At 34.3% G+C, this 323,593-nt stretch carries 304 protein-coding genes, 26 pseudogenes, 2 riboswitches and 5 other annotated features (1 of these 337 running past the window's edge); of the genes and pseudogenes, 85 read left to right on the top strand and 245 right to left on the bottom strand.

Features of this window, described 5'->3' with window-relative positions; translation table 11 throughout:
* From ILT06_RS17130 to ILT06_RS17115, 4 genes and pseudogenes are all read right to left on the bottom strand, one after another.
* Positions 1–193: pseudogene (locus ILT06_RS17130) on the bottom strand (BC_2427 family protein); the annotation flags it as partial.
* A gap of 129 nt (positions 194–322) precedes the next feature.
* Positions 323–1,018: a CsxC family protein gene (locus tag ILT06_RS17125; protein ID WP_002013348.1), complete on the bottom strand. Its 696-nt coding sequence runs from the start codon at positions 1,016–1,018 to the stop codon at positions 323–325.
* Between the two features lie 521 nt (positions 1,019–1,539).
* Complete coding sequence (locus ILT06_RS17120) at positions 1,540–2,310, bottom strand: GNAT family N-acetyltransferase (protein WP_222655314.1); 771 nt, start codon at positions 2,308–2,310, stop codon at positions 1,540–1,542.
* A gap of 258 nt (positions 2,311–2,568) precedes the next feature.
* Entirely contained in the window at positions 2,569–3,348 is a 780-nt protein-coding gene (locus ILT06_RS17115; protein WP_222655313.1) for a BC_2878 family exosporium-associated protein, read from the bottom strand.
* Positions 3,349–3,601: 253 nt separating this feature from the next.
* On the opposite strand from ILT06_RS17115, the gene ILT06_RS17110 reads away from it, so the two are divergent.
* Positions 3,602–3,922: a hypothetical protein gene (locus ILT06_RS17110; RefSeq protein WP_001062728.1), complete on the top strand. Its 321-nt coding sequence runs from the start codon at positions 3,602–3,604 to the stop codon at positions 3,920–3,922.
* A 54-nt stretch (positions 3,923–3,976) separates the two neighbouring features.
* Here the strand turns inward: ILT06_RS17110 and ILT06_RS17105 are convergent, their stop codons facing one another.
* From ILT06_RS17105 to ILT06_RS17085, 5 genes are all read right to left on the bottom strand, one after another.
* Entirely contained in the window at positions 3,977–5,512 is a 1,536-nt protein-coding gene (locus tag ILT06_RS17105) for an MDR family MFS transporter (protein WP_222655312.1), read from the bottom strand.
* Positions 5,513–5,535: 23 nt separating this feature from the next.
* Positions 5,536–6,243, bottom strand: a complete 708-nt coding sequence (locus ILT06_RS17100; RefSeq protein ID WP_000401032.1) for a hypothetical protein — start codon at positions 6,241–6,243, stop codon at positions 5,536–5,538.
* An 18-nt stretch (positions 6,244–6,261) separates the two neighbouring features.
* A complete protein-coding gene (locus ILT06_RS17095; protein ID WP_001258388.1) occupies positions 6,262–6,972 on the bottom strand; it encodes a bactofilin family protein in 711 nt (236 codons plus the stop codon).
* A 13-nt stretch (positions 6,973–6,985) separates the two neighbouring features.
* Positions 6,986–7,609, bottom strand: a complete 624-nt coding sequence (locus ILT06_RS17090; RefSeq protein ID WP_000102255.1) for a YhbD family protein — start codon at positions 7,607–7,609, stop codon at positions 6,986–6,988.
* A gap of 159 nt (positions 7,610–7,768) precedes the next feature.
* Positions 7,769–9,505 (bottom strand): ABC transporter substrate-binding protein, encoded by a 1,737-nt coding sequence (locus ILT06_RS17085; RefSeq protein ID WP_222655311.1) that lies wholly within the window; start codon positions 9,503–9,505, stop codon positions 7,769–7,771.
* A 101-nt stretch (positions 9,506–9,606) separates the two neighbouring features.
* On the opposite strand from ILT06_RS17085, the gene ILT06_RS17080 reads away from it, so the two are divergent.
* Entirely contained in the window at positions 9,607–10,833 is a 1,227-nt protein-coding gene (locus ILT06_RS17080; RefSeq protein ID WP_222655310.1) for an MDR family MFS transporter, read from the top strand.
* A 65-nt stretch (positions 10,834–10,898) separates the two neighbouring features.
* Here the strand turns inward: ILT06_RS17080 and ILT06_RS17075 are convergent, their stop codons facing one another.
* The 8 genes from ILT06_RS17075 to ILT06_RS17040 all read right to left on the bottom strand — a co-directional run bounded on the left by ILT06_RS17075 (position 10,899) and on the right by ILT06_RS17040 (position 16,194).
* Positions 10,899–11,567: a YjgB family protein gene (locus ILT06_RS17075; protein WP_154131825.1), complete on the bottom strand. Its 669-nt coding sequence runs from the start codon at positions 11,565–11,567 to the stop codon at positions 10,899–10,901.
* A gap of 17 nt (positions 11,568–11,584) precedes the next feature.
* A complete protein-coding gene (locus ILT06_RS17070) occupies positions 11,585–12,442 on the bottom strand; it encodes a gluzincin family metallopeptidase (RefSeq protein ID WP_064475556.1) in 858 nt (285 codons plus the stop codon).
* 219 nt (positions 12,443–12,661) lie between these two features.
* Positions 12,662–13,057, bottom strand: coding sequence for a hypothetical protein (locus ILT06_RS17065; RefSeq protein WP_000847586.1), 396 nt, complete (start codon positions 13,055–13,057; stop codon positions 12,662–12,664).
* Positions 13,058–13,134: 77 nt separating this feature from the next.
* The gene (locus tag ILT06_RS17060) at positions 13,135–13,377 is read right to left on the bottom strand and encodes a GlsB/YeaQ/YmgE family stress response membrane protein (protein WP_064475557.1); all 243 of its coding nucleotides are present in this window, start codon (positions 13,375–13,377) and stop codon (positions 13,135–13,137) included.
* A gap of 165 nt (positions 13,378–13,542) precedes the next feature.
* Positions 13,543–14,508, bottom strand: a complete 966-nt coding sequence (locus tag ILT06_RS17055; protein WP_064475558.1) for a nucleoside hydrolase — start codon at positions 14,506–14,508, stop codon at positions 13,543–13,545.
* Positions 14,509–14,585: 77 nt separating this feature from the next.
* Positions 14,586–14,774 (bottom strand): DUF3970 family protein, encoded by a 189-nt coding sequence (locus ILT06_RS17050; RefSeq protein ID WP_000621879.1) that lies wholly within the window; start codon positions 14,772–14,774, stop codon positions 14,586–14,588.
* A gap of 69 nt (positions 14,775–14,843) precedes the next feature.
* Positions 14,844–15,629 carry a class I SAM-dependent methyltransferase gene (locus ILT06_RS17045; RefSeq protein ID WP_064475560.1) on the bottom strand — a complete coding sequence of 262 codons (786 nt, stop codon included), beginning with the start codon at positions 15,627–15,629 and terminating at the stop codon, positions 14,844–14,846.
* 196 nt (positions 15,630–15,825) lie between these two features.
* Positions 15,826–16,194 (bottom strand): hypothetical protein, encoded by a 369-nt coding sequence (locus ILT06_RS17040; RefSeq protein WP_098103617.1) that lies wholly within the window; start codon positions 16,192–16,194, stop codon positions 15,826–15,828.
* 501 nt (positions 16,195–16,695) lie between these two features.
* Here ILT06_RS17040 and ILT06_RS17035 point away from each other — a divergent pair.
* The 7 genes from ILT06_RS17035 (at position 16,696) to coaW (ending at position 22,438) form a co-directional block, all read left to right on the top strand.
* Entirely contained in the window at positions 16,696–16,848 is a 153-nt protein-coding gene (locus ILT06_RS17035) for a YqbF domain-containing protein (protein ID WP_071723536.1), read from the top strand.
* A gap of 290 nt (positions 16,849–17,138) precedes the next feature.
* Complete coding sequence (locus tag ILT06_RS17030) at positions 17,139–18,341, top strand: MFS transporter (RefSeq protein WP_000269247.1); 1,203 nt, start codon at positions 17,139–17,141, stop codon at positions 18,339–18,341.
* A gap of 165 nt (positions 18,342–18,506) precedes the next feature.
* Positions 18,507–18,794 carry a hypothetical protein gene (locus ILT06_RS17025; protein WP_370458089.1) on the top strand — a complete coding sequence of 96 codons (288 nt, stop codon included), beginning with the start codon at positions 18,507–18,509 and terminating at the stop codon, positions 18,792–18,794.
* A gap of 170 nt (positions 18,795–18,964) precedes the next feature.
* Positions 18,965–19,327, top strand: a complete 363-nt coding sequence (locus tag ILT06_RS17020) for a hypothetical protein (RefSeq protein WP_064475563.1) — start codon at positions 18,965–18,967, stop codon at positions 19,325–19,327.
* A gap of 533 nt (positions 19,328–19,860) precedes the next feature.
* A complete protein-coding gene (locus tag ILT06_RS17015) occupies positions 19,861–21,060 on the top strand; it encodes an LL-diaminopimelate aminotransferase (RefSeq protein WP_154131828.1) in 1,200 nt (399 codons plus the stop codon).
* A 56-nt stretch (positions 21,061–21,116) separates the two neighbouring features.
* The gene (locus tag ILT06_RS17010) at positions 21,117–21,515 is read left to right on the top strand and encodes a 3-hydroxyacyl-ACP dehydratase FabZ family protein (protein WP_098102550.1); all 399 of its coding nucleotides are present in this window, start codon (positions 21,117–21,119) and stop codon (positions 21,513–21,515) included.
* Positions 21,516–21,607: 92 nt separating this feature from the next.
* The gene (gene coaW / locus ILT06_RS17005) at positions 21,608–22,438 is read left to right on the top strand and encodes a type II pantothenate kinase (protein ID WP_088046644.1); all 831 of its coding nucleotides are present in this window, start codon (positions 21,608–21,610) and stop codon (positions 22,436–22,438) included.
* Positions 22,439–22,444: 6 nt separating this feature from the next.
* Here coaW and ILT06_RS17000 read toward each other — a convergent pair whose 3' ends face one another.
* The 4 genes and pseudogenes from ILT06_RS17000 to ILT06_RS16985 all read right to left on the bottom strand — a co-directional run.
* Positions 22,445–22,954 carry a 2'-5' RNA ligase family protein gene (locus tag ILT06_RS17000; protein WP_076539234.1) on the bottom strand — a complete coding sequence of 170 codons (510 nt, stop codon included), beginning with the start codon at positions 22,952–22,954 and terminating at the stop codon, positions 22,445–22,447.
* Positions 22,955–23,072: 118 nt separating this feature from the next.
* The gene (locus ILT06_RS16995; protein WP_064475568.1) at positions 23,073–23,552 is read right to left on the bottom strand and encodes a CcdC family protein; all 480 of its coding nucleotides are present in this window, start codon (positions 23,550–23,552) and stop codon (positions 23,073–23,075) included.
* Between the two features lie 41 nt (positions 23,553–23,593).
* Positions 23,594–23,905, bottom strand: a pseudogene (locus ILT06_RS16990) (DUF4052 family protein); the annotation flags it as partial.
* A pseudogene (locus tag ILT06_RS16985) lies at positions 23,905–24,274 on the bottom strand (DUF4825 domain-containing protein); the annotation flags it as partial. The pseudogenes ILT06_RS16990 and ILT06_RS16985, both read right to left, overlap by 1 nt.
* A 439-nt stretch (positions 24,275–24,713) precedes the next feature.
* Here ILT06_RS16985 and ILT06_RS16980 point away from each other — a divergent pair.
* The 7 genes and pseudogenes from ILT06_RS16980 (at position 24,714) to ILT06_RS16950 (ending at position 25,868) form a co-directional block, all read left to right on the top strand.
* Positions 24,714–24,854, top strand: a complete 141-nt coding sequence (locus tag ILT06_RS16980; RefSeq protein ID WP_000156189.1) for a YrzI family small protein — start codon at positions 24,714–24,716, stop codon at positions 24,852–24,854.
* Between the two features lie 27 nt (positions 24,855–24,881).
* On the top strand, positions 24,882–25,025 hold the full coding sequence (locus ILT06_RS16975) for a YrzI family small protein (RefSeq protein WP_064475571.1): 144 nt from the start codon (positions 24,882–24,884) through the stop codon (positions 25,023–25,025).
* A gap of 28 nt (positions 25,026–25,053) precedes the next feature.
* Entirely contained in the window at positions 25,054–25,197 is a 144-nt protein-coding gene (locus ILT06_RS16970; RefSeq protein ID WP_017560126.1) for a YrzI family small protein, read from the top strand.
* A 26-nt stretch (positions 25,198–25,223) separates the two neighbouring features.
* On the top strand, positions 25,224–25,367 hold the full coding sequence (locus tag ILT06_RS16965) for a YrzI family small protein (protein ID WP_098111721.1): 144 nt from the start codon (positions 25,224–25,226) through the stop codon (positions 25,365–25,367).
* 26 nt (positions 25,368–25,393) lie between these two features.
* Complete coding sequence (locus tag ILT06_RS16960) at positions 25,394–25,537, top strand: YrzI family small protein (RefSeq protein WP_000668981.1); 144 nt, start codon at positions 25,394–25,396, stop codon at positions 25,535–25,537.
* 25 nt (positions 25,538–25,562) lie between these two features.
* Positions 25,563–25,703, top strand: coding sequence for a YrzI family small protein (locus ILT06_RS16955; protein ID WP_000669812.1), 141 nt, complete (start codon positions 25,563–25,565; stop codon positions 25,701–25,703).
* A gap of 25 nt (positions 25,704–25,728) precedes the next feature.
* A pseudogene (locus ILT06_RS16950) lies at positions 25,729–25,868 on the top strand (YrzI family small protein).
* Between the two features lie 239 nt (positions 25,869–26,107).
* On the opposite strand, the gene ILT06_RS16945 reads toward ILT06_RS16950, so the two are convergent.
* Positions 26,108–27,193, bottom strand: coding sequence for an AI-2E family transporter (locus ILT06_RS16945; protein WP_064475575.1), 1,086 nt, complete (start codon positions 27,191–27,193; stop codon positions 26,108–26,110).
* 149 nt (positions 27,194–27,342) lie between these two features.
* Here ILT06_RS16945 and ILT06_RS16940 point away from each other — a divergent pair, with 149 nt between their 5' ends.
* Positions 27,343–28,164 carry an HNH endonuclease gene (locus ILT06_RS16940; protein ID WP_064475576.1) on the top strand — a complete coding sequence of 274 codons (822 nt, stop codon included), beginning with the start codon at positions 27,343–27,345 and terminating at the stop codon, positions 28,162–28,164.
* Between the two features lie 228 nt (positions 28,165–28,392).
* Here ILT06_RS16940 and ILT06_RS16935 read toward each other — a convergent pair whose 3' ends face one another.
* From ILT06_RS16935 to ILT06_RS16800, 28 genes are all read right to left on the bottom strand, one after another.
* Positions 28,393–28,485 (bottom strand): putative holin-like toxin, encoded by a 93-nt coding sequence (locus ILT06_RS16935; protein WP_001289320.1) that lies wholly within the window; start codon positions 28,483–28,485, stop codon positions 28,393–28,395.
* A 223-nt stretch (positions 28,486–28,708) separates the two neighbouring features.
* The gene (gene ssuD, locus ILT06_RS16930; RefSeq protein ID WP_064475577.1) at positions 28,709–29,821 is read right to left on the bottom strand and encodes an FMNH2-dependent alkanesulfonate monooxygenase; all 1,113 of its coding nucleotides are present in this window, start codon (positions 29,819–29,821) and stop codon (positions 28,709–28,711) included.
* Positions 29,822–29,998: 177 nt separating this feature from the next.
* A complete protein-coding gene (locus ILT06_RS16925; protein ID WP_222655309.1) occupies positions 29,999–30,847 on the bottom strand; it encodes an ABC transporter permease in 849 nt (282 codons plus the stop codon).
* Positions 30,848–30,863: 16 nt separating this feature from the next.
* Complete coding sequence (locus tag ILT06_RS16920) at positions 30,864–31,850, bottom strand: aliphatic sulfonate ABC transporter substrate-binding protein (protein WP_222655308.1); 987 nt, start codon at positions 31,848–31,850, stop codon at positions 30,864–30,866.
* Between the two features lie 15 nt (positions 31,851–31,865).
* Positions 31,866–32,621 carry an ABC transporter ATP-binding protein gene (locus ILT06_RS16915; RefSeq protein WP_098102406.1) on the bottom strand — a complete coding sequence of 252 codons (756 nt, stop codon included), beginning with the start codon at positions 32,619–32,621 and terminating at the stop codon, positions 31,866–31,868.
* A 227-nt stretch (positions 32,622–32,848) separates the two neighbouring features.
* Positions 32,849–33,577 (bottom strand): hypothetical protein, encoded by a 729-nt coding sequence (locus ILT06_RS16910; RefSeq protein WP_064475581.1) that lies wholly within the window; start codon positions 33,575–33,577, stop codon positions 32,849–32,851.
* On the bottom strand, positions 33,574–34,164 hold the full coding sequence (locus ILT06_RS16905; RefSeq protein ID WP_064475582.1) for a TetR/AcrR family transcriptional regulator: 591 nt from the start codon (positions 34,162–34,164) through the stop codon (positions 33,574–33,576). Before ILT06_RS16905 ends, ILT06_RS16910 begins: the two co-directional genes overlap by 4 nt.
* A gap of 202 nt (positions 34,165–34,366) precedes the next feature.
* Positions 34,367–34,876, bottom strand: a complete 510-nt coding sequence (locus tag ILT06_RS16900; RefSeq protein ID WP_222655307.1) for a ribonuclease FAU-1 family protein — start codon at positions 34,874–34,876, stop codon at positions 34,367–34,369.
* Positions 34,877–34,979: 103 nt separating this feature from the next.
* Positions 34,980–35,474: an NUDIX hydrolase gene (locus ILT06_RS16895; protein ID WP_001057918.1), complete on the bottom strand. Its 495-nt coding sequence runs from the start codon at positions 35,472–35,474 to the stop codon at positions 34,980–34,982.
* On the bottom strand, positions 35,467–36,516 hold the full coding sequence (locus ILT06_RS16890) for a hypothetical protein (protein ID WP_064475583.1): 1,050 nt from the start codon (positions 36,514–36,516) through the stop codon (positions 35,467–35,469). The genes ILT06_RS16895 and ILT06_RS16890 overlap by 8 nt, the downstream gene beginning before the upstream one ends.
* 12 nt (positions 36,517–36,528) lie before the next feature.
* Positions 36,529–37,002 carry a tetratricopeptide repeat protein gene (locus ILT06_RS16885; protein WP_154131832.1) on the bottom strand — a complete coding sequence of 158 codons (474 nt, stop codon included), beginning with the start codon at positions 37,000–37,002 and terminating at the stop codon, positions 36,529–36,531.
* A gap of 137 nt (positions 37,003–37,139) precedes the next feature.
* Positions 37,140–37,838, bottom strand: a complete 699-nt coding sequence (locus ILT06_RS16880; RefSeq protein ID WP_154131833.1) for a phosphopantothenoylcysteine decarboxylase domain-containing protein — start codon at positions 37,836–37,838, stop codon at positions 37,140–37,142.
* Positions 37,839–37,841: 3 nt separating this feature from the next.
* Positions 37,842–38,642 carry a BA2930 family N-acetyltransferase gene (gene aacC / locus ILT06_RS16875; protein WP_141669125.1) on the bottom strand — a complete coding sequence of 267 codons (801 nt, stop codon included), beginning with the start codon at positions 38,640–38,642 and terminating at the stop codon, positions 37,842–37,844.
* 377 nt (positions 38,643–39,019) lie between these two features.
* A complete protein-coding gene (locus ILT06_RS16870) occupies positions 39,020–39,964 on the bottom strand; it encodes a methyl-accepting chemotaxis protein (RefSeq protein WP_064475587.1) in 945 nt (314 codons plus the stop codon).
* Between the two features lie 201 nt (positions 39,965–40,165).
* Positions 40,166–41,413 carry a glutathionylspermidine synthase family protein gene (locus ILT06_RS16865; protein WP_154131834.1) on the bottom strand — a complete coding sequence of 416 codons (1,248 nt, stop codon included), beginning with the start codon at positions 41,411–41,413 and terminating at the stop codon, positions 40,166–40,168.
* Positions 41,414–41,433: 20 nt separating this feature from the next.
* Complete coding sequence (locus tag ILT06_RS16860) at positions 41,434–42,045, bottom strand: hypothetical protein (protein ID WP_064475589.1); 612 nt, start codon at positions 42,043–42,045, stop codon at positions 41,434–41,436.
* 189 nt (positions 42,046–42,234) lie between these two features.
* Positions 42,235–43,425: a DUF418 domain-containing protein gene (locus ILT06_RS16855; protein ID WP_064475590.1), complete on the bottom strand. Its 1,191-nt coding sequence runs from the start codon at positions 43,423–43,425 to the stop codon at positions 42,235–42,237.
* Between the two features lie 301 nt (positions 43,426–43,726).
* Complete coding sequence (locus ILT06_RS16850) at positions 43,727–44,137, bottom strand: GNAT family N-acetyltransferase (protein WP_064475591.1); 411 nt, start codon at positions 44,135–44,137, stop codon at positions 43,727–43,729.
* Between the two features lie 56 nt (positions 44,138–44,193).
* Positions 44,194–45,132, bottom strand: coding sequence for a DMT family transporter (locus ILT06_RS16845; RefSeq protein ID WP_098101524.1), 939 nt, complete (start codon positions 45,130–45,132; stop codon positions 44,194–44,196).
* A gap of 69 nt (positions 45,133–45,201) precedes the next feature.
* Positions 45,202–45,723, bottom strand: a complete 522-nt coding sequence (locus tag ILT06_RS16840) for a DinB family protein (protein WP_098101522.1) — start codon at positions 45,721–45,723, stop codon at positions 45,202–45,204.
* A 15-nt stretch (positions 45,724–45,738) separates the two neighbouring features.
* Positions 45,739–46,239: a GNAT family N-acetyltransferase gene (locus ILT06_RS16835; protein ID WP_064475594.1), complete on the bottom strand. Its 501-nt coding sequence runs from the start codon at positions 46,237–46,239 to the stop codon at positions 45,739–45,741.
* Between the two features lie 34 nt (positions 46,240–46,273).
* Complete coding sequence (locus ILT06_RS16830) at positions 46,274–46,819, bottom strand: GNAT family N-acetyltransferase (protein WP_064475595.1); 546 nt, start codon at positions 46,817–46,819, stop codon at positions 46,274–46,276.
* 15 nt (positions 46,820–46,834) lie between these two features.
* Complete coding sequence (locus ILT06_RS16825; RefSeq protein ID WP_154132153.1) at positions 46,835–47,536, bottom strand: nucleotidyltransferase domain-containing protein; 702 nt, start codon at positions 47,534–47,536, stop codon at positions 46,835–46,837.
* A 16-nt stretch (positions 47,537–47,552) separates the two neighbouring features.
* Positions 47,553–48,236 carry a DNA alkylation repair protein gene (locus ILT06_RS16820; protein WP_098111962.1) on the bottom strand — a complete coding sequence of 228 codons (684 nt, stop codon included), beginning with the start codon at positions 48,234–48,236 and terminating at the stop codon, positions 47,553–47,555.
* Positions 48,237–48,476: 240 nt separating this feature from the next.
* Positions 48,477–49,424 carry a PLP-dependent cysteine synthase family protein gene (locus ILT06_RS16815; RefSeq protein WP_064475598.1) on the bottom strand — a complete coding sequence of 316 codons (948 nt, stop codon included), beginning with the start codon at positions 49,422–49,424 and terminating at the stop codon, positions 48,477–48,479.
* A gap of 166 nt (positions 49,425–49,590) precedes the next feature.
* The gene (locus ILT06_RS16810; RefSeq protein WP_064475599.1) at positions 49,591–49,980 is read right to left on the bottom strand and encodes a VOC family protein; all 390 of its coding nucleotides are present in this window, start codon (positions 49,978–49,980) and stop codon (positions 49,591–49,593) included.
* A gap of 205 nt (positions 49,981–50,185) precedes the next feature.
* On the bottom strand, positions 50,186–51,007 hold the full coding sequence (locus ILT06_RS16805) for an MBL fold metallo-hydrolase (protein WP_064475600.1): 822 nt from the start codon (positions 51,005–51,007) through the stop codon (positions 50,186–50,188).
* Between the two features lie 688 nt (positions 51,008–51,695).
* The gene (locus ILT06_RS16800) at positions 51,696–51,956 is read right to left on the bottom strand and encodes a hypothetical protein (protein WP_001106983.1); all 261 of its coding nucleotides are present in this window, start codon (positions 51,954–51,956) and stop codon (positions 51,696–51,698) included.
* 217 nt (positions 51,957–52,173) lie between these two features.
* On the opposite strand from ILT06_RS16800, the gene ILT06_RS16795 reads away from it, so the two are divergent.
* Both ILT06_RS16795 and ILT06_RS16790 read left to right on the top strand, forming a co-directional pair.
* On the top strand, positions 52,174–53,001 hold the full coding sequence (locus tag ILT06_RS16795; RefSeq protein ID WP_064475601.1) for a peptidoglycan-N-acetylglucosamine deacetylase: 828 nt from the start codon (positions 52,174–52,176) through the stop codon (positions 52,999–53,001).
* Between the two features lie 280 nt (positions 53,002–53,281).
* Positions 53,282–53,953, top strand: a complete 672-nt coding sequence (locus tag ILT06_RS16790) for a TerC family protein (RefSeq protein WP_075307552.1) — start codon at positions 53,282–53,284, stop codon at positions 53,951–53,953.
* A gap of 58 nt (positions 53,954–54,011) precedes the next feature.
* Here ILT06_RS16790 and ltaS read toward each other — a convergent pair whose 3' ends face one another.
* Together ltaS and ILT06_RS16780 are read right to left on the bottom strand one after the other, a co-directional pair.
* Positions 54,012–55,985, bottom strand: coding sequence for a lipoteichoic acid synthase (ltaS, locus tag ILT06_RS16785; RefSeq protein WP_098101519.1), 1,974 nt, complete (start codon positions 55,983–55,985; stop codon positions 54,012–54,014).
* A gap of 528 nt (positions 55,986–56,513) precedes the next feature.
* A complete protein-coding gene (locus ILT06_RS16780) occupies positions 56,514–58,139 on the bottom strand; it encodes an ABC-F family ATP-binding cassette domain-containing protein (RefSeq protein WP_000633871.1) in 1,626 nt (541 codons plus the stop codon).
* A gap of 164 nt (positions 58,140–58,303) precedes the next feature.
* Here ILT06_RS16780 and ILT06_RS16775 point away from each other — a divergent pair.
* Positions 58,304–58,477 (top strand): annotated as a pseudogene (locus ILT06_RS16775) (stress protein); the annotation flags it as partial.
* Between the two features lie 29 nt (positions 58,478–58,506).
* Here ILT06_RS16775 and ILT06_RS16770 read toward each other — a convergent pair.
* The 9 genes from ILT06_RS16770 to ILT06_RS16730 form a co-directional block, all read right to left on the bottom strand.
* Positions 58,507–61,623: an MMPL family transporter gene (locus ILT06_RS16770; RefSeq protein ID WP_222655306.1), complete on the bottom strand. Its 3,117-nt coding sequence runs from the start codon at positions 61,621–61,623 to the stop codon at positions 58,507–58,509.
* A gap of 244 nt (positions 61,624–61,867) precedes the next feature.
* Complete coding sequence (locus ILT06_RS16765; RefSeq protein ID WP_001107298.1) at positions 61,868–62,434, bottom strand: TetR/AcrR family transcriptional regulator; 567 nt, start codon at positions 62,432–62,434, stop codon at positions 61,868–61,870.
* 230 nt (positions 62,435–62,664) lie between these two features.
* Entirely contained in the window at positions 62,665–63,825 is a 1,161-nt protein-coding gene (locus ILT06_RS16760) for a GNAT family N-acetyltransferase (RefSeq protein ID WP_064475606.1), read from the bottom strand.
* A gap of 135 nt (positions 63,826–63,960) precedes the next feature.
* Positions 63,961–65,250: a 3-phosphoshikimate 1-carboxyvinyltransferase gene (aroA, locus tag ILT06_RS16755; protein WP_000664596.1), complete on the bottom strand. Its 1,290-nt coding sequence runs from the start codon at positions 65,248–65,250 to the stop codon at positions 63,961–63,963.
* A gap of 16 nt (positions 65,251–65,266) precedes the next feature.
* Complete coding sequence (gene tyrA / locus ILT06_RS16750; protein ID WP_001228147.1) at positions 65,267–66,367, bottom strand: prephenate dehydrogenase; 1,101 nt, start codon at positions 66,365–66,367, stop codon at positions 65,267–65,269.
* Entirely contained in the window at positions 66,360–67,460 is a 1,101-nt protein-coding gene (gene hisC / locus ILT06_RS16745) for a histidinol-phosphate transaminase (RefSeq protein ID WP_154132048.1), read from the bottom strand. Before hisC ends, tyrA begins: the two co-directional genes overlap by 8 nt.
* 18 nt (positions 67,461–67,478) lie before the next feature.
* The gene (gene aroC, locus ILT06_RS16740) at positions 67,479–68,651 is read right to left on the bottom strand and encodes a chorismate synthase (RefSeq protein WP_001269422.1); all 1,173 of its coding nucleotides are present in this window, start codon (positions 68,649–68,651) and stop codon (positions 67,479–67,481) included.
* 53 nt (positions 68,652–68,704) lie between these two features.
* Positions 68,705–68,924 (bottom strand) — a binding site (T-box leader).
* A gap of 9 nt (positions 68,925–68,933) precedes the next feature.
* Positions 68,934–70,010 carry a bifunctional 3-deoxy-7-phosphoheptulonate synthase/chorismate mutase gene (locus ILT06_RS16735; protein WP_001273578.1) on the bottom strand — a complete coding sequence of 359 codons (1,077 nt, stop codon included), beginning with the start codon at positions 70,008–70,010 and terminating at the stop codon, positions 68,934–68,936.
* Between the two features lie 194 nt (positions 70,011–70,204).
* Positions 70,205–70,440 (bottom strand) — a binding site (T-box leader).
* 54 nt (positions 70,441–70,494) lie between these two features.
* Positions 70,495–70,731: a binding site (T-box leader), on the bottom strand.
* Between the two features lie 107 nt (positions 70,732–70,838).
* Positions 70,839–74,318: a DUF4020 domain-containing protein gene (locus ILT06_RS16730; RefSeq protein WP_181004175.1), complete on the bottom strand. Its 3,480-nt coding sequence runs from the start codon at positions 74,316–74,318 to the stop codon at positions 70,839–70,841.
* Positions 74,319–74,498: 180 nt separating this feature from the next.
* Between ILT06_RS16730 and ILT06_RS16725 the strand changes: the two genes are divergently transcribed.
* Positions 74,499–74,945, top strand: a complete 447-nt coding sequence (locus ILT06_RS16725; RefSeq protein WP_064475611.1) for a YndM family protein — start codon at positions 74,499–74,501, stop codon at positions 74,943–74,945.
* A gap of 123 nt (positions 74,946–75,068) precedes the next feature.
* Here the strand turns inward: ILT06_RS16725 and ILT06_RS32540 are convergent, their stop codons facing one another.
* The 3 genes and pseudogenes from ILT06_RS32540 to ILT06_RS16715 all read right to left on the bottom strand — a co-directional run bounded on the left by ILT06_RS32540 (position 75,069) and on the right by ILT06_RS16715 (position 76,467).
* Positions 75,069–75,599 carry a cysteine hydrolase family protein gene (locus tag ILT06_RS32540; protein WP_064475973.1) on the bottom strand — a complete coding sequence of 177 codons (531 nt, stop codon included), beginning with the start codon at positions 75,597–75,599 and terminating at the stop codon, positions 75,069–75,071.
* A 15-nt stretch (positions 75,600–75,614) separates the two neighbouring features.
* Positions 75,615–76,148, bottom strand: a pseudogene (locus ILT06_RS32535) (GNAT family N-acetyltransferase); the annotation flags it as partial.
* A gap of 13 nt (positions 76,149–76,161) precedes the next feature.
* Positions 76,162–76,467 carry a YfzA family protein gene (locus ILT06_RS16715; RefSeq protein ID WP_064475612.1) on the bottom strand — a complete coding sequence of 102 codons (306 nt, stop codon included), beginning with the start codon at positions 76,465–76,467 and terminating at the stop codon, positions 76,162–76,164.
* Positions 76,468–76,567: 100 nt separating this feature from the next.
* Between ILT06_RS16715 and ILT06_RS16710 the strand changes: the two genes are divergently transcribed.
* Positions 76,568–77,092 (top strand): kinase, encoded by a 525-nt coding sequence (locus tag ILT06_RS16710; RefSeq protein WP_064475613.1) that lies wholly within the window; start codon positions 76,568–76,570, stop codon positions 77,090–77,092.
* Positions 77,093–77,200: 108 nt separating this feature from the next.
* Here the strand turns inward: ILT06_RS16710 and entB are convergent, their stop codons facing one another.
* Together entB and ILT06_RS16700 are read right to left on the bottom strand one after the other, a co-directional pair.
* Positions 77,201–78,721 carry a cell wall-binding protein EntB gene (gene entB / locus ILT06_RS16705; RefSeq protein WP_222655305.1) on the bottom strand — a complete coding sequence of 507 codons (1,521 nt, stop codon included), beginning with the start codon at positions 78,719–78,721 and terminating at the stop codon, positions 77,201–77,203.
* Positions 78,722–78,933: 212 nt separating this feature from the next.
* Positions 78,934–79,425: a hypothetical protein gene (locus ILT06_RS16700; RefSeq protein ID WP_001067769.1), complete on the bottom strand. Its 492-nt coding sequence runs from the start codon at positions 79,423–79,425 to the stop codon at positions 78,934–78,936.
* Positions 79,426–79,605: 180 nt separating this feature from the next.
* Between ILT06_RS16700 and ILT06_RS16695 the strand changes: the two genes are divergently transcribed.
* Positions 79,606–80,091 (top strand): GNAT family N-acetyltransferase, encoded by a 486-nt coding sequence (locus ILT06_RS16695; protein ID WP_064475615.1) that lies wholly within the window; start codon positions 79,606–79,608, stop codon positions 80,089–80,091.
* Positions 80,092–80,371: 280 nt separating this feature from the next.
* Positions 80,372–80,656, top strand: a pseudogene (locus ILT06_RS16690) (hypothetical protein); the annotation flags it as partial.
* Between the two features lie 8 nt (positions 80,657–80,664).
* Here the strand turns inward: ILT06_RS16690 and ILT06_RS16685 are convergent.
* Positions 80,665–81,666: a DUF2332 domain-containing protein gene (locus ILT06_RS16685; protein ID WP_240368884.1), complete on the bottom strand. Its 1,002-nt coding sequence runs from the start codon at positions 81,664–81,666 to the stop codon at positions 80,665–80,667.
* Between the two features lie 424 nt (positions 81,667–82,090).
* Here ILT06_RS16685 and ILT06_RS16680 point away from each other — a divergent pair, with 424 nt between their 5' ends.
* Positions 82,091–83,593, top strand: a complete 1,503-nt coding sequence (locus ILT06_RS16680; protein ID WP_064475616.1) for a malate:quinone oxidoreductase — start codon at positions 82,091–82,093, stop codon at positions 83,591–83,593.
* Positions 83,594–83,639: 46 nt separating this feature from the next.
* On the opposite strand, the gene lsrB is transcribed toward ILT06_RS16680, so the two are convergent.
* Genes lsrB through ILT06_RS16660 form a run of 4 tightly spaced genes read right to left on the bottom strand, consistent with a single transcriptional unit; the run spans position 83,640 to position 88,097 of the window.
* Positions 83,640–84,683, bottom strand: coding sequence for an autoinducer 2 ABC transporter substrate-binding protein LsrB (lsrB, locus tag ILT06_RS16675; protein ID WP_064475617.1), 1,044 nt, complete (start codon positions 84,681–84,683; stop codon positions 83,640–83,642).
* Entirely contained in the window at positions 84,680–85,669 is a 990-nt protein-coding gene (locus ILT06_RS16670) for an ABC transporter permease (RefSeq protein ID WP_064475618.1), read from the bottom strand. Before ILT06_RS16670 ends, lsrB begins: the two co-directional genes overlap by 4 nt.
* Positions 85,666–86,619, bottom strand: a complete 954-nt coding sequence (locus tag ILT06_RS16665) for an ABC transporter permease subunit (RefSeq protein WP_064475619.1) — start codon at positions 86,617–86,619, stop codon at positions 85,666–85,668. Before ILT06_RS16665 ends, ILT06_RS16670 begins: the two co-directional genes overlap by 4 nt.
* On the bottom strand, positions 86,616–88,097 hold the full coding sequence (locus ILT06_RS16660; RefSeq protein ID WP_098111880.1) for a sugar ABC transporter ATP-binding protein: 1,482 nt from the start codon (positions 88,095–88,097) through the stop codon (positions 86,616–86,618). The genes ILT06_RS16665 and ILT06_RS16660 overlap by 4 nt, the downstream gene beginning before the upstream one ends.
* 197 nt (positions 88,098–88,294) lie before the next feature.
* Here ILT06_RS16660 and ILT06_RS16655 point away from each other — a divergent pair, with 197 nt between their 5' ends.
* From ILT06_RS16655 to lsrF, 4 genes are read left to right on the top strand one after another with little or no spacing between them, the layout of a single operon-like run.
* Positions 88,295–89,227: a sugar-binding transcriptional regulator gene (locus tag ILT06_RS16655; RefSeq protein ID WP_064475621.1), complete on the top strand. Its 933-nt coding sequence runs from the start codon at positions 88,295–88,297 to the stop codon at positions 89,225–89,227.
* Positions 89,227–90,789, top strand: coding sequence for an autoinducer-2 kinase (lsrK, locus tag ILT06_RS16650; protein ID WP_064475622.1), 1,563 nt, complete (start codon positions 89,227–89,229; stop codon positions 90,787–90,789). The genes ILT06_RS16655 and lsrK overlap by 1 nt, the downstream gene beginning before the upstream one ends.
* 30 nt (positions 90,790–90,819) lie before the next feature.
* Positions 90,820–91,182, top strand: coding sequence for a cupin domain-containing protein (locus tag ILT06_RS16645; RefSeq protein WP_064475623.1), 363 nt, complete (start codon positions 90,820–90,822; stop codon positions 91,180–91,182).
* Positions 91,183–91,188: 6 nt separating this feature from the next.
* On the top strand, positions 91,189–91,971 hold the full coding sequence (gene lsrF, locus ILT06_RS16640) for a 3-hydroxy-5-phosphonooxypentane-2,4-dione thiolase (RefSeq protein ID WP_000219778.1): 783 nt from the start codon (positions 91,189–91,191) through the stop codon (positions 91,969–91,971).
* A gap of 138 nt (positions 91,972–92,109) precedes the next feature.
* Here lsrF and ILT06_RS16635 read toward each other — a convergent pair whose 3' ends face one another.
* The 7 genes from ILT06_RS16635 to ILT06_RS16605 form a co-directional block, all read right to left on the bottom strand.
* Positions 92,110–92,613, bottom strand: a complete 504-nt coding sequence (locus ILT06_RS16635; protein ID WP_064475624.1) for a GNAT family N-acetyltransferase — start codon at positions 92,611–92,613, stop codon at positions 92,110–92,112.
* Between the two features lie 357 nt (positions 92,614–92,970).
* Complete coding sequence (locus tag ILT06_RS16630) at positions 92,971–93,366, bottom strand: VOC family protein (protein WP_064475625.1); 396 nt, start codon at positions 93,364–93,366, stop codon at positions 92,971–92,973.
* Positions 93,367–93,568: 202 nt separating this feature from the next.
* On the bottom strand, positions 93,569–94,273 hold the full coding sequence (locus ILT06_RS16625; protein ID WP_098102486.1) for a nucleotidyltransferase domain-containing protein: 705 nt from the start codon (positions 94,271–94,273) through the stop codon (positions 93,569–93,571).
* A gap of 78 nt (positions 94,274–94,351) precedes the next feature.
* Positions 94,352–94,939, bottom strand: coding sequence for a hypothetical protein (locus ILT06_RS16620; RefSeq protein ID WP_064475627.1), 588 nt, complete (start codon positions 94,937–94,939; stop codon positions 94,352–94,354).
* Positions 94,940–95,044: 105 nt separating this feature from the next.
* Positions 95,045–95,371 carry a heme-degrading monooxygenase HmoA gene (gene hmoA, locus ILT06_RS16615; protein ID WP_064475628.1) on the bottom strand — a complete coding sequence of 109 codons (327 nt, stop codon included), beginning with the start codon at positions 95,369–95,371 and terminating at the stop codon, positions 95,045–95,047.
* A 96-nt stretch (positions 95,372–95,467) separates the two neighbouring features.
* Complete coding sequence (locus ILT06_RS16610) at positions 95,468–96,688, bottom strand: MFS transporter (RefSeq protein WP_222655304.1); 1,221 nt, start codon at positions 96,686–96,688, stop codon at positions 95,468–95,470.
* Positions 96,689–96,739: 51 nt separating this feature from the next.
* On the bottom strand, positions 96,740–97,783 hold the full coding sequence (locus tag ILT06_RS16605) for an ArsR/SmtB family transcription factor (RefSeq protein ID WP_154132005.1): 1,044 nt from the start codon (positions 97,781–97,783) through the stop codon (positions 96,740–96,742).
* A gap of 164 nt (positions 97,784–97,947) precedes the next feature.
* On the opposite strand from ILT06_RS16605, the gene ILT06_RS16600 reads away from it, so the two are divergent.
* Positions 97,948–99,141: a NupC/NupG family nucleoside CNT transporter gene (locus ILT06_RS16600; RefSeq protein WP_154132006.1), complete on the top strand. Its 1,194-nt coding sequence runs from the start codon at positions 97,948–97,950 to the stop codon at positions 99,139–99,141.
* Between the two features lie 49 nt (positions 99,142–99,190).
* Here the strand turns inward: ILT06_RS16600 and ILT06_RS16595 are convergent, their stop codons facing one another.
* Together ILT06_RS16595 and proB are read right to left on the bottom strand one after the other, a co-directional pair.
* Positions 99,191–100,438, bottom strand: a complete 1,248-nt coding sequence (locus ILT06_RS16595) for a glutamate-5-semialdehyde dehydrogenase (protein WP_149174156.1) — start codon at positions 100,436–100,438, stop codon at positions 99,191–99,193.
* Between the two features lie 30 nt (positions 100,439–100,468).
* Complete coding sequence (gene proB / locus ILT06_RS16590; protein ID WP_064475633.1) at positions 100,469–101,572, bottom strand: glutamate 5-kinase; 1,104 nt, start codon at positions 101,570–101,572, stop codon at positions 100,469–100,471.
* A 144-nt stretch (positions 101,573–101,716) separates the two neighbouring features.
* Positions 101,717–101,927, bottom strand: a binding site (T-box leader).
* Positions 101,928–102,266: 339 nt separating this feature from the next.
* Between proB and proC the strand changes: the two genes are divergently transcribed.
* The gene (gene proC / locus ILT06_RS16585; protein WP_064475634.1) at positions 102,267–103,085 is read left to right on the top strand and encodes a pyrroline-5-carboxylate reductase; all 819 of its coding nucleotides are present in this window, start codon (positions 102,267–102,269) and stop codon (positions 103,083–103,085) included.
* Positions 103,086–103,286: 201 nt separating this feature from the next.
* Here proC and ILT06_RS16580 read toward each other — a convergent pair whose 3' ends face one another.
* The 3 genes and pseudogenes from ILT06_RS16580 to ILT06_RS16570 form a co-directional block, all read right to left on the bottom strand.
* Positions 103,287–104,927 (bottom strand): M20/M25/M40 family metallo-hydrolase, encoded by a 1,641-nt coding sequence (locus tag ILT06_RS16580; RefSeq protein ID WP_088046671.1) that lies wholly within the window; start codon positions 104,925–104,927, stop codon positions 103,287–103,289.
* Between the two features lie 76 nt (positions 104,928–105,003).
* Positions 105,004–105,753 carry an IclR family transcriptional regulator gene (locus ILT06_RS16575; RefSeq protein WP_000250770.1) on the bottom strand — a complete coding sequence of 250 codons (750 nt, stop codon included), beginning with the start codon at positions 105,751–105,753 and terminating at the stop codon, positions 105,004–105,006.
* Between the two features lie 301 nt (positions 105,754–106,054).
* Positions 106,055–106,177 (bottom strand): annotated as a pseudogene (locus ILT06_RS16570) (fatty acid desaturase); the annotation flags it as partial.
* Positions 106,178–106,179: 2 nt separating this feature from the next.
* Between ILT06_RS16570 and ILT06_RS16565 the strand changes: the two are divergent.
* Both ILT06_RS16565 and ILT06_RS16560 read left to right on the top strand, forming a co-directional pair.
* Positions 106,180–106,641, top strand: a pseudogene (locus ILT06_RS16565) (amino acid permease); the annotation flags it as partial.
* A gap of 312 nt (positions 106,642–106,953) precedes the next feature.
* On the top strand, positions 106,954–107,301 hold the full coding sequence (locus ILT06_RS16560; protein WP_064475637.1) for a VOC family protein: 348 nt from the start codon (positions 106,954–106,956) through the stop codon (positions 107,299–107,301).
* 470 nt (positions 107,302–107,771) lie between these two features.
* Here ILT06_RS16560 and desA read toward each other — a convergent pair whose 3' ends face one another.
* From desA to ILT06_RS16545, 3 genes are all read right to left on the bottom strand, one after another.
* The gene (gene desA / locus ILT06_RS16555; protein WP_064475638.1) at positions 107,772–108,803 is read right to left on the bottom strand and encodes a Delta(5) desaturase DesA; all 1,032 of its coding nucleotides are present in this window, start codon (positions 108,801–108,803) and stop codon (positions 107,772–107,774) included.
* Positions 108,804–109,177: 374 nt separating this feature from the next.
* Positions 109,178–111,562: an immune inhibitor A domain-containing protein gene (locus tag ILT06_RS16550; RefSeq protein ID WP_179958539.1), complete on the bottom strand. Its 2,385-nt coding sequence runs from the start codon at positions 111,560–111,562 to the stop codon at positions 109,178–109,180.
* A gap of 255 nt (positions 111,563–111,817) precedes the next feature.
* Positions 111,818–113,473 carry an alkaline phosphatase gene (locus ILT06_RS16545; protein WP_222655303.1) on the bottom strand — a complete coding sequence of 552 codons (1,656 nt, stop codon included), beginning with the start codon at positions 113,471–113,473 and terminating at the stop codon, positions 111,818–111,820.
* 323 nt (positions 113,474–113,796) lie between these two features.
* Between ILT06_RS16545 and ILT06_RS16540 the strand changes: the two genes are divergently transcribed.
* Positions 113,797–114,279 carry a DUF2975 domain-containing protein gene (locus ILT06_RS16540; protein WP_064475641.1) on the top strand — a complete coding sequence of 161 codons (483 nt, stop codon included), beginning with the start codon at positions 113,797–113,799 and terminating at the stop codon, positions 114,277–114,279.
* A 10-nt stretch (positions 114,280–114,289) separates the two neighbouring features.
* Positions 114,290–114,505, top strand: coding sequence for a helix-turn-helix domain-containing protein (locus tag ILT06_RS16535; protein ID WP_064475642.1), 216 nt, complete (start codon positions 114,290–114,292; stop codon positions 114,503–114,505).
* 40 nt (positions 114,506–114,545) lie between these two features.
* Here the strand turns inward: ILT06_RS16535 and ILT06_RS16530 are convergent.
* The 9 genes and pseudogenes from ILT06_RS16530 to ILT06_RS16490 form a co-directional block, all read right to left on the bottom strand.
* Positions 114,546–114,855 (bottom strand): annotated as a pseudogene (locus ILT06_RS16530) (hypothetical protein).
* A gap of 113 nt (positions 114,856–114,968) precedes the next feature.
* Positions 114,969–115,355: a DUF3887 domain-containing protein gene (locus ILT06_RS16525; protein ID WP_088046666.1), complete on the bottom strand. Its 387-nt coding sequence runs from the start codon at positions 115,353–115,355 to the stop codon at positions 114,969–114,971.
* Between the two features lie 2 nt (positions 115,356–115,357).
* Entirely contained in the window at positions 115,358–116,035 is a 678-nt protein-coding gene (locus tag ILT06_RS16520; protein ID WP_088046665.1) for a YhfC family glutamic-type intramembrane protease, read from the bottom strand.
* An 89-nt stretch (positions 116,036–116,124) separates the two neighbouring features.
* The gene (locus ILT06_RS16515) at positions 116,125–117,441 is read right to left on the bottom strand and encodes a GHKL domain-containing protein (RefSeq protein ID WP_064475644.1); all 1,317 of its coding nucleotides are present in this window, start codon (positions 117,439–117,441) and stop codon (positions 116,125–116,127) included.
* A complete protein-coding gene (locus tag ILT06_RS16510) occupies positions 117,441–118,175 on the bottom strand; it encodes a response regulator transcription factor (RefSeq protein WP_064475645.1) in 735 nt (244 codons plus the stop codon). The genes ILT06_RS16515 and ILT06_RS16510 overlap by 1 nt, the downstream gene beginning before the upstream one ends.
* Positions 118,176–118,353: 178 nt before the next feature.
* Positions 118,354–118,932: an HAD-IA family hydrolase gene (locus tag ILT06_RS16505; RefSeq protein ID WP_064475646.1), complete on the bottom strand. Its 579-nt coding sequence runs from the start codon at positions 118,930–118,932 to the stop codon at positions 118,354–118,356.
* A gap of 23 nt (positions 118,933–118,955) precedes the next feature.
* Complete coding sequence (locus ILT06_RS16500) at positions 118,956–119,537, bottom strand: kinase (protein ID WP_064475647.1); 582 nt, start codon at positions 119,535–119,537, stop codon at positions 118,956–118,958.
* Positions 119,537–120,079: a GNAT family N-acetyltransferase gene (locus tag ILT06_RS16495; RefSeq protein ID WP_088046664.1), complete on the bottom strand. Its 543-nt coding sequence runs from the start codon at positions 120,077–120,079 to the stop codon at positions 119,537–119,539. The genes ILT06_RS16500 and ILT06_RS16495 overlap by 1 nt, the downstream gene beginning before the upstream one ends.
* A 14-nt stretch (positions 120,080–120,093) precedes the next feature.
* On the bottom strand, positions 120,094–120,477 hold the full coding sequence (locus ILT06_RS16490; RefSeq protein ID WP_088046663.1) for a VOC family protein: 384 nt from the start codon (positions 120,475–120,477) through the stop codon (positions 120,094–120,096).
* A gap of 283 nt (positions 120,478–120,760) precedes the next feature.
* Here ILT06_RS16490 and ILT06_RS16485 point away from each other — a divergent pair, with 283 nt between their 5' ends.
* The gene (locus ILT06_RS16485; protein WP_000433607.1) at positions 120,761–121,009 is read left to right on the top strand and encodes a hypothetical protein; all 249 of its coding nucleotides are present in this window, start codon (positions 120,761–120,763) and stop codon (positions 121,007–121,009) included.
* A gap of 324 nt (positions 121,010–121,333) precedes the next feature.
* Here ILT06_RS16485 and ILT06_RS16480 read toward each other — a convergent pair whose 3' ends face one another.
* Both ILT06_RS16480 and ILT06_RS16475 read right to left on the bottom strand, forming a co-directional pair.
* Complete coding sequence (locus tag ILT06_RS16480; protein ID WP_222655302.1) at positions 121,334–121,870, bottom strand: DUF2812 domain-containing protein; 537 nt, start codon at positions 121,868–121,870, stop codon at positions 121,334–121,336.
* Between the two features lie 7 nt (positions 121,871–121,877).
* Positions 121,878–122,195, bottom strand: coding sequence for a PadR family transcriptional regulator (locus ILT06_RS16475; protein ID WP_000991836.1), 318 nt, complete (start codon positions 122,193–122,195; stop codon positions 121,878–121,880).
* 203 nt (positions 122,196–122,398) lie between these two features.
* Between ILT06_RS16475 and ILT06_RS16470 the strand changes: the two genes are divergently transcribed.
* Genes ILT06_RS16470 through ILT06_RS16460 form a run of 3 tightly spaced genes read left to right on the top strand, consistent with a single transcriptional unit; the run spans position 122,399 to position 125,572 of the window.
* Entirely contained in the window at positions 122,399–123,328 is a 930-nt protein-coding gene (locus tag ILT06_RS16470) for an AAA family ATPase (protein WP_064475649.1), read from the top strand.
* Positions 123,325–124,488, top strand: coding sequence for a DUF58 domain-containing protein (locus ILT06_RS16465; RefSeq protein WP_088046662.1), 1,164 nt, complete (start codon positions 123,325–123,327; stop codon positions 124,486–124,488). Before ILT06_RS16470 ends, ILT06_RS16465 begins: the two co-directional genes overlap by 4 nt.
* Complete coding sequence (locus ILT06_RS16460) at positions 124,463–125,572, top strand: DUF4018 domain-containing protein (protein ID WP_088046661.1); 1,110 nt, start codon at positions 124,463–124,465, stop codon at positions 125,570–125,572. Before ILT06_RS16465 ends, ILT06_RS16460 begins: the two co-directional genes overlap by 26 nt.
* A 57-nt stretch (positions 125,573–125,629) precedes the next feature.
* On the opposite strand, the gene ILT06_RS16455 is transcribed toward ILT06_RS16460, so the two are convergent.
* Both ILT06_RS16455 and ILT06_RS16450 read right to left on the bottom strand, forming a co-directional pair.
* Positions 125,630–127,087, bottom strand: a complete 1,458-nt coding sequence (locus ILT06_RS16455) for an MFS transporter (protein ID WP_064475652.1) — start codon at positions 127,085–127,087, stop codon at positions 125,630–125,632.
* 301 nt (positions 127,088–127,388) lie between these two features.
* Positions 127,389–128,603, bottom strand: a complete 1,215-nt coding sequence (locus tag ILT06_RS16450) for an aspartate aminotransferase family protein (protein ID WP_064475653.1) — start codon at positions 128,601–128,603, stop codon at positions 127,389–127,391.
* Between the two features lie 271 nt (positions 128,604–128,874).
* Between ILT06_RS16450 and ILT06_RS16445 the strand changes: the two genes are divergently transcribed.
* Positions 128,875–130,254 (top strand): catalase, encoded by a 1,380-nt coding sequence (locus ILT06_RS16445; RefSeq protein ID WP_064475654.1) that lies wholly within the window; start codon positions 128,875–128,877, stop codon positions 130,252–130,254.
* A 139-nt stretch (positions 130,255–130,393) separates the two neighbouring features.
* Here ILT06_RS16445 and ILT06_RS16440 read toward each other — a convergent pair whose 3' ends face one another.
* From ILT06_RS16440 to ILT06_RS16405, 8 genes and pseudogenes are all read right to left on the bottom strand, one after another.
* Positions 130,394–130,906: a hypothetical protein gene (locus ILT06_RS16440; protein ID WP_064475655.1), complete on the bottom strand. Its 513-nt coding sequence runs from the start codon at positions 130,904–130,906 to the stop codon at positions 130,394–130,396.
* A gap of 112 nt (positions 130,907–131,018) precedes the next feature.
* Complete coding sequence (locus tag ILT06_RS16435) at positions 131,019–132,773, bottom strand: adenine deaminase C-terminal domain-containing protein (RefSeq protein WP_064475656.1); 1,755 nt, start codon at positions 132,771–132,773, stop codon at positions 131,019–131,021.
* 298 nt (positions 132,774–133,071) lie between these two features.
* Positions 133,072–134,238 carry a serine hydrolase domain-containing protein gene (locus ILT06_RS16430; RefSeq protein WP_064475657.1) on the bottom strand — a complete coding sequence of 389 codons (1,167 nt, stop codon included), beginning with the start codon at positions 134,236–134,238 and terminating at the stop codon, positions 133,072–133,074.
* A gap of 258 nt (positions 134,239–134,496) precedes the next feature.
* Positions 134,497–135,003 (bottom strand): DUF3902 family protein, encoded by a 507-nt coding sequence (locus ILT06_RS16425; RefSeq protein ID WP_088046659.1) that lies wholly within the window; start codon positions 135,001–135,003, stop codon positions 134,497–134,499.
* Positions 135,004–135,279: 276 nt separating this feature from the next.
* Positions 135,280–135,414: pseudogene (locus ILT06_RS16420) on the bottom strand (AAA family ATPase); the annotation flags it as partial.
* Positions 135,415–135,558: 144 nt separating this feature from the next.
* A complete protein-coding gene (locus tag ILT06_RS16415; protein ID WP_064475659.1) occupies positions 135,559–135,852 on the bottom strand; it encodes a putative quinol monooxygenase in 294 nt (97 codons plus the stop codon).
* Between the two features lie 44 nt (positions 135,853–135,896).
* Entirely contained in the window at positions 135,897–136,535 is a 639-nt protein-coding gene (locus ILT06_RS16410) for a nitroreductase family protein (protein WP_088046658.1), read from the bottom strand.
* An 18-nt stretch (positions 136,536–136,553) separates the two neighbouring features.
* Positions 136,554–136,982: a MarR family winged helix-turn-helix transcriptional regulator gene (locus ILT06_RS16405; protein WP_064475661.1), complete on the bottom strand. Its 429-nt coding sequence runs from the start codon at positions 136,980–136,982 to the stop codon at positions 136,554–136,556.
* A gap of 264 nt (positions 136,983–137,246) precedes the next feature.
* Between ILT06_RS16405 and tet the strand changes: the two genes are divergently transcribed.
* Entirely contained in the window at positions 137,247–139,190 is a 1,944-nt protein-coding gene (tet, locus tag ILT06_RS16400) for a tetracycline resistance ribosomal protection protein (RefSeq protein ID WP_088046657.1), read from the top strand.
* Positions 139,191–139,238: 48 nt separating this feature from the next.
* Here the strand turns inward: tet and ILT06_RS16395 are convergent, their stop codons facing one another.
* Both ILT06_RS16395 and ILT06_RS16390 read right to left on the bottom strand, forming a co-directional pair.
* Positions 139,239–139,883: an alpha/beta hydrolase gene (locus tag ILT06_RS16395; RefSeq protein WP_149174163.1), complete on the bottom strand. Its 645-nt coding sequence runs from the start codon at positions 139,881–139,883 to the stop codon at positions 139,239–139,241.
* 21 nt (positions 139,884–139,904) lie between these two features.
* Complete coding sequence (locus tag ILT06_RS16390; RefSeq protein WP_088046655.1) at positions 139,905–140,372, bottom strand: NUDIX hydrolase; 468 nt, start codon at positions 140,370–140,372, stop codon at positions 139,905–139,907.
* A gap of 136 nt (positions 140,373–140,508) precedes the next feature.
* On the opposite strand from ILT06_RS16390, the pseudogene ILT06_RS33285 reads away from it, so the two are divergent.
* A pseudogene (locus ILT06_RS33285) lies at positions 140,509–140,652 on the top strand (DUF4240 domain-containing protein); the annotation flags it as partial.
* Between the two features lie 55 nt (positions 140,653–140,707).
* On the opposite strand, the gene ILT06_RS16385 reads toward ILT06_RS33285, so the two are convergent.
* The 9 genes from ILT06_RS16385 to ILT06_RS16345 form a co-directional block, all read right to left on the bottom strand.
* Positions 140,708–141,745, bottom strand: a complete 1,038-nt coding sequence (locus tag ILT06_RS16385) for an SDR family oxidoreductase (RefSeq protein ID WP_064475665.1) — start codon at positions 141,743–141,745, stop codon at positions 140,708–140,710.
* 183 nt (positions 141,746–141,928) lie between these two features.
* Positions 141,929–142,600, bottom strand: a complete 672-nt coding sequence (locus ILT06_RS16380; protein WP_000522857.1) for an ABC transporter ATP-binding protein — start codon at positions 142,598–142,600, stop codon at positions 141,929–141,931.
* A complete protein-coding gene (locus ILT06_RS16375; protein ID WP_179194429.1) occupies positions 142,600–143,865 on the bottom strand; it encodes an ABC transporter permease in 1,266 nt (421 codons plus the stop codon). Before ILT06_RS16375 ends, ILT06_RS16380 begins: the two co-directional genes overlap by 1 nt.
* A gap of 2 nt (positions 143,866–143,867) precedes the next feature.
* On the bottom strand, positions 143,868–144,953 hold the full coding sequence (locus ILT06_RS16370) for an FtsX-like permease family protein (protein ID WP_098103117.1): 1,086 nt from the start codon (positions 144,951–144,953) through the stop codon (positions 143,868–143,870).
* Between the two features lie 65 nt (positions 144,954–145,018).
* Complete coding sequence (locus ILT06_RS16365) at positions 145,019–145,387, bottom strand: hypothetical protein (protein WP_088048318.1); 369 nt, start codon at positions 145,385–145,387, stop codon at positions 145,019–145,021.
* Between the two features lie 206 nt (positions 145,388–145,593).
* A complete protein-coding gene (locus ILT06_RS16360; protein ID WP_088048317.1) occupies positions 145,594–146,541 on the bottom strand; it encodes a serine hydrolase domain-containing protein in 948 nt (315 codons plus the stop codon).
* Between the two features lie 23 nt (positions 146,542–146,564).
* Positions 146,565–147,455 (bottom strand): AraC family transcriptional regulator, encoded by an 891-nt coding sequence (locus ILT06_RS16355; RefSeq protein WP_088048316.1) that lies wholly within the window; start codon positions 147,453–147,455, stop codon positions 146,565–146,567.
* 48 nt (positions 147,456–147,503) lie between these two features.
* A complete protein-coding gene (locus ILT06_RS16350) occupies positions 147,504–147,974 on the bottom strand; it encodes a GNAT family N-acetyltransferase (RefSeq protein ID WP_088048315.1) in 471 nt (156 codons plus the stop codon).
* 17 nt (positions 147,975–147,991) lie between these two features.
* Positions 147,992–148,393 carry a DUF3980 domain-containing protein gene (locus tag ILT06_RS16345; protein WP_000610481.1) on the bottom strand — a complete coding sequence of 134 codons (402 nt, stop codon included), beginning with the start codon at positions 148,391–148,393 and terminating at the stop codon, positions 147,992–147,994.
* Between the two features lie 96 nt (positions 148,394–148,489).
* Here ILT06_RS16345 and ILT06_RS16340 point away from each other — a divergent pair, with 96 nt between their 5' ends.
* Complete coding sequence (locus ILT06_RS16340) at positions 148,490–148,903, top strand: NUDIX hydrolase (protein ID WP_098103116.1); 414 nt, start codon at positions 148,490–148,492, stop codon at positions 148,901–148,903.
* 72 nt (positions 148,904–148,975) lie between these two features.
* Here ILT06_RS16340 and ILT06_RS16335 read toward each other — a convergent pair whose 3' ends face one another.
* Complete coding sequence (locus ILT06_RS16335; protein ID WP_088048314.1) at positions 148,976–149,887, bottom strand: DMT family transporter; 912 nt, start codon at positions 149,885–149,887, stop codon at positions 148,976–148,978.
* A gap of 124 nt (positions 149,888–150,011) precedes the next feature.
* Between ILT06_RS16335 and pdxR (ILT06_RS16330) the strand changes: the two genes are divergently transcribed.
* A complete protein-coding gene (pdxR, locus tag ILT06_RS16330; protein WP_064475673.1) occupies positions 150,012–151,454 on the top strand; it encodes a MocR-like pyridoxine biosynthesis transcription factor PdxR in 1,443 nt (480 codons plus the stop codon).
* 81 nt (positions 151,455–151,535) lie between these two features.
* A complete protein-coding gene (locus ILT06_RS16325) occupies positions 151,536–151,976 on the top strand; it encodes a YaiI/YqxD family protein (RefSeq protein WP_064475674.1) in 441 nt (146 codons plus the stop codon).
* An 86-nt stretch (positions 151,977–152,062) separates the two neighbouring features.
* Here the strand turns inward: ILT06_RS16325 and ILT06_RS16320 are convergent, their stop codons facing one another.
* From ILT06_RS16320 to ILT06_RS16275, 10 genes are all read right to left on the bottom strand, one after another.
* On the bottom strand, positions 152,063–152,377 hold the full coding sequence (locus tag ILT06_RS16320) for a DUF3892 domain-containing protein (protein ID WP_098103115.1): 315 nt from the start codon (positions 152,375–152,377) through the stop codon (positions 152,063–152,065).
* A 63-nt stretch (positions 152,378–152,440) separates the two neighbouring features.
* Complete coding sequence (locus tag ILT06_RS16315; protein WP_088048313.1) at positions 152,441–153,436, bottom strand: sensor histidine kinase; 996 nt, start codon at positions 153,434–153,436, stop codon at positions 152,441–152,443.
* Positions 153,433–154,104, bottom strand: a complete 672-nt coding sequence (locus tag ILT06_RS16310; protein WP_064475677.1) for a response regulator transcription factor — start codon at positions 154,102–154,104, stop codon at positions 153,433–153,435. The genes ILT06_RS16315 and ILT06_RS16310 overlap by 4 nt, the downstream gene beginning before the upstream one ends.
* A complete protein-coding gene (locus tag ILT06_RS16305) occupies positions 154,091–155,125 on the bottom strand; it encodes an alpha/beta fold hydrolase (protein WP_222655301.1) in 1,035 nt (344 codons plus the stop codon). The genes ILT06_RS16310 and ILT06_RS16305 overlap by 14 nt, the downstream gene beginning before the upstream one ends.
* A 105-nt stretch (positions 155,126–155,230) precedes the next feature.
* On the bottom strand, positions 155,231–156,055 hold the full coding sequence (locus ILT06_RS16300; protein WP_098103113.1) for a DUF2785 domain-containing protein: 825 nt from the start codon (positions 156,053–156,055) through the stop codon (positions 155,231–155,233).
* 235 nt (positions 156,056–156,290) lie between these two features.
* On the bottom strand, positions 156,291–156,833 hold the full coding sequence (locus ILT06_RS16295) for a GrpB family protein (protein WP_002168100.1): 543 nt from the start codon (positions 156,831–156,833) through the stop codon (positions 156,291–156,293).
* A gap of 43 nt (positions 156,834–156,876) precedes the next feature.
* Positions 156,877–157,545 (bottom strand): nucleoside/nucleotide kinase family protein, encoded by a 669-nt coding sequence (locus ILT06_RS16290; RefSeq protein WP_222655300.1) that lies wholly within the window; start codon positions 157,543–157,545, stop codon positions 156,877–156,879.
* A gap of 112 nt (positions 157,546–157,657) precedes the next feature.
* Entirely contained in the window at positions 157,658–158,401 is a 744-nt protein-coding gene (locus ILT06_RS16285) for a metallophosphoesterase family protein (RefSeq protein WP_222655299.1), read from the bottom strand.
* Positions 158,402–158,441: 40 nt separating this feature from the next.
* Positions 158,442–159,353 (bottom strand): aminoglycoside phosphotransferase family protein, encoded by a 912-nt coding sequence (locus tag ILT06_RS16280; RefSeq protein WP_222655298.1) that lies wholly within the window; start codon positions 159,351–159,353, stop codon positions 158,442–158,444.
* Positions 159,354–159,367: 14 nt separating this feature from the next.
* Positions 159,368–160,165 carry a VOC family protein gene (locus tag ILT06_RS16275; protein WP_098111786.1) on the bottom strand — a complete coding sequence of 266 codons (798 nt, stop codon included), beginning with the start codon at positions 160,163–160,165 and terminating at the stop codon, positions 159,368–159,370.
* A 98-nt stretch (positions 160,166–160,263) separates the two neighbouring features.
* Between ILT06_RS16275 and ILT06_RS16270 the strand changes: the two genes are divergently transcribed.
* A complete protein-coding gene (locus ILT06_RS16270; RefSeq protein WP_064475974.1) occupies positions 160,264–161,274 on the top strand; it encodes a sulfite exporter TauE/SafE family protein in 1,011 nt (336 codons plus the stop codon).
* 39 nt (positions 161,275–161,313) lie between these two features.
* On the opposite strand, the gene ILT06_RS16265 is transcribed toward ILT06_RS16270, so the two are convergent.
* On the bottom strand, positions 161,314–161,763 hold the full coding sequence (locus tag ILT06_RS16265) for a GNAT family N-acetyltransferase (protein ID WP_222655297.1): 450 nt from the start codon (positions 161,761–161,763) through the stop codon (positions 161,314–161,316).
* A 323-nt stretch (positions 161,764–162,086) separates the two neighbouring features.
* A riboswitch (Lysine riboswitch) is annotated at positions 162,087–162,279 on the top strand.
* A 112-nt stretch (positions 162,280–162,391) separates the two neighbouring features.
* On the opposite strand from ILT06_RS16265, the gene ILT06_RS16260 reads away from it, so the two are divergent.
* The 4 genes from ILT06_RS16260 to ILT06_RS16245 all read left to right on the top strand — a co-directional run bounded on the left by ILT06_RS16260 (position 162,392) and on the right by ILT06_RS16245 (position 166,222).
* Positions 162,392–163,858 carry an amino acid permease gene (locus ILT06_RS16260; RefSeq protein WP_001083398.1) on the top strand — a complete coding sequence of 489 codons (1,467 nt, stop codon included), beginning with the start codon at positions 162,392–162,394 and terminating at the stop codon, positions 163,856–163,858.
* Between the two features lie 113 nt (positions 163,859–163,971).
* Complete coding sequence (locus ILT06_RS16255) at positions 163,972–164,277, top strand: iron-sulfur cluster biosynthesis family protein (protein ID WP_064475687.1); 306 nt, start codon at positions 163,972–163,974, stop codon at positions 164,275–164,277.
* A 33-nt stretch (positions 164,278–164,310) separates the two neighbouring features.
* Positions 164,311–165,081, top strand: coding sequence for a DNA alkylation repair protein (locus tag ILT06_RS16250; RefSeq protein ID WP_222655296.1), 771 nt, complete (start codon positions 164,311–164,313; stop codon positions 165,079–165,081).
* A 379-nt stretch (positions 165,082–165,460) separates the two neighbouring features.
* Positions 165,461–166,222 (top strand): class I SAM-dependent methyltransferase, encoded by a 762-nt coding sequence (locus ILT06_RS16245; RefSeq protein ID WP_222655295.1) that lies wholly within the window; start codon positions 165,461–165,463, stop codon positions 166,220–166,222.
* Positions 166,223–166,271: 49 nt separating this feature from the next.
* Here ILT06_RS16245 and ILT06_RS16240 read toward each other — a convergent pair whose 3' ends face one another.
* On the bottom strand, positions 166,272–167,129 hold the full coding sequence (locus ILT06_RS16240) for a PhzF family phenazine biosynthesis protein (protein WP_154131964.1): 858 nt from the start codon (positions 167,127–167,129) through the stop codon (positions 166,272–166,274).
* 206 nt (positions 167,130–167,335) lie between these two features.
* On the bottom strand, positions 167,336–167,524 hold the full coding sequence (locus tag ILT06_RS32910) for a hypothetical protein (RefSeq protein ID WP_064475691.1): 189 nt from the start codon (positions 167,522–167,524) through the stop codon (positions 167,336–167,338).
* A 248-nt stretch (positions 167,525–167,772) separates the two neighbouring features.
* On the opposite strand from ILT06_RS32910, the gene ILT06_RS16230 reads away from it, so the two are divergent.
* Positions 167,773–168,405 (top strand): cephalosporin hydroxylase family protein, encoded by a 633-nt coding sequence (locus ILT06_RS16230; protein WP_081257278.1) that lies wholly within the window; start codon positions 167,773–167,775, stop codon positions 168,403–168,405.
* A gap of 33 nt (positions 168,406–168,438) precedes the next feature.
* Here ILT06_RS16230 and lepB (ILT06_RS16225) read toward each other — a convergent pair whose 3' ends face one another.
* Both lepB (ILT06_RS16225) and ILT06_RS16220 read right to left on the bottom strand, forming a co-directional pair.
* The gene (lepB, locus tag ILT06_RS16225) at positions 168,439–168,960 is read right to left on the bottom strand and encodes a signal peptidase I (RefSeq protein ID WP_000806886.1); all 522 of its coding nucleotides are present in this window, start codon (positions 168,958–168,960) and stop codon (positions 168,439–168,441) included.
* 82 nt (positions 168,961–169,042) lie between these two features.
* Positions 169,043–171,196 (bottom strand): peptidoglycan D,D-transpeptidase FtsI family protein, encoded by a 2,154-nt coding sequence (locus ILT06_RS16220; RefSeq protein WP_103656002.1) that lies wholly within the window; start codon positions 171,194–171,196, stop codon positions 169,043–169,045.
* Positions 171,197–171,475: 279 nt separating this feature from the next.
* Here ILT06_RS16220 and ILT06_RS16215 point away from each other — a divergent pair.
* Positions 171,476–172,054, top strand: a pseudogene (locus tag ILT06_RS16215) (hypothetical protein).
* Between the two features lie 47 nt (positions 172,055–172,101).
* On the opposite strand, the gene ILT06_RS16210 reads toward ILT06_RS16215, so the two are convergent.
* The 8 genes from ILT06_RS16210 to ILT06_RS16175 form a co-directional block, all read right to left on the bottom strand.
* Complete coding sequence (locus ILT06_RS16210; protein ID WP_142315012.1) at positions 172,102–172,830, bottom strand: NAD-dependent protein deacylase; 729 nt, start codon at positions 172,828–172,830, stop codon at positions 172,102–172,104.
* A 75-nt stretch (positions 172,831–172,905) separates the two neighbouring features.
* Positions 172,906–173,553, bottom strand: coding sequence for a pyroglutamyl-peptidase I (gene pcp / locus ILT06_RS16205; RefSeq protein WP_064475697.1), 648 nt, complete (start codon positions 173,551–173,553; stop codon positions 172,906–172,908).
* Between the two features lie 15 nt (positions 173,554–173,568).
* Positions 173,569–174,531, bottom strand: coding sequence for a DUF979 domain-containing protein (locus ILT06_RS16200; RefSeq protein WP_064475698.1), 963 nt, complete (start codon positions 174,529–174,531; stop codon positions 173,569–173,571).
* A 1-nt stretch (position 174,532) separates the two neighbouring features.
* Positions 174,533–175,228 carry a DUF969 domain-containing protein gene (locus ILT06_RS16195; protein WP_222655294.1) on the bottom strand — a complete coding sequence of 232 codons (696 nt, stop codon included), beginning with the start codon at positions 175,226–175,228 and terminating at the stop codon, positions 174,533–174,535.
* A gap of 21 nt (positions 175,229–175,249) precedes the next feature.
* Positions 175,250–176,011, bottom strand: coding sequence for a 5-oxoprolinase subunit PxpA (pxpA, locus tag ILT06_RS16190; protein WP_064475699.1), 762 nt, complete (start codon positions 176,009–176,011; stop codon positions 175,250–175,252).
* Between the two features lie 18 nt (positions 176,012–176,029).
* Positions 176,030–177,019, bottom strand: coding sequence for a 5-oxoprolinase subunit C family protein (locus ILT06_RS16185; RefSeq protein ID WP_064475700.1), 990 nt, complete (start codon positions 177,017–177,019; stop codon positions 176,030–176,032).
* Positions 177,010–177,723, bottom strand: coding sequence for a 5-oxoprolinase subunit PxpB (gene pxpB / locus ILT06_RS16180; protein WP_222655293.1), 714 nt, complete (start codon positions 177,721–177,723; stop codon positions 177,010–177,012). Before pxpB ends, ILT06_RS16185 begins: the two co-directional genes overlap by 10 nt.
* A 14-nt stretch (positions 177,724–177,737) precedes the next feature.
* Positions 177,738–178,490, bottom strand: coding sequence for an IclR family transcriptional regulator (locus tag ILT06_RS16175; RefSeq protein WP_222655292.1), 753 nt, complete (start codon positions 178,488–178,490; stop codon positions 177,738–177,740).
* A gap of 252 nt (positions 178,491–178,742) precedes the next feature.
* On the opposite strand from ILT06_RS16175, the gene ILT06_RS16170 reads away from it, so the two are divergent.
* Entirely contained in the window at positions 178,743–179,156 is a 414-nt protein-coding gene (locus ILT06_RS16170; RefSeq protein WP_064475703.1) for a hypothetical protein, read from the top strand.
* Between the two features lie 49 nt (positions 179,157–179,205).
* Here ILT06_RS16170 and lepB (ILT06_RS16165) read toward each other — a convergent pair whose 3' ends face one another.
* The 4 genes from lepB (ILT06_RS16165) to ILT06_RS16150 form a co-directional block, all read right to left on the bottom strand.
* Positions 179,206–179,757: a signal peptidase I gene (lepB, locus tag ILT06_RS16165; protein ID WP_098102128.1), complete on the bottom strand. Its 552-nt coding sequence runs from the start codon at positions 179,755–179,757 to the stop codon at positions 179,206–179,208.
* A 23-nt stretch (positions 179,758–179,780) separates the two neighbouring features.
* Entirely contained in the window at positions 179,781–180,458 is a 678-nt protein-coding gene (locus ILT06_RS16160) for a copper homeostasis protein CutC (protein WP_098102127.1), read from the bottom strand.
* Positions 180,459–180,651: 193 nt separating this feature from the next.
* Complete coding sequence (locus ILT06_RS16155; RefSeq protein ID WP_149174171.1) at positions 180,652–181,785, bottom strand: stage II sporulation protein P; 1,134 nt, start codon at positions 181,783–181,785, stop codon at positions 180,652–180,654.
* 218 nt (positions 181,786–182,003) lie between these two features.
* The gene (locus tag ILT06_RS16150) at positions 182,004–182,732 is read right to left on the bottom strand and encodes an ArsR/SmtB family transcription factor (protein ID WP_064475706.1); all 729 of its coding nucleotides are present in this window, start codon (positions 182,730–182,732) and stop codon (positions 182,004–182,006) included.
* 69 nt (positions 182,733–182,801) lie between these two features.
* Between ILT06_RS16150 and ILT06_RS16145 the strand changes: the two genes are divergently transcribed.
* The gene (locus ILT06_RS16145) at positions 182,802–183,272 is read left to right on the top strand and encodes a DinB family protein (protein ID WP_222655291.1); all 471 of its coding nucleotides are present in this window, start codon (positions 182,802–182,804) and stop codon (positions 183,270–183,272) included.
* Positions 183,273–183,469: 197 nt separating this feature from the next.
* Here ILT06_RS16145 and ILT06_RS16140 read toward each other — a convergent pair whose 3' ends face one another.
* From ILT06_RS16140 to ILT06_RS16105, 8 genes are all read right to left on the bottom strand, one after another.
* Positions 183,470–184,618: an acyl-CoA dehydrogenase family protein gene (locus ILT06_RS16140; RefSeq protein WP_222655290.1), complete on the bottom strand. Its 1,149-nt coding sequence runs from the start codon at positions 184,616–184,618 to the stop codon at positions 183,470–183,472.
* A gap of 154 nt (positions 184,619–184,772) precedes the next feature.
* A complete protein-coding gene (locus ILT06_RS16135; protein ID WP_000662228.1) occupies positions 184,773–185,405 on the bottom strand; it encodes a YdcF family protein in 633 nt (210 codons plus the stop codon).
* Positions 185,406–185,735: 330 nt separating this feature from the next.
* A complete protein-coding gene (locus tag ILT06_RS16130) occupies positions 185,736–186,323 on the bottom strand; it encodes a GNAT family N-acetyltransferase (RefSeq protein ID WP_064475709.1) in 588 nt (195 codons plus the stop codon).
* A 462-nt stretch (positions 186,324–186,785) separates the two neighbouring features.
* Positions 186,786–188,114, bottom strand: a complete 1,329-nt coding sequence (locus ILT06_RS16125; protein WP_001289383.1) for a YjiH family protein — start codon at positions 188,112–188,114, stop codon at positions 186,786–186,788.
* Between the two features lie 112 nt (positions 188,115–188,226).
* Positions 188,227–189,105, bottom strand: coding sequence for an aminoglycoside phosphotransferase family protein (locus tag ILT06_RS16120; protein WP_098102042.1), 879 nt, complete (start codon positions 189,103–189,105; stop codon positions 188,227–188,229).
* A 3-nt stretch (positions 189,106–189,108) separates the two neighbouring features.
* Complete coding sequence (locus tag ILT06_RS16115) at positions 189,109–189,621, bottom strand: GNAT family N-acetyltransferase (protein ID WP_064475715.1); 513 nt, start codon at positions 189,619–189,621, stop codon at positions 189,109–189,111.
* Between the two features lie 166 nt (positions 189,622–189,787).
* A complete protein-coding gene (locus ILT06_RS16110; protein WP_098102041.1) occupies positions 189,788–190,222 on the bottom strand; it encodes a ferritin-like domain-containing protein in 435 nt (144 codons plus the stop codon).
* Positions 190,223–190,403: 181 nt separating this feature from the next.
* The gene (locus ILT06_RS16105) at positions 190,404–191,585 is read right to left on the bottom strand and encodes a YhgE/Pip domain-containing protein (RefSeq protein ID WP_098102039.1); all 1,182 of its coding nucleotides are present in this window, start codon (positions 191,583–191,585) and stop codon (positions 190,404–190,406) included.
* A 170-nt stretch (positions 191,586–191,755) separates the two neighbouring features.
* Here ILT06_RS16105 and ILT06_RS16100 point away from each other — a divergent pair, with 170 nt between their 5' ends.
* Positions 191,756–192,373 (top strand): TetR/AcrR family transcriptional regulator, encoded by a 618-nt coding sequence (locus ILT06_RS16100; RefSeq protein ID WP_098102038.1) that lies wholly within the window; start codon positions 191,756–191,758, stop codon positions 192,371–192,373.
* A 55-nt stretch (positions 192,374–192,428) separates the two neighbouring features.
* Here ILT06_RS16100 and ppsA read toward each other — a convergent pair whose 3' ends face one another.
* On the bottom strand, positions 192,429–195,035 hold the full coding sequence (gene ppsA, locus ILT06_RS16095; protein ID WP_222655289.1) for a phosphoenolpyruvate synthase: 2,607 nt from the start codon (positions 195,033–195,035) through the stop codon (positions 192,429–192,431).
* A gap of 447 nt (positions 195,036–195,482) precedes the next feature.
* On the opposite strand from ppsA, the gene ILT06_RS16090 reads away from it, so the two are divergent.
* On the top strand, positions 195,483–196,142 hold the full coding sequence (locus tag ILT06_RS16090) for a DUF1796 family putative cysteine peptidase (protein ID WP_222655288.1): 660 nt from the start codon (positions 195,483–195,485) through the stop codon (positions 196,140–196,142).
* Positions 196,143–196,369: 227 nt separating this feature from the next.
* Here the strand turns inward: ILT06_RS16090 and ILT06_RS16085 are convergent.
* Positions 196,370–196,652, bottom strand: a pseudogene (locus ILT06_RS16085) (YolD-like family protein).
* A gap of 188 nt (positions 196,653–196,840) precedes the next feature.
* Between ILT06_RS16085 and ILT06_RS16080 the strand changes: the two are divergent.
* Positions 196,841–197,494: a CPBP family intramembrane glutamic endopeptidase gene (locus ILT06_RS16080; RefSeq protein WP_000448285.1), complete on the top strand. Its 654-nt coding sequence runs from the start codon at positions 196,841–196,843 to the stop codon at positions 197,492–197,494.
* 463 nt (positions 197,495–197,957) lie between these two features.
* Here the strand turns inward: ILT06_RS16080 and ILT06_RS16075 are convergent, their stop codons facing one another.
* From ILT06_RS16075 to ILT06_RS16060, 4 genes are all read right to left on the bottom strand, one after another.
* A complete protein-coding gene (locus ILT06_RS16075) occupies positions 197,958–198,299 on the bottom strand; it encodes a YolD-like family protein (protein ID WP_064469872.1) in 342 nt (113 codons plus the stop codon).
* Positions 198,296–199,561, bottom strand: coding sequence for a Y-family DNA polymerase (locus ILT06_RS16070; RefSeq protein WP_098102034.1), 1,266 nt, complete (start codon positions 199,559–199,561; stop codon positions 198,296–198,298). Before ILT06_RS16070 ends, ILT06_RS16075 begins: the two co-directional genes overlap by 4 nt.
* A gap of 736 nt (positions 199,562–200,297) precedes the next feature.
* Entirely contained in the window at positions 200,298–201,455 is a 1,158-nt protein-coding gene (locus ILT06_RS16065) for a serine hydrolase domain-containing protein (protein ID WP_064475722.1), read from the bottom strand.
* 389 nt (positions 201,456–201,844) lie between these two features.
* Positions 201,845–203,434: a bifunctional metallophosphatase/5'-nucleotidase gene (locus ILT06_RS16060; protein WP_064475723.1), complete on the bottom strand. Its 1,590-nt coding sequence runs from the start codon at positions 203,432–203,434 to the stop codon at positions 201,845–201,847.
* Positions 203,435–203,907: 473 nt separating this feature from the next.
* Here ILT06_RS16060 and ILT06_RS32530 point away from each other — a divergent pair, with 473 nt between their 5' ends.
* Positions 203,908–204,072 carry a hypothetical protein gene (locus ILT06_RS32530; protein WP_241753394.1) on the top strand — a complete coding sequence of 55 codons (165 nt, stop codon included), beginning with the start codon at positions 203,908–203,910 and terminating at the stop codon, positions 204,070–204,072.
* A 134-nt stretch (positions 204,073–204,206) separates the two neighbouring features.
* A pseudogene (locus ILT06_RS16050) lies at positions 204,207–204,806 on the top strand (erythromycin esterase family protein); the annotation flags it as partial.
* Between the two features lie 59 nt (positions 204,807–204,865).
* On the opposite strand, the gene ILT06_RS16045 reads toward ILT06_RS16050, so the two are convergent.
* Positions 204,866–206,809: an ABC transporter permease gene (locus ILT06_RS16045; protein WP_064475724.1), complete on the bottom strand. Its 1,944-nt coding sequence runs from the start codon at positions 206,807–206,809 to the stop codon at positions 204,866–204,868.
* On the bottom strand, positions 206,784–207,554 hold the full coding sequence (locus ILT06_RS16040) for an ABC transporter ATP-binding protein (RefSeq protein WP_064475725.1): 771 nt from the start codon (positions 207,552–207,554) through the stop codon (positions 206,784–206,786). The genes ILT06_RS16045 and ILT06_RS16040 overlap by 26 nt, the downstream gene beginning before the upstream one ends.
* Before the next feature lie 787 nt (positions 207,555–208,341).
* Here ILT06_RS16040 and blaIII point away from each other — a divergent pair.
* Together blaIII and ILT06_RS33085 are read left to right on the top strand one after the other, a co-directional pair.
* Entirely contained in the window at positions 208,342–209,283 is a 942-nt protein-coding gene (gene blaIII / locus ILT06_RS16035) for a class A beta-lactamase BlaIII (protein ID WP_064475726.1), read from the top strand.
* Positions 209,284–209,446: 163 nt separating this feature from the next.
* A pseudogene (locus ILT06_RS33085) lies at positions 209,447–209,613 on the top strand (IS256 family transposase); the annotation flags it as partial.
* A 231-nt stretch (positions 209,614–209,844) separates the two neighbouring features.
* On the opposite strand, the gene ILT06_RS16030 reads toward ILT06_RS33085, so the two are convergent.
* From ILT06_RS16030 to ILT06_RS16010, 5 genes are all read right to left on the bottom strand, one after another.
* Positions 209,845–210,495 carry an RpiB/LacA/LacB family sugar-phosphate isomerase gene (locus ILT06_RS16030; protein ID WP_222655287.1) on the bottom strand — a complete coding sequence of 217 codons (651 nt, stop codon included), beginning with the start codon at positions 210,493–210,495 and terminating at the stop codon, positions 209,845–209,847.
* Between the two features lie 283 nt (positions 210,496–210,778).
* The gene (locus ILT06_RS16025) at positions 210,779–212,740 is read right to left on the bottom strand and encodes a DUF3472 domain-containing protein (RefSeq protein ID WP_222655286.1); all 1,962 of its coding nucleotides are present in this window, start codon (positions 212,738–212,740) and stop codon (positions 210,779–210,781) included.
* A 494-nt stretch (positions 212,741–213,234) separates the two neighbouring features.
* Positions 213,235–213,663, bottom strand: a complete 429-nt coding sequence (locus tag ILT06_RS16020; RefSeq protein WP_222655285.1) for a DUF4879 domain-containing protein — start codon at positions 213,661–213,663, stop codon at positions 213,235–213,237.
* 317 nt (positions 213,664–213,980) lie between these two features.
* Complete coding sequence (locus ILT06_RS16015) at positions 213,981–214,745, bottom strand: SDR family oxidoreductase (RefSeq protein ID WP_064475730.1); 765 nt, start codon at positions 214,743–214,745, stop codon at positions 213,981–213,983.
* Between the two features lie 864 nt (positions 214,746–215,609).
* On the bottom strand, positions 215,610–216,515 hold the full coding sequence (locus tag ILT06_RS16010; protein WP_064475731.1) for a DMT family transporter: 906 nt from the start codon (positions 216,513–216,515) through the stop codon (positions 215,610–215,612).
* A 109-nt stretch (positions 216,516–216,624) separates the two neighbouring features.
* On the opposite strand from ILT06_RS16010, the gene pdxR (ILT06_RS16005) reads away from it, so the two are divergent.
* Positions 216,625–218,016 (top strand): MocR-like pyridoxine biosynthesis transcription factor PdxR, encoded by a 1,392-nt coding sequence (gene pdxR, locus ILT06_RS16005; protein ID WP_222655284.1) that lies wholly within the window; start codon positions 216,625–216,627, stop codon positions 218,014–218,016.
* 201 nt (positions 218,017–218,217) lie between these two features.
* On the opposite strand, the gene ILT06_RS16000 is transcribed toward pdxR (ILT06_RS16005), so the two are convergent.
* On the bottom strand, positions 218,218–219,204 hold the full coding sequence (locus ILT06_RS16000) for a DUF4046 domain-containing protein (RefSeq protein ID WP_088048294.1): 987 nt from the start codon (positions 219,202–219,204) through the stop codon (positions 218,218–218,220).
* Positions 219,205–219,430: 226 nt separating this feature from the next.
* Here ILT06_RS16000 and ILT06_RS15995 point away from each other — a divergent pair, with 226 nt between their 5' ends.
* On the top strand, positions 219,431–220,924 hold the full coding sequence (locus tag ILT06_RS15995) for a peptide MFS transporter (RefSeq protein ID WP_064475734.1): 1,494 nt from the start codon (positions 219,431–219,433) through the stop codon (positions 220,922–220,924).
* Between the two features lie 305 nt (positions 220,925–221,229).
* Here the strand turns inward: ILT06_RS15995 and ILT06_RS15990 are convergent, their stop codons facing one another.
* The 6 genes from ILT06_RS15990 to ILT06_RS15965 all read right to left on the bottom strand — a co-directional run bounded on the left by ILT06_RS15990 (position 221,230) and on the right by ILT06_RS15965 (position 227,475).
* A complete protein-coding gene (locus tag ILT06_RS15990) occupies positions 221,230–222,063 on the bottom strand; it encodes a MerR family transcriptional regulator (RefSeq protein WP_149174183.1) in 834 nt (277 codons plus the stop codon).
* A 541-nt stretch (positions 222,064–222,604) separates the two neighbouring features.
* Positions 222,605–222,931 carry a LysR substrate-binding domain-containing protein gene (locus ILT06_RS15985; protein WP_255449885.1) on the bottom strand — a complete coding sequence of 109 codons (327 nt, stop codon included), beginning with the start codon at positions 222,929–222,931 and terminating at the stop codon, positions 222,605–222,607.
* A 61-nt stretch (positions 222,932–222,992) separates the two neighbouring features.
* Positions 222,993–223,604 (bottom strand): GNAT family N-acetyltransferase, encoded by a 612-nt coding sequence (locus ILT06_RS15980; RefSeq protein WP_149174184.1) that lies wholly within the window; start codon positions 223,602–223,604, stop codon positions 222,993–222,995.
* 62 nt (positions 223,605–223,666) lie between these two features.
* Positions 223,667–224,251, bottom strand: coding sequence for a TetR/AcrR family transcriptional regulator (locus ILT06_RS15975; protein WP_064475737.1), 585 nt, complete (start codon positions 224,249–224,251; stop codon positions 223,667–223,669).
* A 479-nt stretch (positions 224,252–224,730) separates the two neighbouring features.
* Positions 224,731–226,104: an alpha/beta hydrolase family protein gene (locus tag ILT06_RS15970; protein ID WP_064475738.1), complete on the bottom strand. Its 1,374-nt coding sequence runs from the start codon at positions 226,102–226,104 to the stop codon at positions 224,731–224,733.
* 141 nt (positions 226,105–226,245) lie between these two features.
* Positions 226,246–227,475, bottom strand: coding sequence for an aminopeptidase (locus tag ILT06_RS15965; RefSeq protein WP_064475975.1), 1,230 nt, complete (start codon positions 227,473–227,475; stop codon positions 226,246–226,248).
* Positions 227,476–228,340: 865 nt separating this feature from the next.
* On the opposite strand from ILT06_RS15965, the gene ILT06_RS15960 reads away from it, so the two are divergent.
* Positions 228,341–228,496: a hypothetical protein gene (locus ILT06_RS15960; protein ID WP_154131981.1), complete on the top strand. Its 156-nt coding sequence runs from the start codon at positions 228,341–228,343 to the stop codon at positions 228,494–228,496.
* Between the two features lie 218 nt (positions 228,497–228,714).
* Here the strand turns inward: ILT06_RS15960 and ILT06_RS15955 are convergent, their stop codons facing one another.
* Positions 228,715–228,954, bottom strand: coding sequence for a cupin domain-containing protein (locus tag ILT06_RS15955; RefSeq protein WP_142289304.1), 240 nt, complete (start codon positions 228,952–228,954; stop codon positions 228,715–228,717).
* Positions 228,955–229,247: 293 nt separating this feature from the next.
* Complete coding sequence (locus tag ILT06_RS15950; RefSeq protein WP_222655283.1) at positions 229,248–230,075, bottom strand: helix-turn-helix transcriptional regulator; 828 nt, start codon at positions 230,073–230,075, stop codon at positions 229,248–229,250.
* 854 nt (positions 230,076–230,929) lie between these two features.
* Here ILT06_RS15950 and ILT06_RS15945 point away from each other — a divergent pair.
* The gene (locus ILT06_RS15945) at positions 230,930–231,262 is read left to right on the top strand and encodes a DUF1904 family protein (RefSeq protein WP_001120967.1); all 333 of its coding nucleotides are present in this window, start codon (positions 230,930–230,932) and stop codon (positions 231,260–231,262) included.
* A 249-nt stretch (positions 231,263–231,511) separates the two neighbouring features.
* Here the strand turns inward: ILT06_RS15945 and ILT06_RS15940 are convergent, their stop codons facing one another.
* The 4 genes from ILT06_RS15940 to ILT06_RS15925 all read right to left on the bottom strand — a co-directional run bounded on the left by ILT06_RS15940 (position 231,512) and on the right by ILT06_RS15925 (position 234,690).
* Positions 231,512–232,462, bottom strand: a complete 951-nt coding sequence (locus ILT06_RS15940) for a magnesium transporter CorA family protein (RefSeq protein WP_064475740.1) — start codon at positions 232,460–232,462, stop codon at positions 231,512–231,514.
* A gap of 293 nt (positions 232,463–232,755) precedes the next feature.
* Positions 232,756–233,781: a ParM/StbA family protein gene (locus ILT06_RS15935; RefSeq protein WP_222655282.1), complete on the bottom strand. Its 1,026-nt coding sequence runs from the start codon at positions 233,779–233,781 to the stop codon at positions 232,756–232,758.
* 35 nt (positions 233,782–233,816) lie between these two features.
* Positions 233,817–234,218: a hypothetical protein gene (locus ILT06_RS15930; RefSeq protein WP_000683229.1), complete on the bottom strand. Its 402-nt coding sequence runs from the start codon at positions 234,216–234,218 to the stop codon at positions 233,817–233,819.
* 85 nt (positions 234,219–234,303) lie between these two features.
* Positions 234,304–234,690 (bottom strand): YflT domain-containing protein, encoded by a 387-nt coding sequence (locus ILT06_RS15925; protein ID WP_000549435.1) that lies wholly within the window; start codon positions 234,688–234,690, stop codon positions 234,304–234,306.
* Between the two features lie 111 nt (positions 234,691–234,801).
* Between ILT06_RS15925 and ILT06_RS32905 the strand changes: the two are divergent.
* A pseudogene (locus ILT06_RS32905) lies at positions 234,802–234,906 on the top strand (acyl dehydratase); the annotation flags it as partial.
* 394 nt (positions 234,907–235,300) lie between these two features.
* A complete protein-coding gene (locus ILT06_RS15920) occupies positions 235,301–235,666 on the top strand; it encodes a YxeA family protein (RefSeq protein WP_000714941.1) in 366 nt (121 codons plus the stop codon).
* Positions 235,667–235,769: 103 nt separating this feature from the next.
* Here the strand turns inward: ILT06_RS15920 and ILT06_RS15915 are convergent, their stop codons facing one another.
* The 5 genes and pseudogenes from ILT06_RS15915 to ILT06_RS15895 all read right to left on the bottom strand — a co-directional run.
* A complete protein-coding gene (locus tag ILT06_RS15915; RefSeq protein ID WP_064475743.1) occupies positions 235,770–236,480 on the bottom strand; it encodes an alpha/beta hydrolase in 711 nt (236 codons plus the stop codon).
* 442 nt (positions 236,481–236,922) lie between these two features.
* Entirely contained in the window at positions 236,923–238,011 is a 1,089-nt protein-coding gene (locus ILT06_RS15910) for a GerAB/ArcD/ProY family transporter (protein WP_064475976.1), read from the bottom strand.
* A 27-nt stretch (positions 238,012–238,038) separates the two neighbouring features.
* Positions 238,039–239,226, bottom strand: coding sequence for a Ger(x)C family spore germination protein (locus ILT06_RS15905; protein WP_064475744.1), 1,188 nt, complete (start codon positions 239,224–239,226; stop codon positions 238,039–238,041).
* Positions 239,223–240,815, bottom strand: coding sequence for a spore germination protein (locus ILT06_RS15900; RefSeq protein ID WP_149174194.1), 1,593 nt, complete (start codon positions 240,813–240,815; stop codon positions 239,223–239,225). The genes ILT06_RS15905 and ILT06_RS15900 overlap by 4 nt, the downstream gene beginning before the upstream one ends.
* Before the next feature lie 421 nt (positions 240,816–241,236).
* Positions 241,237–242,185: pseudogene (locus tag ILT06_RS15895) on the bottom strand (MFS transporter); the annotation flags it as partial.
* Positions 242,186–242,413: 228 nt separating this feature from the next.
* On the opposite strand from ILT06_RS15895, the gene ILT06_RS15890 reads away from it, so the two are divergent.
* On the top strand, positions 242,414–243,364 hold the full coding sequence (locus tag ILT06_RS15890) for a nucleoside hydrolase (protein ID WP_064475746.1): 951 nt from the start codon (positions 242,414–242,416) through the stop codon (positions 243,362–243,364).
* A gap of 180 nt (positions 243,365–243,544) precedes the next feature.
* Here the strand turns inward: ILT06_RS15890 and ILT06_RS15885 are convergent.
* The 9 genes and pseudogenes from ILT06_RS15885 to ILT06_RS15845 form a co-directional block, all read right to left on the bottom strand.
* Positions 243,545–244,047 (bottom strand): annotated as a pseudogene (locus ILT06_RS15885) (FMN-binding negative transcriptional regulator).
* A gap of 82 nt (positions 244,048–244,129) precedes the next feature.
* The gene (gene paiA / locus ILT06_RS15880) at positions 244,130–244,642 is read right to left on the bottom strand and encodes a spermidine/spermine N(1)-acetyltransferase (protein ID WP_098102417.1); all 513 of its coding nucleotides are present in this window, start codon (positions 244,640–244,642) and stop codon (positions 244,130–244,132) included.
* A gap of 25 nt (positions 244,643–244,667) precedes the next feature.
* Positions 244,668–245,120, bottom strand: coding sequence for a MarR family winged helix-turn-helix transcriptional regulator (locus ILT06_RS15875; protein ID WP_064475747.1), 453 nt, complete (start codon positions 245,118–245,120; stop codon positions 244,668–244,670).
* 340 nt (positions 245,121–245,460) lie between these two features.
* Positions 245,461–246,090 carry a DUF1349 domain-containing protein gene (locus tag ILT06_RS15870; RefSeq protein ID WP_064475748.1) on the bottom strand — a complete coding sequence of 210 codons (630 nt, stop codon included), beginning with the start codon at positions 246,088–246,090 and terminating at the stop codon, positions 245,461–245,463.
* 179 nt (positions 246,091–246,269) lie between these two features.
* Positions 246,270–247,544 carry a serine--tRNA ligase gene (gene serS, locus ILT06_RS15865; RefSeq protein ID WP_064475749.1) on the bottom strand — a complete coding sequence of 425 codons (1,275 nt, stop codon included), beginning with the start codon at positions 247,542–247,544 and terminating at the stop codon, positions 246,270–246,272.
* 84 nt (positions 247,545–247,628) lie between these two features.
* Positions 247,629–247,858: a binding site (T-box leader), on the bottom strand.
* Positions 247,859–248,331: 473 nt separating this feature from the next.
* Complete coding sequence (locus tag ILT06_RS15860) at positions 248,332–249,174, bottom strand: polysaccharide deacetylase family protein (protein WP_064475750.1); 843 nt, start codon at positions 249,172–249,174, stop codon at positions 248,332–248,334.
* 291 nt (positions 249,175–249,465) lie between these two features.
* Positions 249,466–250,149, bottom strand: a complete 684-nt coding sequence (locus ILT06_RS15855; protein ID WP_064475751.1) for an N-acetylmuramoyl-L-alanine amidase family protein — start codon at positions 250,147–250,149, stop codon at positions 249,466–249,468.
* A gap of 126 nt (positions 250,150–250,275) precedes the next feature.
* A pseudogene (locus ILT06_RS15850) lies at positions 250,276–252,060 on the bottom strand (sensor histidine kinase).
* A pseudogene (locus tag ILT06_RS15845) lies at positions 252,057–252,458 on the bottom strand (response regulator). Before ILT06_RS15845 ends, ILT06_RS15850 begins: the two co-directional pseudogenes overlap by 4 nt.
* Positions 252,459–252,710: 252 nt before the next feature.
* On the opposite strand from ILT06_RS15845, the gene satA reads away from it, so the two are divergent.
* Positions 252,711–253,262: a streptothricin N-acetyltransferase SatA gene (gene satA / locus ILT06_RS15840; protein WP_222655281.1), complete on the top strand. Its 552-nt coding sequence runs from the start codon at positions 252,711–252,713 to the stop codon at positions 253,260–253,262.
* 97 nt (positions 253,263–253,359) lie between these two features.
* On the opposite strand, the gene menA is transcribed toward satA, so the two are convergent.
* The 8 genes from menA to ILT06_RS15800 all read right to left on the bottom strand — a co-directional run bounded on the left by menA (position 253,360) and on the right by ILT06_RS15800 (position 260,323).
* Positions 253,360–254,271 carry a 1,4-dihydroxy-2-naphthoate polyprenyltransferase gene (menA, locus tag ILT06_RS15835; RefSeq protein ID WP_064475753.1) on the bottom strand — a complete coding sequence of 304 codons (912 nt, stop codon included), beginning with the start codon at positions 254,269–254,271 and terminating at the stop codon, positions 253,360–253,362.
* Positions 254,272–254,643: 372 nt separating this feature from the next.
* The gene (locus tag ILT06_RS15830) at positions 254,644–254,919 is read right to left on the bottom strand and encodes a hypothetical protein (protein ID WP_001176332.1); all 276 of its coding nucleotides are present in this window, start codon (positions 254,917–254,919) and stop codon (positions 254,644–254,646) included.
* Positions 254,920–255,063: 144 nt separating this feature from the next.
* Complete coding sequence (locus tag ILT06_RS15825; RefSeq protein WP_064475754.1) at positions 255,064–255,276, bottom strand: hypothetical protein; 213 nt, start codon at positions 255,274–255,276, stop codon at positions 255,064–255,066.
* A gap of 160 nt (positions 255,277–255,436) precedes the next feature.
* Positions 255,437–256,321, bottom strand: coding sequence for an alpha/beta hydrolase (locus ILT06_RS15820; protein WP_222655280.1), 885 nt, complete (start codon positions 256,319–256,321; stop codon positions 255,437–255,439).
* A 175-nt stretch (positions 256,322–256,496) separates the two neighbouring features.
* Positions 256,497–257,492 carry a CgeB family protein gene (locus ILT06_RS15815; protein WP_222655279.1) on the bottom strand — a complete coding sequence of 332 codons (996 nt, stop codon included), beginning with the start codon at positions 257,490–257,492 and terminating at the stop codon, positions 256,497–256,499.
* A gap of 265 nt (positions 257,493–257,757) precedes the next feature.
* The gene (gene mntA / locus ILT06_RS15810; RefSeq protein WP_064475757.1) at positions 257,758–258,693 is read right to left on the bottom strand and encodes a manganese ABC transporter substrate-binding protein/adhesin MntA; all 936 of its coding nucleotides are present in this window, start codon (positions 258,691–258,693) and stop codon (positions 257,758–257,760) included.
* Between the two features lie 17 nt (positions 258,694–258,710).
* Complete coding sequence (locus ILT06_RS15805) at positions 258,711–259,577, bottom strand: metal ABC transporter permease (RefSeq protein WP_088046750.1); 867 nt, start codon at positions 259,575–259,577, stop codon at positions 258,711–258,713.
* Positions 259,574–260,323: a metal ABC transporter ATP-binding protein gene (locus tag ILT06_RS15800; RefSeq protein ID WP_064475759.1), complete on the bottom strand. Its 750-nt coding sequence runs from the start codon at positions 260,321–260,323 to the stop codon at positions 259,574–259,576. The genes ILT06_RS15805 and ILT06_RS15800 overlap by 4 nt, the downstream gene beginning before the upstream one ends.
* Before the next feature lie 322 nt (positions 260,324–260,645).
* On the opposite strand from ILT06_RS15800, the gene ILT06_RS15795 reads away from it, so the two are divergent.
* From ILT06_RS15795 to ILT06_RS15775, 5 genes are read left to right on the top strand one after another with little or no spacing between them, the layout of a single operon-like run.
* Complete coding sequence (locus tag ILT06_RS15795; protein WP_000336202.1) at positions 260,646–261,005, top strand: ArsR/SmtB family transcription factor; 360 nt, start codon at positions 260,646–260,648, stop codon at positions 261,003–261,005.
* Positions 260,995–263,439, top strand: a complete 2,445-nt coding sequence (locus ILT06_RS15790; protein WP_222655278.1) for a heavy metal translocating P-type ATPase — start codon at positions 260,995–260,997, stop codon at positions 263,437–263,439. Before ILT06_RS15795 ends, ILT06_RS15790 begins: the two co-directional genes overlap by 11 nt.
* A 59-nt stretch (positions 263,440–263,498) precedes the next feature.
* Complete coding sequence (locus ILT06_RS15785) at positions 263,499–264,083, top strand: SCO family protein (RefSeq protein WP_088046748.1); 585 nt, start codon at positions 263,499–263,501, stop codon at positions 264,081–264,083.
* Between the two features lie 51 nt (positions 264,084–264,134).
* A complete protein-coding gene (locus ILT06_RS15780; protein ID WP_222655277.1) occupies positions 264,135–264,815 on the top strand; it encodes a DsbA family protein in 681 nt (226 codons plus the stop codon).
* Positions 264,812–265,243 carry a disulfide oxidoreductase gene (locus ILT06_RS15775; RefSeq protein WP_088046746.1) on the top strand — a complete coding sequence of 144 codons (432 nt, stop codon included), beginning with the start codon at positions 264,812–264,814 and terminating at the stop codon, positions 265,241–265,243. The genes ILT06_RS15780 and ILT06_RS15775 overlap by 4 nt, the downstream gene beginning before the upstream one ends.
* Before the next feature lie 259 nt (positions 265,244–265,502).
* Here ILT06_RS15775 and ILT06_RS15770 read toward each other — a convergent pair.
* The 5 genes and pseudogenes from ILT06_RS15770 to ILT06_RS33080 form a co-directional block, all read right to left on the bottom strand.
* Positions 265,503–266,109: pseudogene (locus ILT06_RS15770) on the bottom strand (DJ-1/PfpI family protein).
* Positions 266,110–266,313: 204 nt separating this feature from the next.
* Positions 266,314–267,882 (bottom strand): annotated as a pseudogene (locus ILT06_RS15765) (NPCBM/NEW2 domain-containing protein); the annotation flags it as partial.
* Between the two features lie 77 nt (positions 267,883–267,959).
* Complete coding sequence (locus tag ILT06_RS15760; RefSeq protein WP_088046744.1) at positions 267,960–268,970, bottom strand: LacI family DNA-binding transcriptional regulator; 1,011 nt, start codon at positions 268,968–268,970, stop codon at positions 267,960–267,962.
* Positions 268,971–269,354: 384 nt separating this feature from the next.
* The gene (locus ILT06_RS15755; RefSeq protein WP_222655276.1) at positions 269,355–270,614 is read right to left on the bottom strand and encodes an MDR family MFS transporter; all 1,260 of its coding nucleotides are present in this window, start codon (positions 270,612–270,614) and stop codon (positions 269,355–269,357) included.
* A gap of 122 nt (positions 270,615–270,736) precedes the next feature.
* Positions 270,737–270,843: pseudogene (locus ILT06_RS33080) on the bottom strand (amidohydrolase); the annotation flags it as partial.
* Between the two features lie 63 nt (positions 270,844–270,906).
* Here ILT06_RS33080 and ILT06_RS33075 point away from each other — a divergent pair.
* Positions 270,907–271,041, top strand: a complete 135-nt coding sequence (locus ILT06_RS33075) for an IS3 family transposase (RefSeq protein ID WP_081257319.1) — start codon at positions 270,907–270,909, stop codon at positions 271,039–271,041.
* Between the two features lie 38 nt (positions 271,042–271,079).
* Here ILT06_RS33075 and ILT06_RS15745 read toward each other — a convergent pair whose 3' ends face one another.
* The 10 genes and pseudogenes from ILT06_RS15745 to ILT06_RS15700 all read right to left on the bottom strand — a co-directional run bounded on the left by ILT06_RS15745 (position 271,080) and on the right by ILT06_RS15700 (position 280,376).
* Positions 271,080–272,048 (bottom strand): phosphotransferase enzyme family protein, encoded by a 969-nt coding sequence (locus ILT06_RS15745; RefSeq protein WP_240368475.1) that lies wholly within the window; start codon positions 272,046–272,048, stop codon positions 271,080–271,082.
* A gap of 364 nt (positions 272,049–272,412) precedes the next feature.
* Positions 272,413–273,069, bottom strand: a complete 657-nt coding sequence (locus tag ILT06_RS15740; protein ID WP_222655275.1) for a uridine kinase family protein — start codon at positions 273,067–273,069, stop codon at positions 272,413–272,415.
* A gap of 305 nt (positions 273,070–273,374) precedes the next feature.
* Positions 273,375–273,779: an arsenate reductase (thioredoxin) gene (gene arsC, locus ILT06_RS15735; protein ID WP_098102875.1), complete on the bottom strand. Its 405-nt coding sequence runs from the start codon at positions 273,777–273,779 to the stop codon at positions 273,375–273,377.
* Positions 273,780–273,804: 25 nt separating this feature from the next.
* Positions 273,805–274,845, bottom strand: coding sequence for an ACR3 family arsenite efflux transporter (gene arsB / locus ILT06_RS15730; protein WP_222655274.1), 1,041 nt, complete (start codon positions 274,843–274,845; stop codon positions 273,805–273,807).
* Positions 274,846–274,863: 18 nt separating this feature from the next.
* Entirely contained in the window at positions 274,864–275,301 is a 438-nt protein-coding gene (locus ILT06_RS15725) for an ArsI/CadI family heavy metal resistance metalloenzyme (RefSeq protein ID WP_064475770.1), read from the bottom strand.
* A gap of 60 nt (positions 275,302–275,361) precedes the next feature.
* On the bottom strand, positions 275,362–275,667 hold the full coding sequence (arsR, locus tag ILT06_RS15720; RefSeq protein WP_000046014.1) for an arsenical resistance operon transcriptional regulator ArsR: 306 nt from the start codon (positions 275,665–275,667) through the stop codon (positions 275,362–275,364).
* Positions 275,668–276,198: 531 nt separating this feature from the next.
* A complete protein-coding gene (locus tag ILT06_RS15715) occupies positions 276,199–276,708 on the bottom strand; it encodes a DinB family protein (protein ID WP_064475771.1) in 510 nt (169 codons plus the stop codon).
* A 990-nt stretch (positions 276,709–277,698) separates the two neighbouring features.
* Positions 277,699–278,666 (bottom strand): annotated as a pseudogene (locus ILT06_RS15710) (acetyl-CoA carboxylase carboxyltransferase subunit alpha).
* A gap of 32 nt (positions 278,667–278,698) precedes the next feature.
* A complete protein-coding gene (locus ILT06_RS15705) occupies positions 278,699–279,145 on the bottom strand; it encodes a MarR family winged helix-turn-helix transcriptional regulator (RefSeq protein ID WP_000817662.1) in 447 nt (148 codons plus the stop codon).
* Positions 279,146–279,611: 466 nt separating this feature from the next.
* Positions 279,612–280,376, bottom strand: coding sequence for an SDR family oxidoreductase (locus ILT06_RS15700; protein WP_064475773.1), 765 nt, complete (start codon positions 280,374–280,376; stop codon positions 279,612–279,614).
* Between the two features lie 166 nt (positions 280,377–280,542).
* Here ILT06_RS15700 and ILT06_RS15695 point away from each other — a divergent pair, with 166 nt between their 5' ends.
* Positions 280,543–280,983, top strand: a complete 441-nt coding sequence (locus ILT06_RS15695) for an Lrp/AsnC family transcriptional regulator (protein WP_098102874.1) — start codon at positions 280,543–280,545, stop codon at positions 280,981–280,983.
* A 135-nt stretch (positions 280,984–281,118) separates the two neighbouring features.
* Here the strand turns inward: ILT06_RS15695 and ILT06_RS15690 are convergent, their stop codons facing one another.
* Entirely contained in the window at positions 281,119–282,324 is a 1,206-nt protein-coding gene (locus tag ILT06_RS15690; RefSeq protein ID WP_064475775.1) for a M20 family metallopeptidase, read from the bottom strand.
* An 88-nt stretch (positions 282,325–282,412) separates the two neighbouring features.
* A riboswitch (SAM riboswitch) is annotated at positions 282,413–282,514 on the bottom strand.
* Between the two features lie 75 nt (positions 282,515–282,589).
* Complete coding sequence (locus tag ILT06_RS15685; protein ID WP_064475776.1) at positions 282,590–284,899, bottom strand: AAA domain-containing protein; 2,310 nt, start codon at positions 284,897–284,899, stop codon at positions 282,590–282,592.
* Positions 284,900–285,010: 111 nt separating this feature from the next.
* Between ILT06_RS15685 and ILT06_RS15680 the strand changes: the two genes are divergently transcribed.
* Together ILT06_RS15680 and ILT06_RS15675 are read left to right on the top strand one after the other, a co-directional pair.
* Positions 285,011–285,403 (top strand): VOC family protein, encoded by a 393-nt coding sequence (locus tag ILT06_RS15680; protein WP_001145279.1) that lies wholly within the window; start codon positions 285,011–285,013, stop codon positions 285,401–285,403.
* Between the two features lie 69 nt (positions 285,404–285,472).
* The gene (locus ILT06_RS15675; RefSeq protein WP_081257286.1) at positions 285,473–285,829 is read left to right on the top strand and encodes a hypothetical protein; all 357 of its coding nucleotides are present in this window, start codon (positions 285,473–285,475) and stop codon (positions 285,827–285,829) included.
* A gap of 594 nt (positions 285,830–286,423) precedes the next feature.
* Here the strand turns inward: ILT06_RS15675 and ILT06_RS15670 are convergent.
* The 9 genes from ILT06_RS15670 to ILT06_RS15630 form a co-directional block, all read right to left on the bottom strand.
* Positions 286,424–288,346, bottom strand: a complete 1,923-nt coding sequence (locus ILT06_RS15670) for a M56 family metallopeptidase (protein WP_064475778.1) — start codon at positions 288,344–288,346, stop codon at positions 286,424–286,426.
* Positions 288,346–288,747: a BlaI/MecI/CopY family transcriptional regulator gene (locus tag ILT06_RS15665; RefSeq protein ID WP_000661426.1), complete on the bottom strand. Its 402-nt coding sequence runs from the start codon at positions 288,745–288,747 to the stop codon at positions 288,346–288,348. Before ILT06_RS15665 ends, ILT06_RS15670 begins: the two co-directional genes overlap by 1 nt.
* Positions 288,748–289,369: 622 nt before the next feature.
* Positions 289,370–291,199 (bottom strand): FtsX-like permease family protein, encoded by a 1,830-nt coding sequence (locus tag ILT06_RS15660; protein WP_222655273.1) that lies wholly within the window; start codon positions 291,197–291,199, stop codon positions 289,370–289,372.
* Positions 291,200–291,215: 16 nt separating this feature from the next.
* Entirely contained in the window at positions 291,216–291,977 is a 762-nt protein-coding gene (locus ILT06_RS15655; RefSeq protein ID WP_000595171.1) for an ABC transporter ATP-binding protein, read from the bottom strand.
* A gap of 254 nt (positions 291,978–292,231) precedes the next feature.
* Entirely contained in the window at positions 292,232–293,308 is a 1,077-nt protein-coding gene (locus ILT06_RS15650; protein ID WP_064475780.1) for a HAMP domain-containing sensor histidine kinase, read from the bottom strand.
* A complete protein-coding gene (locus ILT06_RS15645) occupies positions 293,305–293,991 on the bottom strand; it encodes a response regulator transcription factor (RefSeq protein ID WP_048559889.1) in 687 nt (228 codons plus the stop codon). Before ILT06_RS15645 ends, ILT06_RS15650 begins: the two co-directional genes overlap by 4 nt.
* Positions 293,992–294,182: 191 nt before the next feature.
* On the bottom strand, positions 294,183–295,133 hold the full coding sequence (gene bla, locus ILT06_RS15640) for a class A beta-lactamase (protein ID WP_064475781.1): 951 nt from the start codon (positions 295,131–295,133) through the stop codon (positions 294,183–294,185).
* Between the two features lie 706 nt (positions 295,134–295,839).
* Positions 295,840–299,037: a bifunctional P-450/NADPH--P450 reductase gene (cypD, locus tag ILT06_RS15635; protein WP_098103026.1), complete on the bottom strand. Its 3,198-nt coding sequence runs from the start codon at positions 299,035–299,037 to the stop codon at positions 295,840–295,842.
* 505 nt (positions 299,038–299,542) lie between these two features.
* Positions 299,543–301,021: a DHA2 family efflux MFS transporter permease subunit gene (locus ILT06_RS15630; RefSeq protein WP_064475783.1), complete on the bottom strand. Its 1,479-nt coding sequence runs from the start codon at positions 301,019–301,021 to the stop codon at positions 299,543–299,545.
* A gap of 467 nt (positions 301,022–301,488) precedes the next feature.
* Here ILT06_RS15630 and ILT06_RS15625 point away from each other — a divergent pair, with 467 nt between their 5' ends.
* Positions 301,489–302,016: a hypothetical protein gene (locus tag ILT06_RS15625; protein WP_222655272.1), complete on the top strand. Its 528-nt coding sequence runs from the start codon at positions 301,489–301,491 to the stop codon at positions 302,014–302,016.
* A gap of 277 nt (positions 302,017–302,293) precedes the next feature.
* Here the strand turns inward: ILT06_RS15625 and ILT06_RS15620 are convergent, their stop codons facing one another.
* From ILT06_RS15620 to ILT06_RS15610, 3 genes are all read right to left on the bottom strand, one after another.
* Complete coding sequence (locus ILT06_RS15620; RefSeq protein ID WP_222655271.1) at positions 302,294–302,884, bottom strand: YwbE family protein; 591 nt, start codon at positions 302,882–302,884, stop codon at positions 302,294–302,296.
* A 287-nt stretch (positions 302,885–303,171) separates the two neighbouring features.
* Entirely contained in the window at positions 303,172–303,558 is a 387-nt protein-coding gene (locus tag ILT06_RS15615; RefSeq protein WP_141669126.1) for a DUF1259 domain-containing protein, read from the bottom strand.
* Between the two features lie 300 nt (positions 303,559–303,858).
* Positions 303,859–304,020 (bottom strand): hypothetical protein, encoded by a 162-nt coding sequence (locus ILT06_RS15610; protein WP_000441003.1) that lies wholly within the window; start codon positions 304,018–304,020, stop codon positions 303,859–303,861.
* 356 nt (positions 304,021–304,376) lie between these two features.
* On the opposite strand from ILT06_RS15610, the gene ILT06_RS15605 reads away from it, so the two are divergent.
* From ILT06_RS15605 to ILT06_RS15595, 3 genes are all read left to right on the top strand, one after another.
* Entirely contained in the window at positions 304,377–304,745 is a 369-nt protein-coding gene (locus ILT06_RS15605) for a hypothetical protein (protein WP_222655321.1), read from the top strand.
* 116 nt (positions 304,746–304,861) lie between these two features.
* Positions 304,862–305,227, top strand: a complete 366-nt coding sequence (locus ILT06_RS15600) for a hypothetical protein (protein WP_064475787.1) — start codon at positions 304,862–304,864, stop codon at positions 305,225–305,227.
* 33 nt (positions 305,228–305,260) lie between these two features.
* On the top strand, positions 305,261–305,458 hold the full coding sequence (locus tag ILT06_RS15595; RefSeq protein WP_240368453.1) for a hypothetical protein: 198 nt from the start codon (positions 305,261–305,263) through the stop codon (positions 305,456–305,458).
* Positions 305,459–305,605: 147 nt separating this feature from the next.
* Here the strand turns inward: ILT06_RS15595 and ILT06_RS15590 are convergent, their stop codons facing one another.
* The 10 genes and pseudogenes from ILT06_RS15590 to ILT06_RS15545 all read right to left on the bottom strand — a co-directional run bounded on the left by ILT06_RS15590 (position 305,606) and on the right by ILT06_RS15545 (position 317,230).
* The gene (locus tag ILT06_RS15590) at positions 305,606–306,265 is read right to left on the bottom strand and encodes a protein kinase family protein (protein WP_142315078.1); all 660 of its coding nucleotides are present in this window, start codon (positions 306,263–306,265) and stop codon (positions 305,606–305,608) included.
* A gap of 503 nt (positions 306,266–306,768) precedes the next feature.
* Positions 306,769–307,005: pseudogene (locus ILT06_RS33070) on the bottom strand (S-layer homology domain-containing protein); the annotation flags it as partial.
* Positions 307,006–307,227: 222 nt separating this feature from the next.
* Positions 307,228–309,312 (bottom strand): serine hydrolase domain-containing protein, encoded by a 2,085-nt coding sequence (locus tag ILT06_RS15580; protein WP_098103029.1) that lies wholly within the window; start codon positions 309,310–309,312, stop codon positions 307,228–307,230.
* 93 nt (positions 309,313–309,405) lie between these two features.
* Positions 309,406–310,572, bottom strand: a complete 1,167-nt coding sequence (locus tag ILT06_RS15575) for a serine hydrolase domain-containing protein (RefSeq protein WP_222655270.1) — start codon at positions 310,570–310,572, stop codon at positions 309,406–309,408.
* Positions 310,573–310,641: 69 nt separating this feature from the next.
* Positions 310,642–310,812 (bottom strand): hypothetical protein, encoded by a 171-nt coding sequence (locus tag ILT06_RS15570; protein WP_222655323.1) that lies wholly within the window; start codon positions 310,810–310,812, stop codon positions 310,642–310,644.
* Positions 310,813–311,461: 649 nt separating this feature from the next.
* On the bottom strand, positions 311,462–312,631 hold the full coding sequence (locus ILT06_RS15565) for a serine hydrolase domain-containing protein (RefSeq protein WP_222655269.1): 1,170 nt from the start codon (positions 312,629–312,631) through the stop codon (positions 311,462–311,464).
* Positions 312,632–313,309: 678 nt separating this feature from the next.
* Positions 313,310–315,166 carry an alpha/beta fold hydrolase gene (locus tag ILT06_RS15560; RefSeq protein ID WP_098110709.1) on the bottom strand — a complete coding sequence of 619 codons (1,857 nt, stop codon included), beginning with the start codon at positions 315,164–315,166 and terminating at the stop codon, positions 313,310–313,312.
* Positions 315,167–315,224: 58 nt separating this feature from the next.
* On the bottom strand, positions 315,225–315,791 hold the full coding sequence (locus ILT06_RS15555; RefSeq protein ID WP_064475794.1) for a TetR/AcrR family transcriptional regulator: 567 nt from the start codon (positions 315,789–315,791) through the stop codon (positions 315,225–315,227).
* A gap of 624 nt (positions 315,792–316,415) precedes the next feature.
* Positions 316,416–316,739 (bottom strand): PepSY domain-containing protein, encoded by a 324-nt coding sequence (locus tag ILT06_RS15550; RefSeq protein WP_064475795.1) that lies wholly within the window; start codon positions 316,737–316,739, stop codon positions 316,416–316,418.
* A gap of 20 nt (positions 316,740–316,759) precedes the next feature.
* Complete coding sequence (locus ILT06_RS15545; protein WP_001233665.1) at positions 316,760–317,230, bottom strand: hypothetical protein; 471 nt, start codon at positions 317,228–317,230, stop codon at positions 316,760–316,762.
* Between the two features lie 176 nt (positions 317,231–317,406).
* Between ILT06_RS15545 and ILT06_RS15540 the strand changes: the two genes are divergently transcribed.
* Together ILT06_RS15540 and ILT06_RS15535 are read left to right on the top strand one after the other, a co-directional pair.
* On the top strand, positions 317,407–318,081 hold the full coding sequence (locus ILT06_RS15540; protein ID WP_001264519.1) for a response regulator transcription factor: 675 nt from the start codon (positions 317,407–317,409) through the stop codon (positions 318,079–318,081).
* Positions 318,078–319,451 (top strand): sensor histidine kinase, encoded by a 1,374-nt coding sequence (locus ILT06_RS15535; RefSeq protein ID WP_088047174.1) that lies wholly within the window; start codon positions 318,078–318,080, stop codon positions 319,449–319,451. The genes ILT06_RS15540 and ILT06_RS15535 overlap by 4 nt, the downstream gene beginning before the upstream one ends.
* Before the next feature lie 177 nt (positions 319,452–319,628).
* On the opposite strand, the gene ILT06_RS15530 is transcribed toward ILT06_RS15535, so the two are convergent.
* From ILT06_RS15530 to ILT06_RS15520, 3 genes are all read right to left on the bottom strand, one after another.
* Positions 319,629–319,844, bottom strand: a complete 216-nt coding sequence (locus tag ILT06_RS15530; RefSeq protein WP_064475798.1) for a hypothetical protein — start codon at positions 319,842–319,844, stop codon at positions 319,629–319,631.
* Positions 319,845–320,173: 329 nt separating this feature from the next.
* A complete protein-coding gene (locus ILT06_RS15525; protein ID WP_064475799.1) occupies positions 320,174–321,619 on the bottom strand; it encodes a L,D-transpeptidase family protein in 1,446 nt (481 codons plus the stop codon).
* Between the two features lie 911 nt (positions 321,620–322,530).
* On the bottom strand, positions 322,531–322,953 hold the full coding sequence (locus ILT06_RS15520; RefSeq protein WP_064475800.1) for a hypothetical protein: 423 nt from the start codon (positions 322,951–322,953) through the stop codon (positions 322,531–322,533).
* A gap of 103 nt (positions 322,954–323,056) precedes the next feature.
* On the opposite strand from ILT06_RS15520, the gene ILT06_RS15515 reads away from it, so the two are divergent.
* On the top strand, positions 323,057–323,257 hold the full coding sequence (locus tag ILT06_RS15515; RefSeq protein WP_154131362.1) for a hypothetical protein: 201 nt from the start codon (positions 323,057–323,059) through the stop codon (positions 323,255–323,257).
* A 169-nt stretch (positions 323,258–323,426) separates the two neighbouring features.
* Here the strand turns inward: ILT06_RS15515 and cuyA are convergent, their stop codons facing one another.
* On the bottom strand, positions 323,427–323,593 hold the 3' portion of the coding sequence (gene cuyA / locus ILT06_RS15510) for a D-cysteate sulfo-lyase (protein ID WP_001046585.1). It continues 829 nt past the right edge of the window; 167 of the gene's 996 nt are visible here — the last part of the coding sequence; its start codon lies off the right edge, out of view; it ends in the stop codon at positions 323,427–323,429.

Below are 323,593 nucleotides of genomic sequence, written 5' to 3'. Positions count from 1 at the left end.
ATACTTCCTCTTCTTTCTTTACTTCAGATACTTCCTCTTCTTTCTTTACTTCACATACTTCCTCTTCTTTCTTTACTTCAGATACTTCCTCTTCTTTCTTTACTATTCTTTCTCGTGAATTATCTTGTTTATTTAGATCTTTATACTTGTGAATTTCATCCCATAGCACCTTACCAATCCATGGCTTATTCATCACCATCCCCCCATCTAATAAAATTCAGGAAAATATGTTATTTTACACGTATTCATTTTCATCATTATATATGTTTTATAATAATAAAAAAGACATTGTCTTTTTATTAAAGACAATGCTTTTTTAGTCTTATACTTGTACTTGTTGTACTTGTAAAACTTTTAAAGTAAGATCTAGTACAATTTTTTCACGAAGAGTTCCAAATGGCTCGTTTAATTCTGTTGGACAAGGTGAAAAGTCTAATTCGAAAAATTGTGCGCTTACTAATTCACAATATGGTTGTTCATTATAAAAAACTGTATTTTCGAAGAAGTATTTGTCTAAACGTGGTAAATCACCATTTTTAGGATTAATAAAGTGAGATGTAGTATCTGAGGAAGAAGCTACTACAGCTTGTGATAGAAAATCAGCTGCTGTTAAATCTGCAAAACCAGAAAATGGAACATTTGCAATACGATCATATAGCACTCCATTACACTCATCATTTGCATATTCAATATTTTTACGAATATATCCTTGTACAAATAATTTTGCTCTTGTAACTCGGCGGTAATTTGTACCTGGTACTGGAGTAAATGCTACAGGAACTAACTTACATTGTGTTAAAAATACATTTTTTAACACACGTTTAATCTCAGTTGCTGGAGGATCTAATGAAATATCAGATTCTACAACAATTTGAATTGTTCTTTCTGCTAATACAACTGGTATTTTTACAATCGGTGTTCCTGGAGTAAGAATTGGTGTTGCAGCTGCATCACTTAATGGCGTTTGAGTTTGTCCATCTACCTGACATGGTACATTAATTGGGCATTGTTCGCTCATATTTTATAATCTCCTTTATAAAAAAATTAGAGTTTTTTAACTCTCTTTACTGTATATGTATTTTTTCTATTAATGCGTGGGTTTGTATCATAGTCACTTTTATCATTTGCAAATAAAGATAGTATTCTATCTTTAATAGTCAAATACACACAGTTTAATATAATTAGTTTTTATGAATATTTACCTATTAAAAAAATTCTTAACTATTATCGCGGAAAAACACCATAATATGTTGATTAAGTTCAATAGTAAAAAGGATATCCATATTTTCGAAGAAACTTTCAAAAATCTATTCTTAAATTTATTAAGACAAATAAAATTAATTTTGTTAATTTCTTCATTCCATAATATCTATGCAACAGCAAATTAATATTGGATGCACCTTATTGTTAAAAAATAAAAACCGACTTTTTCAAGTCGATTTTTATACCCAATTTGTAATTTAAAAAAAGAGTAATTAACACGAATTTTATAGGATTTTCTAGACTTTTTCTGTTGTACAATTGTACAAATTCATTCATTTACCTATTATCCACAAAATAAGCATCATACGCCTTATCAAAAACATATCCTAGCTTTTCTGCTAGTTTAGCAGACGTAGTATTCGCTGCATCCCAATTTGGATATATCCCTTTTTCTAGACACTCCAAGATTAACGCCGCACTAACTATAGTTGCCAACCCTTTTCTTCTATGATTGTGATCAGTCGCCACTTCAATTTCAATGCCATTATCATAAATACTATACGATGATGCACCACATACAACTTCATCTTTATATAAAATGCTATAACCTATACCTCGGTTTATATAATCTTCCACCGTTTGAAATTGACTTGTAAAATCTTCAGAGACCTTATGTAATGTGGGAATATTTACGATATGTTCATCTATTTTTCGTAACTCGTATCCTTTTGGAAGCGCTGATATAAAAGATTGTAATTTTGAATGATTAAAAACTTCCGCATTCCGTTTGAACTTATAGCGTAAAAACTTATCTATTTTTCTTTCGTAAAATGTTTCTAAACGCTTTTTCCACTCTTCACTATTTGCGATTACTAACATTCTATCAGGAATGTTACGTACTAATTCTTCAGTTTCTTTCGCATTCGAATCACCAGCGTAAAATGTAAAGATCCCTACCTTAACTTGCGCTACTGTTGGGTTTTCAAGATTATTTACCCAAGCAGTACCCATATGTCCTTGTAAATAAGAAAGTAAAACAACGTTATTGAAATCCTCGAACATAGTAACTAATTTTTCTCTCGTATGTATACTCGCTTCATATATCATGTACATTCCCGCTTTCTTTGGAATCAGTTTAACTCTACTTTTCATATATAAACAAAAGTTTATTAAACTATATATAATCGTAAAATATTCGTAAATATAAAATTATTATAACATCTAATGAATAGTAAGCGACTGTCCTGTATAAAGGTTAACAGTAAATATACTTAATAATAATTGCAATCTACATGTAACCGATTATCATCTTTTATTATGTAATACCCCTCAATACTCGTTTGAGGGTTCATTTAAATACGTATGTTATAACTCCTTCTTAGAAATAAATGATTCTGTTCCTCCGTTTTTATATACTTTAGTCACTTTAACAACAGATGTGTACGTATTATCGACATTCGATATCATCTTTTTCATCTCTTCTATCTCAGCATTACCAGTTCCACTCTCGATTTTCAAGCAGTTCGAAATGTTGAGGTATCCACTCGATGCGAAAAGAATAATAAACGTAAGATCAGGGAAATTAATGAACAGTATTCCAAACTTTAAAGGATTCGTAGCCGTATAAGATAAAACTAATCGAAAGTTTAATAGTTCCGGCACTTGAACAAAATCTTTAGAAACAATCGCTTCACCTATTATAGTAATTTGCTTTACGACATTCCCCAGCTCATCTATAAATTCAGTACAACTAGGTGCATCAATTGTTTTTGCTTGTAGTGATATATTCAATTCTGGATTGTCAAAATCAAAAAAGAGTGTACTTCCCTCTGTTAAACATTGCGGACAAACATTTCCAAGTAGACTAAAATCCTCTTCAATAAATTTAACTTTCGTTTTACAACTACAAACTTTTCCTATTCGGATTGCATCAATCCTAGAGCAATCTAGAAAAATAACCTCATTGTCCTCTTGTACGAAGGATACGATACCATTCCTCTTATTAAATGATAGAAAATAAGATACATAAATTTCGTTTCCAGCTATTTCAATACTCTCAACTTTTGTAAAAGGCTCTAGACTTCGCAAAAATTCACAAATACTATTTTGGCAGCATTGATAATTTCGTTTCGGCTCACAACCCACTTATACTCCATCCCTTCCCTATATGTTTTATCTAATACATATAATATGAACGGAGCATAAAAAAGCTTGGACAATATAACTTTAACTCAGGAATATAGGTACTTACTTATCACATTAATAATGAAATTACGCCAATAATGAGTAATAACACATAAATTTCCCTATAAATACATATAACAATTTCATCTTTCATGAAAAAAACGTTATAATAAGGTGTAGCCTCTACGATTACGTTATAAAGGAGAATAAAACAATGGCTAAAATTAAAGTATACCAAGCAAAAGAAGAAAATATGGATGCAGTAAAGAACATCATTGATGTTGAGGAACAAAACCCAACTGCTGAAAACTTACAAAATCTATATGCATGTGTATTAGAAACAGAAGATATGGCATTGCCTGAATCATACATTGAAGAAGATATCTTAATTGATTCTATGGAAGTTATGGTTAACGCTTCTCAAAACAAACTAAGAGACTTAGGTGCATACGATGTAATCGAAGTTCAAAACAAAGGTAAGAAGACACAAATTTTATTATTAGCAGACGAAGAATACGAAATTATCGAAGGCTAATCTAAATCCGTACATACGAAAAAGCTCCTTTCCAATTGGAAAGGAGCTTTTTCATTACGCTTTTGATGTTTCACTCTTTTTATTCGTTTGTTTTTTCTTAATTACCATACGCTCATTTCCCATAAAGAAAATAAATATGAATGCTAGACCTGCTGGTACCAATGCCCACATAAATGTTTGAACAATGGAGCTAGAAAGAGCGTCAATAATTTTCTCTAATATTTGCGGCGGGATTTGAGATCTTGCCGATTCTGATAGAATAGCTCTTGAATCTCCTAAAGCGTTTGTATTCATTCCTCCGCTCATACCTTTAAAAGCTTCTTCTAATTGATCTTGGAAACCTGTTCTTTGAATCATTCCGAAGATTGTAATACCAAGTGTCATTCCTAGTGAACGAATGAAATTACTCGTTGAAGTTGCAGATCCACGCTGTTCTATACCGAAGTTGTGAATAGCTGCCATACTTAGTACAGAGAATGAGAAACCTACTCCAAATCCAATAATAATCATATAAACCGTTAATAATATACGACTTGTTTCTGGCGTTAATGTGCTTAATAAGAATAGTCCAATTAGCATAATAACAGCAGAAATAATCATAATGTTTCGGTAGCTAAGCTTCGTCGTTAAAAATCCACCTAATTGAGCTGTTACGACTGATCCTAACATCATCGGTAAAAGTAATAATCCTGAGTTTGTTGCGCTACCACCGTATACACCTTGAATGAATAACGGTATGTATACAGTTGCTGACATGAACGCAGCACCGTAACATAATGCAATAATGGTACTCATTCCGAATAAACGTTGTTTAAACATTTCAAATGAAATGATCGGTTCTTCTACTTTACGTTCAATAAAAATAAATGCAATAATTAAAATAGCGAATCCGCCAAATAAACTTAAAATAAAGTTAGAATCCCAATCATACTTTTGTCCACCTAGTTCTAAAGCAAACATTAGCGAAACTACTGCACCAACTAAAGTAATTGCGCCAAACCAATCAATTTTTTGCTTTCTATGAACTCGTGATTCTTTATAAAAGAATGTAATAAAAATAAGTGCTAAAACGCCAAGCGGTAAGTTAATGTAAAATACCCAGTGCCAGCTTATGTAATCTGTAATATACGCACCAAGCAACGGACCAAAAATACTTGATAAACCAAATACTGCTCCGAATAATCCACCCATTTTCCCGCGCTTTTCAGGAGGGAAAATATCAAAAACGATAGTAAACGCGATCGGCACTAATGCCCCGCCGCCAATACCTTGAATGGCACGATAAATACCTAACTGTGTAATATTTTCAGCAGTACCACAAAGTGCCGAACCAATCATAAAGACGATTAAACCGAAAATAAAGAATCTCTTTCTACCATACATATCTGATAGTTTTCCGAATATCGGCATACCTGCCATTTCTGCGACCATATAGGCAGAAACGACCCATACAAAGTTTTCAAGGCCTCCTAAGTCACCAACAATCGTTCCCATCGCCGTTACGACAATGGTATTATCCATTGATGCCATTAAAATACCTAGCAATAAGCCCGCCACAACAAAGCCGAGCTTATTATTCTTCTCAACCATAACCTTGCTCTCCCTCGTACTACTTATATTTGTTTATGTTCTTTTACGACTGCATTACCTTTTTGGTTAAAACTAGTATGATATTCTACAACACTAATTTCACATCCTGGACCAATGGTAACGTTGTTTCCTCTTACAACTTCAGCAATCGTATGCTCTAAATAAATTTCATCTCCTTCAATGATAGACGTTTGGAGGCTTCCAGCATGACTTGTAAATGGAATAAATCTCGCTTTTTTATGAACGGTAATCTTCTTACCGCCAATCTCTCTCACTTTACTTCCTTCATAACGAAGTGAAATATCAATATTTTCAGCATTAAGTAATCCATCACTTTCAAGGCCACCAGTTAGTGATAGTTCTTCAACTTCAATATCTCCTTTCACATTTAAAGCGCCTTTCACATCTACGAAATCACCAGTAAACTTCCCTTTAACTTCTATCATACCTCTTACTTTCGTTTTTTCAATATGGGCATCACTATTCATTTGTGTATTTCCGTATACTTTTACATATTCAGCAGTTACATTTCCTTGTACTTCACTATCTCCATACACGACATAATTTTTCACTTTCATATTACCGCGCACTTCACTCGTTCCGTACGTTTTAAATTCATTACAGCTCATATCATTAGAAATCGTTCCTTCACCGCGAATCTTCACTTTGTTATAATCCCCGCCTGCTGAACTACCAGAACCATTAACAGTAAGACTATGTTGATGTTCCATATTACTTTCTCCCTTCCATTAAATCTGCTTCATTTCTTTTACATTTGCGCTTTTATCAACAGTAAGAACACCCGTATATTCGATCAGTTCAATCTCACAGTTCGCTCCTACTGTAACATTGTTTCCTCTTACCGTTTTTATGTGAGCATAATCAATATCGATATTGTCACCTTCTAATAGTTCAGCCTCTAATTGCATACCAAATACTGATTTAAACAGTCTACTAAAAGTACTTAGTCTATGTTTTACTTTAATCGTTTGACCACCAATTTCTTTTGCTCGACATGTACCGTGAATATTAATATTTATTTCATCGGCGCTTAATAATCCACCAATTGTAAATTGTCCTTCTGAAGAAAAAGTATCCACTTCACAATTCCCATCAATCGTTGCTTGACCGTTGATTTTAAATTTTTCACCAGTTACATTTCCACCTACTGTACCTTTTCCTGCAATTTTTAAACTGTTCGCCTTCACATCTTGCGTAATTGTTGCTTTCCCATCAATTCGCATCGTTTCCGCAATAACTGTACCATCGACTTTACCCGATCCACTAATTCTTGCATTGCTACTTTTCAAATTTCCAGTAACAGCACCGTAACCGTTACATTCAAATTGATCACATTCAACATTTCCATTAACAGTCCCTTTTCCATTTAATTGCACTTTAAGAAACTCGCCGCCATTCGATGAACCGTAACCATTTATAATCAAATTATCTGTACGCATACTTTCTCCTCCACTACAACAGTTTCGTTTTTAATGCTTCGGTATATTTCATAATCGCTTCGCGTAAAACTATTTTGGTACCTTTTTCAAAAATTAAATCGTCCACGTTTGAAACTAAGAAACATGTAGAAATCCCTAACTTTCGGACGATGATTAAGTCACAAGCTTTATGCTTAATCGCCTCATAATTTTCACGTAAAACTTGCAAGACCATTTTTCCTTCTTCTAAACTAATCTCTCCCGATTGTAGTAATTCTTCTAACATATACACATAAAGAATATCTACAAATTGAAACTCTGTTGTTTTATTCGTTTGTTCTATGAAGAATTGTAAAACTGGCTCTGATGCAATTCCTTTACGTAAGACGTCTTCCTTTGTTAAAAGGATTTCTCTTACACTCGGTGAAAACATATTTGCTAGTTCATCAAGTGATAAATCTTCTTTCATCGTTTGGATTTTATCAATACGCTCTAATATCTTTTCTTTCGGAAAAAATGTCTCTTGACCCGTGAATGTTGACTTTCGTACAAACCAATCTTCCGGTATTAAATTTTTTCTTTTCCACCTATATAACTGTCCGTATGAAATACCAGTTAGTTCTAATAAATCTTTTTTTGAAATTAAATCTGTACTCAACTGTATAACACTCCTTCCTGATAACAATGTAACATAACACTGTTACGCTGTAAATAGACTTTTATCATAGGTAGCGTAACAATGTGTAAAACAACCCTCTTTCACACAAAAAAATAAGGTTCTCACGCATCCTATAAAATGCGTAAAAACCCTTATATATCAGCATGTAAACCATATTTCATAAAAATCAATCCACCCTTGTGAATTAATCATTATATTTTGTACTTTTTCGTGAGAAGTTACTTGTTGTTTGTTACGATATAAAGGAATAATATGAATGTGACGCAACAAAGTGTCCTCAATATTGCGTAACAATGTAACTCTATTCTCTAAATGTTCTTCTTTAAAATACGGGGACAACATTTTATGAAAGTTCATGCTGCTTTGCCCATGAATAAAGCTATTTTTTGTAAGAAACATATATAGCAGACTATCTTCAATACGTTCACTAATAGTTGCACTATCATGCATCATATCAGCCTTTTGTATCGTACTGATTTCCAATAACTCTTCAACTTCAAGAAATTTATTTTCTACACGAATCCCATACTTCGCACACTCTTTCTGAATCCATTGTGCATCTTCTACGTGATCTTGTCCTGTAAATGTGTAGAGTTGTAGCACTTCATAATGGTACGTACTCCTTTTAATTAAACTAGCTATATCTTCCTCAATCTCTACTATGCTTTCATTTGCTAATATTAGTTTCTTTGCCACTTCTCCACGTTCGCCGCAGAGCTCTTGAACAATTTTATCGCCATGAATAATTTTATAAAGCGCCTTTCGAAACAACTCATCTTGCATTGGCCCTTCTTTTACAAGATTGCACGTTACATATGTCACGTTCGATTCAAGCCGAGACAACTCTTTATTGGGCTTTTCTTTATCTTTATACTGCGTCTTTACTAATACATCATACGTATTTACATTTTGCTCTACATTCATTAGTTCAATTCGGTCAAGAAAAGGTCTTTCACGATAATATAAATCATGCACTTCTAATACAAATAACTGTGCATTTTTCTCACGTAATATAAAAGGACCTGTACCAATAAAGCTTCCTTTTTCATCTTCATGTACGATAGAACACTGTTCTGCACTTAGCATATGTAAAAACATCCTATTTTCCGTATGTAATTGAATTTCAACAACAAATTCATCCACTGCATGGACATTTTTAACATGTTGCAACATCCATGCGTGTGGGTTGTTTTCCGCTTTCATAAATCGATTTAATGAATGTATAACATCATGTGCGGTAAGTCGTTTTCTATTATGAAGATGAACGCCTTTTCTTAAATAAAATGTCCAAACCTTTTCAGCGTCATTATATTGCCAGTGAAAAGCAAGTCTTGGCTCTATACAATTTGTTTCCTCATTCACATATACGAGTGTATCAAAAATATGTTTAACCATATGACATTCTGAGCGCATCGTAGCGTATACCGGATCTAAAGCGATGTCTAGATTCATTTGTACTTGCAACCGAAGTACATCTTTTCTTCCATCAGGTGTCCTTTCTATTTTATGACCAAATATTGAATCTACCCAAGCTTCATATTCTTTCTTTACTGATGGAAATTGTGAGCTGTAGCGTTCCACAAATGAGATTCCACTTTTCACATCCCCTTTTTTCGTTAGTTCTTTTCCTCTGTCTAAAATCAATGTCATCGGTTGCTTTTGAAATATTAATTTAGAACGATTCCCTCTTCCGCGCCCTGGAAACCAAGCGATCCAATTTAACTCTTCTAATTTTTTTATTATTAATTTACTATTACGCTCCGTACAAAATAATGTTTCTGCTATCATTTGTACGGTTACTTCTAATTGTTCTCCTTCTTGTCTCCCTTTACCATAGGTACACCATAGTGCAATATACTGATCTAAAATAAACATCATAATCCCCCTAAAAGGTGAAAAATAACCCCTTTTGTTTCTACCCTTTTTCCACTTCTCCTTTCATCTTATCATTTCAATATAGAAAGGAGGAATTAATATTGAACAATCTCTTACTACGTTATAATAAACCAATTATTATAAGACTGTGCGGCGAATTATTAACCCGAACAACCGAATCCATGTTAGCTCTTATTATGATTATTTACGTTAATAAAATGTTAAACGGTAATATAATAATAACTATGCTCATCTTTGGACTACAACCACTATCAGACATTGTATTTACACTTATTGCTGGGGGAATTACTGATAAATATGGGCGAAAGAAAATTATGTTACTCGGCTTATTGCTACAAGGCGTTGCAATCGGTAGCTTCATCTTTGCTCAATCTGTTTTTATATTTGCTTTGCTTTACGTCATAAATGGGATTGGCCGTTCCCTATATATTCCCGCTCAACGTACACAAATTGCTGATTTATCAACACAAAAACAACAAGCAGAAATTTTTGCTCTTTTGCATACGATGGCTGCAATTGGTTCCGTAATCGGTCCAATAATTGGTGCTATCTTTTATCGTACTCACCCTGAATATTTATTTATAATGCAAAGCATTACACTTATGGTATATGCAGTAGTTGTATGGACGCAGCTTCCAGAAACCGCTCCAGTATTTATAGAGCCAAAGCAAAAAGTTGAAGTATCATCTTCAAAACAATTTGTAAGCAAGCATTACGCCGTTTTAGGACTTATGATTACTACACTCCCTATTAGCTTTTTTTATGCTCAAACTGAGACAAATTATCGCATTTTCGCTAAAGATATATTTCCAGATTTCGTATTCATGCTCGCTTTTATTTCAACATGCAAGGCTATAATGGAAATCTTCCTGCAAGTTTTCCTTGTGAAATGGTCTGAACGATTTTCTATGGCGAAAATTATTCTTATTTCTTATACCTGCTATACAATAGCTGCAATTGGCTACGGGATTTCAGCAACAATCACGTCACTATTCTTCACTTTACTTTTTTTAGTCATTGGGGAAAGTATTGCCTTAAACCATTTACTTCGATTCGTTTCAGAAATCGCTCCTACAGATAAGCGTGGATTGTATTTTTCAATTTACGGGTTACATTGGGATATATCTCGTACGTGCGGTCCTGTACTTGGTGCGGTTTTATTAAGTAAACTAAACGGTAGCATGCTATTTTATATTTGCGCTTGTTTCTTAATAATGGGAGGGATTATTCAAGCACTGTTTATTCATAATGTAGAACGTAATAAAATAAATAAAGACGTTTCGGAGCATACCCCTCATATTTTATAGGATGCTTTCTTTATAAAAAGAAGGATGTCACAAAAGTCTCGAGACTTTTGTGACACCCTTTTTTATTACCCTGCCATTTTATTAATACTATCTTCTGGTGAAAATACCGAAATATGATTTACCTTACCAGTCGATTTTGGAATAATGAATTTTAACTCAAACTGATTGTTTACTTTATATACGTATATTTTATCTTCCCCATTTACTTTAACTGAAGCTGGTTTTCCTAATGCTTTCTCTATTTCTTGTAATGTAATTAATTTTAGCTCTGCATGATAGGAGCGTACATCAAAAACTTGTGATCCTTTATTAAAACCGAAGGAAACATTTTTATTTGTAAAGGTAGCATACATTCCGTTGCCTGCTTGTTCCGTTTTATCTGCTTTACCCCAATCTCTTTCTATTTCTTCAATATCACCTGTATGTGCTGCGAACGGAACATTAGGTACTTTTCCTTCTTTCGCTAGTTCAAACAAATCTTTAATGTGGTTAATTGATTTTTGATTTATAACTGTATCTTTCGTGCTTGAATCTGTCTTTGTTTTTTCTGATCCTTCATTATTTGATTTTACTTCAGGCTCTTTCTTTTCTTCAGAAGAATTATTTTGTTCGTTTTTACTATTTTCCGAGGTTGGGTTTGTTTCCTTTTTTTCGTCTGTCCCTTTACATGCTACTAATGCAAATATGCATGTAAAAGCGAGAAATAACATAGCTATCTTTACATACACTTTCATACATTTCAGCCCCCCTATTATAATCTTATTCCTTTCGATAACCAATCCATGACACCGCTTTTCAAATTGTGTTTGTTCCAAAAAGTAAATGCTTCACTCTCTCCCAATACTTGTACAACATATTCTACAAAAGCTGTTCCTAAAAAATAACCGAGTCGGTTGTATCCAAAATACTGTCCTCCAGATAACCGAAACCACTCTTTCTCTTTTTCAAACGTCCATCCTTCTATATAATCTTCCAAAAAACGATTCTTTATTTGTTCTTCATTTTCTATATAGCATTGTAACCAACGTTCGCCATCATTGTTATATGAGTAGTACACTGATTCATTTAAACCTCTCATAATTTGCTTTGATAAATATGTTGCAACACCTTCACGATACAAATTAACTGATCCGTCAGTCCAATCGGCTTTCCCCCAATCCATTCCATCATTGTGTAACATAACATTATGATATATATGTCCTATTTCGTGAGCGACAATAACACGAAGGTGATTTACATCTGGAGATAATTTTTCTGCCGCAAAAAATATGTCTCCAATAATTTCCCTTTCTACAAATGCATTAGAGCCAAAAGCTCCAACAAATAGATGAAAATTCATATTTACATCAAAGTTATATTTATAATGATATTCATTCGTTATTTCTTGAATAATAGTCGGTAATGTTTCTGCAATGATACGAATTTCTTCTATTTTTGCGGGATATTGTTTAATGGCATTAGAAACTCGTTCTCTCGTATGTGGACAATGATACTTAAAGTATTCTTCAAATATCTCTGGATACGAAGTAAAGTATTGGTTGAGGACTGCTAATTCTACATCGTTACTTTCCCATAATTTTAAAAAACTTGGAATTGTATTATTTATCATTTTTTCCATCTCCTTATATATCCCTTCTCGCCATTTACACTGCAATCCTTCCTGAAACGTAGAAAAAGCAACAAAGAAAGATGAGTCTTCTTTGTTGCTTTTTCTGTTTAATCAAACCATTTATCACCATCAGAAATCCATTTACCATTATGCAAATCATAACATTTATTATAATAATAAAAAAAGCTGCCCAAAAAGGACAGCTTTACATATGTATTTTTACACTTCGATTGACTTACCATCTTCAACAATATGATAAAGTAAGTGAGCTAAATGATGAATTGGGCCATACTCTTCCTCTTCCTCATCTGTTTCACCGTGGAATTCAAGATCATTTAAGTATAGTGCTAAAAATTGATAGTATAATTTTAAATCAAATCCGTAGCACGCAGTTGGCTCTTCATGATCCCCTTCGTATTGTAACATTAAGTATTGATCATTACCTTCTGCATCTTCTGCATCAAAGAATACGAAGAATCCAACGTTTGTATCTAAATCAAATAGATGACGAGTGCCTTTTTCTGTTGCTTTATTGAAGTCCTCTTCACTTAATTTATGTACTGTTGTCGCTTTAGCATTATCTTCTTGATGGAAATTTACTGTAAATGTTTTCAATGCTGACACCTCCTGATTGTATAATACTAGCATAACATATAAAAAGGACTGCTTACAAATGTAAACAGTCCGTACATTCATTTCCGCATTGCTCGTAATAAAAAGCTTACGATGAAAATTAAAATAATCGCACCGATTAAAGCTGGAATAATTGCAAACCCGCCTATTACAGGGCCAAAACTACCAAGTAATTTCGTACCAACCCAAGAACCGATAATACCAGCAATAATATTACCAATTACACCACCTGGTACGTCTCTTCCAGTAATTAAGCTTGCAAACCATCCTAATAAACCACCAACGATTAAAGACCAAATCATATGATAACCTCCTTTATATTTCACCAATCAAAATATAATTAGAAACAATTGCTTACCATTAGTTATGTTACATTTTCCATAAGTTATTCATACAGCTTAACCACTAAGTTAGTTCAAAACAGTGAACGATCTTTTTTGAACTGACAATTTATACAGTTCCACATATTAAGGACAATCAGGCTTTAATATCGTTCGCATAAATTCTTCTTTAAAAGCCAGATAGTTAAAACCAACTGCAATTTTTTGGATAGGCCTATTATCAAACGTTGTCGGCTCAGCTATTTTTCTAAAGTCTGCCACACTTTGTCCTCTTGTTACGTCATTTGTCGTACTAATCCAAACTGCAGATTTTTTATATTCAAAAATATCATCATTTATAAAAGAAATGAACGGAAGTAAATCGTGAATTGGACTTCCAGCAATACCCGGGTATTCTTTTTTATAAAAGTTCTCATAATAAAAATCGATCATTGGTTTAATGAGTTTTGCCTGCCCTGTTCCTTCTTTATTGATCATATCCAACATTTCAGGAGTAATTAGAGCGTCTTGTGTTACATTTAACGGATAAATAGTCGCATTCTTTGCGTACTTCATAACAATATTTGCGGCGATTGGATCTCCATAAAAATTCGCTTCTGATACAGGAGTAACGTTACCAGGAAATAAAAAAGCACCACCCATAATATAATACGAACATACCTTATCCATGACATTTGGATATAATAAAAATAACGTTGCCAATGTTGTTAATCGTCCTGTCGCTACAATAATGATATCTTCTGGACAAGGCTCAATTAATTTAATTAATTCACAAAAATTTTCCCGTTTACAAATCCTCATATCAGGTGGAATAATTGGACCTAAACCGTGATCTCCATGAATTTCAGGAAAGAATAAAGGTTCTTCTGCTGTCATCGGTCTTGCTGCACCCTCAATGATTTTTACTTCTGTAGCATAGTATCTTTCTAAAAAATACACATTTTCCGTTACAATCTCTCGCGATACATTCCCATATTCAGCAACAATACCTATAATATCTAATTTACATGTTTTATTTGCATAAATTAACGCCACAGCATCGTCAATACCAAAGTCTCCAAAAAAGATGATTTTCTTATTAACTATCCTCACCCCTCTTCAGCATAGTCTACTACTATTATTATGTGAAAAAGACAAGGCTGTGAAACGGTACAAACTAAAAAAGCCACCTATTTATTGGCGACTTCAATCTTTTTATAAGATAAATATGCTAGTACATTTTTACTTGAATCGTATTTTGGATTATTTCCTTTTCTCGGTTCTCTCATATGTGTTTTTTCAAATCCAGGAATATCTGGCATTTTCTCCATAAATTCAAGCATTTCTTCTTCAGTTCCTTCAATACGTACGCGAATCATTATTATATTTCCTCAATTCTCATTTTCTCTGTACTAAGTATAACGTACTTTGAAAAGACTGCAAGAAATTTATCTTTTTAATGTCGCGCTTTTTTTGCATACAAACAATGCCATTTCAGTATAAAACGAATTTATTTTATTATTTTCAATTTGAATATTAAAGAATTCTTGCATTTCAACTGGTGTTTTCATCATACATTCTGTTAATTTCATACGTTTCTGCAAAGGTACATTCATCATATCGCACCACCAGTCAAATTCAAATTTCTTGTCAAAAGTAAGGCATGATTGCATTTGCAAACCGTTTTTTTCTAACATGGTAATCCATTCTGTTTTTTTCAGCGCTCGTTCATGACTCGGATCTCGCTTTTTTTCTATAAAATTATAAAATGTATCAAATTCATTATTTTCCGGTGAAACATTATCTATCAAAATAAACAATCCATTATGTTCTAACGTACGATTTACTTCATAAATAAACTGAGCTGGATTCGTAAAATGATGTGCTGCAATTCGGCATGTAATCGTATCAAAAGAACTATCGGCAAACGGTAAACTTTCAGCGTTTCCAGCGACAAAAGATACATTTTCATATCCATTACTTATAATAAAGTTTTTTGCATTCTCTAACATTTTTTCTGTTAAGTCTAAGGCAACTACTTCTTTAAACAATGGAGCTAATACATTCGCAACATGTCCACCGCCAGTAGCAATATCAAGAAGACGATTATTATGACGAGACTCTACTTGTTGAACTACATATTGTAAATCCGGTCCTTTTGCATGAATTTTACTTTTTACATACTTTTCCGCATTATTACCAAACTGTTGTTTTACAAGCTCTTCTTTACTCATTTTATCATCTTCTTTCTATTGTTACTTACATATAAGATTCATGTAATAATTAAAGTTCTCTTTATGTATTTTCAAATCCTCTTTTCAGCTTACTTCTTATCATGCTGTCCTATCATCGATATAATATTAATGTTACGTTTTATTACTAAACAAAAAAGGCTACGGGAACTTGTCCCCTAACCTGACTAAATATTTATTACATTTTTACTTTTTCATATACATCTATATAATATAAATCCTCTTTCAACTTCATAATAACGTCTACTTCGTTATAAGTAGCCTCACGAGCATGTAAACCAAATTGATCCATACCAATCCATATCCATCCAGGTGTATGCTGTAGAACATCTATGTTAAAATAATCTAATTTAATAAGCTCCGATTTAATAAAATTATCTTTATTAGCGATTTGTTTATCTATTAAACCATATTCTTTTCCATTTTCAAGTAGCGATATAATTTTCCCTAAAATCGGATGTTCACGTATAATAAAATGATATTCCCTTTCGTCTACATTCGCCATAATTAAACAAGAATTAGATAAATCAGATCCTAAATTCGACATCTTTATTTATTCACCTCCTTTATGAGTTTCACAAACATAATAACAAATGAATATTCAAATAAAATTAATATAATGTAAAAAATAAAATTAATATAATGTAAAAAATAAAAAAGCTGACTCCCTTTTAGAAATCAACCTTTATATTTGGATCATCTGTATACTTTTACAAACTATTATAATGTTTCTTTTTCCTCATCATTCCCGGAAACTAAATTCCCAATAGCATCTGCCGTTACTTCAACTACAAATTCACAAATACCTGCTACAACTTCTCCAATTACTTCATCCATCTTTTTACCCCCTTATTTTATGTAACTTATTTGTAGTATAGAAGAGATTGGTTATTTTTAACTATCGGAAAACGTGACAAAAACATTACAATTTTGTAATGTTTTGTAATTTGTTTAGTTCCTATCCTTTGAAACTCCAAGTATGATTAACAAGCATATAGGCCATCATAATATCAATTAAGTTCCAATTATGCTAGAGGAGGCGTGTAAAATATACTACGTAAAATTAATTAAAGGTCAATCATTCTATGCTTTTGATCATCGTTTCTTAATGTCTGAAGAAGAAAAGGTTTCCGAGAAAGTTTATAATTACTTACGTCGTAATGAATTTTTCGAAGTACGTAAAGAAGAATATTCAGCCTGATGTATTAAAAGCATCAAGAAAAATATCATTTAATTGTGATATTTTCTTGATGCTTTTATTTTATTTATCCTTAATTTCAATGAATATGTAATCATTGGTTGTATGCATTTTGACTTACTTGTTTCATCTATTAACACATCAAATTTTTGACAAATCAAAAAGATTGAAATCCACTCATGAAACACGTAATATAGACTCTGACTCTAAAAAAGTTCGTTATAAATTAAACATAAAATAAGGAGGTTTTATATACGAGTTTTTCATTTTAAAAGACGGAGAGGTTTTACATTATGTGGCGTAATAAAAATGTTTGGATTGTGTTAATTGGGGAGTTTATTGCTGGTCTAGGGCTATGGCTTGGTATTCTTGGCAACCTTGAATTTATGCAAAAATATGTCCCTTCTGATTTCATGAAATCAGTTATATTATTCATCGGACTATTAGCTGGTGTACTAGTTGGTCCTATGGCCGGTCGTATTATCGATCAATATGAAAAGAAAAAAGTTCTTCTTTATGCTGGGTTCGGTCGCGTTATTAGTGTTATTTTTATGTTTTTCGCTATCCAATTTGAAAGTATTGCCTTTATGATTGCATTTATGGTTGCTCTTCAAATTTCTGCAGCATTTTACTTCCCTGCATTACAATCTGTAATTCCACTCATCGTACGTGAGCATGAGTTATTACAGATGAACGGTGTACATATGAATGTAGGTACAATCGCTCGTATTGCAGGTACTTCACTAGGTGGAATTCTTTTAGTTGTAATGAGTTTACAGTATATGTATGCCTTCTCAATGGCAGCATACGCTTTATTATTCCTCTCAACTTTCTTCCTACAATTCGAAGATAAGAAATCAACAACACCAAGTAAACAAGCTGCGAAAGATAATAGCTTTATGGAAGTCTTTCGTATTTTAAAAGGAATTCCTATTGCTTTTACAGCACTTATATTAAGTATTATCCCTCTATTATTTATAGCCGGATTTAATTTAATGGTAATCAACATTAGTGAAATGCAACATGATCCAACGATTAAAGGCTTTATATATACCATTGAAGGTGTAGCATTTATGTTAGGGGCCTTCGTTATTAAACGTTTATCTGACCATTTCAAACCTGAAAAATTATTATATTTCTTCGCTGTTTGTACCGCTTTTGCACATCTTTCCTTGTTCTTTAGCGATATAAAATGGATGTCTCTTACATCATTTGGTTTATTTGGTTTTAGTGTTGGTTGCTTCTTCCCTATTATGTCGACAATTTTCCAAACGAAAGTGGAAAAAAGCTATCATGGTCGTCTCTTCTCATTCCGTAATATGTTTGAGAGAGTTATGTTCCAAATTGTCTTACTCGGCACAGGCTTCTTCTTAGATACGATTGGATTGCAATATATGGTTCTCATTTTCGGTGTGATTTCATTATTAATTATTTTCATTTCATTATCTAAACAGAAACAATATGAAAAACAACCTTCGCAATCTGCGAATTTATAACATAAACAAAGACGCATGGATCATATTTGATTAATCCATGCGTCTTTGTTATATAAAGCCTTATTTATTACGTTTATTGTAATTATTTAAAGGAGTACCCTCTTTCGCTTTCGAATACAGTATACTAACATGATATATACAGGAGGTGCGAAATTGTCTGATGTTATGCAGTTATTTAGTATCTTTATTTTTGTATTAGCTCTGTTTAGCATCATAAACTTTTTAGCTATTTCCTTATCTGGACATAACTTTAAAAGAAGAATTATCGCAGGTTTCATATTTTTACTGATAACTCCTATTGTTTTTTTTGCTACCTTAGCATTCGCTTCTATATTTGATAAAGCTGGATTTGGCGCAGGTGGGCTAGCCTTCATTGTTGCAATTATATATATTTTAAATGGAATAATGATCCTACTTTCCTCATTATTTTTCCTCAAAAGAGACATAACATAGGCTATAGTACTCTGCATGAATCTGACTTTATACTAGATTCATGCTTTTTCAATTCTCCCAAAATTTTTATGTGAAATTAAATAATTCTTTATAAAAATTTAAACTTTATTTATTACAATATTTGTATCGTATTCGCACGTTTATTGAAAATGAAAAGAAAGGAGTACAAAATGAAAAAGATTCTATTAATTATTCCAATATTCATCGTTCTACTTAGCGGATGTAGCAATAATGATATATACGGTTCTTGGGAAGTCGTTGACAACAAAAATGGTCTTTGCCCTGCATCTTATAAATTTGAAACAGTTGTAAAAGAAGAAAAGAAAGAAAAAATTGTTCAATATTTAGTTGAGATGCAAACATCAAAGGAAAAAGAAGATTTATACAAAGGCTCATTTGTAAAGAATTCTAATGTATATCACATTGATTATGGTAACTCATTTACATCGGATCAAACTTTAAAAGTTGTCGATGGCAAATTAAATGTATACTTTTATGCAGTGGAAAAGTTATGTACATATAAAAAGAAATGATTACACTTCATATAAGACGCAGAAAATATTTTCTGCGTTATTTTTAATTTACAAAACCTCCCCAAAAACATTTCCCTCTTTTAAATCTTTAAATTTAAATGTAGTATTATATAATAACAATATTTTAATGCGAGGTGCTTTTTTTGAGAAGTTTAAGTTCATTAATTGTATCAACAATCTGTTCCATTATCCTAATCCTATGGAGTGCACTTTCATTTTATGAAAGATTCTCGACAGGAAATTCATACTATTGGCTTAGTGGTATATTAGGCCTCGTTTTCATGTTCTTTTTCATCCAAAATATGCGGGATATACTTAATAAAAACTATAAAACATCCTAAACCGTATAGAAATATATAATAAACAATTCAGTTAACCAATCCTTATTTACAACGCCCTTTCAAAAAAGACTAATCCTCCCTCTAAATTTGTCAATCGTTTTAATTTTCATAAAAAAATGATAAAATGTAAACATGTGTTTTCAGAATAATTAAAAACGCAGAAAGAAAACACTGTTTTTAGGAGGGGTTTTGATGACTTACACGTTAGCAACTAGAATGAAAGCATTCCAATCTTCTATATTTAGTGAATTAGGGGCTTATAAAAAAGAAAAAATTGCAGCAGGTCACAAAATGATTGATTTAAGTATCGGGAATCCTGATATGCCGCCTGCTGACTTCGTAAGAGAAGAAATGGTACATACAGCAAGTAAAAAAGAAAGCTACGGATACACATTAAGTGGTATTCAAGAATTTCACGAAGCTGTAACTGAATATTACAACAACACTCATAACGTTAAATTAAATGCCAATAAAGAAGTTTTATTATTAATGGGTTCACAGGACGGACTCGTTCACTTACCTATGGTTTATGCAAATCCGGGAGATATTATATTAGTTCCGGATCCAGGATATACAGCTTATGAAACTGGAATTCAAATGGCTGGTGCAACATCTTACTACATGCCATTAAAGAAAGAAAATGAATTCTTACCTAATTTAGCAGCTATCCCCGAAGATATTGCTGATCAAGCAAAGATGATGATTTTAAACTTCCCAGGGAATCCAGTTCCAGCAATGGCTCATGCAGATTTCTTTAAAGAGGTAATCGCATTTGCGAAAAAGCATAACATTATTGTTGTCCATGATTTTGCTTATGCTGAATTTTATTTTGATGGCAATAAACCAATTAGCTTCCTCTCTGTACCTGGTGCTAAAGAAGTTGGAGTAGAAATCAACTCTTTATCAAAAAGTTATAGTTTAGCAGGTAGCCGTATTGGATATATGATTGGAAACGAAGAAATTGTTCGTGCACTTACTCAATTTAAATCAAATACAGATTATGGTGTGTTTTTACCAATTCAAAAAGCGGCATCAGCGGCACTAAGAAATGGCGCTGCGTTTTGTGAGAAAAATCGCAGTATTTATCAAGAACGTAGAGATACTTTAGTTGATGGATTCCGAACATTTGGTTGGAATGTTGATAAACCAGCTGGTAGTATGTTCGTCTGGGCCGAAATTCCGAAAGGCTGGACTTCTATAGATTTCGCTTATGCATTAATGGATCGTGCGAATGTCGTTGTTACACCAGGTCATGCATTTGGACCTCATGGAGAAGGCTTTGTACGTATTGCACTTGTTCAAGATAAAGAAGTGTTACAACAAGTTGTTGAAAACATTAGAAATAGCGGTATTTTTTCTCTTGAAAAAATAAATGAATTAGTTAAAAATTAATGATAACTCCCCTGCTTAACTGTAGCAGGGGTATTATTTATTGGAGGTACTTTCATATGCATATTAAAGACACTCTTCCTCATCGTTATCCTTTTTTAATGATTGATAAAGTAACAAATATAATCCATAGTCAATCCGTTACGGGATATAAACTCATTTCAAATAATGAGTGGTTTATAAATGATAATCAAAAACATATGCCTCATATGTTAATTGTAGAAGCACTTGCTCAGCTTAGTCCATTTGTACATACAAGTGACTCTGAAGGGCTAGGCTTCCTCTCCTCATTAGATGGGGTTGAATTCCATGGAAACGCATTTCCCGGTGATAAGCTTGATTTACATTATGAGCTAACTCGTAATCGACGAGGTTTTATTCTCGGTAAAGGTACTGCAACTGTTAACGATCAGCCGATTGTAACTATAGAAAAACTATTAATATATCAAGCAGAATAGAGATGATGTAATTCGTCGGGATATCTCACTCCTACAAATTCGTTTCACTAATATGAACAGAGTAAATAAATTACTTGGTTAGGGGCATGAAAATGGAAAGTACTATCGGTATCGATGCCGGAGGAACATTAACGAAAATTGCTTATTTGAACGAACAAAAGCAATTAGCTTTTGAAAAATTTTATTCAAATGAACAAGATAAAATAATAAATTGGCTTAAGAAAAACACTCGTATAAAACAAATATGTATTACAGGTGGTAAAGCAAAACAATTACAGCAACTACTTTCACACTCATATAAAATAGTAGAACGAAACGAATTTGAAGCTACTCTAATAGGTGTCCAATACATATTAAAAAAAGAAAAATATGATATAAATAACTTTATATTAACAAATATCGGTACAGGTACTTCCATTCATTACGTTTATAATGACCAATATATTCGCGCTGGTGGAACCGGTGTTGGCGGTGGTACTATTATGGGGCTTTCAAAATTGTTAACAAATATAGACTATTTTGAAGATGTGATTCCTTTAACAAAAGTAGGTTCTAGAAAAGAACTAGATATTACGGTTGGAGATATTTATGGTGGCATTCTCTCTCCTATTGATAATAGCTTAACTGCAAGCAATTTCGGAAAAGCTACCAAAACAGATTCAAATTTTAGTAGTGCTGATATACTAGCAACTGTGCAAGGGCTTGTAGGTGAAGTCGTTACTGCATTAAGCCTTCAATTCGCCGAAACAAAAAACATTGACCATATTATTTATATTGGTTCCACTCTATGTAATAACGTACACCTTCAAAATATTATTAGTAACTACACAAAATATCAAAATAAAACACCAATCTTTTTACGAGATGGTGGTAATAGCGGTGCGATTGGTGCTTTACTTCATGTTACGAATAAAAAAAGCTGACTTTTGTCAGCTTTTTTGCAACGGTACTTCAAATTCAATAATCGATTTCCCGTTTTCTCCAATTCGCTCTACACTAATTCTATCAATTACACATTGTAACTTTTCAGGGAAACTCTTAATTTCCTTAGCTACTTCAGCAGCTAACTCAGTACTTTCTTTTCTCCCGACTGTTACATGCGGTATGTACGAAATATCTTCTTTCAAAAATTGTAATAAAGCGCCTGTATACAGCATATCATGAAGTTCTTCTATTTGTTTTTGCCCCTTTTCAACTCGTAAAAATAAATATTCCCCTTCACTCGTAATTTGATTCGCAAATTCAATTTCTATCTCCTGTATCCCTTTTGATAATTTTAAAATATGTAATTTCAGCTCATCATTTGAAGTCGAGCTTTCAAATGGGAATACAATTGTAATATGCGGTGGGATTAAACCGAATAAAGGATCATGTTGTTTCCTAATGTCCTCTATTTCATTAATAGACATGTCGTTTAGAAAAAGTAAAATTGTACGCATTTTTATATCCCCTACTTTCTCTTTTTTATATTCATCATATTGTATGGTAGCTTGCACTTCAACAAATGATTTCAATTACATATAAAAAGAAAAAACTTCTCAAAAGAAAAGTTTTTTCTTATAAAGCATGATTACTATTTTCCCGCCAAACTTTCCTAAACTTTATATAACTAGCTATTCTCCAAGGGATAATATACGATACTGCAATAACATAAAATAATAAACCAATCGTTTGTTGATCTAAGTCAACAATATATTGTCTTGAACCGTATCTTAAAACGACAAGTGCAATAAAAGTAATTAAAAAGGCTGCACTTTTTTTCGTATAAATATTCCCATCATCTCTTCGCTCATAATTTGTTAAAACTATAAGTGGTACGGCGAAAAGAACCCCAATGAATGCTGCTATTATACCTTGTAAAATAGCTGGATGTACGGGACCAAAAAACCATAAAACACCAGGTGTTAAAAATAGTAATGGCCACAAAATACGTATCCCACTGCCCTTTATTGGCTTATACATAGAACGATAACGACGCCAGAGTATTAGTAGTGCAATGCATAAAAAGACTGTAACGAGTGAAGATGTATCTCTCATTTGTTTTTCCTACTCTCCCAAAATATTTACTTAATTACACTTTAAATTGTTTGCTCAAATGATACTTTTTGAATAAATATACCGCTAGTCACGATATAGACGATAGTTAATATAATTGAAATGACAATAAAGTATGGGATATCTATTAAAGATAGATTAGATGTAGAATTTAAATCCTGTATTCCTACGTCTGCATAAAGCACACTATTCAATGATATAAAAAATGTTCCGCCTATCATAAGACCAATCCACTTAAAACGTTTCTTAATCACTACTGCTACTTGAAAGAAAGTTGCTATTGTAACATACAATAATAGTTGTACAATAAACTGTTTAACTGAGTGTTCTCCTAACCTTTTGCATTTGGTACTAAAATCGCTAGATAAATAACGTTAAAGAGAAAATTCTTCTCCATCGTATCCTTACCATCAAACCAATATGTCTCAACCATATCTTCTGTAAAGGCTCCATTCCCTCTTGCACCATAGTTTACCTTTATACTTTCATTCTCTAAACTTATACTTTGAAATGTTTCACCACCGGGTAAATGATTAAGAATTGCAACCACATCTGAGTTATTATCAAACATATGTCCCAGCATATTTCTTAAAAGCACCAGGTTCAATATCAGATATTTCTTTTATTCTTTCTCCGCTAGAACAAGCAGAAATAAGTAAAAAAATTGTTAGCATAACAACCACATTACGATGCATATATTTCATTTAGCATCCCCCATTATTATCGATATTTCGTTCATTACAATACTTCTTCTCAAAACCCTTTAAAATATACGCATTTTAATCAAAATTAAAAATTTTCGATTTTTATGTTTACAATTATCCATTAATTGTATATACTTACTAACGTAAGAAAAAATTCTAAAAGGAGGTCGAAGGAAATGATGAAATTACAATTACATGCTTTAACTTTAGCGTTAACTGCACCTTTGTTTTTCGGACAATTAAATATGAATTCGACCACCCTAATGGAGAATTGAAAACCGCACTTTATTTCTATTAATTCATAAATTCGCCACAGGAGGTCGTATACTTTCCTGTGGCTTTTTGACGCCCAGCCGTAGGAGAACTATATCTTCCTGTGGCTTTTTTGTGCGATTTTTTAGCCTCTTATATTATTTTTTAAAGAAAGGAGCAACATTCGATGACTATTAGCGTATTGTTTTTAAGTATTACGATTCAAAGAAATACAATTTCCAAAGATGAAATTTTTCATAACGAGCAAATTGAAAAAGCTATGAATGATGTTAAGGAGCGCCAAGCGCTTTATTGTGATCACCTGTAATTCCTTTTCGAGAGGAGGAATTCATTTATGGCTTTTCATATTTTCTTTTTTACAACTGTACTTCAGAAAAAGACTTTATCTGAAGATGAAATCATTCGTAAACAACAATTAAAGCAACTGACTGATAAAATGACTGACATTAAAAGTTCATACTATACGCAAATGTATTAAAAATATATTTTTAAGGAGCAATACCTTCATGAAATTTAAAGCATTCTTTTTAACAATCACCATTCAAAAACGTAAGCTTTCTCAAAGTGAGATTTTGCGTGAGCAACACATTCAAACTATTATGGACGAAGTGAAAGAGCACCAAGCTTCTTATTACAGCCGTCTTTTCTAAATAACTTTTAAAGGAGCAATACCTTCATGAAATTCAAAGCATTCTTTTTAACAATCACCATTCAAAAACGTAAGCTTTCTCAAAGTGAGATTTTGCGTGAGCAACACATTCAAACTATTATGGGTGAAGTGAAAGAGCGTCAAGCTTCTTATTACAGCCGTCTTTTCTAAATAACTTTTAAAGGAGAAATATCCTAATGAAATTTAAAGCATTCTTTTTAACGATTACCATTCAAAAGCGTAAGCTTTCACAGCAAGAAATTTTGCGTGAGCAACACATTCAAACTATTATGGGCGAAGTGAAAGAGCGTCAAGCTTCTTATTACAGTCGCCTTTTCTAAATAACTTTTAAAGGGGAAAAAACATATGAAATTTAAAGTATTCTTTTTAACGATCACCATTCAAAAAACTAAGTTCTCAGACAGTGAGATATTGCATGACCATCAAATTAATAAAGCTATGGAGGATGTAAAAGAACGTCAAAGTCACTACTGTAGCCATCTATAATTCCTTTCGAAAGGAGGAATGTATCATGAAGTTTCACCTTTTCTTTTTAACAATTACAATTCAGAAAAAAACTATTCTGATGCGGAATTAAAACAAGAACAACAATATAAACAGGTTATAGACGAAATTCGAGATCGTAGAAGCAAATACTACTCTCACCTATAAATCTTTAAAATATAAAAATTGAAAGGAGTCGATTATGATGTTGATAGCACGTTCTAAAGAAATGATTTGGATAGTTCAGAGGGATTCCACATAGTTTTATAGACATACTATCACACAAGTATATCGTTATATTTGATGTGTAATAAATATATAATAAAATTACACCCGTACACTTTTAATGTTGAGTAATAAACAAAAGATACACCACTTAAAAAGCGGTGTATCTTTCTCAATTTATACTATTTCCGATTATTTCGTTTCGTCTTAAACAATCTCACTAAGTTCGAAACAACTGTTTTCGTTACTGCATAAACTGGCACTGCTAAAATCATTCCGATAATTCCCGCAAAGTTACCTACCCCTAAAATTAAAATAATAATTGTTAAAGGGTGGATATTTAATTTTGAACTCATAATACGCGGTGAAATGATGTTACTTTCAAACTGTTGTACAATTGTTACGATAATAATTACGTACAACGCTTGCATCGGAGATACGAACAGACCTACAATAACAGCTGGTGCTGCACCAATAAATGGACCTAAGTTAGGAATGATATTTGTAAATGCTGCTATAATTCCTAAAACGAAAGCGTACGGTAAATCGATAATTAAATAACCGATAAAAGTAAAAGCACCTACAAATATACAAACGAGCGCTTGCCCTTGAATATACGCAGATAATGTTTCGTTCGTTTCCTTAATGATACGAAGTCCTTCTTCACGGTAAGACACAGGTAATAGACTAACTGCTTTCCCTGGAAACGCATGTCCATCTTTAAACATATAAAATAAAATAAACGGTACTGTGAAGATAACTAATGCAACGTTTGTGATAATACCAAATAAAGCCGTTGCACTCGACGTAATCGTGTTTGGTATATCCTTTAAGTATTCAATCGCGTTTTTCTCAATTGTTTCAATGGAAACGTAGTTTTGTGTAGATAACCATTCAAATAATCTGTGATGGGATAAATCTTGTATGTATAGTTTTCCCTCTTTAATATAACCTGGCATATTTTTTACTAAATCCATTAACTGTTGTGAGATCGTTGGAACAACTACCCCAACTCCAACTGCAGTTAATGTTATAATAAAAAGATATAACAGTAAAATCGCTAAATTTCTAGGTACTTTTTTATTCTCCAAAAAGACTAACAATGGGTTAAATATGAAGTATAAAAATAACGCGATTAAGATTGGGAAAAACAACGTAGATATGAAGATACCAATCGGTTGAAATAGAAACGATATTTTTGTGCAAATAAATATGATCGCTACAACCATTAGCACTTCTAATGTCCAAAAGTGCACTTTCGATTTCAAAAAAACGTCCTCCTTTAAACTAGCACTTCTCTTCATTGTACCAAAATAAGCAAGAATTTCACATAATATTTTCCTTTACAATATTCCAAAATACCAATAAATACACTACAATGAGATTACATACAAATTTGCAGGTAAAGGTGATAAAAATGACACAATGCATCATATGCAGAAAAGATACGAAAGAACTTAGTGAACAATATGTCATCCCCGAAATATTATGTGGATATTATTTCACAAACTCAATTTGTGATACTTGCCATGAACAAATGACAACAAATATTGATCGTCCCTTAATTCGGCATAAATTAAGTCAATTTAAGATTGAACAAATGAAAAAACAAATTGATTCCCCGCTCTATACGAATGAACATGGTGAGGAACTTGCGGCTGCTGAGACAGATGTTGTTGAAGTAAGTGATGAAATACTTTATTCCAATACATTAATTATGAAACTATGTAAAAAGCACGATATTTCACTACATAATGAAATTTGGAAAGAAGAACGTGTAACGAAAGTAGCTAGCTCTATTCAACGTGAATTACTTTTAGATAACCGTAAATACAAAATGAGTGTATTAAAAATGGCTTATACTTTCGCTGTACAAGCTGTTGATGGCTATTTTGAAGATCCAGATGCGATTGATATTTCTAACATTCTATCAAATGCCGATTTTATGGAATTAAAAGAAAAAAGTATAGTTCGCGATTTAAGTAAAAGTTCTTTATGGAATACATTAAATACAAATAGCGAGAACCATTACTTTATTTTATTAAGTGATAAAGATGGCCTGTTCTGTTTCATTCGTTTATTTGATATATTTGACGTTGTCGTTCACTTATCAGAAAAGAGATATGAACTTTCATCTCCAATTGTCGGCGTAAATGATGTAAATAGACAGGAATTTTATATCCAAACTTTAAAACAGTATATGGATGGGCTATTTAAAGAAAAAAAACCTTCTATTTAATCGAAATCAGAACATACGGTCTCCTTTCTTGACGAAAAGACACTGTGTTATAATAAGTATGAAAAGAACAATACAATCACATAAACCAATTATTAATTGTAAATAAATAAAAAAGACCAGTGTGCGGCTACACACTAGTCCACGTAACTTAGCAGATTGGATTGTTCATTTATCCTATTTGTTTCTTACAAACAAAACAACCCACATTCTATTGGCATAGGTGGGTTGTTATTTTTTGAGCTTGTCTATTAAAACGACGACGAACGTTAACAATGCAACGAGAAACAGTCCACCCTGCAGTAACAACGCTATTTCACTCACGTATTATCACCCCCCTCCTATTCGGAGAAGTGATAATTGAACAACCAACCGTACCTTAAGTTACTATTTAATTTTACCATATTTTCTAATAGTTTACGATGAAAACCCGCAAGTGAAATACTTGCGAGTTTTTTTATCCCGTATTAACAGGCAGTAAACAAAATGAAGCAAAACATAGGTGAAACTGCCTGTAAATGCCCGATTGGTTCAACTTTATTTCTCACTATTTTTTTAAAGCAAATGCATCAGCTATCATTTCACCAACAATTTTATTTTCTTGTTTCTTCTCGTCTTTCAATAAAGGAAATAACAGTTCTGCCACTTCATATGCCTCTTCTAAATGGGGGTATCCTGATAATACAAACGTATCAATTCCTAACGCTTCATATTCTTTTATTCTTTCTGCTACTGTATGCGGATCTCCAACAAGCGCAGTACCCGCACCACCTCTTACAAGCCCAATTCCAGCCCATAAGTTAGGACTTATCTCTAACGACTCTCTCGTACCTTTATTTAAGTGTGTCATTCGTTTTTGTCCGACTGAATCATATCTTGCAAATGTTTTTTGAGCGAGCTCAATTGTTTCATTATCTACATATTGAATTAACCTTTCAGCCTCTTCCCATGCTTCTTCTTCTGTCTCTCTTACAATTACGTGTAGTCTAATACCAAATCGTACGTTACGCCCCTTCTCTTCCGCAAGTTTTCTTACTTCTTCTATTTTCTCTTTCACTTGCTCTGGCGGCTCCCCCCAAGTTAAATATACATCACTATGTTCCGCTGCAACTTCTTTACCTGCAGCAGACGATCCGCCAAAATAAATTGCTGGATACGGCGTTTGAACCGGAGGAAATACAACTTTACTATCCGTAACTTTAATATGCTTTCCTTCTAAAGAGATCGTTTCACCTTGCAAGGTCGATTTCCAAACTTTTAAAAATTCATCGGCTGCTTCATATCTTTCATCATGTTCAAGATATAATCCATCGCCATGCAATTCAACAGGATCTCCTCCAGCTACTACATTAATAAGTAACCTCCCATCTGAAATTCTATCAAATGTAGATGCCATCCTCGCTGCAACTGTCGGTGACATTAGTCCTGGTCTAACTGCTACTAAAAATTTTAATTTCTCTGTCTCAGCTGCAAGTGCCGATGCTAATACCCATGGATCTTCACACCCTTGACCAGTTGGAAGTAATACACCCGAATATCCTAAATAATCAGCTGCAGCTGCAACTTGTTTATAATAACCATACTCAGCTGCTCTTCCTCTTTTTGTCGTTCCTAAATATCGACCATCTCCATAAGCCGGAATAAACCATAATAATTCCATACCTTTACACACCCCTTATTTATTTTGAAACGCATACTAACATACTCTATATAAATTACCCCTAATAATTTACCCCGCTATTTGCGGGCAGTAAGATCCCCACCTTAAAATTCAGCGAAAGCAAAGAAGTTAGGTGGGGGATGACCCTCCCCACTGATTAAAGTTTCACTTTATATGTTAATTCCCTGTCTCTCCTTTAAAATTATCTCGCCATCTTAAAAACTTCACTTCTAGTAAACGTACGAGTGAATCAGAAAACTTTCCAACGAATGCAAAAATAATAATGCCGACAAATACGATATCTGTATTTGAAAATTGCCTTGCATCCATAATCATATAGCCGATACCTTCTGTAGACCCCATAAGTTCTGCTACTACTAAACTCACCCATGCAACTCCTAAAGATAACCTTGCTCCCAGTAATAGATTTGGCAATGCGGCAGGTAAAATTAATTTTGTAATTAATTTTCTTTTACTAAACTCTAACACTCTCGCAACATCGAATAGTTTTGAATCTACACCTCGTATCCCTAAAAACGCGTTTACGTATAAAGGAAAAAATGCACCGTCCGCAATTAATAATACTTTCGATGTTTCTCCAAAACCGAACCATAATACGAAAAGCGGTGCAACAGCTAAATGAGGTACAGTTCTTAACATTTGTACAGATGGATCTAAATATTGCTCACTTTTCGTTGAAAATCCAACAATCGTTCCTAAAATAATTCCTAAACTCCCGCCGATAAAGAAACCAGCCGCAGCCCTGAATACACTGAAACTTAAATGACCGAATAACTCTCCTGTTTTTATAAGTTCTTGAAAAGCTAGTAATATATCTAATGGTGTTGGTAAAACTGTTTTAGAAACTAAATCGAATACGCCGGCTAACTGCCAAATAATTAATACGATAATCGGTATAGTAATCGCTCTTACTAGCACTTTTACATTCGTCTTTCGCACTTTCTTTACATTATTTTTGCCAATCGTTATACCCGTTGGTTTCATAACAGCTTTCGTATTCTCCAATTTACAAAACCTCTTTTCATTTCGCCTTTAATGCTTTTTCTACGAAAGAATTGTCTACTACTTTATCTGTCTTAATTTCTTTCTTTATAGAGCCTAGCTTATATTGAAAATCCGCTGTCTTTTGCTGTTCCGCTATTATTTCTTTCGTTACTGGAACTAAAATTGGTTTGTCGTGATTAAACACTTCTTTTACAATTTCGGCATCTATTTTCTTTGCAGAAGTATATATTTTTATCGCTTCATCTAAGTTTGACTCTTGCCATACACGTGCTTTTTCATAAACTTTAAGGAATTTCTCAACTAATTCTGGGTGCTCCTTCGCAAATTTTGTTCTCGCAATTAAAAATTTTGGAGAAGAAACATTTAATAGTTCACCATCTGCAATAACTTTTGCCCCTTTATTTAACGTATGTAGCGAGATGAATGGATCCCATATCGCCCATACATCTACTGATCCGGATTCAAATGCCGGCTGTGCTTCATCTGGTTGTAACTGAATAACATTTACATCTTTCGCATTGATACCTTCTTTTTCTAAGGCTCGATACAATAAATTAAACGCGCTACTCCCTTTTGCTACCGCAATTTTTTTACCTTTTAAATCTTTTACACTCGTAATCTTACTATCTTTTTGTACAAGAATCCCTGTTCCTTTTCTCGCATAACTTGTATTAGCAATTTCGGTAAATTCAATACCTGCTGCTTGCGCTGAAATAACTGGGGAGTTCCCCACTTCACCAAAGTCTAATCGATTTGATGAAATCGCTTCAAAATAAGGAGGTCCGCTTTGAAACTCTGTCCATTTCACCTTAACCCCTTCTTTTTTAAACTCCTCTTCAAACCATCCTTTTTTCTGTGCTAATAATAGCGGGCTTAATCCTTGCTGTATACCAATTTGTACTGTTACATCTTCCTTCTTACTACTTGCTGTGCTTTTTTCACATCCAAATAAAAATAAAGAAATAGCTACTGCAAAAGAAAGAACTTTAATTTTTTTATACATATACTCACTCTTTCCCTATATACTTGTTTGAATTAATCCCCCGTGTTCAAACTGCTGTAATACTTTCTTTCGAATTTCTTGGAATGAATCCGAAGTTTTACTACGCGGATAAGATAAATTATTTTCAATCACTTTATGTATTTTTCCAGGCTTTGCACTCATGATGACAATTCGGTTCGAAAGATATATTGCTTCGTCTATATCATGTGTAACGAATATCATTGTCGTCTTTTTTTGTTCCCAAATGTTGAGCAGTACTTCTTGCAAATGACTTCGGGTAAATGCATCCAGTGCTCCAAATGGTTCATCAAGCAATAATACATTGGGATCCCTTAACAACGCTCTTGCAATCGCAACACGTTGTGACATCCCGCCTGATATTTCTTTCGGATATGATTTTTCAAAACCGTCTAATCGAACAATTTCAACCCATTCCTTTACCTTATCCTTCACATACTTATCTTTTAATGACAAATCAGCTGCAATATTTTCTTCCACTGTTAGCCATGGAAACAATCGATGCTCTTGAAATATAAATCCTTGCTTCTTACTCGGTTTTGTTATACGCTCCCCGTCAATAATGATTTCTCCTTCAAAATCGCTGTCTAAACCTGCAATAATTTTTAATAGTGTACTTTTTCCGCAACCACTCGGACCAATTACTGTAACAAAATCCCCTTTCTCTAATTGAAAATTAATATTCTCTAATACTTGAACCGTAGCATTTTGTTTCGAAAAATATTTTGATACTCCATCAATTGAAACAGTCACTTCTTCGCCTCCTTGAAATGATTCATCTAAATGAACAGATTCAGTATTTATGCAATAAAAAAACCAAAGGCATTTTATCAATAGATAAAATGCCTTTGGTTTCTCCAATCAGCAATACGTAATAGAATTAAGTACATATTATACAAATATTTCCGATAAGTCAACTGGGTTTTGTTTAAAAATACATATGATTCGTTTGAACATCCTTATTGTTATTTATTTAAAAATTATTTTTTATGGTTCTTAATCCACTGTAACCAATAAGAAAACTCACATGCCAAATGCATTTGATGCGATTTAATAAGGCTATTAGGACAAAGTGCCGGAAACTCTACAACTAGACTTACTTCTATACCAGTATCTGTATCTTTGAATTGATGTCGAACTCCACCAATAGTAGTACCGTCTTTCATACGTGCAACACCTGTTGATTGGTATTGATAAGACTTATCTCGAGGTGTCTTCAATCCCGTTTCGTCACCAAAAACAATAAAAAATTGAACTGGAAATGGAGAATTACCAGTAGTTTCGATAACCTCTAATTCATTTTCCCCAAAGGGTCTTAGTACGTAGTGATCTGGACAGGCTGATAAATTCACTTGATCATTTTCATCTGATTGTTCAAGCATAAAACTATCAATTCCATTTATCGCTTCTTCTGCTGTAATCCCATCTAAATAGATACTTGTTTTTGAAAATTTTCGTCTATCACCAGATAAAACAGTACAAATACGCATACCCATTTCACTTAATTTCAGTTTAATTTTCAACTTATCATACATTTCATTGTATGAATGATTTAACTTTAGTTCCGTTAGTTTTTTTTTCATAACGTCTGTATCATTTAATTCCGGTTCTTTATGTCCTAATGTATTTAAAACTTTTTTAATACGTTCTCTTTTCCACTTTGTAAGTTGTTCATTCGAAATATTGTTTCCATCAATAATAATTTTCATATACATTCTCCTTCGATTTGATCGTATCGTATTGTATTTAATACTAAATTAATCATTTCTTGCTTCGTGTCTAGATTCAAATTCACCTCTGAATGAGCAATACTGCTAAGACCGTATAAAATAAATCCTGATGCTAATAATGAGTTATTAGTATTAAAAATCCCAGTTTTCACCCCTTCTTCGATTACTTGTCGAATTAATGGCTGCATTCGCGTAAATAATTTCTGTTCCAGTTGAAAATGTTGTTCCGTCTGAAACGAACTCACATTTTTATAGGGTGCTAATTTTTCGATAAATGTCCAAAATATATTTAGAGAATCTTTCAGCTTTTGCATGACAGACCGTTCATTAGAAATAAGTATTTCTTCAATTAACTCCATATTTTTCACAATAAAATCATTTAATACTTCATCAACAAAATTCTCTTTAGACTTGAAGTAATAATAAAATAAGCCCGTTGCTACACCTGCATGATTCACAACATCTTTTATGCTAAATCCTTTCATACCATTTTTCATATATAGTTCAAAACCAATATCCATCAACTCTTGCCTTCTAACATCTGGTTCTTTTGATATTCTTTTCATAGGTCATCTCCTACTATGTTTTACCTTCGACTGAATCTGATTCAATCATAAACGACTGAACTATATTCAGTCAATATTAGTTTCCACAAAAAAAGAGTAATCTCAAGAAATATACATCTAACCTTAGACTTATCAAAAAGTTAGATCATATAACTTAAGACTACTCAATTTCATTAAACACATATTTTCTTTTCAAATCGCTTTAGTTTAACCACACCATTTCTGTCTCTACAATCATTTGAGGAAGCGTCTTTTGAATTATTTCCTCTAATACATTAAGAGCTTCATTCACATCCCCCCCCTCAAAACCCTCTAAAGGCTCAGGTAACTCATCCTCATCTAAAATAAAATATTCTCCACTTGGAAGTACCAATATATCAATAATTAAGTCTTCAAATGACACTAATTCGTCTGTTATTTGCGTATTTTTTACAACATTAAAATAAGAGCCTAAATACATTCCATTTTTATCTCTCCATATGTATAAATTGTACGGACGATTTTCCCAGTAGTATGCAATGGTGTAACTTCCTTTTGGGATTGTTAAACTCGCACGATGTGCAGTCATTGTAAATGAATACTGAACCTCATGAAATAACACGATACTTTGCAACTGCTTTTCAAGTAATAAGCAAGTGTGATCTACTACGGTCGAGTCATACCGAATTTTTCTTTCTATAATTTTACTTTTTGGTGTTAGTAATTTATTCATTCTTTGTTTCCCCTTATGCTATTTCTAATCTTAATTATATCCATTTATATAGTGATAAAGAAGTGTTTGGTCTCCAAATACACAATAAAAACTCCCTCTTATTTTAGAAGGAGTTTTTCACTGTCCATGTTTCATATTTTTTCACTTCTAATGGAAGCTCATTCGTTTTCAACCACTTCACTGCACTACATACAAGTGGAGATGAATTGTCTTCTGTAATGCTTTCTATAGAAACCCATCTCGCTCCTAAAGAATCTTGACCTTCAAATTGTTTTGGTACTATGATTTTCCCTGCACTCTTTTCAACATCATACAAAACTGCAATATGGTGTACATGTGTATAATCTTTAAACTTTGAAGGGTATTGAAAATCAACCGTACCTACTTGCTTTATAACCTTTACTTCTAATCCAGTTTCTTCTTTACATTCCCTATGGAGTGCCGATAACAACGACTCCTCTTCATTAAAGCTCCCACCAGGTAGATCATATCTGTTCTTATATGGACCTTTTGATTTATCAATTACTAATATATTATTATTTTCGATACAAATACCATACACACCAAGCGCACGATAAAAATTAGTAGCATTATTCATGGTTCAATTTCTCCACCATCACATCATAAAATTTTCGTTCCTCATCAACATTTAAGTAAACACGACTTACTGTTTTAGAAAATCCATATAATAATTGTGCTTTCATTGGCTCTTTGAGTATTATTTCAAATATTGGAGGTTCCTTTATAAATTCCATCACCGTTGCGTCAAGAACCTCTTTCTCTTTTTTTAAAAGTTCCCCTTTATAAAACGTAATCTTATCAATTTGTGTAAACGGTATAATGATTTTCTTCCCTAATCCAATTTGAATAATTACCTGTTCTTCCGTAACAATAATTGGATTTTTACGCATTGCTTGAATTTCAGCTAAAAAATAAAACATTGCATATACATTTAAAATAAGTAACACCCATGCTACAACTGGATTCCATTGATGAAACAAATAATGAAAACCGATACTTTCTATTAAGGTCGCATGGATGATCATAATATATACACCTATTGCACCAGTCTTTTTGTGATATGAGTATACGTATTCACCTTCTGGTACTTTTTCACGCCACGATAAAAATGCATAATAAATTAGCTTACACTCTGTTACAATGATATCTATTAATTTATTTCTTTTCATAGTGGCGTCAAACGCAGCATCAATTGCATAAGAAAATGAAGAATACTGACTTTTATATTCTTTATATTTTTTTATTATGTTAGGAAGCTTTCTAACAATTTTATATAGAAGGAATAACTCTAAACATACAAAAGCAATTTCTCCTGCAACTATACTATAAGAAACGTATGAAAAAGCTTGTAAATAGTCGCTTGGAATAATAAATCTTGCAAATATATAACCAGCTATTACAACAGGAAATATATAAGTTAACGAGTATCTTTTTCGAATAATAAAGAAATACGTAATGACTGGAATTACAAACATGCAATCTAATAATGATCCAAGAACAACTTCTTTCGGAGTAGCTGGTACAATCGGAAGAGCATACAATAAATAGTTTGATAACAAGATTAAAGATACGAGTCCAATCCAGATACCTTTTCGCCTTCGCGAAAGTGCGACACTCATACTTTCACTCCTCTATTTAAAAACCTCATTTAAATGGTCTTTATAAAATGAAATAGCACGTTCAAATTCTTTAACTTCTTCTACTTTTACGACTGTTTCAAGTAATAATTTCATAGCGGATTCATGATCGTTTACGTTATATTTCGCTAATGACAAAAATACTTTCATCACATCATTATCTGGAAACTGCTGCAAACCTGTTTCTAAAACAGTAATTGCTTTGTCATACTCACCTATACAACGATATATACTGCCAAGACCGATAAATGCACCGCAAAGCGACTCCCCATCAAGACCATTTGCAATTGCCTGTTCATAATACGGCACAGCCTCTGTTTCAAGCCCCATTACATCATGTATCCAGGCACATTGAAAAAGCACTTCTGCGTCTCGCGTAAAATTGGTTAACCCCATAAGTATCTCTCTAGATTGCGCATATTTCTTTTCATTTCTTAGTTTAATCGCTTGCTTTAATAAATGTTCCATAGAATCCACTCCTCACCAATTATTTTATGTATCCATCTTGAATGGTTAACATTTGTGTAAAAGTAAAATTCCCATAAATTAAAGTTTCGCTTACCTATATATACTATGCGGATTCACTCTTATCCAAATACTTAAAATTATAAAGCAATAATGTGATTACATAGTACTTCTAACCTTTTGACAATTTCTTTCGCCGTTTCATCTTTCCCATTACATAACTTTCCTTTACCGTCCTGTCCAATTACGTAGTGCACCGCTCCGCGTGAATATAAAGAATGCGGTGAATTTGCAATCATTACATTTGCCTTAGATTCTTTCATTCTATTTTTCGTTCTTTCAAACAATTCTTCTTCATTTACATCACTTTCAAGTTTAAAGCCAACTAGTACGGTTTCTGGATCCCACTCTTTTATTTGCTTTAATATTTTTGGAGCCTTTTGAAAATGAATAATTGGCGCTATATCACTTGAGATTTTCCCATTCATATCAAGAACATTACCATCTTGATCACAAATTTTGTCTACAACCCAATCTGATCCAGCCGCTGCCATAATGACCGCATCGACCTTTTCATGCGTAATGATACTTTTCATTTTATCTTGCAAATCAACAATTCCTTCAAACGGGTGTAATTCTAATTGATTATTTACATCGTTCGGTTTCTCAGCGAAATAACCGTGTAAATATATAACATGTGCTCCTTTACTTATAAGCTCTTCCGCGATTATTCTTCCAATTGTACCTTTTGCCATATTCGTATGCCCACGTACTTGGTCCCATTTCTCTAAACAACCACCACTCGTAATTAATACCTTTTTCCCCTTCACTGTAACCATCCCTTACTGATTTTTCTTACGAAACCATTCTGTTCCAAAGTCAACGATATCTCGTTGCTTCATAAGACGGCACGTTGCATTTCCTATTTTTCCATTTGTTACTGTTCCTTTTCGCTCAAACTCTACACCGATTTCTACAAACTTATCAGAATCGTAATCCATATCAACAAACTCTTTCCATACTCTTTCACCATTTTCTAAAATAGGTGCGCCTACTTTTATTAACTCACATGCACCAGTACGTACTTCAGATAAATGTACAGACGTATTGGAATCATATCCAACACCAATTAATAATATGTATCCGTCTAAATCATATATTTTTCTTAATGGAGATTCCTCTCCTAAACTCATTGATAGCGACTGATTCATCGTTATTTCTTCTGCATGTTTTCCCCATGCAGCAAAACTTCCTAATGGATGGTTGCTGCGTACTACATCCGGATATGTACGAAAACATTCAACTACTTTTCCCATTGCCCTTGTTGGTGTTATATGTGGTTCAAACGCCGGGACGTTATCTCGAATGATTTGCCACCATTCTTCAGGTACAGGTGGTCTTGACCAATGTTTCGGATCAGATAAATCCGAAGATTGTGTTGGCATAATAATTGTTCCCTCTTCCGTAATAACTTTCATTAACGCCTCTACTACCGCAACTGCTCCGCCAGATACCCAGCCAATAGAACTTAGCGAAGAATGCACAATAACCGTCATTCCTTTTTCTAACCCTAATTCTCTTAAATCATTTGTAATTGTTTTGATTGTATTTGGCAATTGTGTACTTGCCACTATGTCATTCATTTTCACGATTGTTCCCCCATTTTTTAAAACTAATACATACATATATTATCATATTTTTCTTAATTTTTAACTTAATCATTTTTCATATTTATAAAATAGCGAACTATAAAAACAAATTGTTTTTTAATATATATAGCAAGGACGTTTAACATTTCTTACAAACATGTAGTTTTTATCAATAAACAAAAATATTTTTCAAATCAATTACAAATATAACACCGAAAAAAAGAATCACATATTATGTTAGTGATTCTTTTTTTATAAGAGAACGACGCCCCATTCCAACCGAAAAATGGCATATTTAATTTTAAAATGTGTTTCTTATAAAAAGTTTTCAATTTATGTATTTAAATCTCGAACTTCAGGAACATTTGAACTTATTTTTGCCCTTGTAGTTGCTCTACTATAGTTTTTGCCTGTGTATCAAGTCTCTGGGCCGCTTCACCAATACCATTGAATTCATGAACTGCTTGTTCTATACATGAGTAACTTTCAGTAACTCTCTTTTCTGATTGAAGGGTCCCTGCACTAATCTTTTGTACCTGTTTGGTTATATTCTCTACATTAAAGTGTACATCTTTCGTTACGGCTTTAACTTTATTTGCTAAATTACGAACTTCATTTGCAACAACATTAAAACCACTACCATAGGTACCTGCATGGGCGGCCTGAATTCCAGCATTTAAGGCCAATAAATTAGTTTGTGTGGCAATTTCATTAATCGTTTTCACCATGTCGCGTATCATATTAGTTTGTACGTTAAGCTCTTGTAATAACTTCATATTGTCATTAGTTTGTTCGACTATTTGTTTAATAGCCGCGGAAACAATATGACTACGCTTAATCCCTTCTTGCGCACGTTCCTTTAGATTTTCCGCCATCTCTTGCAATTCAAATGTTACCTTAGCCGTCCCATTCTCACGCGCAGTAATATCTGTAGCGACTTTAATAACCGCTTGAATTTTTCCATTCTTATCTACAACAGGGGTATATGTCGCTTCTAGCCATATAATTTTCCCTTGTTTAGTAATTCTCTGTATTTTCCTTTGAAATGAGACTCCATTCCGAAAATTTCTCCAAAAGATATCATATTCTGGACTTTGAGCAAACTGTGAAGTACAAAACTGACGATGATGACTGTTTAATAGTTCATCCACTTCATAGCCCATTGCATATGCAAAATTATGATTTGCCCATATTACTTTTCCATAGGGATCAAACTCAATCATAGCTAGTGAACGTTCTAATGCAGCAAGTACCTCCCCTTGATTTAATACTTGTGTACTAAGTGAAGTAGTTTTTGAAATATGATCACTCTTCATATGCTTTTCCCCATTTCAAAAAAATTAAATATCATAGCATCTCGCATTAAATATACCACTATCGAATTATACTAATATTTATATAATTTGTCCCACTTTAATTTATATATATCAACGATCTTTAATAATATTTTTTCAAAATAAAAAGAGCACTTTTAATTTCAAAGTGCTCTACCATTAATGCTTTTTTTCATATATTTCTTATCCTTCAATTGTAACCCCAGTAAACATCGATAAGTTTCCCGTAATTTTCTCGCCTACACGTAAAAATAACCCAGCGGCTCTCCCACTAATACAGTGTGAGCCAATTAATAGTTTACCAGTATACGGACCATCCCATGTGTCAATTGTATAGTCAGGCATTTCTATGTATTGCTGATATATTTTTCGTTGTTCAAAGTAATACTCCGTTTTATCTTCAGCTAATAGTTCGTCATTTTCGTATATAGATACCCCTCCGCCTTCACGGCCGTATAAAGGTTTAGAAACATATGATTCATTTCTTTCTATAAACGGTTTATTTGTAAAATATGTTGGTAAGAAGTAGTTCTGAATGATTTCTCGCTCTTCTTTCTCAAAGAAAACTCCCTCTTCGAACAGTTGCCAAATTAATGCGAGTACACTTTTATTTTGCATAAGGAAAGCAGCAGGTGGATTAATGATTTTCACTCTTCCCTGCGCTATATGATCTAAAAATTGAAGTCCAATTCTTTTCCCATTTTTATCAGTATCTGAAACTAAATATTCAATTGGATATAATCTATATAAATAATGAATTCGTTCACCATTCGGCGTATATATACCATCATCTGCAACGACGATATCTTGTATACCTAAATAGTCCGTTGATTGATCTAAGCAATAGCTTCTTAAAAATTGAACTGTTTGATGATCTTCATCGTGCCAATCATAACTAGTAAAATATATCGTCTCTATAGGACTTATATTATAGTCATGTTTAATTTGTTCCCACGCCTGTACAATATGCTCTTCTATATGATTCGGATGGTTCACATCGTGATAACGGCACAACACTTCATTCGCGACAGACGGCTCTAAATAACCTGTTGGTGTATCACAATTTACTTCTATTAATTTAATATCTTCACCATTTACGATAAAATCAAACCTTGTAAAATATGAAAACAATCCAGTATGTTTCATTCTCGCAATTTCCCACGTTTCAACTGGAAATCCTAGTTTTTGAAAATCTTCTGTCGTATTTACAATATATTGATACGTTCTATATAACACGTACATAATTTCCTCTGTCGCTTTTGAAATAGCAGTATAAGTTTTTACTGGCATACGATACATACTTGTTGCCATATATTGATTCCATTCTTCCTTCTCTAAAAGACTCGGCCACGTAAATCCATTTCGACCAACCTCTTCCGCAAGTGAAAACCATACTTTCATATACTCTTTCTGCTCTTGTTCTGTATACATGATCCTATTATCCTTTCGTATTATGATCCGGCTGGCGCTTTTGCGTTTCCAATTCCACTTGAACCAGAATTCACTTTCGGCGTTTGAGTAGTAGATGATTTCGGCGTATTTGTATCTGGCGTCACTTTATTTGATGTACTCGGCTGTTGTTTGTTTAAATCTACTTTATTGGAAGAATTATTGTTGTTACTGTTAGTTCCACCGTAGTATCCTCCACCACCGCTGCCACCAGTTCTACTTTGGTCTTTTTCACGATATGGAATAATATTATTTGCATACGGTTTCTTCATTACATTGGGTTTTGCTGTATAATTCATATTTGAAGTTCTGCTTGCTAATAAATATCCTGCTACGAATGGCAGTATCGGTAAATGTGAGTTTTCATTATACGATGAAAACGATGGATTAATTTCCTTGCATAACTCATCATTTTCTACATTTTCATTGGTAGGAGTTTTATCATCACAATGTAAAGCTTCTTGTTCATTGCCTTGCTTTGCACCATCTGTTTTAACAGCGGTACTTTCTTTCTGTGCAGTTTCTTCTTCATAATCACCACACCCAGTTAATAAAAATGATGACACCCCAATTGAAGTAGCAATTTTTATAAATTTACTCTTATCCATTCTCATGTGTTATACACCTAATTTCTTTTATCTATATTTTTCCAGATACCTTTATTATATAATGTATCTGTTAATTTTTTCAAACTAAAGCCTATATGCACATTTGCATATTTTATGCTTTTTATTCCATAAATAAAAACAAACTAACATTAGATTATAATTTTGTTTATAGATTAAAATAAATTGAAAGACGACCTAATACCCAGGTCGTCTTTCAATTATTTTATTTTTATATATTAAACGTCTCAATAAAATCTCTAATGGTCCATTCAGATTGTTTTTTTCCATTATTGTAGCTAATAGGACAGACAATATCCAAATACTTATAGCTATCAATGCAGCAAAAGCGTTACTTACATGCCCTCCTAAATCAAATGCTACAGGTGATAAAAGTATAACAAGCAGTGCCTCATTCAAAACAAAAAATGTTAATGAACGCTTTCCTAGAGCAATTAATGAACAGCTAAAGTACCCTAGATTTTTTAATCTACTCCCTATTATACCGAAACCCGTTGCATATGCTAATCCTCCAACAATTCCAGTTAAAATATGGATTCCATTTATCATTCCAGCTGTAAATACACTTGGATACCATATAGTCCCTATAAAAGATAGAGGCAAAGCACCTATTAAGGAAATTGCTAATCCTATAATTGTTATATAATATAATTTTTTCAAATGTTGCTCTGGTTTTATTAATAACTGATATCTAGCAATCCACAAACCAAGAATTACCGAAGGAAGAATTGGGAACATAAAATGGATGAGAACAGGTATAACAGGAAAGAAAAGTAATCGTAACATTATAGTACTTAGATACGTGTCTTTTGCTGAAACATCTGGTGAAAAACCGTAATCACCTATTGCTTGCATATTAAATCCCCATATTATTGGAATAAAAATGATATACAATATAGTGATAATCGTAAATGTTCGAATTAATGTTTTCATTTTACACTTTAATAGCGGGCTAACAAGAAGCCCCGCTACGCCATAGGCCATAAGAATATCTTGCCCTCCAATTAAGACTGCTAACACAACCCCAAACAGTATTAAATACAAAGAGCGTCTTCTTACAATTTTCACAGCATGATTTTCATTTTTCCCTTTTGATATTTGCCCTTCAAGTGCTAGAACCAAACCGTAGCCTAATAATACGGCAAACATCGCTCTAGCACGGTTATCAATTATGAATATACCAAAAAAGTTTACAATTTGATCAAAGAAACTTCCGCTTTCCACCCTATGCATAATTCCAGGATCTGCAGCATACAAGTAAAGCGGTGCATGGGCAAGTACGATTAATAGTAACATAGTACCTCTTGCTAAATCTAATGAGACTGCACGCTTCTTCTCAATTGCGCCATTATTTATTGATTTACTCATATTTTACTTCCTTCCTTAGCACCAACTAACCTTTTTTACATTTTTGTCAAAAACTAATAACTAGTTGCTATTAAAATTAGAAAAAATAAAGTGAAACTTTAATCAGTGGAGCTTTTGTTCATCCACGCACTGATTATTATCCCCGTACCAATTGGCGTTTACTGGCTTCAGGGCTTCCACCTAGCTTCCTTACTCCAGCCGAATTTTGAGGTGGGAGTTTTACTGTCCACAAATAGCAGGATACATATAAAACGAACTATTTCTTCAAATCCTATTCCGGATATTATATTCTAAGATGATTTTAATATGTTTTATTTTTAAAATACAAATGAAATCTTTCAATCCCCGGATATCTTTCTCCTAAACTTTTAACCTGAAAACCAATTTTTTCATAAAATTCTACTGCCTCATTGTCTGTCTCTGCTTCTATATAAGTTAATTGAAGCATTTTTACTACTTCTTTTATCATTTGCAACGCAATTCCTTTATTACGATATTGTGGAGCGACTGCTATGTGACATATTCTCGCTTTATTTGCTCCGATTATTTCAATACCTATACAAGCCTTTTCTTCATATCTGTACAAAGTCCCTTTACTACTTTCATAATATAAAACTGCTTTCTTTAAGCTAGTTTCACTTGGCCCGACTGCATACTGTAACACATTTAAAATTGGATTTTTCTCAATTTGTTCCACGCGTTGCAAATTCATTTCTACATCCCTTTCCATGAAAAAAGACTAGCTCTTTCTATAAAGAGCTAGTCTCATTACGCCGTTATTTTTTCTTCTTTTTTCACAACGACCGCTACATAACTATGTAGTATCATTCCGACAATAACAAGACTCATTCCGATCCAAGATAAAGATGACGGAATTGGCGCAGATAGCAAGATGAGCTCTCCTACTAGCGCAAATAAAACTTCACCGGACTGTGTTGCTTCGACTGTTGCTAGTTTTTGTGGATCATCTTTTACAAGATCTGTCGCAAAGAAGAATAGTACTGTCGCGATTAAACCAGAACTAACTGCTACAATAAAACATTGGAAAACTTGGCCACTTGACGGTAATCCGCCTGTTGATATTTCATAACCTGATAGTAAAAACCAAAATGGTAAACTTGCTAATGTCATACCAAGAACTCGCTGGAATACATCTAATTCGCCTTTACAAACTTGCATCATTTTTCGATTTCCAAGAGGATACGCAAACGCTGCAATAAGTACAGAAACTACACATAAAACAGTTTCTCGAATTCCTAATGAAGAAGCATGTTCTACTTGCATGAGTACAACACCGCATAAAATAACCCCAGACATAACTAATTCCTTCATTGGAAGTTTTTTATGTAATGGATCTGCTGCAAAAAATGGTGTTAACAAAATTCCTGCGACAATCGTAATTTGCCATGTTGATGCAACAAGCCAACCAGGTCCAAAAGCTCCGGCAAAACTAAGTGGTGCATAGAAGAGACCAAACCCAACGATACTCCACACTAACCATTCTTTCGGATTATTTTTCATATATTGAAAGAGTTGCTTTAAGTTCCCTCTATACATGACAATAAGTAAAAGCATTGGAACCATAAAGTAGTACCGTAATGAAGCACTCCAAATCCAGCTTCCACCTTCTAAGTCCATCGCCCGGTTTAAAACAAAGGTAAAGGCAAAGAAAAATGATGCCAATATCCCTACTGCAATAGCTTTCATTATAAAACCCCTTGTTTAGTTTCTTCTTATACTATACAACAAATTAAATATAATTAAAATTCGAAATCTTCATCTCGCATCTATTCTAGCTCTATATAGTTTTCTTAACTGACTAATATGAGCTTGATGGTACCGATTATGATCGGCTATATGCCATATTCCCCACCTTATAGTCGCAGTTTCTCCCTTCTCATAAAAAACTTCCCTTGTTAAATCATTTTCTGTTAGTTCCATACACTCCTCATAAAACATATGTTGCACCGCTTCATAGTCTTGCATTAATTCTTGTAATTTATACTTTCTTAAACTAGGCAATCCTCCCATTTCATTCAACATTGGTCCATATTTATTTTCAAGTGTCGGTGGAACTTCCTCTCCTTTTAAACGGTACACCCAGTGTAAATCGACTATTGCTAAATGCTGAAGTAGTTGCCCAATACTATTTTCATTATTTTCTGACCCTTTGAAGGACAGTTCTTTCACATCAGTACCTTCTACTAACTTTTGCAATCGTTTAAATGTATCAGTAACCGTCGCATACAAAATCGCTACTTGCGGGTTCATATTTTTTTCTAAATGGAGATCTTTCATACTAAACTCCCCCCATTAAAAGAACAACACCATATGTTCATCATCACTATACACACCATTCATTTTTATAGCTCTCTTTTCAATCCCATACGTTTTAAAGCCCATTAATTCATACAATTTTTTTGCTGGTTCGTTTGTGGACACAACACCTAATGTTAATTGTTCCAAGTTCAGTTCTCTTGCTCTTTCAATTGCCTTACGTATTAACTCACGTGCAAAACCACTTCTTCGATTGTCAGCATCTACATACATCGCAACGATATGACCTTTATGTTTATACGCCTCTTTCTCTTCTGTTAGTAAAGTGACAACTCCAACTAATTGATAATCCTCATTAAAAGCACCAAATGTACAGCTAGTAGTAGCTGTTAAATTACTTTCCACTCGTTTAATAGGATTTTCCTGACGAATCGCCTCTTCATAAGTTGTTACAAATGCCTCTGGATTTATTTGTAATGCTTGTAAACGTAAATCCCAATATTTTTTCGCATCTTCTTTCGTAAGTAATCGAATCATATTTCTCCATCCCCTTTTAGTTAACATAATATTTTTATAAGCTACCATTTAAAGATTCGTATTCTTCTCTTAACATACTATAACGATAACGATGAATGAACTTCCCTTGACGTAATCGATCATTTCTCATTAATCCTTCACAAATAAAACCAGCCTTTTCATAACTCTTTCTAGCTTGAAAATTATCTTCATCTACACGTAGCCAAACTTTCTCTAATTCAAATTCAATGAATGCTAGATGTAACATACTATATAAACCTGCTAATCCATATCCTTTACCCCAATACTCTTTATCACCAATCGCGATTCCCAGTTCTGCATTTTTATTTGTTTTATCAAAGTTTTTAAGGTCTACCCATCCAATATGTATGCCGTTCTCTGTTACTATAGCTCTTTGTTCATAACCATTTTTTCGATTTATACATGCTTCAATCCACTTTTTCGTATCATCACGAGTGAACGGTGGATATTGATCTGGTACAACTAAATGATTTGTCACTTCTTTATCTAATGACCATTGATATCGCTCTTCTACATCATCTAGTGTCAGTTCTCTTAATTGAACGTATGGTACATTCATTGCGTTATCCCCTTTTTATTTTCCTATAGAAAACCCTTCAAACATTCTTCCTCCGTACTGTTCTAGCGTTTTTTCTACAAAAGTAATTAATTTTCTTTTCTCTCCCGTTGTATAAAAATGATCGAACGCCGCTACAAATTGGTCTGCATATTGTTCATCATATTTTCTAAGTACCCTTATAAACCATTTTGAATTTCCAAGCCATTTACCATTTACTCTTAATACATATTCATGTAATAAATCAGCTAATAAATTCGCGATAAACAATTCTTCTTCTCTTTTTGATGCACCAATAAAATCGTCCAAAGTATCCGTAATAAAATACCGTTTCTGCTTCATCATTTCTTCCGTCCATTTAGCTGGCCCTTTATTTAGTAAATCATTTGCTTCACTTTTTAATTTCTCAACAATTTCATTTTCCCCTTTCAATACAATACCCTCTGAAACTAATTGTGGTAACGAAGGTCTCCCTCGGTCACAATCCATTTTAAAAAAGGTTTTACACGTTTCAAAATTATGTACAAAGACTTCAACAGGCCATCCATTACTATAGAAAGATTCTCTATAACAAGACGTTAAATTTTGATCAACTATAACAATGTCCAGATCAGATGTTTTTGTCGCTTCTCCTCGTACAACGCTTCCTCCCAGTAAAGCTACATCACAATTCGGAAATTGTGATGTAATTATGCTTTGTGCCGCTTCCATTGGTTTCATAACCGTTCCCCTTTTCTTATTTCACTTTCTTTTTTTCAGCTCTTTCTCTCGCTTTTTTTATATACGGCTCTGCGTCTGGTGTTTTGCATGATGTTGCCCCGTGATCAACTTGTACTTTTCCAATTTCACGTGCAATTACAATCGCCTTTCCCTCTAAGTCTTCATTACGAATTCCTATCGCGATTAAAGCACTATTCATCGCTTCTTTTTTTCTATTTTTTTCATTATGTATATTTGTTTTAACCTCTTCTAAATACGGAGAGAAGAAATCATCATGTAACGTTTTATTTTTAATCGCTATATTTGCTAATAAAGACCAGCCAGCTCTTCCAATCCATTCATCATCAGACTTTGTCCATTCTTCCATTCTTTCTATCGCGATTGGCGACGTACAAATAGCCGTCATCAAAACGTCCATTAAACAATAATAATCAACTTCCTGTACCCATTTATTAAGCTGTTCTGTCGTAACTTTCTTTGGATCTAAAATCATTGTTGCTAAAGTCATTGCATCCATATTTTTTGTTTTCCATAATGAAATTGCTAAATCATGATCTTTTTTTATCTTCTTTTTTAACAATTTTAAATTAGCAAAACTAACTCCGAATAGTGGTTCTTTCGCTCCGTGGTTTTTATACGTTTTACGATTTTGTTCTGTTCCATATTCCTCTAGTAGTTGCATTACTTCTTCAAGTAACATATGCCCACCTCTTTATCTTTTATGTTGACTTCATATATATATGTACGATATATTCTACATTACTTTTTGGTTTTCCTATATGTATTTTTTAAATACGGTATGTGAAATTTTATAGTTGCTATATATAACTAAAACAACCACGAAAAACCTGTACATTTTACATATACAGGTTTTCATTTCTTCAATTTCTCATATTGTAAGAAATAGAATATGATAGAACTTTTATTGGTCTGATTTTCTCTATATTTGTTGTAAGCTCTTTACATCTGACCACTCTTCTATAGACCCGGCGTCCGGAAAAACTGTAACTACATTAAAATTCGCACCTTTTTCTTTTCCAATTTGTTTAGCAGCTAATAAATTCGCTGCCGCAGACGTTCCTATTTTCATACCAGTTTCATTATAAAAACGTGCCATTTCATACAAGGTTTCTTCATATGAATATGTCCATTGTTTTTCTATCAAATTGTCTTCCTGTTCTATGAAATGTTGTTTCCTTCCTAGGCCGAATCCACCTGATCCTGCATATTTCTTTAAATCATTTGGTGGTTGTTCGGAACCATAAGGCAATTCAGCAGGCATTACTAAATGTAGCTCAGCTTTTTTTGTATAATTCTTTACTACTTTATAGACCCCCATTAGAGTTCCACCAGTACCAGCAGATGCTACCCATGCGTGTATTGGCTTTCCATTCATTTGTGTAATAATTTCTCGTCCTGTTCCTTCTATATGACTTAATAGATTTGCATTATTATAATGTTGGAATAAAAAGTATAACTCTGGTTTTTGTTTGCTAATCTCAATTGTCTTTTCAATTACTGCATAAAAACCCATACATTTATCAACTAAAATCACATTAGCTCCATAATGTTTAAGTTCATTTAGTAGTGATTTACCAGTTCCAGAACTTAAAACTAACGTGCATTGAACTCCTAAACAATAACAAATATAGCCAATTGATCTCGCTAAGCTTCCACCGCTATACTCTAAAATAGGTTGTTTTTTGTCCGCTTCTTGTAAATATTTATTAATCATTCCAAGTGCGGCTCTATCCTTAATCGATCCTGTAGGGTTGTGCCATTCACATTTAGCATAAACAGAAAGATCCTTCGTTTCTTCGCATTCTAATTTAATGAGAGGTGTATTCCCAACATTTTTAGCGAACTCATTAAAATGCTTTAATGTCATACTTCTATTCCTCCTACATAAATCATATTTATTTTTAGCTAAAATACTTTCTACATTTTCATAACTCTCTTGGCTAAATCTTTTTATATAAAAATCCCTACAAATGCTGTAGGGATTTATGACTAAATCATTTTGTTACACTCCATTACATACGAAAAGAGCTTCTTTATTCAAATGCGTTCATAAGCACAATTCTCCAACCATCTGGATCCTCTATTGTGGTCCCTTTCTCTATCCAATACGGATTTTCTGGTTCCACCTCATGATAGCCCATATTACTTAATCGATTCACTATTTTTTCAATTTCATCTTTATTTGGCATATAAAATACTAATAAATTATCTTTTGTCGGTGCCGGACATGGACTTCCATTAACGTGCGTTGTAAACTCTAAATGATACTCGGCATCCGGTACTCCAAACATAACCCCATCATATCCTTCATGATTGTGAAATTCTCCTATACGCTTTAACCCTAATCCTGTCTCATAAAAACCTATAACTTCTTCAAATTTATCTGTTGGTCTTGCAATTCTAAATTGAACCCAATTCTTCATGCAAATCTCCTCCTTTTCATTTTCCAAAGCTTTATAGTAATTATTATAAGTTACATATATTTCCTTTCATATCCCTCATTAGTGTGAGAACTACCTAAGTTGAAAGACCTATTAGTTTATAAATAGTAGGACTTTAGTATTAAATTCATATAAAAGTAGTTATATAAATATTGAGATGAAATAAATAGTTCTTCCTTATATTTTATTACGTATGAAAAAGTTCTCCTTGCAGGGCCTTTATATACCGATCAGCAGATCTTTGTACAGCCTTATTCGCATCTTCCACCACACCATGAAATGCATTATATAGTCGACTAAACTGGATATCTTTTACTTTCTCTGCCATATCTCTAACTTTATTCGCTGGTAATGGGATGAGATTTGGATAACTATACATAAAACTTACCCATTTTTGATCGGAAACTACTTGTATAATATCACCTGATAACAAAATTCCTTTCCCTTCGTTACCTTCTTTCCAATGCATAACAGTCCCGCCCTTAAAATGGCCTCCTAAACGATGCAATGTAAGTTCTTCCGATAATATCAAATGTTCCCCAGACCAAAATTTAATTTGTTTACTCGGGCGAACTACCCACTCTTTATCATCTTCATGAATATAGATAGGTACATTGAATGTTTCCGCCCATTTTACTTGTGTAGAGTAATAATGTGGATGAGAAAGTGCTATTGCTTGAATACCACCTAAATCATATATACTCTTGATCGTTTTATGATCTAAATAGCTAATGCAATCCCACATAACATGTAGAGTTTTACTTTGTATTAAAAATGCTGTTTGTCCAATTGCAAATTTAGGTTTTGTAGTAATGCTATACAAACCATTTTCTTCTTTTATTATTTCATTTTTGTATAAATTGCTATTTTGCATAGTTTCTAATGTTGTCCATGACTGCCCAATTGGATTCACATATTGCCTTTCCTCATTGCAAATATTACAACGGGAAGGTGCTTCTTTATTTTCGGGATACTGTACTCCACATGTAGTGCAAATATAATTAACCATATTCCCACTCCCTTTTTAAATTTAATTGTTCTTATACCAATATTTTAATAGAAAACAAAAATATTCGAATCAATAATTGGAATGAAAATGAAGTAATACGAAAGTATGATTAGCCCCCTTCCTTTTAACACTTTAGTCTAATTTCTTAAATTTTTTATTTGCTGCTTCGAAGAAAATAGAATTTTTAATATATTAAAACTTCCTAATATACTTAACCCTTTAATCGTTAAAAGAAAGAGCACATCTTCATAAAATAAATGAAGCAATTGAAAGATTTTGTTACAACTTTATCACTATAATACTTACTAATACACATCAGGGGGATAGTAGATTTAAATTAAGGAGAGAGTATAATAAAAATTGTAATTATACTGTACGAAGGATGTAATACAGAAAGCAGTAGCAACATAAAGTTTGTTGATAAAACTATCGGGTGAATTTAATTTGATGATTGAAGAGTTTGTAAAGATAAATGAATATTGATTTCAAGCTTCATTTTAGGGGAAATAAACATCACAAACTACATGTATTAAAAAGTAGCCTTAAGACAAAATTTAAATCCATGAAATATTTAAATGCATATACAATTTTATACAACCACTTTTTTTATAAAGTAAGGAAAGTGGTTGTATGTTTTAGAAAGTATTCTTTGTTACAAAATCACGTTACATATTTCATTAATCTAGACCTACTCATTTTCTTTTTTCTTCTTTTGTTCCTCAGATGGCTCTTCTGTTGGATCTGGTTCTTGTTCATCCTTTTTGTTTAACTCATTATTTTTTTCTTTAGCAGGATCTTGTTTTTCATTTTTTTCCTCCTGTCTTTGTTCAGAAGGTTCCTCCGTTGGATCTGGCTCCTTTTCGTCTTTTGGAGCTGGATTACAGCCAATTAATAATCCTACTGTAAATATGCTTGTCATAAATATTGAAAGCATTTTTTTATAATTCAATTAAAGCACCTCCTAAAATTAATATCCCTTGTATTGTTTCCAACTCATAATTAAAATTATCCAATTATTTGTGACGTTTCTTTCAAAATGACATCCCTTTAAAATCTTGCATATTTTCGAACAAACTTTTTTGCACTTGTAAAAAAGTTTTTTTGCAATTACCTCCCTATAATTGCTAATATAGTAGAGTAGAACTTTTATAGAGAGAAGGAAAATTATGCACAATGGAATTCGAATGACAACTTTAGTAAAAAGGGCTATGTTGATTTGCGCGGGGGTATTATTTACATACGAAGCGGCTTTAGGATCAGCACATATTGCTCTAGCAAGCACAGAGGATGAAGCAAAATCTGTTCAACTTGTAAGTGAAATTCAATCATCTCTTGCACCGAAAGAAGCTCCAAAACAATATAATGGGCAAGTTAGAAAAGTAGCTTACTTAACATTTGATGATGGTCCTGGAAAATACACAGCTGAGCTTTTAGATATGTTAAAGAAAGAAAATGCAAAAGCAACATTTTTCCTAATTGGTTCAAACGTAAAAGCTTTCCCTGACCTTGTAAAACGTGAAGATGCTGAAGGCCACTATGTTGGGATGCATAGTATGACTCATAACTACAAGAAACTTTACACAGAAGGTCGTTATGTAGATGAAATGAAGGAAGATCAAGGCTTAATCGCTGGTGTTCTAGGTAAATCACCAGTATTAACTCGTCCATCTTACGGCTCAATGCCAGGATTAAATGAAGCTCTTCGTAACAAAGTTGTTGAAAATGGGTTGAAAGTTTGGGATTGGACAATTGATTCTTTAGACTGGACATACAGCAAAATGCCTGTTGATGCTGCATCAGCTAAAATTGTACAAAACGTTGTAAATGGAGCTAACAAGCCAACAGAAGTAATTCTAATGCACGATATTCATCCACAATCCGTTAAAGCAGTACCAGGAATTATTAAAGGGCTGAAAGAAAAAGGATATGAATTAGAAAGTTATAGTGAGAACGAACACTTCCCATTAAACTTCTGGCACGATAATCGTATGTAATGAAAAAGACTCTATTTCCTCTAGTAGGTTATTGAGTCTTTTTTTATCGTTTTTGAAATTTCTTCTCGTATATTCGATTTCCCCCTCTTCCTTTATATCAATAGAAAATATAAATCACATTAATTTAGTAACATCACATGTTATTCTAAAAACGACTAGTACGAAATTAAAACATATATCAAAATACAGTAAGAAATTATAGATTGAATATACAAATTCAATCCTATTTTTTATATTATCAACACTTTAGCACATATTACTCTTAAGGAGTGATGTGTATATGGATTTTCTTTCAGCTGAATATTTGTCAGCCTTACTTGCCATCATTGTAATTGATTTAGTGTTAGCCGGTGATAATGCTATTGTAATTGGATTAGCAGCAAGACGATTACCGAAAGATCAACAAAAGAAAGTTATTATATGGGGAACTATCGGGGCAATCGCGATTAGAGCCCTCGCTACTTTAGTTGTCGTTTGGTTGTTAAAAATACCAGGGCTACTTCTAATTGGTGGTGTACTCCTTATATGGATCGCTTACAAATTAATTGCTGAAGGCAAAGATCATGACATTAAGGCAGAAGAAGGATTTTGGTCTGCTATTAAAACCATTATTATAGCTGATGCGTTAATGGGAATTGATAATGTTCTCGCTGTTGCCGGAGCTGCGCATGGCAATTTTTCTTTAGTCATCATCGGGCTATTAGTGTCCATTCCAGTAGTAGTATGGGGTAGTACATTAATTTTAAAATGGGTGGACCGATTCCCTGTCATCATTACAATTGGAGCAGCTGTTTTAGCTTATACTGCCGCGAAAATGATTGTAGATGAAAAATGGTTCGCTGGATTTTTCGAAAGTAATCCTTTCATAAAATGGGCATTTATCATTATTATCATTGCCGGTGTAGTATTCTTTGGAAAGATGAAACAAAAAACGAAAGATAATTCTATATAATGACAACGTTATATGTACAAACAAAAGCGCTACTCATAGGAGTAGCGCTCTTTAATATTTATTTCGTTTCCCCGTCTTCAGTCGTCTTTACCTTCGTTTTATTTTTATCACGATGGTTATAGTTATACTTTGAACGATCGACCGGTGTAAATCCTTCCGGTGTATAGAATCGTAATAAGTCACCGTTAACAACTTGGTCAGAGTATTTCAGTGATTTTTGAACCATTTGTTCATTTTGTTTTATTTCGTCTGTTAATTCTACAGATTCACCAGTAGCTGTATCATAGTATTTTCCATTCAGTGCAGTAACTGTTGGACTTACGAAGTTACCGTTACGGAATGGAACGACTTGTTTATGCTCTGGTGATAATAAATCTGATCCGAACTGGACATAATTTTTCGTATCTGTACCTAGTAAGTGTAATAGTGTCGGAAGAACATCAATTTCTCCGCCGTATTGATGTTGTACGCCACCCTTCATTCCTGGAACACGAATGATTAATGGTACACGTTGCAGTTGTGCATTTTCAAATGAGTTCATTTCTTTACCCATTATTTGAGACATTGCTGCGCCATGATTATCTGAAATACCGTAATGGTCACCGTACATAACGATAATTGAGTTATCGTATAAACCAGATTGTTTCAAGTAATCCATGAATCCTTTTACAGATTCATCTAAATAACGCGCTGTTTGGAAATACGTATCTACTGAAGAGTCACCTGTTTTAGCTGGTTCAATCGTCGCTTCCTCTTTATCAATTGGATAAGGGAAATGGTTCGATAACGTAATGAACTTCGTATAGAACGGTTGTTTCAATGTTTGTAATAACGGAATTGATTCATTAAAGAACGGTTTATCTTTTAATCCATAGTTTACTACATCTTTTTCATTCATATCATAGTATGACGCATCAAAGAATTTATTGAAACCAAATGATTTATAAATATCGTCACGGTTCCAGAACGTTTTGTAATTACCGTGGAATACAGCTGATGTGTATCCTTGTTGACCTAAAATAGCTGGTGCTGATTGATACGTGTTATGAGCTTTATTTGTAAAAACAGATCCTTGTGGTAATCCAAACATTGAGTTTTCTAACATGAACTCCGCATCAGATGTTTTACCTTGTCCTGTTTGATGGAAGAAGTTATCAAAGTATAACGTATTCGCATCTTTTGTAAATGAGTTTAAGAACGGTGTAACTTCTTGCCCATTTAATTTATAATCAATTAAAAAGTTTTGGAATGATTCTAAATGAATATAAATTACGTTCATTCCTTTTCCTTTACCAAAGTACTCAGGATTTGGACTTGCATATGTTGATGCAAGATAATTTCTAACCTCTGTCATATTATCTCCATCAGCTAACGCTCGTTCTGTTGATGCTTTCGCACTTTGAATGCCATCATAAATCGTATAGTTGTATGCCCCTAAATATTTCACAATATAATTACGGTCAAATGTTCTTGTTAATAATTCAGGACGATCGGATTCTGCAAGACCTAAATTAATGCTGAATAATAAAATACCTGCTACAAATACTAGTGATAATTTATGTTTCGCAACACGAATTGGTTTTGGACTTGCAAATTTTGTTGCGACTAAAGCAATTAAAATGATTGTATCTAAGAAATATAGTGGATCATAGACGTGTAGCAATGCAAAAATACTACCACCTAAATCTCCAAAGTTATTCGTTTGTGTTAATGTCGGGAACGTAATAAAGTCACTGAAAAAGCGATAATATACTACGTTTGCGTATAACAGTATAGACATTAACAAATTAATAACAATTAACCAAATGTAAGCACGTTTCCCCTTTGCGAATAATGCGAGCCCTAAAAATAAAACTGCTGAGCTTAACGGGTTGAAAAACAGTAAAAACTTTTGGATTGTGTTGGATATCCCTAAATTAAATTCTGTCACATATGCTGCGTATGTTTTTAACCAGAATAAAATAATGGCAAACACGAAAAATCCAAAGTGATTGCTTAACACTCGCTTACTCTTTAATAGTAATTGTTTCATCTCTCCACCTCTTTTGATCATCCAAGGCTTATTTTTTTATAAGTCTGTCTCTATTCAATTTTTATCTTCAAATAGATTTTGTTTGTTTAACTAAATGAAGAATATTAGTAATTATAATTTGAAGCTAGTATTTATTCAACTATTTCTTTCTAGACATTTTGACCTTGGTTTCTATTTAATAAAATAAATTTGTAACATTTTCTGTTTTCTCCCATGTCCCATCCACTAATTATGACACCACATACTATAAACTTTTATTCACTGCTTCGCAAATAAATATGTCTCCAGTTCTGGAACATTAATGTAATATAATGAATTTAACAATAGATAGCATTAGTTTTTTTGGTGTATATTACATCCCTTCATGAATTTCATAGTTTATTCATGCTGTAGCCATTTCTCTATATGCAACATCAAAATAACTTTCCACCGCTAAAGTTATTTCTGTATAATTATTCACAATTCATAAAAACAATGATTATAAAAAAACCTCGCTCTCATAAAGAGAGCGAGGTTTTTCATCATTTATTATTGACCTTTGTACATTGCATCTACTTGTTTTTGAAGTTCTTCATTTTCTAAGAACTCATCGTAAGTAGCCTCTTTATCAATTACACCGTTTGGCGTTACTTCGATAATGCGGTTTGCAATTGTTTGTACGAACTGATGGTCATGAGATGTGAATAACATTGTACCTTTGAATGCGATTAAACCGTTGTTTAATGCAGTGATAGACTCAAGGTCTAAGTGGTTCGTTGGATCATCAAGTGTGATTACGTTCGCACCACTTAACATCATTTTAGATAGCATACAACGAACTTTTTCGCCTCCAGATAATACAGAAACGTTCTTCTTAACTTCTTCACCTGAGAATAACATACGGCCTAAGAAACCACGTAAGAAGCTTTCTGACTCATCTTGTGGAGAGAATTGGCGTAACCAATCAACTAAGTTGGAGTCACTGTTCTCAAAGTATTTAGAGTTATCTCTTGGGAAGTAAGATTGAGATGTTGTAACGCCCCATTTGAATGAACCGCTATCTGGCTCCATTTCACCCATAAGGATTTTAAATAATGTTGTCATCGCAATATCGTTACGACCGATAAATGCAACTTTATCACCTTTATTTAAAGTGAAGTACACATTATCTAACACTTTTTCACCATCAATTGTTTTAGAAAGACCTTCAACAGTTAATAAGTCATTTCCTATTTCACGCTCAGGTGTAAAGCCAACAAATGGGTAACGACGTGACGATGGTCTAATATCATCTAATGTAATTTTATCTAATAATTTTTTACGAGAAGTTGCTTGTTTCGCTTTAGATGCGTTTGAGCTAAAGCGTGCAATGAAGTTTTGTAACTCTTTTACTTTCTCTTCTTTTTTCTTATTAGCATCTTGTGTTAATTTTAAAGCTAATTGGCTTGACTCATACCAGAAGTCATAGTTACCAACATAAAGTTGAATTTTACCGAAATCAAGATCAGCCATGTGCGTACAAACTTTATTTAAGAAGTGACGGTCATGGGATACAACGATTACTGTATTTTCAAAGTTCATTAAGAAGTTTTCTAACCATTGAATCGCTTTTAAGTCCAAGTGGTTGGTAGGCTCATCTAGTAATAGAATGTCAGGTTTACCAAATAATGCTTGAGCAAGTAATACTTTTACTTTCTCTGCACCAGTTAATTCTGACAATTTCTTATCATGAACATCTTCACCAATACCTAAACCTTTAAGAAGGATTGCAGCTTCTGATTCTGCTTCCCAACCGTTAAGCTCAGCGAACTCACCTTCAAGTTCAGCAGCACGCATACCATCTTCATCACTAAAGTCTTCTTTCATGTAAATGGCATTTTTCTCTTGCATTACTTTGTAAAGTTGCGTGTGACCCATAATTACTGTTTCTAATACTGGGAACTCTTCATATTCGAAGTGATTCTGTTTTAATACTGCTAGACGCTCACCTGGCGTAATATGTATATCACCTGTTGATTGTTCGATTTCACCAGATAAAATCTTTAGAAATGTTGATTTACCCGCACCGTTTGCTCCGATTAAACCGTAGCAGTTACCTGGCGTGAATTTTATGTTAACATCTTCAAATAATTTGCGATCCGCAAAACGCAAACTAACGTTACTTACTGTAATCATTTGTGTCCTCCTACTAATACCGCTTATTTCAGCGTTTTCTCACCGATTGTCTTAAAAAATCGCATATTACGACTCAATTATTGTAGACTATAGCTATTATATAGTAGAAGATGGATGAATAGCAACGGTTGATTGCTATTCATCCCTTTTCTACCTTGAATAAAAAGAAAGAAGACCTAGAAAAAGTTAAGAAATATTATGATGAATTAGGAAATTCTGCTCCTATGTTATTCTCTCATACACACGCAAAAGGCAATTTTCTTTTACAAATGAATGGAGATATGAAAGATGAAGAATTTGCAAAATATATAGACGTGATGGACAAGTTTATTAAATAAGAAAAATCCCCTTTTAAAAGGGGATTCTTTTATTTTCTTTTACTTAATTTCTTCGTATAATGCTTCATTTTACTCGTTAACCCTATTAATGCAGGTAACAATATTGGCATCACAATGATAGCTAATAGTAACAGTGCAACACCAACAACAGATGCTACTTGTATAAGTGTCAATACACCTGAAGGGATTAATGCAGCAAATGTACCACCTAAAATAAGTGCCGCTGATAATACGACTCCTCCTATGTGACGAGATACATTTACAATTTTCGTTGCGGGGTCCCCTTCTAGCTCATTGTATCGCATCATTACAAAAATGCTATAATCCACACCTAAAGCGACAATCATAATAAAACTAAAGAATGGTACATTCCAGCTTAATGACTCTACATTTAGTAAGTGTGCACTAATTTGTTCACTTATGCCAAGTGATGCAAAATAAGCTAATATTAAAGATCCAATAATGAAGATTGTATTTAAAAATGACCGTGTAATAATGAGTAATACAATCGCAATTCCAATTAACATAATTGTAGCTGTACGTAAGAAATCTTGGCCTGTTACTTCTTTTAAATCAACATTTCTAGCTGTTGTGCCGCCGATTGCTTTTTTCACCGATTTTAATTCTGTACCATTTAACGTACCGTCTATCGTTTTATTAATTTCTTCAATGATTGGCATTGCTTCTTTTGAATACGGATTTACGTCTAAAATGATTGTCATTTTAGCAGTCTTTCTATCTTGTGACATGTACGTATTCAATGCTTTTTGGAAATCTTCCCCCTCTAAAACTTCTTTTGGTATATAAAATTTCGCAGAGCTTTTTGATTCATTTAGTTCTCCTAAATATTTTTGAGCATCTCCTAGTCCGTTACTTACCTTTTCAAGCCCTTCTGTACTTTTAGATAATCCTGATTGTAATTGCCCCATCTGTTCTTGCAAGTCTTTCAGCCCGGTTAATAACTGGCCTTGCCCATCATTTATTTTTGTTAATCCGGTTTGTAACTCAGATGACTTGTTCGCAATTTGTTTTGAGCCTGAAGCACCTTCATTTAATCCATTTTTAAGATCAGCTGCTCCTTTTTGTAACTTAGTAACTCCATCGCTCATTTCTTTTAAGCCGTTATCCACTTTCGATAACGATTGATTTGCTTCTTTAAATGAACCCATCGCCGCTTTATGTTGCGTTGCTAATTGGTTTAATTCATTTGAAAGCCCACCTAATTGCTTTTGAGCCTCTTTAGCGATCCCTATCGTTTGCAGTATGTTCGGATCATTTGCTAATTCTGGTTTCGTTTGAATGAAATTGGTCATTAATATGTCAATTTGTTCATAGCCTTTTTTCGCCCCATCAATCGCTTGAGAAATACTTCCGAAGTATTGATCGTAGGAACTTAAACCTTTTTCTAACTGCGAATAACCAGCATGAAGTTGTGACGTTGCATTAGATAGAACATTTATATTTTCATTTACTGAGGTTAATCCACTCTCAATTCGCTGCGCACCTTGTGCTCCGTTGTTTATACCACTTGAAAGTTGATTTAAAGCTGTTCCTAATGCTGTTACACCATTTTTCGCTTCCGTTGTTCCATCAATTAATTTTTGAACGTTTGCAAGACTATTTGAATCTTTACTACCCATTTTATCTTTTGCAGTAGTTAATCCATCATTAATTTCATTTATACCACCATTCGCATCTCCTAAACCTGTATTCAGTTCTCCCGCTTGTTTATTTATATATAGTTCTTTTATCCTTTCACCGGTTGGACGCGTCGGTGAATATACTTCTGAAACACCTTTCACTTTCAAAATCTTATCAGTTAGTTCGTCTAAAGTTTGCAGCGAACTCGCCTCATCTAACTTGTTATCTGATTGAATGACTAACGTACTTGGTGAAGAGAAACCAGGTGGAAAATGCTCTTCTATTACGTTAATCCCCATTTTCGACTCATATTTATTATCTACTTCAAATAAATCATTGTAATTTAATGTGTTAGAGTATTTCATTACGAAAGGAATCGATATCACAAATACGATGATTAAAGCTGCGAATGGTCTTACTACTGAGTTTTTCGCAAGAAATCCCCATAAACGACTATCCTCATGACCTTTAAATGTTTTAACTGGATAAAACATTCCTTTTCCTAAAAGCACCATAAAAAATGGATTTAACGTAGTTAATACGAGTAATAATACTGCGACACCAATTGCTACCGCTGAAGTAGATTGATATAATTTAAAACTCGCTAAAGCAAGAGATGCAAAACCAATTAGTACTGCTATCCCACTATATAAAACGGTTTTCCCTGCTGATTTAAACGTTTCTTTCGTAGCCAAAAATGAATTCTCTTGTTTACTTAATTCTTCTTTAAATCTTGTATATAATAAAATGTTATAGTCTGTTCCAACCCCAAACAGGACAACGACTACAAACACTTGTGTAAAGTTAGAAAACGGAAAATTAAATTGATCTACTAAATGGGCAATAATCCCCATTGAAACTAAATATGATACACCAACAGTAAGAAGAGAAACAATCGGAACAATTGGCGAACGAAATACAATGATTAATACAACTAGAATGAAAATGATAGAAATAACTTCTGTCTTCTTCACTCCCTCTTGAGAGGAAGTAAGAAAATCACCAGCTATTAAATCACTTCCTGTTAAGTACGTTTTTACCCCTTTCGTTTGCACTTTTTTATGAAGCCCATTTGCAACTTTTGATATTTCACCATTTTTTTTATCTACTGAGATTTGCGTTAAAATGGTCGTATTGTCTTTAGATATCAACTGTTTTTCCAAATCTTTATTATCTAAATGTGAAACAACTTCCTTAATTCCTAATTGCTCTTTTTCATTTTGTAAAGCATGGATTGTTTTTACGATTTCCTCTTTTTGCTCAGTTGTTAAAGCTGTTTTACTTCCACTATTAAAAACAGCTATAATTTCATACTTTTCAGTCCCGTCTTTATCCATCTCTTTTATCATCTTGTCAGCAATACTACTTTGTTCTGTATTAGGAATCGTAATGTGCCCTTTTTCTTTCACTAATTTATCCATATTAGGCATCGTTACGATCATTGCAATAGTAATAACTATCCATAATAGAAAAGATAAACTTCTCCAATTTTTCAGCTTACTCATTTTAATCATCTCCCATTTTGAAAATTAAAAGGGAATGAATATTCATTCCTATCCTTTTAAAAATACTTTTTTCGGAATGAACGTTCATTCCTATCATTATATTACATTATTTTTTAAACTTTATTAAACTACCTTTTCCGGAATGAATGTTCATTCCTGTTGTTACACAAATATCCTCTCCTACTCTCATGTTTTAAATCTATTCAGGAATGAATATTCATTCCTATACTTATTAGCTATAGAATCAAATGATTCTAATAGCGTTCCAAGAACTTTCTTCCAATTCTTTTACTAATTCTTTTGAGTATTCTAATTGCCCTGTTGCAATTACCTTCGTTAGTTTTTCTAGCGGTTGATATACAATAATAATTAAAGCAACTGGAGGCAATGGACGAAGAAAACCTTTTGCGATTCCATCTTCAATAATATTCATAAAGAAGCCTATAAAATCTTCAAATATTTTCTTACTTTGTTCATCAAGAAAATAACTATCACAGTGAGAATTTGTAAATAAAAAAGCATCCACATTGTTTCTCGCAAATTCAAATAAACGGTTGTACGTATGACTAAACTGTTCACGAATATTTGCTTCAACAGGAAAATCCGTTTTTATCATTTCAGAAAGCTCTAACATACTTTTTGAAAATAATGAGTTAACAAGTGCCTCTTTATTTTCAAAATAGCGATAAATAGTACCCGCACCGACTTTTGCCTTTTCAGCAATCATTGGAATTGTCGTACCATCGTAACCACGCTCTGCGAAAAGTTTCATCGCAGCATCAAAAATATCCTCTTGTTTGTTTTTAGCCATTTTTTCCACCTCTATTTTCAGGAATGAAAATTCATTCCGTTTTTAATTATAAATTACATGGATTAAAAGTCAAGTGCGTGACCAGTATCGGTTCGGTTTTTAATCCCTTGTTTGTGAAAAAATTATATCAGCGATTTTCAAGATATATCGATTTACCGACAAAAACTGACAGTGTAATTTGAAGCCGTCCCAAAATTTTATTTGGGACAGCTCAATTTCCTATTTATAACTTAAAAGAAATCATAAATAAATGCTTTACGTACTGGAACTATATTCTCAAACGCTCGTATTTCCTCTTCACTTCCGCTAATTAATTCTAGTTCATTAAGTTGTAACGGACGTTTGTATCCAAACATTATTGTAGATAATGCATTTATATCTAGACTAATTCCTTTATCCTTTATTTCTTCTTCTATAATTGTTATTTCATGATTTGCAAGCCTCACTGTAACGTTATTCCACGGTGCAAATGAATCTGTAATATGTAAAATCACTTCTTGCTGTGCATTGTTCCAATTCAACTCATATTGTTTTAAGAACTGCTCCACATCTACAATTCTGCCCATAAAATATGGCTTTATTTCTGCTTTCACGCGTGGCTCTTGCAGTGTATATAATAACGGTTCGTTTTCAATTACTGTCATTTCAAGTTCTTTAATCATAGAATCATGCTGACAAATAAAGTTCCACAGACCATTTCGCGCTTCATTATGCAGTGGAACAAATTCTTCTACTGTCATTTTATAGTTTTCTATTTTATATAGCATGTAGCCAGCTGCCGTTTTATTTTTATCGTAATAAATCGCTAATGTTAAATCATCATAAACAGCTTGTAACCACCATTTTTCATCGCGAACTAGCATACCGGAAAAATGTTCTGCAAATGTTTCATAAATCTTTTCGACCTCTTCTGGGTGATTTTCTTTATTGAAACGTTTCACAGTACCATTTACTTGTTTTTTCATAACTAAATCACTCTTTGTCATATGACATACAAAGAGATTCGCACAAAGTTCCCAGCCGTATTTACGGTAAAATGAAACAGCAAATGGATGTAGCATTGATACTGTATATCCGTCATTTTTCATCGTTTGAAGTGAGTGTTGAAGTAATTCTTTTACATATCCGCTTCTTCTATACTCTGGATACGTCGCTACCCCTGCAACGCCTCCCATTTTAAATTTCTCTTTGCCTATGTATATATGAAACGGAATAAGATGCAGTTTTGCTGCTACATCTTCACCTTCCATAATACCGTATATTTCATGACTTTCTTTCATCTTTGTAAGTTGTTGCTGCAATCGTTCCCCATCAACTTTATATTGAAAAGCGTATTCCGATAAGCGTAATGCTTCTCTAAATCTATCTTCTTTTAATTGTATAACGTTCATCTATTTCTCCTCCATTCCTTGTTTGAATTGTACCATAATTCTCAATATTCTGGTGCGGTGAATGAAATTATATGGACTTAACGACACGAATCCAATATAAAAAGCAGATACATCCGGTATCTGCTTTTTATTACTTTATTTTGCTAACTTTTGAAGTTCTTCGAAGAATGTAGGATATGATACGCCTACTGCTTCTGCGTCTTCAATTGTTGTTTTTCCTTCTGCTAGACAGCCCGCAATTGCAAGCATCATTCCAATGCGGTGATCACCGTAACTATTTACTGTATTGCCTTTTAGTGCTGATTTCCCGTAAATAATCATGCCGTCATCAGTTGCTTCTATGCGAGCTCCTAGTTTCGTTAACTCCGCAACGACTGTATCGATACGGTTTGTTTCTTTTACTTTTAATTCGTGCGCATCTTTAATTACTGTAATTCCTTCTGCTTGCGTTGCTGCTAAGGCGATAACAGGAATTTCATCGATTAATCTTGGGATAATATCTCCGCCAATTTCGATTCCTTTTAATGAAGATGTTTCAATTGTAATATTTGCAGCTGGTTCTGATGCTCCTTCGTTAATTGGCTCTACAGTGAACGTAGCACCCATTTTCTCTAAAACATCAATGATCCCTGTACGAGTTGGATTCATCCCTACATTTTGTAATACTAGTTTACTATTTGGAATGGTTGCGCCCGCTACTAAGAAGAATGCTGCTGACGATACGTCACCTGGCACTTGAACGTCTGTTGCTGTTAACTTTTGTCCACCTGCAAGTTTCACTGTTTTTCCCTCACGAATTACTTTAACTCCAAAGGCTTCAAGCATTCTTTCCGTATGATCGCGTGAAATATGTGGTTCTGTAACAGCTGTTACACCTTCTGCTCGAAGTCCTGCAAGTAAAATAGCTGACTTTACTTGCGCACTTGCTACAGGTGAAGTGTATTCAATTGCTTTTAAATCTCCACCACGTATTGTTAACGGTGTAAACGTCCCTTCTTCACGGCCATCAATGTTTGCACCCATTTGTTTTAATGGATTTGTAACACGTTTCATCGGTCTTTTTGCGATAGATGCATCACCTTGTACGCAAGAGAAAAATGGTGTATTTGCCAAAATTCCTGACATTAAACGGATTGTTGTACCAGAATTACCAACATCTAATACAGCTTTCGGTTCTTGTAAGCCTTCTAATCCTTTACCAACTACAGTGACTTCATCACCGTTTTGCACGATTTCTACTCCCATTTCTTTAAAGCAAGAAATTGTACTTAAACAGTCTGCACCGGGCAAGAAACCTTTAATCGTTGTTTTTCCTTCTGCAATCGCGCCGAACATGACAGCGCGGTGTGAAATGGATTTATCTCCTGGAATTGTAATAATACCATTTAATCCGTTATTAACAGGTTCTATTGTTCTTTCCTTCATGTTTTCACCTTCTCATTTAAATTGTTTCATAAGTTTGGTATTTTTCTTCTCCAAGCGCTAGCTTTGCTTTCATACGATCTTCTTCTCTTTGGAAGCTAATACGTAATACCCCAAGCAACCCTTCACGCGCTTCTAATATTTGCAAGTTCGTAATACTAATTTCTTCGCGTGCCAAAATACTCGTAATATGAGCCAATGCCCCTACTTTATCTAAAACATCGACGTATAAGTCGTGATAGGCAGGAATTGCCCCTCTCTTTCGTACTGGTAAAGAGTCACGGTATTCTTTCGCGTCTGCAAAATAGGTTTGAATCTCGCCTGCATCTCCAGTAGAAACTGTGTCATATAAATCTTCCATTTCAGAGATCCACTCTTTTAATAATACCATTAAATGCTCGCGATTTTGCTTAACAATATCACTCCACATTTTTGGGCTACTAGATGCGATACGTGTAATATCTTTAAACCCTCCCGCAGCTAGTTGATGAATGAGCGGATTATCTCCTGCATGTTTCTCCACTTGCTTTACTAATCCAGCTGCGATAAGATGCGGAAAATGACTAACGATCCCTGTTACATAATCATGTTCCTCTGTATTTAGAACGAGAAAATGAGATCCTGTTCCTTGTAACCAACGCTTTAGTTCTTCCACATGTTCATTTGGCACATGATTCATCGGCGTTAAAATATAAAATGCATTTTCAAATAAATGTGCTTTTGCACTTTCAACTCCCGTTTTATGAGAACCTGCCATCGGATGTCCACCAATGAAAGAAACTTCCTTTGAAAATAAAGCTTCCGCTTCATTCATGATCGTCCCTTTTGTACTACCAACATCTGTTACAATAACATCTTCCCGTAAATGAAATGACGCTAATTTGTGTAATAACTTCTTCGTTTCTTCAACTGGAGAAGCAAACACAATTAAATGTGCCTCTTCACATGCATGCTGTAAATCTACTGCTACTTCATCTACTACGTGTAATTCTTTTGCACGCTCTACTTGTTCTTGAAATATATCATAACCTGTTATCGTTACATCGTGCTCTTTCTTAATTGCTAATGCGAGAGAGCCTCCTATTAAACCTGTTCCAATTAATACTACCTTTTTACGCATTTGCCTCATCTCGAGACTTTCTTTTTTTATTTTCAAAGTGTTGTTTTAACACTGAAATCACTCCTTCATTTTGCTCCCTTGTTCCGACTGTAATACGGACACCATTCGGGAACGGACGTATAATAAACCCTGCGTGTGCACAAGCTTCATAAATCTCTCCAGCATTCTCAACTGGCAAGAAGATGAAATTGGTTTGCGATGGATAAAATGGAATTTCATTTTCCTTACAAAAGCTCTCGTATTTTTGTAATCCCTCTGTATTCACACGAACTATTTCTTCAATAAACTCATTATCACCAAAAGCAATCGTCGCTGCTTTTTGCGCTAATGAAGATACGTTAAATGGCAAACGTACGACATTTAATTTCTCGATTAACTCTTCTTGTCCAATCGCATATCCAACGCGGAAAGAAGCTAATCCGTACGCTTTAGAAAATGTTCTAAGTACAAGAATATTTTTATGTTTTTCTAAAAGCGGTAATGTCTCCGGGAAATCTTTTGCTGTTACGTATTCATAGTACGCTTCATCAATGACAATTAACGTATTTTCACTAATACCTTCAATAAATCGAGTCAAATTTCGATCATTCACATATGTGCCTGTCGGGTTGTTCGGATTACAAATCCATACGATTTTCGTATTATTATTTATTGCTGACGAAATTTCGTCTAAATCGTATACACCGTTATTTAAAGGGATTTCTTTCACTTCACAACCTTCAATAATTGCATGATGACGGTACTGCGGGAATGTTGCACCAGCCGTTACGATGTTATCTCCTGCTTTAAGTACTGCACGGCTTATTATTTGAATGACTTCGTCTAAACCACTACCGCAAAGTATTTGTTCCATTTGGACATGTAACTTATCTGCAATTGTTTGACGGAGCGTTGTAGCACCTCCGTCAGGATATAAAGCATGTTCCAACCACGATTTTTGCAACTCATCTAAAACACGTGGTGAACAGCCGAACGGATTTTCATTTGATGCTAATTTCACAAATGAATGATCTCCGTATACTTCTTTCATTTGTTCAGGTGATTTACCTGGTTTATATGGTTGTAATGATGATAGCTGATCTTTTACTTGCATGTTAAAACCACCTTTTTATTAAAATTCTTTTGCGTATTTGTTATGTTGCGTAATGTTTTGCTGAATTAAATCCATACGATCTTTTCCGAATTGTTCGACTAGTGCATGTGCAAGTTCCCATGCTACAACAGATTCAGCTACTACACCTGCTGCTGGTACTGCACAACTATCAGATCTTTCAATACTCGCTTGGAATGCTTCTTTCGTATCAATGTCAACACTTGCTAACGGTTTATATAATGTAGGTATTGGCTTCATAACACCTCTTACGACAATTGGCATTCCTGTTGTCATACCGCCTTCTAAACCACCGGCATTATTCGTTTTTCTCGTGTATCCATTTTCTTCATCCCATAATATTTCATCGTGCACTTTACTTCCTGGCTGTCTTGCTGCTTCAAAACCAACGCCAATTTCAGCACCTTTAAATGCATTAATACTCATAATTGCACCAGCAAGTTTTGCATCTAATTTACGATCGTAATGAACGTAACTACCAACGCCAATTGGCATACCTTCTGCAATGACTTCAACAATACCGCCGATTGAATCCCCACTACTTTTAGCGTTATCTATCGCATCCATCATCTCTTGTTCTACTTCTTTATCTAAACATCGAACTGGTGAATTTTCAGTAATCGTTTGAATTTCTTCTATTGGTAAGTTTGAAATTCGTTTCGCTTGTACCCCACCAATTTCAAGAACATGCCCTGCAATTTCTACGCCTAATTCTTTCAAAATTTGTTTCGCAACTGCACCAGCAGCTACACGAACTGTTGTTTCTCTTGCAGATGAGCGCTCTAGTACGTTTCTTATATCACGATGTCCATATTTAATTGCGCCGTTTAAATCCGCATGTCCTGGACGTGGTTTTGTAATTGTACGTTTCATATCTTTACTTTCTTTTTCCGAAATTGGCTCTGCACCCATTACTTTCGTCCAATGTTTGAAATCATCATTTTTAACGATTAACGTTATTGGTGAGCCAAGTGTCATCCCATGACGAACACCACTTACAATTTCAACTGTATCAGTTTCTATTTGCATGCGTCTTCCGCGTCCGTGCCCTTTTTGTCTTCTTAATAATTCTTTATTAATATGTTCCGCTGTTAATGTTAAACCTGCTGGTACACCTTCTAAAATAACTGTTAACTGCGGTCCATGTGATTCTCCAGCTGTAATGTATCTCATTTCTCTTGCCCCTTTACTATTTTTTTGTACAAAAAAGTCCCTACTGAGCGCTCAGTAGGGACGATGTTTATCGCGGTACCACCCTAGTTGTAGACAACTATCGTCTACCTCTCTTCTTCTGTAACGATCGTTTGACCGTCTTTCCCTCCAAAAGTTGGCGGAAAAGATGCTCCAAGGCTGTAATTCATGCTTATCTTTGTACTGATTCACACCGACCATCAGCTCTCTTTAACAGTGAGATAAGCACTACTGTTTCCTCTTCAGCGCATATATGATATGGAATTAAGATAATTTATTTTTGAAACCTTTTAACTCATCCATGAATCTATGGAATTCTGGAATATCCATTTGTTGTGCAGAATCTGATAATGCAACCGCTGGGTCTGGGTGTACTTCAGCCATTACTGCATCTGCGCCAATTGCAAGTGCTGCTTTCGCTGTTGGTAATAATAAATCTCTGCGTCCAGTTGAATGCGTTACGTCAACGATTACTGGTAAATGTGTTTCTTTCTTTAAAATCGGTACTGCTGAAATGTCTAATGTGTTACGTGTCGCTCTTTCGTATGTGCGGATACCACGCTCACATAGAATAATTTGGTCGTTACCTTGTGCAATGATGTACTCAGCTGCGTTAATGAACTCATCAATTGTTGCTGCTAATCCACGTTTTAGTAATACTGGCTTGTTAACTTTACCTACAGCTCGTAATAAATCGAAGTTTTGCATGTTACGTGCGCCAACTTGAATGACATCAACGTAGTCTAGCGCCATTTCAACATCGTTCGGATTTAAGATTTCACTAATGATCGCTAAGTCGAACTCATCTGCTACTTGGCGTAAAATTTGTAATCCTTCTACTCCTAAACCTTGGAAATCGTATGGAGATGTTCTCGGTTTGAAAGCACCACCGCGCATTAATTTTAGACCTTGGTCTTTCATCGCTTGCCCTACTTGGCGAACTTGCTCTAAGCTTTCTACCGCACAAGGTCCCATGATGAACGTTTGTGTTCCATTTCCAATCAATTCACCTTTTACATTAACGATTGTGTTTTCTTGTTTCTTTTTACGTGATACTAGTAATGCTTTACGGTTATCATCTTCTTGTAATTCTAAGCTAGCTTTGAAGATTGTTTTGAAAATGTGTTGAACTGTTGACGTTTCGAATGGTCCTTCGTTATGCTCTGCGATCATGTCAAGTACTTCACGCTCACGTACTGGATCAAAACGTTTCGTACCTTGTACTTGCTTCTGTTCCCCAATTTTTTGAACGATTTCACCACGTTTGTTTAAAAGGTGTAATAGTTGTAAGTTAATTTCATCTACCTGTTTACGTAATTGATCTAATTCATGATTTGCCATTTGGAAATCCTCCTCTAATGTTTTAAAAGTATAGTAAGAGAATGAAAAATTCTCTATTTTCTGAACTGATAAATTATACAAATTTTAAGTGGAATCGATACCTCTTCTTATTTTAAACGAATATTTACTATAAGGACACTATCGACTAGATAAAAACCCACTTTTTTGTACAAAAAATCCCTACTGATCCAATCAGTAGGGACGATATTTATCGCGGTACCACCCTAGTTGTAGACTTCTTTCGTCTACCTCTCTTCATTGTTAACGATCATCTGACCGTCTTTCCCTTCATAAAGACAATACTATCTTTATTACGAAAAAGATGCTCTAGGACTGTAATTCGCTCTTGTTTTTGTACTGGTTCACACCAACCACCAGCTCTCTGTTACAGGGAAACAACAACTACTGCTTTTCCTTTCAACGCATATATATTTAATTTTCAAGTTGGACCACTAAAATACAAAAAGTCCCTACTGAATAAATCAGTAGGGACGATATTTATCGCGGTACCACCCTAGTTGTAGACTAACTTTCCGTCTACCTCTCTTCACTGTTAACGATCAATTGACCGCTTTTTCTTCATAAAGACAATACTATCTTTACTACGAAAAAGATGCTCCAAGACTGTAATTCATGATTATCCCTGTACTGGTTCACACCAACCACCAGCTCTCTGTTACAGTAAGACTAACCACTACTGTGATCTCTTCATTGCACTTTGTTTATTCAAATGTTTTTGAAATTGAATAAGTATGATTCGTATTATAGAACGCTTTTCAAAACACTGTCAACAACTTTTTATATTTTTTTTAAAATTCCACTTCCGTCCTACATTTCTTCTTGTAAATTCTCCATAACAATTCCGATGCGAATTATCTCATTATCTATTGCATTTAATACATATTTTTCTACTCCATACTGGATTAATATTTCTTTTATTTGAATAATTTCAGTTTCAAGTAAATCAGCTTCCTGAAGCGTTTGTAGTAAAGTGAAAAATACATTTGCATACAATTCTTTATACATTTTTATACTCTCTGTCTTTTCAAGTATTTCATTAAACAACTGTTTTAACTCCGTTTGATTCCCTTTTCCAAGCACATCTGAAAATGTTTTTATTATAGATAATCCTCTTTCTACTATTTCATCCATAAATAAAATAATACGCAAAAGCATTACATATTCTCTAGCTGTGATTTCACCCATTTTCGGTCGCTCCCGCAAAAATACACTGAGCCAAGATGCCCAAAATTTTTGTTGTTCTTTTGCACTTAGCGTTTTTACGTAATAGCATAAAAACTGCATAAATTTAATTTTATTTTCTTCATTTTCTTGTATAAGTAACGGGTATAACCAATCTGTTTTTTGCTCCCAATACAGTACACATTTAATAAATACAAAACTGAGCCATTTCAAGAAAGATTCCCTCGTATGCGGATGTAATACTTCCAAATGTTCTACTGCATACTTAATAAATCGTTTCATTTCTGTAAATAAAGGTAAATTGATTTGCGTGTAACATAAGCCTGCCCATGCATATTTCGTAATCTCATTTTCTTTCTTTAAATCTAAGCACGGTAACAAATATTTTCGGCACCATTGCTTCTCAATATGATAAAGAAATGTAATATCTGCTACTAAACGAGCTAACATAAAATTTGTCCGTTCTTTACTAACTCTTACTTGTTCTTCAAATAAAAATAAATATTCATATACATTACGATCGTATAAATGATCATATGATAACAATTTTAATAATACAGCTGTCATTTTCCCAACAGGATGCTGGATGGATTCATTGTAAAAGTCTTGTTTTCCAAGCTTAAAATCTGTATCACTTTTCATTACTTGAGGGAATACCGAAAAAGCAAAACGTTTCACACTGCGTATACTAGTTTCCTCTAACTCTTCTAATCGATTACTAATTTCATATAGAAAGCTACTAATTAACCAATGAAAAGCAGTATTTCTAACAAATTTCTGTAATAGCGGAATTACTTTTTGGATTTGTTCATTTGTCAATCCTCGGTTATTTCGCCACTCTCTAATACAAACAAACCATACTTCATTACTTATTTCGTGCATACCAACTAATTGATAGGCAAATGAAATACTCCATTCTGTATTCAACTTACATGCTTTCGATAACATCTCTAAAAAATGGCGTTGTTCAAAAACACCATCTTGAGAAAATTGACGAACTTGCTTCATAATTTCATCGTCTTTCAACTGCAATAATCCATCAGCAGTTACATTACAAGTAATACTTTGATCTACCGTCTCTTTCTTTTGTACACTATATCGATCAGAATGAAAGTGAGGATGTTTTTGCTGCATTAACTCATAACCTTTTGCTGTAGATGGACTATTCGAATCACAAGTGAATAATAAATCTAAAACTAAACAAGCATCAAATGCTCTCTCCTCTGCAAGGTCCTTCAATACAATTTGAATAACCTCTTCCTTTGTTTTTTCTAAAGAGAGTGCGAAATAATTTTTTATAAGTTGAAAAACTTCGTGTTTATACGTGACATCTAAAAGAAGTCCTTCCTGTAACAACCATTTCATTTTGGCATCGGCACTAACGAATATATTTTTATTCATCGCATCAATTGCAATTCGGTTCTGAAGCATGCTGTTTGCTTCTATCATTTCTGTAATATAATAATTTGCTTTTTTTTCATTATTTTCACACAAATAGGCTAAACACTCTTTTACAATTTGAATTAAAAATGCAAGATCATTTTGCTGAAACTCTTTTTCAACATTTTCCTTATCCTTTTTTTTCAGTGCCGTTTGTCGTAGTGATAACATTCGCATCTTCTCTATTCCCATCGTCATAATTGGTACGGCGTAATAGGAAATATGAGGTTTCATCTTCTCATTCCAAATTTGCTCCACATAAGAAAATGTAGACACTGGTAAACGACTCGATTCCTCAAGTTCTATTGATTCTTGTGTATCATTTCCCCATTTTCTCTCCCGCTTTAACTTAAGCTTTCCATCCAAAATAAACGTTAGTAATAATAAAGCAATCTCTTTATGCTCAGGAAAAGAACATTTTTGAAGTAAGTAAGAAATTTTTTCAATTGATTTACTATCTTTTTCAGCTGTTTCTAGTAAAAGAAGTGTCCATCTTGCAAACAACAACGGGTCCATTTTAATTTTCGTTTCGTTTAAGTAGCTACAAATTGTTCTCCATAATAACGGTGATAGTTTAGAATGATTTTTAAAAATTAATTGAAATAATTCTTTTTGATGACTAAAAAGAAATTGTTCCACCAACCATTCTGCAAGTAATTCATCTACCTCATTATCGTTTGATGTAACTAAAAATAAATTTTGTAATTTCCCTTCTGCTTCAAGCCATTCCACCCATTCATAATCATGAGCAAATTCAACAAAGTAGCGGACTGTTTCAATTTTTTTTATGGATTGTTTTATGTATGATAATTGTTCCTGCTCTACTGACGGTGGAACTGTTACTATGTCACGAATCCGCATTCGTTTTGTAATATAATTATCTCCCATTAATTCCGCCCATCGCTTCACTGCTTTAACAAGAGATTGATGATTATTACCTTTATTCGGGTATACAATCGGCCGTATTCCTAAATGCTCCCAATGGTACGTATTTTCCCCTTGCGCAACAAATGCATAACGCCTTGTACTTGGTGGTAAACCAGTTGCTAAATATTTCATTACTGGGTCATTATGGCTATATCCAACGAATAAAACGGTATAATTCGAGAATAAATCAACTAAAAATCTTCTTGCCCATCCTTCCGTCAAGTAAGCCCTTCCAAAATCACCATCTGTTAATATTAATGCTTCTTTCTCTTGTTCTATATTGCCATGTATGTAAGCGAGTCCTTTAAACGCTCTACCTGTAGGTAACGCAGGTGCGTAATATACGTTAAATTCTCTATTCATTTCTTTCATCGCAGTTGTAAAATGCCGATCAAAATTTGTCGTTACAATGCGGACTTCCGTATCTAAAGGAAACAATCTCGGAATCGCATAATGAAGCGGATTCGGCTTTGATTTTTCAATATGAACTAAATCTCTTGCAACTTGATGTATATCTTTTGTTTTCGCAATTTTACCAAGATAATAATCATGAGGTTCTGTTATTTCACGCGTTTCTACATATAACGTTTTCGCAATCTCATCAACTAGATCATCAAAATTCGGTAAGTTTGATTTCCCTTTCATAGAAACTCCCGCTCCAACAAATAGTACTAACTTTCCTTGTTCAAGATGATCAATTAACTCCTCTGGAATTTCTACTTCTGAAGTAATCCACATCATGGATTCCCCCTTACCTAAAAATGTCATATACTCTCATTTTACTATAACATTTTTTCTTTGTTTTTTTAATATTTAGACAAAATTCGAACGTGAAAAAGTTTTATGTAAATATATTTGTTACAATGTATGAACTCCTAAATTTATTGTAAAACTATGTATAAATCGGAGGTGTAAATATTGAATGGTTTTACTGTAGTTCTTATTAAGTTTATATCGTGCATTATCGCATTTAGTATTGGACTCGCTTTATTTTTCCCTGCAACGTTCGTCCAAATTATTTCATTTAGTCTCTTTGTTACAATCGTATCCTATATGTTCGTCGATAAAATCATATTAAACCGAATAGGCAATACCGGTGCCATTATGTCGGATTTCTTACTAACGTATTTAAGCGTATGGATTTTCGGTAATATTTTATTAGACAATTACATGCAAATTGCATGGGGTAGTTTCCTTTCCGCTACTGTCTTTACATTATCTGAAGTAATCGTTCATCGCTTTTCTAACTCACACACAAGGCACCAAAATGATAACATTCATATTAATCGCCGCTTTGCATATGGTACGGAATTTGCTGAAGAGCAGAATATATTGGATAAAGATAAGAATAAGAAGAAGAAATGACATTTTGATGCAGGAGCGCCCTTTTTAATTATGTGGTGCTCCTTTTTTATGTATTCATTATGGTACGTGAAATTATAAGAACGATGTTTTCAAGATATCGTTCTTATAATAAAAAACTGCCTCTTATTTAGAGGCAGTCACTTTCAAATCTTTTAACGCAACAACATTAGCAAACGCTCCAAACACTACATTATGATGCTTTACAATGTCTTCCGCACGTAACACGTCTGTATGAAACGTACTATGTGCATCACTCACTAACGTTACTTTATACCCTTCACTAAACGCTCTTCGCGTTGTCGTATCCACACAGTACTCTGTTTGCATTCCTGAAATAATAACGTGTTCAATGCCTTTTTCTTGTAATACTTCATTTAAGTTCGTCTTATAGAATGAATCTGGCGTCGTCTTTTCAATGATACTGTCCCCTTCTTGCGGGGCAATTACCTCATGCACTTTCCAACCAGCTGTACCTTTTTCTAACGGATGATCTTTTGGCCCGTTATGCTGTACAAAAATAACTGGAATATCATTTGAACGACATTCCCCAATAAGCTCTTGCAATATTTCTAAAAACTTTTCCCCATTATGTACTGGCATTCCTGCTGTATACATACCTGCTTGCACATCAATTACTATTAAAGCTTTTTTCATTTCGCGCAGCTCCCTTTGTTTGTATTCTATCATCCAACAATCTTCTAATTCCCCCTCATGCAGCTCATGTTCCTTTAATATCTTCACTTTTTTAAAGCCGCATTTTTCATAACATTTTATCGCACGTCCATTATTTACTTTCGGATCCATCGCGATTGCTTCTGCTCCCGTGCTCTCCATAATATAAGTAATTGCTGCCTGAACGAGTTTCGTTCCAATTCCTTTTCCCCAATAATTCGGTTCTCCGATAAATTGATCCATTCCCCATACATTTTGTGATTCTTCATAGCCATATAATGTTTTCCACTCAGAATCAACTGGATACATTTGAATATAACCGATTGGCATATCATCAAACTCTATTAAGCATCTTTTTTCATGACTATTTGGATTATGTATAAAATGATCCAGTACCATTTCTACAGATTGCGGATTATCTCGCCCTTCGTAATACTGTAGAACTTTTGGGTCTGTTAACCATTTTGAAATGATTGGTGCATCCTCTTCTATTACGTATCTAATCGATATATTATCTTTTTGAAATAGCATATAGTACCTCTTTTTAATTATTTATATTTTTTCTTTTTTTAAAATCTTTCATTGCACCTATTAGTATGTATGGTAACAATGTAATCATAAAAAGAGCAGTAAACAAATTAAAATGAGGGATTTCATATGGAGTGAACCATTCCGTAAAAAATTTGGAATGTAAAATTCTACTTAAAAATTCCCCACTTGGTTTAAAATTTGGTGCCCATCCAGTAACCTCACAAATAATAAACAACAATTGAACAATAATAAATGCCCCTAGATAGCGAAACCATGTCCGTTTCAAAATCGGCTGCGCCTTATTTAATTTATGTTCCATCTAGCTCCCACCTTTTTACTTCCATCCTATTAATTATACACTTTTCACGGTTTATTTGTTAAAATTTTCTATATAATCATTCGTGCTGGGGGAATACATTATGTCTAATCCTATCCTTAAATCAACATTAATCATTCTTAGAGGAAACTCCGCAAGTGGTAAAACAACAATCGCAAAGCAACTACAAGAACATTTCGGAAAAGGTACACTTTTCGTATCACAAGATGTTGTACGTAGAGATATGCTTAGGGTACATGATACGATGGGTAATTTATCACATGATTTACTATTTGAAATTACAAAATACGGAAAAGGAAAATGTGAATTTGTTATTTTAGAAGGCATTTTAAACAGTCGTAGATACGGTGAAATGTTGAAAGAATTAATACATTTTTTTGAAGGAAACGTCTATACATATTACTTTGATTTATCGTTAAAAGAAACGATTCGACGACATACTACAAGGGACAAACGGCATGAATTTGGTGAGGATTCCCTACAAAAATGGTATAATCCGCACGATACAATTGAAGTTACTAGAGAAACTATTTTTACAGATAACTTCACGCAAAAAGATATATTTGATGCGATTCTTACTGATGTTGCAATCAAAAAACAAGACTAACATAATCTGTTAGTCTTATTTTCTTTATGCACTTTGTATTTTACTTTCACAAAAATAAAAGCCAGTCTCAATAAAGAGAACTGACTTCTATCTAGATAACTATATCGATTAAAGAATTTTAACTTTAACAGTTTGTCTTCCCCAATTCATAGCTTTACTTTTTGAACCCATTAAAACATCAATACGATTTCCTTTAATAGCACTTCCAGTATCACCAGCAATTGCTTCGCCATAACCTTCTACCCATACTTTAGATCCTAATGGGATTACTTTCGGATCTACTGCGATAATTCTCATATTCGGATTAGCCGTTAAATCATGCCCCATCGCAGTTAAAACGCGTCCACCATATGTACCATTTTCACTTGGATCCGCAGTATATGCAGTCGCTACTACCGTTAATTCACGCTTAGCAGCCTGCGTGTTATTTTTAGACTCTTCTTTTGCTTTTGCTACTTCTCTTGCTTTCGCTTCTTCCTTAGCCTTGGCTATTTCTCTTGCTTTTGCCTCTTCCTTAGCCCTTGCTATCTCTTGGGCTTTTGCTTCTTCCTTAGCCTTCGCTATTTCTTGGGCTTTCTCTTCTTCTTTAGCCTTCGCTATTTCTTGGGCTTTTGCTTCTTCCTTAGCCTTCGCTATTTCTTGGGCTTTCTCTTCTTCTTTAGCCTTCGCTATTTCTTGGGCTTTTGCTTCTTCCTTAGCCTTCGCTATTTCTTGGGCTTTCTCTTCTTCTTTAGCCTTCGCTATTTCTTGGGCTTTCTCTTCTTCCTTAGCCTTCGCTATTTCTTGGGCTTTCTCTTCTTCCTTAGCCTTCGCTATTTCTTGGGCTTTCTCTTCTTCCTTAGCCTTCGCTATTTCTTGGGCTTTCTCTTCTTCTTTAGCCTTCGCTATTTCTTGTACTTTCACTTCTTCCTTAGGCTTTACTACTTCTTGTACTTTCTCTTCTTCCTTAGGCTTTACTACTTCTTGTACTTTCACTTCTTCCTTAGGCTTTACTACTTCTTGTACTTTCTCTTCTTCCTTAGGCTTTACTACTTCTTGTACTTTCTCTTCTTCCTTAGGCTTTACTACTTCTTGTACTTTCTCTTCTTCCTTAGGCTTTACTATCTTTTGTGTTTTAACTTCTTCTTTAGCTTTAATCGTTTTTTGTACTTTCGCTACTTGCTTCATTTTCTCTTCAGCTTTTTTTTCAACTGGTGCTGTACTTGATAGGAAAGAAACATTTATATAGGCTGTTTTTCCTTTATACTCAAATTGCAGCCATCCGTCTTTCACTTGATGCGTTGATTCAATGACATCATCTTTTTTCAATCTGCCAAGGATTTCTGATTCTGTATTTGAATCAGAACGGACATTTAACAAATTCGCTGTTACATGATACACATCTTTTGTAAACTCTGAACTTACAAACACCTCTTTACCGTTTAAATCAATTTTTGACCAGCCATCTTCGGTATTTATTACTTTTAACTCTTGTCCCTCCTTTACTTTTTCGACAACTTTTGATTCCGTAGTCGGTTTTTCACGTACGTTGAGTACATCTGCTGTTACGATCGTTTCTGCGATAGCCGTTGTGGTAAAAGCCCCCAATCCCAAAACAGTTGCTGTTGCTGCGCCAATTACTTTTTTCATATTAGCCTCCATTACGTTTTTTGTATTCTATGAAATATTTCCATAAAATCAGGAAATTCCACAGTGTATCAAAACATTTGCAATAGTATATTAATACCGCTTAATATACTGTTTTTAAAACTTCCTACTTCAATAGTATCAAATTCTCAATTCTAATTCTATACATTATCAATCTCCTCATCTTTTATAAACTCTTCATACCCTTCTTCATACTAAATAGTTGTCGCAATTCCCGCCAAAAATAAACTTACAATTGCTAAAAATTTTGTTCCGACTATAGCCCCTCTTAAATGAAACTTATAATCTTTATAACCCTTCATCCCTTCTGTACTAGGAATAACAACAAATCTCGGGGTAATCCAGCAAAAGATTAGCCAATCAATTATAAACAAATCTACTAAATTGAAAATCATTAAAATACCAAAAGTATGTAAATAGGCATCAACATATAATAATTTTTCATGTTTATGTAGTATATATGTAGAAACGACAGGCGTACCGAAAAGAATAGCATTATATGCAATATTAAAGTAGATTGTTTGCTTCTTTTCATAAATCGATTTTGGAAAAACTACCTTTTGAATATCTTTCGGATATTCAGTTAAAGAAAGACGGGGATTATAATATAAAGATCCTAAAATCATTACGGATAGTACAATAGACATAATGACACCAACGTACATCATTTGCTCAAATGGATTCATATGCTACATTCACCCTTTTCTGCATTCACTCCATAGTGCACGCACTTAATTACACATTGTATGTACGTTACTAACCAAAAATTAATAATTACCTTTAATAATCTTTTATAATTGAAATTATGATTTACGTGTCATTAAACTTTTCTGAAGAACATTAAAAATTAGTTTGGAGGAGTTATTATGAAGAAACTATATTTTAATAAATTTGAACCAACAGATTTCAATTTATATTTCCAGCTCGTTTCAAATGAAGAAGTAATGGCGCAAATTACCGAACGCGCTATTCCGTTAGATGAAGCAAAAAATGACTTTACAAAGCTGTTAAAGTGCAATGAAAACCATCAACTATTCGGCTCTTATAAAGTATATGATTCTATTACAAATGAATATATTGGTCTTGGACATGTTACGGTAAACGAGGATAATGTTAAAGAAGCTGAAATTGGATATATGATTTTGCCAGAGCACTGGGGAAAAAGATATGGTAGTCCAATCGCAAAAGAATTAATGCATATTGCGGAACAGACAGATGTAATCGTTCTAAAAGCAATTATCGATCCAAATAACATCCCCTCTCGAAAAATTTTACTAAATGTCGGTTTTACATCTGAGAAAGTTTGTGAGATTGATGGATTGCCTGGGGAGATTTTTAGTACATATATTTAACAAAATAAGAAATGCTACTCTTAAACTAAAAGTAGCATCTCTTTACATATTACGTCCTATTCAATCATCGAAAGTAAAACTTTCTCAAGCTCTTTTTTAGAGAACATACTACCATTTATACAGCCATTCTCTTAATTGTACTTCATCCAAAATTACATTCTCCTCTCATAACCTTTCACACTATATTCGCCCGTTTTCTGCAAAAAGTTCATTTTACATAAAAATTTATTTATTACAATAAGAATATAATATATATTAAAAAAAGAGGTGAATTTCAAAAATGAATAAAGAGGATAAATGTCACGCTGAAAAAGCGTTAAAAAATCTCTTCATCGGATCACAAGTTGATGGATTACAATTTGGAATTTCTCCAGGCGCTATAAAGATTCATTTCACAAACTTTCACGACCCTGTTGAGTATGACGGACAATTATATATTAATATCGAATCAAAATGGTGTTTATTTAATAAACCTCAAAAAAGATACCCATTAAATGAAGATGAATTTGAGGATTATTCTGAGGAAGAAGAATATAAGAGAATATTTGAGATAAGAAGACAAAAAAAATCACTTTAACAAAACGTTTCCTTCCCAAGCTTCCAACTAAACCATCTCCCATGCCCTTCTGTTTCCCCAACCGTTTCACGATATTCGTTACCGTTAATATAATAATCAATATGAAGGTCACGATCCCACATGTTGTTATAAAGGTGGAATACATCACGTTTTGCGCCGATTTCTTGCACTTGTTTTTCTAATTTATGTTTTACTTGTTCAGGTATTTGATTTGCGACGTGTGTATGGAAAATACAGATTACAGCATCATCACTTATTTGTTCAATAATAGATGGCAATAGCTCCACACCGTCTCCTTCTATCAATTGGACAGATTCATTTTTCACTAAAGATGCTGCTTGGTCAAACATTTCAAGTCTTTCTTTATGTTCTGGCCAAATGAGTGCACGTAGCCATAAATAATCTTCATCACTATGTAAATCATTTACATGTAAGTCTAGTCCGATTCTTTCAACGACAGTTGGACTGTCTTTTAGAAAATGAGGCGCATTTTCCCCTCTTATTTCAGAAGTTACATGTACATTTGAATTTATATTTCCGTATGTTTCATCTGTTCCGTACGAATAGCTATATTGGTCCCAGAACAGTTGTAATCCAGAACTTGTCCCAATTTCAATTAACGCTAATGGCTTTTTCACTTTATTAAATATGTAACAGAAACTTGGGTATAAGTACGCACATCGCCTTACTTCATTCGTTTGAACAAGTTTTGTTTGTAACAAAGTAATGATTTCTTCTCGGTACGTTTTACAGAAATCTTTAAAATGATCAAAAGCTTGATCTAAATCCGTATTAGCATTTTCAACTAAGCTACTATAATACGTTTTTACATGATGTTCTTTCCCTGTTAGTAATAAATAATGTACGGCTCCTAATAGTAAGTTTGGGACTGGTTGACCTGCTTGAGCATAGGAAGATAGTGTTAGTACTTCCTCATCTTCAGCAATTTTTATTGATAAGTATTCATATAAGTCACTTGACCCTTTACATTCCTTTATTGAAAAATTTCAAAATAAGTTTGCGATTTGTTCTTGTGTACGCATTGGTATCACTCCTTTTTATTTCACAGAATAATCATACTATTATTAGGGGATAAAATTCCATAATAAGGTATCCTTTTTACCCATTATACGATACGTAAGCTTTTTCGAGATAATTTCGAACTGTGATTTTTTCTATTTATCACCTTAAAAGAGCTTGTTAAATAAGATTTTTGGCGAATAAAACGTTAAATAGTTTAAAATTATCAGATAACACTAGATATTTTAGTCTATTAATTATTATAATAGAGTATGAGATGGTTATATAATTGAGACAAAAAAGGTATACACCTAGGTGGGGCCTAGGCGGTGTTTTCAATTTACGGCTTAGATAAAAAAACACCTACTCTTTTTTGCCAATATAGGGGATGGAGAGATTATCATGAGCAACATGCAGCAAAAAACAGACGTTATCTTAATTGGTGCAGGAATTATGAGTGCAACGTTAGGCTCATTACTAAAAGAATTAGCACCTGAATGGGAAATTAAAGTTTTTGAAAAACTCGCAAGTGCCGGGGAAGAAAGCTCTAATGAATGGAATAATGCAGGTACAGGGCATTCTGCGCTATGCGAACTGAACTATACTTCCGAAAAATCTGACGGATCTATAGATATTAGTAAGGCTGTAAAAGTGAATGAGCAATTCCAGCTTTCAAGACAATTTTGGGCATATCTTGTAAAAAGCAAATTAATTCGTAATCCACAAGATTTTATTATGCCTCTACCTCATATGAGTTTAGTACAAGGCGAAAAAAATGTTGAGTTTCTAAAAAACCGTTTTGAAGCGCTTTCAAAAAATCCACTGTTTCAAGGAATGGAATTTTCCGATGCTCCTGAAACATTAAAAAAATGGCTTCCACTCATTATGGAAGGACGTACACCTAACGAACCAATGGCTGCAACGAAGATTGACTCTGGAACAGACGTTAACTTCGGTGCATTAACTCGTATGTTGTTTGATTACTTACAAACGAAAAATGTCGAGCTAAACTACAAACATAGTGTCGAAAATATTAAACGTACGAAGAATGGTTTGTGGGAAGTGAAAGTACACGATATGAATAGTGGTAAAATTGAGCATCATACTGCAAAATTCGTCTTTATCGGCGGCGGTGGTGGTAGTCTACCTCTACTTCAAAAGACTGGCATTCCTGAATCAAAACATATCGGTGGATTCCCAGTAAGCGGACTATTTATGGTATGTAAAAACCAAAAAGTTGTAGAGCAACATCATGCAAAAGTATACGGTAAAGCTAAGGTTGGCGCTCCGCCAATGTCTGTTCCTCACCTTGATACGAGATATATAGACAATAAAAAAGCTTTACTATTTGGACCGTTCGCAGGGTTCTCTCCTAAGTTCTTAAAAACTGGCTCAAACCTTGACTTAATTGGCTCTGTAAAACCAAATAACGTCTTAACGATGTTAGCAGCTGGTGTAAAAGAAATGGGACTAACAAAATACTTAATTCAGCAAGTTATGTTATCGCACGAAAAACGTATGGAAGAATTACGCGAATTCATTCCGAACGCGAAAAGTGATGACTGGGATATTGTAGTTGCTGGGCAACGTGTGCAAGTAATTAAAGACACTGATGCTGGCGGTAAAGGCACACTTCAATTCGGTACAGAAGTTGTAAGTGCAGCTGACGGTTCAATCGCTGCATTACTAGGCGCTTCACCAGGTGCTTCTACTGCTGTTCACGTCATGCTTGAAGTATTAGAAAAATGTTTCCCAAGTCGTATGGTAGAATGGGAAGGAAAAATAAAAGAAATGATCCCTTCTTACGGCATTTCACTAACTGAAAATCCAAGATTGTTCCAAGACCTTCACACTTCTACTGGTCGTACGCTTGGATTAAATGAAAAAGAAACGGTTCATAATTAAAGAAGAAATTAAAAAACGTCCGATATATTCGGACGTTTTTTTGTTACTAAAAATTATATTTATCAATATTCTCTTTCGTAAATACAACTCGTTCTGGCAATACAATAATTCCATTTCCTTCTGCTTCATAATCATAACCTTGGATGGAATTTGGCTCTACTTTCACTGTTCCGATTCCTTTTACTTCAAAGCTATCCCCTACTTTTAACTTCTTCCCTTTTACAACGATTTCATTTGCAACATACGTAGCGAGTGCGCCTTGCTGTTTTACATCCCATAATCCAAATTGTTGTACCGTTCCTCGTTTTACGTAATCACGCATAACGTTTGGTGTAGAGAAGCCAGTTACGGCTACTTTTTTATCCATTTTTAAGTTTTCAGCTGCTTGTGCCATTGCCGGAAGTGCTGTTGCATCTGGGCAAATAACCGCATTAATATCAGGATACGTTTTTAATATGTTTTCCCCTACTGATAAAGATTTTTGCGCATTATTTTCACCGTACTGCGTCGTTACAATTTCCCAGTTTGGATATTTCTTTTTAATAATTTCTTTCGCTTTCGTTACCCATTGGTTTTGATCCGTTACAGTCGGGCTAGAATAAAAGAATGCTACTTTTCCTTTATCACCAATTTGTTTGGAAGTCATTTCAATTAATAAATTAGCAAGTTGGTCTGGTGTACCTTGGCTTATATAAAATGAACGGTCTTTCGGATTCACATCTGAGTCCCATGTTAACACCGTCATCCCTTTTTCCTTAGCACGTTGCAGTGATTGTGATAGTCCATCTACTGAAGTAGAAGAGACCATAAGTGCATCATAGTTTTGGTTAATAAAATTGTTTATATATTTCACTTGGCCTGATACGCTTGCTTCAGACGGCCCATCATATTTCACTTGTACGCCTAGCTTATCTCCCATCTCTTTTGCTCCTTCACCGCCCGATGTAAAGAAGCCAACTCCAGTTAGTTTCGGAATGAATGCAAATTTCACATCATCTGCTTTTTTCTTATCTGCCGTTTGGCTAGAACAAGCTATTAAACCGATTAAACAAATGCATACAATGAATACAATCCCTAGTTTTCTCTTCATGACATTTCCCCCTTATGCAAGTTCTTTCTTTTCCACGGTGTGAATTGATGTAATTTGAAATGTCTCATAATTACTGAAAGAATAAGAATAATACCAATTACTACGTTGGATTGTTCATTTGTTAAACCCGTCATTTGCAAGCCATACTGCATTACCCCTATAAAAATACTCGCCAGTACGGTACCGATAATGCTTCCTTTTCCCCCTGTAATAAGTGTCCCGCCTAATAAGACTGCTGTAATAATTGGTAAAATCGTTTCACTCCCCATATCTGCACGTGCGGAACCGAAATATGCAGTTAAGAAGGTGCCACCTAATCCACCTCCTAATCCGGAAAGTATGTAAGCGATGATAACTACTTTTTTCGTTTTGATCCCGGTGTATTTTGCTGCGTTTTCGTTCGCTCCTGTTAATTTTACGTGGCGCCCATATACAGTTCGGTGAAATAATAAAGTACATAAAACTGTTAATACGATTAGTATCCATAATAAATTCGGTATCCCTATAAAACTACCATTTGCCAGTTGTACAAATGCTTCAGGTATACCACTTATCCCTTCATATCCTGAAGTACCTGCCCCTCCTGAAATAACGAGTGCAATTCCGCCGTATAAAAACATCGTTCCGAGTGTAACGACAAGTGGCTCTACATCTGTCCTTTTTATAATAATTCCGTTTAAAGCTCCTGCTAAGCAACTAATTATTAGGGCTATTATGACAGCAAACAAAATAGGTATTCCGTTCATCCAAAGCACACCGATCAAGATTGAAGTAAGCCCCATTATTGAGCCAACCGATACGTCAATTCCTCCTGTTACAATAACGAAAGTCATTGGTATCGCCGCGATTGCTATAAATAGGAAATCATTTGTACTAAAAAGGAGATTACTAATATTTAAGAAATCACTACTTACAAAACTAAAGAGAATGAATTCTATAAGAAGTAATACAATTAGAACACCTTCCCATCTGTATAAATACTTCATAGATTCATCCTCCTTTCTGCCTTCCACTTTTTCATAACACTATCTAATATGACGATTAGTAATAATAAAAAACCTGAAATAGCATTATTCCAAAATGCTGGTATTTTTAAAAAGACGAGTGAACTACTTATCACCTCTAAAAATAAAGCTCCTAATGCAGCTCCAACTATAGAACCCGTTCCTCCTTTTAAATGAATTCCTCCAAGTACCGCAGCTGCGATAACCTGTAATTCTATCCCTGTTCCTGTTTGATTTGGAACGAACCCGATATTCATAACAAATATACAACCAGCGAGTGCAGCGCTTATACCCGATATAATAAACGCATATATCTTTACTTTATTAACAGGTATACCAATGAGTCTCGCGCCATCTTCATTATCACCTACCGCATAAAAGTATCTTCCGAATGGCACTTTCCTTAAAAAAAAGTATAGTAGTAGTAAAATAATAAGAACAACCCATACAATTATCGGCAAACCAAGTATGACGATAGATGACAGTTGCTTAAAATCGTTTGGTATATCTTCAATCCACTTTCCGCCTGTGAAAATTAACATCGCACCTCTAATGACCCCTAACATACCTAATGTCATGATAATAGCTGGTACCCGAAACTTTGCAACGCCAATCCCGTTTGCGAACCCGATAATAGCTCCAAGTAAAATAGCAGCTGTAATAGACAAGAATGCATTATATCCATCCGATAACAACATCCCGCAAACCGCTGCGCTTAATCCCATAATTGAACCAACTGATACGTCTATATTTTTCGTAAATAAGACGAACGATTGGCCAATTGCTAGCACGACTAAAATAACGCTTGATTTCATCATTAAAGATAACGAGTTAAGCTGAACGAAACTTGGATTTATCATTCCGACAATGGCAATGTAAATTAGTAATAACAGTATGATAGAGGTTTCGTGCATTTTATACATACGTTTCATTCCGTTACACCTCCATATGCTAGACGTGTAACTTCTTCTACATTTATTTGTTCTTTCTCCAGATGAGAAACAAATTGTCCATTTCGCATTACATATACACGGTTTACTAATTGAACAATTTCTTCAATATCTGAAGAGATTAATAATATTGCGAGTCCTTCCCTTTTCATTTTTTCTATCGTTTCATATACTTCAAGCCTTGCTTTCGCATCAATTCCGCGAGTCGGTTCATCAAGAATAATAATTTTCGGATTACACGCAAGATATTTTGCAAGCACGACTTTTTGCTGATTACCTCCTGATAAAGATGCTAGTACTTCATCCATACTTCGTGCAACAATTCGAAACTGTTCTATATACGACTTCACTAAAGCGCTTTCTTTTTCTTGGTTAATGAAAAAACGACTATTTTGATGTAAACTTGCTGCAGTCATATTTTCTTTAACCGATGCAATTGAAAAAATACCATTTCTTGCTCTATCCTCTGGCACATAAACTAGTCCTTCGCTTAGTCTTTTATGCAAAGAGTATGAATCAATTGATTTTCCTTCTAATAAAATAGAACCTGATTTTATAGATTTCAATCCAAAAATCGCTTCTGCTAATTCAGTTCTACCTGATCCAACAATGCCAGCAATACCTACAATCTCACCAGTATGTACAGTGAATGAAATGTTTTCGAATGCATGACTCGTTACATCAGTTACTTCTAATATTTTTTTCGTTTCTTTTGACTTTCGCACTATTTCTCTTTTCTCTTCTTGTTTATACCCTTTTGGCAATAATCCCTCCATCAACATGTCATATGTATAGTCACATACATCCCCTTGGCTTACAATCATTCCATCTCGTAATATCGCCACTTTATTAGCAATTTCAAAGATTTCTGGAAAGCGATGCGTAATATATATCATCCCAATTCCTTTTTCTTGCAAACTTTTCATCAGCACAAAAAGATTCTTCATTTCGTGAGTTGTTAATGTCGATGTTGGCTCATCTAAAATCAGAATCTCGGCTTCTCTTATTAATCCCCTAACGATTTCTACTAATTGTTGCTGCGCAACGGATAGTGATCCCCCTAGTTCTTTAAGATCAATCCCCCATCCTAAACTGTTAATCAATTGCTTGATTTTTACTTTTAATTCCTTTTTCTTTCCTTTTAGTCCGATACATATATTTTCTTCAATGGTCATATGCGGGAAAATGAGCGGTTCTTGTGGTATTAAATACATACTATTTCGGTGTGCTTCTGATGGATTTGAAAACTGTTTCCTCATTCCTTTTACATACATTTCTCCACTATCATACGAATATAAACCCGTTAATATTTTCATTAATGTTGATTTTCCAGCACCATTTCCCCCAACTAAAGCGTATATATCTCCACACTCTACTTGTAAATTCACTTCTTTTAGTACAAGTTGATTTGAAAACGACTTACTCATTTTTTTTACTTGTAATAAGGGCACTTTCTCCACATGATGTCACCTGCCTTTATGCAGAACATTTTTTGAGAAAATGATTATTTGTTCTACTTGTTTTGTAGCATTGTATATTCCTTTTTTCATATCTAGAACACTTTTTTCACCAGACTATTCATCGTTTCAACTGGAATAAACAAAATATACGGCACATATGTTTAAGCAGTGGTCAATTGTTGAAAGGGATGAAGAGTATGACACAGCTGAACTTTGAAGAGAATTTATTAACGAAAGTAGCTTGGTACTATTATAAAGATCAATTAACACAACAGGAGATCGCTTCACTTCTTCATATTTCAAGAAATAAAGTCGTCCGGTTATTAGATAAGGCGCGCAGTGAAGGTATCGTTACATTTCACGTAAAAGGGACTGGTTTTCACTGTTTAAGTATTGAACGTGACTTAATGAAAAAATTCCATTTAAAAGATGCTTTCATTATCCCTACTCCAATAGACAATTATCACGCTTCTCTCGGAAAAGCTGCTGCACAGTATTTAGAAAATCAGCTCCAACAAGGCGATTTACTCGGCATTGGATGGGGTGAAACAATTAGCAAAATGCTAGAAAACATTCATTTTGAAACTTCCATTAATCTTTCAATCGTAACGCTAACAGGCGGAGTAAATCACTATCTCCCGAGAAAACAAAACTATTTACACTACATGCAAGGCGATCTTCATATTATCCCTACACCGTTTCTAGCATCTACAACCGAAATGGCACAAAGTATTCTATCAGAACCGAGTGTCAAAGATATGCTTCATGTCGCTTCACTTGCTCATACAGCTATTGTTGGTATTGGAGGATTATCTCAAGACGCTACGATTGTAAAAGAAGAAAAATTAACGCTACGTGAAATGACATATATTCGTAGCCAACACGGCGCTGGTGATATTTTAGGACAGTTTTATAATACGAATGGTGATTTATTACATCTTCCGCATCACAACCGCCTAATTGGTACGCCACTCTCTATCCTTCGCAAAATGAAGCATGTCGTTGGTGTTGCTGGTGGTACAGAAAAAATAGACGCCATTTACGGAGCTTTAAAGGGGAGATTTATTCATACATTAATTACCGATGAGGAAACTGCCCTCTCCTTATTACGAAAGGATGGTGAGTGTTAATGTCTCATTTATTAGCTTTCGATGCTGGTACAGGAAGCATTCGAGCTGTTCTTTTTGATTTACTAGGTAATCAAATTGCGGTCAGTCAAAAAGAATGGGTTCATAAAACGGATCCTCGTTATCCAGGCTCTATGAATTTTGATGTAAAAGAAAACTGGCACCTTGTACAACAATGTACGAAAGAAGTTTTACAAAGAAGTAATGTCTCTCCCTCTTCTATTCAAGCTATTAGCGCTACTAGTATGCGAGAAGGTTTTGTTTTATATGATAAAGGTGGGCAAGAAATATGGGCTTGTGCAAATGTTGATGGGCGCGCATCTGCTGAAGTTAGTGAACTAAAAGAAATTCGGTCACATCTGGAAGAAGATTTATATACAAGATCTGGGCAAACTTTTTCATTAGGTGCTTTACCTCGCCTACTTTGGATTAAAAAACATGAACCAGACGTCTATAGCAATATTCATTCTTTTACGATGTTAAACGATTGGATTTTATATAAATTAAGCGGCGTACTGCAAATCGACCCCTCAAACGGTTGTACGTCCGGTATTTTTAACTTACAAAATAGAGTGTGGGATAACGATGTCGCTAAAGAATGCGGTCTAGCTTTACCATTTTCACCAACAGTAAATGAAGCTGGTACAGTAATTGGCACCGTCACAAAAGAGTGTGCAGCATTAACTGGATTACGTGAAGGAATTCCTGTCGTCGCCGGGGGCGGAGATGCACAAATGGCATCACTTGGAACAGGAGTCGTGAAACCTTATCAAACGTTAGTATGCGGAGGCAGTTTTTGGCAGCAAGAAGTGAATGTTACAGAACCAATAACGGATCCATATGCTGCGATTCGGGTAAATTGTCACGTCGCACCTAACCTATGGCAATATGAAACGATTGCCTTTTTCCCAGGCCTTGTTATGCGATGGTTTCGAGACGCTTTTTGCCAAGAGGAAAAGAAACTTGCTGACAAACTTGGTGTAGATGCTTATGAATTATTAGAAGAACAAGCGAAAGACGTACCTGTCGGTTCACATGGCATTATCCCTACTTTTTCAAACGTTATGAACTATATTTCTTGGCGTCATGCCGCACCTTCTTTTTTAAATTTAAGTTTAGACGCTGACAAATGCGGCAAAAAAGAACTGTTCCGTGCTATTGAGGAAAATGCTGCCTTCGTTACACTTGGTAACTTAAAATTAATAGAAAATCTCACAGGGACATTCCCTTCTGAAGTCGTGTTTGCTGGCGGTGCCGCTAAAGGAAAACTATGGCCACAAATTCTATCAGACGTACTCGGTATCCCAGTAAAAGTACCAGTTGTAAAAGAAGCAGCTGCTTTAGGAACTGCGATTGCTGCCGGAGTTGGTGCTGGCATATATTCATCTATGGCAGAAACTGCCGAACAGTTTGTACAGTGGGAGCACACATTCGAACCAATTACTGAAAATCACGAACTATATAAAGAGTTCTATGAAACATGGAAAACTGTATATGACAGTCAGCTCGCTTTAGCTGATATAGGGCTCACCTCACATATGTGGATTGCGCCTGGTGCACTGTAACAGATTACATTACATAAAGGAGTGAAATGTATGTTAAAAGTGAATGAAAATGATTTCTCCTATCGCTTCGGTGATAACGGGCCGAAATATTTAATACAAGGTCCGAATATTGATCTTGGCCTTGTTGTCATTCAGCCTGGGCAGGAGTTTCAAAATCACTTTCATACGACGTGCGAGGAAGTCTTTTATGCATTAGAAGGTGAAATTGATTTCTATGTGAATAACGAAAGAGTTCCGATTAAACAAGGCGATGTATTGCAAGTTCGCCCTCATGAATCTCACTATCTTATTAACCATTCTGATAAACCTTTTAAAGCAGTTTTTATAAAGTCACCACATTTACCAAATAAAGATACGGTACAAACGGAAAATCCAACATTAACGAAGGAGTGATTTCAAATGACTTGGGGATTTAAAAATCGATTAAACACAATCTTACCTGATGGCAGAGCGGTTATGTTAGCGATAGATCACGGCTACTTTTTAGGACCAATTCACGGCCTAGAACAACCGCTGGAAACGGTTAAAAACTTACTTCCTTATACAGATTCCCTCTTTTTGACGCGTGGTGTACTTAGCTCTTGTATTCCTGAAAACTGCAGCACACCGATGGTTATGCGTGTTTCAGGTGGAGCTACTGTCGTCGGTAAAGATTTAGCGAATGAAACAATTGTTACACCTGTAAAAGAAGCAGTAAAACAAAATGCAATTGGCGTCGGCGTTTCAGTTTTCGTCGGATCCGACTATGAAACACAAACAGTTTCAAATCTCGCAAATGTAGTTTCAGAAGCTCACGATTACGGTCTGCCAGTACTCGGCATTACCGCTGTTGCAAAAGAACTACAAAAACGTGAAGCTCGCTTTCTAGCACTTGCTTCCCGCGTATGCGTTGAAATGGGAGCTGACATTATTAAAACGTATTACTGCGAAGGATTCGAAAAAATTACAAGCACTTGCCCTGCCCCAGTCGTCATCGCTGGCGGACCAAAATTAGACTCAATTGAAGACGCATTAAACATTACGTACAATGCACTGCAAGAAGGTGCAATCGGAGTAGACATGGGCCGAAATATTTGGCAATCTGAACATCCTGCTGCGATGATTCAAGCAATTCATGGTATCGTGAAGAATGGATTGAATGTGAAAGAGGCACTCCAATTATACGAAGATGTAAAAAATTAAAATAAACGACAGACTATTACACTTAAATATATACAAAATCAATACTTACTATAAGAAAAAGCCTCTATGTTAGATTACTAAGTAACCTAACATAGAGGCTTTCTTTTACATTTTTTTGTTCCTGATTTGGTCAGATTTCTACAAATCGCGTACGTTCCAAACAATCTCACCGCGCTCCCCCCACGTACTGTGATGCCGATGAAACCCTATCTTTTCTAATACCCGGAAAGACGCCGTATTCCAAGCGCCTACAGTTGACCAAAGTCTTTGGCGCCCCGTAGCAATCGCAGCCTCTAGCACTGCTGATGCTGCCTCTGTCGCATAACCATTACGATGAGCACTTTGGAACAATTCGTATGCAATTTCCGGCTCTTCAAGCGTGGAACGACCGATGATTAAGCCACAGTATCCGATAAAATCCCCTTCTTCTCGCCTACGTATAGTAAGAAGAGAAATACCATTTTCAGTTGCTTTCTTGCGCATTTCAATAAGGGCGCTACGAACAGATTCAACAGTTGGCATATCCACACCACGTTCACCAATTAATTTTCTAAGCCAGACTGCATCGGATTCCTCCCACATATTCAGATCGAGTCGTTCTGTTTTCAGCTGGAACGCCATATCTTTAAAAACAGCTGTCATAGCCGTAACCTCCTATTCATATCACTGCACTACTTATAATAGTTTCGTACTTTACCATATGGAAAACCTGCTTCATTCTCTAAATTTTCTTGCATCAGCATACAAAATTGTTATTTTATACATAAGCAATTCCGCTGCTAAATAGACCTTGTAATGAAACTTCATTTTAAGTCTACAATATTTGATTTATGAATGATTTTAGATTTACACTTAATATTTACATTTAAAAATGTATCATCATTTCGCTGACTAAAATCCGTTTATTTTTACTTTTATGTCCCTTAAAATAATCAAGCCCCTTTCCAAACTGGATAAGGGGCTTGATTGACATCTTCAAACAATTACTCTTGTTAATCGCTATTGAACTTTCTTACCGTCTTTATAGTCAAGGCAGGACACTTCAATTAACAATCCATTAAACATTGAAAAATAAAAACCATAACTACTACCTCTCATAGAATACGGTGCCTTTTCTATTTCAATGCCTCCAGCTACTAATCGATTATATGCTTGATCAACTTCACTTGAAGTATCGACTAAAAAACCAATATGAAAAGCTTCGGGATACATCACTTCCTTATTCCCCTTAAATGCTTTTGGATCGCTTAACACAAGTATAAATCCACTCTCATCACTCATTACTACTAGCGCCTTTCCCTTTTGCTCTAAAAATTGAAAATCAAAAAATGTTTCAAAGAAATGTCTCGCTTCTAATAAATCATCAACACATAGATTCAAGTGATTCAACTTCATTCGCTCATCTCCTTTTAAGCAGAGGGTATATAGACTCATTTTCATAACATTTAAATATGTAAGGAAAGATATTCAAGCGTTCCGTCTAAGACTATGCTTTATAGTCTAATACTTTTTTCTATAGTCTAGAACGTTTTTTAAGACTGCAATTCCATAAACCGTTCGACGTGAAATACTATTTTACCTATATAAAATAGCCACATTATTTATTTTTCAAATTGTGTAAAACCCAATCAATCAAGAAAATTGCTGAAGAGATACGCTCTGTCGTATCCCCTAAAAATAATTTATGAAGTAATGTCTCCAATTGAATTGGTTTATTAGGCAACACTTGAATATACCTTAAAACAGATCCCGCTGGCGGTGTAGGTTTGTTATTAATAGCCCATATCCCTTCTAACAATGTCCAAGTTGACGTATGAACAATGTATGAAGCTTTTAACTCATCATGTGCTTTCATAGCAGACTGAATTTTAATGAGCGAACTACGCAACCAATGAGAAATACCTTTCACTTTGTCACTAGAAACACGATAGTTTTCAAATTCATATGCAGCTATTTCCTTTAACTTTTTCAACTCATTGCTTCTATCAAACAAAATTTCCCCTTCTAAAAATGTGTATAGTTCCATCGGGTTGTTTTTTAAGTTTACTAGTATTTGATTAACATCTGCATACTTATATTCAACTAAAATACCTTCTCTCGTTTCAGAATGAAATTTTTTCTTTTGTCCTTCTTCTAAAAGAATATAGAAATCTAAATCCGAATCAGGATATGCATCGCCTCTTGCGACAGATCCGATAAGCATACATCCAGTTACCTTATCTATTGATAAGATTTCAGCTACTATTGTTTGCACTAATTTTTTATGTTGTTCATGTTTAATAGATGTTTGTGTTTCTAACATTTGTAACCTCCAAACATATTATTATGGAGTTATTCCTCCCCTAAATATATTGTACTTTTCTTATAATCTCCTACATACTTATTCAACGATTGTCAGTTCATATACAATTGCGTCTTTACTACTTTTTGTTTGATCTTGAATCGTAACAATATCTCCAGCTTTTATTTTCGAAGCATTCACTACTTTTACCATCTCCGGCGGAACATACCCTCCATTGTTCTCTTTATTTAGCGGAAACCACTTTACTGATTTGTTAGTTGCTTCTAAAATTTTATATTTAATCGTACCATCATATTTTATTTCACCAACAAGATCTTTTACTAATGTAGGTGTATATTTATCCTCTTCTTTTTCTAAAGAAATATAATCACCTATATCTAGGATACCGTTTCTTACAGGTGCTTCCCATTTTGTTGGATTTAAATCATTTAAACTTACCTTCACACTGTCTTCTTTATTTGAGCTAGCATCTTTTAAAGATATTTCATTATAATTCTTACCAATAATAATATACTCTTTCTGCTCTACTATTTTTGCACTACTTTCACGTTTTTCTTCCTCATTGTTAGATACTTCTTCTTTCACATCATTATTACTACACGCTGATAATAACGTTGTCGCTAAAGCTGTCATTAGTAACATATTCTTCACTTCATTTACCTCCATTTATAACGAAACAATAAATCATATATCACATCCATATTTTACTATACATCAAAAAAAGAGGATATTTGTTTATTACTAAACAAATATCCTCTACTTTTATATATATTACGACTGTTGATAAGCCGCTTTCGATGATTTTACATAATAAACTGCGTGATCAACGTTAATGATATGATCTGGTTTTGGTTTGCCACGGCTCGCTCTATGTCCTGCTAAATGTTCTTCACTTGTTTCCCAGTTTTTCCATGCTTCTTCAGATTCCCAGCGAATCATAACGACAACTTCTTCATCGCCGCGTCTTACTTTTTTCACAAGAACACTTAAGTCGATGAACCCTTGAAATTTTTCAATAATACCTTCTCCAGTGAAACGTTCTACAACTATATTTGATGTACCTTCTTTTACTGTAAATGTTTTCGTTTCAATAAACATATAATCCACTCCCTCTTCTTATTACGAATACTAGTATTCTTCTATTATAGTTGATTATGATAATTATTTTCAATTAAAAAGTTTTAATTGTTTGAATTAAGCTGTTTTCTCTTCAACAGCTTCATCTAAAAATTTGAAATAAGGAAGGAATAATCCTATTAAAGAAGTAACACATATAATCGCACCGATAATAAAGTATAGTGCTCTTATTCCCCACATTTCACTTAATATGCCTCCTAATAACACACCTAACGGCATAGAAGATCGTATGAAAAATAAACGCACTGAAAATATTTGTCCTATCATATTGTTTGGTACTGTTTGTTGGCAAATTGTTGTGTTATGAACATTGAAAAATGAAATACAAATACCTGCAACTACTTCAATGAACACCGCAATTACTATACTATGATTGAACCCTAGAGAAATGTATGTAAGTCCTCCTATAAACAATCCACCAAGCATAAGTATACGCCGGCTTTTATACGTTACTTTTCCGACTAGTATAGATCCAACTACATAGCCAAACGGGAAACCAGCCATAAAATAACCAAACTCCGCATATCCCGCTGACAGCTCATCTTTTATATAAGGAAGATTTGTAACCAACGTTACCCCAACCCCAAATTGCACGAAAGTAAGAAAAATACCTAGCCAAACGATAACTGGTTTTGTGAAAAAATATGTAAAACCGTGCAGAAACTGTTCTAACCACGTTTTCCGAATGGGTTGTGTTGTTCTCCTCTCTTTTATATTAAGTAATAATGCACCACTAACAAATAGACAAATACATACGCAAGATAATGTAAGTTCTGCTCCAATCAAATGAATGATTACTCCGCCTAATACCGGCCCAAGAAACATCATCAGACGAGCCATTCCATCAATAGACGCATTTGCGTCTTGAAGCTGTTCTTTACATACAATGCTCGATGTAATTGCTTGACTTGCAGGTGTATACAGCGGCGTAATAAGTCCAATTATTATTTGGACGGCATATACGTGCCAAACTTCTATACTACTAGTAAGTAACATGACTAACGGCAGTAAGAAGATCGAAGCTCGCACCCATTGCGAAAATATCATAATCCACTTCCGGCTCCATTTATCAATAAATGGGCCACTTATTAGTTGTAGTATGAGTGACGGGATAAAGTATAGTAACCACATACTACTTAATGCTGTTTTTGACCCTGTTAATTCATAAACAAGAATCGAATTACATAACGTTCCGAAAGCCCCGCCTAACTCTGAAATTGCACTGCCAATCCACATATAAAAGAACGAACGGTTTTTCAATACATTTTTCAATTTCATACACCAACTTTTCTACTAGATTCCTCCCTCTATGTGCATTCTAGTTGCATATTATCTATTTAAAAACGCTTCTAATTCTTTCGCTAACGACTGTACTGCTTTCTTTCTCAATACATATTTCCCCTCATGTATATCAACTAACTTCGCTGCACGTAACAATTTCAAATGGTGATGTACAGTCGATTTACCGAGTTGCAGTCTTTCTGTAATTTCCTGCAATGTTCGTTCTTTTTCAAACAACATTTTTACAATGCGTAATCTCGCCTCATCTCCAAGAGCTTTATGCTTTTGAACTAAAAAATAATTCGGTTCATATAGATCTTCAGGATGGATGCTTTCGTTTGCGACTGGGTAATGAAATACTTTCGTATCTTCAATATCCGCCTCAATATTCCACGGTCTGTACGTCATTTGCGGGATAAGAAGTACATTATGAACACTTGGTTCTGGCATATAGTTCACACCGCCAGTCGCCCACTCGACAAACTCTTCTGATTTCATCTTTTTATTCATTTCATTTTTCGCTTCATAATCTCGTTTTAATATAGATAGTATTTGCTCTTCCTCTTTCTGAATAACACTCTCATACCAACCTGTCATAACAGCGATTAAATGAGATTTCAGCACTTGTACATGAACATCACATATAAAACGAATATACGTAGAGAAAAACGGATGATCTTGTGTCAGTTCCTCTAGTTCATGTATTGCAGTTACGTCCCCACTTGCTGCTAAATGTCTTTGCCCTTCATACTTCTCACCTAAAAACGGTAAACATATATACTTCAAATCTACTTCTGAAAGCAAATCGATTTTAGCATGAAACTGTGATAAGTCCTGAAACTCTCCCTTATACAACAACTGAAGCAACGCTTTCCACGTATTATGTTCTTCTACAAACTGTAAGTGCTCTCTCATTTCTTCTGTTAATGATTCCTTAATTTCTTCCCATTCATTTTGACTCTTTTCAAGAGTATCGATTAACCTTTTATGAGTAATTGCCGCAATGCCAAGCCCGCATTCGAAAAGTATCGAATATTTTACTTGAACGTTATAAGTTTCCCTGTTTCTACTCGTTATGTGATAGACCTCCATTTTTATCCCCTCCTTGTTTGCTATATATCAAATTCTACTTTTATCGAATTTCACCTTCTATATTTTTAGAATTAACAAAATTTAAGTTAAAATACATTCATTCTAAATTAAGAAGAATAGGAGCTTTTTTATATACAAATAATAACTTTCAAGGAGTTGTTGACATGCATTTCATATTGAATATGTTAGGGATTTTCATTGTAATCTTATTCGTTTTCCTCTGTTCGCCTAATAAAAAACAAATAAAATGGAGACCAATCGTTATTCTAATCATATTGGAGCTCTTTATTACGTGGTTTATGTTAGGCACGAAGCTCGGCAGTATTATCATTAATAAAATCGCGTCATTTTTCAGTTGGCTACTAGCATGCGCGAATGAAGGTATTCGGTTTGCCTTTCCTTCAGCTATGGAAAATCAAACCGTTGATTTCTTCTTTAGTGCATTACTTCCTATCATTTTTGTTATCACGTTCTTTGATATTCTTTCGTACTTCGGAATCTTAACTTGGATTATTGATATAGTAGGTGCAGTTATTTCAAAGATTTCTCGTTTACCAAAGTTAGAAAGTTTCTTTTCGATTCAAATGATGTTTTTAGGAAACACTGAAGCACTTGCGGTTGTTCGTGATCAATTATCCGTTTTAAAAGAAAATCGTTTATTAACTTTTGGAATTATGAGTATGAGTAGCGTTAGCGGATCCATTCTTGGCGCTTATTTATCAATGGTTCCGGCAACATATATTTTCAGCGCAATCCCTTTAAACTGTATTAACGCATTAATTTTAGCCAATGTATTAAATCCTGTGGAAGTTTCAAAAGAAGAAGATGTCGTATATACACCTGCAAAAGATGAAAAAAAGGATTTCTTTTCTACTATTTCAAACAGTATGTTAGTTGGAATGAATATGGTTATCGTTATTTTAGCTATGGTAATTGGTTATGTAGCATTAACTGCATGTTTAAATGGGATTTTGGGCTTTTTTGTAACAGGTTTAACAATTGAAAAAATCTTCTCCATTATCTTTAGTCCTTTTGCTTTTTTACTCGGTTTATCTGGCAAGGATGCTATGTATGTAGCTGAATTAATGGGGATCAAAATAACGACGAATGAATTTGTTGCAATGATGGATTTAAAATCGAACCTAAAGTCGTTACAGCCACATACGATTGCGGTTGCAACTACATTTCTAGCTTCTTTTGCTAACTTTAGTACAGTAGGTATGATCTACGGAACTTACAATTCATTATTTGGCGGAGAAAAATCATCCATAATCGGTAAAAATGTTTGGAAGCTTCTTGTTAGCGGGATGGCAGTTTCCTTATTAAGCGCTATGCTCGTTGGGCTTTTTGTATGGTAAATAATCTTTAAAATAAAAGACACCCAAGCTAATTGAGTGTCTTTTATTTTTATTTTCGAATCTGACCATTTCCACGAATCACATATTTTGTAGAAGTTAATGCAGGAAGTCCCATTGGTCCCCTTACATGTAGCTTTTGTGTACTTATACCAATCTCTGCTCCAAATCCGAATTCAGATCCATCAGTAAAACGAGTGGATGCATTATGATACAGTGCCGCCGCATCAACAGATGTGAAGAACTTATTGACGTTTTCCTCGTCCTCTGTAATAATCGCTTCGGAATGCATAGATCCATACGTATTTATGTGATGAATCGCTTCTTCTATAGAAGAAACTACTTTCACTGCCAGCGTGAGTGATAAAAATTCTGTACCCCAGTCTTCTTCTGAAGCAAGTACAGTTGAAGAATCAATTGCCAGTGCATTCTGATCTCCACGTAACTCCACGCCTTTTTCCTTCAAAGATGAAAACAACTCGCTACCAAATTGCTGCGCCCACTTCTCATGAAGTACAATCGTTTCAATGGCATTACATACAGATGGACGCTGCGTTTTTGCATTTATAATAATATCAATTGCCATTTGTTTATCCGCTGTTTCATCAATCAAAATATGACAATTTCCTGCACCCGTTTCAAGTACTGGAACAGATGCTTCTCTCACTACCGTATCAATTAATTGTTTGCCGCCTCTTGGAATAAGAACGTCTAGGTAATCATTCATTGTAAACAACTGCTTTGCGCTATCCCGCGTTGTATCTTCTATAAGTTGTACACTTTCTGGAGACAAACTTGTTTGTTTGAGCGCTCGGTGAATAACGGCAACGATGGCTTTGTTAGAATTGATAGCAGAAGAACTACCACGTAATATAACTGCGTTTCCTGTTTTTAAACAAATTGTAGCAGCATCTACCGTTACATTTGGCCTTGCCTCGTAAATCATCCCAACAACACCAAGTGGTACACGCATCTCCTGAATAGATAATCCATTTGGTCGCTCCCATTTACTTACACATTCTCCAACAGGATCACGTAATTCAATTAACTGCTTAATTCCCTCTGCCATATCAATAATACGCTGCTCATTCAGCATAAGACGATCAAGGAGAGAATCGGAAAATCCTTTCGCCTTACCTTCTTCAATATCCCGTTTGTTTTCCTCTAAAATATAAGCTGTTTCTACTATTAACTGATCCGCAATAGCAGCAAGTGCTTCATTTTTTTGACTTGTAGATTTTAGTACAAGTTCTCTAGCAATTTCTTTCGCTTTTTTTCCCTTTTCCAACACTTCATTCATCTTTTTTCCCCCTTTTTAACATCACTATTCTTAAAGTGAAACCCAATAATCTCTATGAATGACTTCATAATTATGCCTATCGCCTCTTGCTTGAATATCTTGGCTTTGCATACCTTTTACATCTCTTAGTTCCTCAGCACTATATGTGCATTGCCCTTTTCCGATGACGCGCCCTTGTTGCGTCATTACTTCTACGACATCGCCAACTTTGAAAAATCCTGACACATTCGTAACGCCAGCAGGAAGAAGACTCTTACCATGTTGAATGATAGCAGTAGCTGCTCCGGCGTCTATTTCAATTTGTCCGCTAACAAGTGAATGCAAGGCGATCCATTGCTTGTTCATCTTCATTTCTTTTTGAGGAGCATTACCGATATACGTTCCATCACCTTTTCCCTTCAAAACATCTACAAATTTCTCTTGTCCACGTCCAGTTCCGATAAATACACTTACGCCGAGAGAAAGTGCTGTCTTCGCAGCATCAATTTTTGATTTCATACCGCCAGTCCCAAGTTTTGAACCAGCATCTCCTGCAAGAGAAGCGATTTCTTCCGTAACTTCAGGAAGGAAATAATATTTTTTCGCATCCTCATTTTTCTGAGGATTTTTGTCATATAGACCGTTCACATCCGTAAAAATCATAAGCGAATCCGCCGAAACAAGTCCGCTAACTAAAGCTGACAGCATATCATTATCACCGAACGTTAGCTCTTCTAAAGAGATGGAATCATTTTCATTTATGATTGGAAGAGCGGAACGGTTTAGTAACTCTCCTAAAGTAGCGTAAGCATTACTATATTGTTCTTTTCTAGAAAAATCACTTCTCGTCAGCAATAATTGCGCAGTAACGATACCATATTTACGAAATTCCTCCGTGTACGCCTGCATTAACAAACTTTGTCCGACAGCTGCAGCAGCCTGTTTTCCTTTAATTGTCACAGGTCTGCTAGGATATCCTAGAGCCGAAAAACCTGCAGCGACAGCCCCAGATGTAATTAACAAAACTTCATGCCCTTCATCTTTCAATCGAGCCAATGCGGCAACGTGATCTGAAAGTTGTTCTTTAGAAATGCCTCCGTGACTATCTGCCAAGGAACTACTCCCAATCTTTACAACAATTCGTTGTTTTTTCACTTTTTTATCCCCCAAGTCTAAAATCAAAGTTTTTTATAAATTACACTTCTATTTATACAGCTTGCAGCGATTCTATTCTTTTCAATGCTGCGCCTAGCCTATTTAAGAGCAAAATAAAAATGACCGCTTCGCCCTTAATAAAATAAAAAGGACGAAACGGTCATTGTTCCGCGGTACCACCTTAATTGATATACATAGATATCCACTTGGCGCCTATAACGCAGGCGAACGCCTAAACTTTCATTTAAGACTCAGGGATAGGTTCGATATATTCTATACGAGGAATCTTTCAGCCGGTGAATTCCACTCTCTTTCGCAAGAAGACATATGTACTATTTCCCTTCAACGATTTTCGGTTTAATTTTTTATATTATGCGATATAGTTTGATTTGGTGTCAAGAAGTATTTTTAAAAATAAATAGAGCGGCAAGTTACTTGCATGAAATTATTGATCTACTGAATGAAAATATAAATCGATATAAGTTTAACTCATATTCATAAACATAATACCTTAAATTATAGTGTATATATTTACAGAATGTCGAATATAATTGTTTTTTATCTTTTAGTGTTGCAAAAAGGAATATATTCTCTTAGAATGTTTCTTTATATTGCATGGAGATGTCATTGTTATTTTAAGATAACAATTTCAAAAGAATATAATTTATTATAAAAGGAGCAAGATTGAGTTATTATGGATAAACAAATTGGATTCATCGGTTGCGGAAATATGGGAATGGCTATGATTGGTGGGATGCTAAACAAAAAGATAGTTTCTGCAAATAATATTATTTGTTCGGATTTAAACAATACGAATTTAAAAAATGCTAGTGAAAAATATGGGCTAACTACAACTACTGACAACAATGAAGTAGCTAAAAATGCTGATATTTTAATTTTATCAATTAAACCAGACCTATACGCATCAATCATTAACGAAATAAAAGAAGTAATCAAAAATGATGTTATCGTCGTAACGATCGCTGCCGGGAAAAACATTAAAAGTACTGAAGAAGCTTTTGCTAAAAAATTAAAGGTTGTAAGAGTAATGCCTAACACCCCTGCTCTTGTTGGAGAAGGTATGTCTGCGCTATGCCCTAATGAAGTGGTGACAGAAAAAGATTTAGAAGATGTGCTAAACATTTTCAATAGCTTTGGTCAAACAGAGATCGTAAGCGAAAAATTAATGGACGTTGTAACATCTGTAAGTGGTTCGTCGCCAGCATACGTATATATGATTATAGAGGCGATGGCAGATGCTGCTGTACTAGATGGTATGCCTAGAAATCAAGCATATAAATTCGCAGCTCAAGCTGTATTGGGCTCTGCAAAAATGGTACTAGAAACAGGCATACATCCAGGTGAATTGAAAGATATGGTGTGTTCTCCTGGCGGAACAACGATAGAAGCTGTAGCAACATTAGAGGAAAAAGGATTACGAACTGCAATTATTTCAGCAATGCAGCGCTGTACACAAAAGTCTGTTGAACTATCTGGTCAAACGAAAAAGTAAAACGATAAAAGAGATTACGTTAGCTATAAATTCACATGAGTTCAACTAGAAAATAGTGGATTACATACTCTCCGGTTTTCACTAAATAATAAATGGACAAACTCATAGATGCTTGAGTTTGTCCGTTCTTTTGATTATACTACAATAATTTTATTTATATCTTCTTTTGAAATTTTAGTTTTACCCCTTCCTTATTCCCTACTATGATTGTGTAATTTTATTAGAAACTAATAATTTTTCAATGCATTTCGGTAACATATCTAATAGCGTTTCAAATGCGTAATTTACATCTAAACGTTCTGTCCATTGATGTGCATCTTTTCCTACCGGTCCCATATTTAATACTGGAACGTCAAACTCTTCCAATTCCTGAAGCGGAATCGAGTAACCTTTATCCCATAATGGCATATTGTCTACAAGTGAACTCATTAAATCTAGTGGATTCTGTAAGCCCACATAGCTCAAATCTGAAATTCCTCCAAAATAGTTTTGGTTTTTAAATGTAATGTTATGATTGTAGTGAGCATACTTTTCCATTTCTGCAACTACTTCTTTAATTAACAAGTTGTTGCGTGAACTTACAGCTGGATAATATGGCGGAGCAAAGAAAAGTACAATCATCGGAGCCTTTTCTTTACATAAAATAGCTAGTTTATCTACTAAATCAATTGTTACCGCACGATCATCTTGATCTTCTCTATTTTTTATTATACTAGATTGAATATCATCTATTTTCTCTTGCCCATGTTGTTCAATTGCATAAGCGATAAGCTCTTCATACGTTAAAACATTTACTTTCATATTAGGCGGTATAAACGGATTATATTTAGAAAAACGATATGCTTGCTTTTCATATGATTCTTCTATTTTCTCTGCTACTTTCGTTACTTTTTGACGTAACAATGAAACGACATCTGTCATCGTTTTTTCTAGTAAAAACAAATTGAACAATGTGACGGCACGATGCGGAATTTGTACAGAATAATCCTCCTTTAAGTCCCGTTGAAGTAAGTTAGTTGGCGGAGGACTCGCTTCTCCTTCTACAACATCACAAAGGTCCGTATTCAATTCTAATTCAGCCGTTAATAAAGCAGCCATATAACTCCCATTTAAACCTGCAAATGGTTCACCTACATGAGTTTCTTTGCCATAGCAAAGAAATCCAGGTAACACTTTACCAATAGAACCAGTATAAATATACTTATTTCGGTCACCAGGATGTCGTGAAAACATAGGCTCTGAATTTAATACCGTTTTATAATCTAAATCGTGTTCTCTTGCTAACTCTAATAATCTTGGAACAGCAGCCCTCATCCCCACCGAGTTCACTTCTTCATCTGGAACAGCTAATAAAAGAACATTTCCGTCAAATCTTCCTACACAAGCTTGCTCAATCATTGCCATTTGTAATGCGAGGCCGCATTTCATGTCCATTGTTCCTCTACCAAATAGCCAATCCCCTTGTTCTATATCTTCACGTACTTGATCTGGTAGTTCATCTTTATGAGAATAAAACATAGACGTTAACTTTTTAGGATTGAATGCATTTTCTTTCCACACTCCGTAATCTTGTACATCTACAACATCAAAGTGACTAACTAGAATTACTGTATTTTTCGTACTATCGCTTTTCTTTACTAGGGCTGTAACAAAAAATCGTCCGTCCCCCGTCGGATTTTTTTGCAAATGATGTGGGTTTTCTTTGAAGTACTGTAAATCAGATAATTGCTCCACAACAAAGTCTGGCAATATCACTTCGGCTTCTGTACCTGTAATACTAGGAATTTCAACAAGACTGCTTAATAATTGAATCAATTGTTCTTTTGATTGCCACTTTGACATGTAACCCCCTCCTATTTTTCCGCATTATGAAAATGAATTCCAGTATATGAATAAAAAATGACGACAGTTATCAAAATTATAGTTCTGATGTACTGCCGATTTTTATTGATATTTCATGAGCTGCTTGTTTTACCTTACTAATAAGAAAAGATAGTCGATCATCATTTATGCGATGACTAATTAACCCAACACTTAATGCTCCTACTACTTTATGATTAAATCCGATAATAGGTGCAGCTACTGAAGCTGTCCCTTCTGTTTTTTCACCATAACTTACCGCATATCCTTCAGTTTTTATTTGCTTTATTTGATCTAAAAGAATGTGCTTTTGTTCTGGTAATGAAGAAAGTAAATGTTCTACAATATGTTCCATTTCATTCGTTTTCATATTGGCAAGCATCGTTTTATTTGCGGCACCAATTGAAAGTGGAATTTGTTCCCCTAAGTTATCAATAACTCGAATTTTTAAAGGGCTATCCATTCTTTCAATGATAATAGAATGTGTGCCATTTGGAATGTTCAAATAAACACTTTCTTCCACTTCAGAGGCTAACCGCTTCATCACTTCTCTTGCAACCGATCTGTAGTCTACCTTCTCCAGTTGACGTAATCCTATTTCCATCCACATTGGCCCAATTTTGTACTGTTTCGTTTCTGAAATTTGCGTAACTAACCCATGCTCGATTAAAGAGTTAAGTAATCTATGTACTGTACTAACGGGGAGATGTGTTCTGTCCGCAATATCAGAAATAGCCCAATACTCTTTTTCATTTGTAGAATTTAACAACTTTATAATACTTATCGCTCTATCAATGGACTGTACCATAACTCACCTCAACTTGACTTGTAATATATTAGTACGCTCAATTACCTATCAATTTAACAAAAATTTAAAATGAAATCAATCCGTTTATTCAATTTTCTAAAAATAAAAATATACTAACGACAATAATTTGAAAGCTTAATCAAAAAAATATTGACTTTTCTTTTTTAATTACCTGAAAATTAAACTATGGCTGTGATTAAACTCCAATTAGGATTTGAACTCCCCTCATAAAAACTATTATTTAAATAAAAACTCTCCTTAAATAAAAAGAATTAAGGAGAGTCTTTTATAAACGATAAAATTATAGTTCAGATTTCACCCGAACAGAAACATTATTTTTAATTATATTTTTGACTTCTTTAAAGCTAACAAAATTGTTACTTTTCTCATCCCAAAGACGGAAGCGAAGTGAACGTAAGCTTGTAAAATGAAGTGGCTCCTGCCTTTCTAAAGAAATTCTCATCACGAGGAATCCCTTTAAACGCTTTAATTATGACGATCGCTATTTCTGCTTTTTCTCTTTTGACGAGCGTTGTAGCTGCCGAAATAGTTTACTTATGGTTAATTTCCATTTCTGGCGTCATAACTATAATTGTTTGGATGTCAATTTGTGTTTCTCAATTCTTTTTCCGTAAACATTATTTAGCCGAAGGTGGAAAATTACAAGACTTAAAATTCAAAACTCCACTTTATCCTCTCGTACCAATTCTTGGATTTGGATTGTATGGCATTATATTAATCAGTCTTATCTTTATCCCTGAACAACGACTTGGAATCTATTGCACTGTACCATTTATCATCTTTTGCTACACCTACTATCACTTTAAAGTTAAGAAAAGAATTTCTGCTAATACTCATAGTGAAACTAAAATTAGTGAGACTATGTAATACTATACTTATATATAAAAGACCGCACATGGCTTTCAATTCATATGCGGTCTTTTATCTTTTATCTTTTTCACTTTTTCTTTCGTTCCTTCATTTCCCTTTACTTTTGGAAGACAAGTCAGTATTTCTATACTCTTTTTCTTTGATTTCAAGTTATGCGAAGAATGATGTCTGTATCATTTCAACAGTCCATACTACTAGCAATTTTGATTTCTTACTGTTTATAAGTTAATAATTTTCCTTACTATCACTGTTTTGATATATTGAATATATAAAGCCAAAAAATTCAAAAATAGACAGGGGTTATCTACGATGATAAAAGGTTTCGGGGGAATATTTTGGAGAACTAAAAATATTGATGTTATAAAAAAATGGTACAGCGAAGTGTTGAAAATTGAAATAGACAATTGGAATGGGACTGTGATTAAACCGCAATTAGGAAATGAAACTATTCTTTCTTTCTTTACCGAAGATGATAATTATTTTCCAACAGAACAGCAAGTGATGTTAAATTTCCAAGTACATAATATGAATGAGACTATTCAGCATCTTGAACATATTGGCGTACCGCTTGAAAAGAAAGAAGAAATTAGTGAATTCGGAAAGTTTATTTGGATTAAAGATCCTGAAGGTCGTCTAATTGAGCTTTGGGAGAAATAATAGCTTTTAATCTTTTACTATTAAATTAACAGCTACTTTAATTCCAGGTAGTAAATAAAAGCTTCTTATCTTTGTGAATTCTTATCTTTGTGAATTCTTATGTTTCAGATTCTATCCCATGCTCATCAAACTAAGGACATTTACAAAAAAGCTATTCTTACGAAAGAATAGCTTTTTGCCTTTTTTTCAAATATTATTCTATAAGTATTTTCTACTATCCCCCTTTGCTATTAATTATCGGCGGATGTATGAACAGTCATAATAATATAAAATAATTCATAACTCCCCAAATTGTTAACATAATATATTTACGGTTACCTTATATTTTTGCCTAAGTACGAGCATTTCCTAACCCTCTTCGATTACATTTTAAATTATTTAAGTTTTCTTCTTATCAGACATCTTTTATTTAAACAAAAACTCCCCTTAAATCGAAAATGATTAAGGAGAGTTTTTTATATACGATGAAATTATAGTTCAGATTTCACTCGAACAGAAACATTGTTTTTAATTATTTTTTTGAATTCTTTAAAGGTAACAAAATTGTTACTTTTCTCATCCCAAAGACGAAAACGAAGTGATCGTAAGCTTGTAGCAAGTGTAATCGTTGGTACATTTTTTAACGGAAGCGTATTATTGTGTGCCTCTTCTAGTTTATAGTTAGGTACTCTTGGACTTAAATGGTGAACATGATGGAATCCAATATTACCAGTTAGAAATTGCAAGATTTTTGGAAGTTTATAAAATGAACTTCCTTCCACTGCCGCTTTCACATATTCCCAATCTTTATCCTCTTCAAAATAAGAATCCTCGAATGTGTGCTGTACGTAAAACAGCCAAATTCCTACTGAACCTGCTATTAAGAATATAGTGCCATGCACTAACAGAAACGATTGCCACCCAATTGCCCAGCAAAGTATAGCTATTAAAGCAACGATTATAATATTCGTCAAATAAGTATTCATACGTTCTTTCTGTCTAGCACCTTTTCGGTTAAATCTATTTTTAAGTAAGAAAACATAAATCGGACCTAATCCAAACATAACGAATGGATTGCGATATAAGCGATATGCTAAACGAAGTCTAAATGGCGCAGCTAAATATTCATCCACTGTAAGCGTCCAAATATCTCCTGTACCTCTCTTATCCAAATTACCACTTGTAGCGTGATGAATAGAATGCTCATGCCCCCATTGATCAAACGGGAATAAAGTTAACACACCCATACATGTCCCTACTATTCTATTCGCACGACGACTTTTAAAGAATGAATAATGGGTACAATCATGAAAAATAATGAAAATCCGTGTCATAAAACCGGCGGCTAACAGAGATGGAACTAACGATAACCAATAAGAAACGGACAAACTTTTATAAGCAAGGTACCATAAAATAATGAATGGCACGATTGTGTTAATAAGTTGCCACACACTTTTTTTAATCGTTGATTTTTCATAAGGAGCAACTTGTTTTTTTAAATTTTTAGTATTTTCTAATGTCATTGGTCTAATTCCTTTCCTTTATGTTGCTAATTCACATTATAGCATACTATTAGTATCAGGTGTTAAAAGTAGCTGTAATAAATATTATATAATATAAAAATCTCTTTTTTCTTACTCATTACTTACAAATTACTTACGGTCAAAAAAGCTTATATAATCGGACTGATGGAGCATTTCAATTATAAAAGAAACATCTATTTTTTCCAATAAATATATAAAAAAGCAGAGGACTTTTTCACTTCTGCACATCTTTTCATTTTTTTAAATGGTAATTTTTTCGATTTGTATTTATGTAACAGTTTTTTCTCACAAGAAGAAAAGAGCTGCCATAAGTCAGGTTTCACCGACTTATGGCAGCTCCTTTTCATTTTATTTTAGCGATGGATCCAAACTGCACCTGCAGACTTGTCTTCAGCTTGACCTACTACTTCAAACTTCAATCCAAGCTTCGGCAACTTACGCCCGGCATCTGGAATAACACTGTTGATGTATTGCTTAGAATCATCAAATTTCGCAACGCCTGGCAATCCTTTATAATCAAAGATACCGCGGGTTGGCGAATTTACTTTCCATGCTGGCGTTTGATCAAATGAGAATGCCGCATCGGCAATTTGATAACGCGTACTGCTCTTCACAGTTGGTTGTCCATTTAATGTTCCTACGATTGCCTCTGGATGAGAATCAACTACCCCAAGGAATCCTTCGCCTGGATGAACGCCTACCCAGTTATCTGTAAAGCTTTGATCCGCATACCATACAACCATTCCTGTATTAAACACTGGACCACGTGCATGTTGTAGCGCCGTGTCAGACCCAGCGTAATTTCGCCACTCGATATAGTAGTTATGTTTTTTCTGTTCAAATCCGTTAGACACAGTAAATCCTTTTAGCGTCATTGCTGGCTGGCCTTCTGCGTCATCAGAGAAAACAACTTTTCCATCTACAGTTAATGCTGCATTGTCTAACGCAAATCCTTTATAAGCTACTGCAATATCTGTTACATACTCAAATTGCAGTTTTACTTTCTTCCCTTTAAATTGGCTTAAATCATATGATTTATCAACCCACTTACCATCTGTTGTATCTACGCCGCCTTTTACATCTTTTTCGCCCATTCTATCAATACGTGTCTTCGTTCCATCTTCTGCAATCGCATTTACGTCAAGGAAATCATACTTCGCTTCCAATTCATAAAATGCCTTATAATCAAACTTAGCATCCGTTGCAGTCGTTAAGTCAAATACTGGTGTCTCTAGTGTTGTATGAATGTCATTTCCTTTTGTGCTGTAATAAAACTTCTTACCAAATGCTGATTCGATGTTTTTTATATCTTTGTCTGGCAAGTTAACACGAACGATTCCTGGTCGTTTTGATTTTGTAACACTTTGATCTAAAAATGTTGCAGTACCGATTCCTGTGCGCAGTTTATCATAATCTACCTCAACGATATTCACCCAGTTACCCTTCATATTCTTTTGGAAAAACTCTTTATTTTGTGGCGAGAAACTTGTTGGCTCTGTTCCCGCAATTTTTCCAGCCCAGCTACCGCCGCTCATAAGGGACCATGATTCAACAGGTTCACCTTGCCCTGAATACTTTGTATCATATTCATCTGGTAAGCCTAAATCATGACCATACTCATGTGCAAACACACCAACTGCTCCGTCTTCAGGCTCGATTGTATAATCATATGCCGCCATCTTTCCGCCCCAATTTGAAACAGAAGATTTCGTACCATCTATCGCATATGGTTTTGATCCTAGTTTTGAACGATGAGACCAAATCGCATCATCTTTCAATTTACCACCGCCAGCTTCTTGACCTACGCCCGCATGTACAACCATTAGGTGGTCAATAATTCCATCTGGCTCGTTTTTATTTCCATCACCATCTTGATCGTATTGATCAAATTGATCATAATCAGCTAAATTAATGCCTTTTGCTACAGCTGCTTTTAATGCTTCTTTCACAAAATCGCGTGGCCCTAAAGGACCTTTATTATCATGACCAGTTCCCGCATCCGCACCATAATCTGAAGCTTTTCCTGGAACAGTAAGCCATTCGGTTACAGTGCCATCAACTGTGTAGCTTCCGCCAGATTGCTCCTCATAATATTGTTTAAAAGTGTTAATCTTCGATCCATCAAATAACGTAAATTGCTCATCACCAAATAACATTTTTTGATAATGTTCACGATTAAAGTCCTTAGAATACATGTAACCCGGTTCTTGATCAATATTATTATGCTTAAAATCGCTAAATTCTACGAGTAAAACAAGCACTTTATCTTTTCGAACAGCTCCATTGTACTCTTCTTGCTTCGCTGGTGTAGTAGGTACTTTTCCATTTAGTTTTCTAGAATTCAAACCTGCATCTTGTCCAGCCGCTGGTCCTACTTCAGGTTGCTGCGCCTGTTCATTTTCCTTCATTTTTGTATCTTTTACTTTTTTCATAAAATCAGAAGCTTCTTGCGTAAGACTATCTCCTGTCAAGATTTCTTTCCCAGGGTTTTCCCCTTTCTTTTTCTCAACATAATTTTCGACAGCCTTTGATGTCTCAGCTTGTGATGCAGATTGATCAATTACTCCTCGTTGTTTCAGCGCTTCTGCCAAACGCTCTTCAGGTATTAAATGCTCATCAATTGGTAGAGATGGTGGCGTATCAGCATACGCTGCATGACTTCCAAAAGCAAAACTACTACTTAGTACTGCTGCTGTTGCTAAAACTGATAATGGTTTTAACTTCTTATTCTTTTTCAATGCATTTCCTCCCCAGTGTCTGCGAATTATCGTTTTTTTTGCCGATAGGAACATAATATTCGTTATAATACGAATATTCAATCTTTTTAGAAGGCTAAAATGTTGAGAAATATTTTTTGGAGGGTGAAAAACATACAATAGGTATATTTACAGGAAGTCTACTCTAGAAGTTATGATTCGCTTTCCTCTTTTTTTCGAGTAAAATCTCATTAAAAAAAGCCAATTCCTAAGTACTAGCTAAGGAATTGGCTTTTTTTAATGAGATTTTATGAATAAATGGATTGCTTCTTCTGGTATATAGAACTTGCCATTGCTTTCTACAACGACACTACTTAATTCATATTCTTTATTCTTAATACGAATTATATTTTTATTTACAAAGAATTGAGCTTTTACATTATTACGTTTTACTATGAGCACCGGGTTTTCTGTATCAGTATTATCTATTGTTACTGTTGCACCTTTTCGTTTAAAGGCTAATTCACTCTCTACAAATAATTTGTTTGTTACTTCTTCTAAGTTAAAGCCCATTGCTTTCGCCATCGTCTTCGCAATGTCTGTGTTTTGGATCAAACCGTTTGGCTTTTGAGGACCGTAAGAATACAAAAACACATCTTCACCTGTATGGCCTCCTGTTGTGAAGCCTATGTTCGCACGATTGGCCAATAATGTAGTAAGTATTGGACCTACATCCGATTTCTTTTTTGCTGCTTTTACTCTTTCTTTTTCATCATAAGTTAAATTGTCCAAACCGTATAATTTAGCTACATCTTCTACATTTGATAAATCAGATTTTAGTTTATTTGTAGCACCTTCAAGTGTCATTTTCGATTTTTTTAATGGACCAATGTATGCAGAGACCGGCGTAATATTATAGCCTTTTGTCGTATTCGCATTCCCAATAGAAATACCGCTGTTACCATGATCAGTTACAGCTATTAACATCGTATTACCATCTTTTTTTGCAAATTCCAATGCTTCTGCAACTGCGTTATCAAATGCTAATACATCACTAATCATCCCTATTGGATCGTTCACATGAGCTGCCCAGTCTGGCTTACTTCCCTCTACAAATAAAAAGAAACCATCTTTATCTTTTGATAGTGTTTGAATTGCTTTTTCCGTCATTTGAGAAAGTGTTGGTTGCTCCGGATTTGTTGCTTCACGATCCATATCAAATGCTAAAGCATTATGTGAGAAAGAGCCCCAAATTTTCTTAGATTTAGAGTTCAATAATGCATCTTTCGTTTCAACAAAGTCGTATCCTTTGTCTTGAATCACCTTTACTAAATCTTCACCATCTTTTCTTTTTATAGGTAGCAGTGCCACTTTTCCCCCACCTAATACGACATCTATATTTTGATACACTTGCTGCTCCGCAATTACGTCAAAACGCTTACGGTTAATATGGTGAGCAGAAAATCCAGCGGGAGTAGCATGCTGAATTTCAGCTGTAGCAACTATTCCAGTTGCGCGACCAGTGCGTTTAGCACCTTCTAGAACATTGGCAACTGGACGTAACTTGTCCTCTTCTTTTATTGATTTTAAGCCAGGTGAACTTACAATAGAAGGTAATATACCTACATATCCTGAATTCGATTTATTCCCCGTCGCTAAAGCTGTAGCTGCTGGGGCTGAGTCTGTTATAGCCGATTCCGCCGAATAGGTACGAACTCCTCCTGTTACCATTTCATCTAATGCAAGTGGTTTCCCTTTATACAAGCGAGCTAATGTCGTTGCTGAAGAACTCGTTCCGTCCATAACCATTATGATTACATTTTTCGGTTGCCGTTCTACTTGTTTCACCTTAGCTTCCACCGAATAATAATTCATCATGCTTTTCGTACATAACATACTTAGTGTGGTTCCTACTAACAGTAACCTCTTCATCAATAAACCCAAATTCACCATTGTTGTTCCTCCGTATGTTTCACATTCATTTATATACAAAAAGATTTCCACAACCTATATATGTTTTATTAGTCCCCAATTTTCATGAAGCTAACAATCATTACCTTCACTTTCTTTTATTAGTAAAGCAACGAACGGTACATATCATAGCTTTTTATGTTCAAATAACTAGAGACCACACCTTTTTTATAAAAACGTCTTATCATTCTCTTCACTAAAATTTGTTTCTCAATAAAAATCCGATTGAAATAAATAAGAATTTATTGTTAAACGATAAAATTTATGTTAAATTAAAATGATAATTTAAAAATGAGGTGCTTTATATGAAACAAGGATCAACACTCTTTTTAAAGACAGCAATTATCCTTATCGGTATTCCTGTTTTTGCTTTGTGTATATTTTTAATTCCTAATATTGGGAATTATGCAGCGGAATTGTACCCGGATATTGCATATATAAAATATCTTATTTTAATTAATCTATATGCAACGGTGATACCTTTTTATTTTGCTCTATATCAAGCCTTTAAACTTGTAAGCTACATTGACAAAGGTAACGCCTTCTCGAAATTATCTGTTAGAGCTTTAAAGAAGATTAAACAATGCGCTGTTACAATTAGTGTATTATATGTAATAGGTATGCCACTCTTCTATCTCATAGCGGAGAAAGATGACGCACCAGGTATTATTATAATAGGCATGCTCCTAATCTTTGCTTCAATGGTAATCGCAGTCTTTGCTGCCGTTCTCCAAAGACTTTTAAAAGATGCGATAGATATAAAATCAGAAAATGATTTAACGGTCTGAGGTGAATAACATGGCAATAATAATTAATGTTGATGTAATGTTAGCGAAACGAAAAATGAGTGTAACTGAACTTTCGGAGAAGGTTGGAATTACAATGGCTAACCTTTCTATATTAAAAAATGGAAAAGCAAAAGCAATTAGAATTACAACTTTAGATGCTATTTGTAAAGCGTTAGAATGCCAACCAGGGGATATTTTAGAATATCAACCAGAAGAAAGTGAATAAAAAGAGTCCTTCTCGTATGAAGGACTCTTTTTATTCGGTATTATGGCGCAAAACTAACTCGACCAGTCAAAACTAAAATAATCGCGATAATCCAAAATATAAAGAAGGATAAGGACAGTATTAATGAAAGAATAGCAATTCCCTTCTTCTCTGTTTTTTTCGTCATCGTAATGACAGAAAGTATGATACCTGCAACAGTGAGGGCAACTGTAATATAATCTCCCACTATATTACCTGCATTCGCTATCCTTGTCGGAGTTACAAAAACGAACAGAAAACATAAAATACCGATGAGTAAAGATATATAGCTTATTATGCTGTACTTCTTTAGGAACTATTTCAGTTTTCATACTAACCCACCCCTTCTCTATAGCTATGTGTTTATATTAGCATGAATAACCATAATTTGGTTAAAACAAAAACAGATAAAGTGGATACAACCACCTTATCTGCCATTACATTTCTACCTAATTACTAACCCAGCTATTTCTTCTTTATCGTTATAAGTTACGATAAAGGTACGTTGTTCTTTACTATACTTTGCTACAAGAATAACAGTATATAAACCATCTTTTTCTTCAATCGATTTTTTCTCAATTTTTTCGAATGTACCAGCTTTTTCAATTATAGGAGTAAGTTCTTTCATTTGCTCTTCTGATAAAGCTGATTTCATTTTACTATCAAATTTTTCATGTACTTCTTTATACTTTGCTTCATTTAATAATGATACAATTTCTTCCGCCTTCGGAATAAATTTTTTTGATGTACTTTGATCTACTTTATTACCGGTACATGCTGCAAGTGCGAACGCCGCGATAGCACTTATAATAATAAGTAACATTCTTCTCATTTTCATACACCCTTTCTTTTTAAAATAAAACTATAGCTAAAAACGACTAAAGTACAAATTGCTATTGAAACTTCTGACATAATGATCCCGTTTTTCCCTGGTACATATAGCGATATAATGCCAGCTAATGCATTTGCGGTCCCATGGATGAGAATTGCATATACAACATAACGGAATTTCTTTTGGACGACAGCTTGTAATACAATGAAGGAAAGTCCAATATGCAATATCATCGCGAAGATGCGCTCAATACCGCCGAAATAGTAACTGTCACCATTTTGAATGACTGTTTGTGACAATAATAGAGATATTACCGGGATACCAACTATCAACACTGCCTCAATACCACCATGCCCTGCTCCAAATAAAAAACCAGACTGCCAATCTCGTTGCTTCATAAAATAACGCATTGCAATAAAACGAGCTATCTCTTCAAAAATTCCAGCTGATAAACTAAGCAAAATTACAAATAATGCAGGCTGCATTACTGAAAACATTTGAAAATCTGTGCTAGTTCCATTTACATAATTCAGTATTGGTATGCGGATCAATATTTGTGATACAACAAAAGCCAATACACCTAACATATAAGGAATAGAGCGTTTCTTCCAAACAGCATATAATAGTGCTACAAGCGGTAAACCAAAACTAATCATTGTTGTAAAAATAAGACCATTCATCTCGCTTCACCTCTTACTTGAAGTGTATAAAAATAAGTGAAGGAAGTATGTAGTTATTTCCTATTCGGTTTCATTTTCATCATAGATGGTCATTTCATCTCTTTTAGTATGAATGTTTGCGTGAAATAAGGACTTACATAAGTTGTTTCTAACGTCGCGTTATTTGTTTTATTTATAATCCGTTTTAACGAGAATAGCCCGTATCCTCGAGCTCCTTCTTTACTTGAATGGTTTTTCTCATAAATTTTTTGCAAATTAATCGCTTCACTCTTTGAACTATTACGCACGATAAAATATTGTCGTGAATCCATTTCAAAAAATGCGATTTGCAAAATCTTTTCCTCACTATGTACTGCTTCTTCAATTGCATTGTCTACTAAAACTGAAATGATGCGAATAAATGAAATGATCGTCATTGAAACACTTTCAATGTTCTCTGGTATATCGAGCAGTACTTTTATTTGTTGTTGCTGGGCAGTGCCAACTTTCGCCCTTAATACACTTCTCACTTCAGGAATATGTATACGAGATAATTTCGCAATATCAAGTTCATGATCATTTATTGTTTTTAACGTAGGAGCTACAACGTCATAATACACTTGCTCAATTTCTTTCACATTTTTTGTACGTATTCCCTCTTCTAACGATAGTAATACATTCATATAATCATGACGGAAACTAGCAAGCTCATCATGCATATCCTCTAATTTCTCCACATAATCTAATAACTCTTTATCTAAACGTTTTTCATGCTCTTCTCGTAACTTTTCTTTCGATAAGTGTGAGCTTATTAGTACAATGATTAGTAATAATAAAAATACAATAATAGCTGAAATATAACTTACTTCACTGTATTGTTGATTTAATTGTGCTAAAAACGCAGTAGAAGGCTGAGTTAAAATTAGTTCAATAATAAATCCGGCAATTAATAATATATAAGTTACATAGTATAGCGGACTACCTACTATATATTGAGCAATGTTTTGGATTCTTTTACGAGCTACTAAAATACCGATAAAAGTAAGTGTCGATACGATAAGATGAATAACGCTACCTGTCCATAAATATAAATTAAAAGCTGTTAACATAAAGATTTTCATTCCTAAATCAAGTAGCAACATTTTCACTAACGTAATAATTACCATACTCACTAGTGCAAAATATACATTATGCTTAAATTTCAATTCATTTTGCATTAATCCTAAACTTATTAAAAACAACACAATCGTACTATTCAATTCTGGATATCTCGTTACTGTTACGACAATAGCCAGTAAAATAATGAATACTGCACTTAAAGCTATTAACATTCTATATGACAATCTATTGTACCGGATTAATTGAATGTATAAAAACGTATGGCTTATACTAGTAAGCAGTATTGCAAATATATCATAAATATACATTACATCTCACCCTTTAACATGTTACGTACTTTACTCACTAAACGCCGTGATACTGGAATACGTTTCCCGCTTTTTAAAACTATCATTTTTTGCTTCGCATCATAAGAAGACATTTGCTTCGTATTCACGATATATGATTGATGACAACGAAATAAACGTTCATCTATTATTTCAATCTCCTTTAAAGTTCCGTAAAAATAAACGATCCGATCTAACGTCACTAATGCTAAACGGTGTGGTTCATCGGTCATAACATATTCAACTACAAGGAACGGAACTCGCACAGTCGCATTACTATTTTCAACGATAAAGTCATCGGACGGAATAATTCGCTTATTACGCGCTTCATACTGTAGTAAACATTGTTCAAAAACGTTACGCCTCTCCTCGTATGGCAACCCTTTATCAATAAATGTTAAAGCTGATACCATATATTGATATGAAATAGGTGCAAATTCAGAATGCGTCGTTACAAACACAATAATTCCTTGCGTATCATACTTTCGTATCTCTTGTGCCACTTGTAACCCTTTACGCTCTTCTCTTTTTATCTCTATATCTAAAAAATAGATTGGGATATACTTCGCCTTAGGAATGTTCGTAATAATGTTTTCACTTTTACTAGTTACCTCTATAAAATCAAAAGGCAACATATACTCCTCACAAATCTCTTCAACTAGCCGCTTCATTTGCTGTGCTTGTATGACATCATCTTCTAAAATGAAAATACTCATGTGATCACTCGCTTTATTGAAATCTTTTCATCTATAGATTTATCTATAACTATATAATTCAAATCGTTATACCAATCTCCTCCTAATTACTAGAAAGTATTAATTTTCTATAGTTTTTATAAAGCATAGAAAATAACCTCTACTTTCAAGCAAAAAGTAAAGGTTTTATTTGAATTATTTATAAAATAACCTCTCTATCAATCACTACGTTAAAAAATTCCGAGTAATGCGATAAAGAATAATTCGCTACATCACAGTTCCCTTGAAACATACATGTTGAAATACCTAATTCTTTTGCAGGTAATAAATCTAATTCTCTATCACCAATAGCTAAATCAATATTGTGCTTTTTATGCAAATGATCATAAGATAAAGCGTTCGGTTTTCGGGGGAAACCATCGTCAATTGTAACCATGTCTACGAAGTATTTGTTCCAGCCGTAATGATTTAATATAGATAATACCCCCGCTCTATCTTTATGAGTCATAATGACATTTTTATCGGCAAACTTTAATACCTCTTCCACTTTTTCAAATGGTTTTATATCTTCTATCATAATACGACTCTCTAATACATCAATTTCATTTAATTGTTTTTTAGATATTTTATAATAATCAATTACGTGAGAAAATGAAACCTTTAACTTTGTATAGATTTCCTCTTCACTTATTTCCTTCCCTAAAACTTGAGAAAGAATTTTTGTATAAACTGGATACGTATCAAATAACGTCCCATCAAAATCCCATAAAATATTCATTCTGTTCTCCTTCTATTTTCCAATCATTGTATGACTAAATCCGCCCGATCCTTCGGCAATTCCGTTTCTAAGTAAAAACCCTCTGCTTTCCAATACCTATTCTCAAACTTTGAAAGGTTCTTCTGCGTTTCCGGACTCTCCCGAAGAAAACGTGTCTCTCTTGGACAATCTAAATACACCATATAATGAAAGAAATCTCTCCACTCTTTTCGCTGTAGAAAAACACCTTCAATTACAATTACACCTACTATGGGTATCTGTACTTTTTTCATCTCACTTGAATCTGTCTCATTATTATAGAACGGTAATTTCAGTTTTGTTTCATTTTGTAACTTCTGAAAAAACTTCTGCCGAAGCGACTCAATATCCCATTGCAAATAATAATACTCATACCATTCTTCATAGCCAGTATGATATCGTTTATTACGCTCTACTATATGATCATCAATATGAAAAATATGAAACGGGATGCTTTCTTGTTTCATATTTTCCTTTAAGTTTGTTACAAATGTTGTCTTTCCCGATCGACTTAAACCATCTATACCTAAAATGAATCTATTTTCTTTATGCTTCTTCATAATATTTATAAGCTCGTTTGTATTCATTACTTCTTCCACTCTTCTTTTAATAACGAGTATAAAATTGTATCATGAGCAACTCCATTTTGAATCATATGTTTTCGAAGTAATCCTTCTTCTTGAAACCCTGCTTTACTTAATAATTTTTGAGAAGCTTTATTTTCTACATATACAACAGCTGCAATTCTTATAAGTTGTAACGTTTCAAATCCGTAACCTAAAATCGCCTGTAACGCTTCCGTTGCATACCCTTGTCCCCAATATGTATCGTCTAATTCATAACCAATTTCAGCTCGCTTATGATGCTTGTTTATTAAATGAAATCCGCACGTTCCGATTAATTGGCCCGTACCCTTCTTCTCAATTCCCCAGCGAAATACTGTTCCCTCTTCATAACGATTTTTAAACGTTTGAATAGTCGTTTTTGCTTGCTCAATATTTTCGAAAGAATCCATCCCGAAATAACGTATAACAGATTCTTTTGAAAAATAACGGAACATAGTTTCTGCATCGAGTAGTGTAAGTTCTCTTAATTGTAAACGTTCTGTTTCTAGTTTCGGAAACCCCATCTCTTTTTCTCCTTCTATTCTAATGAACTGCAAATTTCAATATAATTCCCATCTGGATCGGCAATGTATGCAATTGTTTGTCCCCACGATTTCACAATTGGTTCAACTAAGATCTTAATTCCTTGCTCTCTAAATTGTTCGATTGTTTCTTGTACATGATCAACAACGAATCCCAATTCAAAATGAGAAGATTGTAACTCGCCTTCTGTAAGTGGTAGTCCTGTTAATTCTTTCACATCTTGCCTCGTGTTCATCGCTAAAATTGTAGAACCAGTATTAAACTCAATATATGTACCATGCTCTGCTTTTATAGGTAACTGTAAAATATCTTTATAAAATCTTAAACATTCTTCAAACTTTTCTACATATAAAATGATGTACTTCATTTTTAAATTCATTTTACATCCTCCTTTATATCCATCCCTAAAATTTCGACAAATGTCTCATAAAAACCTTGTTCCTTATAGCAACGAGCAAAAAAAAATGAGGCCGATTTCTCGGCCCCCCAGCTTATTGGCATAAAACAGGAGATTTGGTTTGGACATAACCAGTTCGTACTTTTATTATATTTTATTTTTTCTGAATTTTGAATACTTTAAATACCCATTTATATTGAGAAAGTTTTTTTGCTTGCATAAAATTAATGAGTTTAAGAAATGCTACAAATGGAGGTGTATACATATGGAACCAATGCTATGTCCAAGCTGTAAAACGAACCGTACTCGCTTTAATATTCTTGAGCAACAAGTAAAACCAGTCAAGTTAAATCCACAAACTGGTCAAGTAGAAGAGGAATACACAAATGAAAATATGAATGCTTTTCATATGGCTTATCAAGGACCAACATACAGAGTCCAATGCGCTGTATGCGGACTCGTTGAAAATCCAGAACAATTTATTAAACCTGCTCAAAATCAGTCTTTTTCTTAAACATTTTTATTACCCCCTACCAATTTTCTGTAGGGGGTTTTTCGATTTAATATGTTAATCAAAAAATGTTTTTCTTCCTTATTATAAGTTACACCCCACACCTCTTTAGTCATCTTTTATTTTTTTGATCTTCGATATGAATCATTTTTTCTTCATTTATTATTTTTGGGTTATTTGTGGTTCTTCGTAACTGTTAATTCTGTGCCTTTATATAGATTTTTATTATATAAAAAAGAGTGAACAAAAATACAATTATATAGAAACAAAAGAAGTTAATCCCGGTATTTCCCTACAACATCAACTTCTTTTTAACTCTACTTTTTATTATAATATTTCACTTTTTAATTTCTTAATTTTCCAAGTGAGTCTTATAAAGAAGTATATCCACATACAACCTGTAAGACTCGTCATAGCTTTCGCCCACATTGGCACTCTTGATTCCATCGGGCTTATAAATAGATTGTACATTGATGGTAATATAGCTGCTAACATAATAACAAAGAATACTAATAACTCATTTAGTTTTTGTATCCTCGTCTCCTTTTCTGAGTAAATATCAGGCAATTCATTTACTTCTTCTACTTCTTTACAAAAATAATTCCATCTTGTGAAACTTGTTACACGTTCCCAACCTGACATTTCATATATTTCAAAATACTCTTGTTGTTGTTCTTTCGAATCTCTATAAACTAATCTAAAATCAGCTTTGTATATTACATCTTTTGGCTCAGTTTTCTTAAACGTATACATTAAATTATATTTTTGTAATGCCCAACCTTGCTGATGCATCTTTCGTAAAAAAGCTTCTTCTTTTTCTAAATTCCATGCCGTAAAAAACTTAAATACCCTTTTAGTCTCCATCTTCCATTCACTCCCCTAAAATACTATTCCCATTCCTTACAGATCTCTGCAACCTGTTATACTCTAGCTCTAATACTTCTTTACCAAGTAGCGTTAACTCATAGCACTTCTTTCTATCTGTAGAGGCCACTTCAACTATTAACTTCTCTTTTAGTAACTTTGTCGTATTCCCATATAAAGTACCTGGACCGAGCTTTACTTCTCCATTTGTCATCTCTTCTACCATTTGCATAATTCCGTAACCATGCATTGGTTTCACTAGTGATAACAATATGTAATATGTCGCCTCTGTTAACGGAATATATTTTTTCGCTTTCGCATTCATTATAACCACCTCCGATACATCGTTACCTGATATATCGACTAACGATACATCGTATATCGATATTATATAATCATATTCCAAAATATGCAAGGTAATTTAATAACTTAATATCTATTTCTTTAAATTAAAAAATCATATCAATTTTCTGAATAATTTGTTAAAATATAGAAATATCCGCTTATATTTTGAAAGGAATGATACATATGATAAATAAATTGAAAGAAAACATAGGATCCGTTTTTGTCGGTAAAGAAAATGTTATTGATCTATTACTCGTTTCATTGCTTGCTGATGGACATGTACTGCTTGAGGATGTGCCTGGTACGGGGAAAACGTTACTTGCGAAAACACTTTCTAAAAGTATAGGTGGTAATTTTTCTCGCGTCCAATTTACACCGGATGTACTTCCGAGTGATGTAACAGGTATTGAATATTTCAATCCGAAAACGAGCGAATTCGAGTTAAGACTTGGACCAGTCATGACCAACATTTTGCTTGCGGATGAAATTAACCGCGCTATGCCTAGAACACAGTCTAGTTTATTAGAATCGATGGAAGAACGACAAGTAACGCTTGAAAAGCAATCTACTCCTCTTCCGAAACCGTTCTTTGTTATTGCAACGCAAAATCCAATTGAATCACAAGGAACGTTCCCTCTACCAGATGCACAGCTTGATCGTTTTTTAATGACGATTTCAATTGGTTATCCGTCTCCAGAGGATGAACTACAAATGATGCGACGTTTTCGTAGCGATGTACCACTAGAAAGTATCACATCTGTTATTTCTTTAGATGATATTTTAGAAGCACAGAAACGAGTAAAAGAAATTTTCGTATCAGAACCGTTAGAACATTACATTATTAAACTTGCTCACGCTACAAGAAATCATGATTACATCGCCAATGGTGTAAGCCCGCGTGCCACATTAGCTTTAGTACGCGCAGTTCAAGCACTAGCCTTTTTACGCGACAGAGAATATTGCACGCCTGAAGATATACAATTTTTAGTTCCTTCTGTTTGGAATCACCGTATCGTCTTATCAATGGAAGGTGCATTACGTACGACAAAAAATGAAATTATGCAAAGGATTTTAAAAGAAGTTGACGTACCGGTGGAGATTGAACAAACATGAATGGACAGCGTGTTGTAACTGTACCTTTATTTTTCCAACTTCATATTATTCAACTAACTGTCCCAGGCGCTATACTATTTACATTTTTTATGCCACAACGAATCATTATGTTTCTCTTTTTTTTCTATTATTTATTTGCGATTTTCATTTATAAATATGTCGCTTACATAGAGAAAACATTTGAAGTCGTAAATGGGAAACAAACTACTCGGCTTTTTCCTAATGAATCTGGGCAGTTTTTTATTCATTTAAAAAATGGAGCAAATATACCACTCGTTAACGGTGTTTGTTATTTTCATTTAAATCCGTCACTACTACCACAAAATGATCAAGGAATTGAACAAATATCAAAAACACTATTCTCTTTCCCGTTTTCACAACCTGCTCATTCGGCGCAAAAGTGGGATTTAACATTAACTGCAACGAAACGTGGTGTGTTTCAAATTGAACAGTTCGAATGTGTCTTGAAAGATCCTTTTCATCTTTTAACTGTGCATTTGCCCATTTTTGATAAATTAAGGACTGAAATTATTGTGTACCCTTCTCCTAAAGAAGTAGCAGGCCTACAAGAACTACAGCAACTTTTAAACGGATCTTATCGAACGAATTTTTCTTTTTACAATGATGAAACATCTATTATTGGAGTTAAACGATATGAACGTGAGTCTTTCCGTTCTATTCATTGGAAAGCATCTGCTAAAATGCAATCATTACAGGCGAAGCAATATGAGCCTGTAAAAAATTATAGTTGGACGATTTGTCTTTCATTAGCTGCTGATCGCGGATTTGGTTGGAAAGATAATATAGAAGACCTTATTTCATTTGCAACATACATTTGTCAATACGCAACGAAGCATCAAATACCGTTTGAACTATTTATTAGTGTATTAGTTGAAGGTGGACCTCTGCACTTACCATTAAACGAAGGGCTAACCCATTACGGGATATCTTTAGAGGAATTAGCGCGTATTTCAGATGATAGTACGTTACTTCCGAAACAAGGATTTCTTCATTATGTAACGAGAAAAAGAGAACGATCGTCTACAATGATATACATTGGTTTACAGAGAAATGAACTCCCTCTTCTCTCTCAGCCTACGTTTCTCATTAATAACGAAGGGATGGTGGAAAAGCTTGAAAACTTGGCTTTATCACATTAATGACTTTATTCTGCTGCTCCTCCTTTCGTTATTAACGGAAAGAGATGAACTCATCGGTATTGCTATATTTTTAGCAACAGGCTATATGGGAGTATTTCTTATCCATAAACTAATGAAGAAAAAAACAACAGGTTTTGTCATACTGTTAATTACTCAAATAATCGGTTGTTCTCTCTTTCTCTCTTTCTCTCTATTTGGCACAATAATGTTACCACTTTTCTTCTTTATCGTATATGTAGTCGGACCAGGATATCCAGTTCAAAAATCATTAAGCGGTATTGTTTGGTTTGGTGTTTCAGCTATATTTTATGCGCCCTTTCCACCTTTGTGGAAACTGTTACTGTTAGTCTTACACATAATGATTACATTTTGGTTAACTGGGGCTAATCGTAATCAGCAGTTATTACGTTTCGCTTCTCTTATTACGATTGGAATAATTAGTGCTTTCCTCATTCCTATTTTCCCATACATTCGGCTTCTTTTTTCTTATGCCGTACAAGTAGTTGCTTTAGGATTTGGATACACCATTAATCCGTTATTTTCGGCAGCTGAATCAAAAGAAACTGACGATTTTTGGTCGAATAAAGGGAATTTAAAGGATCCTCAAATTAAGGATGACTTTGGACAGCGTTCTTTTGATCCAACTCTCATAAATAGCATTACAATAATAGTATGTACAACCATTGCTATTTACGTCGTTTGGAAAATAATAAAAAAACGAAAATATTTAAGTTTGCCAAATATGCCTGCCTTCGAATCTACTATCATCACTGACAAAGAAGGAATGAGTTTAAAACAATTTAAACGAAACAAACCACCACATAACGAAATTCGAAAAGAAATTTTTAAGCTGGAGAGTAAATTAACTCCTCCTTTAAATAGAAAACGAGGAGAAACTGTTGAAGCATGGTTAGAAAGAATAAATAGTGAAGAAGATGTAAATATTGAGAGTCATATTATTGTAAATGCTTATAATACAGTACGTTATTCAAATAGTGAGGATATGATGCTACTTCAGGAATTTAAGGAAGAGATTCATAAACTTTACTTGTATCAGAAGAGTTTGAAGAAAAGGAAGAAATAACATAACAAAAAAGACTCCTATTTTCATAGGAGTCTTTTTATACTTCTACATTACTTTTTAAATTGAAGCGTTTTTCCCTGCTTCAATTTCTAACGACTCTTCATGCCACCAAAGTGTTTCTTCAGGGTCTTCTTTAGCGATTAGATGTGCTTCCTTTTTCGTTTCAACTGTAGGATATGAACCTTTAAGTGCACGTCCTGAAGTTGTAACGAATAATACACTAAATACGACTAATCCAATAATACTTACACCTGCTAAATAAAATGCCGGTGCAAGCGGGTTACCGGTTGCATGAACTAAGTATGAACATACGAGCGGTGTTGTTCCACCGAATATCGATACAGAAATATTAAATGAGATCGAAAGTGCTCGATAACGTACATCGGTGAAAAAGAGTGATGGTAATAATGAAGGTAGCGTTCCTTCATATACACTTAGGAAGAATCCTAAAATGAAAATACCTGCAAATATAGCTGCAATATGTCCATTACCTATTAGTAAAAATGCTGGAATTGCAAATACTGCTAAACCAAGTAAACCAATTTGCACGACACGTTTATTACCAATTTTATCACTTAATTTACCGAAATAAAGTGCCAGTGGAATCATAAGTGCCATCGTAATAGAAATAATTAATAAGCCAGTTGTTTCTTTGACTTTAAGTACTTGAGTTAGATAAGAAGGAATATACGAAAGAATCATATAATTTGTAATGTTAAAGAAGGCGACAATAACTGTGCTTAATAAGAAGTCTTTTTTGTGATATTTTAATATATCCATAAACGAAAATTGTTCGTTGTCTTCAGATTCCTCTTGTGCTTTTTCCATCTCTTCAAAGATGGGAGATTCATCTAAATGACGGCGTAAATATAAACCGACCAAACCAATTGGTGCAGCTATTAAGAAAGGAATACGCCAGCCCCAGCTGAGCATTTGTTCATCTGTTAACAATAACGTCAAAATGGTAACAATTACCGATGCAGCAATGTAACCTGAGAGTGTGCCAATTTCAAGACCACTACCGAGTATACCACGCTTTTTATCTGGAGAAGATTCTGCGATATAAACCATTGCTCCTGAATATTCGCCGCCTGTAGAGAAGCCTTGAATCATTCGGGCAACTAAAAGTAGTATTGGTGCCCATACACCAATTTGTTCATAGGTTGGTAGTAATGCGATGAATAATGTAGAAAGTGCCATTAAAATAATAGTAGTACTTAACACGATTTTTCGGCCGTACTTATCTCCTATTCTACCAAAGAATACACCTCCGATTGGTCGAACGAGAAAGGCTGCTGCAAATGTACCGAATGTAAGTACAAGTTGCAATCCACTATTATCAACACCTGAGAAGAATAATTGACTTAAAATAACCGCTAAATACGCGTATAATCCGAAGTCAAACCACTCCATTGCATTCCCTATACCAGTAGCAATTACTGCTTTCCTGGCTTGTTTAGAGTTGACAATATTAACGTCTTGAGGTTCAAAATTTAAATCATTATTTTGTTGCATATAATAAAACAGCTCCTTGTTTAATTTAACTTCTTTAAGCACACCTTCTCTTATTGAATAAATTAATTCGAAGCACTTAAGGAAAATTAATGTCTCCTTATCTGTTATTATTGTTTCACATAATTAATTATTTGTCCAATGAGATGCTCTTTAAGTTAAGTAATTTTAGTATTATAAAAAGCTGAAGAAGGCGCTATATGAGTACCTTTTTCAGCTTTTTATTTTTTTACGTAAATTTATTTTTTTACCACTATTTTCTTCCTATTTGCATTAAAAATAAGGTGATTTTTCATTAAAGTTTTTAAACACTTGTAGCTGCTAAACTATGCATACAAGAGATAAACTCATTAACAAATGTATCGATTTCTTCTTTTGTAATTATATATGGCGGAAGTAAACGGATGATGTTCCCTTGTGTAACGTCAACTAACATCCCTTTCTCCATTAGCTTTACCTGTAATTTCTTCACATTTTCATTCGTATCATTCAAACTAATTCCAAACATCATACCAGCATGACGTACTTCACCAATATAATAAGAATTTTCTTTCTGAATTTCTTGCAATTTATCATTTAGATAGTGTGACATTTCATACGCTTCTTGCATTAAACCATCGTCAATCAATGTATTTAAAACCGTTAATCCTAAAGCCGTTCCCATTGAAGAATGAGCAAACGTTGTGCCGTGATCTCCTGGTGCAAATACATCACATAACTTTTCACCTACAATAATTCCGCCAAGCGGTATCCCGCCTCCTGCCCCCTTACCAATTTGAATAATATCCGGAGTAATATTGAAATTTTGATAAGCGAATAGTTTACCAGTTCTCCCCATACCACTTTGAACTTCATCAACGATAAGAATGACATTATATTTATCACATAAGTTTTGAACACCATGTAAATATTCACTTGATAAAGGGTATATCCCCCCGCTTCCTAATACAGGCTCTAGCATAATCGCAATTGGATTTTCTTTAACGATTGTTTCTTCTAATTGCTCTATATTCTCACGCTCTACTTCATATGCTGGTATAGATGTTTTAGGGAAATTTTGATATACACTTTCTTGTCTCGTAAAATGAAGTGCTCCTAACGTACGTCCGTGGAAACTATTTTTCAACACTACGATTCCTTCACGTTCTACACCCGTATTAGCTCTATATTTATCAATTAATTTCAACGTCGTTTCTGTCGCTTCCGTACCAGAGTTTGTAAAAAAGACTTTTCCATTTTTTAAAGAGCAATCTACTAATTTCTTTGCATACTCAATCGCAACTGGGTTTAAAAAATGAAATGGAAGATGCAATGATTTTGTAACTTGTTCCATTGTCGTTTGCACAATTTTCGGGTGATTATATCCTAATACGTTCACTCCGACACCAGAAAATAAGTCTACATACTCTTTACCATCCACATCATAAAGCTTGCACCCTTCTCCTCTTTCTATCGCAACCTTCGTACGACAGTATGTAGGCATCATATATTCTTTATCTAATTGAAACCAATCCGACATTTTAAATTCCTCCTAGTTATTTTCCTTGTTTATTTATGTTCATTCTCTATAAATTCATGTATAAATTCATTTTTAAGATTAATATTTTAATAGTAATTTTCTTCCCGATATTCATTTTTCCATAATTTCTTCTATTTCAACAGGTCCACTACATGTGCATTTTTTTCATCTAGCGGTCTGTTACCATTTTGGACTTTGCGTGTCATACATAATCAAGGCTATGAAATCATATTTAGTAACAATGGACAAAAAAGATTTGGAGGCTATATCGATGGATGAAAACTATGATAAACAGGGGCAATCTATACTAGGGAAAGGCTTTAATGAAAATGGAGAACGTAATGAACAAGCTACACTTCACTCACAAACAGTTGGTTCACGTGGACCAGTTCTAGAGCAAGATAGTGTACTTCACGAGACGTTACAAGAATTTATTCACGAAAAAATTTTAGAAAGACCTGTTCATGTAAAAGGATTTGGTGCGTTCGGTTATTTTCAAACAATCTATCCAATGTCTGAACATACAAAGTTAAGTTTTCTACAACATTCTAATGAGAAAGTTCCTGTTATGGTTCGATTTTCATTAGCTGTTAGTACGAAAGGAACACCTGACACTTCTAGAAATGTGCGCGGTTTTTCTACAAAGTTTTATACAAAGGAAGGCATTTTCGATCTTTTATGTAATCACATTCCTGTCTTTTCTGTTCGTGATCCGATGCGTTTCCCTGAAACGATTCAAGCGTTGTTACCTTCACCTATAAATAACTTAATAGACCCTAATAAATTCTGGAGCTTTGTCGCTAGCGCACCTGAATCCATTCATTTCGTTGTCCATTTATACTCTGATGCTGGTACAGCCAAAAGTCTGCGCCACATCCCAGGACATAGTGTTAATACATATGTTTGGAGAAATGAAGAAGGTTACCGCAAGTATGTAAAGTATCATTGGTACCCATTTGAAGGTGTACAATTCATTACTAATGAGGAAGCGAATAAACTGGCTGCTGAAAACCCTGATTATAGCGGGAAAGATTTATATGATGCAATTGCAAATGGTAAACCAGTGGAATACGGGTTATATGTCCAGCTCATGGATCCGAAAGATGAATCACATCTTTCTTATGACCCTTTAGATGATACAAAAGTATGGGATGAAAAGTCATACCCTCTTATACCAGTAGGCAAAATGGTATTAAACAAAAACCCTGGAAATTATATGGAAGAAGTAGAAAAAGTCGCCTTCTCTCCTTCTAATTTACTAGACGGTGCAGAACTATCAGATGATAAAATGCTGCAAGGACGCGCTAACATTTATAGTGATTCTCAAAGAAGAAGAATTGGTTCCGAATTTCGCAAATTGACCATTAACCAACAACAAAATTGGACACCTGCTAATCAAATAACGAGCGGTGACGGAAGATACGTTGAAGGTAAACTTGAAAGAACTTCTATTACGAAACAGGATGACTTTACGCAGCCTAGTGAATTTTATGCGAAGTTAAAACCGATTGAAAAAGAACATCTTGCTAAAAACTTAGCTAGTGATTTGAAAGTTATATCCGATGATATTAGTAAGGTCGTTTTAGGGTATTTCCATAAAGTGTCTGCTGATTTAGTGAAGAGAATTGAGAGTGCGATGCAAAAGATTTAATGATATAAAAAAACGTCATTTTAAACATTAAAATGACGTTTTTTTATGGCGAAATTACTAGTAATTTCTACCGCCTCATTTACAATTCTTAACGGAATTTTACCCCTTCAAAATTTCCGTTATTTCATTTTAGATTATGTTACTCATTTCTCTTTTTCAAATAATCTTTTTCACATTGTAACGGCTTGAATTTCACTTTTTTCCCTTTCTTCTTTTTCGTTTCTATAACGATCCATTCCCCTTTTTCAATATCTAGATTTAAGTGTTTCATTACATTGATATTATCTTTTTCTTTATAAAGTAAAAATGCTTCTTGCACTGCCACAAATAAACTAGGCTGCTCTCTAAATCCACCACTATTATAAATTTTAGTTAGCGAATTATAATAAGAATCATTTTCTCTTCCGCCATACATTAAATGTGCAGCATCCAGGTCTCTTTGGCTCACTTCCCAAAAACTGTGTTCATCAATATTTAAATCAAACGTAGATTGAATGTCCCTCATAATATTTTTCACATACTTCTCATCTCGAATTTTCCTTTTTTCAAGACAATCAGAAGATAGCTCTGGTGCATCTGTTTGAGAATGTACAACTTGTTGAATAGATACACATAATATAAATACACTTAAAATATACAATATTTTTTTCATACTTACGTTTCACCTCAAGTAATTTAGATACTATATTATTTGAGGCTCACAATATTCTTATGCTAACAATGTGAAAGGCCCTATAAATGGGACTTTTATAGGGCCTTTCATATTAACATTGCTTTATTAAATTCACCGGTGAAGCCACTACCTTACTATTTTTCACATCATATATTCCTATAGGCGTTACTCTTATAAAAGGCAAGTGCGTCGCGGAAAAGAATAAAATGGTAAATGCCGGATCATCATACGCGTAGCCACGCTCTTGCAATAATTTCACCAACCGTTTCTCTTCCTGTATTAATTCATTCATTTTTAACTTAGACATAATCCCGAGCAATGGTAATGCGATTTCGTGTAATACTTCATTCTTTTCAGCTATTACCATTCCCCCACCAATCTCTTTCACTCTATGAAAAGCTGTAAGCATATCTTCTTTATTCTTCCCAATAAGAATGATGTCACCGGTACCAGAATAAGAGCTAGCAAGGCCTCCTAATTTATTTGCAAAGCCTTTTACAACTGTATTCACTCGCCACGTACCATCACGAGCAATCATCATAAGGAAACACTCATCATGATTTAGAGAAAGTTCATCACGGTTTAAATCCATTTCACTCGTGTATGGTTTAGTTATAACGTTATTCAATAAATGTATACCCATTTTATGAGAAAAAATCATATCCTCTTTTTCTATGGACCAGTTTAATAATAATGAAGTTACTTTAAATTTACTCCAGTCTATTTGTACTGATTCACTTTTGTTTATTCCGTCACGCTTCACCCATTTTCCTTTTGCAATTACACTTATTGGAACCGGGTTTTCTTTACTTTCCAAAATATTAATATTAGCTATTCTACCTGTCGCAATTGAACCATGTAGATGTTCCATATTATAATAACGAGCGATATTATAGCTTGCCATATGATAAGCATCTATTATTGGCACTCCTTGTTTTATCGCGGTAGCTATCATTACGTTCGTCATTCCATTTTCATAAAACGAAGGATGTGAGCCGTCTGTAGTAAGAATGAATCTATCAAACTGCTTTACTCCTAGTTCTAGCAATTCTTTTAGTAACACTTCTAAATCTGGACGGATTGAAGAATTTCTTAGTGAAACCGTGTAACCTTGCATAAGACGAATGAAAGCTTCCTGCCCTGTCATCGCTTCATGATCACAATCTGTACCTAACAATTTTAATTTCGCTAAAGTCGTTTCAGATGCTCCTGGAAAATGTCCTTCCACTTTTTTATGTAATCGTTTCGTTTCCTGCACCCAATATAACATTTCATCATCGCCATGTAATAACTTTGGCCACGCTGTTAGCTCGCCACCTTGAAGAACTGCTTTATGCTTAAGCCACTCTATTATTTCTTCACGATTAAATAAAGATTCCCCTTTTTGCAATTCAGTTTGCCCATCAAAACGACACCACCAATACATACTTGCTGGAATCTTTTCAAATTCATCTAATAAACGAAATGCTTCTTCACGTTGTAATGTGAAAAATAAAGTTAAATTATCATTAATAAAAGTCGTTGTCCCAAACTGCATCGCATAATTCGCTAACGTTTCAGGATTATATAATTGATATGGATGTGCATGCGGTTCTATGTAACTTGGAACTACGTACTTTCCATTACAATCAATGACTTCACATTCATGCAGTTGCGCTGGCAGCTTTTCTCCTACATAAACAATCCGGTCATCATAGATCCAAATATTTGCTTGCACCCACTCGCGCATATAGGAATTTAAATAAGTTGCGTTCTTACATAAAATGTGCGGATTTCTTTTGCCATCTATTACTTCAACATGTTCTCTTAATTGCTTGTTACTCCATCTAAACTGATTTTCTCCCAATGAATTTCACTCCAAATCAATTTACTTTTATTTATTAAAATAAAAACAATTAACAAACTAAAGTATTCTCCATTCATAACTCTCTTGTACAACCCCTATACCCTTTATTATATGTAATAATTGCAAAAATAACAATTTTCAAAATTTAAAGTATACCTCTTTGGTCCTCAATAAAAAAGGATGTCGTGTAACTGACATCCTTTTTTATACTAAACTATACGATTGAATTACACTTGATGTCATACTATGAATGCTAATACTGTCCTTTAAAGCAGGATCCCATTCACATTCTTTTCATTTATTTCTTAAATTCAATTTGCATCATTTTATTAAACTGTGTAAGAATATCAACCGGACCTAAAGAGTTAACATTGACAGCAAATGTATGCTTGCCTCCAATTACTCCACCAGCAAAAGTCATAAACCCAGGAATTGATCCTCCGTGACCCCAAACGGAAATACCATTTGGAAGTTTAGTCTCATAGATCCCAAGGCCATATCCATCACCAACACCTTTTCCTTCTATAGGAACTGTAGTAAGCATTTCTTTTAGCTCACGTTCTTTCAGTAACTTACCACCAAGTAAAAATGAAAAGAATTTATTTAGATCGTCCGCATTAGAAATCATATCTCCAGCTGAATTAGCTAAACTCGGATTATAATACGTCATATCTTTCAGCTCACTTTTTTCATCAATTTTCATATATCCACGAGCATGATTCTTACCTGGAATTACGGGTGAATTCCCTGGTAAAAACGTATTTGACAGATCCAAAGGTTCAATAATTCGCTTTTCAATTTCTTCCGCATAACTATTTCCAGTTATTTTTTCAATAAGCATTCCCAATATTACGTATCCTGTGTTTGAATACAGCCATCCCTTACCTGGTGAAAAATCTGGAGGTAGAGAAAGTCCTATTTTCACTATTTCTTCTGCTGTATACGTTTTTTTCGAATTCATAATATCAGCGTCTTTTGACTTTAAGTATTCAGCTATACCACTCGTATGATTCAAAAGTTGACGTATCGTAATTTGATTGCCATCATACCCATTTCCTTGAATGAGACCCGGTAGCCACTTTTCAATTGGATCGTCAAGTTGCACGCGATTTTCTCCTACTAATTGAAGAACAGTCGTAGCGGTAAAAGTCTTCGTCACACTCCCAATCCGAAAGCGATATTCCGATTTCATTGGTTTCTTACTATTTAAATCCGCGACACCAGCAGTATAACTACTAATTTTTCCGTTATTAGATGTCTTAGCTAATACCCCTGGCGCTCCAACTTGGATTGTTTCCTGCATGACTCGTTTCCAACCATTCCGATTCTTTTGGTCATGTGCTTCTGACGAATTAGAAATATTTTGAGTAGACTCTGCTTTTACAGTAAAACCTGGTGTGAATAAAGTAGTACCCGCTAATAAAACTGCTAAACTCGCTAACTTAATTGAATAACATTTTTTCATAAGGCTTTCTCTCCTCTATTTATATCGTATTGATTTAAGCTATACTTTCATCCTAAATGATAAAACTCTCTTTTTTCTTATCCATTCCTTACGAAATACTTACTTTCAAAATTTGGCGACCAGATGAGAAAAAGTTCTGTAAGAAAATAAAAAAGAACGTGTCTTCATTTTATGAAAACACGTTCTCTTACATACTTTAAACCCTATATTAACTTATTATTCCATTCACTTCTTTAAACTACTAATCTTCATTCACTTTTACCATCCTGCACTAGCGTTCATACCATTTCCTATAATAGTAAGAAGTAGTGGCCACAGTACTGGTCCTAGCGTAAGAAATAGATTAATCAATATAAGTATTCTATATCTACCAGGAATATTATAATTTTTACGATTAACAAATACTACAAAAACTAATAATATTATAGTCGTTGAAAATAAAAGTAACACTAACAACCAATACCAAACCATTAAACTGAGACTCCATGGCTGTAATAGCTCGTGTACAATACCAAAGATGATTCCCAATACCGCAAAACTAAAGGTAGTAACTGTTGCTTTAATAAACAATTTACTTAATTTTTTATCGTATGTATACTTACAATATAAATCTATTATCGTGTATAAAGATAAAAATGCCATTAATACACCTAACCAAGACAATAACCAATCTCCGCCTCCTCTAACTAACAGAAACAGAAACCAACACATCCCTACTGCAGAAAAAACAAAGGAAAGAAGTATGTTTTTCAATACCGGTTTCATTCTATTTTCACACCCTTACAAAAATTTAAAAATAAATTATAATTTTTTATTTACATGCTACTCGTTATTGGTTAAACCCTATTACATCTCTTATTCATTCTATATTAATGAAACAAATATAATCTCATGAAGAATTTAACGAGAAATACTCTACTAAGGCAACCTTTTTTCCATTGGTTAAGATATAAAAAAAGTAAGTATACATTACCACGTAATTAAATATAAGTAAATAAAATTAATTTACAGTTAATTTCATTCACTTATATTAATGTCACCTTTTCCCGTCCCAGGTACATCTTCTAATAACATATGCCTCCTTGCTATGAGAGCTATGGCTGCAAGTTCAATCGATTCATCTTTTCCTATAATAACCTTCGAAATATTGTTAATAATTTTCTTTAATGTACTCATATATTTATCTCCCACCTATAATAATTCAGAAAATTAAGAAATATCATTCCCGAATTATAACACATTACGTTAGAAGTAAATATATTCCTATCAAAATAAAAAAGATGACCTCAGCCATACGCTAAAGTCATTTTTTTCTACTAATTATTTTACTAGTTCACCACTATAAACTTTTATATCAAGTGGCGCAGTTAAAAATTGTCGTGCTTTGCTAACGAAAGATGTGAAGTGTTCACTCGTATTATGACTCGCAACTGCCTCTTCATCTTTCCATACTTCTACCATCGTATATACATTTTCTTTTTCTGTATCTTTATATAAGTCATAAGATACATTTCCACTTTCTTCTCTTGAGCCATGAAGTAGTGGCTGAATTTCTTCTAAAAATGATTGTTGTTTTGCTGGATCTACTTGAAATATTGCGTGAATAATAATCATGGTGTTTCCCCTCTCATATCTCACTTATTTCTGTATTTATAAAATTACTTCCACTCAGCAACTTTTTCAATTGGAAGGCGTACTGATTGGTAACCACTGTCAGCAGCTTTTCCGATAGAAATTAACATTACTGGTACGTGACGTTCTTTATCTAATCCGAAAGCTTCTGCGATTTGGTCTTTTTCAAATCCGCCAATTGGACAAGTGTCATAACCATGAGCACGAGCTGCTAACATAAATTGCATCGCTACAAGACCACCGTCAATTAGTACAGTATCTTTCATTACTTCTGGTGTAACCATTGAGAAGTAACCTGAAAGTTTTTTCATTTGATCTTCTTTTACTTCTGCTGGCATTAAACCGCGCTCTACTGCTGTACCGTAAATTTCTTCTGCGTTATCAAAGTTGTTTAAGTCACCAAACACAGCGATCATTGCTGAAGATGTTTCTACTTGAGATTGATTGAATTTCGCAAGTGGCGCAAGTGTTGCTTTCGCTTCGTCACTTTCAATCACTAAAAATCTCCATGGTTGCATGTTCACAGATGATGGTGCAAGTGTTGCTGTTGTAAGAATTTCTGTCATTTCTTCTTTACTAATTTTCACTGAAGGATCGTACTTACGAATTGAACGGCGTCCTGTTAAAATTTCGTTAAAATCATTTGTTTGTACTGAGTTAGTCATAGTTGAATTCTCCCTTTTTTAAAGTTCTTTTATATTTTCTTGAATGCGGTCTAACATTGCTAAAAGATTATCGCGCTGTTCTTCACTTAATCCTTTAAATGCAGATGCTGCAAAACGTTCTTTTTCCTCCTGATACACTTGAATTTTATTTCGTCCCTCTTCAGTTAGAGAAACTAACGTAATTCTGTTATCATCTGGATTTTTACGTCTTGTAATCATTCCATTTGCTTCTAGCTGTTTTAAATGCCTTGTAATTGCGGCATTATCAATATTCACTTCTTGCTGAAGTGCTTTTTGACTAATTTCACCTACTTCATATAACTGAAGTATAAGCTCTAATCGAGACTGGCTCATACCCGTACACCCTTCGAATTTTGAACTTACTTCTTTATTTAGAAAGTGTAATTTATATAAAATAATCGCTTCTTTCGAGCATGAACTTGTCAAAATACCCCTCCTTTACATGCAAAATAAAAATGTTTGATGTATCAATAGTTGATATGTCAATTAATATAATCTATATCGATTTAGAATGCAAGCATTTTGTTTTCATTTATATTTTTCCAAATTAAGACGCTTTGTCGCGTTACAAAAAATGTTAATTGCACTATAATAGTACTAATTTAAATGACTGGAGAGTGATTGTAATGCGGCAATACACAAATAGAAATGAGGAGATAAAAATGGAAAATGAAATGAGGATATTCACATATGACAACAATAAATATAGGGATTGTCGCGCACGTAGACGCTGGCAAGACGAGTTTGACTGAGCGTATTCTTTATGAAACGAATGTAATTAAAGAAATTGGCAGAGTTGATAGTGGAAGTACGCAAACTGACTCAATGGAATTAGAGAGACAACGCGGAATTACGATTAAAGCATCTGTTGTATCTTTCTTTATTGATGATGTAAAAGTAAATGTCATTGATACACCTGGACACGCTGATTTTATCGCTGAAGTAGAGCGATCATTCCGCGTTTTAGACGGTGCAATTTTAGTTATTTCTGCTGTTGAAGGTGTGCAAGCACAAACAAAAATTTTAATGCGGACATTGCAGAAACTAAACATACCAACAATATTATTCGTAAATAAAATTGATCGTAATGGCGCAAATACTGAAAAAGTTATGAAACAAATAAAAGAGGTTCTTTCAAATGAAGCATTCCCTTTCTACTCTGTAGAAAACGAAGGAACAAAGGAAGCACGAATTATTAAATACAAATCATATGACGACTGTATGGAACTGTTAGCACCATATAATGAATCATTACTTGAGTCATATGTAAATAATGAAATCGTACCGGGCACACTATTAAGAGAGGAACTCATTAAACAAATAGCGCAAGCAAATGTGTACCCGATCTTTTTCGGTTCAGCCATGACAGGTATGGGTGTAACTGAACTGCTCGAAAATATTTCAGCCTTATTTCCAGCTAAAAAGTCGGCAGAAAATGAAACATTATCCGGTGTTGTGTTTAAAATTGAACGTGAACCTTCTGGGGAAAAGATTGCATATGTAAGAGTTTTTTCTGGTCGTTTACACGTTAGAAAATATGTTGATATACAGCGCGGGGAAGCTCTGGCACATAAAGAAAAGATTAAGAAAATATGCATGTTTCATAACGGAAATGCTGTTCAAGTTTCTACCGTTTCTAGCGGAGAATTTTGCAAAGTGTGGGGACTGAGTGATATTAAAATTGGTGATATTATCGGTGAACGAACGGATTATATAAAAGACATTCACTTTGCCGAACCACAAATGGAAGCTGCTATTGAAGCAGTACCAAAAGAACGAATTCATGATCTATACGCTGCACTTATGGATCTATGTGAAGAAGATCCGCTCATTAAAGTGTGGAAAGACGATATTCATAATGAACTATATATTCGCCTTTTCGGTGAAGTACAAAAAGAAGTAATTGAAACAACACTTTATGAGAAATATAATTTGCAGGTTACTTTCTCAAATACGCGAGTTGTATGTATTGAGAAACCACTTGGCGTAGGGAATAGCGTTGAAGTAATGGGTGAAAAAGCGAATCCATTTTACGCAACAATTGGTTTTAAAATCGAACGTGGTGAGCTTAACTCTGGCATAACATATAAGTTAGGTGTTGAACTTGGATCATTGCCTTTAGCATTTCATAAAGCAATTGAAGATACTGTATTTCAAACGTTAAAACAAGGTTTATACGGATGGGAGGTTACGGACGTTATCGTCACGTTAACCCATACTGGTTATGCTAGTCCTGTTACAACAGCAAGTGACTTTAGAAATTTAACACCACTCGTTTTAATGGATGCTTTAAAGCAAGCTGACACATTTGTATATGAACCAGTTAACGAATTTGAATTGACTGTACCAGAACATGCAATTAGTACCGCGATGTATAAGCTTGCTGCTATTCCAGCCACTTTTGCAGAGCCTATATTCATTAATGATTCTTACCAGTTAACTGGGTCATTACCTGTCACGAAGACAGAGAATTTTAAGCGAATGCTTCATTCATTTACAGAAGGAGAAGGTATATTTACAACGAAGCCATCTGGTTATACAAAACTAAAGGCTCCCTTTCCTACTCGAAAACGTGTTGATTATAATCCTCTGAATCGTAAGGATTATTTGCTTCATGTGTTGAGGGCTTATTAAGTAAAAAAAGAGGTGCAATTTGCACTTCTTTTTGCATGTATTGATAGGTTAGTTTGTCCTAACAACTTCTTTAAGTTTTCCCATTATTTTTGCTATCGCTTCAATTGAATTCTCTGTTTCCAATCCCCCAACATTTACAGAATGATTTGCGTTTTTGACAACTTCAATTTGTAAATTCGTTTTATGTAACTGATCGATTTGATCTGCATTATATTGGTGATCTTTATCTCCAATTACTAATAGCCCTTCATGATGACTATGTAGGATCGAATCAAAAATGGAATCAAAAGTTAGTAAAGGTGTAAGTAGTATCATTTTTGACTGTAAAAACTCTTCCCTCTTCATTAAATCATTTGCAATCGGAATCGTTCCGAGTGACTTCCCTAAAAACATTGTATGATTGTATTGCTCACCTTTTAATACTTTTTTCATTACAGGATTAATATCATCCATCATTATTTTCGTTACTTCTTCGATTGGTTTATTCATTACTTGTTCGTCATAAGAATAATGAATATGTACTACATCTATTTTATTTTCGAGCATAAGCATCGTCGCATAATAAAATAACGGTTTATCGTAATTGTATCCTGAACCTGAGAACATAAAGCAAACCGTACTAGAACCTTTTTCGATATGTGTGTAACGAATTACCTTGTCATTTATATGTACCTCTTTTTTAGTCCCCTTCACCGTTTTCTCCTCCGAATACGTTTACTTTTGTAAAACGATATGTTCTGTATGAACTGCGATATCCTTTATTTTCTCTTTTATAAATGCTGGCTGTAAGTTATATGCATGTAACTCTTCTACCGGCACCCACTTAAATAGATATGTTCCACCCTCTTCTTCCAAAATATATTGATCCGCTCCATTTGCAGGTAACTCCTGTAGCTCTACTTCATAATAAAAACTAATCTCATGAAACTTCCTCTCAGAAAGTGTAAAGAAATTTTCTACTGACCATATTAATCTCTTCCCTTTAATAGGAACAGCTAGTTCTTCTGCAAACTCTCGTTGTAACGCATCTTCACTATTTTCTAGCATTTTCACTCTTCCGCCTGGTACGTACCAAAAATCTTCACCGTCACCTTGCAGAATGAGTATTTTATTATCATGTTTACAAATTGCTCCGACCCGATAATTAAAACATGTTTCTTCAACTTTAAATGTTAGATCCATACCGATTGCCCCCTATACTTTATTTGAAAATCGCTATAAAACTATTATGTATGTGCTGTACAAATAAGATTACTAAATTTTTCTATTTCATTCGATAGTTTTTGAATCTTCTGATTTTTTATCATTACAGGGATATAGTTACTTTACACTTTATCCTGTCTTATCTAATGAAAAATTCGACGATATAGATATCGAGTTTGACTGGAATGAAGATGACGAAAAAGGTTTGAAAAAGATGTTTCCTAGGTTATGGGAAATGTATGGGGAAGAACCGAGATAAATATTAGGACTCTGTTTAACCAATAGACAGAGTCCTGTTTTCATAGAATCCTTATTTACACTCTCTTTGTTTCATTCCACTTATCTAACAGCTCCTTTTCTCTTTCAATTGAAATACCTGCTTTTAATTCCCATTCGTCCACACTCTTCATCCACTCATACACATCTGTAACTGTATGTTCTAATTTCCTAAAAGTAAGTCCTTCTTTAACAGCTCTCTCAATACTAATATAAAAACCACCTTTCCAAGGCTTTGTCTCACCTTCTAATAAAAAAGTTTCAGGAAGCCATAGTGGCATCTCTGTCCAAGGCTGCACTTTATGTTCATTCATAAACGATTCATCTATCCAAACGAATGCGGCATCACTATTCGTAACCTTTTTGCACGTATTTAATAGCTCTTCCATCGTCAATTCATAATTTGGACCTGTAACATTGAATGTACCTGCTTTATTATTTTCTGCCATGTTGAGTCCAAAGCTCGCGACATCTTTTATATCAACGAATTGCACTGGACGATTTTTTCTGCCTGGTACTAACACTTTACCTCCTTTTGCTACACGCTGAATCCAGTATGTTAGTCGATCTGTATAATCAAACATTCCTGAAAGAAGTCCTGCTCTTACGTGTAAAACACGCCCTGGCCAATATTTATCTGCTTCTTTTTCGCATAATACTTTCAGTGCACCATAATGCTCATAAGGAGATATTTCACCATTCTCTACAGCCTTTATTTGCTCTTCCATTGGTTCAGGTTGTAATATATAGTCTTCTTTTATGTCATGCGGAATCCAATCTTTATATACGGAAAGGCTAGAGATGAATATATAGTGTTCAATATTATCTTTCAGTACTTCTCCAACATTTCTAATGTGATGCGGAGAAAACCCACACGTATCCACGACAACATCCCATTTTCGATTTTCTAAACTTGATACATCATCACTTCTGTCACCGATAAGCTGCTCCACTTCAGGAAAAACTTCTTTGTTTGTTCCGCGGTTAAATAATGTAACTTCATGCCTTCTGTTCAAAGCCTCTTTTACAACAGCTCTTCCCAAAAATCGTGTACCACCTAGTATTAAAATCTTCATGGTTCTCCCCCATTCGTGATTAAAAATCCTTTCTTTTGTTAAACGATTTTTTGTGCTGGAAAGTTACGGGGAATTTGTTATTTTACTTTAATTCTACAAATAAACAAGAATCCATTTTGAAAAATTAATCAATACGGATTCTTAAATTAGATATAATTATTTTACTGTATATTTGTTGAATTACTAACTCTGCACAATTTCCCCATCAACTAACTCAATAATTCTATTACACTTATTCGCTACTTCCATATCATGCGTTACAATAATAATTGTTCGTCCTTCTTCATTCAGTTGTAATAGCAAGCTCATAATTTCTTCTCCTGTTTTTCTATCTAAATTTCCAGTCGGTTCATCAGCCAATATTAATTCTGGTTCGCCTACTAACGCTCTAGCAATTGCGACGCGCTGCTGTTGTCCACCTGATAACTCGTCCGGTGTTTTATGCATATGTTCTTTTAAACCTACTTTTTCTAAATAGAACTTCGCCTTATTTTCTCTTTCTCGTTTCCTTAGCTTTCTATACGTGAGTGGTAGTGCTACATTATCCAGTACAGTATGTTCTTTTAACAATGCAAAATATTGAAAAATAAATCCAATCATTTCATTTCTTGTTTTATGAACTTTATTCGCTCTAATTTCATTTAATGGTTTTCCATTTAACGTATATTCACCCTCATTTGGCATATCAATTAACCCTATAACATTTAATAGTGTACTTTTCCCTGAGCCTGATCGCCCCATTATTGCTATAATTTCACCCTTATTTATTGTTAAGTTTATACCGTTTAAGGCGAACGTATTGTGATTCTTGTTACTATACACCTTTTTAATATCTATTAGTTCAATTAAACCCATTATTCCATCCCACCTATTAATGTTTTCGGTTCGAGTTTTCTAATAAATAAGAAAACAATTACATTCGAGACAATGATGATCAATAATAAGAAAAGAAATACTAAAAATAATATAGGCATGTCCAATTTAAAGTCTAATGCCGATACTGCTTTAAAATCCTTTGACATTTGCAGCAGCTTCCCATACCTCCATGAAAAGTAAGCTATTGACATTCCTAAGCCCGCTATTGCTACAATAATGTTTTCTAAAACAATTTGAATAAACATTCCAAATTTACTTTCGCCAAAAACTATTTTTATACCAAATTCCCTCTTTCTCATTAAGATAGAAACGATGGTTGTTACCGCCATTCCGACGATCGAGAATAGAATGAATAAGATTCCTACTATAAGTTGAGGTAATTCAGAATAGCTGTTAAGAGTAACATCTATATTTATTTCATCACCTAAATTTTTCAAATGAAACGTTCCACCGTTTCCTTTAAGTTGAATTGATTCTTCTAGTTTCTTTACATCTGCATCTTTTCGTAAATGTAAAACTGTACTTTGATGCAGTCTTAAAAACATTCCTTCATAATTTTCATATCTATTAGATGACATAGGCATTATCATTGCGTAATCCAACTTCAAATAAACGTTCGTTGTATTATTATCTACGATAAATTTATTCTCTGGTAAAAAGCCTATAATTGTATATTGATTATTAATTGTATCCCCAACTTGAAAATATTTCTTAAAGTAAGAACCCATTAATACTTTTGTTTTTTCTTCACTATTTTTTGGAAAATCTTCATGCAAGAAACCCTCTTTAGGTTTTAAATGTAAACCTAATAATTTATAGTAATTTTCATCTACAACAATTGTTTGAACAGTAGGTCTTTCATCGTGAAACGTTTTATGTTTCAAATCAGCAATCATATTGTTTTGAAGTGGTCTATTACTTGATTCTATTTCAATTAAACTCTCCTCGTATGTACCATACGAAATCACGTCTTTATTTTGATGAATTGTATTATAAACCGCTTGAATTTGCTCTTTATTAAATTGATTGCTTTGTAACCTATCTGTCGTCCTTTCAAAAGTAACTAAATATGTTTTATCCACATTTAATGCTGAGCTGGATTTATCGTTTAGATGGTGTAAATTATAAAATACATTAATTGAACTCGTTATAGTTGCTAATCCAAATGTAATCTGTATTAGAAGAAGTACCGAAAATAGAAATCTCTTTTTTAATGCTATGAACGCACTTTTTATTCTCATCATTTTTACTCCTTTAATGCTTTAGCAGGTTCACTTTTAAGCACATATACAAATGGTATAACAGAGAGGATAAAAGCTATATTAAGTGAAAGAAATACACACATTACAATATGAGTAGGCTGTAAACTAATGCTATAGCTTGTAGACTCTATAATACTTTCACTCAAAGTGCTAAAAATCCATTGTATGCATATCGCACAGGCTGATGCGATGATTGCACATAAAAATAATTGACTAAATATAAAAATAAAAAGATTTACATTACTTGCTCCCAAAGATTTCCTTAGCGAAAGACTTTTTTTCTTCGTATAAATCCAATAATAACTTACTATTATACTGGTAATTAAAGCTATACAAAAAAGCCTAAATGGAAAACTTAATAACTCTTTCACAGCTTTACTTGAGTTTTTTTCTTTCTCAAAATTCTCTTTTTCACTTATCACTTTGGCATTTATATCTTTATTGTTCTGGTTTATATGCTGTATGAAAGTGTTTATTTCCTTTATAGGGTTTTCGTTAGAACGAACGATCATTTGGAATGTATTTTCATTTTGGATCATTTTTTTCACTTCATCTGGCATATCATATAAAGCGACGTAAATTTTAATATTATACTCATATCCAGTATTTGCTCCAGCTACACCTTTAACTGTATATTCCTTATTAAATAGTTTTATTGTTTCCGTATCCTTATAAATCTTCTTCCCGACTATTACACTATTTTCTTCATTTTGTTCCATCTGAGAACCTTTTAGCAAAGGTGGAGACCAATTTTTATTAAGGAGACCATTCATTGTTGCTCGGCCGATACCCGGAATAGTAATACGAATATCATTTGTAATAACACTAGCATTTTTAAAATCAGTCTCTACTAACGTCTGGAATTGTTTGAAATTTAATTCCCCTATATTAGTAAGTTGAACGGAATAGTAATAATTAAAATAACCATTTTTTCTATCATAAAATTTCTCATCATAATAATCTTTCGTCGACATTGCTATAAGTATCGGCCATATTGTCAATACAAACGCAATAAATAACATAATGAATATTGCTTTGTTTACCACTATTTCTTTTAATACTAAATTCATATATCCTCCTCATTTTAAAAACCGCGAAAAAGGTATTTATCCTTTTTCACGGTTTTTGTTGATTGTTATCTAATTACCATTTCCTTAGAGGTGTAGGCACTATCCCCTTTCATTACCCATTCATGACCCGAATAACCAGTGGTAATTGGCCCTCTGGATGAAACTTTAACGTTCACACGATCTGTAATTTTAGCATTATTCTTTTCTACCTCTTTAGAAGACCCATCATCAAAGCTAGCCCTTACAGTCATCTTGTAAAAATGAGGTTCATTTGTTTGCGCAGTGTAGGCGTGTCCGGTAGCCTTTCCTCCGCTCCCTTCCCATTTCCCATAAGAATCCCAACTAATCGAAGCAAATGAAACGGAAGAAACCATACCTAATAAACAAGCAGTTAGCCCTGTAGTAGCTAGAGTTTTTTGAAGTAAGTTTTTCATATAAACTCAATCTCCCTTGTTTAAAATATTCACTTAAATATTTAAGTATTTTCAGGCCTTGTCCTCATTATACATAAAAAAATAATCTCATATTAAAAAATCCTAATTTTTACATTTTCCACACAACCCTTACATTGCTCTGAACTTTCCGTCATAAAAGAAAAAGATGGTATGAAACTCCCATTCACACCATCTTTTTGCTTCCGTTATTTATTTGATCCTGTATAAGGAAGAATATATTTCACAATCAATTCCCATCTATCCCGTACATTCGGCATAACTTCAGAAGCAATTACTACAACCAAATCCTTCTTCGGAATACAACAAATCAAATTCCCACCATCGCCCATTGCACAGTATGAAAAGATTCCAGCCTCTTCTCGTAACCACCATAAGTAACCATATTGATTTTGGTTCATTTCTGTCGATTCTTTTATCCATGATTTTGATAGTATTTGTTTTCCATTATGAATACCTTCATTCAAAAACATCTGTCCAAACTTAGCCATATCTTTAACTGTTAACGTTAGTCCCCAGCCGCCTGTCGAAATACCATTTGGATCATGAACCCATCCTTTTACATCTTTTCCGAATAAGTCATCGAATCCAAATGCTTTCATATTGTAGTTTGGGATTTTTCTCATGCCGAGTGGTTGAAATAAGTACTCATTCGCAAATTCACGCGCACTTTTTCCTGTTACGTTCGTTATAATCGCTGATAGTATATGAGCTCCTGCAGATGAGTATTTAAAAGATCCGATTTCTCCGCCATTCCCCATTCTATTAAGTGTATACTGTATCCAATCCTCTTGTGTACATAGTTCTTCTAACGGTTCCTGCCAGTCTACGAAAGGATGTGGAGCTTTCATCATAAGAAGATGTCGTACTGTTATTTCAGATGAATTAACGTTATATTCCGGGAAAAATTCTATTACTCTTTGATCAACGCTTTTTATATAGCCTTTATCTACACATAGTCCAATTAACGCAGAAATAATCGTTTTTGTGACTGACGCTATATGAAATGCATCATCTGGACCGTGACCGTTATAATATTTTTCAAAAATAACATCACCTTTTTGTACTACTAACATACCATTCATATTTTCATATTCTTCTTTTATAATCTGATCTAACTTTTCAGCAGTTTGCATTGTTCTTCCCCCTTAATCAATGATTAAAAAGGTTCGATAGGTACATATATATCAACTATATGTTTATTTTCCGGGTGCTGCTTTGGGTCATTTTTATACATTTCAAAAGGATACGAATTTCTCGGTTTATATCCGCTATTTGGTAGCCACTCGCCGTATAAGAAATCCCATGCTCCTTTATATTCGTTTTGGAATATTTCAAAATGGCCTATCGCATACTTGCCTGAAGGTATTACCATTATTCCAATGTCACTCGTTTCTACTGCGGATTCATTCGGAATTGTTATACAAAGACTCGTTCTTAAATGATTGTCTTCTGTAAATTCATGATGATCATGATAAATGGTTAATACTTTCGTATCCTCGAATACATGGTAGTTTTGCTTCGATGCGTAATAAAATAGTTTCTCTATCATTTTTGGAAAAGCAATCGTTAACTCTTCATATGTACCGATATGCCTTATGTATGCGACGTTTATATCGTCTGCTGATACAATTTCAACATTTCCTCGAACCTTCTTACACTCATTGTATTGAGAAGTTCCGCTTACGTCTTTGCAATTCTTGCTATTGTGGTTTCGATATTGAGACGGACTTACTCCGTAATAATTTTTAAATGTGCGGGAGAAAACTGCTGAATCTGTAAAACCAAAATGGTAAGCGATATCCGTAATCGTCATATCTGTGCGATATGTAAGTAGATTCGTTGCCCTTTCTAACTTCAATCGGTTTACATACCGTGATAATGGCTCGTCTACGATCCCCTTAAAAATCCGATGAAAATGAAACTTTGAAAATCCTGCTACATCCGCTAGCTCTTCAATTGAAATTGAATCATTTATGTTTGATTCTATATAATCTTGTACCTTATAAATGCGTCTTAAGTACTCATTTCTACTTTGTTTACTCTCCATACTTTTATCTCCTCACAACAAAAAGGCTAACGTTAAGCTAGCCTACTTTTATACATTTTTCAAAAACAAAACTCTACTACCGCCATTCCCATCATAATTTGTATGTACCGATACACCCTCTATCTCATCATCCCCGGCATCAATTCGAAAACCGATTTCTTGATGAAACTGTATCGACTTTTTGTTAATTGGTGACGTAATTGCTTTTACAACTTTACGATTATTTGCACGAGCGATATCAAAGAAATAAGAATACAATGTCGATGCAATTCCTCTTCTTCTATACTTCGGATTGACACCGATAAAATGAACATATGCTTCATCTTTATATGTTTGTGAAAAGAATCCACATAAGAAACCTAACGTTTCGCCATCTTCTTCAATGATAAAACTCGTTTCTTGAAAATGAACGAAGAACAGTTTTGGCAACATAGCAGCCATATCTCTACCGCCCCACCAATCATTTAAAACAGAATGAATCTTTACATAATCTTCCCCTTGGATGTTTCTTACTTGCATATGTTTCTCCCTTTCACTCACTTCATTTTTTCATAAATTTTAATAACCGTTTCTACTAAAAGGATGAATACCCATATTCCACAAAATACAAGAACAGACTGAAATATCGATCCAATTATCATAACACCAACTGCACCTGTTATTGAAAAAGATATTCCACCAAGCCCTGGATCCTGTATAAATGCTCCAGCAGAAAAAGCGGTTATAATTGATACTATTAAATAAATAACACTCATTATTTTTAATATTTTTATAGAAAGATACGAAGTTTGTTCTTTCTCCACTTGTGATAATTCGATTTCCCCGCTCGCAATTCCTTTTTGCAAACAGTCCTCACATAAAAATTCTTCCTTAATTTTTTTACCCCCATGTATTGTACCCGTTATCTCTTTACACCTTGAACATTTTCGATTTATCATGTTGTTACCACTCCAATCTATTAAGATTATACTTATATCATTCTGCATTTACCTTAATATCCCTTTTATGTATTTTATAGAGAAAGGTCGTGTTTTATGATTTCAAAACTTACGTTTAGCTCGAAAAAGCGTACCGTTCATTATGTATTAAGACCTAGTTGTTATGCAGTTATTTTCCATTCATCTTCTTCAATGATTGCTGTTATCCAAAAAGCAGACCGTTACTTTTTACCTGGTGGTGGTATGGAAGGTAATGAAACAAAAGAAGAGTGTTTGCACCGTGAACTACTAGAGGAATTAGGATGGGCAATTGAAATTGATCAATATATCGGTAATGCGGCTCGATATTTTTATGCAGAAAAGGAAGATATATATTATTTAAATGACGGGTTCTTTTATATTGCGAACATGGTGCAGAAACAAACTGAAAACTGTGAGGATGATCATGTTCTAAGGTGGATGTCTCCTTTACTTGCTGTAGAGCTTCTCATTCATGATCATCAAAAATGAGCCGTTGAGCAAGCTCTTTTATTACGAAAACAAAAGGGATCTCCTTCTATATGAAAGAGATCCTTTTTACTACTAACTTACTTTTTTCAAATTAAGTGCAGGCTTTTTGATTCCGCCTTTTTTTACAACATATAAACCGATAAAGATAATAAGACCGCCAACGAGCTGCATCATATTAATTTGCTCTCCAATTGTAACTGCCGCAAAGATAACTGCGAACAATGGTACGAGATACATATAAACCATTACTTTCGTTGAGCCTATTTGACTAATACCGACATACCACATTGCTAGTCCGAAGATGGTCGCAAAGATGATTGAATATGCTAGTGAACCCCAGCTTGGCGTATCTACTGGCCATGTTAAAGAGTTTACATTGAATAAACAGTATATAACTAGTGGTACAATTCCAATTAAAGTAGACCATGATGTAACTCTCATTGCGGAGTACTTTGTAATAAGAGGTTGCGCTAATATTGGATACCATCCCCACGCAATTGCTGCGACTAATCCAATTACATTTCCGAGCCACGCATATTCGTAAGTAGCTCCTCCTATATGTCCTGTTAATAAAACGAATGCTGCACCAATAAACGCTATTATTGAACCTATTTGTACTTTCATCGAAAAACGTTCTTGTTTGTGCAATACTGCTAATATCCCTGTAAAAATAGGTGACATCGCAATTAATAATGAGGCGTTCGTTGCTGAAGTATATTTCACAGATAGCATAAACATCGTTTGATACATTGCCGTACCAACGATACCGACTGCTACTAGTCGTAACCAATCTTTTCTTTCAATACGTAATGAGCGTTCCATTAAAAATGTAATAAGTAATAACACCGGAGATGCTACTAAAAATCGTAAACTATTAAATTGAATGGATGACATATATGCCACGCCATACTTTCCAATTGTATAATTTGCTCCCCATACTAATGCTACTGATACTAGGAGCCACTCCATTTGCCATCGTTTCATCCGAATCTCCCCTTCCATATTTAGCATAGTAAAATTGGCTGGATATAGCACCGTCCAATTGGCTGTTTTTTTCCCCAGCCAATTTGTTATACTTAATGTATATAAGAGATGCGGAGGCGTTTGTATGGAATGGAAGCTAGATAACGACAGTAAAATCCCAATTTATCAGCAAGTAGTTGACTTTATTGAGAAACGTATTACATACGGAGAACTTCCTCCTGGAAGCTTCCTCCCTTCCGAACGGAAATTAGCTACGCAGTTAAATGTAAACCGAAGTACGGTAACGACTGCTTATAATGAACTACGTGCTATGGGGATTGTGGAAAGTACGACTGGTAAAGGGACACGTGTAAGTACACATATGTGGGGCGTTTCTCCAACATTAACTCCGAATTGGAGAAATTTCGTAGAAGGTGGTACTTTTTTACCAAACTTACCGTTACTTCGCCATATTCGGGCAGAAGTACAACAAAATGAAAATATCATTGATTTCGCAAACGGCGAGCTCGGTTGTAACCTTTATCCTCACGATCAACTACAGACAATTTTACGAGAACAACCGTTAACGCATTCATTAAGTTATGATCATCCGCAAGGCTATCTCCCGCTAAGACAAGCGGTCGTAAAATATATGAAAGAATATTTAAAAGTTGAAGCGACTGAACAATCCATAATGATTACATCTGGCGCACAGCAAGCACTTCACCTTATCGTACAATGTTTATTAAATCCAGGTGATGCAGTTGCTTTCGAAAGTCCTTCACACTGTTATTCCTTACCGTTATTCCAATCAGCAGGTATTCGTATTTTCCCATTACCTGTCGATGAACACGGTATTAACCCAGACGATGTGCAAGAGTTATATAGAAAGCACCGTATTAAAATGATATTTTTAAATCCAAACTTCCAAAATCCTACGGGCACAATGCTTCATCCAAACCGTAGAAAAAAACTGTTATCACTTTGCGCAGACTTACGAATTGCGATTGTGGAAGATGATCCGTCCAGCTTACTTACGTTAGAAAAGAAACAACCTTGCCCTACTTTAAAATCGATTGATGAAAACGGAACTGTCATTTATGTACATTCCTTATCTAAAATGATTGCACCAGGTTTACGAGTTGGCTGGCTTGTCGCTCCGCAGTCTGTAGTAGAAAGGTTATCTGACGCAAGGCACCAAATGGAATTAGGTATGAGCATTTTCCCGCAGTGGCTTATGCAACAATTTTTCGAAACTGTACCATTTCAGTCTCATATCGTACCGTTACGAAAACAATTAGCAGAAAAAAGAGACGTTATCGTTCGCGCCCTAAATGAGCAACTTCACGATAAAATCTCTTTTTCAAACCCGACTGGCGGTATATACATATGGGGAAAATTAAAAGAACCGATAAACGAAAAACAACTCATTATGCAAAGTTTAAAACAAGAAATCGCCTTTATGCCCGGTAGTATTTTCGGTGCGAAAGATGGTTATATTCGTTTATCTTATGGAAAAGTGAATATTAATCAAATTGAGGAAGGTATTTCTCGTTTGCGAGAAGCTATTTTAGTTTGTGGAAAATGACTTTACATAAAGCTTTATCGTTTGACAAAAGAAAAATCTACCATTATTATCAACACGAACCTAGTTATAGGAGTGATAAAAATGAAAATTTACGTTGATGCAGATGCTTGTCCTGTAAAAGATGTAATTATTTTAGAGGCTACGAATGCAGAAATCCCTGTAACCCTCGTTACTAGTTTTTCTCATTATTCTAATGCAGAACAACCAAAAGGTGTGGAAACAATTTATGTTGATTCCGGAGCAGATGCTGCGGATTACCGCATAATGCAGTTAGCAAAAAAAGAAGATTTAATCGTAACGCAAGATTACGGTCTTGCTTCGCTTGCTTTAGCAAAAGGCTGTATCGTGCTACATCATAAAGGCTATAAGTATACGAATGATAACATTGAACAATTGTTACAAACACGATATTTAAGTGCAATGGTTCGAAAAAGTGGTAAACGTACAAAGGGACCGAAACCATTTACAGCAGAAGATAAAGAGAAATTTAGAGAGCTCTTTAAAAGTATGATCGCACTTTAAAAATGAATCGTCTATTTGCTAGGAAAACTTCGCAAAACAAAGAAGAGAATATCCAAATGAACATTCTCTTCTTGAAGTTTACCCTTTTAAAATGAAGGTAAATTATCTAAGTTATTTTCTTTTATTCCATCCGGTTCACTACGTATAATATCTCTACCATACTTATGAAATACGTCCACATGAGCTAACTTCCCTGATTTTACTTCACTAAGAGCAGCTACATAATCTAACTCTCTCCCGCTACTTGTTTTAAACGCTATTAAATCACCATCATCATTTTTACGAACGGCAACAATTTGTTCTGCTCCTGAATTGACTTCATGGTCTACTTCAAATTGAGCTTGTTCTTCTCCTTGATGTAAGTAATCATTATAAACTTTTTCAAAGTCTTTTTTATCCATAACATTCACCTCCAACACATTTTATTAGTATGGTTGGGAGGGGGTGATTTTATGTAATTTGCTCTAAACTTTTGTATTTTCAAATGAAAACATAGTACCCTCACTATTTGATTGTAAAGTGTATTTTATATCGAACATCTTTGATATATCTTCAATATTTTTCAAACCAAGTCCCGTACCTTTACTATTTATATCAAACCCAATCCCATTATCTCTAAAGGAAACCATATCTTCATCTATAATAATTTTGATTTTTTTAGCTTTTGAATGTTTAAGGACATTTTGAAAAATATTATCAAATAACCTTTGAATCCATAACTCATTACTATTCCATATCAACTCTTTATCTTGTGGATTATATACTAATTCAATTTTATGAATGCTATACAAATAGCTCCATTTTTTAATCATATTTTCTATTAAATTATGTATATTAACTTCATCATTCACAATATAAGTATTCTCTAAGGTCTCTGTAGATTGAATATTAAATTCGTTAGTTAAATCACTTATATATTGTATCTGCTCATACATTGATTCAAGTACTGGTGCTTGTTCCTTGTACTCACCTTCTAAATAATATAATTGTAATCTGACCGCTGTTAAGGGTGTATTAATATCATGCCGTAATTTATTTAATAGTTCCTTTTTTATTTGTTCCTGCTGTTGTAGTTCTAATTCTCTATAAGTTGTTCTTTCTATAAGCAAGTTCACTGATTTAATCAGCTCTCCCATTTCATCATCGCTTTTAACATTTATTATATTAGGGATTTTCTTATCACTAGCTAAATCTCGAATCGTTTGATTTAATACATTAATTTTATTTAATACTGTGTTAATCGATTTTGAAAATACAAAAGCTAATATTAATAGTGATAATAAAAATATTATTAACATCGTAGGATATGCATAGGATTCGTGAAAAGGAATGTTCTGATTTTTAATTTTAAAGACAACATTATAAATAACTGATGCAAAGATACTAATTGACAACAATAATAGTGGTACGCTAATAATAGCGGAGAATAATAGTAACTGATATTTTTTCTTTAAGTTCATTTCTTCATATAGGTATTTAATCTATACCCTTCTCCATATATGTTCTGAATAATATCACCTGTTTTATCATCAATTTTGGTTCTAATTTTCTTTATATGTACGTTCATGATATTTTGATTTCTATCTTCGAGTTGCCATAGGTAATCATAGAAGTGTTCTTTAGATAAAATTCTATCTCTATTTTCATATAAATAGAAGAATATTTTTCGTTCAATTGCTGTAAAAGCAACTTCATTACGCAAATCATTCATAAAAACTCTTTTATATTCTGCATCTATAAATAAATGGTTAATTTGCGTGAACGTACCATATTGATTATCTAACATTTTCTGAATCCTTAACAACAACTCTCTAGGATCAAAAGGTTTTATCATGTATTCTTCTCCAATGGTCAAACCTTTTAGTTTACTATCCATATCATTCCTAGCTGATAGAAATATAATTGGAATATTTAATCCTAGATTTTTTATTTTCTTTGTAATTTGATAACCATCTTCGCCTGGTAACATAACATCCATTATGACTAAATCTATTACATGAATTATATCAAGAACTTTCCTTCCCTCTTTCTCCCAACACACATTATACTTCTCACGCTGTAAAATTTTTTGTAATAAATCTCCTATAATCAAATCGTCTTCAACAATTAATATGTTATATACTTTCATTATGTAGACCTTTCATCGCTAAAATAACAATTGCTTTGTTCTTCACTACTTTATTCTTAATAAAATCCAGAGCAATTTTGTATATTTCATCAGGAGCATATAAATAAATACTATGTGTACCTTCAATTATTTTTACATCAGCTAATAATAACTTGCTAGCAAACTCCTTATAATCTTCGTTTTTTTGCTTTGTATACTTCGAATCTTTATATTGCCTAGCAATCGCATCTATAAATAACATAGGTGTTTCTTTTGGGATCGATAAAGAATTTGATTTTTTACCGTTATTGTAGCTTTGTAAAAGTTCTTGCTTCATATCATCATTAAAAGCCCTCTTATACGTAAGCGCTTTATAAATATCTTTTTCCTGTTCGTTTAAAAAGGACTGACGAATGACTTCGGGATTATAAGTAATAGAGGGAGCTAATCTCTGAAAACCAATTTTCGTTAAAATATTCATCCCTTTTATTTTTAATGAATCAACCATACCTATTTTATTAGTCACGTACTGTTTAGGTAAACCAATATCTAACGCAATAATCCCTTTTACTTCACTTGGATATTTTTGTGCCCAATAAATAGCCTCTATACCCGATAGAGAGTGTGGTACTAAAATGTAAGGTGGTTTATTTCCACTTCGAATAAGCGCTTCTCTCGTTTGTTCTAATATCGTATCAATATCTCTATCATCTTGAAAAACATCACTGTATCCATAACCCGCTCTCTCAATTACAGAAATCTTGTTTTCTTTCGAAAATTTACTATATAAGCCTTTCAATTCATAAACAGGAGCGGCAATTCCAGATCCGGCCATAAATACAAACGTATCCTCCCCGCTCCCCTCATTATAAACATTCACTTTTTTATTGTCGAAATTAACAAGTTCGCCTTCATTGTTCATTAATTTCGATTCCATTTTTAATTGATAGTTATGATATATAAATACAGCGCCTGTTCCAAAGAAAATCATACTAACACACATTAAAAATATTATTTTCACTGACTTTAATAATTTTTTCATTTGACACCCCTTTCAAACTATATTGAAAGGGTACAATATAAAAATAAATTTCTTATAAATTTTCAAAATTAATATCTATTCATTGTTTCTAAGGATGGACTATTTTTAATACCTACGCAAACCCTTCAAAGTCTCCAATATATCATCTGTAAAGGCTGTACTACCTTCTGCCTCTAAAACTCTAAAATAAAAACTTCTTAAGAAAGTTCTAATATTTTGTACTAAAATAGCATGCTGCGGATGTCGGATGTCTTCAACAGTTGCTATACTATGTAGCCAATTGCTCCACTCTTCTCCAATTAAAATATTTTGGTTACGTAACGACATAATTGGCGCTACTAATCTTTCATCCTCAAAGTGTACATATACGTAATCACTCAATCGAACCTTCTGACGAACAGCAGCTAGTATTGCATATGAAAACTCACGATTTTGTATTGTACGTGCTAACGCATCTAGTGCATCAGCCGCATGCGCCGTAGAGTGTGCCCAGCCTTTTCCTTCTACGTATCCTCTTACATCTTCTTCTAAATATACATATTCCAGCACTTGTTCTGCCACACTGTATAGTTGTTCTTCAGATAACAGTGGTTCTCTTTCATGAACAGATAAAATAAGTGGCGGAATTAATACGGAGAATGCACGTTTAAATACAGAGTCTGTGCCCTTTTCACCAATTTTATAAAATAAATAATCAGGACTAATCGCTTGTAGCATTAACCCTCTTAATTCTTTTTGTCTAAACACATCATTTGTAATCCATGTGTGAAGCGTACTATAAATTAAATCATCACGTAATTCAGCATCAGGTGAACCGATATAATCTAGCATCCACTGCGCATATGGATATGCATCTACGTCTTCTGGTACAGCATAATTATTATTTTTAATTTGTAGTAGTTCTTCTTTTAATTCTAGTACTTCATTCATTATATTTCCTGTCCCCTTTTTACTTTATTAACTTATTTCCGCCTTATCCCCTGTAATTGCCTATCCTTATATGAACTTGATTCAATTATATATAATTTATCCTGATAAATAAAAGGAAATACATTAGAACTTCGCGGTCTCTCACTTTGTTTACATGCATTTCATGTAAGTTTAGGCTATAAAATAAAGTATTTTTTTCATTTATATTCAAACGTAGTTACAATCAAAAATTAAATCATTTTAGAACTTGTTTAATAAATTCTGTTTTAGCTTTTGTGTATGCTTCTCTATCTTGGTTAAACTTTTTTGCTAACTCTTGCTTTAGATTTGAATAATCATAAACTAATTGTGGATTTTCTCGTAAGCGGTTACGAAATAAAAGTTGTTGCTCCCATCGTTCAGTTCCTTTAACCATCAAATGCAGATGAGCTACACGCCTATTATTCTTCACTTTCACAAAGAACCTTCTCCAAGGTCTTTCATCTAATTCCGGGCCTACATAATGCCAATCATATATAGCCAATTTTGCTGAAATATCGAGCACTCTATCAAATGAGTCTGTTTCAGCCATTAGATCAATGATAGGTTTTGCAGGTAAACCAGGTATGGATGTACTTCCTATATGTATTACTTTGCTAATACCGAGAGGAGTAAGCAGTTCATAAAGTTGCCGTTCTTCATATCGGCCTTTATCTTGCCAATCAGGATTTGCATTCACTATCTCTACTGACTCATTCGCCCATACAGGCCAATCGTTCGGATTATCTTTTTTATCCACCCGACGCATCCCCTTTCACGAACTTTTTGTTATATAAAAGATTTTAAATTCCTTTAAATACAACTACCGGATCATCAAAATTACTATTCTGAAATATAACATTTGCACATTCTTTCGCATTATGCTCATCTATATACATCTTACAAGCCGCATGATATCTGTTTATAAACATTTTCTCTGCTTCTTCATAACTTCCAAAAGCCTCAGTCTCGCGCTCTGCACCACGTTTTCTCGCAATCTCAAAATCTGTATTTAAGAAAATTTTATAGTCAAATAGATACTCAATTTCTTTTTTCAATAAAAATGTTCCATCTACTATTAGCACCATATTTGGCGAGGCCACTAGCGGCGTATTATGTACAGGGATGTCCGTTATTAAGTTATGAGAAATCGTTTCATACTGTAAATTCCCGTTAGGTCCTAAAGGTTTTAATAGCCTTTCTTTGAAAGCTGTATAATCGTGTGCATCTTCATAATACCCTCTTGCTGATTCTTTGCCTTGTGTATAGCGAATCACTCTAGGGTTATGAAAATCGTCAATGCTGGCGCGTGTTACTGGTAATCCTCGTTTTTTTATTTCTTCAGCTAGTTCGTTTGCAAGTGTTGTTTTTCCTGAAGCTGTAATACCACTTACTCCAACTCTTGTTGGATGGGTTAAGTTTAAATTTAAAATATGATCTACAATTTCTTTCATGCGTTGTATTCGGTTCAAGATATTTCCTCCTACAATCAGTTTACATAATATAATTATAGGTAACAATTCGTTTCATTATTTGTCGGTAAGTCGATATCCTATTTCGAATCGTTGATATATTATGATTGGCTTACTTTCCCTTAAACCCCCGATATAAAGCAGTCCGTAATTCTTGTTTGTATTCTTCAATTTCTGGCATATCGAGTTCTTCTGCTAGCCTGATTGCTAATTCAATATCATACGGTACACGTACAAGTTGAATGGAAAAGCTTGCGGCTTCTTTTTCATTGTATATTCCTTCAAATATTAAATAGGAAGCTTGTGTAATTTCAAGTGGGTTTCCTACACTACCAGCATTACATAACGTTTTCCCTCTGAAATTTTGAACGAATGCTTGGTGAACGTCACCGTAGCAAACGACATCTGGTTTTCTTTCCCCTTCTATATTCTCTGTGAGCTCACTATTTTCGAACATACTAATACGCTCTTCTCTTGAGGCATGTGGTTGAATTCTTTCATATAAACTTCTCGGTGAAGCGTGGAACATACGAATCAGTTTGCCGCTCATAAAAAATTCGATTGAAAATGGTAAGCTTCTTAAATAGTCATTTTGTTCTTCCGATAATTGTTTTTGATGCCATTTTAACGCTTCAAATTCAGTCGGTTTTGTAATGAAATCATCCCAGTTCCCCATTACAACTCCTTCACATTCTTTACGAATGATTTCAATCACTTCGCTAGAATGAGGACCTTTTCCGACTAAATCTCCAAGGCAAATGATGCGCTCGATTTCTCTTAATTTAATATCTTGCAGTACAGATTCTAATGCTGGAATATTACCATGTATATCTGAAATTACCGCTATTTTATCCAAATGAATCCCTCCATTACTTATAGTTTATTATATCCTCATGTTATGATTGATACCATTTTGGAATATAGGATGAAAAATGATTATGATCTTCTAAAATCCCGTTCAATCTTTCCTTCATATCATTTACTAAATGCGGTGTGCTTCGGTTTGTCCATACGATATCCGCTGGGAATGTCATTGCTGCATATAATGAGTACAGTTGCCAAAAATGAAGCGATGGTTCGCCTCCGCAATAACCGTGAACTTGTCCAACCGCAAATGGTTTACTTATTCTTGTAGTAAAAATCGCTACGTTATAAAAATCGTGTATTGGGTCACCAAAATCATATCCTCCAAAATCGATAACGATAAATTTCTTATTATGAATCATACTATTTGCTGGATGGAAGTCATCGTGTAAAAAGGTAATAGGGCGATTTTTCAATAATTGTTTATGCTCCCCTACAAAACTTAATACTGGCTTCAAATTAAGGAAGTCTATTTCATAGTTTGCTAACGCTTCTACGTATCTTTCGTATTTATTCCATCGAACCGTTTCCCATTTATTACTTGCACTTTCTCTTCCAATTGAGTGGATCCTCTTTAGTACTTCTCCTGCTTTTCTTCCTGCATTATACTGTTCTTCCACCGATAGCTTCCCTAAACCTTCTTCACCATTTACACCTTGGGCCCATTCAAATACTTGTACACATTTATTTAATTCCTCAAGTTTTATGAAATGAATTAACTTGGGCGTTGGAATATGTAATAACTCTAATTGTTTCATATACGTATATTCTTCTTGTTTACGTTCAAAATGAACAGCATCACATACTTTCACAAAATAAGTTTCTTCGTTCTTTAATTCAACTTTATATTTTTCTTCATGTGAAAAACCTTTTGAAATAGCTGTACACTTTACAATACGAGGCCATTCTAGTTGTCTCTCTATCTCTCTAAGCATTTCCTTCACAACGTTCACCTCTATCAATATATGTACAAACTACCTAACACTTCATGCTCTCGTTTATTTTCACCTTTAAACTCCACTGCAAATGGATATTCGCCATGACGCTTCAAACGTTCTAGTACTAACCCTTCTCCTATTGGTTCACAAAACTGCACATGAACATCACCAAATGATACGCTTTGACACTCCGCATTCCATTCTTCATTCTTTGTGATTGAGCTTGCAGTTAGCCCCATTACTTCTTTCCATTTCCGTACTGTTTCTCGAACATTTTTCACTGCGTAATGAATCGTTTCAATTTGTTGTACTTTATTTTTATGTTCAGTGATCGTCCCTATGTTACGTAAATCGTTTCTTCTTTCTTCGTCCGTTTCATTCCATTCTATAAAGAAAGGTAATTTCGGTCCGTTTTCCTCTTGCTTTACAAATAACATTTTCCACTCTAAAAGACGGCCATCTTTTCTTATACGTTTTCCTTCAAATGGTCCTATCGTATGTAAACCGTGCTTACTAAAATTATTTGCTAGGTCTTCAATGGCATCTGTTCGAATTGCGATTTGTAGCATTCCTTCTCCGTCTTCTAATTTTACTACTGTTTCTTGTACTAATGGATTGTCTGCTTTCTTCGCTTTTTCTTCATGCTGCACTGCTAAAAATTCTATATATGATAAATCAAAATAACATAAACTATTCCAAGTACCCCAAGTAATATGCTCTCCGCCTACTGCAGTATGAAATCCATGCTCCTGCATTTGTTTTGCCGCTTCCTCCGGTGTACCATGTACCGCGTGTACGAGATGATCGAATCGTAACATGTCTTTCTCCCCTTTCTCTCCATCCTTTTATTGTATATTTTATTTTTCTTTCATTCAATTCAAAAAACTTTAAAACCTAGTTGATTTATACGATTAATATGTATTATAATGAAACAAATTTAATTATTGCTGATTGGAAAAACCAAAGGCACTTTTCTCATACGGGAAAAGTGCCTTTTTCATTTATTATTACAGGGGGATTATTTATGCAGAAATTAATTGTCTTTGCTATTATTGGATTTTTCGCTCAATTGATTGATGGGGCACTTGGAATGGCGTACGGGGTAACATCTACCTCACTATTATTAATGTTTGGTATCGCACCGGCTGTAGCTTCCGCATCTGTTCACTTAGCTGAAGTCGTTACAACCGCCGCTTCTGGTGCATCTCACATCAAATTTGGAAACGTTGATAAATATACCGTTTCCAGGCTTACATTACCAGGAGCAATTGGCGCATTTATTGGAGCATGTTTTTTAAGCAATTTACCTGGGGATGTAATTAAGCCGTACATTTCCGTATTTTTATTTACTTTAGGGGTTTATATTTTATTACGATTCCTCATTCAAAAACAAATTGTCACTTCAAAAAAACGTATGTCTGCAAAACAACTTGTTCCGCTTGGTTTATTTGCTGGATTCGTTGATTCAACTGGTGGTGGTGGCTGGGGCCCGATTACGACACCTGTGCTTCTAGCAAGAGGAAATGAAGCTAGAAAAGTTATCGGATCTGTAGATACGAGCGAGTTTCCGGTTTCACTCGCTGCAACAATCGGATTCTTCATTTCACTTGGCTGGGAACAAGTAAGTTGGGTTTGGGTATTTTCTCTCATGCTCGGTGGTATCGTTGCGGCACCAATCGCTGCATGGTTAGTACGCATCGTTCCTTCTCATTTACTTGGCGTATTAGTTGGTGGCCTTATTATCTTTACAAACATTCGTACACTGCTTACTACATTTAAAGTGGACCCTACTATTATTTCACTTTCTTACGTGGCAGTTGGTCTTGTCGTTATTATTTCTATTTTCATTGCTGTTCGCAATCATTCCAAGCGTTCTAACGCATCGACAACCGGATATCCGAATGATCAAAAACAAATGCTACCATAACGATAAAAATACCGCCCGATATACTTCGAGCGGTATTTTTTATTTTTCTATTTTCCAATTAATCATCGTTTCTGTAGTGCTAATTCTCTTCATATGTAATTTCTCTAATACACGAATCGAGCTTTCATTTTCAAGAAGTGTCTCCGCAATAATCGTTTCTACTTCTCCTGTTTGAAAAGCCCAATTTATTAATTCTCTTACAGCTTCTTTCGCATACCCTTTATTCCAATATTTCTCAATAAATCCGTAACCAATTTCTACTGTATGTTCCTCATTTGGTTTCCCTTTAAATCCTATATCACCTAGAACGATGTCATCTTCTTTGCGAATGACATACCACGCGCCCCAAGGTAATAAAACCTTATTTTGTTTTACATTTTCTACATGCCCTACAATATGCGGACCACTGTTATATCCTTGCTCGTTAGCAACTTGCATAATCTCTTCTGTACACGGTACTATATAGAGTCTTTCTGTTTCTAATTTCATGTTAATTTCCCCTTTTTTGCTTAAACGTTATTTTAATTATAACAAAAAATATGACCTTATTATGAATGTCGAATTATATTTTCAGAATTTTCTTTTATTTTTAAAGGGTTTTTCAATATTTTTTGCGAAACATTTGTATAACAATTTCTTTATTTGTTTTTTGTTACATAACAGTAGGTTCAGGTGGAGTTTTGCAAGCGTTTCCTATACAATAACCGATATTTTTTGACTTTTTCTAACAAAATATCTTGCAATATATTCAGAAAGTCATTACAATTGCCATATATTAAAAATCTTAGCAATATATCAAATCCTCATCAATCCGATGAGGTAGAGGTTGCGACTTTTATGAGTAAAACGGACGAGACACAGAGAATGTCACCAACTCCGTTTGAAAGGAAAAGTTGCCGAAGTTTATATTTCTTCTCTGGAAATATGAGCTGGGGCTGTCTCCGAAAGGAACAGAACTGTCACGTTTACAAAATTACCGTGTAAACGTGGGGTGCTATCTTAACGGAAGGGTATGATGGGGTGGTTATTTGTGAAACGTTCCGCCTAATTCCTTTGGCGGTTTTTTGTATTTTTCTCCCCCGCTCCTTCCTAACCTACAAGAAAAGGAGTGTTGAACATGAATAGCGCAACAAATCAATCTACCTCTAAAACGCAAACTACACAAGGACAAGGTGAATTAAAACGCGGATTAAAATCTCGTCACCTTACGATGATTTCTCTCGGTGGTACAATCGGTACCGGACTATTTCTTGCCAGCGGTGGTGTCATCCATACAGCTGGTCCTGGCGGTGCACTAGTCGCATACGCCGCAATTGGAATTATGGTTTACTTTTTAATGACAAGCTTAGCTGAACTCGCGGCTTACATGCCTGTTACCGGATCTTTTAGCACGTATGCAACAAAATTTGTTGATCCATCACTTGGCTTTGCACTTGGATGGAACTATTGGTATAACTGGGCCATTACAATTGCCGCTGAACTCGCTGCTGTAACATTAATTATGAAATTTTGGTTCCCAGATACCCCTTCTCTTATTTGGAGTGGATTATGTTTAGCTATTATTTTCCTTTTAAACTATTTATCTGTTAAAGGGTTTGGTGAATCTGAATATTGGTTCGCACTTATTAAAGTAGTTACTATTATTATCTTTTTAATTGTCGGCTTTATGATGATTTTCGGAATTATGGGCGGCGAATCTGTTGGCTTTAAAAACTTCACTGTTGCAGATGCACCATTTAATGGCGGCATTATGGCAATTATCGGTGTATTTATGGCTGCTGGGTTCTCATTCCAAGGAACTGAATTATTAGGTGTAGCTGCTGGTGAAACTGCTGATCCAGAGCGTAACATTCCAAAAGCAATTCGTTCTATCTTTTGGCGTATTCTTTTATTCTATATCCTTGCGATTCTCGTTATCGGTTTATTAATTCCTTATACGACTGAAAGCCTTGCTGCAAGCGATGTAACAGTAAGTCCATTTACACTTATTTTTGAAAAAGCGGGCGTTGCCTTTGCTGCTTCTGTTATGAACGCTGTTATTTTAACGGCAGTATTGTCTGCTGGTAACTCTGGTATGTATGCATCAACTCGTATGCTTTGGGACTTAGCTCGCCAAGGAAAAGCACCAAAGTTTCTTGGTAAATTAGATAGCCGCGGTGTACCTGTTAACGCATTAATCGTAACGTCAATTGTCGGTAGTATCGCTTTCATTGCCTCTTTATTCGGTGACGGTGTTGTATACATTTGGTTATTAAACGCATCTGGAATGTCTGGCTTTATCGCATGGGTCGGAATTGCAATTAGTCATTACCGTTTCCGTAAAGCATATATCGCACAAGGAAAAGATTTGAAAGACTTACCATATAGAGCAAAATGGTTCCCGTTCGGTCCAATTTTCGCATTTGCACTTTGTGTCATCGTAATTTTAGGTCAAAACTACGGCGCATTTATGGGCGAATCAATCGATTGGAACGGTGTACTCGTTTCTTACATCGGTTTACCACTCTTCTTAGTACTATGGTTAGGATATAAATTTACGAAGAAAACGAAAGTGATTCCGCTCGATAAATGTGAATTGAAATAAAGTGAAACGAGCAAACAAATATGTTTGCTCGTTTTTTATTCCAATGCTTCTCCCTTCCCTATTGCTCCTGTTTTTGCAATAATAAAGGAAATATAAATAAAGGTTGGGATACGATGAACATTCGCATTACTGATGAAGCAAAAGCAGCTATACATAGATTAGAACGTGAAGACAAAAAGATTATTCGCATTAGAGGGACAATGACAAACTCTTGTAGTATTTTCGTTGATGTGGATTTAATTTGGGATACATATAATGCAGATGACGTTGTATATGAAGATGCTGATTTTACCGTACAAATGGATTCATTTACGAAAGACTATACTGGTGATACGGTGAAACTTGATTATAAGACGACTGGTTTTAGTATTACGACTCCGAGTGAGACTTTAGTTTATGGGCTGTCGATTAAAAAATAAAAATTGTTTTTAACTGATCAATGAGGTGAAAACATGGGTAAATATGTTCCGTTAAAATTTTTATTTAATGAAGAATTAGCAGAAAGTATGGCTGATTCTATTTGTAAACACGATCCTAATTTTCCGAAAAGAAACTTCGTATCTTCCGTAACATGTAAAGTTGAAAAATTAGAATTAAAGCAACGTATTGAAGTAATAGCAGATGAATTACACAATGTATTACAAAAAGATTTTAATGAAGCAATACATATTTTACTGAAAACATTGGGACCAGAAAATACAACAGAAGTAGGTACTTTTACAAACGGATATATGTACATGCCTATTGCAAAATACGTTGAAAAATATGGACTTAACCATTTTGAAGCCTCATGTAACGCCATGTATGAAATAACAAAAAGAAATACTGCTGAATATGCCATTCGGCCTTTTCTCGAAACATACCATGAAGACACACTACACATATTACAACAGTGGATTCATGACGAAAACAGCCATATTAGAAGATTAGTTTCCGAAGGTACAAGACCAAGACTTCCTTGGGCTAAAAAAATGGGAGCTCTGAAGGGTGACTTTAAGAACAATTTACAACTTCTTGAACCATTAATGAATGATCCTTCTAAATATGTCCAAAAATCTGTAGCCAATCATATTAACGATATTACGAAAGAAGATAAAGAACTCGTTTTTCAATGGTTACAGCAATTACGTGATAAACAACATCCTGTTAACCCTTGGATTATAAAACATGGGTTACGAACGATTATTAAAAATGGTACTTTGCCAAAAGATTTTTGTTTTTGAGTATTTTAAACAAAACCGCTTATGCTTCAAGAATGAAGTATAAGCGGTTTTCGCTTTCAAATATTATCCTTGTCTTAAAAATATTTCGAAAAATTTCCGGCTTATTTCGTTCAAAGCTTTCTATAAGCTCTTTTCCAAATTTGATCGTCCTCTTTGTCTGTAAACTCCATCCAGTTTTCCATTAAACAACTGCCTTCCCTTATAACTTCAAAGGATTTCCACTCGATTATCCCGAATATACAAATAACCACTCTAACAAGGAGCGAATTTATATGAATCTATTCGAACATGAAACGTAAAACCGTTCCACTTTAATAAGAGGTCCTCCTTTTTTCTTTTCTCATCATATCATTTACTTACAAAATAGGAGGATATAATTATGAAACGTGATTTATTATTTTTAACTTTATTAGAAAGTGCTAATACAAATTTTAGCGGTTGGGATTTTTCTTTTATTTCAGAAACTGGTCGAATGAAGAGCGAGCCTTTATCATGGTCGTACGGCAGCACTGCTTTTCAACTTATGCAGCGTGCAGAATCAACGCTCGATATGGGTACTGGCGGCGGAGAGTTTTTATCTATGTTACAACCGTTCCCATCAACTATTTTTGCGACTGAGGGCTATGCTCCAAACGCGCCAATTGCTCGGAAGAAATTAGAACCTTTAGGGGTTACAGTTATAGAGGTAACAGATGATACTGCTTTACCATTTCAAGATGGTCAGTTTGATTTAATCATAAATCAACATGAATCATATGCTGCCTCTGAGGTAAACAGAATCCTTTCTCCTAATGGAATATTTCTTACACAACAAGTTGGTGGTCTCGATTGTGCGGAACTAAATGAACAGTTTAGCACACCGCTAAATAGCGAATTTGCAAGTTGGTCGCTTGAAACGGCATGTAGTGAGTTAAAGGAAAATGGATTTACTATTTTAGAAGCAAAAGAAGAGTTCCCTTTTCAACGCTTTTACGACATTGGCGCTATCGTCTATTATTTAAAAGCGATTCCGTGGCAAATTCCTGATTTTACTGTCGAAGGTTATTATGAGGAATTATATCGTATACATGAAATCATCTTACAAAAAGGTTATTTTGATGTGAAGCAACATCGTTTTATGATTAAGGCGATTCGCAGTTAATCATGGAGCATTTGAAAAAGAGATGGATCTACCATCTCTTTTTTTATTTTCACTCAATATTTTCTATATTTAAACACTTCGTTTCACAGTAATAGCCTTTGCCACCAACATAAACTTTTTCTATTTTATTCTCGCTATTGGTTGCTAATTTAACTAATATTTCGGAAGGCGAGTGTAAAGAATAACCTTGTTCAAATACATAGACTTCTTTTTGTAAGTAGCGCTGTTCATAAAGATAGCAAGCTAATGCACCGTTTGAAGTTCCAGTCGCTGCTTCTTCATTAATGTCGTATAGTGGAGCAAAATTTCTGCATATAATTCGATTGTCATTAAAAGTATATAGATGCATCCCGACAACATTATAATACTTGCTGATTTCTTTAATTTTTTCAAAATTAGGTTGCATTGTATGTAATTGTGTTTCGCTTTTTATAGGAACTAAAATATCTTTTAAGCCCGTGGAGACAATTTGAATTGGGTATGTATTGTCTATATCTTTAATGTCAAAGCAGTCGATAAACTCATTTGGAGATATAACATCATAGAATATCGGTTCGTTTTGTTCCATGAATATGATGTCATCTTTTATGGTAATAGTAAGAACACCGCTGTTCGTTTCAATCGTATAGCGATTCTTGAAAAGTTTATTTACATGCATCAGTATCGTGAAAGAGGCAATTGTCGCATGACCACATAAATCAACTTCCTCTTTTGGTGTAAAATACTCAATTTTATAATCAGCAATTTCAGATTCTGATATAAATGCGGTTTCCGCATAGCCCAGTTGTTTGGCTATTGCCATTTTTTGAGTAGTGGTCAATGTATTCTCTATAAATACCACTCCTGCTTTATTTCCGCCTTTATGATCCTTGCTAAATGCACTTGCAACATAAACAGATATTTTCATAAGATACCTTCCTCCCCTATAATAAATTGTAGTATAGAACGTACTACATATATATATTGTTGGATAAATTAGCCATAAAGCAAGAGACAAACTATTTTTTAGTATCTGAACTCTCCAAAAAATAGTTTGTCTAGAGCCTGAGAGTTGGATCTATCATCTCTTTTTTCCCGTTTATTTTTAAAAATTTTGTGGTGGCTTCTAGATTGTTAAGTACGTTCACGTCTCGCAATCGCATCAGCTAATGTAATAAGTTGCTTGCGCGTTATCTTTCCAGCTAACTTTTCTTTTATAACTTTTTCCATTTCTTTTGTAATAATCATACCTTCTATTGCTAGAGTCGCTTTAGCTGCCTCGAAAGCTTTATTCAGTTCTTCTTCACTTTTGAATGCCGTAATTTAAGTTATCTCCTTCACATCATTTTCATTTCCTTTTCTAATGAAGCAAATTGTGTACTTATACATACGTTCCTTTTCCCCTCATCTACATATTTAAATTGCATTTTGATTAGACCTTGCTGAATTAAGTTTTTTATTATACAAAAAATTGGTTTTTAATGAGGTATTTTGCTCATTTTTATTAAAAAACATTCTCCTTATAATTATATTTCACATAATATATTGTACAACTTTCGTTTCAGAAAGGAGTGTTCAAAATCGATAACATAAGTAGCGAATTTTTAAAACAATATTACGATAGTCGAGTCTGGTTATATGATACACATTGGCTTGGGGTCCCCATTCTCAAACTTCCCACTGATCTTTTTTTGTATCAAGAAATTATTTACGAATTAAAACCCGATTTAATTATTGAATGTGGTACTTGTTATGGTGGTAGTGCGTTGTATTTAGCTTCTATATTAGATCTAATTGGAAAAGGTCACGTTCTTACTATTGATATATTCCCACAACCAAATCGTCCATCTCATGACCGCATTACGTATGTAACATCTTCTTCTGTTTCTGTACAGGCCGTCCAAACCATTTTAAGTATGCGCAAACCTGATGATGTAATTTTAGTTATTTTAGATTCTGATCATAGTAAAGAGCATGTCTCAAAAGAACTTTTACTTTATAAGTCTATCGTTACTACTGGCAGTTATATTATTGTAGAGGATACATCTATTAATGGAAATCCTGTTTCGCCCGATTGGGGGGCAGGTCCAATGGAAGCTGTAGAAGAGTTTTTAACTAAAAATAACAATTTCATAATCGATGAATCTAAGCATAAGTTTTTCATCTCATTTAATCCAAAAGGTTTTTTAAAGAAGATAAAGTGAAACTTTAATAAGTGGGGTTGTATATAACCCCACTTATTCTATAATCTTCATTTTTGAAAAAGGATAATATACAAATTCCACTTTGCCTATTATATTATCTTCTTCAATATATCCTAAGCCGTTTCGACTATCTCTACTAAGTTCACGATTATCTCCCATTACAAATAACTTATTTGGCGGGATTTTTGTCTTTTGAAAGTTATAAAACACTTGCGTATTATTGAATAAATCTTTATTTGTATACGGTTCTTCTTGCTTTTTATCATTCACATATACTGATCCATTCGTTATGTTAATTACGTCACCAGGAAGTCCTATTACTCGTTTTACATAATATTTCGACTCATCCTCTTCCTTTATAATGACAATTTCTCCGTGCTCTAAATTAGAAAAATGTACTGCTGCTTTATTTACAAATACGTAGTCTTCTTCATATAAAGTCGGTTGCATCGATTTCCCTTCCACTTTACATAAAGTAAAAGAATGATAGGCTACTACCAAAACAAACACGAAGAGTATGTATTTCCCCCAGCCTCTTTTAATCTCCTGTTTCATATCCATTCCCACCTTATTTAAACGCTTTTTAACTCAAAAAATATATCACTGCACAATATGTCTCCATGCAGTGATACTATTTTTACTGGGCCTTGTTCGGCTGTTCTACTGGGACTGGATTTCCACCCGCTCTTTTCGTTTTCAATTCAAAATACGCATCCAAAATCTCTTTACCAATCGCGGAATTAATTCCTGATTTGTCATCATTCACCCAAGGTACAACAACTGAAAAAGCTACTTCCGGATCAGCATCATATGGTGCATAACCGGCAAGAGTTAAATTATAACATTTTTTTCGGTTATTGTTTTCATCTCTTCCAATATCACTTTCTCCACCATATACAGTTTCAGCTGTTCCTGTTTTTCCAGCTGGTTTATACGGTAATCCTTTAAACGTTGCCGTACCTGTTCCGTCAGTTTCTTGAAAAACTCTTCTAAATCCTTCTTTTACATGATTAATGTATGAAGTGTCCATATCCACTCGATTTAAAATAACTGGTTCAATAGACCGAACAACTTTTCCAACATCCTCTGGTCTATGTGGTTGCTCTCTCACTTCTTGTACAATTTGTGGTTTCATTCGGTAACCACCGTTTGCAATTGTTGACATATATTGAGCAAGTTGAAGCGGCGTATATGTATCATACTGTCCAATCGCGTAATCAAGTAAAAAGCCAGGTATGTTATCTGTTCTACCCATTTGACCAATCGATTCATTCGGTAAGTCAATTCCAGTCGGTACGCCTAAGCCAAACTGTCTAAAGTAGTAGCGTATTTTATTAAATGTTTCTTTTTTAATATCTAGCGGATTGTTTGGTACATAATTTACACCTGCCATTTTTAATGCTGTATTAAACATATAAACGTTTGATGAAACTTGTAAAGCTCTTAAATCATCAATATCACCAAAATCTTTCCACGATTTCTTTGGCTTGACACTTCCTTTAAAATACATTGGTGCATCGAAGAAATGCGTATACGGCTTTATTGTTTCAGTTTGATATCCGGCTAATAATGTAGCCCCTTTCACAGTTGACCCTAATTCATAAGAACTTGTCATCGTCCCTAAAGCGAAGTCTTCTATTTGCATGCCGCCATCTTTATTTACAATTTTCTTTCCTGCCATTGATAAAATTTGGCCATTTTTCGGGTTCATCATTACTACAAACGCACGATCCATCATCGGCTCTGCAGAATGAAATGCTCGTAAATTCTTTTCAAGACTTTCCTCTACTTTTTTCTGTAACTCCATATCAACAGTTAACATTAAATTATTTCCGCTTTTTCCTTCAGTCACTTTTTCCGTCCGAATAATATTTCCTGCTTTATCCGTAATGTTTTTAGACTGTTCTTTCGTTCCATGTAATGCATCTTCGTACTGTTTCTCGATGTAGCTCTTACCAATACGGTCATTTCGGTTATAATCACGCACTAAATAATAATCTAACTGTTCTCTCGGTAAGCCCTCATTTTCAGTAGAAACGCTACCAAGTATGGAACGAAGTATTTTATCATTTGGGTATTCACGTTCCCAATCCACTGTCGTATCCACTCCTGGCAAAATTGCCAATCTTTCACTTACGATTGCATATTCATTTTGGCTTACATCTTTTTTAACGATTTGCGGCGTCATTTTATATCCCGCATTCATCCTACTTTTAATTGCTAGTACTTCTAGATCCTCTTTTGATAGTTCGCTTAATTCTTCTTGCGTAATTCTTTCACGGCGCAACTCTTCAACTTTTTTATCTAATTCTTTCCCCTCTATCTCTTGCTTCCTAAATGTACTCTCATCTTCTTTCGTTACTTTTTCTGCTGCTCGTTTTTCATTTAACTGCATCCAAAAATCTTTTTTATCTGTTTCTGTTAACTTAGCTATATCTTCTGGCGACATTTCTATTAGCTGAGCTAACTGTCTCGCTACTTGTAAAACTTCTTTCGAATCTACTCCTTTCATTTTCGTATATGTAACGGTTCGTAGTGGTTTATTATTTACAATCACTTGACCTTGCCGATCAAACATTTTCCCTCTAGGAACAGGAGTGCTTACCGTTACATCTTCCTTTTTGTTCACTTCATTTCTATACGTTTCTCCATCAATGATTTGTACTTTACCTAATTGAATTATAATAGCTGAAAATAAAAGAAAGACGATAAAAAATAGTACATTTAATCGAAATGGAATGTGGGTCTTTTTCTTTTTCGATTGTTTCTTCTGCTCCTTTTTCTGTCTCATTTCGCTCCCTCGCTTCATTCTATTAACATTTCTACACAGAACCATTATGTATCAAATTTATTTATATGATATATATAGAATTTTATATTAATTACTAAAGAAATAAAAGATTTAATTTTCAGTATTTTAATTTTATACCCTATTTATTACCATTCCCTTATTAAGAAATAACATGAATGTTATTCTAAAAGAAAGAGTGTATACAATTGTTTTTTCATACCATTCATTTACATTTCTTTGTATACTAACAATAAAAGACACCACTAAGGAGAAAATGAAATGACAGATTCATTTACAATACATACTAATACGTCATATTGTTTAAACTTTATGATTTATATTCAAAATATTTATCTCAACCAAAAAGAGAATAAAGAAAATTTGCGGTTTCCTTACATAGCAAAACAAGTAAATTTTTCTACTGACTTTGAAGATAATTTCAAAGAATTATGGCATACACTCCGTAAACAAATTGCTAATGAGAGATATGATTTACAGATTTTTTATGAGGAAAACCATATCTTTTATGAGAAGCTCTTTGACACTCAATTATGTAATGAGGACTCCTTTCAAGAGTTAGTATGTAGTTTTAAAGTATGGTGGACTAGCATAGCAGGTCAGCTTTCATTAGAACATTCTGTAAGTGAGTATAGTTAGCAACTTTATAATGATTTGGTTTTATACGTAAAGCAACACCAAATAGAGCCTTTACAACATCTACATATTAGCTTACTTTATGACGACTGTGTATTCGTTAAAGGTAATACTACTTCTTACTCTGCTATTTTACCTACGAAACGCTTTTTTATTAATTATAGAGATGTGGTTACTACATTATCGAAGTGCTTTAAACTGTGATTATCCAAATAAAAAACTGAGGTGGATACCTCAGTTTTTTCGATAACTTATTTCATTGAGGCTAACCCTTCAACAAACTCACCAATCTTATTTTGAAAAACAAAATCAAAGTTATATTCTTGTCCTGTTAACTCTTCATTTACTAAAATTGTCGTTGCCCCTATCTCCCTCTTTGCGATTTCCGGGAATGAAGCGACAGGTTGTACTTTTAATGACGTTCCCATAACGATAAGCACATCTGTTTCATATAAACGTTGTATCGCATTTTGATATTGCGGCAATGTATCTCCGTATAAAACAACGTCTGGATTTAAAATGAAATTACACTTCTCGCAGCGAGGCACTTCATGATCAATCATATACCGCAAATCATATCCCGCTTTACACTTCGGACAGTGTGCTGTTTGAAGTGTTCCATGTAAATCAATGACATGTTTACTACCACCTAGTTGATGTAAACCATCAATATTTTGCGTTAAAATCGTAATATCTTTCCCTTGTTCTTCTAATTCAGCTAAAAAGCGATGCCCGCGATTTGGTTTATATTGATGAAACGTATTAATTTGAAAGATTTCTTTATAATGCTTCCAAAATTCTTTCGGACTTCTATTATAATATCCCCTTGATAAATACATCTCCACATTCGCATCAGCATACAATCCATTTGCTGAACGAAAATCTGGGATACCACTTTCCGTACTTGCTCCTGCACCTGTTAACACTGTAATTTTCTTCGCTTGCTCTAAAATTGAACGTACTTCTTCAAATTGTTGCACAAAAATCACCTCTATGTATATTGCTATACTTATTATACCAGTTGTTTACAGGAGGTGTTGTATGATTCGTTTTATTTAATGCGTCGTACCCCCAATTTCTACAATATCGACCTCAACTGTCGTCGTTACCTCTACTGCTGATTCTATCCCTTTACGAATAGTAGAAAGTGACATACTCGGTTGGCCTGGATAATTGCTCGCTTGTTCTGGTAAGAATGGAATATGAACAAATCCACCTTTTATTTTCTTACCATGTTTCTCTAATTCATGCATGAGACCGTAGAATAAATGATTACAAACGAATGTACCTGCTGTTTGTGAAACGGAAGCCGGTATGCCTTCTTCTTGAAGTCTTTTTACAATTGCTTTCATCGGAAGCGTAGACCAATAGGCAGCCGGTCCTTCTTCCACAACCGGTACATCTACCGGCTGGTTCCCTTCATTGTCGGCAATTCTTGCATCATCAATATTAATTGCGACACGCTCTATCGTAATATCTGGTCTGCCTCCAGCTTGTCCAATACATATAATCATTTCAGGGTTTAGTTCTTCTATATACTCTTTTAATACGCTGATTGATTTATGAAATACCGTTGGGACTTGTTTGCTAATAATCTTGTACTCTCCAATTGTTTTTTCATGTAAACTTTTTGCGACTTCCCAAGCTGGGTTGATGCTTTCTCCGCCGAACGGATCAAATCCTGTTAGTAATACTGTTTTCATAGTTTTCCCTCCTAATTAGAAACGATATACAAGGCCGTACATAATAAACATATTTATGATAAAGATTGAAAGAGCAATTGGTACTTGTGCTTTAATAACTGCATTTTTATCTTTTAGCTCTAAAAGCATCGCCGGAACGATATTAAAGTTTGCTGCCATTGGCGTAAGTAGCGTTCCGCAATATCCAGCAAACATACCGAGTGCTGCCATAATTGCTGGATTCCCACCATGCATTTGAACAATTAAAGGTAAACCAATTCCGCCAGTAATAACGGCAAACGCTGCGAATGCATTTCCCATTACGACTGTAAAGAGCATCATTCCTAAACAATACGCCATAACAGCTACGAACGGATACTCTGTCGGTAATACTTGACCGACTAAATCAGAAACGACTTGTCCAACGCCAGACTTTGCGAAAATACCGCCAAGTGCCGCTAACATCTGTGGTAAAATAACAGCCCAGCCGACAGCTTGTAATAGTCTGCTTCCTTCTTGTACAGGCGTTGTTATTTTCGATTTTGTAATACGCATCGCTGCAACGAATGCAAGTAATGCCCCTAGTGCTAATGCTACTAGCGTTACTTTATCTGGATCAACAAGGGAAACATTTCCCCATTTGATTTTCCCTAACGTTAACGTACCGATAATTGTAAAAATAGGAATTAATAGTGCAGGCATAAAAATTTTATTTTTTAATTTCTCAGCATGTTTCACACGTTCTTGTACAGGTACTTCTTTCTCTTCTGATTTTGTTACTTTATTTAGTGAAGCTAACACGACCATAGCGAGCACAATACAACCAACGTAAAACGAAGGGATTATATTTCCGAATAAAAACGTAACTGCAAATAATGCCCAAAATAAGCTAGAACCCCATCGATTTGGATGTTCACGATCAAATGCAATACGAACAGCGATAAAGGCAACGATTATACCTAATACGTAATAAATTGTATCCATTGTGATGATGTTCATTTTATATTGCCTCCTTCTCTTCTTTTTCTTTTGATGTCATCGTTTTCGCTATATATTTATCAAATCTTCTAAATCTGATCCAGCTGACAATAAGCGCAGATATTGCAGTTGGAATACCCCAAAGCGCCATATCCCACACACCGACATGCATACCTACTGAATCGAAGAATCCTTTCATTAATAAAATCGCACCAGTCGCGATAAATATATCCTCTCCGAAAAACCAAGCTGTATTTTCCGCAGCTGCTGCGTTTGCTTTAATCTTTTCTCTTAACTTTTCAGGTAACTTACCATATTTACCTTGCGCAGCCCCTTCTGCCATCGGTGCAACGAGTGGCCTTACTGTTTGTGCATGACCACCAATATTCAGTCCAAGTGCTGCTGATGATTCTCTTATCGTAAAATATGACATTAACACTCTTCCAGTTGTTGCGCCTTTTGATTTCGTTATAAGTGCTTCTGCTCTTTCTTTTAAACCGTAACGCTCTAAAATTCCGATTACCGGTAAAGTTAGTATAATCGGCATAGACATATATCTATTTTCTATGAAAAATTTACCGAACATGCTAATCACATCATAAAAGCTTAATCCTGAAACCATACCAGTAACAATACCTGCAACCATAACTACTAATAATGTATTTAATCTAAATAAAAAGCCCACTGCAACAAGTAGTATCCCCATTAATTTAATCATTCCAGCACTTCCCCCTATTTTTTATTTCGGTGCACAAATAGAAATACCATTAAATTCGAATGTTCTGTATATTTTTCTCGCAAATTGGACTGCTTTCTCTCCATCACCATGTAAACAAATTGTTTGTGCTTGAACTGCTACTTTCTCTCCGTTCACCGCGTTTACGTAGCCTTCTTTCACCATTTGAAGCACTTGCTTTATCGCTTCTTCTTCATTTTTTATAAGTGCATTTTCTTCTGTCCGGCTCGTTAACGTTCCATCTTGCTTATACGTACGATCAGCAAAAGCTTCTTGTACGAGAGTTATATTGTATTTTTCCGCAGCCTGTATAAACGCCTCGCTATTTGCTAATCCGTAAAGTAATAGCTTGGGATTACTATGATAAATTGCTTTTGCGATTGCATCTGCAATTTCCGGATTTGTCGCCGCCATATTATATAGGGCACCGTGCGGTTTTACATGATGCATGTTCCCGCCTGCCGCTTTCACAAAAGCATCTAATGCACCGATTTGATATAAAACGTAATCGTATACTTCACTCGCTGAAACATTCATGTTTCTTCTTCCAAATCCAATTAAATCAGGAAAACCAGGATGCGCGCCAATTGCTACGTTATGCTGCAGTGCCTTTTCGACCGTTTTCCTCATTACAGTCGGATCACCCGCATGAAAACCGCAAGCAACGTTTATAGAGGAAACGAACGGAAGAATTTCATCATCATTCCCCATTTTATAAGCTCCAAAACTTTCTCCTAAATCACAATTTAAATCGATTGTCGTCACGATATTCCCCTCCTAATGTCAGCTTCGTAAAGTGATGAATTTCTTTAATAGATTCATATTTACTTCTTGTTCTATGTACAATTGTTCCGCTTCTTCCAGCGTAATTTTCTCAAAAGAAACATAATCCCCCGGTTTTAACTGAGCAAGAAGTGGTAAATCTACTGAAATAATATTTCCCATTCTCGGATAGCCACCTGTCGTTTGCCTATCTGCCATTAATATAATCGGCTGTCCTCCATTAGGAACTTGAATGGTCCCAAATGTAACCGGACTCGATAAAATCTCTTTTTCTTCAATCCTATTTAAAACTTCTCCTTCAACTCTATAGCCCATACGATCAGCGTAATTAGATACTTTATACTCTTTCGTGAAAAATGCCCTTATACTTTCTTCTGTAAATTGATCATATTCAAAATCAGTTATAACGCGAAGCTTAGGATATTTCTTATACTTTGGCAGTACGCCGCTGCTAATTGCCCATTTCGTTTTGACTCGCTCATCCTTTTGTAAGTCTTGAATGAAACGCCTTGCCATTTCTGTGTGTGTACCAATTTGAAAATAATCTCCTTTTTTCAGCATTCTTCCTTCAATACCACCAATCGCAGCACGTATGTAAGTACTTTTGCTTCCCATTGTACGATCAATCTGTATACCACCTGCAAAAGTCACATACGCTCTGCAACCACTTTTCACTTTCCCAAAACAAAGCATGCTACCTTCTTCCGCTAAAATGGGACGCCATAATGGAATACGCTCTCCATTCAATAACGGCTCCATATTTGCTCCGCCAATCGCAAGTAAAGTCGTTTTCTTTATTAACAATTTAGGTCCCATAATTGTCATTTCAAGTCCCGCTTCATTCTCTTCATTACCGACTAACATATTAATCATCCGAAGTGCACTTTGATCCATGGCCCCGCCAACTGGTACACCGTATTGTTGATAATGAGATCGCCCTAAATCTTGGACTGTTGTAAACATTCCCGCATGCAAAACCTCTACATCCATTCTTTAGCCCCCTCAAGTGATACATACTCTTCCTTCGTTATTGGGATAAATCGTAAATACATACCACTTTGAATATATGTCGGTGTTTCTTCTTCTGGATTAAATAATGAAATAGGAGTTCGGCCAATAATATTCCATCCTCCCGGTGTTTCAAGTGGATATATACCTGTTTGATTTCCACCAATACCTACCGAACCAGCAGGTATTTGTAACCGTGGTGTTTCTTTTCTAGGTGTTTCTAGTTCTTTTGATAGTCCTCCTAAATACGGGAACCCTGGTGTAAAACCTAACATATACACAAAATATGTTGTCTCGCTATGTATGCGAATCACATCCTCCGCTCGTAATCCTCTACAATGCGCGACCTCTTCTAAATCAGGTCCATATTCTCCCCCGTAGCAAACAGGTATAGAAATATGTTTCACATCTTGGTTCACTTCTTCTTTATACGAATTACACAGCTCTTTTATATATTGGCAAACGTAATGATATGATCCTTCACTTCTCCCATTTCGCTTCCATACTTCGTATACATTGTAGTAGACCGCTAATGAAGTGAAAGATGGTACACACTCAACCATTCCTGTAAACGGGTGCCGTCTCAACGCTTGAAATAATCGCTGCACTTTTTCGTATGTCTCCATCCCAATTTCTTCACCAAATGTAACAATCATTGCTTGATCTCCTAATGCAGAAAATTTCATCCCACTCCCTCTTTCTATGCCAAAAAGCCGAGTTCTTTCGAAATGCGATGTGCTGTTTCTTTCACCTTCGCAATAAAATATGAAATGTTACTTTCGCTATACTCAATTGCTAAACCTGAAATACTAATACCCGCTATAACTGTTCCATCGCTTGCAAAAATGGGCGCTGCTATAGCCGCTGTATGATTTTCTAACTCCGAGTAGCTAATTGTGTGACCTTCCTTTTTCGCCATTTTTAACACTTCTAACAATTGCTCCTTATCCACGATTGTTCCATCTGCAAACTGTTTTAAATCCGTTTCCTCTATGTACTTCCATGTCTCTTTCTCAGAGAAATACGATAGTAAAATTCTCGGACATGCACCAGCATAAAGCGGTGCTCTTCTTCCAACCGCGGTATACACGCGTACAGGCTGAACGCCTTCCATCTTTTCCACATAAATCGCGTCATTACCATCTTGAATAATTAAATTAACTGCCTGCCCTAAACTATTTCTAAGCTCTTTCATATATGGAATCGCAATATTTCTTACGGATAATCTTTGTGACACAAGTTGACCGAACCGTAAAAAAACGACTCCGAGACGATATTTCCCCTTTTCGTTTTTTTGTAAAAACTCCATTTCTTCTAACGAGCCAATTAAACGATAAACAGATGTTTTCGGCATACTCGTAAGCTGAACCATCTCTGTTAAACTTAGCTCTTCATGCTCATAAAACAACTCTAAAATATCCATTGTCTTAACTGCCGTTTTATTTATACTCATTCTATCTCCCTCTCATTCCGAATTTCGGAACTTAAATTCCGTTTTTCGAAACAAACATATAATTTAAAATTATAAAATATTCTTTCAATTCTATCAATATTTTTTTAAGTATGTGACCTGATATATTTTGTCAGTAATTTTAAAAACGTAAACAATTAAATGCATTTGTAAATTTTTACATCAAACTATTACATCTCCACTATATTTCGATTATTATAATATATGCAAAACAAAATGTAAGGAGTGTTTCTTTTGAAAAAGCTGCTAGTGATTCCTGCTATTATGTTGTCTTTTTGTATAGGTTATAAGGTAACATTTGCGACAAATGAAGATACTCATTCAACCGCTAAAATTGCCCAACATCATAAAATAGCGAACGAAGAAATTCATTTTTTCGGATCAAGTATTTCTGGCTTTAACTATTCTCATGGAGATGAATTAAGTGTTCTTGTAAAAAATATAGGTGATTCTCCTTTTAGTTACACTTTATATAATGCTAAAGATTCTTGGATGATTGACGGAACTTTAAAACCTGGGGAACAAGCGATCAATGAATTTAGTATAAATTGGAGTGATTGGCTTCCTGAAGGTGAATACAAGATAAAATTTAGAAATAATGATGGTTCTCTTTCAAAAGTTCAAGTTATAGCAAAACCTAACATATAAATAAGGCACAAAAAAAGTATGGAAGAATATTTCTTCCATACTTTTTGTTTTATAACGCTCTTACTTGTTTCAACGGCCAGAAAACAGCTTGTCCTTTTCCGACAATCTCATCTTCTGAAATGAATCCGAACATACGACCATCTTTCGAAACTTCACGATTATCTCCTAAAACAAACACTTGGCCTTCTGGCACTTTCGTTTTTCCTGTGATTTGTTCTAACGTAAAGTCTGGAGTTAATACACGGCCTGCTGCTTTTTCTTTAAACTCGTTTAAATATGGTTCTTCCATCGCTTTTCCGTTTACATATAAAACATCGTTTTTATACTCAACTGTATCGCCTGGTAAACCAATTACTCGTTTTACTAAATCGTACCCTTCTTTTCCGTGGAAGACGATAATATCAAAGCGATCTAATCCACTTATACTATAACCGATCTTATTCACAAGAACTCGTTCGTTATTTTCTAAAGTGGGCATCATCGATTCACCTTGTACTAATGAGGGTGTAAATAAAACACCGCGAATAATAGCAATTAGGACAAGGGTAAATCCTATCGTTTTAGCCCATGAGAATAATTCTTTCTTCGTATTTTCCTTCATCGTTTCTCCTCTTTCTTATGTGCTTATTTTATTATTTGAACTAATTCTTGTACTAAATTCGGATCAATTTCAGAAAAACATGATTTCCCTTCTCTTACCGCTGTACCGACATGAGCTTGCGTGATTCCAGTTTCATCTAGCAATTGCTTTATATTTTCTTTCGTCACGCCAGCTCCAACTACAAGCTGAATTTGACCATCGCTTACCTTTTTCATTTCTGTAAGCACCGGTATATTCTCTACTATATTTCCTTGTCCACCTGAAGTTAAAACGTGAGTCACTTTATGAAATTTCTTTAAAGTTTCCATCGCTTCTACTGGATTTTCTATATCATCTATTGCACGGTGGTACGTTACATTTATTCCATCTACAACAGATAGTAAATCCGCTAATTTCTCGTCATCCACTTCATTTCGTTCGTTTAATACGCCTAATACAACACCAGCTGCACCTAACTTCTGTGCGATGATTATATCTTCCTTCATCATTTCAATTTCTTCTTCCGTATATGTAAAAGACTTCGCATGCGGACGAATCATAACGTGAATCGGTATATGTACCGCTTCTACCGCTTTTTTAATAAATGCATAACTCGGCGTTAAACCGCCTTCTGTATAAGATGTAATTAATTCAATTCGCTTCCCGCCAGCTCGTTCAATTCGTTTCACATCTTCTAAACATGTTGCAATAACCTCTAGCATGAGATGACCTCTTTTCGTGCTTTTTTCTTATTATAACATTAGTAAAAATAAGAAACCTAGCTTTCTCCTATAAAACTGTAAAAAGAAGAATGAAAAGAAAGATTTTTTTATTGATTGCGTTTATTGGTAATTTTATATTCTACAAAAAAAAGGAGCGATACCTAGCACTTCGGACTAGGTATCGCTCCTTTTTTTAGTTATTTTTCTTAGTTACTTCATTATAATAGTGGCTAAATGCTTCTACTAATGCGTCAACTGACGCATACAATTCTTCTGGTGTATTATCTACCCCTCCCATTTCAATAAGTAATGCATTCGGAGAAAGGTCTTGATTATATACTCCGTTCCCGCTTTTACGATCTTTAATAAAAATCCCTCGGCTTAAACCGTAATACTTCTCATCTAAATATGAATTTATTGTCGTTACTATTTTTTTATTTTTTTCATAGTTAGGATTTTCTCGTCCTAAAATAAAATAGAGCCTAGCATAATTCTTTCCGTTAATATTTTTTGTTGTAATATTTTTTCGGGCATCATCTCTATGAAGGTCCATTGGGAACATAATATTTTTATCTTGTGCTAATTTATCTTGTAATATTTGACGGGATCCTTTGTAAGATTGGGCCCAATTTAATTTTTTATTTCGCAGAAAATCCCTCATATTTGTCGTATCATGTGAAACACCTATTCCTTTTTCTTCTAACTTTTGTTTTAAATAGTTTCCAACAAACGTAATATTCACTTCATTATTTGTACTGGAAGCATCATCAGGTATCGTAGCACCTGGAATAAGAGGAATAAACGCTTCCCAACTATGTGTATGATAAATAAAAACTTTATTTTGTGTATTTGAATTTTCACCAGTAGAATTGTTTTCTTTCCCACTCTTTGGGTGTTCAATAGCAGTACCTTTATCTTTAATGTTATCTAAAGGAATACTGGATTCTTCAGGAATGTTCGTATAATCTGTTCCTTCCCCAGCAATTAATATTTCCGAATAAAATTGATTCATATTAGGAAGTTCCCGGGTTAATAAACTTCGGAGATCATTTACATTAATGTTTGTAGAAAGTGATAGTAAAAAAGATTCTAAAGACGCTCGTCCTTTTTCTTTATGAAATTCTTCTGCAAAATAACGATTTTCACTTCCTATCATATACATAAGTCCTTTAGTAGAATTCGTTCCTAATAACTGATTTATATAAAATGATTTAAATACGCTTGAATTACTAGAAATGAAGAATGAAGTGAGGATACATATAATAGTGAATAAAATACATATCACTATATACCTTACATTTAATACTTTCAGTTTCACTTTATTCATTTTATATCTCCCTTCATTTACTATATTCTTACGCATAATTTTTAAGTAATATGATTAATAATTTAATAGAACTGCCTCAACTACTATGTTTTCATTTAACCTCTTTCTGTAAAGTGAATGAGCTTAAAGTTGCTGTACGCAAATATCATCAAAGGTTTTAAAAGAAATTAAATAACCTGAGTCTATATAAATATAGAACTCAGGTTATTTAATACTATCTATTTGACCGGAGGCATTGCATTTTGATTGACTTTTTTATTTTCCATGTCAATGTCTAATTGATCTTTCAATAGCTTCACACCTTTTTTTGTAAGATGGACAGCCCGACTCTTATCCGTTTTTGTAATCCATTCCTGTTCAAAAAATAGTTTTGCTATTGCAGATCCTAACCAACCAGAAATATGGTAGCGTCGTTCACTCCAATCAAGACAAGGTTTTGCAAATACTCTCCTTTTTATCTCTGCCGTTTCAATATTTATTCCAAAATTCAGAAACCACCCCTTACCTTGTTCCGTTACAATGTATTCTCCTTCCTTTAAAATTATAAATTCCCTATGTAGTAATTTTTCAGTTATCTCTACACCGAGTCTGCCTGCAAGATGATCATAGCAAGTTCGCGCATAACGAATTTGTTTTAGCTGATCCGATTGTTTTAAAGACCGAACTTGGACTGTTGGTGCAATTGTTCCTAACTTTTCAAGAACTTCTGCTACCTCTTGATTAGCAAGTCGATAGTAACGATGTCTACCATGTTGTTCAACTGTAAGTAGATTTCCCTCTACTAATTTAGAAAGATGAGAACTAATCGTTGGATGTGACACCTTTGCCATATAAGCCAATTCGCTAGCAGGTAGTGCCTGATTATTCATTAGACAATCTAAGATAATTGCTCTTGTAGGTTCAGCAATTAGTTTAGCTATATATGAGATATTCGGATATACATTCATATTTCGATGATACCCTAACTATTAAACTGATACAATTATTTTAAGTTTAATAGTAAAGGAGAATGTATTATGAATGCAATTGATCTTAGTATATTAAATTTGAAAGAAACGAGAAGGCGCTCAGAAAAATTATGGAATTCTCTTCCCGATAATTTTCTTAATTGGAAGCCTGATCATGAAGCTATGTCCTTTGGTGAGATGATTCGTCATGTATGGAGCTCAACTTTTTATTATCATATGATTTTAAAAAACAACGGCTCAATAAATGACATACGTATCCCGTATGATGACGAGCCAATTACTTGTGTAAAAAAAGAAATTGAATTGGCACAAGTATACTTTACTGACTTTATAGAATATGTACAATCCATAAACAAAGCTGAGCTAGATTCAACTCTTATTGATCGAAGCGATGTTGGCTATCAACGATATTTAGGGGACATGCTATTACGAATTGCCTATCATGATGCGGTCCATACAGGTCAATTTTTACAATATTTACGAATGGTAAACTTGGAAAGACCTTTAATTTGGGATTAAAAGTTGTCAAACTAACATTGCAATACATATTCATTCAGCCAATAACAATCCAAAATCATGATAACCATTTATACTAAAAATCTACATCTCAATCTGATACGTCGCACACATAAAAAGCACGTGTTCGATTATTAATCAAACACGTGCTTTCAAAACAACTATATTGTCCATAAACAATAAAATATAAGTTAAAAAAACTACGATTGAAACGCCGCATCCGCTAATATAGATAGTGTTGCATCATCCATCGGCGGATTGTGTAATCCTGCTCTGACGTTTAAATAGTAACGATGAAGTGGATTTTTTTCTGATAAACTTTTTGCTCCTACTATGCGCATTGCTTTATCTACAATTGATATTGCCGCATTCGTTACGGCATATTTCACTGCTGCTAATTCGGCTTGCAATGATAGTTTATCCTCTGCTTCATCGTACTTTTTCGCAATTTGATATAAAAAGACGCGAGCTTGCATAAGCTCAAGTTCTAATTCTCCAACTAATCTTCTAACATTCGGCAATAAACTAATAGAATGATTTAAACTATTTGGCTTGTATGATCCCGCAAACTGAACTGCATAATTTCTTGCTGATTGTGCAATTCCTAAATAACATGCTGGTATATGTAGCAACCAGCCAATACCCTTTTGTTTCACTTTCCCGCCCTTTACATCTGTAAAAAAGCGACTTTCTATCTCTACATTTTGTAAGACAAGGTCATGACTAGCAGTCCCTCGCATCGCAACGCTATCCCACGTTTCTTCAATGGATACACCGAGCGTATTTCTCAGAATGACAAACTCACCAACTTCTTCTCGGCCTTCAATACTCGCTGAAATAATAAAATAATCAAGTATTGGCGCCATCGTTGTAAAAGTTTTTCTTCCATTTATAATCCACTTCTCGCCTTGTTGAACCGCTATTGTTTCTGGTTTACCGCCACGCGTCGGACTCCCTGTTTTTGGTTCTGTTGCTGCCCGGTTAAAGAGTGCACCGTTACGCACTTCTTCGCAAAACCATTTGAACATCTCATCATTCCAAGAGTGATTTTCCGCTAGCTCTTTCACAATGCCAATATGCCAGCCAATTGATAATGCAGTAGCTCCGCAGCCTTCCGCGATTTTCTCTTGAAATAAAACGAAGTCATATAAAGAAATCGCACTACCACCAAATTCCTTTGGTAACGTTAATTTCGTATATCCGATATCTTTCAAATCACTCATATTTTCATACGGAAATGACCCTAATTCACTTAGTTGATGCTCCCTTTCCATGAACTTTGGAAGCAATTTATTTATTTGTGCAATAATGAAAGATTGTTCTTCTGTTTCAACAAATGAGAGTGCCATACTATAATCTCCTTTATGCTCGATTCATCAACCGCTCACTTTTTCATTATGATTATATGAAGCTACCTCTCTATTGTTTCACTATTCCGATAAAAATACAATGTTTTTGACTAATAAGAAAAGTTCCTATTTAAAGATAGGTTCTTTTCTTATATTAGTCTCCCTTCAATGCCTTTAATGGCAAAGAGGTTACATATCCAATGTACGAGAATAATTCTTTAAAGAAGAATGGAATTTCTGTATCTAACGTTTTATATGCTGATGTCGGCGTTGGTGAAGCATACGCTTCAATATTAATATGTTTTGCGATTCTCATTGCGCGTTTCATATGAAGTGGATCACTTACAATCGTGTATGTGCGTATTCCGTTCTCTATTCCAACTTCCTTCGCATTCTTTAAGTTTTCTTCTGTGAAAAGGGATTTTGTTTCAATTAAAATATCTTCCTCTTTTACACCTTGTTTCATTGCATATACTCTTGCAGTACGCGCTTCCTCAAGTTCTGCCTCGAACTTTGTACCACCTGTAAAAATAATCTTTTTAATATCTCCGTTCTTATATAAAGAAATCGCATGATTAATTCTTTCTTTAAATACAGGAGATGGTTTTCCGTTCCAAGAAGCTGCTCCTAGTACGATACCAGCATCCGTTTTCACGCCATCATTTGTTTTAAAACGATAACTCCAAATATCGTAAGCTGCATAACTTACATATAAAATAGCAGAACAAATCATTAGTAAAAATACTTGAAAGATTCGTCTTTTCTTACTCTTCTTATTTTCTTTCATTTGTAATTGCCTCCGTACATCATCCATACTTCTATAAAAAAACATTTATATCAAATCGTTTCGTTTGAGTTTATTTAAAAGAAGGAACTTTACTTGTTATTTATGTATAAAAGGGTTTTCATTTAAAATTGAGGATTATCAATTCATTTTTATTTGCGGTTTTCATTACATGTTTTAAATTCATAAGTTTATTACCATACAACTACATTGTAACGAATTTTTTCTCAGAAGGGAACGATGAAACAAAAGGAATTAAAATAAAGTAGCATTTTGTAAGAAAAAAGGTATATTTTTCATACATCACGAACAATATACCTTTCAAAACACGAATTATAACTTTTCTTTATACAACTCTAAATTTTCTAATAAACGTGCTTTCACAACTGGCCATTCGCTTACGATAATACTATACACAACCGCATCTCTCACATGTCCACTTGGCAATTTCCTTTCATTTCTAAGCACACCTTCTTTAACTGCACCTAACCTTTCAATTGCTCGTTGTGCATTTTCGTTTCTTGCATCTGTCTTAATTTGTACCCTCAGCATACGCAGTTTTTCAAAAGCATACTGGAGAAGCATATACTTACACTCTGTATTGATACTCGTACGTTGCACACTTGGATGATACCACGTTTGTCCTAACTCGACTGTTTTATCTTCTACTGAAATATTATATAGACGTGTACTTCCTACAATCGTATTCGTCTGTTGATCCACTACAACGAAAGGTATTTGAGTACCCTTCCCATAACCCTGTATCGCTTTTTGAACGTATTGTTGCATATCTTGCACATTATCCATTTTAGAAATTAAATACGCCCAAATATCCCGATTTCCTTCTACAATCGAAAACAAAGTTTCGACATCATCACTATCTATTATCCGTAACTTTGCTCTTTCGTGAATGATTTCCATTTGTAAGCCCCCTTTGTTGTTACTATATCATACGAAACAAAAACGCTTTATAAGAATAATAGAATTTTTTTAAAAGAATTCCTTTTCAGATATAATCTTCTCGTATAAGGTAGGAAGGCTCATCAATAACCTTTAAAAAGGAAAATTTTGATAATTCCCAATAAATTCTATATAATGATAAACGGGAGGGGATAAAAATGCTAGATCAAATTACTTGGGGAACGCCAGGCAGCTTATTATGCTTAGGTTTCTTTTTTGCAGGACTAGGAATCTTCTTAAGAAGCATGACGTCATATTCAAAAAATAAATAAAAACATCACAAAAACAGAAAATAGTATATTTTCACGTTTTAGGATATTTGATTTTCTTAGCTTGATAGTAATGTGGGAGTAGCCCGCTTTTAAACAAAAGAAGCCTTCTGTAAAAAGGCTTCTTTATTTATAGCTTTATCTGTTAAAAACTTTAAAGCAACAAATAAGCAATCGGTGTAATAATAAGTAACGTTAAAATCGTTCTTTGTACGTAGAGAATAATAAGTTCTGATACTTTTAACGGAATGTCTGTCGATAAAATACAAGGAATGGAAGCTGAGAAGAACAATATAGATGATACCGAAACAACCGCAATGACAAACTTTGTCACAAGTGGTGCACTTACAACTAAAAGAGAAGGTAAAAACATTTCTGCGATACCAACGGATGCCGCTTTAGCAGCTAGTTCTGCTTCTGGTAATTGTAATAGCCATGTAAATGGATAGAAAATATAACTGATCCAATCAAATATTGGCGTGAATTTCGCTAAGACGATACCAATTAATCCTACTGACATAATGGATGGTAAAATTCCCATCGTCATAATAAATCCATCTTTTAAATTCACTGCGATATTTTTCATAATACTCGGTGCAGACTTTGATACTTCTAACGCATCTTCCCAAGCACGTTCTAGCATTTTCTCTTTATAAACAGGTTCTGGAAACCCTTCTTCCGTTACATATGTATCTGGTTTTCTACTAAGAGGCGGGATTCTTACGGTGATAGCAGTTACGATGAATGTTACAACGAGAGTAGTCCAAAAATAAACATTCCATAAATGCATAATGTCTAATGTTTTTGCGATGATGATCATAAATGTTGCGGATACTGTAGAAAAACCTGTAGCGATGATCGCTGCTTCTTTTGTCGTATACTTTCCTTCTTTATACACGCGATTTGTAATTAATAAAGCGAGTGAATAACTCCCTACAAAGGATGCAACCGCATCGATTGCTGATCGTCCTGGTGTATTCCATAACGGTCTCATAATGGGACGGCAAAACGTACCGATAAATTCAAGTAATCCGTACCCGACTAATAACGCTAAAAAAGCCGAGCCAATTGGCACGAGTAAACTTACCGATATGACTAGTTTTTCATACAAAAACGGCCCTACATCTGGCGCAAAGAACCAAGCTGGCCCTACTTTCAAGCAATACAATACGCCAAAGACAACACCAACTACTTTTAAAATCGAAAAACAAATGTCTACGATAGATGCATTCCACTTTTTCGTATAAAACGGATAAATCGCACCTATTATCATAACGAGTAGTGCATAATAAGGTACGACGCTCGGAACCGAAGTCCTGATCCATGATACGATATGATCAATCATAATGGACGAAGCACCGTTTATCGTAACTGGTACGAAAAACATAAACACCCCAACTAGACTAGCGAGTATAAACCGGAGAATCCCCCCCTTCTCACTCCCAGTCTTAATTACATTCCTTTTTAATTCAATTTCACTCAAAATTCGACACCTCCTATTATCTAAATATTCTGTATAATAATGTTGGATTCCTTCTTTCCATTTCTAATATTTCATCATATGAAAAAGCCTATTTTAAAATAGGCTTTTTCTACTATCTCTCATAATCATCCACAATCACTTGAATAACACGATACGATTCCTCTGCTACTATTTTATTACTAGTCTTATTCGCATCATATGTAATTAACGCTTTCCAAAGTGCCCATCCTCTTGCTCTATTCCACGTTTCTTCATCTATTTGTAATACTTCTTTAAATATTTTTCTACTACTTTTATCAAAAAACGTCCATGCCATCGCTGCATCACAAGCTGGATCTCCTACTCCTAAAATACCAAAATCAATTACGGCGCAAAGCTTTCCGTCCTTAACGAGTAAATTTCCTGGTACAACATCCCCATGAACCCAAACTGGCTTGCGCTCCCACGTTGATTTAAGTGCTAAATCCCAAAGATGCTTTAATACTGTTTCATCAAAAACATCCTTATTATTTTCGATAGCACCTCTCGCCTCTTCGTCATATACAGATATAAGCCCACCTCGGTAAAAATTATGCGCTCCAGCGATCGGTCCGTTACTCGCATCAATGGATTGCAATTCTCCTAAAAATGATCCTAAGTCCGTTGCAAATTCATTTAAATCACGAACATTTTGTTTCGTAACGGTTTCTCCCTCTATCCATTTATTAACAGACCAAGGCCATGGATACGATTCAGATGGATTACCTTTCGCAACTGGTGTAGAAATCGGTAAAGAAAGCTCCTTACTTAATATAGGTAGCCACTTATTTTCTTTCTCTACTTGCGGTGCATACGCTGCATCACTTGGTAATCTGACACTCATCTCATCCCCTAGGTGAAACGTTCTATTATCATGCCCACTAAACTTTACAGGCTTCACGTCTAAATATGCCCATTCAGGAAACTGTTCCCCTATCAACCTTTTAACTAAATCAGTATGAATTTGATTCATTCACTACCCTCTTCTCTTTTGAAACTTACTATGTCCATCCTTACTACCGATATATTCAAAACCATTTTTCTTATAAAAGTCATTCAATGTACGGTTATGTCCAACACAATCTAACTTCAAATACTGTTTATCACTTTGCATATTCTCATCTATCCACTGTAAAATGTGTTCTCCTATTCCATTCCCCTTATACTCTCTTTTCACCGCAAATCTATGAATATATAACGAATTAGAAACTTCCTCTTTACCAAAGATATGTTCATCCCAATCATTTTGTTTAGGAGATACTGTAATCGTACCGACAATTTCCTCTTCTTTCATAACAACATACGTATACTTCTCTCTTATGCCTTCTAATATTTCAACTGTAGCTTCTCCTCCTAAAAGATACTGCCATTGATTCACTTCTTTATGTTGTAGCCACTGTGCTACTTCTTTTAATAGAGTGATGATACTATTGCTTTCCTCTTCAGTAGCAGTTCGAATTGTATATTCTTTAACTGTATTTCTCTCCATATTTCTGTTCTCCTTTCATATGCTTACTTCTCTCTTTATTAATTTTCGTTTTATACATTATATACCAAGATTAACCACTACACCTTCAAAGATATCTATTTTACAACTTGTATTCCATCAAAAAAACCGCCCACTACTAGTGAAACGGTTTTAATTCCTTAAACATTCACTTCGACTTCACAAAATAATATAAAAACCACACCGCATGATTTTGTTCATCGGCAGCTATTCTGCGCAACAACTCTTTCAGATGTGCATCCGATGTCTCATCTGAAATTTCCAAATAGAAATCAACTGTCTTCTGTTCATCTTCTATTGCGAATTCTAATCCTTGTAAGTACGTATTCGGACATTCTTCCGTAATTTGTGGTTTCGGCTGCTGGCCAGTTACATTTGTATAGATTTGTACAAACTGATGAAAATGCTTTATTTCATCGTTTCGAATTTCAAGAATTTGATTTCGTTCCGCCACATTTGGAGCCATCTTAGCTAATTTCGCATAGCAATTTATAGCACTAAACTCTCCATTAATCGCTTTCTCAATATCACGAATCAGCTTATCATTTTGCCTATACGAATCATAATAATTCGAATTATACATCGTATCCCCTCCATTATTTCGCATAACATTTTATGCAATTTGAAATAGCAGGAGCATGTATATAAAATGATACCGCATCTTCTATTCCCTATAAAATATAGAAAAACCTGTCCTACTTGATTTCCCTATAAGTTTATAAAAATCAAACAACGCTTCACTCCTAGTGAAACGTTGTTTGATTTTACGCATTTACTTCCGTTTTATGTTCCTTCACTACACTACGTTTGAAAGCAGTCGCTAAAATAATCATCATACTTACCACACCAATCCAAACGAGCACAGTAAGGGGTGTACTCCAGCTTAACCCTTTTCCAAAGAAGAATATTTCTCTAAGTCCTTCAATCATAAATCGCATTGGCAACCATGCGTACACCCAGTCTTGATAAAATGGTGACAACATTTCCGGTGCTAACGATAATAACGGTGCCCCAAAGAAAAGTAAGAGTGCGAATACACCAATTCCTTTTAACCCAACTATTGAAAGTACGGCCGATATCATTAAGAAGAAACTAAAGGACGTAATAGTTAAAAACAGTGCCGTATCAGTGAAATTAGAAATATTTAATCCTACCATTCCATCCGCAATCCATGTAAGGCCAAATCCAATTACAAGTGCCGCGACAGCTCCTGTTATTATTTGTTTTAGTTTTAATACGAAGTTTTCTTTTCTTGTACCTACTGGCATTTTACTTATCGCAATAAAGATAATTGCTGAGCTCGCTAAACTTGCAATCCATAACGGCTGGAATAAAGACATTGGCGAGTTACCGTTCGCACTATTTTTGCCGACTTCATTCACATTTGTCACTTTCTTTGCAATCGGTGTGACTACATTTGAAACTTGATCTGCTGTTAACGTAGTTCCTTTTGCTTTCAATCCTTCTAATAGTTGTGTACGAACAGTATTGTTCATATTATCAACTACCCCATTTAATATTTGCCCTGCCATAGTTGATGCCGCTGTATTCATTCCTTGGTTTATGAATATTTCTATCTCTGGCGAAGATGGCTGTGGTGTTCGTAATGATGCTTGTTTTGTGCTAAAGTCTTTCGGAATAACTAATGCTGCGTAATACTCTTGATTATTTAAGCCTTTTTGAACTGCTTCTTTATTTTTCACTTCTACCCACTTCACCGCAGGTTCTTCCTCTGATTTTGATGTCTTTTTCATATTATCAACAATCGTTTGCCCCATATTCATCTTCGATTGATTCGGAATTTCTACTCCTTGATCCTCATTTACAATTGCGATTGGCAAATTTTTCGGCTGAGGTTGAACGGTTGGAAATAACGTTAATGAAAAAATAAAAACTACAAGTAGTGCAATAACCGGTGATAATAATAAAAGTTTATTTTTAAACATTTTCTTTTCTCCTCCTATAATTTGATTTATAATAACCAACAACGTGTTGTTTATTTATATTTGAATTATATGTTCGAGTTGAACCTTATACAATAATCAAAAATCGTGAATGTGTCGGTTATAAGACACATCTTTGAAATGTGTTGGCTAAAAAGAAGGAGGGACATACTTTGCGTGATAGTAATTTAGATTTACGCGTTATTCGTACGAAAACTGCGATACGAAATGCATTGGTCGAATTAATTGAAGAAAAAGGTTTTGACGCCATTACAGTGAAAGATATTACAACGAAAGCAAACATGAATCGCGGTACTTTCTATGCGCATTATCAAGATAAATTTGATTTAATGACGAAATGCCAAGAAGAAATTATGTATGAGTTTTCTAGCATTGCCAAACAGAGATTACCTGAAGTTATTGCTGATCTTGGGTCAAATCCTTCCCCAACAATGCCGTTTATACTTATCACTTCTATTCTTGAATTTCTAAATGAAAATAGTGATTTTATGAAAGCTGTATTAAGTCCAAAAGGTGATTTATCTTTCCAAACAAAACTGAAAGACTTTATGTGGAAAACACTATTTGAAGATACAAATGGTGCTCTCATTAATAAGGAGAATTTACTTGTCCCAAGCCAATATTTAGCTTCTTATATGGCATCTGCTCATATAGGTGTCATTCAGCAATGGTTAAATACCGGGCAAAAAGAAACACCTGAGGAAATTGCTCGTATTTTATCAACAATCGCAGTTCATGGACCTTTTTATGCAGCTGGTTTAAAGAAATAAGTCAGCTATATAATAAAAGATCATCCACTATAATAGCGGATGATCTTTTGTTTCATTACAACACTTCAATATACCCTTCTGTTCCATGTACACGAATTCGTTGACCGTCTTTTATTAATTTCGTAGCATTCTCTACTCCAACGACTGCTGGTAATCCGTATTCACGTGCAATCACTGCCCCGTGCGTCATGAGCCCGCCAACTTCGGTAACTAATCCTTTTATAGACACAAATAACGGTGTCCAGCCCGGGTCAGTAAAAGCAGTAACTAATATATCTCCATCTTCTAAATTCGCATCTTCCATGTTTAAAATAACGCGAGCTCTTCCCTCTATAACTCCTGAAGAAACAGGCAAACCTACAATCGCGTCAGCTGGGAGGTTTTCTCGTTTATATTTACCTGTAATGATTTCTCCATCAGACGTCATCACACGCGGAGGCGTTAGTTTTTCATATAATTTGTAATCATTTTTTTGCTTATGAATAAGCTCATAATCTAGTTTATTCGTGCGAACGACTTCGTGAAGTTCTTCAAAAGTTAGATAATATATATCTTCTATTTCATTAATAACGTTATTTTGCACAAGTTGCTCCGCTTCTTTCAGTAATGCCTGCTTATATATAAAATAACGATTAATCATGCCGTATTTTGGATATTCACGATAACCGATACAATTACGGATGTTACGAATCATACGCTTTGTCTCTTCTACTTTTTGTTTTCCATCCGGCAAGTGCTGTAATCGATCTAATAACTCTTCTTCTTTTTCCAAAGCTTCCTGCAGTCCCTCTTCAAACTTCCACTTACTCGCACCAACTTCAAAGTCTCTTATATTATTTAAAATTATTGGGATCATGGTTGTTGGCTTTTCACTCCAGCGCGTTTTCGTAATATCGATTTCTCCGCTACATCTCATTCCGTATTTATTTAGAAAAGTTAGAATGGCATCTCGAGCTTTTTCTCCGCCTTTAAATTGAACTAATTCATCTAAAAAGTTATCATTTTCTACATGTTGTAAATACGCAATAACTTCTGGATATGGCCGAATCACATCAGCAACATCGAGTAATGCTAGCCCCATTTCAGACGTAATATTATTTTGTACGGATTGAGAAAGTGTGTCTGCTGCATTCTTTTCGCCTAGCCATTGCTCCATTTTTTCATTGATCCATGTTGAAGCATCCATACCTGCCATAATGACAGCCATACTTTGTGGATGAAATAATATTTTCTTTAATTGCTGAATATCTTCCAAAATAAAATCAAGTACATCCACTCCTGATTTCGTTTGCATGTTTCGTTTTAACTCTTCGATTGATGCTTGATTCCTCTTTATTAAATCCGTAACGATTGCTGGATTGTTTTCGACTTGTGGTTGCGAACTTGCAGGTGGTCCACTTTTACCAACACTCTTTTCTTTTTCATCATCTCGTAACAATGTAATAAAATCATCTCGCTCGACTACAGTCGTTAATGCATCTTTAATAAGTGGTTCCGAATTCCCTATCATATTTAATAAAAGTTCTCTACTAGTAGGCGAAGCCAATCTTTGTGCAACATCTACAAACAACCTTCCTCCAGCTTGAAACCTCTGTCCAAAAGATGTTAACTGGAATAAAGACATTCCTAATGGCTTCAAAGGATCGGTCATCATTTGCTGGTGACCAACCGATACATACACATGATTTTCCCCATCATTTACTTCTGGTATTGGATATAAAGTCGTGATTGGGCGACTTTGGACAATATAAAATGTATCATCCACTAAACACCATTCAATATCTTGTGGACAACCAAAATAGGCTTCAATCTGTCTTCCGATCTGTGCTAGTTGTAAAATTTGTTGTTCAGACAATGTTTGAATTTTTTGCTGAGCCGGATCAATCTGTTTCGTCTCCGTTCCGCCCTCTTTTAAAGCATAAATAGCTAATTTTTTAGTCGCTATCATCTTTCCGGTAATTTCGCCTTCTTTTACTTTATAATTATCGGCAGAAACCAGTCCTGATACTAACGCCTCACCAAGTCCAAAACTGGCATCAATGGATAACACCTTTCGGTTAGAGGTAACCGGATCAGCCGTAAATAAAATACCCGAAGCCTTAGGGAAAACCATTTTTTGAACGACAACACATATAGAAACTTGATTATGTTCAAAACCATTTTGCATGCGGTACATAACTGCTCGCTCTGTAAATAAAGAAGCCCAGCACTTTCTTACATGCTGCAAAATCGCTTCTTCTCCGATAATATTTAAATACGTATCTTGTTGACCAGCAAACGAGGCATACGGTAAATCTTCAGCCGTAGCACTAGAACGCACCGCATACGCATGTTCATTTCCAAAACGTGAGAGATAATGAGCTACTGATTCCACTACATCAACTGGAATTTCCACTGCCATAATGCTTTCTCTAATTTCCTTACTGATTTCACCAATTTGAGCTCGCTCTTCACGTTTCAACTTTGTTAGCTGCTGCAACAAAGTTTGAAGCTCTTCATTTTGCTCGATGGCCTTTTCATATCCTACCGTTGTAACACAAAATCCTTTTGGCACTTGTATCCCTTGAATTTTGGATAACTCCCCTAAATTTAATCCTTTTCCACCAACGAGTGAAAGCTGCGCGTTTTTTATTTCCTGAAAATCGAGAACGAAAGAACTCATTTACCATCTCTCCTTACTATGCATGTGTTCTTGATTGTAGCAGTAGTAAATACGAATAAACAGTCTATTTCGAACTTGATTTACATGATATAATTAAGTTAGGAAGAGATTAATAAGAAGCCCCAGTTGAACAACAGCAACTGGGGCTTCTTATTTCCGCTCAATTTTAAATTATAATTTATTCACAACTAACTTCAATGTATTTCTGCTTTTTCCCCTTTATATATAGAAACGCCATTCATTATCACACACAATTCTTACCTCAACAAATGGTATCTAACCCGAAATATGCTTTATTTTATCCTCCTGTGAGCCTTTTCACAGGAGTTTTTATACATACATATATTATTTATAATGAATCAGTTCTCCTATTTTTCAAAAGCATGTTCGGTGTCATAATAATGCTTTTTAGAATTTATATATACCTACTAATTTTTCTGAAAAAGGATGATTGTATTGGAAATGAAAAAGCTTCAAGGAATTTATGATGATGTTATTAGTTTAGGAGAAAATTGTTATACTGCTATTCATCTAAAAAAATATAGGTTGCGGAAATATTCAGGTCCTCTAGATTGGTTTGTATCACCGAATCTTTCTTCTATCAACGGATTATTGAAAAATAATTTTATAGACTTTATGGAGTTAAAAAACATGCACGCAATGCCGGATCAAAATGTTGTGTTTAATGATGGCGTGATACAACCTGTTTTTTCTCATATTATAAAAGATACAAAATATAACGTGACATCTTATCATGATTTCCCTGTTATTCCAAATGAAGATTGGTTCATCACATACCATGATTTTAAACAAAAATTAGATCGAAGAATTGATAATCTTTACAAAAAAATGCATAATTCACAATCCATTTTATTTGTTAGATGGGGCGGAAACTTGACTGAAGCGCTAGAATTACAAACAGTTTTATCAAATATTGTTAAAAATAATTTTAAGATCCTTTTCCTCTATCCAACAGGACTTGAAAATGAAATAAACGAATTAGAATGGGGGCTTGATCATGTTTTTCCCATTCAAGTTTCAAGTAATTATCTAAATAAAAGAACTTGGTATATCCTCTTAAAAGATATACACCTAAACTCAAAATAATAAGTAGCTAATAATATAGCTTAAATAATGAACAGTGGGGCTATCGCTTTTCACACGCTTAAGGAAAAAATTTATTTCGGTACATTCATTAAAAATAAGATTATTAACCTTTCTCTAAGAACATACAAATGCATAACATTCCATATTTCCCCACCAGAACGATTGGTAGATGAACGAATCGTTCTAGGCATAAGCTTAAAGATGAGCCTGTTACCTAAAAACATACTTTAATCAATCTCAATTATATCACCAAACTTTAATATCCTTTGATTACGAAAAGCATCGGTACAAGTAATCGACTCATTTAATGGATTTATATCAACTACAGTTATGTAATTTTTATATAAGTAGCCACCACTATACTATGTATTGTAAAACCTCCTCCTCACCTAAATACAAAATTAACAGCTTATTTTCAATCATTTCTTTTGCATCTTGCGTTAAGATTGGACGCGGGACTTTCATTTGCTCATGTATCATTTCTTTAATACAGGCGAACTGCTCTGGCATACTAGCAACGATAAAAAAGTAGGCATGCTAAATAAGCCTATTAAGTTTGTTTAAAAAATCGCTTTACTGCATTTATACAACGATATTATACAAAAGTTATGGCACCCTTCTGAATTACCATTAATTAGGGATAATATATGTTATTATATATTTGTAATTAATGAAATAATAAGAAAGAAGGGGTTGTTGTGGAAACAAAGATTATAGAAACAAAAAAGAAAATTGATTCAAAATCTCTTTTGGCTTTAGGATTATTAATTATTTCAGGAATTGTATATCAATGTATTGCACTTATAGTAGGTAATATACCTGAATTATTAGAAATGATTCTTGAAGCTTCATGGAATCTTGTATTATGTGGAATTATAGGATACTATTTTTTAGGAAAAATATCTTTAGAGCAATTCAAACATTTTAAATTTAAAACATTACTCTGGGGTGTACCTTTAACAATCATAGTGGGCATGGGTTCAGGCACACTATATAGCTATATTTTTGAACCTCCAACTACAAATTCTGTTGCTCAAGTAATAAGCGTTTCGATGATTTTGACCCGTGTACCATTCATGTTAATGGGTGAAGAATTGCTATGTACTAACATAATCATCGCATTACAGAAATTAGGATTAAAATTTGGTACAGCATCAATAATATGTAGCGTTCTGTTTGCCTTGTGGCATATTCCTGCTTATGGTTTCGTGCCAATGCAATTATTGATAACTATAGTCCCTGTTAGGTTATTACTGAATTATATATGGAAAAATTCAAAGAGTGTTTGGGTAAGTTGGATTTGCCACCTTGCTTTCGACATTATTGGATTTTTACCAATGCTTTTTAAATAAAAAATTACATTGTACTTATAAGTAACAAACAATAACATAAAAACAAAAAGAACCTTAGGGTTCTTTTTTACTTAACAGAAAATATTACTTAGAATATAGATAAAATACCCATTCATTTCAGGGACAGGTACATGAGAAATATATATATTTTTACACCTATAAAAGGACTCTTCAATGTTTGACACAAACTATATTGACTTCGAAAATTTTCAAATAGGCATTCAAAATATGAATTCGTATTTTGAATGCCTATTTAGTAGTGATCATTCTTATTTTTTAGGTTCTTTAAGTTTTAATATATTAGTCGGAAGTACGTGTTTTATAACTTGAAAACCCATGGTACTTACACTTTATATTATGAACTTCTTTTGTAACTTTGGGTTTTGCATAAAAATAGAAATAACACTTGAAGTAAATGAGCATTTCTTTGTAAATAGTACAAAAATACATCAGCTAAAAAGTTCTAATCAATTTCAATTACATCACCAAACTTAAAAATCTTCTTATTACAAAAAGCATCCGTGCAAGTAATCAACCCATTCAAGGGATTTATATCAACTACAGTTATGTAATTTTTATATAAGTATCCACCTCTATAATATGTAAGTAAAATCTCTTCCTCACCTAAATATGAGATTAACAGCTTGTTTTCAATCATTTCTTTTGCATCTTGCGTTAAGATGGGACGCGTGACTTTTGTTTGCCCCTGTATCATTTCTTTAATACAGGCGAACTGCTCTGGCATACTAGCAAACGGTTGCCACTTTACCATTCCTCTTCCTTTTGGCATATTAGCATTCTTCACGATTTGTGCCCTCCTAATAATGTGTTTCTATATCTTGCTGTTGCGACGCTTGTGTAGGAAATTCCACGTAAAATACTGTTCTTACCAAATCGTGTTCGAATTTCGTCCATAACCTTCGTTAATCTCATTTCTTTTTCTCTTTGTATAATGTTATCGAAAAGCGAAATTTGCTCTTCTCCTTCATGTATTAAATTTGTTAAGGAAAGACTTATCGAGCGAATCGGCTCTCCTGTATGCCGTTCGTATAAAAAATATGTACAAACGTTGTAAATGTCCATCGTTAAATTTGTTGCTCTGTTTAACGTATGTGCTTTTTTTATTCCTCCTCCGTATTCCCTACTATACCCAACTGAAAAATGAATCGTTTGCGCGTATTTCTTTTCTCGTCTCAATCTGTAACAAACTTCTTCTACATGCTCTAATAAAATAACGATGAACTCTTCTATTGAATAATCACGAAATAATATTTGGCTTTTCGCTATAGATGTTGTCGCTGGAACATATTTCTCTGCTATTCTGCTCAAATCAATCCCGTTACTATGCAAGTGTAATTCTTCTCCTATTACACCAAATGATTGTTTTAAATACTTCAATGGGTACTGCGCTAAATCCCCAATCATATGTATACCTTTTTGATTTAATTTCATTTCCGTTTTATACGATATACCCCAAAATTTACTGAGCGGTCTAATACTCCATAACTTCTCGGGTATATCGTCATACGTCCACTGCGCTATTCCATCTTTATTCTTTTTTGCTTCCACATCCATCGCTACTTTACTCAATAATAAATTTGGCCCAATACCAATCGTACTTTCGATCCGTGTACGTTCATATATTTCTCGCTTGAACTTTAATGCAAACTCACACGGATTACTCGCAAACAAATGAATACTTGCGGTCATGTCCATAAAAAACTCATCGATACTATATTGATGAAAATCTTCCGGTGCAACATACTGTAAAGCTAAACCTGTTATATAAGTTGAACACTTCATATACGTATGCATAATTGGATTCACAATAATAATATCTGGTCGCTTCGGTATTTCATACAATCTTGCCATCTTCTTTATTCCTAACGCTTTTAATGGTGGTGTTGCTGCCAATACGATCGATCCACTCCGGTGTACGTCTCCTACAACAGCCAATTTTGTATATCGTGGATCCAGTCCTTTTTTAATACATGATACGCTTGCATAAAAGCTACGAAGATCTACACAAAGAATAATACGATTCGGTAAAAGAGAATAATCATACAAGGTTATCACTCCTAACAAAAGAACGTTTGTTCTTATTATATACGAACTAACGTTCTTTTTAAAGGTATTTTCATGAAAATTTTGGTTAAAATAACCGTCATATCTATGCGCTATCAATTAAGGCAAGAAAAACTATGTATACAAAACCGCTATAATTTCCAATTAACTCATAAGTATAAAACTACTAAAACAAACCAATTAAACCTTTATTCTCAAAACATACTTTATATAAATTCCTTTGTTTCTTATATGTGTGAAGATGATAAAATAAAAAGCAAAGATTTTTATTTTACTTCAGCTTTCTTGCCTCTCATGCATATATTCTTCTAATTTTAATTTTTTCTTGTATATTTTTTCAGCAAAATCTCCTATATAGCGCATGTACCAAGATTCATCCGCATAGCTAGTTACATCCTCCTTTTTTCTATTGTTAATAGCTTCACAATAAAAACTGTTAAACGGAAAAAGTGCGAAGTCTTAAATTAGACTTCGCACCTTATATAAATTTACAATTAGTTACAATACCTATACAAATACAATAGTATATAAAATAATCACTCATTATATGTGTTGCTCTTTTAATCGACCAATGTATAAACCAATCCTTTTACTTAGCCATCTCTTGTAGTTGGTTTGATTGTTTCTATATACTTAATTCCCTCTATACTCATTTCAAGCGGTAATCCATTCCGATTGGAATTATAAATGACAAAATTTATCCGTTTTTCCTTTTTGCCTACTTGCTAAATTCAGCAAGTAAAATATCTTTAAAAAATTCCGGATTATGAATGTTTAAACTGTTCGCATTGATAGCAAATGTATGTTTCCCTCCAAGTGTTCCACCAACAAAAGTGGAAAACCCTGGAACAGCACCCCTGTGTCCCCATACCGAAACACCGTTCGGAAGCTTAATTTCAAGGATTCCAAGGCCATATCTAGTTCCCTCTCTTTCTGTAGGAACTGTAGTAAGCATTTGTTTTAGTTGCTGTTCCTTCAGTAGTTTGCCACTGAGTAAATAAGAGAAGAATTTGTTTAAGTCGTCAGCATTAGAAATCATATCTCCATCCGAGCTACCTGGGTTAATATAAGTAACGTCTTTTAGCTCACTTGCTCCGTCTAGTTGCAAATAGCCACGTGCATGCTTGGTGCCTGGAATCACGTTTGAATTGCCAGGTAGGAATGTATTTGACAAATCAAGCGGTTCAATAATCCGATTTTCAACCTCTTCCGCATAGCTGTTTCCTGTTACTTTTTCAATAAGGATCCCCAGTATTACGTATCCTGTGTTTGAATAAGACCACCCCTTCCCTGGAGCAAAGTTTGGAGGAAGGGAAATCCCCATCTTTACAAATTCTTCAGCCGTATACGATTTTTTTATATCCGTAATATCAAAGTCTTTTGAATTTATATAGTCAGCAATACCACTTGTATGATTCAATAGTTGCCGGATCGTAATCTGGTTACCATCATATCCGTTTCCTTGAATGACACCAGGCAACCATTTTTCAATAGAGTCGTCTAGATTCAAACGGTTCTCTCCAGATAATTGAAGTAGAACTGTTGCAATGAACGTTTTCGTCACACTGCCAATGCGAAAGCGAAAATCTTCTTTCATTGGTTTCTTAGTTCTCAGATCCGCTACCCCAGCAGTATAACTCCAAGTTTTCCCCCCCTTAGAAATTTGAGCGAGTATTCCCGGGTATCCAAGTTGCAGTGTATCCCGCATTGCTTTCTTAACGGAAGTACGATCGCTTTGAGTATTTGTATGTAACGAACTAGATACATTTTGCACGGGTTCTGCTTTTACAATTGAGGCTGGTGGTATGTATAACAGGGAACTTCCAGCTATTAAAAGTGCTAGACTTGCACATGTAATTTTACTGCGTGTTTTCATAAAGTATTCCTCTCTTCTATTAAAATTGTATAGATAGTTGATAGCAGTGTCATATACGAACCACACAGCTATCCATTCTCCCAATGATAAAAAGCAACAATACATTTGCAATCATTGTACTCATTATTTTCACAAAACACTCTTGTTACTAATTATTTTATATGTAGGCCGTACTTATCCCCCCTTCACGCCTCCTTATATTTTTATCCTACACAATGAAAATCTCTTTTTCCTTACCTATCCCTTACGAATTCCTTACATTCGAAATCGTTTCTATAATGATAGGATTGAAGTAGTATCTGTGCCCGAAAGCGCAAACAAATAGATTACCTGCACACGAAAAATTATAGCGTACAGGTAATCTATTTGTTTTTGAGATTAATAAAAAACTAATTTATCTTTTGAATTCTTCCATCAATAATAGACTGAATTGGTTCTTTTGATTTCTTTATATAATCTACTAATGCTTCAAAATCAGTCGGTCCTGTTTCAGCATCTTTACCGTTTTTAAAGGATACAAATCCATCTCCACCTGAAGCTAAAAATGCGTTAGCAACGACGCTGTAAGTTTTAGAAGGAATGATTTCTTCTCCATTTGTTAAGCGAATACTTGTTACTTTTTCTCCATTAGGCTTGTTCGCATCCCAAGTGTATTGGATCCCTGAAATTTGAAGCATTCTTGTTATGTCTTTTTGCCATTGTTGATTTAAAATATCACGAATGTCTTGGCCTGTTAAATTTACTTTTATTAATTGATTTCCGAATGGTTGAATACCATATATCTCTCCCCATGTAATATCACCAGCATCTAAGTCATTACGAATACCACCAGGATTCATAAGTGCAATTTGAGATTGCATTGTTGTACGCTGGGCATCAGCAACTAAATTTCCGAGAGTAGATTCACCAGCCGTATTGAGTTTGCGATCTAGTGGAGCAATAGACTTACCTACAACTTCATTGACAAGAGGTGCGATTTTCGCTTGATATTTCTCCATCTTCTTCTTTATTTTTTTATCAGGCTCCATGCCTTCATGGTAAGTTGTAACAATTTCTGCTTTTTTCTCAACAATATCTTGTGTTTTACGATCAATCTTTACATCAACATCAGCAAAAGCCATACCATAAGAATTTGCTTGTACGACAAGTTTATTATTAACAGTTCCATTTACATAAGTGTGGCTATGCCCACCAAAAATAACATCCACTTCTGGATCAGTCTCATTTGCTAATCGGACGATATCACCATTTGTTACGCCGTTCCCATCTGTTGTACCTCCGTTATGCGCAAGAACAACGATAGATTTAACGCCTAGTTTTTTTAATTGCTTTACGGATTTGTTAATAGCTTCAACTTCATCTGTAATTTCTACATTCTTTAGCATAGTAGGCATAACAAGGTTAGGAACATCCGTTGTTACGACTCCTATAAATCCAACAGGAACTCCTTGTACCTTTTTTATAGTGAATGGTGGTAAAAATAAGCGACCGGTGGATTTATTATAGAAATTTGCAGCAACATATGGGAATTTTGCTCCTTTAAAATTCCCTGTTTTCTCATGGTACCCACCATAAATAAGGCGGTTCATTTCTGCAACACCTTCATCAAATTCATGATTTCCTATAGTTCCAACATCGAATTTCAAATCATTTAGAAATTCAATCGTAGGTTCGTCTTGTAATAATGCTGAAACAGGAGTACTTGCTCCAACAACATCGCCAGCATGTACCTTTAATGTATTCGGATTTTGTTTTTCACGATCACGTAAATAAGCTCCTAAGTACTCAATTCCCCCTGCATCTTTATTGTTAATTTTTTTTACAGTGTCTAGTTGCCCATGAAAATCGTTAATACCGAGCATTTGCACATCTATGTAGCGGTTTGGTCCTGTACTTGCTTGGGCTGAAGGCGCAGCAAATACACTAGTAAAAGTAACTGTACTTAGTGCTAAAGCAACTGGAATAATTTTTTTCAACATAAAATTTCTCTCCCCTAATTAAAATCTGACATAATACAATGTTATTTTAATATATTAAGAGGATTATTTCTATAAAAATTCTACCAATTATAAAAATTAATAAGATTTTATTGTTTTCCGACAAAGTACTTCTTCCTCAAAACGTGAAGGTGTAAAACGACAATTTTAAATGGAACTTTGTTAACGTACCGAAAAAACAGTTTTTAACTTAGTAATTCTTTAGCGTACGAAATTCGCGTTATGTTGGCGAGACCCCATGCCCATCAAGCTAAGGTTGGGTTTTCTATGAACTTCCGTTCTTGTCGCCTACATGCTTGATATTTTGTTTATTTGTTTTTAAAATACGCATACCAAATAAACCTTGATTAGATAATAGCCCACTCCAATTTATGTATCACCTGTTGCAAATTATATGCAGTTTGTTAGGAGAAGAATGTTTAATTTTAGTTCCATCTATCCTGGGGATATACTTTTTGAAAAAACAAGGGGTATGCGAAAAATGGTCGATGATTCTTATAACACTTGTTGGTGTATTTTTGTTTGGTATGGCGCATTACTCTACCTATGAGGGGAATTTAATTCAAATTCTTTTTGTAACTTGGTCTAGGAAGATTGCCCTTCAACTGGATTGCATTTAAAGCCAATTCTATATGGGCAAGCGTAATTGCTCATGTTTTTTATGATCTACCACTGCTCCTGGTTGCATTGTTAGTTGTCCCTGCATAACGTTAATAAAGCTGTTTATTAACTAGATATATTTAAATGTAGACAAAGTATACGGATTGATGCGATTAAAACGCATTTAGATGCTTTAATGAAAGTTAAAGGAGGTATCTACTCACCTAAAATTGCAGACTACGCCACCTATATCCGAGATCAAAAAATGGCACAAAATTTTGCATGGCTCACCGAAATGCAGTATAAAAACAAAAAAATTATTGTGTGAGGGCATAATTATCATATTCGAAAACAAAATTCAAAAATGATATTAGACTTTACGAAGGTGCAGCAATACAATTATGTTGGCCCAAATATGATGGATTATCTTCCGCAACGCATCAAAGACCAAATGTACACGATTGGTGTATTTGCGTATAGTGGAAGCAGTTGGGATGATGGTAATGAAGATATTATTCCTGTACATAATGAACATGAAGAACAAAGCGTTGAAAAAATTATCAGCACGGTGGGAAGTCCCCATGTTTTTATTAACCTAAAGGGAGAAAGTAACCTACCAGAAACTTCATGGATGTTTACTCCTACTGCAGCAAGTTATTGGGGAATAAAAGATAAAGAAGAAATCCTGATTCTCACAGAACAATATGATGGCATTCTTTGGTTAGAAAAGACGACGCCTTCTGTACTGAAGTAAATACAAAAGCATCCTTACAATATAAGGATGCTTTTACTTATATTTTATACATTCTTTTTCTATGAATACATTTTTGTATATATGCGTTTTAAATAGTGATTTCTAATAATAAAGAAGTAAATAATTTGTATACAAATAAAGCTTATTAATACAACAATTGAACTTTGAATAACGGACATTTGCTTACTTACTGTTTGTCCTAATTGATGAAACGTTAGAAATGCAAAACTACTATGAACCATAGCCACTATAATCGGTAAGAAAAATAGTAGCATCATTTGTCTTGTCACGATTTGCTTTAACTCACTTTGACTTAATCCTAATTTTGAAATCATTTGATATTGCTCTTGATCACGTTCTAAATCAGTAAATAGACGGAAATATAAAAAGCTTAGCGTAAATACGAAAAATACAATCCCCACCATTATACTTGAGATAGAAAGTAATCCGTTTTGTTGTTTCAATTCAAGCCATCTTAAATACAAAGATGAAAACATATAATAATCCTCTTGATTCTTACCAATAATCTTCATAAGTTTAGTAGAAACTTCATTCGTTTCAGACCAATTTTTAACGATAAAACCGTATATGGTGTAATCTCGGAGTACGTTTTCTTGTTGAGCATTTTTGACCTTATTATAAACATCATCAGAGACAATAATAGGCTTTTCGATTAACGATAATTCTGGGATATAAATTGTTTTTTGCACAGAGAGTGGGACCTCTATTTCACCATGTATTATTTCAAAAGTTTTTATATCCTCCGCGCTTTTCTCGTTCTTATTTTGTCGTATAGCAATACTATCATTTTCATTTGTTAATTTCTCTATTTCATACCCTAATTGTTTTGCATATTCATTATACGTAGATACATTAATTAACGCCAATCCGTTTAGTGTCCTTTTAAATTCTGTTGCAACAAGTTTATAAGAAAATCCATATTCTTTTAATTGCTTCTTTATCTCTTCAATATGGGCTTTTTCTTGTATATTCCCCTTATCCGATCGATACGTAAATGCATATGGGGTCTCATGTTTTGCTAGTTCTGGATTTCCAATAGCTGTACAAACTCCAATTGCTGTAAAAGAAACAGCAGATATAATTGTAACGATAAAGAATGTTCTCGCATTATCTTTCATTCGATACATCAATTCTGAAATAACAAGAAGATTGGTTCTTTTAAAGAATGTAGTTTCTCTATTTTTTAAAGTATATAACACATATACACACAATTGATTAAAGAAAAAATAGGTTCCAAAAACAATTAATAAGACACCTACCCCTACAAGTAGTAATAATTGATCTAAATCCATGTAATTCACTGCAACGATACTGTGGTGAACACAGGAGTAACCTGCCCCAAATAAAATTAGGACCAACATGGATATCCAGACGGAAACTTTCGGCTCAGCTTTTGGTTTTTCCTCTGATTTTATGAGTTCTACAAGCTCATTTATTTTCATCATTTTCGATGTAAATAATGAAATAAGTAGAAATAGAACAAAAAAGGAGATAGCTGTTATTCCCATAGCCTTTAATGGAAAGTAAAATGCTAACCTATGCCCTACTCCCAATAAGGACCCAGTAACTAGTAAGAACAATTTAGAAAAAACTACCCCAAGCCCAATTCCTACTAGTATAGAAGGAATTCCAATCAACATATTTTCGAAAAAAATTAATTGATGAAGCTGCCGATGAGACATTCCATGTAACATTAATAATCCAAACTCTTTTTTTCTATTTTTTAAAAAGGCACTAACTGAATAGAAAATAAATAAGAATGAAAAGACAAAGATTAAGTAATACGATAGTTGAAATCCTATCTTCCCAAACGTACTCAATATGGTGCTTACATGAGTCAGCTCGCCTTGTAGGTTTGGATGAAAGACAAGTAAGCCATAAGTGAAGAAAATCATTACCGCAAATGTGCTACTAAAAAAATGCCCAAGATATATTCGTTTATTCCGTATAACATTATTAAATGCGAGCTGTCGAAATGTCATTTTTATTACCTCCTAACCTAGAAAGACTGTCCACAATATTTTTATAAAATAGTGGGCGATCACCGTTGCAGCAAACTTCATTGTATAACTGTCCATCTTTAATAAATATAATGCGCTCACAGTAACTAGCAGCAACTGGATCGTGCGTTACTAACATCATTGTTGCCTTTTCTTCTTTATTTAATAGTGTTAATATCTCCATTACATCTTGAGAGGATTTAGAGTCTAAGTTCCCTGTCGGTTCATCGGCAAGAACTAATTTAGGAGAGTGAATGAGTGCACGGGCTATCGCTGTTCGCTGCGCTTGTCCTCCTGATATTTCATATGTTCGTTTATTTAAAATTTCGTTAATACCTAATTTTTCCGAAATAGATTCTACTCGTTTATTTATTCTTTTCACATTCATGCCATCTAATACAAGCGGAAGAACCATATTCTCTTTTACTGTTAATGTATGCAGCAGGTTAAAGGATTGAAAGACGAACCCTAATTCCTGTCTGCGAAATAAGGCCAAATCATTGACCGAAAGCTGATATGGATTTTTACTATTAATAAATACATTACCTGATGTTGGCGAGTCAATAGTAGATATCATATTCAATAACGTTGTTTTTCCACTACCCGAAGGACCCATGACCCCAACAAATTCTCCCTCTGTTATTGTTAAATTAATATTTGAAAGTGCCGTGTGTGAAACATTTCCTGTGTATTCTTTACTAAGTTCTTTTACTTCTACTATTTTCATATGAGAAATTCCCTCCATTTTTATTTACTAAGAATGAGATTTGATAACTATTGCCTTCCTACATTTTGATTTATTTAAAATACGATTAATGTACTACTCATTAATAATTTGTTTCAGCTTTTATTATTTAAGGCTGTCATACTTGGTCGAATGTATTAAGCGCTAAAATAACTTGCTATCGTACTTCAGGATTTTTAAACATGTTTCTGTTTTTCATTGTAGTAGTATGGTTGGTTTTCTCATATTGAATTATCTTTCATTTTTCTTACACACTTGAAATGTTTCTGAAAATACAGTCTATTAGGCCGAGAAACATAATTTTTTTGAGAGATAGCATTGAGGAATTTTTCATATGCACTGGACTATTTGCTACTAGATTTCCGTATAGATTTCATTTGCAATTCATCGTATTTTCTTTACCATTCAACAAGTTCTTCCTATTCTTAAAATGGAACAAATTTATTATTTAGAGTGTCTATTACGTGTATTCCTAAAAATATGAAAGGACATATTATTACCAAAAGTAAAGTGATGTAAAAAAGTGTATATTGAAATACTGTATTTAAATGTTACGAGTTTAATACTTTCACAGGTGAACGATTACAAGTGTAATTAAAAAAAGAAACAATCCAAACAACGTCTGTTCATTCGTCTGAATATTTGAATTCTTCTTAACCTATTAAAATTCAACTTCAAAAGTATTGTTATCCTATACACACTTTAAATAACATCGGTATTTAAAATACCAAAACAAAAACCATATATTCTTGAAAGAGGTTGAAAATTTATGTTCGTTTTAAACAAGTTCTTTACCATTTCACATTACAAAAAGATTGCACCTGTGGTATTACTTTCATGCGTTACATTAATAGGCTGTTCTAATAGTAATACTCCATCTGAATCACCTAAACAAACAAATCAAATTAAACAAGAAAATACTGGTAATGATTCTTTTACTAAACTTGAAAAAGAATATAACGCTAAGCTTGGTATTTATGCACTGGACACAGGTACGAATCAAACCGTTGCTTACCATGCAAATGATCGCTTTGCATTTGCCTCTACATCTAAATCATTAGCAGCGGGAGCTCTTTTACGTCAGAACTCAATAGAAGCTCTTGATGAAAGGATTACGTATAAGCGAGAAGACCTTTCTAATTATAATCCAATTACTGAAAAGCATTTGGATACAGGAATGACGTTAAAAGAACTTGCAGATGCTTCTGTTCGATATAGTGATAGTACGGCACATAATTTAATTCTTAAAAAGTTAGGTGGTCCATCCGCATTTGAAAAAATATTGAGGGAAATTGGTGATACTGTTACTAATTCCGAGAGATTTGAACCTGAATTAAATGAAGTAAATCCAGGAGAAACACATGATACGAGTACACCAGAAGCAATCGCTAAGACGCTTCAATCTTTTACATTAGGAACTGTACTACCATCTGAGAAACGTGAACTATTAGTAGATTGGATGAAGAGAAACACAACTGGGGATAAATTAATTCGTGCAGGCGTACCAAAAGGATGGGATGTAGCTGATAAAACTGGTGCAGGGTCTTATGGGACAAGGAATGATATTGCAATTATTTGGCCACCAAATAAAAAGCCAATTGTTCTTGCCATCCTTTCTAATCATGATAAAGAAGATGCAGAATACGATGATAAACTTATTGCAGACACAACCAAAGTCGTGTTAGATACTTTAAAAGCTACGAATAAATAATCATCGATTATTGGAGAGTGTAATATAAACCGTGTAAATAACCTACTATCCTAGATAGAGGGGCGCTTCACGGTTTTTCTTTTTCTAAAATTTCTATGAGGAAATGGTTACACTTATTGTTAGATAGAAAAGAGATCCAAAATCCGTAAATTTAGCTCAATCAATTTTTAAAGCTTACCAATCGGAAACTGTTGAAGATATGTAAGAGGCTTTGAAAGACGTTGTTGGACCTATGTTTGAGGCAATGGTTCAAGGCGAAATGAATCACCTTCTTGGTTTAGATTTAAACTCAAAAAGTGAAAAGAACAGGAAAATCGTCGTAATGGATATCCACACTTTGGATACCTAAAGTACCACAAACCTTGCGGTTATTTAGTAGCACTCCGTATCCAACCTCACTTTCATCCCATGCCTAAAGGCGATGGGCTTTTTCGTTGGAGAAGGACTGTAAAAGAACCCCAAAACAAATGGAATGGCAGTCATATTCCCCAATTGGCCAATGGTATTGAATCAACTTATGGTTAACATTAAAATTGCCAAACTTATTAAAAAATACAGTATTTATCTACCGTGATTTAAATCCGTCCTTTGTTCGATAAGAAACTTTGATATATCTGTGTTGGTGCCATTCCGCAAGAGGAATTCCACTAAATCTTGTTTTTGAAGAACAGGATTAATAACTGCTACATCTAACTGACTCAGAATCTGAACGATGCCATGATGTGAAACACTCTTGATTGTTTTAAAAAGTTCTGCATCACGTTTCTTTCGTTCGGCGGATTCTTGAGGATACCCAGTATTGAACGGTTCTTCAAAAAGTTTCTCAAGCGTGAAGCGAAGATTTAGTTCGCCCGCCCAACCGAAATTTAATCCAAGTGGCAGTGATGCGCAGTTTCCGTTATTTATCCTACCAAACAGAAACGCATCTGTTGGAGTTGGCAGATAACCACTAATGACATTCGGAAGTGTATTACAGGCAATCGACATACCAACACCGCTACTACATCCAGTGACGACAAAATCAACTGCACCTGAGTTTAAAAGTAGACCAACAGCTAAGGACACTTGGATATAGCTTAACTCCGATTCCTCAATAGTAACGCCGAAATTCAACACTTCATATCCATGCTTCGCCACAGCCCTTTTTGTTTCTTCAAATATCAGTTCATTTTTGCTAGTTTGGGTACTTGCTTGTATCACAGCTATCTTCATTCTTTCACGACCTTTCGATTTAATTATTACACAAGCCGAAAGTCAAAAGTCAAAAGAAGATAAATAAGATAAAACTAATCTTAATATTTGCTATTCTATTTGTTCATTTCAAAAACTTACACATATTTTTTGACAATTCCGGTTATTATTTTCTATTTTTCCATCACAGTATTGTGATGCTTTTTATGTATTTTGAGAAGTATTGGCCATTTGATGTTACAGAAACTGTTATTCTTCCATTTCTATAGAAAAAGTTGGGGATTCCCCCAACTTTTTTATACATCTATTTTCTTATTAATCCTGTGGATGTGACCTGATATGTTCTTTTCTTACCTATATATTCCTGTTTTCCATTCTCAAGGTTAGTTAAAGTCGCTCGCGTTTTTTCCTTTGCTGCTTCCCCTTCTATATGAGTAAATTCTATATAATCTCCCACTTTTATAGGTACTGTTTGGGTTTCAGCATTTTGTTGTCTATTTCCCATGATTTCCTTATTGTACATAACGCTACCGGATGAGCCTTGGACTTTAATACTTGCATATGTACTATTAAAGTAAGAATGCGGTACGCCAGCTTCTAATTTGATTTTCAGCTCTTCTGCTGTTTTATTATAATCTACTTTTGCAATTTCTCGATCACTATATCCTTTTAATGACCATGCAAATTGTTTTCCATCTAGAATTGTTGTCTCTGGCATTTTTTCAACTTTCTTTAATCCCTCTTTAGTAACCAGATACCTTGCTGTCTTTCCAATAGTCTCATTTTTGTTATTTTCAAGATTCGTTAATGTTGCGCGTGTCTTTTCCTTTACTGCGTCTCCTTCTATATGAGTTAATTCAATGTAATCCCCCACTTTTACAGACACAGTTTGGCTTTCAGTATTTTGTTGTCTATTCCCCACGATTTCCTTATTGTATAATACGCTACCAGATGAGTTTTGGACCTTAATACTTGCATATATGCTATTGAAGTAAGAATGCGGTACACCAGCTTCTAATTTGATTTTCAACTCTTCTGCCGCCTTATTATAATCTACTTTTGCAATTTCTCGATCACTATATCCTTTTAGGGACCATGCAAATTGGTTCCCTACTAAAATATCAGAATTTCCATTTGTAATTCCTACTTTTTTCTCTACAGTTCGATCAAATATGTCTGTTAATGTAATTTTGGCAAAAGCCGTTTGAGGTAATTGCATAGTTTGACTTATCTCAGTTTCGTAGGACTTAATATTATCAATTGCTTTCAAAGGTTGTCCCATTAACTTTTCATTGTCATAGATTTCAATTTTCCCTTTAAATTGTGGAGTACTTTGTTCTTTCAATTTCCAAGAAACATTTAATTTCTCATCTTCAAAGCGAATATTTTGAATATCAAAATCTAAAATTCCCATTTCTGGTTGACTAGGCTGATTTAGATTGAAACTTTTTCCAGTACCAATAGTTGATTGAGTATTTCCTCCTGCCTTAACCCAGAGATATTCTGAAGTTGCACCTCCATCGTATTGATAGGACGTATCATGTTGCCCAGAGATACGCTGATTATTCCAAGAATTCCATTGTTGATCTGAAACTTTTCTGCTGTATCCATTTTTAAGGCGTGCTTCTCTTACATCTTGTCCATTACCAGCCCAGTCCTCTTGAAACATCGATAGACCATAGTTAAATGCAACATTTGCAACTGGATGATCCATAATAGCAACTAACTTCCATTGATTTAATTTATTATCTTTTATCCATTGGCCAAACTTTGTATGGCCATCTTCTTGCCAAGAACGTAGAGTCATTCGATACCATTCACTATCTTTCCAATTATAAGTTGTTTGTACCTTCAGACCTGTTCCTTCTCCACCAAATCTACCGGCTTCTGAAGTCGGCGATAAATATTCAGCTTTTATTGCTTGGTTTGATGCTATTGGATCCCAAAGCGCAAAATGAAGAGTACGTTTACCGGTTTGATCAAAGCCACTTTGTTGTTGGAAGCCAGCATAACCACCACCCTCTCCCCCCTGATTCCAGTTATGCACAGCCCAATACGTATAAGGTGCTGTTTGGACTGGTGACCAGTCTATGCTAATGATATCTGAAGCAGCAGTATTTTGTGGTGTTACATAAACCGATGGAGCATGAGATCGGATTGCTGCCTCTGTACTAGAAATTGGTGCTCCATACATTGACATCATGGTGCAAGCCGCAGTAATTATAACAATCTTTTTTAGTCTTCTATTTGTTTTTTCTTTAAACATAACTTCCTATCTCCTTTTAAATTATTTTAGTTACATTGAATAATAACGATGTACATACTATTAAACAAATTATGTAAAAAAATAACATTAGCTATATTACCTAGTTATGTTTAATGTTTTTTTCACTACTATTACTAATTAAATTATAGTATTTAGTAAGAAAATCGTATGATTTGTGACTAAATGTTGGCTAAAAATATTATAAAAATTCATAAATATATAGTTTTAGATTTTTATGCTGAAAGACTCCTTTGATATTTCATGATTTTTCAATAGATTTATTTCCTTAATTACTCGCGCTATTAACTATAAATTTGTTTACGGAAATAACATTATGTAAACATACATCGTGATAATTAGATAAAATAGCTTATCAATTTGCACGTGTCTTTTCAATAGATTAAAAGAGCCCACAAAAAACGTAGACTCCTTTAATTACCTAAACATTAAATATTGCAACCGACCAAAAATTAACATTAAATTCTTCTGTTAGCTTATTTAATATTTAATGAAGTAGATAATGTATTCCAAGGTGTATTTGTAGATGTGTTTTGATATTTGAATTGTCCATTTCGTTGTCCCGAAGCATCCCATTTATATTCCCATCCATCAACTGTTCTATCACCATTAATATCAATCATCTTAGAATCTACTTTTTTTAGTTTTTGACCACTCATTTGAGCAATCGGATTTCTACCATATCCCATTTCATTTGTATAAATGTATAAATAGCTTCCTCCATGATCTTTAACTGTACTAAAATTGTTTGGACCGATAAATTCAACTCCGCCTAATTGAGATTCAACTTTTACTACATTTAATGATGTTAATGGTGGTGCAGGTGCCGCAGATACATCTGTCGCTATGCCAACTGTTGCCCCCACTACTAATGACGAAACCCCTAGGATCATCCTTTTTAGCATACAATCATCCCCTTTATATTTAATACAAATTGATTCTATCATACTAATTTCATATACTTTCTTCCCTGTGAAAGAGTTAACAAAAAGTACCTATTTATATATGAAATTGTGCATATTCATTGCATTTTTACTATTTGCACTTATCATTAATCCTACTACAGCATAATTGGTTCTCTACCTTTATGGACTTTCAACACTTGGACTCGTTTCAAGGTGGCTTTTGTAAGAGCTAATAAATGGTGCGTAGTTCGGTTATTTAGCAAATAAAAAATAAAGTTGCAAATCCAACTCTATTTAAGCCGGCTTTTCTTCTAGCATTATAAGCAAGATCCACCACTTGCATCGATTAACTCACCAGTTATCCAACGGCTGTCTGATGAAGAAAGAAAACCTACAATATCAGCTATATCATTAGGTTCTCCCCACCTATTAAAAGTCGATAAACCTGCAGCATATTTTTGGCCATCTTTATTCCTCAATGTCTCAGCGTTCATTTCTGTATTAATTATACCCGGGAGAATTGCATTTACTGTAATACCACGAGCACCAAGTTGTTGTGCTAAAGTATGAGTGAGTGTATTAATTGCCCCCTTAGATATACTGTAGGCAAAAACACTTGGGGTGGCTACTCGTGTAACAAATGATGAAATATTGATAATCCTTCCTCCATCTTTTAAACGTGGCAAAGCCTTTTGAATAATGAAAAATGGAGCCTTCACATTAATATTCATAACCTCATCAAAAGACTCCTCTGTAGATTCCTCTAACGTTAAAATCTGCCCAATTCCAGCATTGTTTACAAGAATATCAAATGTAGTATTACCTATATGTTTTTGAAGAGATTGATCCATCATTAAATACAAGTTATTAATGCCGTTAAAAGTACTTAAATCTGCACTGATTGCAAATGCGGCACCGCCATCTTGTTTAATTTTATCCACTATACTTTCTGCTTCTTCTTTTCTTTTACTATAGTGAACTACAACTAACGCACCAGCCTGTGCCAAATGTAAGGCAATACTTCGTCCTATTCCCCTACTAGCCCCTGTTACTAATGCAACTTTCCCCTTCAATTTATTCATCTCATCATCCCCTTGTTTAAAATTCTACTTAGTTATATCACAGGATACTCTTTGAAATGTTGCTCTCTAATTTGGTTTCCTTAAAGGACCAAGATTGTATTGATACTAATTTTATTTAATACTAAACAGCTAATTTTCTTTTTATGCTATAGTGCACCCATATCCGTTAAGCTAGGAAAAGTGAATACCACCAACAAAGAAAAGTATTATTTTTAGATTGTAGTACCTGAAAAATATCTAGTTTCTAAACCTTTGTTAAGTAGCCTCGATGAGCAATTATACAAAACCAATAATGAAAAAAGGATCTGATATGAATATCAAATCCTTTTTTACTATGTATAATTATTTCACCGCTTCTCTTAATTTTTTTCAGCTTTAAATGCCGGTACTTTAGAATCAACAATTCACATTTCTGCAACATTATTATATAAGGTTTTAACGAATTGTATGTTAGACTTATTATATTCCAAGAAGTCCTTTACTTTTAGAATCGACAATTCTTGAATACCCTTAGACTTGCCCTACGTCCTCTGTAGGGCTTTTTCGATTAACAAACGTATTTACTTCTTGTACGCTCCCTGAATTTTATCTCCACTATTATGTATCCACTCAATCTAAAATTTTTTTAAAAATAAAAGTTTAAAAAAAGGGTATGAAATAATATATATTAAATCAAACGGATAATATGCTATATTTGCAAAAAGCTGATACATAATTTCTTTAGATTTGAAAAAACAAATCCCTATCTGCCCATTTTTGGATCGTCTTATAATGTCTTTTTTTCAAAAGAACGTACACAATTCATACATAAAAAACAAAAAGTATATGGGCTCTATTTTCAAATCCATTATACTTATTCCTTTCTTAATTAACCCTTTTTAGTGTTAATTTCGGATCTTGCTTTTGAGTTCTAAACCCTAATGCAATAGCAGCTCCAATACAGCTAGAAAAACAACCAACAAACAAATACGGGGATGGATCTGACTCACCGATTAAAACGGAAGCTATTCCTCCAATTACAGGGAATAGCGCCACCATATACCCACTTCGAGCTCCTCCGATTTTTTCTACAAGCTTCAAATAGAATAACCATGCTACAAAAGAAGCAAACAGAGTTAAATATAGCAACATACATACATATGAAAACGATGTGGGAAACGTAAATTTTTCCCCTTGAAATAATACAATTCCCCCCATCAATATACTACCTACTGTAAATCCAATTGTATTTGCATAGATAGGATTCACCTTGTGTTTTGCATTTCGTGCCGAGCTCGCATCACCTATTGCTGTAAGAAGCGTACCTAAGATTGCGACCATAATTCCTTTTATATCATTAAAACCTTGAAAATTATTTAAATTCGGATAGATGAGAATGCATACTCCTAATACACCTAAAATTCCTCCAACCAAAACGCGTGAATGTAACTTTTCTTTTAAAAAAATTCGAAGAGCGATTGGGGTCAAAATCACCTTTAATGAAAAAATTAACGTTACAATTGCCGCAGAACTTAAAATTGTAGCGTAATAAAGGCATAAATAGCTTAATGCAAAGTTACATACACCAAAAATCATTATAAATGGAATATCTTTTTTTGTTGGCATCCCTCTTGGGCGAAGGAACCAAATAAGAATCAAAAATAAAAAAGCTGTCATAACCAAACGATAAGTTAAGGATAGTTCTAAGCTGACAGGAGTTCCTTGAATTTTTACCGCAATAAAGTTGATTCCCCATACAATCAAACAAAATATGTACATAAATATTGTCATAAACTTTCTCCTAGATTAAATTTTGTATGAATTCATTATTTATTTATACTGTCATTTCTAAAAGGGACAGTTTACAATAAATACAAATGACAGATGAGGTGTTCCAATAATGAAGGAACTAATATTTAATATAAATCGAAAAAGTGAAAATCCTATGTATCAACAAGTTTATCAATATATACGAACTCAGATTTTATCTGGAAAATTAGAAAAAGGTAAAAAGTTGCCATCAATTAGACAACTTGCTATCCAATTAGAGGTCAGCAGAAACACAACTCAGGTTGCCTATGAACAATTACAATCAGAAGGATATATTCGAAGTGAGAACAAAAAAGGATTTTTTGTAGAGGCTATTATATCGGATGAAACACTAAATTTTCAACCTATCAGAGAACCGCATCATGAAACAAAGCATACTGCCATGAAAACTATTGATTTTAAGATTGGGACAGTGGATCAAGAAAACTTCCCTTTGAAAAAATGGAGAATGATTACTAACAAAATTATTAAAGACTCTAGCATGTTTTCATACGGAGAAAAGCAAGGCGACATTAAATTAAGGAAAGCACTAGCAGATTACTTATTTCAATCAAGAGGAGTTAATACTTCTACAGAACAAATTATTATTGGTAGTAGCACACAACATTTGTTATTACTTTTGTCACTGATGTTAAAGCAAGACTATAATTATCTGGCCGTAGAAGACCCTGGATATAACATGGCAAGGGAACTTTTTTTTCTTCAATCATTTATTATTGATCCAATTCCTGTAAAAGAACGAGGTATCCAAGTCGATCTACTTTTAAAATCGCCTTCTAGACTTTTATATGTGACTCCTACTCATCACTTTCCGTATGGGGTGACTATCCCTGTCAATGAAAGACTAAAGTTAATTGAATGGGCCAAAAAGATGGAAGGCTATATTATCGAGGATGATTATGATAGTGAATTTCGATATATCCATCAACCTATACCGTCTCTTCAAAGTTTGGATTCTAATGATAGGGTGGTTTATTTAGGAACTTTTTCAAAGGCACTCCTCCCCTCTGTCCGTGTCAGTTATATGGTTTTGCCTAAGCGGCTAATTAATGAATATAAAAAGATACTCCCTTTACTTGAACAAACATCCTCATCTATTCATCAGCAAACATTGGCAACTTTTATGGATGAAGGATATTGGTACTCGCACTTAAGAAAGATGAAAGCTTTGTATAAACGTAAAATGAATCTATTAAATAAGAAATTATCAAAGCACTTTAAGGAATATGTCAAGATTAAAGGTGGTAGCTCCGGCATTTTCGTTATTATTGAAGTGAAAACAAAAATGAGTGAAAAAATGCTAATTGAAAGAGCACATAATCACGGCATTATAGTATATCCTTGTTCAAAATATTTCTCAGAATATTCACCAGAATATCCGTATATTCAACTTGGATTTGGTAATTTATCTGAGGAAGAGATAATAAAAGGAGTATCTCAATTAGCAAAAATTTGGTTCTAATAGGAAAAGAGATAGAACAATTAATGAATGATTTTATTTAATTACGAATAGAAATCCCTCTAGTATTTTGAAATTTTTACACAAAGTGATATTTTACTTTTATATATATATAAAAGACACCTTTAAGGTGTCTTCCTCCAAATTAATAACCGAATGTTATATCATAAACTTTCTCAATTATTATGAATTTAAACATTACTTTTAAATATATCCTTTTAACATATTTTTTGAGAAACGATTAGGATATAGAGCAATAAGCATTTCATATGGACTTCCTTTCCAATAGCGTTTTAACGGTGTCCATAATTTTTGTTTTATTAGCCATTTTTGATTAAATACTTTTAATAGCTGTTTTTCATCCAATTTTTCTTTTTCTTCAATAGTCCACCTTAACGCCTCTAATGCTTTACGTTTAGACCAATATCCAACAGGAGTAACTTTAAATTCCCATTCTTTAAAACGGTCTCTATACAAATCATTAATCATTCTGAACGGACTATTCCCCCAAAACATTTGACATACTGATGCTAATCCATGGGTTTTTAACCACTTTATATTGTATATATCAAGCAATTGTTTAGGAGTTAATCTCTCTTTTTCTTCAATGGTCCATTTTAATGCTTCTAATGCTTTTTCTTTAGTCCAGAAGTTATTAGGAGTCATACCAAATTCCCATTCTTTAAAACGCCTTGGATAAAGATCATTAATCATTGCATACGGGCTACTATTCCAATACATAGCCAGAGGTGCACTAAGCTTATTTTGTTTCAACCATTTTTTCCCGTATACTCCTAAAATCTTTTCTTGTGAAAGGCCCTCTTTTTCCTCAATAATCCATTTCAAAATTGTTAATGCTTTTTCTTTAGTCCAAAAATTTAAAGGAGTCATACCAAATTCCCATTCTTTGAACTGATTTGGATACAAATCATTAATTGCTTTAAACGGGCTATTTTCATACCTATGTTTGAGTAATCCTCGTAGCCTATACTTTACAAGTAATTTAGTGTTCCATTTTATTCTTATGTCTTCCTTATTCCATTTTAAAATACTGTAAAGCAAATATGTTATTACCCTCCGCGCCATTTTATTATCTTTATCTTCTTTCCATGTATTTGGAGGGAATTTATTTCTTTTTCCATCTAATATTTCCTGATAAATATCTTCTATAGCAACTTCTTTCATTAACAATATATAAATCCTCCTACATTTTGTATTAATATTTATACACTATCATCATTTTCAATCGATATATCTATATTAAATAATATAATTAAAACCCAAATTAAAATCAACACAAAATTTGTTTTTTGTAAAAATTCTAATAATTAAATAAGTAAATTTTTATTTTAATTTTCTGATTATTAGTTTATACTAATTTAGTATTGTTACATTTAAATATAAGGAGTGCATTCGTATGGAGAAGCTTAGTAAAAGTGATATTATTCGTACTGTTCCGCAAAGCGGTTTTTTCGGACACCCTAAGGGGCTGTTTACCCTATTCTTTACAGAGTTTTGGGAGCGATTCTCTTACTATGGGATGAGAGCAATATTACTTTACTATATGTATTATTCAATCTCACAAGGTGGTTTAGGGATGGATCATGCGACCGCAGCGTCAATTATGGCCATCTATGGATCTCTCGTTTACATGTCTGGCATTATTGGTGGCTGGATTGCAGATCGTCTATTAGGTTCAAGTAGAACGATTTTTTGGGGTGGAGTTTTAATTATGATAGGTCACCTGATTTTAGCACTACCAGGGACTATAAGTACTTTATTCATATCTATGGTGTTTTTAGTACTTGGTACAGGTTTATTAAAACCTAATGTATCTAGCATTGTTGGTGATTTATATAGTGAAACAGATACTCGACGTGACTCAGGTTTCAGTATTTTCTATATGGGTATTAATTTAGGAGCTCTTTTATCTCCTTTTATTATAGGGACACTTGGTCAAAAGTATAACTTCCACCTAGGTTTTGGTGTTGCTGCAATTGGTATGCTATTAGGCTTAATTATTTTCGTTCTTACAAAAAAGAAAAATCTTGGTTTAGCAGGAACACAAGTACCAAATCCTTTAACAGACATCGAAAGAAAAAAAGTTATTATACAGTTTAGTATTGGTACAATAGCTATAGTACTATTTTGTATTTTAACGATACCAACAGGTATTTTAACTATTAATAGATTCACTTTATTAGTAAGTATCTTAGGTATTCTCATTCCAACTGGTTACTTTATTTTTATGTATCGTAGCCCGAAAACTACAAAAATTGAAAAGTCTCGTTTAATTGCTTACATACCATTATTTATAGCTGCTACAATGTTTTGGGCCATTCAAGAACAAGGAGCTATCATTTTAGCTTCTTATGCTGATCAGCGTACTCAATTAAAATTGGCCGGGATTGAACTTCAATCTTCATGGTTTCAATCATTAAACCCAATTTATATTGTTTTGTTAGCACCAGTATTTGCTTGGTTATGGATAAAGCTTAATTCACGTCAACCAAGTACGGCTAATAAATTTGCTATTGGTTTACTATTTGCTGGTTTATCCTTCTTAGTTATGATTATCCCTGCATATATCCATGGTACAGAATCCCTTGTAAGCCCTATGTGGTTAGCGATTAGCTTCCTATTAGTAGTAATCGGGGAACTTTGTTTATCACCTGTAGGTCTATCAATTACAACCAAATTAGCACCAGCTGCCTTCTCTGCTCAAACAATGAGTCTGTGGTTCTTAACTAGTGCAGCTGCACAAGCTATAAATGCTCAAATAGTTCGATTATATAATCCTGAAACAGAAATTATTTATTTCGGTGCAATTGGTGGCCTTTCAATCATTTTAAGTGTAATTTTATATTTTATGGCCCCAAAGATTCAAGTTTTAATGAAAGGCATAAAATAAAAAAAACTGTGCTAAAAACTTGTTATAATGCGGGTTTTTATGCACAGTTTTTTTGAATGACTATTTAGATTTTTCTATATGTAACATTCCAAAATATTTATCGTTTAAATTAACCCCCGCATAATGTAAAATTAATTCCACTTTTCAGTGCCCCGTCCTATCGAAATGTGTGCTTTTCATGCTTTATATTCTACTAGCAATGTATTTTTGTATTTAATCGTCGATTATAGTTTGTAAAATGCGGACATTTTTTACTGAGCCGATTTTTACGCCTTCCTTGTAAATAGTGTTGAATATATAAATGCTTACTTCTTTTGGTGTTTTGATTTTTCTTCAACAGGAATCTGCATATTCATAATTACCTGTCCTTCTGAATAAAACAGATTCAATTCATGTAAATCTGATTCAATTACATTACATGATCTAAACTGTAAACCATTTCTCTCTATATAGTCTGTAATATTTGTATATATTTGATGTCGTACTTCATCGATATGCTCTTCTGTACATACGTAATCAACACAAAGATAATTACCTGCAGGTATACTAAGAATATCAACATGCTCTATCTCTGTATCATTCAAAACAGGATAATAAACTGATAGTCCCAGATCATCATTGAATAAATTCTTAATAGGACACATTGTTATAAATTGTTCTTGAAAAAATTCACCTTGCTTAAAAATAGAACGGAATTTATCAAAAAAGGATTTTACACTATTAAAATCTTCTCCTTTGATGTGATAATATTTTCTTTCCTCAAAATAGACACTCTGAATTTCATTGAAGTTTTTACTTCTATTTTGTAGGAGATCGAGGATCCTAGTAATTTTCTTTTGCATTTCCATATATCGATAAATTTCAGTTTCAATTTCATCTTTTTTGTTCTGTAAGATATTTATATTGTTTATTATTTTTCTCTTATTTATTACTAAATCAATTTCTTCAATTGAAAAACCTATATCTTTACAAAAGAAGATTTGGCTAATTCTCTGTAGTTCTTCATTTCCATAAAGCCTATACTTATTTTTACCTACCTTTGGCTGAACTAATCCTTTTTCTTCATAGAATCGAAGTGTTTCTTTCGTTGTATTAAAAATCTTAATTACATCACTTTTAGTTAACTTATAGCTATCCATCTAATTATATTGCCTCCTATTAAGGAATAATATTTATACTATAAACTATGTGGTTACTTCATAGTCAATAAATAAAAAGAAATTCTTTTCACACCAAAAATGGTCGTTTAAGGAACCCTCCTAACTCGCGGTAAACTTAAGTTTTTCAACTTAGAAAATCCTTAGCGTACGAAATTCGCGTTATGTTGGTGGGACCCTATGCCCATCAACATAAGGTTATATACGTTTAATTTCAGGTGAGATTGTTTCTATTTTTAAATTTATAGTAAGAATTTTCAAATAATTCATATTAAATTTTTAGAAAACAGAAAGAAGGTCTAGTTTAATTGATTTTTATTTAATCTTAGCTTGATAGTGATGGGGTCCTGCCACATCGCTATCAAGCTAGTGAAAAAAACACCTCAAAAACAATAAAATTGATATTTCTGGGTAAAAATGTACAAAAATCTTATTTGGGGTCGTAAAAAACTTTTTAAGTTGATGGATGTGGGGTTCTACATTTTATGCCGCACTAAAACGATCTTCAATAATCAAAATTAGGTTACATAGTTTTTTCTTTTATCATCTCAACAAATCTCTGTAAAGCAGCAGAAAAAAGTACATCTTTTCTCATAATATAATAAGTTGGTACTTTAGAATATTTCTCAGGTAAATCAGTCATGGTTAAAGATTGCTCATGGTCTTTCAAAATTGATTTGACCATGACAGCAATGCCCATTCTAGCCTTCACACAACCATTAATCGCTTCAATTGTTCCGAATTCTATCACTCGCTTTGGATAAATGCCTGCTTCTTTTAACCACTTATCTACTCTATTTCGAAAGAAACAGCCTCTACTATAATTAACATTGAATGAGCTTAGCTTAATAGTGATGTGGCGGTACCCCTGGTACTATCCTAGGACGTTAAAACTTTTTTTAAAAAAGGTTTTAACGTCCTACGTTTTTGACCATTCTGTACAACGATAACTTTGGTTTATTAATTTCACTTGTAATCTGGTAGCCTAACCTCTGATACAATTTAATAGCAAGTTGGTTCTCTTTCTTTACCGTCAGAGAGCATTTGGCAAAGCCTTGCAGGGAAGCCTGTTCCTCGGCAAACTCAAGTAGTCTGGTACCTATCCCCAGTCCACGACTTTCGGGCAATAAAGCGATTGTTCCGATGTGAAACTCGTCATCTTCTCCCTCCTTCAAGGTAATCATGGAATAAAGCATTTTGATATTCCGAATGTTATAAACAACAAAATCCAACTTTCGGAATGAAAGCAGCTGTTTAAAAGTGGGCCAGGCAAGACGATTTAAAACGGGTACGGGATAGCAAGTAATCATCCCTAAAGTTTTCCCGTCCATTTGAGCTTCATAAGCGTATTGATGACTAAAACGGTTGTTCCCCTGCCGCCATAGCTTACAAAAAGTCCCTTCGACTGTGTTCTTCTCCTCAGATCCTGCAAGTGCAAATGCCATGTATTCCAATGCCATTACATTTAGCTGGGCACCGACCATAGATTGATAAACAGCCTTTACAATAGAGATTTTATTCATTTCCCAGTACTCCTTTTCGCTTTCTATATTATTGATGTTAATTATCATGGATTTGTATCATTTCACTTCCCTCTCGACTCATCCTTAGCTTTGAAACCATAATAAAATGTATTTAAAACAAGCTCTGCAGCAGATTTTTTAGCCACATTTCCTTCATGTACCTGTTCCCAAGTATGGAAAAGCAGAGCATAAAGCGTATTCAAAATCCATTCGCTGCTAACTGTTTGCTGAAAGTAACCTTTTTGTTGTAACAGCTCAATAACGCGTCGTAAGGGTTCCCTCAGCTTCTCTTCGGCTTCACCTAATTCTTTATTGTTAAATACAGATGCATCATGACCTAGAAAATAGATTTTGTCACCTAAAGGGATTAACGATTCAATGAGTTCTGGAATATAGTTCTCGCTTCTATCCTCATCCAGTGGAATCTGGTTTACGGTATCACTTACCAATTGTATAGCTCGATGGCCCAAGAATAGCATCAATCTCTCTCTGCTTTCGACGTAGCGATGGAGTGTAGCAATGCCAATTCCCGCATATTCCGCAATTTCATTCATCGAAGCAGTAGGATTTTCAACAAGCAATATAGTAGCCGAATCAAGAATTGCGTTAAATCTCGCTTCCTTTAACGTTGATAAGTCTTTCTTCATCGTCAATCTCTCCCTTTTTATATATAAAGTCGTCATTTTTTGATAGATAAATATATCATTTGATATTATGATAAACAATCTCAAACAAAGTGTCCAGCTGCTGAATGTAGCTTTCCAAAAGAATTATATTACTGAAACTGATAGTACTTTGAATGTTTCATTTTTAGCATTTCATTATTTAGATGCCGATGAAGAAATTAATTTTTTGATGTAATAAATACAAAAGCCAAAGGAAATGGTACGAGTCGCTTTCTTAGTAGAGAAAATGATCACATTAGCTGGGTTTCTTAAGCTATTTATCACGATGTTCCCTTGTGATATTTTATTTTTTCACTAATACAGTTATCCTTCTCGCTAATTTTTCCAGCATTTTTTCATGAAGAATTAATAATTACATTAATTTTTCTACTTATATTAAATCTATTTGCACTTCATTTAATTACTGAATATTTTATAATGAAGGTACTTTCTGCATAAAGTTATCGGTTTACTTTAAAATTCACTTCCGGGTATTTGGTCATCAGCCTTTTAAGGGTTGAGCCATCATCCTTCTGTTTTACATACTGGTCAAAAAATGCCAGGCTGAATTCGTTGATAATACGATGAACTTCCTTTGGATTTTCACCTGGGCTCTGCAACAGTGGGGAGAACAAATGTAAATCAGTGAAGCTTGTATGATCTGTATGAGGAATGACCATTGACATACCACCGCCAGCTAACCCACGCCCATATCGCTCCGTCACTTTATCGGGATCTGCCTCATCAGGCTCTACGGCACTCATGAGCAGAAATGGTTTTCCAATCCCACTTTCAGGTAAAATTTCCCCATACAAAGCGCCATCCATATTGATAGCTGCTTTGACACGAGAATCTTTTGCAAGTATTTGTGCTGCGGTAGCTCCACCGTAAGAGTGCCCAAACATTCCAATTCGCGAGGTATCAAGCCTTCCTGTAAAAAAGCCGGTCTCATCGTTTTGGTTAAGTTTCTCTATCTGATTAAGCACAAAGGTGACATCTTCCTCCCATAATTTTATGTGGCTATCCCCTGCGTCATCAGTTAAATTGAAGGGCTGTACGTAAGCAACTCGACCATCTGGAAAGACGGTAGCTGCAGTATCAAAGGTATGATCGATACTTAGAACAATATAGCCTTGACTAGCCAACTCCTCAACTTCAAACGTGTTTTGATTACGAAAACCATTAAAACCATGAGAGAAAAGTAATATAGGATATTGATTCTCTGAGTCTGAGAGTTGTAAATCCATAAACGAATGAGATTTTACCAATTCTAAGTGGCTGAATGCAAATGCAGGAATGGACAATGTTTTTTCCAATCCCTTAGAGAGTTCATTTATGTTACGAATATAAGGTTCTTGATCCCCCTTGCTTTTTTCAGCTGCAGGATACCAAATTTGCACCATCAATTCGCGTCGATCTGTTGGATTTTTCGAATATGGTTCATGTCTTTGATGATCAACCCAATGATATAGCTTCGTACCGACCCTATGTGGGCCAGTAGGTTCTTGAAATGAAAATACTGGCATAAGTAAAGGTAGTGCAACTGCTACAGACAAATAGATGCACAACAACAAAGTTTTAACTATGAATATACCCCGGCTTCTAAAGCCCTTTTTCCGCCCAGCTAATAAATAGCATAAAATCAAGATAACTGGGGATGCATATGCCGGAATCATCTGCCATCTAAAACCTTCTACCAATAGCTGAACTGTAACCATTACAACAGCAAGCAAAGTAGCTAATTTAGACCACTTTTTCGTTTCTCTACCTACTAACAGTATCCAACTTAAAAGACTAAAATTCACAACTATCAAAACGATTTCCCAGAAATTCATTGGCCTATCTCCTTTGAATGCATTTTACATCTAATTAAAGAGGTAATTTTCAATCTGAGCAAAAACAGATGAAACGCCTATATAGTTGCACCAATTATCCTTAATAATTGTTTCATATACTCCTTTCTTCAAATTAAAAACTTAAAATGCCCAGCTACCTTTACGGAAAATTGGCTCTACAGTTCCATCTGGTAAAATACCATCGATGTCCATCTCACTGCTGCCAATCATAAAGTCCTCATGTGTTACTGAAATATTTGCACCTAACGTTTCGAGTTGATCGTTTTCTAAATCCCTTCCATCCTCTAAGCAAGTTGGATAAGCTTTACCAATCGCTAAATGGTTCGATGCATTTTCATCAAACAATGTATTAAAATATAAAATCCCCGATGCTGAAATTGGCGATTCATGTGGTACAAGTGCTATCTCACCTAAATAGCAAGAGCCTTCATCCACATTAATAAGCTCCTGTAATAAATCATGTCCTATCTGTGCTTCAGCTTTAATAATTTTTCCTTCTTCAAATGTCAGTTTAAAGCCGTCGATAATATTCCCTTGATAAACTAATGGTTTTGTATTGCTTACATAGCCATTTACACCTTGTTTCATCGGTAACGTATAAACCTCTTCCGTCGGCATATTAGCTATAAAGATAGTATCATCTGGCGTTTTACCACCTCCAGTAATCCATTTATGCTGTGGTGCTAATGCAATTGTTAAATCAGTACCTGACGCTGTATAGTGAAGCATCGCATATTTTTTATTGTTTAATATGACCGCACGAGACTCTAAATTTGTTACATGTTCACGCCATTTTTCAACTGCATTTCCTTCACCGATACGAACAGCTTTAAAAATAGCATCCCATAATGCTGGTACTTGATCCTCAGCTGCTAAATTTGGGAACACCTTCGATGCCCACTTTGATGAAGGAACTGCTACCATCGACCAAGCTATTAAATCCTTCATTACGGCGTTGCGATTGTTTCCTAGAGCAGCTCCTGATACCTTTTGATAGGTAGCTAGACGACCAGCTGAAATACCTGTAAATTTATCAGGGTCTGTAGCATCTATTATTAATAGTGCGCCTTTACGTTCAATCAGCTCATCATTCATTTTGACTATCCATTCTGGGAAACGATTAAATTCCTCATCTGAGGCATAATCAAAGTAAGCACGATCCATTTCCTCATCAGAAAAATTAACATGAACACGCCCTGCCCCAGCCTTATAGGCCTCTTTCACAACTAAACGAACGAAATCCAATGCATCCACTGATGTATTGACTAATAAGTATTGTCCTGGTTGAATATTGACACCAATTTTCACCGTAAGTTCTGCATATGCTTGTAATTTTTCTTCAAAAGTCATATTATTTACCTCGCTTTTATCCAATAATTTTTGAATTCCCCTTACTAGCTTGCCTTCATACCATACTTTGTGAATAGGTTTTTCAGGATTTTCTCTTGTCTATTTTTACGTTTTTCATCAAGACTCGATAACAACTAATGGATTTTTTCAATTCATTAGTTATCTCTTAAAATTAATTTAGTTACTAGACGAGAAAATATTTCAATGAGTTTCGATGTTTTTACCAAATAATCCAATTCAAGGGTATCAAGCACTACTTAAATTTATAGCGTTCTTTATTGTATAAGCTCACTCATTTCTTCCCAATCTTTTCAATGCTGCTGCACCTAAAGGCTTTCCACCAATGAGGCGTTTAACAATTTCAATCACACCTTTCTCTGTATAAAGTCATTTTTGATAGATAATACTATCATTTAATACAAATATAAATCATTTAACTTTAATTATCAAGCCGTTAAACTTTTTTTAAAAATTATTGGTAGAAAACTAAGTGAAACTGAATTCTATCTAAGTGGGCGATAACGGAAAGATCTTTATGCACACAGTACGAAATTACTGCTAAATATTCACGAGCCGATGTACTCTTAACTGAGTAAAAATCGGCTTTTTTGTTTCAAAATTTGCTTAGCATATATTTTGGTTAAAATGTGAGCGGTACCCCATGCCCATCAAGCTAAAATTTTCTTTCTCTACAGTTAGTTACTTTATGTAAGAAGTCAGCTGTTTTTTCATTTATTATATAAAGGTATTTTTGAATCATAAGAATAATCAGATGTTTATTTATCAAATTCTGAATATGTAATTATTTAACATAATATATTAATGTTTAAACGTATGTAAAATACCAATATTAGGAGGATTTGTAATGTTCAAAAAAATAATTTTATCTAGTACTATTCTTTTGGGAACTTTAGGTATAACAACTTTGTCTTTTCCAGAATTAAGTTTAACAAAAGCAGAAGCTGCAATTAATGATGCGAAGATTCAAAAGGTTACGGTTGCGTATAACGATTCTTTCTAACATAAAAATACATCACTATTTAATAGTGATGTATTTTTATGTTAGATATTAGAATAGGAATACGGGCGAATTAATAAGGAAAAGGTTACTGCATAATATTTCTATAATAGGGTATCAATTAAAGATGCATGCTTTATTCCATAATAGAGCATTTAAATCCTAACTTCTCAATTTTATCTACACTTTCTTATCTGCCAACGAAACATTAGATACAATTATCAATCCATTTCCCTTTTAGGCTCTACCAACATGATGTAGGATTCCTTTTCAGTGAAAGGTTTATGCTCAACGCCTCTCGGGACAATAAACATCTCGCCCTTAGAAATTTTCACCTGTCCATCACGAAAATCGATGAACATCTCCCCTTCAAGCACGATAAATAGCTTATCCGTATTAGGATGCTCATGCCATATAAAATCTCCATTGGCCTTAAAAAGCTGAATTTGATCATCATTCATTTCACCAATCACTCGTGGATACCAATAATCGTTAATTTTAGATAACTCGTCATTTAGTTTAATAGGTTGGTAATAGATAATAATCCCTCCTCACTTTTAACTTCCACTATATTACAGTAATCTAAGTAAAAAAGTCGTCATTACGCTTAAAAAGAAAATGCTCAGGCCAGAACTTTTCATTCAGATAGTTCAAAAGAGTGATTTCAATGAAAGTTCTTTCAATCCAATGTTTCCTTTAACTCTCCATAAGTATAGAACAGTGATTTTCAAATAAGAATGGACCCCTGTTGACATTAGTATGGATTATTGATGAACTTCTCGCGATATTTAGTAGGCGAAATGCCAACTCGCTTCTTGAAAACTCTACTAAAATAAAAAGGGTCTGCGATTCCAACAGCCTGCGCAATTTGTTGTACAGGCACACCACTTGTACATAACATTTTTTGAGCCATCTTTATACGATAGTTCAATAAATATTCTGCTGGCCCCATACCTGCATGCTTTCTAAACACGTAAGAAAGACGATTTCGATTAATATTATTTTGTTCTGTAAGCTCGAGTATTGTAATATCTTTATAATAGCATTTATGAACGTAACTAGATATTCGTTCGAATAAAGTATGCGACTCATGGTTGTTTTCTCTATTGACAACACTTAATAAAGCTTCATTCAACGCTTCGCGAAACAGCATTTCTGTCTGAAACATCGAAATGCCTCCACGCTGATTAGACACATCCCAAAGACGCATAAGTAATTCGACAAGACGAGGAGATTGTCCTGTTAATAATTCAAAATGCTGATGAGTAAAGCCAGAGTCTTCTCGTTCTGAATTGCTTATCCGATATAAAACAAGAATATATTCCCAGTTTATTTCACCAAGCATTTTATGGGCTAATGTCATTTTTGCACCCCCATGTATAACTTTTCCTGGGGAAAGGGTATACGGCGTACCATTAAATTGAAATTGCGTCTTCCCTGTAAGCGGAAATACAAATCCGGGGAAATAATCTGTAGACTCAGCATAAGGCACACCTGGATTTTTAGCATAACGATATACTCCTTCTACTCGGAAAGGAGTATTGGTAAGATACTCTGCTAACTCATTCACGTCCAACTTCACAATGCACGCCTCATTTCAATAATAGTTTTCTTGTAATTCGCGAGATTAATTGGTGTACATTCTGGGCAACGCTAAACTAAAAATAGGACATACGACTTAACAAGATCTGGTTACTAACCTATAAATATATTGTTTTTCATTTATTTAGTCTACAGTTAAGCAGCTTTATTGAAAGTTAGAAATTCAACCTTCTTCTCCTAATTATACCATTCGTAAGAATAATTTGTTATGATCTGTGAGTGTATATTCTATTCATATCGAGTCGACATAATGTCCTATTATCAGTAGTAAGGACAAGGAGGAATCTTCCCCTTACAAGGGAACCTCCTTTCTTTTTCTATCGATCTATGCATTTTTTATACATTCCTATCCTGGCACGGTTTTATGGTTCTTTTTTGTTGTTGGATCAATAAAAAAACTGTATTAAATCTTGCATACTCCTAGAGGTCACTATATATGAACGCTACGTATTTGACTTTCTCAATGACCAACATTACTTAACGTGGTAAAATAGTATTCGGATGGGAATCCAATGTTATTAAAATTAAAGTGGTTATCAAGTCGGAGGAAGGCATCTTAGGGTGTCTTTTCTTTTTAAAATATATAAGCGTACCATCCCTTTCCTAATAGAGGCCTCCCCTCATGCCTCCTTACAGGGAGAATGATAAGGCTTTTTTTATTTACCCAATTACCGAGCTCTCAAATATTTTAAATAGTTACAATACATGTATTGTTTCAATAACATATGATTATTCTTAAGAATGTCATTGAAATGTACCAATAGATGTTAGTACAGCAAAATAAATTGTGTTATGATGTGAGCAAATATAAAGCTATCTAACGGAGGGATTTACATGCCGCATGTTGTGTTTCGTGGAATTACTACTGAACAATTAAAACGCATAAGCAAGCCATTAGTAGAAGAGCTCGCAGAGATCTGTGAGTGTGGTACGGATAATTTTACGTTGGAACTACCAAGTTCTACGTTTGTATTCAATGGAGAAGAAATAGAAGCGTTTCCTCTTATTGAAGTGAAATGGTTCGAGCGTGGACAGGAAATTCGTGATCGATTTGCCAAGGCCATTACTACATATGTAATGGATTTTGGACTTCCAGAAGTAGAGGTTGTATTTACGGTTTTCACAGAATCAGCGTATTATATTAACGGGAAGCATTGTGCAAGTTAGAGCTATTTGAAGGATTTTTGTAACATTTATAAGAGGTAGAACCACATTGCCATCAAGCTAAGAAAAGCAAATATCCAAAAACAAAATAATGACCTCAATTCTCATAGACAACTATCTGTGAAGAGATAAAATTTTTGTTTTGGTGGACATCAAAATATTAGCTTGGTGGATATATGGCACTACCCCAATTAATAAATATTACTAACCATATATCTAGGTTAATATCTATCATATTTTTTAAAAACAGGACTAATTAGATTTAAAAAAAGATTTCTTTTTCTTTACTCGTAATAAATCACCTGTCCATCCTTTGACTTGCATATATAAATACATACCCCCTGTTGTAAAAATAATAAATAAGAGAGCGATTAAATAGCTATATTTCCATTCTAGTTCAGGCATGTATTTAAAATTCATACCCCACAATGCTCCTAAGGCTGTCAAAGGCGTACTCACAGCAGTTAATACAGTAAGAGCTTTCATAATTTCATTCCCACGATGAGAAGAAACCACTTCTTGTAAATGAATCATCGTGTCTAATTCTTCTTGATACTCTTTAACAAGTTGTAATCCACGCTCTAATTTCAAGTGTGTTTGTTTATAACAAAGAGTTTTTGTTATATTTTCTAACCAAGCTTCCTCCAAGCCTTGTAATACCTCTTGTATTAAACGAAACACATGTGTGTTCATAAATAATTCATGACGAATATGATAAATTTTTTCTAAAACTGCTATGTTATTATGATGATAAAAATCCCATAATACATTTCTAAAATGGTTTTCAAAATAGTCAACCTCTCGCAAATAGTGAGATATAAACATTGATAAGATGGCACATAATCCTTCAGCGGAACTATTACAATTTTTTGTACCCATAGGGAAATTATGTATTAACTTTTGGAAATCCTCTTCCTCTTTTTCCTGGACTGTTATCAATATTCCATGAGCTACGAAATAATGAAGAAATTTTTGAATTTTGGCGTCCTTTTTATCTTGATCATATAAAAACGAACCATATACACAAGTTTGACTTGGTGATAACGTATAAACATATAATCCATTTTCACAAGGAGAACTTATTTTCTTTACAAATTGAGAGAAATAAGATGTTACATCACGAGGGATTATAGAAGAAAGTTTTTCAAGCTCACTAGTTTTCACATGATACCAATTCCATTTCGGCATTTTTATGCATTCCATATTATTCTTCCTTTCTGAATAGTTTTATGTTTGATCGAATAATATCCGTAATATGAAATTTGTATGTAGGTATTCATGTCTTCGAGGAAAATTTTTTAGATCATCTAAATTACAAACTAATATATAGGAGGTCTTATTCTGTTACAAGGAAGACCCCCTATATATTAGTTATTTGTATTCTAAATTTTAAACATTTCCTCTATACAAGCACTTTTTATCTTTTCTTATTTATATGTGGAAAAGAAGCCACATAATTTGGCACGTCTATTCAACGAACTCCATTTTGGTCGTTATTACAATTTGGATTCATATGCAGATTGATTGGTGATGTCGTCAAATACTTGACTTCCAATCATATAGTATCCATGAAGTGCAGCCTCTTTCGAAGCGTCTACCATACGGAAAGAAGAAATTTCACCTTGCATTTTTTCAATTCGTTTTTTGTGGATATCTACTATTCCTCCTGTCCAAATAATAGTTTCATACTGGTCTAACTTAAATTGTTCTTGTAATACACGCATAACGTCTTGGAAGTGTGTATCCAACTCTTTTTGAATCAAAGTATCAACCTGACTTGTCTGAGGATTTTCTTCTCGACCTCCATATCCTTTTTCTAATATTTTTGGCATGTCGTTAATATGCAAGTGATTACTTTCCCCCGCATGATTCTGCAGGATATTCTTAATATTTTTCAAAGGCTTGCTACATCCTAGTTCCGTCTCATAATGATTTAAAATGACATTCTGTTTCATATCTGTCATTTCTAATGTACGAAATCCACCATCAATAATTAAGATACGATCTTGTTCCTGAATGATTCCCTCTTTTAAGAAATAGGCATGTAAAGCGACCGGTTGCTGAAGAATCAAAGCATTTTCCACCGTAATATTAATAAATTTCCCATCAATTTGCACGGAAGTTTCTTTTTTTAATACATTTTGTAATTGCTCATGCTGACTACCAAAACAAGTAACGGGAAGCCCGGTAACAACTAAAGGTAACACGACATTTTCTTTATAATCCTTTGCAATGCAACCAAATATTTGTTGTTTAAACTGTTCGCTTTCATAATAATTTTCTATTTCTTCGTCAAATGGAGGAAGAAATGAAGCGTCAGATTGATGTGCTTCATTTCCCATGTAGTATGCAAAGTCTAAGTCTATAAAACGTACCTTTGTTAAATCTTCACTTTCAGCATGATTAGGTACACGGGCTAGTGTGGAAGCTTCACTCTTAATCGTCACCTCAGAATCTACATCCTGTCGATATGCCCGTTTGGTAAAGCCAATTCCTACATCAATTGCATACAGAGATTTCATACTTTTTTCCTCACTTTCTCTTTTTAGAATTAAATCTAGGCACTCTCTTCTTTCCCTTCTTTCATATATTTCTTTTCATTTTTCTTTTTTTCACCGTCTATGTCCTTACTATTTTGATTGATTTCGTAATTCTTTTCATCTTTTTTCTTTTTGTCATTTTCGTTTTCTGTTAAATCTTTAATAGTAGAAATGACAACTGGTGTGGCTGTAAGCAGTTGTGGTAATGTTTGTTTTGCAACATTAGCTGCAGTTACAGAGAATTGTTTACTTGTCTCAGTTACCTTCCCCAATGTTTCCTTTATGCTTCCTTCTTGTAGTTTGTCTTTTACGCTTTTTCCTTTTGTTTGTATAGCTTTCCGATTTTCTTTTTTTAATAGAGAGACCATAACTCCGGTCGTAATCCCAATCACAGCATATTTAAATATTGTATGTTTCATTTTTCTCACCCTTCTCTACTTTTATTTTCTTCCATGCTACAACCTAAAATAATTAACTTATCTATTTATCAGATGTTGCAATCTATTAGAGAGAATGATAATTTTGTGGCTGCCTATCACTCGCCGTTGGTGTTTCAGCTGTTACTAGGAGTAAAATTCTCCCTTGATCTAATTTTTCTTCATATAAGTTAGCTTCCTCCTTCGACAACCCCATTTCCTCCATTTGATTTCGAAGTTCGTCCCCTTTTTTGGAGAAAAAGTTGATAATACTTGTGCCCATTCCTTGTTCTTTTACTCCAATCGTATTTATGTTTGTATCATCTGCAATCTTTTTTGTTAGATGTTTTTCATGTGCCAAGACATAAATGTCATCTTGGCGAATCCCTTGCAATTCTAGCTCTTTTACTTTCATAACTACTTCCTGTTCATTTTGATATTCATGAACCACCGGTTTTCTTTCATTCTTATGCATTGTATTTTTCCTCCTTTAGATTTTTTATTTAGTTGTTATGTAATATGTAATACACCTATTTTAAAGATGTTAAACCTAAATTTTCAAAAAACTTCATGCAATAGGTTATTAATATTTTTGAATATCAAAGAGATGTCATGAGAACTTTGCTTTGATAACAGTGTTACAAATAACAATTTGTTTGGAAGGCAAGCCTCTTTTTTATCATTGGGTTTTCCAATGACATAGAAGCACAGCGCTGCATTACATGTAACTGCCCCATTGGATTCTCTATTCCAAAAGAAAAAGCACCCCACTAGATGCTTTCTTTAATTGTTCTCACTATAATTTATTTAGATAATTCTCTTATTACTGTAAGATACATTTATTCTAGTTCCTAAATCTCACTTATTTCTCAATTCACTCATACCAATATAAAACCAAATAACCTACCATCAAAAAATAAAGAAAACAGGTTATTTGGCTATTCATTCCGTAAGCTTAATACTCAAGTTAATCTTTTTTCACACGGTTAAACTTTATTAAGAAAACCTTAAGAAATTCCCCTCTATATTTATAAGAATTTTTTTCTATACTCAAAAATGTAAATACAATAAGAGGAGAAACAATCATGAAGAAATTTGTACTTTGCATAATAGGATTAGGCCTACCGATATATTTATTACCTTTCATATTACGCGGGGATTTGGATAGATTTAATCCGATTGCTGAAGAAAAAAATGTATATGCCATTGCGAAAGGATATGGTGTTCCAGATTATCATCATAAAGGACGAGCTATGTACGCCCTAAAAGGTGTAGATGAAGCAAGGAATGAGAAAGAATATACAGTAGGCACTAGCACCCCTAATGATTTTATAAAAAAAACTTACTTAAAAATTCATGTAAAAGGAAAGTATGTGTATTCTTACGACGTTATTTCAGAAAAAGATATACCAGGGAAAGTAAAGGGACAATTGGAGATAGCAGATAAATAAAAAGAGCCTACTCGTATGAGCTGGCTCTTGATCACCTCTCCCACCTACCATTGGGCTATCTTAAGGAAGAAGAATTCTTTCAGTAAATTTATTAAATTCCTTATCATTGTTTCACTAACCATTGTTCAATTACTTTCACTGTTTCATCTCGTTGTGCTTTTGATGTAATTAAGCTCGCATTATCACCTTTTTGCTCACCATACATGCCAAAATGAGCATGGTTTCCCCCTTTTATCATGTGCATAGTTGTATTCTTTGACATTAACTTTTTATTGTTCTCTATTTTTTCTACTGTTGCTAAAGCATCTACTTCTCCATAAATTGATAACATCGGAATCGATTTCGTAGAGAAGTCATCTGCAGGATACGAACCTAAGAAAATGATCCCGTCTACCTTGTCTTCATTGTGAAAGGCATATTTAGAAATCATAGCTCCCCCCATTGAATGTCCAGCAACGTACCATTTTTGAACTTCCGGATACTGTTCAATTACAATGTCTACCTCATTGATTCCGAGTATCGCTAAGTTTAGTGGTAACTTAGGCATTACTACAAAATGACCATCTTTTGCAAGAGCTTCCCCTAAGTAACTATAAGCCTCTACTTCTACTTTAGCTCCTTGATAAAAAATAATCCCTACCTTAGCATCCTTCTGTCCAAATACTATATTATCTTCATCTTTTTTATCATCTACTAACGACAAAGCCTCTTTCGTTGGTTTGTAAGTAAATTGGGACCAAGTAAAAAAAGTAATGCTCCCCATAAGTAAAATACCTAATAAAGAGTACAAAATAATTTTCATCCATTTCTTCATATGTATGACCTCCCTGAGATGTGTATATTCTATATTTTAGATTATCATTAATCAACATAAAAACTCGAGCATTTTTATTATGCTCAAGTTTTCATTTACGCCTTTAATTTATACTATATTTTCTAGGATAAGTACGTAGCAAATACAGCCCATATAATTCTGATTGTCATACTAGAAGGTTTCCAAGACCGTTTTTCTAACGCATCATACTAAATACGATCAATAGTGATTAAATTACTCCAAACATAAAACATACTATGAAACTGGATTTTTCATAAACACTCCCTTTTTTCAATAGAAAGTCTTAGAAATTCTATATGGTTCGCATGTTCTTTCAATGCATAAATAACGAAATAGCCTACGCTTGTGAGCAGACTATTTCTCCTTTTATTTTAGTCAAAAAACGAAGCATATCTTCATTCGAACATATTACCGATTGGATTTATGCATATTTCCTTCGAATTTTGCCAACCACCAATAACAGTAAGGGAATTCCTAGTTCATAGATAGGAAATGCAATAGGAATTACGAAAAATATGTAGTAATAATGAGTAAATGTCTGGATATTTTTAACCGACACAGCTATGATGAACGAAATAGGAGCAAGAACCAAAGCTACTTTTCGCCAATCCTTCAAATGAAACATTTGTGCTGTTCCATAACAAGCGAGAAACATGTATAACGCCAGTTTAACAAAAATACTAAAAAACCAAATAATAACAATCAGAATATCTACATTTTGAATGAATTCCATGACGGATATGTACCGACTCAAATCGTAAACCGGATACAAAAAACTTGAAGGCAAATTCGGACCGAATGTTAAAATGACCGCTAATGTTCCAATCGTTACCATAAAAACAGCCAGTCCTACTCCCCACATCGCCCGTGATGGCGCTTGTTCGGGTTTGTCCATAAAGAAAACAAACATTGTCATCATGACAGCCTCTCCAAAAAACGCGGCTACAGGAGTATAGGAACCTTTAAGGATGGGAAACCATCCAGAATCATGATAAATAGGAAGCATATAATCCAAATTCATATTGCCAACATTCAAAATGATTACAAACGTTATCATTAAAAGTACCATTGGCCCAATGATTTCACTTAAGCGCCCAATACCTTCCACCCCACCTTGATAAATGATAAAAATGAGCAATAACATAGCAGTAAAGACAATAATCCACAAAGGTGTATTATGAAACAAAGCGATACTAATGAACTCACCAAATTCACGGACCGTTATCCAAATTATCATGTACCATCCAAAGAAGTAAGGAATCATCAGTAGTTTTCCTAGCCATTTGCCAAGAATGGTTTGACTAAATTCAATTAGGGTTTGCTTCGGATAAAGCGAGCCAAGTGTAGTTGCCAAAAAAGTAAGAGCAATCCCTACACACCCTGCAATAAAGAGCGAGATCCAAGCATCTTGTTTGGCAGTGCGAATCGTCGCTGGAATAACTAGAAGGAGTGATTGGCCCACTTCAAATGTGAACATCATCCAAAAGATTTGTCTGCCAGAGATTTTCATCGAATTTCTCACACGCTATATTCCTCCTTATTTTTTTATTTCATTTTTCTTTAACTGCAACGGCTGTCCAGTCAGTCCTACTCGCCGAATAGTAAGCTTTGCATGAACAGAAACCTGCACTTTTCGAAACTGCTTACTCCAATTCTTTTTTAGCTCTTTCCATTCGGATGGATATTTTTGATGAATAGCTTCTCCAAATCCAAAGATATCGGTTCCGTATTGTTTTTGAACCTTTTTAATAGTTTGGAGAGCTTGTTTTTCAGATTGTTTTTCCATTACACGTTCTAAAAAAGTAAGATTTTTTGGCTGCGAAAGATCTAAATTCGTATTGTTCTCCTGAATCGTTCCTTCACCTAAAAAAACAACGTCACACTTAATTGTGGCCCCTTTTATAGTCGGTATAATTTTTCTTTTGATTTTTGTCATATATAAACTCGTACTACCATTCCCTTTAGAGGCAGTTGCTGTAATCGTCTGTTTACTTAAACGATTCACTATCCAAAGAGTAGCTAACCATTCCTGCATATTTAAGTATCCTACCAACTTAAGATCGTTGTTAAATATAGCACCTCCTACAATTTGAAACCCTTTGACCTCGTTTTCACCTTTTTTATGAGACATATTTAGTTTAATAACTGGCAAGATTGGGGTGATTCCATCACTCGTACCAGCAATAAGAAAATTTAATAACGATGTATCTCCCAATGCCTCTATTTGCATATGCTCTTTAAGTGCCCCAAGTGCCGGGATAGCCTCTAAAGGGATAGATGCTTTCAGGAACTCTTTTGCAGTATTTCCCTTTACTACTAACGCATCTGCTCGTAACCGAATATCAGGATCGCGACTATATGCATCCAAAACTGGAGCGAGACCATTTTTAGCTAATTTTTCTCCAATTAATATTACACGCTGATGCCCTCGAAAGATTTCCCTCGACATTTTTGTTTGCATCATTTGTACAGCTTCATGTGTATCCTTTCCAGTTCCTGATTCAAGAAAAACTGATTTTCCTGCATTACTTCTTCCGCTCTGTCCCATTCCCATTTTTGAAGGGATAATAAACTGGGCGCTAATTTCAACCTTATTATTCTTCGCTTGATCAAGTCCCCATCCTAATTCTATTGCCAGATCATTTAACTCTGTACGATCCCAGCATCCCGTCAAGAAACATAAAGAAACTACTAGTATCATACAAAGTGCCTTGTGTAGGCTCATTCTGTTTCCCCTCCCCGTTTTGCACCTGGTTGTTGTCCATCTGGAAAACGGATTTTCTCCTTACCAGATACCATTATAGGACGATGTGTCATGTTCCAACGAGGTGTTCGAAGCAAAACATCCTTTAAATCACGCGGAGTCTGAGGCGCAACCGGACTTAAATACGGAACGCCGAATGAACGTATGTTTGTTAAATGAATTAAAATCGCAAGGGTACTTATAGCAATACCATACAGCCCAAGCATCCCTGCCAATAGTAGCATCGGAAAGCGCAGCATCCGGTAAGCTGTTCCTAAGTTATAGCGCGGGAACGCAAACGAAGCAATTCCGGTTGTCGCCACAACAATAACCAATGGTGCTGAAATAATACCTGCTTGCACCGCAGCTTGTCCGATAACAAGTGCCCCTACAATGCTAACTGCTGATCCAACGGGTTTTGGTAACCGAACGCCCGCTTCCCTCAAACCTTCAAATAAAAATTCCATCATCAGCGCTTCTATAACAGCTGGGAAAGGAATACCTTCTCTTGCAGCTGCAATACTAATAAGCAAATTTGTTGGGATTAGTTTCGGATGAAAGGTTGTAATAGCGACATAGAGAGAAGGGAGAAATAATGAAATATTGATTAATATTAAACGTATCCATCTAACAAAAGTTGTGTAGATGGATCGTTCATAATAATCCTCTGCTGCCTGGAGACCAGTCCAAAATGTCATAGGAACGATTAAAACGAAAGGTGTGTTATCCACTAAAATTGCCACTTTCCCTTCTAATAAACTTGCACACACCGCATCTGGTCGCTCAGTATTTTGAATTTGTGGAAAAGGAGAAAAAGGTTGGTCCTCAATAAACTCTTCAATAAAAGCTGACTCTAACACCCCATCAATTTGAATTCGCTGTACCCTTTGGCGAACTTCATCTAAAACCGAATCGGGAGCAATTCCTTCAATATAGGTAATCACCACATCTGTCTGTGACAATTCCCCAATCGAATAAGGTTCCATTTTTAGTTTTTGGCTCCGAATTCTTCGGCGAATAAGGCTCGTATTGACCCTTAAAGTTTCCGTAAACCCGTCCCGAGGGCCACGAACAGAAATCTCGGCAGCTGGCTCTTCAATACTCCGTTTTTCAAACCCTTTTAAGTCAGCGACCAGAGCTTGACTCTCTCCTTCTGTCAAAATGACGATATTCGCTTTCAATACTGCTTCTATAACCTCACGAACTTTAGAAATCGTCTTTACTTGAGAAACTGCAATAAGCTGATTTTGTATAATTTCTCCTACTGAATCCATAACCTTTAGTCCACTAGGCATCCCCTCGAACATCATTGGTTTCAAAACAACTTGTTCCACAATACCGGTGTCTACCAATCCATCTATATAAATAAAAAGAATTTTAATTTGGCTATTTATAAATATTGGACGAAAAACAATATCGGAACAATTGTCAAAAACTTGTTTCAAAACTTCTTCATTCGCAGATACACTCTGATCAAGCTCACGATCTTGATTAGAGTGTATCTGCATACTTGCATTCTCAAGTTCCTGAATATCTTTTCTCAAATGTTTTCTACTAAGTTTTTTCATCACACTACCCCATTTATCGAATGGTTTATGTTTTATACTTGGAGCTAAGTGTTAGTGATTTCTTGACAGAAAATCTTTACAAACCGTTCCACTAAGTAGTTTCTGGCTAAGTAATCATTTATCTAAAAAACAACAGGAAAATATACCCTCGACATCCTTCTTAAAATCTCCCTCCACATGAAAATTATTCAATTTTTTCTATAAGTTATTTATTCTAAAATGAGATTAGGACAAATAATAAGAGCTCTACATGCATAATCAATCTTTTAATTGTTGTAGGTGTAATTTTTCATTTCTCCTTTGATATCTCTACAAGATAAAGTTAAATTCCTAAACAAATAAAAAGAAAAAGCAAATGACCTCCATATTAGATCACTTGCTTTTTCTCTCATCATATACTTTCTAAACAACTCTATAAACTATTCTAATTATGTGCTTCACTTTCAAATTTTTGAGTTGCCACTTTTTTAGGCATAAAACATGCAAAGATTAATGCTACGAAAGATAAGAATAACATAAATAGATACGCATCACTTGAGCCGAAAATAGAAGATAATTTCGCTAGTTGAATAGCTGTAATGTTTCCTTTTTCCAAAGATAACTCTGCAGCATGTGAAGTTGCTTGAGTCGTATATATAGTAATAACAACTGCTGTTCCAATAGCACCGGCTAATTGACGAATCGTATTATTTACCGCTGAACCATGTGAACCTAATTCTCTAGGTAAAGCATTTAGTCCTGCTGTATTTAATGGCATCGAAATAAAGCTTAACCCAATTCGTAAAATAATAGTGCGCACCATTACATACATATACATTGTGGATTCAGTTAAATCAATTACACCCCACATCGAAATAATATATTAACCCTGTAATAAAGAGTGGTTTTGCTCCGTATTTATCATACATTTTACCTGTAATAGGTGATAAGAATGCATTAATAACAGCTCCAGATAATAGAAGTAAACCTGATTCAAATGCGGTAAAGCCTCTTCCGTTTTGTAAGTATATCGGTAAAAGAATTAAATCAGCATACATAATCATCGTGATGAGTACGTTTATCATTGATGTAAGAGTAAAAATTTTATACTTAAATACGGATAAATTTAATAGTGGATCGTTACACTTTATTTGGCGTAAGCAAAATAAAGTGTAACAAGTACCCCGGTAATAATTGTTGTAATAACAATCGGATGATCCCATCCCTTACTTCCTGCACTACTAAATTCAAATAAAATACAACCAAAATCAATCGTTGATAAAATGACACTTACAAATATCCAATCTTGCTTTTGTCGTATCTGCAACGTTCATTAAATATTTCAGTGCAAGAATAATGACGATTAATACAAATGGAGCTAAATAAATAACTATCTAGCATTTAATTCCTATTTCGCTACGTATATTGGGATAGTACCAGATGACTATCAACTTAAGAACGGAAGCTTACGTTTGAACATAATATCAAATTTAGATGAGCAAGACTATTTCAAGTGAATAGAATGTACTCTTTCAGAATACATAAAATATATATACACAAGCTTAGCCTGATTACTTCATCATTAGTGAAAGTAGGATTATATAAATTTTGGAGGAAAAGTTATGCAAAAAAAGGTTCTCCTGTTTACAGATTTGGGGATTGACGATGCGTTTGCTATACTGTACACCTTTTTTCGTAAAGATATTCAACTTGTAGGAATTGTAGCCGATTATGGAAATGTATCAAGAGAAAATGTAATAAGAAATATTAACTATTTGAAATACATTGCGGGAAGAGAAGAGATACCTGTATTCCTTGGTGCTTCTGTACCATTGACAGGTATCTTGATTCAGTATTTCCCTGAGGTACATGGAAAAGTTGGATTAGGGCCTATTATTCCACCTGAAATTTCATATCCAGTTTATCCTTTAAATGATATTTATCAAGTTATAGAATCAAATTTGGAAGATCTTACAATTATCAATTTAGGAAGACTTTCTTCGCTAGCTACGACTTTTGTATTGAATTTAGAAATAATGCGAAACGTAAGAGAATGCATTTGCATGGGGGGAGCTTTTTTCTATCCAGGTAACGTAACTGCTGTAGCTGAAGCTAACTTTTACGCCGACCCTTATGCAGCAAACTTAATTCTGCAGCATGCACAGAATTTGACAATTATCCCGTTAAATGTGACTCAACATGCGATTGTTACACCCGAAATGGTCCAACAAATCGATGCATTTCATCGAAATACACAGGATCTTGCAGGGCTCATCCTCAAACCTATGTTAGACTATTATTATAATTTCTATTCCAAGTCTAATCCTGGTATAAGTGGAAGCCCTATGCATGATTTTGTAACAGTGTGGTATTTGCTGAATCAAGAGGCTGTTGGTCTTTCAAGAGTACCCATTAAAGTAATTCCTGATCAAGGAGAAGGATTTGGTCAAAGTATTGCAGACTTTCGTTTTGTTACTAATCCAGGCTATAAAACGCATAATGTAGCTTTTCAGTTTGATTATGAAAGATTCAAGAAAGATATTATGGAAACGTTCTTAAAGAAGAGAGTGTAATAGACTTTATTAACTTCAGATAATACGGATTATGTGAATGAAATGCCACTTCACTTAACGTACAGGAAATCTACTTTTTATATTTCTCATTCAATTAAAGTAACTATATCTTAAAAAATCATAAAGTGTCCTATAGCACTGATTTATAATTTTAACCCTCTTTTTCATCACCTTTGCCATTTACTGAGAATCAGGATTTTTTTCGCTTGCAATTTATCAACGATATTAGAATAATCTTTCTCCTTACGATTCTGGCTTAAATTATATGCAGCTTGAACTTCTTGCACTTTAATTTTAAATCCAACAATTCCTTTTACTTCTCGTTCTAATAACTAAGGAGAAAGTTCATCCCATAAAACTATATTTTCACGATTTTCTTCATACTTTTTTAGCATCATTGCTAGTTCTTCTATTAATTCATCTATCTCTAAAATGCTTGCTGTACCCTATACATGAATGGCCTGATAATTCCATGTTGGAACTTCTTCCTTTCTATACCGAAAAGAGGAAATATAAGCGTGTGGTCCTTGAAACACACCAAGCACATCTCCATGATCCCCGAATATTTCCAACCGATTATTTCCATAGGCCATATGCCCAATAATATAGTAATCATCACCTTTTTTATTTAACCCCAAAGGCAAATGAATGGCAATTGGTTTCCCTTGTTCTGTTATGACAATCGTACCAAAAGAGTTTTTTTAAAAAATCTCATCAAAATCTCTAATCTTAAATTTTTTTGGAATATACCCCCTTTTAACAAAGTTATTTAAGTGTTTTAGTCATTATAAAGTCTATTTGTTCTTCATCACCCATATAAAAAGAGTGGGCTCCAACTTGGACAAACCCCATTTTCTTATAAAAAGCAATAGCATTTTCATTCTTTTCCCAAACGCCTAGCCAGATTTTCTTTTTATTATGTTCAATTGCAATTTCAATCGCTCTATTTAATAGATGTTTACCAAGCCCATGTTTTTGAAACGTGCTTTTTATATAGATCCTCTCGATTTCAAGTGATTCATCACCCATTTCTTCAGACTGAGCGTCATTCGTATTTACCTTTACATATCCAGCGACTTCATTATTAAAATACATAAAATAGAATTGCGAAGAAAGATTGGCTAATTCTTTTTCTAATTGTTTTAAGTTTAATGCCTTTTCTAAATAGGCATTCATATTTTCGGGTGAATTTTGATGCTTAAATGTCTCATCGAATGTTTCATAACTAATTTCTTGAAGCTTATGTAAATCTTCAAGAGTACACTTTTTTATAGTCATCTACATATGTCACTCCTTTATATAATCAATAAATTCTCTTGTTCCCCTTTTTTACAAAATCCCAGTCTTTTTCTACATTTCCTCTTACTCTTTGAAGAAGCTTGAAAATAGTTTCTACTTCTTTTTCGGAAAATCCCTCCAATGCAACGGCATTGGAATAATCATTTTCTCTTTTTATAAAGGGATACACATTTTCCCCTTTCTCAGTTGGAAAGAGTTTTTTTATTTTTTTGTTATGTTCATCTTCTTTCTTTTCAATAAAACCATTCATTTCAAGTTTTTTTATAGCACGAGATGCTGTTGTTCGATCCACTTTTATCATCTCAGATAGCTTTTCTTGAATGACACCTGGGTTTTCACATATTCGTACAAGGTACAAATACTGCCCTTTTGTCAGCTCATATTCTTTAAATTCTATATTACTTATAGAATTTAAAGCCCTTGCTATCATTCCAATTTCGCGAAGAATTCCCTTCATAAGTAGCTCCTTATTACGTATTTTTGTTGCAAATGCAATAAAAACGATAAAAAACCCATCCATTTTGAAAAAAGATTAAACAAAATGGATGGGTTTCTTTTATGGAAGAATTCATTGTTTCCTAAAAAACATATTGATGAATATTTTAAACTATCCGGATTAAAATAACACCCGTAATCATAACAGTTAAACCAAATATTTGTAATTGTTTTGTTCAAAATACCTTCTTCGTTTTTGTATACTCATTGTATTTTATACAGAAATTTAATTACTTTTCAATTCCCGATTGAATTAACTTTTTATTCAATACATCTATAAAAATTATGATGGCTTTATACCTTTAATATACCTTTGTATTATCATCTACATTCTCAATCCTAATAAATTCAAACTCAGCTTCATATCCCTCTCCTTGTGGACTGCAAGTATAAATACCAACTTTCATATAATCTTTTTCCTCAAAAAGGTGAGTCATTCTTATTTGCTTCCATGAAACGCCGTCTATTGAATAATCAACATAGTAATTATTACCCTTTCTTGTTATTCGATAGTAAAGGGAATTCAAATCTTCCAAAAATTCCTGACTAGACCAATCAGAGTATCCATTTTTTGTTACAACAACACCTAATTTACTATTGTCATCCGGTATATACTCAACAGATGTCTTCAACCACGTATCTTTTGAAAATCGAACCATTAAACCTGCTTGATCATATCTGTTTGCTGGTTTAGAGTTTACTTTCGTGATCAATCTAAAATCTCTATTTAGTTCATAGTATAAAAAATGACCATTATCAAATTGAAATTCATAGTGTGTTTTTTGCCAGAAATCTGTCTCTTTATCAGGTTTGATTATTAACTTCGATTTATTCCTATTAATCTCCCAATCTTTAGGTGGAGAAAACCATTTTAAACTTTTATCAAATTCTAAATTATTAAATTCCTCTATTAATCTATATCGATTGCACATTAACAATATCTCCTTAACCTTTTATATTTATTATGAAAAAGTATTTACACAGTAAAATTATTTAATCTTGATATGTGACCTTCTAAAAAAATCTCTTCCCGGCTTCATCATCTTAAATAATTCTTTATTCCCCAAAACTTTTATAAGCTATTAAACTTCATCTCAAATCAATGTCTTTCTCATTTAATAATTTCTATTCCTCTCATGTATGGACGCAATACTTCTGGAACTATAACAGAGCCATCTTCTTGTTGGTAGTTTTCTAAAATAGCTGCTACTGTACGTCCAATAGCCAATCCAGAGCCATTTAGTGTGTGCACCAATTCTGGTTTAGCTCCATTTGTACGACGGAAACGTATACTTGCACGACGCGCTTGGAAATCTTCACAATTTGAGCAAGAAGAAATTTCACGATATACGCCATAGCTTGGTAACCAAACTTCAATGTCATAAGTTTTTGCAGCTGGAAATGCCATATCAGCAGTACATAATACGATTACACGATAAGGTAACTGTAACAATTGCAGAACCTTTTCGGCATTTGTTGTTAATTTTTCTAACTCATCGTATGAATCTTCAGGTTTTGTATATTTAACCATTTCAACTTTACTAAATTGGTGCTGACGAATTAACCCTCTCGTATCGCGTCCTGCACTACCGGCTTCAGAACGGAAACATGGAGTATTCGCCGTAAAATTAATAGGTAACTCTTCACCTTTTAAAATTTCATCACGATAATAGTTTGCTAATGGTACTTCCGCCGTTGGAATTAAAGAATAATTTGTGTCTTTTAAGGTGAATACATCTTCTTTAAATTTTGGGAACTGTCCTGTTCCTAATAAACTATCGCTATTTACGATAAATGGCGGAATCACTTCTGTATATCCGTGTTCTTCAACATGTAAATCTAACATAAAGTTGGCTACCGCTCGCTCTAAACGTGCTCCCAATCCATTGTAATAGACGAAGCGGCTTCCCGTTACTTTTGCTGCACGCTCAAAATCTAGTAATCCTAATTTTTCAGCAACTTCCCAATGTGGTTTTGCTTCAAATGAAAATTCACTTATTTCTCCCCACTTACGTATTTCAACATTATCATCTTCTGATTCCCCAACAGGCACTGTTTCATGAGGTAGATTTGGTAATGCTAACAATATTGTATTTACCTCTTCTTCTACATAACGCAATTCATCATCTAACGATTTAATATTGTCTCCCACTTCACGCATTTCACTAATAAGTTCATCGGCATCTTGTTTTTCACGCTTTAAATTCGCAATACGTTCAGATATTTCATTACGTTTACTTTTTAACTCTTCTGCTCCTATTAACAATTCACGACGCTTTAGATCTAATTCTTCAAATTTATTTAATTCAAGAAACTCTCCACCACGAGTAATTAATTTTTTCTTTACCCCTTCTACATTTGTACGTAATACTTTTACATCTAACATGGCTTATCTCTCCTCTAATTAAGTAACTAATCTTTTTAAAATTAGGTTGTGTACTACAAAAACACAAAAAACTCCCGTCCCTATAAAAGGGACGAGAGTTAACCCGCGTTGCCACCCTAGTTAAAAGCACAAAAATATATGCTCTCCACTTAAATTATTAACGGCTTTTATCCGGAAACGATTATTAACTTCACATCGAAGTGTTCCACATTTCGCTCAAGGACGGATTCACAAGTTCCTTCTATCGGTTTACACCACCCACCGACTCTCTAAAAGAAAAAATACTTGTTACTATTTCCTTTCATCGCTTTCAAACAATATACATTTTAATTATCACTACTTTACAATAATTCTGTTTATTTATCAAGGGATTATTTTCAGTGAATAAAATATATTCATAATTAATTTACACACTTATATTTCCCAATATTCTTACGATATTATTTCTGAAGGGGATATTCCGGAAGAAATAATAGGACAATTGAAGATAGTAAATTAAAAATAAGTTGATTCAATCAGCTTATTTTTTTCATTCCTTTATCTTCTCCAGTCCAAAGGGTGGTCTTTGTTTCAGCATCAGCGATAAGATATTTTATCTCTAAAATCTTTTTCCGTTTTTGTCCATGATGCTATTAAGTAAATTTATCCATTAAACATCTGGGCATACATAAAAAATAATAGCAACTACTAAAAATAGAGCCGATTTCTTTATCTTATAGGAAATCGGCTCTATTTTTAGTTATTGATTTAGTAATAGAAAACACCTTTTAAGATAACTATGTTTATACTATAGACGTTGATCTTTCTGGAAGTTTAAACGAAAATGATCTTCATCATTATATACCCCAAATTCATACCCTTGCTCTTTATAAAATTTAATAATTTCAGGAAGAGCTTGTAATGTTTGCGCCTTTTCATGCATTAAAACAACTTCTACTTCTTCTGTTGTTTGTTTCTTTACATTTTCGATAATCTGAGTTGGATTATCTTTTAATTTCCAATCATTTGAGTCTATTGTCCAATCCCAAACTTTTATTGCTGCTTCTACAATTTGATTACGAATTTCCTCACCCTTTAATCCTGGTGCAGATCCATATGGCGGACGAACTAGTTTAGGAGTTGTACCCGTAATATTATGGATAAGAGCTAACGTTTCTTTCATCTCCGGTACAAATTGTCCTTTTTTGTATAGCTTATCACTGTTATGTGTCATACTATGAGCACCAATATAATGTCCTTCTTTTACCGCTCTTTTTACATTTTCCTGAAAACCTGTATTTTGTAAATTGCTACCTTGCATAAAAAATGTAGAGGCAACATTTTGTTCTTTTAGTACATCTAAAAATTTCCCAGTTAATTCGCTAGGACCATCATCAAATGTTAAATAAACAACTTTTCCTACCGGTTTTCCATCAGGTCTTTTTTGTTTTGTCGGTGGTGTTTCCTTTTTCTTTTCTTGTTGTTGCGTATTAACTTGTTTCATATTTTCCTTAGCTACTCCCTTCGCTGAGATAGAGTTCCATTCCCCTATTAAAAAGAATGTGAAAAAGGTCGTTGCTAAAACAACTCCTAGAGATATTATTACCTTAGTTAATCGACTTGTTTTTTTCTTACTTTGTGATTCTTTCATTATTTTTCGATCCTTTCCCTATTAATTTTCATATTCATTATTTAAAAGGTTGAGCCTTTACTCGACTGAATCATTCGTTTCAACCGGTATTTACAATAAATAGATTAATAGAGACGGATAAAGATAAAATGCAGATAATGTCGAAATCAGTTAAAGAATAGCGTATTGCATTCACTCTTTAGAAAAATATTTGTTTCTAATTTGAAAAATGGATATACACCCAAAATAAAAAATACTACTCTTCCTAATTAAGATTTAGAAAGAATAGTAATTTTCTATTTGCCTATTTTATTACATAATAAAATAATTAATAATGCCGTCCACAATACCTTTTTGCGATTTCGCTTGGAATTCTTCTGAATTCATTCTTTTTTCATCACTCGCATTAGATGTAAATCCTAATTCAATTAAGATAGATGGAGAAGGATTTTCTCGTAAGACAAGAAAATCACTGCCATGAACGCCTCTATCTCGGCTGTCTATATTTTGATCAAAAATGGCTTCTTGTACGATCTTAGCTAATTTTTTATCTTTCCTTTTATTAGATCCATAATGAGTTGTTATTCCTTTTACATTTGTATCCTCAAAAGCATCATGATGAATGCTAATATAAAGATCCGCCGCATATTCTTTCGCTACTTTGACACGAGCTTGCAATTCTTCCCTTTGTTTTGTTTCTGGAAGTAAACTCGTATCTTTTTCACGTGTTAATATAACTTTTGCATCCGTTCTTTCTTCTAATTCTTTCTTTATATTTTGTGCTACTTTTAAATTAAGTTCTTTTTCAATCGTTCCAAATTTCTTTCCTTTCGTCCCTCTATCTCCTCCACCGTGTCCCGGATCAATTACAATTGTTTTTCCTTTTAATCGTAGATTCTCTTTTGATATATTTTTGTACCCTTTAGCATGTATGAAACTAACGCCTGTACCCATTATTATTATAATAAGCAAAAGCAATATCACTCTTTTTTTCATTTTAATAATCTCCTTATCAGCTTTTCATTCCGTTTCTAATGAAAATAGTAATGAATGCTAATAAAGATAAAATGCAGATAATGTCGATTTTGTTTAAAAATGATAAAAACGTGTAGAACGGAAATTCTACACGTTTTTATTCAAATAGAAGAAAAATAATACGCCATCTTCTGTATTCAAAACACCATATCCCGCACCATGTAGCTCTAAAATATTCTTTGAAATAGCAAGGCCTAATCCTGTTCCACCTTTTGAACGTTGACGTGACGTATCTCCTCGATAAAAACGATCCCATATTTTTTCTAAATGTTCTAGTTCAATATGTGCTCCTTTATTTTCTACACATACTTTTACACGTTCATTCTCTTCTATTGTAGAAATAATGATAGTCTCCTGTTCTGGTGTGTAACGAATTGCATTCGTAATAAAGTTAGTTATAACTTGTTCTATGCGATGTTGGTTTGCAACAACTTCAATTTTAGAAAGTTCTTTATAAACATGTAATTGCTTAGCTGTTATATCCGGGCTTAATTGTTCACATATATAATCAATCATCTCATCAATATAGAAAACATCCATTTCCATTTTATACGTACCAGATTCGAATTTTGCTAACTCCAGCATATCAATGATGAGCATATCCATTTTATCTACTTCTTTTGACATTGCTTTAAAGTAATACTCCTTTTTATTACTAGCAACACCATCCTCCAAAATTGAAATACAGCTCTTCATAATACTTAAAGGTGTTTTTAACTCATGTGAAACACCCGCGATAAATTCTTTACGTGTATTTTCTAATTGCTTTTCTTTCTCTATATCTTGCTGTAATTGATGAATATACGAATGCAAAGCTTTAGAAAGTGTGTTAATATTTTGTGATAAATCACCTATCTCATCCCTTGTAGTAATAGATATCGTCTCTGAGAAATCTAAACCCGCAATTTTTTTTGTAGTATCATTTATTTGTAATAATGGCTTGGCGATTTTTTTTGAGTAATAGAACGATATTAAAACAATTAAAATCAGTACAAAGATAATTAAATATACGTAATAATCCTTTATCATTTGCACTGCTTCATCAACTGGTTGCAATGATGTCATAGCAAATATATAGTTTATCTTACCCTCTGCGTCTTTTGTCGGCTTGATTAATAGTTTATATTTAATATCATTTTCTTCGTAATCCATTATTTCTATAGAAGTAACATCATTAAATTTTTAATCCAATAATAAATCAACCTGAAATTGTTTTATTCTATCTATAAGCACACGATTTCCATATATAAAATTCGTTCCTACAGTCCCCTCCGGTAATTGCACGTTTTGAATGATTCCTGCTAAATATAATTGTGAACTTTCTTTTGAAGATACAGCTTTTGGCCCATACAATCTTTCTGACAGTTGCTTGTTCTCTAGCCCGACATTCTTCTCTTTTATTGTTAACATCGCAGGGACTACTATATCCCCCTTCTGTACTCCATCGATAATAATATGACTCCCTTGTTCTAAACTATATTTCATCCTTTGTATATCTTCTAAATTGATAAAACTATACAACGGTATGTGAATGGAACGTTCAGAAAATCTCTTATTTTCGTTAGGGTCTAATTGAATTTCTATAGAAAAATCATTTGCATATTTTATATTACCTACACGATCTAACGTTGTAATCCATGTCGCATTCTCTTGATAGAAATTTTGTTCCAATTCTTGAATTGCTTTCGCATCATCTCCAGCTTTTACATATGCTTTTTCAAAGGATTGAATATTTGTTTTAATATCATTAACTTTTCGATTTGCGTAGTATTGCTTAAAAAATATAGTTTGTCCAATAAAAATAGTTACTAAAATAAGTGTGTATAATGCTGTTGTTAAAATAAATAACTTTAATACAATTCCTTTTTTCATACTTGTCCCTCAAATTTATTACCAGCACGCACAACAGTTACAATACAAGCTGCTTTTTGTCCTAATTTATGACAAAAATTACGAATATGACTATTAATAGTGCGATCATCTGCTCCTAGTTAAAATCCGAGTTGAGTATCATCCTCATCTATCCGAGCCTTTAACATAATAATAGGTACATTAGATTTCTTCCGAATTCGCCGACAGACCGCCCAACCATCTAATTCTGGTAACATAATGTCTAGAATAATTAAATGTACCTCATGCTCTTCAAATATAGATAATGCTTCTTTCCCATCAATCGCCTCTAAGACGTTATACCCTTCGTTTAATAAGTAATTCTTCATAATCTCACGTAAAATATCTTCATCTTCTACAATTAATATTGTTTTTTGCATCCTTTATCTTCTCCACGATTCATTTTATGGTTAGGAAGAAATAGTTCATTTTATATGTTAACCAATTAGAAATCTTTCACTATTTCCGTCACTACTACATACAACATAGTTATATCTAGATAATAGCATGACGGTATAAAGATAAAATGCAGAGATAGCCTTACTATTGAAATTCCATTATAATTTTGTAATTGGAATAAATTTGAATCACATAAAGAGCCAGAAAAAATAATATGATTTGGAGGTATCACGATGAGCCTTTTAATTAGAAAGTTAGAAACAAATGATTTAGACAATCACCCAGAGATTGATGACAGTTTTATAGTGAATGCTCGGTTAATTCTTTCTCTTTCAAAAGTAAGTAGACGCATAGAATATACAGTAGAAGACGTTCCGAGTTATGAAAAAAGTTATTTACAAAATGATAATGAAGAACTGGCGTACAATGAATATATAAATAAGCCCAATCAAGTAATTTACATAGCACTGTTACATAACCAAATCCTCGGATTAATAGTATTGAAAAAGAATTGGAATCACTATGCTTACATAGAAGATATAACGGTGGATAAAAAACATCGTACACTCGGGGTTGGTAAAAGATTAGTTGATCAAGCAAAGCAATGGGCAAAAGAAGGCAACATGCCCGGTATCATGCTTGAAACGCAAAATAATAATGTCGCAGCATGTAAGTTCTATGAAAAATGTGGATTTGTAATAGGCGGATTTGATTTTCTTGTTTATAAAGGTTTGGATATGACAAGTGATGAAATTGCAATTTATTGGTATATGCATTTCAAATGAGAATAGTTTATAACGTTAAAAAACTCAAAATAAAACCCCAATCTCTCCATATTAAAATTGAGAAATTGGGGTTAAGTTATTTAACAATAGTTTTCATTTAAAACAAGTAGCTAATTAATAATCCTGCTGATAATAAGAAGCCGAAAATCGTATTTGTCATCGCTGTTGATTTCATTGCGATGCGCATATACCCGGGATCTTTTGCTCCTTTTTGGAAGCTTTGAATAGCAGAGATTGGCTTTCTCAAACCTAGGAACATAACTAATGCCCAAGGGCTTATATAACCCATCAATACAATCACCGCGATCCATAAATAAGCAATGAAAAAGGCTACAGCTAGTGTTACTATTGCTTTTTCTCTCCCGAGGAGGATTACTAATGTCTTTCTTCCACCTTTAATATCTTCTTCGATATCTCGGATGTTATTAGACATGTTAATTGCACCGACTAAAATTCCAATTGGAATGGAAATCAATACACTTTCAATCGTTATCGTATTCGTTTGAATAAAGAAAGCAATGAGTACAAAACATGTCCCCATTAACAATCCAGAAACTAATTCTCCAAACGGAGTGTACGCAATTGGTAATGGACCACCTGTATATAAGTAGCCAACCGCCATCCCAATTAAACCAATAACGACTAACCACCAGCTGCTATTCATACAAATATAAACTCCAATAAGTGCTGCTACTACATACAATAAAAGCGCAACTGTTAACACATTTTTTGGTTTCAATCCATGACGGACAATTCCACCACCGATGCCAACAGAATCAGCGGTATCTAATCCACGTTTGAAATCATAGTACTCATTAAATAAGTTCGTTGCTATTTGCAATGCTAAACATGCAACCATCATCGCAATAAATAAAAGCCAATGAATGTCTGTAACATACAGTGATGCTACTGTTCCTAAAATTACAGGAGAAAACGTCGCCGTTAATGTATGCGGGCGCGTCATCTTCCATATTAATTTAGCGGAACTAATTTCTTTTTCATTCCCCATAACGCTGTTCAATCTCCCTACCTTTTAAGTATAAATGACTAGCAGTATCTTTCTATCTATTTTCTGCTTCACATCTATTATATCAAAAAAAGAATTGGCGATAGAACTTTAATGCTCTTGCCTGCACCATAACTTTGCATCAAAATATCATTTTTTCTAATATGGGGTGGTACCCCTAATACCCCATAAGAAAAAGAAGAGGTTGAACCCTTTAACGTACAGGGCGTTCCATATATCATTGTAAAAGATCATGAAAATAACATTCAAAAATTAATTCTTGGATTCAGCACTCAATCATTAGAAGAGGCTATTTTATAATAATCATCCCAAAAAAAGAAACGAACAAAAATGTTCGTTTCTTTTTTATGGTGTTTAATGCTCAAGAAAACTTATAACCGCATAAGTATATAGAACGACTAGAGCAAAGGCACATATTCCCATAATTATAATCGCTAGTGCGCTTTTCTCTTGTCTAAACCCTATAATGCCAAGAATAAATGCACTCAACATTGTTACCTTAAGCATTGTAGAAAGGTTGGGAATTGAATATCCACTCAACCAGGTAGAGAAACTTACAATTACAGAAAAAGAGAACAAAGTTAGAACAATAGATAATATATTAATGTGCTTCCCATACTTCAGTTGCATTTCGCTAGCCTCTTTTCATTAGTGAATAATAGGTAGGTGATTATATTTTTTATTTTATTCTAAATTTTTCTTGAAAATCTACAACAAAAAGAAGAGGTTGTCCCAAAAGTCGCTGAGTAGTTACTTTTAGGCAACCTCTTTTCTTTATTTTTTACTTTCCTCTAGTTTAGAGATACTTGTTTCTTTTTCAGGTAACGTATCAACAAAATCCTTTTGAGATTTTAATAGGTCAGATTGTTGTATCCAAGCCATAAGATCATCTAAAGATTTACGGGCTTCTTTTACATCGCCAGTAATATCATTCATGTTCAACTTATTAAATGTAGCTAAAAATTCTTGTTGAATCTCACCTTGCAATGCATTGGCTTGCTTTGTTAATTCTTTATTTTCATCACTTTTTTCCTTTTGAACTTATAACTAGTTTTTATTATGTCTATTTACAAGGAACTGATTATGACAACTACATTAAATTTTTCAAAAGAAAATCCGTTGCTCAAATTCGAACAACGGACCTCCTTTATATGAACCAATGTAAAACATCCTCGGCAATCTCTTCCGGTCTATCCCAATGCATTAGGTGCCCTGTATCTGTATAAAGCTTAGTCGTAATATCAATATGCTTCCTAAATTCCGCAATCTGCAATTCTCTTATTTCTAAATAATTATGTGGAAGATCACAATACAATAGTAAAATATCGCTTTTAATTTTATGAGATTTCAATGTCTTATACACTGTATATTGAAACTTAATTACACTTCTAGCGGTATCGCCAGTAGCATGCCATTTCACTTTATTATCTTCTTCTCTCATTAAATCATAAACCGCACGCTCTATTAATGGCGACCATCTAGTGTAAACCATTTTTTCTGATTGGATGAACGCTTCTTTACTGTCAAAAATATATTCATCAAAATCTTTCTCATAATGGGTGATTTCTTCTTCTAATGACCGAGGTGGGCACTCTCCTTCTTTCGCACCTTTATATAGCTCCGCAAAATAATTTGCATTCATTTTACCATGATGATAACCACCATCTAACAAAACCATTTTATTCACTTTGTCTGTACATTCTGTTGCATAGTGAAGCGCAACGCTTGCTCCCCATGAATGCGCTATTATATGAAATGTTTCTTTTCTTATTTGCTCAAGTAATGCTACTACCCAATTTGTTAAATGAGATGCACCGTAATCTTCATCCTTCCCAAAACTTCGTGTTTTCCCATGTCCAGGTAGATCAAACGATACAATATGATATTTATCCTGTAAAAGTTCCGCTATTTCTATAAAACTTAATTTTGTACTTCCTAAACCATGAAAACAAATGATTTGAGGATTACTTTCATCTCCCCATTCACAAACACTTGCTTCATATTCACCAAATTCTACAAAAAAGTGATTCATTTTTAATCTCCTCTAATTGTTAGATGTAAATTAGTTTGTATGCAAAATCGTTTTTTCTAAATGAATAAACTCAGCAAAATTATCCAAATCCCTTTTTCGTAAATGATTTTATAGAATCCGAGAGTTAACTCTCGTTGAAAGCACCCAACGGTTATCATTTCAGTTAATGGTTAGACTACATCTTCACGCCTATGAAATTAATATAGTTTAATAGTTGTAATATGCGTTTATCATATGTGTGATTTTTTAAAGTTCTATCCAGTCCATTTTTTGCAATTTGTTTTCTTTCTTGTACATGTTCCAAATAATACTCTGCTTTTTGTATAAAATCTGGTGCACTGTAAAAGGTTTCTATTTCAACACCTGGTATGTAATGCTTTGCTACATCTGGGCGTATATCAGTTAATTGAAAAGAACCTACAGCATTAATTTCAAACGTCCTATTGTTTACTGAATATGCTTGGATGTTTGCAGCATTACAATTCAATTCCTGATCATTTGGTGAACGGTGTAAATTTATATTGATTTTAGTTGATACGTAAAATTGTAATGCATCTTCATACTTTGCAAGTGGCAAGATTTGTATTTTATTCTTTAACCTTTCATAATTCTTTAACTTCTCCCAACCGAATCCCACAATTTTTATGTTTTTTTCTACTAAATACTCTGAAATAGAATCAACAAAGTTAATTCTATTTTCAAATGCTGTACCTATAAAACTAAGATCATACTTATATGTATCTTCTTTTTGAGAAGGCTTAAACACATCTTGATTTGCTGCTAACGGGAGATGAAACACATTATTACATCCTAACCCCCTATAAAACTTGATACAATTTAAATCTTGCGTAAATATGTAATCATAATACGGAACAAGATTTTGTGTTACATCCGTATAATACGGATCATCTGTCAACCAAATTCCAGTAGTAAAACCTGCACTCTTTAGGACTGGCATGACACTAATACATCCCTCGTTTAAACCACTTAGTACCAAAATAAAATCCGGTTTCATTTTTAATGCAGTTTCTACCGCTCGTTCTGGGTTCACCATAATTGTATTACTGTTTACCTTTTGTAAACTATTCAAAATTGCTTCTTCGATCATTGGGTAATAAAAAGGAATTCCTGATTGGATAAATAAAATTTTTTTAGGCGTATTATCTTTCATGTCATCCCCCCTATTTCTACATAATCAAAGTGCGCAAAAATTAGCAGTCTTTATTCATTTTATGACATCTTACTTTACATGTATAAGCAACGTTTATGTCCATTATGTTGAACTCCTCTCATTTTGGAAGCTGGCACAAAGGGAATAAAACTAGGTCATATTCAGTCCAATTATTAATAAAACATGGTACATAAAAAAAGAGCCAATTCACATGAGTTGGCTCTTTCTTATCGTATAAAACTTCAATAGTTACACTAGCTAAGTTTTACTTTTGTAACCCTTTAATAATGGTATCTGTATTCCATTTCATCATTTTCAAGTAAGTATCTCCATCCTCACCTGATTTACCTAGTGAATCTGTAAAAATTGTACCTGCAATTGGTACGTTTGTTTCTTTTGAAACAGTTTCCATGCTACGTCGATCTACACTTGTTTCAACAAATAAAGCTGGCACTTTGTTTGTTTGAATTACACTTACAACATCTCTAATTTGATCTGGTGTACCTTGATTTTCTGAGTTGATTTCCCAAATGTATCCCGTCTTAATGCCATATGCTTTTCCAAAATATTTAAATGCACCTTCACTAGAAATTAAGAAACGTTTTTCTTCAGGGATTTGATGAATTCTGTTGACTGTCTCATCATGTAATTTTTGAAGTTCCGCTACATACTTGTCGGCATTTTTAGTATAGAACTCTTTATTTTTAGGATCTTCTTTAATTAATGCCTTCTTCACATTTTCAGCGTATACAATACCATTTTTAATATTCATCCAAGCATGTGGATCTGGTTCTTTTTCTAATCCTTTTGTTTCTAAATAAATAGCTTCTACACCTTCACTTACTTTATAAACAGGTGCATCTTTCTCTGATTTATTTGCCGTTTTTAATAGTTTTTTAAACCATGCTCCGCCCTCTTCTAGGTTTAACCCATTGTAAAACACCATATCTGCATCTGTCATTTTCATAACATCTTTTGGTAGTGGATCATATTCATGTGGGTTAGCTCCAATTGGAACAAGACTATGAATCTCAACTTTATCTCCACCAATTTGCTTCACCATATCATATATAATGGAGTATGTAGTTACAACTTTTAATTTCCCACTTTTCTCTTCTTTCCCATTTGTGTTACTAGAACACGCTGTTAATGCAAATACGAAAATACAAAGTATTGATAATAAAACATTTTTGAATTTCATCTTTATCCTCCAATCAATTATGACAACTCTGCTCTATTTTTTCTAATTTTGATAACTCTCCAAAACAAACCTTGTGACGGTGAGAAAAAGAATGCCAATGCGAATAAGAATGTTGCAACAAGAACAATCGTTGCACCTGAAGCAAGATTATAAGAGAAACTAAAATATAGCCCTACTACAGATGAAAGTGCACCAATACCTGCCGCTAAATAAATCATGACCCATAAACGGTTTGTTAATAAATACGCTGTAGCCGCCGGTGTAATAAGCATAGCGACAACTAGAATAATTCCTACAGTTTGAAGTGAAGCAACTGTAACCATTGTAAGAAGAATCATTAAGCCGTAATGAATCCACTTATTTGGCAACCCATAACTTTGCGCCATCGTTGGATCAAAAGTGGATACGAGTAGTTCTTTATAAAACAAAATCACAAGACCAATAATGACAACTCCAATAATAAGTGTCATCCACATATCGGAAGAGCGAACTGATAGCACATTCCCGAATAAAATATGATACAAATCCGAACTACTTTTCATAAAGGTAATTAAAATAATCCCTACAGCGAAAACAGATGTAAACATAATCCCTATCGCCATATCATGTTTAATTCGACTATTTTGACTTACAAACCCAATTCCGACTGCTGTAATAACACCTGTTAAAACCGCTCCTATAAAATAGTTCATACCAATCATATAAGAAAGTGCTACCCCTGGAAGAACAGCATGCGAAATGGCATCCCCCATTAAAGCCATACCTCGTAAAATAATAAAACATCCAATTACGCCGCAAATCACTCCTACCATAACGGAAGTTAATAACGCTTTCTGCAGAAAACCGTACTGCATTAATGCATCTATAAATTCTATAATCTTCATGATGAATGTACCTCCGCTGCATTATTAAACAATATGCCGTGATTTACATACGCTTTTGACATAACAGTTGGTTCTAGTACTTGCCTTACTTCTCCGTAATGAATTAAGCTCTTATTCAATAATAGCAATTTATCAAAATACGATTCTGCTTTACTTAAATCGTGATGTACTACGACAATTGTTTTCCCTTCTTTGCGTAATTCTCTAAGGATTTTAATAATTGTCTCTTCACTTGTTACATCAATTCCTACAAATGGTTCATCTAGGAAAAATATTTCTGCCTTTTGTGCTAATGCTCTCGCTAAAAAGACCCGTTGTTGTTGTCCACCTGAAAGCTCACCAATTTGACGATTTTTAAATTCCTCCATACCGACTTTTTTTAGACATTCAAAAGCCCAATCTCGATGCTCTTGCTTCGGTCTTTTCATCATCCCTAAAGATGGATACGTTCCGATTAGTACCACATCTAAAACTGTAATCGGGAAATCCCAATCTATATCACTTCTTTGTGGTACATAAGCAACATGCTTTCTAGCACTTCGAATATCCTCTCCAAGGACTTGAACATATCCCTTATCACTTGGAATTAGATCTAAAACAGCTTTCATTAAAGTAGATTTCCCCGCACCGTTTGGACCAATAATTCCAACGAGCTTCCCTTTTTCAATATCGAAGGAAACATTTTGAACTACTTGATTCCCTTGATAAGATACAAACAAATCTTTGACAATTATAGCCTCATCCATTTTTTGTGCATTCCCCTTTCTTTTTTTCATCTATATAATTATTTTGCACTAAGGCAACTTTCAAACAAAAAAATATAATGCGAATGTAAATTCACACCAAAGTTTCCTTAAGGAAACTTTTTTATATGAGTCAAATTATATAATCTAGATGCAAATTTGTAAACTTCTTTTTATTACTTTATGAATATATTGTGAAAACTTGCCTCTAAAAAACAAAAATATCAAACTTTTCTCAATTCATTTTGACACACATATTAGCCAATGCTAATATGAATAAAGAATAACATATTAGTAATTACTAATACGAATGGAGAGGATACAATTGTGCAACTCAAATGATTCAGATGTAAAAGCCAAGTTCATCCGTGGCTTTGCTGATAAAACAAGATTACAAATTCTTCAATGTATGATGGATGGTGAAAAAACAGTATCTGAAATTGTGGAAATCACGCAAGGAAATCAGTCAAATATATCTCAGCACTTAAACTGTTTAAAAGGATGCGGAATCATCCTAGGTAGACAGGAAGGAAAATACGTCCACTATTCCTTACGCAATAAGCAAATTGAACAGTTACTCACTATGTTTGATGTCGTTTTTCATGAAGTACAAAATGAAGTAGCATCATGTGATAAAAACGATGCTTGTTTATCTCAAAAAGGAGAAAACTGTCATGACAAATAAGAACGAGAAGGAAAAACAAACTTCGTCATGTTGTTCTTCAAAAAAAGAGATTCCAGTTGTTTCTATTGCTAAGAAAACTTCTTGTTGTAGTACTGAAAACAAAACTATAAAAGAAGAGATTCCAAAAGAACCTTCATCATGTTGCTCCTCTAATAAAGAGATTCCAGTTGTTCCTATCACGAAGGAAACCTCTTGTTGCAGTAGTAACAATGATTCTATAAAAACAGAAAATAGTTCTTCCTGCTGTTCATCTGAATTAGCTCTAGAAAAAGAACAAACGACATCAAAGTCTTCTTGCTGTAGTGACAACTCATGCGAAGATGCATCTCCTACTCGTGCTACTCAGAAAATAGTAGGAGACAGTGTACAAACATACGTAGTGGACGGAATGGATTGCGGGGCGTGTGCCTTAACAATCGAAAAACATCTACAAAATGTTTCAGGCGTAGAAGAAGTTCGAGTAAACTTTGCTACTGGAAAAATGCATATTCGTCATGACCGCGATGTGGATGACATTATAAAAGAAGTGTCTAATGCAGGGTTTGGGGCTTCCTTAGCAGGAGCCCGCAGAGGGTCCGCTCCTGTTCAAAAAGCTAAAAATACAACTTTAATTCTTTCAGGATTATTTTTAGCTTTAGGGTTTGGAGGAAGTTTTACAAACATATCACCTCTTCTTATTACACTTCTCTATGCGGCGAGTATCGGTATCGGTGGTTATAAACCTGCTAAAAGCGCCTTTTATGCAATTAGAAGTAAATCACTTGATATGAATGTTCTTATGATATCAGCTGCAATTGGTGCTGCATTAATTGGTCAATGGCTAGAAGGTGCAACCGTTGTTTGGCTATTTGCATTAGGTGCAACTTTGCAAAATAAATCAATTGAACGTACACGAGAATCTATTCGCGGATTAATTGATTTAGCACCGTCAGAAGCTTGGATAAAAGTTGGAACTGAACTTATAAAAAAATCTGTAGATGATATTGCAGTGCATACAACAATTGTTGTAAAACCTGGTGAAAAGATCCCATTAGACGGCACAGTTACAGGCGGCACTTCTACTGTAAACCAAGCTCCGATAACTGGTGAATCTATCCCAATTGATAAACAAATTGGTGATTCCGTATATGCGGGGACGATTAATGAGGAAGGTTCACTTGAGATTACAGTAACTAAACTCGTTGAGGATACTACGTTATCTCGAATTATCCACCTTGTAGAGGAAGCCCAGGAAAAGAAAGCACCGACAGAAGCATTTGTGGATCGTTTCGCAAAAATCTATACACCTATCGTTTTTGTATTAGCAATCGGTGTCATGATCATCCCTCCCCTTCTTGGTATGGGTGAATGGATTTATAAAGGGTTAGAACTTCTTGTTGTTGCGTGTCCTTGTGCTTTAGTTATCTCAACTCCTGTTGCAATCGTATCTGCAATAGGAAATGCCGCAAGAAACGGTGTACTCATTAAAGGTGGTACTGCACTAGAAATTGCAGGTGCATTAAATGCTATTGCATTTGATAAAACAGGTACATTGACTGAAGGAAAACCAAAAGTAATGCATGTGCGAAGCTTAGATTGTACGGAAGATGAATTACTATCCATTGCCGCAACAATTGAAGAATATTCTAATCATCCCATTGCAAAAGCCATTACAACATATGTGAAAGAACATCAAACTTCTCTTCAAAGCGGAACAGATTTCCGCGCCATTGTAGGAAAAGGTGCACAGGTCACGATAGATGGCAAGACCTATTACGCTGGAAATAAAGCATTATATGAAGATTTTGGTGTTTCACTTCAAATGTGGAACGAACCAATCGAAGAAATGCAAAGAATTGGTCAAACCGTAATACTTGTTGGAACGAACAAAGTGATTTTAGGAATGATTTCAGTAGCAGATTCCATTCGCTCTACGACTTATGAAACGATTCAAGAATTAAAACGAGCAGGTATTCAGGAAACTGTTATGTTAACAGGAGACAATGAAGGAACAGCTGAACATATTGCACAGAAAGCAAAAGTAGATCGTTATTTTGCTAACTTACTTCCAGAAGATAAAGTGCATGCTGTAAAACAACTTCAATCTGAAGGAAAAACAGTAGCTATGATTGGAGATGGTATTAATGATGCCCCCGCCCTCGCTACTGCAAATCTAGGAATTGCTATGGGCGGTGCTGGAACTGATACAGCAATGGAAACCGCAGATATTGTATTAATGGCAGATAATCTTGAAAAACTTCCGTTTACGATGAAACTTAGCCGGAAAGCATTGTACATTATTAAACAAAATATATGGTTCTCATTGATTATTAAATTTATTGCCCTTGCCTTTATCTTCCCAGGCTGGCTTACTCTTTGGACGGCTGTCCTAAGTGATACAGGTGCTGCGCTTATTGTAATCCTAAACAGTATGCGTTTATTACGAAACAAATAATAAGATGCGGGGCTACCTAGTAGCTCCGTACCTTAAATAAATTTTGAAAGGATGTACATATGAAAAAAATGCGTGTCATTACATTACTCATACTTATTTCTATCATTACGATTTTAGGAGCATGTAGTGATAGTAAATTAAGAGATTCACTCAATTGGGATGTAGAAAAGTTTACTTTTACAGATCAAAATGGAAAAAAGTTTGGTTCATCTGAATTGAAGGATAAAGTTTGGGTAGCCGATTTTATTTTTACAAGTTGTGAAACCGTTTGCCCTCCTATGACAGCTAATATGGAAAAACTTCAAAACATGTTGCAAAAAGAAGGTATTAAAGATGTAGAGTTTGTATCGTTTAGTGTAGATCCTGAAGTGGACACACCTGAAAAAATAACAGAGTTTATGAAAGTATATGAAATGGATGCGAAGCGAACTCATTTTTTAACAGGGTATACACGACCAGAAATTGAAAAGTTTGCAAAAAATAACTTCCAAACACTTGTAACGAAACCAGAAAACAATACACAAGTTATACATGGTACAAGCTTTTATCTTGTAGATAAAGACGGGAAAGTTGTGAAGAAGTATTCAGGTATTCAAAACACGCCATATGAAGATATGATCCGTGATATTAAAAAAATACGTTAACTAAAAACTACTTATTATGTTTCTATTAACTAAAAAATCCGAGGTGTTTATATGAAAAAAAAGCAAAACTCTCACATCAAATTATTATTCATTGCCACATTAATCATTTTCGTTGCTGTTACAGCTTTCGTCGTTTTAAATAAAGAAGATAAAGTTGCGACAAATAAAGTAATAAAAGATTTACCCCCTATCGGCAAACAACCTACTTTAGGAAAAGAAGATGCACCAGTCTCTATTATTGAGTTTGGCGACTTTAAGTTTCCTGCTTGTAAAGCATGGGGTGAGCGTATCTTCCCTCAGCTTCAAAAAGACTATATCGATACAGGAAAAGTTAAATTTTCATATGTAAATGTTTTATTCCACGGAACAGAATCTAAATTGTCTGCTTTAGCTGCTGAATCTGTTTATAAACAAGACCCACAAGCATATTGGAGCTTCCATAAAGAATTATTTAACGCACAGCCAGCAAATCACGATGATCCATGGATTACTCCTGAAAAACTATTAGAAATTGCGAAAACATATACACCAAGTATTAATACTGTTCAACTTGAAGAAGATTTGAAAAAACAAACAGCGCAAGAAGAAGTAAATAAAGATGAAAAACTAACGCAAGATTACGGTGTAGAACAAACACCGAGCATTGTCATAAATGGAACGATGTTGTCTGACCCTTATGATTATGAACAAATCAAAAATTTAATTGAAAAAGCATTAAAGGACAAGAAATGATGAGTACAACAAATACGCATTTTGAATGGCGTAATTACACTTTATATTTTGCATGGATTGTATCAATGATAGCGACACTAGGTAGTCTATTTTTCAGTGAGATTCTTGGGTTCATACCGTGTGAATTGTGTTGGTACCAACGAATTATGATGTATCCGCTCTGTATTATTTTAGGCATTGCAACGTTCTGTAATGAAAAAAACATAAAAAAATATGTATTAACAATTTCTATTATCGGCGGGAGTATTTCACTTTATCACTATGCAATACAAAAAATCCCTGGCGTTTCAGAGATTAACCCGTGCGTGCAAGGTGTCCCTTGTAATGTCGATTATATTAATTGGTTAGGTTTTATAACGATCCCCTTCTTAGCGTTAATTGCTTTTTCTTTCATTACTTTGTTTATGTTGTTAACGAGATCGAATTAATATGGTAATGGTAGAAAAAGAAATCGAGCTTTTAAATCGCATTCCTTGTTACTGTGAGTATAATGAAAACCCCGACTGTAAGAACAATAGTTTTATAGACGAAAAAAGCAGGAAATCACTCGTGATCTCCTGCTTTTTTTATATTTTAGGTCCTTGATAAGTGAATCCACATATGGCTACCATTTACTCATACACGATAACTGGATTAGGACTTGCCATTTCCATAAATATTTTAGATTTACATGACGTATTATTTTTATTATGACTCCCTACTAACAACCCCTCGCCTCTCGTATTCCATTCTATATTCAACAGCAGCCGCAATTTTAGGACTTGCAAATCTCTCCGTGATCCAAAGTCCTAAATCAAGCCCTGAAGTAACTCCTCTTGCGGTAATACTATCGCCTTGATCCACAAATTCTGTAAGGAAGAAATTCTGCCCCATATGTAGGAATTTCACTCTGCGCCAAATGATGCATTGTTGCCTTTTTATCATTCAATATACCGGATGCAGCTAGTAACATACCTCCAGTACAAACTCCAGCAACAATCGTTCCTTCATTGTGCATCTCTCTAATTATTTTAGTCAAAGTACCAAGCTCAGCTTGCTTTCGCGCCCCGTGTTTAGCTTTATGATTCCAGCCACCACCAGGTACAATTAACAAATCTGGACGATTATCCATTCGTAAAAAATCATGTAGTTTAATCGTAACTCCAAACGAAGTAGTAATTTCTTGTTTTCGTTCACTTGATACGAGTTCAACCGTAAATGGAGCCCCTTCTTCTATCGCTCTTTTCAGTACTTCAAAAGGTGCAAAGGAGACAAGTTCTCCGAAACCGTCAAACAATACAATTTGTATTTTCATTTTTCGAACACCTCATCGTTAAAAATCACTTTATCGGTTATTTACGAGCTATAGGCAGAAAATATAACTTTATATAATATTTTAGATAAGAAGTTTTAAATTCCTATAACAAATAAGTAAAATGCATCAAATATAAAAGTAGACATACAAAAACGCTATTCTACAGAAAGAATAGCGTTTTTTTTTAGATTTGTTAGCCTATCTTTATTTATAACTCAACCAAGCATCTCCCCAGTCCGCATGATCATTTCCATTACCGTTACCTGCATCGTCAACTACTAGTTTTAATTCTTTCTTACCTGTAAGATCAACATCAACAAATTTGGCCGGGGTATTATAATACATTGTGCCGCTATTAAATACTTCCACTCCATCAAGTAGTACTTTAAATACGACCGAACCGCCTTTACCGCCAGGTTCTTGATCAATTCCTACATAGGAATTAAATTGTTTGTACGTTGCATTTGATATATCATAGGTAACTTCTGATTTTGCATGCGTTCCGACCCCTTTTTTATACGTAACCGGGCCTGTCGTTCCGAGTAATGAAATTGGGTTTCCGTCAGTACTTTTATCTTTTTGAACTGTTGCCCATCCAGCAGTTGCTTTTACCCATGGAATATCACTAAGATAAATACCACCAGAAGCAACTTGCACTTTCGTTGAAGTCACGACCGAATTCCCCAATTTTACGGAGACACCAATTTCTTTCACTCCTTTAAACTGAGTTGGTGGAGTGATAACAAACGAATATGTTTCCTCTCCTCCTGCCGGTAATTGAAAGTCCGTTGTTGATGGCTGTGCATTCCAGCCGTCTGGTAATTGCAACTCAATTTTTCCAGGCGTCACTTTTTCCTTTATTTCATTTTGAACCTTTACTTTTAATGTAGTAGAACCACCTTCAGCGCTAATTGGATTTGGTTCTACTTTTGCCGAAATGAGCTTTACTGCTGGAGTTACTTCTATTTGATTCGATTTACTAACCGTCCCACTATCTGTGTTTACTTCCGCTTCAATGGCGTAATTGTTAGCGACTATATCGATAGGAACAGGTAAATCCGCCTCAATTGTTTTAGATCCTCCTGGTTCAATACCTTCAAAAGCTACTTGAATCGGTTTCACATTCCAGCTCTCAGGAGCCTTTACAACCACTTCTCCAGAAGAAGATTTCAATGTACCAAAGTTTGATAAATGAGCTTTTACCTTCACTGTATTTCCTGCAGTTACACTGTTCGTAGATTCTAAATCGAAACTAAGCATAGACTCAATTTTATAAGATTTACCTTGTTCCGTTTTAAAGGAAATCGTATCGCCATCCTTCGTAAATGGCACTGATGTATTCGTGCCAACTCTTGTTAAAGTAAATGGTGTATTGAACATTGGACTTTTTAAATTTACATCGTTTCCATGATCAGAAGTCACCTGAATAACTGTAGGAACACCATTTTTCCAGTCCGCATTAATTGTAAATGCACCGCGTGCTCTTAGTCCTTTATAAGAACCGTCCTTCCAAGCTTTCGGAAGTGCAGGCAATAGTTGAATGGAGTCGGTATGGCTTTGAATTAACATTTCAGCAATTCCCGATGTCGCACCAAAGTTTCCATCAATTTGAAACGGTGGATGCGTATCAAATAAGTTGCTGAGCGTACTTCCTGTAAGCTGCCCTTGCAAAATTTTATAAGCATGGTCACCATCTAACAAACGTGCCCATAAGTTAATTTTATTCGCTTTACTCCAGCCTGTTCCCTCATCACCACGATGGTTTAGAGTAACTATTTTCGGTATTCCTTTTAGCATTTCTATCCCCCTTCCGATTTTTATCTGAACGAAAATCATTATTTCTAATCGTTTTAAATACTTACACTTTGTGCATCTATTAGTAATTTCGGTGTAAATATTTCATTAAAAGGACCTTCTTCATTGTTTAAACGCTTTAGTAAAATATCACCTACTCTTTCTCCCATTTCATATGGTTTGTGAGCTACTGATATAATCCCAGGTGCTCGTAATAATTGTGCTGCTTCCACATCACCAAATGAAGCGATCACTATGTCCTCTGGTACTGAGTATCCTCTCCTCGTTAATTCAAGAAGAACACCGAATGCCATTTCATTGTTCAAGGTTAGAATAGCTGACGGTTTCTCAGTAAAATTAAGAAAATAATCAACTGCTTTCATTCCACCCTCTCTAGTGAAAGTGCTATTAAACGTATAGTTTTCATCTTCCTGAATACCAAACTCCTCCAAAGCTTTTTGAAATCCTTCATAACGCTCTTTACCTGTACTTACGTTCAACAATCCATTCACAAGACCAATTGATTTATGCCCCTGTTTTAAAAGATAGCTCGTTAATGTATAAGCACTTTCAAAATTACTTTCTATAACCGAATCTAATTTTGAATCTCCAATCTCAACAGTCCGATCAACTAAAACAATTGGTACACCGGCTTGATGAATACTTCTTACTCTTTCTTCACAACCTCCAGCAGTCGCCAACACAATCGCATCTACCTGTTGCTCCACTAGTAGTTGCAACAATTTATCCTCTTTTTTAGGATTTTCATGACTACTACAAAAAATAAGGTTATACCCCTTTTGCTGTACAATATCTTCAATCGCCTTTGAAATCGTCATGTAATATTGGTTTGTGATATCAGGAATCACAACACCAATCGTGTATGTTTTATCTTGCTTTAAACTTCTAGCAATCGCATTCGGTTGATAATTAAGTTTTTTCACAGCTAAATAAACACGATCTTTAATGTCGTCACTTACAAATCCACTTGCATTTAACACCCGAGATACTGTAGCTGTAGACACATTCGCTTCCATTGCAACATCTTTAATTGTAGACTTAGCCATTTCATCACTCTTTCTAAGTTTTCAAGAAATCGTTTACTTCAGTTTCGTTTAAAGCTTTATTCCATCCATGTAAACGATTACTTAGTAGTTTACATGGATAATAATAATTTAATTTTCAAAATATTTCAACACTTTTTAAAAACATTTTTTATAAAAAAATACAACTATACATCAGATAACCCGTAAAGTGTGAATGGGGTCATTTTTTTATGATTACATGGGCGTTTTTTAGGCTTATATTTTATGGGAGGAATGCCGCAGCATCGTACTATTACGAAGATTCGTAGTACATAAAAAGAAAGAGCCTACTCGTGTGAGTTGGCTCTTTCTCTACTTACTAATACAGATAGATTTTCTCCTCTTATCACCTAATTGACAATAACATCACAATTTTTTAGAATTATGCATGTTTGTATTTGAAATCATTCGAAATACTTTTACATAGAAAACCGCACTAACAAGGGCACAAAGTAATATAATGCCAAACACAACAATTGGAGATAACCATGTAGAAAATACAATCATAATGGGTGCAATAAAGCGCCCAATGGTAAATTGTAAATTGGATGCTGCCATATATTGTCCTCTAGCATTTTCAGGTGCATATTTACTGACAAAACTATGTACAACTGGTGAACGGATCAATTCACCAATTGTTAATATTGCCATAAACCCGAACAATAGCCATATATTCGTTGTGAGTCCTATTAAAAACATACCCGTTCCAAATAAAACATTAGAGATAATTAAAACGTTTCGGTCGCTCCAACTCTCAAAGTATTTTGCAACAGGTAGAGAACATAAAACAAATAGAATCCCATTCAACCCCATCATCCATCCGAAAATTTCAGTATTACTTAGAGAGAATGAACCAGTACTCCATGAGAAAAGAGATTGTGTTGGTACAAATTCTTTTACATATAACGCAAGGTAAAGATCGAGTTGCATGAAAGCTATCATAATGAATATTCCAGCAACTATATAAAGAGCGAAAATTTTATCACTAAAGATTTTCGTATAATTATTCCATTGTTCTTTAAAGATTTTTGATATTGGATTGTTGTCCCCATCATTTTTAGAAGCTTCTGGAAACGTTTCTCTAATTATGAAATAGATTGCTATAAAATAAATAAATATAACAATTGTACAAGTCCATAACAATTCACTTCGATAATGAAAGAAGAAAAATGAACCTAACACCGGTCCAAATACAGCACCGATATTATTGGCTGTAACAAAAGTGGCAAAGACGACCCTTCTATCCTTTTCTGGTACTATATCAGCTATCATTGCAGAACTTGCTGGACTGTAGATTGCCCCGCTAATCCCAATACCAATATAGGCTAAATAATTAATCCAATGTGAATGAGATAAAGCAAAAACTCCAAACATTGCTACCTGTATGATTGTGCCTAATAGCATGACAGGGCGGCGTCCTAAGCGATCCGCTAAATATCCACCTAATAAATTACCTATTATGCCCACAAGAGGTATAATTGCCATTAAAATTCCGCCAATTGTTTTACCAAAAGCATCACTATAATATATGGCCATAAAAGGAAAATACATCCAAAATAATGTATTGAAAAGAGTCTCGCCAATTAACCTAGTTTTTAAATTTCTATCCCATGATAACCATTTCAACGTAATACATCCCCTATTTTAACTTGTAAAATATTTACTATACATTTTATAAACTTTTAATCCAAGGAAAATATAATAACATAAAGGGAATTTATTTTACAAATTAATATAGGAATCTAAACTTTGCGCGCGAGAAAACCTGTTTCATGTCCCGCTATATTGTGCTGCAGTTGGAAACTAGCACTCCTACCAATAAACTCAACGTTCTTAATGCGTAAAACTCTTGGTTATCAAACCCGGATAGATAAAAACAGGCATATGATAATGGGCCAATGGAGTCTTTTAAGGAACTATTAAGTGCGAGAAATATTACTTACATAAATACGATACGTTTGAGGAACTAAATCAAGCAATAGACGAGTACATTCAGTTTTATAATTACGACATTCCAAAAACAACTAAACGGCCTCATCCCCATGGAATATAGAACTAAAGCCGCTTAGGGGGTTTTATTAGTTCCCTTGTCTACTTGACAGGGGGCTGTTCAGAATTGACTCTTCCTCTACTTACTAATACAGATAGATTTTCTCCCCTTATTTTATAAACTCTCAAATGTTCTACTAATTCACTCTCGTCATCTACTAGACTCATCTTCTTTTTAACAAAGTTCCAATTTAAACTGCCGGATAACCATAGCAATGAAGAAAGTCTTTTATAATCATTTGAAGTTAAAATGTTATTAGCTCCATACCCTTCTAAAAATGCTCTAGCAACTTCCGAACATACTTTATGCGACTGTATTCCTTCTATCCGGGAATACCATTTTATTAAAAAGGCTAATCCTTCAACGCGATCTACATATCCAATCGATTCAAAATCTATAATTCCTTTTACACATTGATTTGTATCCCATAGGACATTTAAAGGATTTAAATCTGTTTGTACTATATACTCTAGATCATACGTATGTGCGCTTTCTATATGATACTTAGCGAGATCTATATACCCTCTTAATTCCTTACATGTACCACTCTTATTTTCTAACAACTGTATAAACTCACCATATCCAACTAAATGAGATTTCTTTTGAAAAGTTGGGCTTTGAAATGTACTAGAAATATCATGTATCTTTCTTGCTTCCTTTCCAAAGACTTCTGCCATCGTTTCTGTACAATGAGTAACATGTTCTCCTTCCATCCAAGTAGACAATACAAACCGATACTGTTCATCATTCCAAGTGACACATGTAAAGGACTCTCCCGCCCTATTTTCCTTAATCTGCATAAATGGGATTCCATGATCTCGTAAATAATACGTAAACCGTACTTGCTCTTTCAATTGTTCATTTGATAACGTCCCAAAGGCTGGATTAATTGTTCGCTTGCTATTTATAAACCGTGCGGAATACCGATTCCCATTTACAATGATTTTATAGTGTAGATCTGTATGCCAACTGTTCTTATTTAGTTCTTCTTCAACTAGTAGTGAATGAATTTCTTTAAATTAGTTTATTAATATGTCTTTTATTATTTGTTTCATCCTATTCTCCTTACATACAAAAATTCATTTTTGTATTTCCGAATAAAATCTTTTAAAGTGAGGATTTTTAAGATACACCTAATGTATTCAAATAAAGAATCCTATCCTACTGTGAGTAATAATACGGTTATGTAATTTTGCCGCCAAAATTACAGTAGCCTTCTATCTATGTAGATGAAAGAAGGCTACTAAATCTTTTTAAAAATCTAGTTATTTCATAGTGAATGTATTATTGATTAAATAATACATTTGTTTAATACAAGTACTAAATAAGAAAAATCAACCGTCATAATGCAATTAACAAATTGAGGATTTTCATTTAAACTTTATAAAACTCAAATGTATTTTTTTCTAAACATATTGTTTCATCAGAAGTTTTGATAATTATATCAAAACGCTGACTATACGAATGCATAAATACTTCATATTGAATCCGGCGTTCTTCATGAGACTGCCTTAAATAATTTATATCGGCTCCCCTTTCAGTTATATCCCGACTTGATCTTCTCATTAGTTCCGTTTCGCCATCTGTATAAAAATAAATTTTCAAATCAAATAAATCAGGATTAATAAAAGCGGCGCTCATTCCTTCCACAATCGTTACTTTATTTTCCGAAGAAATCAACTTACTTTTCATATAATGCGTATCTATTGTATAAAAATCTAGCCCCGCTCTAACCATATGAATATCTCTTTCTAAAGCTGCCAAATGATGCGCCGCTGGATGACAAGCTGTCATTTTATAACGATGATTTTCATTTTGATATGTATAGTGAATCACTGCATGCTTGCGGATATCTGAACTAACAATGTAAGGATCTGTATTAATATAATTTACTTCATTTTGATTTAGTAGCTTTACGAGTCTATTAGTAAACGTTGTTTTTCCAGCTGCACCATGTCCTGAAATACCGATAACAATTTGTTCATCTCTCATCTTTAACCAATTTATAATTTCTTGTAACAACTTATCCATCATTCTCCCCCTTGCGCTAATATACTACCCTTTATTTTAATATCCAAAAATCCTTTTATTTAATTATAAATAAAAAGAAAAAGATAGTGTGATTATTCATCATACCATCTCTAATTCTAAACAACTTTATTATCTTTTAAATGACTTTATTATTTGTGAACACCTATATGATTAAATACACTTCTAACTTTATCAATCCAATAGAACATCCTCTATTTTCCAGTGATTTATGCGAACCAATGCAGTCATGACTAATAAAAAAGAGCCAATCTCCTATACGATAGAAGATTGGCTTTTTCCTTTATTTACTCCCCTGTTTCAGAAAATCGCTTTATACGTTCTCCAATTTCATCGCGAACACGTTGAAATTCAGACCACTCTTTTCCTGCTGGGTCATCAAATCCCCAGTGGACACGATTTACGTGCGAAGGTGTCGAAGGACAAACAGAATCCGCATGACTACAAAGCGTAACGACTAAATCAGCACTATTTAAAATGTTTGTATCAATTATATCCGATGTTTGATTCGTTATATCAATATTTACTTCTTTCATCGCTTTAATAGCATTTGGATTTACTCCGTGTGCTTCGATTCCTGCAGAATATACATTCCACTTATCTCCTACATATTGTTTGCCCCATGCTTCTGCTATTTGGCTTCGGCATGAATTTCCTGTGCATAAGAAATAAATTGTCTTTTTGTTCTCCATGTTGTTTTCCGCCTTTGTTTTTAAATTATACTGGTTGATCATTAAAATATTTACGCTTAAACCAAAAAGCGACATTTACAAGTGCAATCATGACAGGTACTTCCACTAATGGTCCGATAACAGCTGCAAATGCTGCGCCCGAATGAATACCAAACACACCAACTGCTACAGCAATCGCTAACTCAAAGTTATTACTACCTGCTGTAAATGCTAACGTTGTAGTTACCGAATAGTTTGCACCAATTTTTCTTCCCATAAAGAAAGAAACAAAAAACATCACAATAAAATAGATTAATAATGGAATCGCTATTCTTACTACATCTAGTGGTACGCTAACAATCATCTCCCCTTTTAAAGAGAACATAACGATGATTGTAAATAGTAATGCAAGTAATGTAAGTGGACTAATCTTCGGTATAAACACCTTTTCATACCACTGTCTTCCTTTTAACTTAACGAGTACAAAACGTGTCAACATACCTGCTATAAAAGGAATTCCTAAATAGATAAATACTGATTTCGCTACTTCTACCATTGTAATATTGACAATAGCCCCTTCAATTCCTAACCATTCTGGAATGACTGTTACAAACACGTATGCATAAACGGAGAAGCATAACATTTGGAATACTGAGTTAAAAGCCACTAAACCTGCCGCATACTCTTTATCCCCATCAGCAAGGTCGTTCCAAACAATCACCATTGCAATACAACGTGCTAAACCAATCATAATGAGTCCGACCATGTATTCTGGCTTATCAGGAAGAAAAATAATTGCTAAAACAAACATAAGTACAGGTCCGATAATCCAGTTTTGTACTAAAGATAAAATCAATACTTTTACATCTTTAAATACTCGGCCCATTTCCTCGTAACGAACTTTCGCTAATGGTGGATACATCATGACAATTAAACCGACAGCTAGTGGGATAGACGTTGTTCCAACTTGTAATGTATTCAGTCCTTCTACTACACTAGGAAACACAAACCCTAAACCAATCCCAACAGCCATAGCTAGAAAAATCCATAGTGTTAAATATCGATCTAGAAAAGATAAACGTTTCATTTTATTTTCCATCTCCTATTAACAACAAGAATTTTTATCTACTACGTTAGAAGTCGTACAACAAGATGGTTCTTCTATTTTATGAACATCACTATGTGCTTTTGTATAAAAGAACTCCCACTCGTTCCCATCAGGATCCGTTACCCAAAACTTATCTTGAACTGCATAGCAACAAGTCGTATCCATCTCATCACGCGCGAAGAAACCTTCTTTTTCTAATCTTTCTTTATGTAATGTAATTTCTTCAGCTGTATCCACTTGGAAACCGAAATGATTTACCTGATTTCCTTTCACTTCATCTCGTACGTTCAGCGTGAAATTAAGTCCTGGTGTCTCTAATAAAAATTTTACATAATCTACTTTCACCTTTACTGGTGATACGCCAAATACCTTTTCGTAAAATTCGATAGACTTCTCTAAATCCGTAACATTTATACCAACGTGAACATATCTCATAGCTTACTCCTCCTCTTTATATGTTATTAATCAATTTTTTTTGATTAATAATATATAATTTTAACAACAGCTACCTTTTCCTGTTTTTCTAAAAATACAGCACAATTCTTCTGATAATAAATTATTTACTTCCGCATCATTTAAATCATAATAACTCCAAGTGCCTTTTGTTTCTTTTACAATTAAACCCGCATCTAATAAAATCTTTAAATGATATGACAACTTAGATTGCGTCATTTCAAAAATCTCTGTTAAATCACATACACACGTCTGGCCTCGCTGACAAAGCTCATACATAATCTCTAACCGCTTTTGATCCGCCAACGCTTTAAACTTTTTTTCATAGAGCTGAAAATCTTGTGCCACCGTAGTTCACTTCCCTTCATCAACTTTTTTTGATATTTATAGTATATACGCTGATTAATTTATTATGCAACTAATTAATCATTATTTTTGATTTACAAAAACTTCCTCGCATCCTATCTTTGTTACAATTAAAAAAGACCATAGCTTTTTCAAAAATGAAAAACTATGGTTCTTTTTACAACTTAATAGTTACAATGTTTCCGAGGAATGGAGTCTCTATAACTGTTTTAAATTTTAATTTGATCATTATAGAGTAGTGCCCCATCACCATCAAGCTAAGAAAAACAAATACCCCCAAATGAAAAAAATCGATATAACTCTTCGGCAAATAAAGATAACTCTTGTTTTTGGTGCATATTCATAAAAAGCACGTCACCCTTTCTCATTAACATAAGAGAATAGTAATGTGCTTTTAATTTCAAAAATAGTCTAAATCCTTAAGTTGATGGTTGTGGGGCGGGACCCCAATAAGAACGGTATCTAAGGTTGTATGAGAGGTGTTAGTTCCATTCCAAAGGCCTCAGCCGACGATTAACTCAAGTATCGATTTCGGATGACCCCCATGTGATGAAGTTCGTGTCCTGCTATGCCGTACGCGAGGGCGCGCGCCGTAATGCTTAGGTTGTTGGCTGTACCCTTACGGGTCCACGCCTCCGCCGGTAGCCCGCGCAGCAATGTGATCGTTGATTGCCGTACGGCCCGGTAGTCTTCGGCCAATTGCGCGGTTGTCCAGCTTCCGAAAGGAGGTATGAACAATTCCTGATCGAAACCGGTCAGAGGCGTCTGGTCCCCTCTTGCGAACCGGAGCAGGCGGTAGGTCATGACGCGTTCCGCGTCTGCAATGTGGCCCACGACTTCTTTCAGCGTCCATTTTCCTTCCGCATACCGATATGCGGCCTGGCTTTCGGTCAACGATGCCAAGAGCTCAGTCATTTGCTTTTCCTGGGCGAACAGAATATCGATGATGTTACCGTCCGGCACCAAACGGATATATTCGCCGGAGTTCCCGGCGTATTCTTCTTCTGACGGTCTTTGATTCATGCATAGTCACCTCTTTATGTACATATAGAAAATTATAGCACTCGTCTATGTCTAATAAATTCTCGAAATGATAGAACTTTCCTTCTAATAATTGAGGATAAGCAACTATTTAGTTTGTCGGTCGCCACACTATCCTGATTCGTTAGCACAATAAGCAATGCTAATCAATAATGCATAAAGTGAAACTTTAATCAGTGGGGGTTTTCTTCATCCCCCACTGATTATTAGTTGAACCAATCGGACTTTTATGGGCAGTTGATCCCCCACCTAACTTCTTTGCTTTCGCTGAATTTTGAGGTGGGGGTCTTACTGCCCATTAAAGCGGGATAAAAATTATCTGTCATACAATATTTCGAAGTTATTAATATATATAGGTAACCCCTTCTTTTTTTAATTTAAAGATGAATTTCCAATTATATTTTGAAATGAAACGGAGTAAAACACACTAGTCTAACTACTTTTTTATACAAGATTTTATGCAAAAAAGAATAGCGAAGATCCCTAGAATCTCCGCTATATCAATGATGTATAAAATCTTGTATAAGTGATAGATAGACATAGAGACAAAAAATTTAGTAAAAACAAGGATTCTATGAAAAACTTGCTACCGATAACGAGAATTATGTAAATAAGCTGTCCATGTGGACAGCTTATTGTTTTTTTGCTTAGCGTACAAAATTCGCGTCTTGTTGGCGGTACCCCATTGCCATCAACCTAAGCTTTTGAGATACCCCCATACCGAAATTTTCACTTTTTTACAGTTATTTATGAGAATTCAGCTCATTTTATCGTTTTGGGGAACAATCAATTTCTTAAGTTGATGGGTATGTGATAATGCTTCCATTTGAACAAATTTTCCTTTTCCATACCGATCACACACCTTTTGTAAAGTAATAGTATCAGCATATCCCAGTTTAAGAGGTTACTTACAAAATATTTAGAATTTTTTCGCGAGAATCCTCCGAAATGTAATACGGACTTTAAATATTTTCATTTATAATTCTCTATTTGTCTATACTTTTCATACCGCTGTTGTATAAGCTCTTCCGAGGATAATAGTATCAATTTTTTTAGAGATGATTCGATTACAGATTCAATCATTTTTGCCTGTGATTTTATATCATTTTTGCCTGTGATTTTATATCATTTTGTGCTCCACCTTTAATTTCAGGAATGATTTCATCAATAATTCCTAAATGTTTTAAATCTTTTGCTGAAATTTTCATATGTTCAGCAGCTTCTGGAGCATACTTAGCGTCCTTCCATAGGATAGATGCTGCTCCTTCTGGCGAAATTACCGAGTACCATGAATACTCTAACATATGGATATGGTTACCGACACTAATGCCAAGAGCTCCACCACTTGATGCCTCTCCAATTACAATACAAACAATTGGCACTTTAAGTGTAGTCATTTCAAATAGATTTCGAGCTATCGCTTCAGAAATTCCACGTTCTTCAGACCCTATCCCTGGATAGGCGCCTATTGTATCAATAAATGTAATAATAGGGCGATTAAATTTATCAGCTTGTTTCATAAGTCTTAGCGCTTTTCTATAACCTTCTGGATGTGCCATTCCAAAATTTCTTTCTATACTTTCCTTTGTATTTCTACCTCTTTGATGACCAATAACCGTAACGGGCATTCCTTTAAATTTTGCAATACCACCTATCATTGCTTTATCATCACCATATAATCGATCACCATGAAGTTCGAGAAAGTTTGTAAACAATAAAGGTATATAGTCCAATGTCGTGGGTCGGTTACGTAGCCTTGCAATTTGAACTCGTTGAAAAGGTGTAATATTAGAATAAATTTTATCTTGCATTTTATTTAAACGTTTTTCTAATTCATGAATTTCTGACGATAAATCTACATTATTTTCTTTCATAATTTTCTTTAATTCATCAAATTTCTCTTTTAATTCAATAATAGGACGTTCAAAATGCAAACTCATTTTATCCTCCAAATATTATGACTTACCTCACTCTAATCAAAAGGCTTAGAAATAGAATCAATAAATAATTCAAAACCATCCACAACTATTTTTTGTTCTGATTCTGATAAATTATTGAGAATACTTTGATAAAATGTAATGGATTGCTCTCTTAAGCAATTAACAGTTATGTGACCTTTTTCTGTGAGGTGCAGAAAAAGTTCTCTTCTATTTTTTTCATTTACTTCACGATAAATAAGCCCCTTTTTTACTAACTTATCTACCAATCTACTTACAGTTGAAGTCTCTAATCTAAGTTTATTGGATAGTTGCCAAACAGTTAGTTTTTCCACCTCTAGTTCCTCTAACGCCATCATTTGAGAAGTTGGTAAAGGTTTTTCAAATGGTCCATTGGGCAAATTTTGAGATTCAAAAACCCCAGTTATTATAATCATTTTCTTAATATCTGTTCTTAGTTTTAAGGCATCTTCTCTTTTCAAAAAGGTCACCCTCCTACAACTAATGTATCATACATCAATTGTATTATACATGAATATGATTTTTTCACAAGCTTAACGTAAGCCAATATTACAACATGGACGAGATATTTCTTCTTGTTAAAATGGTATAAGTGGATTGTTTTCTACAAATGGCAAAACATCAATTATATATCAGGGGCCTTTATGGGGTACCGCTCATCGCAATCAATCTAAGAAAATAAAACTACCCCAAAAACGAAATTTTGTGATAACTTGTAACAAAAAACTCATAATTTTGGAGGGGGGGAATTCTAAATTCTTAAGTTGATGCGCATGTGGCGGTACCCCATACCCATCAACTTAAGAAAAAGAAATGCCCCCAAAACGAAAAAATGAGCGGCTTCTCAGAATAGCTATCTGTAGAGAAAGAAAATTTTAATTTAGGGGGATATGAAAATATTAGCTTGATGTGTATGAAGTAGTGTCCCTATAAACAAAATCCTCCAGAAACATCTAAAATTTGCCCTGTTACCCAGCGACTATCAGAAGAAGCAAGGAATGCGACTGCACCTGCGATATCTTCAACTTGCCCTATTCGTCCGAACACAGATGAATTCGTAGCAAAATTTCGTATTTCCGGATTATCTAGCAATTTCGCATTTATATCTGTCTTCGTATATCCAGGCATAATTGTATTCACTGTTATCCCTCTTTCTCCAAGATGTTTAGCTAGAGGAAGTGTCATCGTATTTAGTGCACCTTTACTTAAACCGTATGCAATGGACCCTGCAAAACCAAGTCTTACTTCAGCTGATGAAATGTTAATAACTCGCCCCTCCGCTCGTAATAACGGTAATGTTTGCTGAATTAAGAAGAACGGTGCTTTAATATTTACAGACATAATTTCATCAAAAACTTCTTCTGTCGTATTTTCAATTGTTCCTTGTGTACCTATCCCTGCATTGTTTACTAAAATATCAATCTCTGATGTACCAACTCTTATTTGTAATTCATTCTTCAATTGTTCTACTATCTTTTTGACACCATCAATTGAATTGAAATCTGCTTCAATTAAGAATGCCTTTCCTCCATTAGATTCAATCTCACTAATTGTTTCATCTGCAGCTGTTTTATTTCGGCCGTAGTGAACTGCAACTAATGCACCGTCGTTTGCCAATCTCATCGCAATCGCACGACCAATACCGCGACTCGCCCCTGTTACTAACGCTACTTTCCCATCAAGATTCTTCATTTTTTCCACCCTTCCTACATTTTCGTTTACTAAATCCTATACTTATATTTTTAAGCAAATACTAATAATTTTAAATATAGATTTATAGGTAATTTAGTTCCTTCACTTATGATATTATAGTTATAATTTACGATTTACTTTAGAAAATAAAAAAGGGGGCTATTCAATGAAAAACGCAGTAAAACTAGATGAAATTGACCATAAAATTATGAACTTGTTGCATGAAAATGCGAGAATTTCTGTTTCAGAAATAGGACGTATTATATCCATGACGCAGCCCGCTGTAAAAGAACGCATTAACAAACTTGAAGATCAAGGCGTTATAGCTGCATACCGAACGAAATTTGAGCCTTCTAAAATTAATAAGAACATTCAAGCATTCATCATGTTTAAAACGAGTCAATGCTCTGATTTCATCCAATTTTGTAATGCCGCTCCCGAAGTAACTGATTTATATCGAATTAGCGGGGAGTTTAATTATATGATGAAGGTCATGAGCAATTCGATGGATTCTCTCGCTACATTTTTAGACTCCTTAATGCAATTTGGATTATCGTCTCCTTTAATTGTTTTAAAGAGTGAGTTTGAGGAGAAATTGTCGTTCTGATAAGAGGGTACTAAGATAAAGATACCGAGTGTATGTGGAAAAATTCTTATATAATATAAAAAGAACCACCCATAGGCTGGTTCTTTTTTCATTCAATTTCCTACTAGAAAATCCAGAGATACGTCTCCTTCTCACCTATCCCTGATTTCTCTGCGCCTCTCTAAACTCCTCCTTCACCTTCTCTAACAACCCTTCTTCTGTAATTAATCGATACGCTGTATTTGCTAGTGCTTTTGCGGATGTAATTAATGCTTTATCTCCTAATTCTGAACGTGCTGCTTCTCTAAATTCATTCGTATGCGCAATTAAATCGTCTGGACCGATTTTAATGTACGGATGAATGGTCGGTACGACTTGGCTTACGTTTCCTGCGTCTGTTGAGCCGATGCCAAATCTTTCTTTCCGATTTACGTCTTCACCTTGTAATTCTAATTCTTCGGCTACGACGTCATTAAATGTTTTTGTTACGAGTAGTTCATCGATTTCATTTTGGAATTGATGAATTTTCACTTTCGTACCTGTTGCTAATGCTGCTCCTTGTGCGATATTTTTTACTTTTTCTGTTACTTCTGCACATCTTTTTCGCGTTGCTGCGCGGATGAAGAACCTTGCTGCGGCGTAGTCAGGAATAATGTTAGGTGCTTTTCCGCCTTCTGTAATAACGCCATGAATTTTCACATCTGACGGAAGTTGCTGGCGAAGTGCATTAATGCTGTTATACAGCTGAATAATCGCATCTAATGCGTTAATTCCTTCTTCCGGTGAAGCTGCGGCATGAGCTGTTTTTCCGTAAAAATGAAAATCATGTGGATCGACTGCTAGTGAAGGGCTCGTTGGCGCTGTCTTTCCGCTCGGATGAATCATAAGTGCTGCATCAATATCTTTAAATAACCCCGCTTTTACATAACTCGCTTTCGCACTACCGTTTGGCCCTCCTTCTTCAGCCGGAGTACCAAACACGACAACTTCTCCGCCGATTTCCTCAAGCGTTTCTGATAACGCGATCGCTGCTGCAACGCTAATTGTGCCAATTAAATTGTGACCACATGCATGACCGAGTCCTGGTAAAGCGTCATACTCAGCTAAAAATGCGATGACTGGTCCTTGTTTCCCTGAACTTTTTCGCGCGATAAATCCTGTTTCATGCCCAGCTATATTGTGCTGCAACTGAAATCCTGCGCTTCCTAACAACAAACTTAACGTTCTTGATGCGTAAAATTCTTGGTTACCAATCTCCGGATTCGCATGAATATCGTGACTTGTTTCTATGTACTTTTCCTTATTTCTTTCTATACTCTCTTCAATTGTTTTTCTTTGTGACGTTACTCCTGTCGCTCCCATTTTTCTTCCTCCTTTTATTTTCACGTAAAAAAGCCTCTTTCTAAAAGATAGAAAGAGGCTTCTGTATATACAGTCAAAATGAGCTTCTTTCTTATCTTTCAAGTTACCTTGCTGGAATTGGCACAGTATTCATAAAGAATCCGCTGCCGAGGTGTCATAGGGCCAGTCCCTCAACCTCTCGTGATAAGAATTTTCATAAAATTGTATTAAATTATTTTCATTCTAAGTTCATTCCAGGCAAAAGTCAAGGAATTCCTATCCGAATTTACCGAATATCTAAAAACCCTTTTAACACACCAATTGTTTCTGGTGCTTGCAGTCTTGCACATACGTACGGAAATTCCGTACTACCTTCAAACATCATTTGAGATGTGAGCGGTGCCCCTGCCCAAAAGATTTCATCATCGATTACGATAAACGGGAATGCTTTGTTTTGCCTTTGTAACTTTACATCTTTCAATGGAACTGGTCCATCACTATACACCGTTATTTGCGCATTTGTACGCATTAACGCTTGCCATACTCGCTTATCCACTTGTTTTGTGCTTGGAAGTGAAATAATAATTTTTCGTTTTGCAGCTAAAATATCTTTCAATAGCCCTTTCGGTTCTTCAAGATTCATTTCCATAAACCAGCGTAAACGTTTCGAAATTTTTCGTTCCCACAATTGTCTTGATGTCGTACGATCATACACATCTCCGTGACGTTCTATATGAGCCGTTAATTGTGATAACGCTTGTTTTCTCGAAAGGTTTTTACGCATATAATGGCAATCTGATAATTGAATGAACTTCCCTCTCGCTCTCGTTACGGCTACATTGACGAGGCGATGGTTTTTATGGTCAAAGAATAACACACCAGGTCGTTCTTGCGGATAACTATCCACCGTATCAAATATCATCATATCTCTTTCAGAACCTTGAAACTTATGAACCGTTGCTGCTAAAACTGGTATGTTTTGATATTTCGTTCTCTGCAACATTTCTCTAATACACGTTGATAAAAAGCGGGATTGTGCCCTGTAAGGTGTAACAACACCGATCGATTGAACACCATCTAACAGTCCAATTAACATCATTTGCATCGCTACTAAACCAGACATAATGTTAAAACGAGAACCTGAAGCAGCGTCTTTTAACGAAAAGGCTCCCATTAAGCTCGTATCAAATAAAACACTTGCCTCATTTGCGAACGGTTGTAGCTGTGCAAGTTCTTTACGCTCTGAAACAGACGGATGATCATATACTCTATTTTTATAAATAAATGAATTTGTAAACTTCGATATATCCGCATGCATACGTCTTTGTTCCTGCAGCATAAAGAGGTTCGGATGTGCTTCTGATTTATTGACAGACTCAACAATCCCGGCATGGTAAAACATATCTTCCCCGAGCCATTTTCGAACGAGTTCATGGTTCGCCATCGCGATTGGAGGTAACTGTAAAAAGTCACCACAAACGACAATACGTTTTCCAAGTGAAGCAGCTAATGCAATTTGCGGAACATATGCCATACTCACTTCATCTACGACAACTAAATCAAATGTACGCTCATAAATAAGTGAATCAATGGCACATTTCGATAAAGTTGCGCCGATTACTTTCGCGTTTTCAATGTATTCTTTTTCTACTTCTTTAATTTTCGCTTTTTGCTTTCGAAGATCATTTTCAATCTCTTGTATACGCTTCTTATCAGCAGAAGTCGCTTTATATGATAAAATCTTTTCACGAAGATCTTGTCGTGTCTCTTCTAAATAGAGTCTTTCTTCTCCCCAAGATCCGTTCGTCGTTTCAACTAGCTTCGACGTAAGTAATGTTTCATGATTTCGTATATGTTCATGTTGACTATAACCGTAACGAACAATTTCGCCAGGTGTCCATTTCTTTTTTTTCTCAATTTGCTTCGTTACTTCGCTCATTAATACGTCTACTGCCGCATTACTATGAGCTAATACAAGTACCGATTTTCCTTTTTGATAATGAGCCGAAATAATACGTGATAAATTGTAAGACTTCCCTGTTCCAGGCGGTCCCCACACGTACGTTGTCGGATTGTAAAACGAACGATACGCCAATTCATTTTTCGGATTTTTCATCTTCTCAATATGTTTCGGACTGCTCGTCCCATCAACAAGACGCTTTATACGATTACGTTTTAACTTATCTTTATGTGCCTCTTTCAATCGCTCTTGTAGTTGCTCTAACAATTGCCACGGTTCACTGTATAAAACAGCTTCTCGTATTTCACCTTGTATATAATCATTTAATTTCAGTTCTATTTCTAATCCATGTACAGATAATACTTCTCCTGTCGCTTCCTCACCATCAAACTCAATTCGAATTGGTGAACCTTCAGGTAAGCTTACTTCCGAAATAAGCTGAAATACGTATACTGTACTTTCATAATCTGTATATAAAAAACGACCGTTCATAATAGAAATTTTACTACCACCTATCGTTTTCCAATGTTTAATTTCATACGCTAATGCATAATGCCACTCTTTCATCGTTGCCGATAATGAAGGAGTTTGAGTAGGTGTATTCATCGTATAATCTCCTTCCTTCTCCCCAAACATACTTTCTCACTATACCATATAACAAGCTAAAATTTGTAAGGTTTTTATCTTGCTTATTTTCTTAATTTTCAATAACATATTGTATATAATTTTCAGAAAGAAGGGATCTACATGCCAGTTAGAAGAATTGAACACGTCGGTCTTATGGTCGCAAACTTAGAAACATCTATTTCATTTTATGAAGAAGTAGTTGGCTTACAACTCATTAAACGTATGGGTCACCCGAATCCAGACTTAAAACTCGCTTTTTTAGGTGTGGAAGAATCGAAGGAAACGATACTCGAACTTATTGAAGGTTATAACTCTTCTCTTCCGGCAGAAGGAAAAGTACATCATATTTGTTTTAAAGTAGATTCATTAGAAGATGAAATTGAAAGAATACAGAAACACGGCGTAACCTTTCTATTAGGAGAAGAAATTGAAACATTACCAGATGGAACACGTTACATATTCTTCGCTGGTCCTGATGGAGAATGGATTGAGTTTTTTGAAACGGAGAGATAAAGTGAGACTTTAGTCAGCCTACAATTAGCGGGATAATAAATTTATTATCAACATAAGGAGTAGAAACTGATGAATACAGTTTTTATTATCGTTTTTTGGATACTTATGCTCTTTCCAATCCTTTACGTAATCAAGATAAAGCATTGGAATTTAAAAGTAGCTGCCTTATTTGTTGGAAGAATTCTATTAAGTATTATCTTTTTCATAAATGGAATTGTGTTAGGACTGCAACGAAATTGGGCAGAGCCTCCCTATGGAACAGAATGGGATGTCTTTATAAATTCTTTATTACACGGTAAAACTGATGCACTTATACACTTATTACTTCTAATTATTATTGTCACATTCGACTTAATAATCTTATTTTATTATAGAAATAAAAAAATTAGGGTGTTTCCCTATTTCTTTCATCTTGGCTCATATTAATGCGTGGGAAACAACATAATTGATTATATGCCAAAACAAAGACAAAAACGGACCTGTTATCAGGTCTTTTCTTGCTTTTTCTGTTACACTCCTTTAAAAACAACATAAGTCAAACAAAATTCGCTATACATGTTACAAAATTATATTTTCTTTCATATTTTGCAACATGTATAGACAGATATAATAGAACTTTATCAATTTTATTGGATAAACATGGGCAGATAAATAAGCCACACTATTAAATTCGAATACGAATAATTATATTAAGTTTCAAAAAAGGAGATGAATTATTTTGAGGTCATATTTCCCAAAATCATTTTCAACCTCAAAGCAGAAAAGAGACTGCCGTAGAATTTCCCCTGCTTTTCCAGCTTAATTCCCTCCTGTTCTCCATATAATATATCTACCTTGATTCAATTTATGTTTTAAATTGTTATTTTTCATATAATCTTTCTCCACCTCGATCAAGCTAACAAAAGTACATTTCATCTTACTTTCTCATTATATAGACTATACCAATTTCTCTTCTCACTTAATGGTTTCGTTTATGTTAAAAAAATAGAGCCTCAGGGACGAAATCCTGAGACTCTATTTTTATTTTAAAAAGGACAGCATGATTTTCTCTGTTTCTTCTTTACTTAAATCACCTGCAAGAATTAAGACTTGATAAGCGCTATTCTTTCCTTTTGCAGGAACAATCATTTGCATTACTTTATAGGTTTCCTCTGTATCAAGACTTTCAACTAAGGTTATTTTTGTACCTTCTAATTCATAATTTGTTACCTTTTCATTATACTCCGCTCTTTTATTCGAGAATTCTTTTCCCTCATCAGTAACTGCAGATTGGTGCACAATATATACATTATCTTTACTTTGATTTTGATATTCATAAATAAAATCGGGATTCATTTTTCCAGTAGTCTTCGGTGTTGTAACACCTTCTCCAGTTAATTTAAACCCTTTTACCACATAACTTGGGGCATTAATTGGAAAATCAACATATTTCTGTGCTTCCTTTTTAGTTAATCTAAATTCCGAAGTAATTTTCTGTCTAAATGGTCCAATTTCTTCACTGTTTTTCTGATATTTTTTTTGTTCTTCTGAATCTAACTTTTCAGGACTTCCTACTAACTTTACTTTTTTACCCAAAGTATATGCTTCTGTTTCTAAATCAATAAATCGTTCAAATTCTTCTTTTGTAAACAGATTTCGTGCCAAACCAACTTCTTTAAGTAAAGTATTATACTCTCCCTCTGAAACAAAAAATTCTGCATCTGCCCGTTCTTTTGTACCAATCATTTTTTCTACAATTTTCTGTATAGGAATATCGGTTTGTGTTTTTAATTCTTTCATATTATTTTTCACTTCTATTTGTTGTTTCTCAGGGTTAGTCGGCTTATCAGCACGGGCGTTTAATAAGGATACAGATGAAACTGCAATAACTGCCACAGCCCCTATCGCAGACCAACGATATGATTTTTTTTGGAATTTTTTAATCATTAGAATTCTCCTTTTTAACGCTCTCTTGTTTTTACTAAAATTTGCTATACTTGGTACTTGATAATAACTTGAGTAGTGTTCCAATAGACTAATAATAGTATGTCCATACGCAATTCGCTCCTCTGCATCTATACATGTAAGAGCTAATGCATCGCATGCTAGTTCTTGATCTTCCCGCATACATGAGTAGGCATACCATAGAATGGGATTAAACCAATTTAAAATTAGTAAGCCATGCATAAGCCAGTTCACACCAACATCTCTTCGCTTGATGTGAGCTAATTCATGATGAAAAATATATCGTAACTGTTGCTCATCTAATATTTTCATATGTACAGTTGACAATAGCAACTTGGGACGAATAAATCCAAACACTGTTGGACTGGAAACCTTTCCAGATACAAATAGAGGGATATTCCGTTGAATAGACATAGATTGCTTACACTTTTCAAAAAGCTGGACAATCTTCTCGTCTGTAATAACAGGTTGTTTTTTTATGTAAAGTAATAAACGCCTGTTCATTATAAAAGTAGCAACACTTAAAAGGATAACACCAGTAAGCCAAATGTATATACAAATTGTATAGAACGGAATTGGCTCACCATCCTGCTTTTCATTCATGCCTGTTTGTGTCTTATTTGTCTGAACAGTTTTTGTTGAACTTGAGGTATAAGTATCTTCTTTTGTGAGAACCTTTGTATCGTCTATACCTTTTAATTCTTGCGTACTCTCTTTTGTAAGAAACTTAGCTACAGGATTTCCCCTAGAAATGAATGCATCATCATTCTTGTAAGTAAGAACAGAATAGATACTATAGGAACTATCTGGCGACCAAGGTAATACAAGTCTTATAATTAATATGATCCATAGCATATATTGCCAACGTGGCGTTAACTTATTTCTAAACAAGACCTTGATACACAAGATTAGGCCCACTAATATACTAGCCATAATGGAAGTCTCAATCATCCAATCAAAAAAAGCAGGTAGATAGATATTTACAAATTTTTCTATCACTATAATCTATCCTTCCTCTGATTTTCCTCAGTTTTCTCATCCAGAATACGTTTAAGTTCGTTAATATCTTCTGAAGACAGCTTTTCTTCTTTTAAGAAATTTACAAGTAAAGGTTTAAATGCTGCACCATAGAAACGTTTAAGCAAAGATTTTGTTTCTACTTGTAAATAACTATCTTGCGATACCAAAGGATAATAAGCGTACATACGCCCTTTATCTTGATGGTAAGCAACTGCTTCTTTGTGAACTAATCGATTAATTAGTGTTCGAATCGTTTTGGGTTTCCAATCCATTTTCTTCTCTAACTCTTCAATCACTTCATTTGCGGTTTGTGGAGATTTTGACCACAGTACTTTCATTACTTCTAACTCAGCTTCTGAAATTTTAGGTAATTCTTTCATTAGTTTAAATTACACCTCCATTGGATTACATTTGTAATCCGTAACTGAATATTACACTTGTAATCTTGCATTGTCAATCTTATTTTATATTTTGAAATCCTTTCCTATGCCCATCAACATAAGGACGAAAAAAATTAACATAAGTATAGAACTTCATGTCCTCCTAATGAGACAAAAAAGTAGATGCTTCATAAATATTTTTTGTTACTAATATAAAATTGAATTTTAATTTCACACTTAATTAGTATATTCCGTTTTAAAAAAAGTACCCATTTTCTTGTCCATATATCGAGACAAGAAAATGGGTACTAAATGCAATGTATCTGTAGATAATTCAGCATTTTACACTATAAAATAAGTTCCTACTTTCATGTCTTTTTACTCCCCTTTTTTGTTGTACAAGGACATGAAACTCCAAACTATTTAGACTAGAAATTCTAAAATAAGATTTTTATTAATTATTTAATTGTATATTAAATAATTAATAAAATCAGCGTTTTTAAATATAAAAGACCCAAAACAATAACAATTAGTTTTAGGTCTTTTTAAGTATTTCTGATCCAATTCTTAAATTATTAAGTCGAAAATATTGAACGATCTATAGTTAAAAATTATATACTTATTACTTCTCTTTCGGAAGTACAATTCTTTTATATAATTGAACTGTAATCAAGTAGTAAATCGAGTAAATCACTACAAAAATAACAAGTGGTAACCAAATGCGAGAGTACGGATCGATTAAAAGAGGGCTAAACATGTTCATACCAACTAATATATGAGTAATCCCCACAATTGCTGGGAATAAGAATATGAAGAATAACTCTTTATAAATTGATTTTGTTAATAATTCTCGGCGGACACCAATTTTTTGAAGCATTTGATAACGTGTTACATCTTTTGATGCTCCCGACAGAACTTTAAACATTAAACAACTTGCCATCATTGCTAAGAATGCAATTCCAACGAAGAAACCCATAAACATTATTCCGCTGGCAAAACCATGACTCATATTATATGTTTGATACTTACTATGCAATTCTTCTGCGTTCACATTTTTATATTTCGCTATCTGTAATTCATCAAGTTTTTTCCATTCTTTTATGTATGCTCCAAAATCATCTGTTTTCCCAATGAACACAGTACTTTCTTTACCCTTCATACCATCGTATATTTTTTGGTCTACAATTGTTATTTCATAATCAGGATTCACATATTCTGGCTGAATCGTTCTGAAAGCCTGGATCCATTGTTTTGTGTCCGTCTCTCCTTTAACCCATTTTATTGAAAAGGCACCAATTGGTAATCCCTCTGAAACTTTCTCTTTTTTCAAACCTTGTATAAAAGGGCGATTTTTCTCTAAATCTTCTTTTAGATAATAAACATACTTATCATCCACTTTGTAATGATATTCAAGTTTTTCTTGAAATAAGATACCACCCAAAATTGTCTTTTCTTCCGCTGTTGGATTATGAATGACTGAATCGTAAATTCTTATTTGATCTGTCATTTTTAGGATGTTGTTTTTAAATGCCATACCACAAGCAATTCCACCAGCACCAAGAGCCACTAAGATTGCTACTGTTGCAAGCACATTTGTTAGACCATTAATGCGGAAATTTAATTGTGCAAAAGTAAAAGCATTGAGGCCTTTTTCACTACGTTTTTTATTACTCTTTAGCTTGTTAATCATAACTGGGAGAAGTGATCCAAATATTAGGTAAGTACCAACGGTTGCTGAGATTAATCCAACGGCCATTAATCCCAAAACAATTAGCGAATTTGCATATGACATATAAATCAGTGATGCATAACCAATACCTAATAAAAGAATACCAAGGAATGCAATTACAACGGTCATTTTTCCTTTTATGGCAACACGTTCTGTTTGTTCATCTGCATGTACAAGTTGCAGTACAGAAATACGAGATAATTTAATACTATTCATAATTGCCGATAATACAAATAGTGCAAAGAAGAAGACGCAAGTAATAGCTATAGATGGCAGATAAAGTGCTTTATAACCTTCGCCAGCAAACTCGAGTTGTTTCATTAATAGCTGACCGATACCTTCTGCAAGTCCAACACCAATTGTAATTCCAATCAAAAGAGATGTGGCACCTAATATAATTGTTTCGATAAACATAAGTAAGGTAACTTTATGCTTTTTTGCTCCTAACATCATATACATACCAAATTCTTTTTGACGAAGAGCTGATAAGAAAGAGTTTGCATATAAAATATAGAAAAATGTGATAACCGCTAACAAAAAGGAACCAATTTTAAATACAGACACAATATCCCTAATAGAAGAGTTAGATTCAAGGAACGTTTTATTGGATGCTAGCGTTTGAAACATATAAAAAGTTGAAATAGAGACAATAAGACCAACAAGTAAAACAATGTAATCTTGCAACTTACTTTTTAGGCCTGACATAGAAAGCTTAAATAACATGATTGAACTTCCTTCCTTACGCTTTTTGTGTGCCCAAGTTTGCAAGCACGTCTAAAATTTCTTTATAGAATTCTTCACGGGTACCACCGCGATGAAGTTCTTTATATAACTCACCATCTTGAATGAATAAAATACGCTGGCAGTAACTTGCGCTGTAAGGATCATGCGTAACCATCATTATGGATACACCTTGTTCTTTATTTAGGCTTGTCATGGCATCAAGTAAACTCGTTGCATTTTTGGAATCTAGAGCTCCAGTTGGCTCGTCCCCTAAAATAATAGCAGGTTCATGCACTAACGCACGTGCTGCTGCAGAACGCTGCTTTTGTCCACCAGATACTTCAGAAGGATACTTTTGAAGTATTGCTGTAATGCCTAACATATCAGCTACTTTTTCTACTTTCTTTCCAATATTACGAGATGAAACACCTTGAAGGGAAAGTGGTAGTGCAATATTTTCATATATAGATAAATTCTCTAATAAGTTAAAGTCCTGGAAAATGAATCCTAATTTTTGCGAACGGAAATCAGAAAGCTCACCTTGCTTCATTTTCGTAATATCCGTACCTGCAATTTCAACAATACCGCCCGTTGCTGTATCTAACGTTGAAATTACATTTAATAATGTTGTTTTACCAGAACCAGAAGGCCCCATAATACCAACAAACTCTCCCTCTTGAATCGAGAATGATACACCTTTTAACGCGTGTGATTGATTCTCACCTTTTTTACCGTACAATTTTTGAATGTTTTTTACATCTACAACTGGTTTTATCATATATATCCTCCTACGTTTGTTTTTTCTATTTCATTACAATAAGCTACTATTTTTATTTGCTACTAACAAAATAGTCATGTTGCATCCACCCTTATGCTACTATGAAAACTTTCATCTTATCTTCTTCACTCACCCCATCACTTTGAATACACCCATGATAAACTATGAAAATTAGGAAACACCCCATAAAATCCTTAAGATTTCTTAAGTTTTTATAAAAAAAGCTTATGGAATCTATAATTCCATAAGCCATTCTATTTTATTGGATGTTCAACAATAAAGGACATCCAGCCGTCTTTAAATTCTGCATGTATATTACCATGATGAAGTTCAACAATTCTTTTTGAGATAGCAAGCCCCAGACCATTTCCCTGGTCATCTTTTCTTGCCTTGTCCCCCCTGAAAAACCTTTCAAACAATTTATTTGGATCACTAACTGGCGGTTTCTCGACTTTATTTGACACTTTCAAAATTGCTTTGTTATCCATTAATTCAAGACATACGGATAATTCGGATGGTTTCATGCTGTACTTTATCGCATTCATAAACAGATTTTCATATACACGTACCATTTTTTCTACATCTATGAAGATAGGTATTGTTTCTTGTGTAATTGATTTTTGAACGATTAAGCTTTCCTTTTCAAATATAGGAATGTATTCTCCAACTATTTGCTCCAACAAACCTGATAAATCAACTTCATTAAGATTTAACTTAGCATCTACGCCTGATAAACGAGTATATTCAAACAGCTCATCAATTAAATATTTCAGTCTCTGTGACTTTGAATAAGTGGTTTCAAGGTATTCCTGTAATTGTGTTTTACTGTTGTATTGCCCTCTTTTTAATAAATCTATATAGCCAATAATAGATGTTAACGGTGTGCGTAAGTCATGAGATACATTGGTGATAAGTTCATTTTTTGTACGTTCCAATCGTCTTTCTTGTTCAAATGTATTTTCCAATTCCTTGGACATATAGTTGATATTTTGAGCAAGTTGGGTCAATTCGTCCTTCCCCTTAATCCCAATTGTCAGACCCAGTTTTCCATTTGCAATATCATTTACATTATCCGAAATGAGCTTCAAATATGCTATTTTCTTTCGAACCAATATCAAAAAAATTATTATAAAGTTAAAGATTGCGAACGCGAATAAGAACAACAATACCAAATTGAATTCAAACATACCAAATTCTTCGTGTTTTATAAATAATGGATCTATAACGTATGCCAAAATGAGGATTGTTAAACCAAATGAAATAAAAAAACTAACTGCAACAGCACCAAGAAGTTTTATAATGATCTTATTTCTAAAACTAACATTCTTCATATTTTATATCCAATTCCCCAAACAGTTTTAATATAAATAGGATGTTTAGAGTCCTCTTCAATTTTGTCTCTTATTTTTGTAATATGCACCATGACGGTATTATCTGATTTATAAAAAACCTCTTTCCAAACTGCTTCATATATTTTTGCAACACTCAGGACAATCCCTTTGTTGCGGGCAAGTAATTCGAGAATAGCAAACTCTTTTGGAGTTAACCTTGTTTCTTTTCCTCTTACCCATACTTGACATGTATCTGTATTTACGGTTAAGTCACCAATTTCTAGAATGCTTTTATTATGCTCTATTGGCGTATTGTATTTTTTAAATCTTCTTAATTGGGATTTCACTCTAGCGATTAATTCTAATGGGTTAAACGGCTTTGATAAATAATCGTCTGCGCCAGAGGCTAGACCTTGAATTTTGTCTATATCCTCAGATTTTGCAGATAGCATAATGATAGGCATATTACGATCTTCCCTAATTTTCATACATGCTTCAATGCCATCCATATTCGGCATCATAATATCTAAAATAATCAAATCAAATTCCTTTTCTTCTAACAGTTGTAAAGCTTGTATAGCATCTTCTGCCTTTTGAGTTTTTAGGCCTTCATTTTCCAGGTATACAGAGATAAGATTTCTAATTTCTTTATCATCATCAACAATAAGAATTTTTGACTCCATTTTATTCCTCCACATTAAATGCAATAAGTATCCAATAAAGCATATATTTGTTGTTAATTAATTAATAAACTTAATAGAGATTGTTTCTATCTTTTTTCTTTACTTAAGACGATTCTTTGTAAAATACACAAAAAGACCGTCACAGTATTGTGACGGAAAAACAGGAAAATTTCAATAACTAATTACTATTATTATTTATTTTTAGCTTTTAAGGCATCTAACGCTATTTTGGTTGCTTCTGCAATAAGCTTATCATCGTATTTAGCATCCTCTTTATCATGATTAGAAAGTATCGCAAGAACAATTGGCTTTTTATTTGGTGGCCAAATAATTGCGATATCATTTCTGGTTCCATAAGATCCCGAGCCAGTCTTATCAGCTACTTCCCATCCTCCTGGAACTCCAGCACGAATTAAGTTGTCTCCCGTAGTATTCCTTTTCATCCAATCTATTAATAAATCCCGTTTCTCAGTTGAAAGTACATCTCCTAGCGTAAAAGCCTGAAGACTAGTAGCTAATGCCTTTGGGGTACTAGTATCATGGGCGTCTCCTGGATACACTTCGTTTAACTCTGGTTCAAAACGTTCAGGATTTGTAACGGTATCCCCTATTTCTCTCAGTGATTTTTTGAATTCACTAGGTCCACCTAATTGTTTAAGAATAAGATTTTGTGCAGTATTATCACTATATCGAAGGGAAGCATCTGCAAGCTCTTTCAGAGTCATACCTGTATCAACATACTTTTCTGTAATTGGATTGTAATTAACAAGATCTTCACGAGTATACAAAACTCTTTGATTTAGATCTTCTATTGATTTCTTTTGTAAAAGTACTCCCACAGCTAAAGCTTTGTGGGTAGATGCGTATGCAAACCGTTCATCTGATTGATAAGTAACGGTTTGATTCGTATCAGTGTCCAATGCATAAATACCGAGTTTAGCATCAAATTCTTTTTCAAGTTTAGCAAAAGAATCATTACCAGTAGTTTCTTGTTTGATTTGATTTGTTTGTTTCGTTTGTTTAGGTGATTCAGATGGAGTATTACTATCAGAACAGCCTATAAGCGTTGCACATGAAAGAAATACTACAGGTACTATCTTTTTGTAATGTAACATGTTAAAAAACTTGTTTAAGACTATCATACATTTTCAACCTCTTTCAAGAATATATGGTTTTTCTAGGTGTTTACATACCGATACAATTAAAGCGTGTATCGGATATCACTCTTCTTGCGTCTCACTTTTCATAAAATGAGCGAACTATCATGAACACCTGTTTTATACGTATACTTAATAGACAACCTAAGTAACAATTTTGTTCCATAAATAAGAATCTTGAAAAAGAACTGATAGAATCCTCTATTACGATTCCCTTATACTATGATACACGTCAAATTCCTTTTTCATCAGATTTAACGAATATTAAGATGAAATATTTTGGGTATGTGGATTTTTCTCAACTTTGGATAAGACCTTTAATTTAAAATTCACAAGAAACCTAATCCACTTGTAATAATTATCACCCTATTTAATTTCATAGAAGGTATACCTAATTTGATACATTCCTCCAGCGATTTGACACTATGCTAAAAACTGTTCAGCCAGTGTGCAAAAGTTTATTTTAAATTTCAAATTTCGTCAAGAAATTGGTTAACACCTTGCCCATCAAGCTAAGATTATATAGCTTTGATTTCATATGAGATTTTTTCTTTTTCTACGGTATCAGTCCCGCTTATTAAAAATAAGAAAATCCCGTATTCAATAAAAATACGGGATTTTTTTATTTTTAATTAACACTTATTCGAAAGAAGTTCATTCGTTACATATTACTTATCTAATTAAGAAAAATTCATATACCAGCCCAAACATCTTTTCCATATCGCCCTTCTTCTTGCACACGATCCAACCAATTCCTTGCTTCTTGTTCACTGACTTCATGAATTTCTTGATATGCTTGACAAAGGGTGTCTTCTACGTCAGGAGCCATTTTACTTCCATCACCACATATATAAAGATGAGCCCCATTATCTAATAACGAAATTAAATTGATTCTATCTTGTTTTATTAAATGCTGTACATATGTTTTAGGATATCCTTCTAAGCGAGAAAAAGCTGTGTGTAAAGAGATTAATCCATCTCTTTCATCATTTTCTAGTTCTGTACGATAGAGATAATCCTTTTCAGGATGACGACAACCAAAATATAGATGTGCTTGTCCTAAGTTAATACCTTTTTGCTTTTGAACACGACGCGCTTGCAAGAATCCACGGAATGGTGCAATTCCAGTACCTGGTCCAACCATGATAATTGGTGTTTCTGGATTTTCAGGTAATTGAAAGTTTGATTGTGGCGTTCGAATGAAACAGATAATCTCGTCTTTATTATGACGCTGAGCTAAATAATTAGAAGCGACTCCTTCATATGTCCCTACCCCACTCCATGCAGGTGCATTAACAACACCAACCGTAATGCTCAGACGATCCTGTGCAACGAGTGGAGAGCTTGAAATAGAATAGTAACGCGGTTTGAGCGCAGGAAGAAGTTCTAAAAAGCGTTCAAATCGGATTTCACAAGCCTCATACTTTTCAAGAAGATCCAACATTGACATACGTTTCTTTAATATTTGTTCATGATAAACTCCCTCTTCCAATAATGATTCCAATTCCTTTTTATGAGGAGGGCATGCTGTAAATGTCACCATTTCTCGTATTTGTGCTCGAGTAGCTGCTTCTTGAATTTCTACACTATAACTAAGAAGGTCAAATAAACTAACAGGACTGTCTAAAGGTATGTGATTTACACTTCGTCCACTTGCACTCAATATGACTTGATCCTTCCCATTTAATCCAAAGCGTTTTAAAATTCGGTTGACATTTTTCTCACTATTAATTGGCAGCACCCCAAGGTGGTCACCTTCTTGATACGTAGCACCTACTGGCAAGGATATCTCAATATGTCGCGTGCTTCTTTCACTGCTAGATGATTGAAGTTCACGATTTTCTAGTATAGATGCATAAACTGCTTCATATGTTCGTGCAAGAGGAGATCCTCCAAGACGACTAACAAATTGTAAACTTAATGTACTACGTTCTTTCTCAATGTTTTTGTTAAGTTCCAATCCAAATGCCTTCATCGCATCAGACCACATACTTTGTTTCCATTGCTCAAGTTGTTCCTCGAAATCACCACTTGCATCCGCTTCTCCACGTGTAGAAAATCTTGTTGCTCCTTTTTGAGCCATTTGCTCATCAATGTATCTTGGAATCCGCTGATAAGTACTAGCCCAATTATGATCTCCACAACCAAAAACTGCGTATTGAACACCTTTTAGCTCATCCGGTTTTAATTCCTCCAACCATTGCACAAACTGCCCTGCATTACTTGGTGGTTTTCCATTATAAGAAGAAGTTACAATAAGAACCGCCCCTTCTTTTGGCAGACTTCCAATTCGATCGTTAAGAGCTACCACTTCCGTTTGAACACCTTCTAAACTAGCTGTATCTGCTAGTTCTCTTGCAATACCTTCCGCTACCCCTGTATCCGATCCATACAGAACAAGAAGCGAAAGATTATCGGCTCCAATAATAGAAGGAGTTTTCTGAACTTGCTGTTCGATTTCATGGTTTTTCAGTTTCTCCTCGATAGGCGCAAGAACAGTAGTATGGCTAATAGTTTGTTTTCGGGGTAGAATCCTAATTTTAAAATCACCAGGCTTTAGCGTTAATGTTTGTTTTACGTCCAGCTGATAGTCTTGATAATCGATGAATTCAAAATGTTGAAGAAGCATTCCCATTACGAGTGTGGCTTCATGAAGTGCAAACTGCATACCGATACATGCTCGTTGACCATTTCCAAATGGCTTATAAGCATGATGGGGAATCTTATCCAGCTCTTCAAATCGTTCAGGTTGGAATTCTTCCACATTGTCTCCCCACGCGTCTTTATCCCTATGTAGCTGTGGAATAAGAACAGAAATACGATCTTCTCCTTTCTTAATAGGATATTTCCCACCAATCACTGTATCCTCTTTTGCATAGAGACTGAATGCTGGAGCAGTAGGCCATAGACGTAGCGATTCATTTAAAATCATCCGGATATACTTTAATTTCATAACTTGTTGGTATGTTGGAGTGGGATCTGTTAAAACCCGATCTACTTCTTCATAAGCTTTTTTCAATTTATCTGGATTCTTTAATAAAAAATAGATTGCAAAAGATAATAATCCACTTGTTGTTTCATGCCCAGCTATTAAAAAAGTGATAATTTGGAAACGAATATTTTCATCATCTAATTTTTCACCAGTTTCCGGATCCTGCACATTTAACATACGGGAAAGTAAATCATTTTCTTCCTGATTTCCACTACTTTTACGTTCAGCAATAATATTATCTACTAAAGAAAACATAGATTGAATATCATGCTGAAATTGACGTTTCGTTCTCCACATGAGTTTATCTTCTATATCCAGCCGCTGTAATTGGTGCATTGCCTCATCTAGAGCACGGCTCATGCTAGTAATAAAAGGATGAGGGGTCTCACGATAATAGCTATTAAATCGATAATTAAAACCACATAGACCAATTGTATCCAATGTAAGGCGAGTCATATCCTCCGGAACATCTACGTTTTCATTCGGATTAAGCCGTGCCCATTTTTGAACGAGTTGTACGGCAATATCGACCATCATAGCATGATAATCTTTCATTGCTCGTTGGCTGAATGTAGGCATCAAAATATTATGAGCTTTTTTCCAGTTAGGCTCTTGAGTCTCGCTTGTAAATAATCCATCTCCAGCAAAGGCACGAACTTTTGCTAAAGCACCCTCTATACTTTTATCGAACCGTGTTTCGTCACAGACTTCTGCTACCAGTTCATGTCCAGAAACGACAATGATGGTATCACTTAAAGTTTGAATTTGAAAAATGGGACCATACTCTTCCGCTATCTTGATAAAGGATAGGGTCGGTTTATCTTTATCGATTAGTGGGAGATTCCCCAGCAATCCATATGTTTTCGGTTGAGGAATGGCAGATACTTTTTTTTCCATTAAAAACACCCTTTCAAAAAAACATGAAATAAAATATCCCATTCAATAAAAAGAAGATAGCAATGAATCGCCTGGGATAAAGATATGTAATTGATTACCTTATTTTATCTTTTCCCTAACTATTCACGATTATGATATTGCTTATAAAGTTGGTAATCTAAATTGTTTGTTGCTATTACATTTATAACTTGCAGAGAAAATACTAAATTAAAATGAAGCGTATTATTATAATGTTTATCAGAAATTGAGAGCTAAAGATTGTAGTATTGGGAAAACCAGTAGTTTCTAATGTCAATTCAAACAAATACGATAAGTAAGTATACTGTGTTGCTAATGAAAAAGGATCTGATATGAATATCAGATCCCTTTTACTATATATAATTATTTCACTGATTCTTTTCCAGATTTAAATACCAGCGCCTTAGCGGCAGAAATTTGCATTTCTTCATAGTCTAACTAAACAGTAAAAACTTAGAGGAATCATGATCTAAAGTTTTATTTTACTCTACCGATTTAACCTCTCGACAGCTTCCGCGCTTGTATCTACACGTTTAACGAAAAAAACTAATAGTAGTGCAACAATATTCATGCCAAGCGCTACATAAAATGAATATTGAATTCCAGATAATAAAGCCTTCTGAGTTAACATTGCCTTCGTAGCTTCTGTGAAGGTTGTTGGATCTACATCAGCCATTAGACTTTCAGCTTTTGTTTTTGTTACCGAATTCATAATCGTAACAAGGATAGCAGTACCAATCGAACCGGACACTTGTTGAGCTGTATTATTAACAGCTGTACCGTGCGGATTTAAGCGAGTTGGCAATTGATTAAGGCCGTTTGTCATAAGTGGCATCATCACCATCGCCATCCCAAACATCCGCAGTGTGTAAATAAGAATAATATGTGTGTGACTAGAGTCGAGTTGCAGGTTTGCTAGCATATAAGTTGAAACAGCTGTAATGGAAAGTCCTACTATACCAAGAATCCGAGGGCCGTATTTATCAAATAGTTTACCTGTAATTGGTGACATAACCCCCATTATTACCGCACCTGGAAGCATCATCAGCCCAGAGCTCAGCGGCGAAATACCGCGGACGTTTTGTACATAAGCTGGTGTTAAAATCATACCCGAAAACATGGCCACTGCGTTAACAATCGCAATTACAGACGCAAGTGCAAACATTGGGTACTTGTAAACACGTAAATCCAATAACGGTTCATTCATTTTTAATTGACGGATAATGAAAGCGATTAGGGAAATAGCGCCTATGATTAAGGTTGTTAAAACAACTTTATTCGTCCAACCATCGGAACTTGCAGAACTGAATCCATATAACAAACCGCCAAAACCGATAGAAGATAATAGTAATGAGAGATAATCAAGTTTTGCATTTTTGTTTTGTCTCATGACATTCTCTGATTTCCAAATCCCTAACAGTAAGCTAATGATTGCTAACGGTAAAATCATTTCAAAAAGCAAACGCCAGTCATAATACTCTACAATATAACCCGATAGTGTCGGTCCAATTGCTGGTGCCGTAATCATAACTAATCCAAAAATCCCCATCGCTGTTCCCCTTTTTTCTCTTGGAAAGCTTACTAGCATAATATTCATTAACAAAGGCCCCATGACTGAAGAACCTGCTGCTTGAACCATCCGACCAGTAAGTAATAAACTAAAGTTCGGCGCTAAAGCCGCTAAGGCCGTACCAAGAATAAAAATTAACATAGATGTAATAAATAAGCTCCTATTGGAGAAGCGGGTTATTAAAAATGCTGAGGCCGGAATTAATATACCACTTACAAGCATATACCCTGTAGAAAGCCACTGGATCGTCGAATAATCTTTAATGTCTAAATCCTTCATTATTGATGGCAAAGCAACATTTAAAAGCGAGTTATTTAGAAATGAAACAAATGCTCCAATAAAAAGGATTACAAGCATTAAATATGGTGGCTTTCTTTTATGTAATGTTTCACTCATATATTCATTTGCCCCTTCATTATAAATTCCATTGATTCGTTTAAATCGTTTGTATATCTGCATAAGAATACATTATCCTTTCAGTATTTTGCCAAACTCTTTGAATGGATATTCTCTTTTTAGTAATTCTACTTGCTCGACATAACATGTTAAATTTTTTTTGTTGATTAAACCTTTATAAACGCGTTTGTTAACCAAAATTAAATTAGGCTGAATTAAACAAAAGGAGCGACTGAAAATACCCTTCTAAAATAAAGTGACACTTGAATCAGTGGTTCTTTTACAGGCAGCCGCTTTCACTTAATTTTGAGGTGGTGTCTTATGCCCACAAATAGCGGGATAAATATGACCACACACCCATTCCTTTCAATACAGGCTTGTAAATCTAGATATGTAACCATCCATAAAAAGGAATATTACATAGGCTAAGTCTAACATTACATTTTTAAAGTGAGGGGAATAAGCTTATGCACCAATATTGGTATTTGAATTCAAATGGAAACGGGGAGCAATATAATAACCAAATTTCAATGTCATCATTATATTCACAACCTCAAATAATTAAAGCTCAGGGAATGGATGGTCTGAAGGTTCCTGAGAATTGGAGTTGTCGAGTCTATCCATTTGGTTGGGATTCACCAGCCAATTATACGGGTTTCAATCCCGAGCCCCCTCCCTTCTCTTTAGGTCAGCCAATCCATTATGCAGGGATGATGCCCCATGGATATCCTGCTAATTGGGCTCCATTACAAGGTCATCTTGCCGCTTTACTATCGCCGCCAGCCAAGCCTTTTCATTTTAATACCAATAATAACTGGGGTATTTTGGGGAATTCTCCAGGATGGGGAGGACAGATAAGTCCCATGGGATGGGGGAATAACGGAGGTAACGGTCAGCCAGGAATGCTTGGAAACTTATTGACAGTAGGAAAAGGAACCATGAATGGAATCGGGATGCTTAGTAGTCTAATCGGTATGGGAAAGTTCTTCTTTTAGTTAATTAGAACGGGAGGATAGGTCCATAGCTCAAACATGCCCCCTCAATGTATTTATTGTACGCTTCCCATACTCCCTCCAAGTTCGTTCCCTCTCCTTTCAAATTATAAAAACATCTATTACCTTGTATGTGATAACTTGATAGAGGTGTGGTGACATCAACAAAACGCAAATTTCATCCGATAAGCAAAACGCTACAAAAAAAACCGGTTCCTTTACGAAAGAACCGGTTTTTTGTAGCGTTTATTTATTTGAAAAGTATTCAAATCTTTTTTCACTAGTTAACACTTTGAACACGGCCAATTTGTCCATCTTGTAATCGAACTTTAATTCCGTACGGATGTGTTTCACTATGCGTCAAAATGTCTTTCACAACACCACTTACAGTTTTACTATAGTCATTATCCAATTGAATAACTACATGTGAACCAACTGAAATTTGTGATCTTGTTGGTTTCCCACCTGTTGCTTGTGTTGTTTTTTCTTGTTTTTGTGTTCTCTCTTGTTGTATAGACTGTTCTTGCTGAGTCTTCTGCTTTTCTTGTTTACGTTTTTCTTCTACTCTTTGTTGCTCTTCTTGCTTACGTTTTTCTTCCTCTGCTCTTTGTTGCTCTTCTTGCTTACGCTTCTCTTCTTCTACTCTTTGTTGTTCTTCTTGTTTACGCTTTTCTTCCTCTACTCTTTGTTGTTCCTCTTGTTTACGCTTTTCTTCCTCTGCTCTTTGTTGCTCTTCTTCCGCTACTTTTTTATCTTCATCTATTTTTTGCTCATCCTCTGCTACTTTTAATTTTTCTTCATCACCTTTACAAGCACTTAAAGCCATTACACACAAGCTCATAAGTACACATAATAACAATTTCTTTAACATTAAAAAAATCCTCCTATATATACATTACAAATTAATAACTTTCATAGCATAACAAAAATATATGTATTTATTTGTCAAAATTTGTCGTAAATATTTAATTTCTACTAAAAGACTGACACTACAATAAAAGCGGAAATTATTATATCGATTCGTGCACAGGAATTACGTTCGTTTGCTAGTCAATTAAACTTAATTAATGAAATACAAAGAAAAACCTTCATCTTATGTATAAAAGGATCTTTCAATTAAAGATCCTTTTATATCGCTCATTCAACTAAATAAATTGGTTAATTGCATAACGCTTTTCTAACTTTCCTTGCGAAGCTTAGCGGATCATCAACGTCTTCGATATTAACGTAAATTAAATTCGGCTCATCACATAACCACTCATTGTGTATAGACGAAACGATTATTCCTTGTTTAATAATTGTAGCAACAAACCCATTGACTTCTCTTTGCAAGAGCGCTACCCTGCCTAAACATAATGCTCGTCCAGTTTTATTATCTCGTGATTCGAATGAGAAGGAAGTTGTTACTCTAAAACGTTTTCCTAAGATAGTTGCTTGTATTTCATCCCGATTTATTGTAGCCACGCATTTTCCACCGGCGAACCCTTCTTGGCCACCTATAATTCTCGCAAACTGTTGACAGATTAATTCATCATAAAACGCCATACCTTGAATCATCCCCCCTTTTACTGTTAGGTTATGAATGAATACTTAGGTCTGAAACGGTAATGAATCTATTCTATTACAAAAAATATTATCGAAATCTAACGAAGTCTATTATATGGTAAGGCATTTTTAGAGAGCACAAAAAAACACCCTAAGGTGCCATCCTCCGACTTGAGAATCATATCTATGTATGGAGAAATTTAGAAAAGAGAAGGTTCTAACTATAATTTATAGAGCTCTTATACCATGAATTACTTACATACATATTTCCTTATTTACTCGAAGAAGAATCCCGTTATATTACTTTCTGATCAGTCTCGTTAAAGCCATCCCAATAAATCCAGCACCCATCCCTATTAGCCATCCAGCATGAGTATCACCTAATATAGATCCCACTCCTCCGCCAAGAAACATGCAGCCAACAAATACTAATCCTCCAATTCCCCAATTCGGCCTTTCCATAATTCAATCACATCCTTTCAATAAAACATATGCTTTTAGCTATCTAAACTTTCTTGCATAGGATGGTTAATTTTTTGCTTAAGTTTAGTACTTTCAGGGAATTCATAAGATGCGAAGATTGAACCCTTTGAATGAATTACAGAAGGAGAATTTCATTTTTTCATATTAAATAACTTAAGAATGTGTTCCACAATTTATGACTCACCCCACCGCTATCCAGCTCAGAAAAGAAAGCAAAAACGAAAATTATATGCATCATTGACTACTGTTAATGAGACGTTATGTTAACCTCACATGAAGATCCTATTCATCCAAATTTACAAAAAGTTGTCCTTGCTGATGGTACAATTAAAATTATGGAGGGATATTATGGGATTTTTTTTGTAATAACACTACTTCTTATAAACGGCACTGCAATATTCTTATTTTTCTTGTCTGTTTCACCAAAAATTAAGGCTAAAAACCTATCTTCAATAATGATCTGTTTAGGGATAAATCTAATCATAAGTCCAGCGGCTTTTCTTATAGGTGGGATAGCTGATTATGCAGGTGTAGCGGCTAATTATGGGGCTTATTTTGCGGGTGAGTCGGCAACAGCCCCTCCTCTAGTTAGTCGTGCACTTTATTTTTTGGGAGGATTTCTCTTTATTCAGGGAATTCCACTGCTCATACTACTTGCAGCTTTTTGGAAGTTTGCTAGAGCAAAGAAAATAAAACAAGTATAGAAGGATGAGTGGATGCTTTTTAGAGTAGGGATCCGCTTTTTTCTCGCTACCAATAATAGGATTTCATGTCATACAATGGAGTTAATATTAGAAAACTGTGAGGATGATTAACGTTGATGAAATTTGTAATTAGTTATGCTGCAAGTCTGTTTGCTTTTATTTTTGGATGGTTCTTGATTTCATATATTTCTCATCCTAGCTTTATTCACCCGAACGTTGTATTAGGATTCATTAAAACGATCGTCACTTATGGTAGTATACCGGCTCTTGTAGCCTGTCTAATTGGGGAAGTGTTATACAGGAAAATCAAACGATGTAGAGAATTTCAATTTGGAATTCCTGTATTTATAGGACAAGCAGTTATCTATACACTTATACCATTTCTTTTTCTTTTTCCTTTTAATTTTTCCCATTTCTTTGATTTCGTTGCACCTGTTATTATGGGGGCCTTATCTTTTTATTTAGTACGTAGAAAAATATAATTAACTTCAAGAGTGTGACAGAAAGAAGCCGGAGTGAGTAAAACCACACTGTATAACCATACAGAACTCAAAGAACGCATCAATTCTTGCGAAATCAACAAGAAAAATTATTTGTGGACTCTAGATTTAAATAAAACGAGAACAATCAAAATGCCTTCATTGCTTCTCTTAAAAGAAGAATTGAAAAGAGAGAGAAAAAAGAATAAAGGGCTTGAAGAAAAAAATAAGTAATTGCGTGAAAAAGAAAATGTAAAACTTACTGATTACTTCATGAAGTTATAAAATTAGGACCGTACATATTAGACATATCTAAAATGTACGGTCCTTTTGTTTACTAGTCGTTCACTTATCTAACCTAAAGATAAGTATGTGGTCCTTTTACAAATTGAATTTCTTTTTAAGCTTCTTATATTTTCTATACGAACGTCTAACAATGTTTAACATAAAATACGGTATTTTAATAGGGAAAGGAAAATTATAAATGAAAGGCAAATAAAATATAAAATATGCCTTTTCTAGGTCTCTCCACTTACTATCTTCTTTTGTTTTTAAGAAATCAGATACATCGACTACATATCCCCTTCCGTTTTCCATCATCACATTTTTCCCGTGAACGTCACAAGGAGTTAATCCTTGTTCCCTTGCATACTCTAAAGCTTCATTGATATCAAAGATCACCTGCTTAGGAATTTTAATCCCCTTATGAAGGGCATCGTATAAAGTAATTTCTTTTAAACGTTTCAATACTATGAAATTTTCTCCTTTATATATAAGCTTCGAATAAGAAGGATGGTTTCCAATTCTTCGGTATACTTCTGATTCTTTTTCAATTCCTTCTCCTTCTCGTGCGTAAACTTTCACTACCCAATCTTTGTATTCTTTGTGCATAAATACTGCGGCATAATTACCTATCCCTAAACACTTCCAAAGTCTAGGAATATCTTTAACTACTACAGGCTCAAATTCATCCTCACTTCTTATGCTTACCTCTTTTAATAATTCATCCTTTATCAATCTCACAAAACTGTTTATACTCATCATTTCCACTCCGGTTTTGCTAAAAGGGGGCCCACCCACATTTTAACGAAAATATACACTAAGTGAATTTTAGCATAAAATGAGTCATCTTTTTTCTTAAAATAAAAAGATGACTCGTTTTATTTGAACTGTTGAATACTTAATATTTATTCCACTATTCATAGCCAAAAACCGTACAACATAAAAATATCCCCAACTATTTTTACGTATTTTCATTTTTTCAGAGGCAGCCGTATAAGAGCTTTTCTTAGTGCAAGTTCTCTTCGTTCATTGGTCATGCAAATCCATGTTTCCCCATAAGCATAACCTAACTTTTCATCTGGATCGGCAAAACAAAATGATCCTCCTGCGCCTGGGTGACAAAAAGAATTTTCACTTCCATAAAAATTATGATTCAGGGATGTCTGCTTTCAAATCGGATGCTTAGTACTCTATTTTATAATCTAAAACATTGTTTATGTTGTTAACACCACATGTCTATAAACCTAACAAAAAAGGTTTCCTCAAAACGTTAAAAATGAACCTCGGCGCTGTACAAAACACAAAATTATCGTTCTGGGGGTATTTACTTTTCTTAGCTTGATAGCGATATGGTAGGGCCCTATATTTGACTCTTTTTCTACACCTAGATATTCTAGAGTTCGTTCTAACATAAGTGCAGCCTGTTGACGTGTGAGTGTGCCATATGGCGTAAACTTAGTAGCTGAAACACCTCCGATAATTCCTGTATCGTATAGGGCTTGTACATCATAATACCGGCTGCGAACGTATTTACATCAAGAAGATTAATGGAGCAAATGATGATTGCCCTGAATTAGTATGATAGCTGTTTTTGCAGAGTTTGAGCGTGATATTATTCGTTGAAATTCTCTTCTTAAAGATAATACGTAAATACAAACAAAACCAGCAAAACACCGTTCCTATGTCGTACTGGTTTTGTTGAAGTCCATCTTGAATTGTAGCTAGTTCAACGTAATTGCAAATTCTGAGTTCGGTGCCCCAGCAATTACAACCGTTCCATTCTTCGGCAGTTTTACTTTGTTATTGCCGCTCACGATGGTAAAGTTGACGCATACTCCATTCTCATCATACACCGCGAACGCACCCTTCGATGGCAATGTCACGGTCATCATTTTTCCTACTGCCGCTTGCGGGATCGTAAACCATTTAGCATGCCCATTTGCTTGCAGCGTAACTTTGGATGATTGGCCAGCATCGAGTGGTTTTACGTTGGCTCCACTTACGTATAACAACCCGGCCATTTCCATATATTCATTACCGCCTTCTGTATAGAAATGCGTTTCCATCGTATCACGGCCATTCATCACGGGGATCTGGAGCTGATGCGTCGCGGTGTTCGGACCTGTAATTTTTCTGCCCTCCCAATAGCCCGCCAGGCCTTCCTTACGAGTAATTTGTGTGGTAATAAGTTTCGGTTGTACGAGATATTCAATAGAACTAAATTTCTCATTCACCAGATAGAACTTGACACCTTCCCGCTTCGCCCATGCGGCAGCGGTTTTCTTCGATAGCACATTGTCTTCTAGTTTCTCGGCTAAATAGTGAGTCATCGCACCTTGCCCTAAGTCTGGTGTCGATTTATATGTGCTCTCCCTCAAATAAGTTCTTCCATTCTTCTCGGTGACAAAGTTGAGCTTAGAAGTACCCTTCTCATTAATAAAGCTTCCATCCGCAGTATATACATATTTTTCTTCTCGATTAGATGGTAAGAACAGTTCTCCATTCTTCGTAATTTCAATTTTGAAATGAGTTTCGCTATTGCCATAAAAGCCCGCTTTCTTTGCCACGTCTTGAGGCATCTTGACCTTGACCGGCTTGCCAAAAGATTTGTTCGGCTTGATGTTCTTAATTGTACCCTTCTCTTTAAGCACGGCGAGCAGCAATTCTGTTGCCAGCAGTTGATTTGTAGAGCTTCGTCCACCGGATGACAACACAGCCGCTGCCATTTTCTGTTCTGGAAGCACAACCAGTATAGCATGTTGCAGTGCCGTGTCGCCGCCTTTAGCCAAGCCTCTTATCCCATATTCACTGAATGGGTATAGTTTCACACTATCCCAGCCAAGACCATAGTTAAAAATATTATCTCCATCCCCCGGCCACATTCCTTTTTTATATTCCTCTTGCTCCATCGCCTTGACTACCTTATCAGAGAGGATCCCTTTTCCCTGTCCCATAAATAATTGTGAGAATCGTACCATATCTTCTGCTGTGGAAGAGACCCCTCCCGTACCAATCACATTCACCGATTCAATTGGAAGCTGCCCTTGGTACGCCGGAAAATAAAGTCCAGCCCGCTTTTCGTCTCTCCATTTGTCCTGTGGCGTTTTTGTATGATTCATCTTTAAGGGTTCTGTAAACCGTTGATGTAGAAATTCGGTAAAGCTCATACCGCTGACTCTTTCCACCAAAATTTCGGCCAGCGTAAAGCCATCGTTGCAGTATACCGAGAACGCACCAGGGTCTGCTTTCAGGCTCTGGTTGGACAATTGCTGCAACAAGAAATCATGGGAATAGGTATCATTATCGTTAAATAAAAATGCATTACTTAACGTGGAACCTTGCAAGCCGGAGGAGTGATTCAACAACATACGCGGAGTAATGCGTTTGTACCGCCCATCTTTCATCTTAAAATCAGGAACATAGTTGACCACAGGAGCATCCAAATCGACTTTTCCTTCGTCGACCAATTTCATTACAGCCGCTGTTGCATACATTTTACTGACTGAACCAATCCCGTATAGAGTATCTTTGGTTAGTGGCTGTTCCCCTTCCATATCGTTCTTTCCAGCCTGCCCCGACAAAGTAAGCTTGCCATTATCAATTAGCGCATACTGCACGCTAGTCGTCCCATGGGACTTCGTGAGTAGCGCAGCCTTCTCTGCTGCAAATTTCTTCAGCTCTTGGCTAGCTACTTCTGCGTTAGATACAACTGTAGTCTTACTGTCAGAAAATGCTTTCGCCCCTGTTGGTAGAATCATAGTTAGCGCTAATGTAGCGGCTAATACACCAGTTAGTTTATTTTTCATGAGGGAATTGCCTCCTTAGATAAGTAATCAATTTCATCATTTATTTGTTTAACTATGAAAATATGATAAAAATTATCCGTTCTTTCTTTTGGCCTACTTGCTAAATTCAGCAAGTAAAATATTTTTAAAAGGATCAGGACTATCAGCTTTAAGGCTGTTCAAATTCACGGCCAATGTATGCTTGCCTCCAAGTGTGCCCCCAGCAAAAGTTAAAAATCCAGGAATGGTTCCTCCATGCCCCCATATCGATACACCATTTGAAAGCTTCATTTTGAAAATTCCAAGCCCGGAATCGCCAAGTTCATCTATTCCTGTAGGGACTGTTGTAAGCATTTGCTTTAGTTCCTGTTCTTTCAGTAATTTACCCCCAAGTAAATAAGAGAAGAATTTGTTTAAATCATCAGCTGTAGAAATCATATCTCCGGCCGAGCTCCCCATACTTGGGTTATAATCAGTAACATCTTTTGGCTCACTTGCTCTGTCTAATTGGATATATCCACGGGCATGTTTGGTTCCTGGAATAACGCTTGAATTTCCGGGTAAGAATGTATTCGATAATTCAAGTGGTTCAATAATTCGATTTTCAATTTCTTCCGCATAGCTGTTACCAGTTACTTTTTCAATAAGAATCCCTAGTAATACGTATCCTGTATTTGAATACGACCAGCTCTTTCCTGGAGCAAAATCTGGAGGCATGGATATTCCCATCTTTACTAATTCTTCAGCAGTATAAGATTTTTTTGTATCCATGATATTAAAATCCTTTGACCCTGTGTAATTAGCGATACCACTTGTGTGGTTCAATAATTGCCGGATAGTAATCTGTTTATCATCATATCCATTTCCTTGAATGACACTAGGCAACCATTTTTCAATAGAATCGTCTAGATTCAAGCTGTTTTCTCCTGCTAATTGAAGTATAACTGTTGCAGTGAACGTCTTTGTCAAGCTGCCAATTCGGAATCGAAAATCTGTTTTCATTGGTTTCTTGGTACTTAGATCCGCTACCCCAGCTGCATAACTCCATGTTTTTCCACCCTTAGAAACTTTAGCAAGTATCCCTGGATATCCAAGTTTCAATGTATCCCACATTGCCTCTTTGACGGAATTTTGATCTCTTTGGTTGCTTGTTTGTAACGAACTAGATACATTTTGAATGGACTCTGCTTTTACACTTGAGGTTGGAGTTGTATAAAACAGGGAACCTCCAGCTACTAAAAGGGCAAGACTTGCACATGTAATTTGACTACGTGTTTTCATTGGGCATTCCTCTCCTCTATTCATATTGTATAGGTGGTTTCTTGCTATTTCGTATTAACCACACAGCTATCATCTCCACCAAAGAAAAAAAGTCAACATTGAATTCGTAATCATCTTCATAATTATTATTTTTACAAACGCCATTCTGTCCTGGATAAATCCCTCTTTTTCTACATATATGTTAACCACATAAATTACTTCTTTTCCTTGAAACAGTCTTGTTACTGGTCTGTTTTTCATATATAAGTCATATCTGTTCCGCCTTTCACGCCTCTTTATATTTTTATCATACACAATGAAAATTTCTTTTTTCTTACCCATTTCTTACAAATTACTTACGTTCAAAATCGCTTTTATAATAGGATAGAAGGAGCATCTGTGCCGGAAAGTTCAGTAAATATATTAATCAAAAAGAAACACAGAAGTTTTTACTTCTGTGTTTCTTTTTTCCATCCTTTTAAATATTAAGATTCGATTTACCCTTAACAGGATGTATTCTGGCTCTTTTCTAATGTAATTTTTCTTCTTGCAATACAAAACAAATGACATTGTGCTGCATGAAACACTCCTAACGTTGTTAAAATCACTTGTTTTTAAGTCAAAATTTATTTTTCTTAAGCTGATGGATACTCCATATCCATCAGCTTAAGAAAAATAAACTACCTTCTCAAAGTAACTACCTGTAGAAAAAGAAAATGTTCATTTAGGAGATATATTAATACCTTAGCTTGATAGTAATGTGGTGCTCCCCCCCATCCATCAACTTAAGGAGAATAAACGCCACGAAAACAAAAAAGCCCCAAATTTGTCTTGAAAATAAGTTGGGGCTTTTGAACCAGAAAAGTATATTTTTAACTATGAAAACTACGATAAATTTCTTCCTTTTTTCCTACTTGCTAAATTCAGCAAGTAAAATATTTTTAAAAGGATTAGGACTATCAGTTCTACCCAAACTATTCCAATTGACGACCAACGTATGCTTGCCTCCAAGTTTACCTCCAACAAGAGTAGTAAATCCTAGAATGCCACCTGTGTGTCCCCATATCGAGACACCGCTTGGAAGCTTAGTTTCATAGATTCCAAGACCATATCCATCGATTCCTTCTTTTCCTGTAGGAACTGTAGTAAGCATTTGTTTTAGTTGCTGTTCCTTCAGTAATTTGCCACCGAGCAAGTAAGAGAAGAATTTGTTTAAGTCGTCAGCAGTAGAAATCATATCTCCAGCAGAGCTACCTGCACTTGGGTTATAATAAGTAACGTCTTTTAGCTCACTTGCTCCGTCTGGTTGGACATATCCACGGGCATGGTTAGTGCCTGGAATAACACTTGAATTTCCTGGTAGGAATGTATTCGACAATTCAAGTGGTTCAATAATCCGATTTTCAATCTCTTCCGCATAGCTGTTTCTGGTTACTTTTTCAATAAGAATGCCCAGTAATACGTATCCTGTGTTTGAATAAGACCAGCCCTTTCCTGGGGCAAAGTCTGGAGGCAGAGAAACCCCCATCTTCACTAACTCTTCAGCCGTATACGATTTTTTTGTATCCGTAAAATCAGCGTCTTTTGACCTTGAGTATTCAGCGATACCACTTGTATGGTTCAATATATGCCGTATAGTAATCTTGTTACCATCATATCCATTTCCTTGAATGACACCAGGCAACCAGTCTTCGATGTAGTCGTCTAGATTCAGGCGATTCTCTCCAGCTAATTGAAGTACAACTGTTGCAGTGAACGTCTTCGTCACACTCCCAATGCGAAAGCGAAAATCTGTTTTCATTAGTTTCTTGGTTCTCAGATCCGCTATTCCAGCGGCATACCCCCACGTTTTTCCACCCTCAGAAGTTTTAGCAAGTATCCCCGGGTATCCAAGTTGTAATGTATCCCGCATTGCTTGCTTGACGGAAGTACGATCTCGTTGAGTATTTGTTTGTAACGAACTAGATACATTTTGAGTGGGCTCTGCTTTTACAATTGAGGTTGGTGTTGTATATAACAGGGAACTTCCAGCTATTAAAAGGGCCAAACTTGCACATGTAATTTGACTACGTATTTTCATAAGGCATTCCTCTCCTCTATTCATATTGTATAAGTGTTTGCCTACTGTTCCTTACTTCCTGACAAGACTTAGGGAAAGGCCCTCACGCATATAGATTAAAGCCCCAGTACAAAGGTATCTATCAATACCAACAATTCGAGCCATTTAAATCTCCATCCCCTCCTATAACAAAATTATTCAAAGGTATGAAAGCATATTATGTACCCTTAGTTATTGTTAGGATTAACACAACATGAGACATAACCCCAACCCATATTTTACTTTATTTATCCATAATATGTATTGAGAAAGAATGTAATTTCGAATCCTTTCCGTAACCCAACTATTGATCGTTTTTTTCGCCTATTATAATTAGTTATTTAGAATTTCATAATAAAAAACTGTAAAAAAAATAACGAGTCCCTTAACGTACAGGAAGCGGTTGAAAAATATGTCTATACGCACAATTTTCTTTTTTTGATATGGTGACCCCATCGCAATCAAGCTAAGGTTTTGAAGTACCTACTAAATGAAATTTTTCTTTCTCTACAGTTAGTTATTCTGAGAAGTCAGTTCATTTTTTGTTTTAGGGGTGTTTACTTTTCTTAAGTTAATGGGTATGGGTGGGACCCCAAACAGTGCAATTTTATTTCAAAGACACAACGATCTTACTACACACTTTTTATTTATCCCACACTCTCATCTGCTAGTATTACTATTTTTTATTACTAATGTTGCCGTTTCACTCGGATGGCTAAGAGGAAAATGATGGCCATATGGAACAAAATCAACCTTACCAAGATGCGATGGAGCAGAATAGCCTCTGTCATAATCCCCCCAAATAATGTGAAGATTATACTTTGTTACTTCATTGAAATCACCTTGATCGTTTTTAAGTAGTAAACTGTTAAGCTGAACCGTAGTATTTAAAATTCTAGGAGAAGTAAAACTGTTAATTATTTTTTCAATATAATGTCCAGGGATGCTCTCCGTACTTTCAAACAAACCATTACTTAATAAATAACGCTCTATCAAATTAGCAGTTGCCAATTTTAATGTCCATTTGTTCATAAATCGAGGAACATTTAGCGATTTAGCATTTTTTTTAGCAACAGGTGGCTGAAGTAAAGTGATTGAATACTTCTTATCTATGTACTCTTGTACCAATGCTTCCAGAAGAATAAACGCACCGAATGAATGGCCAATTAGATGTGCACCATTAGTAGCTTTCTCCAATAACTTTTTCACTACATTCAAATAGATATCTAGAAGATTTTTCTCTCGTTTAAAAGGAGAACGTCCCAAACCTGGAAGATCCAAGATCCATACAGGTTGACCAGTTTTTTCATGAAGCTCTTGTGCTAAAGGAAATAAATCCTCTCCATCACTCAATAAACCATGTAATAAAATAAACGGTTTACCCTCTCCTTGTAATTGGTAAAGGGTAGTGTTATCGCATAATGTTCGTTTAAATAAATGATTATGCTGGCCATTTTGATACATCATTCGATAATCCAGATCAGCTACTACGGCAGGGAAAAATTTCATTACACTCGTCTTCTTAAACCAATCTCCTCCCATAATTTTTTTCGCTGAAACATTTGAAAATTTTCGTTTTGTAATAAAATTTAGTCCATCAGAAGGAATTTTTGTTATTTTACTTACTCCACTATTCATAATTGCTTTCATAAGTGGCATTGGGACAGAGATTTTTGGTGCCCTCATATTCATACTTTCCGACATAATACTTAATAATTCAGCAATGTTCTGATCGTGCTGTTTGTCTTCAACAAGTGTAAATGTTTGAATAGTCGGTTGCTCCAATCTGAAAACCTGCACAATAAACTTCGCAAGCTCATCGTTTGAAATAAGTGGTAACCTATATCCCTTACCTCCAGGAATCACTGGCATGAGCCCTCTTCGCATACTCATCACAAGCAAACCTAATCCTGCTATCTGCTCTGTACTCCCTGTTTTACTACTACCTACTACAGTTGGCGGATTAATTACAGAAAGCGGATAACCTACTGCTGATGCCTGGTGACGGATATAAAGATCTGCTAAAAATTTTGTTCTCTCATATGGATTTTTTATTTTCAAATAATTGTTTCCTTCTTTAAACACATCAATTGCAATCTTGCTATTTTTATCATCAAAGGGACTCATATAACCTACAACATGAATAAATTGTTGCAAGCCCTTCAATTGATGAATACTTTTAGCTAATTCACTAATATGTTTGGCACCATTTAAAAATACGGACGCTGCATCTTTACTTGTCACTTGAATATCCATGGGGCCTCCTGCGTGAATAATCACATCCGTTTTCAATATCCTCTCCTTATCTTCAGCACTTAGGCCTAAATCTATTTTCGTCAAATCACCTTCAATAAAGTGCATAACTGCCTTTTTTAAGATGCCTCTTTCTTGAAAAATGCGTGTTGCTTTACTTTTCGACCTCACTAAAAGAAGAATTTTAACATCCTCTTTGGCTAATTCTTTCACTAATTGCTTTCCAATAAAGCCTGTTCCACCAATTAAAAATACTGTTCTCATATAAAATCTCCTTTTTAGTACTATTTAGTACTAATTCGATGTAAAAAAAAAGCTTCTTTTATCGAAGCAAGTTTAAAAAATTATCTGCTGTTTTCGTGATTACAGTTGCATCCTTCAATGTTTCTGAAATAAATAACGCTCCTTCAAGATTTGTAATAAAAAGTGATGCAACCTCATCAATATTAATCGTATTTCTGAATTCCCCATTCTCTACCCCTTGTTTAAGTAATAGAGAAACTTTCTTTTGTAATTCTGTAAAAAAAAGACCTATTTTTTCTTTTATTTGCGTGGCCTGTGTAGGACTTTGAATATAAAGAGTAATAAATGGACAGCTCCCCTTATACTCTCTCGACTGAACTCCTTGTGATAATTGCTTTAAAAACAGTTGGATACGATCTTCAACTAAAAATTGGTTCTGAGAAAGTACGTCATCAATTGCAGATTGATACATTTCAATCCAATAATCAACGACCCCTTCTAATAATACTTCCTTATTAGAAAAGTGATAATACACATTAGACTTTGAAACTTTGCTTACACGTACTAATTCATCCATACTTGTATAAGCAAACCCTTTTTCTAAAAATAATGTTGCAGCTACTTCAATCACACGTTTTTGATTCATTAATTTTACCTTTGTCATAACTAGAACTATATAGTACTAATTTAAATGTTGCAAGTATTTATGTTAATTTAGAAAAAAGTTTGATTAAAAAAGTTCCACTAACATTGATTTTACTGCAAAAAATTCTTATTTTGAATAAAGTTGAACTGAACCCCGAAATTGTTAATTCACTATCGTCTAATAGGGGGCACCATACATGCCCATCAACTTAAGAAAAAGAAATTCCCCCAAAACGAAAAAATGAGCTGCTTCTCAGAATAACTATCTGTAGAGAAAGAAAATTTTAATTTAGGAGGATATGAAAATATTAGCTTGATGGTGATGGGGTACCGCCAGAATTTCGGAAAAAACAACACTAAGAGTATACAAGATTTTATACAGTTTTTTGGTTAATCCAATAACAGACAAGAAACCTAAAACCGCGGCAGGATAGAAATGTATAAGGAAATGCATAGATCCATAGAACAAAAAAAGACGATTCCCTTGTGAAATTAGGGATTCGTCTTTTTCTTCGCTACCGATAACAAGTATTGTGTAAATAAGCTGTCCATATGGGCAGCTTATTTTATTTTTGCTTAGCCTGAATTTTTTCAAATATACGATATTTTATTTGTCGATATTTTTTTAATCTTCTTTATCGATTTCTATTGTACCTGTTCTAGCACTAACCTTTAAAATATTTAACAAATTATCAGGTGTCTTAATTTCCATTTCATATTCAAATGTAGATTGTGCTAAGTTGTCATCTTCTAATTCGAATTCTTTTTTCACATTAATAATTTCTCCCTTTGTATGAGCTAAAGAAATTTCACGAACTTGTTTCTCTGTGTAGTTTTCATTCTTTTTCGCATAATTGTAACCCATACCATAATATCCACCAACAATAGCAATACCACTTACTAAAATAGCAATTACACTTATCATTATTTTCTTTTTATGTTTTAACATTTTCATCCACTCCTTCATGATTAATCATCTATTCCAAATCTTGTTTCAAGTGCATTTTCTGCTTGCTCTAATTGATCTTCCAATATATCGTGTTCTCTTTCTTGCGTTTCATATTGTTCAACAGTTATCGTTCCAGCGTGATAATCTGCTTCTAGCTGATTATCAGATAGATCTATCTTGTCATCTAATTGATCAATTTCTTTTTTTGCTGCTAAGTACGTATTTAAGTTTTCTTCTTTTGCTCCAACTGGTTTCGTGTTATTTGCCTTTTCAACGATAGATGTGACTTCGTTTTTGAAATCTTGTATTTGCTTCGTGTCATTCGTAGCAGGCCCTGTTTTGTTTGGTTCTTGTTGTAGTTGAGCACTTTCTTTTTGCAATGTATCATTTTCCACTTTCAGTTGTTGTACTTCTGTATTGTTATCAGCTTGAGTAGAACAAGCTGTTAAGAATAAACAAGACATTGCTCCAATCAACATCCACTTTCTCATTCTGTTTTCCTCCCTTTACATGTGCACCTTATCCTTGCCTTTATATTACTGAACAAACATTAAAGGAAGATTAATGTACAAAAAAATAAAATGATATAATTAAATAGTTTCTAATCTTTCTTTAATGTTTTGGAATTATACTGATACATATTAATAAGAAGAAAAGGAGAATGTTAATGCGAGTTCTTATTGTCGAAGATGAACAAGACTTACAAAATATATTAGTAAAACGATTAAATGCAGAACATTATAGTGTCGATGCATGCGGGAATGGCGAAGATGCCTTGGATTATATAAATATGGCTACGTACGATTTGATTGTGCTTGACATTATGATTCCTGGAATAGATGGTTTACAAGTATTACAAAGATTACGCGCGGATAATCATACAACTCCTGTCTTGCTTCTTACAGCTAAAGATACAATTGATGATCGCGTAACAGGACTCGACTTAGGTGCGGATGATTATTTAGTAAAGCCGTTTGCTTTTGATGAACTGTTAGCAAGAATTCGAGTGTTAATGCGAAGAAATACAGGAAACACATCTAATGTGTTTGAAATCGCTGACCTAGTGGTAGATTGCAATATGCATAAAGTAACAAGAGGAGATCAGATTATCACTCTTTCCAGTAAAGAATTTGCTATTTTAGAATATATGATTCGTAATAAAGAAGTTGTGCTCACACGAGATAAAATTGAGCAACATGTGTGGAATTACGACTATGAAGGTGGCTCGAATATTATTGATGTTTACGTCCGCTATCTTCGTAAAAAAATTGATAGCCAGTTTGAAACGAAGTTAATTCATACAGTACGAGGAACTGGTTACGTATTGCGAGTAGAATCATGAAAAGACTATCAATCAAAATGAGAGTAACCCTGTGGTATACAGGGCTAATTGTAATTATTATGGCACTCGTGTTAGCTTTTATTTTAACTTCTTCAGATAAAGTTTTGCTTTTTAATATGAAAGATCAATTGAAGAGTACAGTAAAAGAAAGTATTGAAGATATCGAATATAAGCATGGACAATTAAAGATGGACGATGATTTTGAACCCATAGAAGATGGAGTAAATATCATCATTTATAATAAACAAGGTGAGCTGCTGGCAGGAAATAGTCCAACAAGCTTTAATAAAAAGATATCGCTTAAATCCGATGAAATACAAACCATTAAAGACGGTAATAAAGAATGGATAGTCTATGATTTTCTCCATAATGCAGGCGGCGATGAGCAAGTCTGGGTTCGTGGAATAATGACTATGAACCAATTATCATCAACGATGAATACGCTTATTGTGGTAACACTCATCTCATTTCCATTACTTATTCTCATTGCCGCAGTGGGAGGATATTTTATTACGCAAAGAGCGTTTCGACCTGTACAACAAATGAGTGATTCAGCTAGTAAAATTGGTGATGGTAAAGACCTTTCGAAGAGAATTCATTTACAAGGTTCACCGAAAGACGAAATGTATCATTTAGCACAAACCTTTGACAAAATGTTTGAGCGATTAGAGACATCATTTGAAAGTGAAAAACAATTTACATCTGACGCATCTCATGAATTAAGAACACCAACATCTGTTATTATTTCGCAATGCGAATACGCTTTATCACAGAGGAATAATCCGAAAGAAATGGAAGAATCGTTAGAAGTAATTTTAAAGCAATCACGTAAAATGTCCACGCTTCTATCCCAACTCTTATTATTAGCAAGAGCTGACCAAGGAAACCATAATACTTTCCAATTTGAATGTATCAATATGAGTGAATTAACGGAAATCGTTGTAGAAGAGCTTTCATTAATGGTTCAAGAAGCTTCGATTGATATCACAACTCATATAGAGGAAGACTTGTTTATGAAAGCAGATCAAACATTGATGATGCGTTTATTAATGAATTTACTAACGAATGCGATTGCTTATAGCAAAGCGAACGGCACTGTGCATATGCAACTGTTCCGTGATGAAACCAACATAATAGGTAAAGTCTCCGATAATGGCATAGGCATCAGCGAGCAACATATTACGAAAATATGGGACCGCTTCTATCGAGTTGACGCGGCACGAACATCTTCAAACATCGGAAATACAGGTTTAGGATTGTCGATGGTAAAATGGATTGTCGAACTACACGGAGGAGAAATTACAGTTGAAAGTAAATTAGGAGAAGGCAGTACTTTTACCTTTAAACTACCAATTGAAAAACGAGCATAATGTATGAATGTTTATAGCTCCAGAATAAAGATTCTTCAATCCTTATATAAAAGTAAACGACGCATTTTAAACAGCATTGATTTTATCATTTTTGACAACCCGTTCTGTTAAGTTGATATGCATATGGAAAAGATATCGAAATAAAACCCCAGAAATCCAAAGGTCTCTGGGGTTTTATTATATATTTAGCTCTTTTTGCTTTTTGTTTTGTTTATGTTTATGCAGCAATTTTCGGCTTATGAGAGAAATCAGTAATAAGATCAGTATTAGTACGAAAAGTTGCATAAATGATAAATCAAAATATTTAGCACCTGTAACAATTAAAAGTGTAGAAATCGTACCTTTTACAATGAAAAAAATAATAATCCATAATCCGCCTTTTTTCCAGTTCATTTTTATATTACCCTTTCCTACGTTTAAATTCTTAAATGGGACACCTTATTAAAAATCTATTATATTAATAAAAAAGTCATGTCTAATTAAATGCAATGATTACATAATAAGTGAAAATGATATTCAATGTCAATTTTATTGACTGTTTGAATATCTGTTTCTTCACTTCAACCTCTTCCTACTTTGTTTCTTACAGGCAATGAACTCTTGTTTCCAAACAAAAAACACCTCCATTGAATTTACATACTTCGCATGCGAATTCAAGAGGTGTTTTTTCATATACCATCAAGTAAAATTTCCTGCCTTATTTCTTGATACGTACCTATTTTCTAGTACACAATAACTGGATCATACGTGTTCAAACTATCATATACAGTTTTTGCAACGTTAGGCAGAAGGTTTACACACCCACCTGATCCCCCTGTTAAATAAGCATTATTTCCCCAGTCTTTTCGCCAGCCTGCATCATGGAATCCTTGACCACTATTTGTGAATGGAACCCAGTAATCTACTTTAACTGCATAATCAGCTTTCCCTACTGCGCTTCCTTTCAGCGTGTATGGTGTTCGTTTATATAGAACGTACCACACACCTGGTGATGTATCTTCACTCGTGCTATGTTTACCCGTTACTACATTTGTTGTGACGACTAATTTCCCATCTTTATAAATCCAAATTTGCTGATCTGCAATGGAAACTTCTGCATATGTATCTCCGATGCCATTATTCGATGTTGTTTTATAGCCGATTCCTTCCTTCTCCCAACCATTCCCGTGAATATTAGAAGCAGAAAGCGATTTTTCGCCTTTCTCAAAGGCTTGTTGAACTTGTTTTGTTTCTTTTTCCACATCTAGTGCCCAGCCGTATCCTTGTCCTTTTACTGATATAACCGAACCCGAATGTGTTTTAAAAGCGAAGTCTTTATGTAATGTAGATTTAGCCTTATTAATTTCAGCAACCTTATTTTTAATGTCGCTCGCATCGATTGTCACTTTCATATCCTTTGACATAGAGGCATTTTGAATTAAATCTTTCGCTTTTAATGAGTACACTTCATCCTGCACTTTATAATCAACAGACTGCTGAAGAAGATTTTGTAATGCTTTCTCTTCTTTTTTGATAATCGGATCGTCTTCTTTAATAGGCTGTATGTATGTAGACTTTAGATGAATTTCGCTTTTATGCTTCTGCTTGTCGTAATCTTTTAGTAGATTCTTAACGTCATACTGTTTTCCATCAACGCTCTTCGAAATAACAACTTTTCCTTGTTCGAGCTTCGCCATAGCATCTTGAGGCGCTTTTAATTTTTCATTCATAGAAACAAGCTTTTCTTCTACAAGTTTTTTCATCGTTTCACTACGATACTGATCCGCTTCTTTCGGTAGCAATGAATAATCTTTGTCCTTTGCGGAAGGGAAAAATGTCCACTGGCTTTTTAATAGTTTCTTAACCTGTGGCAAATCGTTTTCTGTCAGTTCCGTTTTTGTATCTTGTTCATCTAAAATTTGTTGTTGATCAATATAGACTTTATTTGCTAGTCCCGATGTTTTTAACTTCTGTATTGCCTGATCAGCGCTCAAACCACCGACTTTTGTATCGTTAATCGTAACATTCGAATTGAAGTGAGTTGCCTGATAATAACTCATTCCTCCAATAAGAAGTGCAATTACACCGCCACCCGCAGCGATTAGCTTCCAATTTGTAAAACGTTTTCTCGATCTTACCCGTTTTTTCTCAACTTCTTCCACAGATTCATTTACTGTATTGTTGTTCATCAATCTTTCCCCCGTATACATAAACGTCAATTGATTTTAAACCAAAACCATTGATTAGTGTACCTTATTTTCCCTGAAATTTCATTGTTTTTTACCAGTTTCATCTAACTTTAATCGATTAAAGTTAGATTTTTTAATAGAAAGATATATAAAGATGGTAGATAAAGTGAAAAAAGGACCATATCAATCGAGTTATTACGCCCCCCCTCGCATTTCCCTAATGTTAAAGGGTAATCCTCTCTATAAATATTTTAACCTAGTGAAATAATTTTGAGAAGTTTCAAGTTAGAGGAAGGCAACATAGAATGCCTTTTATTTGTGAATAATTTAATGTCGCATATTTTATAAATTTAAATGTAAACTATGCTTCCCACATTTCACCAGGTTTCACAACCTCTACTATCGGCCTAACGAATTTCACCTTATGACCTTATCATCAACAATTTCAAGTTTCTTTAAAACTATTATATATGTTTGTACCACGCTTTATTAATACGATTAATCTTTTCAGGTGTTGAATTTTCAGACTCATTCTTTGGTGTAATCCTAGTATTAGAACATCCTGCAATAGCGAGACAGTATGTAACCAATAAAACTAATAATATTAATTTCTTCAAATAGCCACTCCTATATAAGGAAAATATTATATTAAGAAAATTAAACATAACATCGAATCTTTGTAAAAACAATATATTTCCTAGTATTATTATGTAATGGCGGATTAATGCACACCTTAAGGTTCATTAATCCGCTTATAAGCGTAGAACCTCATGCTCATCAAGTAAATGTTCAATTTACATTTTATCCGATTCTCAATGTTTATTCCAATATAAAAAAATAGCTATTTTTGTTGAAAACTAAGTGTCTCCCAAAATGATAAATACGAATTGAATTCCTATAACCATATATATTTATTCAGCTAACTTCTCCCCTGTAACAATCCGAAATAAAGTAGCTGCATGTTTTCCTTCTAATTGAGCGTACAGATGATTCCCCGACTTAATTTCCAATTTCTCCTTATTAGTACTTACCCAAATTTGATACAACACAGCTTTCGCCTCTATTTTCGGATTTTTAAATTGAAAAATAAAGTGATAAGCCGCTGGATGAGACATTTCCACTTTTTTATTTTCAAAATTAATATCATTTAATATTTTCTTTACTTGCAACACTTCATTATTATCTGTCACTACCTTAAAATCTTTATATTCATTATCACCAATATGTTTTTGCACTTGAATTCTTTGATCTTCATTTCCTACTATATTTGAACAGCCGGTTACTATGAATATACATATGGTAATAAAAACTAGAGAAAAATTTCTAACTCTCATATTCATCAACCTCTTTTCAATACAAAATATCTCAAATTGTAAAATAAAGGTAATTATTTTACACTTAGAAATATAAATAATAAAGAGAAAGGAGTGTCGTTCTATGCAGTTACAAACATACACTTGGAAAAGTTATATGTTTCTCATTGTAAGTATATTCGTTACTATTAATCTCTTTCTCTTCGCACCTATTTTAGACAGAGTTGGAATAGAATATGTCGTGCCTTTCGCCTACTTCATATTAGCTTCCGCTGTTATAGCGATCATTTTATTTTTCCTTTGGTTTGGTTACCACTTCACTTAAGTGAAATATAAATACACTCCATAAGTCACAAATAAAATTAGTAAAATAGCAATGCCGAGTACCGTGTATATAATCCATTGTAAGTTCGAACTCATATACTCCCTCCTCTTGCCTCCTAACAATTCCAGTATATAACAAAAAGCATTGGATACCCAATGCTTTTTCATACTTACGCAAATAAAGACGTATTCGCATATAAAGCTGGTGAACCACCTGAATGTACGAATAAAATGTTGTCTTCTTTATTAAATGTACCTTTTTTAATTAAGTCGATTAATCCCGCTACCGCTTTCCCTGTATACACTGGATCCAGTAAAATACCTTCTGTTTTCGCAA

The organism is Bacillus sp. 17RED48 (genome assembly GCF_019837545.1).
Classification (GTDB): domain Bacteria; phylum Bacillota; class Bacilli; order Bacillales; family Bacillaceae_G; genus Bacillus_A; species Bacillus_A wiedmannii.
This window is presented reverse-complemented; position numbering and strand designations above follow the sequence as displayed.

Bases quoted from the DNA above. Each gene is read 5' to 3' on its own strand.
- ILT06_RS15945 (WP_001120967.1), top strand. From the start codon at position 230,930: ATGCCGCATGTTGTGTTTCGTGGAATTACTACTGAACAATTAAAACGC.
- ILT06_RS16940 (WP_064475576.1), top strand. From the start codon at position 27,343: ATGACACAATGCATCATATGCAGAAAAGATACGAAAGAACTTAGTGAA.
- ILT06_RS16710 (WP_064475613.1), top strand. From the start codon at position 76,568: ATGTCTAATCCTATCCTTAAATCAACATTAATCATTCTTAGAGGAAAC.
- ILT06_RS16960 (WP_000668981.1), top strand. From the start codon at position 25,394: ATGAAATTTAAAGCATTCTTTTTAACGATTACCATTCAAAAGCGTAAG.
- ILT06_RS15740 (WP_222655275.1), bottom strand. From the start codon at position 273,069: ATGGATAAGTTGTTACAAGAAATTATAAATTGGTTAAAGATGAGAGAT.
- ILT06_RS16735 (WP_001273578.1), bottom strand. From the start codon at position 70,010: ATGGCAAATCATGAATTAGATCAATTACGTAAACAGGTAGATGAAATT.
- tyrA (WP_001228147.1), bottom strand. From the start codon at position 66,367: ATGCGTAAAAAGGTAGTATTAATTGGAACAGGTTTAATAGGAGGCTCT.
- ILT06_RS16655 (WP_064475621.1), top strand. From the start codon at position 88,295: ATGACACAGCTGAACTTTGAAGAGAATTTATTAACGAAAGTAGCTTGG.
- ILT06_RS16885 (WP_154131832.1), bottom strand. From the start codon at position 37,002: ATGGAACATTTATTAAAGCAAGCGATTAAACTAAGAAATGAAAAGAAA.
- ILT06_RS16580 (WP_088046671.1), bottom strand. From the start codon at position 104,927: ATGTCAAAGTGGCAATCAAAAGAACAATTGATTCAATTATTAAGCAGT.
- ILT06_RS16790 (WP_075307552.1), top strand. From the start codon at position 53,282: ATGGATTTTCTTTCAGCTGAATATTTGTCAGCCTTACTTGCCATCATT.
- ILT06_RS16360 (WP_088048317.1), bottom strand. From the start codon at position 146,541: ATGCAAACTGCTGAAAAGTTAGATCAGATTATAAAAGAAGAATATGAA.
- ILT06_RS15800 (WP_064475759.1), bottom strand. From the start codon at position 260,323: ATGGATGAGGCTATAATTGTCAAAGATTTGTTTGTATCTTATCAAGGG.
- ILT06_RS16040 (WP_064475725.1), bottom strand. From the start codon at position 207,554: ATGAAAATAGTAGAAGTAAAAGAACTTAGTAAAGAATACACAGGAAAT.
- ILT06_RS16370 (WP_098103117.1), bottom strand. From the start codon at position 144,953: ATGAATTTAGTATTAAAAGAAATAGTGGTAAACAAAGCAATATTCATT.
- ILT06_RS16415 (WP_064475659.1), bottom strand. From the start codon at position 135,852: ATGATTATTATTCACGCAATATTTCAAGTAGATCCAGCAAAACAACAA.
- ILT06_RS16115 (WP_064475715.1), bottom strand. From the start codon at position 189,621: ATGGAGAGAAATACAGTTAAAGAATATACAATTCGAACTGCTACTGAA.
- ILT06_RS16120 (WP_098102042.1), bottom strand. From the start codon at position 189,105: ATGAATCAAATTCATACTGATTTAGTTAAAAGGTTGATAGGGGAACAG.
- ILT06_RS16860 (WP_064475589.1), bottom strand. From the start codon at position 42,045: ATGAGAATGGATAAGAGTAAATTTATAAAAATTGCTACTTCAATTGGG.
- ILT06_RS16955 (WP_000669812.1), top strand. From the start codon at position 25,563: ATGAAATTTAAAGTATTCTTTTTAACGATCACCATTCAAAAAACTAAG.
- ILT06_RS16475 (WP_000991836.1), bottom strand. From the start codon at position 122,195: ATGAATGCGAAAGCGAAAAAATATATTCCGTTAACAGAGGCGACATAT.
- ILT06_RS16245 (WP_222655295.1), top strand. From the start codon at position 165,461: ATGAAACGTGATTTATTATTTTTAACTTTATTAGAAAGTGCTAATACA.
- ILT06_RS16815 (WP_064475598.1), bottom strand. From the start codon at position 49,424: ATGACATTAAAGCATTTTAATGAGTTCGCTAAAAATGTTGGGAATACA.
- ILT06_RS16275 (WP_098111786.1), bottom strand. From the start codon at position 160,165: ATGTTACGATTCGATCATCTCGTACACGCGGTACATGGTACACCGGAG.
- ILT06_RS16910 (WP_064475581.1), bottom strand. From the start codon at position 33,577: ATGAAAATTATTATTGATGGAAACAATATTTCGAATGAACAACTTACA.
- ILT06_RS17120 (WP_222655314.1), bottom strand. From the start codon at position 2,310: ATGATATATGAAGCGAGTATACATACGAGAGAAAAATTAGTTACTATG.
- mntA (WP_064475757.1), bottom strand. From the start codon at position 258,693: ATGAAATTCAAAAATGTTTTATTATCAATACTTTGTATTTTCGTATTT.
- ILT06_RS15655 (WP_000595171.1), bottom strand. From the start codon at position 291,977: ATGATAAAACCAGTTGTAGATGTAAAAAACATTCAAAAATTGTACGGT.
- ILT06_RS16155 (WP_149174171.1), bottom strand. From the start codon at position 181,785: ATGAATAAAGTGAAACTGAAAGTATTAAATGTAAGGTATATAGTGATA.
- ILT06_RS17100 (WP_000401032.1), bottom strand. From the start codon at position 6,243: ATGGAACATCAACATAGTCTTACTGTTAATGGTTCTGGTAGTTCAGCA.
- ILT06_RS16015 (WP_064475730.1), bottom strand. From the start codon at position 214,745: ATGAATAAATTGAAGGGGAAAGTTGCATTAGTAACAGGGGCTAGTAGG.
- ILT06_RS15870 (WP_064475748.1), bottom strand. From the start codon at position 246,090: ATGTGCAATCGATATAGATTAATAGAGGAATTTAATAATTTAGAATTT.
- ILT06_RS16620 (WP_064475627.1), bottom strand. From the start codon at position 94,939: ATGGAGGTAAATGAAGTGAAGAATATGTTACTAATGACAGCTTTAGCG.
- ILT06_RS16450 (WP_064475653.1), bottom strand. From the start codon at position 128,603: ATGTCGGATTGGTTTCAATTAGATAAAGAATATATGATGCCTACATAC.
- ILT06_RS32540 (WP_064475973.1), bottom strand. From the start codon at position 75,599: ATGAAAAAAGCTTTAATAGTAATTGATGTGCAAGCAGGTATGTATACA.
- ILT06_RS16980 (WP_000156189.1), top strand. From the start codon at position 24,714: ATGACTATTAGCGTATTGTTTTTAAGTATTACGATTCAAAGAAATACA.
- tet (WP_088046657.1), top strand. From the start codon at position 137,247: ATGACAACAATAAATATAGGGATTGTCGCGCACGTAGACGCTGGCAAG.
- ILT06_RS15665 (WP_000661426.1), bottom strand. From the start codon at position 288,747: ATGAAAGAATTACCTAAAATTTCAGAAGCTGAGTTAGAAGTAATGAAA.
- ILT06_RS16105 (WP_098102039.1), bottom strand. From the start codon at position 191,585: ATGTTTAAAAATAAACTTTTATTATTATCACCGGTTATTGCACTACTT.
- ILT06_RS15965 (WP_064475975.1), bottom strand. From the start codon at position 227,475: ATGACTTTTGAAGAAAAATTACAAGCATATGCAGAACTTACGGTGAAA.
- ILT06_RS16240 (WP_154131964.1), bottom strand. From the start codon at position 167,129: ATGAAAATATCTGTTTATGTTGCAAGTGCATTTAGCAAGGATCATAAA.
- ILT06_RS15650 (WP_064475780.1), bottom strand. From the start codon at position 293,308: ATGAAGAATGTTAGTTTTAGAAATAAGATCATTATAAAACTTCTTGGT.
- ILT06_RS16575 (WP_000250770.1), bottom strand. From the start codon at position 105,753: ATGGTACAGTCCATTGATAGAGCGATAAGTATTATAAAGTTGTTAAAT.
- ILT06_RS16130 (WP_064475709.1), bottom strand. From the start codon at position 186,323: ATGGAAATCATTCACGAAAGAGCAAAGTTACGGATAATAGATAGTGAT.
- ILT06_RS15525 (WP_064475799.1), bottom strand. From the start codon at position 321,619: ATGAACAACAATACAGTAAATGAATCTGTGGAAGAAGTTGAGAAAAAA.
- ILT06_RS15625 (WP_222655272.1), top strand. From the start codon at position 301,489: ATGCACCAATATTGGTATTTGAATTCAAATGGAAACGGGGAGCAATAT.
- ILT06_RS15760 (WP_088046744.1), bottom strand. From the start codon at position 268,970: ATGGCTAAGTCTACAATTAAAGATGTTGCAATGGAAGCGAATGTGTCT.
- ILT06_RS16060 (WP_064475723.1), bottom strand. From the start codon at position 203,434: ATGTTGAAAAAAATTATTCCAGTTGCTTTAGCACTAAGTACAGTTACT.
- ILT06_RS15915 (WP_064475743.1), bottom strand. From the start codon at position 236,480: ATGAAGAAATGGATGAAAATTATTTTGTACTCTTTATTAGGTATTTTA.
- lsrB (WP_064475617.1), bottom strand. From the start codon at position 84,683: ATGAAGAGAAAACTAGGGATTGTATTCATTGTATGCATTTGTTTAATC.
- ILT06_RS16560 (WP_064475637.1), top strand. From the start codon at position 106,954: ATGATAAAAGGTTTCGGGGGAATATTTTGGAGAACTAAAAATATTGAT.
- ILT06_RS16505 (WP_064475646.1), bottom strand. From the start codon at position 118,932: ATGAATATTTTATGGGATTTTGATGGGACGTTATTTGATACGTATCCA.
- ILT06_RS16635 (WP_064475624.1), bottom strand. From the start codon at position 92,613: ATGACAGCTGTTTTTAAAGATATGGCGTTCCAGCTGAAAACAGAACGA.
- ILT06_RS15925 (WP_000549435.1), bottom strand. From the start codon at position 234,690: ATGCATAAGAATGAAAGAAAACCGGTGGTTCATGAATATCAAAATGAA.
- ILT06_RS16715 (WP_064475612.1), bottom strand. From the start codon at position 76,467: ATGGAACATAAATTAAATAAGGCGCAGCCGATTTTGAAACGGACATGG.
- ILT06_RS16425 (WP_088046659.1), bottom strand. From the start codon at position 135,003: ATGAAACCGGTATTGAAAAACATACTTCTTTCCTTTGTTTTTTCTGCA.
- ILT06_RS16470 (WP_064475649.1), top strand. From the start codon at position 122,399: ATGATAAATAAATTGAAAGAAAACATAGGATCCGTTTTTGTCGGTAAA.
- ILT06_RS15575 (WP_222655270.1), bottom strand. From the start codon at position 310,572: ATGAAAACACGTAGTCAAATTACATGTGCAAGTCTTGCCCTTTTAGTA.
- cypD (WP_098103026.1), bottom strand. From the start codon at position 299,037: ATGGAAAAAAAAGTATCTGCCATTCCTCAACCGAAAACATATGGATTG.
- ILT06_RS15555 (WP_064475794.1), bottom strand. From the start codon at position 315,791: ATGAATCAAAAACGTGTGATTGAAGTAGCTGCAACATTATTTTTAGAA.
- ILT06_RS16455 (WP_064475652.1), bottom strand. From the start codon at position 127,087: ATGCAACAAAATAATGATTTAAATTTTGAACCTCAAGACGTTAATATT.
- ILT06_RS15550 (WP_064475795.1), bottom strand. From the start codon at position 316,739: ATGTTAAAACATAAAAAGAAAATAATGATAAGTGTAATTGCTATTTTA.
- ILT06_RS15805 (WP_088046750.1), bottom strand. From the start codon at position 259,577: ATGAAGATTATAGAATTTATAGATGCATTAATGCAGTACGGTTTTCTG.
- ILT06_RS15570 (WP_222655323.1), bottom strand. From the start codon at position 310,812: ATGAAAAACAGACCAGTAACAAGACTGTTTCAAGGAAAAGAAGTAATT.
- ILT06_RS16160 (WP_098102127.1), bottom strand. From the start codon at position 180,458: ATGCTAGAGGTTATTGCAACATGTTTAGAAGATGTGAAACGAATTGAA.
- ILT06_RS16375 (WP_179194429.1), bottom strand. From the start codon at position 143,865: ATGATGAGAATAAAAAGTGCGTTCATAGCATTAAAAAAGAGATTTCTA.
- ILT06_RS16700 (WP_001067769.1), bottom strand. From the start codon at position 79,425: ATGAATCCATTTGAGCAAATGATGTACGTTGGTGTCATTATGTCTATT.
- ILT06_RS16495 (WP_088046664.1), bottom strand. From the start codon at position 120,079: ATGGGGTTTCCGAAACTAGAAACAGAACGTTTACAATTAAGAGAACTT.
- desA (WP_064475638.1), bottom strand. From the start codon at position 108,803: ATGACATTAGAAAATACTAAAAATTTAAAAAAACAAGTTGCTCCTTAT.
- ILT06_RS16390 (WP_088046655.1), bottom strand. From the start codon at position 140,372: ATGGATCTAACATTTAAAGTTGAAGAAACATGTTTTAATTATCGGGTC.
- ILT06_RS15935 (WP_222655282.1), bottom strand. From the start codon at position 233,781: ATGAAATCTCTGTATGCAATTGATGTAGGAATTGGCTTTACCAAACGG.
- ILT06_RS16965 (WP_098111721.1), top strand. From the start codon at position 25,224: ATGAAATTCAAAGCATTCTTTTTAACAATCACCATTCAAAAACGTAAG.
- ILT06_RS15660 (WP_222655273.1), bottom strand. From the start codon at position 291,199: ATGTTATTTAAGCTTTCTATGTCAGGCCTAAAAAGTAAGTTGCAAGAT.
- ILT06_RS15930 (WP_000683229.1), bottom strand. From the start codon at position 234,218: ATGAAACATACAATATTTAAATATGCTGTGATTGGGATTACGACCGGA.
- ILT06_RS16250 (WP_222655296.1), top strand. From the start codon at position 164,311: ATGGGTAAATATGTTCCGTTAAAATTTTTATTTAATGAAGAATTAGCA.
- lepB (WP_098102128.1), bottom strand. From the start codon at position 179,757: ATGAAGGAAAATACGAAGAAAGAATTATTCTCATGGGCTAAAACGATA.
- ILT06_RS15940 (WP_064475740.1), bottom strand. From the start codon at position 232,462: ATGGAATGCATAAAAATGCCGAAATGGAATTGGTATCATGTGAAAACT.
- ILT06_RS16380 (WP_000522857.1), bottom strand. From the start codon at position 142,600: ATGGGTTTAATTGAACTAATAGATATTAAAAAGGTGTATAGTAACAAG.
- ILT06_RS15565 (WP_222655269.1), bottom strand. From the start codon at position 312,631: ATGAAAATACGTAGTCAAATTACATGTGCAAGTTTGGCCCTTTTAATA.
- ILT06_RS15815 (WP_222655279.1), bottom strand. From the start codon at position 257,492: ATGAAAGATAATACGCCTAAAAAAATTTTATTTATCCAATCAGGAATT.
- ILT06_RS16765 (WP_001107298.1), bottom strand. From the start codon at position 62,434: ATGGCTAAAAACAAACAAGAGGATATTTTTGATGCTGCGATGAAACTT.
- ILT06_RS17040 (WP_098103617.1), bottom strand. From the start codon at position 16,194: ATGTCGAATTTAGGATCTGATTTATCTAATTCTTGTTTAATTATGGCG.
- ILT06_RS15785 (WP_088046748.1), top strand. From the start codon at position 263,499: ATGAAAAAAATGCGTGTCATTACATTACTCATACTTATTTCTATCATT.
- bla (WP_064475781.1), bottom strand. From the start codon at position 295,133: ATGATAGTCTTAAACAAGTTTTTTAACATGTTACATTACAAAAAGATA.
- ltaS (WP_098101519.1), bottom strand. From the start codon at position 55,985: ATGAAACAATTACTATTAAAGAGTAAGCGAGTGTTAAGCAATCACTTT.
- ILT06_RS15780 (WP_222655277.1), top strand. From the start codon at position 264,135: ATGAAAAAAAAGCAAAACTCTCACATCAAATTATTATTCATTGCCACA.
- ILT06_RS15605 (WP_222655321.1), top strand. From the start codon at position 304,377: ATGGAGGGATATTATGGGATTTTTTTTGTAATAACACTACTTCTTATA.
- hmoA (WP_064475628.1), bottom strand. From the start codon at position 95,371: ATGTTTATTGAAACGAAAACATTTACAGTAAAAGAAGGTACATCAAAT.
- hisC (WP_154132048.1), bottom strand. From the start codon at position 67,460: ATGCAAGTAAAAGATCAGCTATCATCATTACAACCATATAAACCAGGT.
- ILT06_RS15610 (WP_000441003.1), bottom strand. From the start codon at position 304,020: ATGGAAAGGCCGAATTGGGGAATTGGAGGATTAGTATTTGTTGGCTGC.
- ILT06_RS15695 (WP_098102874.1), top strand. From the start codon at position 280,543: ATGAAAAACGCAGTAAAACTAGATGAAATTGACCATAAAATTATGAAC.
- ILT06_RS15725 (WP_064475770.1), bottom strand. From the start codon at position 275,301: ATGAGATATGTTCACGTTGGTATAAATGTTACGGATTTAGAGAAGTCT.
- ILT06_RS16515 (WP_064475644.1), bottom strand. From the start codon at position 117,441: ATGTATATTTATGATATATTTGCAATACTGCTTACTAGTATAAGCCAT.
- ILT06_RS15920 (WP_000714941.1), top strand. From the start codon at position 235,301: ATGAAGAAATTTGTACTTTGCATAATAGGATTAGGCCTACCGATATAT.
- pxpB (WP_222655293.1), bottom strand. From the start codon at position 177,723: ATGAAATTTTCTGCATTAGGAGATCAAGCAATGATTGTTACATTTGGT.
- ILT06_RS15875 (WP_064475747.1), bottom strand. From the start codon at position 245,120: ATGAAGGGAATTCTTCGCGAAATTGGAATGATAGCAAGGGCTTTAAAT.
- ILT06_RS16265 (WP_222655297.1), bottom strand. From the start codon at position 161,763: ATGAAATTAGAAACAGAAAGACTCTATATAGTACCGTGTACAGAAGAG.
- ILT06_RS16695 (WP_064475615.1), top strand. From the start codon at position 79,606: ATGAAGAAACTATATTTTAATAAATTTGAACCAACAGATTTCAATTTA.
- ILT06_RS16345 (WP_000610481.1), bottom strand. From the start codon at position 148,393: ATGATAAATCGAAAATGTTCAAGGTGTAAAGAGATAACGGGTACAATA.
- ILT06_RS16795 (WP_064475601.1), top strand. From the start codon at position 52,174: ATGCACAATGGAATTCGAATGACAACTTTAGTAAAAAGGGCTATGTTG.
- ILT06_RS16625 (WP_098102486.1), bottom strand. From the start codon at position 94,273: ATGTTAGAAACACAAACATCTATTAAACATGAACAACATAAAAAATTA.
- ILT06_RS16605 (WP_154132005.1), bottom strand. From the start codon at position 97,783: ATGGAGGTCTATCACATAACGAGTAGAAACAGGGAAACTTATAACGTT.
- ILT06_RS16175 (WP_222655292.1), bottom strand. From the start codon at position 178,490: ATGAGTATAAATAAAACGGCAGTTAAGACAATGGATATTTTAGAGTTG.
- ILT06_RS16150 (WP_064475706.1), bottom strand. From the start codon at position 182,732: ATGAATGTATATCCGAATATCTCATATATAGCTAAACTAATTGCTGAA.
- ILT06_RS16870 (WP_064475587.1), bottom strand. From the start codon at position 39,964: ATGAAGAGTGATCATATTTCAAAAACTACTTCACTTAGTACACAAGTA.
- ILT06_RS15560 (WP_098110709.1), bottom strand. From the start codon at position 315,166: ATGAGAACAGTATTTTTAATTGGTGGAACAGGCTTTATTGGAAAGCAA.
- ILT06_RS16485 (WP_000433607.1), top strand. From the start codon at position 120,761: ATGGAACCAATGCTATGTCCAAGCTGTAAAACGAACCGTACTCGCTTT.
- ILT06_RS15530 (WP_064475798.1), bottom strand. From the start codon at position 319,844: ATGAACTGGAAAAAAGGCGGATTATGGATTATTATTTTTTTCATTGTA.
- ILT06_RS16670 (WP_064475618.1), bottom strand. From the start codon at position 85,669: ATGAAGTATTTATACAGATGGGAAGGTGTTCTAATTGTATTACTTCTT.
- ILT06_RS17020 (WP_064475563.1), top strand. From the start codon at position 18,965: ATGAAAAAGATTCTATTAATTATTCCAATATTCATCGTTCTACTTAGC.
- ILT06_RS16030 (WP_222655287.1), bottom strand. From the start codon at position 210,495: ATGAAGATAGCTGTGATACAAGCAAGTACCCAAACTAGCAAAAATGAA.
- ILT06_RS16805 (WP_064475600.1), bottom strand. From the start codon at position 51,007: ATGGTTAATTATATTTGCACTACATGTGGAGTACAGTATCCCGAAAAT.
- ILT06_RS16865 (WP_154131834.1), bottom strand. From the start codon at position 41,413: ATGTATACAGAACAAGAGCAGAAAGAGTATATGAAAGTATGGTTTTCA.
- ILT06_RS17085 (WP_222655311.1), bottom strand. From the start codon at position 9,505: ATGTTTATTTTAGATCAGTATATTGCACTATGGTGTACCTATGGTAAA.
- ppsA (WP_222655289.1), bottom strand. From the start codon at position 195,035: ATGAGTTCTTTCGTTCTCGATTTTCAGGAAATAAAAAACGCGCAGCTT.
- ILT06_RS16145 (WP_222655291.1), top strand. From the start codon at position 182,802: ATGAATGCAATTGATCTTAGTATATTAAATTTGAAAGAAACGAGAAGG.
- ILT06_RS16545 (WP_222655303.1), bottom strand. From the start codon at position 113,473: ATGGTGAATTTGGGTTTATTGATGAAGAGGTTACTGTTAGTAGGAACC.
- ILT06_RS16595 (WP_149174156.1), bottom strand. From the start codon at position 100,438: ATGAATGAAGTGTTGGAAAAGGGAAAAAAAGCGAAAGAAATTGCTAGA.
- ILT06_RS15860 (WP_064475750.1), bottom strand. From the start codon at position 249,174: ATGAAAGAATCACAAAGTAAGAAAAAAACAAGTCGATTAACTAAGGTA.
- ILT06_RS15520 (WP_064475800.1), bottom strand. From the start codon at position 322,953: ATGAGAGTTAGAAATTTTTCTCTAGTTTTTATTACCATATGTATATTC.
- ILT06_RS16350 (WP_088048315.1), bottom strand. From the start codon at position 147,974: ATGCAAGTAAGAAACATCCAAGGGGAAGATTATGTAAAGATTCATTCT.
- ILT06_RS16110 (WP_098102041.1), bottom strand. From the start codon at position 190,222: ATGTATAATTCGAATTATTATGATTCGTATAGGCAAAATGATAAGCTG.
- ILT06_RS15615 (WP_141669126.1), bottom strand. From the start codon at position 303,558: ATGGCGTTTTATGATGAATTAATCTGTCAACAGTTTGCGAGAATTATA.
- ILT06_RS15820 (WP_222655280.1), bottom strand. From the start codon at position 256,321: ATGAATCACTTTTTTGTAGAATTTGGTGAATATGAAGCAAGTGTTTGT.
- ILT06_RS16850 (WP_064475591.1), bottom strand. From the start codon at position 44,137: ATGAATTTGCAACGCGTGGAACAAATTGAGAAAAATCCAATTTTAAAT.
- ILT06_RS16385 (WP_064475665.1), bottom strand. From the start codon at position 141,745: ATGAAGATTTTAATACTAGGTGGTACACGATTTTTGGGAAGAGCTGTT.
- ILT06_RS16010 (WP_064475731.1), bottom strand. From the start codon at position 216,515: ATGACAATATTTATGTACATATTTTGTTTGATTGTATGGGGAATCAAC.
- ILT06_RS16995 (WP_064475568.1), bottom strand. From the start codon at position 23,552: ATGAGAGATACATCTTCACTCGTTACAGTCTTTTTATGCATTGCACTA.
- ILT06_RS15540 (WP_001264519.1), top strand. From the start codon at position 317,407: ATGCGAGTTCTTATTGTCGAAGATGAACAAGACTTACAAAATATATTA.
- ILT06_RS16905 (WP_064475582.1), bottom strand. From the start codon at position 34,164: ATGAAAAGAATATCAAAAGAACCAGATGTTAGAAGGCAAGAGTTGATG.
- ILT06_RS16140 (WP_222655290.1), bottom strand. From the start codon at position 184,618: ATGGCACTCTCATTTGTTGAAACAGAAGAACAATCTTTCATTATTGCA.
- entB (WP_222655305.1), bottom strand. From the start codon at position 78,721: ATGAAAAAAGTAATTGGCGCAGCAACAGCAACTGTTTTGGGATTGGGG.
- ILT06_RS16500 (WP_064475647.1), bottom strand. From the start codon at position 119,537: ATGAATACAAACGAGCTTATAAATATTATGAAGAAGCATAAAGAAAAT.
- ILT06_RS17125 (WP_002013348.1), bottom strand. From the start codon at position 1,018: ATGAGCGAACAATGCCCAATTAATGTACCATGTCAGGTAGATGGACAA.
- ILT06_RS15990 (WP_149174183.1), bottom strand. From the start codon at position 222,063: ATGGATAGCTATAAGTTAACTAAAAGTGATGTAATTAAGATTTTTAAT.
- ILT06_RS16490 (WP_088046663.1), bottom strand. From the start codon at position 120,477: ATGAATTTAAAAATGAAGTACATCATTTTATATGTAGAAAAGTTTGAA.
- ILT06_RS16300 (WP_098103113.1), bottom strand. From the start codon at position 156,055: ATGAATGAAGTACTAGAATTAAAAGAAGAACTACTACAAATTAAAAAT.
- ILT06_RS16465 (WP_088046662.1), top strand. From the start codon at position 123,325: ATGAATGGACAGCGTGTTGTAACTGTACCTTTATTTTTCCAACTTCAT.
- ILT06_RS16845 (WP_098101524.1), bottom strand. From the start codon at position 45,132: ATGAAAGCTATTGCAGTAGGGATATTGGCATCATTTTTCTTTGCCTTT.
- ILT06_RS16430 (WP_064475657.1), bottom strand. From the start codon at position 134,238: ATGAAAAAATGTTATTCAATTAAGTTAGCGAGTTTAGCAGTTTTATTA.
- ILT06_RS15890 (WP_064475746.1), top strand. From the start codon at position 242,414: ATGCAAAAAAAGGTTCTCCTGTTTACAGATTTGGGGATTGACGATGCG.
- ILT06_RS15620 (WP_222655271.1), bottom strand. From the start codon at position 302,884: ATGTTAAAGAAATTGTTATTATGTGTACTTATGAGCTTGTGTGTAATG.
- ILT06_RS15690 (WP_064475775.1), bottom strand. From the start codon at position 282,324: ATGGGAGCGACAGGAGTAACGTCACAAAGAAAAACAATTGAAGAGAGT.
- ILT06_RS16730 (WP_181004175.1), bottom strand. From the start codon at position 74,318: ATGTGGATTACTTCAGAAGTAGAAATTCCAGAGGAGTTAATTGATCAT.
- ILT06_RS16315 (WP_088048313.1), bottom strand. From the start codon at position 153,436: ATGAACTTAAAGAAAAAATATCAGTTACTATTATTCTCCGCTATTATT.
- ILT06_RS16920 (WP_222655308.1), bottom strand. From the start codon at position 31,850: ATGTATAAAAAAATTAAAGTTCTTTCTTTTGCAGTAGCTATTTCTTTA.
- ILT06_RS15535 (WP_088047174.1), top strand. From the start codon at position 318,078: ATGAAAAGACTATCAATCAAAATGAGAGTAACCCTGTGGTATACAGGG.
- ILT06_RS16525 (WP_088046666.1), bottom strand. From the start codon at position 115,355: ATGAGAAGAATGTTACTTATTATTATAAGTGCTATCGCGGCGTTCGCA.
- ILT06_RS15675 (WP_081257286.1), top strand. From the start codon at position 285,473: ATGAATACAGTTTTTATTATCGTTTTTTGGATACTTATGCTCTTTCCA.
- ILT06_RS16025 (WP_222655286.1), bottom strand. From the start codon at position 212,740: ATGTTTAAAGAAAAAACAAATAGAAGACTAAAAAAGATTGTTATAATT.
- ILT06_RS17075 (WP_154131825.1), bottom strand. From the start codon at position 11,567: ATGAAAGTGTATGTAAAGATAGCTATGTTATTTCTCGCTTTTACATGC.
- ILT06_RS16830 (WP_064475595.1), bottom strand. From the start codon at position 46,819: ATGAATGTACCATACGTTCAATTAAGAGAACTGACACTAGATGATGTA.
- ILT06_RS17070 (WP_064475556.1), bottom strand. From the start codon at position 12,442: ATGATAAATAATACAATTCCAAGTTTTTTAAAATTATGGGAAAGTAAC.
- ILT06_RS15975 (WP_064475737.1), bottom strand. From the start codon at position 224,251: ATGAAGAAAGACTTATCAACGTTAAAGGAAGCGAGATTTAACGCAATT.
- ILT06_RS15960 (WP_154131981.1), top strand. From the start codon at position 228,341: ATGTTCAAAAAAATAATTTTATCTAGTACTATTCTTTTGGGAACTTTA.
- ILT06_RS16185 (WP_064475700.1), bottom strand. From the start codon at position 177,019: ATGGATGTAGAGGTTTTGCATGCGGGAATGTTTACAACAGTCCAAGAT.
- ILT06_RS15980 (WP_149174184.1), bottom strand. From the start codon at position 223,604: ATGAATAAAATCTCTATTGTAAAGGCTGTTTATCAATCTATGGTCGGT.
- ILT06_RS16520 (WP_088046665.1), bottom strand. From the start codon at position 116,035: ATGAATGGTCTTATTTTTACAACAATGATTAGTTTTGGTTTACCGCTT.
- ILT06_RS17030 (WP_000269247.1), top strand. From the start codon at position 17,139: ATGTGGCGTAATAAAAATGTTTGGATTGTGTTAATTGGGGAGTTTATT.
- serS (WP_064475749.1), bottom strand. From the start codon at position 247,544: ATGTTAGATGTAAAAGTATTACGTACAAATGTAGAAGGGGTAAAGAAA.
- ILT06_RS16135 (WP_000662228.1), bottom strand. From the start codon at position 185,405: ATGAAAGAAAATAAGAAGAGTAAGAAAAGACGAATCTTTCAAGTATTT.
- ILT06_RS16480 (WP_222655302.1), bottom strand. From the start codon at position 121,870: ATGGAGACTAAAAGGGTATTTAAGTTTTTTACGGCATGGAATTTAGAA.
- ILT06_RS16820 (WP_098111962.1), bottom strand. From the start codon at position 48,236: ATGTTACTTGAAGAAGTAATGCAACTACTAGAGGAATATGGAACAGAA.
- ILT06_RS15715 (WP_064475771.1), bottom strand. From the start codon at position 276,708: ATGAATCAAAGACCGTCAGAAGAAGAATACGCCGGGAACTCCGGCGAA.
- ILT06_RS15515 (WP_154131362.1), top strand. From the start codon at position 323,057: ATGCAGTTACAAACATACACTTGGAAAAGTTATATGTTTCTCATTGTA.
- ILT06_RS16770 (WP_222655306.1), bottom strand. From the start codon at position 61,623: ATGAGTAAGCTGAAAAATTGGAGAAGTTTATCTTTTCTATTATGGATA.
- lsrF (WP_000219778.1), top strand. From the start codon at position 91,189: ATGACTTGGGGATTTAAAAATCGATTAAACACAATCTTACCTGATGGC.
- ILT06_RS16260 (WP_001083398.1), top strand. From the start codon at position 162,392: ATGAATAGCGCAACAAATCAATCTACCTCTAAAACGCAAACTACACAA.
- ILT06_RS16355 (WP_088048316.1), bottom strand. From the start codon at position 147,455: ATGGAGAGTAAACAAAGTAGAAATGAGTACTTAAGACGCATTTATAAG.
- ILT06_RS16325 (WP_064475674.1), top strand. From the start codon at position 151,536: ATGAAAATTTACGTTGATGCAGATGCTTGTCCTGTAAAAGATGTAATT.
- ILT06_RS15545 (WP_001233665.1), bottom strand. From the start codon at position 317,230: ATGAGAAAGTGGATGTTGATTGGAGCAATGTCTTGTTTATTCTTAACA.
- satA (WP_222655281.1), top strand. From the start codon at position 252,711: ATGAGCCTTTTAATTAGAAAGTTAGAAACAAATGATTTAGACAATCAC.
- ILT06_RS16220 (WP_103656002.1), bottom strand. From the start codon at position 171,196: ATGAGACAGAAAAAGGAGCAGAAGAAACAATCGAAAAAGAAAAAGACC.
- ILT06_RS16970 (WP_017560126.1), top strand. From the start codon at position 25,054: ATGAAATTTAAAGCATTCTTTTTAACAATCACCATTCAAAAACGTAAG.
- ILT06_RS15600 (WP_064475787.1), top strand. From the start codon at position 304,862: ATGAAATTTGTAATTAGTTATGCTGCAAGTCTGTTTGCTTTTATTTTT.
- ILT06_RS16540 (WP_064475641.1), top strand. From the start codon at position 113,797: ATGAAACAAGGATCAACACTCTTTTTAAAGACAGCAATTATCCTTATC.
- lsrK (WP_064475622.1), top strand. From the start codon at position 89,227: ATGTCTCATTTATTAGCTTTCGATGCTGGTACAGGAAGCATTCGAGCT.
- ILT06_RS15630 (WP_064475783.1), bottom strand. From the start codon at position 301,021: ATGAGTGAAACATTACATAAAAGAAAGCCACCATATTTAATGCTTGTA.
- ILT06_RS16665 (WP_064475619.1), bottom strand. From the start codon at position 86,619: ATGAAACGTATGTATAAAATGCACGAAACCTCTATCATACTGTTATTA.
- pdxR (WP_064475673.1), top strand. From the start codon at position 150,012: ATGGAATGGAAGCTAGATAACGACAGTAAAATCCCAATTTATCAGCAA.
- aacC (WP_141669125.1), bottom strand. From the start codon at position 38,642: ATGAATGACATAGTGGCAAGTACACAATTGCCAAATACAATCAAAACA.
- ILT06_RS15590 (WP_142315078.1), bottom strand. From the start codon at position 306,265: ATGAGTATAAACAGTTTTGTGAGATTGATAAAGGATGAATTATTAAAA.
- menA (WP_064475753.1), bottom strand. From the start codon at position 254,271: ATGGGGAATGAAAAAGAAATTAGTTCCGCTAAATTAATATGGAAGATG.
- pdxR (WP_222655284.1), top strand. From the start codon at position 216,625: ATGAAGGAACTAATATTTAATATAAATCGAAAAAGTGAAAATCCTATG.
- ILT06_RS15680 (WP_001145279.1), top strand. From the start codon at position 285,011: ATGCCAGTTAGAAGAATTGAACACGTCGGTCTTATGGTCGCAAACTTA.
- ILT06_RS15995 (WP_064475734.1), top strand. From the start codon at position 219,431: ATGGAGAAGCTTAGTAAAAGTGATATTATTCGTACTGTTCCGCAAAGC.
- ILT06_RS16335 (WP_088048314.1), bottom strand. From the start codon at position 149,887: ATGAAACGATGGCAAATGGAGTGGCTCCTAGTATCAGTAGCATTAGTA.
- ILT06_RS16600 (WP_154132006.1), top strand. From the start codon at position 97,948: ATGCATTTCATATTGAATATGTTAGGGATTTTCATTGTAATCTTATTC.
- lepB (WP_000806886.1), bottom strand. From the start codon at position 168,960: ATGAAACAGGAGATTAAAAGAGGCTGGGGGAAATACATACTCTTCGTG.
- ILT06_RS15910 (WP_064475976.1), bottom strand. From the start codon at position 238,011: ATGAAAATCTCTGGCAGACAAATCTTTTGGATGATGTTCACATTTGAA.
- arsC (WP_098102875.1), bottom strand. From the start codon at position 273,779: ATGGAGAACAAAAAGACAATTTATTTCTTATGCACAGGAAATTCATGC.
- ILT06_RS16090 (WP_222655288.1), top strand. From the start codon at position 195,483: ATGATTGTATTGGAAATGAAAAAGCTTCAAGGAATTTATGATGATGTT.
- ILT06_RS17045 (WP_064475560.1), bottom strand. From the start codon at position 15,629: ATGAGTAAAGAAGAGCTTGTAAAACAACAGTTTGGTAATAATGCGGAA.
- ILT06_RS15700 (WP_064475773.1), bottom strand. From the start codon at position 280,376: ATGAAGAATCTTGATGGGAAAGTAGCGTTAGTAACAGGGGCGAGTCGC.
- ILT06_RS17050 (WP_000621879.1), bottom strand. From the start codon at position 14,774: ATGATTCGCGTACGTATTGAAGGAACTGAAGAAGAAATGCTTGAATTT.
- ILT06_RS15855 (WP_064475751.1), bottom strand. From the start codon at position 250,149: ATGAAAAAAAGAGTGATATTGCTTTTGCTTATTATAATAATAATGGGT.
- ILT06_RS17025 (WP_370458089.1), top strand. From the start codon at position 18,507: ATGCAGTTATTTAGTATCTTTATTTTTGTATTAGCTCTGTTTAGCATC.
- ILT06_RS17015 (WP_154131828.1), top strand. From the start codon at position 19,861: ATGACTTACACGTTAGCAACTAGAATGAAAGCATTCCAATCTTCTATA.
- ILT06_RS16810 (WP_064475599.1), bottom strand. From the start codon at position 49,980: ATGAAGAATTGGGTTCAATTTAGAATTGCAAGACCAACAGATAAATTT.
- ILT06_RS15905 (WP_064475744.1), bottom strand. From the start codon at position 239,226: ATGAGCCTACACAAGGCACTTTGTATGATACTAGTAGTTTCTTTATGT.
- ILT06_RS16895 (WP_001057918.1), bottom strand. From the start codon at position 35,474: ATGAATAATGCTACTAATTTTTATCGTGCGCTTGGTGTGTATGGTATT.
- aroA (WP_000664596.1), bottom strand. From the start codon at position 65,250: ATGAAGGAAAGAACAATAGAACCTGTTAATAACGGATTAAATGGTATT.
- ILT06_RS15790 (WP_222655278.1), top strand. From the start codon at position 260,995: ATGACAAATAAGAACGAGAAGGAAAAACAAACTTCGTCATGTTGTTCT.
- ILT06_RS15970 (WP_064475738.1), bottom strand. From the start codon at position 226,104: ATGAATTTCTGGGAAATCGTTTTGATAGTTGTGAATTTTAGTCTTTTA.
- ILT06_RS16200 (WP_064475698.1), bottom strand. From the start codon at position 174,531: ATGAACATCATCACAATGGATACAATTTATTACGTATTAGGTATAATC.
- ILT06_RS16890 (WP_064475583.1), bottom strand. From the start codon at position 36,516: ATGAGTGTCGCACTTTCGCGAAGGCGAAAAGGTATCTGGATTGGACTC.
- ILT06_RS16305 (WP_222655301.1), bottom strand. From the start codon at position 155,125: ATGAAAAAATTATTAAAGTCAGTGAAAATAATATTTTTAATGTGTGTT.
- ILT06_RS16645 (WP_064475623.1), top strand. From the start codon at position 90,820: ATGTTAAAAGTGAATGAAAATGATTTCTCCTATCGCTTCGGTGATAAC.
- pcp (WP_064475697.1), bottom strand. From the start codon at position 173,553: ATGAAAACAGTATTACTAACAGGATTTGATCCGTTCGGCGGAGAAAGC.
- ILT06_RS16840 (WP_098101522.1), bottom strand. From the start codon at position 45,723: ATGAAAGATCTCCATTTAGAAAAAAATATGAACCCGCAAGTAGCGATT.
- ILT06_RS16760 (WP_064475606.1), bottom strand. From the start codon at position 63,825: ATGAACGTTATACAATTAAAAGAAGATAGATTTAGAGAAGCATTACGC.
- ILT06_RS16780 (WP_000633871.1), bottom strand. From the start codon at position 58,139: ATGATTACAGTAAGTAACGTTAGTTTGCGTTTTGCGGATCGCAAATTA.
- ILT06_RS16900 (WP_222655307.1), bottom strand. From the start codon at position 34,876: ATGAATAAATTACTAACACCAAAAAGTAAAATTATAGAAAGAAAAATT.
- ILT06_RS16065 (WP_064475722.1), bottom strand. From the start codon at position 201,455: ATGAAAACACGCAGTAAAATTACATGTGCAAGTCTAGCACTTTTAATA.
- ILT06_RS16610 (WP_222655304.1), bottom strand. From the start codon at position 96,688: ATGAAATTGAAAAATGTATTGAAAAACCGTTCGTTCTTTTATATGTGG.
- ILT06_RS15830 (WP_001176332.1), bottom strand. From the start codon at position 254,919: ATGCAACTGAAGTATGGGAAGCACATTAATATATTATCTATTGTTCTA.
- ILT06_RS16365 (WP_088048318.1), bottom strand. From the start codon at position 145,387: ATGAAAAACTTACTTCAAAAAACTCTAGCTACTACAGGGCTAACTGCT.
- paiA (WP_098102417.1), bottom strand. From the start codon at position 244,642: ATGACTATAAAAAAGTGTACTCTTGAAGATTTACATAAGCTTCAAGAA.
- ILT06_RS16045 (WP_064475724.1), bottom strand. From the start codon at position 206,809: ATGACATTTCGACAGCTCGCATTTAATAATGTTATACGGAATAAACGA.
- ILT06_RS15580 (WP_098103029.1), bottom strand. From the start codon at position 309,312: ATGAAAAATAAACTAACTGGTGTATTAGCCGCTACATTAGCGCTAACT.
- ILT06_RS16445 (WP_064475654.1), top strand. From the start codon at position 128,875: ATGGATGAAAACTATGATAAACAGGGGCAATCTATACTAGGGAAAGGC.
- ILT06_RS15645 (WP_048559889.1), bottom strand. From the start codon at position 293,991: ATGGAGTCAAAAATTCTTATTGTTGATGATGATAAAGAAATTAGAAAT.
- ILT06_RS15955 (WP_142289304.1), bottom strand. From the start codon at position 228,954: ATGAATGATGATCAAATTCAGCTTTTTAAGGCCAATGGAGATTTTATA.
- ILT06_RS16535 (WP_064475642.1), top strand. From the start codon at position 114,290: ATGGCAATAATAATTAATGTTGATGTAATGTTAGCGAAACGAAAAATG.
- ILT06_RS17095 (WP_001258388.1), bottom strand. From the start codon at position 6,972: ATGCGTACAGATAATTTGATTATAAATGGTTACGGTTCATCGAATGGC.
- ILT06_RS17000 (WP_076539234.1), bottom strand. From the start codon at position 22,954: ATGCGTACAATTTTACTTTTTCTAAACGACATGTCTATTAATGAAATA.
- ILT06_RS16270 (WP_064475974.1), top strand. From the start codon at position 160,264: ATGTATTATAATGAAACAAATTTAATTATTGCTGATTGGAAAAACCAA.
- ILT06_RS16320 (WP_098103115.1), bottom strand. From the start codon at position 152,377: ATGGATAAAAAAGACTTTGAAAAAGTTTATAATGATTACTTACATCAA.
- ILT06_RS17060 (WP_064475557.1), bottom strand. From the start codon at position 13,377: ATGATTTGGTCTTTAATCGTTGGTGGTTTATTAGGATGGTTTGCAAGC.
- ILT06_RS16340 (WP_098103116.1), top strand. From the start codon at position 148,490: ATGATTTCAAAACTTACGTTTAGCTCGAAAAAGCGTACCGTTCATTAT.
- ssuD (WP_064475577.1), bottom strand. From the start codon at position 29,821: ATGGAATTATTATGGTTTATTCCGGCTTATGGAGATGGTCGATATTTA.
- ILT06_RS16975 (WP_064475571.1), top strand. From the start codon at position 24,882: ATGGCTTTTCATATTTTCTTTTTTACAACTGTACTTCAGAAAAAGACT.
- ILT06_RS17110 (WP_001062728.1), top strand. From the start codon at position 3,602: ATGGCTAAAATTAAAGTATACCAAGCAAAAGAAGAAAATATGGATGCA.
- aroC (WP_001269422.1), bottom strand. From the start codon at position 68,651: ATGAGATACATTACAGCTGGAGAATCACATGGACCGCAGTTAACAGTT.
- ILT06_RS15775 (WP_088046746.1), top strand. From the start codon at position 264,812: ATGATGAGTACAACAAATACGCATTTTGAATGGCGTAATTACACTTTA.
- ILT06_RS16510 (WP_064475645.1), bottom strand. From the start codon at position 118,175: ATGAGTATTTTCATTTTAGAAGATGATGTCATACAAGCACAGCAAATG.
- ILT06_RS16020 (WP_222655285.1), bottom strand. From the start codon at position 213,663: ATGCTAAAAAGGATGATCCTAGGGGTTTCGTCATTAGTAGTGGGGGCA.
- ILT06_RS16255 (WP_064475687.1), top strand. From the start codon at position 163,972: ATGAACATTCGCATTACTGATGAAGCAAAAGCAGCTATACATAGATTA.
- ILT06_RS16410 (WP_088046658.1), bottom strand. From the start codon at position 136,535: ATGACTAACTCAGTACAAACAAATGATTTTAACGAAATTTTAACAGGA.
- proC (WP_064475634.1), top strand. From the start codon at position 102,267: ATGGATAAACAAATTGGATTCATCGGTTGCGGAAATATGGGAATGGCT.
- ILT06_RS16835 (WP_064475594.1), bottom strand. From the start codon at position 46,239: ATGATTCGATTACTTACGAAAGAAGATGCGAAAAAATATTGGGATTTA.
- ILT06_RS15685 (WP_064475776.1), bottom strand. From the start codon at position 284,899: ATGTTTGGGGAGAAGGAAGGAGATTATACGATGAATACACCTACTCAA.
- ILT06_RS17105 (WP_222655312.1), bottom strand. From the start codon at position 5,512: ATGGTTGAGAAGAATAATAAGCTCGGCTTTGTTGTGGCGGGCTTATTG.
- ILT06_RS16825 (WP_154132153.1), bottom strand. From the start codon at position 47,536: ATGAAACCAATGGAAGCGGCACAAAGCATAATTACATCACAATTTCCG.
- ILT06_RS16855 (WP_064475590.1), bottom strand. From the start codon at position 43,425: ATGAGTAAATCAATAAATAATGGCGCAATTGAGAAGAAGCGTGCAGTC.
- ILT06_RS16630 (WP_064475625.1), bottom strand. From the start codon at position 93,366: ATGAAGTTGAATCACTTGAATCTATGTGTTGATGATTTATTAGAAGCG.
- arsB (WP_222655274.1), bottom strand. From the start codon at position 274,845: ATGAAACGTTTATCTTTTCTAGATCGATATTTAACACTATGGATTTTT.
- ILT06_RS17010 (WP_098102550.1), top strand. From the start codon at position 21,117: ATGCATATTAAAGACACTCTTCCTCATCGTTATCCTTTTTTAATGATT.
- blaIII (WP_064475726.1), top strand. From the start codon at position 208,342: ATGTTCGTTTTAAACAAGTTCTTTACCATTTCACATTACAAAAAGATT.
- ILT06_RS16195 (WP_222655294.1), bottom strand. From the start codon at position 175,228: ATGATTAAATTAATGGGGATACTACTTGTTGCAGTGGGCTTTTTATTT.
- ILT06_RS16310 (WP_064475677.1), bottom strand. From the start codon at position 154,104: ATGAAAGTATATAACATATTAATTGTTGAAGACGATTTGATTATAGGA.
- coaW (WP_088046644.1), top strand. From the start codon at position 21,608: ATGGAAAGTACTATCGGTATCGATGCCGGAGGAACATTAACGAAAATT.
- ILT06_RS16440 (WP_064475655.1), bottom strand. From the start codon at position 130,906: ATGAAAAAAATATTGTATATTTTAAGTGTATTTATATTATGTGTATCT.
- ILT06_RS16680 (WP_064475616.1), top strand. From the start codon at position 82,091: ATGAGCAACATGCAGCAAAAAACAGACGTTATCTTAATTGGTGCAGGA.
- ILT06_RS16880 (WP_154131833.1), bottom strand. From the start codon at position 37,838: ATGGTTACAGTGAAGGGGAAAAAGGTATTAATTACGAGTGGTGGTTGT.